This is a genomic window from Corynebacterium anserum (genome assembly GCF_014262665.1).
Classification (GTDB): Bacteria; Actinomycetota; Actinomycetes; order Mycobacteriales; family Mycobacteriaceae; genus Corynebacterium; species Corynebacterium anserum.
On record NZ_CP046883.1, the window covers coordinates 1,614,799 to 2,076,171 of the forward strand.

Consider the following 461,373-nt stretch of genomic DNA (forward strand, 5'->3'; position numbering starts at 1 on the left):
ACTGCGTAATCCGCTTAATCGCAGATCCCTTGCCAGCAGCATCGCGCCCTTCCATGATGATCACCACACGAGCACCTGTCGCAACCACCCACTGCTGCATTTCCACCAGCTCAGCTTGAAGGCGAACAAGCTCCGCCTCATAAGCCTTCTTCGACAACTTTGGTGGTTTGGTGTGCGCCTCCCCAGAATTGCTCTTTTCATCTGCGGACTGTTTATACGACTTAGCGGGTTCGCGGCTCATGGTAATCAATGCTACCGCGGTAGCTGGCCAATGCTTTAATCTCCCTTACTCGAATCTTCCCTCCTCTTGTCTTCTTCCCCCATCGTCACAACGGCTCTCACTTCTGTTGCTCTCACCTCTATTGCTCTCACTTCTGTTCGATCAGTCATCTGGGATTGCCTGGTGGCGGACGCCTCCGGAGTTGCGTCACTGCTAACGAGGGATCTGGTCTTGCCTAACTGCTAACGGGGATCTGGCGTTGCCTAACTGCTAACGGAGGATCCGGTGTCGCTGATCAGAGGTTCATCCCGCGTGATTAGCAAATCTCTGCAACAAAAGTCGACAAGAAACCCAAGAAGAACGATCCCCGACCACCGACTGCAACAAAGGTCGACAAGAATTCTCCAAAGTTTCCTTTCCCCCAGGATTTTGTTGCAGATGTGATTAAGTGCTGCATTCCTGTCGACTTTTGTGCAGCGTCTGGGCAACTCAACCTCAACGATCCCAAACAACTCCAGCATGAGCCTAGCCTCAAGAAGTTTCAGATCTTATTTTCCCGCAACACCTTGGCCTAACCTAGCGATAGTCCGCGTTCAGAACATCGTCACCCTATCGACCTCGTTAACCAGAACATCGTCACCCCATCAACCCCGTTAACCAGAACATCATCACCCCATCAACCCCGTTAACAAGGAAGCTTATTTCGGCTCAAAATAGATAGAGCCCTTCCCTAGAATCTCAGCATCACCGGCCAGATCTATCGCCCCAAGCCCACGCGCGAGCATGCCACTTACCTTCTGGCGCGATCCGCCCCTCTGCCCTTCTCCGCTCCAAACTCTGCCTCACTTCGTTGAGCCAAGCTCCTTCTTTGAAGGACTCCGCATCGATTCTAATTACTTCAAAACCCTGGTTCTGAATCCGACGCTCACGCTGCCGTTCCTCCATGATTTTCTGCGGATCGATCTTCCCAAGCCTTGCGGAACTATGAGCACCGTCCATACCAAGCCTTGCGGAACTATGAGCACCGTCCAGATCGAAATAAGCGTTTGATTTGGTATCGAGGTACTTGTCCCGACCGTCGTACTCCACAACCAAGCCACAGGGGAACATGAAATCCACGCGCCCGAGGAAGTCGGCCTTCCTCACCCAATTGTCCGAGAGTTTCGCTTTGAAAATATCGACCTGCTGGTAAGGAGCTGGGAATCCTGCCTTCCAAAGTTCATATTTGACCTCGCTCTCACGCGGGCTTTCTGAACAATCTGTTATAAGCATCAAGGTCTCTTTGGCAATGTCCTGCGCAGATCGGCCTTTCCTTGATTTTCCGCGTCTTCTCTTCATGAATTCTAAGCTTGGCTCCACGGCGTCGATTGTTATTTTTCGTTGATGAAGCATCGCCTCTATCGCCACCAAACCTTCAAGTTGGCTACCCCAAAGCAACAATTCGGCAGCAAGGGCTTGTGGCGAGCTGATGAAAACCACTCCGAATTCTGTAGCGAATTCGACGGCTTGCCCTATGTATCTCCGGGGTAGGTGGCGAATTACCACCTCGCTGGTCGAAGTGCTCCGCGCACCGTTCACGCTTCCTAGCTCGATGCGTCGGTGTTTGTTTCCTCCGGTAGGTGTGGGAAGACCTAAAACAAACGCAGCTGTCATGCCTATCGCAATGTGCCCTGGCCTAGTTTTGCAGTGAGCAACCACACGGAGAAGTTTCTGTTGCCGTGGGGAGAGCTGCCGCCAATTCTCACTAGTTACGTAGGCACCTCGAGCAAGTTGGTGAAGTTTGCCGTCTTTGCGTAACCGGTAGACCCGAGCCCTATCGGCCTCTCGAAGATCTCTAGCAAGAATGAGCACGAATCCCCCCATGTTGTGATCTCTTTTCTTTACGCTGAACAGTCTTACGGTTCGGATCGTATCCGGTTTAGTTCCCTAACACTCGGATCGTGTCCGGTTTAGTTCCCTAGCACTCGGATCGTGTCCGGTTTAGTTCCCTAGCACTTGGATCGCTGCCGGTTGAGTTCTGGCGTTTTGGTTTCTGCCGGATGTGTTTTCTCGATTTTTTAGCGCTCGCTGTCTGGCTGATAGACCAATATTCGACGCCAAAATCAGACACAGCAGAACCCACAAAATAAACGTATTCAGTAACCCAACTGACGACATCGCTGTGATCGTCACTCCCCCAAGATTCCATCAACACCCCCAAACCACTCACGGAAGAGAATCAAGAACGTTCGCGGTAGACAAGCAAAAAACCACCCACGGTAAGCAAAACCACCCACGGTAAGCAAAACCACCCACGGTAGGCAAAAACTACTCACGGCAGCACAATGGCCTTGAGCTGTTTACTCAAGGCCATCGGCTGAAGGCGGTAACTAGTAGCGCGACCCCGTGTTTTCCCTAAACTGCACGCTTCCCAGCCCTCGGTGTGTAGGTGATCCCTTAACCTTCGGGATTAAATATGACACAAGAGGGATAAGTTTTAACCAAAAAAGTTTATTTCGATTTAAATTGCAGTTAAGTGCATATTTTCCAGACTGAAAATCCCCCTCTACTAAGCCGCGTAAATACGCTCTGAGCAGCACATTTACCTAGGCCTATATGGAACCACTCTGCGTAGTCCCCCTATTGTTCCCCTACCCCATTAGGGGTTAGCACAAGTAAGCTTACACAGAGCTACTGAACAACTGTTTCTATCTCAATAACCAATTATTGGGAATGCGCGCCATCCCAATCACGATCACCCCTACGCTGATGCGCGAGGAGACATTTCAACCCTCCGCCAACACCCACCGCCTACACAAGCTCGAATTGTCCTCCAACCCCAGCTTCAACCCTCTGCCAACACCCACCGGAACGAACCTCAAACCACTCACCGGCAGTGGCTCAGCATTCCGGAACGTTTACCGCTACGTTCGTTGCCAAACCACCGCCAGCAGTTTCTTTGTATTTATCGCTCATGTCGCGCCCAGTTTGACGCATCGTCTCGATGACCTCATCAAGGGTGACATGGTGCTTGCCATCACCGCGTAAAGCCATCTTCGCGGCATTGATAGCTTTTCCCGCAGAGATTGCGTTGCGCTCGATGCATGGGATCTGCACGAGGCCACCAATCGGATCGCACGTCAGCCCCAAAGAATGCTCCATCGCTATCTCCGCCGCGTTCGCAACCTGCTGCGGTGTACCTCCCAATACCTCCGCTAAACCAGCCGCAGCCATCGACGCTGCCGATCCTACCTCTCCTTGACATCCCACCTCCGCACCAGAGATAGATGCTCGTTCTTTATACAGAGATCCCACAGCGCCTGCAGCTAACAAAAATTTTCGATTGGTGGCTCGTGGATCGCGACGTCCGGCGTCGGTAAAATTTCTCGCGTAGAACATGACGGCGGGGATAATCCCTGCTGCGCCGTTAGTCGGAGCGGTGACCACACGACCACCCGCGGCGTTTTCTTCGTTGACCGCTAGTGCCACAAGGTTGACCCAGTCCTCCGAAAATTCAGCGGTGCACTGCGGGTCTTCGTCCATCAACTGGTCGTACCACCGTTTAGCACGTCGGCGCACTTGCAACATTCCTGGCAGTACGCCGTCGCTGGCCATGCCACGCTTGGCGCAATCTTGCATCGCTTGTGCAATGGAGTCGAGAGTTACGTTGATCTCTTCATCGGTACGCAGCGTTCGCTCGCACTCCAACTGCACGCTGGAGATTGACCGAGGCTCACCCACTGTGCCATCGCAGAGGCGCAATAACTTTTCTGCGGAATCAAAAACGAACTTGCCGGTTATCTCGCCCCGCTGTGGCACATGGTCCTCCGTCCGAATGAATCCGCCTCCTATGGAGTAGTAGGTTTCTTTGTAGGCAGCACGATGCGGCGATCGATCATCGGGAGAACCATCGCCGTGCTCGGACGTAAACTCACCATTTTTGTGCTGTTGCCCGCCTTTTTCTTGTACTCCTTCACCATCGTGGCTGAGGTGGCCGTGTGATGTTTCCTCGAAGCCCACGAATGTCACGGCGTTAGTGTGAATGGAACGCCGTATCGCCGGACGGAGAATGATGTCCTCGAAACCGCATGTAACCGGTAAGTTTTCGTCCCCGGCCAGACGGATCTGACGCGTCCGGCGGATCTCGCGGATGCGCGTCTCCATAAAATCTGGGTCGACTGCGCCAGGATCAGCACCGTCGAGGCCTAGCAAGCACGCTTCGAGTGTTCCATGCCCCATGCCCGTGGCTGCCAGCGAACCGTACAGAATGATCGATATTGCGGTGCCATGTTCACGATGCGGTGTGACTACTCCGGCCAGTTTGGCTTCATCGTCGAGGGGTCGAAGGCTACTTGCCCTTTGTCTTCTCGACGCCGCTTCTCCACCAGTCTGATCCATTCTCCCAGCCAGGATTTCCTTCCTCAGTTCTGTGGCGAAGGTCAATCCTGCTCGCATAGGTCCAACAGTGTGGGATGAGGATGGTCCCACACCAATCTGGAACAAATCAAAAACGCTGACAGTCATGCCACTGACGCTACCTGACCATCAGTGATGTTGTTTTACTAATCTGCGCTTTCTGGAACACCACGAGCCGTCTCTTCCAACGTGGTGTTTCAGAGTCAATACCAACTGATCGCAGTGGACAGCGCCTGCAGCTGAGCGCTTAAGAAAACACCAGCAGTTGGACCCTTAAGCTCGGTCTCCCCCTATTTGACCTCAAACTCTGCCATGCGATCCCACTCCGTTTTTCCTTCGATAAGGGTGTTGATGATTTTCGGAGTTTCAGTCAAAACGGTTGGGAATAGCTCACAAGCCTTCTTGAAGTGTTCAGAATTAACATGAGCCTCAGCCGCGTCATCCTTGAAGCCTTCAACAAGAATGTACTCATTTGGATCATCTGTGGAGCGGAACCAATCAAAGAAGAGGCAGCCTTCTTCTGCACGGGTAGCTGCAGTGAATTCTGCGACAACCTCACGGAAATTCTCGACGTGTTCCGGCAATGGCTTGAACTTAACGTTGATCAAAATCATGTCTCCTACCCTACTCACCATCGAGACAACACCGATCCCCGTCCAGCTCCCTGCTCCTTCCAACCTAGCTACTCAAGTAGGCTCCCAGAGGCTACAGCCCGTCACAGTATCCGTCGCTCCTATTGCCGGCTATCCGCAACTCTTGCCGCCAACTATCCACTGCTCTAGTTTCCAGTTCCGCCGCCTCACCCTTCGCGTTTCTCTGCGGCTTCGAGCCAGGCCATTTCCAGCTCATCGTGCTCGCCTTGGATTTTGCGAGCCTCCGTATCCAGTCGTGTCAGCTTCTCAGCAGCGCTAGGATCCACTGCAAGTTCCTCAGCGGCGGTCGCCATCTCAGCATGAAGCTTCTCCAGCTTCTGTGAAAGCTTCTCTATTTTCCTTTCAAGTGAGTTCATTTCCTTCTTCAGTACACGGTCTTCTTGTGCACTGAGAGCAGGCTTAGTCTCGGCTACCCATCCTCCAACACCACTATCAATGCCGGCAGCGCATCCCCCATCATCGTGATCCAGCACCTGTCCAGCCGAACCCCCGTCATCCATTAGAGCCGCGTGTCCGCCAATCGCGTGGCTACCTGGCACTTGACGGCCCAATAAACGATTATCTGGTTTGTGAGCCCCGAGTTCCTGGCGTCGACGAAGATATTGCTCAATACCTCCCGGTAGATTCGTCAACGTTCCGTCACCAAATAGAGCCCAGGTGGAGTCGCAAATGCGCTCGATCAAATACCGATCGTGCGAGATCACCACGAGCGTGCCTGGCCACCCATCGAGCAAAGATTCTAATTCTTGCAACGTGTCGATATCTAAATCATTCGTTGGCTCATCAAGAAGTAGGACATTTGGCTCCGTCATCAACACTCGAGTCAGCTGCAAACGCCGGCGCTCGCCACCCGACAGATCCCTTACCGGTGTGCGCTGACGTTTCGCAGAAAAACCCAGACGCTCCGCGAGCTGGCTTGCCGATAGTTCCTTATCTCCAAAAGTCACATAACTCGCTACGTCCTGAACCGCTTCCAACAGGCGTTGGTTGGGATCGAGGTCATCTAATTCCTGACGCAGCCACCCTAAACGCACAGTCTTTCCTTCGATGCGTTTACCACTCGTGACCTGGTACTCTCCAGCCAGAGCACGAAGCAAGGTGGTCTTGCCACTGCCATTTACACCTACCAAACCTATGCGTTCACCAGGCCCCAACCGCCACGTGAGATTTTCCACCAGAATGCGTCCATCCGGCGTAGCAATAGTGGCATCTTCAAGTTCGATGACCTTCTTGCCTTGCCGACGCGCCGAAAACTTCATGAGCTCTACACTGTCTCGAAGCGCCGGAACATCCGCGATCAGAGCCTCAGCTGCTTCAATGCGATATCGAGGCTTCGAGGTACGCGCCGGAGCGCCACGACGCAGCCATGCAAGTTCTTTGCGGGCGAGATTTTGACGTCTCTGCTCAGCGGCATCAGCCTGCCTGGCACGCTCAGCGCGTGCAAACGTCCAGTCGTTATATCCCCCCTCATATACGTCAACCACACCATCGTGTACTTCCCACGTTCTAGTGGCGACGGTATCGAGGAACCAGCGGTCGTGGGTCACCACCACCAATGCGGTGTTTCGGCTCAACAAGTGCTCAGCCAACCATTGCACGCCTTCAACATCAAGATGGTTCGTTGGCTCATCAAGGATTAATAAGTCCAGCTCTTGCACGAGTGCAGCGGCGAGACCCGTACGGCGTCGTTCCCCACCAGACAACGACCGAACAGGAGTATCCAACCCCAGATCGGCGACACCCAGCCCATGCAATACTGATCGCACGCGTGGGTTGGAGGCCCACTCGTAAGTCTCCAACCCCAAAGGTTGAAGCACGGCATCAGCCACGGTCGTTCCAGCGCAGGCCTCATCGGTGACTACCTCCCGGAGCACATCCTGGGTCACCATTGCCATTCGCAAGCCGTTATTGTGAGATACCCGCCCACTATCTGGCAGATCCGCGCCAAAAAGGATCTTCAACAGCGTTGATTTACCTCCACCGTTAAGACCTACCACCCCCACACGGTCTCCAGAGTTCACGCCAAGGCTGACCGTGTCTAACAATTGCTTCAGGCCGTAAGTTTTGCTGACGTTTTCTAAGTTGATGAGGTTACTCACGGGATGTGAATCTCGTTCCTGTTCTTTGGGGGTGGGTGTTTCCGTATTGTTCTTAAAGGTTGAGCGTTTCGCTATTTCGGTCTGGTACTCGGCGGGCAACTCACACTTTGTACCAGCTGCCATGGCATCTAGTTCTCAGCCACTTACCGAGTATTGTTCCGAGCTGTTCCACTCAACAGTAAATTCCCTGACCTGGACGATCCTCTGCACGCTAGTCTTCCTCTAGAATCCTGGCAGGTCCCGCCGGAGAAGAAGCAGTAATGGTGGCGCTAGCTTTGCCCGCCACGGAAACAGCAGTGGCTACATCGAGGGCATGGTCTGCATCGCGGCACAACATGGCGATTGTTGGCCCCGAGCCAGAGACAATTGCCGCGAGCGCCCCGGCTTCTTTCGCAGCACGGAGAGTTTCACGCAAAGTTGGCATGAGGCTAATAGCGGGAGCCTGAAGGTCGTTGACGAGCGTGGGTGCCAGCTGTTCCGCATCACCGCTGACCAGGGCACGCATGAGAGCATCGGTGCTGCCCGCCCGTATGTCGGGGCGTTCGCCGGAAGCAGCCGCAGCTCTTTGCTTATCCAACTGAGCAAAAACTTTCGGTGTGGAGAGTCCTCGTTTATCTGTGGCTAACGCCCAATGGAAAGTTCCGTGAGCCATCACAGTCACCAGTTCATCTCCGCGACCGAGTCCCAACGCAGTTCCGCCGAGTACACAAAACGGTACGTCTGCACCTAGCGATGCCGCTATACCGTACTGTTCCTCCATGGTCGGAGTAGGCACATGGGATGTCCTAGGGTGACGTTCACAATAAAACTCCACAGCTGCGACCAGCGCCGCAGCTGCGTCCGCAGAACCGCCGGCCATGCCTCCTGCGACCGGAACCCCTTTCTCAATATGGATCGCCACCCATGGCACATCTTGTTCAGTCATCTTGTGCGAGGCGAGTTCACTGCGATCTATTTCCCCCGGACTGTTGTCGCCGCAACTGCCTTCTTTCATCCGCGCCTTGACGAGGCTGCGCACCGCCTCAACCGCGCGAACCGCCAGATTACTAGGGTCAGTCGGAACCAAATGCGCATCATGCCCAGTGACCGTGACGGTAGCTTCTTCCTCCGACGCTACCTCTGTCAATCTCACCTTTTCCTGGAGTGCCACCGACTGAAAAACAGTAGTCAAATCGTGATACCCATCATCGCGTAAGTCGGATACTCCCAAGTGAAGGTTGACTTTTCCATGGGCAACGGCACCTACGCTCAAAGGTGATGGTGTTTGCTTTAACTGAACTGATTTTGCGTCATGTGGAATCCCACTGTCCCTGCGAACGCCAGGTTCTGCAGAGCCCTTCGGATCCTTACCCCTCCGAACACCAGGTCCTGCAGAGCCCTTCGGATCATTACCCGATGTGTGAACGCCAACTCTGCCAGTATCCGCCCTACTAATACTCGTCCTATCAATGGAATCTCTGCTCATCGCAATACCTCCCCTGCCACGAGATTATTCTTCAAAGCCACCTTAGCCAGCCGTACGAAATCTGCAGTCGAAAGCTTCTCTCCACGTTGTTTCGGATCGATCCCCGCCTCCACAAGAACACCTTCAGCTTGCGACCCAGAGCTAAACCACGAGGAGAGTGCCGCGCGAAGGGTTTTGCGGCGTTGGAGGAAAGCGGCGTCGGCCAAAGAAAAAACAACAGCGCGGAGCTCAGACTCCCCCGTACCTTTGGGCAGATCAGTCAAAGACCACGGGCGCGTCTGATCTGTCCAGCGATCAATGCGCACCAGACCAGAGTCAATCTTCGGAGCAGGCCAAAAGACATTCTTTCCAATCGTCGCTGCACGGCTAACGTTGCCGTAATAACCTGCTTTCACAGACGGGACGCCATAGATTTTCGAGCCAGGTTCAGCTGCGAGACGATCAGCCACCTCACGCTGAACCATCACTAGCACTCGCCGGATAGTCTTAAACTCCTCCACACAGTGCAATAGCACCGGCACTGATACGTTGTACGGCAAATTGGCGACGAGAGCGCTCGGCAGGGGACGCTTAGCATTGTCAAAGTCACAGCGCTGGAGTTTTAGCGCATCCTTCAAGATCACATGAAACCTGGCTGCACAGGGCTCGGCACGCGTACTGACCGTTTCCGGAAGTTTGTCGGCCAGTCGACGATCGATCTCGACCGCAGTGACGGTGTGCGCGGTCTCCAGTAAGGCGAGAGTCAGTGAGCCTAAACCTGGTCCGATCTCGAGCACATCATCGGATGCCGTGATTTCCGACGCAGCGACGATTTTCCGCACTGTATTTGGATCGTGCACAAAGTTCTGCCCCAGTTTTTTGGTGGGAGAAATGTCCAACTCTTCAGCTAGTTCGCGCACCTGTACAGGCCCGAGGAGATGAGCCTGAGCAGTGTCGACATGGCTATCAGTCATAAATCCTCCACCAGGAAAACGGTCGCGAATCCTTTTAATAGACAAAACGGCCACGCTAAGCACAACGTACAGCACACTGCCTGTAGCACAGAGCCGAGTATCTCCACATGACAATAGCCCAGCACGGGGCTGGGCTAAATATTCGGATTGCTGAGGTGCGGCTCAAGGCGCACAGTCTAAGCGCTTACACGCTACGCCAGCTGGGCTTGGCTTTAGCGCAATCCCATCTTTGCGGTGCAAGCTGGCCATGCGCCCCATCCCTGGGAGGCTTGAATCTTTTCGGCTACGGCAATCTGCTGTTCGCGAGTGGCCAGATCAGCTCGTGGAGCATACTGGGTGCCGCCAAAGCCTTCCCAAGATTGCTGGGTGAACTGCAAACCGCCGTAGAAACCGTTGCCAGTGTTGATGGCCCAGTTACCGCCGGATTCACACTGAGCTAGCTGATCCCATACGGATCCGTTGGCAACCGATGGTGCAGTCTGAACAGGCTTTGTACCAACGGACACTACCCGCTGGACTGGTTTCACAGTCTGGACAGCATTGGTTACCTCACGGCCAACCTCTACACCGTTTTCCTTGCGCACGCGGTAAGTGACATTTTCTTTACCATTAGCACCTGGCTCCACAACAGTTTCCTCACCTGCAGGAGCATTAGGATTTTCGATCTTACGCACCGGTGCTGGGACATCGCGGGTTTGCTTTTGCTCCTCGTGCGTAACACGGAACACGTCGATGTGCATTCCATCCTTGACAGGAGTGGTGACATCTGGAGTGACCCTGTCTTCCTTGCCTAGCTTCTTGCCGGTCATCTTGAAGATGTCCCCCACGGTCTTTGCCGCTAGGGACAGGTTCTTCTCTTCACCACCATCATTCATGGTGAAGTTCTTCTTAGTGGTGATTTCCAGATCCATGCCGTCCAGAGGAATCTCATCATTAACCTGAGAAGACAAGGCGGCATCCTTAGTATCTCGGCCAAGCTGCTTCAGCAGGTCACCCACAGTCAGTGCAGTGGTATCGATCTTCTCCTGCTGGCCGTCAACAATCACGGACACCTGACGCGTGGACCGAATGGTAATGGTGTCTTCGTCACTGATCTTGTCACTCAAGGCCGGGGTGACAATATCGCGATCACCAAGGTCTACGCCTGCGGACTTCAGGGCGCCTTCAACATCTCCTGACATCGTGGAGGCCTGAATGATATCTCCATTGACGTCAACGGTGACATCCTTGTGGGCGGCGAGAGCTACACCACCAGTAGCCACGAGCGTGGCGAGCATACCACCCGTGGCAACACGCAATGGGGTGTTATTGGGCTTGTTGATGCGGTTCAGAGTGGACTTCTTTGGGGACACGCTGGGAATTGCCTCTCACTATCGGTTCCGCCTTACTCAGGGTCGCGGTACGCAGTCGTGATGCGCTCTAGAGGAAAGACGGTGAATCTTCATGGTGTAGCGGGGCATCGATGTGGTGAGCCCTGCGATCGGTCTTTGATCACAATACGGTAACAACGGCTTCAGTTCCAAATACTCGCCAAAATTGTCTGAAAGATCACAAAATACCGCGCACGCTGCACAAACAATCAAGTCACAGTGATTAACAGCTGTGCACAATAGAACCCAACGCTCGCTGTAGTCTTGTTTTGTCACAATCAGGACACGAATTACAGCGAAGGGATTCCATACACCCGGCAAGCGTTGGCAGTCACCAACTCAGCAAATTCCCGCTCCGATTGACCACGCACCTCCGCCAAAACCCACGCAGTATAGCCCACATAACTCGGCGCGTTTCTGCGACCACGGAAGGGCTCGGGAGTCATGTAGGGAGCATCAGTCTCCACCAAAATCTGCCCTGCCGGCGCTATCCGCGCCGCCTCACGCAGTTCCTCATTGCGCTTGAATGTGGAGTTTCCCGCGAAGGAGAGCACGTAACCACGCCCCAGCGCTTCCTTCGCCACCTCAAGCGGCGAAGAAAAACAATGCAAAATCACGGTCTGCGGCCGAGGCGCATCCTCTAGCACACGCAGAAGATCCTCGTCCGCCTCACGGTTGTGAATCATCAGCGCCTTGCCGGATGATACCGCCAAATCAATGTGCCAACGAAACGCCTCCTCCTGCACCTCCAAGCTGGGAGTCTCAGTATCTTTCCCGATCCAATAGGTATCTAAACCAGTCTCCCCAATGGCGACACAACGCGGATCTTGAGACATCTCCGTCAGTCGCTGCTTAGCTGCGTCGTCCAAAGTATGAGCCAACGTGGGGTGAATGGCGCACGCCGCCCACACATTGGGATGCATATGGGCGGCCTCCAGCGCATGTTCAGTCTCCGGAAGGCCATCACCAACCGTACACACGCCGACCAGGCCGGAAGCATCTGCCTCAGCCATGAGAGCCCGAATGCCTTCCTCGTACGAGGCAACCTGCTCTCCCATCTTCTTCACGGTCGAATACAGATGAGTGTGCGCATCAAAAAGAGGCCTCAACTCGGGAGGAGGTACGGGCTTAGGACGGTTCTTCTTTGCCATGCCCCCTACCGTACCTTTTGCAGTTCTATTTGCTTATGTGGCAATTCAGTCTGTACATATAGCCCCTACTCACGACACATCATCACATGTGCCGCGCTCACTTCACTATGGCGCTCATTTCACTCCCGCGGTCACGGCAGTCACGCCGCCCATAAACTATCGGCTGGCGTCAATGAACTATCGGCCATTTATGGAGAGTAAGATGCCGCCGGCATGGGATACCAGCAGCAGACTACTTCTGAACTGGAGCCCACTCGGGGCCAGTCTCGGCAAGCTCGGCGTCGAGTTTCTTGAACAAAGGTTTGGGCTTACTCAGCGCCACCCCTGGTTCCAAATCAATGCGGGACCAGGTCGCCTTCTGTTCGGCGTAGTTGCCCATAATCACCGGGTAAGTACGCCCCTCTTCTGGCAGACCGACGCCAACAGGTACCCGAGGAGAGTTATCCGTGACTTCAACCACCTGCGGCTGTGCGGCCCAAATATCCTCTCCACCGAGAGTTTCATAAATCTTCTGCGCACTGAATGGCAGATATGGGGTGAGTAGTGTGTTGACATCGGACACCACTTGCAGAGCCACATACAACACGGTTGCTAACCGTTCACGCTGACTATCATCCTTCGCCAACTTCCACGGCTCCATCGCCGCAATGTACTGGTTAGCTCGACCAGCGATGCGCATGGCCTCAGTGATGCCAGCCTTGAAGCGAGATTTCGCAACGTGTTGGCCAACAATATCGAAAGCGGCTGCTGCTTCATCCAACAATGCGCGATCCTCTGCAGTGAACTCACCTGGCGCGGGAATCTCTCCAAAGTTCTTATAAGCCATGGATACAGTGCGATTGACCAGGTTTCCCCATTCATTTGCCAACTCGCCGTTGATGCGGCGGACAAACTCATCCCATGTGAAGTCAGTATCCGTTGTCTCTGGACCGGCCATCGCAATGAAGTAACGCAAGGGATCCGGGCCGAAGTCTCTCAGGAAGTCACGAACATAGATCACGACACCCTTTGACGAGCTAAATTTCGATCCAGACATGGTGAGGAATTCCGAGGAAACAACCTCCGTCGGCAAGTTCAACTGAGGTTGCGCAAGGTCGCCGGCACTGCCACCCTTCGAGCCTGCTCCCTGGTAGCCGAGAAGCTCAGCGGGCCAAATCTGGGAGTGGAACGTGATGTTGTCCTTACCCATGAAGTAATAGGACACGGCTTCTGGATCATTCCACCACTGACGCCATGCTTCTGGGTCGCCTGTACGCCACGCCCATTCGATGGAAGCCGAGAGGTAGCCCACCACAGCATCGAACCACACATAGAGTTTCTTGGCATTGTTGTCCTGCCACCCTTCGATTGGCACCGGGATACCCCAGTCAATGTCGCGTGTCATGGAGCGTGGGCGCACATCCTTGAGCAGGTTCAGAGAAAATTTCAGAACATTCGGGCGCCAATCTGTGCGATCCTTCAACCACTCACTGAGCGCGTCAGCTAGGGCTGGAAGGTCGAGCATGAAGTGCTCGGTATCGACGAACTCTGGGGTCTCACCGTTGATTTTGGAGCGTGGGTTTATGAGATCAGCTGGGTCTAGCTGGTTACCACAGTTATCGCATTGGTCGCCACGCGCATCCGTAGCTCCACAGATGGGGCAGGTGCCTTCGATGTAACGATCGGGCAGTGTTCGCCCGGTTGATGGGCTGATTGCCCCACGGGTGGTTTCTTTCACCATATAGCCGTTGTCGTTGAGGCCGCGGAAGAGGTCTTGCACCACTGCGTAGTGATTGCGGGTTGTGGTGCGGGTAAATAGGTCATAAGACAATCCCAATCCCACAAGATCTTCGACAATAACCCTGTTGTAACGATCCGCGAGTTCCTGAACGCTCACGCCTTCCTTCTCCGCTTGGACGAGCAGAGGAGTGCCATGCTCATCGGTTCCGGAGACCATGAGTACGTCGTTACCCACCATTCGCTGGTACCGGGCGAAAACATCCGAGGGGACACCGAAGCCCGCTACGTGACCAATGTGACGAGGGCCGTTGGCATACGGCCAAGCAACTGAGGTGAGAACGCGTGTCGACATAACTAACAGAGTATTAGATACGGTCCTGAAGTAAGAACCTGAGGGGTCTTCGCCGTCGTACGCTCGGAGCACTCCCCGTTGCGCACCACATTCGTTGGATAGTTCCGCGTTAACGTTCTCTGACCAACCGACATTCGCTACCTAAGCAGCGTTCGCTACCTAGCCGAAACTAGCCGGGGTTCCCTGCCCGACATTTACGTGACGCCGCATTGACTATCGACGGAGCAAACTTAAGCGCAAAATTCCCCCCATTCAGGAAATGGCTGCAATTCTTTCAGCTAATAGCAATACTCAGTTCTTTCACAGGAAAATTTTACTCTTCGTCAATAAAGGCCAGAATTGTCAAACAAATATCTTTACATCTCCTCAGATTCTTCGCAGGTGGGGTTCTCTTTTTCCTTGAATTATCACAGTTTTACAGCACTACCGTTGCGAATCACCACAGCAAATAAGAAGATAGTTAAAAGGTGTGAATGTTTACATTGGATTAATTACGAGCGATCAAAGTTTAATTGAAAAATGGTGGTGTATAGTCGCTCTTGTTTCAAGCGGTTGGACCCCTCAGTTCTTGAGTTTCCACCCCGGAATGCGGCTCAGATAAGCACCATAAGTGGCTGATTATCTGCCGTTCGTACAGTGCAATATCGCATCCCTTGAACCGTTTTCACCAGCGAGTTTTCTAGAGATCCCTCTAGCCTTGATTTTGTAGGAGATAACATGCATCTCACTCGATCCACCAATCTTGGACTGCAAATTGTGATGGAGCTTGCCGATCAACAAGCGAAATCCGATGGCGCCCAGCGCCTCACTGCAGCGAACATCTCCGCTGCGCTTGAGGCATCCCCCACTCACGTTGCCAAGCTGGCTTCGAGGTTAGTCGAAATTGGAATCCTGAAATCCTCACGCGGACGCACCGGCGGTATTACCATCGCTGACGGAGCGCTCAACTATCCACTAGGGAAACTCATCCGACAGCTAGAAGGAAAAGATGAGTCCGTCGACCGTTTCATCCACGCTCCACATTGCGAAGAACAGGACAAACATTCCAGCAACTCCCCATTAGAAACAGCCCTAACCCAGGCTCAAGAGGAGTTTTATTCCTGCCTGGACCAAAAGAGCATCGCCGATATACTGCCCGCATATATCGCCCCAACCGAAGCCATGCTCAAAACCGCTAGCTGAGGTAACGGCTCCTTTTACCTACACAAGGCTTGAGCGCGCCCGCAGCGTGAAAGCGCCGGGCACCTCAGCTGATTTGGGCGGACATCTCGGACTCCTTGTGCGGCCGTCTCGGCTCTATGTACGCGATGCGGAATCCGTCGTGGATCCCTGAGCGCTATCGGTCACATCCACAGCAGCCTCAGCTTGGGTGGCAGAAGCAGCGGCTGCCTGCGCGGCATCGGTAGCATGCTGTGCGGCGGCCTCCGCCTGATCCACAATGCCCTTGAGATCGTCCACCTTGATTACATCCACAGTGCCGTTCTCTGTTTCCACCTCATGAACAGGAAGTGCAGCGTCGCCGTCAGCGGTCACGATTTCACCATCGACATTCGACGCAGCCCCGTCCAACTTGCGCACTTGCCACGTTCCCTTGCGGGCTGTGCTGATACGTCTCTCATGAGCTTGCCGCAAAGCGAATGCTCGCTGCTCCTTCTCTGCCAGATACATCGAATCATTCGATAGACCTCGCACAATAGCGATGGTCAGTCCGATGATGATCAGCACGAACGGGCTTGCTGCGATGATCGTCAGATTTTGTAGATGTGACAGCGCATCCTCACCACCCGTGGTGAGCATGACCACCGCAATAACTGCCGTCAAGACTCCCCACAAAACAGTAACCATACGGTTAGCCACCAACACACCGTTCTGCGACATGGATCCCATCACGGTGGAAGCGGAATCTGCCGAAGTAATAAAGAAAGTAGCCAGCAAAAGCATGCCAAGCACAGAGGTCACAGTGCCGGCTGGCAGCTCGTGTAACAGAGCGAATAGCTGCTGAGTGGAATCCCCGTCGCCCCAAATAGAACGGCCATTCTTCTCGAGGAAAATACCAGTTCCACCGAATACGGAGAACCAAATAACCGACACCATCGTCGGAACTAGCAAAACCACGAATACGAACTCGCGGACTGTGCGGCCACGGGAAATACGTGCCAGGAACATGCCCACGAATGGGGACCAGGACGTCCACCATGCCCAATAGAAAATTGTCCAGCTATCCAGCCATTTGGTGGCTTCTTCGCCTGAGTTAGTGGTGCGAGCAGCCATGGTGAAGAACTGGGATAAGTAGGAACCCAAGGACTGCGGCAGGTAGTTCAAAATGACAACGGTCGGGCCGACGATAAACACGAACAGGGCTAACAGCACGGCCAGGATCATATTCGCGTTCGACAAATACTGAATCCCCTTGCTCACACCGGTAAAAGCAGAAACCAAGAAGCATATGCCCAGAACGGCAATGATGAGAAGAATCACGCCCTCACTGGGGTTATGCACAAAGCCGTTGAAATCCAGACCTGAACGAATCTGTAAAGCGCCCAAACCCAGCGACGCAGCAGTACCGAATACCGTGGCAAAAATCGCCAAGACGTCGATGATCGTTCCTGGCAGCCCTTCGGCGGCTTTACGTCCGATTAGCGGGATGAACGCAGCAGAGAGAAGCTGCTTGTGTCCCAAGCGGTATGTGGAGTAGGCAATGCCTAGAGCCACGATGCAGTACAGAGCCCATGGGTGCAGACCCCAGTGGAAAATTGTGGAAGCGAAAGCGGAGGCCTCGTCGTGCGACTCGAACCCTGGCACGCCGTCACGGTAGAAGGTCAGGGGCTCGGTAGTTCCGTAGAACATCAGACCGATACCCATTCCAGCAGCAAACATCATGGAGATCCAGCTGATGGTGGAAAACTCCGGACGTTCATCATCTGTGCCGAGGCGGATGTGACCAAACTTGCTCATCGCAATAAACAGGATGAAAGCGACAAAGCCAGTACCTGCCAGCATGAACAGCCAGCCAAAGTCAGTCACAACGAAGTTCAGTGCCTTTGCAGTAAAGGCACTGAAAGAGTCGGCAGAAGTTAGCCCCCAGACTACGACTGCCAAAACCAACACTGCGGCCGAGATGGTGACCGCCCAATTCATCGAAGCATTCTTCTCACTTGTCTCAGTCTGTGCGGAGTCCGCTGCACGTGCAGAGTGCTCCGCTGACACTTCTCTCTCTGTACTCTTCACGTCACTCATTTTTTCCACACTTGTTGGATGAGCTGCGGAAAACAAGCTGGAAAGAAGAGTTTTCACCACAAATAGAGGAAACTTCGCCCCTGTTTCACACCACGTTATCTGGCATAAGCACTGATAGGGTGGCGATTCATCACGCAACACAGAGCAAAGATCAAATCTCTATAACTATTTAATTTTCGGTACGTCTTCGGACGAGAAACCACCCAGGTTATCTGGAAGCAACACTCAAACCTGACCAGTCCAGTCAAGGCCGGGATCCCTAACCAATCCAGTCAAGGCCAGGGTCCCCAAAATAATCCGCTCAAGGCCGGGTTCCCAGATCAATCCAATTAAGACCGCGCCTCCAATACTGCCTCGTACAGTGCACGCTTACTTACACCCGCGCGCTCAGCTATCTCGCCACACACCGCTTTCAACCGCTCACCCGCAGCGACCCTCCCCTGCACCTCGTCCACAAGGGAACCGACAGACGGCACCGCTTGTTTTTCACTGATTCCCCCGATCACAACGGAAATCTCTCCCTTCAGCCCCTCGCCAGCCCATTGCGCAAGCTCACCGAGTCCACCACGTTTCACTTCCTCATAGCGCTTCGTCAACTCGCGACAGACCGCCGCCGGACGATCCTCCCCCAACACATCAGCCGCGATCTCCAACGTGTCCGCGATCCTATGGGGAGAGTCAAAGAAGCAGGTGGCCATGGTGGCGTCGACGAGAGAAGAGAAAAACTTACGGCGAGCACCCTCTTTTCGCGGCGCAAAACCCATAAATGTGAAGTGGCCCACGGCGAGACCAGACAGGGCGAGGCTGGTCGGCACGGCGGACGGCCCGGGCAAACACGTCACGGGAATACCAGCCTCATAAGCGGCCTGAACCAGTGGGAACCCAGGGTCCGAGACACTCGGCATCCCCGCGTCCGTCACCACGAGCACGCGCTGGCCATTGCGCGCAGCATCCACCAACTGACCGGCGCGCTCAGACTCGTTGTGATCAAAATTGCTTACTATTTTCCCCCGTATTTCCACTCCCAGGGCTTCGGCGAGATAACGAGTACGACGAGTATCTTCCGCAGCGATCACATCTGCACTGCCCAGTGCATCGATGAGCCGAATGGAGGCGTCGAGGGGATCCCCCAGCGGAGTTGCAGCAAGAATGATCCCTCCCGACGGGAGAGGCCGGCGTTCAGCCGCCGCAGCCAACAGATGTTCCATGCCACCAACCTACTCACTAGACTTAAACACCGTGTCTACCGCCACCGCATCACAGCATGCTCTTCATGCCGCTTCCTCCCCTGCCGCTACTGGGCCGAGGCGGCTGGCTTTCACGCGTTGGCAGGTCATCATCCTGGCGCTCACAGTCATGTCGGTGCTGACGCGTCTTCCGCTGCTCAACAGCCCGACTGATAAAGGCACACCGATCTTCGATGAAAAACACTACGTGCCACAAACATGGCAAATGCTGCGCGGGTGGGACAACATCTTCGTTGGCGGCATCGAGGATAACCCTGGCTTCGGACTGGTGGTGCACCCGCCATTAGCAAAGCAACTGCAGGCCTTCGGCCAGTGGTTGTTCGGCTACACGCCCCTGGGCTGGCGCATAGTTACTGCGTGTATGTCCGTAGCTGTGATCGTTCTGATCGCGGCGATTGCACGGCGGATTTCCCGTAGTGATGCCGTTGGCTTGCTCTCTGGGATTTGTGCCCTGAGCGAGGGCATTCTCTTTGTCACTGGCCGCTCAGGCATGCTCGATCACACGCAAACTCTGTTCGTGGTTGCGGCTACGTACTTCGCGGTGCGCGACTGGGAGCAGATGGAGCAGCGTTTTCGTGTGGTATGGGCTCGGGGAGGGATCCTGGACCACCCCTTTGGACCACGTATGGGGTTTCGCTGGTGGCGCTTTGCCTGCGGCGTGGCACTGGGAGGCAGCCTGGCCGTCAAATGGTCTGGTCTGTATTACCTCGCGTTTTTTGGCGTCGTCATCGTCCTACTCGATTGGCACCGACGCCACCGCTACCGAGTAAGCAAACCGTTCCAGGGAGCGGCGATAATGGATTGCTGGCCGGCATTCGCATCTCTCGTTTTAATACCAGTAGCTCTGTATTTCCTCAGTTTCCGCGCATGGTTTGCCAACGACTCCTCCGTGTATAGGCATGCCATCGAATCAGGGCACGCGGAGGGCTTCACTGGTGGGCCACTCGTACAAAAATTGCCGCAGTCTCTACAGAATTTCTTTTACTACCAGTGGTCTGTTCTGAAGTTTCACACAGAACTGACTAATTCCCGAGGGCATTATCACCCGTGGGAGTCCAAGCCGTGGTCGTGGCTCATTAGCTCCCGTAGCCTCATGTACTACAACCCTGGGACCAGCGACAATGGAACTCGGCATATTGTTCTGCTTGTCGGTACGCCAGCTATATGGTGGTTGTGTGTTCCCGTGCTGCTGTGGGGTGTGTGGTCGCTAATTATCAGGCGGGAGCTTGCGTGGGTTATCCCTCTCGCTGGGTTTGCCGCAGGGTTCATACCGTGGCTTTTCGAGCTAGATCGACAAATGTATTTGTTCTATGCCGTGAACCTTAGTCCGTTTCTAGTCATTGCCCTGGCACTGGCTATGGGGCAACTCCTGCGCTGGAGGCTGGCAAAGCCAGGGGAAACCACGCATAGGTACGGCGCTGTGAGGCTCCTTCGGCTCCACACCGGCGCCGTCATCGTTGTAGCATACGTTATGCTCGTGGTGTGGAATTTCCTCTTCTTCTGGCCTATTTACACTGGTGTGGAAATAACCCAGTTTGAATGGGCTGCGAGGATTTGGCTCCCCAGCTGGGTCTAGTAGGGCCCCTGCTTCTCTCAAAGCAATTTTCCCGATGCGCCTGGCAACGGTGTTCCTGCCATTGGTCTGCCGCTAACCGACCACGGGTCGATCACTGGGGTCAGCTCCCCACCGCCCCGACGACGTGCTTGGCATCTGACCTCATTCTCTTTGCCTGTGAATACCTCGTTGATCGACCGACATTAGTCTCCCGGGCGATACGTCGAGTTACGTTGCACATCCGTGGCGGAGAAATTCATAGGACGGGCGGTAAGCCAACGCCACGATTGTCTCAACGGTGTCACCGCATTAATGCGGGCCAGCCAACACCCCAATAACGCGATCACTGCGAGCAGATGGATGAACAAGGATCCAAGCAAAGAAGGCAGATCACTGGAATATTCAATGAGCCCCAGGACGACATCACGGGTAGCAAAGCCGGCACCAAACGCCCACATTCCCAGGTATACCGGGAGCAAAGCTCCCGCAGAACGCGGACGGAAACAAGCCCATGCCAAACCCGCGCCTAGTGCAAAACGGGCAGTGGCGGCGTCGATAACAAAACGAGCCAGCATTGGGTCGCTCGACGCTCCATAAGGCGCCGACGCCGCAGCCGGGTTCGATCCGCCCGCCACACCCACAGTGGAACCGAAAAGCAACACTGCCGCCCATCCGATGTACACAGTCGCGAGAACAGCCAGCAGAATACGGGAGACTAGCAGGGGAAGCTGACGCGCGCGGAGATTCCCCGTGACCTGGGGAAAACTTTCAGCGGCACCCAACACGCGAGCAGCCGCCTCCTGGCCAGCAATCGATGGTGCACACGGCGGAGCAGACGTCATCCGGAGCTGACGCCCCAAGGCGGTCACAGTGGCGTACCACCGCTGGCAGTCCTCGCACCCCTCGAGGTGGGCATCCACGAGTTCATCGGGCAGCGTGGAGTTCTCTCCGTCAAGCCGTGCGGAAAGTGCCGCGCGAATCTTCTCGCAGTCCATGAATGTGCTAGCCGCCTTTACATTTTTCACAGAAATGGAACCGCTATTTCATACGGATTCGCACTCCTAATTCTGACCCTCTGAGCTAGATTCAGATTGTTGTTTAGCTTGTGAGATTATCTCACCCTTACCACAACTATGAGAAATACCAACCATGAGTTAGCAACGACGCCAAATATTCACTAATGAAGGAACCGCATGCACTACTGGACCCACGAGGGACGCTAACGACCTAGGAAAAACGCGAAAAAACGCGATCGAGGCTGGCTCGTCCAGATCCGAAGACCACAATGACCACACACGCTGCGATGAGTATCAAAGGCATCTCTATTCCAGAACCCTCGGCATAAAAACCATGCCCCCAGTGGAAAAAATACAAAGTAACAAGGCTGAACAATGCCAGCACGGCAGCAGATGCGGTAGCAAGGAGACCTAACACCAATAGCGCTCCTCCCAGCATCTCTGCCGCGGCGGTAAACCACGCCATGATCGCCGGCGCCGGCACCCCTGCAGCGGCGTAGAGCTCTGTGGTACCACCCGGGCCATCCATCCCCAAAACGAATGCTTTGTGCCAACCGTGGGCGATGAAGATCACTCCGGCAACCACGCGCAGCAAAAGCAGTGCTGCATCCCTCAATGCTGGATTATTCATGATCACTCTCGCTTGCTGTGACGTTGTGTGGAAAGAACTGTCTGGAAAGACAGGAAACGAGAGACGTCCTCGTCTCTCGCTCTTTGATGTCTCCTAGTACGTACATACCTCCTGTGAAGGTCTACCCACTTCTCTTATACCGCACGGATGCGGGTATGTGAGGCATGCGAGCCCTGACCACCGTCGTGGTCATAGTCGTCAAAGTAATCCGACCCATGAATGTACTCCAAGTGCTCAAACTCTGGATCTGAATCATCGGATTCCACGATTACCGCACCAGGGCGCCGCAAACGATCCGGAATGCCCAGCTCTTGGTCCTCGGTGTTGCGCACGCCAAGACGAGCACGCCGCATCCGAGCGATACGGCGCTGGCGCATACGCGCTTCTTCGACGGCATTAACTCGGAGGAAGTAGAGATACAAGGCAGTCATCCCCACTGCCAAGACCGGTGCAAGCCACATGAGTCCGCCGGCGAGAATTCCAGTGATCAGAGAGATAACGCACAAGCCCACCAGTACCGCGAGTACCTGCTTGCGGCGCTTCAGCCGGCGTTCCGCCGCAGCCTTAGAGGCAACGGGATCGTACACTCCGCGACCACGGCGTGATTCCAGATAGCGCATGTCTTCATCGTCTAGCTCGTCACGAGAGTACTCGGCGCTTAGCCTTCGATCCTCTGCCAAGGCGATCTCGGCCGCAGCTGCCTCCTTCTCGCCTTGTTCCACACCGCGTTCGATGTCCTCAATCTCGGCGGAGGCATCCAGATCCGAACCGCGGAAGTAGGCAACAGGAATCTCAGTGTGGCGTGAGCCTAAAATCTCTCCGTCGGATTCAGCGGTCGTGTCTCCTTCCGCTTGATCGTCCACGTCACTATCGACAACAAGGCGCATTGGCGACAGTTCAGCCGCATTAGTCTGACCCTGGACTTGCTCAGGATCCTCGTCGTCATGGTCTTCCTCGGCCTGAGCCTCCTCATCGGCCTTGGTGTGATCCTCGTCGCCGTTCGTCGAGTCCTCAGCGCGAACAGTCCCCGATGCTTGCTCTCGTTGCTCTGCCCCGTCGGTTACTTCGCTGGTAACTTCTGAAGTCTCATCAGTGGAATCTTCGTCCACAACCTCGCCATCGATAGTGTCGGCAATAGTGTGCGGTTCCTCGGCGTGTGCTTCGTTCGGCTGAGCCTTCACATCGTTGCCACTAGTGAAGAGACCATCGCTGGCGGCAGAATCGCCTCCGGCTTCCTCGCTCACGATCTCAGCATCTACTGTCTCGATGACCTCCTCGCTCACATCCTCGCTGGAAGTGGCCTTATTCTCGGGTTTCTTTGCGGAACCGACCATCTCCTCAGACTTCTGCTCTTCGGTCTCCTTCCGCTTGCGACCAAACTTCCGCGTGCGGGTTTTCAGCGTCTTTAGGCTCTCCCCTGCGTCGTCGATAAGGAAGAACTCCGGCTCCGCGTCCACGAGTTCAAGGTCATCGTCGTCGGATGCTTGATACAAGCTCTCCGCGGGCTTGAGGCGGCGCTTAGGCTGCAGCGAGGAACCACCCTCATGCAGGACACGGGTCTCCGTCAGCGCTTTGGCAGTTCTGCGGACTGGAGACTGGTTACGCAGTAAAAGTGGCGCAAGCAACACAATCCACACGACGGCGATAAACAGCAAAGAGCCGGACACTTGAAAATGTCCTCCCAACATATTTCGGAAGCAAGGTAGTCGCAGTCAAAATTATCCCCATTGGCTCCACCATTGGTGCTGCCACGCCGTAGACCACTGTGGCGAACTATCTTTCTTAGCGCCGCGTCCCCATCGGCGATGGCATATTCTCGCCTCTTCCCCCACCACGCCTCCCATTCTCGTGGTCTTCGCGTCAATTAAGGGAGCTCAACTGCAGCTCTCCTGCCCTCACCTTGCGCGGTATCAGACCTTTGAATTCAGCGGTAAACACTTCTTCCCTGGTGATTGCCATAAGGATGTGATCCTGCCAACGGCCATTGATATGCAAATTGCGCTGTAGATAGCCCTCTTCGCGGAATCCCGCCCGCCCTAGCACCGTGCGTGATGCCGAGTTATCCTCCATGACCGTAGCTTCAACTCGATGCAATCCCATGTTTCCCATCGCATGATCCACTCCTAGGGCAACAGCAGCACTCGCCACGCCCATTCCTGTGAAGGGAGAATAGACCCAGTACCCAATCCAGCAAGTGGACACCACGCCATACTGAATGTTCCCGAGAGTTAGCTGCCCAGCAAACTGCCCGTCGACCTCGATCGCAGCCGGAACCAACTGGCCTCGGCGGGCAAGGAAATGAAGGTTCGACCATACTCGACGCCACTGTCCCGCGCTATGGGCAGCCTCCCAACTACCCATAACAGTTGGTTCCACGGGACGGAGAAAGCGCTCGTCCTCCATGCGGTAGTGCCGCCAGAGCTTGCCATCTTTGCGCATCAATGAGCGTAAGCGAACATCGGGTCCCTCGCCTCCGCGTGTGCGAACGGAGGCACTATACACAGGCCAACCGGGGCGTTGGGCGTCTCTCACCACGTGGTCTCCATTCCTCGGATTCTATGGGGAATGTGCTGATTAAGGACGGAGTCAGTAAGGCGTACATGGAGATTGGTCGAAGACCATCGAGCTATGAGCGGTTTGAAAGGAACATGACGTCCACCACCTGCCCGGGCGCCACATGCGATGCTTCCGCGGGAACAATGATGAGGCAGTTTGATTGGCCATGGCTCCCAAGCAAATGCATAGGCTCCCCGCCCCCATTCGATGCTCCGAGTGGATCCACTAAGAATTCGCGAGTCTCACGGTCACGCATGAGCTGACCACGGACGAAGCCGCGGCGCTGCGGTGCCGACTCAATCGACGCAATAGTACGCGCCTGGATAATCCGCCTACCTGACTGGCGCTGACCGCGGATGAGCTGTACCAGTGGTCGAACCATCACCTCAAACGCAACAAGCGCCGCAGATGGATTGGAGGGCAGGAGAAAGGTCGGTACCTTGTCCGGTCCCAGTGTGCCAAACCCCATCACAGAACCAGGGTGCATGGCCACGCGGGAGACATCCATATCGCCCATCTCACTCAGTACGTCGCGTAAACGGTCAGAGGCTTCACCGCCCACCGCCCCAGTGATGACAACAACCTCCGAACGGATAAGCTGCCCCTCAATCTGATCCTTCAAACGTCGTGCCTCGCCGCTGATGATGCCTATGCGCTGCACTTCCGCCCCGGCTTCCCTACCGGCGGCAGCCAGTGCATAAGAATTCACGTCGTAGACCTGACCCAAACCGGGCTCACGGTCAATATCCAACAGCTCTGGGCCAAAGCTCATAATGGACATGCGTGGACGCGGATATACCAAGACCTTGGAGCGCCCAACAGCAGCCAACAACCCCACCTGAGCTGCCCCAATCACAGCGCCTTGTTCCACAACAACATCACCGGGTTGCACGTCCGACCCCTTGCGGTGGACGAATTGTCCAGCGCTGAGCGTTTCCAATGGTTCAAGCCTGCGACCACGCACCTCTGCCCAGTCCAGGGGAAGAACTGCGTCGGCCAAAGTAGGAAGCGGCGCCCCAGTGTGCACTCTCACAGCTTGGCGCGGTTGCAACCGGATCGGGCGATGAGAACCGGCTGTTACCTCGCCGACGATCGGCAACATTGGACGAACATCCTGACCTACGGGCCCCTCCGGAGCATCCGGCTCGGAATGCTGAGTGCGACCGCGCTGTGTCATGTCGATGGTCTGGCGAATATCCACGGAACGCACGGCGAAACCATCGATAGCCGCTTGGTCGAATCCGGGGAGTGTACGCGTTCCCTCCACCTGTTCTGCGCAACGCAGGCCCAAAGCCTCCGAGATCGCAATGCGGACAGGCTCGGGGGTCACGGCCGCGGCCGTGATAAGAGCGAGTTGTTCTTCAACGGAACGCACGTGCCGATATTCCCTTTCCTAATGGGGCGACCCGCCGGGCAGGTCATGAGAGGTGAAAATTTGAGGTGTCAAATGGTCAGTGGCAAAAGATTCGGGGTAGGGAGACTTGGTTCCTGAGACCCCTCACTAGTTTCCCTGACTATACAAACACTAGCTAGGTAAGCCGAGGCCACTGACCAAGCTCTTATCGTCATCCTCCTTAATGCGCTGCTCCAACCAGCGGCGCAGTCCTGGACCGTAGGTATCATTACGTAACGCAAAATCCACGCAGGCGCGCACGTAACCACCCGGATTTCCGAGGTCATGGCGCACGCCTTCGTGAACCAGGATGTGAACCGGGTGACCCTCTTGAATCATGAGCTCAATTGCGTCGGTGATCTGAATTTCTCCACCCTTGCCCGGCTTGGTGCGGCGCAAAGCGTCGAAAACAGCGCGGTCTAGGAGATAACGGCCGGTTGCGACAAAATTACTGGGGGCATCCTCCACGGCTGGTTTCTCCACCATGCCCTTCACGCATTTCACGTGCTCCTCGCCGGAGTCCTCTACATCGAACACGCCATAGTTGAACACGTCTTCACGCGGAACTTCGAAGGCGCAGAGCACAGTCCCGCCGTGCTTCTTGCGAATCTCAGCCATCTTCTCCATAACGCCGAAGGGGAGAACCAAATCATCGGGAAGCATGACGGCAAAACAATCCTCGTCGTCACCCAGAACATCTTCAGCCAAACTAATCGCATGACCTAGCCCCAAGGGCTTCTCCTGCTCCACGGGGATGGCCTTGATCAAACCGTTGACTCCGCGCACTCGGCGAAGCTGCTCATCCTTACCACGGCTTTCCAGGGTGGCTTCGAGCTCCTGGTCGGTATCAAAATGTCCCATCACCCCCGATTTCTTCGGAGCAGTGATGATAGCCAGATGATCTGCGCCTGCGGCAATAGCTTCGCGGGCAATCAGCTCAATTCCTGGCGTTTCTACAACAGGGAGCAGCTCCTTCGGCACAGTTTTAGTAGCGGGCAGAAAACGGGTACCCAAACCTGCGGCCGGAACAACCACGGTGCGCAAGGCTTGAGTTTTGGCGTCAGAAGAAGTCATGTGTTGATCGTACCGCTAACATGCCTTCCATAGGTGAAGGCATGGATCTGCGTGGCACGGCCGAAGCACCGCCTCCACTATCCCCGTTTCCTCACCCCCCGTCTCAGCCGCCCATGCCAGGCCCCTCAGGAGTGCAAAAATGAGTGATGTGTCAAATAACACACCGGAACTTTCCGCTCAAAAGCGCCACACGCGGGCAGCAATCCGTGCGGCACGTGCATCACTGCCCGACTCTCTGCGCCGACAGAACGACGCGCAGATCCAACAGACAATTCGGGAAGAAATATGCAAGCGTCACGCTCGCATCGTCGCCGCCTACTTTCCAATGAAAAATGAACCCGGCGGACATACTCTCATCGCTACTCTTACCCAGCTTGACCTGCAAGTTATCCTCCCTCGAGTCGCTACAGACCCAGAGGCTCAACGCGCTGGAAAAACCGGTACTTTAGCTCAACGTCTGGAATGGATCCTTCACGATGGGAAGACACGCACGAGTTCTCTGGGAATCGAAGAACCTGTCGGAGACGCATATTTCAACTCTCTCGAGAGCGCCGACGTCGTCATCATTCCGGCGCTCGCCATCGACCACAACGGCAAGCGGTTAGGGCAAGGCGGCGGATTTTACGACCGAGCACTTGCACATTTAACCAGCGATACTGAAGTATGGGCGGTTGTGGATCACAGGGAATTCATACCCGAGGTTCCAGCCGATGAACTGGATCTCCGTGTGACTTCCGTTGTGACGGAACGCGGTCTCACCAAAATTCGACGCTGACGACTTTATGAAGACGCACTGTCGAACACCACATAAGCCGCACTATCACTACATGTTTTCTCATATCCCTTGAGGAAGGACACCTTTATGCTTTCTGGTTTTAAAGAATTCATCATGCGCGGCAACGTCGTAGAACTCTCTGTCGCAGTGGTCATGGGTTCTGCGTTCACCGCAATCGTCACCGCCTTCACCAATGGCATCGTCAACCCGCTCATCTCCGCCCTCGGAGGTAACGCTGACGTCGGACTGGGCTTTTTCTTAAAGGAAGGCAACCACTCCACATTCATGGACTTCGGTACGGTCATCACAGCAGCCATTAACTTCCTGATGGTTGCCGCCGTGATCTACTTCATCCTGATCATGCCGGTGAACAAGCTGGCAGAATTGAATGCTCGCCGGAAAGGCATCACCCCTGAAGAGGCTGTAGCCACCGAAACCGAACTGTTGGCTGAAATCCGTGACCTCCTGCAAGCCCAGACCGGAGTGAACCGCGCAAACACTGCCGCAACCACGGCATTGAACAACAGCATTGATCCCAATGGATCCGGCAAGCACTCCGCAGAGTAACCTCATCTGCCTCACTATTCTGCGCTGTTATGAGCTCTCCCCAGCTATGAGCTCTCCCCAGCTACAGCTTTTAACGTCATTAACTCTGCCCAGTCACAGTTATCAACTCCGTCCGCTTACAGAGTCCGCCCCCAGTGTGGAGGCATCTGCTCCCGGTAGAACTCAGCGCTCTTACCGCCGAATGCATCCTCTTCCTCAGGTGATTCCGGTGGCCTATATTCTCTTCCAGAGAGACTGGAAGCAGAGAAAATGGTGGAATCAACTCGGTACACCGCATTTCGCTCATTCTCGCTGTGAGCAGCACCAAGAGTGCCAAAACAGCGGCGCGATCTGCGCAACCGGTGTGGAGAGGGCGATTCAGAGACCACAACCAATCAGTCCGCTGCCCATCAACGGTTCATGTCCGCAATGACATGGCGAGCCAGCGGACACAGGGTTGCCATCCCGTCGCGAATTGCCCCGCGAGTGTTAGCCAGGTTCACCACCAGAGTCGAACCTGAAATACCCGCTACCCCGCGGGAAAGACCCGCCTCGAGAGAGTTAGCGGCCAATCCTGAGGAACGCAATGCCTCAGCTAAGCCGGGCACCTTGCGATCCATCTCAGCATTTGCCGCCTCCGGTGCTTTATCTCGCGGTCCCATGCCTGTCGCCCCCACAGTAATCACCAAATCCGCGCCACCAACGACGGCTGTCTGTATCGCCTTGCGTATCGCTGGCTTACGGGCTTCAACGTGAACCAGGGCGTCCACGATGAAATTCTCTTCGGTCAACAGCTCTGTGACCAGTTCACCAGACTGGTCGGTATCTTCATCATTATCCGTAATAATGACCACCATCGCGTGCAACAGCGGCTGCTTCGGCGCCGCGTTCTCCGTGCGAGCCTGAGCATCCAATTCGCGGAAAAGCTCATCGTCCGGTTCCTCTACACGGGCTTCAAGGCGGTCGATATCGGCCTGATTGACTGAATCCATACTTGGTAGAGCGTGGACGGTGTCGTGGCCCTGTTGAGAGCGTTGCGGGCTCATACTGTGAACTCCTGAAGAAGCGAGTAACGGCCTGCGCCTCCGCATACCCCAGCATCACGCCGGGGAGCGTGGCACATACAGACCGCATCATGAACGGTGATGAATGTAACCGTAACCTGTGGAGACTGTGTGCGTCACTATGTCCAGAAAAGCACATCACCCCTGCGGGTGTATCCCGTCTCCGACTCAAGTCACGGTACTACTCAGCCGCAAGTGTCATTTCCACTGTACGTTCCGGACCGTTTTCGCCATCACGCACGGCTAATGAGACTTTGTCCCCCACTTTGTGGGAGCGAATAGCCGCAATGAGTCCCACGCCGGAATCCACGGGACGGTCGTTAACTTTGACCACCACATCACCGCGCTTGAGACCAGCATCCGCCGCCGGGCTACCATCACTCACGTCTACGATCTCTGCTCCGATTACATCAGAGGCGGTGTTTACCTTCGCTCCAATGATGGGGTGCTCAGCCTTTCCCTTGTCTATAAGCTCCTGCACGATACGCTGTGCTTGATTGACTGGAATAGCAAAACCCAAGCCAATGGAGCCGGACTGCTGCCCCATGCTGCCTCCCATGGTGGCGATAACGGAAGGGATACCCACGAGCTTGCCTTCCATATCCACCAGCGCTCCACCGGAGTTGCCCGGATTGATAGCTGCATCGGTCTGAATTGCATCGATGAGGGACGCTTCGCCACCATCCTCACCAGAGGCCTGGACGGGACGGTTTTTTGCCGACACGATGCCGGTAGTCACCGTGGAAGCTAGGCCGAGTGGAGACCCCACTGCCACCACGTCCTCGCCCACGTTCAATGCGTCGGAATCTCCCAGTTGAATTGGCTGCAGATCACTCACGCCTTCTGCTTTGATGACGGCAATGTCGGTTTGCGGATCGGTAGCCACGACGCGAGCCTTGAGCGTACGCCCGTCGTACAACACAACTTGGATGTTGCCTCCGCGCTCTGCACCACTGACCACGTGATTATTAGTGACGATAAGACCATCCGAGCTGAAAACAGACCCGGAACCTTCGCCCGACGAGCGGCCAGACTCCACTTTGATGGAAACCACTGATGGCAGAACACGTTTAGCGACGTCTTCTGTACTCCCTGGCTGGACAGCTTTGGCTTCCGCATTATCGCTCTTGGTATCAAAGGAAGTAGTGGCGTTTTCTGAGATCACTGACGAGTCGTTGCCATGATTCATGACCACAGTTGTCGTAGCGCTTGCTACGACAACCCCCACCAGTAGTAGGGCTGCAACGGCTGGTGTGGACCAACGTTTGCTTGTTTTGCCTTCACCTTGCGGTTGCAGCGGGTTGCCGTTGTGGTCATATGCGACGCCATCCTGTCCGGCCGGAGTAGCCTGGCCTGGATTCAGCGCCCCGTCTGAGTGGGGCGATTGTGGCTGCACGTAGCTGTTTTGCGGTGGTGTTTGCGCATTGTTGTTCTGCGGCGGTTTCTGTCCATTGCTCTTCTGCGGGGGCGTCTGCGCGTTATTGGGAACAGTACCCTGTCCGGCGTTAGGCCCTATTTGTGGGGTCTGCTGACCAGGTACATTTCCGCGCTGGGCGCCATGAGAATCCGGATATACCGAATCGCTTGAGTGCTTGTTCCACTGCAGGTTACGGGAGTTCTGATCGTTGGCTCCCTCATTCATGGCTTTGTCCTTTTCGTGCATGCTCCTCATTCTCCACGCTAAAAATACCGAAATACTGGCAAACAGGCTGAGGAGTCTCAACAAGTTTGGTGGGATCAGCGCTAAACTGCATTCAGTTTTCTTTCAGTAACCTCTCAGGCAGAGGTCTAGACGTGTACGCCCCGCCACTGCCATGCGGGTATTGCTCTCACAACGTGGAAAACAACTACCATCAATGAGAGCCACAACTGAGCGGGGACAGCAAAACGCCACCCGGCAGAAAAGCCAGGTGGCGTCTAACTATATGGGCGATAACTAGTATCTGGGCGACAGTCGGAAAATGATATCTGTGCGACGATCATTCACCGGCGTAGCCAACACTCAGGCGCACTAGTCCAGATCAACCAAGCCGAGCTGTGCAGCCTTCACCAGACGACGTGGAATCTGAACCTCTTGGCCGTTGATCTTCACCTTCTGGAGGGCGACGTTATCAGCCTTCCACTGGGAACGGCGAGAGTGAGTGTTCGCACGGGACATGCGGCGCTTTGGTACTGCCATTGTTTTCTACCCTCCTTGAATTAGTTCTTCTTCTTGCGACGAGCGACAGCGCCGTAACGGCGCTGGAACTTCTCAACGCGGCCAGCGGTGTCCATGACGCGCTGAGCACCGGTCCAGAATGGGTGAGACTCACTGGTTACGTCCACGACGATCAGTGGATACTCGTTACCGTCTTCCCACTCGATCGTGCGAGCGGAAGTAGCGGTGGAGCGAGTCAAGAAGCTGTGACCAGTGCTTGCATCCTTGAAAACCACTGGGTGGTAATCAGGGTGGATATCCTTCTTCATACTTCGAATCCCTAAGGTTGTTACATCAGGCCGGTTCACACAGCGTGGACAATCCATCCGACGATGTACCGATGATCACCGAAGCGATCGGTGAGTGATCGTCAATGTATGATCGCGCGTCGCGTGATCGCACCTGAGTTGGGTTGGAAATGAACAACTCGAAACATACTACAGACGTGCAGTATGAAACTGAAATCAGCTCGATACAACCTGATTAGGAATTAGAGCCAAAACACTGTATGGTTATCGCTTGCTGTTGTCTATGTAAACGTCATCGCCACGCAGCAGTGCGTCTCGATATGCCCAATCGGCCCGTCTAACCGATCTGAGCAGGATCGATCAGATGCTCCATCACTGCGAGGCGGAAGGAGAAACCCATGTCGGCATACTGCCAGGTCACGGGCCGCAAGCCAGGCTTCGGTAAATCCGTGTCCCACTCGCACCGCCGCACGAGCCGCCGCTGGAACCCAAACATCCAGCGCCGTTCGTTCTACCTGCCTTCTGAGGGCCGTTCTATCACTCTGAACGTGTCCACAAAGGGTCTGAAGACCATTGACCGTGACGGCATCGAGTCTGTCGTTGCCAAGATCCGAGCCCGTGGGGAGAAGATCTAACAAATGGCACGTAACGATATTCGCCCAATCATCAAGCTGAAGTCTACGGCTGGCACCGGTTACACCTACGTCACCCGTAAGAACAAGCGCAACAACCCGGATCGAATGACTCTGAAGAAGTACGATCCAGTAGCCCGCAAGCACGTCGAATTCCGCGAGGAGCGATAATCTATGGCTAAGAAGTCCAAGATCGCTAAGAACGAGCAGCGCAAGGAAATCGTCGCCCGCTATGCGGAGCGTCGCGCTGAGCTCAAAGCCATCATCAGGAACCCAAACACCTCTGACGAGGACCGTATGGAAGCACAGTGGGAGCTGAACCGTCAGCCTCGCAATGCTTCCCCAGTCCGTGTTCGCAACCGCGACGCCGCTGACGGCCGTCCACGCGGTTACCTGCGTAAGTTCGGCCTGTCCCGTGTCCGTGTCCGCGAAATGGCTCACCGCGGTGAGCTGCCAGGCGTCCGTAAGTCCAGTTGGTAAGGGGGAAGATTCCTAATGAAGCGCAATAACATCAAGAAGGCGCGGATGGAGCAGTCCCGCCGCCCAAAGAAGAACCCTCTCAAGGCCGAAGGCATCGAGACGGTTGACTACAAGAACTACGTTCTGCTACGTAAGTTCATCTCCGATCGTGGCAAGATCCGCTCTCGCCGCGTCACCGGTCTGACCCCACAGCAGCAGCGTGAAGTCGCTACTGCCATTAAGAACGCTCGCGAGATGGCTCTGCTTCCATTCAACGCTCGCTAATTGTTGACCTCGTAACAACGAGGCCAGCACGCAGCTTCTTAAGACGTTTAACAGACACTCCAAAGACCCGCCCCCGCATAAGTTCCAGGGGCGGGTCTTTGGCGTACACGTAGACAACAGTCCCAGCGGGAGGAGTTGGCGTCGCAGGAAATAAAAAACTCACTAGGATAGTTACAGCCAACACGACATGACCTCAGACAAGCTGAAACATCAATCCAAGGAGTCAACAACGGTGAGCAACAACTACCCCACCTACCCGTCCGGCAATGGACACAACCCCTACAACGATGACGAGTCGAACCCCCGCAGTCTCCAGGACAATAGTTTTACCGGTGGCTCCTCAGACTCTTCTCAGAATCCTTATCATTCCTTTCAGCAGAACTCATCCAACCCGTACACGCAGAACCCTCCTTCTACGCAAGGGTACGAGCCTTTCCCCCCCACGAACGACTATGGCTCGCGATACAGCGACACAGGCTACCTAGGCCACCTCGGTTGCCCGGGAGCAGGAAAGCGTCTACTCGGATTCATTTTGGATTCGCTCATCGCAGGAATCCTCACGTTCATCATCGTCTACATTCCCTATCATGACGAGATGCGGAACTTCTTCAGCTCCTTAGTAGACGTAGATTCAGAGGATTCCATCAGCACTGGTTTGGTCTTCACGACGATTATTGGAAGTATTGCCGTGTGGTATCTCTACCGAATGGGAATGGAGCTGTCCAAGGGTGCAACTCTGGGAAAGATGGCTATCGGCGCCCGCGTAGTGAAAGCGGACGGTTCCAAGCTCACGGCCAAGGATTCCTTCCTCCGCAACAGCTGGTACCTTATCCTGGAGTTACTTGGTGTCATCCCTTTTCTTGGCGCGCTCTTACAGATCGCGCTGTATGTGGCTCTCGGAGTGACCATCAGCAGGGACAAGCAGTACCAATCTTTTGCCGATAAGTGGGGCAACACGCTCGTCGTGAACAAGAATTAGCGGTCCTTGCCTGCCTTTTGCTGTAGCACGCTTGCGTAAGGGGTCAGGCTTTATAAGGCCACGCACCCCATATAAGATTCTGTAATCATGCTGGACGTACTCACCGGATTCCTCGTCGTCATCTTCGTTATCGCGTTGGGATTCGGTGTAGGCCGTCTCCGTTTGCTCGGTCCTGGGTCGGTTTATACCCTCAACATGTTCGTTTTCTGGATCGCTCTGCCCATGATGCTGATCCACTTCCTTTCCGACGCAGATCTCGCGCAACTATTCGGCGTGAATTTCGCAGTCGTAGCGATCAGCACGCTGGGTGCAGGAGCTGTCGGCTACGCAGGCTATCGCTTTATCGCCGGCAAATCCCGCAGCAACTCGCTGGTGGCGATGCTAGCCAGTTCCTACTGCAATGGAACACACCTGGGCATTCCTCTGATGGCTCATCTCATCGGTGACCCCACCGTCACTCTTCCCGTGGTCATGTTCCAAGTTGGCTTCTACGGACCATTGTCCGTGATGATGCTGGATTTAAGCTCCGAAAAACGCGCTTCCCACGGGCTCATTCGTGAACTAGTTCTGTCGATCCTGCGCAACCCCCTCATCATCGGAGCCGTGACTGGCATCGGCCTGGCTCTTCTCAAACAAAATACCGGTTTTGTGCTGCCCAAGCTGCTGGCTGAACCAATCGCCATGGTGTCTAATGCAACGGTCGCTGTGGCTCTCATTGCCTTCGGCATGTCCATGGCCGAGGTAAAAGTCCTGCAAAAGGGACTTTCCCCCGTACGGTCTGTGTTCGCCGCTTCCCTGGTGAAAACAGTCGTCCATCCGTTCATAGCCTGGTTACTGGGCGCCTTCGTCTTCGGTACCAGTGGATCCCTGCTGCTAGCCATGGTTCTCATCGCCGCACTGCCTACCGGACAGAACGTGTTCACCTATGCCCAACGCTTTGGAGTGAACACTGTGCTCGCCCGCGACACGGTGGTCATTGCCACCGCTCTATCTCTCCCCGCGATGGCAATCATCGTTGTACTGCTGGGTTAACGGCAACACACCCCACCCATGTGGTCTGCTCGGATAATACGGGGTTCCGGTGAGTACACCGGAACCCCGAACGAATTTCAGTTAACGCCACAGGAGCAGTGCGTCGCCCTGCCCGCCTCCGCCGCAAAGGCAGACACCCGTTTTCCCAGAATTCCGGCGCACCAATTCATGCGCTGCATGCACAACCAAACGAGCCCCGGAAGAACCGATGGGGTGGCCTTGAGAGATGCCACCACCGTGGATATTCGTCTTCTCCAGGTCGTAGTCCAAATCCTTGACAGACTGTGCCACAACCGCCGCAAACGCCTCGTTGATCTCCAAGAAATCCAGATCAGAAGCAGACCACCCTGCCTTAGCCAAAGCTGCCTTCAACGCCTGCGATGGTTGGGACAGCAAGGACGTATCAGGGCCAGCGGTCTGACCATATTCTCCCAAGGTCGCCAAGATTTCCAGGCCGTTCTCCTCCGCATACTGGCGAGAAGTCAGTACAACAGCCGATGCACCATCTGAGATCTGCGAAGAAGACGCCGCCGTGATGGTTCCCTCCTTCACGAAAGCCGGGCGCAACTTTGCCAATCCCTCAGCGGTAGTCCCGGCACGAACGCCTTCATCTGTCGTGACGGTCTTGGTCTCTTTACGGGTCTTCACCTCGACAGGGAGGATCTCTGCATCGAAAATACCTTCGGCGGCAGCGGCCTCAGCCCGCTGGTGAGAGGCTGCAGCGATTGCATCTTGCTCTTCACGGGTAAGGCCGGCGGCCATTGCGTTGTGATCGGTCTCAAACCCCATGGAAGTGCCCTCGTTGGGATCAGACAGACCATCACGTTCCAGAGAATCCTCAAGCTTCAACGCGCCGTACCCCTTTCCAGCGCGAACACCGGCGGCGATATGTGGGGCTTGAGACATGGACTCTTGACCGCCAGCAACGACTACCTGAGCATCACCCAAGCGGATGAGACGAGAGGCGTTAATGACGGCGTCCAAACCGGACAGGCACACCTTGTTAATAGTGAGCGCGGGGACTTTAATGGACACTCCTGCTTTCACAGCAGCCTGCTTCGCGGGATTCTGACCAGCACCGGCCTGTACGACCTGTCCCATGAGGACGTAATCCACATTTTCGGCAGATATCTTGGCCTGCTCAAGCGCTCCCTTGATCACCATGGCACCAAGATCCACGGCAGAAAAACTGGATAGGGAGCCGAGCATGCGGCCCTGCGGGGTGCGCACTGCGCCTACAACGACGACATCCTGCGGAGTTGCTTCAGTCATGTTCTCTCAACCCTTCCTAGGGAAAGTAGTTATGTGTCTAGCTCTTGTGTAGCACGTTCGAGCTACAGCGCACTCACAAATGGCGCGTCCGTCTTCTCCTTCACCTGTTCTTCGGTTACACCCGGCGCGAGCTCGATAAGTGTTAGACCCTCATCGGTGACGTCAAAAACACAAAGGTCGGTGATGATGCGATTAACCACGCCCAGACCTGTCAACGGCAAAGTGATCTGCCGCAAGACCTTAGATTCACCATACTTATTGCAATGCTCCATGAGAACGATGACTCGACGGGCTCCCACAACGAGATCCATCGCGCCACCCATCCCCTTCACCATCTTGCCGGGTATCATCCAGTTGGCGATATCGCCTTGCGCGTTCACTTCCATGGCGCCAAGTATCGCCACATCGATCTTCCCAGCACGGATCATGCCAAAGCTCAAGGCCGAATCGAAAAAACTGGATCCCGGCAATGCGGTCACAGTTTCTTTACCGGCATTAATGAGATCTGGATCCGCCTGCCCCACTTCGGGATAGGGGCCAATCCCCAACAAACCGTTCTCCGATTGCAGTGTGACGTTCACTCCCTCAGGCACGTAGTTTGGAACGAGGGTGGGCAAACCGATCCCGAGGTTCACATACTGGCCATCACGCAATTCGAGAGCTGCACGCGCTGCCATCGCCTCTCGATCCCAGCCGGGCTTCGTCCGCCCTGGGGCCGCCCCTGGTGCGGTGTCCCCATCTAGTCCTGGTGTTGTGACGTGCTCGCTCATCGCACTGTCTCCTTCTCGATAGCCTTGTCAACTGCTTCTTTCTCACTCAGCTCGACCAAGCGATGGACGAAAATACCGGGCAGATGAATATCATCGGCTCCCAATTCACCAACTGGAACGACCTTTTCTGCTTCGACTATGCAGATCTTTCCACTCATCGCCGCCAGTGGGTTGAAATTACGGGCGGTCTCGTGAAAGCGCAGGTTGCCCGAATGATCAGCGACGGCAGCACGCACTAATGCGTAGTCTGCAACGATACTTTCCTCCATCACGTAGGTTTCACCCCGGATCTCTCGGGTTTCCTTCGCTGGAGAAGCAACCTCCACGTTGCCTTCGCTGTCGTATTTCCACGGCATACCGCCATCTGCTACAACGGTGCCTACACCGGTACGGGTGAAGAAAGCTCCAATACCCGATCCGCCTGCGCGCAAGCGCTCAGCCAAGGTCCCCTGCGGGGTGAGCTCCACCTCGAGTTCGCCCTCGAGGTATTGACGGGCAAATTCCCTATTTTCCCCGACGTAGCTGGCGACGATGCGCCGTAACTGTCCGTTGGCCAGCAATAGTCCGAGTCCTCTGCCATCTACACCGGCATTGTTGCTGACGGCCTCGAGATCTTTGATGTTCTTCGACGCCAGAGCTGTCAACAACACATGTGGGATACCGCAGACGCCAAATCCACCCACAGCGAGGGTGACACCGCTCGGGATATCAGCGATGGCCTCGGCTGTGCTCATAAGCTTGGAGTGCCCGACCGTCAATGTCGACATGGCCTGTTTTCCTTTCCGTGTGGTGCCTCACTGAGTTCAGTGAGAGGGGCGTGGTGATGCCGCAAGTTTCGTACCGAGGAATTCCCGCGATGGGTTATCTTCGCGTCGAGCGGATCATTTCTTATCAAATAGCCCAAGAATTTCTATTGCTTTTTCACGTATCTCGACTTTGCGGACTTTGCCAGAAAGCGTCATGGGGTATTCGTCGACGATGTGGACGTACCGGGGCACCTTGTGACGAGCGAGGTGACCTTCTGCAAACTTCTTCACGGCCTCAGCGTCCAGGGGTTCAGCACCGTCGTTCATGATGATCCAGGCCATGAGTTCCTCGCCGTACTTCTCATCCGGAACACCAATGACCTGAACATCAGAAATATCTGGGTGAGTGTAAAGAAACTCTTCAATCTCACGCGGATAGAGGTTCTCACCACCGCGAATGACCATGTCCTTGATGCGCCCGGTGATCATCACGTATCCATCCTCATCCATCATCGCAAGATCCCCGGTATGCATCCATCCATCGCCATCGATCGCTTCCTCTGTTTTGACCGGCATGTCCCAGTAGCCCTTCATCACGGAGTAGCCGCGGATGAGAATTTCACCCTGTTCCCCACGCGGCACGATGTTGCCTGCAAGGTCGACGATTTTGGCCTCGATATGCGGCCCTGTACGCCCAACGGTTTCTACGCGCTTGGCCACTGGGTCGTCTGGCATGGTCTGATGATTGACAGGCGAAGTCTCCGTCATGCCGTAGCAGATCGATACTTCGTGCATACCCATTGTGTCCATGACCTCGCGCATGGTTTTCGTCGGACACGATGTTCCTGCCATGATTCCCGTCCGCAAATGGGACAAGTCATACTTGCCATCGGATTTTTCAGCCAATTCATGCAGCTCCCCCATGAACATGGTAGGTACGCCGTACAGAGAAGTGGCATTCCCATGATGTACTGCTTCTAACGCTGATGCGGGGGTGAAAGTCGGTCCGGGGATGATCGTTGTAGCTCCATGGCTGAAGGCCGCGATGTTGCCCATCACCATTCCGAAGCAGTGGAAGAAGGGAACCGGAATCACTACCCGGTCCTGATCTGTGTAGTTAATGGTTTCTCCCACAAAGTAGCCATTATTCAAAATATTGCGGTGAGTCAGCGTGGCACCTTTCGCCAGACCCGTGGTACCCGATGTGTACTGGATATTGATCGGGTCGTGGCGATCCAACCCTTCGCGCACTGCGTTCAGATCAATGATGGCGTGATTAGATAGTTCGTTCCAGCGCTCGGATCCAAAGAAAATAGTTTCCTTGTAGTTATCGTCAAACTGGTGTTCCGTAGTCTTGATCATCGCCCGATAATTGGAGTCTTTGAAACGCCCAGCCGAGAACAGCGCCTTGATACCCGACTGGTTCATCACATAGTTCAGCTCGCGGATGCGGTAGGTCGGGTTGATGCACACGAGGATCACGCCGATCTCCGCGGTCGCATACTGCACCACCGACCATTCCCATCGATTCGGTGACCAAATGCCAATGCGGTCTCCCTTGCGGTAACCAGCAGCGTACAAACCGGAAGCTAAACGCTGCACTTTCCGGTGAAATTCCTGATAGGTCATGTGAATGTCCCCGTGGAAATCCACGATGGCCTCATTGTCGGGATATTTGTCCACGATGCGAGCAAGGTTCTGCCCCAGGGTTTCCTCAAGAAGAGGCACCTCAGTTGGGCCTTTGGCATAGCTGAGTTTCTCAATGCCGGGGATTGTCGAAGGATCGCTGAGGGGATGGTCAGGAATAAACTCCTGCACAGGCTTTGCGTGCGGGGTCATGGTGATCTCCTTTGTCATCGAAGTGGTGTGAAGTGGTGACGAAAATGCGGTGGGGAAACCCTAGGAAGGGATCCTTGCGTACATGTGTGCCTTATGTGTGGTCTCCTCCGGCACGAGCCAGGATGACTTCGGCCTGGCGTCGTAGTGGAGCATCGATCATCTGGCCATCAACGGCGAAAGCGCCGGTGTTGCGGGCAGCGCCATCGGCCACTTTTTGAGCCCATATTTTTTGCTCATCTGTTGGTTGATATGCCTCCCTAATCGCTGGGACGAGCCCGGGATGAATGGATACGGTCGCCGCGAAACCGCTTGCCGCAGCGTCAACGGCTTCGGCTCGCGCCCCGTCGACATCGGCGGTATCGGCGTGGATGGCGTCGAGGGCAACCTTGCCCGCTGCGGCGGAATGAAGCAGCACAAGCGCGCGAGTTAAACGAGGAACCTCGCGGTAGCCACCCGGATGCCCTGACACGCCGCCACCGTCGACTGGGTGTTCATCGACGCCGTAGCGCGATGACGTACCCCCAAGTGCTGCCGTTAAATCCTCCGCTCCCCAAAACAGAGCAACAACTTGCGGATGGGATGCCACCTCCCGCGCATTCAGTACGCCGAGTGGTGTCTCTATCAGTGCAATAATCTGCCAATCGTGAATCTCGGCTGGGGCGGAGTGGAAGATGGATAAATCCTCCGCTTTCGGCAGCATCACCTGGCGAAAAGGGCTTTGCGCAACAGCTTCTATATCAGGGGCAAAGTCGGGGGTGCCCGGTGGATTGATACGGACGATCGTACGCATCGGGTCGAGTGTGCTCGTCCTCACGTTCTCACGCGCCTGTGGACGGTTCTCCCGGCGGCATCCATCTTCCAAGTCCAGAATGACCATGTCTGATCTCTGTGCAGCTTTGGTGAAACGCTCGGGACGGTCAGCTGGAGCGAATAGCAGAGCTGGCCCTTGAGGAATCCACGTCATAGCGCTGACTCCTCCTCGTCTGACATCGCGGACGCTCCCGTATCAGCAGTACTCCCCACGCGACCGCAGGCATCAGTATCAGGGGGACAACACTGCATCATGGTCGAGCGAGTAGCGATACACACCACATCACCTTTCTGATTGCGACCAATATGGGTCAATTCCACGATGCCCTGATTCGGCCGAGAGCTAGACAGGCGCTTGCCCACACAAGTTGTTTCTGCATACAGGGTGTCTCCGTGAAACAGTGGGGCGGGGAACGTCACTTCTTTGAACCCCAAGTTAGCCACGATGGTGCCCAAGGTGAGCTGGCTGACGGACAACCCCACTACGGTAGACAGAGTAAACATCGAATTCACCAGCCTCTCCCCGCGGAAACCAGGTTGTTCGGCCGCCCATGCTGCGTCCAAATGCAGAGGTTGGGTATTCATGGTCTGCGTGGTGAACAGCGTATTGTCCGCTTCTGTAACCGTGCGACCCGGACGGTGTAGGTAAGTCACTCCTTCTTCGAACTCTTCAAACCAGAGCCCACGCTGGAGGACTTTCTTTCCCTCTGAATGATTCGCGGTAACATTCTCTGTCATTAGCTCTTGTCCTTCACGTCTTTTTCTGTCTTTCACGGCTCCCTGCCTTCATAACTTCACGTCTTCATTTGACGTGCATGTGCACTGCTTTCACGGGAGCTGCTCGTAGACGCTATAGACCTAGAGAGCGCGCTATAAGCATCTGCTGCACTTCGGTGGTGCCCTCGCCGATCTCCAAAATCTTGGAATCTCGGTAGTGACGAGCCACTCGGTATTCATTCATGAAGCCGTAACCGCCGTGTATCTGTGTGGCATCTCGGGCATTATCCATAGCAGCTTCAGACGAAATCATTTTGGCGATAGAGGCCTCCTTAGAAAAGTTCTCCCCGCGCAACATTTTCTCTGCCGCGGCATGCCAGGCTTGACGAGCAGTCCACGCGCGTGCTTCCATGCGCGCAATCTTGAAGGAAACAGCCTGGTATTCGGAGATGGCTTTGCCAAAAGAGGTGCGTTCTTTGGCATAGCGCACGCACTCATCCACACAACCTTGGGCAGCGCCGGTAGCGAGAGCGGCGATAGCGATACGCCCTTCATCCAGGATGGAAAGGAATTGTGCAAAGCCCCGGCCGCGTTCCCCTAAAAGGTTTTCTTTCGGCACCCGCACGTTATCGAAGGTCAGCGGATGCGTGTCGGAGGCGTTCCATCCCACTTTGTTGTACTGCGGTTCAGCGGTGAAACCGGGAGTACCGGATGGGATGATGATGCAGGAGATTTCCTTTTTTCCGTTATCCCGCGTGCCAGTTACTGCGGTGGCGGTGACCAATTTGGTGATGGATGTCCCAGAGTTGGTGATGAATTGTTTACTTCCGTTGACAATCCATTCATCCCCCTCTTGTCTGGCCGTGGTTTTGGTACCACCGGCGTCGGATCCGGCATCGGGCTCGGTCAGGCCGAAAGCAGCGAGAGCTTTCCCTGCAACGAGGTCTGGCAGGTACTTCTGCTTTTGTTCTTCGGTACCGAAGCGATATATCGGCATAATGCCCAGAGACACACCTGCTTCCAACGTGATGGCTACGGACTGGTCTACACGTGCGAGTTCTTCAAGCGCCACTCCGAGAGCCATGTAGTCGCCTCCCATACCGCCGTATTCCTCGCTGATGGGTAGTCCGAACAGCCCCATCTCTCCCATGCGGGTGATGACCTCGTAGGGGAATGTGTGCTCACGGTCATGTTGCTCAGCGACCGGATCTACGACGTCGTTAGCAAATTGCTCTACTCCTCGGCGGAGTTCTTCGAGTTCTGGGGAAAGAATTGCCATGGTTTTTCCTTTTCTATAGCTGTGGGGTGTACGTGGGGTGACGTACGTAGTGGGTTGGTTGGGGAACGTTCTGTCTGTGAATTGCTCTGTCAGTCGATTTGTGTGGTGAATCAGCCAATCGATATGTGGGGTGGCTCGGTCAGGCGATATGTGTGGTGGCTCGGTCAGAGTAGGAGGACTATTTGTTCCCCGTTTGTGTGTCTGTTTGCCTTTGTGTGTCTGTTTCAACGACGTCAGCAAGCACCGAACCCGCATCCACCTTGTCTCCCACACTGACGTGAACGGTGACGTGCCCGCTGGCTGGTGCCGTAAGAGTGTGTTCCATCTTCATGGCTTCAATAACGAGAATCGGTTGGCCTTGTTCAACCTCAGCACCACTGCCAACGTCCACGGCGATGACAGTGCCCGGCATTGGACTGGTGATCGCTCCATCACCGTCAGCGGCAACGGCCAGCGCCGCACGGCGAGATATCTGTTCAACAGAGACGGTGCCCTCGGGACCGGTCACATAACTGCGTGCCCCGCTGGGTGAGGTTCTCACACCCCAGTGTTCGGCCGGAGACCGGTCAATACTCACCTGGTAATCCGTCAGGTCTTCTTTCACCTCCCTCCGCAGCAATTCAAGCTCGTGAGTGGTGGATTCCGGGATTTTCTCCGCCCCCTTCTCCACCACAGTGGAGACTGTGACTGTCCACGTCGTAGCCGAGTTGTCCCGGGATTGGAGAGAAACCTCACGAACCTCCTGTCCGTCAGTGACGACCATTCGTATGGGGGCGGGCGGAAGCCCTCCGCGCCATGCGTCGGCGCAACCCCACACCCGTCCCAACGTGGAGGAGCGAGCAGCGCTAATCGCTCGGTTCAGGACGGCCAGCCCCCAGGCGGCGTCCGGTGTGGGCGGGTCGGAGTACTCCCCACATATGCGGTCGAGCAGGCCAGTATCTAAATCGCCGGCAATAACTTCCGGGCGGTTAATGAGAAACCGGTTGAAGTTCACGTTGGTGACCAGGCCATCCACCACTGTTGTTCCTAGGGCAGCATCAAGGCGTTGGAGCGCGTGTTCACGGTTATCCCCCCAGGCAATGAGTTTGGCCAGCATCGGGTCATAATCAGAACCGATGTGTTGGCCAACGTTGACACCAGAATCTACGCGCACCCCTGCTCCACGTGGCCACGTTAAGGAAGTGATGGTTCCTCCGGTTGGTAGGAAACCCCCAGCAGCGTCTTCAGCATAGATGCGTGCCTCCACAGCGTGTCCGTTGAGGCGAATCTTCTCTTGTGTCAGTGGTAGTTCCTCACCCCGCGCAACCCGGATTTGCCACTCTACGAGATCCACTCCGGTCACCATTTCAGTCACCGGATGTTCCACTTGGAGACGGGTGTTCATCTCCATGAAGAAGAAACGCTCAGGTTGCCGTGCGGAAACAATGAACTCCACAGTGCCCGCACCGCGATAACCGCAGGCCCGTGCAGCATCGCATGCCGCCTCTCCGATTTCTTGGCGGGTCGCCTCATCTAACAAAGCGGAAGGAGCTTCCTCAATGACCTTTTGGTGACGGCGTTGCTGGGAACATTCGCGCTCTCCCAGATGAATAACGTTGCCATGAGAATCGGCCACGATCTGAACCTCGATATGACGGGGAGTATCCACGAAATGTTCGAGGAATAACGTGTCGTCGCCAAAGGAGCTAGCCGCTTCGCGTCGAGCTGACACCAGAGCCTGGGGCAGTTCCTCCGCGGTCTCTACGCGATGCATCCCCTTACCACCACCACCAGCCGAGGGTTTGATGAGAACTGGAAAACCGATCTCTGGCGCCGCATCAATGATCTCTTGGTCGCTGAGTCCGGGGCGGGAAATGCCTGGAACTGTGGGGACGTTTCTGGACTCAACAGTGGAACGAGCAGTGATTTTGTCACCCATCTTGTCGATCGCAGAAGCCGGTGGGCCAATGAAGACGATGCCTTCGTCTTCGCAACGTCTGGCAAAGGCTGCGTTTTCTGACAGGAATCCATAACCAGGGTGTATGGCATCTGCCCCGGAGATGTGAGCGGCAGTCATGACCTTATCGATATCCAAATAAGACTGGGCAGCTGCCGCGGGACCGACGTGTACCGCTTTGTCAGCGAGCGTCACGTGTGGTGCACACCTGTCAGCATCAGAATAGATAGCCACGGCCTGTAGACCCATCTTGTGGACGGTCTTGATTACACGTACGGCAATTTCACCGCGGTTTGCGACGAGGACGGTGCCGATCCTTGTGGGTGCGTTCACTGGGGTTTCACACTCTTTCTTGTTTCTGCTGAATCTGGTCACTCACGCTACGAGTCACATGCGGAATACACCGAAGCCCGTTTCACGGCGTTCCGCCTGTGCACACACGTCCAGAGCCATAGCCAGGGTGCGACGTGTATCTGCTGGATCAATAACTCCGTCATCCCAGAGGCGGGCAGTGGAATACCAGCACGTGGATCTTTCTTCGAACATTGCGCGGATCGGCTCCTCGAAGGCTTCTTGTTCTTCGGCAGACCATTGACCTCCCGACCGTTCGATCTGTGCACGCCGTACAGTCGATAACGTCATTGCAGCTTGCGGGCCACCCATGACGGAGATGCGCGCATTGGGCCACATCCATAAGAAGCGGGGTGTATAAGCTCGGCCGCACATCGAATAGTTGCCGGCACCGAAGGCTCCCCCGGTGACGACGGTGAGTTTCGGTACGGAAGCTGTGGCAACGGCGTTGACCATTTTCGCACCGTGTTTAGCGATACCCCCTTCTTCGTATTGCCGTCCCACCATGAAGCCAGTGGTGTTTTGGAAAAAGACCAGGGGGATGTGGCGCTGTTCGCATAGTTCGATGAAGTGTGCACCTTTCACCGCAGCTTCAGCGAAGATCACACCGTTGTTGGCGATGATTCCCACCGCGTGGCCCTCAATGCGCGCGAAAGCGGTGACGATAGAGGTGCCGTACTCGCTCTTAAATTCCGAGATGGACCCCTCATCCACGACAGTGTCGATGAGGTCGTGAACGTCGTAGGGGATCTTGGGATCAGTCGGCACGATGTCATAAAGATCGGTCTGTGGCCGAGGAGCATCTACGGGGTCGTTCTTTAGCCAGGGGCTTGGTTTGCTTTCTGGCAGCGTGGCGACGATCTGCCGTATGCGACGCAGCGCATCATTGTCATCACAGGCTAGGTGATCAGACACGCCGGAGATGCGTGAATGCATGGCACCGCCGCCTAGTTCTTCAGGAGTGACGTCCTCGCCAGTAGCGGCCTTGACCAGCGGAGGTCCGGCCAAGAAGATGGTGCCCTGGTTTTCAACAATGACCGTTTCATCGGACATAGCCGGAACATACGCACCGCCTGCAGTGCAGGATCCCATCACCGCGGAGAGCTGTGGGATGCCTTTGGCGGACATCCGCGCTTGGTTGTAGAAGATGCGGCCAAAGTGATCGCGATCTGGAAAAACTTCGTCTTGCTGCAACAACATTGCTCCACCAGAATCCACGAGGTAGATGCAGGGCAAGTTGTTGGCCTCTGCGATCTCCTGCGCGCGAAGGTGTTTCTTAACCGTCATCGGATAGTAGGTTCCGCCCGATACTGTGGCATCGTTCGCGGCCACCATGCACAGCCGGCCGTGGATTAAACCAACGCCGGCAATCATCCCCGCCGCTGGGGCTTTTCCTCCGTACATGTCTTCTGCGGCAAGAGGGGCAATTTCCATAAAGGGGCTGCCCGGATCCAGCAGATTGATAATGCGATCACGTGGCAGCAATTTTCCTCGACTCACGTGACGCTCTCGTGCTGCGCCTCCCCCTCCCTGTGCGGCTCGTTCGAGGCGCTCGCGTAATTCAGCGACGAGTTCACGATGGGATGCAGCGCAGGTCTCAACCTGTGAGGCCATAGGTCACACACTCCCTCTTTCAGTTAGTGGCTATTAACCGTGTGGTCTACATCACACCGTAATATGAAGCACAACCAAAAGGAAGAGAAAACGGAACATCTCAAAGAAAAACTTGTTTTGCGCAAGAAATAGCTGCTCGTAGACTCCCCCTTTCGGGTAATGCACGGGACATAAAGACCCCACCGCCCCACACCCCACCCCTCAATAGTGACAAACTCATCATCACCCGACGATGAGCAGCATGTGGTTTCCCCACCCAATCAAGGCATTCGCACCTACAGAAAGAGCGAGCGCGACCACACAGCAGATCGCACTCGCCCACGGTAAGAACTAGCGCAAGCCCAAAGCAGAGCGCGCAGAGAGGATCACTTGACGTCGAAGCAGAGCGGCCCCAACCCTCGTATTCAGATACTCCGCCGCATTGATCAAACCAATGACCAGCTGGGCAGCAATCTTCGCTCCATCACCGGCATACGGTGGGCCCAGTTCTTCTAAGGCATCGGCCCACAAAGCCAGGTAGTGCCCTTGAGCCGCGCGCACCCTACTGTGCCCCTCCTCCCCCATGCGAAAGAGCTCCCTATTATGCAGACGAATCAACTCGGACTGCTCCAGAGCGAAAGACGTATGAAAATCAATGAGAATCTCCAAACGCTCACGCGGATCACCGATCCCCGAGAGGATCTGCTGCGCTTCTTCATACAAGTGCTCCGAGACGCCCGTCATTAACTCATTGAGGATCTCCTCCTTACCCGAAAAATGCCGATACACAGCCGGACCAGAAACGCCAACAGCCTCCCCCAAATCTTCCAGACGCATCGCATGGAATCCCTTTTCGGCCATGATTCTCGCCGAAGCACGAAGGAGCTCCACCCGCCTCTGAGCTTTCGCTGCCGCACGAGAGGACATGCCAGTAGTATCCGGATCAGCCAAATAGGTCGTTGCCATGCACAGGATGCTACAGGTTAACTACAGTTAACCGAAAGAATTTGCCCCGGATTTCATAGGATCGTAACGCAACAGTTCATCAACCTGCATTTTCTTTCCGAAAACAAAAGGTTGGTTACATCTGTTCCCGTACTAATCGCACCTCATTAGACATATGAGAATAAGTGTCTGATCCCCTCATCTTTAGCCCATGCCCCTAGCAATTCGCCCGAGGCAATTCGTCCACCTTAACCATCAATCTCTGCGCAACCTCATTGAGCTGGGGCTGAGCGGATTCATAGGCGCCATCTGAAGACTCAGCAGATATCGCGACCGCAACCCAACCACCATCACTCGTGGGGATCAGACCACACTGACGGGCACTGTACACACCGGTTTCATTATCCACTCCAACCACCCTTGAAGATCGCTCCCGGGATGAGACCCAACCCATAGTCATGTCCATTATTCAGGGCAGCCATGGCATTCACCACCGATTGATGATCGGCTATACAGCGCAGATTCGAAGCAAAACGTGCCTGATCTGAAAGGTTCCACGGGGTTTCACCGAAAGCTAGGGAGTCATCGCTCAAAGATCCTGCATGAAATACCCTGGTGTAGTCGCCTCCTTCTCGGAGAATCTGATTTGTCAATACATCTGCTCGCGATCCCATGGAGTTCCATAACGCCTCTGCTGCGTCGTTATCAGAGGCTGCGATCGCCTCATCGATATAAGCAACAGCATTGGGGTCATTACGCACCGCCGCGATAGCTACTGGAACCTTTGTGGTCGACCATGCCGGGGCAGTGTACGAACCATACTCCCCCATACTGTCTACGGCTACAGCCGTGTTGTCCACTAGGAATTCACTGAGAGCATCATTGTGGACAACCTGAAAAGTGCCGTCACCGGCCGCCATCCGATCCGAAAAGGCAGATCGCGAATGATAAACCTCGCCGGGATCCTAAACCCGCGTGTCTTGAATCTCGGTGGGGTTTTCTGCCTGGTCTGCTGCGCCGATATCCCCGGCCCGCTGCGCGGTGCACGAGCTCAGTAACACCACGTCCGAGATCAGGGCCGCAATTCACCCAGCAAACCTTTTAGGCATCGCCACCAAGGATTTCTTCCACCTCGTTCCCTCAACACTGGGTTTGAGGGAACTGATCAAGCTGTGCCTGCAGTTTATGGGCAACCTTAGTGAGCATTGCCTGCCCGCCTTCGTAGCTGCCATCTGTGGAGTTTGCGGCAATGGCCACGGCCACGTACCCGTCACCCGCTGGCACCAAACCAAACTGCCGGACGCCATAGGAACCCGATGGATCCGGGCCCCATCCTCCCTTGAAAATGGCGCCGGGGATTGTACCAAGGCCATATGCCTGGCCGCTTGCTTCTCCCATGGCTTGCACGATAGTTTCTGATCCCTTAATGCAGCGCAGTTGTGAAGCAAAATGTACCTGATCGCTCAAAGCCCATTGCGTTTGTCCGAAGGGAGTAAAACCTGGCCGGGTGACCACCGTATTGACTTGGGTACTTCTATCGCCACCTTCAACTAGGACAGCCTGGGTGAGAGGTCCAGCTTGCTCTCCCATGGATGACCACATGGCTTCGGCCGCAGCATTATCAGATAGGGAGATCGCTGCGTTGATGTAGCGGGCATTGGAGGGATCGTGGCGCAGCGCGGCGATGGCTACGGGAACCTTCGAAGTAGACCAAGCAGGGATGCCCACACTTCCAGCCTCACCCACACCGTCAACAGCGATGGAGGTCCCCGGCACCAACAAACTTGCTAGCTCGCCTTTGGAGGCACCTTTGTCCGACTGGGATTTCGACTTGTCTGACGCACTATCCGAGGTTGTCGGCTGCGGCCCGTTGCTATCGTTTTTCTTCCCCTTATCCTTCGACGCCGAGTCTTGAGAACTCGTTGCATCCCCGTGCCCGGACCGGGAGTTTTCAACATCGCCGATTGTGCAGGCTGATACCCCCATGGTCATGCACATAGCTAAGCACGCCGCAATAGTACGTCTGTTCATCAGTAGTTTCGCCACCAGTTCTCTCTACGATCTCTATGCGATGTACACAATGGCGTTATTTCCACCCGTGCATGTGACGTAGCTGTTGTTGTCTACGCACTTCATCGAATAATTCTGATGGGTCACAGGACTGTAAACATCAATGGTGGTATTGGTTTTCTCATGAGACATCCACTCGTCCACGAAAGTATCGCGGACTTCGCGAGCGAATTCCTTAGAAGTGACACTCGAACCAATGTAAACATTGTTGAAATCACCGGCTGGCTTACCAGCGGCGGCCGCGTCATTCGCCGGTACTGCATTGCTCGGCATATCCGGGAATTTAGGACGAGCAGAGGATTCCTCGGAAGTGGATGTATCACCGCCATCTGACTCAGAAGTCAGATCGCTATCTCCGGTAGATCCACCGGCAGCGGAAGAATCCTGTGCCTCCGTCGAAGAAGCAGCTGAGTTGGAAGAGTTCGAGGAGAACCACCCCGCTTGCGTAATCCCAAATACTAAGACGCCAATGATGAGGAGAGCTGCCACTGCCACCACGGCTGCAATGACCCCACCCTTAGACTTTTGACTGTTCTGTTGCTGGAACTGACCTTGTTGTGGATACTGTCTCTGCTGTTGAAACTGACCCTGATAACCCTGTGGATCCTGTGGACCAGGCCCCCACTGTTGTTGAGGAGAACCGGGCTGCTGACGAGGCCCCTGCGGGCCAGGCCCCCACTGTTGCTGAGGAGAACCGGGCTGCTGATGAGACCCCTGTGGTCCCTGCGATCCTAATCCCAGTTGCTGGGTGGGATAGTTGGGCTGTTGCTGAGGAGCACGTTGATACTGTGGTGGCTGAGGCTGCTTGGAGCCAGAAAATTTCTGCTGATCACGTGGCGCGCCCTCAAGCGGCTTGTTTCCCGGATTAGTATCGTCCACGTTATATCTCCTCATCACGCCTGCATAACCGTAAGAGCATGAGAGCCCTTGAGCCATAATCATTATGGCATTACCACGCCTCGGGTTTAAATGTTCTGCACACTTCACCCTTACTGAGGCGGGTCGCCATCCCACGACGAAGCTTAGTGAGCGAAGTGGCGCTCCCCAGTCAGGTACATCGTCACGCCAGCCTTATTAGCAGCTTCGATAACTTCTGCGTCGCGAACCGAACCGCCAGGCTGTACCACAGCGCGCACACCCGCATTGGCCAGCACCTCAAAACCATCAGCGAATGGAAAAAATGCGTCCGAGGCGGCAACCGCACCCTTCGCACGTTCTTCATCTCCAGCCAGGGAGTTGGCTCGCTCAACAGCCAATTTAGCGGCATCGACACGGTTGACTTGCCCCATACCGACGCCCACGGTAGCACCGTCCTTCGCTAATAGAATGGCGTTGGACTTCACGGCTCGTACAGAACGCCATGCGAACTCCAACTCAGCGAGTGTTGCTTCGTCGGCCGCCTCACCAGCGGCCAAAGTCCAGTTCGCTGGGTTATCTCCCCGGGCGTCGATAACGTCGCGCTCCTGTACGAGCAAGCCACCGGAAATCTCGCGGCGCTCGGTCTGCTTCTCAGCGCCCTGTGGCGCGTCGGCTTGGAGGATGCGGATATTCTTCTTCTGACTCAACACCTCCACAGCACCTTCTTCATAACCGGGAGCCACGATAACTTCAGTGAAGATTTCGGCGACCTGCTGAGCCATTTCAACGGTCACGTCACGGTTCACCGCGATGACACCGCCAAAGGCTGACATGGGGTCACAGGCATGAGCCAGCCTGTGCGCCGTTGCGATGGATTCATCCGACACCGCGATACCACAGGGATTAGCATGCTTGATGATGGCCACAGCCGGACGTTCATGGTCCCAGGCTGCGCGCCATGCAGCATCGGAATCGGTGTAGTTGTTGTAGCTCATCTCCTTGCCATGGAACTGTTTTGCTCCTGCTAGACCAGTGCCTGCGGAGTACAAAGCAGCAGCCTGATGAGGGTTCTCGCCGTAACGCAGGATGGTCGAACGCTCATAAGTCGCACCAATCCACTCCGGGAAGATCTCTGTCTCCTCAGCGATTTCCTGGCTCATCCATTCAGCTACAGCGACATCATAAGAAGCCGTGTGACGGAACGCTTCCGTTGCCAACGCAGTGCGTTCTGCGCGGGTGAAGCCTCCACCTTTTGCCGCAGCAACAACATCGTCATACCGGGCAGGATCGACGACGACCGCTACGGATGGGTGGTTCTTAGCTGCCGCCCGAACCATGGAGGGCCCGCCAATGTCGATTTGCTCCACACATGCATCGAAATCAGCCCCAGAGGCGACGGTCTGGGTGAATGGATACAGGTTCACCACGACCAATTCAAACGCTTCCACGTCCAGTTCTTCCAGCTGCTTCAAATGATCCGCTTTGCGAGTATCGGCCAAAATGCCGGCATGAACCCGCGGATGCAGGGTCTTGACGCGCCCTTCGAGAACCTCCGGAAAGCCGGTGAGCTGCTCAACTTCCGTCACCGGCACGCCCGCGGCGGCAATCTTAGAGGCGGTAGAACCGGTGGAAACGATGCTCACGCCCGCCTCATGCAGGCCTGTGGCCAGCTGTTCCAGTCCGGTTTTGTCGTAAACACTGATCAGGGCACGTCGAATATGCTTGCGACCGTTGTTATCCGTCATGGGTGCTCTATCCAAGCCTTTCGTCCATCAATGGTGAGTCCATGCTGCGCGATATCGCGGAGCACCTCGACAAGGAGCGCGCGTTCCACTGTCTTGATGCGTTCATGGAGGGTTTCTACGGTGTCGTTGGGTTCCACAGGAACTGCTCTCTGAGCCACAATGGGTCCGGTATCGACGCCACTATCCACAACATGAACTGTAGACCCCGTAACGCGAACCCCGTAATTGAGCGCATCCGCGACCGCGTGCGCGCCGGGAAAGGACGGTAGGAGCGCTGGGTGGGTGTTGATAATGCGGTGGGCAAAACGCTCCACAACTGTTGGGCCGATGATGCGCATAAAGCCTGCGCTCAGCACTAAATCCGGATCAAACTCTGCGATTTTTTCACTCAGCGTGCGGTTCCACTTTTCACGATCCGTCACCTTCGGCATGTATTCCACGCAGAAAGTAGGTACCCCCGCTGCCTCTGCTCTCTCGAGAGCCTGACAGGGGCGATCGGACCCCACTGCCACAATGTCTATGGTCTCATCTGCAGAGTCGATCACTGCCTGCAGGAGCGTACCCGTTCCTGAGGCGAGAATCACGACTTTCACTTGTCGTCCTCCTCGGTGCGCGCATCGGCACCCTCGGTATCGTTTTCCACCGACTCTGAATCTACTTCAGTTCCCTCCGTGGCGTTGGGTTCACCCTTAGGCTCGTTGACGCCCTTAGGTTCGTCTGCAGTCTTGGGTTCGTCTACAGTTTTGCGCTCATCTGCAGTCTTGGGTTCACCTTGAGACTCATCCGTGGCGTCGGTCGAAGAAGGTCGAACCACGTCTACATCCTCAACTACCGTACGCCCAGCTCGAGCGACCCAAAACATCACAACCAAAGCCGGAAGCATGAGCCACGCCGCCACTTCCGCAGCGCACAACCATTCCAACGCCCCCGCGCTTCCATACACTCCCAGCTTGCCGCCAGACAACCACGCGAGGCAAAAGCCTAGCAGCGCCACACTAGCCCCCGCTCCCACGGACATGGCAACAGGAGACTCGATGAAGCCGCGGGATTTCACAAAACGAAAAACCACGACCAACGACACGATCGCTGGAATCGCCAAGAAAAATGGCCCACCAGAGAGCGTCTGATTAGGAATAGCAGCCAGAATCGGAAGCGGTGGCAAGCTCACATTCGTGGAACTAAACAGGCTGAACACCGCGTTACCGATATGGAATTCGCCACCGAGCAACACAGCCATAGCGCCAATCGCGATATTCGGGACGTACATCAACGCCAGAATCGTCAATCCTAGGGCACCCATCAAGTCGTTAGTGATGTCATACGTAGCCAACACAGCCTTGTAATTGGTCGCTGCGTACACAAGCGACGCAACCATACCCACCAGGAACATCCATCCCAAGAAAGAGCCAGCCAGGCGAAAGGCCTCCACCGGCCACGTCGGCATATCCCGCCGGAGCAGTAAGGCACGCCAAATCCGTGGACGCATGCCGATAACCACGGCCGCACCATTCACCAACACAGTAGAGACCAATGCCTCAACAACATTTGGGGCGGCAATATCAAACACCCTAGATGCATCCCACAACATCAACCATGCCACCAGAGTGAGAACCGTGGGAATGACCAAACTCAGCGCCACGAACGCTCGTAAATCCAGCACACTAACTTTGGTTCCCAGTATCCTCGTGGCGCGTCGTGAATACACCCAGACCATGATCATCGCTGGCAGTAGCGGTAAGAATCCCAGTGTTGCACCGGTCATCTCCAGGGCTCCGAGGTTAAGGACCATCCATAAGGAACCGATAGTTGCTGGAACCCGAGAAAAACCAGCCCCCACGCCCACAACCACCGCAATAGCAATGATGATGCCGAGAGTTACTCCATAGTTGATTAGCAATGGGAGGGCGAAGCGCTGTACGTGGGGTTTCCACTTCTGCCACTGTTGGTTAGCGGCAGCCGCAGTTCGTGTCTTACCCAACGCAGCTTTCCTCGATGAAGCCTTTTTCGATGAAGCCTCCCCAGACGTTTTTCCCGATGTCCTTCTCGGTGTCTTTCTCGGCGCTTTTCTTGCAGCCGAATCCGACGCCTTGTTCGACGCAGCCTTGATTGAACGGCCTTCACCGTGGCGTTCATCGACGAAGCGCTGCTCAGAGGACTCACTATGCTCCGGCTTGGCCTGCTGTGTGTTGCGTGTCGTCGACTTGGTTCGCCGACGAGAGGTAGACGGACGTCGCGCTGATGGGTTATTCACGCAACCCATTGTGCCTTCCATAGCGGAAGTCACGGGGTTGTGACTCGCGGTTCGGGGTGTGGCGCGACCATACTGGAACACGATGTAGCTGGCTCTTTCTTTCGTTCTCCGCACAACACCTCAAACCTTCAAGCGCAACTTGAACCCCTCGATAGGGTCATGCGAAAGCACTTCTTCAACCCTCACAACCGCTAGTAATTATGCGTGATGAACTGGGGTTTAGCATTTTTTCGTCTTGGATCTCCACTCCACAGCAGAAAAAACCTCCGCGACGCGCAATCATTTCGATTCAAACTAGTTGCCCAAATCGTTACAAACCACTAGTGTTACATCGCGTTGATAACAAAGTGGTCACAAAACGGCCCGGGAAGAAAACGACGAAAAGGTAACTCATCGTGCAGAACATCTCTGGAGAGCGTCGCGTTGGTGCCCACCGCAAAGAGGACAACTCCGCTAAGCGCCGCTTCGCTCTGGCCGCCGTTGCAGCCACCGCCGTAACCTCCGCCGGGGCAGCAGGCGCAACCGTTGGCGCCCAGCAAGAGAATAAGCAGATTAATCTGGCTGCCGATACCACCATCTTGGCTCAGGGGGAAAACTCCGCTGCAGCTCCTTCCACTTCTTCCTCCGAAGCACCGCAGATTCTCGAAGTTGCCCAGAAGGCTCCGATCTCCGGTTTGTCCGATCAGCTTCAGTCTGCTCTGCGCTTTGCAAATGCCCGCGCGGTCGCTGACCAGGCCGCCCGCGCCCCGCTAGCTGCCAAGCCAGCAGAAGGCACTCTCACTTCCCCATTTGGGCCTCGGTGGGGCACCATGCACAACGGCATTGACATCGCTAACGCCATCGGTACTCCCATCTTGGCTGTCATGTCCGGCACGGTCATCGACTCTGGTCCAGCATCCGGCTTTGGTCAGTGGATCCGAATCCGCCACGACGATGGTTCCGTTTCCGTCTACGGCCACATGTCTACCCTGGATGTCTCAGTTGGACAGCGCGTGGTAGCCGGGCAAAAGATTGCTGGTATGGGCAACCTCGGTTTCTCCACCGGCCCTCACCTTCACTTCGAAATCCACCCAGATGGAACTACTCCAGTAGATCCTGTGCCGTGGTTGGCGGCTCACGGTATCCAGGTGTAACGTTCCGCCTCGCTACTGGGTTTACCTACGCTTTTGCCCCGGTTTACCCACGCCTTTGCCCTAGGAGCTGTGTCGCTCCTAGGGTTTGTTATTGCCGAGGGGCTTCGGCGACCTCTGTCTTCGGAACCTTTTGTCTTTCGGGAACCTTTGTTTTTGACATGGCGGATTACCAACGCCGAATTGCCAACCCTCAGCGTTACTCACCTAGAGTTTTTCCATGGGCAGCCCGCCCACTAACATCAGGCGCACTGTTCCGGAACCCCCAAAGTCGATCATCGCCGTTGCGTGTGTGCCCACACGGTCCACGGACTTCACGGTCCCTAAACCATACTTATCGTGGTTGACGCGGTCTCCCACTTCAAGCTCGAGAGCTTTTCCACCCTTCCGAGGCGCCGCACTACCAGAGACGGGCTTAGTCTTTGGCTGACCACCGTTGCGATACAAGGGCTGTGAATTGTATCCGTAGCCAACTGTTCCGCTCGCACCGTAGGCATGAGCGCCTCCACCATAGGCGTGAGGTCCACTGAAGCTCTCGGAATTCCACCCGGCGCCAAAACTGGGCTCTTCCCTAATCCACTCCCAGAGTTCTTCTGGTATCTCGGCAAGGAAACGCGATGGCGGATTATTCACTGCTTGCCCCCAGCCAGATCGTGTGACAGCTCGGCAGATAAATAGCCGCTGTTTCGCTCGGGTAATGCCCACGTACGCTAGGCGACGTTCCTCAGAAAGCTCAGCGGGGTCACTGAGGGCGCGCATATGCGGGAACTGTCCATCTTCCCAACCGGTGAGGAATACGACAGGAAACTCAAGCCCTTTCGCGGTGTGGAGGGTCATGAGGGTAATCATGTCCTGTTCTTCCGCAGGGATTTGATCCGCATCCGCCACGAGGCTCACTCGTTCCAAAAATGCTTGCAGAGAACCTAAGGGTGCCTCCCCCTCTCCCAATAAACGGTTGGCTTCCGCGTCATCACCAGTTTCGCCATCAGCGGTAGTGCCCGGCATTTCTACGTATGCTTTGAGGTTGGCTGCCTCTTGGCTGAATTCATGACCAACCGCAACGAGTTCGTTGAGGTTATCCAGGCGGGAGCCATCTTGCGGATCGTTGGACTTCTCCAGTTCCGCCTTGTACCCCGTCATATCGAGGACAGCATTGATCACTGCACCAAGATCTGGTAGCCCCAGATCGGAACCATCGCTGCTATGCATCTGCGAGTTCTCTACTTCTGCGCGGAGGCTCTTCATCATCTCCAGGAAGCGAGCAATGGCGTTTTTCCCACGTCCCGACAGCAGTGGCACTTTCCCCTCAGCCGCATCAGTTAGCGCTTCACTCCACGAGATATTCTGGTTCTCGGCATGCACGGTCACCTGCGCCAACGCCCGGTTTCCGATACCGCGACGCGGGGTATTAATAATTCGACGCAACGCAACCGTATCCTCTGGGTTATCCAGGATTTTGAGGTAGGCCACTATGTCACGTATCTCCATGCGCTCGTAAAAACGCGTTCCGCCCACAACCTTGTAAGGAAGCCCACTGCGAACCAACACGTCTTCGAGGACTCGGGAGGCGTTGTTGGTGCGATACATGACGGCGATATCGCGGTAGTTGTAGCCTTCATTGTCCACTAGATCGTCGATCTGCTCGGCGATAAAACGTGCTTCGTCGTGTTCATTATCGGCAACATAACCTCCGATGAGCTCACCGTCGCCCACGTCGGTCCACAGCTTCTTAGGGCGACGCCCCTGATTGCGCTCGATCACCGCATTCGCCGCCGAAAGAATGGTCTGAGTCGAGCGGTAGTTTTGTTCAAGCAGAATCGTGTGGGCGTTGGGGTAATCCCGCTCAAACTCTTCGATATTTCGAATCGTCGCCCCACGAAAAGCGTAGATGGACTGATCTGCATCACCCACCACACATAGCTCCGCCATGCCTGTCCCCTTCCCCACCAAAGTGCTGACCAGTACGTACTGGGCATGGTTCGTGTCTTGATACTCATCGACGAGGACGTGGCGGAAGCGGCGTCGGTAATGCTCCGCAACTTCCGGATTACTGTGCAGGATGGAGACAACCTCTCCGATCAGGTCGTCAAAGTCCACGGCATTAGCTCCGCGAAGGCGAGACTGGTAGTCCTTGAACAGCTGAGCCACGGTAGTGCGATGGTGGTTGCCTTCCTTGTGCGCATCGTCCAGAGCCTCTTGTGGGCTGATCAGCTCGTTTTTCCAATTGCTGATGATGCTGAGTGTCCCACGCGGACTAAATTCTTTGAGATCCAGATCGTGGTCTTTGATGACCATGGTGATCAAACGTTTCGCATCATCAGAGTCGTAGATGGTGAAATTGCTGTTGAGCCCTGGGACGAGGTGCGCGTTCGCGCGCAGAATACGCACACACATGGAGTGGAAGGTGGACACCCACATGCGCTCTGCCTGCGGCCCCACGAGATCCATCACACGCTCGCGCATTTCCGCAGCGGCCTTGTTGGTGAAGGTAATGGCGAGGATTTCCCATGGAGCCACACCGTTGTGGAGCAAATACGCGATGCGACGAGTGAGCACGCTGGTTTTACCGGAACCAGCTCCCGCAACGATGAGTAACGGCGAGCCTTGGTGCTCAACGGCTGCTTTTTGCTGATGGTTCAGGCCTTCTAGCAGACTCGTACCGCCTACTTTCGGGTTCTGCGCGGTAGACAAGCTCCGCGTTTGAGAGGCTGCCTCTGACCTTGGTTCGTACATCGTAGCCACAAGCTCTTCATACCCCTCAGGTGGAAGTTCATCTTCAGGAGGCGGTGGTACTTCATCCACGGGAGCGTCAGGTAGAGGGAGGTCTGGGAACTCCGAAAAGAGGTTGAGCTGGTCTTCGGAATTCTGCATGGTCTCCTCGTCGTTCCTTAACACCAATAGTCACCGGGGAGCATCGGGATGGATGTCTCCCAAACACCAATAGTCGCCGGGGAGCATCGGGATGGATGTCTCCCCGTGAGCGGATCACCCGGGCACCTCATCTGGTTCCCAGTCAAGTTCCATCTTTAAGAGTTGTGATCTACTCACGACCCTAGCTACACGGGATACTAGTCCTAGATCCCCGAGATACTAGTTATTCAGGCTTCTGCTACCCGGGATTCTAGTTAGCTAAGGTTTCCAGCTAACCAGGCTACCCAGCGGGCAGGACATTACTCTTCAGCTGAGGCTACTCATTCAGTGAACCAGTATTTTTCGCCGTCGGTTTAGCCGTATGATTTAACCATGAGCGATGGCAATTTCAGTGTCCGCATGCCTTCTGGAACGGACGACCCACTATCCGACGCAGAAATCCAATCCTACCGCGAAGAAATCAACCGCTTAGACCAGGTGATTCGCGACGCCATAAAACGTCGGACCTTAGTATCACAAGCGATCGGCAAAACCCGCCGCGAATCCGGCGGCACCAAGTTGGTATATACCCGCGAAGTGGCAATCATTAACCAATTCCGTGAAGAATTCGGTGCCGAGGGTGTACAAATCGCAAAAGCATTGCTGCAGCTCGGCCGCGGCCGCTTGGGCTAAACTGCGCACAGACTCCTACGAGTGGAGGGTCTGCGCACAGCATCAAAAACTCCCAGGATAGGTACAAGCCAGAACTCTACGTAACGACAACCCTACGGCAGGTGGAACCCAGCGCCCACCCCACCCTGGGCATCCAGGTCTCGCTGTATCACATTCCAATCGGCACCCGCTGTTGGAGCGTGAAACTCTCCTTGCAGAGGTGTCAAACAGCTAGGTAGAAGCCCCACCCCGCCATTGACAATGCCCACCAAACGCCGATCGGAATAAATAGGCGCACCTGAATCACCATTGGAACCGCACATGTGGGCGACGATCATCGGGCCTTCCATACGGATCTTCGGTCCGCACGTAGTGCCTGTAGTGATACCCGTCTTACACACTTGAGTATTGTCGGCTGGCAATGCTCCGCCGAGCTGAGTGATGGTGACATCACCGTAGTGATTCGTCAGCACCACGTCATCATCGAGCTTGATCACCCCGTAATCAGGCTGCCCCGTGCGAACATAGGTGCCAATCCTGCCAGCAGACGGCGCATCCAAAGAGTACACAGGATCACCAGCCTTCCCACAGTGACCTGCAGTGATAGCAACCTTATTGCCCGCAGAATCGTACCCGGACACCGCTGTTGTACAGATACCCTCCCCAACGGCAATTGGAGTAGATGGACCAACTAAAGCCTTTGGCAGGATATCCCGCTGCTCCTTAGGAGCCACTGGAGACTGAAAGTAATGACCAGGCACTCGGCTACCCGACAGCATTTCGGCACCCGGGATAGAAATAGTAGGTTCCGACGATCCGGGAAGAGCCTGAGCCGTAGGCGCCATTGCAGCCCCGTCTATAAGAGCAAGAGTTATGCTCGCTGCGGCGATACCTCGCCGGGTAAACGATCGACGAGTGACGGCACTCAACTTATCTGTCGAGGTGGATTGAGAGTGATGCATGTGGCCCTACCAATGAAAATAGCGAGTACGGAAAGTAGTGAGCGTGAGAAATATCGGTATGAAGAGTGATGGGTGTGGGAAGTGTGAGTATGAAAAGAGTGAGTACGGAGTGTAGCGAGTATTAAGGGAATAATAAACGCAGTTTAACGCGAAAACTAGATAACGGTCACACTTCCATCGGGGTTAACCTTCACGTTGGCGGCCATAGCTGCCGCAATATTAAGCCGCTGCCAGGAACCCCGAGGTCCTTGGTCATCCAGTGGAGAACCGGACTTTATGGCCGTCTGACGGAGAATAGAGGCGCGTTGGGCATAATTCAACGTCGGATGCGATGGTAATAGCAGGTCAGGAGCAGCCTGCGGGACGATCATCGGTGCGTCGGTCTTATAGACTGGCGCGAAGCCCATCGACATCCGCTCGGTGTACTCTTTTACTGCTTGCGTCGTCGAACGATACGGCGTGTCGTGGGCAACCACTTCGGACAACGGACGGCCAGCGCGCCACTCTAGTTCCTTTCGAATTTCCTCGCCGGCTTGCTTAATGGCAGCGCGCATCCTCAGATCATTCCAGCGATCAGCCGCGGCGGCGGTACCGGTCATGCGTCCACCCATGACATCCAGCGGATAATGCACTCCCATGACCAGGCGGTTGTAACCAGCCTCCGAACCACGAGCAAGAAGCTGGGGACCGAGCTCCGGGATAGCCAACGCAAGCAATGTAGTCACCCACGTTGCCTGGTTCGTATGCCCTGATGGGAAGGACTTGGAATCACGGTAGAAGTTATCCTTACCGTTTTCATAACGTTTAATGCGCTCCGGGGCCGCCTTGAAAGGACGGTCATAGGCGAAAATTTCCTTCTCAAAGAAGGTAGAAGAAGCCAGCCCACCCGCGCGTGCACCATACCCATTTCCAAATAAGAACACCGTCTTCGGCAAGCGGTTTTCCTTCAACGCATCCCGGAAATACTGTCCTAGTTCAGAACCAAGCGCGTCTGAAAAGGCAGAGAGCAACCCCTCCTTATCAGCTGCGGCATCGATTTGTGCCCGGTGAATCAACGCGGGATTGGAGGCGGCATCGTTGTTGATCTTCACAACCTTTTCAAGGTTCTCATGCATGACCTCAGGGTGGTTTTTCTGAAGATCCTTGAAACCATCGACGACGCTGTAATAAATCCCGTAGTCATGCGAACTGATATCGGAGATGTAGCCGACCAAAGCATCAGCCGGGAAAGGCTGTGGGACAGGAGCACCAGGGTGCTGAACCGGGATGGGATACCCAGGAATGACTTCACCACCGGCGATCGGCGGCACCCCGATTTTGCCAAAACCATCCAGATCAACCGCCTGAGCAGGCGTAATAGCACCAAAGGAAATTGCTAGGGCAGCTACGACAGCCCCGATGCGGCGCGGGTTAGCGTTCACGTTGTACTCACTCTTTCTTCACACACAACACTGGTTCTTCTCATGAGCAACGCTGATGAGTTCACTGGGGTAATCATGACATGCTGAGCGGCGACTCGCATGACGAAATGAAAGAAATTTGAGCAAACAGGGCACACAACCAAGAGTGCCAGGTGCGCCCCTGGATGTTCTACTGGCGCCCTACCAGCTAGAAATGGTAGCTTCCACAGAAGAAGTGTCCAAGATAGAGCTCTTATTAAGAGGGCAACCACGCTAAGCATGCTGCATCCAGGCAATGCGGCGTGCATGTCCACCAAATGTTGAGGAGTTGTGATGCGTAGACCATCACGCATCTTAATAACTACAGAGCTAATAGGCGCATTGGTGATCATGGCCATGGCGGTTACTCCCGCCCGAGCTGACACGCCTGCCCCACCTAAGCCTTCAGTATGGCGATTAGTCGACGAGTCCACTTTTCCCGAAGGCCTTCCCGAGGGATTTGAGCCCATGCAAGTGCCCGCAGACTTAACCTTGGAATCGTACTCTCAACCGTTAAATCGCTCTGAACACCTTCCTTCAGGGAAGGCAATACATATTTGCAGCCCACATGGGCATGCTGAGAACCCGCACATTTCCGGCACCGATGTGCCTACCCATGGATTTTTGGATAAAACGACGGTAACGGCAACAGTGCGAACGTTCGCGTCGATCTTGCCGCTTTCTGGGAACCCAGCAAACGGGCGTAGGCACGTGGGTTACCATCACATCGAATACGCAGAGTATTAGCCCGGGCGGCGGGCGCGGTAACCGGGTGACGGCGCGCGCATATTGTCATAAATCCGCACACCCGGTCAGTTGGCGAAACACAACCGATGTTGATGTGATAGGTGAACGCGACTGGCCAGGGAGGCAGCAGAATATTCAAACTGTTTACTGCAAGCCCACTAAGTAGCCTGGGGGTATGGTGACCTTTACTGACTATGCGCGATGGGTGGGAGTAGCAGCTTGGACATGCGGGTCAGCCATCCCGCGGTGCAGCCAGGGATTATCGTTGGCTCCTGGAGCCTCCCCAGGCAAAGTATCGATCCGGTGCGCTGGAGGTTTTTCCAGTGCCCTCGTGTTAGCCGAACGCGAACACACGCACATACAGTGGCTACTTGGCGGTTCCCCCTGCGACGAAACAACGTTGGATTATAGGTATCACCAGGACATATGTATCACAAAGCCTGGGGATCTAGACCAGACGTTCGCTGTTATCGATCTTCGCGATGATCATGGGGATTACAGTCCCGAAGCCACGCTGGCTACCGTCCGCACACTGACTGGAACCCCAGCTGGGCAGGATCTACCACGCCATATTCCACACTGGGATCTAGCAGAACCGCTAGGCTTGCTCGCTCTCGCCGTACGTGAGTATTTCACAGGTTCTGTGGTACGGGAACTCACCCAGAAATACGTCAAGCATCTTGCTGCGAACTCTCAACACCCAGAAAGCCCCCTTGCATACGGACGTCTGGCCTACAGCGTATCGGATCAAGACGGAGAGCACTGCTCTGTATCCAACCCGTCACCCGTACCAACCCCTGCCATCACTCTGCACGCGTGTGAAGGCGACCCGTTGTTTTTCGAAGAGACTCTCGAACACCTCGTTGATCGAGCGCAGGCGTTTGCGACCGTGCTTGGAAGCACAATCGATTGCCGAGAAGTACTCCACACCATCAAATTGCACCGTATTTTCCCGTCTACCATCCATGAACCAGACGCTGTAGAGTCTCCGATCAATCTGTATAAGATTCCGCTATGTGTAGACCTCTTTAATCCACAGTCCTTCCCGGAAGCGTTACACAACGTCACTACATCACCCGAGACTGCACCCACCCACACAGCAGTGGTTCTTCACCGTGATTCGGATAGCGGAACAATCCAAGCAGAGCATTTCATCCCAGGGAAAACACTGGTGGATCGCAGTATCCAGTGTGGTGGTTATCTCAATCCAGATGAGATGATCGCTAGACTCCAACGCGAGTGCTCTAAAACTAATCCTGGTGGGCTCGCTGCGCAGGCAACGGATGTGATGCTCTGGGAATCATTGGCCACCTGGGGTTTTTCTCCTGATGCCTGGTGGATGTCACGTGTCGTGCGCGCGGTGCGCTCCAATTATGTATCGAAGGTGGAAGACTCGGTAAACCTACCGCTCGTGAGCATTGAGGTAGATGCGCACGCACCATCTGGCAGTATCGCGCATGGCGTATGCGATGTGCTCGATGCCCTCGGCATAGAATCTTCGGTGGACTTTCCTGTTGGGGTGTCCTGCGTCGATGATCAGCCGTCTACCAGCCTCACGGTGCAGAAATACCAGTCTGGCAGACTGCCATGTCTGTGGCCACGAGCGTTAGGAGCCTGGCGCCACTGTGTTACAGACCAGGCAATCGCACTAGCCGTAGCACGCCGCGCTCTTTGTGGGTGCGCGCTGCACGGCGTGTCATGGATAGGTGTGGAGCACACACTGGTTGCACAGCCAACAGTGCAGCACCGCATCACACTAGCGGTGGAGTGTAATGATAAAAACAACGATAATAGTGGCCTGGTCGCCGAGCTTACCGCCGCAGTCAGTGCGGTCTGCGCGACGCATCTTCCACATGCGCAAGTCGAGTGCAAGATAGTTGATGCTCACCGGCTCACTAATCCTCGCCAGTGGTGCACTGTGGCAGGCTATCATCCGGTTACCGGTTTCCTACCAGCATATGCTCAGCTCGAAAGGCGTGAGCCTCATTAACTTCCTTCGAAGAGTGGATATATACAGTGTGCTGAGGGGGGTACTTATCAGTCATGGGTATTGTCCTTCCCGGAGACAATAGCACCTCGGTGACCTCCATTAATGCAAAAAACCTCACCAGCATTTCTGCTGGTGAGGTTCTCACTCAGTAGCGGGGGCTGGATTCGAACCAACGACCTCTGGGTTATGAGCCCAGCGAGCTACCGAGCTGCTCCACCCCGCGGTGGTTGCATAACAGGAGTAGCACTCTCTGTCAGCGACTCCACCACTCTAACGCACAGTGTTAGAAAAGTGAAATCGCCTGTTCTCAGTCCTGTAGATCCTTCACCGCAGCATCCAGTTCGTCCAGCGCACGGCCAAATTCCTCGAACGTTCCGCTTTCACGTGCCTTGTTGACCTTATCCATCGCATCCCGAACACGCTTGTTACGTGCGGAAGCTGGACCGGAATCGGAACCGCCCGTTGCGCTACCGCTAGTTGGAGAGCCTTGCCCCTGGTTCTTATCGCCATTACTGGAGCCGTTCTCGGCGTCGTTCTTATCGCCAGCTACCGCAGAACCGTCTGCTTCGTGGACATCGGTCGCTGCTGATGGATCAATCCCCACCTGCTTCAACGCCTCGGCGATGGTGGGTGCATACCCCACTTGGCCGTTATAGGAGACCAGCACGCGCAAGAGCTTAGGGAAGGCCGACTCTTGGCCTTGTCGCTGTGAATACACCGGCTCTACATAAAGAATCTGTCCGTCACCGACCGGCAAGGTGAGCAAATTACCGTTGGTCAGTTTATTAGACCCTTGCAGCAGGGAGCGTTCCCGGGCGATCTCATCGGAAGACATCATCGTATCCTGTGCCTGCTTCGGGCCCTGCGTCTGTGTTCCGGTTGGCAGCACGCGAACGTGGATCTTTCCATAGTTCGCATGCCGAGCGTCCGACGCCACAGTCATATGAGCCGCAAGGAATTCACGGCGCAATCCCACGAACGGAGTGATCAGCTGGAAAGAGGCCTTGTCGGTCTCTGGGTCAGTAGCGACAACGTAGTACGGCGGCTGTGCCAGTTGCTGCCGATCCTCTGCCGCCGATGGGTCGGAAGGCACCGACCAGAAGGCGTCATTCTGGAAGAACACCCCTGGATCAGAAACGTGGTACTTCGCAATCAACTCGCGCTGCACCTTGAACATGTCTTCTGGGTAGCGCAGGTGAGCCATCAATTCGTCAGAAATCTGATCTCGTGGTTTCACCACACCCGGGAAGGCTCCACGCCATGCCTTAAGCACGGGGTCGTCTTCATCGAACGCGTACAGATCAACCGTTCCGTCGTAGGCATCCACCACCGCCTTCACGGAATTACGAATGTAGGAAACATCGTTGTTCACCAGCTGATTCTGGCTCACACCATCGGGGTTGAGCGCGTCAGAGGTGCTCTCCGTCAGGGATGTCCGCTGGGAGTACGGCAGATTCTCCAGGGTGGTGTAACCATCCACCACCCACTTGATGCGTCCGTCTACTACCACGGGGTAAGTCTTAGAATCGGTAGTCAGCCACGGGGCGACCTTATGCACGCGCTCGCGCGGATCGCGTTCGAACAAAATCTTCGAATTAGTACCAATCCGGTCGGAGAGGAGCATGTTCATGGACTCAAAGTGAGCCGAGAACATCACGCGGTTGACGTAGTTGGAAATATCAGAGCCACCTTTGCCCGTGTAGGTGTAGTTCTGAGTGTCCGTGTCGTATTCCACAGGTTCCTGCCCTGTGGTTCCCACGATCGCGTAGTCAGTATTCGGATCCGCCGACGAGGCAATGAGCGGGCCAAAGTAGATCCGGGGTTGCTTGAGATCGACCTTCAGCTCCCCACCCTGCTTACCGGACTCGTTGGATTGAAGATCTGCGCGGGTGTAGACGGGGAATCCGCCTCGCGCTGAGCCGGCCTCACGGGCTACCTCATCAACCTTGTTAGCTGGCGCTGCAATGAAACCGTTGCCATGGGTGTAGACGGTGTGGCGGTTCAGCCAATCTTTCTGGTTTCCCGTCAGGGAGTTCGGGTTGATCTCACGCGCTGCCACGACGAAATCCCGGGTCTTACCGTTGACGTCGTAGCGGTCAATGCTCAGCTCCTCAGGAAAACCGTAGAAGTTGCGCAGCTGCTGTTGCTGAGTGAACGTGGGGCTCAATACTTCGGGATCGAGCAAGCGAATGTTCGACAACGTTGCATCATCCTGAGCGATAGACCGGCGTTCCTTGGCGCCGTCGTTGGACGAGTCCGCACCCCAGTCCTGCTCATAGGTCACCTTGTCTTCGCCGATACCGTAGGCATAACGGGTGGCCTCGATGTTGCGCGAAATATACTCACTTTCTTTTTCCGCACGGTTCGGGTTGACAGAGAACTGTTCCAATATGAGCGGCCACGCCACACCGAGAACAAGGTTGGAACCAATCATTAACGCCACTGCCAACGCCGGCAGGCGTAGATCGCGCAGAACGATCGTGCCGAAGAAGAGAATTGCCACGAAGATGGAAATGACCAACAGAATGATCTGTGCTGGAAGCACAGCATTAATGTCCGTATAGGAAGCTCCGGTGAAGGTCTCCTTCTGGTTGTTCATCAATGCATAACGGTCAAACCAATAATCCACCGCCTTGAGCAGCATCCAGATTCCCGCGATCACGGCAAACTGAACCCGTGCCTGTGGTGAAACGTGCGCTTTCTCCCCCACGCGTGGGTTACCCGTGGTAATGCTCCCCAACAAGTAGTGGGCGATGCCGTTGATGAAGAACGCAACGAGCAACAAGATGCTGAAAGAGCTCACAATCAACTGTAGGAATGGCAAATGAAATGCATAGAATCCCAGATCCTTATGGAATTGCGGATCCTGCACACCAAACTGTTGGCCGTTGACAAATAACAGCGCGGTTCGCCAGTTGGTCTGTGCAATTAAGCCGGAGATCAGTCCAATCACCAGTGGCACACCCACGAGGAACGGCCGGAGATTTTTTACTAGCGTCGGTCGAAGTTCATCCAACGGGGACGAGGCCGCGCCGAGTCTCGCGAAACCATCCGGGCGGGTCTTCCACGCCGCGAATGCCGCGCCCCAGACGATGAGAGCCGCGACCACTGCGAAGAGAAGGAAAAGAACAACACGGGTGGTTATCACATTGATGAATACTCCTTGGTATTCAACACTGTGGAACCAGGACCAATCCACGTATGTGGAAACGATCACAGGGATAATGAAGAATGCGATGGCGACAAGTGCCGCTAGCGTACCAATGATTTTTGGTCGGCGAGCCGGATCTGTGGTGGGTTTATTGCTCTTGGCCCCACGTGGCGGGGGTGGCTTCATACTCAAGGCGGGGATCTCTCCTGAATGGCCGAGTGGTCGTCGGAAACTGCTTCCACAATACGTACAATTCTTTGGAGCACATAAATACTTCTCGAATACTTCTGGCGGAGGGAGATAATAAGTGACTAGCAGTCTGGATCTACACGACATTCGTGTACTCAACGCTGCTCTACGCGAGGCCGTCGATTTCGTCCATGCCGAGGGGTGGGACCGGCCCGCCACGTTATTCGGCTTGGTTCCTCACGCCCTAGTTGCTGACGCTATGGACTCCAATTTTGACGACGCCACCGTCAACCCCCTCGCCCTTGTGGTACAGGAAGGCATCCCGGAACACATTCGACCGGGCTCTGAGGAGTTGGGGGAGTTCATCGCCACTATACGATGGCCCGAACCGGTGGTCGGAGCGATACTCGCTCAGGAGATAACCTTTCTGAACTCTGCCGAGGGAGCAGATGCGAGCCCACGCGCCGCTCGCCTCTTTTCAGGCATTCTGGACGACTCAGGCTCGGGCGCCGAACGTTCCCTGATACAGCTGCGTCCCACGGACGACGAACTGGCAGCTGACCCTTTTGCGCAAGACAAGGTGGAGCTGCTGGGAGGTGATGACATCGCCCCCGGTGTCATCGCCACGCTACGCGCCACTTTTGAACGCGACTAGAATCCGAAACTTTGCTGTGCTACCTACCCACGGACTATCGATGCCCTTGGTTGCGTGCTAACCGTGCACAGCGATCCCCTCTGTTGCGCGCTACCGAGGGACTAGCTACTCCCTCGGTACGGCTACTACACGGCTTCGGAACCAGAAAACGGAACCTTAGCTGCAGGTATCAAAATCCTTGCCGCTGGTGTAGTTCTTAAGGTCTCCGATGGCATCTTCAAGGGAATCGACCTTAATCAGATCCATGCCGTTGCGTTCCGCGCTCAGAGCTTCAGAGCAATTGTCGGCAGGAACGAGAAAGACTTTGGCGCCCGCATCCTGCGCGGCACGAATCTTATGGGTAATACCGCCGATGGGGCCGACCTTGCCATCGGCATCAATGGTGCCCGTCCCTGCAATGAACTGGCCGCCTGTGAGCTCGCCAGGGCTGAGTTTATCCACCACGGCCAAAGAGAACATCAAACCGGCAGATGGGCCGCCAATATTGGTGAGGTTGTAGTTGACACGCAAGCCGTCCGCAGGTTGAGCCACCGTGGTCACGCCCAGGAACGCAATATCACCAGACTCACCTCGCTTGCGCAGCGCCTCAGGTTTGTTCTGAAGCTCAACATCAATCTTTTCGATGCGCTTTTGCCGCTCAATGGTCAACGCGACCGTGTCACCAGGTTTGTGCTTCTGCACCTCACGTGCCAGATCACTCGGTAATTTCACATCCACGTCATCAACCTTCTTCACCACATCGTTGATGTGGATTGTGCCTTGGGCAGCCGACTTATCGCTGACATCCATCACCATCGGTTCCACTGGCCGCTTGAGGTAGTTCATGGCAGAGAGGGTCGCATTAGACTCCGAAGTGGAAAACGCTGCGGCATTTTTTTCCTGTACTTCATCCTCTGACTGGCCTGGAGGGAAGACCTGTTCGATCGGCACCAAAGTGTCATCTGTAAACAGCCATCGCCCCAACGCCTGCGCGAGAGTCATGTTTGTGCGCACCGATACGGTGGTCATATTGAGATGGCCGGTGGTTTTATCCTCATCCGCACCCGTAATTTCGACAACTGGGCGACCTTCGAAATCGCCCAAAGTATTGAATGTCGGACCTTTTCCCTGCGCAGCATACGGCACCGTCAGGTCAATATCGGTACCAGGGATGCGCGGCAGTCCGATCAAAGAGAGCAGCACCACAACGGGTACAGCCCCTAAAACGACCGTGCGGTTGCGTCGATTCCAAAAACTCACCCGATGGATACTACCCGTGTTCGCTCAGGGCGCACACTTCCACTCCACACAGCCACAGAACTCACAGGTACGGTTTAAAGCATGAGTAACTTCGGCTTCGGCTTCCACAACTCGGACGATGACTCCGACGACGATCGTCGGGGCAAGGATAATAACAACAATCCCTTCGGCGACAACCCCTTCGGATTCTTCTTCGGTGGCGCCCCCGGTGGTCAATCCATGGGTGGACACTTTGGAGGAGTGAGCGGGGGCAACCTCGGCGACATCCTCAGCCAATTCGGCGCGATGTTTAGCGGAATGGGCAGCGATCTCAACTCCGATTCCGGCAGCCCCGTGAACTACTCCATGGCCGAACGCATTGCGCGCCAAACCATCGGGAACGACCACCGTCCGCACGATTCGCAGGCTGTGGCCGAAGCAGTTCGCCTCGCCGAACTGTGGTTAGATGAGGCCACCGTATTACCCGCAGGCGCTACCGGTTCAGTTGCCTTCGGCCCGACGCAATGGCTCGAGCAAACACTCCCCACGTGGAAACGCATCGTCAATCCCCTCGCCGACAAACTCGGTGAAGCTTCTCTCGGTGCAGTGCCAGAAGAGATGCGCGACCAACTCGGTCCCATGGCAGGCATTATGAAGCAGGTCAACAGCATGAACTTTGGCATGCAGCTGGGTCGTACGCTCGGTGAATTAGCCAAAGGCGTAGTTCTCTCCACGCAATGGGGCATGCCTCTCGCTGGCGACCGCACCGCAGCTATCGCCACCGCGCACCTTGAGTCCATCGCCAAATCCCTGGGAGCTGAACAGCGCGAAACCCTCATCTACCTCGCGGCACGAGAAGCGGCCCATCACCGCCTATTCCAGCACGTCCCATGGCTTGCTGAGCGGCTTATCCTCGACGTCGAAGAATTCGCAGCCGGCATGTCCTTGGACTACTCCAAGATGGAAGAAGCGACGCGCGAGTTCAACCCCGAGATGATGAATGATCCGGCGGCGTTACAGGACATGATGAACCGCTTGCAGGGTGAGGATCTCTCCCCTCAGGTGGTATCTGCCAATGCGCACGCACGCGAGCGTCTAGAAACCAGCCTTTCACTCGTGGAAGGTTGGGTCGACTATGTTGTCGAGTCTTCTCTCAGTTCACGGGTACCTGAGGCCGCTATGGTCGGCGCCGCATGGCAGAGCTTCCGCACCAATGGTTCTCCTGCGATGGATGCTCTCACCCACGCACTCGGACTCAGCTTGTCAGCTCCGAAAGCAGCTGAAGCGGCGGATTTGTGGCGTCGTTTAGAAGAAGCGGTGGGTACCGAGCGGCGTGACGCAGTGTGGGACCACCCAGACTTCCTCCCCGTTGCCGAGGATCTCGACAATCCCGCAGCTTTCATCGGCCATGTAGCTTTCGACGAAGCAGAGATGAAGGACTTCAACCCCATCTCCGAAATTGAGCGGCTCGAACGCGAACTTCATGGCGCAAGCACAGGTCACGATGAGGCGAATCTCACCGAGGCACCCAACGAACATGGCGTAACCAAGAGCCACAATGAGAAGGACACAACCGACAAGCCCAACGAAAATGGCGTGCCCGATAAGCTCAGCGAGACTGACGGGCAGGGATCAAGCGAGGGCAAGGGCGGTATGGACGGCATAGAAGACGAGAAAAAAGATGGTGAAAAGGATGACGAATAAAACACCCAGCCAGTAGGCTAACCTTCACCACAACCATGAACTAGGGGGGATCATGGCTATTCATTGCCAGCGACGCACCGATACGCATTCAGACTTGAAGGACAGCACAGGGCATCTCGTACAGCTAGCGAGGGGAACCGCACTGATCACCCGTCCCGGTATCGGCATACAGTTCAACACCTTGCCGGGACACGCGATCATCCTTCCTCTGCCAAAAGATGTCCGAACCGGCGCCGTTCTCACAGCACTGGCCTCCGCACGCCTGCCAACCACAACGGATCAACTCGCCACGTCACTGGGATTTTGTGGGTTCTCGAATCACATCGCCGTAGACATCATCGAAGAACTCCTCCGCGCTGGTGTACTGCGGCGCCACATACCTCACTGCTCCGTGTCCATACTCCGCACAGGTCACGCGAGCGAACGCCTGACACGCGCCCTGAGCAAACAAGGAGTGGACTATCGCGTCTATGACTCTCCTCACGCTCTCGTCCACAACGCACCGACGGGCACCACTGCCGTGCTGCCCGGAACACTATTCCCACATTCCGACCTCGTCTATATGCTCATGCAGGCACGCATCCCACACCTCACCAGTGCTGCAATGGATGGCTATGCGATAGTCGGCCCCCTCGTCGTACCCGGTCACACCGCCTGCCTCAATTGCCTTGACACACACTACGAGCAGCAAGACGCAGGTTGGAAAAGCATCCGATTGCAAGCCACAGGACGCCCCATGTCCGCGGATCCTCTCAATGGAGACATCGCGGCCCTAGCTACCGCGAGTCTCATCACTGCACACATACTCCCTTGGATGGCCGCCGGATCCCCTCACCACGCTATTCCCACTACCGCCTTATGCCGCGTGGACTATCGCCTGGAAGATTCCCTCGTAAAAACGCACCCGCCAATCCCCCGATGGCGAGACTGCATGAGCTGCCAGATGGCGGCTGTCACACCACATTCTGCGTGATAGCCAAAATATCCTCGCCAAAGCGATCCACCTTCACCGGCCCCATCCCGGCCACCTGAACCAGCTCCTCTGCAGTCGTGGGCTGAGCGGCAGCGATAGCAGCCAATGTCGCATCCGTCATGATGACATAGGCCGGAATAGCGAGCTCCTGCGCCATAGCGGTACGCCACGAACGCAATTCGGTGACCAATAAATGATCCAACTCTTGAACGTGCTCACCGCATCGGCCGAGGATCTTCAACTCCTGTGTGGACAAGCGAGTTCCACACACCGTACATGCATTCTTCGGAGCCCCCACACGCGAATTCGCCGCAGAAACCACTGCCGACGGCGATGCGTTACCACCAACACGGGATGCTGGAACCACGCCATCTAAAAAACGGGTGCGTTGCCGATGGGACTTGCCTCCCGGCTGACGCGCTTGCGCCCACGACAAATACAGCCTCTCACGCGCACGGGTAATGCCCACATACAACAGGCGGCGCTCTTCCTCAATGGCATCATCAGCGCCACTGCCCTTCAGCGCATAATGAATGGGCACCATTCCATCGTTAAGCCCCACCAAGAACACGGCGTCCCACTCCAAGCCCTTCGCCGCGTGCATACTAGCCAGCGTCACACTCTGCATCCGAGGCGGGTTCTTCGCTTCCCGCCGCTCGGAGAGCATAGCCACTAGCGCCTGGAACGTGATGCCGGGGGTGGCGTTAATCAGCTCCTCCACCAGATCAACCAGTGCCCGCAAGGACTGCCACCGGCTGCGTTCCTTAGCTCCCGTAGGCTCCTCAGTGCTCAGCCCCACTGGAACCAACGCCGCTTTCACCGCGTTGAGGACGTCCTGTGACTCCGGTGAATACTTGTGCGCAGCACGCATCAGGGCACCGTGTGCTTCAATAATTTCCTGACGGTTGAAGAACCCCTCACCGCCCTTGACTTGGTAGCTAATACCAGCCTCTTCCAGCGCATACTCGAAGACTGCTGAGGAAGAGTTAATACGGTAGAGAATGGCAATCTCAGAGGGGTCGACCCCCTCATTAATAAGTTGTGTGATTCTCTTCGCCACAGCCGAGGCCTCAGCGGTTTCATCTGTGTACTCAGCAAATTCCGGCGTCGGACCTGTGGGGCGCTGCCCAATAAGACGAAGACGCGTACCAGCAACGCGGCCTTTTGCCTGCCCAATCACTTTATTCGCGAGATCTACAACCTGTGGCGTGGAACGGTAGTCCCGCTGCAAACGCACCGTCACGGATGAAGGAAAGCGGCGCGAGAAATCCAGCAGATAATCCGGAGTCGCACCATTAAAACTGTAAATCGTCTGGTTGGCATCCCCCACCACCGTCAGATCGTCACGCTCACCTAACCACGCGTCCAACACCCGCTGCTGCAAGGGAGTGACGTCCTGATACTCATCGACCACAAAAGTGCGGTAGCGGGATCGAAATTCATCGGCGATCCCCGGTGTCGATTCGATAGCCGCAGCCATGTGCATTAGTAAGTCATCAAAGTCCAGCAAGATTCCCTCGCGCGTGGTTTTTATCCCCTCATAGGCTTTAAAGATGTCCACAAACTGTTCCGGAGATAGTGGACAGTCACGCCTATCCGGCACGATCCGACTCGGGTAATCATCGGGGGCCACGAGCGAGGACTTCGCCCACTCAATTTCTCCAATGATGTCCGCCAATGCGGTCTTGTCTGCGTCGATGCGGAGAGAGCGGGCAGCTCGAGCAACCACGCTGAACTTACTGTCGAGCAACCGCCACGGCAGGTCACCCGCATAGTGTGGCCAGAAATAACTCAACTGACGTAGCGTGGCGGCATGGAAGGTTTTCGCTTGGACACGAGCGACTCCCATCATCGTGAGACGTTCACGCAATTCAGTAGCGGCACGGCTCGTGAAGGTAACCGCAAGAACATGGTCCGGGTTGACATATCCCCCACCCACTAAATGGGCGATCCGATGGGTGACCGTACGGGTTTTACCGGTCCCCGCACCTGCGATGATGCACACGGGACCCCGGGGGGCTGTGGCCGCCTGCAGTTGATCAGGGTCGAGCTCGGACAGATCAAACGGTACGCGCCCCACGGACACTACTGAGCGCCCTCCTCTGGTTCCACATTAGAACGAACGTAAAGAATGCGGTCACCGGGCTCGACAGTCTCCGCTTCAGCTGAATCAATGCGATACAGCTCTCCTGAACGCACGACCCCCAGCACAACGTCTTCCAGCACCCGTGGGTTACCTCCCACTTCTTCCTCCACAACCATGCGCTCAGCGATGGAGAATCCCTCGTCCGGGCTCAACAGGTCTTCCATCATCTCGGTGACAGAAGGGGTAACGGTAGCGAGGCCCATGAGTCGCCCAGCGGTTTCGCTGGAAACCACTACAGAATCTGCACCAGACTGGCGTAAGAGGTGGGAGTTGTCGGACTCACGCACCGAAGCAACGATGGTCGCAGACGGCGCGATCTCACGGACAGACAAGGTGATCAACACGGCAGTATCGTCCTGATTCGGCGCGACCACCACCGCACGGGCGCGATTGACCCCGGCGAGTTTCAGCACATCAGAACGGGTCGCCGAGCCCTGAACAGTCACCAATCCCTGGGTAGAAGCCTGTTCGAGCACTTCACGGTCGGTGTCCACCACCACGATCTGACTCGGGGAGACACCATCAGCTAATAGGGCCGTGATGGCGGAACGTCCTTTGGTGCCATAACCAATGACGATGGTGTGGTTGCGCATGCGCTTCCTCCAGCGGCGAATCTGCAGAGCTTTGCGGGACTCTTCGGTAAGAACGGACAGGGTAGTACCGACCAAAAGGATCAGGAACACCACGCGAAGCGGTGTGATGATCAAGATGTTGAACATGCGGGCATGTTGTGACACCGGAGCAATATCACCGTAACCGGTGGTGGATAGGGAAACTGCTGCATAGTAGACAGAATCCAGGAATGTATCCATCCCTGAATAGCCTTCCCTGTCCCAATAAGCCACGATGGCCGTAGCAAATAGGAGTATCAATGCATAAAACATGCGGCGCGCGATCAACCACCACGGGCTTTGCACTGCGGCTTCTGGAATCTTCACGATGTTGAGAAGCGCGTGGTGTGGTAATTCGTCTACCTCGGTATCCGCGCGGAAGCGATCTCGCAACCTATCCCGCATTCAGGCCTACTCTCCACTTAACTGTTCTGCTGTCGGTAGTGTACGCGGTTCCACAGTGTCGTTTGTTGCCACATAGTGGAAAGCAGCACGTACTTCCTCAGGGTTCACTTCAATACCCAATCGGCGTGACAAAACTTTAGCCCACGCAAGGCGATAGACACCCAATTGCATCTCAGCTGCCGCCATCGCTTGCCCCACCGGCTTCTTCCCTGTTTTCCAATCCACCACAAACCAACCTGTGCGCATATCATCACCCTCATGAAAGACTGCATCAATGCGCCCCTCATAAATGCGGCCGGCGAGTGACACCGAGTACGCTCCTTCTACGGAATACGGCTGTTTATCAGCCCATTCGCTAGCAAGAAAAGCCTCCTTTAGCTTTTCGAGTTGGGGATCCTTGACGGTGGCATCCGAAGCTCCGGGCAGTTCCTCTTCATCAAGGAGGCTCACCTGTTTGTAGTGCTGTTCAACCCAGTTGTGGAAGGCTGTACCCCGCTTAGCGAATGGCTTAGGTTCGAGAGGTACCGGCCTCCGCCGCCTACGAGCGAACTCTTGGCTGTCCTGACGCAAAGCCACTGCCTCAGTCGCTGTTAACCGAATGCCAAGGGGTACGCGAACCTCTCGGGTGGAACGTTGCGTGAACTCTTCAATAAGCAGCTGGGTTTCCCTATCCCAGGCTGTAGTGGTGGGAGGGATTTCCCCGTCTAAGAAGCTTTCCACCATGTCCACAGCGCTCGTGTCTACATTGTGCCGACGCGGCCAGACAGTTCCGTTCATCTCTTCGCTCTCCTCTTGTTCTTTCAGGAAAGCAGCCCATCGTGCGTCGTTTTCTTTACGAAGCAGGTTGGCTTCAGGCGAGGGAGATAACAGGTTATCTTCGCGGCTCAATATCCCTTTCTCCACGTCGTCGTAGAACTTTTTAGGGTAGGTCTTTCCAGCCTCGGAAAATTCCACGATTTCATCGTGATTCGCACTATCCGCGATGACTTTCAGTAATACAGCCGGGTCCACGGCTGACTTCCTAGTTGGGGAATATGCAGAGCCGCTGACCAGAAGTACGCGCTCGGTTCGAGTTATTGCCACATAGAACACGCGATCCGATTCCTTCGACGCATAGCGCTTAATTTCTGTCGCGAACTCCTCGACAGCTTTGTTATGGTCTGATGACTTTGTTGCTGTAGATGCATCGAAAATAGGCATCTGATCCCCGGTGGTTCCACTAGGTTCCGCGTCACCACGCAATTCAGTGGGCATCGCCGACGCGTTGGAGGTCCACCTCTCTATCTGTTTTGTCTGCGAATAATCCGCGTAATTGTTGCGGGTGGCGAAAGGCACCGCCACGATATCCCACTCGAGTCCTTTGGCTTTGTGGACAGTGAGGATTTGTACCACGTTTTGTTTCTTACGGACCTCGCCTGGTTCCAAACCTGCTTCCTGGTCATAGGCGGCCTTGAGGTATTCCACGAGCGCCGATGCGTTGGAATTATTTAGTGCCGCAAAATCTCGAACAATGCTGGCAAATTTTTCCAGATGACTGGTGCCTATCGATGTTTCTGGATCACGGTGCCAACGAGCCATCACCTCAGTGCGCACACCAATCATTTGTTCAATATCTGCCACTAAGTCAGGCAACGGTTTGCTTAAGCTGTGACGACGAAGCTGACCTAACTCCTGAGCGAACTCACTAATCCTGCGGGCGCCCTCTTCGCTCATGCCTTGCTCGACGGCGTCGGTCAAGTCAGCGGCAGCGTCGCTAAGGCCCACAGACATGGCATGGGGATCTGGAATAAGCTTCTCGAGAGAGCTGGCGAGCTCAGAGGGTACGTTGGGAGCCGTCACTGCTGTCGCTGCCTGCGGTGCCGAGGATGAGTACATTTGATCCCGGGCTTCAGGGCTCTCGCCACCTGTATCTTCAGGTTTCTTTCGATGGATTTGTTTCGCTCTCTGAGCTAGGACAGCCAGATCAGCAGCCCCCAGATTGAAGCGTGGACCTGTGAGCAGGCGCATTGTCGCTTCATCATCTTCCGGATCCACGAGAACACGGAGTGTGGCGTACACGTCAGCTACTTCAGGCAAATCCAGTAGGCCGGGCCCCGCGGTCATTTCTGCAGGAATGCCTCGAGCGATGAGTTCCTCGTATACCGGCAGTGCCTGCTTATTCTTCGTTACCAATACAGCTGCAGAAAATGGAGTGGTGCGAGCTGATTGCTCATAGTCTTTCCAGCGCGCTTCCAATTCACCGGCTAGCCAATCCAACTCCTCCTGTCGTGTCTCGAAGAAACCAATCTGAATCTCACCTCGCGGTGCACTGGGTCGCGGCTGCAACTCAGATACCATCCGGCCGGTATCCATCGACCAACTCGCGACCTTATTGGCTAGTTCGAGCACGCCGGCGGGATTTCGCCAGGAGGTGGTGAGCTCTAACTTGTGCGATAACACTGGTTTGCCTGCGTTATCGCCCCCAGGCAGCGGAAAATCTTCGCGGAATTTCTCGAGGTTGGAAGAAGTCGCTCCACGGAACATGTAGATGGACTGCATTGGGTCACCAACAGCGGTAACGGATAAACCAGGATCCCTTCCCCGGCCGAACAGATTACTCAACAAGATGCGCTGCGAGTGTCCTGTGTCTTGATACTCATCGAGCAGCACCACGCGGAAGCGGCGACGTTGCTCTTCCCCCACATGAGGATGTGCCTCCACCAACGTCGCAGCTTTCGACATCTGCTGACCGAAAGTCATCACGTTCATTTCATCGAGACGAGCTCGATATTTTTCAATGATTGGCAAAATCTCCAGACGTCGGTATTGCGCATCCAGGAAATCAAGATTCTTTTTACTCAGATGGCCGCGAGTCTTGGGAAGTTCATCCAACCCCTGAATGGCTAGCTCTGTCAAAGAACGCACATCTTCCATCTCGGCCAGGTGGTTGTCCATTTCCTCAGACAGTGTCAGCACGTACGAAATCAACGTATTCGCAGTTTTGTCCCCCTGGATTTCGCCCGTCCAGTTTTGCACTATGTCGTAGGCAATCATCCAGCGCTCAGCATCGGTGATGATACGTCCCGCTGGTTCGATAGGAATGTACAAACCGTACTCGCGTAAGATATCGCCGGCATATGAGTCGTATGTGCTCACTGCGGGCGAGATATTTTTAAGGATGTCATGGCGCGGATCATCTTTTGATAATTCATCCATGAAAGCGCTACGGGCCAAGGTACCGAGCCTGGCACGGATACGCGTGCCCAATTCTGCGGCCGCTTTTCTGGTGAAAGTCAAACCCAAAACTTGTTCCGGTAGCACGTACCCATTAGCGACTAGCCAGACCACCCGGGCAGCCATCGTTTCGGTTTTCCCTGCTCCAGCGCCTGCGGTTACAAGATACGTACCAGTGGGTTCTGCACCGATGACTCTCGCCTGCTCGTCAGTGGGTGCATGTTGCTGCCCCAGAAGCTGTGAAAGCTCCTGCGGAGTGAAAATCTTTCGGTGAGGATCAAGTGTCCCGTGAGTCATTTAGACCAACATCCTTCCCGCAGTCTGTGCCGGACACGCACTAGCAAATCCGCAGTAAGTACAGTGGGGTCCTGGCGTCGCCCGGAAACTCGGGCCTTGAGCTGCCTCTGCCAGTGCAAGCATCTTTGTTTTATACTCGCTGAGTTCCTCAGCACTGAGCTTCATTTGCTGCACATCTCTGGCCTCTGCGATTTGGCCTTTGGATGAGGACCTGCCGGTCTCCCCTGGATACACCAACGCGGCTCCGTCATTTGTCAGCCCCTCAGTGTGGGCAACCATGAATTGGTAGGCGGATAGTTGATGGCTACCGGCTACGGCCTCTGCTGATTTGGCTGTGCGGGCGGTTTTGAAATCATAGACCATCGTGGCACCGTCAGCGTTAATAATGGCGAGATCCACACGCCCGTTGAGTACAACCTCTGTGCCATCGTGCAGCTGCCCCAGGCACACGCTGAACTCTTTTTCCGCCACCGCTTTATTACTCCCTGCGCCACACACTCTCTCGCTGATGAAACGATAGAGTTTCTCAATTCCCTCCCGCCATCGCTTCACGTTGTGCTCCACGGACCATGCCGCCCCGGTGACGAGTTGAGGGAAATACACTTCTACTGCATCCAGCACAGACTCCAGAGTTAGGTGCTGCGCATCAGGCGCGGATGCACTGCTCAGATCATCCACGATGGCCTGTGCAATGCAATGCACCGCGATGCCGATACGCTGGACGTCTGTCTCCAGCCCCACCCCGCTGTGACGTGCAAAGAAGTCACCTAATGCACAGTTGTTAAGAGCCTCCAAGCGAGAAGGGCTGAGCCTGAGCTTGCCGTCCTTGTCCACCATCGGCTCGTCTGTCGACGGTGCCGCCACTCCCCACCATTGACTAGGGTGCGCTCCGAAAATCCCTGCTGTGGCCATACGTGCCAGGTTACGGGCAGCGTTCTCACGCTCCTCTGAGCTGCGAGACTCGCTCACCGCGTAACGCAGCTCTCCCAATAACGGTTCCAGTGCAAGCACTCGTGGAATATCGTGCTCTGCATGAGGGTGCTGTTCTAGTGAGGAGGATTGTGGTTCTTCCGTCCCCGATGCTGGTGGCTTGTCAGCAAGCTCATCGGTGGCAGAAGTGGCGTCGAATGGCACAACGGCACCCTCAATCTCCGATAGAAACCGGGAAGGCACACCAGCCTCATCAGAATCGTTATCTACCGCCGTGATGACACACTGTCCGTGGGCACGGCTGAGCGCCAGGAGGAACAGGCGGCGTTCCTCCTCCACCGCCGGGCCTATTCGGGATATCTGAAGGTTCGGGTCGATCTTCCGGTCGAGGAGATCAACAAGTTCCTGTTGGTTGAATAAACCACCCACGGTAGGGCCTGCTGGCCACAGATCCTCCTGTACTCCTGAGACAACCACGACCTCCCACTGCCGCCCCGCGGCGGCGTGCGCAGGCAAAATCTCCACGGCCTCCGTCGGCGCACTACTACGCTCACGGGTGCCCGTAGGCAGCTCCTGAGCTCGCACTTCTTCTACAAACGTTTCCACAGAAGCAGCAGGGTTACGCTCTGCAAAATCACCTGCGAGGTCAAAAAGGCTCATGACTGCGTCTAGATCTTGATCAGCTTGGGCACCCAACGTACCTCCACGCAGTGCGCGGGTCTGTAGATGGTTGGCAAGGTCAGTGGCCTGCCACACTCGCCACAGCACGGTCTCTACGCCCTCGCCGTTCTCATAAGCTTCTCGCCCAGCGTTGAGGACCTTAGCCAAGCGGCCACTCACCGTTTCTTCTCGAGGACCAAAGAAACGGGTCCACGCCTCCCGTTCCTGTTCAGTGGCCTCTCCAGCCAGTAGGGCGTTGAGATAATCTATTGCCTGGTAGGGCGCTCCATCAGAATGCCTCGGCAGGTCTTTGTTAAGGATTCGCTCATGGGTTATGGCGCGGTTAATCGAGCGCTCCACACGGCGCACCATCACCGGATCCGCTCCCCCCACGCTGGATTCCAGCAAGCACCTCATCTCATTCGTGCTCAAACGGCGGTAAGTCGACTCCATCGCAAGGAGTAGGACGGATACGAGAGGCTGCTCGGCCAGCACCACGGACGTTGGATCGACCTTCACCGGCACTCCGTGGGACATCAATACGCGACGCAACGATGATATTTGTGCGGTATCACGCACAATAACAGCGATATCTCCCCAGGCCACGCCATCTTCAAGGTGTGCACGCCGCACGACATTAGCGACGTGGAGTTTCTCCGACATTGAAGAGGATGCGGTGAGAAGTCGGAGCTGCCCCTGTCCGCCGCACTCTGTGACCGGAATGCGTGTCCGTAAATGGGGAAGCTGTCCCGTCAACGCCTGTACTGCAGCCGCTTGGTCAGAATTCAGCCGATGCGACTTACTGAGCACGACAAGATGAGCATCGTCGTGTGAATGGCGAAGCAAGAAGGCCTCATCCGCACCGCGAAAATGAAAGACACACTGGTCGGGATCCCCAGCGATGATTACCCGCGTGCCCGGCGCGATGAGAGTCTCGATGAAACTAGCGGATGCTGGATCCATGTTGTGTGCGTCGTCAACCAACACCAGCTGGAGGCGTTCGCGTTGGCGGAGTGCCAGCTGTTCTCCGGCACTTACACCCGAGCCATCACCTTCAAGCTCCTCAATCACGCTATGAAGCAATTCGGAGGCATTAAGATTCCATACCTCACCAAGGCGCTGTGTCTGCTCATAGCGGCGCAAAAAATTCCCCGCCGCCTCCCACATTGGGCGGGAATGCTTTACCCCTAGTTGCTGCAACTCATCAGCCCGCACCCCACGCTCCGTCGCACGGAGGATGAGATCACGCAATTGTCGCGCAAAGCCCACCATCCCCAGTGCTGGCATAATCTCGTCTGGCCACAGAGACAGCCCATCCTCCAATTCGCCTTTCAGCAGAATTCGGATCTGAGCATCGTGCTCCGCGCCGGAAATCAACCGAGGAAGTGGCTCCTGCTTGCTCTGGCGGATCGCTCGGTATAAAGCGAATGCCCACGAGTGCACGCTACGCACAGGAGCGCCCGTCCCCGCATACTCTTTCACGTCGCTCACGCGTTCGAATATCTCAGCGCGGATACGTGCAGCTGCAGCCTTGGAGGGCGCGACGAACATCATGTCTTCTGCGCGTCCGCCCTGCAGAAGAAAACTCAAAGCTGCATCTACCAAAAGACTGGTTTTGCCCGTGCCAGGGCCACCCAATACAGCGTAGGGTTTGTCATAATCTAAGCGTTCATCACCACTGATCAGAGCAGCTGGCAAGCCCTCCCAGTTGCGCTGCGCACAGGCAGAGGATTGAGCACGTTCAAGAATGACAGTCGGGTTACCCGTAGCCCCAATTCTCTGGGCAGGATCCGAAGCATGAAAGTTCATGCCTCCTAGTTTGTCATGCCGGTGAGACATCCGTGGAGTGATGAGCATGAGCCAAGATCACATCAGCGACGCGCGATAAACCCTGCCATGCCTCCGGTCGAGAATGAGGCAGGATCGCATGCACCATCACTCGGTACAGAGCTGCGCGCAAAGCCAACTCCCAAAAATCCGGGATATGAGCCCAGCGCTTCAGCAGGGCGTCGGAACCATTGCACCACGCCATGGCGTCCACCACCATAAGGGCAACAGGCCAGCCGGCGGGTCTCCAGGACGGAACGAGATCGGTGAGAACTGGATCGGCCAATCCATCGAACACTAGGCATCCCAGAACGTCACCGTGAACCAGTTGATCGGGCTCACTAAGTTCGCCACGTGCAGCAGCCAACTCGGCGGCTTTGGTCAGCGCGTCCGCAATATCATCGCGGGGAACTGAATCGAGGGGCAAGGACACGCGCACCCACTCCGTCGGATCTGCGTCGAAGGCGGCAGACTCAGCAGCGGCAAAAACATCCGCTTCATTCCACACTCCGGTCTTTTTCGGTGCCTGCAGGAACGTCGGTTTTTCTTCGTCCCGCAGGGCTTCGGAAATACGGAGAGCAGCCATGGCGATCTCATCGAAGCGTGGAGCTCTATGTCCCGACAAAAAAGTACGGGCCCGCCATCCGGACACACTGTAGCGACCATCGGAGGAGACTATTGGGCGAGAAACGCTCACACCAGCCGGGCGCATCTTCGCCATCGTCCGGGCAATCCACGCCGCCCGTGCAGGCTCATCCGCCGGACTAATCACCGCGCGATCGCAGCGCCAGCCGTGGCTCCATTCGGAATCGAGTTGCACCGGGCGCGCCGCGGGCACTTGGAAGCTGGCCAAGATGTGAGAAGGAGGGGTCTGTGTCATCGCTTAATCGCTCCGGTTTCCATTTGCTGCAGAGTCCTCCTGGGTCTTCTTCCCCTGAGGATATGGCCACGGATTAGCCACGCAGGTCATCCCGTCTTTCTTGTACACCTCTTGAGAATTAATGTTGTGCAACTCGTCATTAGACAGGCTGAGGGTCTGCTGCATCATCACAGGCGCTAACCCGCCATTTTTCACACATGGTTGGTGCGCCGCATACCCCACGCCGTGCCCAACCTCATGATTGATGACGTACTGTCGGTAGCCGCCCAGATCACCTTGGTAAGGCTGAGCTCCACGCAACCACCGTGCTTCGTTGATAACCACTCGGTGTCCGGTGGGCATGAAGCAGCTAGTCTCTAGGTTGTAGGAATTTCCGCAGACATCGTGGGTAGTTTTCATCGTGGTGAGCTGGAAACGGAAGTCCGGTTCCTGCCCCGCCGGTAGATCCTCTTCTTTCACGTGTTGAAAGGAGATCTCCGGGTCTGCGATCCACGACTTGGGGTTTGATAGCGTGGCATCCACCATGGCGGCGAAGGCATCGAAACCACCGATATTGTCGGGCTTAATTGTGTCCTCAACCTCGACCACGTAGGTGTATTTGTTCTTCGTGCCCTGACCCACGCGTTCGCCTGGGTGACCTACGATGGTGAACGTGTTGGAGGATTCTTGAGTCAGGGGAGCTCCCGGCGGTAAGTCGCCAATGTCCAGACCTTCGTACTCCCCTTGGAAGACGGGGCCTTCTCCGCGCGGAGCGGCATCCTCTTCCTTGCCCTCTCCACTGGCATGTGTCGACGCCACCCGTGCCCCATTCGAATCCGCTGAGTGAAATAGCGCACTGCCCAGCACGAGGAGTGTGACAAGAACAAAAACACCGGCGATCACGTACTTGATGTGCTCCTGCGAGTCGCGCTGGGGCTTCACCGCATGACGCCGAGCATGTCCACGCCCCGGCATATCCGAAGCGACGACGTCAGAATAGGACTCATCACTTCGAGGTTCAGGAATGCTAAAGCGTTCGCGACGTGGGGATTCCTTGGGATAGTGTGTCATGCCTGTGTGTCAGTCTCTATGCTCTCTGCGTTCGAGAATGCGACGGGAGTGTTTAATGTGATCGCGTCTGTACCGTCTTAGAGAAATCCGACAGCATTCTGAGATTCAGATCCCACCTCTACATATGCCACGTGCTCGCGCAACACAATGTGGCGCGCACCCTTCAGCCCTTCCAGTTCGAGCGTGCCGGCGGGGTTGGAGTCAGCCAAGAAGGAACGGACTTGCTGGAGAACCTCATCCTGAGACTTCTCACTAGTGATTTGCAATTCACGGGAGTTCTGCGTGAAGCCAATCTTGATCTGCATGGGGGTTGTAGCCACCTAACCTTTTCTTCGCAGCGTGCAGTAGTGTGACCATCATAGCTGTAATAGTCGGGAAAGGACGTGAACGCGGCGGTGACTGACGCTATTAAGGCCGGGAAGACTTTCGTTGAGTTGGGGGTTGCAGCGGAGATAGTCGATGCTCTGGCTGAGCGCAATATCCACCGCGCTTTCGCCATTCAGGAATACACTCTTCCCATCGCGTTGAAAGGTCAGGATCTCATCGGTCAGGCTCGCACGGGCATGGGAAAGACCTACGGTTTTGGCGTGCCGCTACTCGACCGTGTTTTCGACGACGCAGATATCACCGCCCCAGACGGAACTGCCCGAGCCTTAGTTGTGGTGCCGACTCGCGAACTGTGTTTACAAGTAGCCAACGACCTTGAACTTGCCGCCCAGTATCTCACGGTGGATGGCCGCCCACTCATGGTCACGGCCATTTATGGTGGCGTACCTTTCGACAAACAGACGTCAGTGTTGGCACGGGGAGTGGATGTACTCGTCGGCACTCCCGGCCGCTTATTGGATCTCATTCGCCAGGGTCTGTTGGATGTATCCACAGTAGAGATTGTGGTGCTGGATGAGGCTGATGAGATGCTGGATCAGGGGTTCCTAGATGATGTCTCCACTATTTTGTCTCAGACTTCCACTAAACGTCAGACGATGCTTTTTTCTGCGACAATGCCCGGACCGATTGTGGCTTTGACGCGTAATTTCATGACTCACCCGATACTGGTTCAAGCTGATAATGCTGCCACCGAGGCCACCCATTCAACTACTACCCAGATCGTTTTCCAGTCTCACAAGATGGATCGGATGTCTACGTTGGCGCGTCTGTTGCAGACTCCCGGGCGCGGTCGCACCATTGTCTTTGCTCGCACAAAGAGGCAGGCGGCTCTGGTTGCTCAGGATCTCGCCCATCTGGGTTTTCGCGTGGGAGCCGTCCATGGTGACATGAAGCAGGCTGATCGCGAAACGTCTCTCGCAGATTTCCGTACCGGCGCCATCGATATCATGGTGGCCACCGATGTGGCAGCCCGGGGTATCGATGTGGACGACGTCACGCACGTGGTCAACTACCAAGTTCCGGATGATGAACGCACCTATGTCCACCGCATCGGCCGCACTGGGCGTGCGGGCAATAGCGGCATTGCCGTGACTCTGCTGGGCTGGGATGAGGTCACACGCTGGAAGGCCATTGACGAAGCACTGGGAATCGGGCAATCAGAACCACCCCAGTGGTTTAGCTCCTCCCCTGATTTCCTGGAAACTTTTGGCCTTCCTTCAGATGTGAAGGATCGAGTGGGCGCCCCTCGCAAAGTCAAAGGCGCACAATCGGCGACTGCACCCGCTCGCCGCCCCCGTCGTCACAACGACGGCGGACCTCGCAAGCACCGTGGGCCTCGCTCATGAAGGCGCTTCCCCGTCCTGAACGGCGTACACGACGCGACATCATCGCCACGTGCGTCATCATCCTCCTTACGCTCATCGTCATCACCGGAACCTGGTGGGGGTCCCAGCAGTCACGCGTCGATCATTCCGTGGATGCTTCCCAGACGATTGGCAGCGACAGCGGCACGAAAACTGGCAACAACGATTCCTCCAACTCACACGCCACGCAGGATAAGCGAGCCACGCAACTTCCCAAGCATCTATCCCCCGCCTGGGAAGCTCCTACCACTGCAGACCGGCAACTCGTAGCCGGCGCCAACGGAGTGCTGAGCATACGCGGTACCCGAGTCAGTATGTTGGATGCCCGCACCGGTAAGGAACGTTGGCACTATGACCAGCAACGTGAGATATGTGGAGTGGCATCCCCCTCTCGATGGACAGAAGTGGTCGTCGTATTCCGCAGCCCCAAAGGATGTGGCGAGGCCATCAGTTTTGACATGGCAAGCGGACAGTACGCGTACACGCGCGATGCCCTAGCGCAAGACGACGTGACTGTTTTCGCCGGAGATACCCGAGCCGGCACCATTTCACCGCGACGTATAGAAATCTGGCGCGATGACCTGGTTCGCACCGTGGAAGTTGGCTATCAGGAAGCTCCTACCCAGCCAGACCAACAAAAGTACGTGAATTGTAGCTTCACCTCTGCACAGACATACGCAACCATGCTGGCCACCGCTTCGGCTTGCCCAGACGATGACTCGAAAAAACTCGTCCGTCTCTTAGACACCACCCCGGAAAAGTCTGATCAGCCGGAGATCTACCATGAATTCACCGTGCCGGCGGGTGCAGAAGTAGTCGCTGCCGCACAGAATTCAGCGCTTATCTACATCCCTCCGCAAGATGACCACGACGCAAAATTCCAGTTGTTGAACAAGTCCGGCGACTTTGAAAACCTCCCCGCACAAGCCAGCCCCGGCGTCGAAGCAGAGGACCAGAGTCGAACTGATGGTCCAGTTGCGATGTGGTTCGATGGAGCACGGCTCAACGTCTTCGGGGCAGAGGATCTTCACCCGCGTTTTCAGGTCGACGGCGCACTGGGTACCGGAGCGATGATGGCGGGTGCGCTGCTTGTACCAGTGCCCACGGGAATTGCCGTGATCGACCCTGCGCACGGGACGGTTGAGCGTACGATCCCCGTCGAACGACATGGATATACAGGCCCCATCACGCTGCGGATATCCGGCGATTCCACCATTGTGGAACAACGCGCAGACACTCTCGTGGGCCTCACCGCTTCCCCGTAGCGTGTTATCCCCATAGCGAGCTGTACCTTAGCGTCTTGTTCCCCCTAGCGAGCTATTCCCGGCGGTGAGTTACTCCGCGTAGCGAGTAGCAGCCCAGTCCACAGCCTGCGGACTAAACAAGAGAATCAAACCCAGCGCAGCCATAAGAGCAGTAGGAACCCCTAGATCAGGCCGCCCCGACGTGAACATGTAATAGGCCACGCCCAGTAGACACAACTGCAGCATCACTACGGGACCACGTCCCCACTTGCGTCCCGTGGACAGAAAATAGCCCGCTAGAGCAACGGCCCCGAAGAAAAAGAGGAACCACGCGGCGGTACCGTAGCCAGAAATAACTGCACCCGGGTCATGGAATCCGTTAGCTTCACGAATGATAAGAATAATCCCAAAACCGATACCCGCACCCCCTTGAATCAAGCCCAATATGCCGGCTAACTTCACAGCCGGAGGTGGGGCGGGACGACCAGAATTCTGCTTCGTGCGGGTTTCTTTCATAACTACCTAGTTTAACCCGCTGATAGCCTTAGGCCTGTGGATGTCCTCATCATTTCTAATCCGAACTCAACCAGCATCACTCAGAAGAATCTGGCTCACATTATTCCCACCTTGAGGAATGTTGACGGCATTCGCATGCGGTCTCGCTTTACACAGTATGCGGGACACGCAGAAGAATTAGCTCGCCAGGCTCGTTCTCAGGGCTGGGATGCCGTCATCGCTATTGGCGGGGATGGCACGGTTAGCGAGGTTGTCAATGGATTGTTGGATGTTCCCACTGATGATCCAGATGCTCAGGCTCACGATATTCTCACTTCACGCACACCCAGGCTTGGCATCATCCCTACAGGCAGCGCCAATGTTCTTGCACGCTCGCTGGGTTTTTCCGGCAAAGCCAACGTCGCGGTGAAACAGTTAGCCGAGGCTCTTTCTACCAATTCCACCCGCCGGGTTTCGATGGGCACCTGGGCAGATTCTTCCCCGGGCGCTCGCAAGGACCACCGTTGGTTCGCCGTCAATGTCGGTATGGGGATTGACGCCACTGTTATCCACACTATGGAGCAGCGCCGCGCAGAAGGGCTGTCAGCTTCCCCGCGCCGCTACATGCGCATTGCGTTACAGGCGTGGTCGCAGTCCAAGAGCTCGCAACCCATAATCACCATCCGCACTTCAGGGGCTAGGAAAAACGTGAACACGGAATATGTTCCGTTAGCATTCGTATCCAACACCGATCCCTGGACGTACTTTGGCCCTTTCCCCGCACGGATTGCCTCCGGCGATGGCATCGATAGCGGGTTATCGGTGTTTACTGTGAGACACAGCCGGGGGTGGCGCCCTTTGGGTGCACTTCTGGGGCTACTTGTCCCTCCACTGCGCAGGGGTCTCGCTCATGAAAGCATCACTGTTGAGGCTGCTCATGCTGTGCGACTGGAGGCTCGATCACCTATGGAGTTCCAAGTTGATGGCGAATACAAAGGCGAGTATTCCAGCATTGATCTGCGCTTTATCCCCGATGCCATGGAGATCTTCACTCCCCTCGGCTGAGCGTGACGCACTTAACACAGGCTCATTACAAGTAATGAGGAACGCAGAGCAAATCAATCCTTAGTGATACTTCTCACATTTTTGCCGGGAACTCTAGCGAAGTACGCAGTTCCGTGCAATGATCGTTCAAGTAACCGATCAGGGAACGCTACGTTAACAACGGATAAACATTCCCTATCTATGGCGAGAAGCCCTGCTGTCACCTCTGGACGAGAGGTTATGCACACCACTTCGCCACCCCACCTTTTCAAACAACCTTCTGCGAAGGTTCATTTAGCGTGGGCTTGACTAGCCCAGGCTTAGGTCAGTGCGCTTAAAACCGCCCTGATCGTCTTCGCAAGACAGTTGTAGTGACGAAACACAACGAGCCTCTTCGACGAAAGGATTACCACCATGGATTGGCGCCACAAGGCAGTTTGTCGCGACGAAGACCCTGAACTCTTCTTCCCAGTAGGTAACTCGGGCCCAGCTCTAGCTCAGATCGCTAAGGCCAAGCTGGTGTGCAACCGTTGCCCTGTTACCTCCCAGTGCTTGAACTGGGCAATCAGTTCCGGACAGGATGCCGGCGTATGGGGCGGTATGTCTGAGGACGAGCGTCGCGCTCTGAAGCGTCGCACAAACCGCGGCCGTTCCCGCCAGCGTAGCCGCGCCACTGTCTAAACACCCGACAGTTTTCACAGCGGCTGTCTCAGCAAGTGACAGAGGACAGGGCGCACAAACACCACTGTCTTTTGTTGCCCTCCGCCCCGGTTCGTTAGACTGGGGCTTCGTTAGACTGGGGCGGATACTTCTTCGCCCGTATCGTACGCCCGTAACGTAAAGGAGCACAGAATGAGCAAGCGTGGCCGTAAGCGCAAAGATCGCCGCAAGAAGAAGGCTAACCACGGCAAGCGTCCTAACTCTTAAACCGCCAGCGGCTACATAGGATGAGCCGAAGGCCGAAGAAGACAGATCCTGGACACACAACACTGCGTGTCCAGGATCTGTCTTCTTCGTATATCAATCCGGCTCACCACGCCTTACCCCCGGCACATGCCGAGTCTCCGTCGTCGCTACTCACCACGACTTTACTGCGCCATATGCCAAGTCTCATCTCTCGTCAGCTAGCGTTCGGCCACAAGTGCCCTTAGTCACGGCGCACTTCTATATAGCGCACATGGAGTTCGCTGACGATCCGCGCCCTTAACCCCTGCGGGGCAGGCTGCCCTCCGCAGCGATGCCGCAGTAGTTCGCGGATTTGTTGCTCGATACCCAGGCTCTCGAGGCACTGGGGGCATTCCTCAATTTGATCGTGCAGCTTCTGGCGCTTGTGCTCTTCACAGCAACCATCCACATAGGCATACAGGGTATCCAGCAACTCCTGACACCGAGCATCTCTGTTTGGCTGTCGATTCATCTCTCGCATCCTCACTTCTCCTGTGCCGTTGGTGCTGCTTGTACCGAGTGCGCCGGCTGTGTCGTCCGTGCTGTGTGGGATGGCTGCGTCGTTTCTGCATCTAAGGCGTCGGCTCGGCTTGCCCTACGCTGAGACGGGGCAGTCTCGGCAGCTTTTTTCTTTGATTCGGTGGAGATTCCATGCTCCGCCGCCACGTCCTTGAGCTTCGCGCGCAATTGCTTTCGACCACGGTGAAGCCGGCTCATCACGGTGCCAATCGGGGTATCCATGATCTCTGCAATTTCCTTGTATGGGATGTCTTCAACGTCCGCGTAGTACACCACCATGCGGTAATCCTCAGGCAGGCTCATGAGCGCTTCTTGAATGCGCGAATCCGGAATATTTCTCAGCGCTTCAACTTCCGCCGATTCCAAACCTGTCGAATCGTGCGACGCAGTTTCCGCCATCTGCCAATCCGTCACGTTGTCATCACCGGTTTCCACTGGGCGGCGCTGCGCCTTACGGTAATTGTTGATGTACGTATTGGTAAGAATGCGGTACATCCACGCCTTCAAATTCGTGCCAGGTTTAAACGAGGCAAAGGCTTGAAAAGCCTTCATGTAGGCGTCTTGCACAAGGTCTTGGGCATCAGAGGGGTTGCGTGTCATACGCAAGGCGGCACCATAGAGCTGATCCAGCAGCGGCAGTGCTTCCGCTTCGAAGCGCTGCATCAACTCCTGCTGGCTTTCATCAGTGCGTTTCGACGCAGTGGGAGGCATAGGCCATCTCCTCTCTCTCCTGTCGATTCAATGCGCGGAAACCCTATTTTATTCCGGATGTATTCCGGAGTGGAGCGCGCTGTCCGAAGCAATGAGAGCGGAGGAGTTATTTCTGACGTTGCCCACAGCCTTGCTCGCCTTCCGGCTCACCACCCGATGCATCGTCGACGCCACAACTGAGCCCGCTAACTCGTGAGCAGTTTCATCAGAGGCTCCGAGCCACGCACGTGCCTCCTCGTCATTCAGAATCCGTGGCATGCGATGGTGCAGCCATTGAAGGGAATCAATTGCTGGACACGTGATGATCGTGCCGCATACGTCCCCTTCGCAAGGCCTGCACAGTCCCGCCACCAACAATGGACGATGATCTGCTCGGGAGGTGAACCACGGCTGCTTAGAGCCATTGTGCTGCGTCCACTCGTACCATCCGTCCATCACAAAGAGGCAGCGAGCACTACCGCGGAAAATATATTTTTCGTTCGCCGTTTCACCACGGGCGTTGAACACCACACCACAGTTGTTAGACCGGGCCCCAGCCCGGGGATAACCCCACCGTGCAGGCCCTAGAGCCAGTCCCTCACGGAACACGCGCACGATCGGCACGTGATGAGTTGGAGCAATGTTATAGCTCTGCCGATAGATAGACTCCGCGCCGATCTGGGTAGCCACATCCTCAACCCTCTCTACCCCGGTGGCTTCCTTCACGGTAGCGATGAGCTGTTCCTTCGGGGTGAAAAGTACATAGCGTCCGCACATAACACCCATTATGGCGGGTGTGACCGTGCAGTTTTGCGATCTTTGGTGACACAATAGAGGGCATGTCTGAAGTCCTGTGGCAAGCACCCGTCGCCGAGAAGCCTGTTGCTTCTACTGTGTCCATTCCCGGTTCTAAGTCAATCACCAACCGGGCTTTGATTCTGGCGGCGTTGGCGGATGGACCGTCGACTATCCGAGGAGCTTTGCTCAGCCGTGACACTCACCTGATGATGGATGCTCTGCGAACATTCGGCACCACCATAACGGTGGAGGGTACGACCATCCATGTGGTTCCCACTCAGTCTCTGACCGGCGGCACAGTGGATTGCGGTTTAGCTGGAACGGTCATGCGTTTCGTCCCACCAATCGCCATGCTGGCCAATGGAACTGTGGAATTTGACGGCGACGTTGCAGCACGCAAACGCCCCATGGCCACCACCTTGGACTCGCTTGACGCCCTGGGAGCCACGCTTGACTTCCCTACTCACGATGCCACTGAACGAGGTGCCGCTACCCGAGAGATCATCTCCGCCGCCACTGCAGCCGGCGACCACCGCGGTTTGCCATTTCTTGTGTGCGGCAAGGGACATGTTCGCGGAGGAGAAGTTCGCATCGACGCCAGCGCCTCCTCCCAATTCGTCTCCGGTCTGCTACTGGCCGGCGCCCGCTTCGACGAAGGTGTGCGAGTGATTCATGAAGGCTCCGCTTTACCTTCCCAGCCGCACGTAGAGATGACTGTCGAGATGTTGCGCTCTGCCGGCGTGAAGGTAGATGTGGCATTCAATTCGTGGACAGTACATCCCGGACCAATCGCCGGCCGCACGTGGAATGTGGAACCTGACCTATCCAACGCCACCCCTTTCATGGCTGCCGCAGCGGCGACGCGAGGATCAATTCGGATCCGCAACTGGCCGCAGACCACCACCCAACCTGGTGATCAGTTTCGAGAGATTTTGCGCGACATGGGTGTGGAAGCCGTCTACCACGCCGATTCCCATGAGCTGGAAGTCACCACTGACACACCGCTGCAGGGCATCACGTGGGACATGCATGACATCGGTGAGCTGACTCCTACCGTCGTCGCCCTCGCCACTGTGGCAGATACTCCGAGCCATCTGTACGGAATCGCTCATCTTCGAGGACATGAGACCAATCGCCTTGCTGCGCTCGCCGATAACATCAATGCCCTTGGCGGCGACGTGCGCGAAACACAAGATGGGTTGATGATCAATCCTCGCCCGTTACATGGTGGCTGCTGGGCTTCCTATGAGGACCACCGGATGGCCACGGCCGGCGCTATTCTCGGGCTTGTGGTGCCGGGCATCCAGGTAGAAAATATCGACACCACGTCCAAAACTCTCCCTGGCTTCCGTCAGCGTTGGTTGGAAATGCTGGGGCTCAGTGTCGAACCTAGCGTCTCGGACGCATACCGTCAGGACGCTTCTGGCGTGCTCGGTCAGCGTGCTTCTGGGGCACATGGTTCGGATGGCACCGAGGCCGCCAATGGGTAGACGCGGAGGAAGAGGCCGCGATTGGGATGAGTCCGACGTCCGCATCCGGCCGGGCAAGGGCTCCCGACCACGCACCAAGGATCGTCCTTCTCACGATGATGCCCAGTTTGGCATGGTCGTTTCCAAAGACCGCGGTCGCTGGGGTGTAGTGCTGGAATCTACCGGTGTTCACGTCACGGCCATGAGAGCACGAGAACTAGGGCGTACACCGATCGTTGTCGGTGACCGGGTGGGGGTTGTGGGCGACACGTCGGGCAGGAAAGACACGCTAGCTCGTATCGTGAAGTTGGCTGAACGCACCAGTGTGTTGCGGCGTACGGCAGACGATACCGACCCCTACGAGCGCGTCGTGGTAGCTAATGCGGATCAGCTTCTCATCGTCACTGCTGTAGCCGACCCTCCACCACGCGCGGGATTCGTTGAACGCGCCCTCATCGCCGCATTTGTCGGCGGCGTCGAACCAGTTTTGTGCCTGACGAAATCCGACCTCGCCGATCCTGAAGAATTCGCCGCGGAGTTTCAAGATTTAAACGTCAAGGTAGTGCTGGCAGGTGTCTCTGAGTCGCTCGATGCCACACGAAGCATCATTGATAACAAGGTGACTGCGTTGGTGGGACATTCTGGCGTCGGTAAATCGACGCTGGTGAACCGGCTAGTTCCCAATGCTCAGCGAGAAACCGGCGAGGTATCGGGCGTCGGCAAAGGGCGCCACACCTCCACCCAATCGGTAGCGTTACCTCTACCCAACGGCGGATGGATCATCGACACCCCGGGAATCCGTAGTTTCGGACTGGCACATGTACACCCGGACACTATCGTCAATGTTTTCGACGACCTACGCGACGTGGCCGAAAATTGTCCACGAGGCTGCACCCATATGGGCCCGCCAGCCGACCCGGAATGTGCTCTCGACACCCTTGAGGGGGCTAGCGCCCGGCGCGTGCGAGCCGTGCGGGTACTGCTCACGGCGCTGCGCTCAAACAACGAATGGGAACGCGAAGAATAACACGAGTGGGAACGCGGCCAACGGAAAAGAAGCGGAGAAAAACAGACGCTTCCCTGCGCGCATTCCCAACGGCCAAACGGCTATAGCAGATCCACGAGGAAAGGTAGCTCCTGGGCGCCGTACCAAGACATGAGGTTATCCTCGCAATCGCCAAGGGTTAGTTCCGCCTCTTCATCACCCAAATCTGCTTCATCCACGACGTCCATGGCGGCTTTCGTGGCAGCTTCCGCATCGTGGTCATCTACGTGAATGGCAGCGAGAGCTTTCACGGTCACAATGGCGGGATTAAGCCTGACAACAGACTCGCCATCCTCCGGCGCGAGGGTAATGGCCTGATCGTCGATGTCCGCACTAATCACCACACGCCGATACGGGAAACGTTGCTCATCGCCAATAGTCAACAAGCGTAGAGAAGCACGCGCCGCATCGAGGAATGCGGTATAAGCTAGTTCCTCGTCATCACCGCTGGTGTAGAACTCGCGGACCGCCGGAGTCAATGCGAAGCCTACGCCTGAACGCACTGGCATCTGCTGTTCTTCTGCGAGAGTGCGCAGCAGATCGAAAGTGGCGGGGATATACACGCGCATCACTAAAAATCTCCATCCATCTCCAGCACTCCGGTGATCTCGACAATCGCACGGTCGAACTGCTGATAAAAGATGCCGATCATGCCTGCTTCTACAGCTCCCCGAATGTTGAGGATGGAATCATCCACCAATACCAAGTCATTGACTGGTAATTCCAAACGGTCGGCAACAATGGTGAAGATTTCCTCGCTGGGCTTCTCTGCTCCCACTTCACCAGAAAGAATCACGTCGTCTACCAGACCTTGTTCTTTCCACACGCGAATATGGTCGGCTCCGGAGCCACCTGGATCGTTGGACAAAATGGCGGTCGCTAACCCCTCCTCTTTGGCAGCGGCCAACAACTTCCGCCACCGACGGCGATCCTCTTCCGCTCCATCCAATACTCCACAATAGTCAACTACTAGTCCACGCATGACCTATATTGTGCCACCATTTCACCCTCACCGTGACTACGCCCCACGGCTGTAATGACCACTGCTGTGGTACCCGCTGGTGTCGCACCTCATGCTGTTGCTCTCACTGCGTAGTGCCTACGGTGGTAGCCCCCCACACTGCGATGCCCACAGTTGCACCCCGGGAAAAAAGCTCGCAAACTTCCCCTGGCTGCGTCATACGCGGAGTGTTGTATAGTCGGTGAACGACTGGACGAAGAGCATTCGGTGCACAGGGGGAATGTGCACCCGTTTTCTCGTGAAGCGTTTGGCCAGTCTCGCATAGTCAGTCTGAAGGGGGATGTATTTACTTGAATCTGCACAGTACGCATAGGCTCCAGCCCATACCCGGCTACCTATATCTCGCGCGCCCGGCTCCCCCATCTCTCACCGCTTTGTCGGATTCCTTGCCTTCTCCTCTCTTCGCCGACGCCACCCCTTCTCCCGACCGCGCGCCACATCATCCTGTACCGTCACCCCACGCGCGGCAAGCACCCGTTGCAGCCCCGGACAAGGCCGATCTCGCCCGCCTGCTAATAGTGTGGCTAGAAGCCCTCGACGGACGCCGCTCCCCTGCAACCCTCAAATCCGTGCGATTTCATCCGCATGTTCCTGCAACACTCCCCTCTTTACGACAGCGTTTACAATTGGGCACCCCCACTGATCGGGCAGATGCGGCGTCGATGCTCAACACGGTTCACATCCAACAGGCAGCAACGCACAAGACACGTTTTTGCGCATCGGTTGTCATCAGAGGTCGGGTACGTGCCCTCGCCGGAACGGGGCGACTCGTGCGGGTGAGAAAGCACAAAGAGTCCCCAGCCGCCGTGGTATGGCGGGTGGAGACTCTGCACATCATTTAGCGCCGCGCCTCTTTGTCCTCCAGCTGGCTTCCCTCAGCCGGATCCTCAACCTTTAGAGTGCCAGCGGCCTGATCTAGCTGCTTACGCACGCTAAACAATTGGCGAACCGTTTCCTCCTTGATGCCTTCCTTCATGCGGTTGAACATGTCACCGCCTTCACGCTGATACTCCACCAAAGGATCGCGCTGAGCCATTGCACGCAGGCCAATGCCCTCCTTGAGGTAGTCCATCTCGTAGAGATGCTCACGCCATTTCTGATCCACGACATTCAGCAACGCCGCGCGCTCCATGCCCCGCATCTGTTCCTCGCCGCCGATCTCGGTGACACGTTCCTCAAGATCGTCATACGCCGCGTTAGCATCCTGAAGAATAGCCTCCAGGAGTTGGCCGGAGCTCAACTCGCCTGGGCGACCGTAGTCAGAACCTTCAACGAGCTCCTCATGAGTAATGCTCGGGGTGTACAGCGACTCCAAGGCATGCCACAGTGTGTCGAGATCCCAATCCTCCACATAGCCTTCCATCGTGGCGTGGTCTACATACGCTGTGATCGTGTCTTCCAACATGGCACGGATCTGGGTCTCAACATCTTCGCCCTCGAGAATCTGACGGCGTTCGCCGTAGATCACCTTGCGCTGTTCGTTGAGCACTTCGTCGTATTTGAGGACGTTCTTACGCATCTCGAAGTTAGCGGACTCAACTTGAGTCTGTGCCCCCTTGATCGCGTTAGTCACCATCTTCGAGTCAATAGCCTCATCATCGGGGATGTTGAGGCGAGTCATCATGTTTTCCATGGTGGGTCCCACGAAACGCACGATGAGTTCATCACGCATAGACAGGTAGAAGCGGGTCTCACCAGGGTCACCCTGACGCGCAGAACGACCACGCAGCTGATTATCGATGCGGCGAGACTCATGGCGCTCAGTACCTAGCACATACAGGCCACCAACCTCGCGTACTTTTTCTGCCTCGGCCTTTACTTTCGCACGGACATTCTCGATTTCTTCATCCCAGGCTTCCTGGTATGCTTCCGGATCCTCCACGGGATCTAATCCACGCTCGCGCAACTCCAGGTCGGCGATGATGTCTGGGTTACCACCGAGCACGATATCAGTACCACGACCAGCCATGTTGGTCGCCACAGTGACGGCACCCAAACGGCCTGCTTGTGCAACAATCTCCGCTTCCTTCTCGTGATACTTTGCGTTCAGCACATTGTGCTTAATTCCACGAGCCTGCAGAAGACGGGAGAGGTACTCCGAACGCTCCACCGAGGTAGTACCAACCAGAACCGGTTGTCCCTTTTCCACGCGCTCGGCGATGTCATCGGCCACTGCCTCGAACTTGGCTTCCTGAGTCTTGTAGATCAGATCCACATGGTCAATGCGCTGGTTCTTCTTGTTCGTGGGGATCGCAGCAACATTGAGCTTGTACGTCTGGTGAAGCTCAGCTGCTTCGGTCTCAGCCGTACCGGTCATGCCGGCGAGCTTGTCATATAGGCGGAAGTAGTTCTGCAGAGTAACAGTGGCGAGAGTCTGATTCTCGTTCTTGATCTCTACATTTTCCTTGGCCTCGATGGCCTGGTGGATGCCTTCGTTGTATCGGCGGCCGTCGAGAATGCGACCGGTAAACTCGTCGACGATAAGAACCTCGCCGTTACGAACGATGTAATCCTTATCGCGGGTAAAGAGCTCCTTCGCCTTAATCGCATTATTCAGATAGCCCACCAGCTGGGAATGCTCAGGAGCGTAGAGGTTCTCGATGCCGAGTTGATCCTCGACATACTCCACGCCTTCTTCCTTTACACCAATGGTCTTCTTGCGTTCATCCACTTCGTAGTGAATATCCTTAGTCAACCTCGGGGCGATACGAGCAAAGGCGTGATACCACTCAGAGGAACCACCGGCGGGACCGGAGATGATCAACGGGGTTCGAGCCTCGTCGATCAGGATGGAGTCGACCTCATCGACGATGGCATAATGGTGGCCGCGCTGTACGAGATCAGCCATACGGTGAGCCATGTTGTCACGGAGATAGTCGAAGCCGAATTCGTTGTTGGTGCCGTAGGTGATATCCGCGTTGTATGCTTCACGGCGCTCAGCTGGTGACTTGCCAGACAAAATCACATCAGTGGACAGCCCCAGGAAGCGGTGAACGCGCCCCATCCACTCAGCATCGCGCTTGGCCAGATAGTCATTCACCGTAACAACGTGCACACCTTTTCCTGAAAGTGCATTGAGATAAGCAGGCAGCACACAGGTCAGGGTTTTACCCTCACCGGTTTTCATTTCAGAGACATACCCGAAATGCAGACCAGCGCCACCCATGACCTGCACTTTATAATGCTTCTGACCCAGCACGCGCCAGGATGCCTCACGGGCAGTGGCGAACGCCTCCAGCAGAACGTCATCCAGGGACTCGCCGTCTTCCTGAACCCGCTTTTTCAGCTCGTCCGTCTTGGCACGCAGCTCATCATCGCTCAGCGCGGAGTACTCATCTTCGAGCTCGATGACCTGGTCGGCGATCTTGGCCAGTCGCTTCACCGCACGGCCTTCACCCATTCGGAGAAACTTTGAAAGTCCTAGCACGTCCTGGTTGTCCTTCGTGTCGCGTAATTATGTGCAAGTAATGCCCGGGGAGTACATCGAGCATGTCGATGGAAAATCCACCATCGGGAGACAAACGTTCATCCTACCTCGCGGGCAAGTAGTTGTGGAACGCATGGCGCAGAAAGCTAGCTGCTTGGCGTCTGCTGTCGGCGAACCTTCGCCATAATAAAATCCCGCTCCGGGGAGCAACGTGTGGACGTTGCCCTCGTCCGAAGCGGGAAGCTCTAGGTAATGCCGCTGAGTCACCCACGGAATCTGTGCCGCGCGTGTTTGAACGGTGCTCGCTTACTGAGCGCCCTTCAGCGAAATCAAACCATAGTCAAATGCATGACGGCGGTAGACGACGGACGGCTGGCCGGTCTCTTCATTGATGAAGAGGTAGAAATCGTGGCCGACGAGTTCCATCTCTGACAGCGCATCATCCACGCTCATTGGCTTAGCCTGATGCTCCTTACTACGTACGACTTGACCCGGCTGGAACTGATCCTCATAAGGGTCGACATCGTATTTACCTGCAGGGGCTTCTTCCTTGGCCTGGGGCTGCGCATCCTCGACCAGAGCGGCGGTTGCCTCACCGATACCCACTGGGGCGCGATGACCGGAGCGAGAAATCTTACGGCGAGCCTTCACCTTACGCAGGGAGCGCTCCATGCGTCCGATGGCAACCTCAAGCGCAGCGTAGAAAGAATCTTCCTTCGCCTCAGCGCGGGCAATGTGCCCCTTACCCGTTGCGGTGATCTGGATGCGGTCGGACTCATCAGAACGACGCGGATTTGGCTCATGCTGCAATTCAACATGGAAGAAGGTCAGTGTCGGATCCAGGCGCTCGATCTTGGCGAGCTTACCGTGAACGCGTTCCGCGAAGTGCTCGGGCACCTCAACGTTACGACCGGTGATCTGGACCTCAGCCTCCGGGGACCCTTTGTCCTCGACCGGCGACGTGTTGTTGACACTCGACATGTTCAACCTCCCAAATGATGCTCATCGTGCTTCATGAGGCGGGTTTGCCTCACAAAGGGGGCGACGAAACGTTTCCGTCCCCGAGTCTACCGATAACTCTCCCACCCCGGTGCACTGAGTGGGGGTTTCGCGTTAGCCGATAAAACTTTTACCCCCAATGAAATAAAAGCCTATGAAAAACTCAGGTGGAACCTAGGCCGCGGCTAGCACCAGCACACCATCCACGGCAATTCCATGCGCCCGCAACACCATCGCAAACTGTGCAGACGTGGCACCCGTGGTACACACATCGTCCACGATGAGCAGTTTCGGAGCTCCCTTCCCCTCGTCAGGGTGACTAGCTGCGCGAACCATTGCCCTGAGGCGCTTCACAGATGCCGCATAAACCCTCACGTGGGCGGCCACATTGGCGCGTCTCTCAGTTCTGCCCAGCCCCACGGAGTCCCGCGCCTCATCCTCCATATAAGCCACCGGCATCACATGTACGTGTCCCGGCCACCGACGAGCAGCACTCTCACACATGCGGGTCACTACATCTCCACCGCGTTGGGCAGCCGAATGGCGTCGACACGGAGCGGGAAGAAGAACCACACACCCCCAACGAGGATCGGGAACCAGGCCGAGCCCTGCCACGTGAACAATGCCAGACTCCACTACTCGGCCTGCAACCGAAATAGCCGCGGGTCTGAGATGTTCTTTCAACGCCAGCACTAACGCCCGGTGCGCACCGCCGTAATAGCCGGCAGCAAACACAGGAACCACGGACACCGGTGGGCTCACACGGCGCCATGGAACCTGCAGATCCATCCCGCAACGCTGGCATAACTGATTACGGACAGCGGTGCCCGCTAAGGTTTCACCACCGTCATAGAAACCAACCACTCTGCCACAACATATGCAGTCTCCCCTCCACAACAGCCCCATTGCCGCGGACAGGTACTCTCCCCAATATTCCCCCAGATCCATGTAGACACAATAGCGCAGTTAGTTCGCCAGCACAGCCACCGCGCGCTGGCCCTGCAACGCCGGCACTTCACGCCAGAAACGGCGATCCGATTCCATATTGTTGAGCTGCATCAAAGCTCGCGCGTCGGTTGCATACACCACAGTGGACGTCGCGGCCACAGCCACCACCGGAGCGCTGAGATTTCGACTCGGCAGTTGCGTGGAAATAGACCCATCTGCTGCCACCTGCCACAGCGGCGCGTCGGAGGAACGGGTTCCCACCAGGAGAGAGCCATCCGGCTGCCAATCCACGCTGATAGCGGTATCTCCCAGCTGGTTACCCACCTGGGTAAGTGCACCCAAGCGTTTGCCGCCGTCATCGTCATTTTCCAGCACGGTGGTGTATACGCGGCCGTTAATGAGCATCACCGCATGCACGCCATCCCGGAATATCCGGAACATGCTAATACGAGTGGATTTACCATCAACTCGGCGTAGTACCCCCATATCCACATTCGAACGCTCTATCGCACCAAGCTCACGGCGCACCAGGCGAACAACTTGCTTGCCGTCGACGACCGTATAGATGGTGTCTGCATCCGAACCCCATGTTGGCCGGGTAAGGCTGTCTGCCGTCACCACTGTCTGCGGTTGTTCTTGCTCCGCTCCCACCAACAACTTACGCTCGGAATCTCCGCGGCCGGTCACCACCGCAAACACCGATCCTTGAGGGCTCACTGCCACCGACTCGTTATATTGTCCATTGACCCAACCGCTCATCGGCGTGGGCTGATTCTCGGAGATATCCACGATTTGCCCATCCAGTACTGCCCGTAGAGGCATCGCGATGTCCGCTTGAGGATCGAGCTTGGAGACATCCTCCACTTGCCACTCACGGCCGTTTTGTTCAGACAGGGGCGATCCATCGGCTGTGATAACGTACGGCCCCCGCACATCAGAACTCGCAAGAGTCCACACCACCTGCGCAGCAACGAGATCGCGCTCCTGTTGGTTCAGGCCAGTCATACCGGTGAAATCAACAGAGACACCACCATCATCGAGACTGCGTGTCTGTACTGTCGCGTCGTGAGGGATGAGAGTGCGCACCCCTCTTTGGAGATTCTCCTGCGGCCCTGCGGTTAAGAGGGAAATGAGGGAGGAGCTCAGGGATTGCTGCCGCGTATAGACCCAGCGGCGATCAGCCACGAGATGCTGACCCTGCGGCCCGAGATAATAAATGGGATGTGGCTGATACGCACTGGTGAAGTCACTACGATCCACTACCACCGCATCTGGAAGGTTGGCGATTCTCCATTCTCCGTTGACTTTCACCATGTCATAGGTGGTTTCGTAACCGGTGAACATCGGATGGTACACACCACCAACCCCCATGCTGCCGATGAGATTACCGCGAACGGCATACGTCACCTTATTCGCAGAAGCCGAGCCATTCGAAGCAATATCAATGCGGTCGAGGATAAAAATATCCTTGCCAGTCTTCCAATTCTGCGCTGCCTCTGGAGTGAGGAAACGCCGTGCGGCCTCATGGTTCACCAGTGGATGGGCGCTCGCAGAGAAGAAGTCGCGCAGCATGAGATCTGCCGGGTTGCCCGGGGTAGGTTCAGCAACTTCCTCAAGCGAAGGTGAGGAGGCATAAGAGCTCACCACTTCCGGCGCGGTACTCCCCGGCAGCGTGGTGCAGCCGGTCAGCATCACGAGCACGCCAAGGCTGGCCACCGACGTCTTAATATGTGCGTAACGGGCCCGTTGACTCATGATTCATCCTCCTTCCCTTCACCGCAGGTTGTCGCTCGCTCGTCTTCCCCGTGTGTTGTCGCTCGCTCGTCTTCCCCGTGTGTTGTCGCTCGCTCGTCTTCCCCGTGGCCCTTTGTCTTCTCTGGCTCTCCGCAGGATTCCTCCCCATACCCCTCAGGCAGTTCTTTGATCTCCTTATTATTCAACGCCACCGCGTCCCCATCCCCACTCGTCTCCGGTTCCAGGAGAGTAGTGGGCTGGACGCTTGGGAGCACCTTCAGCGGCAGTGGGGACTCGCGTACTTGTGCGCCGGCCTCCAGTGGCAGGGTCAGGCGGAAACAGGATCCCACGCCTGGCTCGCCTGTGGCCTCTAGGCGGCCACCGTGCAATTGAGCATCTTCCTTAGCAATCGCCAAGCCCAATCCAGTTCCGCCAGTACGACGTTCACGGGATGGATCTGAGCGCCAGAACCGCTGGAACACCAAGTCCTCTTCGCCCGGTTTCAGACCCACGCCGTGATCCACCACCGTAATCGCCAGGGAATCCTTTCCAACAGCCATCGTGACATCGATAGGTTTGCCCTCACAATGGTCCACAGCGTTGCCCATAAGGTTGCGTAGAATACGCTCCACCCGGCGAGAGTCAATCTCCACCTGGACGGGTTCCTCCGGCAAATTTACGTTGAAAGATGTGCCCACGTCCTCCGCGATGGCACGCACCTGAGCTAGGGTTGAACGCACCACTCCCCGGACATCCACGCGTTCACGGGAAAGATTCGCCACACCCGCATCGTGTCGCGAGATCTCCAACAAGTCGCCCAACAATGTCTCGAAGCGCTCCAATTCCTTGTTCATCAACGTGGAAGCCCTGGCGGTAATTGGGTCAAGGTTATCCACATTGTCGTGAATGAGGTCAGCGGCCATGCGCACGGTCGTCAGAGGCGTACGCAGCTCATGGGACACATCCGATGTGAATTGCCTCTGCAGCGAACCGAACTCCTCCAGATTGTGGATCTGGGTGGAAATTTTCTCAGCCATGTCATTGAAAGAGGTCGCTAGGCGAGCTACCTCATCCTGCCCATCGACCACCATGCGTTCGCGCAAATGACCTGCGGCGAAACGGGCAGCAATACTGGAGGCGGTGCGGATCGGGACGGTCAGCTGCTGAGAGAACACCCACGCAATGACAACCAGCAACACGAGGAGAACAATGCCACCTGCGGACAACAAACCGCGCATCAGAGCCAATGTGGATTCTTCAGCGTCTAAAGGCAACACAAGATAGAGCTCCAGACCTGAAATATCGGCGGACACCGGCGACCCAATAATGAGAGCCTTATATGGCCCGGCGGCACCCTCCATCGTGCTGTATTGGTAAGCCACCTGCCCCTGCTGAATAAAGCGACGCAGAGAGTCTGGCACCTCGGCAGTATCGGGGACGATAGTTTCGTCGTCACTGCTGACACTGTGGGCGATGAGGATCGGCTCATACACTTCAGAGCGGGACTGATCCATTCCCCCCTGTCTGTCCGATAATGCCGCGCGTGCGGAAGTCAGTCTCACAGACGTGGGGTTGGAAGCATCCATCGAATCGACTTGTTCTTCCACCACAGCACGGGCACGGTCAATTTCCTCCGTGGCGGTTGCATATTTCTGATTCAGCAACTGCTGACCCACAAAGTTGATGAGTACAAAACCCAACACCAAGATGACCAAAGTCGATGATAGGAACACCGAACCGATCACACGCATCTGGATAGACGTTCGCCAACGCAGCAGCAGTGTTGAGCACAGCCACTTGGTGGTGTGGCGGGGAGAGCGCAGAAAGGATAGGAACGCTTCCTTGGGACCACGCGGTGCGTTGTGCAAAACCCATTCAGGATGGGGGTGCAATACTTCCGTCACGTGCGCGACCGTGCTGCGCTTCGAGGGTTCACCCCGCTTCTCCTCGATGTTCTTATCTGCTCGGGAGGGCACGTGATTATTCGCCAGTCTTGTAGCCGATACCGCGGACAGTCTGGATGATATGTGGATCGTCCGGGTCGTGTTCAATCTTCGAACGCAAGCGCTGAATGTGAACATTCACTAAGCGAGTGTCCGATGACTTTCGGTAGCCCCATACCTGCTCAAGGAGTTCCTCACGAGAGAACACTTGGCGCGGACGAGATGCCAGAGCCACCAGCAATTCAAATTCAATAGGCGTGAGCGAAATTTCATGGCCACCCCGCATAACCTGGTGCCCTGGAACGTCAATCCTCAAGTCAGCCACCTCGAGCATCTCCGGACGTTCATCCGGTGAGCGACGCAAACGCGCACGCACGCGAGCCACCAGCTCTTTTGGCTTGAATGGTTTATGGATGTAGTCATCTGCACCGGATTCCAACCCCAATACCACATCGACAGTATCGGTACGTGCGGTGAGCATGACAATAGGGACGGCAGACTCTTCCCGGATTGCCTTACATACATCAATGCCGTTCATACCCGGAAGCATGAGATCTAGCAGGATCAGGTCCGGGTGAACTTCACGCTGCCGGTGGACGGCCTCAAGACCATCACCCACAACTTCCGTATTGAAGCCTTCGCCCTGCAGAACAAGGGTGAGCATTTCAGAGATTGCAGGATCGTCGTCAACAACCATAATTGTCGCTGCCATGGTGTGCCTATCTCGTCCGTTCTTAATTGATGTCACTATTGGGAAAGTCTGTGCAGGTTAGTCTACATCGAGTGCCCGGGTGATGATGTCTGCGATTTCTTCGGCGCGTGCCTGGGTTTCATTGTCGGAGGCATCAACGATCTTCCACGGGCTACGCCAATGTGCGACAGCCAAATCGCGGTAGGCCTCCACTGTGCGCCGTTGGAGGGCTTGGTCGGTCTCGTATGCGTCGAGTGTCCGGCTGGCATCCTCCGCTTCGCGGAGTTGAGCTCGCTCACCCGCCATGGAAGCCTCCACGTCCACGAGTATCTGTAGATCCGGAACGGGCACGCCTAAATGTCCAAATTCCAACGACGCCACCCAATCTACGATCGGATGCTCTGCAAGAGAATCTGAACCCGTCTTCGTACCATCACGCACCGTTTGACGCGCCACCGAATACGCTGCGTTGGACGCTGTATAGCGATCCAACAGGACCACATAACCATCTCCGTCGAGTTCCGCCAGTTCATCGGCGACGTCATGGCGATCCAACGCAAATAGCGTAGCCATTCCGTAAATCGAATCGGTGAGGTCTCCCATGCGTTGATATAGCGCCTCCTGGGCAAGGTGCGCCGGTGTGGAATGCTCGTAACGGGGAAATGCTAGGCGCGCAACCGCCACTTCTCGGGCGAGAAGTTCTTTTTCTACGGCCGTCACCAAGGTGTTCTTACCAGCGCCATCGACGCCTTCAAAAGAGATGATCATGTCGGTTGTCTCAGTTCCTCAACTAGTCGACCGTGAGTGCGTACGTGACGACAGCGCGCCAACAGTGTCCATGTGGAAGGCACACCATCCAGAGTGATGAACACAATTGCTAGTAGCGGTAGTGCTCGGGTTTGTAAGGGCCTTCCACATCTACACCGATGTACTCGGCCTGTTCTTTAGTAAGCTTGGTCAGCTTTCCGCCCAAAGCTTCCAGGTGGATGCGAGCAACCTTTTCATCCAGCTTCTTAGGAAGGCGGTAGACCTCATTGTCATACTGATCACCCTTGGTGAAAAGTTCAATCTGCGCGATCGTCTGGTCTGCAAAGGAATTGGACATCACGAAAGAAGGATGCCCCGTCGCATTACCCAAATTCAGCAAACGACCCTCAGAGAGCACAATGATGGAAATGGGGTCACCAGCGGCGTTAGGGAAGGTGAACTCGTCAACCTGTGGCTTGATGTTCACTCGTGTGACATCCTCGCGGTGAAGCAACGATGCCATATCAATCTCATTATCGAAGTGGCCGATATTTCCTAGAACCGCATGATCCTTCATCTTCTGCATCTGTTCAAAGGAAATAATCCCCAGGTTACCTGTGGCGGTAATAACGATGTCCGCCTCATGAATTGCATCGTCAACGGTGACCACGGGGAATCCGTCCATCAAAGCTTGCAGGCCATTGATGGGGTCCACCTCGGTCACCTTCACGCGCGCGCCTTGTCCAGCCAAAGCTTCTGCGCAGCCCTTGCCCACGTCGCCATAACCACAGACGAGGACGTTCTTACCCCCGATCAGCATGTCCGTAGCACGGTTGATCCCGTCCAAAAGCGAATGGCGCGTCCCGTAGCGGTTATCGAACTTGGATTTCGTGACGGCATCGTTCACATTCATCGCTGGGAAAGGAAGAACTCCTTGTTCAGCAAAGTGATAGAGACGGTGCACGCCGGTGGTGGTCTCCTCCGTGACCCCCTTGACGTTCGTAGCTGCGCGAGTCCACATGCCCTCATCCTGAGCGAATGTGCGAGCCAGCATCCCCAGGAATGCTCGATGTTCGTCGGAGTCTTCTGCCGTTGGTTCTGGCACCAGGCCAGCCTTTTCGTATTCAGTGCCTTTAATGACGGCCATTGTGGCATCGCCGCCATCGTCGAGAATCATGTTCGCATCAATGCCATCTCCCCAAGAGAAGATCTGCTGAAGGCACCACCAGTACTCATCCAGAGACTCCCCCTTCCATGCGAAAACGGGTACGCCCTCAGGTTTTTCAGGAGTTCCCTGCCCCACGACGATAGCTGCGGCTGCCTCATCCTGTGTGGAAAAGATGTTGCAGGAGGCCCATCGCACCTCAGCACCCAAGGCAGTCAGCGTTTCGATCAGCACTGCAGTCTGCACAGTCATGTGAATGGAACCAGCAACACGAGCTCCTGCCAGCGGCTGCTCATCGGCGTATTCACGGCGTAACTCCATCAAACCTGGCATTTCGTGCTCTGCCAGGCGAATCTGATGCCGGCCAGACTCCGCCAAAGAGAGGTCAGCGACCTTAAATTCCAGATCCCCGATGCGATCGACGTTCATCTCAGCCATGTAGTTCCTTAATTCTCCATGCAAGGCGCACGCCGCTGATTCCTGAGTGTGCGTACGCGAAAGTTCATTGACGTGCCTAGTTTAGCCGGTCATGCGACAGGTTCAGCTCAGCGCTTCTGCGAAAGTTTCCAGCCCTTCAGGGGCCGAGTCACCTCGGCGATCAATTTCCTTGTCCAGGAGGAGGCTAGCCTGCTCCTGGAGCGTCTCATCACAGTGTCCGATGTACTCACGCACGAATGGATGTTCATCCGCGACAGTGGCTGAGCTAAACGGAGCTCCGCACCAGATGGCCGCCACGCTCGCAGCGCACAGACCATTGAGGTATTCGACGTCTCCAGGCTGAGCGTGTCGAAGCGCGAAGGTGATAGCGTCTTCAATTGCCTGGAAGAGGTCAGCAGGGTCACGGTCCACTAGATCATCGAGGAATTCCACATTATCCACGTCATGAAAGATGTACTCATCCCAGTTACTCATGCTCGCCACTCCTTCCGCGGGCTTGTCCGTGTTGCTCGTTGGTTTTCAACCTCGAGAGTAACGAAAAATAAACAGTTAAAAGAGCTGGACTGACAGTGTCTTTTCTATAAAAACATGTTAGCCTGTAATCGAATTGTAATAGTCGTCTTCAGCCTGGATAGACTATCTTCGATCAACTTTTCACGGCTCGAACAGTCGGACTTCACAGACCTCAGGTGATCCTTGAGACAATTTCTTATAACTGCAAACCAGAGGACTGAACTTTCGACGATGCCATCCGGACACTTTAAAAATGCGAGAAAGGAGGAGGCATGAGTAGCGAGTACCCCAACGGCCCACAGAGTTCTCAGAAGCAATCAGCTCAGCGTGAAGAGCCCACCACCGCTTCTGCCTCCGTCTCCCCTGCTCAATCACCGCGCGGTGAAGGCTTCCGGTTCGTCGCCGTCTTCGCCGCTGCGGGCCTGCTTCTAGCTGGACTAGTTGGTGTGTGGACGCTGAAAGCCTCCAACGGAGATCCAGACGCACGCCAGCGCGCTATCTCTGAACAGTCGCTCCTCGATAAGTCGGAGGATAGCTCTGCTTCGGAAACCAACAAGCGCACCGATACCTCCGGTAAGGCTAAGACCAATACATCAGCGCATAAGGCTCACACCGCTCAGCCTGGATACGCTTCAGGTGAGGGCACGCAGAACGTGACACCTCTGGGTAATGATCCCTACCTTCCGCCAAACTCGTGGAACGGGGGCAGCCGCAACGACGCTTCTGAGGCGCCTATTTCGCCCACCGAGACTCTCTTCTCCGTGCCAACATCCGAAACTACCGCAGTGGCGCCCCCGAGTGGTTCGAAACCCAGCAAGCCAACAACTCCCGCTGCTCCGAAACCGCCTGCTCCTGTCTTCCCTGCTCCTTCTATCCCATTGAAGCTGGACTTTTTCCCCGGTGGGACTGTGGCTCCCACGGCAACTATGACTCAGTTGCCGTCGGATTCTAAGAGCAGTAACGAGAAGGCACAGACCGCGCACTCCGGTAAGTCCGCCCCTGCTGCAAGTAAGGACAGTAAAGGCGAAGCAGGTAACACTACCAACCAACTCACTATCTTCGAGCGTCCGGTCTGGGGAGGCATGACAGACACACGCTAGGGAACCACCTAGTGCCGTCAGCCCCCAACCGTGGCAATGAACGCAGCGGCCTGCGGGGGTTGTTCCTTACCCTCGTGGAACTCCCGACCATGTGAGCCGGAAGAATCGCTCTGCTGAGCTTCCCCCCTGCCTTTACCCTCGGGCTCTGCAACACTCACCGTGACTGGATCAGAGCTAGCCGCTACCCACACTGCCCGCCCCGGCGCCAATCCCAGTGGAGATTCCGCCTCCTCCGAATAGACTGAAACACCGTCACCGACGGACAGAATAATAGCCGGACCCTCCACCCGTGATTTCTGACTAGGCACCACACGGCTCAGGCGGAATTCTGGAGCTGGAGTGACATATACCCCATGCTCGTCAACGTTCAGGCACGGATCATCTAACGGCTGGCAGGTAAGAACCCTCATCAGCTCAGGCACATCGATGTGCTTGGTGGTCAACCCACTGCGCAGCACGTTATCCGAATTCGCCATGATCTCCACAGCCAATCCGCCAAGGTAGGCATGCAACTGACCCGCATCCAGATACAGTGCCTGACCGGGTTTCAGCGTGACGCGGTTAAGCAATAAAGAGCACAATATGCCCGTATCACCCGGATACTGCTCCGACAACGTGATGACGGTCTTCAGTGAAGGAACCATCCATTCCTCCAGAGCGGATGCAGTGCTTTTGGTCGGTGAGACGTCGAGCAATTCGGAACACCGCGCTACCACCGCATCGATAAGCGGACGCACGAAGTCCGGCGGCAGGCTGACCCAGGTGGTGAAAATGCTACGCAAATCGGACTCATCATTGCCAGAGCCGAGTAAGGAAATATGTGCAGCAAGTTCAGGTAAGTCCAGTGCCTTCAACAATTCTCGAGTGCGCTTTACCGGCCGAAAACCAGCCAAGGCCTCAAAGTCGGTGAGGGCAACCACCAGCTCCGGCTTGTGATTGTCATCCTTGTAGTTACGCTGAAACGCCCCCAGAGGCACGCCTTGCTTATTCTCCGCGGCAAAACCCTCCTCCGCCTGCTGCTTAGTCGGGTGAGCCTGCAGGCTTAATGCTTTGTCCGCTGCAAGAAGCTTCAACAAAAAAGGAAGCGTCTCATGACCTTCGCCCAGCTGAGCGACGGGATCTGCGGCGATGAACTGGTCCAATGTGACGTCTTCGGAAACGACGGTTGATGGAGCCGCCGGATGGGCACCGAACCATATCTCTGCCTCGGGGTGTTCCGTCGGTGACGGTCGGCCGGTGAGATCAGCCAGTTTCGTGCGCGATCCCCACGCATACGAGCGGACGTTGCCCTCGATCAACTGCACTGTTTACTGTCACATCCTTGGGTGTTTTGCCAATACAGCGGCTCTGGGTGAGCCGCCGTCTCCGAACCGCATTGTACGGTCTGCCGCTTCACTTTACGCGCGAATCACCGCTAGTGCCTCGTCTACGATCGCCTGAACTTCGTCGTCAGTCTTCGCTTCGACATTAAGGCGTAGCAGTGGCTCAGTATTAGAAGCTCGAACATTCAACCACGAGCCGTCCAACAGGTCAATGGTTACGCCATCGAGGCGATCGACCGCCGCTGTACGATCAGCGAATGCCGTTACAACCGCCTCGGTGCGCTCCTTCTGATCGGCTACTTCACTGTTAATCTCCCCCGACGCCACGTATCGGCTGTAGGCAGACTGCAATTCAGATAATGGCTTATCCTGACTTCCAAGGGTCGAGAGCACGTGTAACGCAGCAAGCATGCCGGAATCCGCGTTAAAGAAGTCCGCGAAGTAATAGTGGGCAGAATGTTCTCCTCCAAAGATCGCATTGCTTTCTGCCATTTGAGCCTTGATGAAGGAATGCCCGACGCGTGTACGTACCGGAGTGCCGCCTTTTTCTTTCACCAGCTCTGGAACACTCTTGGAAGTGATCAAGTTATGGATGATCGTGCAACCTGGGTTGGCTTCCAGGTAGCGCTCGGCGATCATCGCGCAGATGGTGGACGGCGAAACGGGCTGGCCTTTCTCATCGACAATGAAGCAGCGGTCTGCATCTCCGTCAAAAGCTATGCCCAAGTCAGCTCCGGTTTCCACGGTGTAGCGCTGCAAGTCGACCAAATTCTTGGGGTCAAGGGGGTTGGCCTCGTGATTGGGGAAGCTGCCATCTAGCTCAAAGTACAGGTCACAGACTTCCACCGGCAGATTCTTGAAAACGGCAGGAACTGTAAACCCACCCATACCGTTGCCAGCATCCACAGCCACTTTCAGTGGACGGATATTCATAGGTACCAGGTCAAGGAGGTACTGGGCATATCCGTCCAGAACATTTTCTTCAGTGTTGGTACCCGGTGCGCCATCAAAAGCGGGAACGCCGTTAATCAGTTCATCCGTGATGGTTTTCAGCCCGGTTTCCTGGCCGACGGGACGTGCACCCGCACGGCATAGTTTGATGCCGTTATACTTCGCTGGGTTGTGAGAAGCCGTGAACATAGCACCTGGGCAGTCTTTGACACCTGAAGCATAGTAGAGCTCATCTGTAGAAGTCAGTCCGAGATAAATGGTGTCCAGTCCCTGCGAATTCACACCTTCGACGAACGCTTGGGACAGCACCGGAGAGCTCTCTCGCATATCGTGTCCCACGACGACTGTGCTCGCTTCCTCGTTCCGCATGAGCCGCGCGAAGGCAGCTCCTGTGTCACGGACGAAATCTGCGTCCACCTCATTGTCAGCAGAGCCGACTACTCCACGGACGTCGTAGGCCTTGATGATGTCGGCCAGTGCCTCACGGGTACGTGCGGTCATAGTGTGCAAGCTCCTTGCTTATCAGGAATTGTTGGGCATGTGCTGGTGCAATGCTCTTTGTGTATTTGTAAAAAATGGACTGGGGTTGGCCTGGCGTCCATGACATAGACACCGAAGTGGGCGACGGTTTCCACACCTACGAACGCTACCTAACCATCACCTCGGTGCACAGCGCGTAGGTGTCGGCGCGGAGCCAGACGCGGAAGATTACGCCGCGCAGGATGGTGACCGGTGGGCAAAGGAATCTCCTCGCGGCGGATCACCCGCGGAGCGGGAGCAGGAGCTTCCTCTTCCACATGATTGGTGGCCTCTTGTACCGCCTCGACAAGAGCCATGAGATCCTCTTCATCTGTATCATCCTCGGCGACAAAGCCACCGGGTTGAACGTCTGCCGTCTGCAGTGTCCATCCATAAGGAACGGTGGTCCGCCGCGCATGCTCCTCGCATAAATCCCAGCGATGAGGGTTACCGGAAACCTGCAGAGGGCCGATGATGGCCACCTGTTCTGCATAGTTGAACTCGAGGGTCGCCACGGCTGGCCTACGGCATCCAGGGCGAGAACATTGTCGGCTCACAGTCACGCCCAACATCTTAGCCGGCGCAACCCGATGTGGGTACCTAACACGAAACGCCTACTCTCCATACTGCAGTCCACGCAGGACGCCGATCAAAGGATTCTTTCCGATGACCAAGCGTTACTGAAAGATCCCTCTTGACCAAGCGTTACTGAAAGACCCCCTGGACCAAGCGATACTGAAAGATTCCTCTGCAGCGCGTACCGCAGGGAACGAGAGCTCCAGCAGTGCACTCCACGCGATGGTGAGATTTTCGAGGAAGCGCACCTGTGTCATGGCCAGATGCTAGCCGTGAGCAGGGCTAGACTGTGGAGCCATGGGACACATCACTCGCGTACGTAATGACCGTCGTGGTCGAGGGCCGCGCGGTGTGCTCCTTCCGGATCTTCCGCGACACAAGTCGCGAAGCGAGCAATTTGATGCTGCCGTGCTTGACGCCTATGAACCGATCGTCGACCGTTTTGAAGAACAGTTGGCGTCGCTCGATATCGCGGTAGATGTGGTACCACGCATGCGCCTCGACGTGGGCTATAAGCAGTGGCCCGACGATGTCGTTGCGGATGGTCAGGTTCCCCTTGGGCGACTCGTGCCTGCCGGGGTGGACTCCAAAGGCCGCCCCACTCGGCCACGCATCATCGTTTTTCGCCGCCCTGTTGAGTTACGCACTCACGGTGCTGCAGCACTGCGCGAGCAATTACATGCCATTCTGGTACGTCTGGTTGCGGTGTACCTCAATGTGTCGCCGGACATCATCGATCCACAATTCACGTGGGAGAGCTAGCACATGGGAAGCGCGTAGCGTTGCTTTCTCATCTCTAACCTAGGCGCTTTTTCAGTTTGCGCCGTTCGCGCTCCGATAGGCCACCCCAGATACCGAAACGCTCGTCATTAGCGAGCGCATACTCTAGACATTCATCGCGCACACCGCAGGCTTGGCAGATACGCTTAGCTTCACGGGTGGAACCGCCCTTTTCTGGGAAGAATGCCTCAGGGTCAGTCTGTGCACAGAGCGCCTGCTCCTGCCAGTCCTGTTCAACCGCATCAAACAGCAGGTCGAAATCTTCAGTGAGATCAAAGAGGTTACGCTGGCGCGCGTCACCGTCCACGTGGACCTCCCTATCCACTGCAGCAGAACCGTCAGCGAATTGGCCACTAAAGGCCGTATCTACTGACTTGTCCACTGTGTTCTCCTAACAACCGTTGACTATTACTTGGTGCACTGCACACCTACCCACTTCCGCTTTCCCATTGTGTGGAAATTCTCTCTTGAACACACTGTCCTGCCCAAGCGAGGAGCGAGCCGAAATGGGAGATAAAAGGTGCGAGCGCGTGTCACTACTGGACAGATTACACAAAGGTAATTACATTCCGTCAATCTTTCACCAAACCCACCGTATCCCATTAATCACAACCGCAACACACACCACATACGTCACAATGCAATAAAAAGTTATTTACTTACTTCACCACGACATATATCCCCCTCACCTGCGCCCACCACAACATATAGTGAAAATCCTCAAGTTTCACTGAAGATTCCCCAACATCTTCGGAATTTTCTGATAATTTTTCTCTTCCCTCCAGGCATCCCCCGTTTGCCCCACAGAAACAGTTATGCACGGCTCAACAATCCGCGGACTCCGCCACATGTGCATGGATCCCTGTTTACCCGAGCTCTCCCATCACCAGAGCCCCACTGTTCACCTCAACCAGCCCACACAGTCCGAACTTCTTTTTACAAGGAAACCCTCGACGTCACCTAAACATCAGAGGAAAAACGCAACCCGCCATCGGGAATCTGCACACCTGGCCACACACGCGCACCATGACGCAATTCGCAACGCGCACCAATCACCGCGCCTTCTCCAATGATGCAGTCGGTAAGAACGGCACGGGCGCCGATGCGAGCACCAGCACCAACCACACAGCGCTCCACGGTGGCACCTGCCTCAATCTGCACCCCATCAAAAATGACTGAGGTGTCCAAACGAGCTCCCGCACCAATCTCTGCACCGCGTCCCACCACCGTGCCGCCCAGAAGCAAGGCACCGCCACCGACTACCGCAGAATCATCCACGAAGGCTTCGCCCGTGTGGCCTTCCAACAATGGCGAGGGAGCAATGCCGCGAACCAAATCAGAGGATCCTCGCACAAAGTCATCCGGGGTCCCCATGTCGCGCCAATATGCTTGATCCACATGGCCAAACACACGCAAATTACGTTCCAGAAGCTCTGGGAACACCTCGCGCTCAACGGAAATGACCCGTCCCTGTGGGATTGCCTCAATAATGTCACGATTGAATACGTAGGTTCCCGCATTAATCTGGTCTGTCGGTGGATCTTCCGTCTTTTCCAAGAAGGCACTCACTCGCCCATCATCGTCTGTGGGAACGCAACCGAAGGCGCGGGGGTCAGCCACTCTCAACAGGTGAAGAGTCACATCGGCTTTACGTTTGACGTGGCTGTCCAACACAGCATTGAGGTCGGTCCCACCCAACACATCACCGTTGAAGATCATCGCGCGGTCGTAACGCAGACGACTGAGAACGTTACGGATACCTCCGCCAGTGCCCAACGGCTCATTTTCAACCACGTATTCAATCTCTAGGCCAAAATCGGAACCGTCGCCGAAGTATTCCTCAAACACCTCTGCGCGAAAGGAGGTCCCGAGTACCACGTGGTTCATTCCTGCGGCTTTAATGCGAGCGAGCAAGTGACGTAGGAATGGGTAGCCGGCAGTGGGAAGCATCGGCTTGGGGATGGTGTTGGTCAGCGGGCGTAGACGTGTGCCTTTGCCTCCGACCAAAATGACCGCGTCAGTATTGGCTGCAAGATTGTCAGACATACCTAGTGTTCTTCGCATCCTTCTCGCGGAAGTCGTATCACTTCCGCGTAGCGTGTTCATCCCCTGCGCGTGCTATGGCGCGTGCCTGGGAGTTATCTTGTTGCCCTGGAGACTAACTGACGCCACCAATGACTCCGACTATCCACGCCGTAGACTACGAAAATATTGTGTACCTGTGATCTACAACAGGTGCTGTCATCCGCAAAAGACAGCATCTGGGTGTTCCTCGTCGCCTAGACGCCGTGGCTTTTCTTTTCCTCTTGCTCCTTTTGCCGTTGTTCCTTTTTCAGGGCGCGCTGTGCCAATGTCACAGCAATAATGCACCGTGTGCTGAGACCGGCTTTCAACACTGCTCGTACGGGAGCATATTTCCAGCCCACTAGACGATCGGCTTGAAAGCGATACGCGCTATCGTGATGCGCCTTAAGGGTTATTTGCGGATGCTTACTGGCCGAGTGGCCCTGGGCATGGGCGATTTCCGCCGCGGGAGTGAAAATATTCAGCCATCCAGCTTTGCCCATGCGGTCACCAAGATCCACGTCTTCCATGTACATGAAATACCGCTCGTCGAAACCATTGACAGACTCGAATGCGTCCCAACGCAACAGCAGGCAGGAGCCAGACAGCCATCCAGCCCGGCGTTCGTTGCTCATATCCGTATCATCAAGGTAACGCTTAGTCCACGGGTTATTTTTCCATACCGGCCCCAACAGTGCATGACCAATTCCGGATCCTAGCTGCGGAACTGCACGGGCTGAGGGGTACACGGAGCCGTCAATCTCACGTATCAGCGGTCCGACGGCACCCGCGCGCGGATGACGCTCCATCGCTTCGATCATCCGGTCGATCGCACCCTGGTTGAACACAACGTCGGGGTTCACGATCATCAGGTAGTCGGTATCAATCTCACCAGACTGACGTTTATCGCGTAGAGCTTTCCATCCGATATTCATCCCCGCTCCGTATCCCACGTTGCCGCCAGAGTGAATGAGCTCCACCGGCATCGGATGATCAGCGCGGCAGACGGCCTCAGGGACCCCATCGCGAGAACCATTGTCGACGATCACCACGTGCCCTCCCCGCTGAGTTGCGGCAGGGATAGAGTTCACGAAATCCCACAAGTGCTGTCCTGGGGAATAAGTGACAGTGATGATCGCGATGGGTGCCATGCTCAGGGAGCCTACTCCACAGCGTGAATCAATCCGTCCTGCCACGCGGGAAGAGGCTGAAGACCAGCGTCCACCCACTCCTCAAGGGACAAGGCGGAGTTCACAGGGCGAGGCGCAGGCACTGGATACTCGGCACTGGTGATGGGGGTGACCCTCTGCGGCTCGTGACCTGTCGCCGCAAAAGTGGCCTGAGCCAAGTCACACCACGTGATGGGATCTCCACTACCGGCACAGTGCAGAACTCTCGGCAGATCTGCTGGTACAAGGTGTTCGTGCTCACCCGCTAACACTGCCGCCACCTCGCATAGGGCTGCTGCCAAGTGCGGGGCGTACGTTGGACGCCCCCACTGGTCATCCACTACGGAAGGGTTCACACCCCGATCTGCGAGATCCGCCATGGTGCGCACAAAGTCTCGCCCTGTATTAGCTGGACCTGTGTACACCCAGCTAGTCCGCACGACTATGCCGCCCGCTTCCAACACAGCCTTTTCTCCCTGCAACTTGGAACGCCCGTACTCATTGATCGGCTCGGTCGGATCCGTTGGGTGGTTGGTCTCCCCTCTTTTCCGACGCCCACTGAACACATAGTCAGTGGATACATGGATCATCGGAATACCTAAACGCGTGCACTGCTGCGCAAGCAACCCTGGCGCGCGGCCATTGACCGCGTACACTTCCTCGCGCACATCGGGGCTCTGTGCGCCGTCCACGTTGGTAAACGCTGCCAGGTTCACTACGACGGTGGGCTGGGATGGTGGCGTTGGGAAAAAGGGCGACAAATCGCAGTTGCCAGCGAGATCCATATCAGAGCGGGAGAGGCCGCGCAGGGTTGGAACCAGGCAGGACATTGCACGCCCCACCTGACCATGAGCGCCGGTGACAAGAAGTTCCATGTTTCTAGTGTGACATTGATTGATGCTGTGGCCGAGATGCGGTGCACTCTCAAGAGCGTGACGTGGGGGAGTCTACGAACGAAGATATTCTCCAGCGATCTCAAGAAATGACACTTTACGTAGGGATACAGCCCCCAACGATCTCGAAGAATGAGACTTTGCGCACGAAGAAAGAGTTGGTTGTCCCTTTTGCCAGGCGGACGCAGTAAAGTGTGGACAGAATTTTTGACCACCCGGTGCCTACTTGTAGAGATAACAAGGATCAATGACTGAGCAGCCCCAGGACACAGCGCGTAAAAACGCACACACGCCTCGCCACTCCCGGCACATCCACTCAGCGTACCCGCGCAAGCCGCTACGCCAATTTGGATCCAAGCCGGTGAAGACCGTCCTGGCAGCTCTATCCGCATTCACCCTACTGGGCACGGGCGTGGGGTACGCCACCGTCGGTAACCTCAACCATGAATTAGCGCAGGCCAACGGTCTCGACCTCGGATCGCAGCCCGATGGCGCCACCGACATTTTGCTCGTCGGCGTGGACTCACGCACGGACGCACAGGGCAATCCGCTGACGGAAGACGAAATTAAGATGCTCCGGGCGGGTGATGAAGAGGCCACTAACACAGACACCATGATCCTCATCCGCATCCCGAATGACGGTTCTTCGGCCACGGCCGTCTCTCTTCCTCGAGACACGTATGTGTCCACCCCTGACCAGGGCAATATGAAACTCAATGGCGTGTACGGAACTACCAAGTACCTGGAGAGTCAAAAACTCTCGGGTAGCGGATTATCGAAAAAAGAAATAGAAGAACGGTCCACAGAGGCAGGCCGTAAGGCGCTGATCTCCTCCGTGGCGGATCTCACCGGCATTCACGTGGACCACTATGCCGAGGTGGGTCTGCTGGGCTTCGTTTTGCTGACCGACGCCGTCGGCGGCGTCGATGTGTGTCTCAACGAAGCAGTCGACGAGCCACTATCCGGTGCGAAATTCCCGAAGGGACAACAGACCCTAGACGGCAAAGATGCGCTCAGTTTCGTCCGCCAACGCCACGAACTTCCACGCGGCGATCTCGACCGCATCACCCGCCAGCAGGCTTACATGGCCAGCCTGGCCAATCACATCCTGAGCTCGGATACCCTCACCAATCCATCCCAGATCAATCGACTCACCGAGGCCGTGAAGCGTTCAGTCGTTCTCGATGGCGACTGGGACATCATGGGTATGGCCACTCAGATGCAGAACCTGGCCGGCGGCAACGTGAGATTCGAAACCATCCCAGTCACCTCGTTGGACGGTACTGGCGACTACGGCGAGTCCATCGTCACCGTAGACAAGAACCAAGTGCACAAATTCTTCGAACACCTCGCCGGAGAAGACGAGAAGAAGTCCTCCGATAAGGAAGCCTCGGACAAGCACGACGGGGATAACGACAACTCCAAGATCGACGATTTCAACGCAAGCGATTACACCATCGACGTGCTTAACGGTGGCGAGGTGCCGGGATTAGCCGCGTCAGTGGGAACACTCGCGAAGAACTATGGTTACCGCACGGGTGAAGTGGGGAACGCTCCAGAATCCGGTATTTCTGAATCGCAAGTCAACGCTAAAGACAAGAACGATCCAGCGGCTCGTGCCATTGCTCGTCAACTGGGTGGTCTCAAGGTCATCGAAGATCCATCCCTGGGTGATAAAGAAATTTCCGTCACCCTCTCCGGCACCTACCACGGCCCTGGCTCTAAGGGGCCAAGCGATGCTCCCCTGCAGGACCCGAACTCCGAATTTGTCGGCACGCACACTGAGGGTATGAAAGACCTCGACGGTGACGGTGTAGCAGACTCGGATTCTTCCTCTAACTCTGACCACGGCTCTGGAAACTCCACTTCCTCGGGGAATTCCGACGTGGTGGGTACCGAAGGTGTCGTCGCCGACAAACCTCAACTCAACCGCCCTATCGACGCCGGTTCCAACGCCCCAATGTGCGTGAATTAATCTCCAACGAAAACGAGGGAATCTCCGCGCCAACCTCGGTATTGTCTCCATATTGTCGCCAGCGGTTTTCCCGCGTCGGCCTCGGTATTCTGGTGGGCATGGATCTAATCGCTCCCCTGCTTAGCAACCCGGCCGAACCCCGGCTGACCACATACACGGATGCCGGCCGCATGGAACTCTCCGCCGTCACTTTGGCCAACTGGCAGTCGAAAGTCGCCAACCTTCTCATGTCGATTGGCATCGGCGCCGGTGACGAGGTTGCTATCTCCGCGACGCCGGGATGGCAACCGGCGGTGATCGCTATCGGCTGCTGGCGCGTGGGTGCTTCCATCATTGACGCGAAGCTCTCCTCAATGCCCGATTCCCCTCCGTCCACTGCACGCGTACTTTTTACGGACTCTGTCGCCTTTGCCGAAGCTTTCGAGGCCAGTGAAGCAGGAGCGCAGATTGAAGAAGTCTACGTGCTGTCTGACGACCCTTTTGGTCGCGGAGTGGAGGAATGCGGCGGCGACATTCCTTTTGGTATGAACGATTTTTCCCCTGAACTGCGCGCACAGCCGGATGTTTTTCTCGGACCGGAACCCCAAGCTGAAAGCAACGATCTCCCAGTATTGGGCAATTACGCTCAACAGCTGAACCTGAACAATGGACAACGTGTCCTCTTGGAAATGTGGGATGGTGCCGAGGGGCTCAAGAAATGCCTCAGCCCTCTCAGCGTCCAGGGATCCGTCGTGGTCACCACAGATACCACTGACGAACGTCTCTCCCAGCTGGCAGACACGGAAAAGGCCCACGTCATCCCTCCAATCCGGTAGGAAGTACGACGCAGGCTGTTCCTCGGACGCATAAGTTCTAGAAGTTCAGGTGTACTCAGGTCTCACCGCGCCCGGGATACCAACTGCGAGCTATTGAATATCTCTCTTCTGGTTGGATACCAAACCAATCACCACCGAGACGATCAGCCAGAGTGCTAAGACAGTCAGAGAATGACCGATCGATACACTCCCTCCTGGCATCAGTCCTTGTTCAGAGAGGGTGATGTCATTAACCACATGCCCTGGTGACCAGTGGTAGAGAAATTCCACCCACGTGTATTTCGATTGAAACGCCAGCAGGATGTTCTCGATGACCAAAATCCACACCAGTGGCAGAGTCAGACCTGCCACTCGGTTACGTGTCAAAGCCGCCACACCTGCACCAATCAATGCGTAGACGGGCATGGCAATCGCATTAGCCCACATGGCCGTAAACGATCCACCGACAAATTCAGTACCCGGAGCAACGCTCGCGATAAGCCAAGCAATGGCGCCACCAGCTCCCCACAGGACCAGGAGCATGACAACTAACAACACATAGCGTGCGGTTAGCCACTGCCAGCGCCCTTTCTGGGTGAGGAATGCATGGGCATTCATCTTGCTGTTGATTTCCTGTGCAGTCGACGATGCGCCGTAGACCACGGACAAGAGCAGGAAGATCGAGGCACCAGTAGCTATATCTGGCCACTGGAACGTCACGGTGTCTCCTGATTTAAACAACGCCATCAACGTGACCGGTCCAAAAAGGCTGCCAAGGAATAGAACGCACCACACCCAGGTGCGCCGCACGGTGACGTTTTTGACCCACTCAGACTTCAGGGAACGAAGGAATTGGCTGCCGGAGCCTACGGGCGATGTCCCCTTCATAGATAGGGGAGCGTTCTGTGTTTTCTGGGCTTTCTGTGTCGCTGAGGTATTCATTGCTACTGATCCTCCGTCGGGGTCTGAGTGCGATACTCTTGTGCATTCGCGGTAGCGGCCAAGAAGCGTTGTTCTAGATTGGCTGCCACGGTATTGAGCTGTGTGATGAGGTAGCCCTGAGACAATGCTGTTTGGGCAATGTGGGTTCGGATTTCTGCGTCGCTCTGCCCCTGGGGGATCTGCACGCTGAGAACCCGGTCCATATCAACATCGACGGTCAACCCTTCGCGCCGCAGCTGTTCTGCCAGTAGGACCGCCTCACGGGATTCCACCACAATCGTGGTTCCCTCAGAGAGGAACTCGTCCATGGTGAATTCACCAATAAGCTCACCACGACCAATCACCACCAAACGATCAGCGGTTTGTTGCATCTCGGACAGCAGATGAGAGCTGACCAGTACCGCCCGACCGTCGCTAGCTAACTGGCGGATAACACGACGTATCCAGCTCACGCCTTCCGGATCCAAGCCGTTGACCGGTTCATCCAACAGCAGATGCTGTGGGTTGCCCAGCAACGCTGTGGCCAGACCTAGGCGCTGCTTCATGCCCAGGGAATAACCTCCGACCTTGCTTTTCGCAGCTTGGGTGAGGCCGACTAATTCGAGGCACTCGTCTACCCGTTTATCGCTGATCCCCGCCCCCGATGCGATGGCACGCAAATGGTTTCGCCCTGAGCGTTTGGGGTCGAACCAATAGGAATCCAATACCGAGCCGGCGACTGCAGCTTTGCGATCCAGCGCGCTGAACGCCCCGCTGTACGCTTCCCCAGTGGAGTATGTGCCGCTGAAGTTCACATGTCCACTGGTGGGAGCATCGAGTCCCAGCATGCAGCGCATCGAGGTGGATTTACCGGAGCCATTTGGCCCCAGGAAACCTGTTACTTGGCCATCCGGAACGTGGAAATTCAAATTGCGGACGGCAGTTTTCTTTCCATACCGCTTGTGTAGATTCTCAACCGTGATCATGGTGTCTATTATTCTGTGCAGCCCCTCGACGCACATCGGACTGAAGTACCATTTACGCGGCAATCAAAAGGTCACCTCAGGGTATGAGGCTCGGTAAGAACCCCTAGGGGTCAGACCTATCGCCCGTCGGATATACGGCCCGACGAAGATCCCAAAAAGTCCCTAGGGGTGACGCCGGTAGTCCCAGGGTATGGGACACGACAATAGAGGCAGACGGCAAACGCCTCAGAAGGACTCTTCGGAACCACTATCGCTCTTCACGGCCACTATCGAGAAGGCTCTGCTGATCCACCAGCCCATGTTTGAACGCGAAAAGCACGGCATGCACTCGGTCGCGAGAGTTAGTCTTCATAAGAACGCGCCCCACATGGGTTTTTACCGTGGATAAGGAGATATATAGTTCATGGGCTATCTCTTGGTTGCTGTGGCCTTGAGCCATGAGCACGAGGATTTTCTTTTCCCTCGGTGTGAGTGGTTCAGGCAGCCCTAGCGTCGGATCTAAATCTTCTTCCTGCACCGACGCCGGCTTCCCCTCCCCGGAGTCCATAACGGAGGGAGAGGTTGTGTCTGAAGTCCCTCGTTGACGCACCTGCCGGAGCAGCCGCGCAGTAGCCTTCGGGCTGATAACCGCGGTAGATTCCCCAACTGTGCGCACTGCGGCGATCAATTCTTCCGGTTGTGCATCCTTCAGTAGAAAACCACTAGCGCCCGCTTCTACGGAGTTCATCACATAGTTGTCTGTATCGAACGTGGTAAGCATGACAATCCTGGTTGGCTCACCCGCGGGGCCCAGGGGGCGCATCTGCACAATCTCTTTGGTGGCAGTGATTCCATCCATGACGGGCATCTGCACGTCCATGAGAATCACGTCTACCGGCTGGGATTGGGCTAATGCGCAGGCTTGCTTTCCGTCCTCCGCCTGCCACATAACGTGCAGGTCATCCTGGGAGTCGAGGACGAGAGAGAAACCAGCGCGTACCAGCTGTTGATCATCCACCAAGCCCACGGTAGTAACTGTCTGATTCGTGGAACTCTGTATGGAGCTATTCATGGTTCTACCCTAACTACATGAGTGCGGTATCTCGCTGCACTCACTATGCGAGTGCCGTAGCTCGATCACGCGCAGGAGCTACTTTCCTAGAGGAAGCTCAGCGGTAACATTCCATCCCTGCGGGTACAGCAGTGACGGACCCCATGAAGCACTACCTCCGTGCACGCGCAAGCGTTCCGCAATCCCCGTCAGCCCGTGCCCGGTTCCTCCCAAAGACTCCTCACCCGGCGCGTTATCCACCCGAATGCGCAACTGATTTTTCTCCCACGCGAGGCAGAGTGTCACCTCGACCGCACCAGCGTGTTTCATGATGTTCGTGAGGCACTCTTGAACCACTCTGTAAATGGTCAGTTCGCGAACCTCATCCAGCCGACGGGGAGTCCCCTCGGTTTTATATTCCACCCTTAAACCTGAATGCGTGGCGTCGTAAATCAGATCAGGAATACCCGAAACACCCGGTGTTACGGTAACAGCACGTTCCTCCGAGGATCCGTCGTGAAGGACAGACAACAAAGAACGCATCTGTGACAGCGCATCCCGGCCACGTGCAGCGATGGTATCCAAGGCCTGAATGGCCTTTTCTGGATCCGTACGACCGGCATATCTTCCCCCGTCGGCCTGTGCTATGACCACCGTCAGCGAATGTGCCACAATATCGTGCATTTCCCGCGCGATACGGTTGCGCTCAGAGACTGTCGCGAGTTCTGCACGAGCCGCAAGCATCTGCATATGTTCGTTCCTGTGCGCTGTCTGGCGGCCGATCATTACGGCTAATGCCACGCTCACACAGACCAACACCACGATGAATACCAGGCCTGCGACGTAATCTTTCGCAGTCCCATTAAATATGCCAACATATTTCTGCCACCACCCCATCCAAGCGATAGAGGCGAAAGATCCGACAAACAGCAGCGTTAACCATGCCTTTGTCCTGCGCTGAGTAAAAGCAACGATGTACCAGGCTTCGTAGCACACCACCAGGTATGCGATCACGTACCAGAAAGTTCCCGAAGCGCCAATCAGCGCCAACCCCGCCGCAGTTAGCCACAGCCCGGAGTTGATCCTCCAACGCTGAACCAGAAGACCTATATAGCTACCGGCCACACCTGCGTAATACAGCCCGAAGCCCCACGGGAGCATACGTCCATCTGCGATCTCCGCGTTGGCCCCTACACCAAAGAGGAAAAAAATAACGGTCTGGATAACAACCTGCACCCACAGGGTGGGATCCTTCCACCATGGCTGTGCGCTATCTGCTAGCGGGTACTTCTGCGACATAGTCACTCAGCTTATGAGGTTGACAGCCGTGCCGCCTCCACCTGAAGTATGATTAGCCCCCATGGCAGACGTTAACTTCGACCACGTGTACATCCAGTACCCCGGCTCCGAGCGTCCGACGGTGAAGGACTTGAATCTCCATATCGCCGATGGCGAATTTTTAGTGCTTGTCGGCCCGTCGGGCTGTGGAAAGTCCACAACTCTCCGGGCGCTTGCGGGTCTTGAGGATACCTCCGGCGGCCACATCTCCATCGGTGGTAGGGATGTCACCGGAACTGAGCCGAAGGAACGCGATATCGCAATGGTGTTTCAGGACTATGCGCTCTATCCACACATGACCGTCGCCGAAAACATGGGTTTTGCGTTGAAAGTTGCCAAGACGCCGAAAGATGAGATCACACGGCGCGTAGGCCAAGCCGCAGAAACACTCGGCCTCACCGAATTCCTCGACCGCAAACCGAAAGATCTCTCCGGAGGTCAACGCCAGCGTGTCGCCATGGGGCGTGCCATTGTCCGCGAGCCCCAGGTATTTCTCATGGATGAGCCACTGTCTAACTTGGATGCCAAGCTCCGCGTTCAGACCCGCGCCCAGATTGTGAAACTCCAATCCTCCTTGGGGGTCACTACCGTATATGTGACTCACGACCAGGTGGAAGCTATGACTATGGGTGATCGCGTGGCCGTACTGAACTTCGGCGAACTGCAGCAAGTCGCCGACCCGAAGGAACTCTATGACCGTCCCGTCAATGCTTTCGTTGCGGGCTTTATCGGCTCTCCGTCCATGAACCTGCTCGAGACACGTGGTCCTATCGCCGGCTGGGATGTAGAGCTTCCCGCCGGCTTCGACGATAAAGACATCATCGTCGGTATTCGTCCCGAAGGCCTCACCGTCATCTCGGATTCTGCTGTTGATCTCGACGCCACCTCGTCCTTATCCCACTCCTCCGGTATCCGCGGCACGGTGGACATGGTTGAGGAACTCGGAGCAGACTCTTATGTCTATGTAGATACCCATTATGGACAATTGATCGCCCGTGGCCATGAGACGGAAGCGTCACCGACCATTGGTTCTACCGTGCACATCGGTATCGCTCATGGCGCCACAGTTCACTTTTTCGATGCCGCCACGCAACAGCGCATCGGTAACTAATCCTCGGCCCTGAGGCGCGTCACCAGTGTTTTTACCGTCGAGCGTTGGTGTATTTCCCCACGATCAGGTGAAGAACAGAAGAATTCTCCCCCTCGCGTTTCTGTGAATGCGGGGGTATTTCTCTGCCAGCTCCCTGGCCAAAGAATGAAAAGTCCTTCGTCAGACAACTATGGTGAATGCAGGCATGCGTCGGCTCCTTGTATTCGCTCTCCGCAGATCGGATGGGGCGGAAGTCGGCGTGGAATACCGTGGAATACAAGGAAAGGCTCTCTATGGCTGTGCATAATAAGAAACTTCTCGCAATCCTGGCTGCATCCGGACTCGCTCTCACTGCCTGTTCCGATTCCGGCGACAACCAGGCCTCCCAGGAGGCAAAGAATACCGACGGCCGCGGTGAAATCACCTTCGCCATGGGCAAGAATGACACCGATAAACTCCGTCCCATTATCGATAAATGGAACGACACCCACCCTGAAGAAAAGGTGAAGCTCCAGGAACTCGCGGGCGAGGCCGATGCCCAGCGTGACACCCTCGTGCAGTCCCTCCAAGCCGGCTCCTCTGACATCGACGTCATGGCTCTCGACGTCGTCTGGACCGCTCAGTTTGCGGCCAACAACTGGCTCGCACCCCTGGACGGCGACCTCGCAGTAAAAACTGACGGTCTTCTTCCAGCAACTGTTGAATCTGCGACCTACAACAACAAGCTCATGGCACTGCCGATGAACACCAACGCGCAGCTGCTCTACCGCAACACCGACGAAGTTCCGGACGCCCCTCAGAAGTGGGATGACGTCGTGAAAGCCTGCAAGGCAGTGAAGAACCAGGACTGCCTGACCATGACTCTGAAGCAGTACGAGGGGCTGACCGTATCCACTGCCGCTTTCATGGATGGTTGGGGTGGAAGCATCCTGAAAGACGACGGCAGCTCTAACGTGACATCTGACCAATCGAAGGAAGGCCTGCAAGCTCTGGTAGACGCCTACAAGGACGGCACCATCGCCAAGAACTCCAAGGCTGCAACGGAAGAGGAAACCAACCTGGCCTTCACCGAGGGCAAGACCGCCATGGCTGTGAACTGGCCATACATGTACACCAACGCGGAAGCTGAAGAATCCGCCGTAAAGGGCAAGGTAGAAGTCACTCCGTTGGTCGGTAAGGACGGTGTAGGCACCTCCACGCTCGGTGGTTACAATAACGGCATCAACATCCACTCCGAGCACAAGGCCACTGCCCTAGACTTCATGAAGTTCATCATCAGCGAAGAAAACCAGAAGTCTTTCGCGGAAGCTTCGTTCCCACCAGTTCTTGCATCTATCTACGACGATGCAAGTCTGCAGAAACAGTTCCCTTACCTTCCGGCACTGAAGGCCTCCCTGGAACACGCTAAGCCGCGTCCAGCGTCCCCAATGTATGACGAGCTGTCCAAGGCCGTCCAGGACAATGTGTCCGCTGCCCTCAGCGGCGACAAGTCTGTCGACGATGCAACAAAGGACATCGAGTCCGCAATCAACAACACTCAAGGCTAATCCCCTCGTCGAGCGTCGAATACCTCACTATGAGGAAGCATTAAGTGCGTCACTATGAGGAAGCTTTGAGTGCGTCTCTAGGAGAGGAAAGGTCTACGGCACGTGAGGTGCCCGTAGACCTCTTTCTCTTTTATCGGGGTGCCGGAACGTTTGACTTTTCTGCCACCGAACCCCGACAACCAAGTATCGTGGACAAGTACGCTGCGCTCCCCGCACTGGGGAGACAAACGACAGGAGATCTCTAGCGTGTCCGCTACTAGCACCACACCGCAGAGCGTGTCTGATACCAGGGATGAACACGCGCCTTCAGCACGTCCCATAAAGAAGCGGGACTGGCGTCCGCTCTGGCTAGTTGGACCTTCCATGCTGCTGTTAGCACTAGTGATTGGCTACCCGGTTGTTCGCGCCGTGTGGCTGTCTTTCCAAGCCGATCGCCACTTGGATCCAAGCACTGGCATGTTTGTAGACGGTGGTTTCGCCGGATTTCAGCACTACCTGTACTGGTTGAACAACCGGTGCATGACCCCCTCGGGACAGGTAGCAGAGTGTGCTCCGGGGCAGCTCGCCACCGACTTTTGGCCGGCGCTGAAGATCACATTGTTCTTCGTAGTAGTCACAGTAGCTCTGGAAACCGTTCTGGGGCTCTGGATGGCGATGGTCATGAACCGTAGCTTCATTGGCCGTGGATTACTCCGTGCGGCGGTTCTTGTCCCGTGGGCTATCCCCACAGCTGTTACCGCAAAGCTCTGGCAATTCATCTTCGCTGAACAGGGGATTGTCAACGAACTTCTGGGCAAGCACATCGCATGGACTACAGACCCCTGGGCGGCGCGTATTGCCGTGATCATCGCCGACGTGTGGAAGACCGCACCTTTCATGGCTTTGTTGATCCTCGCAGGGCTCCAGATGGTGCCAAGCGGCGTATATGAGGCGGCGCGCGTGGACGGTGCCTCCAAATGGCAGCAATTCACACACATCACGCTGCCTCTCATCAAACCGGCTCTGATGGTTGCCATTTTGTTCCGTACCTTGGACGCGCTCCGCATGTACGACCTGCCAGTCATCATGATCTCCGAATCCTCTAACTCCCCTACTGCCGTGATCTCCCAGCTAGTCATCACCGGCACCAAACAAGGCAACTACAACTCGGCATCCGCGATGTCCACACTAATTTTCCTGCTCATCTTCACCGTGGCATTCATCATGGTGAAGTTCCTAGGCGCAGACGTTGGGGGCACCCAAAACATGCCGAAAACCACTAGGAAGACCTCATGGTGGCGTCGAAAGAAAGACACGGACGACGCGCAACGATCCCACTTCTCACTACGCGAAGCCGCAAAGCAACCAGCACGCACATCTGCCGCTCACTCCACAGACGTGACCACCCCAGGAGGCGCACGATGAAAACCGTACGTAACTACGTGGGAGTAATTTTCATACTCATCTGGGGTTTGGCACCGTTCTACTGGATGGTGGTCACAGCCTTCCGCGACAAGGCATACACTTTTTCAACAAATCCTCTGCCGAGCCACATCACCCTGGATAATTTTTCCGATGCCCTAGCCACCGACGCAGGCAATAACTTCCTCCGAGCCATTGGCAACTCTCTGATCATTGGCCTCGCCACCACTCTCATTGCCCTGGCGGTCGGCGTGTTCACTGCTTACGCACTGGCTCGTGTGGAGTTCCGTGGGAAGGGATTAGTCACCGGAATTATCCTGGCAGCGTCCATGTTCCCCGGTATTGCACTGGTCACTCCGCTGTTCCAGTTATTTTCTCGCATCGAATGGATCGGCACCTACCAAGCACTGATTATCCCGAACATTAGCTTCGTTCTACCGCTGACGGTCTACACCCTCACTAGTTTCTTCCGAGAACTCCCCTGGAAGTTGGAAGAAGCAGCGCGAGTAGACGGGGCATCCCGCTCGGTGGCTTTTCGCAAAGTAATTCTTCCCTTAGCTGCCCCGGCTCTCTTTACCACAGCGATTCTTGCTTTCATCGCTACATGGAACGAGTTTATGCTGGCTAAACAGCTTTCCACTACGGCAACCGAACCCGTCACCGTCGCCATCGCCCGCTTCTCCGGAGCGTCTGCCTATGAATTCCCCTATGCGGCAACCATGGCCGCGGGCGCTCTCGTCACCATTCCGCTGGTAATTATGGTGCTGATATTCCAGCGCCGCATCGTATCCGGACTCACTGCCGGTGGCGTGAAGTAGAACCCATGACCGCAGATAATCGCGAACCCACGGATCCCATCAACAACGCTGACCCGGACGCACGACGGAAAAAGCTGGTCTGGGAGTCGCTGTTGGGATTCGTGGGTTTCTTTACGTTCATGGCGCTATGCAACGCTATATGGAACATTCTCCAACCGGAGCCAGCGATCGTGCCCTCAATAGTGCTGCTCCTATTACTCGTGGTAACAGCTTTGGCGTGGAAAGGCTACAGCCGCTATCGCTAAAAGTGGCGTTGGCGAGACTGCGCCGGCACAACGCCGTCACGCTAACGAGTGGAGGGCATCAACACGGACACCCCACCTATCCACGCAGTCACGCCAACAAATAGAGCCTTGGCCTAGAAACGCACCTTCTTCTCATACACCAGCTTGCCGTTAACAAAACGGGTGAGGAACGCCGGAGACATGAAGCTGGCGTTCAGCAAGAATCCCGGCTGAGCGCCCACAGGATTATGCACCTTTGCCGGTACACCACGTCCCCTTGTTACCACCTTAAACACCACATCAGCCACATCTTCCGGTGTCTTCTGCACTCCAAGCCGATCCATTCCCACCGTGTGCTCGTTTTCAAGCATGCCGGTCTTCACGTAGAGCGGAATAATATCCGAGACCTGCACCCCATGGCCGTCCCACTCCACCTCCAACGCTTCGCTAATGCCGCGTACAGCGAACTTGGTTGCGGAATAGGTTGCCATGTCAGGCGTTCCGTAGATGGCCGACGCACTGCACAGATTCACCAAATGCGCTCCGCGAACGCCGTTACCCCCTTGACGCGACGCAGCCTTCTTCAAGTAAGGGAATGCCGCACGGGCACCGAAAAGCACACCCTTAACGTTGATGTCCACCAAGCGAGCATCTGCGTCAAAACTGCCCTTTTCCACGAAATCGCCGGAGTAGAGCACCCCCGCGTTATTGACCACCACATTGATGGCTCCACCATGGCTCTCCGCAAACTCCTCCAAAGTGCGCTGCCATGCGTCAGCGTCCCGCACGTCGAGCTCCCCCCACGTCACGTTAGCTGCGGACTCTGCCCAGTCAGACAGCCGTGCCACATCCACGTCATAGGCCCCCACAGACCACCCAGCCTGCGCAAACTTTTCGGCAATAGCGCGGCCGAATCCCTGGGCCGCGCCGGTGATCACGATTGATCCGCCTTTGAGCTGATTGGAACGAAACTTCGACAGGACATTTTTCACATCAAACATAAGAAGCATTATTGCGCAGTCCTGGCGTCGACAAAGGAAAAAGAGAAAAAAGGGAGGAAACAGCAACCAAAAATATAATGGGTGACCCCACACTCACAGGTTATTAACCGGAAAAAGACATAGCGCGCTAATCTTTCCCACACATGTAAAAAACTGCACTCTGTCCCAGACACACACTGCACTCGCGGAGAAGCCTATGTCATCCCAACGATTTACTCACTCGCTGCTGTTCAAGATCATCGTCGCGATCATCTTGGGCATCGTCTGCAGCCTTTTCTTCCCCACATGGGCCGGAAGAATCTTCGCCACACTCAACGGCCTCTTTAGCAACTTCCTAGGCTTCTTCGTCCCAGTACTCATCTTCGCCCTGATCACTCCGGCAATTGCCAACTTAGGCAAGGGAGCCGGTAAGTGGTTGGGTATAACAACAGGCATCGCCTACGGTTCGACCATCTTCTCCGGCCTCATCGCCTACGCCACCTCAGTGGCGCTCTACCCCACGCTGCTCGCCGGACAATCCGTCTCCGCTGCCTCTGACATTGAGGAAGGCGCACTAAGCCCCTTCTTCAAAGTAGAAATGGCTCCGCCCATGGAAGTCATGACAGCGCTTCTCCTATCTTTCTGCGTGGGCCTCGCCATGACCGCAGTGCCCTCCGATAGTCTCCTACGCGGCGCTAACCAGCTACGAGAAGTGGTGATGAAGGTCATTGAAAACTTCATCATCCCGCTGCTACCGATTTACATCTTCGGCATCTTCGTCACCATGGGAATGAACGGCAACCTGGTCTCCACCATTTCCATGTTCCTCAAAGTCCTCGTGGTCGCCATCGTCGGTACGCTCATCCTGCTGTTCATCCAGTACCTACTGACTGGCCTGGTCACCGGCGCCAACCCTCTCAAGGCTCTGAAAAACATGTTGCCCGCCTACGCCACCGCTCTCGGCACATCTTCTTCTGCCGCGACCATCCCAGTGACCTACAAATCTGCCCTGAAAAATGGTGTAACCGAATCCGTCGCAGGCTTCGTTATCCCACTGTGCGCCACCATTCACCTCGCCGGTTCCATGATGAAGATCGTGCTGTTCGCCTTCGCGGTGATGCATATGTCCGGCGAACACGTCTCCCCCGGGTTAGCCATCGGATTCATCCTCATGCTGGGAGTAACCATGATCGCCGCACCTGGTGTGCCAGGGGGGGCCATCATGGCAGCCGTGGGTCTGCTAACTTCAATGCTGGGATTCACCGACGAACAAGTGGCGCTGATGATCGCTGCGTATATCGCCATTGACTCCTTCGGCACCGCTGCAAATGTGACGGGTGACGGAGCGATAGCCATGGTGGTCAACAAATTTGCTCGAGGAAACTTGAAAGCTAGTTCGTCCGCCAAGCGTTCAAGCGACGCTTTCTGACCCCATCCCCCACCGGGACAACACATAGCAACCTGGGCAGTTCCTCAGCCAACGTCAAAGAACTTGAACCAACGGGATAGAGCCACAACCTACGGCGAGAAACTACAGCCAACGGGGATAGAACCACGAACCAACGGAGCATGGCCACAGTTCGGAAGCTAGTTCTAGTTGAGGATGCCACGGGCTTTCCACAGCATCAATGCCACAAACTCACGCAAATACGCAGAGGGACGAGCATCCACTGGGGTGACCGAACCAATCACCATAAACTCCACCTCTACTTCCTCTCTCAGCAGCTCAGCGACAGTAACAGCGGTCATCTCTGTCCGCTGCACATGAAAATCACTCGTTACCACTCCAATTCTCAGAGGCCTCCCCGCTCCCAGATCCGCCGGAGCATCCTCACTGGCTAGAAGCTGCTGCACAGAAAAACGCAGATTCTCGCGGGTATTCGTCGCTCGCGTTTCCTCGCGCAAGTAATTGTGATTTCTGCCTAACACAATGCCGTAGTGATACGCCGCATAAGCCACCATGGCCCAGGCCTCAGACACACGCTCGTCCGGCCCGCGCCCGCCCGACATGATCAGCGGAACCCCGCAGGGTACCGCCATCACAGCACGGCGAACACGACTCGCCAACAAAGGCCCGGGGCGCTTGCCCACCAAACCCGCACCCAGGACGATCACTGCGTCGAGCTGTTCGTGAAATTCTCGACGCCGAGTGCGGGCAAGGCGCCGGAGAAAGAGTATGAAGCACACCAAGACCACACACCACACGGCAATACCCACCCCCGCCACGACACGCAGCGGCACCGAGCCTAAGGACAGCACAACTACCGCACCGAAGATCAGCGAGAAGTAATCAGCAGCGGCAATAGTCATCTCAGTATGCAGCCAACGGCGCTTATCCCCCGTGCGCAACATGGGAACAGACAGCATGGAGGCCACAATCATAGGCACAAAGTGCACCACGTAGGCCACGGCAAATGGCCAGCCCCATGGACAGAGTATCGCAAGAAGGCACCACAACAGCTCGGCTGCAATGAGCGCCACCAGGCCGATACCCGACCAGCGTTTCACACGGTTAAGGACAGCACTCAGCGGACCGCTGCCCGGCCCCTGAGCAGATGTGTTTTTCTTAGTTGGAATAGAAACTAGCTTTCACCCATCAGCTTGTTTTGCAAAGAGGCGTCCTTTTCCATCACCTGTCGGCGCATCTCTTCCTGGTACTCCACCATGCGCGCCATGAGGTTCTCATCCGCGACGGCCAAAGTACGCACCGCTAATAAACCGGCATTCTTAGCGCCGTCAATGGAGACAGTGGCGGTCGGCACACCAGCTGGCATTTGAACGATGGACAACAAGGAGTCCAGCCCATCCAAATTCCCTAAAGCACGGGGCACGCCAATCACCGGCAATGGCGTGGCGGCCGCAATCATGCCTGGCAAGTGTGCGGCGCCGCCTGCACACGCAATGATCACCTTGATGCCTTTGGTGTGGGCAGAGCGGGCATAGTCCAGCATGCGTTCCGGTGTGCGGTGTGCGGAGACCACCCCAACCTCCATGGGGATGCCGAACTCTGCCAGAACTTCAGCAGCGGGTTGAACCGTGGGCCAGTCGGAATCGGAGCCCATCACGAGCCCTACCAGTGGGCTGTGTGGAGTGTCGGAGAGGTTGTCAGGAGAGGTCATTGGAAGTTGCCTTTTCTCTTAGCGTGTTGTGTGAGTCGTCCAAACCTGCGTGTTCAGATCAGTCCTGTTGGTCTTCCCATTGGCCGGTGACTACGTAGCGAGCAGCGAGACGAGCGTTGGTGCGCAATTCTTCCACGCTCTGTCCTTCCTTGAGCGTCATATTTACGTGCCCCATCTTGCGGCGTGGCCTCCAGCCTTTGCCGTACATATGAATCTTTGCCTCTGGGAAGCGACGCCACACCTCATCCATTCGCTGGTGAAGAGGTGTACCAGGGTCACAATCTGCGCCTAAAACATTGGCCATCACTGTGCATGGCGCAATCGGTGCCGTACTTCCCAGTGGGCGGTCGAGGACGGCACGGAGGTGCTGCTCGAACTGGCTGGTTACACAGCCGTCCTGCGTCCAGTGTCCCGTATTGTGCGGCCGCATCGCTAATTCGTTGACGATGATTTCCGGCTGTCCTGCCTCATCGGTTGTTTCGAAAAGTTCCACGGCGAGCGCTCCGGTGACTCCTAGCTCAGTGGCCACATCCTTGGCTAACTGTTCTGCCTGACGCAGCAGCTCAACCTTGGTGTTAGGTGCGGGAGCAACGGCCTCGAAGCAGATGCCGTCCTCTTGGACAGATTCCACGACAGGCCAAGCCATCACTTCACCGGATGGGGTACGGGCGACCATCGCAGAGAGTTCTCGCACTAGCTGAACCTTCTTCTCCGCCATCAGAGGGGTGCCCTTCTCCAACAGCTCTTCCACTAGCTCAGTGGCGTGCTCCACGGTCGACGGGAACCAGACGCCTTTACCGTCGTACCCACCACGCCGCGCCTTGAGACACACATTGCCCGATGTTGCCTCGAAAAACCCTCGAATGTCCTCAACGGACTCTATAGCCATGAAGGGCGGAACTGGCGCACCCATTTCACGCAACCGCTTGCGCATGACCAACTTGTCCTGTGCATGGATGAGAGCCGCGGGCTGGGGTTGAACGTTAATGCCGGAGTCGATGAGTTCTTCGAGGAATTCATTGGGAACATGCTCGTGATCGAAAGTCACGGCGTCTGCATCCCGGCTCACTTCCTCAACATCCGCGCGTTGTGTGTAGTCACCGATCACGACATCCGGGGTGACTTGAGCCGTGGATGAATCGGCAGTTCCCGCCAGAACACGGATGGTCACCCCCAGCTCAATGCCTGCGGTGTGCATCATACGAGCCAACTGACCATCACCGATGACGGTGACCAGTGGGGAACCCGGCGCGTGTGCAGACCGGCGGGACAGGCTCCAATCCGCCGCCTGTTCTTTGGTGCTGTCTGTCAGTGTGCTGTTTGCCTTGGAAGAAGTCTCTTGTGCCACGTCCACTAACTATAGTGGCCGGATTTGTTTACGGAGTAGACGAGCGAATTTCTTCGCTTGGGGGACGTTATGCAGAACCAGTGGTAGCCGGGCTCCTATGGTGTATACCGCCACATCGGAGCCTCGGTGACGAGCATCGACGATGTGCTCTAAGGGAACTTCGCAAATCTCACTGCGCACATGTCCACTGGCGGTGATCAACCGCCGATCGGTGAGCACCATCCGGGTGCGGGAACGAAATATCAGATGGCGGATACAACGGGTCCAGGCTAGCCACGCCCAGGCGATGAGAAGTAACCGACGCAGCCAGGTCAACACCATCAAGGTCTGATCGTGAGGAAGGAGCTTTGCCACGAGGCTTGGGGGTGTGTAGGCCACGCCAAAATGGGCGACGGCGACTTTATCAAAGTAGGCATCAATGAGCCCAATCCCCAGCCACACCAGACCAGTAATAACTATGAACTCCAGAACGGGAAACAGAACGGAACGCCGATGTGGGCTCACATCAGCCAGCAGAGATTCATGGGGGGCAAAACTCACCTTGGCCATGTTTCGTATGTCACCGTCCTTTCCGCACCTATCCAGTCTGTCGGGTCTGCTCAAGTACTATTCGCCCACACTCGAAATGAGTCATTTTCTGCGATACGTGAGGTAACTACTCAGAGCTTTCACTATACGCAGTACCTCCCCGCGGTCGAACATGAATAACATCCCCAGCGGCTACGCTGTGTCTCCTCCCTTGCTCATCGATAACAACCAGCTCACCTCCATCGGAAATATCTACCGCGGTGCCTGCTAGTTCCTTATCTCCTGGCAACAGTACTTTCACGGCCGTGCCCAGGGTGGAAGAGAGGTGTTTATAGCGAGACATAAAGGTCATTGGTGCACCTCCCATCGCGCGGAAACGGGCCACATCCTCATGCAATTGCGTAAGTATGCGTACAGCTATCTCCTCTCGACTGGGCAGTGCGTTATCGGTCTGTCGTGCAGAAGCCGCAGGGCTCATTGCGGTTTCTTTTGCGACCACTTCTTTTGCGACCACGGTGGTCTCCGGTACTTCCTTAGCCGCCAATTCCCCATCTGCGGCAATCGGATCGCAGTGTGAATATTCGAGGGCAAGAGAGGTGGCATGAGGTACAGGCAATTCCTCAGGCATGAGGTCATAATTGACGCCGAAACCGATGACTACTCGTGGAACAGGCTGCAACTGTGGAACCTCGACTAGCATGCCTACCAGCTTGCGATTCTCCACCAGCACATCATTTGGCCATTTCAGCCTGGCAGGTAGCGCAGTGGCGTCGATAATTCCTTGTGTGATGGACAAACCAGCCACGAGAGGAAAGAGGCCGAGCCGCTCCATCGGAATCTCAGGACAGGTGAGTGAAACGGAAACAATGAGCTGCGCGCGGGCTGGCGCAGTCCACACACGCCCCATACGACCACGCCCAGAGATCTGTTCTTCGGCAATGCGCACGGTAGCGTTCGGGCAGTGGGGACGTTCAACAAGATCTGTGTTGGTCGATCCCGTTTGTTCCACCACCTCCACCACATATCCCAAAGGTTCTAAACGTCTGCGTAGAAGCTCTGGATCCAGCGACGGACGGCGTGGGGTTGCGCTGTTTCTCGCTGTATCCGTGGGCGCCGCCGAGGTATCAGTAGGCACGGGGCGCGTAGCAGCGGGCGGGGTTGCAGCATGAGAGGATGGCGAGCGTGGTGTCTTTCCTGCCTTGTTATCCATGGGCCAAGCTTAACCTAGACAAAACGGGCAGGTATATCATTGTTTCCGTCATATAAAGCCGTAGACTATTGCGCATGACTACCGCGGATACCTCTACAACTGCAGGCAAGATTGCCGATCTCAAGCAGCGCCTCGCCGATGCCCGCACCCCTGTTGGCGAGGATGCCGTACGAGCCACCCATGACGCAGGTCGCTTCACCGCCCACGAGCGGGTGGAAGCTTTGCTGGACAAAGGCAGCTTTGTAGAAATCGACGCCCTCGTGCGCCACCGCGCTACCGCTTTTAAGCTCGACAAGTCCCGTCCACTTACCGATGGTGTGGTTACCGGCCACGGCACCATCGATGGCCGCCCGGTGTGCATCTTCTCCCAAGATTCCACCATTTTTGATGGTCAGCTGGGTGAGGCCACTGGCGAGAAGATGGTTAAGGTTCTCGAGTTGGCCATGAAATCTGGGACCCCGGTGATTGGCCTGTATGACGGGACCGGCGTGCGGGCTAAAGAGGGCATCGTCACTCTCGAGATGTTCTCCCGTATCTACCGCCTCCAGGCGCAGGCCTCGGGCGTTGTGCCTCACATCGCGGTTGTGCTGGGTAAGGTGTCCGGCTCCCAGTCGCATGGGGTTGCACTCTCCGATGTTGTCATCAATGTTGCCGGCCAGTCTGGTGTATGCATGCACGCATCCGAGGAGCGTTCTTCTGTCTCCGACGCCACCTCTGGCCTCTCTCACATCACCGCCACCGACGAGCAATCAGCCCTGGATCTCGCCGCAGAGCTTCTCACCTACTTGCCGAGCAATAACCGAGCTATCACTCCCGAAGCGGAGTCCACCGCCGCTCGGGACGGTCACTCTCTAGACGTAGCGATACCCGATGCTCGCGATGAAGCCTTCGACATTACGCAGATCATCGCTGAGGTAGTGGATAATGATTCCCTGCTGGAGCTGCAACCAGTCCATGCGCCGAACATCTGCACCTGTTTCGCCCGTATTGATGGACGGTCGGTGGGAATCATTGCCAACCAACCAACCGAAAAGGGCGGCCAGTTGGATGCAGACGCTGCGGAAAAAGCTGCTCGTTTCATCCGACTGTGTAACACCTACAACTTGCCGCTCATCAGCTTTGTCGACGCCCCGGGCTTCGCCCCCGATACCGACGGCCCCGGAGCAGTACGGCGTACCGCCAAGCTCTTTTCCGCATCAGCCGATGCTTCTGTTGGGAAAATTGCCGTGATCGTCCGACGCGCATTTGGTTCTGCCTACCTAGCTATGGGTGCCAAGCGCATGGGAACCGATTTGGTATTTGCCTGGCCTACCGCGCAAATTGCTGTATCCGACGCTGTAGCTCTCTCCGAAATAACGGGAGTGGATGCTGCCCAACTCGAAGAGGACATCGTCAACCCCTACGCTGCTGCCGAGCGCGGCCTGGTCGATGCTGTGATTGCTCCATCTCACACCCGCAAACAGCTCATCGAGGGGCTGCGTTTATTGGAGCGCAAGGTAGAAGACGGCTACCCACGTAAGAACAACAACATCCAGCTCTAATCCGAGTGCATTCCCAATGTTCACGCCAATGAGCGCTCGCGTTGACAAGGAGGCTCTCGCTCGGGATGAGTGGCCATGCCAAATGCTGAACTCACCGGCAACGAGCAGCTAGCATCACAGCGCATAACGAGCAGCGGACAGCGTAAAGCACCATGGGAAAGCACCTGGTAAAGAAAAGTAGCGCACAACGCACGGAGGATAACGTGAAGCAGCAGGATCAAGAGAATCAGCGCCAGCACATGGAAGAAAGTTCAGAGGGCGCTCCACGTGTGGAGATCGTCAAAGGCAATCTGTGCGATGCACAAAAAGCAGCTCTGGAGCAGGTCGTAGATTCTATCGCCGAGGCCGTGGAGCGCGAGCGCAACGCCAAACCTGATAGCCGCGGACACTTCGGTACCCCTACCATTCACTGGGCGAACAACACTGCAAACCCTGCGGGTTTCCGCACCGCCCCACTGCCCCGGCGCTGACATCCCGCCCCACTACCCTGACACTGATATGACAGACAACGCCCCAGCCCCCGATTGTGAGGATGCTCCAGCTCTTGTGCTGGCATCTACCTCTCCATCCCGTCTCAGCATTCTTCGTTCTGCCGGAGTAGAACCGGTACTGGAAGACCCCGGAGTGGATGAGGATGCCGCTGCCGCTGAACTCGTCGACCCATCCCCCGAGGAGTTTGTTCAACACCTCGCTCAAGCGAAAGCTCGGTCTGTAGCACTGCGTCGACAAGAAAACGCAACCGCGACGCCAGGAGAGGTCATCATTGGAGGAGACAGCATGCTCCTCCTCGACGGTCAATTACAGGGGAAACCGCTCACCGTGGAAGCCACCATTGAACGCTGGCGCCAACAACGGGGGAAAACCGCCCAGCTCATCACCGGCCATTGCGTCATTCATCAAGGATCTGAATACATAGAAACCGCATCTACCACCTTGCATTTTGCTGAGGCAGCAGACGCGGACATTGTGGCCTACGCACGCACCGGGGAACCACTTTTCTGTGCTGGGGCATTCACTCTTGAGGCACTAGGAGGCTGGTTCATCGACAGAATCGACGGCGATCCCTCCTCCATCATTGGCCTATCCCTCCCGTCAATCCGCAGAGCCTTCGAGAGTTTCGGCCTGCGCATCAGCGATTTCTGGAACGCGGTACCTGCACGTGCATAGCCTTGGAACGCAACCTCCGGGGACACGGCGCCGAGAAGAGGCGACTACTACCCCCGAGCGCCGTTGATCACTGCTCCCAATGATGCTGCTTAACGCTGATCCATAGGCACGACCTCGCGCTGCTGAGGACCGGAGTACTCAGACAGTGGACGGATGAGAGAGTTATTCTCATACTGCTCCACGATATGTGCTGTCCAACCAGCAACACGGGCAATCACAAACAGCGGGGTGAAGAAGTCCACTGGGAAGCCCAACAGGTAGTACGCAGGACCGGCTGGGAAATCAAGATTTGGCTTGATACCGGTGCGTTCATCCATCGCCGCAGCCATTTCTTCGTACATCGCGACCCACCGAGCACCGTCATGACGCTCCGCCAGTGCGCGGAAAGACTTCTCCATGCTTGGTACGCGGGAATCGCCGTTCTTGTACACACGGTGGCCGAAGCCCATGATGAGATCCTTATTGTCCAAGGTGGTGTTCACCCAGTCTCGAGCACGAGCTGGATCATCAACCTCGAGCATGGTGTGCATGACGAACTCATTCGCACCACCGTGCAATGGGCCCTTCAATGCACCGATAGCGCCGGAAATCGCGGAATACACATCAGAGCGGGTCGATGTGATCACACGAGCCGTGAAAGTTGACGCGTTGAAAGAGTGCTCTGCGTAAAGGATGAGAGACTTCTCAAAGTCACGTACATCTTCTGGGTTAGAAGCCGGGGAATCCGGGTCATTACCAAAGACCATCGACAAGAGGTTCTCTGCGACCCCCTTATTCGAATCCGGTGCCACGATGTCCTTACCTTGGCGACGCCGGATATCCATTGCCATCGCCATTGGTAACTGCGCTAGCAGATTGTGGCCCACGTGAGTGATGTGATCTTTATCTGGGGTAAAGTGCTCCGGATCCTTAGTACCCATATACGACACGGCGGTACGCATCACATCCATAGGGTGGCAGTCAGCGGGAAGGCTGTGAATCAGCGAAATCAAACCCGGGTCCAGTTTGCGGTAGGAACGGCCCTTCTTATTGAACTCATCCATCTGTTCCTGATTTGGCAGTTCCCCGTTCCACAGAAGGTAGAACACCTCCTCGAAACTGCAGTGCTCAACCAAATCCTGAACCGCATATCCGCGGTACGTCAGAGAGTTCGTCTCTGGCATGACCTTGGAAACGCTGGTGTAGTCGGCAATAACGCCATAGAGTCCCTTGCGTACCTCTGGGTTGCTGTTCTCGCTCATGTGTGGTGCTCCTTAACAGAGTGTTGTGATGTGAGTGGGATGATATGAATGGTGTGCAATGCGCGGATAGTGCGCACTGCCCGGGATGGTGCATGAGAATTAGAAAACTCCACGCGGGATGTCTGGTGCTTGAGCACGCTGTTCTTCGCTAAAGACCACATTAAGTTCCTTCAGCTGGGCACCAGAGAGATCAGCTGTATTCTCCGCGGCCCTAAGGAAGCGGTCTTGCTCTTTATCATCAACAACCCCCTCGGCGAGGGTACGGAACTTGTTGATGTAGTTTTCTCGCTCAAATGGACGGGCACCCAACGGATGAGCATCAGCCACGGCGAGCTCATCTTCAATGACGCTGCCGTCTTTCATGGTGATGACGGCCCGGGCACCGAATGCCTTCTCATTCGGATCCTCTGAGTGATAGCGGCGTGTCCACTCCGGATCTTCCACGGTGGAGATCTTCTTCCACAACTCAATGGTGGACGGGCGGTGCGCACGCTCGGGAGCATAGCTGCGCTCATGGTGCCATTCGCCATCCTCTAACGCCACAGCGAAGATGTACATCACGGAGTGATCCAACGTCTCACGGGAGGCATCCGGGTCGAACTTCTGCGGGTCACCGGAACCGGTACCGATGACGTAGTGAGTGTGGTGACTCGTGTGCAGAACAATCGACTCGATGTCCTCCAGGTTGCCAATCTTCTGACGCATTGCCCGAGCCAGGTCGATCGGTGCTTGAGACTGGTATTCCGCGGAGTGCTCCTTGGTGTACGTGTCCAGAATTGCACGCTTCGGCTCCCCCTTGGCTGGCAAAGGAACGGTGTAATGAGCATCCGGTCCGTCCAACAGCCAAGCAATCACTCCATCTTCCCCCTCCCAAATAGGAGCTGGTGCTCCTTCGCCTCGCATAGCACGATCTACCGCTTCAACCGCCATCTTTCCGGCGAAAGCGGGAGCGAAGGCTTTCCAGGAAGAAATGAGTCCCTTGCGCGACTGACGCGTTGCGGTGGTGGTGTGGAGAGCCTGACCGACCGCCTGGTAGATGACTTCTGGATCAAGATTGAGCAGGGTACCCACACCGGCAGCAGCGGACGGTCCGAGATGAGCCACGTGATCTATCTTGTGCTTGTGCAGACAGATCCCCTTCACCAGATTGACTTGGATCTCATAACCGGTGGCGATGCCGCGGATGAGATCCTGGCCCGTGAGTTGAAGATCATCAGCACGATGCTGAGCGACCGCCAGAATCGATGGGATGTTGTCACCTGGGTGCGAATACTCGGCTGCCAGGAAGGTGTCATGGAAATCCAGTTCACGTACAGCCACCCCATTAGCCCATGCGGCCCATTCTGGGGAGACTGTGGCGTCGACACCAAAAACGGCCGACCCCGAACCAGAGGCGGCAGGGTGAGCCAAGGCTTGAGCTCGAGCAGCCGATACTGGGCGGCGTTGGACGGAGGCCACAGCAACGGCGGCATTATCGATGATTCGGTTAATCACCATCTCCGCAGTGTCATCCGGGACAGCGACTGGATCCGTTGCAACCTCCGCTATCTTCCATGCTAAGTGCTGTTCACGGGGGAAATCCTCAGCAGATTTCCACACACGCACTGAGTGATCAATCATTACGCCAAATGCTCCCTTGTGTGGTGTTGCGGTTTTACGTGGTGTACATCACACTACCGCCGCTCACTCCTATTTGGAAAGGGAAAGAAAAATACTCCCCCCGCGTTTCCAGCAAAAAGAGAAGCGGAGGGAGTAGTCGGAAGTGGAGGGAATATGCAGGCGAGAACTAGCCAAGCCCCTTACGTAGTCGCTTTAAGCCTTAGCTGCCTCCACACGAGCAATTGCCACTTCGGCCACCTTCTCCTGGATGCCCATATCAAGCTCAGAGGTGAAGCCCACGCACGAACAATTGATTTCACCGAGAACGTAGGTGTCCTCACCGTTGTCCCCGTCGGCCAACATGAAGTCTGCGGTCCAAATCAGCGGAACATTGTCTGTATCGCCGAGTTTGGATGCGATCACCGGACGTGCCTCTTCAAACATCTCCAGCAATTCAGGCCACGACTCTGGCTTGTCATAGGTGTACTTTGCTCCAGAGAAGAGTGTTGCTGAGAAGCTATCGCCACCCTCAGCCGGCTTCTTGTGAACAATGAATACTGGGTTATCCCCCACCATCAGGATGCGGATTTCTCCCTCAACGATGCGCGGCATAAAGCGCATATCAACGAGCATTCCGTTATCGCCGATGATGTACTGGTCACAGAAATCCATGAAGTCGCCCAGCGTGTAATCATGGGTCTTGTTATCCACTGCCTCGGTGCATTTGAGTTGAGTGTCCAAAGGAAGTGCAGTTCCCGGCTCAACCGATGCAGCTAGGTCAGAGTCAGCCAGACGGACGCGCCAAATGCCTTCACCGGTGGAGCCACGGTTTTGCTTCAACACGCGCTCGCCATACGACAGAGAAGTCGGGAAGGTGTTGTGGAAGTCTTCTACCTCGTAGTATGCGGCGGTATCCTCGGGCACTAGGTCGGTGTCATTCAGCTTGACCAACGCATCCTTCGCGCCATAAGCCATCATGTCCGCTGGGGTGGACATACCCACCAAGCCCGCGTCAGCCAGCTTAGTCAGCAACTCGAAGTAGCCTTTTTCACCGCCCGGAATGTTGCCCGGGTTCACGCGGGAAATGTAGCCATCGAAGTTCTCAGAAACGTGTGCAAAGATCTCCTCGGCGCGGTCTGGGTGGAAGTAAATAACCTCGGAGTGCCAACCCTGCTCTTTGATCGCGTTAACGATCGGCATGGTGTCTTTGCGGTGGCCGTCTGGGCCCTTGTCAGAACCGCCCTCGACCTCGAATACAACAATCGCCTTATGCAATGTTTTGCCCTTTCCTCGTTGGCGAAATGCACTACATAAATGATAATTTCTCAGGCTCGAAAACCGCAGCGTAGAAGCACCCCGTTGAATCCCCCTTAACGTGAATCGGGTTACACTTTTCGCAGTAAGAAAGGTGGTCTCCATGGGCATTGAAGTGGATCCAAGTCCACAGCTGGAGCAGTATGCTCACCGAAACAAGCTGGTCACAAGCGCTTGGCTCGGCGCCAAACTCGGAACTCCGGGTTTGAAGGTTATTGAGAGCAATGAAGATTCTCTCCTCTATGACATCGGACACATCCCCACCGCGAACCGCATAAATTGGGCAAAACACCTCAATGATCCAGTGACGAGAGACTTTATAACTGCAGATCAATTTGAGACCCTCATGGATGAAAAGGGCATCTCTCGCCACGACACGGTGGTAGTTTACGGCGACCGTTCTAACCTGTGGGCCGTCTATACCCTGTGGGTCTTCGAACTCTTTGGCCACCCCGATGTTCGCCTGCTGGATGGAGGGCGCGACGCATGGATGCAGGAGGAAAAGGAAACCTCCTATGACGTGCCCACTCACACCACAAGCGGATACAAGGTCTCCCAGCGAGATGACCGAACCAACCGCATATTCGTCGATGAACTCCGCGAGATTTACTCAGACGTGCAGTTACTCGATATGCGTGGCGTCGAAGAATTCGCCGGCAATACCCTCCGCAGCCAGGCTGACCCTGAACGCACCGTTTCCGTATCCAGGGCAGGCCACATCCCCGGCGCGCACAATATTGCAATGAATACGAGCCTCTACCCCAATTCACGTTTCCGCACCCGAGCGGATCTCGACCGGGCGCACCAAGAGTTAGATCCCCACAAACCTACGGTGACCTATTGCACCTCGGGCGCTCGTGCAGCGCATCAATGGTTTACTCTCAAACACCTGATGGGTTGGGAGAATGTGCGGGTCTACGACGGATCGTGGATCGAATGGGGAAACATGGTGCGTGCACCCATCGCCCAAGGCAACATGTAACCGGGGACACACCGCCACGGCTGAGACACTATGCCCGCAAGCCGTAGTACCGTCAATAAGAATCGCTAGACCTATCTGTGGAGGAGAAACGTGAGCGAACAGGCTCAGAGAATCACCAAAGTGATGATCGCCAATCGTGGCGAAATCGCGGTTAGGGTGATCCGTGCTGCGCGCGACGAAGGGATCGCTAGCGTCGCCGTATACGCCGAGCCTGATGCTGATGCCCCATTTGTACAGATGGCAGATGAAGCCTACGCGCTAGGTGGACAGACCTCCGCCGAGTCCTACCTCAACATCAACAAGCTCATCGATATCGCTAAGAAATCCGGCGCCAACGCCGTGCACCCGGGTTATGGATTCCTCTCCGAAAACGGTGACTTCGCACAGGCCGTACAAGAGGCAGGTCTCATTTGGATTGGCCCGTCCCCTGACGCTATCCGTACTTTGGGCGATAAAGTCACCGCACGAAACATCGCCCACCAGGTCAATGCACCCATGACACCGGGAACAAAGGAACCTGTCAAGGACGCCGCAGAGGTTCAAGCGTTTGCGGAAGAGCACGGCCTCCCCATCGCTGTGAAAGCAGCCTTTGGTGGTGGTGGACGCGGCATGAAGGTCGCCTACACAATGGACGAGATCCCAGAACTCTTCGATTCCGCCACCCGCGAAGCGCAGGCGGCATTCGGTCGAGGGGAACTGTTCGTCGAGCGATATTTGGATAGGGCCCGCCATGTGGAAGCGCAAGTTCTCGCGGATTCTCATGGCAACGTGGTTGTTGTTTCCACTCGCGACTGCTCTCTGCAGCGCCGCTTCCAAAAACTCGTCGAAGAGGCTCCCGCGCCTTTCCTCTCAGAGGAACAAACCTCCCGTATTTACGAATCTGCCAAGGCCATATGCAAGGCTGCCAACTACGTTGGCGCAGGTACCGTGGAGTATCTCGTGGGCAATGACGGGTTAATTAGCTTTCTGGAGGTCAACACGCGCCTCCAGGTAGAACACCCAGTGACTGAACAAGTCACCGGCTGGGATTTGGTGCGTGAACAGTTCCGCATCGCCAACGGCGAACCATTATCCTCTACCGAAGATCCGACGATCAGCGGTCACTCCATCGAATTCCGCATCAATGGTGAGGATCCAGCCAATAACTTCATGCCAGCACCCGGTCGCATCACAAACTACCGCGAACCTGCGGGTCCTGGCATCCGTATGGATTCCGGCATTGACAACGGTGCAGTGGTGGGTGGCCAATTTGATTCCATGCTGGCAAAGCTCATCGTGACGGGCCAAGATCGCGGGGAGGCTCTCCGCCGTGCCGCCCGGGCTCTTGACGAATACGTCGTCGAAGGCCTGCCCACCGTTATTCCATTTCATCGAGAGATGGTTGAACATCCGGAATTCGTGGCTGAAGACGGAAATTTCACGGTCTATACTCGTTGGATCGAAGAGGACTGGGATAACCAGCTTCCTGACTATGAGGATTCCCTCACCGTCGACACTACCGGTGAAGACATGGTGAGTCTGCCTCGCCAGAACGTGGTCGTCGAAGTCGATGGCCAACGCGTGGAAATTACCGTCCCCGGCGAGCTCATGGCCGCGGGCAGCTCGCTTCGACGTCCTCGCCGCCGTCGAGGCAACTCCGGACAGGTGGCAATCACAGGCGATACGGTAGCCGCACCGATGCAGGGCACTGTCATCAAAATCGATGTTGCTGATGGTCAGCACGTCAACGAGGGGGACATTCTGCTCGTACTCGAGGCCATGAAGATGGAAAACGCTGTAAAAGCGCATAAGTCCGGTGTGATCCACGGTCTTTCTGTACAGCCGGGAGGCGCCGTCACAAAGAACCAACCGTTGCTGGACATCGCTGACGAGACACCCAGCGGAGACACGGGCTCAGAGCCCAATGGAGAATCTGGCGAAGACACCGATGGCGCCTGACCTCATTGTTTCCCGAGCCAGCGGTAAACACTGACCCACCGCATACCTGTGAAGGTCGAAAAACATTTTCCCCGTGGGAGGCCACGAGGAAGCAAAGGCGAGCGAAGTTATGGATAGTTTGGCGAATACTCTGGCCGGTCAGTTTGCAAAGCTGACCAAACCTCGTCGTGGATACGTGGTGGCTATCGATCAAGGCACAACTTCCACCCGTGCGATCATCTTCAACGCCAAGGGCGAGATCGAAGCGACGAGCCAAATGGAGCACAAGCAGATCTTCCCTCGCCCAGGCTGGGTTGAGCACGATGCCGAGGAAATCCTTCGGCATACCCGCAGAGTCATGGCGGATGCCATCACCATCGCCGACCTCTCCGGAGAGGATATCGCTGCGATCGGCATCACCAACCAACGGGAAACCACCGTCATCTGGGATCGTGCTACCGGCAAACCTGTCTACAACGCCATCGTGTGGCAAGACACGCGGACGGATAAGATCGTGGCCTCGCTCGATGAAGAGACGCAGCAGATGTTCCGCGAACGCACCGGCCTGCCTGCCTCCACCTATTTCTCCGGTCCGAAAATCCGCTGGATCCTTGACAACGTCGACGGCGTCCGTGAACGTGCCGAGCGAGGAGAATTAGCGTTCGGAACGATGGATTCCTGGTTGGTGTGGGAACTCACCCGGCATTCTCGCCGTTCCCCTCAGAATAACCATCGACGCAGCGCCAAACACGTCACAGATGTCACCAACGCGTCGCGGACTATGCTGATGGATCTGCGCACCCAACAATGGGATGAAGAACTCTGCGCAGCGCTGGACATTCCCATGAGCTTGCTCCCTGACATCGTGAGTTCCTCCGAGGTCATCGGTTCAGTCAAGCGTTATGGCCCTGCACACGGCGTGGCCATCGCGGGAATCCTCGGCGATCAACAAGCTGCAGCTTTCGGGCAGGCGTGTCTCAACCCCGGCGAGGCCAAGAACACCTATGGAACAGGAAATTTCCTCCTACTGAATACGGGGAGGCAACCCCAATGGTCCACTCACGGTCTGCTCACCACCGTGGCTTACCGTTTGGGGAACCAGCCTGCGTCTTTTGCCCTCGAAGGTTCCATTGCGGTCACTGGTTCCCTCGTGCAGTGGTTACGCGACAACATGGGCTTTTTCAACTCCGCAGAAGAAGTGGAAACACTGGCTCGCAGCGTGGATGATAATGGCGGATGCTACGTAGTGCCTGCTTTCTCCGGCTTACTCGCTCCGCGTTGGCGGCCGGAAGCTCGTGGTGCGATTGTAGGTTTGACACGATATGTCACGAAGGCGCACATCGCCCGAGCTGCCCTTGAAGCCACCGCATTCCAAACTCGCGAGGTAGTGGAGGCGATGAATGCTGACTCGGGTGTGCCGTTAAAATCCCTGAGGGTCGACGGCGGAATGGTGGCCAACTCCCTCCTCATGCAATTCCAAGCGGATCAGCTTGGCGTACCTGTTACAGTGCCTAAGGTTCCGGAAACCACAGCCTTAGGTGCAGCCTACGCAGCAGGTCTAGCTGTAGGTTTCTACAGCGGCGTAGAAGAAATCAGGGCTTTGTGGCAGGAGCGTGACACCTATCACCCCCATTCCACCGCATCAGAACGCGATGAGGCATTCCGACAATGGAACCGTGCCGTTGAGCGCACTTATGGGTGGGCCGAAGATAAATAATCCCCCTCTGAGGCTCCACCGAACTGGTCAATCACACCGGCAAAAAGGCGAATGCCCACGCCGATACACCGTTCATCCAGCACAATGTCTGGCTGGTGAAGATCCGGCTTTTCCCCCTGGCCATTCCACGCTCCGAGGCGCGCCATGGTGCCTGGAATATGCTCCAAATACCAACTGAAGTCCTCCCCTCCGCTGGATTGCGGCGCTTCGCGCAAAGCGTGAGGATCGGTGGCTTTCACTGCCTGGGCTAGCAGTGCTGTTGCAACATCATCGTTCATAACTGGCGGCACGCCCTTTGTATAGCGCAGTTCCATTTCGGCCTGCGTCGGAGCCACAATGCTTTCCAGAAGCTCACGCAATAACTGTTCACCCTGGCGCCACACACCGACCTGTGCGGTGCGGAAGGTTCCTAACAAGCGAACCTCTTGGGGAATCGCATTAAAAGTCGAACCACCATTGACCGCACCAAAAGCAAGGACGGTGCCGGAGCGAGGGTCAAGGCGACGGGCAAGCAATCCCGGCAACTCAGTGATGATTCGGCCAGCTGCGTAGACCAAATCGGCTGTCAGGTGGGGACGAGAGGTGTGGCCTCCGTTACCGCGCAGCACAATTTCCACAACGTCAGACGCACTGGTGATAGCCCCCGTACGGATGCCTATCTCACCGGTGCGAAGCTTCGGTTCGGCGTGCACTGCGAATATAGTTTGTACGTCCTCGAGTGCCCCGGCCTCAATCACATCGGTAGCACCGCCGTCCATCACTTCTTCCGCTGGCTGGAAGATGATGCGTATCTGAACCGGCAAAGCATCTTCACCGTATGTTTTTATGAACTCTGACAGTCCCACTGCCAGCGCCAACACGATAGTGGTGTGAATGTCGTGCCCACAAGCATGCATCACGCCTGGCCTTTCGGAAGAAAACTCCAGGCCAGTGTCTTCGGTGACAGGCAGGGCGTCAATATCACCGCGGAAGGCAATCAAGGGCTTATCCTTAGGACCGATATCCACAGTCGCGCCAGTAGAGGGCAACCGTTGAGGTTCCAACCCAGCCCCCCGCAATTTTTCCAGAATGAACTCGGTCGTGGCTATCTCCATATGAGATAACTCAGGGTGACGGTGGAGATGGCGCCTCCAACCGCGAATCTCTTCGCGGTTTTCTGCAACCCAGCCACTGATAAAAGTGGAGATGCATGCGCTGTCCACGTTGTCCTAGCCCTTCCCGTTCACTCTGCCCAGACTGCACTGGGGCGTGCGTACTTTGAGTAACACCACGGGCAGCTCACCGGGTAATTGAACCGGGTAATTTCACTGGGTTACTCAGAGATGAGTAACGCAACCCGCGAATAACGTAATCATTCTATCCCTTGGCAATCCGGCCACTGCACCCCGTGGGGGCGAAAGGTAGTTTGGAGTCTATGAATGATGCACAACAGGATCCTCACGCGCTGGCTCGCGAAGCCGCCGATGCGCTGAAGGAGAAGTCCGGTTTCGCGCATTTCGATAGCGCCATTGTGCTGGGCTCAGGCTGGCGTCCCACTGCGGATGTGCTCAGCGCCTATGCGAGTGACGTCCAAGAATTTCCCATGGCGGATCTGCCTGGTTTTCTGCCTCCCACCGCTCAGGGGCATGGCGGTACCATTCGCACAGCGATCATCAACGGCACGCGCCTCGCGATTCTTTTGGGGCGTACCCATGCCTATGAAGGGCACGAGTTATGGCGTACCGTGCACGCCGTGCGAACCTGCGCAGCAGCAGGCATTTCTAAGATAGTGCTCACGAACGCCGCTGGCGGGCTGGTCGAAGGAATGAGCGTGGGAGAGGCTGTTCTTATCAGTGACCACATCAATTTCACTGCTAGAACTCCCCTGGTCGGCGCAACTTTTGTCAATATGGTCGGGGCGTATTCCCCTACCTTGCGCGACAAGGTGCAGCAACTGCGCCCACATATGCGAGAAGCTGTCTATGCAATGATGCCCGGCCCTCAGTACGAGACTCCAGCTGAAATTCGTATGCTGCGCACTATGGGTGCAGGTTTGGTCGGAATGTCTACTGTTTATGAAACCATCGCTGCTCGCGAGGCAGGGGTGGACGTTCTGGGTATCTCACTGGTAACCAACCTCGCTGCTGGCATGACCGGTGAGGATCTCAACCACGAAGAGGTACTCGCGGCTGGTAGAAACGCTGCCCAGGACATGGGTGAGCTGTTAGTTGAATTGGTTGGTGCACTATGAGTTCTTTGAAGTTTGGCACTGCTGGTCTCCGCGCACCAGTGGGTTCTGGTCCGGACAAGATGAATGTTTCCACGGTAACGCGCGCCACCGCTGGTGTGGCGGCGTGGATGAAGAAGAAACTCCCCTCTAAGCACGCCGATGGTCGTTACTATGTTGCGGTGGGTTACGACGCACGCTACGGTTCCCACACTCTTGCCCGAGCCGCAGCGGAAACTTTCGCCGGAGCGGGTTTTGGCGTGACCCTTATCGCAGATCCCGTAGCCACACCGGTATTGGCATGGCTAGTGCGCAACCGGAATCTCGATGCCGGCGTACAAATAACTGCAAGCCATAATCCAGCACCGGACAATGGCTACAAGTTATATGTAGATGGGGGGATGCAGCTACTTTCCCCCGCCGATACTGACATCGAAGAGGAAATCGCTAAGCAACCGGCTGCCCACGAGATCCCCCGTTCGGAAGCGAAATCCATCGATTTGGCCGCCCAGGATGGCTATGCCACTGCTATTTCCGCGCTGGTGGCCACCGGCGAGCAGGCAGTGTTACGTCCGCGACGCACGTTGAAGATTCTGTATACCCCCATGCATGGCGTGGGGGGCGAATCTTTAGAATCCGCACTGCGCAATTGCGGTTTTGGTGATGTGAACTTCGTGGCTTCACAGCGTTGGCCAGACCCCGAATTTCCCACGGTTGAGTTTCCGAATCCCGAGGAACCGGGTGCCACCGATGCCCTCTTAGAAGAGGCTGCCCGGCTGGAACCGGATTTACTCATCGCCCTAGACCCTGACGCTGATAGATGCATGTTAGGGGTCAAAGATCCTTCCGCAGAAAAGGGGTACCGCATGCTCCGCGGAGACGAGACTGGCCCTCTGCTAGCTCGCAGAGTGTTAGCGAAGAGAGTGGCGTCGAAAAAAGATAAAACAAAACCGGTCGTGGCGACTACGGTGGTATCCAGCCAGCTACTCGGGGCTATGGCTGAACGCGAGGGATGGGATTATGTGGAGACCCTCACCGGCTTTAAGCACCTGGCACGCGCGGCGGAGTCGAGGCCTGGGCATTTGGCTTTTGCGTACGAGGAGGCGATCGGAACATGCCCTTCCCCATCCGTCGTGGCGGATAAAGATGGTGTGGCTACCGCTTTGATCGCCGCTGCTTGGGCTGCTGAGCTTAAGGAGGAAGGCCGCAGTCTCCTGGATGAATTGGCGGATATCGAGGTAACCTACGGCGCCTACCGTACTGCTCAGGTTGCGAAGCGTTGTACTTCGGCCGACGCCGCCTCTCACGCCGTCGCAGTTTTCAAGCAATATCCGCCGAAAAAGCTGGCGGGGATGACCGTAGCTGCCAGTGACATTGTAGATTCTTCCGGGCGACGAGCTGAGGGGGTTCGCCTCACAGGTGAGGACGGATCCTTGCATCTACGTGTAGTAGCTCGACCTTCCGGAACTGAGCCAAAGGCAAAGTTCTATCTAGAGCTACATGGACCGGCTGAAAAAGCAGCTGACGTTGAGCAGCGCTTGGAACAGCTGATTCAGGAGATTCGGAACATAGAAGAAACCTAGTCGCTAGCACACCACAGGCGCCGTGGTGCACTAGGCCGCGCTACAGTGACCACGGCGCATTGCAGTCCGCATGGTTCACTACGGGGCGGCTTCGCGTGTGTCCTGTGACCAGGTGGTGTCTTACGCACACCCCACCAGTAGTGATAACTAACGGCTGTGCGTGGTCACCGGACAAGGGACGCTACAACGCCTCAATATCGATGTTCCGCGGACCATAGAGTCGGTCTCCCGCATCACCCAAACCAGGGACAATATACGCATCATCATTGAGTGATGGATCGATGACCGCGGTGACAAGCTTCTTTACAGGTAGTCCTGAATCGACCAAGGCGTCCACTCCCGGTTGTGCGGAAATCATGCACACCACGGTGATGTCGTCTGCACCCCGGTCGACCAGTAAGCGGAGTGCGTGAATGAGCGACCCGCCGGTTGCGAGCATCGGATCTACCAGCATTACTGGCTGTCCGCTGAGATTGTCCGGCAAAGCTTCGAGATACGGCACCGGTGTGTGAGTAGTTTCGTCGCGAGCCATACCGATGAATCCCACTTGTGCGTCGGGAATCATCGACAAAGCAGGATCAATCATGCCCAAGCCTGCGCGGATGATGGGGACAATAATTGGAGGCTTCTCAAGGCGGAATCCGGGACCGATACCCACGGGTGTTGTGACGTCGAAAGCCTCAACGGCAAGATCCTGTGATGCTTCGTAGACAAGCATCGAACCAAGATCAGCTAGTGCGGCGCGGAACGCCGCGTTATCACTTCGTTTATCCCTCATGATGGTCATCCGTGAAGCGACCAGAGGGTGTTTCACCACCTGAATATCCATGGTTGATCATTGTACGCAGACAAACGTGAACCATTTGTGTCGAAGCGGAGTCTTATGGGACACGTGCACGTCAATGGGAATCTCTCCCATGGAGATGATGTCCCGCGCGCAGGATGAGAGAAAGGACTTCTACACCATGAACACAGCGGCTGACTCTCGCTCAACCGGCCACGCACATAACGTGGCGGCTAGTGCCGGTGACTCGAGATCGTTCAGTGAGGGGTCGGATGCACTCACTGCCGGTTCTGTTTCTCCCAGTGCCAGTTCAGATTCACTCACTGCCGGTTCTGTTTCTCCCAGTGCCGGTTCGGATTCACTCACCGCCGACCTCATGGGACTCAACGAAACCACTCGGCAGATTCATAATGTCGGCACTTCACTCCGGAAACGGAAAGAACCTGTGGAGGCCACACTGACCTGCCCTTTAGTTCCAGAAACCACAGAATTTCTACGCGCACTATCCTCCGCTCGGCAGGCACATTCTTCAGCGTTGGGTTCCTTAGCCTCCTTTTTCTCCGACGCCACTTCCTCCCTCTCACAGCTTTCCCATGACTTAGAGGAACATGAGCGAGACACCGCTGTATCTTGGAGCCGGTGGCTGTCATGAATCTCCTTGGACTCATTGAGCCACTGGCCGCTATGGCTCCCTCCCGCATGAGCACTGGTGCCTCGGCCCTCATCACAGACCTAGACACGCCGGAAATACATCGGCTAGTACCAGCCATTCGTTCCACACTTCAAGGTATCGCTGGGGATGATGTCGCAAGGAAACTAGACTATGCCACCCACGCAGTGACTCATCTACTGGATAGGGGAAAGAGCCTCGATGGTATTGCCAAGAAAGCTGCGCGCTCCGTCGAGCTCACGATTGAAGACATTACGGAGATCACCCACCGCTGTATTGCGGAGGTGACGCACCACCTGCTCCACAACCCGCCCAGCGCGGGACCTTCTGCGTTCCTCGCTATTGCTGGCGTAACTCCTATTGTCGAAGCACATAAATTACAGGCACAAGCACGGCTCGCGTCACTGGCTAGGGATATGCAGAGACTTACCCACGAAGTGACTTCATTGCCTACAACCGATACACCCGAGCTCAATGCTCCAGTATCTCCTGCGTCATATTCGCCAACTGGCAGCTCAGCCTCCAATAGTTCTGACTATCCGGGTACTCGACCGAGTTCCGAGGCGGATGGCCTGGCGTCAAACTTCTCCGGAAACACCTCCGGAGCTCCCACCCCGCAAGCGGCTGCTGCCGTCGAAGCCGCAAAGTCCGCGTTGGGCACACCATATCAGTGGGGCGGCACCACTCCCGGAGTCGGCATGGATTGCAGTGGATTAACTCAGTGGGCCTACGCGCAAGCAGGAGTAGAGATACCACGCATGGCAGACCAGCAAGCTGTCGGCGCTCCAGTAAGTATGGATCAACTCGCGCCGGGCGATCTTGCAGTTTGGGATGGACACGTGGCGATGTACATCGGAGACGGGCAGATCATCGAAGCTGGTGACCCCGTACAAATCAGTCCCGTACGTACCAACAACATGGGCATGAGTTTTCTTGGTTTTTACAGACCAACGGCATAGGAGTACAGGTGAAGAACACAGGACTAGCACGCATCGTAAGCCAACCCCGGCTACGTGAATACCATCTCGCGCAATTCCTAGGCGACGAAGTACCCACCGTTCCTCCAGTTCTCACATCCGATCTGCGACAATCTTTAAGGAAAACAGCAGAGCCAGTGCGAGAAACTAAAACATAGAACGGCTAAAATGTGCCCCTATGGCAGCAGATAATGGCGCACGAACATACGGAACCGGAATTGTCGCCCTGGAGATGGAGATCACTAGTGGCACCTGGTACACGCTCTGGGCTCCGAACTGGATTGTTCGCGGTGAAAAATGGCAAGCCTTCCTCGGTGACGAGGACAATATCTTTGTCTTCAAGTCCCCGGCTGAAGTCCTGGCTTTTATCGAGTCCACTAATCACCACGATCTTATCGAGCATCCCACATGGCAAGCTTTCATCAAAGAAAAAGCCACCAAGGTCATCCCCGCACCAAGTGGCAAGATTTCCCTCATTGAACTGCCAAACAAGCTCGCTGAGCGCCCCAGCTACGAAAACACGCTCGCCGTGACCCGTGGCTTCGATGTGCTGCAATCTCTCGGCTCCGTCCTGAATATCAGCAGCATCAACCACTGGTTTAAGAGCTATTCCATTCTGCACAACACACGGCGCGGCGCAGACCACTACGGATCCCCACATGGGCTCGAAGAGTGGTCAGGTGTTGGGCGCACTGTGCTGGATAAATGGATCTCCCTCACTGACGCCATTGAGGAGCATCTTACTCACCCTAAACTCAACGAGCACGCTGTAGAAGACGCCCAGAAGAGCATCGACGCAGCCCTCGCCCTCCGAGAGAAAAAAGCTGCTGAGAAGAAGGAAAAGGAACAACAAACGGACCAAGACGCTGATCCGTACGATTCTTCCATTTGGGCACAAGTGGGAATTGACCCCATCCGTATCACCATTAACGGCCAGCACGTCTACACCCTGCGTTGTTATCTAGATAATCGCCCGGTTTTCCTTGGTCATCTCGGGGAAATCAACACTTTTCCCAACTCCCGCTCCATGGTTCGCTGGCTGGTCGATGCCCCTCAGCATGACCTCGAAGACCTTTCAACCTGGCCAGATATAGTCTCTGCTGCAAATGCCGGGGAGCTCGAAGTAGAGGTTCATGAGTCCAACCAATACTCCTTCAGCGGACTCCGCGATGACATCGCTAAGAGCGTGGATCAAGTGGACTCTAAACAGCTGGCACAGGCGTATGAGTTACTGGCTGACGCGGCGGACTGGGCGGGAGATGACAGCGTCAATAAAGTGCTGGTGGCCTACCCACAACTCCAGAATTATCTCGCCTACATGTTGGGATCGCCCTCGGATTCCACTCCGACGCCTCCTTTCGACGAAGAAGTCAAGGGCTGGAGAGCGCTGGAAGATGGCCTCATCCGTCGCTTCACCAAGTTCTGATGTGGGTTCAGAGTCTCTTATAGACGCGTTATAGACGCGAGCATTTCTAGTATGTAAGCGTTTTGGAGGACAGCATGACGTCCTCGCGATACGTAGCCTTGCACAGACGCTAGAACAAACCATCTTCCACAACGGCTAATCCCCCACCCGGATATCCAGGTGGGGGATTAATCAATGCTCGAGCCTAGGACTACAAGTTGTTCCTACTGAGGCTTAAGCCTCCGGCTTCTTATCATCGCCGGACGTCTCAGTATGCGCACCATTCGAGTTATCTGCGCGATGAGCTGAGGCTTCGGTGTCGTGTGCGGTGGACGCAGAATGATCGCCAGAGTAATCATTTGCAGAATAGTGCCCATCTGGACCTGTTACGCCTACGCCCGCATCCTTAACAGTCTGCTCACCCGTAGGAGCCTGCGACGCATAATGAACATCTGAGGTTCCCTCAGAAGACTGAGACCAACCCTGTGGGTATTGCTGGAATGAGGCAGCATTCTGGTCAGAACCCTGAACTGCCCAAGGTGCACCAGGTTGATTATTGTGAGCTGCTTTTTTCGCTTGTGAAATGAAGTAGGACGTAGCTGCAATAAGCAGTGCCAAGAATAGCCAGGTGAGAATCAGGCCTGCACCTGGTCGCACTGCTACGGCATCCTTCCACTCATCATCGTTTGACACTATGACAGCCGCGGCAATGAACTCAATAACACTAATCACCGCATAAGCGGCCACGGTAATAACTGCAAACCGTTGTGCCGACTTGTAGTGAACACGGAAGAAGGCAATTACCGCAGCGACAAGCATGAGGAATAGTAGGGCACCCGTGTAGATCCCGAAGATTCCCACCTTCAACTCAATGTCAGAAGAACCGCTGCCAGCCCCAAAGAAGGTGAGATTGCCCGCTCCGTCAATGCCAATCGCCTTAGGGGACCCTACCGCGGTCTTATCTTTAAGAATCACCCAATTAAAGGTGCGGAAAATCCACAACACTACAGCAACGGCAATAATCCCGCCGATAAACAGCTGATTATTCTGCATCCCTGAGAGACGGGAGCGTACAGTCTGTAGTTGATCTGCGATTTGATCGCGTGGCGTATTATTTTGCCCCTCAGAGACTAAGCTTGTGGCCTGCTGGCCGTACTGAGCACCGCCGTACTGTTGCTGGCCGTACTGAGCATCGCCGTACTGCTGTTGGCCGTACTGCTGTTGCCCGTACTGAGCACCGCCGTATTGCCCCTGGCCGTACTGCTGTTGCCCGTACTGAGCATCGCCGTATTGCCCCTGACCGTACTGGGCATCGCCGTACTGCCCCTGGCCGTACTGCTGTTGCCCGTACTGAGCATCACCGTATTGCCCTTGACCGTACTGCTGCTCACCATGTTGAGGTTCGCCGTTGTTGGACTGTGCTGAGTTAGGTTGCTGTGGGAAAGACATATGTGTGTTCCTTACTTCTGGTTCTGCACAGACTGAGCTGGCTGGGAAGAATAGGTTGCCTGCGGATCCTGCTTAGTTGTTCGCCAAAATAGGAAGACACTGAGAGCAAAAATGCAAAGAGTAAGCAAGACTTCAATCCAGTAGAAGAACGTGGTTGATGAAGCAAACTTCATATCGCCGAATCCCATTAACTCCAGCAGAAACGATGATCCGGAATCCGCTCCTATACCGGAGAGAATATTCTCAGCAAAGCTCTTAATTCCTTCCAAAAAATTCCCGTAGCCGCGTGCACCAAAAAGGATCCAATAAAAAGCGAGTGAGGATCCGATCATTGCGAGAACTCCACCACGGCGTTGGCTTTGTACATTCTTAAATGCCAATGAAGCGAGAATAAGCAAAACCACCACTGCAATTGGAACCAAAATTCCAAAAGTAGATAATGCCCACAGTGAGCCCTTTTCATCGCCGGACATTTCGCTCACCAGTTCCTTAGGAAAAGAGATATACCCAAGTCCATTAAAACCAAACGATACTGTACTTCCGCCATAACGCATTTCTAAATTGAACCATTTGAAGAAATGTAACAAGGCGAACACAATTGTTCCCACGAGAAGTGGCAGATAACCCAGCTGCTTCACACTAGACGACTGTAAGGCAGAGGAAGCTTTTTCAAATGACTGCTTTGCTGCAGCACCCAGCTGAGCCGCTTGCTGAGACGCCTGATCAAACGCGTTGCGGCCTTGCTGCTGACCGTACGGGTTACCTTGTGGCTGACCGGCCCCCTGAGGAGCACCATAGCCATTGGAAGCCGGCGCTCCCTGAGGGGCACCGTAGCCACTAGGGTTACCCATTCCCTGCGGTGCACTGTAACCATTAGGGTCACTCATATGCTGCGGAGCACCATACCCATTCGAAGCACCGTTATCGTGCGGTACCCCGCTGGCCTCTGGCCAGCTGTTTCGCTGGTTATCATCTGATGGAGTAGTCATACTGAAATCCTGTCTACTTTTCACATAGAAAATGCTGACGCTCGTTATTTTTGGGGCATTCTACTAATTACCACAATCACCACCATAGGAGATTCAAAAGGTTATTGTTACCCTTCTCTCCACTAACAGGTTGCCTCATCACCTAACCTGTTAGTAACCTCCACACGAGAACAGCTCAATAGGTTGCCTCACCACTAGATCCGCTGAATAGGCTACCTCACCATGAAAGAACCTCGCCGGCAATACTCACCGCTAGATCACAGCACTATAGAACTAACCCACGGTGGGACGCACTACTACCGCTGCAATTCGTGATTAAGCGAATCCAGCTCACCCCCACCAGCCATCTCTAGCGTGAGCTGCTCGAGTGTCACTTCATCGCGTTCGGCATCCAATACTTGGCGTCCCATATTCAACAGAATGAAATGATCACCTACCAAGTAGGCATGGTGTGGATTATGAGTAATCAAAATAACGCCCACCCCCCTGTCGGCCGCGGCCCTCACAAAGCGCAACACCATCCCCGACTGTTTCACACCCAGCGCCGCAGTTGGCTCATCAAGGATCAACACCCGTGCACCAAAATGCAACGCCCGAGCAATAGCCACAACCTGACGTTGTCCTCCAGACAACGTACTGATTGGCACGTCCACGTCCTTGATATTGACGCCCATTTTCTTGAGCTCCTCTGCAGCAATACTGCGCATCTCATCCGCCTTGAGCTGCCCCAGAAAGCCCGTGATTTCTTGCCCTAGAAAGAAGTTACGCCACACGCTCATTTGATCAACCACCGCCAAGTCCTGGTAGACAGTAGCGATCCCCCGGTTCAGAGCATCCTTCGGGGAAGCAAAAGTCACCGGTTCTCCATCGAGCACGACTGCACCGGCCGATGGTGCATGCCGGCCTGCAAGCATCTTAATCAGTGTCGATTTACCTGCACCGTTATCGCCTAAGACGCACGTCACCTGCCCGGGCTTGATGTCCAGATTGATGTTCTTGAGAACTTCAACGTCACCGTAGTTCTTATCCACCTCGCGCAGTGCAATAAGGGAAGTGGTGGCGTCGGTGCTTTCGGCGTCGATCACTCCAGAGGAAAGGTTGGAAGAAGAATCAGTCATGAACGCGCACCTGCCCAACGAGAAAAGGAGTTGTTAGTAATCACAGCAAACAGCAACATTGCGCCAAGGAAGAATTTGAACCAGTCAGGATTCCACCCTGCATAGACAATTCCCTGATTGGTCATACCAAAGATCAAAGCTCCAATGGCGGTACCGATTGCCGTACCACGTCCACCAGTCAATGCGCAGCCCCCGATCACCGCAGCAATGATGTAGAGAAACTCATTGCCCACACCCTGACCAGCTTGAATTGAATCGAAGGCAAAGAGATTGTGCATGCCCACAAACCAGGCGGCAAAGCCTACGAACATAAACAGAATAATCTTCACGCGACGCACTGGTACACCCACCGCGCGTGCAGCTTCGGCATCGCCGCCCACCGCAAAAATCCAGTTACCAAAGCGGGTCTTAAACAGCAACCAACTCGCTATAGCCACAAAGAGCAACCACCAAAAAACGGTCACACGCACACTGACACCAAAAATCGTCACCGAGCTAGAGAATACAGCCTGCGCCGAGTTAAAGCCTTCCATATCCGAAATAATCGGCGTGGCCACTTGTCCCGTCACGAGCTTAGTTACCGCCAGGTTGATGCCCTGCAACATCAAAAATGCTGCCAGAGTGATGAGGAAGCTCGGGATTCCTGTGCGCATCACCATATAGCCGTTGAAAGCCCCGATAGACAGAGCCATGATTAAGGAAATGAACACACCTACCCAGCTATTTAGCCAGAAGTTGTAATTCAGCATTGTGGCTGCCAGTGCCGCGGTCGTCACTGCCACGCCGGAAGACAGATCGAACTCATCACCGATCATCAGAAGGCCCACGGCCAGAGCGATGATCCCTATCGTAGAGCTGGCGTAAAGCACGGTGGCCAAGGCATCCACGCTGCGAAATGCCGGGGCGACGAGCATGAATAGCGCAAAAATCACCACCGCGCCCAATACGCTGGTGAGTTCTGGGCGCTTTACGAGGCGCAACAGGCCGCTATCCTTTGCCTCACCGGAAGGTTTCGGTGTGGCCTTTTCCGGTGCAGAATTACTGTGACTCATCGCAGCCCTTTCTTCGCGGCATCAGCGATGGTATCCACATTGTCCTTGTCCACGAAGGATGGTCCCGTCAGAACTGCCTGACCTCCACCCACGGTAGAACCATTGCGCTTTGCTAACCACAGGGAATCAATGGCCATATATCCCTGAAGATACGGCTGTTGGTCGACGGCGAACTGTACCTTGCCACCACGGATAGCTTCGACCAGTTCGGCATTGGTATCAAAGGTGGCAATCTTGGCGTCGGAACCAGCAGCGTCGACGGCCTTGACCGATACCAGCGCAACGGGGGCCACGAGTCCCATTACGTAGTCAATAGACTTGTCCTGAGCCAGTTTGGCTTGCACCGTAGACTCCACGCTCGTGAGATCCATGCCGTTGACGTACAGGGTTTCCACCTTGGCTCCGCGCGCCCCGTCTTTGATGCCACTACAACGAGCCTCTTGGGATGAATTTCCCTGCTCATGTATGACGCACAGAACATGCTTCGCTCCATCGTCGCCGAGGCGCTCACCGGCGCGCTTACCCGCGATGGACTCATCTTGGCCGAAGAATCCGGAAAGACCGTATTTCTTGTATTGACTCATGCCCGCGTTTAGTCCGACGACGGGAATTCCCGCCTCCGAGGCCTTGTGAGCCATGGGGCCAATAGCCTCGACAGTGGGCATGGTCACGGCGATACCGTCCACGTGAGAGTCGATGGCATTCTGTACAAGATTTGCCTGCTCGGGTGCTTGCGGCGAGGAGCTGTAGCGCAACTCTAAGTTGTTCTTCTTCGCAGCGTCCTCAGCTCCGGCTCGCACGAGATCCCAAAACGTATCGCCCGGTGCTCCATGACTGACCATGGCGACGGTATAGCGCGGAGTATCTACGCCCCCTCCGCCCCCACCTTGTTCGTCCACACGTGGTCGGCCACCGGTGGCGGAACATCCGGTAGCGAGGACGAGCCCAAAGATTGCGAGCAGCGCAAGTAGCGCCGGCTGAATACTGCGAAATTTAGTTGACACAAATTGGCATTGTGCCAGCTCAAAACCGGTAGTCAACTTGCTGAGGGGCGCTCTGAATCCATTAAGCGGCTTTCAGCTGCGAAAATCTTTAACCTCGATTACGTGGCGGCAGGCTGGCCTCCGCCGCCATCATTATCATCCATCTCAACGTCATCATCCATCTCATCGTCATCGAGACTCAAACCCAGGGTTTCAAGTTCAGCCTTCAGGTTCTCCATGGACAGCTCCAACTGATCCTCGCCGTCCAGACCATGAACATGACCGTGGTGGGAGCCATGAGCATGTAGTTCACTCAGGCCGCCGGACAATGTCTCATGAGCATCCTCGCGGGAACCTTCCTCGGAGCCGAAATGCTCACCAAGTTCCGCATATGCTGGATAAATGATGTTACGCTCCAGATCCTCCCGGAGAGTCTGCGAGCAAAAAGCAAACTCCAAAGCATTCGTTGTCATTTCCAGCAATTGCCAGTATTCCAGGTCAAAAGCCTCAGCCACCAGTTCAAATTCCCGTGTGAGCGTAGTCCCAGACACCAAACGGTTATCTGTGTTGATCGTGCACACAAAACCCATCTCATAAAGCAGATTGAATGGGTGATCCTCAATGGTGTCTGCAATACCCGTCTGGGTGTTGGATGTCGGACATATTTCCAAAGGAATGCGCTGATCGCGCACCGCACGGGCAACCGGTCCCAGCTCTAGCCCGCTCATTGTCGCCTCAAAATCTTCGTAAATACGCACACCATGACCGATGCGGCGGGCTCCCTGCGCCAGAGCATCGCGCATTGAATCCGGACCGGCAGCCTCACCCGCGTGAATAGTAAATGGCACAAGATTCTCACGCAGCAAAGCACAAGCCTGGGCATGCTTTGACGGTGGGAACCCGTCCTCAGCTCCCGCTATATCGAAACCCACGACATAGCCTTCCCCCGGGCTATGCGGCGCATAATTATCGATGGTGAGCTGTGCAATCTCCGTAGAACGATCGGCGTGCCGCATGGCGCAGAGGATGAGACGCGCGTGGATACGCTTGCCTCGCTCGGATACAGCACGCTCCCCTTCCTTCACCCCCTGGACGGTAGCTTCAACAACTTCCTGCAGAGTCAGGCCACCATTGAGATGCTGCTCGGGTGCGTAACGCAATTCCAGATAGCAGACGTTTTCCTCAGCTGCGTCCTCGACCGCCTCGCGAGCAATACGGATGAGGGATTCGCGTGTCTGCATCACTGCAGTGGTGTGATCGAACGTCGTCAGGTATGTCGGTAAATCACCAGAGTTTGCAGCATCATAAAACCACTGCTCCAGCTCTGCTGGATCAGTGGTTGGCAATGTGTGGCCAGCCTTCTCAGCTAGCTCAACAATGGTTGCAGGGCGTAAGCCGCCATCCAGGTGTGCGTGTAGCTCCACTTTTGGGAGGGAGGCAATAACGTTCGTATCGATCATGAGTGGCATTGTACGCAACGCCTCTCAAGGAACGCGTTAGCGTCGGCGGAACAGAGATGTCACCAGCCCGCCGAACAACACGCCAACTGCGGCACCGGTACCCACCAACCCTGCGCGAGCAGCATCAGAAGAACCGGTACGCACCTCCTGGCGGACGCGGATGATCGCCGCAGCAGGGGCTTCAGGAACCTGCAAGGCCAGAGCCTCATGGGTGGTTGCAGCCCACGCGGAGCAGTACAGCAAAATGCGCCAGATGAAGTACATCAGCACCATCACACCAATGATGGGACCGAAAGTGGCAGCCGCCGGGCTACTCAATGCGTTAGAGAAGAACATCGTGGCGAACTGTTTGAAAATCTCGAACGCGATCGCACCAATAATCGCCGCCCGGAACACCGACGGGCGATGTGTTTTCGTACGCGGCAGCATGCCGATCAACCACGCGAAAACAAACCAGTTGGCAACTACACCCACAACCAATGCCACCACAAAGGTCAAGTAACGAATTCCCGGTACTCCACCGAGCCCCACCATCTCAATGAGATGAGCAGTCAAGCCAGAGTTACCCACCGTGGTAATGGCAAAAGCCACGATCAACGAAAGCAGCAACCCCACGAGGGCAATCAAATCTTTGAACTTGCCCACGAAGAAGTTATTAGCCAAGCCAGACACCCGCCACATAGCGGAAGCCCCCATACGCAGATGCGATATCCACGTCAGACCCGTCCACAGAGCCAATAACAGACCGATGGAAAAGACCGACGCGCGCTGTGCCACGGCATCTTCAATCACGGTGGTTAACGTATCGCCCATTTCGCCGCCTGCGGAGTCAGTGATTTTTTGAATCACCTGATCCATCAGTCCCTGGTTGCCCGCCAGAATCATTGCGACAGTAGAGAAGGTCAGCATGAGCAGGGGGAACAGGGACAGAACGGAAAAATAGGTAATACCAGCAGCGTACTGGTTACCGCCCTGCTCACTGTAGCGTTCCTGCATGCGCATGATGTGGTCGAACCACGGCAACTTATCGCGGAATTTATCAATTGCCCCTGGCTCATCTTTACGGGCGCGTTCTACGCCGTAATTGTCCAGGTCTGCCTTTTCTGGCTTCGTGACCATTGCTCGGCCATCCTCCTTGTGCGTCTATCCCTGCACACTGTAACCGATAAAAGGGCTGCAGGGATACGTCAACTACCTGACACGCGGTTTAAGGTGCCAGAAAACCTACGTTTTCGTATACCTGAGCCACAGTGCGCGCAGCGATCTCCCGCGCCCTCCCCGCTCCTTGAGCCAACACCCGCTCCAGTTCAGCACGGTCATTCATGTACTCATTGAACTTCGCGCGTAATGGAGTGGCAAAGCTCTCCAGTATCTCCGCGGTATCTTTTTTCAGATCGCCATACCCCGCGCCGGAATTGTGGTAGCCGGCGACGATGTCATCGATACTCTTTCCGGACAATGCCGACTGGATCACCAGAAGGTTAGAAACCCCCGGCTTATTCTCCTTGTCATAGCGGATCTCACCATCGTTGTCAGTGACGGCAGAGCGAATGCGTTTAGCGGAAACCTTCGGGTCATCAAGGAGGTTGATAACCCCCTTGGGGTTATCCGCGGACTTGGACATCTTAGCGGTCGGATTCTGCAGATCGTAGATCTTGGAGGCTCCCTGCGGAATGAAGCCCTCCGGAACCACGAAGGTTTTCTTGTAGCGAGAATTGAAGCGCTCAGCCAGGTTACGGGTCAGTTCGAGGTGTTGGCGTTGGTCTTCACCTACGGGAACGAGGTGCGGGCGATAGAGCAAAATGTCCGCTGCCATTAACATTGGGTAGGCGTACAAACCAGAAGTGGTGTTGTCATTGCCCTGCTTGGCGGACTTGTCTTTGAACTGAGTCATCCGGCGGGCTTCGCCATCCCCCGTGATGCACATGAGCACCCATGCCAGTTGGGAGTGCTCCGGAACGTGTGACTGAACGAAAAGAGTGGAGCGTTCCGGGTCGATACCGAGGGCCAGTAACTGAGCAGCACCCGCAAGGGTTCGTGTGCGCAGGTCTTTGGGGCTGTAACCGGGCACGGTGATGGCATGCTGATCCGGGATGAAGTAGAAGGCATCGTACTCATCCTGCAGCTTAATGAACTGCTTCACTGCACCCAGGTAGTTTCCCAGATGGTAGGAGTCGCTGGTGGGTTGTAGTCCAGAAACGACGCGCTGCTTTTTTACTGGCTGTTGGGTTTGTTCAGTCATGGGGAAAACATTACTCCTGCGGCTTTATCTCGCTTCCACGAGCTGCAATTTCACGAGCTGTATTCGACAATCACCGGCGAGTGGTCACTCCACCGCAGCTCGTAGGCTAGTGCCTTATCCACCCAGGCCTTTCGCGCTCGTTGTTGCAGACCTGTGGTGGCCACCTGGAGGTCAATACGCCACCCCGCGTTGATATCAAAGGCCTGACCGCGATACGTCCACCAACTGAACACGTCCATAGAATCCGGATCGAGACGGCGCTGAACATCAAACCACTGGGGGTTCTCAGCTGCGCCGGCTGCCAAGCGCTCAGCGGCACGCTGTCCGGGCACATAGTCCACAGCACCGTAGAACTCACCTGCACTGCCACCGGGATTCCCATTGCGCCCAGCATCTTCGGCGTCCCCAACCTGTGTCTGTGCGTCTGGCCATACACCCAATAAATGGTCGAGGAAGGCACGTTCGTCAGGTAAATATCCAGATTTTGTGCGATTTGTCTTCCAGTTCTTCAAATCTGCACGTCGGTGACAAATGTTCCAGTCCCCACCAATGATTGTTTCGATGCCCTGCTCTGCCCGGTCATGCATGAAAGGGGCAAACGCATCCATGAAACGGTACTTTTCATCTTGCTTCGTCGTGTTCGCGGAGCCGGATGGCAGATACAAGCTGGCAACGGTGATGTCCCCCAGCCCTTCGATACCCGACGCCACCGTTGCCTCAATATAACGACCCGATTGATCAAACTCACGAGCTTCGGGGATCTCAATCCCCTTGTCACCATGACCAAACCCCACGGTCACATCCTTTAGTTCGGAGCGGGACAAAATCCCCACCCCGGCGCGCCCCTTCGCAGCAGCCGGTGCCTGTGCTAGATGCCAGCCTGCATCCAACGCTGGGGCTAATGCCAGCTGCGTCTGTTTCTCATCAGCGCGCACTTCTTGCATTAACACCACGTCAGCAGAGGTCTTCTCTAGCCACGGCAGGATGCCGCGGTTGTCCTCACTCCGTTCTTTCGCTGCGGCACGGATTCCATTGACATTCACGGTGGCGACGGTAAAGGTACTCATGGGCACTCAGCCTACTCAGTAGGCGAGGCAACCCGTACCTCCGCCAGGCGCTTGGCCTTGGCTGCGGAGAGTTGGCGTCGGCGGAGTAGATACGCGGGGATCCACAACACGGCGCCACACAACGCCATGACCGCCCCGGCCAGAGCGGGGGTTGAATATCCCCAGCCTGCAGCGATGACCGCCCCGCCCACTGCGGCGCCGGCTGCGTTTGCCATGTTCAGCGCAGAGTGATTCAACGCCGCTGCCAACGTTTGCGCCTCCCCCGCCACATCCATGAGGCGAGTTTGAAGACTGGGAACCAGCATAGAACCCATGAAGCCGATCACGCCGAAGTTCGCGATGCCCAGCCATGCTACGCGGGAACTGAAGTAAAACCCAGAGAGCACAAAAATCAGAGTGATCAGCACGCCAAAGATGGTGTATTCCAGGTTACGGTCAGCACATATTCCCCCCACGTAAGTGCCCAACACCATGCCTATTCCATAGGCCATCAGGGCGATCCAGATGAGGTCTTGGCTGAATCCCGCATTCTCGGTGAGAGTAAAAGAAATATAGGTGTAGACCGCGAACATTCCTCCAAAACCCACTGTGCCAATACCTAGGGTAAACAGCACCTGAGAATTGATGAGCGCTCCGAGCTCGGTGATCGGCTTGGTCTTAGGCATAAGAGTCATGTGAGGAAGTGTGAACCACAGAGCGATCAGAGTGATGACGCCCACCATCGCCACCAGCATGAAGGCCACGTTCCAGCCGAATTCCGCACCCAGCCACTGCGCGGTCGGCACACCGATCACTGTGGCGATCGACAGACCCAGACCGCCCAGTGCGACGTACTTTCCTCTCTTGCCTTCGGGTGCCAACGACGCCGCGATGAGGGCAGTCACGGAAAAATAAGCACCGTGGGGGACGCCGGCGATGAAACGGGAGACGAGCAGCATCTCATAGGAATGCGCAAAAACAGATAACCCATTACCGAGCGTGAACGCCAGCATGAGAATCAAAGCAAGACGCCGCCGCGGAATTGCACCGGTGAGTGTGGTGATGACCGGAGCGCCCACAACCACACCGAGTGCATAGGCGGAAATGATGTGACCTGCTGTGTCCTCGGGGATGTGAAAATCCTCGGCGATGAGATTGAGCAGTCCCATCGCGACGAATTCCGTAGTGCCAATACCAAAGCCACCGAGCGCCATCGCGATCATGGTGAGAATCCGACGACGTTGGGTAATGTCCGTCTGTCGTGGTAGCGGTCGACGGGGGGATCGGGACTTCACATTCACTACTTTTGGGTTTCCAATTCTTATAGAGGTCGGCGGGGGTGACGTGAAAGAAAAAATTTATAGAGTTATTTCTGCTTTTCGGAGGACAACTCTATGTCTCACCCCGTAATGTTCACTAGTTCACCGTTTGCCGTATTCTTAAGGGCAACAAAGGCCGTTACAGCGGCCAGATCACTAAACATACACACCCAAGAAACGCAGGGAGACGGACGCCTCATGGCAAAGATCATCTACACCCGCACAGACGAAGCACCACTTCTGGCTACGTATTCACTGAAGCCAATCGTGGAGGCTTTTGCTTCCACCACCGGCGTAGATGTGGAAACCCGAGACATCTCCCTGGCCGCCCGCATTGTGGCGGCCTTCAACGACAAGCTGCCACAGGAGCAGCGAGTAGTCGACGCTCTCGCTGAACTTGGTGAGCTGGCCAAGACTCCCGAAGCGAACATCATTAAGCTCCCCAATATCTCCGCCTCCGTACCCCAGATGAAGGCGGCCATCAAGGAACTCCAGGCCGCCGGTTACGACCTCCCCGACTTCCCAGATGAACCGTCCACCGACGAAGAAAAGGACGCACGCGAGCGCTACGACTCTGTAAAGGGATCCGCTGTAAACCCGGTTCTGCGTGAGGGCAATTCCGATCGCCGTGCCCCGCAGGCTGTCAAGAACTTCGCCCGTAAACACCCACACACCATGGGTAAGTGGTCACCCGAGTCGCTGACGAATGTGGCCACCATGGAAGCGGATGATTTCCGGCACAATGAGCAGTCTGTCATTATGCCTTCCGATGACGACCTGCGTATTCAGCTGGTTAAGGCCAACGGGGAGACCGAGGTGCTCAAAGAGTCCCTCCCGGTCTTAGAAAACGAAATTGTCGACGCCACCGTGCTCTCCGCCGCAGCTCTGGATTCCTTCCTCCGTGCTCAAGTTCTGCGCGCGAAAGCAGAGAATGTTCTCTTTTCGGTCCATCTGAAGGCGACCATGATGAAGGTCTCCGACCCCATCATCTTCGGTCACGCCGTTCGCGCTTATTTCTCCGATGTGTTCGACAAGTACGGCGCAGAGTTGCTGGAGCATGGATTAAATGGTGAGAACGGACTCGCCGCTATCCTCGACGGCCTTTCCGAGCTGGAAAATGGCGAAGAGATCAGAGCTGCCTTTAATAAGGGGCTGCAGGACGGCCCCAAGCTCGCGCAGGTGAATTCCGCCAAGGGCATCACCAACCTGCACGTCCCTTCGGATGTGATCGTGGATGCGTCGATGCCCGCCATGATTCGCAACGCGGGCAAGATGTGGAATAAGGACGACGAGGCCGAGGACACCTTGGCTGTTCTACCCGACTCCTCCTACGCAGGTGTGTACCAGGTGGTCATTGACGATTGCCGCGCAAAGGGCGCGTTTGATCCCACCGTCATGGGTTCTGTGCCGAATGTCGGCCTCATGGCACAGAAGGCCGAAGAATACGGTTCCCACGATAAGACCTTCAAGATCTCCAGCGATGGCAAGGTTCAGATCATCAACAAAGCCGGCGAGGTGCTCATGGAGCACGAGGTCAATGAGGGCGACATCTGGCGTGCATGCCAGACCAAGGACATTCCAGTCCGGGACTGGGTGAAGCTGGCAGTCACCCGTTCCCGCGCGTCTGAAACCCCGGCAGTGTTCTGGCTGGATCCGAAACGCGCCCATGACCGCAACATGACTGCTCAGGTGGAAAAGTACCTCCAGGACCATGACACCGAAGGATTGGACATCCGCATCCTGTCCCCAGAAGAGGCATGCCAATTCTCCATTGACCGCATCCGTGAAGGGAAAGACACCATCTCCGTCACCGGCAACGTGCTTCGCGACTACCTGACGGATCTCTTCCCGATCATGGAACTGGGCACTTCTGCAAAGATGCTGTCCGTGGTTCCGCTCATCGCCGGTGGCGGGCTTTTCGAAACAGGTGCCGGCGGCTCCGCCCCGAAGCACGTCCAGCAACTTCAGGAAGAAAACCACCTCCGCTGGGACTCTTTGGGCGAGTTCCTGGCTTTGGCAGAGTCACTGCGTAAATTGGCCGAGACCGATAACAACCCGCGCACTCCAATCTTGGGCGATGCGCTAGACGTTGCCACAGAAACCTTGCTTAACGAGGATAAGTCCCCTTCCCGCAAAGTCGGTGAGATCGACAACCGCGGTTCTCATTTCTTCTTGACCATGTACTGGGCCAGGGAGTTGGCTAATCAAACCACTGATACCGAACTGGCTGAGGTTTTCAAGCCGGTAGCCGAAGCTCTGGAGGCCAATGCTGAGAAGATAGCCAAAGATCTCATCGATTGCCAGGGCAAGCCTGTGGATCTCGGCGGTTACTACTGGGTTGACGAGGAGAAGACCAATAAGGTCATGCGTCCATCCGAGACCTTCAACGCCATTATTGACGGCTTGAACAAGAATAAGTAGCTCTCTGTCAGTGCACCGGGCGGGGAACTTAAAATTTCCATTAGCGCCTCCCCGCCAGCCCCGGTTATGCATTATTAGTGCATGACATTCACACGAGTATTGACTCGCGCCCTACTTGTGGGCGCAACATCACTCACCGTAGGGTTGTCCGGAGCCGCCGTGGCGACAGCTGGTGGCGTCGATCCAATTCACCACACCTTCACCCCGGCGACGCAAAAGGCCATTGAATCAAGCAAGTCACGCTGTCCGGAACGGGTCATTATCGTGGCGCGCGGCACGGCTCAAAACGACCCCGCCGATCTCAAACCCACGAAGTATTCCCCCAATTCCCCGTACACCTCCAACGGATACGAGGCACCCAACGTCCGGCTGTTGTTACAGCAGGCCGAGGCACGGCACAAAGCTCGAACTGGGCAATCTCTCTTGGAGAACACGCTGGTTCTCGGCGTGGATTCACACTATTACCAGGCCGAGCCCTCACTGCCCACAGTTAGCGATGAGCCGGATGTCGAAGAAATCATCACCCTACTAAAAGACAACCCCCCTCATCAGCTGGCCGGCAACGCAGTAGGTGGCATGGCGCTGAGCATCCTGAGAGGAATTCCAGGAGCCTACCACTTCATTCAGGATTACGAAAAAGCCACAGGCTGTTCACCCCAGTACATCCTCATTGGCTACTCCCAGGGAGCAATTGTGCTGGCACCCCAGGAAATCTGGCTCGCTCAGCGCAAGCAACTCGATGGAGTACTCTACATGGGCAATCCCATGCAGCCCTTGCCACAGCACTCCGCTTTTCCAACGGGGACTCACAAGCGACTCAACTATTGCGTGAAGGACGACGTGTTCTGCGATCCAAGTCCCCAAGCGGTAGCTAGAGCGATCAGCGAGGATGGCGGCCCACACGCCGGTTACTTCATTGACAAGAATCCAGGCGATGCCCACGTCCTCGATACTCTCGCCACATATATTGACGACGGCGGCGATTACGCCCGTCAAACACCCCCACAATAGACCAAGCGGTATATTTTTATTTTTGCCCAGTAACCTGGCATTTTGAAGTTTTCACCCGCAGAAAATAGACAAAGCGGTTTGTTTTATTTCCCGTGAGTACTAAGGTGTGTCCCAACGCTCAGAATCACATAATCACAGGGAAACGAACAATGACCACCAAGTACGACAACTCCGAAGCTGATAACTGGAACTTTGCCACCCGCCAAATCCATGCGGGTCAAACCGTGGATGCCACAGGCGCACGCAACTTGCCCATCCACTTCTCCACCTCCTTCGTTTTCGACTCCGCGGAACACGCCAAGCAGCGCTTCGCACTTGAAGACTTAGGACCCGTGTACTCCCGCCTAACCAACCCCACCGTGGAAGTCGTGGAAAACCGCATCGCGTCCCTGGAAGGAGGAGTGCACGCCGTAGCTTTTGCTTCCGGACAGGCAGCGGAGACAGCCGCTATTCTTAACCTCGCCGGTACCGGTGATCACGTTGTCACATCTCCTCGTCTCTACGGCGGCACGGAGACCCTTTTCTCGGTCACCCTCAAGCGCCTAGGCATCGAGTTCACCTTCGTAGAAAACCCAGACGATCCAGACTCGTGGCAGGCTGCCGTCCAGGACAACACCGTAGCTTTCTATGGAGAGACCTTCGCCAACCCGCAGGCCGACGTATTAAACATCCCTGCCATCGCGGAGGTGGCGCATAAGAACAACGTGCCATTGATCGTTGACAACACCTTGGCCACCGCCGCCCTTGTTCGTCCTCTGGAACTCGGCGCCGATATCGTCGTGGCTTCCCTGACGAAGTTCTACACGGGCAACGGCTCTGCATTGGGTGGCATTCTGGTCGATGGTGGAAAATTCGACTGGACCCAACAGCGCAACGGCTCACCAGTGTTCCCTGGTTTCGTCACCCCAGACCCTGCCTACCACGGTCTGAAGTACGCAGATCTCGGACCAGCTGCTTTCGGATTGAAGGCTCGGGTGGGTCTTCTGCGTGATACGGGAGCAACCCTCTCTGCTTTCAATGCCTGGATTATCGCCCAAGGGCTGGATACCCTATCTTTGCGCGTGAACAAGCACAATGAAAATGCTCAGGCCGTCGCTGAATTCCTCGCCTCTAATAACAAGGTGGCAACCATCAACTACGCAGGTTTGGAATCCTCCCCGTGGTACTCCGTCAAGCAAGAGCTGGGCATTGAGTACACCGGCTCTGTTTTGTCTTTCGATCTGGCGGTTGATGATGTGAATTCCGAGGAGGCTCGGGAAAAAGCATGGGCCTTTATCGACGCACTGAAACTGCACTCTAACCTGGCCAACGTAGGAGATGTCCGTTCTTTGGTTGTCCACCCAGCAACCACCACCCACTCCCAGTCCGATGAGAAGAGCCTCACGCGTGCTGGCATTTCCAAGGCAACGATCCGTCTATCTGTCGGCATCGAAGACATCGACGATATCCTCGCCGATCTCCAGCGTGGGTTCGACGCGATCTAGTTACCTTCGAGGCCGCATGGCCGCACCAGTGACCATCTAGTCAGAGGAGCTTATTCCATGGTTCACGTCGATGCGCTGCCCCCGTCCGGCTCACCCTCTGTTATCTCAGTGGGCGATGTGGAGACGGAGGCCGGTGTATGCATTCCCGATGTGCACCTGTGCGTCTATGCTTTCTACGACGCAGCCACTCCCCTCAACGAACGCCCCGTCCTCCTGATCGAACACGCTCTCACGGGGGATGGCAACGTCGCTGACTGGTGGCCAGAGATGATCGGACCGGGAAAACCACTCGACACGGAGAGGTTCCTCATCCTCTGCGCCAATGTGCTGGGCGGTTGTCAAGGCTCCACTGGTCCATCCAGCCGACACCCCGATGGCAAAGCCTGGGGGTCTCGCTTTCCCGCTATTTCCATACGTGACACGGTCACCGCGGAAAAAGCGCTCATGGATGTACTGGGAATCGACCGTATTCACGCCGTCATTGGGGCGTCCATGGGTGGCGCTCGCGCGCTGGAGTGGACGCTCATGTATCCCGAGATCATTGTTTCAGCTCTGCCCATTGCCGTCTCCGCGCGGGCTTCTGCCTGGCAGATCGGCATGCAGTCCAGCCAAATACGCTTCATAGAAGCTGATCCTCACTGGCAGGGCGGAGATTACTACGACTCAGACAGCAGCCCTGCCGAAGGCATGGGGCAGGCGCGTCGCATAGCTCATTTGACCTATCGCGGTGAGCTGGAAATCGATGAGCGCTTTGGCACCGACCCGCAACACAACGAGAACCCTTACGGCCCATACCGGTCGTCCAGTGAACGTTTTGCCGTGGAAAGCTACCTAGACAGGCAAGCAGATAAGTTGAAGGAACGTTTCGACGCGGGCTCTTATGTGGTCCTCACTGATGCCCTCAACAGACACGACGTAGGGCGTGGCCGCGGTGGCATGAACGCTGCCCTCGCGAAGTCAACCGTACCCACGATGGTCGCGGGCGTCGATACAGATATTCTTTATCCGTGGCATCAGCAAGAACACTTGTCCCGCAACTTGGGCAACTTCGTGGGGTTATCACAGATCACTTCCCCCACAGGCCATGATGGTTTCCTGATTGAGACCCGGCAGATGGGGCTCATTGTGCAAAAGTTCCTACGCAAAGCCGATCAGTTGGCTCAGGATCCCCTCGACTAGCTGCCCAAAGGATCGACGGACAGCGATAGCCATAGCATCGCTAATCCCAGTGCCGCGGTGAACACAGAGTCAAACTTGCGGCTCCGCACAGACAACACGCCCAGAATTCGGCTATCCACCAGCCACCGCACAGAGGACAAGTAGAGCAGCGCGAACCCGAGCACCACGGTACCGCGGCGCCAACGCTCCACCCCGAGGAAGAACGCAGCCACAGCCACCAGCGCAACGAACAGCCCAACCAGCGCCCGTTGCACATTCCTGTGCAGGGGGGACGGCGGTACAGCGCGGTCGTGGGGATTATCCAACAACCGCTCTCGGACCTGGCCAATTCTCGGTGACATGACGTACCTCTACCCCTGCGTGTATGCGCTCAGCTCTATGCCTCTCGGTGTCATCTACCCAGTAATGACTACTGATTCAATAATTCAGCCCGTTCCACAACATTGCGTACAAGGAACGCTCGCGTCAATGGGCCCACACCGCCTGGATTAGGTGACACAGCACCTGCCACGTCCCACACGTCGGGGTGAACGTCACCCATGAGCTTGCCGTCCTTGCGCGAGACCCCCACATCCAGGATCGCGGCACCCGGCTTAATCATGTCAGCCGTGAGCATATGAGGAACACCTGCAGCTGCGATGATGACGTCTGCCACTCGAGTCTCTACGGCCAGATCCTTGGTGCCTGTGTGGCAGAGAGTCACGGTGGAATTCTCCGAACGGCGAGTCAGCATTAAACCAATCGGCCGGCCAACCGTCACACCGCGTCCAATGACCACAACCTTCGCACCATTGAGCTCGATGTTGAAGCGGCGTAGTAAGGAAATGGCGCCATTGGGTGTACACGGCAACGGAGCAGGCTCATTGAGCACGAGCTTTCCTAAGTTAACAGGGTGAAGACCGTCCGCATCCTTGGCGGGGTCGATGCGCTCGAGGACAGCATTCTCATCCAAATGCTTGGGAAGGGGGAGCTGCACAATGTAGCCCGTACAAGCTGGATCCTCGTTGAGCTCATCAATGACGGCGTTGAGTTCCTCTTGGGTGACATCCGCTGGAAGATCTTTGCGCATGGAGTTGATGCCTACCTGCTCACAATCGCGGTGCTTCATGCGTACATAAGAGTGGCTAGCCGGGTCATCTCCGACTAATACTGTGGCAAGTCCTGGCACGATGCCTTTGTCGCGCAGTGCGGCGACTCGCTGTGTGAGATCGGCAAAGATCTCGTCGCGGTAAAGATTTCCATCCAACGTAATTGCAGCCATGGCCACCATTATTCCACGGGCACTAACGCACCAGTAACAATGCACCGACATCACTGGTGCCCGGTTCTATACGCCGCACTTTCTGGCTCACATCTGCGGTTGCTCTTTCCTACTGGCCTCCAGGGAAACCCAGTTGACGCCATGCCTCGTAAGAGGCCACAGCGGCTGCATTGGTGATGTTCATGCTTCGCCGTCCCGGCAGCATGGGGATGCGCACACGCTGAGTAATTCGAGGGTGTCCGAGAATTGCCGGCTCCAGACCGGTTGGTTCTGGCCCAAAAAGCAGGACATCGCCCGGTTGGTAATAAATATCCGTGTACCAGGTATCTGCTTGCGCGGTGAACGCAAATACACGGGCATCCGGCATAGATTCCATCGCAGCATCAAAGTTGTCATGAACATAGACATCCGCGAGCTCGTGATAATCAAGCCCAGCGCGCCGCAAATGCTTCTCGCTGAAGTCAAAAATGAGCGGCCCGGCCAGGTGTAAAGCAGCCCCGTTGCCTGCACACAAACGGATCGCATTTCCGGTGTTGGGCGGAATCACCGGCCGATCGAACATCACGTGCAGACGTTCCGTCGTATCCTCGATTTTCTTCTTACCCTGTGCGTTCGTCAGTTCATCAGTCACGCTGTCAAGGCTAGCGGGTGCGGTTGAGGACAGAGCGCTCGATCGCGCCTAATTCAATGAAAAACTCGAGCATGCTCTGCGTGATGAGGCGGCGGGACTCGGGGCGAACAAATTTGTGTCCTTCACCCGGAACTGTCAAGAATTGCGGCGCCCTGCCTGCCTGCACCAGCGCGTCGTAGAGCTGACGCGATTCATCGATTGGCACGTTCGTATCATTCGCCCCATGGATAAACAACACCGGTGCGCTGATCTCTTCCGCCTTATACAGCGGGGAAATCTCCATGAGCAGCTCGGCATCGTGCATAGGATAGCCGTATTTTGGCGACGCCGCCGAGGCCAACCACGGTTCTGTTGATTCATAGTAGGTTTCAAAACTGGTCATGCCACAGGCATCCACCACTCCGGCGAAAATCTCCGGATAGCGTGCAGCAGCGAGCACCGAGAGATACCCACCATAGGAACGACCACCAAGCACGATGTAGTCGGGGTGAGCCAATTTGGCATCGATCAGAAACTCCACGGTATCTGCCACATCGTCAACGGCGGCGAAGCGCCCGTAGCGATCATCGGCATGGAGAAAACTGCGACCATTACCGCGCGAGCCCCGAATATTCGGCGTGAATACCGTGATACCTGCAGCTACCAGCTCATCCAAGACATCATGGTTGACCGGACGCGACTGCCCTTCAGGACCACCATGCAGGTGGATATATACCGGCCTGTTCGGAGCTGGGGTTTCCGGAACATATAGCCAACCGGAGAGCTCCAATTCGTCGCGAGCGGCGTAGTACACCAATTCGGGGCTTTCACCTTGGCGGGTGCGGGCGTCTAGGCGTTCTGTGCGTTCAGCATTCAACGGTTCTACCCTTCCCGCTTCAATGCGCAGTATCTCGACAGTCGGGGGTAGGTTCGGCCCCTCCACCGTCAGTGCGAGCAAAGAACCGTCATCGGTGATGCTCAAATTCGCTGCCACTTTGCCGAGCACGTCGACGGTGCGTCGAACCGTAACTTTTTGACCCTCGCCGAGGCTCAACAGTTCAAGATGGGACAAGCCTCCCACATTCCATAGCACCGCTGCGGTGGATAGATCTTCGCTGATGACAAACTCATCCATGTCCGCATCCGCGTTGGCAATGAGTTCTTCCTTTTCAGTTCGAACCGGCCGGCCGCCGCGTTCATCTAGTTCCACCACCAACCGAATAATCCGACGCCGGTCTGAACCGTGGTCAGTGTCAAGAAGGATGACCAGGGTGCGATCGTTTATTGGAAGTATCCGGCCTGCCTCAGTGGTGGCACCAGGCTCCGGAGGTAGTAATGGCATCCAGCGTCCCTCGGGGGTAACAAGCAGCAGTTCACGGTTACCCCGCGGCCCTACCCGCATAAGGCAGTATCCAGCTTCAGCGGCGACGAGGAGAGAATCACTGCGTCGGTCCATCACTCGATAACGCGAGGTGTTCGGGTCGACCAGACGAGCCTCAGTAACCCCGTCAGAGGCCACCGCATCCATGGCCAAATGGTGACCATCCCACTCCACGAGAGTGTTCCGCGCATCCCAGGAATTACGCAGTTCCTGGACATCCTTATCGGCCGGATCTGTGGAAACAATGAACGTTTGCGTGCGTTCCGTGCCCTTCGGGGAGACCTCGCACGCTATCCACCGTGCGTCCGGAGAATGCAGTACCCGGGTCACTGGCCCTTCAACCGGTAAACGCACCCGGCGTTCCTCACCCAACCCTTCGTCGGTCAGCTGGGCTTGAACAGCAAACGGATAACCGCCATCGCGCACAATGTACGCAATGGCGGTGCCATTGGGAGCAAGGGAGGGAACGGACGTATGGCGCATAACTCGAATAATTTTACTGACTTCTCTTTATGTCTACCCCCACGTGTGTTTTCCAGCGGAAAAACCACCTACGCCCTATTGTTTTCCTATGCCTTACTTCGTGAATGCCTACTCGACTATCCGCGATAACGTCCCATGGACCGGACGGAGCGGTGACCCTACCTATTCTCGTAGCCTCGTAGAAGATTCCTCCACCGGTCCGTTTCTTCTACCTCAGCCTGCAGGTAGCGAAGCTCGCGACCTGCAGGAACACCTCAACGGCTTTGCGAACTATGCGCGCCAACAAGGTCTGGAGCGCGCAGGGGAATACAACTCATCTATTCATTCCGTATTCCACCACATCCTTCGTGTTCGTCGCCATTACGTTTTCGAATGTGACAACAACGTCGATTGGTCGCAGTTTTCGCAATGGGGAAAAGCTGCTAACGCCGTCTTCTTTATGCCCGACGGTACTGTCCGCGACAATGAAGGCAGGGATTTACTAGATCCGGCCAATGCCCAAGGTGAGCACCCGATCATGGCGCCGACCACCGTTCAGGCACAGGCCCGGCGTGATCGTATTCGCGGCCGCCTGTGGGAAGAAGGTGTGCGCATCAGCCCCATATTGCCGCCAGTGCTATCCGAACCGGAAATAGTGCTCCGCCGGCCGGAGGAGGTACTCAACCGGGCGAAGGCGCTTGTAGCTGTGGCCGCTGTAGCGATGAGCGTGGCGGAGGGTGAGACGGTGGATGTGGCCAGTATGCGCAGTTCCGAGAGTTCCTTCACCCAGGAGGAAACCTCGTTTTTGGATGCTGTCGACCGCTTCAACTCTTTCCATTCCACGGATTACCCCGCCGAGCTTCACGAACAGGCTGTTCAACTGCGCTGGGGTTTTGTCACTGGCGACATGCTCGCGTGGGTTGTTGGTGTCACGGACTCCGATCCCTTCGAGCTGATTGCTCCCGACCCGAGTGCGCTACGCGCAACCCTCGACGCAGTTTCTTCTCCACAAGAGCTCTCTCCTCACTCATTGGAAGATATCTGCGACGCATGGGAGTACACCTTTTCCATGCGTTGGTTTGCCGTAGACCAAGCCCTCAAGGCCAACACATCCGACTACGCAGAGCTTGGCAAGATAGTACAACCACATAGTTTCCACCTGGAGCCTGTTCAGGGTTCCATTCTGCTGGAGCGGCACCGCGCATTGTCGTGGCTGCTCAATCCCAATGTGCCGTATGAGGACACAGACCTATCCACCTAAGGTTGTATCCCCGGTAGGATGTCCGCCCAAACCATAACTAGGTTCCTGTCACCCCTAATAGTCGGAACTCTCCCGTCCACACGGCCAGGCTCAGAGCCGTCGCTGCCACCGCCAAACACACGAACAACACCGCAACATCCCAGCTTCCGAAACGAGCTTCCCGCCCCCACGTGCGTTCCTCAGAGGCACCAAAACCGCGAGCTTCCATCGCCGTTGCGAGTTTCGCCCCTCGGCGGAGGGCGAGAACTAAAAGCCCGAAAATAAGCGACGGCATACGTTTCAGACGCGAACCGTCAGCGATGCCCCGGGCTCGCTGTGCACGGTTCAAAGCACCCCAGTCTTGCCGGAATAAGGTCACCAAACGCACGCCCGCCACCGCACCAATCACAAAACGCGAAGGCAATTTCCACAACTGCGATAAACCGTCACCCAAACGCGTGGGATCCACATCCGCGGTCAATACCACTGCAGGAAGCCCCACGGCCACAACTCGGACGGTCACGGCAAGTGCCAAACTCACCGAGTTCTCAGTGATCTTTATTAACCACACGCTGGCATAAGTTTCTCCTCCGGCGCGGCCATACAGCAGCATTCCTAACCCCGTGAGGGGAGCGAGAATAAGCAACGGCCACGCACGGCGAAAAAGACGCACCGGCCCTACCCCGCAGAGCGGCGCAAGTAACACAGTGCATGCCAATGCCACACTCGCGCTGACTAAATCTATGCTCAGCAACAATGGGGTGGTGAGAAATACCAATGCGAGGATACGGGTAGTCGGGTCTATGCGTTCCAACACATTAGGCATGGCTCAATTCCCATCTATGCTGACCCATGAGTTGGACGTAGGTGTCGTCGTGCGAAATGGACAACAACGATACCCCCTCTTCAACCAACCCCTGCAAGAGTTGCACAAGCGTGCTGAACGTCACTCTGTCCTGACCAAAGGTGGGCTCATCTAAGATGAGTAACCCAGGGCGGGTGGTCAACATACTGGCAACTGACAGTCGTCTCTTTTCCCCGCCGGAAAGCGTGTAGGGATTGGCCCGCGCCAGCCTCGCCAACCCTAGCTTGTCCAGCACATGCTCTGCGTAACGCTCCGCTTTCTCGGCATCCATTCCCGTGGCTTTCGGCCCGATCAGTAGCTCGTCACGCACAGTGCGCGCCGCAAACTGATGCTCTGGATCCTGGAACACGTAGCCTATATGGCGAATGAGCGTTGTTGATCGCCAGGAATACGGGTTTTTCTTCACTGTTCTTCCGCTTAAACCCGAGGCGTCCACCTCACCGGCTAGTGCAGGGAGTAGTCCGCCCAGTGTCAAAGCCAGGGTGGATTTGCCCGTCCCATTCCGGCCTGTGAGCACCGTAGAACCAGCACTGAGAGATATATCAAGGCTCTGTTGTATCGGCTGGTTCTTTGACCACCCGACAGAAAGGTCATGAGCTTCGATGAGGTGCGGTGACGTCGGATGGGAAGGGGGATAGGAAAGCATCGAGTCAGTGAAACTCACACCCGCCCGGGCGGACACGGAACCAGCCGGACGCGGGAACGACGAAAGATCCGCATACGAAGGCAATGACGATTCCGAAGATGAGGACAGCGACGGAAGACTAAGCGGCACAGTAGGTACCCACACACCTGCGGCAACCAACTGATCAGCATGCGCACTGAGTATCTCAGATGGGGCGCCATCTGCCAGGATCCTCCCACTTCGCCCCGTGTCGTCGGTTCCCATGAGCAGAACCCGATCCACGTGATCCAGCCATATCTCGGTGCGATGTTCCACCACAACGAGCGTCGCCCCCGTCGCTTCAACGGCACGCAATACGGCGTCGCGAACCTCAATAACCCCGTGTGGATCGAGGTTGGCTGTGGGCTCGTCGAGGACAATAACGCCGGGTTCCATCGCCAACACGCCTGCCAAAGCGAGGCGTTGCTTCTGACCCCCGGACAGGGCACGGGTCGGATGCTCGAAGGGGAGATTAAGCCCTACCACCTCGATCGCCCGGCGCGCCCGTTCCCACATCTGTTCACGCGGCACGCAGAAATTCTCGCAACCAAATACCACGTCATCGCCGACGGTGTGGGCGATGACCTGAGAGTCAGGATCCTGCAGCACCATTCCCACCCGCGTATCCACCGTTATGGTGCCCACGCGAATGCCATCCTCTTCATCTCCCAGCACACCGGCGATGCCCGCCAGAAGAGTGGATTTACCCGACCCGGAAGCTCCGAGTAACAGCACTCGCTCTCCCGGCTCAATATCAAGATCAAGGCCAGAAAAGACAGGGTCTTTGCGCCCGCTGTGGCGCCAACCAAATCCGCGGGCTGTGATCCGCCCAGCCATTTACACCAATGCCTGGCGCTCGCGCCCCACAGCGAAGCGATCCAACGCGCCAGTGGCGGCCAGTCCCTTCACCACATAAAAACTCAGCACTCCGGCCACAATGGCGCCAGAGATGAGCATACAGATCAGGTACACGAGGTTGTAGGAAACAGACTTTGCCAGATTTCCGGTGACAAACAGCTCCATGACCCACTCACATGCGGCGGCACTCATACCGGAGAGCATGGCCACCGAAAGCTGATAACGCTTGTAGGCGAAAATAAGGAATACGAGCTCCGCTCCAATACCCTGGGCTAAGCCCGAGTACAGGGTTTCGATCCCCCACTGGTTTCCGATACCCGCCGACACGCTCGCGGCGAGTAGCTCCACGAACAATGCCGCTCCGGGTTTGCGGATGATCAACCCGCCAATGAGCCCTCCGATGAGCCATATGCCAAGGAACAGGCCTCCGAGTCCAGGGGTGATGGCGTCGAACACAGTGGTTCCAGTGCCGCCGATGCTGTTCCACACCCAGAAAATAAGACCGCAAGCTACTCCCAGAACAGCTGCGATAACGATGTCAACTACCCGCCACGTCATACTGCGTTTCGTGACGGTTGCAGAAAATTGGTTCATAACTCTCCCTCTCGCCGGTATGAGCCGGATCAGGTTCTGACGGTCGGGACCTGCATTTGCGGTCTACCCTCTCAGCCCACACATGCCGTGGACTCCCGTGAAAATGCGATGTATTTAATTGTGCGAAAGCTAACCTACCACACGACGATGACGTTCAAAGAAAGCTAAAACTTCCTCCGTGGCCGTAATCACGCGGGTAGTGCGCTCACTCTTGCGTGTCGTTAAGCTTTTGCTGCCCGCTTGTGCCTCGCCGGTACCAGCGAGACCGCGGTCGTCTCCCATCCACGTGTGACCCCCATCGTCAATGCCCAGATGCATAACCTCTGCACCCGCCTGACAATCGCTCCATGCCACGCGAGTGATTTTGTCAGTCACGGCAACGGAGTGCGGGGCTCCGAAGCACCCCGAACGCCCAGCGAACAAGCTACTGAGTCTCATGGCAGATACGTAGGCTGTATCGTGACGCCGCCCACCGTTGTATTTGATGGTTTCATCCCGCCGTCCATGTATCTCCAGGAATGGGATGGGTGTTCCCGGTACGAAACGGATGGAAGAGGGGTCTTTGGCATTAGATTGCGCCGTGGCACAGCTCGCCCACGTGTCCGGATAGTAGGCACCGGAGACGCTCGCGATCGCAGCGAATTGTTCTGGCATTTCACACGCCAGCATCACAGCAAAGCCGCCACCGTTAGACATTCCGACGGAATACACGCGATTGCCATCGATTGCATAGGTTGCACTGAGCGCGTCGAGGAGCTCGCGGATGAAACGCACATCCTGGCCCGGCTTGGAGGTGGAGTACGGCGCTCCTTCCCATGCCTTGTTCAACCCGGCTGGATACACAACGAGCGCTTCCTGCGTGCCAGTGTCTCCCCATGCCCCGTTAAGCCCTGCGTATTTTGCCATCGTCTTCGGCCCCTCGCCGTAGCCATGAAAAGCCAGGATCAATGGCATGGGGCGACCCTGCGCCGCAGATTGTGGCACATGGATGATCGCGGAGCGGGTAGCTCCTGCCGATTCGAAGGTTACAGTACCCTGCTTTCCTGGCTTCGGAGCATCATTCAGGGGGGCGGCATTGTGCGAGTCACGCACTACTGGTGCGATCTTTGGCGCGTGTTCCTTTTTCAGGCGTGGCACTGCCTGCGCCGGGGTGCTGGGCCCAGCGGATTCCGTGGTTGAGGCGTGCGGTTGCCATTCCTGCGCTGTCCATCCCGTGAGCTTTTGAAGCCCTACACCGCATCCTGCAGCACCGGCTATAACGATTGCCGCCACTCCCCCGGCAGCGATGCGCCGACGGCGATAGTATTTGGCGGAGGACTGACAATTCACGCGTCCGATTTTCCTTACCTTGCACAGCAGTGTCAAAGCTCCACGCTGGTCATAGGCCATGCCTCTGCTCGGTTAGTGCGACTATCTGAAGTCACGTGCGCGCACTTCCAGCTGGCGGGCCCATTCTAGCTCTGGCTCAACTGGTTCGATGAGGTCTGCACTCACGCTCGCCGCTCCCTCCGCGTTGTGCACAATGCCGCGGATCACCACCAGACGACTGCTCAAAGCCACTACTTTGTGGCGCGCCCACAGACCTCGACTGATCATGATGTTCGCCAGCCCAGTCTCGTCTTCCATACCGAGGAACACCACACCTCCGGCTGTTAACGGGCGCTGTCTGTGGGTTACTACTCCGGCCACTCTCACCCTCGTCCCGTCCGGGATGTGAAGAAGTTGTTCCGACGCCACCACTGCCGGACCCCCGCCCTTCCTCTCATGCCAAACGTCTAGGTAGGAACGTAATAAAGCCACTGGGTGCTCATGTGGGGTGATCCCTGTCGTTGCCATATCTGCCGCAGCAAGCTCAAACATGCTCATACCAGGAAGGGCGGGCGCGTCTAGCTGTGAGGTTCCGGGGAGCATTCCCGGCCGTTCTGTAGCGGCAATGCCCGCTGCCCACACCGCTTGGCGGCGAGACATCCCCAATGGTTCCAGCGCACCGGCTCGTGCGAGCTGTTCTACTTGCGCTACACTCAGGCCCGCTTCACGGGATAGATCGCTTATACTCCGGTACCCGCCCCGGCGTGTGCGCACGTCCACAATCCGTTCGGCAGTTTCTTTAGTGATGCCCTTGACTGCTGTCAGTCCCAGACGGATCGCTCCTATGGGTTCACCACTTCCGCGTCCGAGTCCGTGTACACCCCGTGCCTCCCCTTGTGTTCCGTGAGGGACGACGGTATCTGGTTGCACACCGGACTCGTTGATATGAACGGGGAGAATTTGTACCCCGTGGCGCCTGGCGTCAGCAATGAGGGATTGCGGTGAGTAGAAGCCCATGGGTTGAGCTCTCAATAACGCCACGCAAAACTCTGCCGGATAGTGGTATTTAAACCATGCCGAGTAATACACCAAGGAAGCGAACGACTGGGCGTGCGACTCAGGAAAGCCATAGGCGGCAAAAGCGGTGATCTTCTCCCACAGTCGCTCAGCAACCTCACCTGTAATGCCGTTAGTTTCGGCTAAGCCTTGGTAGAAACGAGTGCGGAGAGCGTCCATACGCTGTGGAGAGCGCTTAGCTCCCATCGCCCGACGCAGAGTGTCGGCCTCTGCCGAACTAAAACCAGCAGCATCCACCACCACCTGCATGAGCTGTTCCTGAAACAGAGGGATGCCTAGGGTCTTAGCTAGAGCGGCTTCCAAACATGGATGGTCAAAGGTCACTGGTTCCAGACCATTGCGGCGCCGGATATAGGGGTGCACTGAACCGCCTTGGATCGGCCCTGGACGGATGAGCGCAACCTGCACAACTAGATCAAAAAATACTCGTGGGCGCAGGCGGGGCAGAGTGTTCATCTGTGCGCGGGACTCCACCTGGAACACTCCTACCGCATCTCCACGACAGAGCATCTCGTAGACTTCTTTCTCCGTCGGTTCCAGACGCCACAATTCCACCTCACGTCCGCGATGCACGCGAACTTGGTCAATAGCATGATGGATGGCCTCAAGCATGCCCAGACCCAACAGATCAAACTTCACCAATCCCACGGTGGCGCAGTCATCTTTGTCCCACTGCACTACGCTGCGGTTGTTCATGCGAGCCCACTCAGTCGGCACCACTTCGGCAATTGGCCGGTCGCAAATCACCATGCCGCCTGAATGAATACCGAGGTGTCGGGGCTGCCCCCGGAGTTGTCGAGCCACGCGCTCCACGATCGCTGGAGGCTCTTGTGTACCGCGAGTCCATGCGTCTACCTGCCCGGGAGCGTAGCCCAAAGCACGAGCGGCGTCGCGCAACGCTCCTTTACGGCGGTAGGTAATCACGTTGGCTACTTGAGCGGCGTTATCACGCCCATAGCGGCGGTAAACGTACTGAATCACTTCCTCACGGCGGCCAGACTCAATATCCAGATCGATGTCCGGCGGCCCGTCCCGCTCCGGAGATAAGAAACGCTCAAACAACAACTCAGCCGCAACCGCATCCACGTTGGTTATACCCAGCGCAAAGCACACTGCTGAATTTGCTGCTGAACCGCGCCCCTGGCAGAGGATATTGTTCCTGTGGCAGAAACTCACAATGTCGTGAACGATCAAAAAATAGCCTGGAAAGCCCAGCGACTCGATAATGTCCAGCTCATGATCGATTGTTTCCCATGCCTTCATCGTTGCTGATTGACCGTTTACGCGCGGGCCGTAGCGTTGAGTGGCTCCGCGTTGTGTCAGCTCCCGCAGCCACGTCATCTCCGTGTGATCTTCCGGTACCGGGAAGTGGGGCAGATTCGGAGCGATGAGGTTGAGCGTGAACGCGCATTCCAGCGCTATCTCCATGGTGTGAGCTACCGCGTCTTGCAACCAGGAGCAGTCACCAGCCAGGCGCATCATCTCTTCGCCACTGCGTAACCACGATCCGCCAACCGGGTGTGTCAGTGGCTCATGTGTCGCCAGGTCACGCCGAGCGTGTAAAGCACGTTTCACCCCAGCCAGTCGAGCCTGATGAGGTGACGCACAGGTGGCTCGGGCACTGACAATCTCCCGCAAGCCGTACCGCTGGGCGATAGCGTGAAGCATAGCGTTGATGTCAGCGTCAGCTGGTTTCATGGTCTGCTGTAACTCAACCACGCAGTTAGCACTGCCGAACACATGTACTATTTCCTCTTCTCTCCCCAGCATCTCCTCCCCAATCAAAACGATCCAAGGCAGCACACCACCCTCCCCTTGCGCAGATGCTGCCAGCTGCTCTAAATCCGGATATATCACCGTATCTTTGTCAGGATCTTTCATCTGCGCGTCACAGATCACTGCCGATAATGCCCTGTATCCCTCCTGCCCCCTACACAACACAGTCAATGGCGGCTCTTCTCTTCCGTCAATAGAGAGTTCAGCACCAAATACCGTACCTAAACCCGCCTTCGCAGCCGCCTCAGCATAACGTGCAGCACCATAAAACCCATCGCGATCCACACAGCAAAGAAAACTAATCCCCAGTTCAACAGCTTTATTCACCATATCCTCAGGTTCACTAGCCCCATGCAAAAAATTGTAGGCAGAACAGCCATGCAGCTCCGCGAAAGGGATAATCGAGGATCGTAGGGGGCGATGCAGAGAGCGAGGGATAACCTCACCTAAAGGGTAATCGCGGTTCCTATCACCCACCCCAAGAGCATGTAGGGAACCATCCGATTTACCGGAAAGGATACGCTCCAGCCGCGACCAACTCAGCGGCGAGCCAATAGAGAAGCTGCGCCCCTTGCCAAGTCGATCTCCAGAATTGAGATTACGGATGTTCACAATGTCATAGCCTAGACTAATTAGAACAGATGTTCTATCAAGAAGAAGTTGGCGGCGCTTATCGCACCAACAGCCCGTTCGCTAACCAGCACCTCTTGTTCGCTAACCAGCACCTCTTGTTCGCTAACCAGCACGTCATCACCGCATTGACCAGCCCGCATTAGCAGTGTGCTTGCCAGCTCACGTCAACGACTCACTATCCGGTCTGCATGACAACGGCCTGTTTACTGACCAACATGTCACCGGAGCATGCAGGGAACACAACCCAATAAATATCCTGACGCGCATCCCAACGCACCGATAACAAACTCCCATGTCCCTGCAGAAACAACCGCAAAATAGACTAAGTTGTTCATTTTTTACGAATGGTGCTAAATTGGCCGACAATATCGACCCAAGAGGAACCCCGATCAAGAAAGCGGAGGACAACCAGTGTCCCTTCACAAAAAAGCAGCAGCCTCCATCGTTGCTCTGGCCACAGCCTTCTCCCTCACCGCCTGCGGCGGAGGCGATGACAGCGATGTCATCAAAGTAGGAACCACTGACCAAGGCCAGAAACAATGGCAAGTTTTCACCGAGGAAGCTAAGGCAGAAGGTCTCAACGTTGAACTCGTGCCATTCGGCGACTACTCCCTTCCTAACCGTGCCCTCGAGGAAGGTGAAATCGACGTCAATAATTTCCAACACCTCATGTTCCTCGCCGACTTCAATGTCAACTCTGGCACTGACCTCACTCCAATCGGCGCTACTGAAATCATCCCACTGGCCCTGTTCTACAAGGATCACGACAACATCAAGGACGTAGAGGACGCCAAGGAGGTTGCAATCCCTAACGACCCAACGAACCAGGGACGCGCTCTGCACATGCTGGCAGAAAACCACCTCGTCGTTTTGAAAGATGACTCCATCCTCTCCCCAACCCCAGCGGACGTCGATGAAGCAAAATCCAAGATCAAGGTAACCCCGGTTGACGCCGCACAGACAGTCACCGCCTACCAGGATGGCAAACCAGCAGTCATCAACAATTCCTTCCTCGACCGTGGCAATATCGACCCCACGTCAGCGATCGCCCAGGACGATCCACAGTCCCCGAGCGCAGAGCCTTTCATCAACGCTTTCGTCACCAAAGCCGACCGCAAAGACGATCCAGATCTGAAGAAGCTCGTCGACGTATGGCACTCCCAGAAAGTTCAGGATGCCCTCCGCGAACAATCAAAGGGCACCTCTGTTGAGGTAAAGAAGAACGGCCCAGAGCTGGAGAAGATTCTCGACAATGTCGAAGCTCGGATCAAAGAATCCAAGTAAATAATTCCCCTCCTTCTTTTTCACCGCCCGCACTCTCATCCCTTTTCAACAATCGAGGTTCCCGATGGCTCAACAAGCCACTGCACTGACAAGCACTCCTAACCGTGCACCGCAGCGTGCTGGCACCCAGGTGGAGTTCCGTAACGTCACAAAGATCTTCAAACAGAAGCGCAAGGAAATTACGGCACTCAAAGACGTCAACATCACTATCCCATCCGGCTCCATTATGGGTATCATCGGCTATTCAGGAGCTGGAAAATCCACATTGGTACGACAAATCAACGGACTCGACCGTCCTACCAGCGGACAAATCTTGCTCGATGGTGAAGACATCGTCCCACTAAAAGAAGCCCACATGCGCACTCTGCGCGGAAACATCGGGATGATCTTCCAGCAATTCAACCTCTTTAACTCTCGGACAGTAGAAGGCAACATCGCCTATCCGCTCAAGCTTCAGGGGATGAGCAAGTCCGAACGTAAGGCTCGCGTTCAGGAACTTCTCGAGTTCGTCGGTCTCGACGACAAAGGTAAGTCCTATCCGGAACAATTGTCCGGTGGCCAAAAACAGCGTGTGGGTATTGCCCGGGCACTGGCCACCAATCCGCGTTTGCTGCTTGCGGACGAGGCAACCTCGGCTCTGGACCCATCAACGACCCGCGATGTGTTGGAGTTGTTGCGGAAGGTCAACCGTGAATTCGGCATCACCATTGTGGTCATTACTCACGAGATGGAGGTTGTCCGCAGTATCGCTGACCGTGTTGTGGTGATGCAAGGTGGAGAAGTTGTGGAACAAGGATCGGTTTATGAGGTGTTCTCTTCCCCCAAGACCGACGTTGCTGCAAACTTCGTTGCTACATCTCTGCGCAACACCCCGGACATGGTCGAGGCGCAGGCTTTGCAGGCTGGAAACGGCCGCTTGTTCACCATCACTATGGCTGAAGGCGTCGGGTTCTTCGATGCGGTCTCGCGCGCGACAGCAGCAGGGGTCAGCGTAAATATCGTGCATGGTGGGATCACCACGCTGCAGGAGCATAGCTTCGGACGGCTGACACTACGGATGACGGCCACCAACCCAGAAGCAGAAAACGCAATCGAAGAGTTTTACCAGACTCTCAATTCCAAAACCGACATTGAGGAGATCCGATGAGCAACACAAATACGGTAGTCCTCGCTCAGATGAACTGGGATCGCCTCGGCACCTTTTTCGAGAAAGCCATTTGGGACACCCTGTACATGGTGTCCGTCACCCTGCTGTTGGCAGGAGTTCTGGGGCTGGTCCTCGGCATGCTGTTGTATACCACTCGCGCTGGGGGCGTATTGCAGAACAAGCCCATTTACTGGGTGTTGAACTTCCTTGTGAACTTCTTCCGGCCAATTCCATTCATCATCCTTCTCACTGCCATAGGCCCACTTTCCGACGCATTAGTTGGCACGCGTATCGGGACGGAGGCGGCGATAGTCGGCATGGTGGTTGCCGCCACTTTTGGTGTCGCTCGTATTGTGGAGCAGAACTTGGTGAGTATCGACCCTGGCGTCGTTGAGGCGGCCAAGGCTATGGGCGCGTCCCCTCTGCGCATCATCACTACTGTGATTATTCCGGAGGCGCTAGGCCCGTTGATTTTGGGTTTCACCTTCGCGTTCATTGCGATTGTCGATATGTCAGCGATGGCCGGTTACATTGGTGCTGGCGGTTTGGGAGACTTTGCCATTGTCTACGGTTACCGCGCTTTCAACGACGAAGTTACATGGATCACCGTCTTGGTCATCATCGTGATTGTTCAGTTTGCTCAACTTTTGGGTAACTGGGCCGCAAGCAAGGTAATGCGCCGCTAGCCTTGGCTCTCGCTCTTGCTCCTCAAAGTCAATTCGCTCTTCAATGCCAGTTCAATGACTGTGGTAGACACCCAGGACTTTGATGGTTTGGGGGCATCACCACAGGAAGCGACGATGGGCACGGAAGTGCGGCGCTGTAGCTGCACTCCCCAAACTCGGCCGGACACGGTGTCTTTCACCAGCCGGTAGCACAGGTCAGCTGTTGTCTGTGTAGCGCTACCGATAGCCGATAGTTCGGTGGGAGACTGTCCGACGCCACTGTGTGAAGACCGTGCGGGCCCCGTCTTTACGGTGTAATGTTCTTGCAGCTCGGACAGCGTCGTGGAGTGAACGACGAGCGCAGATTCTTTCACCGGCTCACCCGCCTCCCTCTGTAAACGGCGCGCGACTGTGATCTCTGCGACTTGCCCGGGAGCATCGTAGATTCCCCGCCCCCTGTTTCCTTGAAGCCACAGCTCACCCTGCCGTGCAGCTTCCAGCATTTCTGACGCACTGCTAATTGTGATCCGCCCGTAGGAATAGTTTGAGGGCAATAGGAGCATTGATGGGGCGAAACGGTGGCCTTTTGTATGAGAAGATTCCCATACTTGTTCATCGCCGTACTGGGCGCTGAGCGCCGTGGCAAGTGGGCGGCCACGAACGGCGCAACAGCGGTCACGTTTTCCATGAGTACAGATGAGTAAGAGTGGATGGTCAACACGCTCTGCACCTGGGGTGTTGCCCGGCTGGGATAGGTCTAGTTCCAGGATGGATTCCGGACCGTCTACGAGCATGCGTTCGGCGATGGGATGAGTGCTGCTTGTTACTCCCTGAGACCAATTGATGAAGAGAACCGAGCGCGTGTTCTCCGCGTGGTGTTGGCCTTCGCGTCCGGGTTTACGGATGAATTGCAACTGGGCGTTATGTGCTTTGAGGAAGGCTTTTATCTTGCCGGCTAGCTCGTTACCGAGAGCTTCACCATCAAGAATGTCATGTCCCCAACCGCGTGGATATTCCAAAGCCAGGACGATGTGTCCGGGCTTTGCTGTCCCGGCGAGCTGTTCCCCTGTGAAGGTGGAGCACACTGATCCAACGTTGTGTGCATCTGGATCGAGCTGCTCGGGTGCCAGCCCGGCGCGTGGGTTTCTTCTGGTTGGCATATTTGCCAGCATAGCAATGCGAAAGCTCCTGAGGAAAGGCAAGCCTAACTAAATGGAGTGGGCATCCTTCCACGTGCGGTAGCCACCTGTAAGATTTGCCACGTTGTCATGACCAAGCTCAGCGAGCAATCTTTCCGCAATATGTCCTCGCAATCCCACCTGGCAGTGAACGATCAAAGGCCCTTCCGGAATGTCTGTTGCGCGTTGGCGTATCGCGTCCAAAGGAATATTGATTGCGCTCGGAATGTTCCCTGCCGCGAACTCCTCTGGGGTACGCACGTCTATGACGGTAGCCTCTCCGTACTGCATGCGTTCATCAAGTTCATTCCAGGTGACATGCCGCGCCCGCCCTAGCTTTAGGTTATCGGCGATATATCCCAAGATATTTACTGGATCCTTCGCCGAGCCAAATTGCGGAGCATAGGCTAGTTCGAGGTCCATCAGTCCACTGGCGGGGACACCGGACTGCATAGCTGTAGCGATGACATCTATGCGCTTATCGGCGCCTTCTTCGCCGATAACCTGCGCGCCCAGAATAGCGTCCGTCTGCGGATCAACCAGTAGTTTCATCGTGAGCCCTACTGCACCCGGGTAATAGCCGGCATGATTAACGGGATGAGTTACGATCACCCGCACATCACGTCCCGCTGCCCGTAACTTGCGCTCATTCCAGCCGGTAGTGGCCACTTGCAAGCCACACACTCCAAGAATGGAAGTGGCATGCACTGGGCGTGTTCCCACGTCGTCACCAACGAGGATGTCTCCCAATAAACGCCCATGGCGATTTGCAGTTTGCGCTAGCGGGACTACGGCATCGCTACCGTCTATTGCATCGCGCGTCGTGGCTGCATCCCCAAGAGCATAAATGTGCTCTACGTTGGTGCGCAGCATCTCGTCCACAAGAATCGCACCGGCACCATTGACTTCCACTCCACTACCGTCGAGCCAATCAGTTTCTGGCCGTACTCCTAGTGCCGCGACCACGATTTTTGCCGGAATTTTTTCTCCTGATTCCAGCACCACGGCATCCACGGTAATTTCTGCAACGCTTTCCCCGGTCAGCAGGGTCACACCATTGTCCTCAAGGCGGCGCTGCACAAGGGCAGCCATCTCTTTATCCAGTGGAGCCAAGATGTGCGCATTGCGCTCAATCACTGTGACTTTCAGTCCTGCATGAATGAGATTCTCTGCTATTTCAACTCCAATGAATCCTCCGCCGATTACGACCGCGCAGTCCCCTGCCTTCGCCTCCTCAACGGCCGCACGCATGGCATCAGTATCTTCAACATTACGCAGCGGTAGTGCCCGTTCTATGCCGGGGATTGCTGGCAGCAGTGGACTCGCTCCCGGGGATAGCACGAGTTCGTCATAGTGCACTTCTTCGCTTATCCCCGTGCTCACATCGCGTACCTGCAGAATTTTCTCCTCTGCACGCACGGATGTCGCTTCGGTATTAGTGCGCACCTGGATACGAAAACGTTGCCACAAGGCTTCCGGGGTTTGGAGCAGTAAGTTTCCACGTTCTTCAATCACACCGCCGACGTAATACGGCAGCCCACAGTTTGCAAAGGAGACGTACCCACTTTTTTCGAGCACAACAATCTCTGCTTTTTCATCACGACGGCGCAGCCTAGTGGCCGTGGACATACCACCTGCGACCCCACCAACGATGACGATACGGCGAGAATCCGCTGAAGTCTCTCCCATTGTTATTTCCCCTCCTTATCCGAATAGGCGACTAAGGAATCCACCGCCCTGAGCGTTTCCTTTGCCTGTGCCATGGTCTGGGCATTGACACTGTTGATTCGCCGGCACCCCAGCCATTACCTGATCAACGTGCCGGCCGCAGCCAGCCCACCCGGTCTTTTTACAACGAGGACACGTTACTGGTCGGCACATCCGCCTACTCCTTGCGCTCAAGCTCCGAAATGTCGAAAAGAATCTTTTATGAATCCCGACAGATAGTAAATATACCCCTAGGGGTATGTCAATAGGTGGCTTCGATCCGCCATATGGATCCGCGACACACCAACAAATAGGCGCTCGGCTCATCAGTACTCACCTGCAGCCGTGCGTATCTTTTCCCTTGTGACCACCATTCTTCATCCACTGGCCATGGGCCAGCCCATCCCGTTATGCATAGACGTTTATTGCCCCATAGCACGTATGCAGGACACTTATTCAACATCCCCCGACCCGTGACATACACAGGCTCATCGCTCTCATCAACAACGAGCAACCGGGCCGCCGGGTGAATAAAAGAGGGATTCTGCGCTGTTTTCTCCGCGTTAATGCCCAGCTGCGCCACCGTTGATCTCTCTTCCGTTATTCTTTCCCCTTCTTTCCACTCTTTTCCCTTCTTTTCCCTCTCCGTGGCAATCCCCCTTGTTCCCATCAGCGCCGGCAATGGATGCAACAGCTCTCCTTCCCAATGAGTTGTAGGTAGACGAGTGACACACATGGGATCCTGCTCGCCATAAGGAACCGTCATCACACGCCCCACAACTGCGCGACCTCCACGGTGTACTGGCTGTAGAACTTTCTCTACGCCAATGAGGGCTTGCGCCCGGCCAGCAGCTGCCCGGGCTGCACGAATGCCTTCATCCGCCCCTCCCCACAAGGTGCATTCCACACGCCCGGCGGGGATGGTCTCTACAGGGACGAGCTCTATGGCGGCAATACCTACGTCCGCGCCGCACCAGTCAGCACCCACCTGCCCCGCAGCTTCGTCATAACCTCGCTGAGCATCATTGGTCCTCAATCGAGTAATCCAGCCATCCAGTTGCCATCGCACCCGCTGAGCTGTCTCACTTTCAGTCAGCGGCTCACGGCAGCGCCATACACGTTCAATGACGGTCGGCCCTTCATATCCTGAAGGAGGCGATAAATAAGCGCGCACGGAGAGACGGAGACAAGCATCCCCTGCAGCACAGAGCTTTGAGTGCAGTTGTGCAGCCACCTGACGCGCGATGAATGCAGCAGTTTCCGTCTGCATGATTGGCTCTTCCATATCGTGACGGACTTCAATGGCAGGTATGCCGCGATGTGGTGCCACCTCTCGTTCCACCTCGCCACGTGCCACGCGATGCCAACGCACCCCCTCAGCTCCGCAGCGTGCAGCGACGTTAGCGCGGGGCAACGCTGCGAATTGTTTCACCGTGTGTACTCCCAGTTGTCGCAGAAGCTCCACCAGTTCATATGGTGCACCCAATGCTGATTCACTAGCGAGGACTTCGATCGGCAACTCGGCCACAAAACGGGCACCACCTCCTGGTTCAACGTTGTACCCAGCGCGAGCGGCCCACACTGCAGTGACAACATCATCAGCAGTACCCGCCAAGCAATCTGCCCCCATGCGTACCGCTGCATTCAGCAACAGTTCTACAGCTATATCTTCGCTGCCATAGTATTTAGCCAACGGTGTCATCGGAAGAACGAGCAGCCCCGGACGCAGTGTTTCTATCCCCGCGGCCACATGGCTCAACGCCGTGAGCACATCCTCATGCACCATTGCCTGCTGTGCAGAATCATCTCCAGAGACTAATAGCTGCGGGCATGCCGCCAATGCATGGCGCTGTTTCATCCCCCGCTTCACTCCAGCCCGGCGTGCAGCCACATTGCACGCCAAGATCTTATGTTCGACAATAATCGCAGCTGGCTCCAATACATCCCAGCCCTTCGAACGGCCAATGGCATACACGGGCCAATCAGGAAACCAGAGAACAGTCACACGCTGGCTCATTGCGCAACCTCACGAAGGAGATCACAAGTAGCGTCGGCCATAAAAGGCCCCATAAAAGAACCAGGCATCGCAGGCGAAGTCTTCCGGTCATCCGCGGTGCGACACACGCTTTTCTGACCTAGCACAGCATGAAACGCGCACGGAGGTTGCGCATTACCCCATACGCGTCCAGCAATCGACACACCCCGAATACGCCCTAAACCGTACCCCAGCCCTACTACGCCCGTCATGGAAACGTCGATAGTCAAGCGAGCCCGCGGCCATGTATAACCTGTAACCAGCAAAGCGCACTTACTCTTGCGCAAACGAGCCTCAACGGGACGGGCACAAGCTGGCGCGATAGGGGCAGACGGAGCAAACAGAACCATATCGAGTCCCTCTACCAATGTGCCCACCACGGCCAGCGCATGAGGTTCAGGATCCGGAACCACAACCATCCGCTCCAGATCACCCCCGGCGGCCTCCACTGCGGCCAAAGCCAGACTCGGATACCCCACCACAGCAACGCATCCACCTTCTCTTGTCACTGCAGCCAACATATCCACGTGCGCTGCTGGACAGTCAGCAACCATCGTCACCGCGGAACGCGGAACACCCCCTGCGCTCAACGTAGCCGAAAGCCACTGCGGACCACTAACAACAGACGGTCCACCCACGAAACTCTCCTTGCCGCAAGGAGTCGTCCGTTGTGCCCCGTCACAAAGAGGCACATGGCCGCCTATCTGAGACATTTTCACACGCAAGGAGTCGATAGTATGATCGATACTTTTCTGCGCAGAAGCGACCACATAGACCTCCTTCTTCCCGCTTATTTACGGCTTGTTGATTGCACTTTGCTCACATTTACTTTTTATTAATCCGCAAGACACCGCGCGCAACAAAAACACATTATTCGAACATTTGTTCGCCTATATTTTATATAGCCTAGGCCGCTTCATATTCCACGTCAACCCGCAACGAACACACACCTTTACGCACGCACACCTTTACACTGGTGTGTCATGAGCAGACCTGTCCCCATCGTCACTGCACCTAAACCTATCCGCGTCCTCGCGGCCATCTTCCTCGGCCTTGCTGTGGGAATCATGGGCATGCCGATCAGCAATGGATTCAAAGTCATCGGCCTAGTCCTTAGTGTGGCCATCGCGCTCCTCATCACCTTCAACCATCCCTATCGCAAAGAAGTACGCCACGCGGTTGAATCCCGGGGCGGAGAATACAAAACCAGCGTCTCCCAGGTCATGCCTCTCTTCCCCCTGTGGTTAGCACTCATGCTCATTCCCCTCGCCCCAAGTAACTGGCCGCTGGCCATTTGTGCTTGGCTGATCGCCACCGCATTCGCCTGGGCCGTCCACCCCCAGCTTGATGGCACTGCCCATTTACCGAGAAAATAAAGCAAAATAAAACAAAACGCCGCCCATTTCGATGGTTGTACACAACTCATCCAACGTAGGGCGGCGTTTATCTTCGCAGAGAACTTCGACCCTGCGTAACGTCCATTGAGCTCGGCTCAGCATCCGCTGACACAGCATCCGCTCAGCCCAGCACAGCAATCACTCGCGAGATAAATCGGGAAAGACTATCGTGTCTACTCCCATTCGATAGTTCCCGGTGGTTTAGAAGTGACATCTAAGACCACGCGGTTCACATCTTCCACCTCATTCGTAATACGCGTGGAAATGATCTCCAAAGTCTCATAAGGAATACGAGTCCAGTCTGCCGTCATGGCATCCTCACTGGACACTGGACGAAGCACAATTGGGTGACCGTAGGTGCGCCCATCTCCCTGCACACCCACAGATCGCACATCAGCTAAGAGGACGACCGGGCACTGCCAAATAGTGTTATCCAAACCAGCTGCGGTGAGCTCCTCACGGGCAATAGCGTCAGCCCGACGCAACGTAGTCAACCGTTCCTCAGTGACCTCACCGATGATACGAATACCCAAACCAGGACCTGGGAATGGCTGACGGGCAACAATGACCTCGGGCAACCCTAACTCGCGGCCCACAGCGCGAACTTCATCTTTGAACAGCAGACGCAGCGGCTCAACCAGCTTGAACTCTACGTCGTCAGGCAGTCCTCCCACATTGTGGTGGGATTTAATGTTCGCGGTACCGGAACCGCCGCCGGATTCCACCACATCTGGGTAGAGGGTGCCCTGAACCAGGAAGTCCACGGAAGCCCCTTCGGGAGCGCTCTCCAGCACGCCGGCTACAGCTCGCTCAAAGGAGCGGATAAATTCAGCACCGATAGCCTTACGCTTCGCTTCCGGTTCAGTTACTCCGGACAAGTTGTTAAGAAACGCCTCGCGCTCATCCACTGTCACAAGTTTTGCGCCGGTAGCGGCCACAAAGTCACGCTCAACTTGCTCACGCTCTCCTTCACGCAGTAGGCCGTGGTCAACAAATACACAAGTCAGGCGATCCCCAATAGCCCGCTGCACTAAAGCAGCGGCAACAGCGGAATCCACCCCGCCGGACAGACCGCATATGGCGCGTCCCTCAGGGCCAACCTGCTCACGCACGCGCTCAATAAGCTGTTCTGCAATGTTACCGGCGGTCCAGGTCGGCTCCAGACCGGCGGTTTCAATGAGGAACCGACGCAGTACTTCCTGGCCATGGGGAGAATGAAGAACCTCGGGGTGGTACTGCACTCCCGCCATACGCTTGGCTGGGCATTCAAAGGCAGCGACTGGCGCGCCTTCAGAGGTGGCGGTGACGGTGAACCCCTCAGGAGCTTCAGAGACGGCGTCTCCATGACTCATCCACACTTGGTGTGTCTCAGCCAGGCCATCATGTAAGTCACCGCCGAGCACAGTCATCTGAGTACGGCCGTACTCGCGGCGACCGGTTTTGGATACTGTGCCGCCGAGGGCATTGGTCATCGCCTGGAAGCCATAGCAAATGCCGAAGACTGGTACTCCGAGCTCGAGCAAACCATCATGCAATGTCGGAGCCTCATCCGCATACACGGAAGAAGGGCCACCGGAGAGGATCAATGCAGCGGGGTTCTTCGCCGCAACCTCCTCCACCGGCATGGTGTGCGGTACCACCTCGGAGTACAGGTTGGCCTCACGCACGCGTCGAGCAATAAGCTGAGCATATTGGGCACCGAAGTCCACAACCAGGACCGGGCGCGGGGACTGTGTGTTGTCTGTTTGTGTCACGGGTACAAAGCTTACCCGCTGCACAGACACCGTCCTAGACCGGTCTCGTGCTTATGCTTTCCTCCCCTGGCTTGTGCTGTTCTCCCCCGTCGACTTATGCGCTTCCGCGGGAGAAATGCCTCGGTGATTGACGTCACGAGTCCTTAGCGAACAACCAGATCAACCTTCTGGAAGCTTTTCACATCCGTGTAACCGCACTTGGCCATGGAGCGGCGCAGGCTACCCACGATGTTTTCCTCACCATAGGGGTTAGAGGTTGGACCAAACAGTAGTTCCTTAAGTGGAAGAGTGCCGTTGCCTCCGGTAAAGACGACGTCTCCACGCGGTGCTTGAGGATGAGCCGCGGTGGATGGCCAGTACCATTCTGGAGCACCAGCAGACTCTGCGATGGACAGTGGGGCGCCCAAAGCGACAGCATCGGCGCCACAAGCGATGGCCTTGGCCACTTGGCCAGAGGTCATCAGGGAAGAATCGGCAATAACGTGCACATAACGGCCACCGGTCTCATCCAGGTAATCACGGCGCGCAGCAGCGGCATCAGCGATCGCCGTGGCCATTGGCACGTCAATGCCCAAGGACTCGGTGTTTGTGGTGTCTCCAGAGCCAACAATCACGCCGGCAGCGCCGGTACGCATCATATGAAGAGCTGTGGTATAATCCACCACACCACCTGCAATGACTGGAACGTCCAAAGAACCAATGAATTCCTTGAGGTTCAGCGGTTCCCCATCGCGGTGAACGTGCTCCGCTGAGACGAGCGTGCCCTGGATAACCAACATATCCAGGCCAGATTTGATAATAACCGGGGCTAGTTCTGCAGCCTTTTGCGGGGACACTCGGACGGCGAAGCGGATACCAGAGGCACGCACTTCACCCAGGCGTTCGAGGAGGAGATCCTGATCCAATGGCTGGGCATGAAGCTTCTGCAAAACCTTGTTCGCTACTCCCGCTTTCCAACCCCACTGTCCGTCTTCCGCTGCACCGAACATGTTGTCACGGGCCGCATTAGCTACATCGCGCAGGGCGGCGTCGAGGTCAGAGGCACGGCCCCATAGTCCTTCCGCGTTGATCACAGGCAGGCCGCCTAGCTTGCCGAATTCGATGGCAAACTCGGGGGTTACCACGGAGTCAGTCGGGTGAGCCATGACTGGGAAATCAAAAGTGTAGGCATCTATGCGCCACGTGGTATCCACATCATGGGAACTGCGAGTACGACGAGATGGAACGATGTCCACCTGATCCAAACCGTACACGCGCCGTGCGACTCGGCCACGTCCAATATCAACGTATTCCTGCATCTGTCTTTTCTCTTAACGGTTTGGGTTGTAGTTCGGGGCCTCGAGGATGCCCTGGACGTCATGTGGGTGGGACTCACGCAAACCAGCGCCAGTAATCTGCACAAACTTAGCCTTGTGCAAATCTGCAATAGTGGCTGCGCCCGTGTAGCCCATAGCGGCACGCAACCCACCGACATGCTGGTGCAACAGAGCCTCAACTGACCCTCGGAAAGGAACGCGACCCTCAATGCCTTCCGGCACCAACTTCTCTTCAGACTTCACATCCGCCTGGAAGTAACGATCCTTCGAGTAGGAGCGCTTCTCTCCAGTCAGGCCACGCCCCTGCATTGCTCCCATCGAACCCATACCCCGATAGCGCTTGTACTGCTTACCGTTAATGGTCACGGTCTCGCCAGGGGTTTCCTCGGAACCTGCCAGCATGGACCCCAGCATCACGGTGGAGGCTCCGGCGGCTAGCGCTTTGGCGATATCACCGGAGAATTGCATGCCTCCATCGGCGATGATGGGCACGCCAGCCTTGCTAGCTGCAGCTGCAGCCTCCATGATGGCAGTAATCTGTGGGGCACCCACACCGGCGACGACGCGGGTGGTGCAAATGGACCCCGGACCAATGCCCACCTTGATGGCATCAGCTCCCGCTTCAACCATTGCTTGGGCAGCACCTCGGGTGGCCAAGTTGCCACCAATGACATCCACGCGGTCACCGAATTCTTTCTTCACGCGGGCTACCATGTCCAGCACCCCGGTGTTATGAGCGTGGGCCGTATCTACGACGAGGGCATCGACGCCGGCGTCAACAAGAGCGCCAGCACGCTTCCATGCATCGTCACCTGTACCGATGCCTGCGGCCACTAACAGCCGACCAGAGGAATCTTTGGCTGCATCCGGGTACTGTTCCCGCTTCGCGAAGTCTTTCACCGTGATTAGACCGGTCAACTTGCCGGCTCCATCAACAATCGGCAGTTTTTCAACCTTGTGCTCGCTCAGCAGGCGCAGAGCAGCGTCGGCGGAAACTCCCTCCTGGGCAACGATGAGAGGCATCTTGGTCATTACGTCGCCAGCCTTGCGGCTGAAGTCTTCCTCGAAGCGCATATCACGGTTAGTGATGATGCCAACCAACAGTCCCTCTTCGTCCACCACTGGCAAGCCAGAAATGCGGTAGCGGGCGCAGAGATCATCCACTTCCTGAATGGTCATCTCCGGAGTGGCGGTCACGGGATCGGTCACCATGCCGGCTTCAGAGCGCTTCACAATTTCAGCCTGCTGTGCTTGATCCTCGATGGATAAGTTGCGATGGAGCACACCAATGCCACCCTGACGTGCCATTGCCACGGCCATGCGAGCCTCAGTCACAGTATCCATTGCGGCGGAGGCGATTGGGATGTTCAGCTCGATGTTACGAGTCAGCTTCGTGGAGGTGTTCACCTCAGAGGGGATGACATCTGATGCATCGGGGAGCAAAAGCACGTCATCAAAAGTCAGTCCCACGAGGGAGACCTTGTTCGGATCGTCACCGCCGGTGGATACAGGCTGCTGGTTGGTCACGCCGTTTCCTTCCTTGTACCTAGGAATGCCTATGCCTAATTCATCTAACAATAGCGCGCAGTGCTTGGATTATCCTCCCTGGGGTCAGCAGCAAGGTAATATGTGTGCTGTGAATTACGGGAATCATGATCTGCCGCCGGATCCGTTTGCTGATGATCCCAACGATCCGGCGTCGTTTTTGGAACCAGAGGAGGAATTCCCACTACTGTCCGATGAAGAGCTTTTGGATCTCAAATCGGATTTAGCGAATGTGAAGGATTTCCGCCGCCTCCTGGAGCCACGAGGGATTCGCGGTATTTCGATGTTGTGTAATGATTGCGATGAGGTTCACTACTACGACTGGGACATCATCGAGTCCAACATCGCTATGTTGATCAATCACCAGATCGTGCCCGTTCATGAACCCGGAGCTAAACCCAATCCGGACGAATACGTCACATGGGATTATTGCTTAGGCTATGCAGATGCGATGGACTATGCCTTCAATGGAGCGCGGCCACGCTTTCTTTGGGATCGGTGAGCCCAACCCAATCTCCTTCGGCGCTTGTCGTTACCCCATCGCTTCTCAGGCGGCACATCATCACCAGCGCGGCCACTGTCACCAGCGCGGCTTAGCACCCCGAGTGATAAGTGACATCCACGCCCATTCCCGCACCCGCTCCATGCTCGGCGGAATCCCAGCAGACCCCTGTCGCGCCGCTCTGGCTAACGAGTATCGGTGATGCTGAGCATTTCTCTATTACGCGCGCCGGGCATCACTACAGTGTTGACCTTTGGAGAATCAATCTCCGGTGGAGAGGTTTTCGTTGGAGAGGTCTCCACCCCACCAACTGCTGGTTCCTCAATTACACGCACATTTCCACCGGTAACCGGAACGTCGCTGACGGTAGGTTGCTCGGTCGGAACCGCAGTGTCTGTCGGTTGCTGAGCTGTGTCAGACGGAATTGGCGCAGCCTCGCCGGTGGTTGATTCCAATGGAGTTGTCGCCTCTGTTGGCTGAGGAGTCTCAGACTCCGACTCCGCGGGGCGTTCACTTTCCTCAAGCGCACCTCCTGGCTTGGTGCTCGTGCTGTCACCTGTGGTCGACGTTTTCGAGCTGCCACGCTGCGACTCACTCGAACCAGTCTGATCGTTCTCAGTATGCACGGTGACGTTTTTGTTCGGCAGCGGCAACGGGATACTGCCCTTATACGCGGCATAGCCGAGGCCACCGACGGCTAAAGCTGCTGCAACACCGCTAGCGATAAGCATTGTGGTGATGGAGACTCCGCCTGCGGCAACAGAGTTGCGGCCGAACTTGAGGTAGCGTCGCGGCACGAGTGTGGTTATGCTGGCGCCTCTTGCCTGGGTCGCTGGAGTGGCGGTATCACTCGATCCATCCTGTTCAAGCAGATCAGCGAGTACCGGCGGTTCTGGCATATTCGCATCTGCTTCAGCGCGGGCAGAAGACAACAGAGCATAGAGTGGATGAGCTTCGCTATCAACGTACTCACCCCGCCCAATCGCGTCTAGAACGCGATCCTCCGCCAGCAGTTCGGAAAAGTCTCCGAAATCCTGGGAGCTGTTGCTCTTAGTCATGGTGTGTGGGTTGTCTTTCTTGAGTCCCTGCGGATGTGTGCAGGGAAATGCTGGGATTGTCCTTGAGGTGGGACTTCAGCTTAGCCAGTGCGCGGAACTGTGCCACGCGGACGGCGCCGGCTGTCGTACCTAAAATTTGTGCAGTTTCTTCGGCCGAATAGCCTCCAAAAACTCGGAGGGTGATGATCTCTTTAGCCTTCTCACTTAGTACATCGAGAAGTTGTACTACCTCGTTACAGGAATCGAGCATCAACATTGCAGATTCGGGGGTATCGCCCTGAGCTTCTTCATCCGGCATGGCGTCCGTCGGCTGCGCGAGATCCCTGGAGTGCATACGCCGTGCGTCCACGATTTTATGAGCGGCAACGCGGTACACGAAGGCCATAAATGGCAGGCCTTTGTCCTGATAAGTCGGCATGGCTTTTGCTACTGCAAGGCAGACTTCTTGGGCTATGTCATCCGCGGTGGGATATCTGTTGGAATCCACACGCGCACGGCAATAGCGCACGACCTGCGGATGTATGAGGTTAATCAGCTCCTGCAGTGCCTGTGGATCACCTTTGACGGCATCTGGCACAACAGCCTGAATGGCTGAAGTGATGTCGTCTGTCGATGTCATGTTCTCGCACTTCTTGCTCGGGTGATCTATCACATAACCCCATATGAAACTAGCACAGTTAGCCAGTGACCCCTCACTCTATCGTCCATAAAAACCATTCTTAGGGTAATCATCCTGAATAAGAGGAATAGGGGGCCGTCAGTGAAAATCGTCTCTTTTTCCCCCTTAAGAGGGGAACGTGACAAACGTCTTCACAGTGTTCACGTGACGTTCAATTTCCCCATGTTCGCAGGTGAACACAACTTCACCCTTTCCCGTTTCCGCACTTTTCACCTCCTGTCACCTCCGCTGCACCCCCTCTTTACCTCGCGTTCACTTCAAACAGTGACGCTTCTTTCTAGCAGGGTGCGTATCCGTAATCCGCACTCCTGACTCAAGGCGCGGTCACAGCACCACGCACAACCGACGACCAAAAACACTCCTACGCACCACAACACATCGAGAACACCCCTAAAGAACTACGTCCATAACGATCACTGCAGATTCAACGTCATCCAAGGAGATATTGTTCATGCCTCAGCTACGCGAGCTCCCGAACCCGACCAATGCTGTGTGGGAATGGCAGCTTCATGGCTCGTGCCGAGGTACCGACTCTTCTGTGTTTTTCCACCCCGATGGTGAACGCGGGCGAGCTCGTGCCATGCGTGAGCATCGCGCCAAGGCTATCTGTGCGCAATGCCCGGTTCTGCAATCCTGCAGAGCTCATGCACTGAGCGTTGGCGAGCCCTATGGCATCTGGGGCGGTATGTCCGAGTCCGAGCGCGAGGCTATCCTCCGACCCTCTGCCCGTAGCCGCCAGCGTCGGCTCTCGGCCTAGTGTAGTTCTTCCGCCCTGTCAGCTTGTTCCTGTGAGTTTTATCGACGCCACCAGTTCCCAGTAACAACCACCACACCCTAGCTGCCAGCAGTGCTTCAGCACCGTGGCCACAGCCCCCAGCAAGCACTGAGTCCCCGCAGCCAGACGACAGATTCACAAACTGATGGTCGCGGCTATGCGGGGACACGTGCCTCTCACATGAACTGTCCCTCGATAGACCGCCGCGATTACCCGCGACGACTAGAGAGTTCCGCCACGCGATGTGCCCACAAAGTAGGCACGGAACTACGGAACTAGTGCGCGTGGCCGTGATGATGATGGCCGGCAACTGCTGGGGCTGCTGGCTTTTCTGGCTTCTCCACCACGGCAGTCTCGGTAGTGAGAACCATGCGAGACACAGAGGTGGCATTCACTACTGCAGAGTGAGTGACCTTAACCGGATCGATAATTCCTTGGCTGAGCAGATCGCCATATTCTAGGGTCGCGGCGTTGAAACCGGATCCATTAGGCTGCTCAGCGATGTGTGCCACAACTACAGCACCATCGAGACCGGCGTTATCGGCAATCCAGTAGGCCGGGCGGCGCAGAGCACGCGCCAAGGCGCGCAAACCGATCGCTTCATCTCCCTCGGTTGCGGTAGCCATTTCGTCGATCTTGGACGCAATCTGAACCAGAACAGAGCCACCGCCAGCAATGACACCTTCCTGAGCAGCCGCGCGTGCTGCATTGATTGCGTCCTCGATACGTAGCTTGCGCTCATTAACCTCGGTCTCGGTAGCGCCACCTGCGCGGATAACCGCAACGCCGCCGGACAACTTAGCCAAGCGCTCCTCAAGCTTTTCCCGATCCCACGTGGAATCAGTGCGCTCAATTTCAGCACGAATTTGGCTACGGCGTTCCTCAACCGCTTCAGTCGTGCCACCGCCGTCAACGATGACGGTCTCTTCCTTCGTCACGGTGATCCGTCGGGCAGAACCAAACTGCGCCAACTTGAACTCAGAAAGGCTCTCGCCCAATTCCTTGTCCACGACGGTGCCGCCAGTGACCACAGCGAGGTCATCCATGAAGGCCTTGCGACGGTCACCAAAGTACGGAGCCTTCACGGCAACGACCTTCAGGGACTTACGGATAGCATTGAGCACCAGCATCTGCAGCGGCTCACCCTCCACGTCCTCAGCAACGATCAACACCTGCTTGCCAGACTGAGCAATCTGCTCCAGTACAGGCAGGAACTCAGGCAGGGAGGAAATCTTGTCGCGAACGAGGAGAACAAGGGCATTCTCCAACTCGGCGTGGCCGGTATCAGGGTTAGTCACAAAGTATGGTGACAGGAAGCCTTTATCGAAAGACACGCCCTCCGTAACGATGGACTCATCCTCGATTGACTGAGATTCCTCAACGGTGACCACGCCATCCTTGCCAACCTTGTCGAAAGCATCAGCCACCATGTCACCAATCCCCTTATCACGGGAGGATACAGTGGCGACATTGGCGATAGCTGCGGAATCCGCAACTGGCTGAGCTACTTCCTGGAGAAGTTCGATGACTCGCTCGGTACCCTTCTCAATACCTCGATTGACCGCAATAGGGTTCGCACCAGCTGCAACCGTGCGCAGCCCTTCGTTAATCAGAGCTTGCGCCAATAGGGTTGCGGTGGTGGTGCCATCACCAGCGATATCGTTGGTCTTGATGGCAACGGACTTCACCAACTGAGCACCAAGATTCTCGAAAGGATCTTCGAGGTCGATGTCCCGAGCGATAGTCACGCCGTCGTTGGTGACTGTTGGGCCACCGAAAGCCTTGTCCAGAACGACGTTACGGCCGCGCGGGCCAAGGGTCACCTTCACCGCGTCAGCCAGTGCGTCGACACCACTCTGCAGGCCCTGGCGAGCCTCCTGGTCGAATGCAATGAGCTTTGACATGCAGGAACCCCCGCCTTACTTCTCGATAACAGCCAGGATGTCGCGCTGGCTCAGCAGCAGGTACTCCTCGCCGTTGTACTTCAGCTCAGTTCCACCGTACTTGGAGAACACGACAGTGTCGCCTTCCTTCACATCCATTGGGATACGCTCCTCACCGGAAACACGGCCTGGCCCCACGGCGATGACGGTTGCTTCCTGTGGCTTTTCCTTTGCGGAATCTGGAATAACCAGACCGGAAGCGGTGGTGGTCTCTGCCTCAACAATCTGTACGAGGACGCGATCCTCGAGCGGCTTGATGTTCACGTTAGCCACGATGAATACCTCCGTGTATTCGTAATGTGTTCGAATCTTTTTCGATTGTGCCGGTTGGTTCTCCGTGCACAGCCGTCGTCGCGGGTGAACAACTGTGTGTCAAACAACCTACTGGCACTCTACCCTCGCGAGTGCTAACCCTCAACACACATCATCACTACTTTGAGTCTTGTTCGCTCAAGGCGAAATCGTCCCCGGGGATCAACGCGAAAAGAGCCCACTCCCAACCCGCGAAAGCACCCATCACATACCCCACAGACAGCCCCTCACGGCACCCGCTATCGAGTGCCGTCCAAGCTATTGAATAACAGGAATCTCAACTTCAAGTGAGGGGTCAGTATCTGTGTCTAAACCAGACGGGTGGGCACCTGCAGCAATGACCTGCGCTGCCAACGCGGCAATCATCACCCCGTTATCAGTACACAGTGAAAACTGCGGAATGTGAAGAACAATCCCCGCTGATCGACACCGCTGAGCCAACAACTCCCTCAAACGGGAATTGGCAGACACCCCACCACCCAACAACATCGTTCCAGCGCCCACATCCTTGGCGGCGCGCACAGCCTTCGCAGTTAAAACATCGCACACGGCCTCCTGGAAAGATGCGCACACATCCTCCACAGGAATGCTCTTGCCCTCGCGCTCCGCCTGTTCGACATAACGAGCCACGGCAGTTTTCACACCCGAAAAACTAAAGTCATAGCGGGAATCCTGCTGACGCATCATGGCGCGAGGAAACGCCACCGCTTTCGCATTTCCTCTCATAGCTAACTTATCAATCACTGGCCCGCCCGGATAGCCTAATCCTAGTAATCGCGCCACCTTGTCATAGGCTTCACCTGCAGCATCATCCAACGTGCTACCTAATTCCTCCATAGGCTTACCTACTCCACGGATATGCAAAATCTGGGTGTGCCCGCCGGATACCAGCAGAGCGATCGCATTATTCAACCCCTCTCCCTGAGCAGTCGTACCGCCCAGTCCCTCACCAGCTTCGTCCAACAGGTCCACCGCCACATGGCCGCCCAAATGATTCATCCCATAAAACGGCACCTGCCATGCCGCAGCATAGGCCTTGGCAGCGGCAGCCCCCACCAGCAAAGCCCCAGCTAGTCCTGGCCCCACTGTTGCGGCAACAGCATCCGGTTTCTCGTTCGATACGGTCGCCACCCCTCTACTCACCTTATCGGCGCGGAGATCACGAAGCGCTTGACGCATAGTCGGTCCCATAGCCTCCAAATGCGCCCGGCTGGCTATCTCCGGAACCACGCCACCAAAACGGGCATGTTCCTGCATCGACGATGCCACCCGGTTACTGATCATGCGCATGGAAACCTCTCCAGTTTCGCCCCGGGTCATTTCCACAACCCCCACACCGGTTTCATCGCACGAACTCTCCACACCTAGGATGACCATGGTGTTCTTATCCCTATTTGTGTCACAAGGCTGCGTCGGCGCATTCAGAGAATCATCCACACATCCCGCAGAGTTTTCTGCCTCCTCGTCATAACCATATGACGGACGCATCATCACCAACGCATCAGCACCCGATGGCTGGTAGTAATTCTTGCGCACGCTAATCGGTTCAAATCCGTAGCGACGGTACAAACCCACTGCAGCGGCGTTGTCAGTGCGCACTTCGAGAAACACCTTGCCCCCAACCTTGTCAACAGCCCGCATAGCAGCAACCATCAGCAGATGCGACAACCCCACACCCTGGTAGTTACGGTCTATCGCAACAGTGTGAATCTCCCACTCCGGATCCACGTCAGGACCCACCTTTGCCAACCCCAGATAACCAATTAGCTCCTCGCCACATTTCACGCCGAAATACCGAGTGTTCATTGCAGAAAGCTCGGAGCGGATGAGGTCCAGAGACCACGGCGAATCTTGCGCAAAAAGGTCACGCTCAATGCTCTCCATCGCCACCGCATCCGCCTGACCTAGCTCAACGGTCCGAATATTCTCGCCCTCGGCGCTCTGTACTCCCTCTGTCTTCTGTATTTTGTCGACGTCAGCTACCCCCTCAGCACCGGTTGTCCCCTCTAAACCAGCCATCTTTTCTGCCCTAACCACTGTCTCTGAGCCAGTTGTTCCCTCACCAGCGGTTGTGCCCTGCGTATCAACCATCCCTTCTATGCCGCGGGCAAGCGCCGTGAAGTCCAATGCTGACGACACCCGCTGAGCTTTCGGTTCCACAGCGTCAGGACGGCGTAAGTACAAAGCCCGCAAGGGCTCACTCGGAGTCAACAAACCCCGAACCGACGCGTTGCTGACGCCCCCCGCCTTCAACAACGCGGCAAGAACCAGGGAACGTGGAGTAGGACGACCATCCAGAGACAGCATCCTATGAGCCTTATCTACCAATAACTCATGCTGAGCCAAGGCCTTAGCAACAACAATTGAACTGGAACCTGGCTGCTGTTCCAGAATGTCATCGGGCTTACTCACGAAAGGACCTGCAAGGGTTCGAAGTGTGGCGTTGGTGGACAACAACGGCGCCGACAATTCATAACGAGCGCCAAACCACTCCCGGCGCCGCGCATCGGTAAGAATAAGTAACTCACCGGTTCGCATCGAATCATTGACTGACACAGAATCCCACACATCCACCGCAATCGCAGCGAGGGATTCCACCCCATGCACAGGAATAGACAAGGCATCGGCAAACGCCTGAGCTGTAGCCATCCCCACCCGCAGACCAGTGAAAGGTCCTGGACCAGTACCAACGATCACAGCAGAAAGATCCGCTGGTTCAAGCCCCGCCTCAGCCAAACACTCCACGATGTTCGGAGTAAGCAGCTCCATATGACCGCGGGGGTTATCCACGCAACGCTGCGCACGAGTCACCAATTCTTGCGGGCGCCCCTCGGGGATTTCCACGATGCCGGAAACAACGTAAGAGGTGGAAGAATCAACGGTCAAAATGTGCATGAGAAAATTCTAACGCTCGTACCTTAAACTTAAGACATGTCATCACGCCAAAATTTCATCACACAGTTCTTTTCACGCATCCGCAACAAAGTCCTCACCTATACCCAGGTTTATTATCCCGGTCTAGCTGGAAAAGTCGTTCAATCACTCACCAGCGGTAGTTCTACAAAAACCACGGATGGAAAGAAAAACACGTCAACAGCTCTAGTTAAGCAAGAACCTCTGCCACGCTACGCCCCCAAAGGCAACGGGCGCACCAACGGCATCATTGCTGCTCAAGCTGCCGCTGCTCCACTTCCTCGTTGAGGAAGAAGAACAGCTAGCAGAATCTTAAGGGCGCGGTACAAGATAACGACCGGCTCCCGGAACTGCTTCGAGTTCTATTGGCAAAGTGGCCATGAGGTCGCCGTCGGCATAACAATTCATCTTCGGCATCTCAATCCGCACATGCTTGGCACGATACATGCTAATGCCATCACCAGGCGTTAGCGTTCCCTTCAGAATATGGCTGAAACGTGGCAAAGCCTGCAACCGCCCAATGTCTTCCATAATTGTCAGATCGAGCAACCCATCATGATGGTTAGCCCGAGGACAGATCTTCATGCCGCCCCCATAGGTGCGCGTATTCCCTATACTGCAAAGAATGATCGGATCATTCAACTCAATCTCGTGATCCAACACAATGCGAGTCGGAGTTGCTTTCCAATTCAGAACTTCTGCGAATATCGCTACACTATAGCGGCTTTTTCCTTTGGGCCAAGTCAGCGCATTACTTCGATCAGTAACTAAAGAATCAAACCCAGCACAGCTGATGGTTCCAAACCAACGTGATCCGGAAGGTTCGCTAGCCTCATTGGTCTCATACTCAGTAATGAGACCTAGATCCGTCGTCGTCCAGAAACCGTCCGCGATGATCTCTGCAGCGCGCACTGGATCTCCCGTAGGGATATTGTATTCGCGAGCATGGTCATTGCCAGTACCAGCAGGAATGATGCCCAATGGCATATCAGTGTGAGCTTGTGCTTGGAGTGCTAAATTGATAAGCCCATCTCCTCCAGCAACTACCAGTGCATCAATACGCTCATCTACTACAGCTGCTTCGGCCAGCTGAAGAGAAGATTCAGCACTAGCTCCTTGTAGAGAAACTACGTCAATTCCCAACTCGGAAAAACGCTGCCGTGCCTTCTGTGCAGCATGAACAGCCTCACCTTTTCCAGCGGCCGGGTTGGTAATCATCGCAACTCGCCTAATTTCGGTTGTTCCTACCTGGAAATTACCTTGATTTTCCACAGTCATTGCTTCATTCTCGCTTCTCTTAATTGGGAAGAATCTCACTCCCTTTTAGTCGTTTCTCAAACTATGAGGCATGCTTGTTCCACGGTCAAAAGTTTTACCCGGGTTAAGAATGCCTGCAGGATCCAACCTTTGTTTAACCGCTTGAAGGATGTCGATACCCAGTACCTCAATCTCTTTATCCATCCATGGCAGGTGATCAGTTCCCACGGCATGATGGTGCGTGATAGTGCCACCATGTAGCGTCATGGCTTCCGTCGCAGCAGACTTTGCAGCACGCCATTTTCTTGCAGTTTGTTGCGGATCATCAGATGCACCAGCAACGATTGTGAAGTACAGAGAACAGCCAGTGGCATACACATGACTAACATGGCACATAATCAAGGCTGCAGACTCATCGACGAGTTCTTTGGCAATCGCTGCTGACACAGCTTTTTTCAAACGAGGAACATTGGACCAGTCAGTTGCAGTCTCCAAGGTCTCGCACAACGCTCCAGCATCCATGAGCGAATCGCGCAAAACGGGCGCTCCAAAGCGCCCCTTCTCCCATTGCCGCGCCGGCTCCTCACCCACAGAGCGACCACCATTAGCAAGCATTAAAGCGCGAGTTTCAGCATGTGCGCGGTCAGCATGCTCTTTTGTGCCTTCAAACATTGTGATGGCTAAGCATCCCTTGTTTTCCTCTGCATCGGATTCGCCGATTTTATCCGTACTCGTCAAATTCACCGACGACTCAATCTCATCCGATAAACGTAGAACAGTTGGACCAGAACCAGCTTGTTCAACGGCACGTAGTGCCGCTACTCCCTTGTCGAAAGACGCAAAGGTAAAAGCTTCATATTGTTTATCCTCAGGGATCGGATGTACCCGCACACGCACTCGAGTAATAACGCCGAAGAGTCCCTCAGATCCGAGAAAAATCTCCTTGATGGAAGGGCCAGCTGCAGTTGCGGGACTGGAGTGGCCCGGGCGAATAATGCCAACGGGAGTCACCACAGTTAGCTCACGCACCATCTCGTCAAACCGGCCATAACCCGCAGAATTCTGGCCACTGGAGCGCGTCGCAGCAAAACCTCCAATGGTGGCGTATGGGAAGGACTGCGGAAAATGACCCAATTGCAAACCATGCTCCGCTAACTTCATCTCTGCATGCGGTCCAGATAGTCCTGCCCCCAGAGTGGCTAATCCTGACACTTCATCAACGTCTTCAAGGGCGTCAAAACGGACAAGATCTAGACTGATCACAGCACGGTGGCCTCCGGGAAGAGGAGTGATACCGCCAACCACGGAAGTTCCACCACCAAAAGGAACCACAGCAATTCTCTCATGAGAGCAGTAATGGAGAATCTCGAGTATTTCTTCTTCCGTACCTGGAGCAACGACTAAATCCGGAGCAGTAACCTCATCATCCATACGCCAATCCAATAGATCCAGATAGCTCTTGCCACGAGCCCTTGGACGGCGCTGTTCATCATCGACAGCGATGTACTGCGAGCCAACAATCGCTCCTATTGTGGCAACATCAGTCTCCGTTGCATTACTAGCGGCCAAAAGTGGCTTCGATGAAGGGGTCGGCTTCGTCGCCCCTAACATTTTCGACAGCATCTTCTGGATAGACGGCGACAGCTCTTTGGCCTCGTCTTCAGTTCCCCATTTGTTATAAGCCATCGGAGGCAAAGGAAGATTAGTCATGAACCATACATTACGGGAATCACAGCAAAGAACTCTGTATTTATGACTCATTAGGGATTAACTTTATGTATATGAATACCACCAAAGAATTCACCCCCGAGAACACTATACTGTCTCCAGATTACCGCTCTGGCCTCCTCAAACGCCTCAACTCTAAATCTAGTTATGATCTCGTCATAGTCGGAGCTGGCGTCACTGGATCTGGCGTAGCTTTAGATGCAGCTAGTCGTGGGCTCAAGGTTCTCCTTGTCGACGCAGTTGATCTTGCTTTCGGAACTTCCCGTTGGTCCTCAAAATTAGCTCACGGGGGTTTACGTTACCTTGCCAGCGGAAACGTAGGCATAGCCCAACGCAGCGCAGTCGAGCGTGGAATTCTGATGGAACATACAGCCCCACACCTAACACGCGCATTGCCACAAGTTGTTGCAGTCCAAAATTACAATCCGCTATCTCTCATCCCACGCGCAGGATTTATTGCCGGCGATCTTCTCCGCAAGGCTGCTGGTACATCAGCGAAAACCCTCCCCCGGTCTCGCACCATCTCTGCGCACAAAGTACGTCAATTCTGTCCCTCAGTCGCGGATCATATCAAGTTTGGTTTTGTAAACTACGATGGGCAACTCATTGATGATGCCCGCCTAGTCACCGCGTTAGCTCGCACCGCCGCTGGTTATGGAGCCGATATCCTTACCCACGCTCGTGCTGATGTATCTAGAGGTCGAGACGACGAGGGTATGAAGTCTGTGACGATCACTCTTGACAAAGGACTTCCGGAAAAAGCCACCGTCCCTGGTGGAACCATTCAGGTCAAAGCTGCTGGTGTCATTAATGCAACTGGAGTATGGGCAGGTGGTCTAGAGAAAGAAGTGACTGTCACCCCTAGCCGCGGCACTCACGTAGTTGTCGATTCCAAAAAACTTGGTAACCCAACTGGGGCGCTGACAGTTGCCGTGCCAGGTTCGATTAATCGGTTTTGCTTCATTCTTCCCGTTCAATTGGGACGCTGCTATATCGGACTCACTGACGAAAAAGCTGATCTTGAAGATGTGCCACACGCACCTGAAGAAGATATTCGTTGGATATTGAATGTTGTAAACCGAGCTCTGAGAGTATCCCTTACCAACGACGATGTGCTAGCAGCGTTTGCCGGTCTACGACCGCTTGTTCAGATACGAAACAACAACGCTCAAGGAGAGAACGGTCCCACTGCAGATCTATCTCGCGAGCATCTCATCCTCAATAACGATGGGCTGATAACAGTAACGGGTGGCAAGCTTACCGAGTACCGTCTCATGGCCGAACAAACCGTGGATGAAGCCTTACGCGACGCGAAGATTCGCGCAAAAATAAGGGACGTTGCGGCACCATGTAGCACCAAAAAAATCCCTCTCGTGGGTGCTTCCCTGGCAGTTTCACCAGGAATCTGTCAGAAGATGGCCGCAAACCGTGCGCATACGTTCGCCTCCATGCCGCATTCAATGATCCAGCGTTACGGAGACGAAGCCATCAATGTGCTCCACGCATGTAGTATTCCCGACGGAGATAAGACAATAGGCAATCTCGACATCACCCGCGCTGAGCTGGCCTACACGGTCACACATGAAGGTGCTGTGACTATCGACGACATTCTAGACCGTCGCACCCGAATCGGCCTAGTTCCTGGTGACCGCGAAGAAGCAGAATCGACCGCCCAAGAAGCGTTGAAAGCAGTCGGACTTTAGATATGCCCCTACCCAGGAAGGCTTACACCCAGCGCCACCTGATCACGCGCGTCTCATCGTCAGGATGATCTTCACCGGTAGCGCGAAGGATCTCCACATCGAGTACCTTGTCGGACAGAGATTCGACCACTCCCCGTCCCCACTCTGCGACAAGCACTGCAGCGTCCACGTCCGCATCCAAATCCAATGACTCCAACGCATCGAGGACTATGTGTGGATCCACGTGTTTTCCTGGCTCGATTGTATCCGCAACCTCTTCACCGAGGAGACGGTAGGCATCCATATGGAGCAATCCGGGCTGACCCGGCGCGCCTGGTTTGTGACTGCGCACGATGGTGAACGTTGGAGACTGCACGCGCCCCTTCACACCGAGACCTTCGGCTAGGCCTTGTGTCAAAGTGGTTTTCCCCGCACCGAGCGGACCAGTCAGAGAGATGACCGTTCCCGCGCCCACCTGCTCACCAATGTGACGGCCGATAGCTCGCATCGATTCAGCGGTCGGCGCGTTAGTCTGGCCTGGCGTCGCCAAATCCACGGGGAGATCCGTAGAATCCGTCAACCCATCCTTGACTGCATCTCTCACAGGCAGGAAACGCCGTGCGACTCGACAGCGAGGCATGGTGAGGATTTCATAAGGAATGGTCTCTGCCTTCGCACTGAATTCGTCCAAACTGGTGCCGCCCTCACCAAAAATCACTGCCCAGTCACCCGGCTGAACGGTGTGCTCGGCGGCTCGCGGATCAGCGGAATCATCAAGCGATATCACAATCTGGTCCATGCATACGCGACCAATCTGCGGGTACGCGACGCCATCAATCGTGACCTCAAATTTCCCCGACATACTGCGTGGAAGACCATCAGCATAGCCCAGCGCCACCACGGCGGTGCGGGTGTCCTTCTGCGCGCGCCACAGATGTCCATAGCTCACGCCTTCCCCCGCCGGAACCACCCGGGTTGTCAGAACGCGGGCACGGAGAGTCATTGCTGTTCGCAGACCCACTGAGCCTTGAGTTTCCATCGGGTCTACACCATAGATGCCCACGCCCGGGCGCACCATCTGGTGATGCAAATCCGGCCGCGACACCGTCGCCGGAGTATTGGCAATGTGATTGATGGGGACTTCCATTCCCAATGAACGGCATAATTCAATAGCGCGGGCGAAACGTCGATTCTGGAGATCCGTCACTTCCCGCGCGTCGTCACTATCAGCGCTAGCAAGGTGTGTCATCAAACCGGTGACGCGGATTTTCCCCTCCCTCTCTGCCGCCGCAATCAACCTCGCAGTCTCTTCCCATTCTCGTGGCCCGACGCCACTTCTGCTCAACCCTGAATCGAACATGAGAGTGACGCTGGGAACGCAACCGCCGCTAGATTCCCAATCTTCCGCGGCACGCAGGCAAGCTTCAGTATGAGCAAGGGATGGCAACCCGAGGGTGATGTTGTGGTCAAAAACTCCGAACAGTTCTTCGCCTGGAAACCACATCCAGGCGGTCACGGGTGCATCGAATCCAGCAGCCCGAATCCGCATGGCTTCATCAATAGTCGCTACTCCCAGTTGAGTGGCGCCAGCGCTAAGAATGGTCTCAACAACCTGCCGCATGCCGTGGTTGTAGGCATCCGCTTTTACCACAGCCATCAGCTCTGCAGCGGAAACCATGGCTTTAAGGGTTCGGGTATTGTGCGCAATGGCGTCGAGGTCAATAACCATTTCCGCCAGGGTGTGTTCCTGCGGCTTGTGGCACGCAGAGCTCTCCTCGGGGGCATCCGTTGTTACTGATATCGACGGTTGGTGATTGCTCATAGAGACAGGTTAGCCTCACGGTCACGAACGTGGGCGAACCTACTCCACGGTCACGGATTTGGCCAGGTTACGCGGCTTATCAATATCGTCATTTCCACATTCGCGCGCAATATCCGCCGCAAGGAACTGCAGTGGAATGGTGGACAGGATTGGTTGAACCAGAGTGGAGGTCTGCGGGATTTCCAGCAGATAGTTTGCGAATGGCCTCACAGCCTCATCCCCTGCTTCAGCAACAACGATGGTTTTAGCACCACGAGCACGAATCTCTTGGATATTGGAGACGATCTTGGAGTGAAGGACGGGGCGCCCGTGAGGGCTTGGCACGACAACGACTACCGGTAGGTCGTCCTCAATAAGGGCGATCGGCCCGTGCTTAAGCTCACCAGCGGCAAATCCCTCCGCATGGATGTACGCCAGCTCTTTTAGCTTCAGTGCTCCCTCACAGGCAACGGGGTATCCCACATGTCGTCCTAGGAAGAGCATGGTGCGCACTGCTCCCAGTTCATGAGCTAAGTCAAGAATCTGTTGGCGAAGCTCCAGAGTTTTTTCTATCTTCTCCGGCAGTGCTTCGAGTTCGTCAAAGATGGTGGCGATCTCGTCGGAGTACTTAGTGCCACGTGCCTGGGCTAAAGCCAAACCAACTACGTAGTTTGCAGCTACTTGGGCGAGGAACGCCTTGGTTGATGCCACTCCAATTTCTGGGCCGGCATGTGTATACAAAACGGCATCCGATTCGCGGGGAATTTGGGAGCCGTTGGTATTGCATACAGCAAGAACCCGCGCTCCTTGAGACTTTGCGTGACGAACAGCTTCAAGGGTGTCGGCGGTTTCTCCGGATTGAGAAACCGCAACCACGAGTGTCTGACGATCCAGCACTGGATCACGGTAGCGGAATTCAGAGGCCACTTCGATTTCCACAGGAACCCGCACCCAGTGTTCGATGGCATACTTGGCTAACAAACCAGAGTGATAGGCCGATCCACAGGCTACGACGAAAACTTTCTCTACTTGACGCAGGTCCTCATCGGATAGGCGCTGTTCATCAAGCACCACTCGCCCGTCAACGAAGTGACCTGCAAGTGTATCGCGCACAGCCGCTGGTTGTTCGTAAATCTCCTTCATCATGAAGGAATCGAAACCATCCTTTTGCGCGGCTTCAAGATCCCAGTCGATGGTGAAAGGTTTACCTTCAACCTCATTACCTTGAAAGTCGTAGATTCTGTATTCCTCTGGGGTGATAACTACAGCGTTATCCTGCCCCAATTCGACGGCATTCTTGGTGCGATCAATGAATGCAGCAACATCCGAACCGATGAAGTTTTCACCGTCACCCACGCCGACAATCAATGGGGTTGAGCGACGGCCCGCAACGATGCGGTCGGGAGCGTCAACGTGGGTGAACAATACGGTGAAAGCACCTTCGAGACGAGCCAAAACGCTCAGGGCAGAAGCTTCGAAATCTCCTTTGGTAGCTCCTTCGTTGTAGGCCAAAGCCAGCAGATGGGCTGCTACTTCAGAATCGGTCTCTGAAACGAGCTCTATTCCCTGGCTCTCGATTTCGGCGCGTAGGGTCGCGAAATTCTCAATGATGCCGTTGTGGACGATGGCTGCTTTACCATCGAAAGAAATGTGGGGGTGCGCGTTCGTATCGTTAGGACGCCCGTGGGTTGCCCACCGGGTATGGCCAATGCAGGTCGTGCCGCTAAAGTTCTCGCGACCGACTTCATCGATGCGCTCAAGAAGGTTGGTGAGCTTGCCTTCCTTCTTTTCCAGGTGGATCTTCCCCGGTTCTACGACGGCGATTCCTGCCGAATCATAGCCACGGTATTCCATGCGTTCGAGAGCGTCCAGGCCGATCTGGAGCGCATCGGCATTCCCTACGTAACCAACGATTGCACACATACGGGAAACGATACACGGCGATAAGACGAGCGCGGGGAGTCATGTCCGGCGGGACGGCGCTTTATTTATAGTTTTCTGAAGGGGTCAAAGCTCCGCGTTTCACATCAGCTTCGACTACCCGCCGTGAACTCCCGTATTCTATTGCTCTGGCTTTGATGGCACAGTGAGGTCTGTTGAGCTGGTATTCTGCTGCGCCGCAAATGCGTGCGGTACTCATTTTTCAGTTCTTGTCCAGGTTTCGCTTACCGAATCAGGGGCATCCCCCTGCACCGAGTTCGTTGCTTCCGATAGGCTTAGTCATCGTGGCAGACAAATTAAAGAACCTTGTTCCTGCACTCGGTAAGCGTGGCCCTCACCGAGTGCTCACCGGCGACCTTTCTTTCGCGGGTATCCCCGGCCGTATCTACGTGCCTGCCGAAGGTAAGGGCATCCCTGGCCTCGCCTTTGGTCACGATTGGCGAGTAGGTGTGGATGGTTATCATGCAACTCTCCGTCACTTGGCGAGTTGGGGAATCGCCGTTGCAGCACCGGACACTGAAAAGGGATTCGTGCCGAATCATCGGGGTTTCGCCGCAGATCTGGAAACCGCTCTGCAGATCTTGGCTGGGGTTCGCCTAGGAAATGGAAACGTTACCGTCCAGCCAAATAATCTGTTTTTAGCTGGACATGGCATGGGTGCTGCTGCGGCGGTACTGGCAGCGACTGGCCGTACCGCACGTGAGAATTCCAAGCACCCAAGCGATGCTGCCCCTCTATCCGGTGTGATTGCTATTTATCCTTCGGATGCTTCCCCTAGCCCTTATGAAGCCGCAAAACACGTAGATTCCCCAGGCATGGTTCTCGCTGCCGGCTCACTGAGTAGTATCCCATCCGGAAACCCGGAGCGCTTGGCCGCATACTGGAAAGGTGACGTGGTTTACCGCAGGTTGGATAAGGCAAGTTCGGCAGGTTTCCACGAGAAATTGGCACGCAAGATGTTGATTGGTCAGGGAACTCCTGAATTTGCCAACCAGGAAACAGCTCGCGCACTGATGACCGGATTTGTTTTGGCTGAAGATGACAAAAAGTACAAGTCTTTCCGCGAACCAACTGAGCCATTGAAACACACGAAGGCCACCTCTCAAATGCAGTTGTACCGCGAGTTGCCCGAGAATGCTGACACAGTGGATAGTCTGCGCAAACTCATCAAGTAGTCACTACACGCTTCTGCTTCCTTTCGGGGTGTCCAAAGACCTGGTTTTCACTGACCGCGGCTCAGCCACTCGTCGCATCAGGCACTTGGTGGAACATCCCGAAACGTGCTTTGAAATGGGTGCGATTCCCCGCCTCTATTCATTGAAAATCCCCAGTCCCCCTCTCCTGTCCTGGCCATGGTAGTAACGAGGAGGGACTCGACTCTCAGCTGATTCCTGAGACCCTTTCTCTAGGGTTTCGTTTTTTCTAAACTCATCGGTGTTATTCGTTCCCAAGTGGCGTAGTTTTTCGGTTTGTTTCTCTATCTCTCGTTCAAATTCTCCTACTATTTTCTCTACATGAGTGAGATAATTGTCTAGAATCATCTGATATTTGTGTTTATTCACCATTGACCACTCCTCAACAGTTCGTACTGGACATCGCTAGACGCTGCGACACTGGTCGTTCCACTGTTATCTCTCACGTATTGTCCAGTTGGGTATTGTCCAGTCGGGCCATCCGCGTTGGTGTCAGCCGAACTATTCAGACCGCTCACCCAAATGTCGGGACTCCAATGTGGATCAGCACTACCAGGAGCCGCCTCTAGCCTCCCGGGTGCTGCTTCGGGATCCACGGGCGATATCGGAGTGTTAGATTCACTTCTTCCTGCGACTAGTTCCCCGTCTGCACCAGGCGCTGGATCCACACCAGATTCTTCCTCAAGCGCCGGATTTTCCTCTAGGGTTGTTACTTGTTCTGGGGTGGGATTTTGTGTTGTTGCTGAGTTTGGGTCCAGGTTTTCTGCCGAGGAAGCTACCGGCTTATCTACCGCACCCACGGGCACCGATGGATGGCTGCTCTTATCAAATCCCGCATAACGGGGCGGCTCGGAATTTTCAGATACCTGGATCTTTTCAGCGGGCTCTGTGGAAGACTTCATATCCTGAGTTTCTTCCCCTGATATGTCTTTTTCCTTAGCTTTCTTCTCTGAACTTTCTTGTTCCGAGGTGCATTTCTCTTCGCATTTTTGCTCCGATGCATCCGCTTTCTGATTTTCCGCCTCCGGTGAGCATGCTTCCCGCTCTCCTGCTTCCGATACACAAGGTGCCTCAACCTCGGTCTCAGGAGGACATACTTTCTGAAGATTATCTTCAGCCTCATCTCTACCTAGCTTGTGTCCGTCGCAGGGCGTCGGTTCAGACGGGCAGTGTTCACCATTGGATTCGGGCGGACACAGAGATTCATTTACTGCTCCGGCAAACTGATCCCACAAATGAGCAGCTTTGCCGAGCCCCTGCTGCACACCTGCATGGATCTGGCCCATACCCGTCTGAATGTGATGTTGAATGTCTTGAGAAGTAGAAACCGACGGTATGTCCTGGGTGGTGGGTACTTGCGGTGGACAGTTTTGCGCTGGAATAAGACTCGAAAGCTCCGCTGATCCCGCCCCTATCAGAGAAGAAACCAGCCCGCTCTGTGGCAAACGCTGATCACCACAATTATGGGAGGCTCCAGCCAGACCTTCCAGCGGAGAAGTCTGTAGGCTCTGTGCCGGTTGAATAGGCGCCATGACATTGACAGATGGAATGCGTTCCTTGGCACCTTCCATCCCGGAACTAGGTGGAACAGTTACCGTTGACATGGTGGTATTCGGCGCAGCTGCAGAGGGTGCCTCTTCGATAGACCGTTTTTCCTCATGCTGCTCCGGCCCATCAGTTTCGCACAACCTCTGCACTGCGGAGCCTGCAGCCTCCGTATCACAGCGTTTCGGTGCTGCAGACTCTGCCTCATCTGTTTTCCCCTGACAGACAGCTGCTGCAGAATTCCCTGGCTGAGCCGCTTTTTGATGATCATCTATAAGGGCATCCATGCACCCCTCAAGAGACGCATTTCGCCGTTGTAGAATGCCAAGAATCACGCTCACGGCTTTATGCAAGATCGGTTCAATAACCACCATTGGGCCCGCGCCATCACCTAGAGCCCCTCGTATTAGTCTCACGAATTTGCACGTCGTTGAGACAATCTTTTCCACATGAGCGACACAGGAACCGTCCATCGCCTCCATGCAATGCACCGCATGATCAGTGGATTGTCTGCTCTGCTCCACCGTGCGCTCATGTTCAGATTGCTCTCGAGCCGCAGCATCAATTGCAGCAGAAGGTTGACCGTCACCCACTCCCTCAAGAAAATCACCCGTCATCAAAACACCAGATACAAAGGAACCAGCCGCCCCCAACACCTCTAACAGCCCTTTAACGACGCTGGCTCCCCCAGCACCCGCAACTGCCGGCAAGGCACGCTGTAGCTCTCCAGAATGTACAGCAGGTACCAGATGTCTGCGGATGGCCTGTAAATCCATGCCTTCTGTGAAGTGCGCAAGTCCTCGCAACGCACCAACGACAACGCCTACTCTTTCCAGTTCATCAATGGCCGTGTTAAGCCTTAGTTGGTTGCTCACTGATTACCCCCACCATTGAACGACACAGCATTGCCCTCGTCAGCCGTACGGACAGCTTCGATTAATTCTGCTCCAGACGCTGCAGCTTGTTGCAATCTGCGGGCATGGGCGACCCTGACATCATGTGCTCTGTTCACTAACTGCAGCAGTTGATTTCCCTTTATCTGCAGACCATTCCCAAACGCAGACAATGGCACTTGAGGTTTCAACGCTTGTAATTGTTCCTCCCACTGACTCTGCTCTGTCTGCAACTTATGCGCTCCGTGCAAAGCCTGCTCTGGTTCGGTAGTCAGCACCATGAGAATCCCCCCTTTTCGAATCATCTGCCCCATAAGACTCCAGAGTCTGAGAAATGGTTCACTCAGAAAACGCCACCCCAAAATATTGACCACCCGAACTGCCGGCCACCCCAAAAAAGACGACGCGAACTTCCAACCATCCCACACTGCACACGGCAGTTTTCCAGGGATAGATGGTGGCAAGTTATCGTGGCGTCGGGAAAGGAATTAACAACCCCTGTTCATGCTGGCCTAAACCATAGCCACCACAGCAGCTAGCTGACCGGCTATCTTCCGCGCTGTTCCAGAATCCTCAGCCTCAACCATCACCCGGAAAAGCTCCTCAGTACCAGATGGACGCAACAAGACTCGACCCGTCTCCCCCAATGTCTCCTTCGCTTTCTGGATAGCCTCGACCACCTGAGGATGCTGGGCAATACGGGTTTTGTCCTCCACAGGCACGTTAATCAACGTCTGTGGAAGCACCGTCATCACAGATGCCAATTCGCTCAACGGCTTGCCCGTGATCGCCATGCGAGCCATGATCGACAAGCCCGTCAGCGTTCCATCACCAGTCGTGCCATGCTCAGGAATCACGATGTGCCCGGACTGCTCACCCCCCAGGGAATAATCTCCCGCGCGCAAATCAGCCAAGACATAACGATCGCCAACTGCGGTCTCCCGCATAGAAATACCATGCTCCTTCATAGCCAACTTCAGACCCAAGTTGGACATGACAGTGGCCACGAGGGTGTTCTTCTTAAGTTCCCCATCTTCCTTCATCGCCACCGCGAGGATTGCCATAATCTGATCGCCATCCACAACATTGCCCTCAGAATCCACAGCGAGGCAACGGTCGGCATCTCCATCGTGGGCAAGGCCAATATCCGCCTGATGCTCCACGACTGCCTTCTGGATCACCTCGATATGAGTGGACCCCACGCCATCGTTGATGTTGTAGGAATTGGGGTGATTGTGGATCGCGATTACCTCGGCGCCAGCACTGCGATAAGCCTCTGGAGCTGCAGTAAACGCCGCACCATTAGCGCAATCCACGACCACACGAATCCCATCCAACGGAGTGGGAACCGCGTTGCGCAAATGACTCAAATAACGATCCAACGCGTTGTCAGACTCATCAATAATGCGCCCAATGGCTGCACCCGTTGGCCCCGTCTCCGGTAATGCCAACATGGTCGCTTCAATCTCATCTTCGACCGCGTCATCCAACTTGTGGCCACCAGCGGCGAAAAACTTTATGCCGTTATCTGGCATCGGGTTGTGAGAAGCGGAAATCATCACACCCATGTCTGCGCCAAAAGCATCCGTCAAATAAGCGACCGCGGGCGTCGGTAATATTCCCACATCCAGTACGTCCACACCCTGAGCAGCCATACCTGAAGCCAACGCAGCGGTAAGCATCTCGCCAGACACACGAGGATCACGACCGACCACAGCCGTCGGGCGACGGTTGCCCTGCGCCTCGTGGTCTACGAGAACCCGGGCAGCGGCAGCACCCAACTTCATTGCAAGAGGAGCGGTGAGTTTCTCATTAGCTAAGCCGCGCACTCCATCTGTTCCAAAGAGTTTTGCCATAGGAGACAAGTCTACACGTGCGCTCACAGGCCCTCCCGCTCAGTCGTCAATTAGAAATTGCATTCCACCTGCGGTAATTAAACGCTTGCAGGCGCTGTTAACCGCTCACGGAAGCATGCAATCACTCATGGTTGAACAGTGTGCACGCACTAGTGATCCAACAGTGAAGAATCGAGTTCTCCATGTCGGGAACAGCGAGCGTTCCAGCCATCAGGACGTACCTGCACTATCATGCGCCGCCCACAAAGCTGGCAGTAACGCGCCACATCCAAACCAGCAGCCGCTGCAAAATGAACTCTCACCTGCGCTGGATTCGCACAGTCACGGAGGTCTTGGCCAGTATTCGGATGAAATAGCGGTGGCACTCCGAAGAGTACAGCCTGCGCAAGCGGACTATCTTGTATCACTACGTCATCCATTTCCGTGTTTCCTGCCGCACGAGTTGTAGGAGGCCGCCTAGGGGAGATTGCGGAGAGAAGCGGGTACTCATAACATCGACAATTCCCTCGGCACTTTACAGAGCCTTGATAGGAAGATCGATGCGATGCAACATATCCACATCTTTCTCAATGGCCTGACCCAAAGTGGTCAAATAATTGCCGGCAATGATGGCATTAATGCCGCCCAGTAAGCCCTTCTCTGTGCCGTCATCGCCCAGGGACAGCTCGCGGCCTCCAGCAAAACGCAACGTGGTCTTCGGCATAGCAAAACGGAACATAGCCACGGCGCGTAAACCTTCACCCACCGGCACGAGGGGGCGATCAGCAAAAGGCGTTCCCGGGCGAGGATCCAGGAAGTTCATCGGTACCTCACAAGGCTCAATTTCCGCCAACTGAGCCGCGAATTCAGCACGCTGTTCTAAAGATTCTCCCATGCCAATAATTCCGCCGGAACAAATCTCCATGCCCACGCGACGCACATTGTCCAACGTCTCACGGCGCTCGTCCCAACTATGAGTGGTGACGACTTTAGGGAAGAAACTGCGGGAGGTCTCCAGATTGTGGTTATAACGACGCACGCCCATATCCTTAAGCTGCTGCGCCTGCTCCAGAGTCAATGTGCCCAGTGAGCAACTGATATCGATCTCGATTTCCTTGTTGATCGCTTCTACCGCTTCACCGACTTGCTCCAACAGCGCATGATCCGGGCCTTTTACCGCAGCCACGATACAAAACTCTGTCGCACCTGATTTTCTCGTGCGCTTAGCGGCTTCGACTAAGTCTCCGATATTGAGCCGTGCAGCACGGACCGGTGATTCAAAAAGTCCTGACTGGGAACAGAAGTGACAGTCTTCAGGGCAACCACCAGTTTTAATTGAAATAATGCCTTCTACTTCCACATCGGGACCACACCATTTCAAGCGAGTCTGATGCGCGACGTCAGCCATCTCTTCTAAGTCCGAGTCTGGTAGATGCAGAACCTGTAGAAGCTCTTCCTGCGTGAGTCCTTCACCTTTGTCTAGAGCCTTAGTGCGGGCTGTTTCCAAAATGTCACTCATGTTTAGGCACGTTAACCCAGAACATGAACACCGTTCAAGGCTATTTTGAACATCGTTTAATTATTGTTGAGAGGTAGATATCTAGACGAGACACAAACACACACGTCATAGCCCCTAAGACAGTCTCCCCTACCCTCGATATAGGCTCACAGAATTATCGGAAACCCCCCTCAGATGATCCCTTTCAATTTATAAACACACATCTACAGTGTTCTAGTTCTATGTCCACTTAACTATTGCACCCACCGATACAGTGAGCTACGCGCAGCCACCCAGGTAGTGAGTTATCCGGGATTGTTCCAGAGCCGAGTAGTGCACTAGCCAAACATACTTAGGAATTAACTATGCCGATTTCTAAGAAATGCGAACAATGTGGACTGAAGACACAACCCCCACCCTGCCCGAAGACAGTGTGGGGGTTGGAGACAGTACGCGAAAAACTTAACGCTTGGAGTACTGCGGAGCACGGCGTGCCTTGTGCAGACCAGCCTTCTTACGCTCAACCGCACGAGCGTCGCGGGTCAGGAAGCCCGCCTTCTTCAGCTGAGTGCGCTCCTCTGGGTTGTACTTGTTCAGAGCACGGGCGATAGCCAGGCGGAATGCGCCGGCCTGACCGGACGGCCCGCCGCCCTTCAGGTTAGCCACGATGTCGAACTGGTTCTCGCGCTCCAGCAATACCAGCGGAGCTTTGATGAGCTGCTGGTGCAGCTTGTTAGGGAAGTAGTCCTCCAAGGTACGGCCGTTGCAGATGAACTGGCCGGAACCCTGCACCATGCGGACGCGGACGATAGCTTCCTTGCGGCGACCGACAGTCTGGATAGTGCCTTCGAAGAGCTCAGGAGCAGCTGGGGCTTCCTCGTCGGCAGCCTCGGTAGCTACAGAGTCACCGATGGTTGCCACGAACTCTTCATTCACAGCATCAGCAGCGGTGTACTCGCCTTCGTAGTTGTTCTCGTTGTTCTCAGTCATTACTGTGCCACCTGCTTGATCTCGTAGGTCTCTGGCTTCTGAGCCTCAAAGGTGTGCTCTGGGCCTGCGAAGACGCGAAGCTTCTTGATGGAAGCGCGGGAGAGCTTGTTGTGTGGCATCATGCCACGAACTGCCTCTTCCACAACACGCTCTGGGTGCAGCTCCAGGGAGCGGCCCAAGGTCATGGACTTCAGGCCACCTGGGTAGCCGGAGTGGCGGTAGCGCATCTCGCGCTCGCGCTTATTGGAGGAAACATGCACCTTGTCAGCATTGATGATGATGACATTGTCACCGCAGTCAACGTTCGGTGCGTAGTATGGCTTCTTCTTACCACGCAGCAAATCCGCTGCTGTCACGGCAAGACGGCCCAGTACCACATCAGTGGCGTCGATGACGTACCACTTACGGGTAATGTCACCGCTCTTTGGGTGGAAAGTAGTCACGTTGGACTCCTTGAGTCTTATTGGAGCTGCCAGCCAGGCGCTGCTCTCACAGGATCTGTTGGTGACTAGCACGATCAATGGAATCTGCGAGTGCCCGTGGCGGCCGGTTGGGACCCACGGACGACCACGTTCCCTGCGAAGGGACGTGTGCAACCCGATAAACTCTACCCGAACAGCAACGTCTCCCCAAAATCATGACTCCCCGCCACTCATTACTCCTCATTGGGGCGCACGGTAAAAATTGCCCAACAAGGGCGATTCAATCTTCGTATCTGCCTATACAGGACAATCGCAACCAACCCCCGAATGGCACAGCTCGGTAGAGCTGCAAAAACTCAGCAGAATCGCAGAAAAATCCGCATAGCAAAACCGCAGCCGTACCCCTTACTATTCCTGGAACGTATTTCTTACTGCTTTGGAAAAGGATGAAGGCACCACTGCGGACATCAAGGTTCTTGCAGTAGGTAATTAACGCACTGCGCACCCCGTTTTTGCATTTTTCTGAACTCTTATGCCCAGCTGTTAGCCGCATTCATGTTGATCTGACTCATACGGTCATTGGAGTCCCGTACAGCCATCGCCACTTGTCCGAGCACGATGTTCAACTCATGTGCGCTGTTATCCCACTTGTGTTGAGCTGCTTGGTATGCCGTTGCAGATTCACCCTCCCACTGGGTAACTAATGGCTGAAGATCGTGCTTGAGATTATCTAGAATCCCGTCGATCCGGTTTTTCGTGCTGTTGATATCCTCAGCCGCTTGAGCGATCTGGGCAAAGTTATAGTGAATCATGATGTGTCCTCCCCTGATGTGACGAATTCAATGTGCTGTTGAAAGTTTGCTCGTGCTTAGCCTCGGAATGCGGATACGTTTTCCGCTTCAGCGTCATCGAAGCCTGTGGCGTTTGCTCGAATGTTATCTGCGATACTGTTCAACGCCTCACGCAACTGGCGTGCATTATCATTCCAACGCTCCATCAACCCCGCGAAGGAATTTTGCGCATCGTCCTTCCAACTCGCAGCTACGTCTTGCACCACACCTTGGAGGCGAGTCAATTCTCCTTGCACTTCGCCGTTGATCCGATCCACTTTCGCGGCGGCGCTATTCATAGTTGAAATATCTGTTTGAAAGCTCATCTCTAGCCCTCCCCTAACTACTCGGCAACAATACGCCCAGTGAGATTCCAGATTGTTTATCTCCCCACGATGGCGTTGGTTAATCAGAAGGAAGCTATGCGAATCTCCTGCACATCCTCCTTCTACATACATAAGACTCCGCACACGCTGTATTGGTTCACCCACCGCTCCATTTCCCCACACTGAATTCCCTGCCTCAGGTGCGTTCTTTTGCAACCATCACCCCTACGCGGTGCGCAGTAACTTCGTGACGTGTTGCTCAGAGACTTGCGCTATTCAGAGGTTTTCAGCGTTTCGTCTTCAGATCCGGACCAGCGATATCCGCAGCTTGATCACACTTTTCCAGTCGCGGACCGGTGACTTCTCTAAACTGACAACCGATGGAAACTTGATGTCCCTCTACTAAACGCACATGCCAGAGAGTCGTCGATTCTGGATACGCTTCCTCGTAACTCACCGGGGATCGTCCCGCCACACGTACCCCCTCCGCATTGTCGATTGCTTTTAGCACCGCGGCATCCAACTGTTCCTGGGAATTTAACGGAGTCTTCTTCGCACTAACTAACACACGCATTCCAGGATCTGCTGACATAAATTCTTCTCGATCCGCCGTAGCCCCTATACGCCTCCATCCTTGCAGTTCCATACGCACTGGAACATCGGCTCTGTTCATAGACGCAGGACGCATCTCCTGCCCTTGAATATGGTGCTCACGCCACGGCGGCTCAGGCGTTGCCGTCTGGTTCGGTTGTGCAGGTCTGTCACGCGCTCCTTCCGTGGCTCTATCCTCTGTATCCCCTGGTTCTTGCCCCGGTTCCGTTATTAGCTCCGCGTTTTCTCCCGCATTCTTTTCTTCGACGCTACCTCTCCCCTGGTCACCAGCAACAACTGACTGAGCATCGGTGTCTCTCAACACGGATATAACGGAAACTCCACCGATAGCGAAGAGCATTACCGCACCGATAGCTGCAGCGAGCTTTAACGGCGATGTATGCACTACGTGTCCTTGCGGTGACCGAAGCCACCGTGATTTCCAATGTGGTTTGCTCTCGTCAGCTTGGTCGTCGTGTTCCCACCGAGCTATTTTCTGCCGAGCTTCCTCCAGATCATGGGCAATCCACAGAGCACGGTCTGCGTCGATCTTCCTTGCTCTCACTCCCACACAACACAAGTAGTCAGCGAGGATCTCCGCATGAGCACCGGCCACCACCACATCGGGCTCAGGCATTCCCACACCCCAAGGAAAATCGTTACGGGGTATCGGAGTATCCATCTGCGCCCATTCCGGATGTACCTTGCGGTGATCCAGAACATCAAGCACCAATTCACGCAACATTTCGAGTTGTTTCAGCCCAATCAGGGAACCGCGGAACGTGGGTTCGCCTTCTCCAGCCAGAAAAGGATCTTTCACGTCAGGGTTAACTCCTGTTACGCAATAACCCGACGATAGGTCTGTCACGGTCATGGCATGAACGAGGATTCCCGATTCCTGGAGCGCCACAGCAGCTGCAAGCGGTCCCAACGGCTCTTTGCCCGGCAGATCATTGCAATCTTCTGGCTGCATTGACTGTGGCAGAGGCGCAGCCTCTACGGAATTGTTCACGCTTCTGCTCCTTCCTTTCCAACACGGACTCCAACCGGCTCACTCTCATTGCTCACGCAATAGCCATCGCTCTCTGCCGCCTCTACCTTGCTGACGGTGTCCATGTCATCAATAGCTACCTGCACTAACCACGGGTCAGCGTGCACAAAAACTGCACGCCCCGGATCTCTACGCACCAGTTTTTGCCCCGCGATTGGCCCATCTTCCCTGGGTGCGCTGAAGATCAGCCAGGCTGACTGGTCACGCATCGCTTGCAACAGCGGCTGATAACTGGCGCGCGCGAAGGTGCCTGAACGCCTACCCATCACCACATGCAGCCCAATATCTGCGGCATACGGCAACACGGAGTGAAGTACGTCTAAACCCGGGTCAGCATCTGCATCATCCACGACCACGAACAGTTCGGGTCCACTCCACCATGTCCGTTCGCGAAGTTGCTTGGGAGTGACATCCGGCCCAGGAATGCGCTGCTCCAGCACAGCGACCCATTCGCGCAATCGCATCCGGAATTCTTCCGGCACTGCATATCCCTGGTTATCCAGTAGCCCGCGCCGGGCATCCGTGATGAGAAAGTCACACTCCACGTCGCTGCGTGCACGCAACGCACGCACGACCGAACGCAGCGCCGTAGTGATGCCCGAACCTGATTGTCCCACCGCCACCATGTGCGGGAAGACGCGGAAGTCCCACTCCACTGGGTCGAGTGTTGGCCCGCCGAGAGCAAAAGCGTAATCAGGTATCTCTTTCGCTGGCAGAAGGCGGGGCAGGACCTTCATGGTTCTATCTTTTTCTCCACGCTTCACAGATATCTGGCGGACATGTTCGATGTCCTGTCCTGTTACATGTGCAATCTGCACGTGTTTACCCCGATGGGATACTGCTCGTCCTGGCATGTCAGGAAGACTGCGTTGCGCATCGCGAAAATGCGCATCCAATGCAGTCATCTTGAATTCCACGTGTCCCGTCAGCACATCCCTGAGCGCAGGGCGGAAATTCCACCGCAAAGCAGTGACGACCACATGCAGCCCTTTTTCTAAACCAGAGGTTGCCATCCGAATCACCCGTTGTTCCTCATCCCCGAGTTGATCCACACCGTCAACGAGCAACAGGCGCGGTCCGGTAAGCATCTCTACCTCATCAAGCAGGCGCGATAGGTGGTCCACTCCTACGGCCGCCGCAACCTGCGGCAAGCGAGTCAAGTGGCACAGACTCCCACCTGGATCGAAGATATAGATCGGCACATGAGGAGTGGACATCACTGTTCCTAGAACAAGCGCACGGAGAAAACTCGTCTTCCCTGTACGAGGTTGTCCGACGACCGCCCAGTGGCGTCGGGAAAGGTCAACCGAATATCCCACCTGCTCACCCTCGAAAGGAAGATCCTCCAGGCCGACCCGCGCAACCATCGGCGCTTCTGGCTCCATTACCTCATGTGCGGGAAGAATCTCCGGCAACGGTGGGAGCCACACCAGCTTATGGGTGGGGCCAGCTAACTGCTCAATCACGCGTTGTTGCGTGGTCATCGTCGATTGCACTTCGACGCCAAGCCTCCGCACCATACGCTGATCCTGTGGAAGTTCAGGCCCCGATACATACGCGGACTGAAATCGAATGGCATCCTGCGCATACAAAATCGCCGCCCCTGGGTTAGCAGGAAGTTCATAAGCCGCAGTGGACCCGATTAGTGCCCGAGACTCCGCAGCAGAAAACGTGCGCAATGCGATGCGATAAGACAGATGTGACTCGAGGCCTCGTAGCCGACCCTCCTCCAAGCGCTGACTCGCGAGAAGCAAATGCATACGCAAACTTCGCCCTAAACGGCCAATCGCTGCGAAGACATCAGCGAATTCCGGACGGGCATGGAGCAATTCGGAGAACTCGTCCACAACGATGAACAGCGCAGGCATTTCACCCGGATAACGCTCATTGAATTCCTTAGCGGTGGTCAATCCGGCAGCACGGAGGCGTTCTTGCCGGCGATGCATCTCCCCCAGCAGAGAATCCTGCATTCGGTCAACCAACCCCGCCTCCTCAGCCAAATTGGTGATAATGGCGCTGGTGTGAGGCAGTCGATCCATGCTGAGGAAGGACGCACCACCTTTGAAATCAACCAGAATAAAGTTCAGCTCTTGAGGTGAATGGTTATGCGCAAAGCTGATCACGCAGCTCTTGAGAAATTCCGACTTACCACTTCCCGTTGCACCAATGCATAAGCCATGCGGACCAATACCCCCCAGCGCGGATTCCTTGATATCGAGATACACTGGTGCGCCGGAAAAGCCAATCGGCGCTCGTAGATCACCGCCCGGAAGTTCCAACAGACTAGTGGCACCACGCACCTGCGACCGGGAGCGGCAGATCTGTGCAAGTTCCACATCTGAAAGCTGATCGGCCACACCAAAAGGCGCCCAACCATCCATAGTCCACGCGGATAGTACCCAGTTGTTAGACTCGCCCTCGACGTGCAGTAAAAGTCCCTGAGCTTTGGCATCCTCAACCCATTCCTCGCTCGGGTCGGTCACAACCGCTCCCGCTGTCACAGGTGAACGGCCATCACAAAAAGTCACCTTCTGAGGACCATCATGGGGCAACCATTCATCATGTGGCCCGATGATGGTGAGCGCATCTGTTGCTTGCATGACCAGTTGAGCCTGCATCGCACGGGAAAGTCCCTGTGCGCCTTCACCGGTGAGAACGACACAGTGAAAACTCGATAACTCCACGGCAACCGGCGCCTCGATGGTGGCGTATTTCAGCGCCACGTCGCGCAAACTCATAGCGCTGACGGGTTCTAGGTCTTCTGGAGGTGCATTGACCGGTATCTCCAATGGATCCTCCGGAGCCTGCACAGCTGTCCCCAGCCGCACTGTTCCGGTCGGCGCGGTCACATCCACCTCTGTCAGAACATGAGACCACAGCGCATGCGGATCTGGGTGGGCTTCTGCCATCCGTTGCAACTGCTCTGTGCGTGTTCTTTCCAGCGAATCACGGAGAGCATCAATGTGGCGATGGAAGGAACGTCGCATTTCATCCACGTTGGTTCCCGGTGAAAACATCACGGCCATAGATCCCAGCAGCATGAGCGGGAAAATGAACGTCATCGGTGATCGCCCTGCACCAGATAAGATCATTGCACCGATCATTCCCGTCACTGCAACCAGCATGATGGCGGGCATGAGCATTCGAATAAAAGGCTGTTTATCTTTAGGCAACGTCGGCGGAGCCTGAGATTGCATGATAACGGGTCCCCTCCCATCGTGATTGTCCCCCCAATATTCGTCCCCTCATATGCGATGAACGGAAAAACCCCCGACCATCCGCACAAGGTGTCACCTAGTGTGCCATGCGCAAACGCATAACGCTAGGTATTAGCCAATATTCCTACAGATTCATGGCAAGCACCCTACGTTCCGCAGATTTTCATGCGTCGACCACAAGCACCTACTAGAGTGAGTACATCGCGTACGCAATCAGACGTATACGTCGGATACACGCGGTCGGGCACTGCTCACCGTCACAGTCTCGTGCTCGCGCCTATCGCGCTACTGCACATCCCACGTATATGGGGCGTTTACGCAGTAAGAGTTAGTTGGCGAGGTCAGTGCGTCGCTATCTAAGGGGACTATTTCTAAGGGGGAATCTTTATGCTGGCCGTCAGCATTTCCGTGCCATCAACGGGCACGATCATCAACGCAGCAGTAGCAGACCATGTACCGGTCGCTGAGCTCATTCCACACCTTGTGGAGCAGGAAACGACAATTGAACCAGGGCAACACTGGGTACTCACACGCGCTTTAACGGCAATTCGCCCGGAACAATCCCTTATCGACGCCGGAGTGCGTCCCGGCGAGCGTCTCACTCTCGATCTCGCACACGTTCCTGCACCGCAACCAGAAGCCATCGAAGAGCTCTCCGGACCTATTCGCGGCAACTACGGAGTATGGATTATGGCGGGTATTGCAGCCTTATTGAGTTGGCATTCCGCACCGTTATTTCATCCCACCACATCACACGGCGCCGCAGCCTGGGGTCTGCCCACTGGCCAAGTCATGAGCAATCCCACTGTCCTCATTTCCTCAGTATTGACTACGCTCTGTGGCTTTGCGTGTGCAGCTGGATCTCTCTATGACAAGAAATACACCTACATTGCCGCCATAATTGGTTTCGGTATAGGTCTCAATATCAATGTTTTAGGTGCATGCGTCTGCGCTGCACTGCTTGTGTGGCGAGCAGGCATTGCACGAATCGCCACCGTTACGCTCACGGTATTTGCGGCCATCAACATCCATCCCGGGCTCACACTGATCGTGGCGCTCATAGCCCTCGCCTATTCAGGTCAACTCTCGGTGGGAATCGCTGGCATCACCCTACCTAAAGTCCCTGCTACAGGCCTATTTCAGGAAACGACAAGCTCCCGCGCTGGGTCCATCGTTACCGTGCATTCCACGCTCGTTATCAGCTTCTGTGCAGTCATACTGGCGTGCTTCTACCAGCTCATCCCATGGGGCACTGAACCTAACGGTTGGTTAATAGCCTTGGCCCTCGCCGTGGCCGGCTGCGGAGCAAGCGCTCGAGGTACACGGCCCATCCATGCATCAGCAATGCTCATAACCTCCGCGCTTCTCATTCTATGGATCTCGTTGCATGTTCCCTGGGGCATTGCAGGCCTGGCGCTGGTCGGTCTACCCGCTGTACGTATTACGTCACCGATGCTCGGCCGCCTCATTGATTTATTGGAAGCCCTAGCTTTTACCGTCGCTATTCCCCTCGCCTTATACACGACGGGTATTTTCACCATCATCAGGGGGATTGGATAAACATGCCCACGCAATACACACACTGCGCCACACCGATCACCGGCCCCTCGCTCCCCCTCGATGTAGGCGACATTCCCCATGCCATCACCACAGGCAACAACGTCCCTATAGCCCTCATAGACACAGGTGCAGCCAACCCCGGTACGTCTGGCGATCGAGACCATTGTCTTCTCCACGGCACGGCAGTCGCCTCCGTCCTCAAAAGCATTGCTCCTGGTGCCGACATACGGTCAGTGCGTCATTCTCCACACCCCGAGCGGTCCAACGGCACCGTCGCCGATCTAGTCAATGCTATTAATCGCGCTCTCCAAGAAAAACCAACAGTACTCAACATCTCTATGGTGACATGCGAAGACACACCTCAACTCAGAGATGCCATTGCGCGGGCTCACAAACAAAATGTGCTCGTAGTGGCGTCGGTTGGTAACAGAGGGCAATGCGACGAAAAGACCGCACCATACCCAGCCATGATCGACGGAGTACTCGCAGTAGGGGCAGTAGAGCCCCGGCACCCAGACCCCACCACAGGCACATGGGACGCAGGCAGAGTTGTCGCGCACTACAACGCACCAGGGCCATGGGCCGACATCTACGCACCTGGAGGACCAGTGAGTGCGCAACTCACAATGGACGGGAAGGTACATACCATTGTGGGCGACCCCCAGCCCTTCACCGGCACGTCTTTTGCTGCCCCCGTGGTAAGTGCTACCGCTGCGTTAGTGTGGCAAATCCTGCCAGACGCACCCGCTAACCTCGTGCGCTCCATCATGCTCGATAGCGCCCACCCCGGCGGAGCTTCCCCAGGCACATCCGTTCCAATACGTGTGATCAACCCCCAAGCAGCCGTGGAACTGGCGCTATCCCACAGAGATAAACACACATTCCCTCCATCTCAACACCACAAACCGGATCAACACGCGCACACTTTTCACTCGGAAGATCATACGCTGGAATTATCAGTGCAAGCACACCCCATTGAACCTGTTCATAACGATTATTCTGTCCCCGGTGCTTTATCCCTGTTGGTGTTTGTCGTAGGCATCGTCACATTAATCGCCCGCGCGTTATCTTCAGAAAGAAGACCTGCATTCGGCAACACCGACAACACACGCCACGGCGCAGACTGCACACCCGGAAAGCCCAATACCTCAATATCCTCTTCACGCCCAATAGAAAAATAGAGCCCGTTCTCACTCACCAACGCGAAACCACGTTCAGTGACAACGGCCGAGGTACCACGCGGGCCAAAGAAATGCTCCCCGTCGTACGCCGGCGCCTGTGGTTGCCTTAGTTTCCCCACTTCATTCGGAAGTTGCATGCCTTGGGGCTCACCCAAGCCTTTGCTTCCGGCACAGAGCATTTCTGGTTCCGCCCACTGCACGTCGTGCTGGGGTACTCCTTCCAACACCTCCACACGAGGCTTCTCCACGACCTCCTGCAAACTCACGTATATCGGCGGATGAGTGGACAATGCCTCAGCCAATTCCCTCCGCGGGCCTGTGATTTCTGCGATGCCTCCCTGACTCGCCATAAAAGCCCTATCTCCCACCAAGAGCACACGGCCTGCGACATCGAATGGAGCGGGCATCATCGTTTTTCCCTTCGGAAGCGTCACGTCAGCTTTGCGCACAAACTGTCCTGCAAAACCATCGCTGACGGGGATCGTGGGAGCGCCTAAGGCTAAGGGCGACGTGGCGTCGATTTTAAAACGCTCTTGCCCTGCCACTAACCACGTTCCACTCGGGGATTCCAAAACAGCGTGCTCATGCCAACGGACTTCTGGAGAAGCTAGCACCACTCCCGGCTCGCAGAATAAGAACTCCCGCTTCGGCGCATGCACCAACCCAGGTGCGATGGCAATGCCCATCGAATCGCCGATGGGAAACTGAGCTAGCTGCTCCGACGTAGTTTTCTGCACCTCAGCAGGCTGCCTTAAAACAAGACGGGCGCTAGCCACGTTAGTTATCGGATGGAACGCATCCTCAAGGCGTACATGCAGCGTTCCTGACTCATCAACCACCAAAGGCGTCTCCCCAATGGAGGGCTGCGGGCGGAGCAAACCGAGCATCACTGCACCTCCGGCGATGAGCAAACTCGCCAACACCCCCACGAAAATCGCACGCCGCTGACTCCTCAGCGGATCGTGGGCCATCCGCGGATCACCGATCACCAGCGCCAATTCCAGTCGGCGCAGCAGAAAGCCGTAACCAGATACCTGAATACCTGTAGTTCGCATTAATCCCCCTTATCATGTCGCGCGCTGTTTATAAGGCCGTCCCCCAACGGATCCAAGGGAATCCGTCTCACGCGCTGTTTTACTTGTTCCAGCTCAGTATGGCACGCCAGGGCGCACGTTGCTTCCCGTTTGACGATACCCTCTCCTTTTCACTGGGTTTCGCTACTTTTTGCTGAGCACGACCGAATATTTTGATTAGATAGAGTCCACAAGCAAGAAGCAGGCCAGCCCAAGGATGGCGGTACGCTTTTGGGGTTGTGAGGGGGATAACTCATGGATCATCCGGCGGAGATAAATCTCGGAGGGCTCATGCTGTGTGTAGTGCTGGCTCTCCTCGCGCTAGCCAGCGCAGCAGCATTGATGCTGCATAGCCGTAGAGAACAAACGCACACGCTGCGCTGGTTTACGCTTTCCTCAGCTCCGCAGCATTTCTGGCATGGGGCTGAAAGCCGGACAATCGACCGCCATGCTCTACTTGCTCCACTTCGATTGGAGGATTCTGACCCGGCACCATTATTGTGGCGTCACTCATCTATGAACTTTTTCCTTATCGGGGTGCCTGAACGAGTCAGTTCAGCGTTAGTTTTTGCGGCCGCAGCATGTGGGGTGAAGGCGCGAGAATTCCACGACACCCCGGATTCTTCCGACACCCTGCGTCCTCTCCCCGACAAGCTCACTATCCCCGCGAGCCCCGAATGGAGCATCGGATTACTACCCTCAGGTGAGGTGCTTTCACTCAATTGTGTTCCGGGCAGCACCGTCGTTGTGTGCGCCCAGCAGTCCGTGCTGCACCACGTCACCCGTGACATACGCTGGTATAAAGAGGATTTCTCCGTCATCTCCGCTACCCATTCTGTTTCCGTGTATGAGGCGTGGAAAGCTGCGTGGGATCCGGCGGGTGTGCGCGTGGTTCTCTGTCCTTTATCCGCCGACGCCACTTATTCCCTCCTCAACCGTGACACCCTGACCGCCAGTGATGTTCTCAATGTGACGAAAGCACACGTTCTGGCAGACATAGTTCTACTGATGGCCAGCGACGGGTCAGCACAGCTATTCCACCGAGAGTACCGACGCAGCTTTAGTGCCGTAACTCCTCGTCCGAACGCACGGCCCGTGTCGCCAACGCCCGAGCTGCCAGCTCATCATCCTCCGGGTAATCCACCCTCACGAGGTTTAAGCCGTTTCCTGGCGCCACGGGCACGCTCGAACTCCGTTGCTTTTCCCGCAGCAAATCGCCGGTGAAGCTTTCAGATCTGCGTCCCTCCCCCACCGTTAGACACGCCCCAACGATAGAGCGCACCATCGACCAGCAAAAAGCATCGGCGACGACATGTGCCTCATATGTGTGCGGTTCACTTGGTGTGGACACATCCGTCCACTCAAATACCTGCAGTTCACGAATGGTCGTTGCGCCGTCACGTGCTTTGCAAAACGCGGCAAAATCGTTAAGCCCGATGAGTGCATCTGCGGCCGCCTGCACTTTTGTGAGCTCCACCGGGCGTCTCCACACGGCTGTATCGCGGGCACGCACTGGGAGTGGACCAGCCGGATTGGTTGTCACCCGGTAAATATAGTGACGGCGTAACGCCGAAAATCTGGCGTCGAACCCTACGGGTGCCATCGACGCGGCGGACAACCTGAGGTCCTCCGGCAGCATGCGCGACAGACGGCGCACCAAATCTTCGGGGCAGGTTAAGGAACGCTGAGTGAAAGCGCTGGCTGGAATGTCGGCGTGGCACACTTGTCCATCAGCATGCACGCCGGCGTCTGTTCTGCCGGCGACGACCAATTGAATCGGATGGCGGGTCACCAACGACAGCTTCTCTTCGAGTACACCAGCGACGGTGCGCAAACCTCCCTTCTGCGCTGCCCAACCATGAAAGTCAGTGCCATCGTAAGACACATCGAGACGGACGCGGATGGTCTGCTCAGATGCGTCGATCATGCTATTTCTCCTCGTCATTAACAAATTTTCTGCACCGATAGACCACGGGATCCTGCCAAGTACGCGGTGATGCTCTGTTGAGTGTAGTGCACGGGATAGAGGCCACAGCATTCACCAATAGATCGCAGTGGCGGTCTCGGGAGTTGTAATGAGGTACGCGCAAAAAAGAAAAGAAATGAGATGGTCAGATAAAGAACAAAAGAAAAGACGGGGCGAAACCACAACGCTGTGCGATTTCGCCCCGTACCAAGTCTCTAGCCTGGGCGACTAGGAATCCCATGGACGATGATTAGTCCTCCTTGGACTCCTCAGCCTTAGCTTCCTCAGCCTTGGACTCCTCAGCCTTAGCTTCCTCAGCCTTCTTGGAGGCAGCTGCGCGAGTTGCGCGGGAAGCCTCGGTAGAAGCGGTTGGCTCGGTCACCAGGGAGATCTGGGACATAGGGGCGTTGTCGCCCTTGCGGTTCTCCAGTTTGATGATACGGGTGTAGCCACCGTCGCGGCCCTCGAACTTCGGTGCCAGCTCATTGAACAAGTAAGCAACAACTTCTTTGTTCGGGATGAGCTTCAACACGTTGCGACGGTCAGCCAAGGTGCCGCCCTTAGCCTTGGTGATGATTTTCTCTGCGTATGGGCGCAGCAGCTTTGCCTTGGCATCGGTGGTCTTGATGGCGCCGTGCTCGAACAGCTGAGCAGCCAGGTTAGACAGGATCTTCTTCTGGTGGGAAGCAGATCCGCCAAGACGGGCGCCCTTCTTTGGGGTAGGCATTTCTTCTCCTCGTTGGAATGTATGTGAGCGCTTCGTAAAGCGACTTACTCCGCGATGTCCTCGCCCTCGGTGTCTACAAAGTCGCCAGTGACGGCATCGTAGCCCTCGATCTCAGTTACGTCGAAGCCCTCTGGGGAATCCTTCAGTCCAAGACCCAAGCCAGCAAGCTTGATCTTGACCTCGTTAATGGACTTCTGGCCAAAGTTACGGATGTCCAGCAGATCGGACTCCGTGCGAGCAGCCAGTTCGCCGACGGTGTGGATTTCTTCACGCTTCAGGCAGTTGTAAGAACGAACAGAGAAATTCAGATCTTCGATTGCCATGTTGTAGGCAGCAATGTGCTCGGTCTCCTGCGGAGATGGTCCGATCTCGATGCCCTCGGCCTCGAAGTTCAGTTCCTGTGCCAGGCCGAAGAGCTCCACCAGGGTCTTACCTGCGGATGCCATTGCGTCGCGCGCGGTGATGGAGTTCTTGGTCTCTACATCTAAAATCAGCTTGTCAAAGTCGGTACGCTGCTCAACACGCGTGGCTTCCACCTTGTAGCTGACCTTCAAAACTGGAGAGTAAATCTGGTCAATAGGAATACGCCCAATCTCAGAAGAAGCGGAAGCGGCAGGAACATAGCCACGTCCACGCTCAACAACCAGCTCGATGTCCAATTTTCCCTGTTCATTGAGGGTAGCGATGTGAAGATCCGGGTTGTGAACCTCCACGCCAGCTGGTGGCATCACGTCCGCACCGGTTACCTCGCCAGCACCTTCCTTACGGATGTACATCGTGACTGGTTCATCAGACTCGCTGGATAGAACCAAAGACTTGATGTTCAGGATGATGTCAGAGACATCCTCCTTCACGCCAGGAATGGTGGTGAACTCATGGAGAACACCTTCGATGCGGATGGAAGTTACTGCTGCTCCAGGGATGGAAGACAGGAGTGTACGACGCAGGGAGTTACCGAGGGTGTAGCCGAAGCCTGGCTCCAGTGGTTCGATGACGAACCGGGAACGAGACTGATCGATGTACTCCTCGGTAAGCGCTGGACGCTGAGAAATAAGCATTGTCTGAATTCTCCTTGTCGGCGACCGCTATATGACGCCGGTAGAGGGATGCCGCCTTGAGCCCACCAAGTTGCGGGAGCAAGTACGGCTCGCGAAAGTGTGTCGGGTGTTTCTCTACTACTTGGAGTAGAGCTCGACGATGAGCTGCTCCTGCAGCGGAATGTCGATCTGAGCGCGCTCGGGCAGCTGGTGCACGAGGATGCGCAGAGTTGCTGGTACGACCTGCAGCCAGGCTGGCACAACGGCGTCAACGAGACGCTCCTGAGCCTCTTCGAACCACAGCATCGAGCGAGACTTCTCGCGAACATCGATGATGTCGTACTGAGAGACCCGGAAGGAAGGAACGTTGATCTTCTTACCGTTGACGGTGAAGTGTCCATGAGAGACGAGCTGGCGAGCCTGACGGCGAGTACGAGCCAGACCAGCGCGGTACACGACGTTGTCGAGACGAGATTCCAGCAGGATCACCAAGTTGTCACCGGTCTTACCTGGCTGACGGTTTGCCTCAGCGTAGTAACGACGGAACTGCTTTTCCAGAACGCCGTAGGTGTACTTTGCCTTCTGCTTCTCTTGAAGCTGCAGCAAGTACTCGGACTCCTTGATGCGTGCGCGACCAGCCTGTCCTGGAGGGTATGGACGGCGCTCGAAGGAGCTGTCACCACCGACGAGATCGACGCGGAGGCGACGGGACTTGCGGGTAGCAGGGCCAGTATAACGAGCCATGATGTATCCCTATCCTTTCTTAGAAATTAGACGCGACGACGCTTCGGAGGACGGCAACCGTTGTGTGGCTGTGGAGTCACATCAGCGATGGTTCCTACCTCGAGGCCTGCGGTGGACAGGGAGCGGATGGCGGTTTCGCGACCGGAGCCCGGGCCCTTGACGAACACGTCAACCTTCTTCATGCCATGTTCCATTGCCTTACGAGCAGCGGACTCGGCTGCCATCTGTGCAGCGAATGGAGTGGACTTACGGGATCCCTTGAAGCCAACATGGCCAGAGGATGCCCAAGAGATCACAGCACCCTTTGGATCCGTAATGGAAACGATGGTGTTGTTGAAGGTGGACTTGATGTATGCGTGGCCCTGGGCCACATTCTTCTTAACGACGCGACGGCCGGTACGGCGAGCGCCGGAACGAGTCTTTGGAGGCATTACTTCTTCTTTCCTGCGATCGTCTTCTTAGGACCCTTACGGGTACGTGCATTGGTCTTGGTGCGCTGACCGCGAACCGGCAAACCACGACGGTGGCGCAGGCCCTGGTAGGAACCAATCTCAATCTTGCGACGAATGTCAGCCTGGATTTCGCGTCGGAGGTCACCCTCCACCTTCCAGGTGTTTTCGATAACGTCACGTAGAGCGGACAGCTGCTCGTCGGTCAGATCCTTGGAGCGCAGGTCAGGAGAGATGCCGGTCTTTTCCAGCAGCTCCTTGGAACGGGCTGGGCCAATTCCGAAAATATAGGTGAGTGCAACCTCCATGCGCTTATCGCGTGGGAGGTCCACACCAGCAAGGCGTGCCATATGGCAGGTTCCTTCCGGTTCTAAAGCGGCGGTTTTCTCCATACTCATCCCGAACAACAACCCACCAGCTCTCTGCAAGTGGTGGTTTCTTGCGGGCTTCGGCCGCCGCGGCCAAAGGTAGTGATCGGAAGACACGGCGCCCCGGCCTATCAGGCTCAGAGCTGTCGAATGCTGTCCGAATGGATGTATGAAGGCTTACGTATAAAGAGTCGCTATAAGTACAACCTGCGAGCAGATCGCTGATCGTTTACTTGTAGCGGTAGACGATACGTCCACGGGTCAGGTCGTATGGGGAAAGCTCTACAACCACCCGATCCTCAGGCAGGATTCGGATGTAGTGCTGGCGCATCTTACCAGAGATATGTGCGAGCACTTTGTGCCCATTATCCAGCTCAACGCGGAACATCGCGTTTGGCAAAGGCTCGACAATGCGACCCTCAACCTCGATGGCGCCTTCCTTTTTAGCCATGAACGTCCTAACAAGTCTCGTGAACTGTATGTGGTCTCATGCCGGATCGTTCCACAATCATGTCGACAATCGTGTCGAGGATCCGGCACACAGTGTCCAGCGGGAAATAAAACTCCCACACGACAGACGACTACATTACGCCCTTTATCCAGCTCATCGCAAACTCTGCGGCTCCTCAGTCCCTGCCCATCCCATATTTACGCACTAGTTGCCGTAACGCGGAGTGAGTATCCGAGGTCCGGAGGCGGTAGCGGCAACAGTGTGTTCCCAATGGGCAGCCCATGAACCGTCGTCAGTGACCACCCCCCAATCATCATCCAGCACAACAGAGTCTTCGGAGCCGAGGGTCAACATAGGTTCAATAGCGAGCACAGACCCTTCCTGGATGATCGGTCCGCGCCCCGGTTTGCCCTCATTGGCAAGAAATGGATCCTCATGCATAGTCCGGCCGATACCGTGACCGCCATAACCATCCACGATGTACAGATCGATACCAAACTTTTCTTCGGCTTTACGTGTCGCTTCCTCGAGTGCCCATGACACATCTGTCAGCCGGTTGCCCGGCACCATTGCTTTCAGTCCTTGATAGAGAACCCACTCGGTAGCTTCATTGAGTTTGCGCACGTCATCGTCAATCCGCCCGATGCCAAAGCTCCACGCACTGTCCCCGACCCACCCCTTATAGGTCGCACCGCAGTCAATAGAGACCAAGTCCCCTTCCTTGAGCACGACCTCTTTGGAGGGGATACCGTGAACAATCATGTCATTAACACTGGAGCAGATGGACCCCGGAAAGCCCTGATAGCCCTTAAAGGTCGGCACGGCACCGGCACTGCGTATAGTCTCCTCGGCAACTGTGTCCAGATCCAATGTGGTGACGCCAGGCTTTGCTGCTTCCCGCACCGCCTGCAATGCACGTCCGACAATCTCGCCGGCAGCCTGCATCGCATCCAACTGTTCTGGGGTTTTTGCGGCAATAGCCTTGTTCTTCTTGCGAAAGCCCATGGGTGGCGCGCTCTTTTCTCTCTTAAGGTGTTCAGTTTTTTAGTAAGTGATTAACCGCAGGTGTATTCGTAGGTAGTAGTCGTACACATCCCAGTGGCCTTGCCATCACGACTGCAGACACAGCGCTCTATCTCCTCCGGGTCAGGTGCCATCACCACCGCGGATAGAATACTCGTTCTCAACGAGGTCAGATGTCCTCAGTGCCGCTGTTCGCTCTGCAAGGATTGGGCCTTGTTAACGGACTGGCTTTCGCCAAAGAAAACACGCCCGCCACCTCCCCCATATTCACGATAGGGGTGTGGCGGGCGCGGCTGCACAAAAGTATTTGCCCACACCAATGCACGATGTGCACCGGGGCGGTACAGTGTGCTCTTATCCAGCACGACGTTTACTTATCCAGCGCGTCCAAAGTAGTGGTGGAAATATCTTCCACAGTTCCTTCGGCATCAATGTTCACCAGAATGTCCTGGTAGTGCTCGATCAAAGGAGCGGTTTCCGTACGGTAGACCTCGAGGCGGGTGCGGATGGTCTCTTCGTTGTCATCGTTACGGCCGCGGGCTAGCATGCGGTCGACGACGACATCCTCAGACACTACGTAGTTGACCACCGCATCCAGCTTGGTGCCGTCGTCTTGCAGCATCTTCTCCAGCAGCTCAGCCTGCTCAATGGTGCGTGGGAAGCCGTCGAGAAGGAAACCATTGCGGGCGTCCTCCTGATTAAGGCGATCGCGAACCATGTTAGCGGTCACCTCGGTCGGCACCAGCTTGCCGGCGTCCATGTACTCCTGAGCCTGCTTGCCCAGGTCGGTGCCATTGGAAATGTTCGCACGGAACAAATCACCCGTGGAGATGTGTGGAATCTTCAGTGCGTCAGACAGCAGGGAAGCCTGGGTACCCTTACCAGCACCCGGAGGGCCGAGGAGAACTAGTCTCATTTGAGGAATCCTTCGTAGTTAGCTTGCATGAGCTGGGACTCGATCTGCTTCACGGTGGTCAGAGCCACAGAAACAAGGATCAAGATAGCCGTGCCACCGAACGGCATAGAACCGTTTGCAGCATTAGTAGCCTGTATACCCATGTTAATCAGGATATTAGGCAAGATGGCAATCAGTCCCAAGTAGATGGAGCCGACGACCAGCAAGCGGTTCATCACATAGCCCAAATACTCCGCGGTAGGACGCCCCGGACGAATACCCGGGATGAAGCCGCCGTACTTCTTCATGTTGTCAGCCTGGTCGTTGGGATCATATTGAACTGAGACGTAGAAGAAAGAGAAGAAGATGATCAGGATCAGGTAAATGATGATGTACTGCCAAGAAGAGGGGTTCTGCAGCACACTCATAACATTACGGTTCCACCAGTTATCTGCTGTAGGAGTGGGGTTGCTGGACTGAATGATCTGGGTAATCAGAATAGGAACAGTCAACAGCGAAGACGCGAAGATCACGGGAATCACGCCAGCCTGGTTCACCTTCAGAGGCAAGTAAGTGGACGTCTCACCGTACTGGCGTCGGCCAATCATACGCTTTGCGTACTGCACAGGAATTCGGCGCTGACCTTGTTCGATGAAGACCACGCCGATTACCAACAGCAATACGCCAACAATAACGGCACCAAATACGAAACCCGACGAGTTCTGGAAGATCGACATACCTTCCGCTGGAAGCATCGTGGCGATACCCGCGGTAATCAACAAAGACATACCGTTACCGACGCCGCGATCAGTAATCAACTCACCAAGCCACATCAGAAGCACGGCGCCAGAGGTCATGATCAGGACCATCGTCACGAGGCCGAAAATCCCAACATCACCCTTAAGCACAGGAATCCCCTGACCCAAAAGTTGTTCTCTATCAGCCAGAGCCACAATGCCGGAAGATTGCAACAGAGCCAGGGCAACCGTTAGATAACGGGTGTACTCCGTCATCTTCGCCTGGCCAGATTGTCCCTCCTTCTTCAGCTGCTCAAACTTCGGGATCACCACGGTCAGCAGCTGCACAATGATGGACGCCGTAATGTACGGCATAATCCCCACCGCGAAAATCGACAGCTTAAGCAGCGCTCCACCCGAAAACAGATTGATCAGGGAGTACACGGCCGACTGGCTAGTGAGATCTTCAATCTGATGAGTAATAGCAGCGTAATCCACACCAGGCGTAGGAATCTGGGCGCCGATGCGGTAAAGGATGACCATCGCAATAGTGAAGAGAATCTTCTTGCGGAGATCAACGTTTTTGAACGCCGAGACGATGGCAGACAAACTAGCCTCCTGATTTGGGTTCCAGCCACAGCCGTGGCAGTTGAGAAACTCTAATTCATGTCAGCTGTGGACTGATACATAACCACCGAATCCTATCAGCACGGGGAGCCTACCGAAAACTGTGACTCCCGGCAGAGTCCGCAATAATCAGCTTTCGCAATCTCCTGGCTGATTTACCATTCAGCAATTTCTGTACCCTCTACAACTCTATTTTCCACTCTTTAGCACACTACTTCGCTCTCTCTGCAGCTCTGTTTCCCGCTCTCTTTCCTGCTCTCTATAGCTCTACTACCCGGTCCGCCGCCGCTTGCGTCGAGGGTCGATGTGTCACAATCATGACCGCTGTTCCTTCAGAGGCCATCCTCCTCACAGTGGAAAGAATAAGTTCTTCCGTAGCGTTATCGAGGTGCGCCGATGTCTCATCGAGCAAAAGTACTCGGGGTCGAACGAGAAGCGCACGCGCTACTCCCAAACGAGTGCGCTGTCCACCGGAGAGACCTTGTGTACGGCTGCCCACCTCCCGATCAAGAGAGAAATCTTCCAGCCCCGCCGCAGTTAGAGCCTGCCGCATCTCGCTAGCAGTTGCCTCTGGGCATGCCAAAAGAAGATTATCTTCTATCGTCCCGTTGAACGTCTGCACTTCCTGCGGCACGACAGCCACTGCCTGACGTAAAGAAACGTCAGGCAACCTCCGAACATCAACTCCGAAGATTCGCACAACACCGTCATCGGGGTCATAGAGGCGCTGTGCCAATGCGATGCAGGTCGTCTTTCCACGCCCCGATGCCCCCGTAAGAGCAAGTATCTCACCCGGTGCGACCTCTAGACACACGTCGTTTAACACGGGATGCACCCCATCCCAAGAAAAATGCACATGTTCAAGACAAAGCGCAGCAAGTCCGGAAGTGGCCATACGCTCCCTAGTCTCACCAACAGATGAGCTACGACACGGCGCACTGACTGAAGGCAATGATCTTGAAGGCAGTGACTCCGCATCTTCGGACGATGGCTCCTGCGTTTCTGCAGGAGTATTCATGATATTCAGTACCCGCTCCCCGGCTTCACGTATCGCTCCGGCCTGCAATAACACTGTACTCAGCAGCGCAGGAGCCGCGAGCGTAGCGCCAGACAGCCCCACAATAACCGGAGCTAAAGAGGCATCAATGTGGGTGAGATACACGACCAACAGTGATCCCACCGATGCCAAAGCAATGATCGATGTGGTGAGCGCCTGTTCAACTCCCTCCCGAATGGACGCTCGGATCCGCTGACGTGTAAGTGCCTCCGTGTGCTCATCAACGTCGGCAAGGGCCGCATCGAGAGCATTGGCGTAAATCAGATCGGGCATGCCATCTACAACATCCACGATGTCAGAGCCCAACGCTCCGAGCTCCTCGCGCTGTTGCGCAGCTTGGCGTTGTGCCCAACGATGCACAATCCACGGGACCGCAAGGATCAGAACAATGGCCGGGAGCAGCACGGCAATCATCCAGGGAACCAGTACGCCCAGACCAATCACACCGGTGAGTGTGGCAATACTTACCGTGAGAACCTGTGCAGCAATATGAGCAAAAAACCACTCTAATTGTTCAATATCTCCCACCGCGGTCGTGACAAGGTCACCACTGCGCCCAGTACGCCGACGCGGTGGAAGAATGCGAGTGAGCTTTCTAAACAAGGCCGTGCGCAACTCCGCCAACACACGATAAGCCAGGTCATGGGCAACATACATCTCCCACCACGTGCCTAATCCCGCGCCGAGCACACACATCGCGAGTAACCACCCCCATCGGCCAAGGTCAGGGTCCTGCCCAGTGACCGCGCGCCCAATGATGAGCCCACTCACTGAGGTAGCTCCGGCGGCAGACAGCAGCTGGACGGCGCCCGCCACAACCGTGGCGATGAAAATCCCGCGAGAGCCCTTCAATGCGGGGAGAAAACCCCGGAGAAAACTGCCGAGCGTCATCTGTTCTCCTTATACTTCCGTGACTGCTGCGTTGAGGGACGCTGTGTTGAGCGCAGCGAGGTCGATAACTCGATCCACTGCGGCCAACTCGGCCGTACCATGCGTCACGACGACAATGGTGTGACTCCCTCGTAGCCCAGCGATAGTGTGGCTAATGTGACGAGCTGTGGATTCATCCAGGTGTGACGTCGCTTCGTCAAAAATGAGTACGGGCGTACCGCGGTAAAGCGCTCGGGCAACAGCGACCCTTTGCCTTTGTCCCCCGGATAACCGCGACCCATTGTCGCTGAGTTCCACATCAAGGAGGTCGAGGGGTAAGCCGGCGTCTTTGGCTGCCCGACGCACTCGCACCTCATCGATGTCTTCCCCTTCAGGCGTACCCAGAGCGATATTTCGCGCTACGGTCCCGGAAAACAAGAAGCAATCCTGACTGACGACACCCACGGTTTCCCGCACTCGTGCCAAAGGGATGTCGCGAAGGTCGGTGCCGTCGAAAGTCACTGTCCCAGTAGTGGGATCAAGAGTGCGCGTTATTAGCCGCTGGATCGTTGTCTTGCCACAACCCGATGGGCCAACGAGTGCCACTGCCTCTCCTGAGTGAACAATGAGGTCATCGAGCTGGACAGCTGGGGAATCTGCACCGGGATAGATGTAGCTCACGGAAGTCACAGCGATCGTCGGCGGTGCTACGTCAGTCCATCGCATCTCCTTGTGGCCTTCATCCGGCACGGGCGGGACGGGGCGCAAGATGGCGTCGAGCCCATCGGCCGCCGTAATTCCCAGGTAGCCAGCGTGCCAGGCCTTAGCGAGTTCTTGGACGGGGCGGAAACATTCGGCAGCCAGCATCAGCACCAGGAATAGAGTGCTGGCCATCCCCGGGTCAGCACCAAAACGCTCGACGGCCAACACCGCCGCCAGCGCAACACCAGCTTGTGTCCCCAACGCAATGAAGCCTGTGGATACCAAGGAAATTTTTAGCGAACTCATCGTGGAGCGGTAAAGCCCCCACGTACGACCGTCGAGTGCCAACTGACGGCGCTGTGTAGCGCCGAGGCTGCGCAGCGTTTCCATCTGCTGCATGGACTCCAGGTAATCAGCCGACAGGTCAGCATAAGCAGCCCACCGCTGCCGACCAGCATCCAAGAGTTTCGAGTCAAAACGTTGCGGAACCACGAAAGCAATGATGATGCACACCGCCACCGCCAAAGCTGACCAGGGACTTAAATTAGCCATCCAGATCAGCAACACCGGGGGCACCGTCGCAGTGACGAGTAGCTGGGGAAGGTAGCCGGAATAGTAGGGATCGAGACCATCAACGCCCTCAATCAAGGTCGAGCGCACCACCCCGGCGCGCTGCCCGGACATGAAGGCTGGCCCGAGGTCGGCCACCTTCTTCACCAGCATTCCTCGCAGATGGCGCCGGGCGCGCATACCAAGAGCCACGGTAAGCGCCTGACGAGCGATCATAAAACCAGCACGGAGAAGCACCACCCCCGCAGCCGCGCCAAGACATAGAAGGAGACGGGAGCGATCGTTATCCACGAGAGCATTCATGCCATGTGCAACAAGAACAGCTTGAGCAATCCAGGTACCAGTGACGATGTACGACATGAGTGCGCATCCCGCAATAGGCCACCACACGTGGCCAGCAAGGCTGAGCAAGCGGCGGTTAATCACTGTCTGATTCTCCTTACAGTCCTCGGCGCTGAATGCGCTCTGTTTGTGGTCGGTCTTTTTGTGGTTTCAAGGGACGCGGTACCTGCGTTGCGTCATGTTCCCTGGGGCCTATGGCTAAAGCATGACTGATCAGGGCGGGTTCTCTATGCACTGCCGTACCTACATCTGCTCCAACCCATCCGGCAATTGGCCGAGAAGCGAATCCGTAGCGGGTACACAGCATGTGGGCACAGTGAATTCTTCGCCCTGCTTCCAGCAGGTTTATTGCTGCCTCGCGATTCGTCAGCCATTCCACCGGCGCGGTGGTAGTGACGATTCCCCCTGCCGTGGAAACCATCTCTTGGTCCCCACACCATTGGCTCAGCATCTCACGCGCGTCTCCTGCTGCTGCGGGTTCAGGCCCACCAGAAGTGATTGACCACAGTCCGTCAGGGGAGAGCTGCTGTATTACTGATCCCACTGGGAGAACGGGTGCGAGAGCCTCAAGCAGCCACAAGGGTACTGGCGGACAGGGGGAATTCCACTGTCCTGACTGTCGGCGGGCACTATCTTCTGTGCTGATGAGGGCGATCGCCTGGGCTAAAGCTGGGTCGTGCCCCAGAGGAGGAAGCTCTATACCTCGCGACAGCGCATAGCTGCCCCGTGGGGGGCAATAACTCTCTCCTTGGCAGCCGCCCAATGCCGCTGCCAGGATTTCTCCTGTGGGATCGGGCGTAGTGGGTTCATTATGTACGACGCATACATCCTCACCGACAGGACCTGCCCAAGCTAAAGCGGGTCGGGGCATTGGTGAAGCAAAGTGCATGTGGATCTGCGGCGCGGCGTTCATAGAGGCCGGTGGAGTAACCTCCACGCTCTCCAGACGGCATTCGTTCAGCCCTGCGTGGATCTCCAGTGCAGCTAAGGCATGTCCGGCGTCGAGTAAAGAACTTATCCACCCACGGTGACCGTACTTGGCAGATGTGACCCACCACCGCAACGCCAACGTGAGCGTCTCGGGGTGGATGTCCACCACCGCTATCGGGTAAAGACCGCCGGCCGAAGGGATTCTTCTATGCCGCCGACCCCCGTGCACGGTCGTTCCGAGGGCCCCATTGAGAATGCTGTCCCCTGGCACGGGCTTCCACCATGACGGGCGAGGTACAGCAGCCGGAGGGGAAAACCCGCACGTCGGGTCATTTGCGTCACGCCACGCCTCGTTGACAATGTGTGTCGTTGAAGTCACGGTAAGACCTCCTTACATGTGTGGCATGGGGACTAGGACAAGCTCATGAAGGCCCACTCTGAACGCATGGTGCCCTGGGACATGATGTTCTGCGGCATGGGGCACCTGTACGCTCGTGCTGAGGGCGTCATTTTCTGCTGAGCCTTTCCCGGAAGTCTCATTCTCAAAACACGTATCCCTCTGCCCGTTGACATAGTCAAGGTATTCCGCCCAGCGGGGCGTCTCAGTCGTCGGAAATGCAGGTGGAAAATTAGGCAACAAACGCGGTGTGCAGACGCGCACCACTCGGAGACCGGACAAGGCAATGTCTGCTGTAGTGACATCGACAACGGCGACGCGGTTCGCAGGATCATCACGATAGCGATCCCACACATCCTCCGCATTCACCGCGGGCACTGTGGAAATATCAACGAGCTCACTGTCTGGACGGAAGCGCTCCAAATATGGATGCAGGCGCTCATCCAACCACAGCTGAGCCTGACATGCGAGGTCACGCACGTTAACGAAGTTCTCCCCCGCATCGTCGAGATAACGGCCATCGGCACGGAAGGGAAAATACGCGCGTGGGGACACCACGCCCTGCCGGATTGCCTTATAGCCCCCACCATCAGGTTCTTTGACTCCCAACACGCCCGTCCACACCTGGAAAGCCTCCGAGAGTGCTTTCCACACCGCACGTATGGGATCACCATGACAACTAAAACCTGCTCCCGGGATGCGCAGTTCAGGGTGCCATACCAGCGCCGACACCACCGGAATGCCCAGTGGACTAGGCAGAAGGAGGAGATGGATGTGGAAGGGCGTAGGCTCCATCACCGCTTTTAGCCCTGGTACGGATGCCGGGTTGAGGGGAGTTGCCTTGAGTCCTAGTGACCACCATGCTGTTGTGGCATCGCGTTCCACACACTCAGTAAAGCCCGATAGCTCGGCAAACCGCAGTGTGGGACCGGCAGCAATCCCTGCATAGGCTATATGGTGTGTCCGGGGTTCGCTGCGGCGTGAGCCCTGATTCCAGTTGAGGTAGACGCGGGAACCCGGAACGAGAATGGGTCGACCATATGCACCTCTGCCCTGTGCCCAGAGGATGGGCATATCAGGATCTTCGGAATCAAAGGGCCCATGAGGCTTACGGCGCTCTGGTGGTAGACCGGGGAATTCCGCGGGACTGATGGCGTTAATACCGCTTTCACGCAGTTCCCGGATACTAGCTCGGCGCAAAGTAGAGGGTATGTTGTTGCCGCAATAGCGCTCAACCGCCTCACCAATCGCCGGATCGTACAACTCACGGGGGTCACTGAAACCCGAAGCACCGGCGATCTTATCGGCCAGCCATGTAGAAAATTGCCGTGGATCGGAGACCTCCGAGACGACGCAGTGAAACTCCTTCGGAATATCTGAATGCAACGGCATGGGATGCAACTCGCGAATGATTCCGCAAATGGGATCAACCAAAAGGCTGCGAGGATCGGGAGTCGTTGCTTCCAGTTCGGGCTCCTCCAGCACAGGAATGTCAAGAACTACCCGATTGACCCAACACTTCTGCCCCGGGGATACCTCATGGACAGGAAAATCATGTGAGGTGAATTGTATGAGCAATTCATCGGCAGCTCCGATGTGCACACTCAGCACTGGGAAAACTATCGTCATCTCGCCGGAGACGCGGCGCACACCAGCTGTCGCCGCCCAACGCGTGTCTCTTCCGGTACGAATCAGCAGGTGGGCGAAAGTGTCACCGTGACTATCGCCTGCCGACAGTGACTGTGACTGTTCTTCCACGTCTCCCCACAGATGTACGCGGAGAGTCCCGGCAACCGTCAGCGGCCCCCGCACGTCAACGACAAGTACTGACTGGTCAGGGCGGCTGAACACAGCATCAGTGTTTCCTGCTCCCCTACCGCTTACTTTTTCAACCGGGCACAGCCATGAGGGAAATGGCTGCTGTGAATCGCTAGTCCAGGACGCTGTCCCATGGGCGTGTGCTCGGACTATCCGTTGGGCAACCTGCTGATGTGAGCCATGAGCGTGCTCTTCCATGCGTACCCAGGTTCCTTGGGTTTTCTCTAGCACTGGTTGGTTTTCATTCGGTATTAGTTCCGAGCTGGCGATGGTGGCGTCGTTCTGCTTCTCCGCATTAACCTCATAGTAAAGAGCACGCGATGGAACGGCACCGCGGAGAACCTCAGCACACCAAGCGGAGACGATGGCTCCTGGGTCGGTGGCTTTTGCGCCAGATCGGCGTCGTAAGCTGTGATCCCATTGCCCTATGTAGCACTGGGCTGGACCCGGCCAGCGTAAAAAGGTGTGCTGTGCTTCTGCAGCAAACCCATCATCCACTCCTGAGACCACGAGCAAGGGGATTTCGCTTGCGCGAGCCGGCAGTGACCATGCGTGGGCTGAGTTGGTGGGCTGTGGCCATGGAGCGGGAGCTCGCCACTGGAGAAGCTCCTCACCCATGTCCTGAGCGAACTGTCGCGGTTCTATTCCTCGCGGACCTGTACCGCGTCCCGGTACGTTATTCCACCACCACCATGCCGGAGAAAGCAGGGGGGTAACCCCTCCGTTTTCCGTCGTGGCGGATGTGCTGTCCCAGCATGGTACGAGCGCCATGATGCCGGCCACTGGGCGAACATGACTGAGTGCCAGTGCACAATGCGCCGCATAAGATCCCCCATAAGCAATGATTCGGCCATCGCAGTCAGGCAGTGTCAGCAGGTGGTCAAATGTTGCGGCTCCGTCTTCCTGTTCGTGTTGATAAGGCTCAAACTCACCGGTAGAGGCCCCACGTCCACGCACGTCCTGCACTGCGACATTGAGCCCGCGGCGCACCCATCCATGGGCTTCGTGCTCGTGATGGTGTGCTCTATAAGGAGTGCGTAGAAGTAGAATTGGCCGAGGATTCCGCTGCCCATCGGGCTTAGTGTGCTCTAACGGGGCTGTATACAAAGTTGTCGCTAGCGCGGCGTTGCCGACGGTGATGGTGAACTCAACCCGTCGCACATCATCAGTAGAAGGTGACATCACCGGGTGCCCGCCTTTCGACTAGGATCTCCGTACTCTTCGCATTCGGGTTTGACGAGAGCTTCCTCGCATTCGGGTGCGAGAAGAAAGTCCTCACACTCGGGAATGGGGAACACGGGATGGGTTGTGGTTTCCATCGTGTCGAGTTGCACTCGCGTCAACCACCCGTATGTCATGGACGGTTGAGGAGCTGTGGTGTGAGCCGTGTGACGAATGGCTGCGTACGTGGTCTCAATGATCCGCTGCACCAGAGCTGTTATTGCCACTTCTCCCTCATGGACATGCAGATGAGTTAATACTGATGGTCCGCGCAGGAGCGTGGGAGCAGTGTCGAGCTCTGGGTGTTCCGCCGCTGCACGTAAGCGAGCCTGCGTCATTGCATGTCCGGGTTGGCCTGCTCCCATAGAAACAGGTTCGATAAGCAGGTTGTTTCCATCGGCATAAGCACGTACCCAGACTGTGTGCGGTTGGTGAATCCAGTGCTGATCCATCTCTATCCACTGGGTGCCGGGGTGTTCGTCACTGACGGCCGCAATGATCATTGGGGATTGGCTGTGCGACGACGCCACTCGGCCCCGCAATGCATCAGCAAGAAGTCCGGTACCGATGACCGACCACTGGCCATTGTCAGATTCATCGCCGTAAGGGTCATCTTTACGGGCAAGCTGTTCCTCGACGTTATGAGGAAGGCATTCCTCGCCGGTCAGAGCATGCAGATCGAGGCCATGGTGACTGTCTGTGAGTGGATAATGTTTCGTCTGTGCCTTCTGTTCAGCTCCAGCGTCTAGTGCATAGAACGGATGCACATGCTGTGACAAGCACGCCGGATCATGGCGTACGAGTGCTTCTCCGAGATCACCTGGTTGGTACACGTAGGGAAGCTTGAACGGGTCCACGGTGTACCACCGATGGTCAGAGGTTCGGAAGCGCAGCGCGCCGTCGTGGCATGATAGCAGGGTACCCGGGGGGAGAAGTTCATGGATGGGTACCGAAGTGGAAGAAAGGCTCATGGTGTAAAAATCGCTGGCGATGACGTGTGCCCGTGGGGTTGCCCACCGATGATCGGATGCGGTGGCGTCGGCAAAGGACAAGAAGAGGTCTCGTGACGTAGTGAAGGGGTGGGTGCACAGCGCTATGTCAGACACTGAAGAAACACGCTGTGCACCACTCAACGGCGATTCTTGCCGCTGGGTCGCTTCTCAAGGTGTGGTTGAACTAGTCCTCGTCGGCGAACAGATCTTCAACAAGTGCGTGGCAGCAGCAGGCGTGGGACACGCTGATGGAGCTACGACCCTCAGCTGGCTCGAAAGCATCCAGTGCATCAAATGCGACATTCTCCATGTAGAATATTCCTTTCGGTAAGAGCACCCACAGTGGGTGCTGAGTGTCACCGTTTCCGAATAGAAACAGCGTGCGCACTAAGCGCTATTGAACATTATTTTCATTTTGATAATTGTGTGTACCCCCTTTTTCTGTGAGAGTTATCACACAATTCTCTGCGCTCAGCTTCCCACCTTCTATTCCCCCTCCTATCCGCTGGCCTCGCCGACGCACTCCGCTTGTCCTACAATCTCCAAGGTTTGCTGCCTGGTAACCCGAGCTTCCAGATGAAAGACACGGCGCAAAAGATCAGGCGTGAGGACCTCGGACGTCTTGCCATCTGCAACGAGATGCCCATTGTGCACCACCACCACGCGCTTAGCCCATCGCACAGCCAGATCGAGCTCATGTAAAACCGCAACAACTCCGAGTTTCTGCTCTTCGGCGACATGGCTGACGGTATCGAGCATGTCGAACTGATGGTGAATATCCAGATGAGCAAGAGGTTCATCAAGGAGTAGGAGGGGAGCGTGCTGGCGCAAGGCGAGAGCGAGACGCACCCGCTGCCGTTCGCCACCCGATAAGCTATCCACGTCTCGGTCTGCGAAAACCTCCACTCCCGCAGCGACGAGGCAAGCAACCGTGTCCTCATCTTTTCCCGAGGTATGACGCAGCATCCCCCACACCCCGGATTCTGCAAATCGACCCTGAGCTACGAGCTCACGGACGCTAATTCCCGGAACAGGTGGCAACACCTGAGGCATCAACGTCACTTTGCGGGCACATTCCCGCCGCCCCATGGTCCGGGTATCCACCCCCTGCAGGTGAACAGACCCTTCCTCCGGCATATTCAGTCCCGCCAAGAGACTCAGCAAAGTAGATTTGCCGGAACCATTTGGACCAATGATGGCGCACCGTTCCCCGGGGTCAATCCGCACATTCACACCTTCCACAGTGGCTGTCGGTGCTTTGGGATAACGAAAACTCATGTTGCATGTCTCTACTAGAGGCATGCCAGCAGGGGCTTCGGGCACTGTTCCTTCACTCTTCCTCTCCAATGATGTAGTTATCTAGATCTGAGATATGGCGTTTAGGGCACCGCCCCACGTTTTCTCCCCGTTGCCCGGCCTTTTCCCTTTCGTACCGCTGCTCTCATCACGCTCGTCGTCGCAAAAGACCGATAAGTGTGATGGCTCCTGCGATAGCTGCAACTGCGCCGACGGGGACACCGATGGAGTTATTCCCCATAGATAAAACCCGGCCGATCAATTGCGCCAGCGCGTCACAAGCAACCATTCCCCCAGCGCCACCGATGAGAGTGACAATCACGAGCCAAGGTGACGCGGCGCCGAACAATCTTCGCATGATGTGAGGTACAGCAAGTCCCACGAAGCCCAGCGGACCAGCGAGTGCCACGGCACCTGCGGTTAAACTACACGCCACGCCCATGAGTATCACTCGCGTACGCACCGGTGCGACCCCAAGGATGGTTGAATGTAGTTGCCCAGCTGAAAGCAACGGCAGCAGTCCAGACGCTGCGACCGCGATAATCACCCAAGGCACGGCCCATAAGAACATGGGGGTTACAGACTCCCACGTCAAGGCGTTCGTTGATCCAGCCAACCAACGCATCGCCATCCCGGTGAGCCCTGGTTGCGATGCCAAAATGATCGTACTGATCCCCGTAGCAGCCGCAGCAAGAACTAGTCCCGCAAGTATTGCGCGGTCACCCCCACCGCTGATAGTGGCAACCACGCCCACAGCTCCACCACTAAGCGCTCCCAGTAGCGCCGCACAGAGTGCTGAGAGCGGATCGCTAGGATTCACTAATCCCGCGACGGTTCCGACCATGACTCCTCCAACAGCACCTGGACTAATTCCGAGAAGCTCAGGCGACGCTAACGGATTACCAGTGACAGTTTGAATGAGCAGTCCGGCGATAGCTAGTGCACCGCCAGACACAAGAGCGGCCACAGCTCGAGGGAAGTGCAGCTGGAAGAGAACCGTGCGCGCGTGCTCATCATTCCACCAGTCACTGGCTCCTCTGCCTAATAAAGCGTCGACGGTGACAGCAGTTATGGTGAAGACAATCACGCCAATCGCCAGTCCCCATGATCGCGCTTTTCGGCTCACTGTGGACCGGGCTTCCGTATGCTCCACGGCTGGAAAGCTAGTTGCGGAACAAGCCGGTGAATCTGTATTCATCCCCTGATGAGTGTGCTGTATGCGATTACTCATAAACGCCTTCCTGTCACCAGGACACCGATGACAACTAAGGCCGCGACGACGCCAGTCCATCCTCCGACGGGCGTTTCCACAGGTGCAAAAGCAGACCGCGCAAGCCAATCAGCAGCTACGGCTATAAGCGCTCCCGCAATGCTTCCCAAAGGCAACCAAGCCCGAATACCCGCATGAGGTGTCAATAGTCTCGCCAACATGGGCCCTAGAAAACCTACCCAAGATAATGGACCCGCTGGCCCTACGCTCAGAGCCACCAGGACGGCCGCAACGAGGAGGATCACACCACGCAAACGCTCGGGATGAGCTCCGAGGGTGCGAACAGTATCGTCGCTGAGACGAAGTAATTCCAGACCCGGCACAAGGAACCACAAGAAAGGCAGTCCTACAACTAGAGCAATGAGGGTGGGCGTCACATCGTTCCAATACAGCTCATTGAGACTGCCTTGCAGATAACGCAAGAGTGCGCGAAGTTGGGTCTCCCCTGCAGAACCCACAAAGATCAAAACGAGCGCTCCGGCGGCCGAAGAAACAGCTGCTCCCACAAGTAGGACTTCGATCGCAGTGCGAGCGGTGCGGGCACCCCACCACACCGCAAGCCCGGCAAGGAGCCCTCCCCCTAGTGCCACCGCAGAGTGTGCTACTAGCGGCACTGGAAGACCGAGAACCACGACGGCGCAGATCGCCGCGGCCGCCCCCGATGAGACACCGAGCATTTCAGGAACAGCGAGTCGGTTTCCCATACCTTCTTGGAGAAGCACACCCGCTGCACCTGTGGCCGCCCCACCGACGACAGCCATCGCGAGACGAGGTGCTCGGATCTGCGTAATGACGACCGTCGGGGCATCGTGTAAGCCGGCGAAAAGACTTCCGGCTCCGACTGCAACAAGGCCTATGAATAGCACACCCGTTATAAGTAACGTCCTTGTTTGCGACAGCATGTGTGAGCGACCTAGTTTGTCCTGATTCTCTGTATTGCCTAAACGGTTGTTGTCTGTGGTCTCCGCGGAAGTGTTGCCTTTAGTCTCTGCGGAGTTATTCCCTACAGCCATCGCAGGATTGTTCCCTGCACTGTTCGCGTTGCACTGTGTGGCACGTTGCTATGGCTCACCGAGATGCGTCAAGCGCCTGTTCGAGCACAACGGACAGAGATCGAGGTCCGCGGCCTTCTGCCCATACGCCGACGTTGACTTCATGAACCTTGTTATTCTTCACGGCGTCGACCTGCTTCCACACTGGGTTGTCTTTCCATTGTTCGGTGAGTGTTTTGTCACCGGGTGCGAAGACGAATGATTGGACAAATGCGATTTGTGGATTGACCTTGAGAATTTCCTCCACGGAGTACTGGCCAGCTTGCATCGGGTCATCGCTCTTCCCATCCCAGGGATAGGCGTAGACATTGGCGAGCAGCTCTCCGAGCAGCTCGTTACGTGTATTGACACCCGTGCCGGATGATGAGGTGTACATGGAGACGACCTTGGTTTGTAACAAGTTCTTCTCATCCGCAGTCTGGCGGGCTTGACGTAGGGCGTCGTAAAACGCGTTTTCTTCCTTCTCTCCCTCGGCGGTTTTATCCAGAAGCGCAGCCATGTCCCGCAAGTAGTCTACGGAGTCTTCAACACTGTCCACTTGCATATTCCATAGTGGAGCAATCTTTTCGACGCCAGCGGTGAGGCCATCGTGGACTCCCTTGAGGCCTATTACGAGATCCGGTTTATAGGAAGCTATGTCTCCCACGTCTTCAGAGCCGAAACCGCCTTTGATTACGGGGATTTTTGAGCCTTCTTCTGGGCCTAGGAAGTGCTTGTCTTTCAGAAGTTCTGGGCTGGTAGTGGCCACCGGTTTCTTACCCAAGGAGATCAACAGATCATCACAGATACCGGTCAAGCACACAACGCGGTCGGGGATGTGATCCAGCGTGACCTTTGCGCCGTGTGCGTCAGTGATATCGAGTGATGCTTTGATGGGTTTCGCATGCGCAGGCGGGGCTGCAGGACGCTCATGGCCGGATGAGCTGGGGCTACCAGCCACTTTTTCTGATTCGTTCGAGGCACAGGCAGCTAGGGATACAGGGAGCACTGCCGCAACAATTCCGGCCACAATACCCTTATTGGTAAGCATTGTCATTTTCATAAGATGTAAAGTTACCGACTCCACGCGCGCGAAACAATACCTTCAGCGCACTAATAACCTGAAACCAGATGCAGCATTCTGTACAGGGTTGAAGCGTTACATTCCCAGAGTCCTTGACCGTCCCCCACACCGAATTACACCAAAAGATACCCGCCGATAGAGTTCACAGTCATGTAGGAACTGTTCAACAATTCCCCTGTCTACACGCAAGAACACCACCCTCTTTTGAGAGTATCGGATACGATATAAGTTCAATCGAGTGCTTTCAGCCCCCCTCCACCAGGCTCCTAATATCGTAAACACCTGTTCCTTCTCACCACAACAGGAACGTTTCCCCTCACCACAACAGGAACGTTTCCCCCTCACCACAACAGAAGCATTCCGATGGAATACAAAAATTCAGCTAGCAATCTACCTAAAAACAATGACGGAATTCAATCAAGAAACGCTTGGCAATATACTGGAACTATCGCTCTCATCGTTGCCGGAACAGTAGTTCCCATTGCACAGGTTGCCAACATTTCATTTCCTGAAGCTTCACTTATACTACTCACACTAGCTTTTCTAATCGAAATTATTCTTCTGGTCTTTTGTAGAAAATCGCGTGAGGTTTATCTCTTGAGGAATTTTTCGAAAGGGCTTTTTCTCCCCGCCCTCCCCGATCGATCTTCCCCTATCCGAGTGCCCGTTAGAAGATACAGTTAGAGGGTCCAACTCCGACTAGTTATCAGAATCAGACCCTCATTACGAAGCCATTAGGCTTCGGTGGTGGTGCCACCCGCGTTCTCGATCTTCTCCTTCGCGGACTTCGAGAACTTATTTGCGGTGATGTTCAGCTTCACGCTGATCTCACCGTCGCCCAACACCTTTACTGGCTGCTTAGCGCGAACCAGGCCAGCGGCAACGATGTCTGCAACAGCAACATCCCCACCGTTAGGGAAAGCCTTTTCCAGGTCGGAGACGTTCACAACCTGGTAAACAACCTTCGCAGGGTTCTTGAAACCCTTCAGCTTCGGCAGGCGCATGTGAAGCGGCATCTGGCCACCCTCAAACGCTGCGGAAACCTGCTTGCGAGCCTTCGTGCCCTTGGTACCACGACCGGCGGTCTTACCCTTGGATGCCTCACCACGACCCACTCGGGTCTTGGCCTTGTTTGCACCCTTGGATGGACGGAGGTCGTGAAGCTTAATTGGATCGCTCATTTTTACTCTCCTGCCACTTCTTCGACCTTGACCATGTGGCGCACGGCGTTGATCATGCCGCGTACGACGGGAGTGTCCTCACGAACAACTTCCTGGCCGATGCGCTTCAGGCCGAGGGAACGCAGCGAATCACGCTGGTTCTTCTTGGTTCCGACGGTGCCCTTCAATTGGGTAATCTTCAGAGCCATTGTTATGCCCCCTGTCCTGCAGCACGGGCACGCAGCATAGCTGCTGGAGCTACCTCTTCAAGAGACTTACCGCGACGAGCGGCTACCTCTTCAGGGCGTACGAGCTGCTTCAGTCCGTCCACCGTTGCGTGGACGACGTTGATTGCATTGTCAGAGCCCAGAGACTTCGCCAGAATGTCCTGAACGCCAGCGCATTCGAGCACTGGACGGGCAGCACCACCGGCGATGACACCGGTACCTGGAGCAGCAGGCTTCATCATGACGATACCGGCAGCTGCTTCGCCCTGAACTGGGTGAGTAATAGTGCCGTTGATCATTGGTACGCGGAAGAAGTTCTTACGCGCTTCCTCTGCGCCCTTCTGGATAGCGGCAGGTACTTCCTTGGCCTTGCCGTAGCCTACGCCCACCATGCCCTGGCCATCGCCAACGATAACCAATGCGGTGAAGCTAAAGCGACGACCACCTTTAACAACCTTGGACACGCGGTTGATGGTCACCACGCGCTCGATGTACTGGTTGCGCTCGTCCTGCTGCTGGTTGCGACGATCGTTGCGGCGCTCGTTGCGTCCGCCGCGGTCGTTGCGGTTGTTGTCGTTGTTCTCGGCGGAGCGTCCGCCGTTACGTTCACGTCCCGACATCACGCGTTCCTTCCGTTGGTGTTGTAGTTAGCAGTGGTCATTAGAACTTCAGACCACCTTCGCGGGCAGCGTCAGCCAGAGCGGCGACGCGGCCATGGTACTTGTAGCCAGCGCGGTCAAAGACCACAGACTCGATACCGGCTGCCTTAGCGCGCTCGGCGATCAACTGGCCTACCTTAGCACCGCGAGCTTTCTTGTCACCTTCGAGGGAACGCACTTCTGGTTCCATCGTGGATGCTGCGACCAGGGTGTGGCCTGCAACATCGTCGATAACCTGAGCGTGCATGTGACGAGAAGAACGGTGCACAACGAGGCGTGGTGCCTCGGGAGTACCGGACAGATTCTTGCGGATGCGGAAGTGACGACGTGCACGTGCCACGCGACGGCGAGTGGAAATATCCTTGCCCACTGGCAGACGCTGGCCTTCCTTGTTGGATGCGTTGTTGCTCATTACTTACCCGTCTTTCCATCCTTGCGACGGATCTGCTCGCCTTCATAGCGGATGCCCTTACCCTTGTATGGGTCATCCTTCCGCAGTCGGCGGATGTTGGCGGCGATCTGTCCAACCTGCTGCTTGTTGATGCCTTCGATGGAGAACTTGGTGTTGCCATCCACGGCAAAAGTTACGCCCTCTGGGGCTTCGATGAGAATCGGGTGGGAGTAACCCAACGCGAACTCAAGGTTCTTGCCTTTGAGCTGCACACGGTAACCAACACCAAAGATTTCCATTTTGATGACGTAGCCTTTGGTGACACCCTCGACCATGTTGTTGATCAGAGAGCGGGAGAGGCCATGCAGAGAACGGCTCTTGCGGTGATCATCCGGACGGGTGACAACGATTTCGTTGTCCTCCTGCGCAACAGCGATCGGTGCAGGGATCTCTTGAGACAGGGTTCCCTTAGGGCCCTTAACCTCAACGTTCTGGCCGTTGATAGTGACGGTGACGCCAGAAGGAACGGTCACCGGTGCCTTGCCAATACGAGACATTGGTTAACCTCCTCTTACCAGACGTAAGCGAGGACTTCGCCGCCCACGCCCTTATTTGTGGCCTCACGGTCAGTCAGCAGCCCGTGGGACGTGGAAATAATGGCCACGCCCAAGCCACCCAGAACCTTTGGCAGATTGTTGGACTTTGCGTAAACACGCAGACCTGGCTTAGAAACACGACGCACGCCAGCGATGGAACGCTCGCGAGATGGGCCGTACTTCAAAGTGATCTCCAGGGTCTTGCCGACCTTCTCCTCGTTCACGGAGTAATCAGCGATGTAGCCTTCCTTCTTAAGGATCTCTGCGATGTTCGCCTTGATCTTGGAAGAAGGCATGGAGACGGAATCATGGAACGCATTATTTGCGTTCCTCACGCGGGACAGCATGTCCGCGATCGGATCAGTCATGGTCATGGATGTGACCTTTAGCCTTTCTCGTTGCGGTTCCCAGTCTCACCCTAAAATTGCGTGTACCGCGTGTTCATTGGCCACTCATCGCTCCATACGCTCAGTAGCGTGTGGTGCTCGCTGCCTTGTCACGCGGCCGCTTGGGGCAAGGGGCCTACAACAAAGTGGTTGATTATGTACGTGAACTGTGGGCATGCGCAACGAATGTGCTGTGCACACAGACTTATCCACCCTAACGGCTCTCGAAAGTTTTCCCAAATCATACTGAGTTCTCGCCGTTTACCAGCGCGCCTTGTACACTAATCGGGTTCACTGAAACGGCTCACATTCACACCTAGCTGCTTCACACCTAGCTGCACTCACAACCGATGGCATTTTATGCCTCGTGCACACAAGCATTCCGCGATGTGCACCAGTCTGCGTTCTTCGCCCCATGCACACGCCAAGGAGGTGATGCGTTATCACTGCACCACACATGTCCTCGATCCGTAAACGTCGCGTATGGGGACTCGCTGCCCTTCTCGTCGCACTCTTCCTCGCCTGCACCGCAAGTATGGCTTTGGGATCACGACCAATAAGCCCCACATTCCTCATCTCTTTTTTTCGTGGCGACGCCACCTTCCCGTCCCCCGAATATTCCACCATCGTCGAACACCGTATCCCGCGTACTCTCATCGGTTTACTCATTGGACTGGCCACAGGCTCAGCTGGTGCTGTCATCCAGGGACACACCAGAAATCCCCTTGCCGATCCAGGTCTGCTCGGCACCTCCTCTGGGGCAGCGTTCGCAGTCGTCATCGCCATCACATATCTCGGAGTACACGGCGTGCACGGCATGGCTATCGCAGCATTACTCGGGGCATTAGGAGCCACTATCATTACATTCTTGGTGGCGTCGGTGGGAAAAGAGCACGCCCACCCACTGACCTTAATCTTGGTTGGAGCGGCGCTCAGCGCAGCACTTTCATCCTTCACCACAATGATCGTCCTCTCGGACGCGGTAACCCTCGACACCATGCGTTTGTGGACTGTAAGCAGCCTCGAAGGGCGTGACATGCCCATTTTCTGGGGCATACTGCCCTTTATCCTGATTGGACTAGTTCTCGCTGTCGGGAACGCTCCCCAGATCAACATGCTGAACCTAGGTGATGACACCGCCAGCGCCCTCGGCGTACACACCAGCATGGCCCGTTTTGTGGGAATCAGTAGTATCGCGATTCTCGTGGGGGCTTCCACCGCCGCAGCAGGACCTATCGCCTTTATTGGACTCATGGTTCCACATATCGCCCGTACCCTCACAGGACCTGATTACCGCTGGGTTCTGCCTTACTCCGCGATCGCAGGAGCCACTCTACTGCTCACGGCAGACGTCATCGGCCGTGTGATCATCCGCCCTGCTGAACTGCACATGGGCATCATGCTAGCGATAATTGGTGCACCGTTGTGCCTCTCCGTGCTATGGAATAGAAAAAGGTGGTCGCTGTGAGCACTGGCCAGGACTCAGCCGAGCACGCACTACAAGCCCGCGCACCTCGCACGAGCGCACTACGCGCCGGTACGCCCCACACGCGTGTACCACACAGTGGACACACCTCCCTACGCTGGGGAAGAATCTCTTTCGCCTTTCGAGCCCGCGCAGCCTTTGCCGCCGGCGCTTTAGCGACCGCTACCTTCCTGCTTTTTGCCATCTGCCTCGCACACGGCGACTATCCCATCCCCCTAACTCGTGTTCTCAGTGTTATTTTTACCCCGGGCGGGGACAGCGTAGAACATCTCGTCATCCTTCATTGGCGTATGCCTCGAGCACTGTCCGGAGTCATGGTCGGGGCAGCTCTCGGGCTGGCAGGCGCGATAACCCAAACCCTCACCCGCAACTCGCTTGCCAGCCCCGACATTCTCGGTATAACCATCGGAGCCTCAGCGGGAGCTGTGAGCGTTATAGTTGCCAGCGGAGGCGCCACCACCGGCATACTAGCTTGGTTCGCAGGGCAAGGCATTGCGTTCTCAGCATTATGCGGGGCACTGCTCACATCAATTCTTGTCTGGGCTCTGTCTTCTCGCTACGGGGTGGATCCAATCCGCCTGATACTGACCGGCCTCATCATTTCGGCGCTGTTGGGTTCTTACATCAACTACCTGCTGACTACCGCCAAAATTCAGGACGTTGCGAGAGCTCAATTCTGGTTATCTGGGTCCCTGGGTTTGGCGACATGGGATCGCCTGCTTCCCGTCACCATCGTCGTTATCATGAGCATTCCCACCCTGGCATGGGTCGCTTTTACACTGCGAGCCACGCTCATGGGGCGCACCATCGCTACCGCGCTGGGGCAAAACATTCATACTGCACAATTCACGTTGTTGGCTCTCGCAGTTACTCTCACTGCAGCGTCCGTCGCAGCAGCTGGCCCCATAGGCTTCATCGCATTCGTCGCACCTCAATTAGCACAACGTCTCAGCGCCACAGTTTCCCCGCCGCTTATCAGCTCATTATTTATGGGATCTTTTCTTCTATTAACCGCCGATCTCGCAACGCAAACAATACTGCCCCCTACTGCCTCAGTCGGACTCACAACCACTGCGTTCGGCAGTATTTTCCTCATCTACCTGCTCATACGCGTACAGCGAAAAGAGACAGACAACCAATGATCAGTGTCACAGACTTAACAGTTGGTTATAGCACCGGCGTACCGGTAATCAGAGATCTCTGCCTCGATATCCCGGAAGGGAAAATAACGACCATCATCGGTCCCAACGGGTGCGGCAAATCGACATTACTGCGCGCCATGGCTCGCATCATTCCCCACACTAACGGCCAAGTCAGGCTCAATGGCGTCGATATATCAAAGATAGGCCGAAAAGAACTCGCCAAAAAGTTGGCTGTCCTACCTCAATCCCCCACAGCACCCGAAGGGATACTCGTCAGTGATCTCGTCGCCCGAGGGCGTTTTCCCCATCAATCGTGGTATGCGCAATGGTCTTCCACAGATGAGAAAGAAGTAATCCGTGCACTAGAACTCACCAACACATCGCACCTGGCACATCGACACCTTGATGAGCTCTCCGGCGGCCAACGTCAAAGCGTATGGCTTTCCATGGTTCTTGCTCAAAACACAGACATCGTCTTTCTCGACGAACCAACGACACACTTGGATCTCGCGAATGCGGTGGAAGTCCTGGAATTAATTCGCTCCCTCAACAACGATGCAGGCCGCACGATAGTCATGGTGCTGCACGATCTCAACCTGGCCTGCCGGTATAGCGACCACCTTGTTGTTCTATCTGACGGCTCACTCATTGCGCACGGAGACCCACACAGCGTCGTGTCACCAGACATGTTAGAACGCGCATTCGGACTCTCTGCAAAGATTATTCCGGATCCACTGACGGGCGGCCCACTTATCATCCCCTACCCTTGCAGAATATAACACCATGCCAGGGCGCCCCATGCGCGCTTATCCCGACAGCACTCATGAATCATCGCAACATAACAGCAAATAAGCTCTACTTCAGTTTTATATTCAGTCAGTTTTGAATCGACGTGATTCGCGTCCAATAGTCTCCACAAAAACAAGACAATCGCCGCTTTCTCTGCACAGCAGGAAAGCGGCGATTGTCTTTTATTAACGCGTCGTTTTGTCTACTCAGCGTTTCCCTTCTTGAATGGGAAGCCCAATTCGCGGAGCAAAGCACGGCCTTCATCATCGTTGGTCGCGGTCGTCACGACGGTGATGTTCATACCACGTGGACGATCAACCTTGTCTACGTCGATTTCGTAGAACATGGTCTGTTCACTCAGGCCGAAGGTGTAGTTGCCATGGCCATCGAACTGCTGATCAGAAAGACCACGGAAGTCGCGAATACGCGGCAGTGCGACGGTTAGCAGACGGTCCAGGAACTCCCACATACGGTCGCCACGCAAGGTCACGCGCGCACCGATTGGCATGCCTTCACGCAGTTTGAAGTTCGCAATAGCCTTCTTAGCGGTACGGATCTGTGGCTTCTGACCAGTAATCAGGGTGAGATCCTCGATAGCACCGTTAATCAGCTTGGAATCGCGTGCAGCATCACCGACACCCATGTTGACCACAATCTTTGTGATGCCAGGGATCTGCATGACGTTGTCGTAGTTAAACTCGGCATTGAGCTTCTCGCGGATCTCAGCACGGTACTGGGACTTCAGGCGTGGAGTGTAGTTTTCGCTCATCGTTAGATGTCCTTCCCGTTGCGCTTGGAGACGCGGATCTTCTTGCCGTTCTCATCAAAGCGGTAGCCGATACGGGTTGGGTTACCGTCGGAGTCCACGACCATCACGTTGGAAACGTGGATGGGTGCCTCCTGGGTGACAATGCCGCCGGACTCGGCGCCACGCTCTGGAGCGGAGTTAGCAACGTGCTTCTTAATGCGGTTTACGCCTTCGACCAGAACTTTGTCACGCTTCGGATAAGCCTCGATGACCTTACCCTTCGCGCCTTTGTCTGGGCCGGAAATGACGATAACGGTGTCGCCCTTACGGATCTTCATTTAGAGCACCTCCGGAGCAAGAGAAACGATCTTCATGAACTTCTTTTCACGAAGTTCACGAGCCACTGGGCCGAAGATACGGGTACCGCGTGGGTCGTTGTCATTTGCCTTGATAATGACGGCTGCATTCTCGTCGAACTTGATGTAGGAGCCGTCTGGACGACGGGTTTCCTTCTTTGCCCGAACGATCACGGCCTTGATGACCTCGCCCGCCTTGACGGTGCCACCTGGAGCAGCTTCCTTGACGGTTGCGACGACGACATCACCGATACCAGCGAAGCGCTTAGTGGAGCCGCCGAGCACGCGGATGACCAGAATCTCTCGGGCACCGGTGTTATCGGCTACTCGCAGGCGCGATTCCTGTTGAATCACTTGAGTCTCCTCATAGACCTAGATTGTTTGACGTGCGTGGGATTGCCGACCCTCGCGCACATGGTCCGTGTCTGTAAACAGACAACCCGGGTATTATTCCACGGTGCAGGCACAAGAAACAAATCATCGACTATCCGTTCCATACAGAAGTGCTGCACTCTTTCGCGCCCAAGACCGGATGTACCCCTCGTCCCCTTCACACCGTGACACACTCCCTCACCTCACCACTGTTCAGGCCGGATATAGCCTCACCACTGTTCAGGCCGGGTATAGCCTCGCCGGTTCCCAAGACCGCCGCTATTCCTCACGGGCCTTCTACATAAGACTGAGTAAGGGTAGGCTCACTAATACTATGGCACCTCCACCTCTTACTCTCGGCGCAATCAGCGCCAGCCCCACCCAACGCGCCACGTTCGCCGACCACCAGCTCACGCTCACCCCCTCCGCCCCAGAGCACCGCATCATCCGAGCCACCGTGTGCAGCGTTTCCGCACCGGCGGAGCATCTTCGCCGCATCAGCGTTGAAGCACCCGAATTCGTCGATTTTCAGCTAACCGGCCCCGATGAATTCTTCGGACTATTCATCCCACCCCACCGTGGCACTCCTCTCTGCCTACCGGAGGAGACCAGCGGTACCAATATCCGAGCGGTTGTCGCCGCCATGCCGGACGACCAGCGTCCATCACTGCGTTGGTACACCATTAGGACAGCAGACCCGGCGCGCGGCCGAATCACCTTCGACGTGGTCACTCATGGCGTCGTAGATCCCACGGCAGTACACAACGGACCAGGACTGACTTGGGTACTCGACGCACGCATCGGCGACGACGTCGGTATTTGGACCTGCCACGGGCTTTGGCACCGAGGTTGCAATTCCCAGACGCTCATTGCGGATCCCTCCTCCGCTCCGTCGGCACGGGCGATCCTCGAATACGCGGAGGCTTTCGCGCCGGAGCAGCTGCACGAAATGCACCTCCTTGTTATCGCCGAGAGTTACCGCGACCTCGAGCCATTCCTCATCGCCGACTGGGAGCACAAACTAGGCACCCTGGAACTGATCTTCAGCCCGGCCACAGAATTCGCCGACACCACCGTCTCCTTCCTGCGGCAACTAGACCACGTCCACCACCCCGCGACCCAATCTCGTTACGTCTGGGTCGCTGGCGAGGGAACACTGTGTAAAGAGATACGACGTTACGCGATCACTCAGTGGGGACTACCTAGCGACGCCGTGCAATGGTGCCCCTACTGGTTCCTCGGCAGAGCACGACCATGACCCCGACCCTCGGCAGTGCAAACAATGAGTTCCCACCCTCGGCAGAGCAAACAGAGCAGACCATGAGCCCACCTAGGGTAAGAAACTAGATTTCTCGATCGACGAAAGAAGCCTTCCCCCGTGTGAGGGGCGTTCATCAGGCGGACTGTTGCAAACCCTGCTGGAGCGCTAAACGACGCCCCGCGGAACGATAATTGGCGAATGTCCACGCGGATCTTCCCACACCTCTGCCCGCAAACCATAGGCATCACGTAGAACCTCCTCGGTAAGCGCTTCACGTGGACTGCCCTCTGCGAGCTTCCGCCCATCTTTCACGACGATCATCGTGTCACTGAACACCCCGGCGAGACCAAGGTCATGCAGCACAGCGACGACCGTCTTCCCTTGCTGTGCCAATTCCCTCACGATGCCGAGAATTTCCATCGCGTGCGCTGGATCCAGATACGTCGTCGGTTCGTCAAGTAGCACCACCGGGGTGTCCTGGGCAAGCACCATTGCCATCCATACACGCTGCCTTTGCCCTCCCGACAGTTCGGCCACGTCCCGCGCGGCCAGGTGATCAGTCGCTGTTTTCTCCATCGCTTCCCAGATGATCTTTTTGTCCTTCGACGCCACCCCAGCACCACTCCACAAGGCTTTTCGGTAAGGATGGCGTCCGCGCTCGACTAGTTCCGCGACAGTCAATCCCGGCGGGCATAGAGGATGCTGCGGGAGCAGTGCGACGCGCTGTGCTGCTTCACGAGCGGTCATCGCATGAATCTCTTTGTCACCCACATGCACCCTCCCTTGTGCAGGAGTGAGAAGGCGCGAAAGAGTTTTGAGAAGAGTAGACTTTCCACATCCGTTCGGTCCAAGGAGGGTCGTCACCTGCCCCGGTTCAGCGCTAAAGGAAACGTCTTTGACGATATTCGGGCCATCGGCGTAACCCACCGTCACGTGGTCGACGCGAACAATCATGCGTTGAATCCTTTCAGGGTTCCGCGGCGCGCGGCGACCCACACCAGCCACACCAAAGCAGGTCCGCCAATAATGGCGGTCACCAGCCCTACAGGAGCTGTAAATGGAAGTGTTCCGGCGACCACTGCGCACGTTGTCATTAGCGCCGCACCCGCAGCAGCAGAACACACTGGATGAGGAGTAGGAGTGTCTGCCACCAGCTTCGCTACCTGCGGAGCAAGCAAGGCGACAAAGCCGATCGGCCCCACGAGCGATACGACTACAGCAACAACACCTGTCGCCGCTATGAGTAGTACCGTCCGAACCTTGGGGACGGGCACCCCGAGAGTGGAAGCGGTGGCGTCATCATGAGCGAGAAGGGGCAAATCCCGTGTGACCAGGAACCCCAAGAGAACAAAGGGAGCAAGCCCAACAGCCATGGGCATCAGAGCTTCCGAACGGACGAAACCGGTGGATCCAGCGAGCCACGTTTGGGCATCCGCCGCCCGTGTGAGTTCCGCCTTGAGCATCAAATATTGCACTAGGGATTGTGTGAGGAAGGACAGCGCGAGTCCGACAATGACTACTCGCTGAGAGGTACCAAAACCACCCAGCAACATGAGTAGCATGACGATGAGGAGTGCTCCGATTAGTGCCAACCCAGCACGCCACCAAAAGGTAGGGATTTCCTCGCTCCACGCTGGACGTGACAGCACAGTGCCAGCGACAACCAACACGGCCGCACCGCCGGACACTCCCAAGATATCCGGGCTAGCCAGTGGATTACGCGCCATCGTTTGTGTCCAGGAGCCCGCTAAACCCAAAGCTGCACCGACGAACACGGTGGCTATAGCCATCGGAAGGCGCAGATCCCACACCACATTCACAGCCTGGTGGGTGCCGCCACCAGTGAGCACATCGAGCACTTCCACAGGGTTGAGTTTTACCGCCCCTTGCCCTAAAAGAATGCAGTAGCACACTCCCGTCAACACAATGAAGCCCAGCGTAGACAGCGCTACACGCATGAAACGGATCCGTTTAATCGACTCCAGTTCGCTCACACCGGCACCTCCATATCTGTCGAGACTGGTGAGTGTCGACGCCTCCGCACCGCAGCAATCATTAGTGGTGCGCCGATAACCGCCAGCACGATAGACATTTCCAACTCGTTTGGTTGCAGGAGAAAACGCCCCAGAATATCGGCGAGAAGAACCGCTACACCACCGACCACTGCGGTAGGTACAAGCAGCCTCGTCAGCGCTGGACCCGTAATTGGTCGAAGCACATGAGGCACCGCAAAGCCAACGAAAGTCACGACCCCCACCGTGGCTGTTGCCGTGCCCGCGAGGATGATTACCGCAGCCGCCGCGAGAAACCTCGCTCGTGCAGGCGAACCGCCCAGGGCTTGAGCTACGTCTTCCCCCATCGCCAGCAAATCCAGAGAGCGAGCCGCAGCCGTTGCACACGCCACACCGAGTGCCAAGCCAATAGCCGCCGCTGCGACGTCATCCATTCCCCGCCCTGACGTCGAACCAACTGTCCACCGGCGCATTCCTTCCAATGTGTCGGAGGAGTAGAGGCTCAGCAGGTTCGTTGCTGCCTGCAAAGCGAAAGTGACACCCACGCCGATGAGTACTAGAGTCAGCGGATCGCGCGAGACGCGAGAGATCACCAACACAATCACCGCCGCCAACAGCGCTCCGAGCAGACCCATAAGTGCCCGCTGTCCGACGGTTGTTGCCCATCCCGCTGCCAGTGCAGCAGCAACTGCAAAACCAGCACCGGCATTAACACCAATGATCCCTGGATCGGCTAATGGATTGCGTGTCCAACTCTGAGCAATCGCACCCGCCATCGCCAATGCCGCACCGACAATCACCGCCAACAACGTGCGTGGTACGCGTAAGTCCCAGATGATTCCTGACTGCTCTAGCTCCACTCCCGTAGGGTTCTCCGCTACTTTTTCAGCAGGGCCGTGGAGAAGAATCGCAGTGACGTCGGACGGAGAAAGTCCACGCGAGCCAAGGTAGAGGGAGGCGATCATCAACACAACAAGGATTGGCAGCATTACCGCTGTCAGGGTAAAAGTACGACGAACCCCCACACCATCCAGCGTTCTGGGTGAGGGGGGTGCAGAATCTAAGTCTTCGTTCAACACAGGGCGTAGCGGTCAGATAGCGTGTAGAGGTCAGATAGTTTCCGCGAACTTCTCGACCGCCCATGGGATAGTCAGGGGGTTTGGCATGCTCATGGCATTACCGACGTTCTCTTCGAGCCAACGAACCTTACCTTCGCGGACCACGTCCAACTTACTGAAGGTTGGATCCTTCTTCAGGGTTTCAGCGGCTCCTTGGTAGTCCAGGACGAATAGATAATCTACGTTGTTGAGGTCGCTGTAGTTCTCCGGTGCAATGTCACGGTAGAACTCGCCTTTGTTCCCCTCGAGTTCCTTGGGGATAGTGAAACCAAGGTTTTCAATGAACTGTCCGCGACCGTCACCAGAGGTGTACAAGCCAATCTTGCCGTCATAAGGCATCACGATGGCCGCCTTCTTGCCCTTGAGTTCTTTGTGCTGTGCGACGAAGTCATCGAATGTCTTCTGAGTCTCATTGATCAGCTGTTTGCCCTCGTCGTCTTTGTCCACAGCATCAGCAATCTGAGTAATCTGATCCTGCCATGGGATTTGCCAGTCTTTGGTACCTTCTGGCTTAAGGGTGGTTGGGGCGATGTCATTAAGCGCCTTTTTCGCCTGCGCATCAACTGCTGCGTTCACCGCGATGATCTTGTCGGGATCTGAGGCGGAGATCTTCTCGAGAATCTCCGCAGTGAAACCAGTTCCCGTGCCATAAACGGTGGCCGGTTTGTTATCGCCCAATTTGTCCTTCGCCCATGGCCCCACACCGGAAGCGTCCACATCACCCTCGGCACCCCAAGGGGCAATGAGAACGGGTTGGATACCCAGTGCGAGAAGCGTATCGGCATCACCGAGGCCTACGGACGCGATGCGCTCACTGCCTGCTGCGTCGTTATTCGACGCCGCATCATCACCACCGCGGGCGCAACCCGTGAGAATCAATGAAGACGCCGTCAACACGGCGACGGCCTTAATAGCAGCACGACGGCTAAGAGAAACGGATGAAATCATCTGGGGATACCTAACGTCAGAAATCGTGGGTGAGATGCGGACCGTGCGACGATGGCGCTGGCAAAAGCACAAAAGCAAGGCGGCAGCGTGACTTAAAATCGCACGGGGGACGCCAACAGCACCAAACATAGCAAGGTAAGCCTAATCTTACAAGATCAATTGTCGGGCTTTAAGAAACTGGCTTTAAGGAACTAGGCAAAGAGGAGTGACGCACAGACCAACGCTATAAAGAGGATCAAGAAAAGGGGCGATCCCTGAACTCCCCCTCATACAGCGCCTCATCCTGTGGATTTACACCCAAATCACACCCTCATTAGGTTAACGGAAGATTAAAAAGTGACACAGACTAGTGCATTTCTAGTAAGCGCACACTAAGTTCTAAATCCATAAGTCATGGAGATTTCCTAAGGCGTGCCGCATACGGCTGTGATACAGCAGCTAGGAACCCTTTTATTCCCCTGATTTATTACTGTTTACGAGATTTGAGAGGAAAGCAGGTCAGACCGATATGGCCTTGAAGAAGAACCTGATTGCACTGTCTACCGCTGCAGCAGCAGCCTTTGCTGGAGCAGGCGTTGCATCTGCCGATGAAGCTGTAAAGACCGACCACACCCCTAAGCAGGTGATCTCTGAGGGCGCCGCCAAGGAAACCTCCAAGGCAACCGCAAAGGAAACCGCCAAGGAAACGAAAACTCCAGTAAGCCCAGCAAGCGAGAAGACCGAAAAGGCACCAGCTGCACAAGCAGATAAAGGCACCGCTGCAGATGCAACCGCACAACCTGCAAAGGGTGGCACTGTAGCCCCTAGCACCACCGAGGCAGCAAAGGGTGGCGCTGAAAGCACAAAGCCAGCCTCCGCTACCAAGCCAGCAACAGCCGAGGGCACCACTGGTAACGAGGGAACCCAAGGCACGTCCGGCTCCTCCAACGAGGGCACCACCGGTAACGAGGGCACGTCCGGCTCCAGTGACCAAGGCAATGCTGGCGACAAGGAAGAGAAGCCAGCAAACTCTTCTGCAGATGATTTCTTCAAGTGGGACGAAAACACCACTGGCCTTAAGAAGTTCGAGGATGTCGCTAAGCTCCTCGGCATCATTGGTGGTGTTATCGGCACCATCGTTACCGTGATCGCATTGTTCTAAAACGCTCTACTTCACACACTTATTGTGTTTCCAGGATTCATCGGGAGCTGCTGTATCAGGTTTCACGATGTGCACGGACGCACACAATTCTGACAGCCTTCTTCAGCTGTCTCACTCTCTCACTCTTCTTCACACGGAACACCCCGAGCCGGCGCTCACAAACCATAGCGCCGGCCGGGGTGTTCTTTTTCGTTCCCGACCATCGTCACTCATAGAGTGGAGCATGTCGGCTATCCATGCTTTTCTCACACTTAGCGCCGGTCCTTCCCACACACAAGCCTCTTAGGCAATACAAAACCCCCGCAGTCCCTCCCAGGAAAGGGAGGCGAGCGGGGGTGATTGTACAGAAGTTCCGCGATTGAAAGCCTAGCGGGCCTTCTCGATAACCTCTACGAGACGGAAGTGCTTGTCCTTGGACAGTGGACGAGTCTCTTCGATGCGAACACGATCGCCTACACCAGCGGTTTCGTTCTCATCATGAGCCTTCACGCGGGAGTTACGGCGCATAATCTTGCCGTACAGTGCGTGCTGTTTACGGTCCTCGAGCTCTACGACGATGGTTTTGCTCATCTTGTCGGACACGACGTAGCCGGAGCGAACCTTGCGTGCGCCCTTTTCCTTTTTAGTCACAGTTGCCTCACTCATGCTGCGTCACCACCAGGATTGGTAGACAGGCCGAGCTCACGCTCGCGCAAGACGGTGTAGATGCGGGCGATGTCACGCTTGACGACGCCCAGACGACGGTTGTTGGTCAGCTGGCCGGTAGCCATCTGGAAGCGCAGGTTGAAAAGCTCTTCCTTTGCCTCGCGCAGACGGGTGGTCAGCTCTTCATTGTTGAGCTCACGGAGCTCGTGGGCCGGAGTGCCGGTAGCCATTAGAACTGATCCTCCTTCTTTACAATGCGAACCTTGCATGGGAGCTTGTTACCTGCACGACGCAGGGCTTCCAAAGCCTGAGCCTCAGTTGGGTAGGACACCTCGAACAAGATACGGCCGGGCTTCACGTTAGCAACCCACTTCTCCACCGGACCCTTACCTGAACCCATACGGACACCAAGTGGTTTCTGGGTCAAAGGACGGTCAGGGAAAATGTTGATCCACACCTTACCGCCGCGCTTGAGGTGGCGGTTGATGGCGATACGAGCGGACTCAATCTGACGGTTGGTTACGTAGGTCGGCTCTAGGGCCTGGAGGCCATAGTCACCGAACGTTACGCGGTTGCCGCCCTTGGACACGCCCGTACGGTGTGGGCGGTGCTGGCGGCGGTACTTTACGCGCTTAGGGATAAGCATGTTTCTTAGCCCTCCTGCTTCTGCTCTGCGCGCTGGCGACGTGCACCACCGCGACGTGGACGCTCACGGCGAGAGCCACGGGATGGACGATCGTCACGAGCGTTCATCAGGGACTCGCGGCGGCCGCCAACAACGTCACCCTTGTAGATCCACACCTTCACGCCAATGCGGCCGAACGTGGTGTGAGCCTCGTAGGTGCCGTAGTCGATCTCAGCGCGGAGAGTGTGCAGAGGAACGCGACCCTCGTGGTAGCGCTCAGTGCGACCCATCTCGGCGCCACCGAGGCGACCGGAGCATACGACCTTGATGCCCTTAACCTGCGGCTGACGCATTGCGCCCTGAATTGCCTTGCGCATAGCGCGACGGAAAGCAACACGGTTCGTCAGCTGCTCAGCGATGGACTGAGCCACCAGCTGTGCATTGGCATCAATGTTTTTAACTTCAAGGATGTTGAGCTGAACCTGCTTGCCGGTGAGCTTTTCCAGCTGCCCACGAATACGGTCAGCTTCGGAACCACGACGACCAATCACAATGCCCGGACGAGCAGTGTGAATGTCCACGCGGACACGGTCGTGGGTGCGCTCGATGACAACGTCGGCGATGCCGGCGCGGTCAAGACCCTTAGACAGGAAGTCGCGGATCTTGATGTCTTCGGCGAGGTAGTCAGCATACTGCTTGTCGGCGTACCAGCGTGAGCGCCACTCGGAGGTGATACCCAAGCGGAGGCCGTGCGGGTGAATTTTCTGGCCCACTACTGAGCACTTCCCTTCTGGCTCTCGACGACCACGGTGATGTGGCTGGTGCGCTTACGGACGTGAAATGCACGACCCTGAGCGCGTGGACGGAAACGGCGCATGGTTGGTCCCTCATCGGCGTAAGCCTCAGAGATCACCAGGGTGCGTGGATCCAGGCCGAAGTTGTTTTCGGCGTTAGCTGCTGCGGAGGCAACAACCTTAGCCACTGGTTCGGAAGCAGCCTGTGGGGCGTACTTCAGGAGTGCCAGTGCATCATCCACGTTCTTTCCACGGATCGTATCGATCACGCGGCGTGCTTTCATCGGAGTGACGCGCACGAAACGCGCGGTTGCGCGTGCGGAGTTCACGGTCTCAGTCATATCTATCGACGACCCTTCTTGTCGTCCTTGACGTGACCCTTAAAGGTCTTCGTCGGGGCGAACTCGCCCAGCTTGTGTCCAACCATCGAATCGTCGATGAACACTGGCACGTGCTTGCGACCGTCATGAACGGCGAAGGTGTGGCCAATGAACTCTGGCAGGATGGTGGAACGGCGGGACCAGGTCTTGATGACCTGCTTGCTGCCCTTTTCGTTCTGAACGTCCACCTTGTTGAGGAGGTGTTCGTCGACGAATGGGCCCTTCTTGAGGCTGCGTGGCATTCTCTACTACCTCCTCTTAGCGCTTCTTGTTCTTGTTGCTACGGCGGCGTCGAACGATCAACTTGTCGCTCGGACGGTTTGGCTTACGGGTGCGGCCCTCAGGCTGACCCCAAGGGGATACAGGATGACGTCCACCGGAGGTCTTACCCTCACCACCACCGTGTGGGTGATCAACCGGGTTCATGACGACACCGCGAACGGTTGGGCGTACGCCCTTCCAGCGCATACGGCCTGCCTTGCCCCAACGAATGTTGATCTGGTCGGCATTGCCAACTTCGCCTACGGTTGCGCGGCAACGAATGTCCACACGGCGGATTTCGGAAGACGGCATACGCAGAACGGCGTACTTACCTTCCTTACCCAGCAGCTGGATGGAAGAACCGGCGGAACGCGCTAGCTTCGCGCCTCCACCTGGCTTCAACTCGACTGCGTGGATGGTGGTACCGGTTGGGATGTTGCGCAGTGGAAGGTTGTTGCCAACCTTGATGTCTGCGTTAGGACCGGATTCCACGATTGTGCCCTGCTTCAAGTTACGGGGAGCGATGATGTAACGCTTCTCGCCATCAAAGTAGTGCAGCAAGGCGATGTTTGCGGTGCGGTTCGGGTCGTACTCAATGTGAGCGACTTTAGCCAATACGCCGTCCTTGTCATTACGACGGAAGTCGATGACACGGTAACGACGCTTGTGGCCGCCACCCTTGTGACGGGTGGTGATGTGGCCGTGAACGTTACGGCCACCGGTCTTCGACAGCGGGCGCAGCAGGCTCTTCTCCGGAGTGGAACGAGTGATTTCCTCGAACTTGGAGACTGAGCTCTGGCGGCGACCCGGCGTAGTCGGCTTGTACTTGCGAATAGCCATACTTTTGCTTCCTCTTTACCTTTCGGAAAGTACCGGGCCTTAGGCCTGGCCTCCGAAGATGTCGATCGGATCGCTGCCGGCGACCAGGGTCACCATGGCGCGCTTGGTTGCCTTGCGACGTCCGTAACCGGTACGGGTGCGCTTGCGCTTACCCTCGCGGTTGGCGGTGTTCACGGAGGCAACCTTCACACCGAAGATCTGCTCGACGGCAATCTTAATTTGGGTCTTGTTGGATGCTGGGTTTACCAGGAACGTGTAAACGTTTTGCTCCATCAGGCCGTAGGACTTCTCAGACACGACCGGAGCGAGAATAATGTCGCGAGGATCCGCAATAGTGCTCATTACTTAGCCTCTTCCTTGGTCTTCTGAGCTGTGTCAGCAGCGTTGATGAATGCGTTCAGTGCCTCCACGGAGAACACCACGTCGTCGGAATTCAACACGTCGTAAGTGTTGAGCTGGTCGTTGACCAGAATGTGGACGTTAGGCAGGTTGCGAGCGGACTTCAAACCGGTGACATCCTCGCGGGTCAACACGACCAGCACGGACTTACGGTCAGTCAGACGCTCCAAGAATGCGCGAGCAGACTTGGTCGATGGGGTCTGCCCTGGCACCAACTCCTCCACAACGTGGATACGAGAGTGACGTGCGCGATCGGTCAGAGCACCACGCAAAGCAGCAGCCTTCATCTTCTTAGGCGTACGCTGGCTGTAATCGCGGGGCTGCGGACCGTGAACCGTGCCACCACCGGTGAAGTGTGGGGCGCGAATGGAACCCTGACGTGCGCGACCAGTTCCCTTCTGGCGGAATGGCTTACGGCCACCGCCACGGACATCGCCGCGGGTCTTGGTTGCGTGAGTACCCTGTCGCTTTGCTGCGAGCTGAGCGGTAACAACCTGGTGCATCAGCGCAATGGAAGCCTCTGCGTCGAAGATGGAAGCAGGAAGCTCTACTGTGCCATTGGTCTTACCGTCAGCGGTGTGGACATCAAGCTTTAGATTGCTCATGCGTGTGCACCGCCCTTCACTGCGGTCTTAACGACGACGAGGCCGCCGTTGTTGCCTGGTACTGCGCCCTTGATGAGCAACAGGTTGGACTCGGTGTCTACCTTGGCAACCTTCAGGTTCTGGGTGGTGACGCGGTCATTACCCATGCGCCCTGCCATACGCTTGCCCTTGAAGACACGACCTGGAGTTGCACATGCGCCAATGCCACCGACGCGGCGGTGAGCAGCTTGGTTACCGTGTGCAGCACCCTGGCCAGCAAAGCCCCAGCGCTTCATTGCGCCAGCGTAGCCCTTGCCCTTAGTGGTACCGGTGATGTCGACGAACTTCACGTCGCTGAACAACTCAACCGTGATGTCCTGGCCGACCTCGTAGCTGGATGCGTCCTCAACACGGATCTCAGCGACATGACGGCGTGGCGTCACACCGGCCTTCTTGAAGTGACCGGCCTGTGGCTTCTTGACCTTGCGCGGGTCAATCTCACCGTAGGCGATCTGGACGGCCTCGTAGCCGTCGGTTTCCTTGGTGCGAACCTGGGTAACAACGCACGGCCCAGCTTCGACGACAGTAACCGGTACAACACGGTTATCCTCGTCGAAGATCTGGGTCATACCGAGCTTCTTGCCCAGGATGCCCTTGATCTCGTTTTCACTCATTAATTTTCTCCGCTGCCTAAAGTTCAGTTGGCTCTCGAGGAACTAGATGTGTCCCGTAGTGCTTACTGAATGTTGACGTCGACGCTAGCCGGAAGATCGATGCGCATGAGAGCGTCAACGGTCTTCGGAGTTGGGTCGAGAATGTCGATCAGACGCTTGTGGGTACGCATCTCGAAGTGCTCGCGCGAATCCTTGTACTTGTGCGGCGAACGGATGACGCAGTACACGTTCTTTTCGGTTGGCAAAGGCACCGGGCCAACAACGCGAGCTCCAGTGCTGGTCACTCGCTCGACAATCTTCTTGGCAGAAGCGTCGATGGCCTCGTGATCATAGGCCTTGAGCCTGATGCGGATCTTCTGTCCCGCCACGCTTGTCCTCTTCCTCAGCGATCCAGCCGGATCCATATCCTGCTGGCTGTCACGCCTCTTATTTCTTGTCTTAACGCTGTCCGGCCGTGGGGCCTGGTCCAGTCGCCAGTTTTCGCTGTATGTCTTTACTTTCTTACGTGCCGTGTGGTGGTTTCACCGCAAATGAATGCGCACGTAACTTCTAGCCAAGACATGTGAAACCCATAGACAACTTCCTCTGTATGAGGGCGGTGTTAATCAGTTTCACGCTCGGAAGGGAACGAGCATCCCCACTGTATGGTGGCGTGGATGTCCGCAAGCCTTCGCTTACTGCCGCTGTTCATTTACCATGTCCCACTCCGGCACCCGCAGTCGGGCGTGTCGCCCTGGATGACCGCAGTTACCGCACAGCAAAGCTTCCCTCAATCTTGTAATGATTGACGGTCTCTACTGACGATGGATCATGCTCACTTCACCAGCAATGCCTTCTTGGACTTTCCGTTGGGCAGTTCCTTGTGGGCTTACCCAAACCGTGCAATCCTCATGCACTGTGTTAAAGCAACGTTGGACAGTAAACCACAGTTCTTTCTCAAGTGCAAAATCCTCACTCCGACGCTTGCGCTAGGGTGGATTGGGTGAATGATTTTCGATCCGATCCGGAGTATGTTGCTCGCCGTCGTCAGATCATCAGGGAGAACCACCCCGATCGCGGAGGTTCCGACGAACAGTTGATTCGCGCATTGAAAGAGCTCGATGAACAATGGTCTCGGCGCAGGTCTCTCCGTAGCCAATTTGAACAGTCGATGCCTTCATTCATTCCTGGACACATCGCAGAACAGGCATATGACCGCGCTGAAATATATGTAGGGAAACTGCAAAAATCTACCGAACATTTTTTTCAACGGAGGAACTCCGGCCGTGCTTCTGATTTAGCGGGCAAAATTGCCGAACAGGCCGGCCGGTTCGCCGGGTCTGCTCGCCGAAAGATACAGGACGAAGTTCGGAAGCGCACACAGCGCGAGTAACCGCCCCACGCAAAACGTCCGCATAGCAAAAGGAACCGAACCACGCTATGTGGATCGATCCCTGTTCCCTGCGCTCTATGAGCGTCAGGCACAACCGCTATTAGGCGATTACTTGGTGATCTTGGTAACGCGACCAGCGCCAACGGTGCGGCCACCCTCGCGGATAGCGAAGCGCAGTCCCTCGTCCATAGCCACTGGCTGGATCAGGGTAACGCTCATGTCAACGTTGTCGCCTGGCATAACCATGTCGGTGCCCTCAGGAAGCTTCACAACACCGGTAACGTCGGTGGTACGGAAGTAGAACTGTGGACGGTAGTTGTCGAAGAATGGGGTGTGGCGGCCACCCTCGTCCTTGGACAGAACGTAGACAGAGCCCTCGAACTCGGTGTGAGGGGTGTATGCGCCTGGCTTAGCAACGATCTGGCCGCGCTCTACGTCTTCGCGCTTCAGACCACGCAGCAGCAGAGCAGCGTTGTCGCCGGCCTCAGCGGTATCCAGCAGCTTGTTGAACATCTCGATGGAGGTAACGGTGGTCTTCTGGGACTTCTCGCGAATACCCAGGATCTCAACCTCATCGTTCAGGTTCAGAACGCCACGCTCAACACGGCCGGTAACAACGGTACCGCGGCCGGTGATGGTGAAGATGTCCTCAACTGGCATCAGGAATGGACGGTCGGTCTCACGTACTGGGTCTGGGATGGACTCATCGCAAGCGTTCATCAGCTCAACGATCTTCTCGGTCCATTCTGCGTCGCCCTCGAGAGCCTTCAGAGCAGAGATGTGAACGACTGGAGCTTCCTCGTCGTACTCCTGCTCAGCCAGCAGCTCACGAACTTCCATCTCGACGAGCTCGAGGAGCTCCTCGTCATCAACCATGTCGCACTTGTTCAGAGCAACGAGGATGTAAGGAACACCAACCTGGCGAGCCAACAGAACGTGCTCACGGGTCTGAGGCATTGGACCGTCGGTAGCAGCGACAACCAGGATAGCGCCGTCCATCTGGGCAGCACCGGTGATCATGTTCTTGATGTAGTCAGCGTGACCTGGAGCGTCCACGTGTGCGTAGTGGCGCTTCTCGGTCTCGTACTCCACGTGGGAGATGTTGATGGTAATACCGCGCTCACGCTCTTCCGGTGCCTTATCGATGGCATCGAAAGCGAAGGACTTGTTGACATCTGGGTAGGTGTCAGCCAGGACCTTGGTGATGGCAGCGGTAGTGGTGGTCTTGCCGTGGTCGACGTGACCGATGGTGCCGATGTTAACGTGCGGCTTAGTACGCTCGAACTTAGCCTTCGCCACTTTGTGTCCTCCTGGACTTCTCGGTGGCTACGACTTTCGCAGCCACATACTTTTCTTTATCTTCCGACCTACTCCGCCTAACACCGGATGGTGTAGGTCGTGAAGTAGTCGGCCTTATCTTGCCGATGACAGTCTATGCATGCCGCCTCTTTCTACGAGCTTACGCCCTGCAGAAAATAGACCGCATTAGAACGCATGACTGGGCAACGGCCAGCACCGCACATACTACGGGAAAACCCCCACTGACAAAAACTTGCACCTCCCACATTCGGGAAAATGCCAGCCTATCAGTACGTATATGCTGTGCTGACCCCTGCCCCGCGGAGAAGAAGGAAAACGGTGGTCACTCGCTTTCCTCTCCTCCGTGGAAAAAGGGCTATGAACGGGCGCTTAGTTGGAGGATCCGCCTGTGCGCTCGTCAATGATCTCCTGTGCCACGTTGGTTGGAACTTCTGCGTAGGAATCGAAGATCATCGTGAAGTTTGCTCGGCCTGCGGTACGAGAACGTAGATCACCGATGTATCCGAACATCATGGACAGCGGAACCTTGGCTTTCACAACCTTGGCACCGGCACGGTCGTCCATGGAGGACACCTGACCGCGGCGGGAGTTGATATCGCCGATCACGTCACCCATGTACTCCTCTGGAGTAATGACCTCAACAGCCATCATAGGCTCCAGCAGCACTGGCTTAGCCTTTGCCACTGCCTCCTTCAGCGCCTGCGCACCAGCGAGCTTGAAGGCCATTTCGGAGGAGTCAACCTCGTGGTAAGCACCATCCAGGAGGGTTGCCTTGATGTTCACCAGCGGGAATCCGGCGAGGTAACCGTACTGCATGGCGTCCTGGATACCAGCGTCCACGGATGGAATGTATTCCTTCGGAACACGGCCGCCGGTGACCTCGTTGACGAATACGTAGTTCTCCTCGGAACCTTCTTCCGGCTCATAAGGCTCGATCGCAACGATCACGCGGGCGAACTGACCAGAACCACCGGTCTGCTTCTTGTGGGTGTATTCCAGACGCTCCACTGGCTTGCGGATGGTCTCACGGTATGCCACCTGTGGTGCACCCACGTTAGCTTCAACCTTGAACTCGCGCTTCATGCGGTCAACCAGAACGTCGAGGTGAAGTTCGCCCATGCCGCCGATCACGGTCTGACCGGTCTCTTCGTCCAACTTCACGGTGAAGGTTGGGTCTTCTTCGGCGAGCTTCTGGATAGCTGTACCCAGCTTCTCCTGGTCAGACTTGGTCTTAGGCTCGATAGCGACCTCGATCACTGGATCTGGGAAGTCCATGGACTCGAGGATCACCTGATCGTTCATATCACACAGTGTGTCACCGGTGGTGGTCTCCTTCAAACCGATGAACGCGTAGATGTGACCAGCGGAGGCCTTATCGACCGGCTGTTCCTTGTTGGAGTGCATTTGGAAGAGCTTGCCGACGCGCTCCTTCTTGCCCTTCGTCGCGTTCATAACCTGTCCACCGGACTCGACGGAACCGGAGTACACGCGGACATAGGTCAGCTTGCCGAAGAATGGGTGAACGGCAATCTTGAAGGCCAGTGCGGAGAACGGCTCGTCCTTCGACGGCTTACGCTTTACTTCCTTGGCAGGATCCTTCACATCGTGACCGATGATGGAACCCACGTCCATTGGGTTAGGCAGGAAGTCCACTACCGCGTCCAGCATCGGCTGGATGCCCTTGTTCTTGTAGGCGGAACCGCAGTAAACCGGGTAGACCTCAGAGTTGATGGTCAGCTTACGGATCTGAGCCTTCAGCTCATCAACGGTGATCTCCTCGCCAGCGAAGTAGCGCTCCATCAGCTCTTCATCGGACTCAGCGACAATCTCGATGAGCTTCTCGCGGTACTCCTCGGCCTTTTCCTGCAGATCGGCTGGGATCTCTTCCTCGGTTGCCTCGGTACCGATTTCGGTGACGCCACGCCAAGTGAGAGCCTTCATGGTCAGCAAGTCGACGATTCCGTCAAAGTCGTCTTCAGCGCCGATTGGCAGCTGCATTACCAAAGGCTTAGCACCCAGGCGATCAACGATGGTGTCTACGGTGTAGTAGAAGTCTGCACCGAGCTTATCCATCTTGTTCACGAAGCACACACGTGGAACGTCGTACTTAGTTGCCTGGCGCCATACCTGCTCGGACTGTGGCTCCACGCCCTCCTTGGCGTCGAACACGGCGACGGCACCATCCAGAACACGGAGGGAACGCTCGACCTCTACGGTGAAGTCAACGTGACCCGGCGTGTCGATGATGTTGATCTGGTTCTCTTTCCAGAAACAGGTGGTAGCAGCGGAGGTAATGGTGATACCACGCTCTTTCTCCTGTTCCATCCAGTCCATCGTGGACGCACCATCGTGAGTCTCACCGACTTTACGGTTAATGCCGGTGTAGAAAAGGATGCGCTCGGTGGTGGTGGTCTTACCGGCATCGATGTGCGCCATGATGCCGATGTTGCGGACCCTCTTCAGGTCAGTCAACGCTTCAAGTGCCACTGGGAAACCCCGCTCTTATCTTGTTGAGAGCGACCCGGTCCTTAGTGCCTGAAGCGTCGTGTACGCCGTAGGCATTCTTAAGGCCTCGCGAGCCGCGGGCTTTATCTGTACTCGATCTATTGTGCCAGGTTGTGCCAAGTTCTTCGACGCAACTCTTCTGGCCTCCGCTTGAGCCGGTAAAGACGATCATCTCTCCACCGGGCTGAAAGCCCCGATCGCTCGCAGCGACAGGGGCTTCAAAGTATGACTACCAGCGGTAGTGCGCAAAGGCGCGGTTAGCCTCAGCCATCTTGTGAGTATCTTCACGACGCTTAACGGACGCACCAAGACCGTTGGAAGCATCCAAAATTTCGTTAGCCAGACGCTCGGTCATGGTGTTCTCACGACGCTGACGGGTGAAAGTCACGAGCCAACGCAGTGCCAGAGTGGTGGAACGTCCTGGGCGAACCTCAACTGGAACCTGGTACGTAGCACCACCGACGCGGCGAGAGCGAACCTCGAGGGCTGGCTTCACGTTGTCAAGTGCCTTCTTCAGGGTGAGAACTGGATCGGTTCCGGTCTTCTCACGGCACAGCTCGAGTGCGCCGTAGACGATGCGCTCGGCGGTGGACTTCTTGCCGTCGAGAAGAACCTTGTTTACGAGCTGAGAAACGATAACGTCGCCGTAAACTGGGTCTTTAGGCAATGGGCGGGAAGGTGCTGGACCCTTACGAGGCATTCTTTACTTCTCCTTCTTCGCGCCGTAGCGGGAACGAGCCTGCTTACGGTCCTTGACACCCTGGGTATCGAGGGAGCCACGGATAATCTTGTAACGGACACCTGGGAGGTCCTTCACACGACCGCCACGCACAAGCACCATGGAGTGCTCCTGGAGGTTGTGACCCTCACCTGGAATGTAAGCAGAAACCTCAATGCCGGAAGTTAGGCGAACACGAGCGACCTTACGCAGCGCAGAGTTAGGCTTCTTAGGAGTGGTGGTGTACACACGGGTGCACACGCCGCGGCGCTGAGGAGAACCCTTCAGCGCAGCAGTGGCAACCTTAGCGGTCTTGTCATGGCGGCCCTTACGGACCAACTGCTGAATAGTTGGCATAAACCGACTTTCCTCTTGTCTTTCACTTCGATCGCCACTGAGGTACTGAGCAGTAACTTCAGCGGTATCTACTGTCTTTGTCCACATGCACGTGGGGCGAAATCGAGCTAAACACGCAAAAATAGGGGCTCTTTCGGGGCCCTTCCGGATGTTTAACTCTGCTCAGTCACAGCAGTCTGACTGCCGGAGCAAGCGAGCTCCCACCGCACAAGACGGGGGACTACCGCGCATACTACCTCGCAGCCGCGCCAGCACCAAATCTGAGGCTCAATGATTCTCCCCCAACGATCCCCAACGGGTCACACCTCTCCAGCGGCACCCCCACCTAATTCACAGACACATTTTCACCATACAACTCGCCGACCGGGAGGCGAGGATCAGAAGGCCAGTACTCCTGCGGAGTCAATGTCACGGTGACTTTCTGCCCGTCGTATTGGCTAAACGCACTCGTAGGCGGAATGCTATCTATTCCATGCGGTTGCCCAAGCCCAAAGAGTTTCGCCTCCCTGGTACTCACGCCATTTCCTCCAGAACTCTTGGCCTGGACTTTCATGCTGTAATCTGGAATAAAGACCGCGTATATCTCGTCATTTCTCTCTCCGCTAGGCGTTTGCTCATATCCTTGCAAACGAGCTAAATCCCATGCTCCGAGCAGACGAATAGTACCTGTCGCCGTAATGCGTTCGCCCACCCTGTAGACCCTCGAAACATCGCCCTGGCTACCGGCACCATTGCCGCTGATCGCTACCGAAGAATCTGAACCCCGGGACCCTTTACCGCCCACAGTCGGCTGCGGTGCAGCCTCCTTCGAGCCGACGCCTTCGCGAGCATCACGCTGCTGTGTGGCGCTATGCTCCGTGGAGTCCACCGCAGCGGTCGATGCACCGTGCCCATCAGAGTTATTCCCGTTACCTCCTGAAATCAGGTAGATGACCAGATACCCTAGCGCGATCACCGCAAGGATAGCGGCCACGATAGCCACTACCTTGACCCCATGACCCTGCTGCTGATTTCCCCTCTGCCCTGGAAACGGTGCCTGCCCACTTGCTGGCTGCTGAGACCCTTGTGGGTACCACGAGCCGGGATACTACTGTCGTCCATTCGTCATAAACTCAGATTAATCCAATGCTCCTGGGACGCAATTTTCCACTAAAGCTCAACGTGATGCTGTAGGCACCATGGTTTTCACCTCAGGAGACAACCATATTCCAAATCAGCGAAGGTTCGCTGCCGCTCGGCGGATCGCCTCACCCTCGCAACGCGCTTCTTAAGCGCGGATCAGATAACTGTTCCACCATCCACGGGCTAAAGGCGAAAGGAGTGGCGTCGATGGAAGAAAAAAGGTCAGACAAAGCCACCCAACGGTAATCACAGACCTCATCACTGTTCGGCCGCGGATCACTCACAGCCCGTGCAATAAAAACCGGACATATTTCCCACTCCACGACCCCGGTCACGTCCACAGCTCGATAACGAAAATCTGGCAGTGCCTCAGTTAACACCTCCACCCGCATCCCCAGTTCCTGTTGGGCACGCCGCACCACAGCATCCGCCGTAGTCTCCCCCGGCGCCGGATGGCCACACACAGAATTTGTCCATACCCCCGGCCACGCGCTTTTCTCCAACGCCCGACGAGTCACCAATAGCTCACGACGTTCATTGAGAATATAACTAGAAAACGCCAAATGGAGCGGCGTATGCCGCGAATGCACCTCCGACTTCAGTGCTTGCCCAATGTGGTTGCCCGCATCGTCAACGAGGATCACCAGTTCATCTCGCTCGTTAGTCGACGCAGTAGTTTCGCCTATCATCACCGTCTCCTCGCTCAGCATCCGCCTGCAGACAGCCTATCTGGACGCAGAAACTATCCGAATAAGGACATCCACAACGCTTCACCAATCGCCTGTGCCGTAATCCACATCTTATGCGGAGCACTGATCCGGATTCGTCTCCTATGCAGCGCGGCTGCCGACCGAGAATCCACCTTATCCGTAAGGTTTTCAAAAAGCTTAGTGGCCGCCAAGACCCCCATCCGTGCTCCCAGAGGTAGAAGAGGAATGGCAGTACGAGCACGGGTGAGATCGTCTCGGATATCCGCCACAATCTGCTTCTTAGTGCCGTCAGTGAGCCCCTCAACAGCACACGCCGGAAAATACACCCTCCCTAGTTCCTGTGTATCCTCCGCGTAGTCACGGAGAAAATTAATCTTCTGAAAGGCAGCGCCTAGGCTACGTGCCCCTATATCCATTTGCTCCCGCAGATCAGGGGTGACTTGGCGCCCCGCCAAGAAAATGTCCACGCACATTACACCAATGACCTCAGCCGAGCCATAAATGTAGTCATCCAGACTGTTATCGCTGTGCTCATTGTGCGACAAATCTGTACGCATGGAACGAAAGAAGGCTCTGACATCGTCAGTACGGATCCCACAGCGGCGTGCCGTACCTGCGTAGGCGTGTAACACGGGATCAACATGAAAACGCGACGCCGGGGCGGCGATGACAGCGCGCTCATAGTTATCCAACAATGTCGCGATGTCCTCATCCCTTACTCCTGCCTGACGAGCCGAACCATCGACGATCTCATCGGCAATGCGCACCATCGCATATAGATTACGAATGTCAGACTTTATTGCTGGAGAAAGCAGAGCTGTCGCCAACCCGAAGCTTGAGGAGTAAGTGTTGATGACTTGATGGGCAGATCTCTGTGCCATGCGATCAAAGCGAGAGAGCACCTGTTGCTCGTTTTCATCCACCTTCGTCATTTCTGCTCCACTGTCGGGGCTACAGCCTTCCGGATCAGGCTTTCCGTAGCTAGGTTTCCATCCGGAGCGGTGCCGGCATAACCATAGTATTTCCTGGCATGAGCATTGCCAGCCCACACCTAGGTCTGATTAAACACCATCGCGCACTAACCGCCGTTGACACGCTTGAATACTAGCGCCACTAACCAAAAACGCCCGAGAAACTCATATGTTTCTCGGGCGTTATCTCACTCTAAGAGAGTATCTCCACAGCATCCACTACATGGCGGACGACGAGCTTAGAGATCCATATCATCCAGAGGAACGGCTGCACCGGTGAATTCGCCATAGCCGTCATCACCGTAAAAGCCGTCACCGTAAATGGACGGGATGGAGTAGGCTGCTGCGCGTGCCTCTTCCGTCGGCTCTACAGAGATGTTGCGGTAACGCGCAATACCGGTACCAGCTGGGATGAGCTTGCCGATGATCACGTTTTCCTTCAGGCCGATCAGCTTGTCGGAGCGCTTGTTGATCGCAGCATCGGTCAAGACGCGTGTGGTCTCCTGGAAGGACGCTGCGGACAGCCAGGATTCGGTTGCCAAGGAAGCCTTGGTAATACCCATGATCTCAGCGCGAACCTCGACTGGGCGTCCACCCGACTTGACTGCTTCCTTAGAAGCGGCCACGGCGTCTGCGTGCTCTACAAGAGATCCCGGAAGGAACTCGGTGGAACCGGAGTCGATAACCGTTACACGACGCAGCATCTGGCGCACGATGATCTCAATGTGCTTATCGTGAATGGCCACGCCCTGGTCACGGTAAACCTTCTGAACCTCATTGATCAGGTGCTGCTGTACGCCACGGCGTCCGAGGACACGCAGCACCTCATGTGGATCCGCAGAGCCCTTGAGGAGCTGCTGACCCATCTTCACGTAATCGCCGTCGCGTAGCTGACGGTCCACACCACCGGTGCCCAAGGTAGCTAGACCCTGGCGCTTGGAGAGCTTCTCATACACCACTTCATCAGAACCGTCATCCGGAACGATGGTGACTGTGTAGAAGGCGTCGTCGTCCTCGATCTTGATCTTGCCGTCGACCGAGGCGATTGGGGACTTTGCCTTTGGAACACGAGCTTCGAAAAGCTCCTGAACACGCGGTAGACCACCAGTAATATCGCCACCCACACCACCGAGGTGGAAGGTACGCATTGTGAGCTGAGTACCCGGCTCACCAATGGACTGTGCAGCAACAATGCCTACAGCTTCGCCGATCTCAACCTTCTTGCCGGTCGCCATCGACTTGCCATAGCACACGGAGCAAAGGCCAGTTGCGGTTGCACAAGTCAGAACGGAACGAACCTTAACTTCCTCGACGCCTGCGTTCACGAGGGCAGTGATGTCCTGTTCGCCGATGACATCTCCCTTGGAGAGGATGACGTCGCCGTTTGCACCGGTGGCGTCGTCAGCCAAGTAACGGCCTACAACAGAGGTCTCGATGAAATCGGCGCGGGTGTACTCGCCGGTCTTATTGCCTTCGCCGTCCAGAACAGGTACGGCAACAGGCAAGTTCACGCCCTGAGAGGTGCCACAATCTTCTTCGCGAATAATGACGTCCTGAGCCACGTCGACCAAACGACGAGTCAGGTAGCCGGAGTCCGCCGTACGCAGCGCGGTATCGGCCAGACCCTTACGGGAGCCGTGAGAGTTGTTGAAGTACTCCAGAACGGACAGACCTTCGCGGAAGGATGTCTTCACGGGGCGGATGATGTACTCACCGCGTGAGTTGGTCACCATGCCCTTCATGCCAGCCAGGGTCCAAATCTGACGCATGTTACCGGCCGCACCGGACTTCACGATCATCGGAATTGGGTTGTCGTCTGGGTAGAGAGCCTCTACGGATTCACCAACGAAGTCGGTGGCTTCCTTCCACAGGTCAACCAGGGATTGGTAACGCTCTGCCTCGTTGATCTTGCCTCGTGCCATCTTCTTCTCGATGACTCGAGCCTTGGCCTCATAACCATCCAGAATTTCTTGCTTGTTCGGAAGAACCAGCACGTCGTGCATCGTGATGGTCACACCGGAACGGGTTGCCCAATAGAACCCAGCATCCTTGAGCTTGTCTACGGTCTGGGCCACGGTGATCATTGGGTACTTGGCAGCCAGGTCGTTAATGACAACCGCCTGCGGCTTCTTCGCCATGGCACCCTCAACATACGGGTAATTCCATGGCAACAGCTCGTTGAACAGAACGCGTCCCAGGGTGGTGTCCGCCAACCATGTCTGGCCGCGCTGCCACCCGTCAGGGAATTGCTCGGCCTCGACCTTAGCGTCTGGACGCAGGTGGTTGATGCGAACCTTGATTGGCGCCTGCAATCCCAGGGTGCCGCGGTCATAAGCCATGATGGCCTCAGCAAGGGAGGAGTACACGCCCTTTTCTGGCCCATTCTCATCCGCTGGTTGGTAGGCACCCTGACCGCCAAACTCATCCTTGCCCTTCTTCAAGGTCAGGTAGTACAAACCGGTCACCATGTCCAGACGCGGCATAGCTAGTGGTTTGCCGGAGGCTGGGGACAAGATGTTGTTCGACGCAAGCATCAAGATGCGAGCTTCTGCCTGCGCCTCGGCGGACAGCGGCAGGTGAACTGCCATCTGGTCACCGTCGAAGTCGGCGTTGAACGCCTCACAGGCTAGTGGGTGCAGCTGGATTGCTTTACCCTCAACAAGGATTGGCTCGAATGCCTGGATACCCAAACGGTGCAGGGTTGGTGCACGGTTCAGCATCACTGGGTGCTCGGCGATGGCTTCTTCCAGCACGTCCCACACTTCTGGGCGCTGGCGCTCAACCATGCGCTTGGCGGACTTGATGTTCTGGGCGTAGCTCTTTTCTACCAGTCGCTTCATGACGAATGGCTTAAACAGCTCCAGAGCCATCAGCTTTGGCAGACCACACTGGTGCAGCTTCAGCTGCGGTCCCACAATAATCACGGAACGGCCAGAGTAGTCTACGCGCTTACCCAGCAGGTTCTGACGGAAACGTCCTTGCTTACCCTTCAGAAGATCCGACAGGGATTTCAGTGGGCGGTTACCAGGACCGGTGACTGGACGGCCACGGCGGCCGTTGTCGAATAGTGCGTCGACGGATTCCTGAAGCATGCGCTTCTCATTGTTCACGATGATCTCCGGCGCACCGAGGTCGAGCATGCGCTTGAGACGGTTATTGCGGTTAATCACACGCCGGTAGAGATCATTGAGATCAGAGGTTGCGAAACGGCCACCGTCCAGCTGCACCATCGGGCGCAGCTCTGGTGGGATGACCGGGATGCAGTCCAGAACCATGGCTGCTGGGTCATTACCGGAGCGCAGAAATGCAGCCACGACCTTGAGGCGCTTGAGGGCGCGGAGCTTCTTCTGCCCCTTACCTTCGCGGATAATCTCGCGCAGGCTCTCAGCCTCGGCTTCGAGATCGAAGTTGCGGATTAGGGTCTGGATAGCTTCAGCACCCATGCCGCCGGTGAAGTAATCCTCGTAGCGGTCGACGAGCTCGTTGTAGATATTCTCATCGACAATCATCTGCTTAGGAGCCAACTTGACGAAGGTGTTCCAGATCTCGTCGAGGCGGTCGATCTCGCGCTCGGCGCGCTCACGGATGTGGCGCATCTCGCGTTCCGCCGCTGTCTGCATCTTGCGCTTTGCGTCGGCTTTAGCCCCGGCAGCCTCGAGCTCTGCCAGGTCTTCTTCCAACTTCTTGGAACGCTCGGCCAGTTCAGCGTCTCGGTCTGCTTCGACTTCCTTCTTTTCCAGCATCATTTCAGCTTCCAGGGTGGTCTGGTCGTTGTGGCGACCTTCCTCATCCACGGAAGTGATGATGTTGGCTGCAAAGTAGATGATCTTTTCCAGATCTTTTGGAGCCAGATCGAGCAGGTAACCCAAGCGCGATGGGACACCCTTGAAATACCAAATATGGGTAACCGGTGCAGCCAGCTCGATGTGGCCCATGCGCTCGCGGCGAACCTTGGACTTGGTTACCTCGACGCCACAGCGCTCACAAATGATGCCCTTGTAACGGACACGCTTGTACTTGCCACAAGCACACTCCCAGTCGCGGGTTGGGCCAAAAATGCGCTCGCAGAACAGTCCGTCCTTCTCTGGCTTGAGGGTACGGTAGTTGATCGTTTCGGGCTTCTTAACCTCACCGCGGGACCAACGACGGATGTCGTCGGCGTTAGCGAGACCAATGCGAAGCTCGTCGAAGAAGTTGACGTCCAGCACGTGAACTTCCTTTCCCCTCCTCGTTCGGAGGGCCTTGGTGGTGAACGAAGGTCAGTGAGTTGAGTTAAGGGAGCGTATTAGCTGACGTCCATGTCAGCGTCGGGACGCTCATCACGCGACAAGTTGATGCCGAGGGCTGCGTTTGCATTTTCCAGCTCGTCATCGTCGTCGGAAGACAACTCCATTGGTGTGCCGTCTGCAGCCAGCACTTCAACATTGAGGCACAAGGACTGCAGCTCCTTGAGCAACACCTTAAAGGACTCAGGAATACCCGGATCTGGGATGTTCTCGCCCTTCACGATTGCTTCATAAACCTTCACGCGGCCGACCACGTCATCGGACTTGATAGTCAGAAGCTCCTGCAGGGTGTAGGCAGCGCCGTATGCCTGCATTGCCCACACTTCCATCTCTCCGAAGCGCTGGCCACCAAACTGTGCCTTACCACCCAGAGGCTGCTGGGTAATCATGGAGTAAGGACCAGTGGAACGTGCGTGGATTTTCTCGTCAACCAGGTGGTGCAGCTTCAGCATGTACATGTAGCCCACAGACACTGGGTACGGGAATGGTTCGCCGGAACGACCATCCATCAGCTGTGCCTTACCGAAGTCGTCGACAAGGCGAATGCCGTCGCGGTTCGGGTTAGAAGAACGCAGCAGACCAGAGAGTTCGGCGTTGGAGGCGCCGTCGAAGACCGGGGTTGCGGTCAGGGAATCCGCTGGAACCTCGTAGAGGTGCTCTGGCAGCGTTTCCATCATGGCCTTGATCTTCGGGTCATCAGAGTTGGTGTCCACAGTCCAACCGGCCTTGGCTAGCCATCCAAGGTGGACTTCCAGCACCTGACCAATGTTCATACGGCGTGGCACACCGTGGGTGTTCAAGATGATGTCCACTGGGGTGCCATCCGGCAGGAATGGCATATCTTCCTGTGGAAGAATCTTGCCCACGACACCCTTGTTACCGTGACGGCCAGCGAGCTTATCGCCGTCCTGGATCTTGCGCTTCTGGGCAACGTAGACGCGCACCATCTCGTTGACACCCGGTGCCAAATCGTCGTCATCCTCACGGGAGAACACGCGAACGCCGATGACCTTACCGGTCTCGCCATGAGGCACCTTCATGGAGGTGTCACGGACCTCGCGAGCCTTCTCACCGAAGATCGCACGAAGGAGGCGCTCTTCTGGGGTCAACTCGGTCTCACCCTTGGGAGTGACCTTACCCACGAGGATGTCACCATCGCGCACGTCAGCGCCAATGCGAACAATTCCGCGTTCATCTAGATCGGCGAGGACATCCTCACCGACGTTAGGAATATCGCGGGTAATTTCCTCAGGTCCTAGCTTGGTATCGCGGGCGTCGATCTCATGCTCTTCGATGTGGATAGAGGTCAAGATATCTTCCTCAACCATGCGCTGGTTCAGGATGATGGCGTCCTCATAGTTGTGACCTTCCCAAGGCATGAAAGCGACGAGGAGGTTCTTACCCAGCGCCATTTCACCATTGTCGGTACCTGGACCGTCAGCGATGACCTGTCCTGCTTCCACCCGATCACCCTCGTCAACCAGTGGTTTCTGGTTGTAGCAGGTGCCCTGGTTGGTGCGCTCAAACTTGCGCAGCATGAAGGTATCGCGCACACCCTCATCGTCCATGATGGTGATGTAGTCAGCGGAGACGTACTCCACCACACCGGACTTAGGTGCGATGATCATGTCGCCAGCATCGTATGCCGCACGCAGCTCCATACCGGTACCAACATATGGTGCCTCGGAACGCAAGAGTGGAACAGCCTGGCGCTGCATGTTCGCACCCATCAGTGCACGGTTTGCGTCGTCGTGCTCCAAGAATGGAATCATGGCTGTCGCCACGGAAACCATCTGTCGTGGCGAGACATCCATGTAGTCCACTTCGCTCGCGGGGACGACCTCCACGTCGCCACCGCGTAAACGCACCTCGATACGCTCTTCAGTGAAGCGCTTGTCCTCATCGAACGGGGTGTTCGCCTGCGCGATGACATGGCGATCCTCTTCGTCCGCGGTGAAATAAGACACTTCGTCAGTAATTTGACCATCGACTACGCGACGGTATGGCGTCTCAATGAAGCCAAACGGGTTGACGCGCGCGAAGGAGGACAGAGAACCAATCAGACCAATGTTGGGACCCTCTGGGGTCTCGATTGGACACATACGGCCGTAGTGAGATGGGTGAACATCTCGAACTTCCAGTCCCGCACGGTCACGGGTCAAGCCGCCCGGACCCAACGCAGACAGACGGCGCTTGTGGGTCAAGCCGGACAGTGAGTTGTTCTGGTCTAGGAACTGTGACAACTGCGAGGTTCCGAAGAACTCACGGATAGCGGCAGACACCGGGCGAACGTTGATCAGAGAGGTAGGAGTGATGGACTCCGCATCCTGCGTCGTCATACGCTCACGCACAACGCGCTCCATACGGGATAGGCCCACCCGAACCTGGTTCTGGATCAACTCACCGACGGTGCGCAGACGGCGGTTACCGAAGTGATCGATGTCATCGGTACCAATGGTGACCTCAACGCCTTCTGGGGAGGTCATGGTCTTCTCGCCAGCGTGTAGGCGAACCAAGTACTCGATGGTGGTGAGGATGTCCTCTTCCGTGAGGGTCATCGTGCCCTCGTTGTCACCGCCGAGCCCCAGCTTGCGATTGACCTTGTAACGTCCCACCTTCGCGAGGTCATAACGCTTTGCCTTGAAGAAGGAATTCTCCAGCAAAGCCTGCGCGGAATCGCGGGTTGGGGATTCTCCTGGGCGCTGCTTGCGGTAGATCTCCAGCAAAGCCTCATCGGTGTTAGCCACGCCGTCTTTTTCTAGCGTGGACATCATAATCTCAGAGAAACCAAAGCGATCGGTGATCTCTTGAGTGGACAAGCCCAGAGCCTTCAACAGCACAGTCACCGGCTGACGGCGCTTACGATCAATGCGGACACCAACGGTGTCACGCTTGTCCACGTCGAATTCCAGCCATGCGCCACGGGAAGGAATAATCTTCACGGAGTGCAGGGTGCGCTCGGTAGAGGCATCGATGGAAGCATCGAAGTACACGCCCGGAGAGCGAACCAGCTGGGAAACAACGACACGCTCGGTGCCGTTGATAATAAAGGTGCCCTTGTCCGTCATCATTGGGAAATCACCAATGAAGACGGTTTGGGATTTAATTTCACCAGACATTGCGTTGGTGAATTCTGCGGTCACATACAGCGGCGCCGCATAGTTAATGTCTTTGTCCTTTGCCTCGTCAATGGTGGATTTCACCTCGTCGAAGCGTGGCTCGGAGAGAGTTAAGGACATATTTTCGGAGTAGTCCTCAATGGGGGACAGCTCTTCAAGAATGTCTTCGAGTCCACTGGTGACGCGGACTCCCTCCCCTGCCTCAGCCTGTGCCCGGGCACGCCACTCAGGCGTGCCAATGAGCCAAGCGAAGGACTCGCGTTGGAGGTCAAGAAGGCCGGGAACCTCGATCGGAGCGTCGATCTTCGCGAAAGAGTATCGCTGAGAAGCTCCGGGAATTCCGGCCACTGAACTTGTCTGGCGGGAGACTGCCAAGATGGGTCCTTCCAGCACCTCATGCGGATTCGCTACGTTGTGGAGTGTGTAGCAAAACACGCAATAGTTTGAGCGTACGGTCTTGTGATGGTCGTTTATGTGGATTTATTGCCTGCACATCCCGCACGAAGAAACAGCTAATGGACCTTGTCAAATCACGCTTTCTTTGAGGTTTTCCTGCTAGCGTGCTTTGCCAAAGTCTCTGAGTTGGTGAATATTTTCACCAGAACTGTCTGCTCGTCGCGACATGGGCGGACGTTAATCCAGCGCAACGAACTATCCTATAGCACCCCACACCCCTTGTCCACCCCGATTGACACGCATCGGGGGTGCATCACCGTGAGGCTCCACAGCCCTCCACGCTTCATCTCGTGCCAGCACTTTATATCATGCGGACTCTACTGCTTCAACGCGCGCTATCTCACGCGCACTATCACTCTCCGCGATGAGAGCGTGAGGCCTTCCTCGGTCGGAACGCAAAATATAGCGCAATCACGGTCACGATACCACCAGCTACAAGGAAACCAATGCTCCACCATTTGGCCTGCAAACCAGAAATGAAATCAGAAGCCTGAGTCAGCATGCTACTTTCCACCTGGGGAGTAGTTTTTCCATTAAAGTCCAGCAAAAGCTGTACCGGTACCAACAGACCCGCCTCGTCACGCACCATATATTCATCGCGGGTATGTTCGGTCATACCCACAAGCAATCCACTCTTAGGCTCCACTGCAATTTCCCGTTCCGCACTGTGGAAACGCTGAGCGATAGGAGCAGTATTGGGCGGCAACCGAATGTCCATTTCCTTGGGAATGTTCATTTGGTTCCGAATGTTGCCGTACTTCTCAGCAACGTTGGTTGGAGGGATCACCTGCTTGTAAATATTAACGGTCACGCGATTGCCCTGAGAATCTTGGCGTGTTTCCTCACGATCAAACTGAGCGGGAAAAGCCCGACGCAGAGTGTAGTCATAGTAGTCGTATGAACTCTGCTCTGAGTTCTCTGGAAACTTGATCCAGTTGCCCTCCATAGGGGTGTCATGAGGAGGGCTTGCCGGGAAGTCAGCAATCTGACCACTATCGTCCACCGCTTGACCCGAACGACGGTCCACACGATAGCTGAAAATTTCAGCGGACAGCAGGGAGTCCAAATCGTCTTCAATATCCTCACGGTGGGTAGAGGCACCGACGCGCACGCTCATGGACTTGTCATCCGAAGGATCGCTCTGCGTGACGTGGAACTGCCGCACCACCGGAGCAATGACCGTCGGATGTTGTTCTTTTTCGGGCCCATTCAGGAAGCCAGGACCGATCTCTGCCTCAGGATCATCAAGAGTGAGGGTGGTGGATCTGAGGTCGAGTGGGAGTAATTTCGTGGCCGGAGCAACAATGGGGAGCAACGCCCCCAGTGCGATAAGCGCGGTGCCGACAAGCAACGCAAGAATGGCTATAAGCCGTGAACGGGTTAGCATGACGCAATAATACGTGGTGACATCTCAGAAATGGCAAAAAGCCCATACCATCGGCATAACACGGATGGTATGGGCTGTGAAATTTTTCAGGTAGTGCCTCAGATTACTTGAGGGAAACCTTAGCGCCAGCCTCTTCCAGCTTGGTCTTTGCAGCCTCAGCGTCGTCCTTGGAAACGCCCTCGAGCAGAGCCTTAGGAGCAGCCTCAACCAGCTCCTTAGCCTCCTTCAGACCCAGGCCGGAAACGATCTCGCGGACAACCTTGATCACGCCGATCTTCTTAGCGCCTGCGTCCTCGAGAACAACATCGAACTCGTCCTTCTCTTCAGCAGCAGCCTCGCCGCCAGCAGCGCCTGGAACGGCGGCAGCAGCAACTGGAGCAGCAGCGGTAACGTCGAAGGTCTCTTCGAAGAGCTTCACGAACTCAGAGAGCTCGATCAGGGTCATCTCCTTGAAAGCCTCAATCAGTTCGTCGTTGGTGAACTTAGCCATGATGGCATCCTTTCGTTCAGTGTCTGCCCGCTGACATTATGTGGTGTTCTATGCCTCGCGGACAAAAGTTTGTGAAGTATTAAAGATTGTGTATGCCGGGCTTTCGCTCCTCGCCCAGCCGCAGAAACTAGTCCTTCTTCTCCTGCAGCGCAGCTGCCAGGCGCGCAACCTGGGAAGCTGGAGCGTTGAAGAGACCAGCAGCCTTTGCCAAGGAACCCTGCATGGCTCCGGCCAGCTTGGCCAGAGTGGTTTCACGGTTGTCCAGCTCAGCGAGTGCCTCGACCTGAGCAGCAGACAGCGCTTCGCCATCCATGTAGCCACCCTTGATCACGAAGTTCTTGTGATCCTTGCCGAAGTCCTTCATAGCCTTCGCTGCATCGACAGCCTCGCCGTTGATGAAAGCGATTGCGGTAGGACCAGTCAGCAGAGCATCGTCGAACTCCACGCCAGCTTCCTTTGCAGCCAGCTTGATCATGGTGTTCTTGGCGACGGAGTAGGTGACATCCGCACCGAGTGCACGGCGAAGCACGGTGGTTTCTGCGACGCTCAGACCACGGTACTCGGTCAGTACGGTGGAATCAGCCTGCTCGAAACGTGCCTTAAGCTCCGCTAGTGAAGCGATGTTCTTCGGATTTGCCATATACTCTCGCCTCCTTCCAAATGTCTTGCGGTGTACATGCTGTACGTGTACCGACAGTCATGTCTTCATTTGACGTGAAGGCAACACTCCACAACGACAAGCGCCCCGTACCCGCAGGGGCACAGGGCGCTGCACACTCATTACACCGCCAAGTTGTTTACTCGGCGGGAATCAGTAGAACGTCTCGGTGTTACCTGCGTGGGCCGTCATCGTGATGATGAACCTTCAACCGCGGTGTCTTCTGGATCACTTATCAGAGATGAGCAACTCCACTGGGACTACCCGCGGTGACCGACGGTCTTAGGTGAAACTTTGAACGTATTCAAACTTCCTCGAGGTACTGTACACGCTTGCCGTGTATTTCCCAAATTCTTGCCGTCTTTCTATCTGATTCTTTTACGAGGTTTACCTGCGTCGATAAAGAAGCACGTTCGCTATAACAACCACATTCGCCCATCTGGGCTATTACTCTCGTACGCATGGACGCCTGCACGAATCCCAACAACAGCACACCCACAGATCCACACAACGGCACGCCGACGGATCCACCCAGCAGCTCACCGACGAACGCAACCCGCAAGAGTACTCCGCGCAACGCCACGCAATTCCTTCCAGCTTTCTTTCGCTCTCTCCGTCACCCTGAATGGCTTCCCCAGGGGGTCAATAAATGGGATGAGCCTCTCAACGGTCGCGTTCCTGTGGTTCTCCTTCACGGCACGTGGCTCAATGTCTATAACACGTTTGCTTTCATCGCCCCCGCATTGGAACGAGCAGGTCACGCTGTATTTACCAAGAACTATGGGCGTGATCCTCGGCCTCTCACGGGGCGCCCCTCTGGCGTGTTCGGCACCGCTGGACTTCTCCATTCTCAACAAGAAGTTGCCGCGTTCATCGACGAGGTTTTGGAGCGCACCGGCGCCAATCAGGTGGATATCATTGGGCATTCACAGGGGGTGGCTCAAGCGAGGCTGTATCTGACGGACTCTGGCGGCGCTCATCCGGATGATCCGGGGAAAAATAAGGTCCGGCGTATTATCGGCATCGGTGGCTCTAATCATGGAACCACACTCAGCGGCATCTCCTCGCTCGCTAGTGCACTGGATAAAAAGGGAATCACCGATAATCTCACGATCAAGGTTCTCGGCCAGGCGGCGATGGATCAGCGGCTGGGTTCGGCAACAGTCAAGCATCTTAACCGCGGGGGCGACACAGTCGCTGGCGTGGAGTACACCATGATTTGCTCACGCTTCGACCAGATTGTCACCCCATGGCGCACCCAGCGCTTGGAACCCGGCCCCGGCGCTACCGTGAAGAATCTGCTGGTACAGACCGGAAATGTTAAGGACTTTTCTGATCACCTAGCAATCTTGTATTCGCCGCGTGTCGTGGATCTTATTCTCGAAGCTCTCCACCCAGGCGAGGACAACTACCGGGATACTCATCCTGAGGTATCTCGTTGGGTACTGCCGGGCTTTGGAGAAGCTCGTCTGCCACGCTGGCGGCTGCTTCCCTTCCGACGCCACTAGTCCTCTCCGTCACCGGCACGTGCAAAGACGATCTGCCCACAGACACAACGATCACCCGTTGAAGCGCGCGCCTACCTCATGTAGCACCTACGCATATCAGCGCGCCACTGGCGCGCTGAACCAACGCCCGTGACATGGAAAAGCCCCGGACTAAGTCCGGGGCCCAATCACACCACAACCGCCGCGTGAACAGCAGTAGGTGGGGAGGAATTACTCTGCGTAGTTCTTCTGTACGGTCTCATCAACCTGAACGGAAGGACCGTTCGTGGAGGACATCGTTACCTTCTTCAGGTACTTGCCCTTGGAAGAAGAAGGCTTCTGACGCAGCAGCTCATCGATCAAAGCACCGTAGTTCTCCGCCAGCTTCTTCTCATCGAAGGATGCTTTACCGATGATGGCGTGCAGGTTGGATGCTTTATCTACGCGGAAGGAAATCTTTCCGCCCTTGATCTCAGAGACAGCCTTAGCTACATCAGTAGTCACTGTGCCGGTCTTAGGGTTTGGCATCAGGCCGCGTGGACCCAGAACGCGCGCTACACGACCAACCTTGGCCATCTGGTCTGGGGTGGCGATGGCTGCGTCGAAATCAGTCCAGCCACCCTGAATCTTCTCAATCAGCTCAGCGGTACCCACGGCATCAGCACCGGCCTCTTCAGCTGCGGTTGCATTAGGGCCTTCGGCGAAGACAATGACGCGAACAGTCTTACCGGTACCGTTTGGCAGGGACACGGTTCCGCGAACCAGCTGGTCTGCCTTGCGTGGGTCGACGCCCAACCGAATGGCAACGTCAACTGTGGCGTCGTAGTTCTTCGAAGAGGTTTCTTTCACCAGCTTCGCAGCCTCGATTGGGCTGTAGGAACGGGACTTATCAATCTTCTCCGCAGCAGCGCGGTAAGCCTTAGAGGTCTTGCTCATAATGATCTACCAATCTTGGAGTTTGAGATGGAAGTTGTGGTCACAACAGGCCAGCAAGAGGCCTTGCCACAATGAAGAAAAGAATGAAGGAAAGAGAGTGAAGACTAAGCCTTCGCTGGTTCGTCCTTCACAACGATGCCCATGGAGCGAGCGGTACCTGCGATGATGCGAGCACCGTTTTCCACGTCGTTAGCGCTGAGGTCTTCCTTCTTGGTGGTAGCAATCTCCTTGCACTGCTCCCACGTCACAGATCCGACCTTATCAGTGTGAGGAACGCCAGAGCCCTTCTGCAGACCAGCGGCCTTCAGAAGCAGCTTAGCTGCAGGAGGAGTTTTCAGTTTGAAGTCGAAGGAGCGGTCTTCGTACACAGTGATCTCAACTGGAACGATGTTGCCGCGCTGCGACTCGGTAGCAGCGTTGTATGCCTTGGTGAACTCAACAATGTTCACGCCGTGAGCACCCAACGCCGGGCCAACCGGAGGAGCCGGGGTAGCCTGACCAGCTTGGATCTGCAACTTAATAAGGCCAGCGACCTTCTTCTTTGGCTTTGCCATGGTACAACCTACTTTCAGTTATCGGACCTCACTGCGCCATGGCATATATGCGCACTGTGTGCGGTCCTTACCGGATGCCGGAATTTCACCGGCCACCGGAAAAGATGTCAATGTTCTTACTCGTTCTTAAACAATGCTACTTTCCGCCGTCCCCTCGAGAACAACGGACAACACGCATAAAAAACGATCCTGTGAAATTCGCAGGACAGGACAACTCTAGTTGAGCTTCTCCACCTGATCAAATTCCAATTCGACCGGGGTCTCACGGCCAAAGATGGACACCATAGCCTTGAGACGGTTAGAGGTGGTGTCGATCTCTGAAATGGTGGCGGATACTGAGGCGAATGGGCCGGACAGAATGGTGACAGATTCGCCAACCTCGTAATCCACAACTACAGACTCGGATGCCGGCTTTGGAGGAGTAGCCACACCCGTGGAAGACACGTCAACGGCACCTGCAGGCGCCTCTCCCTCGGCGCCTTCGGCTGCTGGAGTGGCAGCCTCTGGAGGCAGCAGGAACTTTGCAACCTCACGGATCTTTACAGGAGTTGGTTTCCCTTCGTTACCCACGAAGGAAGTCACACCCGGGGTGTCGCGGACAACCGACCACGCAGCATCTTCCAGGTTCATACGGACGAGTACGTAGCCGGGCAACAGCTTACGCTTGACATTCTTGCGCTTACCATCGCGCAGCTCCACAACTTCCTCTATAGGGACAACGACCTCATGGATCTGCTCATCCACGCCGAGGGTCTGAGAACGCATTTCAAGGTTGGTCTTCACCTTGTTCTCATAACCGGAGTAGCACTGGACGATGTACCACTCACCGTCGAGCTTCTTCAGTTCCCGCATGAACTTGCGCAGGCGCGCTTTGTAAGCCGCCATTGCCGCATCTTCAGGGCTTTGTTCTTCCCCAGTGCCCTCGGCGGACTCCGCCGCCTCAGCTGCTTCAGCGTGAGCTTCTGCAGCCGCCGCTTGAACGTCCTCTTGTGCGTCGGCAGCCAGAGACTCTGCGCTGATCTCCTGTGGCTCGTTGCCCGTATTCTCAGTCTGATCGCTCATGAGATCTGTATTCCTCCAAGTTAATTAAAAATCCGCCTTGGCCGTGGTGGCGAAGGCGGTTAATTTTCTGTTGGCCAGTGTAGCAGATCGCTTCTCGGGCCCCCACTTTTCACTAGACGTTGAACATCAGCTTCACTAATTCCCTAGCACCCCAGTCCACACCAGCAACCAGGACGGTCATAAGAATGAGGAAGCCCAAGACCACAAAGGTGTAGGTGACCATTTCTTTACCCGTAGGCCAGATCACTTTGCCAATTTCACGGATAACACCACGGATGAAGTCCACGATGGCAGCAAATGGATTGCTACGGGTTTTTACCACCTCAGGAGCCTTGCGTTTACTAGCTGCACGCGAGGCCGATGCCGTACCGGCGACCTGACGCTTACCCGCTGGGCGAGGAGCTCCGCCGGTACCGGAACCACCGGCCACTGGGGTTTTCGTGCTCTCTTCGCTCACGTCAAAACTCCTAACAAGGTGTGGACACGCCGTTTGCTGTACGTGTAGTGATGTTATCGCAAAGAGCGTTTGCAGGGGCGACAGGACTTGAACCTGCAACCTGCGGTTTTGGAGACCGCTGCTCTGCCAATTGAGCCACGCCCCTTTGTGCATCTCACGGTTGTGAGGGCAACAACGGGAAAGCCTACAGTAGTCGAAGTGGTTGCACAAATGAGCGTGCTCCGTAGCGAACCGTCACCGGAAAAACTTCCCGGTGACGTAGGAAATCCCTGTCGGCACATGAAAACACCCGGCGCTTCCTGGGTGTGAAGCAACCGGGTGGTTGTTAGTAGCGGTGGGGGGACTCGATCCCCCGACCTCACGATTATGAGTCGTGCGCTCTAACCAGCTGAGCTACACCGCCACAGTTCTGCCATCTCCACCGACCCGCCAGTGGTCTGCGGTTCTCACATCACGTGACGGCCGAGAAAATGACTGAGCCCCCTGACGGAATCGAACCGTCGACCTTTTCCTTACCATGGAAACGCTCTGCCGACTGAGCTAAGGGGGCACCGCTCTCAGTTCCACGACTATCGCCGACGATAAGCCGTTTTGCTGAAGCCTGCAGTAGCTTAACCACCAATCGCATAGGAACACAAATCGCCAGGTGGCAGATGTTTTTCCTACCCCCAACCTCACCATGACCCAGTGAATATTCCTCGACGCAGGGGGTATCTCTTGACGCAGGGGGTATCGCTCATGAGCCAGCCATCGGACGTACGACATCCCACATTCGACGTACCCAAAGCATTTTGCAGTACCTCGAGCAATGGAAGGCGGTGACGCAGGAAAGCGATAAGCCCTGGAGAAACTCTCCAGGGCTTATCGCTTTCACATGTGCCAGATGATGGATTCGAACCAACGTAGGCAGAGCCGACGGATTTACAATCCGCTCCCTTTGGCCGCTCGGGCAATCTGGCGTACACCAATTGCGCGGTGCGCCCGTAACTCTACTACGTTACCTATGCCCAATTACAAATCGGCTGGTCATCATGCACATTGTCGTAGCAGCAACTCGGGAATCACCCCACCCGATCACGTCAGACACGGCCTAGTTCCAGCACAAGGGAGCGCACGAGCCGTCACACAAAGGCGGAACCTCGTTCCAACGAGCAAACACATCCTCACCGAGACATGCAGATACTCCCCCATATAAGCCCCACAAGCACCGTTATCCCAAGCGTTTATCCCAAGCGTTCCAAGGAGAACTTCATAAGCTGACGCAACGCATCGGTGACGTCATTCTGCGGAAGTTTCGCCAATTCGGCCTCTGCGCGCTGACGATAGTATTCCACATCTTCGAGAGACTTCTCACGGCCGTGCGAACGACGGATCAGATCCAACGCTTCGTCCACCAACGCATCCTCGGTCACCGGCCCCACCAGAATCTCACGCAGACGTGCCCCGATCGCATCATCCTGACGCATCGCATAGAGCATCGGCAGAGTGAACACGCCTTCGCGAAGATCCGTACCCGGAGTCTTACCCGATTCTTCCGGATCGGACCACACATCGATAATGTCATCCACGATCTGGAAAACCTGACCCATGTTGCGCCCGAATAGCTGCAGTGCCTCCACGTGTTCACGTGGAGCTCCTCCATGCAAGGAGCCCAGGAAGCCAGCGGATGCGATGAGAACACCCGTCTTCTCTTGGATCACCGTCATGTAGTGCTCGATAGGGTCTTCGCCTTCGGACGCACCGACTGTCTCGCGCATCTGGCCAGTAACTAACTCTTGAAACGCTTCTGCAAAGTGCGCCACTGTTTCTGACCCGAGGGAAGCCATGAGCTTAGATGCGACGGAAAACAGGTAGTCACCGGCGAGAATCGCCACTGAATTGCTCCACCGGGCATTGGCGGACTCGGCTCCTCGGCGGCGATCAGCCTCATCCATCACGTCATCGTGATAGAGGGTCGCCAGGTGAGTGAGCTCCACGACCACTGCCGCGCTGATTACATCGTCCGATGTGGGCCTTGTGCCGTACTGTGCGGCCAAAAGGGCAAACATCACGCGGAACCTCTTGCCACCGGCTTTCGCAAGGTGGCTGATCTTGTCAGTAAGAAAGGACTCACCCTGTGCAAGCTCATTCAGCAGCTTGCTTTCCGCTCGTTGCAGCCCCTCAGTCAAAGCCTGGTTGAGTTGAGAATTTCCCAAATCTGGCGCCACTGGAGTGGTCTGCGCCTCGGCACTATGCGTGCTTGCCATGTCCGTGGTCAGCCTCATCAAAACTCGTCTGTTTCCATTCGTTCTCGTATGACCCGTTTGCTCCGAAGCCATACGTCATCACCCGATACTCTAACCCACCTAGCCCTCGTCGCGTGTATCCACCTCGTTTCTTTTCTGCAGTGACCCCGCCTTTTCTCTTTTTCTCCCCCTCTTCTCACGAGCCTCACGGAGCGCTAATACAACCACATGATTATCCCGTGCGAGAATGTTGGGTGATGAATGTTCCAGGTACCTCCCGTGATGTTGTCTCCGCCGACCTCGTCATCGTCGGTGCAGGACCCGCTGGTTCCGCTGCCGCGTATTGGGCAGCCCGGCGCGGTCTGGACACCGTGGTGGTCGACATGGCTGACATACTGCCCCACGGCCGCGACAAGACGTGTGGCGATGGCCTCACCCCCCGTGCCGTGGAGGCTCTGGAGCGCATGGACGCGGGTTATCTACTGGAGGGACACCCCACCATCAGCGGCCTGAAACTGCATGGTTTCGGTGGATCCGTCAGCGCTGTCTGGCCCAGCAACGGTTCCTTCCCTCCCCGTGGCTCCGCAATCGCTCGTCAAGAACTCGACCTCGCGTTGCTCACTCATGCGGTTAATGCCGGCGCTCGCTTCATAGGTTCGACCAAAGTTATCGACGTCGCAACCTCCGGCCACAGCATTGACGAACTGTGTGCGAGGAGACCCGATGGAACTTTTCTCACCCTGAAAGCCAGACAGTTCCTGCTAGCGGAAGGGGTACGAAGTGGCATTGGGCGAAAAGTCGGGGTGCAATGGCTACGGGGAATGGTGCACGGTGTGGCTGCGCGTAGTTACATCACCACCCCCCACGGTGAGGAACCGTGGATCCACTCCCATCTTGAATTACGTGATCACCACGGCGTAGCGCAGCCCGGTTATGGATGGATCTTTCCTCTCGGCACCGACGACTCCGGCGTTGGGCATGCCAACCTCGGTTGCGGGGCACTATCAACCAGCGCCCGACCCGCAAAAATCAACACCAAAAAGTTGTTGAAAACCTACGCAGAGCAGATCAGCAAAGAATGGACGGCGGGGGAACCACAGCACATCACCAGTGCCCTTCTGCCGATGGGCGGCGCCGTGACGCGCACAGCTGGGCAGAACTGGGCTGCCATTGGAGACACCGCAGCCTTGGTGAATCCACTCAACGGTGAAGGAATCGACTACGCACTGGAAAGCGCCCGGATGGTCAGCGCGTTGCTAGACGATGCACTCCGAAACCCTGATGGACTTCGGTTCATGTGGCCCGCCGCGCTCCGCGAGGAATACGGAGCAGCGTTCAGCCTGGCACGGCGCCTCGCGCTCGTGCTCACCATGCCCGGACTCCTCAGCGCGATCGGACCACTTGGCCTGCGAGGACCTCTGTCCACCACGGTGATGGGAGCTGCCGCGCGCCTGATGGGCAACCTTGTCACTCCCGAGGACAAAGACCTCACCGCACAACTCTGGCGCAAGGCCGGTCGGCTGTCCATGACTGTGGACAGACTATTCGCCGCCGACTCACGGCCGCTGTTCGGCGTCGAACTCTCTTAGCTCTCCAGTGGTTTCATGGCCGAGTGGAGAGCCACGATGCCCCCAGTGAGGTTTTGCCACCCCGCTCTTTCCCAACCATTGGCATTGATCTCTGCTGCCAGCTCCTCCTGGTTCGGCCACGCGCGGATAGATTCCGCGAGGTACTCGTAGGCCTCCGGATTAGAACTCACCACCTTCGCCACCTGTGGAAGAGCCCGCATCAAATATTCCTTGTAGAAGGTGGAAAAAATGGGAACCACAGGGGTAGAAAACTCACCGACCACCAGTGTCCCACCCGGCTTGGTCACGCGAGCCATTTCCCTCAAGCCGGCTCGGAAATCCACGATATTGCGCAGACCGTAGTTGATAGTCACAGCATCAAACGTGTTATCCGCAAACGGCAGCTGTGTACCATCACCGCAGACCATAGGGAGCTGGCGGTAACGCCCCGCTTTCAGCATTCCTTGGGAGAAGTCACATGCAACGCAATACGCTCCAGATTTCGCGAATTCTTGCGTAGACACGCCCGTGCCTGCGGCTAAATCCAAGACCAAGTCACCGCGCTTCAGATTGAGTCGACGCCGTGTGCGCTTGCGCCAATAGCGATCTTGACCGAAGCTCAAGACCGTGTTGGTGATGTCATACTTCTTGCCAACCTCGTCGAACATCGAGGCGACTTCTTGTGGGTTCTTTTCCAGACTTGCGCGAGACACAGTTAGCTATTGTAGCTAGTCAGGTCTTCAGCACTGTAGCTATGGGATCATGCCGCCGAGCTTTCCTTAACTTCACCTAGGCGGCTACGGGAACTGCAGGTGGTGGAGGAACAGGTGGCGTCGTGTGAAACAAGGGGAACGTCCTCCGCCACCTCGCCGCGCACGGCTTGGTCATAGTAAGCAAGCAGCTGCCCACACACAGACTCCCACGTCTTCCCCTGCACAGACAGCACAGCATGAGCTCGCATAGAAGCAAGCCCCGTCGCACACACAGAATTCACAGCCTGCGGCAGTGACTGAAAAAAGGTGTCAGCATCCAGCAAATAACCGTTGAGACCTGGGACGATAAGATCCATTGGACCACCGGCAGCTGGGGCTATCGCGGGCACTCCAGACGCATGAGCCTCCTGGATTGCCTGGCAGAACGTCTCGAACTGGCCGGTGTGAACAAAAATGTCCAAGCTAGCATACGCCCGGGGAAGATCTTCACCATACAGTCCCCCCGTGAACACCGCAGTGGGCATTGCCTCACGGAGCATAGCCTCGTCCGGGCCGTCCCCGACCACCACCAACTGAATATCATGCCGACTGTTTAGTGCCGCGAGACGCTCCACCGACTTCTCGGCAGCAAGACGACCCACATAGCCGACCACCCTGCGTTCCATCACTGGCACGGCAGACTCATAGCCGTGTGCACGCCGCTTTTGCTCTCCCTCGCGTAGCCATTCCTCTCGCAACTTTTCGCTTCGCTTGGAGGGGTGAAAACGCACGGTATCCACTCCTCGCCCCCAATGCTTTACGTTGTGAATCCCGTGTTTGTCCAGTTCAGCTATAGTTTGAGAGCTGGGCGCTAAGGTCATAGCGCAAATATTGTGAAACGCCCTAGACCACTGCCAAGTCGCGCGCGTCAGGGCTTTGAGTTTGTAGTTCTTGGCAAAGCCCGCGATGTCCGTCTGAAAGATTGCTACACAAGGAATGTTCAGGGACTTCGCTGCAAAAGCGCCTGCTGCGCCCAGAACGAATGGGCTCGCGAGGTGTACCACATCGGGTTGAAAACGCTGGAGAGTCTTGCGCACCACAGGCATCGGGACACCGATGGGCAGGGAGTTGATCATCGGCATTTCCACAGTCGGCACGCGGACGATGGGGTATCCCTCATAGTGAGAGATTTCCTCCTGGCGTTCGCGAGCTCCCGGGGCAATGACCAAAGCCTCATGGTTTTCTCGCCGGAGATGCTCCAAAACACGCAGGACTGAATTAGTAACCCCGTTGACGTTAGGCAGAAAGCTTTCAGCAACGATCGCAACACGCATGCCTATAGCCTCTCCCCTCTAGCTCAAAATCCTGTGGCCTACTGGTGAAAAACGGAGCAATAGTTTCTTAACGTGAGGTTACTTCTGGCGCTTCTCCAACCACAACACCAAAGCAAGCAACAACGCTCCGATGAGTAACGCCACCGCCATACTGGATAGTGCCGGGAGAAAAGCCAATGTCCAGGAACGCCCCGCGACTTTCACATTGTCTGGGTGAGAAACCTCGTACTCCACGCGCACTTTCTGCCCACGTTCAAGCCCCGTTGGATATTTAAGCCCGTCGTTGGGCTGGTAGTAATTGCCCGCATCATCGCGGAACATCACGGTGGTTCTTAGGGCACCCACATCCACTACCTCCGCTGTGGCATACCCTCTATCGCGTGCAATGGCCATATCGTCAAGGGCAGAGGTAATCACCATGCCGGCACACACGAGCATCATGCAACCAGTCAGAGCCAAAATTGCTTGTTTGGCACGGCGGAACGGTTTGGCTTCTTTCTTAAGGTCTGTCTTTGATCCACGTTCATGCGGAGCGTATGCTCCCTCTGGCTGAGGATGACTGTTCGATTGCTGCGTCACGAGGGCGTCACCGCCTGCGCGATTGTTTTCTCCATTTTTCGACGCCACGCTCTCTCCACCGCGGCCTCCACCACCGTAATACCTGGGGCTGGTTGTTCCTCATGGTCTGCCAGGATGTCATGCAGTGCGATAACCGATTCTGCACGGCGGTAATTCACGCCAAAGCCCTCACATAGCGCCTCGACGTTCACCTCTACCGGGGTTCCGAAAACTCGCTCAAAAGCACTAGTTCCGTCCCCGAAGGTGCGCAACCGGGCATCCCCGGGCTCTAAGGATTCGAAGATGGCACCTCCTGCGTCGTTTGTCACGACAATAAGGAGGTTATCCGGGCGGGTTTCCATGGGACCAATGTTCAGAGCATTCACATCATGGAGGAACGTCAAATCTCCCATGAGAGCAACAGTGCGGGGAGCTCGTATGGCCGTGGGATCTTCCGCAGCATGTGCCATAGCCACGCCAATAGCTGTGGATATAGTGCCGTCGATGCCCGCCGCTCCCCGGTTGGCTTCGGTACGAACACCGTGGAAAGGCAACCCGGCACGCGCGGCATCGCGGATGGCGGTGGAGGCTCCGAGTACGAGTGCATCACCGTCACGGAGACTATCCGCTACCACGGCTGCCACATGCAGTCCGGTGAAATGCTCGTCGGAAGAAGTCAGCACGTCCCGGACAGCGTCTACGCCCATGTCGCTGATGGCCTGGCACACCTTCGTCCAACCGGCAGGGTGCTCACCCACCACATCGACGGTGGAGCCCACCACAGCAACGTTGCCGGTGACATCGAGAACCGAGTATGTATCCGCAAGGACAATAACGTGGATAGATTCGTCAGCTAACAGCTGGGACACGCTGCGGTGAAGAGTTGGACGACCCACTACCACAATCTGTTCCGGCTGAGTTGCGGCCGAATATTCGCCCTGGGAGACCGCTCCCGCTGTGAACATCGGGCTCCCTGCGGGATGGACAGGAAAATCAGGAACGGGAGCAAGCGGTTCTGCGAGAGTTGGTACCCCAGCCAACTCCTCGATGATCTCTCGAGCCCACGCCATATCGGCGACGGCTCCGCAGATCACGAGGGTACGCTTGCTCAGGTCTACCGTCACTTTTCCAAAAGGAAGTGGCCGAGAGAAAACCGGACGTGGGGTTTCTGATGGATCAGACGATTTGGCGGCGCAGTCCCCACCTTCGAGGTTCCGCGTGGCACAGTCCCCACCTTCAAGGTTCCCCGTAGCACAGTCCCCACCTTCAAGGTTCCCCGTAGCACAGTCCCCACCTTCAAGGTTCCCCGTAGCTGCTGCAGAGTCACCTCCTGCCTGAGCCACTTCTTGGGCGAACAGCGAAAGCTCATCCATACTGTCCGGAACCAACGGCTCCGACAGCGGAACATCCACGTGTACCCCACCACCCCTCATCGGATCACTCGCTGCGTTCATTGCCCGAGCAATCACATTACGCACAGCAGCATGGTCCACATCCGCGCCAGACACAGTGGCGACCTGTGCCGCCTCAAGCGTTTCCGCCGCGCCGGCCAAGTTCCCTAAGCTCGCGGCATGCACTGAATGCGTGCCGAAAATCTCACTTTGTTCGATGGTTTGGTTCGCGCCGGTTCCCGCCATAAACAACGGGCGGTTAGCGGAGAGAACCATCACCGGAACATGGCTAAGACTAGCTTCCACCATGGCTGGCAAGCAGTTTGCTACAGCGGTGCCGGATGTCATAACCACAGGCACTATCCGCCCCGTGGCCTTAGCCAAACCCAAAGCCAGAAAAGCTCCAGTACGCTCATCCGTACGCACATGCACCCGCAAGCGTCCGGCGCGTTCGGCCTCGATAAAAGCAAGCGCTAAGGGAGCAGAACGGGAGCCGGGGCATACAACAGCCTCGCGCACCCCACCGTTGATCAATTCGTCGACGATGAGCACGCTCGCCACCACAGCGGGGCTGAGATTAGTGGAATCTGGTTGAGTGTTTGCCTCCATCACGCCTATTAATTTACGGCAGTGGTAGGACACAGTTGGATTGACACTGACAGTGGTTGTGCAGAGAGTCTTACACGGACAGGTAGGCGTAGGCATCAGCAAGCCGGCGGATCCACCAGTCTTTGCGCTCACCTGTGAGTGCACAGTCCTCTAATACGGATGGGTCCGGCACAACATCCTCCACATGCATGTGCCCTGCAACGATGTCACGGCGTGCCACGTCGGCGGCAAATAGGCCGCCTGTGGCTAAACCCGCAGGCTGAACCCTCACGGGGTTTCCAGTACCATCACACAACTGCGGCACGCATGCCGCTGCATAAATTCCCGCGCCGATCCCTACAGCGGAGTCCAAGGCGGAACTCACGGTAATCGCCACCCCCTCTTCGGAGACGTCATGGGCGATGTCCAATAATGTGTCAATGCCGCTGAGCGGTGGAACTTTCAACACAGCCACATCACAAGCGGCCGCTTCAACCACCGCGCGCACCGCAGCTTTCGGATTCGCGGATTTACGGATTGCCTCGTCGGCAGCAATGCGCACCGGCGCCTGGCCCCTGGCGAGTTGCTGGCGTAACTGAGCCAGCTCAGTAATGGATGCACACGGCTGCTCCATGTAGTCCAGTGGTCCTTGCTCGGTCAACGCTCGTGCCGCTTCCCTCGCTTGCTCTACACTCCACCCACCATTGGCATCCACGCGGATAGTCGGATACTCGTGACCATGTCCATCATGCCCGTGTTCGGCAAACCATCGGCGTACGGCGTCCACTCGAGCCACGTCATCTGCCAGCTGTTGCCCTTTCTCCGCCACTTTCACCTTGACGGTGGAACATCCGGGATATCGCTGCATCAACTGGTCAATGATCTCCAGCCCGTGAGAGCGAACATCCACAGCTGGAATCGTCGCGTTAACCTCCACTTTGTCCCGCTCTGGTGTGGCCTTTACTGCGCCGAATCCATAGTCAACGGCATGCGCGAGCCATCGAGCTGCTTCCTCTGGGCCGTATTCCAGGAAGGGAGACCATTCTGACCAGCGAGTGCTGGCGTCGAATAAACAAACTTCCCGGCGGTCCACGCCGCGGAAGGGAACCCGAAGCGGCAGAGATAGGAAGTGGGCGCGGGCTGTGAGCTCATCGAGTGCGATCATGACAACTAGACTGCCATGTATGACTGATAAGACCACCAGCAATCCTTTCGACCCCACCCAATGGCGTGAAGTTCCAGGCTTCGATTTCACGGACATCACCTACCACCGCCATGTCGGCGAGGAACGCAAGGACGGCACCGTCCGCATTGCCTTCGACCGCCCTGAGGTGCTCAACGCATTCCGACCGCACACTGTGGACGAACTCTACCGAGCTCTCGATCACGCCCGGCGCAGCCCTGACGTAGGCACGGTGCTTCTGACCGGCAACGGTCCAAGCCCAAAGGATGGCAAATGGGCCTTTTGCTCCGGCGGTGATCAACGCATTCGCGGCCGCTCCGGATATCAATATGCCACGGAGCACGATTCAGACGTCACCGCTGCGACGGCAGAACATGTGGACGAAGCGCGGGCAAAAGCCGAAGGCGGCCGTCTTCACATCCTCGAAGTACAGCGTCTCATCCGCACGATGCCAAAAGTAGTGATCTGCCTGGTCAACGGCTGGGCTGCCGGCGGCGGCCATTCTCTACATGTTGTGTGTGATCTCACACTGGCATCACGTGAACATGCGCGCTTCAAACAGACCGATGCTGACGTGGGATCTTTCGACGCCGGTTATGGGTCAGCCTATCTAGCCAAGCAGGTGGGTCAGAAGTTTGCCCGGGAGATTTTCTTCCTGGGCGATACCTATGACGCAGAAACCATGCATCGCATGGGTGCTGTCAATGCCGTCACCGATCATGCGGAATTGGAATCTACGGCAATTGAGTGGGCTCGCAAGATCAACACCAAATCTCCTACGGCACAACGCATGCTGAAATTTGCTTTCAACCTCACCGATGATGGCCTGATGGGTCAGCAAGTCTTTGCGGGCGAAGCCACCCGTCTGGCTTATATGACCGACGAGGCCGTCGAAGGCCGCGATTCCTTCCTAGAGAAACGCGAACCACGGTGGGAGAGTTTTCCGTACTACTACTAAATGCCGTGAATACTGCGGGGCTACTCACGTCTCTGGCAGCACTGGCAATTGCATCCCGAAGGTGAGCCGAGGGTTGTCTAGACTGCCAGACATGGCTTTTGACGCGCGCGTAAACCCGGACGATCCCGCAGTGCCACTGCAGACAATCACCGCAGATCCCACCGATCTCAACGGATACATCGCTGCACTTTCACAGGTCATGGAAGGCACGGCGTCTTTCCTTCCGGTGCCGCCAGCTATTACCTCTGTTCAGCATCGCGCTAATGCTGAGCTCGCCGCGGCCATGCGTGTAGGCTCTCCCATCACCGCGGGAACTCTCATTGCTTGTACTTCTGGTTCAACCGGCACTCCGAAAGGCGCGATGTTATCGGCGGAAAATCTGCGCTCTTCTAACGACGCAACAGCGTACTATCTGCGGAAAAAGTATGGGGTAGAGCCCGGTGCATGGCTGCTGACTCTGCCGGCGCATCACATCGCTGGAACGCAAGTAATACTGCGCAGCCTCTCCGCCGGCTGCACTCCGATCGTCGCCTCACACCTCGCTGGAAATCAAGGTGGGGGTTCTGCCTGCCACTTTCCCCGCACTTCTACTCGCACTGAAACGCCGGCTCGCGTTGCTTCCGGCTCCTTCACAGTCGAAGGTTTTTCTACGGATACACGGACACTGCGTCAGCTCTACCCTGACCGGCACCTTTACACTTCTCTCGTTCCTGCTCAACTGGAGCGTTTAGTTGCTGATCCTGCTGGAGTGGAAGCCTTGCGGATGTATGCCACGATCCTCATCGGCGGAGCAGCAACTCGAAGCGAAGTGATCTCAACTATCGATAACCTCGGAGTGCACTTCGCGCTAACCTACGGCTCGAGCGAAACCTCCGGTGGTTGTGTCTACGATGGCTGCCCTCTCCCCGGGGTCACGGTTGCTGTGGAGGATCCCGGTGGGCAGCGAGTAGAGGTAACCCACGAGGATTTCAGCATGACCCGTCAAAGGAAAGTCATCAGCAGCTCCGAGCCGACTGCTCAGCGGGGGCGGATCGTCTTATCCGGTCCAATGGTCTCCCGTGGGTACCGCAACCTCCCCGACAGTTCTGCGTTTCCTCAGGCGGGCACGTTTGTAACCTCGGATCTTGGAGAAATCTCCGCGGTGGCCACCTCTTTCTCCGACGCCGCCTCACCCAGTAACACTCCACCTGGAATTCTGCGGGTCATCGGCCGAGCTGATGGAGCTATCAACACCGGCGGGTACAAAGTTCTTCCTGAAGACGTGGAGCGCGCCATTCATACCCATCTCCCGGAGCTGGTCCTCGATTCTGGTCACTCGGTGTCAACCACTACGCTCTGTGTCGTTGGTGTGGACGACAAGGCCTTTGGTCAAATAGTTGCCGTAGCGATTGAAGGCGGCGTCGAGAAAGAGGAGCTCACGCACGCACACGGACAAAACGGCGAGTCCGGTGCAGAGCAGTTCAAGCGCAGTGCGCAGGAACTCAAGCCCAACACCCTAGGAATGGACGTCACTGGCACCTTACGTGCAGCACTGCGGGGCCACTTACCTACCCATCTGATCCCCCGACGCGCTCTACTTGTACCCGCTCTTCCAACGTCGGGGCCTGGCAAAGTCAGTCGACGAGGTGTCGCTCAACTCTTCACGGACTAGAGTAAGAAGGTCGTTCTACCCACGGTGCGCGTGTACCGTACGTATTTCTGACCACTATCACTCCCCTACATCTGGAGGTTCTTCTGCATGTCGGAAGGCAGGCCGTATCCCGGCGCTAGTTTTGCCGAATGGCTTGAAGGCGCACGCCCGCACACGTGGGCGAACGCTTTCGCACCCGTGATCGCTGGCACCGCAGCCGCTCAGATCAGCGCCCACAACCTCAGCTCGACCTGGCTTCGGGCGATCCTTGCCGGCATCGTTGCCCTCGCGCTTATCGTGGGGGTGAACTACGCCAACGATTACTCCGATGGTATTCGGGGCACTGACGATGACAGATCAGGACCACTGCGGCTCACCGGCAGTGGACTCGTTGAACCACGAAAAGTAAAACGTGCGGCATTCTTGTCCTTTGGCGTCGCGGCTGTCGCTGGTGCGGCGTTGAGTCTGATCAGCGCCCCGTGGCTCATCCTCGTCGGCGTGTTGTGCATCCTGGGCGCATGGTTCTACACCGGAGGAACCCGCCCTTATGGTTACCGCGGCCTGGGGGAACTCGCAGTGTTCATCTTTTTCGGTTTGGTTGCCGTACTCGGTACGGAGTTCACTCAGACAGGGAGCGTCACGTGGCGCGGTGGGGCTATGGCCGTGGTTGTGGGGGCATTGTCGAGCTCCGTGAACCTCGTCAATAATCTCCGTGACATCCCCACTGATCGCACAGCTGGCAAGATTACACTCGCTGTACGGCTGGGCGACAGGAATACGAGGCTGTTGTGGCTTGCTCTCATCGCTGTCTCGGTCATCATGACTGTTGTCATGGCCTGGGGTCATTGGCCTGCGCTATTCGGTCTACTTGCAGTCCCTCTGTGGGGAATTGCGGCTCGCCCAATCACGGAGAATAAGCATGGAAGGGAGCTCATCCCCGTGCTTGGTTTAGTGGGACGCGGCATGTTGCTGTGGAGCGTAGCCATGCTGCTTGGAGCTTTTCTCTAGCGCGAACCTTCCCGTCTCCAACGCCACTTGCCCGGTACCGCACGCGGTGCCGGGTTTTGTTGTCTCAGCGGAGAGACACTCTCCGGCATCTTTTACGTGGAGGAAAGCGACGTCATATACCTGAAAGCACTACAGTCTGTATTACTTACCGCAATACAGCTATTCTGCCCGAAACCTATTCCATAACCCTAGGAGAATCCCCCAGACACCGAAGAACACGCACCTCTCCACCAAAGACCGTGAACAGCGCCGCAAATGGCAGCCCCACGCAGCGTTCACAATCCACCTAACTCCTCGAAACAGCAAAACCCACCACATGTTCATCAACCTCGACCCTTCCTCTCCCATCCCAATTTTTCAGCAAATCCATGACCGCATCGTCGAAGGCATCGCACACGGAGACCTTCAGCATGGAGACAAGCTCAACCCCGTTCGTCGCGTGGCCGCCGTGTTCGGAATTAACCCCGCTACCGTTCAAAAGGCCTATGATCTCCTTCGCTCCGAAGGCATCATCGTCACCGAAAAGCGCACCGGCAGCACCGTCCACCTCGCCACTTCTCCTACAGAGGCACAACGTGACCAATTACGCGACGATCTCGCTCGAGAAACCACACGCGCCTGTCTCCAGGGGTTTAGTGCGGACGAGATTCGCTCCCAGCTGGAGGACATCCTCGCCGATACCTCCGCCGTCACCGCTCGCCAGTCGTAGAAAGGATCGACCCATGAGCTTCATCTTTTCACTCTGCATGGTGCTCTATGCCATCGCACTATCAGCAGCCATGGCCTTTGCCCCCACCTTTTCCTCTCCAGCAACCCCACTGGGCGTCAAAATCCCCAAGGAACGGAGCCACGATCCAGCAGTCACCCAAGCTCTCAGCGGTTACCGGCACATCATTGTTCTAGCTGGCGCCATCGCCTCCGTTATCATGCTGCCCACCTGGAAGTTCCCAATCCTCGCTGGTTTCGCCACAACCTTCATTGTCATGGCTAGCCTCTTTGCCTATGCCAAGCAGCGCACAATGATCATCGCTGCTAAACGTGAAGGAAAATGGTTCGACGACATAGAAACCACGATCGCAGGACAAGTCGCTCAACCACGTTTCAACAAGGAACTAGGCAAACTTTCTACTCCTCACGTCCCATGGTTGTGGCTACTGGGGTCACTTGCGGCCATTCTCACAGGTATCGCTGTCACCGCTTATCGCTGGGCAGATATCCCAGAGACCATCCCTACTCACTGGGGTTCCGGCATGCAACCCGATGCATGGTCTGACAAATCCATCGGCACGGTGTTCTTCGGAGCCTTCATAGCACTCGGTCTACTCGTCTTATTCGCCGCCCTGACCTCCCTCATTGCATGGTCGTCGGTTCATGTCCGCTCTGACCAGACTATTCGGGGCGCCATCCGCAACCGCGCCAACATGGCCGCAGCAAACAGAGGAATGGGACTATTACTCTTCGGAATAACAGTTCCCCTCATGTTCCTGCAGATTTGCAGCGCGATCCCCAGCTACCAACATGCCGTACCACTGATCACTATCAGCTTGATAATCATCACCGTCATTTGTGTGCCCATCATGCTGGTCATGATCTATAACGCTCAATCCTCGGTGGAGGAGTTGGTTCGTCACATCGACGTCGGCGAAACCTCCACCCTAGACAGCCCAGATAACGACAAGTTCTATAAGTGGGGAGTGTTCTACAACAATCCGGACGATCCCGCGCTCTTCGTAGACAGGCGCTTTGGCGTGGGCTTCGGTTTCAACTATGCGCACTGGCAAACTAAGACCTTTCTCGCCGCCATTATCCTCAGCGTGATCGGCCTCATTGCCCTGGCGGTCTTCCTCTAGGACCTTAGCCACCAAAAGTCCTAGCCGTCTAAGCGCTCCTCCAATTGTCGCCGCAGTTGTTGCTTGTGCGCACGCCGGCCTGAATCCCACTCGGCCAACCCCTCGGTGGCGCGTAGGCGCCACTTCTTAAAGATGAGCATGGATAACGGCAGAGCAATGAGCAAAGCTAACAGCATGCTGACCAGCAGAGGAAAGAAATCCGCCATCCCCATGACAATCACCACGGAGTGAATCACGAACGTCAACACGACGAACAACGCCAAGCGCATGAGACCGTATATTGCAACATCGCGCGCAGCTCGACCGCCTAGCGTTGTTTTCTCACCCGCAGTCTTGCCCTCTGGGGCACCTTCAGTTGCCCGGGGAGTGGAATCGGCGTGGATTCGTTGCTGAGCCTTGTCCTTAGTCACGCACTACAGATTACGACCGCACCCACATAATCGCTAGTCACCTGCACGGCATGGGCAAAAATGATAATGGATGTCACTTGTCTCCTAAGGTAGGCTCACGCTTATTGCTCTCAGTCTTACTACGATGGGGAGCACATACTTCACGTCATTCGGACACTTTATTTCGACCCTATCGCCCCGTGTCGGCAGACCAATCCTGGGAGGGATGTAATCCGTGGGCCGCCTTGTCATCCTTTTACTCATCATCGTGACGATCATCGTGCTCTGGAAAGCCTTTGGTCCCGGTTCGGGTGTGCGTTATGGCGATAAGAACCGGCTAACCCATGAGTGGAAGGGGAAATTCGGCGCACAAAGGAAGCAGCAGGAGCTCCCCATCAAAGGTCCCGACGATGACCCTGACTTCCTCTGGAACATCGAAAAAGAACGCTTCAAACAACGTCGCGAGGCAGAACGCCGCGCCGAAAAGGAAGCCGAGGAACGTCGCTTACGCCAAAAGATGGAGGAAAAGTACAAGCAGAAACCGTCCGAGCTAAAAGACGGCACTCCAGAAACTTACCCGTCCACACCACAAAGTTCCCCGTCCACACCGGAAGGCTCGCCGTCTCAGCACAATGATGATCCAGACGACGGACAGACTCCCCCTTCCTCCTAAATCAACTCCACACGTGGCGATGAGCCCGTACGGTAGTGGTCAATAAGCAAGAAAATATTGTCCCATTGCTTAAAGACTTCCGCTCGATGAAGCAAATCCTCGCGCGTTCCCTGTAAAGGAGCCCCTGCGGCTTGAGCCGCTTCCAGAACCATTCCTGGTAGTTCAGGCGCTGTATCGGCAAAATGCGCATAGTCCAGTGCCGGATCTCCCACCGTCATGTCGGAGAAGTCGATCACCCCGACCCCTCCGTGCTCATCCCACAAGACGTGGGTATTCAATAGATCCCCATGCGTCAGGCAACGTTGCTGGCCTGGGCGGCGCAGCATCCCATCCAGCTCAGCGAACACCTCACGAACATGGCTCATCTCCGCTGACGACAAGTTCGGCTCCAGGTACACCGGTAACCTGCGCTTCATCAGCGCGAATTTTCCCGGAAGGGAGCGCGCAGTGCGGTTCAATTCAGTAGTCCCAGCGCCGTCGCACCACCAACTCTCCACCTGCCGCACGGGCGGTAAGTCAGGATCTAGGCTGCGCATTCCCGCGAGCATCCCGCCTAGCTGCTTCGCAGCCCATCGTTTCTGTTCCTCGCTCATCCCCGACCACACATCCGCGGCCATTGGCTCTCCACGAACCTCGGTCTGCATCGTCAGCATGAGCGGCTGATCCGTGCCAAAGGTTCCGCGGACATAGGATTGTCGCACAGTTCCAGGAACGCGCACCGTATCCGGGAGGCTGTCGCCTGTGGATGTGTTGTGAGGGGGTTTACCTGCGTCGAGTGCTTCGTGGCGCGCCCTCACGGCGGCGAAGTGGCGCTTGGATAGCTGGGCAACTACAGCCGACTCCAAAGGAGCCTGCACCCGGTAGGCCTCCTCGTAAGGCACGCGTATCACCACGGTTTCTGGGATCATGTCCGCCAGTTCCCCTTCGCTGGAAGACACCCCGTGTAACTTCACCACGGCGTGATCCATGCCTTGATTGGGGATGCTCGCCGATTCCCAGGTCAAGTCGCGCCAGGTACGCGCAACCAGCTCCTCAACGGTCTCGGGCGACACCCTCAAACCGTGGGATCCCGTGGAATGGGCATAGTCATGCCTGCTCATTGCTTTACAGCTTTCCTCGTTTCAGCAACCCCGCCAAGTACTGGCCATAGGCGCTTTTCGCTAGCTTTTGTGCAGCGACGTGGAGTTGCTCATCATCGATATATCCCATGCGCCAAGCCACCTCCTCAGGGCACGAGACTTTGAGCCCTTGACGCTTTTCAATCGCGCGAACAAAATCCCCGGCTGCTGCCAAGTCATCAATGGTTCCGGTATCCAGCCATGCGGTGCCACGCGGCAAGACTTCGACCTGCAACCTCCCTTGTTCCAGGTATGTGCGGTTGATGTCCGTTATTTCCAACTCCCCGCGTGCGCTGGGTTGTAATCCACGGGCAACATCGACCACGTCGTTGGAGTAGAAGTACAGACCAGGCACTGCGTAGTGAGATTTCGGATCTCGCGGTTTTTCTTCGATGCTGAGAGCCTTGCCGTCCAGATCGAATTCCACAACCCCGTAGGCCTGTGGTTCAGCAACCCAGTAGGCAAAGATCGTTCCCCCTTCTGGTTCTTCGAAGCGACGCAGCTGTGTGCCTAACCCAGCACCGTAGAAAATGTTATCGCCCAGTACCAACGCAACTGAGTCTTCGCCGATGAACTCTGCGCCAACGATGAACGCTTCCGCCAGTCCATTCGGCGCTGATTGGGTGGCGTAGCTGATATCCACTCCAAATTGGAAGCCATCGCCTAGCAGGCGCGTGAATTGGGCTGCATCACGCTCGGTGGTGATGACCAAGATCTCCCGAATACCCGCCAGCATCAGCGTAGTTAGCGGGTAGTAAATCATTGGCTTGTCGTAAACCGGCACCAGTTGTTTGGATATGGTCTGCGTAATCGGCCACAAACGGGAACCGGTTCCTCCAGCGAGGATAATGCCTTTCATTGCGGGCTCCGCCTCTCCCCTAGTTGTCAGTCGTCTGGTGGTGTGAGCCTGTTCAGTGCGCTGAGTTTTAGCCCGAGGGAATTTCCCACGTCTCTGCATCCGCCATGGCCTCCTGCCACGTTGTGCGGAGTTCTTTTTCCCAACCTCTCACGTCGTTCCACGTGCTGAGGCGAGAGTCCACTGTAGCCAGGGCTGGTGCGCGGAGATCTTTCTCCGACAAAATGGCCTCTTCTTTAGCAATACCCCAGTTGATAGCGAGGGTGTCATCGAATGGATCGACCTCGTATTCACGCTGTGGGTTATACGCCTCGGTCACCAGATAACTCACTGTTGCTTTTTCACTCAACGCCACAAAACCATGCCCCACACCGAGTGGCACGAAGATCCCAGTGTTGTTATCTTCGCTCAGCTCCACCACGATGTGTTTGCCGAATGTGGGAGAGCCTTTACGCAGATCCACCAATATGTCCTTCACACTGCCTGAAACGCACGTCACGAATTTGGCCTGACCAGGGGGAACATCGGCCAAGTGTATGCCGCGTACCACATTTTTCACCGAGCGGGAGATGTTGGCCTGGGCGATCTCAAACGGATAACCGAGCTTGTGCGTGAATTGCTCACTACGGAACCACTCGTGAAATGTGCCGCGCTCATCACCGAACACGCGCGGGGTGAAAAGCCAGGCGCCTCTGATGGGCAAGTCGGTAATGCTGCCTTCCTCCGGTGCCAGAGCGTCAGCGGAGAGGTCCAGTTGTGTCTCGCTGGAAGTCATAACTTCACTCTAGCGACTGGGTGGGACAGTCCAGGCGATTGCTTCTGTAAATAACGCTGAGCAGTTACCTCACATGACTCTGAGCACTCACCTCAGACAACGAGGAATACTTGCTTCACATTCCGAGAAATACTCGCTTCACATGGAGCTGGCACATTAAGGGGAGGGGCTGATTGACCAAACGGAGTTTGGTAATGAGTTAGTAATAGCAGGCAAGCGGCCCGTCGGGGCCGTCGATGACGGTAATGGGAGTGTTGAAAATCCGGGTGAGGATATCGTCTTGCATAATGCCCTGCGCCGGCCCAAACTCCACGATTTTTCCGTCTTTTACCGCGCAGATGTAATCCGCATACTTAGCGGCAAAATTGATATCGTGCAGAACCACCAAGATCGTGCGGCCAAATTCGCGCGCAGCTTGCTTGAGGTGTGTCATCATCTGCACGGAGTGGGCAATGTCCAGGTTATTCAGTGGCTCATCCAGCATCACATAGTCTGTTTCTTGGCACAGAACCATGGCAACGTAGGCACGCTGACGCTGCCCTCCGGAGAGTTGATCCAGGTAGCGGTTTTCCAGCGTGGTCAATCCCAGGAAATCAATGTACTGGGAAATAATCTCCTCGTCTTTGGCGGTCAAACGGCCTTTCGAATAGGGGAAACGTCCGAACCCAACCAACTGCCGCACCGTGAGTTTGGTGATGAAGTGATTTTCTTGACGCAAGATAGACAGCACCTTGGCCAAGTCCTTGGATTTTGTGCTAGCCACATCCAAATTCGCCACAGTGATCGTGCCTTCATCAATGTCGAGAAGACGCCCAATCATTGTGAGCAAGGTGGATTTCCCGGCTCCGTTCGGCCCAACAAAGGCCGTGATACCGCCAGCGGGAATCTCCAGGTCTGCCGGGCCAATGGCGACGTCGCTGGAGTACTGCTTCTGAACGTTGTCTAGCTTGATCACAGGCGACCCTTTCGGAGAATCACGAAGAGGAATACGGCACCACCGACTAGTTCGATGATGATGGAGACCACGCCTTGGGCGTAGAAAACGTGGTTCATGATGAAGTACGCACCGGTGAGAACCACTAATCCGATGAAAAAGGCCATCGGGAAGATGTACCGGTGGTCATAAGTATCAGCACACTGGTACGCCAAGGTCGCTACGAGGAATCCCAGGAAACTCATCGGACCGACCAGCGAAGTGGACAAAGCCATGAGCACAGTCACCAAAACGAGGATGTACACAGCGAATAGCTTGTGATTGATGCCCAGATTGACGGTGGTATCCCGCCCCAAAGCCAGCACATTGAGCTTGCGACCAGCGAGAAACAATGAACCACCGGCCACGAGCATCACTGGAATAGCGATGGGAAAGTACTCGGGGTCCGCATTGCTTATGGAGCCGAATAGCCGTGCCGTCAGCACATCGAATTCGCTGGGGGTCAGCAAGCGCTGCATGAAAGTGGACACAGACCCCAGGCCCCCACCAATCACCACACCGATGAGCAGCATGGCGTGCATATTGGAGTGCTTCGCCGTAAGCAACCAGCTGTAGAGCACCAGAGACAATCCAACCATCAACACTAATTGGAACAGGAAGGTATCCAACGTACGTGCAGCATTAAAACCGGCCACACCGCCGATAAAAATCGTCGTGGTGTGGATCGCCACGTAGAGCGATTCAAACCCCATGATGGAAGGGGTGATAATGCGGTTATTCGTCACAGTTTGGAAAGCAACAGTGGCTATCGATTGACAAAACGCGACGATGACCATGGCTATCACGGCGTTCATACGCCTCTCCGCGATCAACCAAAATTGCACGGTTCCAAAGGGCATAGGGTTGTCATAGGCCAGCAAACCAAAGGAAAACAGTACGCTCAGGATGGCGACCGCCCCGAGGATCATCCAGTACTTCTTCGCCGCTCGGGAGTCCTGGAAGGCACCGGCCCCCCTCCGCCGTTTTTTCTGCACCGTGGTGGCGCCAGAAGTGGCGTCGGAAGAAGAAGGAAAATCGGCACGTTTATCCGGGTGATGGGTACTCACGGTATTAGCCACGGTGACGCTGCCTCACAATCAGTGTGATGAAAACGACGGCGCCGACCACGCCCAAAATCACAGATACAGGAATCTCAAACGGGGAAATGATGATGCGGCTGATGATGTCGCACACCGCAACAACGGCAATCCCCGTCAAGCAGACCCACGGGAGGTTCGAACGTAAATCATCGCCGCGAAGCATCGAAACGATGTTGGGAACGATCAGTCCAAGAAACGGCAAGTTTCCAACCACCACGGTGACCACACCTGTGGCAATCGCGATGAGACCGGTACCGATAATCAACATGCGCTGATAGTCCAACCCCACCGACGTAGCGACATCCTCACCTAATCCGGCAACAGTCAAGCGATCAGCGTAAATAAACACGGCGATGACTACGACAAGAACGATCCACAGCACCTCATACTGCCCGCGGTAGACAGAGGTGAAGCTGCCCGCGAACCATACCCCCAGGGACTGCAGCATATCGGTCTCCAACGCAAAAAACGTCGAGACCGAGCTGACCACAGCGCCCAACATAATACCAATAATCGGCACCACCAAGGAGGAGCGTAAGGACACGCGACGCAGGAAGAGGAAAAACACCATCGTCCCCACGAAGGAAGCAATCACGGCACCAACCATGCGGCTCATCACAGACGCCATGGGAAACAGAGCCATGACGATCAGCAGCCCCAAACCTGCCCACTCCGTGGTGCCCGTAGTGGTTGGAGAGACGAAACGATTCTGCGTCAGCATTTGCATCACCAGGCCAGACATCGCCATCGCAGCACCGGCGAGCACCAGGGCGATGGTACGGGGAACGCGGGTAATGCTGAACATCTCGGCACCGAAGTCGCCGGAGAAAATGTCATACTCACCAACCAACAGGGATGCTGCGAGTAGAACTAAGACCACCAGAACGCCGAGGAGCAGCTTCCAGTCGAAAAGCTTGGCCCGGGTACGTGCGAAGCGCCGTGGCTCGAGGCTGCTTTCTTGCGCACTACGTACATCGGTTGAGGCATTATGCACATCAGTTAACGCTGCGGGCACTATGCTCAGTCGCCTTTCATGTTGGTTGCGGTAGAGCAACTGGCCAACGGCTATTGGCTCCTATCCACCAGCTGTTGGCTCAACATTGCCCTACTTTGGGTCACTTAACTTGATATAGCCTAACCTAATTGCGCCGCGAGGTACACCCGAAGTCTCCGCGCCTTTTCAGCATTCTGCCTGCGCAAATACAGCCGATGTAAGCAGCTTGACAAGGAGGAACGCTAGCTATCGAAAAATTCCGGGAGCGTATTATCTCCCGAAATCTCTCTATTTTCGCAGCTCAGATATTGCGCAAATGCTCCACTAGGAGGAAGAGGTTACCTTCTTCCCTCCACTCTTCTGGCTATCCCTTGTGCTTTTCCATAGCGTCAGCAATCTGGTTGAGCACCTTGGTGTACGTGATAATGCTCTCATTTGTGTAGGTGTCAGCGGGTGCCAAAACTACGTTGTCATCCTTCACCGCAGTCACCTTAGCCAAGGCCTGGTTCTTCTTGATCACATCGACCGCTGGAGTGTAGCCCTCCTCTTCACCAGCCTGAATGGCTGCATCACGGTCCAGAACAAGCATCCAGTCTGGATTCGAATCGGCAATAGCCTCAACAGAGATGTCGTCACCCTTGTGATCGTCGGTTGCATCCTTGACCTCGAGAGCAGGCTTCATGCCGATCCACTCGAACATAGGACCAAAGAAGCGACCGACCTTAGGGGCCACGTAACCGATCTCACCACCAGAGACATTCACTGCCATAACGGTAGACTTGCCATCGTAGGCATCCTTAGCGCGCTTAAGAGCTGCGTCGAAATCATCGATCAGCTTCTGGGCTTCTTTTTCCTTGTCGAAAATCTTGCCCAGTTCAGTAACCTGTCGCTTCAGCTCCTGATCCATTGGCTTGTCATCGCGGGGCTCAAAATCAACGATGGCCGTGTTCGGGTTCAGTTTTTTGATTTCGTCATACTGAGAGTCGAAACGCTGCCCATTGATAATCAGGTCAGGCTGAGTCGCCACCAAAGCCTCGAGGTTTGGCTCACGGTGGCTTCCCATGTCCGCGATGTCATCATTGTTCTTGTAGTCGGGAATGGTTTTTGGGATCAGACGCTTAGGAGCAGCAACCAGATCAACGCCCCACTCGTCAAGAACCTCGAAGGTGCGGTTATCCGTAGAGGCAACCGCCTTCGGATTCTGTGGAACTTCTTGCGTACCAAAGTTGTCTTCAACTGAAATCTTCTGAACAGATGCGGAATCCTTCGTTGAGTGTCCCTCATCAGAAGTAGAGCAGCCGGTCAAAATCAGACCAGATGCCGCAACAAAAGCAAGCAGCTTGGAACGAGTGGAAGCCATATTCTCCTGCAATTCATTCGGATACGCGAGAATTTCTCAGCACATCGGTGTAGTCAGTATTTTTGCGGAATTTCCTGCGGAAACTCCCATAGTTTTCTTTTGCTCTTCACAAGCAAACCCATGCTAAACAATACAAAGGCTAAACTAAGTTAGTCAATCCTTACTAAAGCGCTCCCCCCAAATAGACAACAAACATGTTGTCAAAATAAGTTGCCAAAATTTCTACAAAAAGCTGCAATACCTGCTAAATTCTCCTTTCATGTCAAACACGAGCACGACGAACGAGGCATCGAACTCGGCTACCCCCGGAGTAGCAACGAAAGATAGAAGCACCGCCGAGGAACGCCGCATCCTCAAAGCCACCCTGGTAGGCACCACCATCGAGTGGTACGACTTCTTTATCTACGCCCAGGCTGCCGGCCTGGTTTTCGGCACCCAGTTCTTTGCCCCTCTCGGTGAAAATAATCCAACCCTGGCTCAGGTTATCTCCTGGGCCTCTCTAGGCATCAGCTTCCTGTTCCGCCCACTGGGCGCAGCAGTCGCTGGACACCTGGGCGACCGCTACGGACGCAAGAAGATCCTGGCCGCCACGTTGATCCTCATGGGCCTAGCAACCTGCCTCATCGGTTTCCTCCCCACCTACTCAAGCATCGGCATCGCCGCACCGATTCTGCTAGTCCTCCTGCGCATCCTGCAGGGATTCTCTGCCGGTGGAGAATGGGGCGGCGCCGCTCTCCTTGCCGTTGAACACGCCCCCAAGAATAAACGTGGCCTTTTCGGCTCCTACCCTCAAATCGGCGTTCCTCTGGGCCTCTGTGCGGCAACCATCGTCGCTCTCATCATGACGCTCATCGTGGGTGTGGACACCTACATGGACTGGGCATGGCGTATTCCATTCATGCTCTCCATCGTTTTGGTGGTCATCGGTGCGATCATCCGCGCTCGTGTATCTGAATCCCCTGTCTTCGAAGAAATCCGCGAAATGGCTCACGAGTCGTCCGCACCGCTGCCGGAGCTCATGCGTAACCACTCTGGCCTGGTTTTGAAGGCTGCGTTGATCTTCGCCGCCAACAACGCATGCGGCTACATGATCATTTCTTTCATGGGCTCTTACGGCACCAAGAAATTGGGTATGGAACAGACTCATGTCTTTATCTGGATGATCATCGCCGCGTTGTTCTGGGTTGTCCTGACCTTCTGGTCCGGCGCAATCTCCGATCGTATCGGTCGTGCTCAAGCATTCATCATCGGCTACGTTCTGCTCTTGATCTTGAACATCCCTGTGTGGCTGATGATCGATACTGGCAGCATCTGGTTGTTCGGCCTCGGCATGTTGGCTTTCATCCCTGGCCTCGCACTGTCCTATGGCCCTCAGTCCGCTATGTACGCTGAGATGTTCCCGCGGAGCATTCGTTTCTCCGGCGTATCCGTAGGCTATGCCCTCGGCACCATCATCGGTGGCGCCTTCGCCCCGATGATTGCAGAAATGCTGCTCGCTACTTTCCACCACTCATGGTCGGTTGGTGTCTATCTGATGATCCTCTGCGCCATCTCCCTTGTTGTTCTGGCCTTCACTCCAAAGGATCTCCACAAGCGCGAACTCTAATGGTTGCGTTCACCCGCGCAGTATTCATTAATCCCTAGAACCATTAGCGTTCATCCATCCCCTTAGCCGCAGCGCACCACCCCCACATGATTGGGCGCTGCGGCTTTAGAGTTCTCGCTCCGTCTGGCTGTATTTTTCCTCCGACGCCACCCGCGCCTCCTTCCACCACTGTTGATTGTTCTGGTACCACGCCACGGTTTCGCGCAGGCCTGCGTCGAAACTCCAATAAACGGGTTCCCATCCCAACGAGCGGATGGAGATCGGATCGATAGCATAGCGACGGTCATGCCCCGGACGGTCTGTCACGTGGAGGAAAGCGTTGGGCTGCTGGCCAAAAATACGTAGCAAGTCGCGAACCACCTGTATGTTGGAGCGCTCGCCATCGGCGCCGATCAAATACGTTTCACCTTCCGTACCCTTTTCCAGGATCGTCCAGACCGCATCGTTGTGATCATCCACGTGGATCCAATCCCGAACGTTGAGCCCCTGACCGTAAAGACGTGGTTTCTTGCCTTCTATGAGGGCAGTGATTTGGCGGGGAATAAACTTCTCGGGATGCTGGCGAGGACCGTAGTTGTTTGAGCAATTCGACACAGTAGCGCGCAACCCTTTAGAGCGAATGAAAGCACGGATGAAGTGATCTGCACTAGCTTTCGAGGCAGAGTACGGCGAGGAGGGTCGGTAGGGCGTCGCCGTAGTAAAACGTTGCGGATCATCCAACGCCAGATCTCCGAATACTTCATCCGTAGAGATGTGATGCAGGAAAACATTGTGGCGCACAGCCGCGGCTGCAAGGTTGACCGTACCTTCCACGTTCGTGCGGGCGAAGACACCTGGATCCACAAGGGAATTATCATTATGGCTCTCTGCCGCACAATGTACGATCGCGGCCCCTGAAGTTCGGCCATCTCCGCCCGAGGCCTCCCGCGCCAGTTCCCCCACCACGTCATCGACCACGGCGGAGTTAACAATGTCTCCCTTTGTGAAGGTGAAACGTCCGGGGTAGGCCTCCTCTAGAGGAATCCCCTCCTCCGTTTTGAGATTGTCCGGATTGGCCGCATAAGTCAGGGCATCAAGGACATGGATCTTGACTTCCGGGCGGGTAGCGAGCGTACGGTGGACAAAGTTAGACCCGATGAAGCCGGCACCTCCGGTAACTAATAGGTGAGTGAAGGTGCGGGTGTTCGCCTCAGTGCTCATGGTTCAACAGCTTACGCTGCAGACCACACCAACCGCTCGTTCCCCCTTGGGGTGCGGGCAATTAGTTCAAACCAGCGTAAGAGTGCAGGCCGGAGACGACCATATTGACGAAGAACAGGTTGAAAACCATCGTGGCAAATGCGACCACATTGATCCACGCCGCCTTGTTTCCGCGCCATCCCGGGGTAGCGCGAGCATGGAGGTATACCGCGTAGAGGATCCACACAATCAAAGATGTGGTCTCCTTTGGATCCCAGCCCCAGAAACGCCCCCATGCGGCGTCTGCCCAGATAGCGCCGAAGAGCACACCCAGGCCGAAAATTGGGAGCGCCCACACAGCAGTGCGATACGCCAGGGAGTCCAGGGTGGAGACATCCGGCAATGGCGCAGCAATAGCGCCAAGTACGCCCTTTTCCTTGCCTTTCGGCTGCGCTTTACGCAGCAGGTACATCAGAGAGGCCATGCCGGACAGCAGACCTATTCCGGCACCGATAGCGACGGTAGACACGTGAATCGGCAACCATCCGGACTGCAGCGAAGGCACAACCGGAGCAGTTTCCGCGTACAGCTTCAGACCTGCATAAAACAGCAGAGCAACCACCGGGGTCAGCAACCACGGCCACATCACGCGCATCGCCTTGCGCTGTACCACGGCAGCAGAAATGATCATGGCGAACAGGCTCACAACGGTGATGTACTCAAACAGGTTGCCCCACGGGAAGCGATGAGCGGCCATGCCGCGCAGAATTACCTGGACGGCGTGGACGGTAATTGCAAGCCAAATGAGCGTTTGAGTGACGCCGCCGAGTTTGTCAGAAGTACGCACTCGCTTTACGATCGCATCCGCCCGCAACTTCTCCGGGAGGTCTGCCTCCTCCACCCCGCCCGTTGCTGCACGCTCACCAACAGCAGTAACATCTGCCGATCCACCCGCCCCAATCGCAACTTTTTCGCGGACTGCCACCTGTGCAGAGCTCGAGTCCGCTAGGTAGGCAGCACGTTCACGGCGACGTTCCGCGGTCTGATGGACCTGCGTGTAGTACAGCAAAGAGGCAGCCAGAGCCAATAAGTAGATGGCCACAGCTGCGACGAACGCATTGTCAGAAAAATTAGCGAGATTCTGATCGATGTCTATGTTTCCCATGATCCTTACATTCTCTCCTGCGTTGCGCTGTTCTGGACCGCGAAAACTCTTCACCGGCCACGAAAAGCTCAGTCTGTACTGCAGGTTTTCACTGCAACTTCCACACCGCGGGTTAAGGCTGTGACAATTGCGCTGCGGCAACTGCACTGTGGTGGCAATGCGGGAGCGCTTTGTTTCCCACCAATACGGTAGCTACCAATACAGTAGCTACCGCGGCCACTGTGATCAAGCTTTCAAAATCGCAGCTAAAGCTGCGATTTCATCTGGCATTAATCCATATCACCGCGAGCTCTGCTAATCGCCTCATCCAATCCGTCATCAAAGGATTCGTTCCAATTCATCCCATCAGAATCGAAATCCTCATCCAAATCTTCTTCTTCTAGCCCGAGGATGCGTTCAGCACGGCGGTGAAACTCTGAACCCCATCCTGCAGAATCCGTGCGCGAAAGGCCCGCAATTTCAATGGAGGTGCCTCCCGCGGCGTTTTCACTGAGGCGCACCCAGAAGCGGCGTCGCTTGACCATCAGGGAAGTGACCAGGCTCACGAGCATCAGTACGGCAAAGAAAAGTACCCACAAAACCGTAGGGTCACGGGATACCTGGAGGTTCACAAACTCCTGAGCTCCATCGAAGGTGATGGTGGTTCCGTCGTCCAACGTGACGGTCTCACCTTTCTTTAGGTTCACGCGATCTAGTTTCTGCATGCTTCCGCTGTGCAGAGCCTCTGGATCCAACGAGAAAATATTTTGATTGCGCCCGCTATCTAGACCCGTATCACCGCGATAAATGTCGATGGCCACCGCTGGGTCCTTCATTGCCGGATAACGGGAGGTAAGCAAAGCCCCGCCCTTACCGGTGAATTCCGCTGTAGGAGCAAACAAGCCCTGAATGGAGATCTGGTGCTGACGTCTCTCATAAAGAGACGGGTACATACCCGCGGGTGGATCCCAACGTACCGCTCCGGAAGAGAGGAAATAGGTCAAGTCATCTGGTCGAAACTGCACGGTATCTGTGCGTTTTTCACCATTAGGCCACGTAATAGTGAACGTGGGGGCGTACCCATGACCTTGTAGGTATACGCGGTCACCTTGGATGCGCAGTGGATGGTTGACGCGTAGCTTGCCCTGATGCCACTGGTCTGTTGGCAACATGGCGGTCTTACTGTCTGCGTAGTCGATGTTGGATTCAAAGCTCACTGCTTGGCCGCTATCTAGGTAGTGAGCGTTGAAGTCCTTAATATTCACGCAGTACGGGGTCAGACCCGTACCGTCAAAGAGCGCGCCGTGGCGGAAAGAGTCGAAGTTCGATACCGCTGAGTTACAGAACTGAGACTGGTCAGTTCCAGCCACCACAATGACCTGACCTTCGTAGTAGAGCAAACGCCCCGCAACCACGGCGATGAGCACTCCGACGAGGGACATATGGAACACGAGGTTCGCCGCTTCGCGCAGATAGCCCTTTTCAGCAGAAAGAGACCATTTTCCGGCACGGTCATCCTCCGGGGTAACCTCATTTACTTGCCACCCCTTAAATTCTTTCTTCAGCTTCCCCTTGATCTCCTCAACCGGTGTATCAACCTCCCCGACCACGTAATTCGGCATGCGGGAAAGCACTTTCGGAGCGCGTGGGGGCGCAGTGCGCAAGGCTTTGTAGTGATCCACGGTGCGCGGCAGGATGCAGCCGATCAAAGAGATAAACAACAGCACATAGATGGCCGCAAACCACGTGGAACTGAACACATCGAAAAGCTGGAGCTTATCGAAAATCTCTGCGGTCTTGCCATTAGCTGCGATGTACTTCGCCACGTTGTCCTTGTTCAGAGAACGCTGTGGCAGCAATGCACCGGGCAATGCGCCGAGTACCAGCAGCACCATGAGAACTAGCGCGGTCTTCATCCTGGTCAGCCACTGCCAGCCGGCCTTCGGGATTGAGAGGATTTTCTTCAGCATGCTCTTGTTCTTCGTTGCGGTTGTACGTTCGTGTTTCAACGACGTTTTTGGTCTATATGTTGTTTTCTATGTGCGACGCCAAGCCCACCCAGCAGCGAGGCTAAATCGGGAGCGTGGTGTCAGAGATGAACACCACGCGGATCCACTCCACAATGGTCGCCCACTGCCCAGTAATCAGCAAAATTCCGACGAGCACCAGCAGCGCTCCACCGATCATCTGGATGGTGCGCGAATGTTTCCGCAGCCATCCCACGCCACGCAGAACTTTGGAGGAGCCCAGCGCAACGAGCACAAAAGGCAGTCCCAGCCCCAGACAATAGGCAACGATGAGGATAACGCCCCGCAGGGCGGTCGTTCCTTCCGTGCCCGCAGATACGGAGATGATGGCGGCTAGCGTCGGGCCAAGGCACGGAGTCCATCCAAGAGCGAAGACACCACCCAGCAACGGCGCTCCAGCAATGGTGGTCCAACGCTTCGGAGCCATACGGGTATCACGCTGCAGTGGACGGATGAATCCCATGAAGATGACACCCATGATGATGGTGACCGCGCCGCCGATGCGCATCAGCAATTGCTGATTGAGCATGAGCTGCCCAATCACCCCGAAAACAGTTGCTGTAGCAAAGACGAACACAGCGGTAAACCCCGCGACAAACATCAGCGCGGCGGTGGCCACGCGGCCGCGTTTAGCTGTGACAACAGTGCCGTTGTCGGTGAATTCAGTATCCGCACCGACTACGCCAGCAAGGTAGGAAATGTAGCCGGGCACGAGAGGAATAACACAGGGCGACGCGAAACTGACTAAACCTGCAGCAGCTGCCGCCAGCATGGCGAGAAGGAGCGGCCCCGCGGATACGGTGTCGGCAAATGATGCACCGATCCCCTGAGCCATAACGTGGCTAGCCAGGATATCTATCGAAGCACTCACGCTCTATGCGTCCTGTTCATCCAGCAACGGTTCCACTACCTTCCACAGTTCATCATCGGTGATCGCTTTGAGGAAGATATGGGCTGGCCGGTGCTGTTTGTCCAACACAATAGTGGTTGGAATTACCGACGCAGGCACGCCGCCCATCGCCAGTGCGGATTTGAATGGCGGATCATAGAGCGACGGGTACGTGATCCCATTGTCACGGACGAAGTCCTGTGGTTTTTGCCGTACTGGATCCTTCACATTGATACCCAGTACAGTGCCTTTCCCAGATTTGTCGAGTTTATCCTGAACCCGCTGCAGATCATCGGACTCCGAACGGCATGGTCCACACCACTGCCCCCATGAATTGAGCACCACAACCTTGCCACGGAAGTCCTCATCCAGGTTGATTGAGGAGTTGTCCAGTAGGTTCACCCCTTGGATGTTACCGATCTTCTGCCGCTGATCCTGCGGATAAGAAATGGAGGTCTGTCCGCCCGGAGAGACGAACTCAAAGGTACCGCCTATGGCCACGGCGTCCGTACCGGCGGTGGAATCTTCACCGCACGCGACAAGCAGACTGGCTGTGGCGGCGAGAGTCACTGCTGCAAAAGTTTTCTTCATCGACACGATACTCACACCCGCTGTGCTGGCTCGCTGTAGTAGATATCGGTGAGGTCGCGACCATCGAAAACCAGCGAGGTCACCGACGCCAACTCGCACTGACGCGCGGCGGGATTGTGAGCTAGGGGTAATCCCTGCGCATCGCGCTGAATCATCACGATGGGAAGCTGGTGAGAGACCAATACGGCCTCATGGCCGCGTACTTTCGCCCGCACATCGTCGATCGCTTCCCACATGCGCTGTGCAATCTCGGTATAAGGTTCGCCCCAGGAGGGAATGGATGGGTTCTTAAGCAGGGGCCACAGCTTGGGGTTCCACAGCTCGCTGCGCACACCCTTGATGTGACGGCCTTCCAGCTGGTTGCCCGCCTCAATGAGCCGCTCATCGGTCTCTATTTCCAACCCGAGTTTTTCAGCAAAAAGTTTAGCCGTCTCCTGTGCTCGCTGCATCGGGGAGGATCCGAGGTACACCACGTCATGATCCGCAAGATCCGATGCAGTGGCCTCGGCCATCGCTTGTCCACGGTCGGAGAGCCTATAGCCTTCCAAACGACCGTAAAGAATCTTCGCGGGGTTATGAACTTCACCATGGCGAACTAGGTGCACAATCGTCGTCATGTCACCCGAGCTTACCTGGTACCCCCAGGCAAATCCTAAGCAGAACAGGTGCCTCCAGCTGGGAATTCCCTGACTATTTGACGCTTGGTGAGAAAACCCTCCACCACTGAGGACGAAGACACTACGCCTTCGCCGCTGCCGCCGCCTTCGCAGCGAATGCCGCCGCTGCCTCGATCGTGGCAAAATCATCATCGGTCAGCGCGGTGGAGACGAACCAGGTTTCGTACACGCTCGGTGGGGCAAAAACTCCGTGGTCTAGCAACGCGTGGAAGAACGCTGGAAAACGGAAGGTCTCAGCCGCCTGCATATCTGCGAAGTTCTTGCCCTCTCCCTCGGCGAAACGGAAAGAGAACATGTTGCCCGCACGCTGTACATGGTGTGCAACTGACTCACGCGTGAGAGCTGAAGAAATCAGGGAAGAGACGCGTTCTGCATTGCTATCTAGTGTGGCGTATGTCGTATCAGTAGCCAGTTGGAGGGAGGCGAGGCCGGAAGCGACGGCGACCGGGTTACCCGATAGCGTACCTGCCTGGTACACAGACCCGACCGGCGCCAGGCAATCCATGATCTCTGCGCGCCCACCGAAGGCTGCTGCTGGCAATCCACCGGACACCACCTTTCCGAAGGTGGTGAGATCCCCCGCCACTTGGTCTTTGCCATACCATCCCTGTGAACTGACACGGAAGCCGGTCATCACCTCATCCACGATGAGTAATGCTCCATGGGCATGAGCCACCTGCTGCAGCTGAGCGTTGAATGATGTTCCCTCTGCATCAATGGAACTCACCGTGCCCATGTTGCCGGGGGTACCCTCCACGATGATCGCGGCAATTTCTCCCGGATGTGCCTCAAATGCTGACTTCACTGCGTCGATATCCCAATAGGGCACCACCACGGTGTCAGAAGCCGAGCCCTTCGTAATGCCCGGGGAATCGGGCAGTCCGAATGTGGCTACGCCGGAACCTGCGGCGACAAGTAGGGAATCCACGTGGCCGTGGTAGCAGCCCTCGAACTTCAAAATCTTGTCGCGACCGGTGAAACCACGCGCGAGGCGGGTAGCGGACATCGTGGCCTCAGTACCCGAGTTCACCAGACGTACTTTCTCTACGGAGGTCCTGTTAACAATCTCCTCAGCCAAATCCACTTCAGCGGATGTAGCCGCTCCAAAAGACAGCCCCTTGGAGGCTGCGCGTTGCACAGCTTCCACGATCTGCGGATGCGCGTGGCCGTGAATCATGGGACCCCAACTGCAAATGAGGTCCACGTAGGTGTTGCCGTCTTCATCGTGTAGGTGAGAGCCCTGGGCGTCGGTAATGAAAGGAGCCGTCCCACCCACCGAACCGAATGCGCGGACGGGTGAGTTGACTCCGCCCGGGATGAAGGACTGCGCGCGCTCCATAGAGGTGGCGCTTTTGGTGTGAACGAAGGAGTGTGCAGACACGTACAAGCCGACCTTTCTTAGGGAGAATTCCGTAGGACAATTCCCAGGGAACATTTGCGCGGGGGCATTCCCGGAGGCATTTCCGGGGAGAATTCCACGCCACAGCGAAACGTTTTCCACCTAGAGTCTAACCAGGCGGGTGACGACATGTCCGGTCGGTGTCGCCCCACCGCGCCCTTACCCGTCGTATCCCCTATCCACCGTGTTCCCCTTTGTTCAGCGAGCCCCCCTTTCCAGTAAGCCCCCTTACGAGTCTTGCAGGCCACAGCCGCCATTACAGCGCTTAACTGCGAGTCTTGCGGTCCGTAGCCCGCGAGCGCTTAACTGCGTGCCTTGCGGTCCATAGCCGCCAACGCAGCGTTCGTCGCTGGTTCCGTATCTTTATCGGACGCCGCCTCTTCCCGCGCATGTTCCATAGCGACCGCGCGAGCCTCCTCGCGCTTCTTCAACGCGCGAATCGCCTGCACTCGTTCCGTCCATCCTTGCCACGTGTGCGTATGACGCATGGTGTTATCCGCAAAATTCTTCACCGCAACTCGCTCGGAACGCCATTCGATGAGCGCCGAGCTCGCGAGCATCGCCACCGGCGCTACCAGAGGATTAAGGAACCCCGCGACCGCGAGAACAATAGCCAGCCCGTTATAACCCCAGCTGAGCCAAATGTTCCAGTCCACAATGTTACGGATGTGACGCACGAGGTTAATGACATCGGGGATAGCCTGAACGTCCTCGCGCATCACCACCACGTCAGCGGTGTGCACGGAGGCCGCGTCCAGATTCTCGCGCGCTCCCATGAGAATCCCCACATCAGCCGCACGCAATGCCATAGTGATGTCCTTATCCCCGACCATCGCTACGTTATGACCCTGCGCATGCAAACTGCGCACAGTTGCTTCTTTGCGCCCCGGCGCGATACCTGCCAGCACCGTGGAAATCCCCAAGGAATTAGCGATTCGGCGAGCCACCGGGTACATATCTCGAGACAGCATAAACGTTTCAATGTCCATACCCTCGAGCTTGTCCACTGCCAGCGGAGCATCATCCCGGAAAGAATCCGCGAGGTTAATCACTCCACGGTCCTTGCCTTTCCAGCGAACGATAACGGGGGTTCCTCCGGATACTGCGGCAGAAGCCAACCTATGATCCTTCAGCTCTCCGAGATCACGCGGACGCCACAACGATGCCTGTACATGGCGTAACTCCCCGCCCAATGGAATATCCACCACGCCAGAGAAAGAGCCATCCTTATTGATGGAAACTTCCCCGGTGTCCAGCCAATGTGGGATCTCGTCGCCACCCGCATTGGCATCCCTGGCCTCGCGATCTGCCCGAACAATGGCCTTCGAGACAGAGTGCGTGGACTCCATGGATAACGCCGCGGCCACGCGGAGAACTAAATCCGCGTTCTCCCCTTTAGCCGGTGTGACGGCAATGACGTGCATCGGACCCGTTGTGAGCGTCCCTACTCGGTTGAAAATAATGGAATCAATCTCGGCAAGCTGGTGAATGGTACCGGTCTCGCGCAGCAGCACTCCCTGTGACGCGGCGCGTCCAATGCCTAACCGCAAAGCTAAAGGAGCAGATAGCGCCAACGCCACGGGAGCCACGGCCACCATGACCGACAAACTCGTGGCCATCGCGGCATCCACGGAACCAGTAACAATGAGCCACACGAAGAAATTGATGATGGCAATGGCCATCGCCCACGGCACCAGCAGGCTTGCCGTGCGGTTGGTTAGCTGAGTGAAGCGGTTTTCGTCCTGAACAGCATTATTCATCCAGCGCTGCATTGCGGCGAGGCGAGTCTTGGATCCGGTTTCTTGCACTCGCAATTTCAAGGGCTGGCCTTCATTACGAGCTCCCGCATAGACCTTGTCCCCCACGGAGACCTTCTTCCGGCGATCAACGCCTCCCACAGGCCCCATGTCTACCTCGGACTTGCCGGACATCACCTCGCAATCACTCGGAACCCACGCACCATAAGGCACGATGATGTCATCGCCGCGGCGAAGCTCCGTCGGCGCCACCTGCGTTTTATTCACCCTGCCTTTCTTGGTTTTACGCACCACCGTCACTTCCTTACTCAAGGCATGGGTAGGAACGGAGAGGATTGCGCGGGAACGTAATTGGTTGCGTCGGGAAAGGAGGCGGCCGAATAACAACAGAATGGCGACGCCGCAGGCCACGTCGAAGAACATCGACCCTTGCATCTGTGGGTTTGACCAGTCGCGCGCAATGAGCACCTGGCGGGTGGTCCACCCGACCTCACCCGCGTCGGTGAAAATCAGTGCCCAGAGGGAATAGAGGTAGGCGAGGACGATTGCCATGGAGCTGGCTCCATCGAGCGCCGACATACCGCGACGCAATCCACCCGCCATCGCTCGGTGAAAAGGCCACGCACACCAGGTCACGACGGGGGTGGCCAGAGCCGCCGATACCCACTGCCAGTAGTCAAATTGCCAAGAGGGAACTAACTCTACGGCGACAACCGGCAGGCCCAGCACCACGGCGACGATGAGGCGCAACCTCGTGATCAACTCTCGGGCTGTGTGCAAAACCTCCGTGCCATCAAAAGGATTGCGCAAGCGGCGATCCATCACAGTAGATTCCGCACCTCGAGTACGTGAACTCACCGTGAAACGGGAACGGTGCTTCGCATAGTGATGGCGCCGCATACGGGAGCGTGTCTCCTGCAAATCCAGGCGTTCGGATCGGCGACGCAGAGTGGAAGCGGTCATCCACCCCTCCACACCGCAATTGCGCATATGACGCATAAGATCCGCGGGATTGACGTAGTCCTCCGCAGAAATCCACGCCATACGAGAGGAATAGACCACCACAGCTTCCACGCCGACCATGGCGTTGAGGTCTCGTTCTAACGCCGTTGCATCGACGGCGGATTCGAGCCCCACTAAGCGAAAAGCAAAAGATGCAAGCCCGTGGTTTTTGGACAGTTCGCGGCGTTCCGGCGAGCCGGGGCGAGCCGCGCGTTCCATATCAAAACCCGCAGTTTTCGCTGCAGCGCGTGCCTCGGCGATGGCTCGATCGACGGATTCGACCGTGCCCCGGCGTTTTTCCTCTACGACATCGAAATCCGGCTCCTCAGCAGGTTCGGGAACACCAGATGTCCCAGCATGTCCGGCACTGTATTCAGCCACTGCTGTGAGCCTTTCTCTCGAATGTTCCGCACCCGCTGTCAGCGGGACAATGCATCAAAGGTCACATGGTATAACAAACGAGCTGGTTCGCGCCGTCCCGTTGCTCCGGTAAGCCTTGTTGACATTGCGGTTGACATTGCGATCCACACTGACATGTAGGAGGTTGCGGTTCAGAATCGGTTCCTGCCCTTTGATCACAGTGGACCCGTAGTAGGTCACAGATTCGCCGTGCATCGTTCAAGCGTCAGCACGCTCGAATGGTAATCTTCATTTTTCACGAATCCGTCTCCCAACCCCTACGAGCTGATCCAGAGTAAATATAACCAGAGTATATATAACCAGTGAAAAAGATAATAGTAGCTGAGCCTTAGAATCGCTAGTTAAGAAAAAGAGTAAAACAACACCACATAGGAGGGTTAGCGTAGGACTTGCGAGGATCGAAAGGAAAATACTCCTTTTACCTTTAACAATTCTTGTGCCAGTCAACCTTATCACCAGCTATAGCCGCGCTAGCCCCACACGGGCCAGCAAAAGATCCAGTTAAGCCGCAGTAAAACCCGGAAACAATGCTACACGCACCAATTCCCACATAGCCCTTTTAGAATTTTTTATCGGATGATCGAAGACGGACCCCGTTATCTTCGATTGGGAGAAATTCATCTCTGCTAAGACTGGTGACGCAGTCCCAACGGAAGCCGTTGAAAATATCGCTATAAAAGTGACAGCAGTAAGCTTGATTCGAATGTTATTCACACCATTTCCCAGCCTTGTTTATATCAAATGGGCAAATGGGCGAACATATCAAAGACATTGGTTCTCTTCTAACGTATTCGAGAGACGCACTCAATAGGATCTCTAAATCCTTCCATCGCTAGTGCAGCTGAGATGAACGGATCTTGTGAATACACAAAGCTCTGCACCTGAACTTTTGCCTGATTGAGGCTGGTGCCGACCTATGCGAAAGCCACCCTCGCAATGGATCATTGCATGGCTAGGTTTTGATGGACTTTACAACCAGTACCCCGGAGTTCCAGGTTGGTCAGTATCGACCGCGTGGACAGGAAATTCTATTTGCTGGTAAAGATGGCGTATCTGCAACGGACACATTGGCTCTATGTAGTAGTCCTCAGTGGAGACAGGACGATACTTCGGATCGCTACTTCTTGTCCTCAGCTTGCTTTTCTTTTGCTTCCTTCGCAGCCTTCTTGGCTGCCTTTTCTTCTTCGCGACGCCGCTGCACAGCCTCCGCGTACTTTTCCACCTCAGCGCGGGATGGTACTCCCAACCATTCCTCATTGCCCGGTCGGGAGAAGAACCACATGCCGACCACAGCCACAACACCAGAGAGAATGTTCAAGATTCCCAACATCAACACAAAGCCCAACGGCATGGTGGATGGTGCATCGCTGAACACCAAAAGGACAGCCTGGAGTGCAAGGTAGAGCGAACCGACGTTTAGGAAAACACGAGAATATGGGGCACCTCGCCCTGCACGCAGCGTCAGCCACGCGCACACACCTGCTGCGAAAAGCATCCAGACCAGCATGGATAAATTCAGTGCTTGCGCCTGAGTGGAAGGATCTGCATCAATGAAAGCGCTGCTTACACTACCCATCCCCTCAGTTTGGGTCTTGATCTCAGTCTGAAGTGCACGCGGATCGACGATGTTGGCCACAAACTGCACAATGGCGTACATGGCCTGCATGCTGGACACGCTCAGCCACGCCATCACACCAAAGCGGACGTCTTCGGGGGCATCCTTCAGGTTCGGTGCCAATCCATCCTTGCGGCCGACCTTCGGTGGTATGAGGTCGTCCTTATTCCCTGATTTTTGTGTGTTTTTCTTCACGCCGAAATTCTTGCCGTTCATACGGCTTCCTAGCCTACTGACTCTCGGAGGAATATGCTCCGACTTCTAGAGCGAAGGATACTCCACCGTACACCAGGTTCACCAAGCAACCGGTTCCACGCACAGCTGGGCACTGGACTCACCAAACAACTGGCCTCACGCACAGCTGGGCATCGGCATCCGCGAATACCAGGCGAAGCGAATACCGAACGGTTCTCATGGCTTCTTCGCTCATGTCCTCTTTAGTCCTTAGCCCTTAGCCATTAGACATTAGTCCTTAGCCATTAGCCATTAGCTCTTAGCCATTGCGCAGCATATGCGCCGCTTTGGTTGCCCAATACGTCAGGATAATGTCTGCACCAGCCCGGCGAATACCGGTCAGCGATTCGATAATCGCCGGTTCCAGATCGATCCACCCCCTCTGCGCCGCAGCGCTGATCATCGCGTACTCCCCAGAGACCTGATACGCGGCGACTGGAACGGGTGACATGTCGGCAATCTCTCGCAATACATCCAGGTAAGGCATCGCTGGCTTCACCATGACAATGTCAGCGCCCTCGTCAATGTCCAGCTGAGTCTCCAGCAGAGATTCTCGGCGGTTGCGGGCATCTTGCTGGTATTGGCGTCGATCACCCTGCAAGGAGGAGCCAACAGCCTCGCGGAACGGACCATAAAACGCCGACGCATACTTCGCCGAATACGCCATGATGGATACATCCTGGTGTCCTGCTGCGTCCAGCGCCTCACGGATACGGCGCACCTGGCCATCCATCATGCCGGAGGGACTCACCATATGCGCGCCAGCGTCGGCTTGAGCAACAGCCATATGAGCATAGAACTCCAAGGTGGCGTCATTATCGATGATCGTCTTACCGTAACGGTCCGTGGACAACACGCCACAGTGACCATGATCCGTGAACTCGTCCAAGCACGTATCAGCGATCACCAGGATCTCATCACCGAATTCCTTGCGCACAGCGGTCAACGCGCGGTTGAGCACACCCTCCTCAGAGATTCCAGCGGAGCCAGTCGCATCCTTGTCCTTTTCCAGCGGAACACCGAAGAGATCCACTGCGCCCACTCCTGCCTCCACGGCTTCCTCAACTGCTTTCAACAGACTCGACGGAGTGTGTTGCACCACCCCCGGCAAGCTGGTGATAGGAGTCGGCTCCGCAGAGGTGGAATCCGCACGATCTGCGATGAACATCGGAAGGACAAAGCGACTCGGGTTGAGATCCGTCTCCGCCGTGAAGCTTCGCATCACCGGTGACGTACGAAGGCGACGTGGACGGCGGGAAGGGATGAACGACCCCGTGGCAGGTGTGGAGGAAGAAGAGCTAGTCATAATGCCTCCGATGGTAGTCCTCTACGAGGGCGCGACAGATACTGGGGTTAGGGATACTGGGTTCAAGGATGTATCGTCGCCGGCGGCACCGAGGTCGTGGATGTCATGGGAATTGCGGCGCCCGACGCAGCATTATCAGTAACGCTCATCGCTGGAGTCGCCGCGGCGTTCTTACGCCGGCGTCGACGCTTGCGCGGCGGGGGCAGCTGCCCAGCCGCACGTAGATCGGCTACGTGGGAAGCCAGCGCGTCCACCAAATCCTCCACCCCGGCATGCTCCGGCATCACGTCCACACGCAGTCCGTGCTCCTTCGCCGTCTGCGCTGCCATCGGCCCGATACAGGCAATGATGGTGCGGGTGTGCGGCTTTCCAGCGATGCCCACCAGGTTCTTCACGGTGGAAGAGGAAGTGAAACACACGGCATCAAAGCCGCCTGTTTTGATCATGTCCCGGATTTCCTGGCTCGGAGGCGCGGCGCGAACAGTGCGATAAGCCACCACGTCGTCAACTTCCCAGCCCAACTCGATGAGACCATCGACAAGCACGTCCGTGGCAATGTCCGCACGCGGCAAGAGCACACGGTCCACCGGATCCAGATCCTCGTCATGGGGTGGGAATACCTCAACCAGCCCAGAAGCGTTGCGGGCATGTGCTTTGGGAAGAAGCTCCGGCGTAATGCCCAAGTCGCGTACCGCCTGCGCAGTCTTCGGCCCCACAGCAGCTACGCGCACGCCCGCGAGAGCGCGGGCGTCCAGGCCAAACTCCGACAGCTTCTCCCACGTAGCTTTCACGGCGTTAACCGAGGTGAAAACGATCCAATAGTAACGGCCGTCCACCAAGCCCTTAATGGCACGCTCCATCTGGGCTGGGCTCCGCGGTGGTTCTACCGCAATGGTCGGCACCTCCACGGGGATCGCTCCGTGTGCGGCGAGGCGGGCGCTCATAGGGCCCGCCTGGTTTTTTGCCCGCGGCACCAGAACCGTCCACCCATAGAGAGCGCGGTTTTCCCACCAGGAGTACTTGGAACGCTTGGAGGGGTCGGCTTCTGAACCGATCGTCACAAGCAGTTCATCGGGAAGCTCCCCATCCTTTGCCGCGGGGCCAGATGCGGCGGCGATGGATTTGAGGGTATCCAAGGTGGTGTCATAAGAACGTTGGCGACGAGTAGTTGCATGCACAGTGACGGTAGCCGGCGTGGTGCCGGGAATGTCCCGATGCTTAAGTTCAGAGGCGATCTCCGCCAGGTTGTTCGGAGCCGCCGTCAGGATCAGTGGCAGCCCTGCACTAGCCAATTGATCCCAGTCCGCGTTGTCGCGTACGTCGGCGACAGTAACGTCAGGGCCCACTCCGATACCAGTGAAAGCAGGGACGGCCGCCGCGCCTGTCATGCCGGGGATCACCTGGAACTCGATGCTCAGTGGATCACATAGGGCTTCCACTTCATGCAGTTCCGCCATGACGGCTTCGTTACTCAGTGGATTGCCGGCGACAAGGCGCACCACATCATCGCCTGACTGCGCCCGTTTCACCATCTGTTCGGCGATGTCGCGCGGCTGGCCATCCTCAACAAAAGGTATCGCGTACTCAATCTCTGCAGCACTTGGAGGTTCAGGGCGTGGCGGCTTGCGGCGTGCGCCCGCTTCCTTCGCAGCTTTCACTTGTGCCTCCCACGCAGCCTCGGCGGCATCCAGCTTTTCCTGTGGAACCGGCACGTGGGCGGCGATGAGGCTGCGGACACCCACGGTGACGGCGGGGTCAACCCATGCGTATGCGGTCTGCTCTAGGACGTCGCGTGCGCGGACGGTGAGAAGATCCGGGTTGCCTGGACCTGCACCCACAAACAGGATGCGTCCCGTGCCCAGGGAGGTATTTCCGGAATCGGTCATTTGTTGGCTCTCTTGATTGTCTTTTGTGTCTTCTCCGCGCTAAACGAACGTCCATGGTAGGTTGTCATGCCCCACCTGGTGGCGAGCAGATCAGCGCGTGAATCGATGAGGGATGGAGAAAAAGGCTCTGTTACTGGGGTGGGCGGCACTATTTTTCGGCCGCCATGAGTCTTTCTGCTCCTGCGTCGAGTAAGGCACGCCCCACGGTGGAGCCAGCCTCCCGTGCTCTCAGCTCTGTTTCCTGCCATGTCCTGTCTTTCAGCGTTCCGGTAGGTCCCAGGGCAATGGTGACGGTGGTGGAACGGACCAAGGACTCGGATCCGTCCAACGCATAAGCCCCGCCATGCACCGTGATGGTGGCACTAGTGCCGTCCTCAGCGGTGTCAATCGTGGAATAAGCAGCAACCGGGGCGGAACAGCCTGCTTCTAGGGTGGCCAGAACAGCCCGCTCGGCAATCGCCTGCGCATGGCTCGGGGTATGATCCAGCGGTTCCACAGCTGCCCAGGCTTCTTCGTCATCACTGCGTACTTCCACGCTCAGCGCGCCTTGAGCAGGTGCAGGCATGATCAACGAAGGATCAATGGATTCAGCAGCGTGTTCTAACAACCCCGCACGAGACAGACCGGCGCGCGCGAGCACCACTGCGTCGAGATCCTCATTGATCCGCCCCATGCGGGTGGTGATGTTGCCACGGATTGGAACTAGTTCTAAGTCAGGGCGCACAGCGAGGATCTGGGCAACACGACGCGGAGCGCCCGTTCCCACCTTGGCTCCCTTCGGCAGCTCCAAAAGGGTCCTGTTACCCCTGCTCACCAGGACCTCTCGCGCATCCGCACGCGGTGGAACGATAGTTGTGAAGCGGTTGTCCGGTGCGGTGGGTAGATCTTTGAAGGAGTGCACGGCAATATCGCATTCCTTCTGGGCCAGGGCTGTGCGCAGAGTTTCGGTGAACACTCCCACGCCAATCTGGGTCACCGGGGTTTGCGCTGCCTGCGATGCATCGCCGGGGGTATGCACGATGTGAAGCTCGCAGGAGAAACCTTGCTTCAGCACGCCGTCGCGGACGTGGCCGGACTGCGTGGTAGCGAGCAAGGAGCCGCGGGTGCCCAGTAGGAATGTGCGTGCGGTCGTCATTACTTGTTACCTCGAGTGCTGTCGGAAATGCTGTGAACAGTAGTGGTGTTTGGTATGCGCAGTGCGGCGCTGTGATTGCCTGCGCGCTGTGCGGGCACACGTTTCACTCTGGCCTCGGTGACAGATTCAATCACGCCCGTCGGCAACTGGAATAGTGCAGCCAATGCATCTGGATAACTCACTGCTTGCCCTGAGGCCGAAAGCTTCTTGGCCTGCACCGTAGGTGTATGGAGCAGTTTATCCACGAGCTTGCGCATGGAACGCTCTACCTGCTCGCGGTCATGCTCACTCATAGTGGGCGTTTGCCGCTCTAAGGCCAGTAGCTCGTCAGCTAACAGGTCCACGGCTTTTTGGCGCAAGGCCTTCACTGTTGGAACGACGGCCTGAGCTCGTTGTTGCTCTATGAATTCGTCTAACTCCTCAGCCACGATACGACGAGCGGGATCTTCATCCTCCACCCCCTCGCCGGCCATGGTGGTCAGTTGTTCGATGTTGAGCAGATGAACGTTGGGCAGTTCCGCTGTGGCTTGATCGATGTCACGAGGCATGGATAGGTCCACGAGCACCAACGGGCGGCGGTTGCGCCTGCCGTGTGCACATCGAACATGCTCCTCAAGCACAACGCACCCAACGGCTCCCGTGGCGGATACGACGATGTCCACATCCGCCATGGCTTCCGGCATTCTCTCGAGCGGCACAGCAGTGGCCTGCACCCCTGCTTCTTGAGCATGAGCGACCAGATTCTCCGCCCGGGATAGGGTGCGGTTAGCCACAATAACCTGGTCAATACCGAGTTTTCCCAGATGTGTAGAGCTGAGGGAGGCCATCGCACCCGCGCCGATAATCAACGCGCGGCGGCCTGCGAGAGGTGTGTCGGCGGTAGCGTCGATATCGAGGTGATCAAGTGCCTTGTCGATGGAAAAGGAGACCATGGATGCACCAGCAGTATCAATGTTGGTCTCGGTATGTACGCGTTTGCCGGTGCGTAGAGCACGTTGGGAGAGGTCATGAAGGGTGCGTCCCACCGTGCCGATCTGGCTCGCCTGCTGGTATGCGGTGCGCAGTTGCCCGATGATCTGTTGCTCACCCACGACCATCGAGTCCAAGCCCGACGCCACATTCAGCATGTGCTCGGCGGCGGCATCTGAATAGTGCACGTAGAGATGAGGCTCTAGGTCTTCTACAGGTAAACCGGAGAAATCGGCGATGGTCTCTACAACGTGATCGAGCCCCGAGTGGAAAGCGTTAGCCACCGTGTAAAACTCCATGCGGTTACAGGTGGATAGCACGAGCGCTTCGGAAATCACATCGTTATCCAGCAGAGACAGTTGGAGTTTGGGCAGGTCCGTGTCCGCCACGGATACTTTTTCCAGGATAGGGACGGGAGCGGAGCGGAAGGACAGCCCCACCAGCAGCACTGCTGCGGTGCCTGTCGCTGCGCTAGCGTCCATACCTAATTCATGCCTCCTGCAAGCCTGTACCCGGTTGAACTCATGAGAAGACACGTCCCCCGGGGGAAGTTACGGCTACCTACGGTATCCCTTAACCCACCCCAATGACAAAACGTTCAGGGGGTTTGTTATATGGGGGCAGCTGAGTCAGCCGCAGCACTGGCGGGCCACCTGTCCTTTTCTAGCGGCTCAACTGCTCTGCTAATTCGTCGTTGTCCACTTCCCAGCAGGCAAATTCTTCTTCGTCGACTAAGATGACGGGCACTCTGTCGCCAAATTCCATTTCTAACTGCGGATCGGCATCTGGAGCGTCCACTTGTATCACGTCAAGTTGCGCGTTGGCGTCGATGATAACGGGCAGGATTTGCCGTTCCACCCGCTGGCAGGATCCACACGTGGAACGGGTGAGGAGCGTGACATGATGTGGAATGGGGGATGAGCTTTTCATCTCGCCAATGCTAATACTCCGTTAATGGTCATGGAGTATCCTCACTTTCTCCGCCGACCGAGTAGCTTGGTAAGCGTGAGAAAGCAGCCCGAGGATTCCCGCCAGAATGACCCTCGCATTCCCGACGTCCCCCCTATGGTCGATGCCGTTGATAGCTCGTTGTCCGGTGCATTATTAACGGCCCGTAGCGCCGCTCGTAATTTTCTTTCTCGTTTTGTGTTCCCTACCCGTGGCGAGACTGCTCAGAGAGAGGCCGGTGAGGCGTCGGTTAAGGAGGCTCTGGGTAGCCTTTCCTCCCCTTCTCCTCAGTCCGGCACCACGTCCTCTCTTTCCTCCGACGCCACGTCCGCTCCTTCCCCCGGCACCACGTCCTCTCTTTCCTCCGACGCCACGTCCGCCCCAGCGGTCATCTCTCCTGCGGTTGAAGACTCTCCTTGGGAGACGTTAGACCCGGATGCACCTCATGATTCGGAAGCCATTGATGAGTTGGCTGCATCTCTCAACGTCGATGATGAGCATTTGCGTGAAGGTTTGCGAAACATCCGTGGTGCTGCGGCTGCTGCCGGCGGAGCGAACAAACTCAATCCCCCGGATCCAGCCATCCCACAGGAAGTGGGGGCTGCTGCATTCTTTGACGTGGACAACACCCTGATCAAGGGGGCCTCCATTTTGTTGCTGGCGCGCGGTCTGGTGAGGCGTAGATTTTTCACTCTCAGGGAGATCACTGATTTTGCCTGGAAACAACTGAAGTTCCGGCTGGGCGGGGAAAACCAGGGTGATATCGATGAGGGGCGCGATCAAGCCCTGGCGTTGGTGAAGGGACACCGAGCCTCTGAACTGACCGAATTGGCTGAGGATATTTGGGCGAGAAGCATCTCTGATCGTATTTTCCCCGGGACGAAGGAACTGGCGGATAGGCATCTGAAGTCCGGGCATCAGGTGTGGCTGGTGACGGCCGCTCCGGTGCAGTTGGCGCAGATCATTGCTCGTGAATTGGGTTTCACGGGTGCCTTGGGAACGGTTGCGGAGGTAAAGAACGATGTGTTCACAGGCCGAATGGTGGGCGATATGCTCCACGGGCCGGGTAAGAAACATGCGGTGGTGGCGCTAAGCTCCTATGAAAATCTGGATTTGAGACGCTGCACTGCCTATTCCGATTCGATCAACGATGTGCCAATGCTGTCCATGGTGGGCACTGCTGTTGCGGTCAATCCGGATTCTCGCTTGCGCAAGGTCGCGAAGAAAAACGGTTGGGAGATCCGCGACTATCGCCGCACAATGCGTGTGATCCGCGGGGTCGGGCGAGGCGCCGCATGGGGGGTGAAGCGTCCTGCACGCTACGCTGTGCGGGTCAGCGGCCGTTGGATCAAGCGCCGTTAGTACAGGGGTGAGGGCTCTGCTCACAGTGAAATGCAAAACTCCGCCCCAGCCGGTGTGGCTGTGGGGCGGAGCAGAAAGGCTATATTCGCAAGCGCGAACGGCGTCCCCGCGGACGGGTTCGGCTTACTTGCCCAACTTCCGGCGCTGAACACGCGTACGGCGCAGCATCTTGCGGTGCTTCTTCTTGGACATGCGCTTGCGGCGCTTCTTGATCACAGAACCCATGACGGGAACCTCACTTCTATCTGGTCGATCTGTTCAGTTTGCAGCCCGCCTGTCCGTAGCTATACGGACTTGCTGGGCCGTATCTGCTGAGGCGGGCGGAAACTGTGCCGGGGGCGTACCGACACGAATGGGCAACAGTTTAGCGGTTAACCTCTCACGGAAACAAAAAGCCCCCTTTCTTCTGCCGTCCTCACGGAGAGGCTCTGAAAGGGGTCGGCGCGTGTGAAGCGACCGAGAAGGCTGTGATTTTAGCCAGCCTGAGTTCCACCCTGGTACACGCTGGAGCCGAGATATTCTTCGACAGCCTTCTCATGTACGCGGAAGGAGCGGCCTACCTGAACTGCGGGAAGATCCCCGGCGTGCACGAGGCGGTACACGGTCATCTTCGATACGCGCATCAGCTCTGCAACCTCTGCGACGGTCAGGTAAATTCCGTTTTCGTTGTTAGGCATTGCTCATCACTTTCTTGGCGCTCTCATGCGCTGCAGGCTTCCCCTCCTGCAAGACTTCACACGGGAATCGCTGCGGACTATCTTAACGTGATCCTTGAGACAAATGTGTAACGAGGGGGAATTTACAGCGGTAGTTATTAGCAGTAAACCCGCGTGTCTCCAGGCACTTTTTGAGGTCAGATAGCTCTGACGTGGCAATTGTTACCAGTGTGAACCAGTGGTGCCACGGGGGTAAAAGTAGAACTTTAGAGTCTGACCCAGAGAGTGTTACTCAAGTGTTGCTCCCAGCTAGGGTAGAGTCATGCGCCGTTCACTTCAGCTCCTCGCCATCCCCGTATCACTCACTCTCCTCGCCGGGTGCGCAAACGATCCTTCAGGAGATGTCAATGCCTCCCCCGCCGCCGATAGTGCCACGGCGGTACCTAGCGAGACACAACCCAGCCCGAGCCAGAATCATGCCCCGCAACCTACACCGGCAGGTTCAGCCCCAGAAACCAACGCCGCCCCTCAGCAATCAGCTGCCACTCCAGCGGAAGGTCATCAGATTAATGCCGGCCAGGTTGGAGGAGTGTGTGGCACAACTGTTCACGGCGATGTCATCAAAGCTGGGGACGCCACTTCGTGCGAATTTGCGGCCGCGATTTACGACGTAGCCATCAACGCCACGTATTACCCCATAGATCCAGGCCCGGAAGCGCCTCAATATCAGCATGCGGATATCTCCGCCACAAGCCCCAAGACCGGTAAGACCTACAACCTCTACTGCGAAATTGGAGCTCCTCGCCACGGCTTAGGCTGCGAACAGAAGAACAACAAAAGCATTTCCGCCTATTTCGAAGGCACGAATTTCCTCAACCACCTGAGGCGCTAACCCCCCCACGCGCTGAGAGCCGCTCAGAACCCCTATCCCAGTGTTTTTGCGCAAGCCCTAGCTTTCCCCGAGTTCCACAGAGCGGTTCTTACACGCTTCCATGGCCTTATAGAAAGCTCGACGCAGCCCCTCCTCATCCAGTACTCGCGTGGCAGCCGAGGTAGTGCCGCCGGGGGAAGATACCTTAGTGCGCAGCGTGACAGGATCATCGCCGCCCTCTTGAGACTGCCCCTGGGCCATCATCTGTGCGGCACCGTCGGCAGTGGCTATCGCAAGTTCCTGAGCAAGGGGACGTGGGAGACCCAGGTTCACCCCCGCATCAATCATGGCTTCCGTCACCATGAAGAAATAGGCTGGACCAGACCCAGAGACGGCAGTTACTGCGTCGATATCCTTCTCTTTGACCTTCACCACGGTGCCGGTGGCTGACATGATCTCCTGAACAGCCTCCACATGCCCCTCATCCGCAAAACGGCCACCAGCCAGAGCAGACGCACCCTTTCCTACGAGCATTGGAGTGTTGGGCATCACCCGAACAACTGGGGTCCCAGCCGGAAGCAAGGTCTCTATGGAGTTAATGGTCACCCCTGCTGCCACAGAGACAATCACCGTTTCGTTGTCATTCTTCTCTACGGTTTCTGCCACGGACTCCAGAACAACTGGAACGATATCCGGCTTCACGCAGATGAACAGAAAATCGGCGCCGTCAGCTGCTTCCTGGCTATCTTCAGTGGTGATCAGCCCGTATTTCTCCTTCAACTGCTCCAAACGCGCAGCTGCGGGGTCCGATACGATCACATTTTTCGAATCAGTGCCGTTGCCGATAATTCCAGACAACAGCGCTTCTCCGATATTTCCACCGCCAATAATTCCAATTCGAGTCATGAATTCCACTGTGCCAGCCTTTCCTCACGCATGCCACCGCATATCTCCCCCAAACGGACAGCGCACCACCACGCTCCAAAAGAATCGCCGTACCATCCTATTGCCCGCATAGGTACCGCTGTACTATCTGCACAGGTGAGGAGAATGCAAAACCCGGGCTGCTCGCCCGGGTTTCCTTCTAGGTATGAGCGCTCTCTACGCGTATCTACGCGGCTAGATTCCCATCACAAATCGCGGCCCGATGGTTAATAGCAATCCCACGATGAACGCCAACACCATCAAGAGTTTGTCCTTGTGGCGCAGGAGGACATGCACCACGCCCACAAGCACCAGCGTTGTCACCAGAGCCAATACAAGCACCAGCACGGACGGCAAATTAGCCCACAAGAGGCTGAAGATGAAGAACAAACCAATGCCTGTCACAACCGCGAGGAACGCTTGCAACAGCATCATCGGCATGGAGATGGTGTCATCCTCGTAGTCAATCACCTCGTTGTCCGCCAGGCTTGCTTCCAGCTCAGCAAATTCCTTCGGCTTGTCACCGTCATCCACTCCCGCTGGGCGCTTCTGTTCTGCTGCTGGTTTCTTTTGCGTCTCTGCGGTCTTCTCAGAAGCTCCCGGAGCTTGGGAGGTGCGAGCGTGTGCGGCACGCTCGGCCTTCTTGGTGGTCTGCGTAGCCTCATCCGTGCGTTTAGGTGCGTGGCGTTCCGAGGATTTCTTCTCTTCAGCTTTTTTCTCAGCGGCCTTTTTCTCTACGGCCTTCTTTTCTGCAGCCTTTTTCTCTGCAGCCTTCTTTTCCGCAGCCTTTTTCTCTGCAGCCTTCTTTTCCGCGAGAATCTTCCGATCCGACTCGGCCTTCGCATCTGGAATCAGAGTGGCATCAATAGGTTTCGTCACCCGCGACGCAGCCCCCACCTTCGTAGGGGATAGCTTCTTACCAGCCGGAGACGCCTTCTCGGCGCTATCAACACTCTTGTGAGAACCCTTTAGCTTGTTAACGACATCGCCAAACGTCTTTTCCTTCTTTGGCCGCTGCTTGACTCTCTTCTGCTCCCCCTTGCTCGCTGGCTTCTTCGCAGTAGCTACTTCTGGAACGACGTTCATCACTCCAGTCTTCTCACCCGGCTTCTCAGACTTAGACGCAGATGGCTGAGAAGCCGCCGTGATAGTGGCCGCGCGACGCGGCGCCGAGGAGCTGCGCTGAGGCTTTGGCGCCTCGGGGCGCTGAGCAGTGCGCACCTCGCTACGTTGGGAAGCGCGTGGCTCCGCTTTCTGACCCGCGGACACCTTCTCCGAAGCCTGCTTGTGGTCTGACTTCTCCGTGGCTTTCGCAGACGTATCTCCAGCTCGTTCAGCGTGAGCTTTTTTGGCCTTGTGCTGTTCGATGTCTTCGCGGGTGACAACCGGGATGTTTCCAGTTAGCTCGGCGACGGACAGGCCACCTTCTTCCAGACTGCGACGTCGACGCCGCGGGCGATTGCCTGAGCCGTCAGAAGTGCTGCGACCGTTACGAGCCAGCAGCTCAGCTACTGTCAGCTTCTCACTCATCCTTCGTTCCCATCAGAGTTGAACGCGATTGTTGAACGCAATTGACCTATTACTAAAACCTTAACCTTACAGTCAGGCTTAAAGTTCGCACACTTCGACGTGCCTCATCGTCACTTTAGCGGCCACTTTAGCGCAAGTGAACCAAATCAGTCTGCTGGAAAATCACGCCTTCGCGCAGCGCCCACGGGCACATATGCAGCTTTTCGATTCCTAATTTGCGCATCGCCGCTTCAGCAACGAGGGCACCCGCCACGATCTGATGCGAGCGATCTGCACTCACACCCTCCAGCTCGGCTCGGTCTGCACTGGTCATGCGAGAAATGAAGCTGATGAGCTGGCGCAAACCAGGTTGCGTCAACGTTCTCTTCACGCGTGGCCCCGCGGAGCTGGGCGCCGCGCCCGTGAGACGAGCTAGCATCCGAAACGTCTTCGATGTCCCCACTGCCAGATCAATCGGACCGGAATCCAACAAGCTTTCCACTGGATCCCTCAAGGTCTCATCGATGTACTCCCGCAACCGCCCGATGTCTTTCTTATTCGGCGGATCCGTATCAAACCATTCCTTGGTCAAACGTGCGGCACCGAGGTTCACCGAACAGGCGACATCCGGATTCTCGTTGGTACCGATAGACATTTCCAGGGATCCGCCACCGATGTCCAGGTCACAGATACGGCCTGCGGACCACCCATACCAACGGCGAACAGCTAAAAAGGTAAGGCGCGCCTCTTCCTCCCCAGAGAGGATCTGCAGGCGTACGCCCGTCTCTTCCTCCAGCTCATCCAACACCTGTTCGGAGTTAGTGGCGGAGCGAATTGCCGAGGTAGCAAAGGGAAGCATCTGGTCACAACGGAACTGCTCGGACATCTCCTTGGCCAGAGCTACTCCGGTGAAGAGTTTGTCTTGCCCCTTCTGGTTGATGGCGCCCTTCTTATCGAGGTATTCCACCAATCGCATCGGGGTCTTCCAGTTACTCATCGGTGTGGGTGGTCCGCCCCGTTGGGCATCGACGACCACCAGATGAACTGTGTTACTTCCTACGTCTAGGACACCTAATCGCACACTCCAAGCCTAACGGGTCTACCGTGAGTGCTGTGAGTAAAACGTCCAAGGAATCTCAGATCGCCACCGGCTATCCGGCAGACACTGCCGCCGATCTGTCCATCAAATCAGGCCGCGAGCTACCAGCCGACTATGCACGCGAATGGTTCGAGTTCTTGGATCCCGCAGACTCCGAGCACATCATCCAGGCCGACCTCACATGGTTGCTGTCCACTTACCGCTGTCGTTTCGGCACAACGGCCTGCGCAGGGATCGACGCCACCAACCCTGATGTCGGCTGTTGCGTACACGGGGCATTTCTCACAGACGCCGACGACCGTGAAGCCCTCGCGGAGATTGCCCAGAACCTCACGGATAGCGATTGGCAACTACGACCCTCAGAACAGGTGGAGGCCTGGAAGGCAGCACAGGTGGCGTCGGAAATAGAAAGGAAGAAGACGGAACCACAGAAGACAGAGAATACGGGGCCCCAGAAAACACAGATACAACAACCAGAAAAGCAAGCGGAAGACGAGGATCACGCGGACCACGGATACGGAGAGACGATCGGCTCGCTTGAACCATGGCTGGAATGGGATGAATTAGAAAACGATGACGGCGATCTAGAACCCGCGCTGAAAACCCTGACGGTCAATGGTGCGTGCATTTTTGCTAATCGCCACGGTTTTCCGGCAGGCGCGGGGTGTGCGCTCCACGCGTGGGCTATCAAAAACGATGTGGATCTGACTATCGCCAAGCCTGAGGTGTGTTGGCAATTGCCACTACGGCGCCTCGAATCATGGGAAACTCGCCCCGACGGGGTGGAGCAATTACGCACCACCATCACCGAATACGACCGTCGTGGATGGGGCAACGGCGGCGAAGATTTCGACTGGTACTGTACCACCGACCCCGCATGTCACGCCGGGGAAGAGGCCATCTGGCGCACCCACAAAGACGAACTGGTCGAACTCATCGGCCCACAAGCCTATGAAGTGCTGGCTCAGCACTGCGCTGAGCGTGAAAAACTCGCCGCGGTGGCCCCCAGCGGATTTCCACTGCTGGCCATCCACCCCGCCACCGCCGAGGCTCGCAAACGAGGGATCTAGTACCCCCTCCCCTTCGCACTAACTAAGACTCGAACTTATAACCCAGACCGCGAACGGTGACGAGAACCTCCGGACGGGAAGGGTTACGCTCGATTTTCGACCGCAAGCGCTTAATGTGCACGTCGAGAGTTTTCGTGTCACCTACGTAGTCGGCACCCCACACGCGGTCTATAAGCTGGCCACGTGTCAACACACGGCCGGCGTTGCGCATGAGGTACTCCAGCAAATCAAACTCCTTCAACGGCATGGGTACCGGTTCACCGTCGACGGTGACGATGTGGCGCTCCACATCCATCATGACGCGATCCTCACGCAACACCACACCGTCATCGGCTTCAGACTCGTTCTGCGGAGTATTATCCCCACCCCTGCGCAACACAGCGCGGATCCGGGCGATCAGCTCCCGTGCGAAATAAGGCTTCGTTACATAGTCATCCGCTCCCAACTCGAGCCCCACGACCTTGTCAATTTCACTATCGCGTGCGGTCACCATGATGACGGGCACTGAGGAGATCTGGCGCAGCTGACGGCACACTTCGGTACCCGGCATACCAGGCAGCATGAGGTCTAGCAGAACAATGTCAATCTGCTCGGCGGCGAAAGTATCCAGAGCGCTTTGCCCATCCTCTGCCAAGAAGACCTCAAAGCCCTCTTTTTTCAGAAGAAAAGCCAACGGCTCCGCCAAGGACTCCTCATCCTCAACGATCAACACACTAGTCACGGCAGATCTGCACCTTTCAGCTACAGGTCAATGATTTGTTTCACCCTATTGTCAGGGGCACAGTGCAAGCCCGCAACCGGAATCACCCTATTCTTTTCCCCCTTGTTCGGTGCGCCTTCTTACACGGTTCACCCGATGTTCGCGAACACCATCCTGCTCCTCTTCCCCACCGGACAGTGCACACTGGCTGGGCACCACCGGTTGTTCCCCCTCCGGGAGCGCATTGCCCTCGCCCTTGTAGCGCGGCAATTCTAGAGTAAATGTGGAACCCGTTCCCACCCGCGACCACACGGATACACTACCGCCGTGATTCGCCATCACATGTTTCACGATAGCCAACCCCAAGCCTGTTCCGCCGGTGTTGCGTGAGCGAGCTTTATCTACCCGGAAGAAGCGTTCAAACAGGCGCTTTTGGTCCTCGGGAGCAATTCCGATACCACGGTCAGTCACGCGCACAATAGCTTGGTTCTCGGTCATTTCACGCGAGATGGACACGGAGGTTCCTGCCGGAGAATAGTTGATGGCATTGGTCACGAGGTTGGTCACGGAGGTCACCAGCAGTGCCTTATCGCCGTGGACAAGAGCCTCCACCCCGGAGTCCTTCACCAACTCAATATCCGCTGCCTCTGCGGAGAGACGGCAACGGTCAAAAGCCTCTTCCACGATGTCATCGAGGCTCAGCACCTCAGGATCGGGTAAAGATTCGGCTCCCTGAAGCTTGGACAGTGCGATGAGTTCGGAGATCATCTGGCTCATACGCCGACTTTCGTTAATCAGCTTCGTGCCGAAATACTCAACGGACTCCGGGTCTTCCTTCTCCGATATGAGTGTCTCCGTTAGTAGAGAAATCGCACCCACTGGAGTCTTCAGCTCGTGGGAAACGTTCGCCACAAAATCCCGGCGTGCAGATTCCATGCGGATGTGTTCAGAGTCGTCCGTCGCGTACACCACGGCATAACGGTCATCTTGCAGGCTCAGCAACTGCGCCAAGCCAGCCACGGCGATCACTGGACGGTTTCCCCGTCGAGGCGGAGGAGTGAAAGCCACTTCCCGAGGCTCCTGGTCGGCAAAGACTTTCTCCACGGCCTCCCACACTTCGCGGTTAACGCTGCGCTCATGGACAAGAGACAGCTCATGGGCGCGAGTATTGGAGAGGACGACGTTGCGTCGCTTATCCACAACCACCACAGCCGATGGAGCGGATTGGATAGCGAAATGCAGCATTTGAGCAACGGTGGATACCCGGTTGCCCTTCAGCTCCGCGCGCGTGCGCGCGTTGCGCAGTTTTTTTACGCGTAGGCGGTAGATCTGCACAGCCACGGCACCCAGCACCATTCCCAGAACAAGGCCGATCACCAGCCCTAGCAGCAGATCACTCATAAAGAAACACGGTAGCAGGAAAAGTGCCCTACCACCGTGTTGAAAAATGCAGCTCGCCGCCACAACGAGGGATGTTACTTCGCCTCACCCTGCGCGGCGACGGCAGCGGCGCCAGCTGCTGCTGCCTCTGGGTCTAGGTATTCACCACCGGGGTTCATAACTGTTCCGTTGGCATCGATCTTGTAGACCAGTGGAATACCGGTGGGAATGTTCAAAGCCGCAATGTCCTCATCAGAGATGTTGTCCAGGTACTTCACCAGAGCGCGCAGGGAATTACCGTGGGCGGCAACGAGAACGGTCTCACCTCGCGCGACACGTGGGGCAATCTCTTCCTCGTAGTAAGGGATGAAGCGCTTCACCACGTCCAGCAAGCATTCCGTACGTGGGATTTCGTCCAGGTCAGCGTAACGCGCCTCGTTGGTCTGCGCGTATTCGTTATCCACGTCGATAGCTGGTGGCGGGGTGTCATAAGAACGGCGCCATGACATGAATTGTTCTTCGCCGTACTTCTCCTTGGTCTCTGCCTTGTTCAACCCCTGAAGCGCACCATAGTGTCGTTCGTTCAGGCGCCAGTTGCGGATCACCGGAATCCAGTGAAGGTCAGCCTCATCCAACGCAATATTTGCGGTGGTGATGGCGCGGCGCAGCAAAGAGGTGTAGAGAATGGTGGGCTTCAGCCCTGCTTCCTTGAGCATCTGGCCGCCGCGCTTGGCTTCTTCGCGGCCTTTCTCCGTCAAGCGAACATCGACCCAGCCGGTGAACTGGTTCGATGCATTCCACTCGGACTGGCCGTGGCGTAGCAGGATCAGGGTTCCATGTGCATTGTCACTCATACCTCTAGTGTGCCACGTTCGGGGGTGTTTGAGGCCGTCAATTCGCGGCCGAGCGTGGGGATTCCCCCGGTTTGTGGTGAGATTTTTGTTGTTTCTTTTTCCCGACGCCACGAGGTCGCCCACCCCACCGGTCAACCTCCAGCATCACCCCACCACAACCAGCTCCACTCTCCGACCAACCCAGCAACCTGACAGCCAGCCCCAGCCTTCGACCAACCCAGCAACCAGCCAGCCCCAGTCTCCAATGAATCTAGCAACCAAACAGCCAGCCCCAGCCTTCGACCAACCCAGCAACTAGAAAGCCTCCAATCGCATGTCATATGCCCAAAACCCGGCACGTGAAAACCAACGCGCACCGACGCGTGTGTGGGCCAGTTTCCGTTATGCGTTGTCCTCACCGGCGCGCCTGCGCACCGAGGTGCTGGGTGGTCTCGTCGTGGCGTTGGCACTTATCCCGGAAGCGATCAGCTTCTCTGTACTCGCCGGTGTGGATCCGCGCATGGGTTTATTCGCCTCAGTGACGATGGCTATCACGATCGCGTTCACGGGTGGGCGCCCGGCGATGATCTCGGCGGCAACGGGCGCTGTGGCCGTGGTTATCGCCCCATTGGTAGCCAGTTACGGAACCGACTATCTCATCTCCTGTATTTTGCTTGCCGGCGTGTTCCAGATCCTGCTTGCCCTAGCTGGTGTGGCTAAATTGATGCGTTTCATCCCCCGGTCAGTGATGGTGGGGTTTATTAACTCTCTTGCCATCATCGTCTTCAGTGGGCAGATCCCCCATCTCATTGGTGTTCCTTGGCTGGTCTATCCGCTGGTAGCAGTCGGCATCCTCATCGTCATTTATTTTCCTCGTCTGACCAGCGTTATTCCCTCTCCGCTCATCGCCATCGCTGTGCTGACCCCGGTGGTTATCCTCATGCACTGGGATATTCCGAATGTTGCAGACCAGGGGAAGTTGCCCGATGCCCTACCCTCACCAATGCTCCCGGATGTTCCGTTGACTGTACACACTCTGCAGATCATCGCTCCCTACGCGCTAGCGGTGGCCTTGGTGGGGCTCATGGAATCTCTGCTCACCGCGAAGTTGGTCGATGACATCACTGATGTTCACTCCGACAAGACGCACGAGGGATGGGGGCAGGGCTGTGCGAACATCGTCACGGCGTTGTTCGGCGGGATGGGAGGTTGCGCGATGATCGGGCAGACTCTCATCAACACTCGCGAGTCCGGTGCCCGGACCCGTCTATCCACGTTGCTTGCGGGTGTATTCTTATTGATTCTCGTGGTGAGTCTCGGAGACATCGTCGGTCTCATCCCCATGGCTGCTCTCACTGCCGTAATGATCATGGTGGCCGTGAATTCCTTCGATTGGCATTCCGTTTCGCCTTCCACTCTCAAGCGCATGCCTCTGAGTGAGAACCTCGTGATGTTCATAACTATTGCCGGCACCCTATTCACTCATAACCTGGCCATAGGCGTGACCATAGGAGTACTGAGCGCCATGGTCGTGTTCGCCCGGCGCGTATCCCATCTTGTGTATGTAGAAGATGTTTCGGCGTCCGAGTTGCCGGAGAGTGAGCGGCGACACACGAAGAAATATCGAGTCTCAGGCCAACTCTTTTTCGCCTCTTCCAATGATTTGGTCTATGCCTTTGACTATTCGACAGATCCCGAAAACATCATCATCGACCTTTCCGACGCCGAAATCTGGGATGCTTCCACTGTCGCCACGCTGGATGCCATCACACAGAAGTATGCAGACCGCAACAAGACCGTGACTATCAGCGGCGTGGAGGGCCGCAGCAAACAGAGGTTTGACCGTCTCCACGGGCACTTCCCTAGTGACTAGTGTCCGTCTAGTTGGCCTCAAATCTGCCCCCTCACGGTTAGGGTGAATGTCTTTTTCTGTGCAAACTCCGTCACGTGCAGTGGATCTGAGAATGGATCCCTAACCTCACTAAGTAACCTCTGAGAATTATTCACTTATTCATTTCATGCGCTGGACATAAAAACGTCCGAATGATGAAACATGGGTCTCATAGATTGTGGATCCATGACAACGCAAACTAATCCGCCGACAAATACAGCCTCCACTGCAACAACACCCTCAGATACATCACGCAGAATGGACGCGCCACGCAATACGAATGCATCGCACAGCGGAGCATCGAAAGGCGCAGAAGATTTTTCCCTCCGTTTCGCCCCGCGCCATTATCGCAAATGGACTCCGGCTGTCGTTGCTGGATCCGCGCTGGGAGGCATTGCCTATCTCGCCGATTTTTCCATCGGAGCCACCATCGGCGTCCAACACGGCACTATTAATGCCATCGGCGGAATCCTTATCGCCGCTGTATTGATTTTCATCAGCTCTTTCCCCTTGGCTTATTACGCCGCACGCTACAACGTTGATATGGATCTCATCAGCCGCGGCTCGGGCCTTGGATACATGGGTTCCATCCTCACCAACCTCATCTTCGTATCCTTCACGTTTATTCTCTTTGCAACAGAAGGCGCCATCATGGCGCAAGGTTTAAAAGCCGGCTTTGGCCTACCCCTGTGGGCCGGTTACCTGGTCAGCTCCCTCATGATCATCCCTCTGGTGATCTATGGCATGAAGTTTCTCGCCAAGCTCCAGTCCTGGACTAACCCCCTGTGGCTCGTGATGATGATTCTTCCTATGGCATATCTTGTCATCAAAGAGCCACAATCCGTCAACACTTTCCTCTCTTACACCGGGGAAAACCATTCACCAGTATCCTTTGCTGCGATGGTGCTCGCCGCCGGAGTGTGCCTATCCTTGACAGCCCAGATTGCGGAAAACATCGATTACTTGCGCTTTATGCCACCCAAGACTCCCGAAAACTCTCGAGCTTGGTGGACAGCTGTCATCATGGGCGGCCCCGGGTGGGTCATTCTTGGCGCGATCAAACAGATCATCGGTGTCTTCCTAGCCGTCTACATCATCGCTACCCTGAACCAATCCACCTCGCTCGCCATCGAACCAGTCAACCAATTTCTCTCCCTCTACTCCGAGATGATGCCAGGGTGGTTAGCGCTTGCCCTCGCCGTCTTTTTGATTGTCGTCTCCCAGATCAAGATCAACGTGACCAATGCCTACTGTGGCTCCCTCGCATGGACCAACATCTACTCTCGCACCATGAAAAAATACCCAGGGCGCGTGGTGTTTGTGGTCGTGAATGTCGGTATCTCGCTGGCGCTCATGGAATTCAACATGTTCCAAGTGCTGGGCTTTGTTTTGTCCTTCTACTCCAACTTCGCCATCGCCTGGATTTTTACCGTGGCCGCGGACATTGTGTTCAACAAGTACTTACTGAAGTTATCACCTATGGCTCCTGAGTTCCGCCGCGGTATGCTCCACAACGTTAATCCCGTAGGGGTGGTCTCTGTGCTGGCCTCCGGGACCATTTCTGTGGCCATATTCTTCGGTGTCTGTGGAGATGCTATCGCCCCGTTTAGCCCCCTGTTCGCGGCAGCGATCGCGGTTATCGTCACACCCCTTATGGCTATCGCTACAAAGGGTGAATACTACCTTCGTCGCAGCCACGATGGTATCGACATTCCCATGTACGATGAGCACGGCAATCCAAACCACGAGACCCTCATCTGCGCAGTCTCTGGCGAAGAGGTCGAGCGCCCCGACATGATCGCCTCCGCAAAACCCGGCCCGGACGGAGAAACTCAGTACGTCTCCTCCCTCGCCTTGACACTCGATAGGTCCGGGGAACACGTCCTGCCTAGCGATAAAGAACCCTATTCGCGCTCCTGAGCCTTTTGATTAGCTGGTTCAGGCTGATGCACGTCTTCCGCGAGGTGAGATCCTGGAGGTGGCGCCAGAGTAGCAATCTCCGCCTCCGATGGCTTCAAATGGGTAAACGCCTTGAGGTTCATGGTTGGCTCACCCCGAGACAACCGCCATGCCCATTCATGTCGGATCGACGACGCGAACCCCCGTTCCAAAATACGGTTAAAGTCATTGTCCGCACGTTCCAGGATGTTGCCCAGCACGCGTTGCAGATCATCAGCTGTTGTGGAGTCGGGTAGCTGTCCCACCAAGTAAATGTCGTTGTTGGCATCCAGTGTGTAATGCACACCAAACGTCCGTCGGTTCTCATTGAGGAGCAGCTTATATACGTCCTCATGTGCTTCTTCCACATGTCGAGCTACAAAGGCCTCAATGCGGAACATCCCATCCTGTGGAATCAGCAGACAATTGGTTTTGAGTTTCTTCTCCCCAGGAAGCACCACGACCACATTATTACCGGCCTCAACATAGTCAACTTCGGCCTCCTCTAACAGCTTGCGAATTCCAGCACGATCCATGATCTTCAACCTACACGTTATCCAGCAGGTCGGCGTTCATCTCCATGGCCGTTTACCGGTAGACCCTCATATAGGTCCTTGAGCTGTATCGCGGAGCTCTCCCAGGAAAAATTGGCCGCATAGCTCGGTGCATACTCCCCCATGGCGATACGCATGTCATCGTCCAGTGCCAGCTGAGCTACGGCATCTGCCCAATCTTCAGGATCATGTCCGTCCACCAGAAGACCGGACTTCCCCTCGTCCACGGCCAGAGCCAAACCTCCAACGTTGGTAGCAATCACCGGAGTACCACAAGCTTGTGCTTCTACAGCCACCAAACCAAAGCTCTCATTATGGCTCGGAACCGCAATAATATCCGCTGCTTGATACACCAAAACCAGTTCCTCGGCCGGACGCGGATCGAGAAATCGCACCATGTGAGAAATCCCAAGATCTTTCGCCAAGTCCTGCAACTGCTCCAAACTGTTCTTGCCCGAGCCTGATGGCCCGCCACAGATAACCACTGATAAGAGGAGTTCAGGGTGGCGTCGAGCCACAACACTCACAGCTCGTAACAAGACGTCCGGCCCCTTAAGTCGCTGAAGCCGACCAACGAACCCAATGACCTTCGCGCGGAATGGAATACCTAATTCGCGACGAACCCGTTCCGTAGCACGATCTGACCCAGAAGTGAAGCGTCGGATATCCGCACCAGGGGTGACAACCTCAATACGGCAATTATTCGCATCGTAGCCTTCAACCAAGTCTTGAACCTCGGCCGCAGTATTCACGATGAGCAGGTCTGCATTATCCACGATCTGCTGCTCACAAATACGTCGACTCTCCGGCTCCGGGGAATCCCCAATAGCCAGCAAATTATTCTTGACCGCAGCCAACGTGTGAGCAGTATGCACCCATGGCAGTTGCCACAAGTCGCGCAACAACCACCCCACTTGACCCGAAAGCCAGTAATGGGAGTGAATGAGGTCATAGGACGCATTCTGCTCCCGAGTAAACGCCAACACGCTGCCGGCAAAAGCCGCTAATTGGGTGGGTAGCTCCTCCTTCGCTAACCCCTCATACGGCCCGGCGACACAATTAATGACCCGTAGATTCGGCGCTACATGCACAATCTCTCCCTGAAGAGGACGAGTCGCGCGAGTAAAAATATCAATTTCCACACCGAGCTTAGCGAGCTCCAGAGCCGTATTTTTTATATAGACATTCATGCCTCCCGCATCCCCCGTGCCCGGCTGCTCCAACGGGGATGTGTGCATAGAAATCACTGCAACGCGCATGACAAACCATTCTAGTAACACCACAGATAGGACACAGGACGTGTTGAGGACCCGCAGTTATCAAGCTGTAATAAAGTAAATCATTAGTTTTGTAGTACAGATATTTTTTTGGCGTTAGTCTTGGATGAACATGTCGAACACCACGCTTCGGCTACCTCACACCTTCTATACAGAAAGACGCGAGACCCAGACGATGACGAACGTTGATAATCCACACACGTCCGCCACCGGCAACGAACACACACCTGAAGGAACGGCCTGGAAAGAAAAGCCGTATCTCAAGTACTACACGGAGTGGACTCCCCACTCCTTGGAATACAAGCCTGAAGACAATATGTCCGCAATGCTGGACCGAGCAATCCACGCCAACCATGGCAACGACATACTCGAATTCTTCGGCGCAACCACCACCTATGAGAAATTTGGCAAACAAGTTCAGAGCGTCGCTGCTGGCTTGCGCAAACTCGGTGTAGAACGTGGCTCCCGCGTAGCAATGATCATGCCGAACTGCCCACAGCACATCATCGCCTACTTCGCTGTCCTTCGCCTAGGCGGCGTCGTTGTGGAGCATAATCCGCTATACACCGCAAGAGAGCTGGAAGGCCCCTTTAAGGATCACGGCGCGGAAATCGTTATCGCATGGGACAACATTTTTGAGGTGGTGCAGAAGCTTACTCACACAACCCAACTCAAAACCATTGTGTCAGTCAACATGATTGAGGCCATGCCGCTCATTAAGCGCTTGGCATTAAAACTGCCCTTCAAGCCGCTCAAAGAAAAGCGCGCACTGCTCCATGGCGATGCCCCAGGAACAATTCCTTTCACACAGTTGTTGAGCTCCACATTCGGCGGCGATGGTTCCGACATCGAGACCCCTGAAGATTTATGCGCCTCGGATCCAGCGTTGATTCTTTTCACCTCTGGCACGACTGGCAAGCCGAAAGGAGCGCAACTAACTCACGGCAATATCATGGCCAACGTCACTCAGGGATTGGCGTGGGTGAAAGATTTAGGTAAGGGAGGTCAGGAAAGGTATTTAGCAGCGCTGCCGATGTTCCATGTGTACGGCCTAACACTTACGACAGCACTCGGTGTGGCAACCGGCGGCAAGCTCTCCCTTCTTCCCAAACCGGAACTACCACTCATTGTGGAGAAATTGAAAAAGGAATTACCGACCTATATGCCGGGAGTGCCAACACTGTACGACAAAATCCTCGAGGCAGCGGAAACTGAAAACATCGATCTCTCCGGTATTCATAATGCTCTTTCGGGCGCTGCTCCCCTGCCAGTCCATACCACTGAGAAATGGGAGGCGAAGACCGGTGGCAAGATCGTCGAAGGTTACGGATTGACCGAGACTGCTCCTATCATCGTGGCTAATCCGATCTCCCCAGATCGTCGCGCTGGCTATATTGGCATCCCTTTTCCTGACACTGAGTTACGCGTCGCGGATCCCGAGGACTTGTCTCGTACGATGCCGGACGGAGAGGCTGGTGAACTCTTAGTACGCGGGCCACAAGTGTTTAGCGGCTACATCAATGTAGACGATGATCAACAGCCTTTCCATGACGGTTGGTTCTGTACCGGAGACATGGCGGTCATGGAACCGGACGGTTTCATCAAGATCGTCTCCCGCATTAAGGAAATGATCATCACCGGAGGATTCAACGTCTATCCAGCGGAGGTAGAAGAGATTCTCACCGAACACCATCAGATCGAGAAAGCGGGCGTAGTTGGCCTAGAGCAACAGGATGGGTCGGAAGAAGTGGTCGCGGCTGTCGTTCTTGCGCCCGGAGTCTCAGCTTCCGATTTCGACGACGGCGCTGTTCAAGAGTGGTGCCGTGAACATATGACCCGTTACAAGGTACCGCGCAGGTTCGTTGTCGTCGACGAGTTACCTGCCGATATGATCGGCAAAATCCGACGCCGCGAAGTCAAGGACCTGGTCGTCTCCATGGTGGATGACGGTTAGACCGCCCCCAATCCTTACCCCTCCCAAGGTCCCTTGGTCAGGCACACCTGCGCTTAGTCATACACACCTGCGCTAGTCGAGGGAAGCACCGATCCACACAGGCTCGGGAGTCAGTACCACCCCGAACGCATCGCGCACACCATTGCGCACCGCACGGGCTAGCTCGATAATGTCTTCGCTGGTGGCTTGACCGCGATTAGTCAGCGCCAAAGTGTGTTTGCTAGATAACGCAGCGGCACTGTTACCCTCGACGTGCCAACCTTTGTTAAACCCGGCTCGCTCGATGAGCCACGCGGCAGAAAATTTGAAGCGCTCTGCACTATCATCCGCTTGTCTATCCTCTGCTGCGCCGCTGCGCCCTGCGGAATAAATGGGCATGGAGTCCGCTACGGCATCGCCACATGTCTGGCGAACCGCTGCGATTACCGCATCACGGGCGTCCGTTCCTTGCACAATCGGGTTGGTAAAGAAGGAGCCCGCCGACCATGTGTCATGATCCTCGGGATCCAATACCATTCCCTTAGCCGTGCGCAGTGCTAACACAGCCTCGCGCACCTCGGCGATCGGGCGTCGCGCCGCGCTGTTTCCCGCCGTGGCATCAGCTTCATCCACCCCAAGTGCGCGTGCCAATTCACCAAAGCGCACAGGCCTGCTCATCCCATCTGTACCGAGCTGGAATTCCACAGCCGTCACTACGGCACGCTGAGAATGTTTCAGATTCGAATGCCGGTAGCTCAGTTCCAGTTCATCTGGGCTCACCCAATGCAGGAATGGATCCGGCCGCACCGCCTCGAGTTTCTTTTCCTCGGACGTCAATTCATGCGCCTTACCGGCCTGATATTCACCAGCAGCCCCGCGATCATAGAGCTGCACTCGGGATAGCACCTGCGAAATCTCTGCCCCATAGGCGCCCACGTTTTGAACCGGGGTTGCCCCAACGGATCCCGGGATACCGGACAAGCATTCCAGACCAGACAAGCCGGCGGCGACGGTCTTCGCCACTAAGCGGTCGAAGTTCACTCCTGCATACGCGCGCACGATACCGGATTGTTCATCTATGGCGATATCACCCGTAGAATCATTATCCGCGGAATGCACACCCACAGCACCGACGTCAGCAGCCGCGATGAGATCCTTTTGGGAGGCATCCGTAGCCCAGACGGCAACCAGATTATTGACATCATCTCCATCACCAATGACCAGGTTCGATCCTCCGCCAAGCACCACGAGGGGCTGCTGGGCGGCGTCGAAGAGAGATACAACGGCAGCCAGCGAGGTAGGGCGAGAGCAGGCCACCACAGCAGCAGGTTGTCCACCGATGCGTAAAGTGGTCAGATCAGCGAAGGTGCGGCGAACCACCCGTGCCCCAGGAATGAAGCCGGGCCGGCGGATCAAATTCAGCAACGCAGACAAACTTTGAGTGTTACTTCCCGATACGTTCACGCTACTAACGGTAGTCTGTTCACATGACTACTCACAGCGAGAACACTGCAACAATTAACTTCCCAATCGAAAAGGTTTACGAAACCCTATCCAACAAGGCTTATTGGGAGTACGAGGCAGCAGAGATCAACGACGAACCCGGCGAAGTCAACGAGTTCGCTGCCGACCCAATTAAGGCCGTTCTTTACGAACTGCTGCCTAAGGCCGCCTTGCCAGAAGCAGTGCGTGGCATGGTGTCCCAGGACCTGAAGCTCAAGCGCGTCGTTGAGTTCGGCCCACTGGCTGGCGATGTATCCACCGGAACTGTTTCTGCAGAAGTGAAGGGCGCTCCGGTGCGCTTCAACGCTGACGCCAAGCTCACTGGCAACGGTGATACCACCGAACTTTTCGCTGATATCTCTGTTGAGGTTGCCATTCCGATGATGGGTGCGGTGCTGGAACCTAAAGTCGCTGAGTGGGTTGATGACTTCCTCAACCGCGAGGCCACCCTGATCGAGAAGTTCATCTCCGACAACCAGTAATTGGCTGATCACGCGCATAACCTGCGGGCTCGTTCGTGGACCACGGACGGGCCCGTTGGTGTACCCACTCGGGGAACCACGGGTCACAACCGCCTGCGTAAATCAGATCGGTGGTTGGTCGCCCAGCATCGCGTGCAGACGCACATGCGCGATGTGCAACTTTCCGGACGCAGACCCGTGGCTATCGACGTGGGCTACGGAGCCTCCCACACTACTACTGTGGAGTGGGCACGTTTCTTGCGTGTTCTCGCCCCGGATGTGGAGGTCACCGGCCTGGAAATCGAGCCGTCCCGTGTGTTGCCTCCGCGTGATGGTGTGAACTTCGCCCTAGGAGGCTTCGAGCTGGCTGGCATGCGAGCCGATGTGGTGCGGGCGTTCAATGTGCTGCGTCAATACGATGTGGATCAGGTTCGCGACGCATGGGAGAGAATGCAAACGGGGCTTCACGATGGCGGCGTGATCATTGAAGGCACGTGTTGCGAGGTAGGCCGCCGCGCCGCATGGGTGCTCCTAGACAAACACGGCCCCCAGACTCTCACGATGTCCTGGCATCCCGGCGATGTAGAAAAACCCAGTGACATCGCAGAGCGCCTACCCAAAGCGTTGATACACCACAACAGTCCTGGACATGCGGTGTATGACGTGCTGCAGGAAATGGATGCGGCGTGGAACCAGGCAGCTCCCCTGGCTGTGTTCGGTCCCCGGGTACGGTGGAGGGAAGCGCTCAATCATTTTCATCAGGCGACGCAACTGCCGCGGCTCACCCCGAGACGCAGATTATCGGACAACACTCTCACCGTGCCGTGGAGTGCGGTATCGGACGATCACTAGAAATTCTGCGCAAGGTAGTGAACACTGGAGTGGGTGAGTAACCCGCAGTACAACGAAACCTCCGAATACAACTTTCCCTCTCACGGTTCTGGGGCGCATTCCGCAAGTTCCGGAGCTCAGGACTGGGGACATGTAAGCACAGCGCAGAAAAAACGGCGCGGCAAAGCACTGCCGCTTTTCCTCATCATCGTACTCGTCCTTGTGGTGTTTCTCGGCTGTGCTGAATTCGGTGCCCGTCTCTACGCGAAAAACCAGCTCATCGAGGGCATCAGGCAGTCCGCTTCCGAATCCGGCTATGAACTGACGCAGGATCCCTCGGTACACTTCGGCGCCTCCCCACTTCTGCTTGCCCTGCTCACTAAAAAGGTGGGTAGTGTGGATATCGATATCCCATCTTCGCTAAGTGTGTCCTATGACGATGGCAACGTCTCCCTTCCTCACGTGAAGGGTGCTCCAGAAATGGATATTGAGGCTCGGAGCATTGCCTTGGGAGAGCAGCAACAGGATACGTCTTTCGGTGAGCTCACCCTGCACACGTCCATCCCCAGTGAACTCATGTTGGCTGAAATTGTCGAGGAGCAGCAGAAGCACACTGGTGGCAACGGTGTAGAGGACTTTTTGACGAGTCAGATCAAGGTCACCGGCATCACGCCCAATGAGGGAAACCAGGAGCTAGAGTTCGATATCAATAACGGCCTAGCCAAACTGCACATGCAACCCGTAGTCAACGATGGGCAGATCTCCTTCGATGTGAAGTCCGCCCAAGTTTTGGGGATCCTCAACCTTCCGGACAGCGCTGTACAGGGCATTCAGGAAATGCTCAACCGCCAGCAAGCGGCGCGGCTGAACGGGAACCTGAGATTCGAGGATGTCCGAGTCACCGACAAAGGCTTGGATGTTCGCCTCCACGGCACTGACGTGAACGTGCAGGAGCTCAGCTCCGATCTGAACAAAACCACCGGTTCTGTAGCCTCTTAGGGTTCCTCTCGCAGTATCTCAGGCACTTTTCACCCACAACAACCGCCCCGAGACAGCTTCCGTGCCACGCACGCTGGCGACATCTCAGACAGTTCCCCCCCCACACACAACAGTCCCCTCGCTTTAGGTCAAGATCGCCCGTGCCGAACTCACGCCCAGGCGTGTAGCCCCAGCCTCAATCATGGCCACGGCCGTATCCCAGTCGCGGATTCCACCGGAAGCCTTGACCCCCATCAAGCCAGCGGCTCGGCGGACATCCTCGCTCATTCCGAACGGGGCGAGTTTCCCGGCCTTCTCTAGCTCATCGGCCATGATCGCCACGGCTTGCACGGTTGCCCCACCTGCAGGGTGGAAGCCGGTTGAGGTTTTCACATAATCCGCACCTATCGTGATGCAGGCGCGCACGGCTGCACGCAATTGGTCCTCGCCCAATACTGCGGTTTCCAGAATCACCTTAAGCACCACCGGGGGTTGTACGGCCTCGCGCACCGTCATCAGCTCGCTCACCAGAGCATTCTCATCACCCGCAGCTGCAGCGGCGATGTCCACAACCACATCAACTTCAACCGCACCGTTCTCCACAGCAAATCGAGCCTCCGTAGCTTTGATCAGTGAGGCATGCTTTCCCGACGGGAAGCCCGCTACAGTGGCGATGGCTGGGTCATCGTGGCGTGTGGCGTCGGATATGGGCAGCATGGAAGGGGAGACGCAGATTGCGCCGCATCCCAACTCGCGCGCTTCGGCCAAGAGAGCTAAAACATCCTCGCGGGTAGCTTCTGGTTTGAGGATGGTGGAATCAATCACTGCGGCAACCTGTTGTTTGGTAAGCTCCACGGTCGATCACCAACTTCCAGAGGCGTTGCCCAGCACGTCGTTAATGGATGGGCGCACATCCTGCCAGTAGACCCCCACGATGACAGCGGCAATAACCCAGAGCATTGTGAGGCCGGGCAGGAAGCTCAGCCCTGCAGCCACAGCAGCGCCTATGCACAGCAGCAGCCATTGTTGCTTCTGGCGATCAATCACCATAAACGCATCATCGCGTGTGGTAGCCACGGTGATTGCACCGAACACAGCCAAGCCCAGAACCGTGATACTCAGCACGAGGTTGATTGCGATGTAGATGGTTCCGATCACCACGAAAACTTGTTCCATGGCACTTATGCTACAGCGAAGACTAATTCCGTCAGCGTATAGATAGCTAACCCGGCGAGTGCTCCTACTATCGTGCCGTTCACTCGAATGAACTGCAGGTCTTTACCCACGAGCAGCTCAATCCGGTCGGAAGCTTCTTGCGCGTCCCAGCGCTCCACTGTTTCACCGATAATGCTCGTAACTTCCCCCGCATAGTTGTCTGCGAGGTAGCTCGCGGCGTTAACCACGCGATGTTCCAGCTGATCGCGTAACTCCGGCTCGTTTTGCACGCGCGTGCCGAACTCGCGCACCCAGTTGGTAATCCGCCGGCGTAGAAGAGAGTCCTCATCTCGCGCCATGGTGGTCAGAGTTGATCGCGCGGATTCCCACAGGGCGCCGGGGATAGCCCGAATGGGTGTGGAGGTCATGATGTCCTCCTTGAATTGTTCTACGCGTTCAATCATCTGCGGATCATGTTGAAGATCCTGTGATAGCTGCCGGAGGAATTTCCGCAACTCTATGCGCGCCTCATGGTGCGGGTTGTGACGCACATCGGCGGTGAATTCAATCAACTCCCGGTACACTTTGGCGCCGACTAGCTCCCGGATGAAACGCGGTGCCCACGTGGGAGTGCGTTCGTCAATAAGGCGAGTCACGAACTCTTCGGAGGTTTGTGCTTTATCGTCCATCCACACTACGACGGCATCGATCGCGGGCTCTGTGCGACCCTCCTCAATCAGCTGCTCCAGCCCTCGTCCGAGTGGCGGTGCCCATGTTGGTTCCTGCAGCTTGTCGATAACTAACGCGGAGAGAACCTGCTCAGCTTCTTCCTTGTTGATGCCATTGACCACGATGTCGATGAGGCGACCTGCCTCTTTGGATACGCGTTCCGCGCCCCCGTCTGCCACAACCCAGTCAGCTGCGCGCTGTGGAATATTCGCTTTGCGCAGCTTGTCGGCAATGAGCGTGGCATTGAGGAAGTTCTCACCCACGAATTCGCTGAGCGCATGCCCCACCTGGTCCTTTTTGCGCTTAATAATGGCCGTGTGGGGAATCGGAATATGCAGGGGGTGGCGGAATAGTGCAGTCACAGCGAACCAGTCCGCCAGCGCACCGACCATGCCGGCTTCCGCGGCTGCCCGCACATAACCAATCCATGCCCCGCTGTTGCCCTGGTATTCCAACCAACGCATGCTGATATAAATGAGCACCGCGATGACCAGTAAGCCAGTCGCGATGGCTTTGTGCTTACGCAAATCCGCCCTGCGCTGGGATTCCGTTTCCGGGTCTGGTCCGGGCACTGCAACTAGTGGTTCTTGTGTCACGTTCGTCATTATTCCACTACGGCGGGACATCCCCTCAATTAAAATCACGTGAGAACTGTCTCTCGGGTGTCTCTATCAGTAACTATTTCCATAACTTCTATACGTGGGTCTATTCTGGGTTTCCATGAGAGTTGAGCGCCGTTGTCTCCTGTGGCTTCTTGGCGCTCTTGTCGTGTTATGCGGGAGCCTATTCGCGGGTGTGTCTATCGGATCGGTCTCTGTGAGTGTCTCGGATCCTATCGTCCACAATCTACGTATCCCTCGGGTGTTGCTGGGCTGCGCTTCGGGCGCGGGGCTAGCTGTTGCTGGTGTGATTCTGCAGGCCATTGTCCGCAATGTGCTCGCGGATCCTTATATTGTCGGCGTACATTCTGGTGCGAGCTGTGGCACCGCCGCCGCTATTCTCTTCGGGGTTGGTAGTGGTGTGGGGCTTCAGGCTATGGCTTTCCTTGGCGCTGTAGGCGCCACTGTCCTCGTTTTTCTTCTCGCCCGGTCTGGGGGACAACTCACCGCTGTTCGCCTGCTTCTGTCCGGTGTGGCCATCGGCTATGCTCTGTCAGCTCTGACCAGCTTCATGATTTTCGCGAGCGATTCCCCCGAGGCCTCTCGCTCTGTCATGTTTTGGTTGCTCGGTTCTCTTTCGTTGGCCAGCTGGGGTTCTCAGCTCGCTGCGGTTTTCGTCGTTTTCGGTGTTGTGTCGTGTGTAGTGATGCTCTTGGCTCCTCATATCGATGCTCTGTGTCTCGGGGATACTACTGCTTTGTCTCTCGGCGTCCATCCCCAACGTCTGCGGGCTGTCCTTCTGTTAGCGACGTGTTTGCTCATCGGTTCGGTGGTGTCGCTGTCCGGCGCCATCGGCTTCGTCGGCCTTGTCGTTCCCCATCTTGCCCGGCGCGTGGTGGGTGCTTCTCATCGCGTCGTCATTCCTATGGCGGCGTTGCTGGGAGCCATCCTTGTCATCTGGGCTGATATAGGCGCACGCACCATATTGTCTCCTCAGGAACTTCCTATCGGAATCATCACTGCCCTGGTCGGCACTCCGCTTCTTCTTGTTCTTATTCGACGCCACCCCGCCCCTACTGAAAGCTAGTCACCGATGAAAAAGCTTGCCATCACCGCAGTTGTACTCAGTGTTTCTCTCATCCTCACAGGATGCGGAAGTGATGACGTGAACCAAGCCGCCAACCCCGCGCCTGGTGCAACGGTCAGCAATTGTGGGGCGGAGGTTACTACACCCGCTGATCCACACCGGGTGATGACTCTCGGCCCCGAGTCCATCACGACCCTCGCGCATCTTGGAATGTTGGATCGTGTCACTGCGCGTGCAGGGCAATACCCACCTCAGTACTTCGATGAGGCGACACGTTCTGCGTTGGACACGGTGCCCTCTTTGACCGACCGCCTTGATGCCGGTGGACATTTGCAGATCAGCGTGGAACAGGTGGCAGCACAGAAACCGGACTTGGTGCTGGGTGCTACCGAGACTGTCTCTCGGCAAGCTCTTGAGCCGTTGGGGATTCCGCAACTTGATGAGCCTGCATTCTGTGGGGCGTTATCGCGACCTGCCACGTGGGAGGATGCCTGGGATCAGGTGATGTTGTATGCGACGGTGTTCTCTCAACAGGCGAAGGGGCAGGCTTTTGTGTCGCAGTTAAAAGAAAGGTTGACGGAGCTCGAAAGAGAGGGTGCAAAGAATTCCGCGGGGGCATCTCGGCCATCGGTTCTTGTCACGTATCCCTCGGTGGGTGGCGGTCCCGTGTATGCCTACGGTAGCCACTCCATGAGTAATCCCGTGGTGGAATCCGCCGGTCTTCGTAACGTGTTTGGTGATGAACCTCAACGTGTCTTTGAGGTAAGTCCCGAACAGGTTGCCGATAAGAATCCCGATATCATCATTGCCCTGTACTCCGCTGGAGATCCTCAAGATGCTCGACAAGCCATGATGGACTACAGCGGCGCGAAAGGCACCACTGCCGTAAGGCGAGGGCGCGTGCTGCCTCTTCTACTCAATTTCGCTGAACCACCCACTCCCCTGGCTGTTGATGGTGTGGAACAGATCCGAGATTTCGTCAAGGAGACGCGTTGACGAACTCTTCTCCCGCTCCCTCTCATGTGCCTTACGCCCTTGAAGCACGAAACATCACGGTACGTTTCTCTCAGGCACGCTTACCAACGTTGCAAAATGTGTCTCTCACGATCCCGTCTGGCCAGCAGCGCACGGTCATCGGAGTGGTAGGGCCCAATGGATCGGGCAAGACCACGTTGCTGAAAGCGCTACTCGGAGCCCTTCCGTTGGAGGTGGGAGAGGTCTTTCTCCACGGCAAAGTGGCGTCGAAGATGAGCCGGAAGGCTGTGGCCAGGAAGGTATCTCTAGTGGCTCAGGATCCCGATCCGGCAATTCCACTGCGCGTGGAAGAGTTGGTCATGCTCGGGCGTATGCCGCATGCGGGTATAGGTGGGCCAGGTGCTGCGCGGGATCGCCAGGTTGTACAGGAAGCATTGGCGTGTGTCGGAGCCGAGAGACTGGCTGGGCGTTTTCTGTCTACTCTTTCTGGGGGCGAGCGCCAGAGGGTATTGATTGCCCGTGCCTTAGCTCAACACACTGACGTGGTTCTGTTGGATGAGCCGACGAATCATTTGGATATCCGCTATCAGCACGATGTGTTACAGCTGCTGCGGGTTTTACCTGTCTCTGCGCTGGTAGTGCTGCATGATTTGAACCTTGCAGCACAGTATTGCGACGTCATCCATGTCATGAACAAGGGGCGCATTGTGGCTAGTGGTTCCCCGAGGGAGGTTTTAACGCCAGAGATCCTCGAACCGGTGTATGGGGTCACCGTGGAGACGATTGATGTGCGGGGGCGCCTGCATCTACTTTTCGGTCGCTGAGCCCCAACGTTTTTCAATCTCTGCCATACCGTTTTCGGAAAGATCGCCCCACACTCTCAGACGGGAAATACCGCCATCGGGGTAGACATCGGCACGAACGGATACCACGGGTTCTTCGGAGTCAACCAGGAAACGGTGGCGCGTATCCGGTAGGGCACGGGTTTTGCCCACTAATTCGATTTCTTCGCCGGCTTCGGTGATACCGGTGAGCTGCACATCGCCTGGAGAGTTGAATACGAAGTACGAGGTGTCGATCTCCACGTGGCGAATGACGCCTTCGGCTGCAAGCTTGACGGTGACCTGGTCATTTCCCTCGGTGCGGCGGCGGGCGTTTTCCCAACCGCCACCCATGTTCATCGCTCGGCCGAGTCCCAGAATCTGATTGGGGCTGGAGTAGAACATGTTAGAACAGGAGGTGACGTGGGCACCGTTTTCTGTTGCTGCAAGGTCCACGGTACCTCCCAAGAAACGTGGGTCTGGAGCAGGTACTCCGTGGATCCGCAGGCGCGCAATACCTCCATCGGGGATCATGTCCAGCTTAATGTGGGTGAAGCGCTGCGTTCCTTGGGCAGAGTCTGCGGCGATTTCAAATGGGTGGCGTGTGTGGCCTTGAGCTGGGGTGACGGGTACTAGTTGTGTCCATTCACTGTCCGGAAGCGCGGCAATCTGCTCTGCTGGCAGGTATTCATCGCATGTCAACCCCCACACGGCGATGTGGGTGGGGTAGTTGCCTTTGAACCAGGCGGTGTCTACGACGATGCCTCGTACCAGGCCGGGGACACCGAGGCGCACGATGGCGCTGTCATGCCCACCGATGTCATCGTGGCGGCGTCGCCGAGTTTCCCAGCCGTCGTACACTTTGCCTTTATTGCCAAACTCGTTCGGATCGAAAGCTGGCTCATGCGGCATGATGAGGTTTTCGCGTTCGGCGAAAGACTCGTCTGAAGCCCAAATAACGGAGCCTGCCAGCGCACGGTTAGCAAGATCAGGGTAGGTCTCAAATGCAAACTGCTCTGCCGGACGGTCGATCATGTTTTCTTTTTGTCCTCTCTTTTCTTCGTAGTTATGGCTGTTCAACTAGGCCGTCATAATTATGGCCGCTCAACCAAAGCACCACGCCTAATTGTGGTCACTCAACCAAGCTGTCGTAATTGTGGCCGCTCAACCAAAGCGCCACGTGGGCCGGGGAAGACCTCCTCGTCTTTACCGACGCCCCCCTCCCGGTCAAACACTAACTCTCCGTTGATGTACGTCTTGTGCACCACACCAGCCAGTGCACGCTGCGCATAGGCAGTGACCTTATTCTTTTGATGAAGTTTCTCTGGGAGAACAACGAAGGCGTCATCGGCGGAAACAGCGATGAAATCTGCAACTTTCCCCACGGCGATCTGACCACGGTCGGTCAAACCAGCCCACGCAGCGGGACTTGTCGACATCCAGTTGATGACATCCTTCAACGTCTTGCCGCGCAGACGGGCTTGAGACCATATGACAGGCAAGCCAAGTTCCACAGAGGCGATTCCACCCCATGCTTCACCGAAGGAGCCGCTGAAACCAAGGTCTTCGAATTTCTTCAGTTCGGCAGTGCATGGAGAATGATCAGAAACGATCATGCTGATCTGGCCGTCAACCAAACCCTTCCATAGTTGTTCCCGGTTAGCGGCGCCACGGATTGGTGGGCAGCATTTGTTCTGTGTTCCGCCATTGTGGATCTCTTCACTAAACAGTGCGAGGTAATGAGGGCATGTCTCCACCGTCAATTTCACGCCACGGGCTTGGGCTTCGCGAATCTGGGGCAACGATCCTGAGTCGGAAAGGTGGAGGATATGTGCACGGCAACCAGTCTTCTCGGAGGCCTCAATGACTGTCTTAATGGCCGCAGCTTCTGCCGCTGGTGGTCGGGATGCCTCGAAGGTGGCGTATTCCTGTGTGATGCCACCAGCAGCCTCTTGGGCTTTCTCCCCTTCTTCGATGAGTTGTGCATCCTCAGCGTGCACAATAATTTGACCATCGAAGGCGGCGATCTCCTCCATCGCCTCAACCAACTGCTCTGGTGTCAGCGGTGGGAACTCGTCAACTCCCGAGTGCAACAGGAAACACTTGAATCCGAATACTCGCCCGGTTTCCCAGAGTTTACGTAGCTCACCAGTTCCGAGGTTCTGGGGTGTGACCCCAGCCCAGAACCCAACATTGACCTTCACCTTCTCCCGGGCCACGTCCTGCTTGGTGCGCAGCGCATCCATGGTGATGGTGGATGGGATGGAATTCAACGGCATGTCGATGAGGGTGGTGACTCCGCCGGCAGCGGCAGCTCGAGTAGCGGAGGCAAATCCTTCCCATTCAGTGCGTCCAGGTTCATTGACGTGTACGTGGGTATCCACCAGTCCGGGCAAAAGAATCTGATCAGCGGGGATTTCCACAGTCTCGGCGACAGGATGGGTCGGGGTGGCGTCGAGAGAAGGAAGAATCTCAACCACTGTGCCGTCGGAGACGACAACGGAAGCCGGACCTTCCACAACCTCGCCATCGATGGCGACAATAGCGTGGTGTGCACGGAAAACAGTCGAGGTCATAACAAGAAAATCCTTCTACTTCTGGGACAGACGACCAGTGAGCTGGAGTGCTTCCAACAAGGGCAAACTCAGATTGTATGCGGCAAGCTCTTCTTCCGTGATAGCACCCGCCTGGAAAGCTCGCCGTAGATAACTGCTCATGGCTTTTGCGGTGGCTGGTTCATCCATCCAGCGCGACTCATCTCCTGCTACGTAGTCTCGCAGACGTTCAGCGCTGTGCTTCCACTGGTCACGGAAATACGCAATAGTGGTCAGGTGCCGGGTGACTAGCTGGGCTGGGTGAAGATCCCATCCCTGGCGGATACCCCGGGCGAGGTGACGGTTCACGAGGCGAGTATGGAGCTGCCACGCAGTCATGACGGACTCCGTATCTCCCACTGGGATGCGGTTTGTTGATCCATCAGACAATTCCACCCCTACAGATGTGGTGGCGACTTGCAACATGTCTTTTGCATAATCGGCCACGGGGTGTTCCATGGATTGGTACGCAGCATCCACCCCCAAGGAAGCTGAATAGTCGTAGGTTCCGTAGTGCAGCGACAGGCACCGGCCCTGGGCTGCCGTGATGATCTTTACTGGCTCGGCATCACCATTAGCTCCCAGAATTGCTTGCGGAGCTTCAACCTGCACTTCAAACGGTATCGGACGGGTGAGTCCCCATTGTTGTTCCAGGCTCTGCAGAATTCGAACGAGCGCGGTCACCTGGTGGTGACTTTGCACTTTGGGGAATGTCAGGCGTAAAGCGCGTTCGTCCAGCTTTTCCAAAGTCCCCGTCGCATGTAAATGCTTCAGCACAATAAATAGAGTGCGCACACCCCGCTGTCGTGTGAGCGGGTCGAAGGACTTAAAACGGATACCTGCGAAGGAGGGGGCGTGTGGATCTTTGTCTTCTACCCATGCAGCCAGGGCTTCGGCAGCTCGTTGAGCATAGTGATCTTCGTCTGCATCGCGGTCGCCCTCGGAGACGGCTCGTTGCGTGAACCCGTCTTCCAGGTCAATGCGTATGTCTTCAATCGGTTGGGTTTGAAGCTTATGGGCGGCCAGGGGGGCGGTTGCAGGGGGTAGCTCTACTCTGGCGGCCACCTCCACCAGGCCTGCTTCCAGATTCTGTTCACCGGTGGCTTCCTGTATTGCCATGGCCGCCTGCTGACGTGCGTACTCCGTGTATTCGGAGAGGGTCTCGGCCGCAGTGAAGAACTTGTCCGCCGGCATGTATAGCGTGTGTACCGGCTGCCGCCAGGTGATGGGGGTTGCCCAGCGCCCGCGTACGTCTTTATCCACGTCATGCAGGGTGTTGTCTGCAATGGAGTACAGTTCCGCAAGGTCAGTCATGCGTCAGATTATCCGCTACAGAGGGTGAGAACGCATAATAGATGAGTCCGGCACCCTCCCCCTGTAACACGGATTTAACGTGAGTGACTCTCACCTTTGTGTTCAACAGATTAAAGTGCTGAAACGATAATTGTCTTTTTGCCTTATGTAAGGAAGGTTCACCGTGTCCGACGTGACCGCCACCCACTTCGGTGATCGCAGCACCGTTCCAGAATTCAACCGGCCAGAGCCGTTGCCAGCTGATCAGGCTGCAGCCAACCTGGAGGCTCTGGAGAAGCAGGCTCATCATGAAATGGAGTTGCTGGGTCACAACCATGACTGGGTTCCTTCACCGGGCGACGGCGTGTTGAACGTTCTCATCATCGGTGGTGGTCAGGCTGGTTTGGGTGCCGCTTTTGCGCTTCAGCGCCATCGCATCGACCGCGTCAAGGTGTTGGAGGCCGGCCCGGAGCAGTATGTGGGCTGTTGGGATCGCTATGCCCGCATGCATACTTTGCGCTCTCCTAAGAACATGAAGGGCATTGAACTGGATATCCCTTCTTTGCATACGCGTTCGTGGTTTGAGGCGAAGTACGGCAAGGAGGCGTGGGATGCCACGGAGCTGGTTCCGCGCCTGGACTGGCACGAGTACCTCGTGTGGTATCGCACGACCACTGGCGTGGATGTGGATTTCAATACGTGTGTGACTGGTGTGTTTCCCCCTGAGCAGGAGGATGGTGATTTCCGCGTTACTGCTGAGGTTGAGGGCGAGCAGGTGGAGTACCGTGCGCGTCGTGTGATCTTTGCTCTTGGGTTGGATGGCGGTGGCGGGCCGTTCTTGCCTGACATGGTGAAGGCTTTGCCGCGGGAGCTGCGCGCTCACACGGAGGATGCTATTGATTTTTCCTCTCTTGCCGGTAAACGTGTTGCGGTTCTGGGAGGTGGCGCGTCGGGGTTTGATAATGCTTCTGTGGCGCTTGAGGCTGGGGCAGCGGAGGTTTCTGTCCATGTCCGACGCCACGAAATCCCGACTCAGAATTCTCTGCGCTGGATGGAGTTTCCGGGTATGCAGGAGCATTTCTTCGATTTAAGTGACGAGCAGAAGTGGGAATTTTCTCTGTTCAATGGTGGTCTTCCTCAGCCACCGACGCAGGCCTCGGTGTGGCGTGCCTTCGGTTTCGATAATTTCAGGCTGGTGAAGGATTCTCGTTGGGCCGATGTGAAGGTCAATGATGCGGGCGAGATTGTCATCACGGATGATGTTGGCCGTACGACTGTCGCGGATTTTGTCATTTCCGCTACTGGTTACTCCGTTGATTTAGAGTTGCGTCCAGAGCTGAAGGAGTTTCTTCCGAACATTGCATTGTGGAAAGATATGTTCGAGCCTGCAAAGGATCACCCGTTGGGTAAATGCCCTTATTTGGGGGACGGTTTTCAATTCACTCCCGCGGAGGGGGCACCGCAGTTTATTTCTCGGTTATTCCACTTTTCCACGGGCGCTCGCGCCTCACACGCGTTAGCAGGAAACCAGCTCTCTGGCATTTACGCTGGGTTGACACGCATGTCTGGGCGCATTGCTAAAGACATCACCATAGAGAACTGGCCGGGGTTCTTTGAGGATTTTCAGGCCTTTGAGCACCTCGAGGTCTCTAACGTTGGCCGCCACACGGAGGGCGAGGGGTGGTACCCAGAGTCGCCACGCTACTAGCAGGAAACGTTGACCATTGGAAGGTGCTGATAGCCCAATGAGCAATATCTCCTGAGGAAGCTCCCACTCTTCAGAAAGAAAAGGAAACTTTTCAACGTTTAAGGATGCTCTATATTTCCACACGCGGATGGTTTTTTATGTCCTCTCGAAGAGCCTCTAACACCGGCGCGATGTATTCATCCTTCAATTTAAATCCTTCAGGAGTTTCAACCAGCACTCCCGGCTCGATTCTCCGTTGCCACCATAGTTCAAGCATAGCTTCGCTACAGGATATAGAGCCGCGTTCCCCTTCCAAAACAAACGAGGCGCGTACGAGCGACATGAATTGATACTCATTTCCATCCCATGGAATATGATCCCATATAGGCCCTTTGAAGGATTTAACAGTGCGGCACGGTTGTACGTGTTGAGCAGCCCAATACACTACGTCTAGCAATTGAGCCCACTTCTTGTTATAACCTGAGACAAAGAAACCTAGATCGACACATGCCAGCTGGTAGGCCGCCCGTCGCACGATTTGTTCGTAATCTGGAATTCCTGTTGCTTCGATTGATTCCTGAAGTTGTGGTGACAATGCGCCTTTCTGCGAGCGGATTTTGTGTTGTTTCTTGGTCTGCTCCCGTGATTCTTCGATGCTGAGGTCGTCGTCGGGATCATAGTCTGAATCAGGAGCTAGCATGCTGAGAAATTCGCTGAATGATCTTGCGATAAGAGTGAATTCTCCTGGTATGTCATTGTCGAGATATAGCACACTATGGCGAGGGAATTCCGGCAGATCATAATTGATCACAAAGCACTCATGCATTCCTGCTTCAGTATTACCAATGAGTAACACATCGGAGGGAATCTCCCATTCTTCAGTGAAATACTCACCGGCTTCTGCAAGATCGAAGTCTGTTTCACCCGTGGGATCGTTACCGAGGATGATTTCGACATTAGCTTCGAGTTCCTCTCCACTGGGCAAGAGAACTCCAAACAAATAGGTATTTTTGAGGCTTAAACATCCGCCGCCGGTTTTCATGATGAACTTTTTGTAATCAGCGGGAAGCTTGCGTCCGATTTTTTTCTCGATGGAACGGATACGCAAGATACCACAAGGTTTCCCTCGATCAGTGAACTCAATATCGCCAAATTTCATTATTCCATACCTGCTTTCTTACGTTAGCGTGTGCGCTCGACCCCAGCTAGCCCAACCACCTGAATGGCGAACAACGCTGTGAAGATCTCTTGGAATCAGTTGCATACGCCCTGTCTCTTCATGATGATGCCATACAAGGTTATGTTTTCTGCGGAATTTTGCATCAATTCCCATTTCTTCATCGGCTAATTTAACATCCTTGTAACGCGATCCTTGAGGTTTAATCTTGATATCTGGGACTTTTCCTTTGAAGATCTCGTACTCATCCGGACTAGCCACTTGATTATCAAATATAGGGTATCCTTTCTCGTTGAAATAAATATCTCCATACTTCTCACGGAAGCCCGGAGGCATTCTCGAAATATCGCCATTCCGCCACTTACCTCCAGCGTAGCGAGCGTTAATCGGATATCGATTTGTTCCCGGAACTTTAACAACACTAGGGGGTAGCGGACATTTTTTAGCGACTGTGAGCCATCTCAAATAATCGACGGTTATGGTTGGCGACCATACCGCCGACTCAGTCGTCACTCTACCCCACCAAATTGCACCATGAGAGACAGCACAGCCGGCCGGCATCAACGCATCATCTAGAATCGCACGAAAACGTGAATTTCGTACCGCTGATTTAATGTCGCTGATCTTGCTGATTAGCTTCTTAAACACCGGAATTGCTTTGCCCAGTTTTGCTATCTTGCCAAAAGGCAGCGCGCCTACTGCCGCCCACAGACAAGCGGAAACTTCACCTTTAAAACAATTGAGAACGTCTGTAACACCGATGAGGTCTAGCAACACGTCCAGGGCTTCCTGGCCGACGTGCTGTTTAATTGCGTCTAATAGGCTGGTTTTACTCGCTTTCAGTTCCCCCTCAGCCGCTGCGGCTCGGTACTGCTCTTGTTCAGCGAGTTGCTTTTCCCACGCAATATTGTAGGCTTCCTGCGCAGCCTGGCCGGCCAGATGTGCATCCTGTCCCGCTGCATCTGCTGACCTGCGTGCCTGAGCAGCCGAGCTTGCTGCTTGAGTTGCCGAGTCGTGAGCCTGAGCCGCATAACTGGCAGCATGATCCGCATTGCTGGCAGCAGCACGCGCATCCTTTTCAGCTTGGTTGGCTGCCGCATGAGCGCGCTCCTGCTGTTGCATCGCAAACTGCAATGATTCTCCTGCTTTGCGCACATGCTCTTGCGCTGTAGCAGCTGACTTTTGTGCTTTTCCTGCCCAACCAGCAGCTTCTTCGGCATAGCGTACGGCTGTTTGTGCGTCGCCGCGGGCAGCAAAGTATGACCGTTGCGCTTCTGCTGCGTTGCGTGAGGCGTCGTGCGCGGCTTGGTATCCTCTCTCGAGGAGACCGTCGATGTACTCATCATGGGTAGTGCGTTGCGCATCAGCCGCGGCACGGCGTTTAGCTTCGATAGCAATAAACTCGGCCAATCCCTCCCGATCACCTGCGACTGCAGCTTGAGCCGCAGCTTTGACTTCTGGCGTTCCTGTTCGCGTCAGCTCATAGGCCTGGCGTAGCTGGTCTTCGTAGAGCGCACGTTCATATCCTCCCCCGTTCACAAAACCGTCAAGAACGTCAAACGTATTAGTTCGCAGCGCTGCATCCGCAGCACGCTTCACCGCATCATCACCTTGACTGCGCAATTGCCACGTTCGGGCAAGCAGTCCCGGCTTACGTATTTCCGGTAACTCGGTGTTAAGGAAGTCTTGGATATTGTCACCACTGTCGTAGCTCGCTATATCCGCTGCCTCCTGAACTTGAGGGTTAGGATCGTTAAGAGCCAGAAATTCCACACGCGAGTGTGCATCAGTGAAAGTGGACTCTTCATACTCGTCTACAAAAGCCTGGAGGTCTTCATCTCTTCCGGAAGCCAGTGCTACCGCTGCGCTTCCGGCGATGGCAGGCGTACCCACCTGCACTGCACTAATAGCGAGTTCCCTGACCCTGCCTAAATCAATGGCATGTCCATCGCTATTTGCCACCAGTTCAGAGAGTTGGTGTAAATCATTTTCAAGCTTTGTGCGCTGATCTTTGTGTTCTGTAGACACAGCATCTTGAGCGTCTTGTATTGCACGGGCTTGGGTGGCTTGATCTCTAAGATAAGCAGCTTCCTGCGCGAGGCGTTGATCAGCAGCCTCGCGCGCTAGTTTGCTGATCTCATAAGCCAGATTTACTGCTTCAACTGCCTTATTGGCGGCAACCTGCGCATCCTGGGCATTAACTCCCGCCTTGTTCGCCGAAATAATGGCTTTATCTGCCTCAGCAGCAGCATCATCGGCAGCTTTCGCACTGTTACGGGCATGTGCGGCCGCTTGACTGGCTGCTTCACGTGCCTGTTGTACTAATGACGTGATTCGAACGACAAGCCCGTCGACTTCACGAGAAGCCGCCCGTGCCCGGTCTGCCGCAGCACGCGCACGGACGGCACCAGCCCTGGCATCAGCAGCGGCTGCATCACTATCACCAGCAGCCGAAGCCGCTTCACTAGCAGCTGCTGCAGCAGCATCAGCATTACGTGCGGCCGACGATGCTGCTGAACCTGCCGATTGCGCATAACCCCATGCAGCATCAGCGTGGATGAATGATTGCGCAGCTTTCTCCGCGGCAGCTGCAGCGTTACGCGCATTGACGGCTGCAATACGAGCTTGGCGTGCCTGAGAGGCATCCATTCCAGCTGCGGCAGCTCTTGATGATGCTTCTTGAGCAGCAATGCGCGCACGAGATGCAGCAGCAGCGGCTCGAGCCAGCGCATCAGCGGTGTACTGTAACGCACTACGCGCCTCTCCAGCAGCGGCTACTGCCCTATCGGCAGCTACCGCCGACTGATTGGCAAGTTTTCCTGCCTGAGCAGCAGCGCTCCCTGCACGAACTTGGGCATTATCAGCGGCTTGAGCTTCGGATTTCGCACGTTCGGTAGCCAAGCGCGCAGCATCGGTCGCTCTTGCGGCTTGATCCGCATTTTGGGCTGCCACGTTAGCCGCAGTTTGTGCCTTATCGGCTTCGGTCACAGCACTGTTGACCAGCTCATCGATACTCATTTTTTCGGCGTCTTGTGCCGCAGCAACAAATTGCCCATAGCGAAGATAAGAGTCAATCGCGGTATCCGTACCGGTCTGGATCGCCTCCTGCGCCCCACGAGCAACAGCTGGGGAAGTCGACCGCGTCAGCGCATAAACCTCACGACGGCGGTCATGAGCCTTAGCGATGTCGTACCCAGTCGTGGCGAAATCACTCAGTGCCTCGGGAGTGTTGGCCTGCAACGCCCGATCAGCGGCGGCTTTCACACTAGTGCCAGCGGGTGCTCGGGCAGCACGCCAAGCCGTAGCCCGATCATCGAGCTGTTGGGCGTGTGACCACCCCGCATCAATAAAGTCGGCTAACGCCTGTTCGTCACCGGACTCTAACGCTTTGTCGGCAGCAGCTTGTACCGCAGAACCGGCTGCTGCTGAAATGGTAACAACAATCTGACGAAGGTCTTGGATACGGGCTTGCTGCATCCCGCCGTTAGCGTATGCGTCGAGTTCGACCTCTCCTCCGCGTAAAACTGCTTCGGCAGCAGCACGGGAGGACATGAAGTTGGTGCCTAACATCTCGACTGCAAATTCACGTGCCCGTTGCTTGTCACGGATGTCACTCGTAGTACGTGTGTGTTCGGTAGCAGCAACTTGTTGAGCACCAGAGGCCTCGGTGCCTACAGCAACAACCAGGATGACGGTTATAAGTGACACGCACCAGACCCGCAGCCTACGAGCCAGACCAGGTCCCATGGAAAACGTGGTGTGTGGTGGTGGTAAGTGGTGATTCATTTCTGAGTATCTTTCCTGTGTGTTGGTTGACGCACGATAAGGAGACGGAAGTACCTAGAGATGTGCTAGGGGCGTGCTAAAGCTTGATCTGTAAACCATCTGCTATCTGCAGAGTCAACCGCGCCGAGCACCAGGGAACCTTGGCTTGTTATCGCCAGTGCTTTGGTGCGATCAGTAGCCCACACCAATCGAGTGGATGTCACGGGTGTGGTGGCAGGATTGGGACACCATGTGGCATGAGAAGCACTGGGCGTAGAAGACAACGAAAAGTCGGTAGGGCTGGTGGCTTGCAAATACATGCCGGGATACGCTGCGGATTCCAAGGACACACAGGCTGGATCGGATAGTCCTTTAGCGACAAGGAAGGACCCGTCGAGACGGTCGAGAAAAGAACTGTTGCGTGACAGGGGCGTTGTGGTGACGCCAGCCCACGTCACACGGACAGTGCGGCCGGATGCTGCTGCGGACGCTGAGCGAAGAGATACATAGTTCGGTGCATCGTCGGTGCCGGGTATCAAGGTGGCGCTGGAGGCGCCATTGTTCGTAGCAACGGGAATGACTTGTAACTCAACGATGGTGGATCCAGCATTGTTGACATCGATGCTCTTAGCTTGACCAGGGTGGACAGCATCTTGCCAATACACAGCTCCATCAGGAAGCTTAAATGCCACGTTGACGTCAACGGTGAGGTTGTTCACCACACCATATGAGCCAGTGAGATTCATCGCCGCCCACCCGGTGGGTTTGGTGAGGGCAAAGCAGACCGAGAAAGTTGAAACCGAAGATGAGTCCACACGGATTTGTTGGGGTTGTTTCCCACACTGTTCTTGGACAATGCCACCATCACCCGCCAGGATTTTGACCGGAATGTCAGCCTGAGCAGCAGACGCGGTGTTGATACTAGCGGTCAGGACTATGGCAGCAAGAGCGCCACGTGTGAGTAGAGATAAGACGGACATGGTGGTTGGGTATCGCTTTCAAGAATCTAAGTAAAACTTCGGGAATCGAAATAAAGGAGAGATGTAGAGGGATACAGAGAGTTACAGAACGAGCGGACAGGAAGATAGCCAGGTCAGCGTTGGGGTGTTACTGATGCGTAAATAGTGGTTGCTTCTGGCAGCCTGGCGCGCAGGGTAGTGGCAAAATTACCAAAGATCTGCCGGCCGACGTGGTCTGAAATGAATGGTCCTGCGACCCGAGAAGTGGACGTTGTACCGAAGGCTTCAACTATCACACGGATCCAGGTTTTGTCAGACCCTATGTACTTGCTGCGTTGTGTATCGTCGCTGAAAATCACGGTGGGTTCTGCTGAAGTGGGAGCGGTGACGGTATCGAAGCGAATATTGAGGATCCTTCCTTCTCCCTCAGGATGACCAGCTTGTGTGGTCAAGGTGAAACCAGTATCTGCAATGCGCGTGACGGCGACTGGCCCGGTTTGTCCACCGGCAGTGGGCATAGCACATGTCGTACCAACTGTCAGGACGTCTGGGCAGCCTGGCAAAGGGAAGTACTTACCCATGTGCTGGGAAACTTCACGGTGGGCGCCAGCTGGGTGAATACCCGATACTTGATCGACGGTGAATAAGGGATAGATCTGCTGATAACTGGAATAGGCTGCGTTATCGAAGCGCTGAAGCACCTGACCGGTGGGAGGAAAGATTTGAATGGCACCTTTTTGAAACTCTTGTTTCACACTGCCGTTGGTTTTATAGCTGTCGGTGGTAGGGTAACCGAGTTTCCCAGCTTCCCAGCCGTTGGCTGCCCAGATCTCGAAAATATCGGTGGGAACGATGTGAGCTCCGGTAGCAGGGCTCCAGTAGATAAATCCATTGTCAAAGCGATTAAAACGCCCGATTTTATCCGGCGCAGCGACCTCATCGGTGTGGGGGTAGCCTAGGGAACCAGTCTCCCACCCTTGCGCTGCCCATTTGTCTCTGATAGCTCCGCCAATCTGATGAGCGTCAGTTTTAGGCGACCAATAGATTGAACCATTATGAAAATGGTTAAACCGGCCGATGCCATCAGGCGTGGTGGTTTCATCAGTAATTGGGTATCCCACCACGGAACGTTCCCAACCCAGATCTGACCACTTGTCGCGGATGCGGCCTTCCACAGCATGTGCGGTTCCACGATCCACGTTTGGGTGCCAGTAGATCGACGCATTGTTGCGAAAGTGCTGGAAACGACCATTGTTAACAGCAACGGATTCCGGTGTGGTCGCGTTGCCAAAATGTTGCACGCCACCGAGGCGATGGAATGCTTCTTCGATCTTGCCGGTGATGGGGTACCCGTAAATCACTGTGGCCTGCGCTGCTGTGGTAACCGAACAGACAGCCGTAATCGTAGCAATGCCCATAACTAGCCGGCGGAAGCGCAGACAAGAAGAAGTTTGTTTCATAAAACCAATCACGTTGGTAACAATAAGGCAATTTTCAGCTGCTGTATAGTTTTATGTAAGAATTTTTTACGGTTTGTTCCCCTGAAGGTAAGAGAAGTTGTTATCGTTTCCCCAGCGCTTACAACCTCGTGAGCATCGTGATTAACTCTTGCGGTGCCAGAGTTGTACACGCACCCCCCATGAAGGTTTCGCCCAGTCTATCTACTAACTATCTGAAGGTGAAGGGCTCGCTATATGCCATTTCCTAGTTCTTCTGCTCGTGGTCAATCTAGGACTAGGGAGGGCAATCTTCGATCCGACCATAACCGTCCCCGGATACTCTCCGGCTATGTAGTGGCGCTATCCGTTATTGCTGGTCTGGTCAACGTTCTGTACTGGAGCGGTCGGCAGCAACCTGATGATTGGTCATCACTGTGGATCGCGGGGGTTCTCGTCAAAAACGGCAATAGCGCGCATATCTACGACTTTGATCCCATTGACTTTGCCGCCTGGTCAGGCCCCGCCTGGCAGAAGGTTATCGAAACCAATGAGCTATCTCCTTACCCCCACCCGTTCGTCCACATTCCTGGCGTCGCTTATATCATCGCCCCCTTTACTCACTTCCTGAGCTTCGAGGATTCCGTCATGTGCCTTACAGCTCTGTGCGGGGCATGCCTACCACTGCTTGTGAGCGCGTCATGGACACTGTGGTCACGAACAACGTTGCCGCTTCACATACTGCTGGCCGCCACCATAGCAGCCTGGTACACCACTGCATTCCAGACTGGCATGTGGCTAGGGCAGACCACCCCGATTATTTTGACCATGACAGTCTGCGGCATCGCCGCCGCTCGCCACCATCCTCTAACCGCCGGAGTGCTACTCGGCCTGGCCGGCATTGTGAAACTCACCCCTCTCGGCCTCATCCCCCTAATGCTTGTATTCCGTCATTATCGGCGCAGTGCTGTAGCTACTACAGTAACGGCAGCCCTCGCTGCGCTGGCATCTTTGACTGTTGGTGGGAGGGAATTATTCGCCACCTGGCTGGATAGAATCCACCGCCTGTCCGACTCCGTGGTGGTCTCCGGAGCCAACCGCTCCTTCGCTTCTGCAGCACTGCGCGACAAATCTACCGCCGGCCCAGTAGCTCCTCTTGTTGATGATATTCCCAATTTCGTCTCGGTAATCCCCATCGCTATAGCAGTAATACTTTTCGCTGCCATCATCTGGGCTGCATCACGACAACACCAACAGGCAGCACCGCTGATACTCATCGGCGCATATGCCACCGCAACAGCCACATCGAGCCTCATGTGGCACCACTACTTGTTGATATGCACTCCCCTTGCCATTGGCATCGCGGTGCATTCACAACATCTCACATCCGGTGTGCGCGAGATCTTCAGAGTGCTCCTCCTAGTTACACTACTTCTGCTGTATCCTCCGCTCAATGACGACTTTATCCCAGTCTTATCCCTGCATGGTCTGCCCCTAAGCGGACTAGCATTGCCGTGGGCTGGTTTCACTGCTCTCGTGTCGCTCATCGCCTTACTCGCTGTATCCGCCGCAGCACCACCACGGTCGCAACAAGTCGTTCCTGTTGAACCGGGGAAGATCTCAACAACACCCCGGCGAAAAGGCGGCAAACACGCGAAGCCTAAGAACTCATTATGGAGGCGAATGCAGTAGCCCTCTCCTGCCTTTACCGCCAGTCACACCACTACTGGCGCCGTGAGATGCCGTCTTCGGCTACGCTGCCCCCGAGGGGGAACCGGAATCTTCCAACTCGTCCATCAGCACGGATTCATCCATATGCCCACCATCTTCACGGTTGAGCAACAGATTCATGACAATCACACAGATCGCACCAGCGGTGATGCCCGAGTGCAAAACCATGCCCAACGTATCCGGCATGTGGTCATAGAAACCGGGAGCCACTGAGGGCAATGCGGAAATCGTGATAGACACGCCCACGATCAGCGTGCGACCTTCCGTCCAATCGATGGTGGACAGCGTACGGATACCAGAGGCAGTAACCATGCCAAAGAGAGCCACACCTGCACCGCCCAGGACAGGCATGGGAACCGAAGAAACCGCCGCTCCCATTTTTGGCAGAAGCCCAAGCAGCACCAAAATCACACCTGAGACTGCAACCACATAGCGGGAGAACACACGCGACAGGGAAATCAGACCCACGTTTTGTGCGAAAGCAGCGTAAGGGAAGGTGTTGAAGATACCGCCCAGCATGGTGGACAGTCCATCTGCGCGCAGACCATCGCTCAAAATGCGTTTGTTTGCTCTCCGACCGGTGATGTTGCCGATAGCGATGATGTCGCTGGAGGTTTCGGTCATGATGACCAAACCAACGATAAGCATGGTGAAAATCGATGCCACTTCGAAGGTTGGAAACCCGAACATGAATGGTTCCGGAAGGCCGACCCAGTTTGCGTCGCCAATCTTGGACCAGTTCGTGGCACCAATAAACTGCCCCACAATAGTGCCCACAAGCACGCCACCGAGCACAGCCATCGGCCGCCACTGCGCCGAGGCAAAACGGTGGATCACAATAACAGTAACGAGCGCCACAATAGCCAGGAAAAAGTTTTCCGCCGAACCGACCTTATCCGCAGGCCCGTTCGCATTGGTGATCCAGCCCGCAGGAACAGAAATCAACGACAAGCCAATGCACGTCATGATGGTCCCGGTGACTAGCGGAGGGAAATACTTCACAATCTTTCCGAATACCGGGGCTAGCAGCATCATCATGATGCCGCAGGCAATCACGGAACCATAGATCGCGGTGATGCCGTGTTGGGAACCGATAGCGATCATTGGTGCCACGGCTACGAAGGACACGCCCTGAATCACGGGCAGGCGCGCTCCAAAACGCCAGAAGCCGATCGTTTGAATAACCGATGCAATACCCGCTACGAACAGGTCTGCAACGATGAGGTGCGGGATATCTCCGGGCTGAAGCTCACCAGCCTGAACCATTGCACCGCCAACGATCAGTGGCACCGCCACCGCGCCGGCGTACATGGCCAACACATGCTGCAGGCCAAAAAAGAAGAGTTTGCTTAGTGGAGGCTTCTCGTCCACCGGGTGGACTGCCTTCGCAGCGGTGTCACCTGCTGTGGTGTTTGTCGTCGCAGACACAAGAACCGTTCCTTGCCTATGAGATTACTGAGTGTGACCGGTCACTAGCCGAAAGTCAGCTACCGCGGTAGGTGGAGTAGCCGAAAGGTGAGAGCAATAGCGGCACATGTAAGTGCGACGGACCAGCCTCGGTCACCGTGAAGTGGATATCCACAAACGGGTAAAGACTCGCTTTATCCCCGAAGTAGCCTGCGGTGTCAAAGCGCAGACGGTAGGTGCCTGGCTCTGGATCTACGGTGAAACGGTAACGGCCGTCGTTATCCGTTGTCGCAGTTTCCAGCGGAGTACCCTCCGCTTTTTTCGACGCCACATCTACAGCCACCAGCTCCATGCTCACGCCTTGAGCTGGTAGACCCGTCGAGGTATCGAGAATGTGGGTGGAAAGGCTCATGATGAATAAGTCCTCTCTTGTTCTAGGTTTCTAGGGCGATCCTTGACAATCCTTCGGCAAGCACGCCGCGGTTGCCTGAGGCGAATATCTCAGAGAAAAAGTTTCTGAGAAGAAATCTCTAGGGAAATAATTGCTTACTCAAACAAGCCACGCACGCGCAGCTCGTTAATCCCTGCGAGTTGTTCACGGGTGATAGCCCATTCTGTGTCTGGGTCATTTCCCATGCGTTGTTCCATGCGCTCCAGAATCTCTGCGGAGGTGAGCCCGGATGCACGGATGAGGAACACGTGTCCAAACGTCTCCTGGTATTTCGGGTTCAGCTCGCGGATGCGATCCATAGCCGCTGCTTTATCCCGTTCCGCGGAGGACATGGCTGCTTGCTGTTCTTTTTCAGAGAGGGAACCTGCCGTGACGGTCGCGCCAATGGGTGGGTGTGCCTGCACGGATTTCATAACCAGCTGGTCACTCATGGATTCAAACTCCCGCTGCGCGGTAGTGCAAAGTTCATCCACAGAATCAAATGGCCTCTGGGCTACCACAGCAGTAGCAAGCTCGGTGCTGCCATAGAGGTCACTGAGGAGAGCAATGACCTGATCAGCGTCTGCGGAGTTGAACTCCTCAAGGCTCTCGGGTGAAAAAGACATGAAAATATCCTCAAGTTTTATTGTTTCACGGAGATTAAAGAGACGTTACTGGCAGCATAAAATACAGTCTCCGTGAAAGAAAATACGAAAAGTGAACAGCTGAATGCTACCAGCTGACCCTACATCCTGCGCAGGTCAAACGAAGATTTCCCCAGTATTTTTTGCCGCAGGACATCGTGAAGCGCACCCATAACCTCCCTCACCCCCACGGAAGAATACCCAGCGATACGAACCATCACCCCAGCACCGCCAACCAAGGTGCTTACCCCTGCAACGATGTCCTCACGGCGTATCTCTGCCACAGCACTGCGGCACATATCCATGAGCTGAGCAGGTGGCGTCGAAAAGGCAGAGGGAGTTACGGCAAGTATCGTTCCCCACACCGGATAGTCTCCCCACACCATGAGGTTGCGACCGTTACCGGCTCCAACAGTGACTACAGTATCCGCCAGCAAAGGGCGACCATCGCGAGTGACACGGAGCCCAAGGCTAAACGCATCAAATTCGTGCACTTCGCCACGAGCCACACGCCCCAGCAAAGTCATCTCACCGGCAATCACACTGGCGGTGGATGGAACATCGCACTCGGTGAGCTGCACCAAGCGGGAACCCCCATACAGTGTGGTGTGCCCTGGAAAGTATTCCAAACACGCATTGGGTCCCAGCGAAAAACTCACCCATTGAGTAGCCACACCCGCGTTCATACGGTGAACGTTTGTCGCTGCCTGAGTGCTCACCGTTGCTCTAGCACCTTCTTCAAGGACAAACTTCTGCCGGATGCGATCGTTTTCAGCTAACCCTCCACCAGTAGTTCGTAAGTAAAGCACCGCATGGTTCTTGTCGCACGGATCCACATACAGCGGGCGGGTGAGGCTCATCGGTGCTTTCGCAAAACGTTCGCGCAGCCCAGTACGTCCACTCTGCCCTACTCCCAAGGTCAGCTCCAGTACACCCACCTTGCCGGGTTGTCCTACCGCGAGTACGCCAGAGTGCTTCGAGGGAGCTTCTCGGTCGAGGAATGCACGCACTTCACGGGGGATTGGAGGAGTCAGCTGGGCCGTATCCAGCCGAGGATCCCAACGTGGGTTCAGTTGGTGCCCCCGACAGGAGTCCGTGCGGGGATCCCAACGGGGTTCGTTAACCAACACGGTAGCTTTCTAGCGCCTCGACCAGCTCATCAATCCCCTGGCCATCCAAAGAGTTTGTGAGTATCACCGTTTTGTCGTTGCGCACCATGTGAGCGTCAGCGTGCATACGGTCTAGGTCACAACGCACATACTGGGCAATATCCACCTTGTTGATCACCAAAATGTCAGACTCCGTAATTCCCGGACCCCGTTTGCGCGGCATCTTCTCACCCTCTGCCGTGTCCAGTACGAAGACAAAAACGTCCACTAGCGCCGGGCTGAACGTCAATGTCAAGTTATCGCCGCCGGATTCAAAGAATATGGTGTCCGTCTCTGGGTGGTCATCCAGCAGATCGGCGGCGGCCATAAGGTTCATGGTCGGATCGTCACGCACTGCGGTGTGGGGGCAGCTACCTGTTTCCACACCGATGACCTTATCGCCGGCAATCACTCCGTCTAATTCCCGGCGGATATGCTGCGCGTCCTCCTGGGTGTAAATATCGTTGGTAATCACACCCACCTTGCGCCCGGCATCCACAAACTTTGGCACCAGCGCCTCTATCAGCGCCGTCTTACCTGATCCCACCGGACCGCCGATGCCTATACGCAGGGGGCTTCCCTTACCCGTCACTGAATTACTCATTGCTACCTCTTTTCCTCAGTCTCTATTTCGTCTTTTTTGCCGACGATTCTCTGTTTCTCCCTTTTTACCGACGCCAGCCCTGCTCTAACTCATGAATAAACGAGCCGGCGCGAATTGATGCTCTGCACTGGCCAAATCCAACCCCGGACTAGCTCTACCAACCTGTGAGAGATCTCCAGTGTCTAAGATGTCACGCGCAGCCTCGACAGCATCCTTCACCAACTCGTCGATGAGAGGCACTGTCCTTGCCACCATCGCCTGAGCCCTGATGTGATCACACTGGCGCAAGCGGAGAGCTGCCGAAGACCAACCCACTGAAAGCCCAATCAACTCCACACCCACAGCCTCTTCCGCACAAAGGCCATGCGCATGGTGGATAAGACCCAACACGATGGCCTGATTACCGGGTGTCTGGCGGGACATAGTGGCGTCGGAATACAGGGACAGCAACCCGTCTACCTGGCTCACTTCACCGTGAACACCCAGAGTCTGCCGACCCACGCGAGTCGACGCACGCCGCAGCGCCTCGGTGATCTTAGTGGCGGTGAGCTCGTGGTCAAGGTTGATGAGGAAGCGCAAAGCTTCCTGCTGTTTAACCTCATCATTCCCCGCCTGCTCCGCGATAAGAACCGTAAGCGCGGTCGCCACGCCATCACCAGGGGTCGCAGTGTGGCGCAAGTGATCAACAAGCGCCTGACCACACTGCTCGTGGCCGGATACTCTGCCCAGTTGAACAAGCCCTTCCAAACCATGCGACAGTGTGTAACGCCCAGAAGGGTATGCCGAATCGCCATAAACGACGGCGTGAAGGAGAGGTGTCAGAGAGGTCATTAGAAGAGATAGTGCAGTTGAGCCAGAGGCAGGCTAGTCGCCGGGTCAATCGTGGCGATCTTTCCGTCCACACGAACTTCATAGGTATCCGGATCAACCTGGATATCAGCCAGGGTGTTGTTGCGGATCATATCCTTCTTGCCAATCGTGCGGGTGCCACGAACAGGTAAAACAAGAGAATTGAGACCAAGTTCCTCAGGCACTCCGGCATCGATCCCCGCCTGAGACATGTACGTCACACGCGTAGCCTGCAGCGCCTTGCCATAGTTAGCAAACTGGTTCCGGTAGTAGACGGGTTGCGGGGTAGCCAAAGAAGCATTGGGGTCACCCATGAGCGCCCAGCAGATGCGACCCTGGCGCAACACCACGTGCGGCTTCGCGGCGAAAGAATCGATGGGCCAGAGCACAAGGTCTGCGAGTTTTCCTTTTTCAATGCTGCCCACATGTTCCGCAATTCCCTGGGCGAGAGCTGGGTTCATAGTTAGTTTCGCCACGTAACGCAGGACGCGGTTGTTGTCGTCGCCTGCGTCGCCTTCCAACTCACCCAATTGTTCGCGGCAGTGGTGAGCCGTCTGGAATGCCCGAGCCCATGATTCACCAACACGCCCCATGGCCTGAGAATCTGAGCTGAAAATAGAGATCAACCCCATGTCATGCAGTACGGTTTCCGCGGCAATGGTCTCTGCGCGCACACGGGAATCAGCAAACGCTACGTCTTCAGGAATATCGTGCGATAGGTGGTGGCAGACCATCACCATGTCCAGCAGCTCCTCTACTGAGTTCACGGTGTATGGCAAGGTCGGGTTAGTAGAGGAAGGTAAAACATTCGGCATGCCAGTTACGCGCAGAATGTCAGGGGCATGGCCGCCACCGGCACCTTCGGAATGGAACGTGTGAATAGTGCGCCCACCCATGGCCCGTGCCGTTGATTGGAAAAACCCCGACTCGTTAAGAGTGTCCGTGTGCACAGCGAGCTGCACGTCCATCTCTTCACACACATCCAGCGCATTGCTGATAGTGGCGGGGGTTGCACCCCAATCTTCATGAACCTTCAAACCAGCTGCTCCAGCGGCGATCTGGCCACGCAGCGCATCCGGCAAGCTGGCAGACCCCTTGCCGAGGAAACCGGTACTGACCGCCAGCCCCTCCGCGGCACGGAGCATGAACTTCACACCGTCCGCACCGGGAGTACACGTAGTTCCTAATGTGCCTTCAGCCGGCCCTGTCCCACCTCCGAAGAATGTGGTGATGCCATTGGACAGCCCCTCTTCCGCTTGTTGAGGAGTGATGTAGTGGATGTGCGTATCCACTCCCCCGGCGGTAAGAATGCGATGGGTACCAACAATGACTTCTGTACCTGGACCGATCACCAGTTCTGGATCCACGCCATCCTGCGTGTTGGGATTACCGGCTTTACCGATCCCCACAATGCGCCCATTTTTGATGCCCACATCGCCCTTAACCACACCTGCGACGGCATCGACGATGATGGCGCCTACGATCACACTATCCAATGGATCAGTGGCTGTGGGGTCTTGAGCCATGCCATCGCGCACAGCCTTCCCCCCGCCGTACACCGACTCGTCACCATAGCTTGCGGAAGAATAATCCTTTTCGATGCGTATCTTGAGGTTGGTATCCGCTAAACGAACCAGGTCGCCCTCTGTGGGGCCATAAATCTCCGCATAGCGGGAGCGATCGATTGTGCTCATGGGTTAGGCCTCCTCAGTTGGAGTTGGAATATGGACTTCCGCATTGGAGTTGTCCAAAAAGTCTTTGAGGCGTTCCGCTGCGGCGGCTTTGATCTCTGGGTTGTCCAATGCTCCGTCGACGAGATTGGCAAAGCCGTAGAGCACTCGGCGCCCACCAAAATCCACGAGCTCTACTTCTCGCTCATCCCCCGGCTCGAAACGAATTGCGAGCCCAGATGGAATAGCCAAGTGCTTGCCATACGCCGCATCGCGATCAAACTGTAATGCCGCATTGGCTTCATAGAAGTGATAGTGGGAGCCAACCTGCACAGCGCGGTCTCCTGTGTTCGCTACCACCACTTTTGTGGTGTCACGTCCAGCATTAATCTCTATCTCGCCATCCTGCGGCTCATATGCGAGTGTTGATCCAGACATCCTCTCAACCGTCCTTCCTAGTGATGATGGTGGTGGTGGGTGTGATCGTGATCCTCATCGCCGTGTGAATGGGCAAAACCCGCCCCGTGATCCGCGAGTAATCCCGTTGCGATGCCATCGTCTCCGTGGCCAGCCCGATGGCGCGCTCTTTCTACCGACGCCACTACTGCCGCTCGCAGCGCCGTATCTTTAAACAACGTCCGCTGCTCACCCAGTGGATCCTCGTAGAGATCAGCGCGGATGAACGTGATGGATTCCAAGCCCAGCATGTTCAAGCGTTGTGCTGCGGCTAGTGGCGTCGGCCATGCCTCCGAGGGCGATGAAGCCACATCGTCGAAAGCCACGTCCACTTCCACATCTTCGGAAAACTGACGGGCGAGGCGCACACGGCGAATCAATTCGGCATCGGCAAAGGGATTTACAGTCGCGGAAACAAACAAAAGCGCATCAGCTTTGCCAGCAAGACTGCGGATGTGATGGCGCATGCGAGCGATAGCATAAGTGTCACCGCTCAGCGGCTCTGCCACTATCAGCGTGCGATGTGCGTCGCGTTCCTTGAGCCAACGCATGGTCTGCGCTGCCTGAGTAATTGCGGAAAGATCACGCGACGTGCAGGCAGGAACCAAAGTAATATGCTCATGCTCCAGGGCAGACAGTTCACGGGCGTCCGCCACTACCGGGTATCCCGTAGCCCGCGAGAGATACTCATGGTTCGCAGACTCAGCCGTCGCATACAGCACCGTCTGAGTTTCCGGCACGTGGGCATGCTTGTGTGCGTGACCGTGGCCATGAATCTGTGCGTGACCGTGACCATGCATGTGTGCGTGACTGTGGCCAGAGGAGTTTCCGTGGGAATGTGCGTGACTTACAGCGTGCTCATGGCCATGGAGATGCGTATGACCGTTCGTATGCGCAGGACTGTGTGAATGAGTATGAGACATTACTCGCCGATGGGGTCGTGGACGGAAACCAGCTTAGTTCCATCGGGGAACGTGGCTTCAACTTGAATAAGGCTCAAACGTTCACGTACACCCTCCATGACGTCCTGTGGTCCCAGCACCTGAGTACCTATTTCCATCGCCTCAGCAACCGTACGGCCGTCGCGTGCAGCTTCAATCACAGCCTCCGTGATCAACGCTGTGGCCTCCGGTTCATTCAGTTTTAAGCCCCGCGCCCGACGGCGACGACTCACTTCCGCAGCAGTGAAAACAGCGAGCTTATCCATCTCGCGTGGAGTCAACTTCATACTGAACGATATTAGCTAGCGCGTGTTTCTGCGATGTTAAAAAGCGAGGAGCTACACCCATGCACGGCAATGCGCAGACGGTGTAGCTCCTCGCAGGAGGTGCGCTAAGCGCTAAATGAACGCGGTGCGTTCACTAGTGGATGCGGCCAGAACGAGTCTTGTAATCGCGGTAGTTCTTCCGGCCCACATGAACCAAGAAGAAGCCGAGGAACAAAAGGCCAAAACCTAGAACCGCACCGATAATGGCAAAGGTGGAACCATCATTTCGGAAATCCCGTGTCATGGTGGACAGTCCCCACAGCATGGTGCCGAAACCAGACAGGGAAGCCAGAATGCAACCCATCGCGAACCAAGTGATGGAGCGGTGGAGGGAAGAGTGAGGTGCGTCGAAAGACGACGGCACGTACCCCTCCTTATAGAGGTGCTCCACGTGAAGTTCCTTTGGAAGAGACATGTGTTCTCCTAGTTTTTTCAGATCTGACTAGAGTCTAGTCGTCCTTGCCACGGATAGCTGCACGGGTGCGTTCCTTAGTGATCGCTGCCACAGCGGTCAGAGGAATACCCGCAGGGCATACATCTGCGCACTCACCGTAGAGGGAGCAAGGACCAAAAGTTTCTTCCACCTTGTCAACCATCTTGCGGGCACGCCGGCCACGCTCTTCACGACCCAGCGGAGACAGGGTCAGATGAACAAGCTTGGCACCGGTGAATAGGTGAGCTGCGCCGTTAGGGCATGCAGCAACGCATGCACCGCAGCCGATGCAGGCGGCGTGATCGAGAGCCTTCTCTGCGTCGGAGTGGTTGACCAGCAAAGTGTCAGCGTCTGGTGCGGTACCTGCCATCACGGACACAAAGCCACCTTGTTCCATAACGCGATCCAGCGCGGAACGGTCAACAACCATGTCCTTAATGACAGGGTATGCGGCAGAGCGCAGCGGCTCGAGCTTGATGGTATCGCCATCGTTGAAGGACAGCAGGCGCTGCTGGCAAGCAGGCTTATTCTTATCCGGACCGTGCGGGCGGTCATTCACCATCAGGCCACACGTACCACAGATACCTTCGCGGCAGTCAGAGGCAAAAGCAAACGCTTCCTTGCCCTCCTCTACGAAGCGGTTGTTCACGTGGTCCAGCAACTCCAGGATGGACATTTGTGGTGCAGCGTCGTCAACATCGACGGACTCGAAGTGGCCTTCGGCACTCGGGCCCGACTGACGCCAAATCTCAAGATGCAGTTTCATTACTTGTAGTTCCTTGTCATCAGCGGGATCTTGTCGAAGTACAGCGGCTCAGAATGGCGAATGAACTTATTCGGGCCATCTGGCTGCCAAGCGGAGACGAAGCACCAGTTGTCATCGTCACGCTCTGCCTCGCCATCCTCGGACAGGTGGTCGTCGCGGTAGTGGGCACCGCAGGACTCATCGCGGTCGAGAGCGTCGACGCACATGAGCTCGCCCAGATCGAGGTAGTCAGCAACACGCGTTGCGTACTCCAGGGTCTGGTTCATGTAATCCGTGCCGCCTGGGATGTGGACGTTCGCCCAGAAATCCTCACGCAGAGCGCGAATGTTCTCGATGCCGGCCTTCATATCCTCAACGTTGCGGGAAACGCCACAAGAGAAGTACAGAATTTCACCGAGCTTACGGTGGTAGTACTCAGGACCATGAGGGTCGTCACCCTTGATGTTCATGATGCGGTCGTAGCGAGCCTGGGCACGTGCCAAGGCCTCCTTGGCCGCAGGAGATTCTGCGTCCGGGATTGGCTGACCCAGCAGCGGAGCCAGGTAGTTCGGGATGGTGAACGGTAGCGTGAACCAGCCTTCCACGGAGGAAGACAGCAGGGAGTTAGCACCCAGACGGTTTGCGCCGTGGTACATCCACGAGGACTCACCGGAGCAGAACAGACCTGGAATGGAGGTCATCTCGTTGAAGTCGGTCCACAGGCCGCCCATGGTGTAGTGGCAGGTAGGAGCGATGCGCATCGGAGTTTCATAAGCGGACTCACCGATGGCCTCTTCATACATCTGAATCAGGTTGGAGTAACGCTCACGGATGGTGTCCTGCCCCAGGCGCTTAATTGCGTCGCCGAGGTCAAGGTACACGGAGTTCTTCATTGGTCCGACACCATAGCCAGCGTTAATCTGCTGAGCGTTTGCGCGGGATGCAATATCGCGTGGAACCAGGTTGCCGAAGGCTGGGTAGCGACGCTCCAAGAAGTAGTCGCGCTCATCTTCAGGAATTTGGTTCGGGTCGCGGTCGTCGCCCTTCTTCTTAGGGGTCCAGATGCGGCCGTCATTACGCAGAGACTCGGACATCAAAATGGTCTTCGACTGCCACGTGGAGTTCACCGGAAGGCCGGTTGGGTGGAACTGCACGAAGGACGGGGAAGCCATGTAGGCGCCGAGCTCGTATGCACGCATGATTGCAGATGCATTGGAATTCTTAGCCAGGGTGGACATGTGGTAGACGTTGCCGTAACCACCGGTGGCTAGCACCGTTGCATGACCGGTATGAGCAGTGAGCTCGCCGGTGATCAAGTTGCGGGTGATGATGCCCTTACATACGCCGTCCTCAACGATGAGATCGACCACATCATTGTGTGTGAAAATCTCCACGTTGCCTGCACCAATCTGGCGGTACAGAGCGGAGGTGGTAGCCAGCTGCAACTGCTGACCTGTCTGTCCACGAGTGTAGTAAGTGCGGGAGACCTGCACACCACCGAAAGAACGAGTAGCCAGAGTGCCACCGTACTCGCGAGAGAACGGTGCGCCCACGGCGTTCATGTGGTCGATAACCTTCGGTGACTCCATTGCCAAACGCCAGCAGTCGTTCTCACGGCAACGGTAGTCGCCACCCTTGACGGTGTCCTTGGCATGCAGGTACGTGGAATCGTTATCCAGCTTCTTACCACGGGAGGAGTTCACACCACCCTGTGCTGCAATAGAGTGTGCACGGCGAGGGGAATCGTGGTAGGTGAATACCTTGACGTCGTACCCCAGCTCACCTAGTGCAGCTGCGGCAGCACCACCGGCCAGACCGGTGCCGACGATGAGGATGCGGAACTTGTTGCGGTTCAGAGGGGACACCATGCCGAAGTGTTCCTTGGCATACTTCCACTGCTGATCCTGGCCAACCTCATGGGGTGCGTTATCCTTCAGAACCTTGCCGATGGTAACGCCAGGAACGACGGATTCCGGTGCAGAGAAGGCAGCTACTGCCTCGTCGTAGTTAAAATCCGCGGTCTGATTGTGCGGATGATTGGTAATTGCGCTCATATCTCTTCTCCTTCAGACTCGCGTACTAGTGGCCCGCACTAGGAACGAACGGAACGTTGTCAACGAGGCCGAACATCACTGCCAGTGGAATGGAGATGTTGCCGATCATGATGATGGCCGGCAGCAAGTAGGAAATCCACAGCATGATCTGACGAGTGCGGTGACCCGTGATACCCAAGTCAGAGGATGCGGTCCAGATGCCGTGAGACAGGTGCAGGAAGAGGATCACCATTGCCAGCACGTAGAAGATCGCCACACCCGGACGGGAGAAGGATTCAACAAGGTTTTGATATGCCGCGTGGGAACCATCGATAGGCCCCTGGAATCCCTCCGCGGCGACCACGGTTTTACCGATGGTCAGGTCTAGCAGGTGGAAGATCAGGAATAGCAACAACACCAGGCCAGTAACCGGCATGGAACGTGCGGTAAAGGTATTCCACCCGGAAACCATCTTCTTACGCTTGAAACGACCACGGGACTTGTGAGCGCGACCGATCAGAGCAAAAGCACAGTACACGTGGAGCACCAATGCAATGAGCAGCACGATGCGTGCGGTCCACAGGAAGGATTCGTGCGGAAGCAATGGATAGCCGAATTCACGCAGGAAATCAGCGTAATGGTTAAAGGACTCGGCACCCATGTAAACCTTCAGGTTACCGAGCATATGTACGAGGACGAAGAGGCCGAAAATGATGCCGGTAATGGCCATTGTCAGCTTCATAGCCCACGTGGGGAAGCCTGGCTTTTCGCGCAGTGGCTTAGTGGTTATTTTTCCGTGAGAAATTGCCTCACGGTCGTCATATTTAACAGTCATGGCACCTCCAGTGTCATGGTTACTTTAAGGCTTTTTCCCCACTGCCCACTAGTTCACTCCCGTTAACATCGGACACTTACACCCCGTAAAGGGGGATTTTTTTTCACTTCACCACAGAGTGTGAAGTAGCTCACATCTTCGTAATTATTTATGCAATACAGACGTTGCGAAAAAAGGCACCTCAAAGGGTGCCTTTTCTTGCATTTTTAGCACTTTTTAGCGGCGGCCCACCTTGGCGGATTCACCCCGCTCGTCCTCTTTTTTCGCCCGGTCATTTTCACGGTCCGAGCCACTCTCTTCATTAGTAAGAAGAGTATCGCCCTTGACAAACACAGGCTCCTCACCCACGGTCACACTCTCGCCCATCACCCAGATCGGCCCCACACTGTGGTCGCCCTCAACCACCTTAAGCTCGACGCCATTCGGTGCCACCTTCACTAGAATTCGAACCCCGTGCAAGGTGATGGTGTACTCCAGGTATTCCCAATCCTCCGGCAAACGCGGATTGATGGAGAACTGCCCGTAATAATCACGCAACCCGCCGAAACCAAAAACCAGTGCTGTCCACACACCACCGCATGACGCGATATGCACTCCATCTGGCGTGTTGTTATGTAGATTGGCCAAATCGACAAACAAACCCGTGTGGAAGAAGTGCTGCGCCTTATCCCTGTAACCAAGCTCTGCCGCCATAATCGCCTGAACCACAGCCGACAGCGTGGAGTCACCTGTAGTGAGCCGATCATAATAGTCATAATCAGCGCGCTTCTGCGCCGTACTGAAAGACTGCCCCTGTAAGAACAACGCTAAGACCACATCAGCCTGTTTAACTACCTGATACCGATAGATAGTCAACGGATGGTAATGCAACAGTAACGGCCGCTTTAACTCATCATTCGGATCATCTAGGTTCCAGATCTCACGCTGCAAGAACTGGTCATCCTGCGGATGCAAACCCAACTCATCGTTGAAAGGGATATACATACAGTCCGCGGCCTTATTCCACAATTCCAACTCAGCTTCGGAAAGTTCCTGTTTTTTCAGGAGGTTTTTGTAATCTTCCGGCCGGTCTTGCTCCATTTGTTTGACAACCTCAGCAGCCACACGCAGGTTGTACTGCGCCATGACATTTGTATAGAGGTTGTTGTTCACCACAGTGGTGTATTCATCAGGTCCAGTCACAGAGTGAATCTCAAAGCGGTTACCCGACTTATTGAAGAACCCCAAAGACATCCAAAATCGGGCTGTCCCGACCAGAATATGGATACCCTGATCCAGCAAAAAGTCCGTGTCGCCTGTGGCGTACACATACTTCATCAGCGCGAACGCGATGTCTGCGTCGATGTGATACTGCGCCGTACCTGCTGCATAGTACGCACTAGACTCTTGGCCGTTAATGGTACGCCAGGGAAATAAAACACCGTCGTGGGACAATTCCAGCGCGCGCTGTTTTGCAGAGGGAAGCATGTCATAGCGGAAACGCAACGCGTTACGCGCGAAGATCGGATTGGTGTAGCTCAGGAATGGCAACACATAGATTTCCGTGTCCCAGAAATAATGACCACCATAACCCGAACCCGTCATCCCCTTCGCCGGAACACCACACGTCTCCGCGCGCGCCGAAGCCTGAACTAGCTGGAAAAGATTCCAACGCACAGCCTGCTGCAGTTCGGGCTGACCTCCGATCTTCACATCGGAGCGCTCCCAGAAACGAGCAAGCCATTCAGCTTGATTAATCACAAGATTCTGGAAACCAACCGACTTCGCACGGTTAATGGTGCGGGCACAACGGAACCCCAACTCCTGAGGAGCCACATGGCGGGACGAGTGATAGGAAACGTACTTCTCCAAGCGCAGCTTAAGACCCTTTTTACCGTTGACATGGTAGGTCACACGAGCAACATCATCCTCCACTTCAGTGGTGATCTCCACGCCCGTGTCATCGCCAGATTCCGGATTGTAAATGTCCAACACATGATCCATCGAGGCTGCCACTGTCATTCCCGAATGGTTGATCTGGTAACCCAAAGTGGCCCGCTCCGGTTCAGGCTGGGACTTGTATTTCGGGATAAATACCCGCTCCACAAACTCCTCACCGCGGCGCGGGTCAAAACCTTCATCCGCTGCCTCACGCGCATTATTATCCGGGAATTCCCCCTCACCATCTTCCCGGTTGAGCAGTTGGGAGCTAATCACCAGCGCGGCGTCGTCATCCAACAACTCCACCTCGAGGCTCATAATCGCCAAATGACGCTCTTGGAAAGACACCATGCGTTCAGACGTCACACGGACATGCTTACCCGCAGGAGTGCGCCACACCAAGTTGCGGCGAAGCACGCCCTCACGGAAGTCCAAGCTGCGCCGAAACTCGGTGACTTCCGCGTTACCCAGGCGTAATGGCTCGTCATCGATGTACAGACGCATGGCTTTTGCATCGGGCACGCTGACGATCCCCTGCCCAGCTCGTGCTAGTCCATAAGCATCCTCCGCATGCTGGATGTTCCAGGTCTCATGCACACCATTAATGAACGTGCCGTGCTTATGAGAATCACGCCCCTCCGATGGATTGCCGCGTAAACCCAAATACCCATTAGACAGCGCAAAAATAGTCTCGGCCACACCCAAATCCATGCCATGCGGACGGGTTTCCACCCACGCCCATTCGTCAACAGGGTTTACCTCTCGATCAATTTCCTCCAGCGGGTTGACCCCGTAGTGCTTCCAATCAGCACGGAAGTCTTCATCCGCTAGGTTTCCGCCATTGATAGGACGGTACGGCCCGTGGATCTTGCCCTCGCGGCGCAGCTTCAGAAACGCCTCTAGTTTCTTTCTGGACTTATCGGTCAGCGACATACGCCAGCTCCTTCACACCTGTCTCACTAAAGGGCTTACACAAGAGGGAGACTACAAAGTTCTTTGGTTCTTGCTTCTTCGTTCTTGGTTCCGCGGCAGGACACTACAACAGTTCTGCAAGGTCGGAGACAACGATATCGGCCCCGGCTTTCAGCAACGCATCCGCCCCTGTTCCGCGATCCACCCCAATCACGAGACCAAAGTTTCCGGCCCGACCACTAGCCACACCGCTAGTCGCATCTTCGATCACAACTGCGTCGGACGGATCAACACCACACAACTGCGCACCGTACAGGTAAGTATCAGGAGCCGGCTTGCCAGACAATCCCCTGGCCGTGGCAACCACGCCATCCACAACCTCAAGGAAACGATCCCTCAACCCTGCTGCCTCCAACACCGCAACCGCGTTCTTGGAAGAACTCACCACGGCAAGTGCCGGTTTCTCACCATTGCCCTGCTGCACCTTCTGCAGCGCATCAAGCAGCGCCACGGAACCCGGATAAGCCTCCACGCCTTCAGAAACCAAGGAAAGGAAGTCCTCGTTCTTCCGCGCACCAAGACCGTGGATAGTGTCCACGTCAGCGGAATCATCCGGATGACCGATATCCAGTTGGATACCTCGGCTCTCCAGCAGCGCGGCCACACCCTCATCGCGGCGACGGCCATCAAGGTAGTCGAAGTAGTCCTGCTCGGTGTACTCCTGCGAACCGTGCTGCTCGAGGAATGCGCTAAACATCCGACGCCATGCCTGCCTATGCAGGTCGGCTGTCGGTGTGATCACACCATCCAGATCAAACAACAGTGCGCCGTAGCTCGAGAGAGGCTTGCTGAGTTCACTCACTGCGGTAGGGTTCCTTCGCTCATCGCGTACACAAACAGTGCGACCCATAGTAATCGCGTCTTGTACGCAAGGTTAGACGGTAACGGGATAGACACATATCAGGGGTAGTCGTTATCGCAGTTCATGACCGGTCCAAGGCATCAACAATCCACGATTGGTGGCACACATGGCGAAGAGGGTTCCTACCGCCAACACAGGCGATACGAACCCTCCACACACCACCAGGCACCCCCCAACTACCCAGAACTATACCACCCTACGCAATGCCGTTTTTCGCCTTAAACTCCAAACGACGCGCATGCAAAATCGGCTCAGTATACCCAGACGGCGACTCCTGACCCTTCACAATCAAATCCTTCGCCGCCTGAAACGCCACAGACTCATCAAAATCAGGCGCCATATTCCGATACGCAGCATCCCCCGCATTCTGACCATCAACCTTCACAGCCATACGCTGCAACGCATCAACAACCTGCTCCTCAGAAATCACACCATGCTTCAACCAGTTACACAACAACTGAGAAGAAATACGCAACGTCGCGCGATCCTCCATCAGATCCACATCATGAATATCCGGCACCTTGGAACACCCAACACCCTGCTCAACCCAACGCACCACATAACCAAGAATCGACTGACAGTTATTATCCAACTCCTCCTGAATCTCAGCCTCAGACCACGTAGCACTACCCTCACCCTTAGCAGCACCAGCCACAGGAATCGTCAAAATCTTCCCCAACGTGTCACGACGACCCTCAGTGCGCAGCTTCTCCTGCACCGCAAAAACATCCACCTCATGATAGTGAGTGGCATGCAACGTAGCACCCGTAGGAGAAGGAACCCACGCAGTAGACGCACCCTGCTGAGGCTGACCAATCTTCTGCTCCAACATCTCAGCCATCAACTCAGTCATAGCCCACATGCCCTTACCAATCTGAGCCTTACCAGGCAGACCATGAGCCAAACCAGCATCCACATTGTTATCCTCGTAAGCCAGCATCCACTCAGCGGTCTTCATCTCCCCCTTACGAATCATCGGACCAGCCACCATCGACGTATGAATCTCATCACCCGTACGATCCAGGAAGCCGGTGTTAATGAATGCTAGACGGTCCTTTACCTCCGCGATGCAGGCGTCAAGGTTAGCGGTGGTACGACGTTCCTCATCCATAACACCCACCTTGAGGGTGAACTCCGGGAGGCCGTAAAGCTTCTCAATAGCACCAAACAGGTCGTTGGTGAACGCAACTTCTTCTGGGCCGTGTTGTTTTGGCTTCACGATGTAGATGGAGCCAGTACGAGAATTACGCAATTCGTTATTCTCGTCCAGGCCTGGGAGTGCACAGCCTGTAGTGATGACACCATCCATGATGCCCTCGAAGATCTCATCACCGTTAGCATCCAAGATCGCTGGGTTCTGCATCAGGTGACCCACGTTACGGACGAACAGCAGGGAACGGCCGTGGAGACGCAATTCTTCACCGTCGCGACCGGTGTAAATACGATCAGAGTTGAGCTTACGGGTGAAGGTCTTGCCGCCCTTTTCAATCTCCTCAGCCAACTCGCCGGTGTTCAGACCCAACCAGTTGTGGTATCCCAAAGTCTTGTCAGTGGCGTCGACAGCCGCAACAGAATCCTCGAAATCCATGATGGCGGATACTGCAGACTCCAGGACGATATCTTTCACACCGGCCTTGTCGGTGGAACCGATAGGAGACTCTGGGTCAATTTGAATGTCAATGTACAGACCGTTGTTCCGCAGCAGGATGGAGGATGGGTTGGAAACTTCACCAGCGTAACCAGCGTAAACCTGTGGGTTCTGTAGACGAACTTCTTCGCCATTCACGGTAGCGGTCAGCTGACCAGAGGCAATGGAATACTTCGTGACATCCTTATGAGAACCAGACTCCAGCGGCACTGCACGATCCAGGAACTCACGCCCCCACTCGATGACCTTGTCACCGCGAACCTTGTTGTACCCTGTTCCCTTTTCCTGACCATTGGCTTCAGAAATCGCGTTGGTGCCATACAGTGCGTCGTACAACGAACCCCACCGAGCATTGGCGGCATTCAGGGCGAAACGAGCATTCAAGATAGGCACAACCAGCTGTGGTCCCGCCGTCTCAGCAATCTCAGAGTCAATGTTTGCCGTCGAGATCTCAAATTCTCCAGGCTGATCAACCAGGTAGCCGATCTCTTTCAGGAACGCGGTGTACTCATCAGCATCCTGCTCCCCCTTGTGGGAGCTGTACCACTCATCCAGCTTGGCCTGCAGCTCATCACGCTTAGCGAGCAGTTCGCGGTTACGTGGAGTGAACTCCTCGACGATCTTGCCGAAGCCATCCCAGAACGCCTCCTTTTCAAGGTCGGTACGTGGCAGCACCTGCTCGTTTACGAAGTCGTAAAGGGTCTTGGCAACCTGAAGGCCGCCAGCTTCAACACGTTCCGTCTGCTGGGCTTGAGTCATTAGATACACCTCTATCTATCGGCTGCATACTTCTGTCACCTAGCCTAGGTGACACGAGTCACCCTTGGGAATACTTCCGTACCCGCATAACATTTTCTCACCCCCACGACGGGGCTTTTTTACCCATGTCACAAGAAGCCTCCCGATGTGGTTTTCACCATGCACTTAGCTCAATTCACGAAGAACCCCCTGCAAGACACCGACAAAGTGCCCTAATCCCAGGAATTAAATGACAATGAAATAAGGAGGAAACTTTGCAAACTTCGCAAAATCTTCCATCACCCCCACACATAAATAGACCCTTTACCGCCATTGACGGGCTGTTTTCCGTTGGTAGTGTGGGCACTAGCGACAAGAGGCTTAGGCTTCACCAAATAAAGTCATCAGCCGGGATCGCCTCGCGGTTCTTGCCGATGCAATGTAAGCCATAGTCCTTCAGGTCGTGCATGTCCCGCGCCAGCGCGTGGGATCCAAAGCACATCTCCATATAAGGAAGTGAAGAACCACATGACTAACACTGGCAAGGCACGTACCGCTGCTGAAATCCAGAAGGATTGGGACGAGAACCCACGTTGGGCAAACGTTAAGCGCGACTACACCGCTGAGCAGGTTGCTGAGCTGCAGGGCACCGTTGTTGAGGAGCACACCCTCGCACGCCGCGGTGCTGAAATCCTGTGGGAGGCCGTGAACAAGGGTGACGATTCCTACATCAACGCTCTGGGCGCACTGACCGGTAACCAGGCAGTACAGCAGGTTCGCGCTGGCCTGAAGGCTGTTTACCTGTCTGGTTGGCAGGTTGCTGGCGATGCTAACCTCTCCGGCCACACCTACCCAGACCAGTCTCTGTACCCTGCAAACTCCGTACCAGCTGTTGTTCAGCGCATCAACAACGCTCTGCTGCGCGCTGACGAGATCGCTCGCATCGAAGGTGACGACTCCGTTGAGAACTGGCTCGTCCCAATCGTTGCCGACGGCGAAGCTGGCTTCGGTGGCGCACTGAACGTTTACGAACTGCAGAAGGCCATGATCAAGGCTGGCGCCGCTGGTACCCACTGGGAGGATCAGCTGGCTTCCGAGAAGAAGTGTGGACACCTGGGCGGCAAGGTTCTGATCCCAACCCAGCAGCACGTTCGCACTCTGAACTCTGCACGTTTGGCAGCTGACGTTGCTAACACTCCTACCCTGGTTGTCGCTCGTACCGACGCCGAGGCCGCTACCCTGCTGACCTCCGACGTCGACGATCGCGACAAGCCATTCCTGACCGGCGGCCGCACCTCTGAGGGCTTCTACAACGTTCAGAATGGTGTTGAGCCTTGCATCGCCCGCGCGAAGGCATACGCTCCGTACGCAGACCTGATCTGGATGGAGACCGGTACACCTGACCTCGAGCTAGCTAAGAAGTTCGCCGAGGCTGTCCGCGAGGAGTACCCAGACCAGCTGCTGGCTTACAACTGCTCCCCATCCTTCAACTGGTCCGCACACTTGGAGGACGAGGAGATCGCCAAGTTCCAGAACGAGCTGGGCGCTATGGGCTTCAAGTTCCAGTTCATCACCCTGGCTGGCTTCCACGCCCTGAACTACTCCATGTTCGACCTGGCTTACGGCTACGCTCGCGAGCAGATGACCGCATTCGTCGATCTGCAGAACCGCGAGTTCAAGGCAGCCGAGGAGCGCGGCTTCACCGCTGTCAAGCACCAGCGCGAGGTTGGCGCCGGCTACTTCGACCGCATCGCCACCACCGTGGATCCAAACTCCTCCACCACTGCTCTGAAGGGCTCCACCGAGGAGGGCCAGTTCCACTAGGCCATTAACAATGACCAGCCACCCCGCACTCTTGGGGCAATGCGCCTGAGTTCAGACTCCAGGGCTGGTCACAGTGCCTGACATAGGGCGGTTCATGCATGTGCATGAGCCGCCCTATTTTCTATGCCGCTGTTCGCCCGGTCTATTGCCCCAGTTGTTGGTCGCGCTAGGCTTGCAAATCCAACAATCACGTCATGGCTTCACGAAGAATCATGTGCAGGGTTATATGACGACTTCCCAACCCTCTGTACTCCACCGCCGAAAGGAAGCCGCATTCACGTTCCGCACCCTACTGCAGTCGCTTTTTTACCGCCTTAAATCTTTCTTTATTTCATTTCGACTCATCGGGTTAGGCCACCAGAACTTCTCCCCCATCAACTGCACTACAGCGGGAATAAGTAACGTGCGAACGATCAACGTATCCAACAACACACCAATAAAAATCACAATGCCCACTTGAGCGAGCACCACCAAAGGCAGCACCCCCAGCGCCGCAAACACCGCGGCGAGCAGAATTCCAGCGGAGGTAATAACTCCGCCAGTAGAAGACAGAGCTCGGAGTATACCGTTCCCAGTACCACAGTTCTGAGCTTCCTCACGCGCCCTTGTAATGAGGAAAATGGAGTAGTCCACACCCAGAGCTACAAGGAACACGAAAGCATACAGCGGGGTGGTGTCGGCAAAAGCCTTAAACCCGAAAACATCGGTGGAAATCCACCAACCCAAACCCAAGGCTGCGATATTGGTGAGGAGTACGGATGCCACCATAATGGCGGGCGCCACAAGGCTCCGCAACGCGAACATCAAGGCCACGAAAACTAAAACCAACACCAGAGGAAAAATGAGGGCACGATCCTCAGCGGAGCTCTGTTCCTGGTCATAAAGTTCAGCATTCTGGCCGCCGACTTTCGCGTCAGTATAGTTCCCAGATTCGGCAATCCATCCGCGGAGTTCAGAAGTATCGGGGCCTGAAACGTTCAACACCTCCCAATCCCCTGCAGATTCTGCAGGCTGAACCTGCGCGCCCTTCTTCGTTAGATAAGAACCCAGTCCCTTCGCGTCCTTCGTGATGACATTTGCCGGTGTGGCATCTTGGCCAGGAAATTTTTCCCCAAGCATATCCGCTGCGGCAATTGATTCTGGCGTCTTAATAAATTGATCAGACTGGGTGAGACCAGTATGGCTGTTGGCAGCGCCAACACAGCACACCGCCAGAAGAATGAGGGACACAATGGCCACCGCAGCGGGACGTTTCCGTACCTCACATCCCACCCGATCCCACACCACGTGCTCCGACTGGTCACCCAACTTCGGCTTACGAGGCCAGAAGATCCATCGCCCAAAGAACACCAAAGTTCCTGGCAAAACAAAAGCACCGAATAACAACGCGATGAGAATTCCCACAACAGAACCAAGCCCCAAGCCACGGGTGCTGGGAACAGCGGAGAGCATCAGACAAACCACTCCCAACACCACGGTCAAAGCAGACATGGAGATGGTCTTCACAGTCGGCCCCCACGCTGCAGCCATCGCGTCGAAACGTGACTCATGCTTGTGCAACTCATCGCGATAGCGAGAAATCAACAACAGTGCGTAGTTCGTCCCCGCACCAAACACCAGTACAGACAAAATTCCGGATGCAGACTCATTCCATACCTGACCACAAGCATCCAGAATCCACGTAAATGCAGTCTGAGCAAGTCGATCGGCAACGCCGATAACAAGTAACGGGATGATCCAGAGAATCGGCGATCGGTATGTAACGATCAATAACACCGCCACAATCACAGCGGTGACTCCAAGCAGCAGAAAATTCGCCCCGCTAAATACAGCGGAGAGATCTGCGCTTACAGCAGCCGGACCAGTTATGTATGATTCGACACCAGCAGGCATCTGAGCTGCAATATCCTCACGCATCGAAAGAATCTTCTCTGAGTTAGCTTGCAGACCCTTGTTCACCACGTCGATCGGGATGATCGCCGCAGACTTATCCCCATTAGGGATCAGCGGGCCGCCCAACTCTTTAGCTACACCACGCAGTTCGTTGAGCGGCAGGGTATCGCCTTCCTTTACGGATGTGAAGAAAACAATCGCGGCCTGCGTATCGTCGCCAGGACGCTGTGCGAGGACTTCGGCAACCACCTTGGAATCTGTACCATCCGGCAACGTCGCTGTTGGCGCATCCGGTTTCTCGGCTGCGCCAATTCCCATGCCCAATGCAGCGAACAGGATGAGCATGAGAGCGAGCCAACGGAACGCTTTCATTGTTGAGCCTTCCACAAACACTAACCTTTCGCACCCAGTGGGCCGACACAAAACTTAGACTGCTGCATGCAGCGATACTTAGATTGTCGCACGCGCACTACAACCCTGAGGTATTGGCGCATCTTTGCGCACCCACGACCACACAGCCATTACGCTGAAAGCATGAGCCGCGAATCCACATCAGAACAACGCACCTTCGTGGGTTCCCGCCTGCGACAACTCCGTAAGGAACGCGATATTTCCCAGGCACAGTTGGCCAAAACACTCAACTTGTCTGCCAGCTACGTCAACCAAATCGAACACGACGTGCGGCCGTTAACCCTCAAAGTGCTGGAACGGATCACGAAAGCCTTCGGTGTCGACGCCACATTCTTCTCCACAGAGGATCACACTCGGTTACTCGCGGAACTTCAGGACGTGGTGATGGATCGTGAGATCTGCCCCACCCCTGTGGACGTCACTGAATTAGCGGCACTGGTCCGCAATCACCCGACCGTCGCTCGCTCAATGGTGAACATGCACTCGCGCTACCGCAATGTCTCCGACAAGCTCACTCTCGCCACCGAAGAACGCATTCAGGGCTCAGCGGTCATGTCCATTACCCCACGCGGCGAACTCTTTGGCCGCGCATCCGGTCCCGAGGCTTTCAGCATGCCTCACGAAGAAGTACGCGACTACTTTTACTCCCGTCAAAACTACGTCGATGTACTGGATGTGCAGGCAGAGAAGCTATCCAATACTTTGAATCTGGGCAATATGCGGATTCACCACACCGAAGAGATCATCGCCGAACGTCTGCGAAATAAACACGGTGTGAGTGTGAAGCACCTGCCACAAATGGGCGATACTCAACATCAGTTCAACCCCGATACTCGGCAGCTGTTTGTGTCTTCAAAGATGCGTCCAGGGCAGATCGCCTTCCGTCTTGCAACGGAATTGGCCTATCTCGAAGCCGGAGAAACCATCGCCTCTTTGGTAGAGCTAGGGCACTTCACTTCAGAAAGCTCGCAGCTACTGGCTTCCCGCGGTCTTGCCACCTACTGGGCCGCCGCGCTTCTGCTTCCCTATGGTCATTTCCACGCCTCGGCGGAGGAATCTCGCTATGACCTTGAATTCCTCATGCGCGATTATGGCGTGGGATATGAGACTGTCTGCCACCGCTTATCCACACTTCAACGCCCCTCTCAGCGCGGTATCCCGTGGACCTTCGTGCGCGTCGATCGTGCCGGCAACATGTCTAAACGTCAATCCGCCACCGGACTACACCTCTCCAACTCTGGCGGGACATGCCCATTGTGGAATGTGTATGAGACCTTCAGCTACCCGGGGAAGATCATGCGCCAGATGGCGCAGATGCCTGATGGGCGCACGTATCTATGGATTGCCCGCACCGTGAATCATCACCGGGCAGCGTGGGGACAGCCAGGGAAGATGTTTGCCATCGGCCTCGGATGCGAACTACGCCAGGCATCCCGCACTGTATATTCCGATGGTCTAGACCTCAATGATCTCTCCGCTGCAACACCTATCGGTTCAGGTTGCCGGATGTGTCCGCGTACAGACTGCCCACAGCGCGCTTTTCCGCCCATCGACCGCCCGATCGACGTGGATGCACACCGCTCAACAGTCTCTCCGTATTAGCCTCTCCATATGAGCAGCATGGTCTCAGGCTCTCCGTAACAACTTCATCATCTAGGCGGACAGGTCTGGAAGAGGGAAGTTAGGCGGGGAATGCCGCTGAATCCTGAGAATAAGGGCTCAAAATAACTAGAGGTTAATCATGTGCCCTTGAATACCCTCAGCGGCTTCCTTCATCGCCTCAGACAGGGTCGGGTGGGTGTGGACGTTGCGCCCAATTTCCTCAGCGGTGAGGTCAAAACGCTGTGCAAGGGTGAGCTCTGGCAACAGCTCAGATACGTCAGGACCTACCATGTGGCCACCGATGAGCTCGCCATATTCTGCGTCGGCAATCAACTTCACAAAGCCCACACCATGGCCCAAGCCCTGTGCCTTGCCGTTGGCCGTGAATGGGAAGGATGCAACCTTGATTTCCCGGCCTTCCTCTTCAGCCTTCTTGCGCGCTTGTTCTTCGGTGTAGCCGAAAGAGGCAACCTGAGGGGAGCAGAATGTGGCGCGGGGCATGTTCATGTAGTCACCCAGCACCTGTGTTTCCGCACCAGCGATCGTCTCAGCGGCGACCACGCCCTGAGCTTCCGCAACGTGTGCGAGCTGCAGTTTAGCGGTGACATCGCCGATGGCGTAAATGCCGTCGATATTGGTGCGCATGTGATCATCAACATCGATGGCACCGCGCTCGGTGAGCTTTACACCGGTATTTTCCAGCCCATATCCCTCGACGCGAGGGGCGAAGCCGATGGAAACCATAACGCGATCGGCCTTCAGCGTCTCAGACTTGGAACCATCAGCGGACTCGATGTCCACTTCCACGCCTTTGCCCTCGCCGTTGTCACGAACCTCAGTGGTCTTGTAGCCGGTCTTGAGCTTAACGCCGAGTTTCTTGTACTGCTTGGCAATTTCCTTGGAGACATCTTTGTCTTCGTTTGGCAGTACGCGATCCATAAACTCCACGATGGTGACATCCACTCCGAAGTTGGAGAGTACGTAAGCAAACTCCATACCAATAGCGCCCGCACCGATGATGACCATGGAGTCAGGTTTGTTGTCGTCGAGAATCTGCTCCTCAAAGGACACAATATTCCCGCCGATTTCTACGCCGGGGATGGAGCGCACCACGGAACCGGTTGCGATGATGCAGTTGTCGAAGGTGATGTTCTTGCCTGCATCATCGCCTTCAGTAATTTCGATGGTTTTTGCGTCTATAAAAGAGCCCTTACCATTGATCTCTTGGATCTTGTTCTTCTTCATCAAGTAGTGGACACCCTTGACGATTCCCGCGGATACCTTGCGTGAGCGCTTATGCGCAACTCCGAAGTCCATGGAGATATTGTCACCAGTGATGCCGTAGGTTTTGGCTTCCTTGGTGATGGTGTGCGCGAGCTCTGCGTTGCGGATCAACGCCTTCGATGGGATACATCCGACGTTGAGGCACACGCCTCCCCAGTACTGCTTTTCAATGACGGCGGTTTTCAGGCCGAGTTGAGAAGCACGGATCGCTGCCACGTATCCGCCTGGGCCTGCACCGAGTACTACTAGATCATAATGTTCAGCCACGGTTTCTAAGAGTACGCGCCAAATGGGTTGCTGTCTCCCCAGCCCCTTGTTCTTCCTATCCTTTCTTGGATCTCCGACGCCACATCCTCCCTAGTTTTCAGATTTACCGCAAGCCGTTAACGGGACTAAAAGCCGTAGTGAGAGCCAGGTTGGGTGCATGGCAGCGGATCCTAGAGACTCTGCGACGCTATTAATACGTCGCGTGACGAACTCTTCCGTGCCGGTAGTTATGAGAGTTATTCATTGATCGTTGGCATAAAGGAGACAGTTTTTCAGTGATATTTATGCAAGTTTCGCTAGACCGCCCGCCTACTTCGCCCAACACCCACTAGTTTCCCCACCCTTCAGACCCCTTACCATGTACCCTTCAGACCCCTTCTCAAGGTTTTATTTAGGCCTTCTCTCCTAGGCCTTCCGTCTACCTCCCCCGACGCGCACAGGATTCCCTGAGCCTTCCGGAGGAACCATAGAAGATGAGGGCTTTTTTCAGAAAGAGCGATGTACTCGCGGTCTCTTTACGCAATACTCCACTTTTTTATGATCCAACATGTATCATCACCGCATAAAGCTGGAACGTTATGCATACGTTATGGACCCTCTAGCGCTCTTTTGCTGCTCATAACGCTAAAAATCAGCATGACGCACCACGCCCACCGCACCATAGTTTTACCGCCGTATAGCTGTACTAACGCTGAGTTTTCTTTGAGGTTTGACCATATGAAGCGCACTATTTTCCGCGCAACTGCCGCTGCGATGGCAGTTTTGGCTCCGGCAACCGCCACTCCCCTGATCGCTCCTGCAGCTCAGGCTCAGGATGCCTCCATCGGTGCCGAACTGACCGCTGGCACCAATAACGATGATTTCCGTACTTTGTACGAAAATGCCAGCAGCTCTATGAACTGGCTGGAAATCATCAAGCGTTACCAGTCCAGAGGCTACGACAACGTCAAGGTTGTCACCGCCTATTCCAAAGCTATGGATCGTCTGATTCCGCTCGTTCTTATCCAGCCTGAAAATAAGACTAAACGTTCTTCTGCCCCAACCCTCTACCTACTCAACGGTGCCGACGGCGGAGAGGGGCGCGCGAACTGGATCGCCCAGACGGACATTATTGACTATTACGGGGGAAACCTTTCCAAGAACACTACTGGCGTTAAGTCTCCAGGCATTGGTGCCAACATCGTTATCCCCATGGCCGGGGCTTTCTCCTACTACTCCGATTGGACCGGCGATAACGCCGGTTTGCAGGGTGTCAACCGCAAAGGTGAGACCGGCGGCAGGCAAAAGTGGGAAACTTTCATGACCAAGGAATTGCCCGGTGCTTTTGAAAAATTCGAGGTAGACGGCACCAAGGTCGCGAACAGCACGAAGGCAATCGCCGGTATGTCCATGTCCGGCACCACCTCCCTGGCCTACGCTGAACACAATCCAGGAATGTACGCCGCAGTCGGTTCCTTTTCCGGTTGTGCTTCTACTACCAGCCCTCACGGTGCGGCTTTCGTGAACATCACCCTCAACCGTGGCAACTCCAGCATGGAAGAGATGTGGGGTGGACCACAGTCTGCAACAGCCCGCCATAACGATGCTCTCCTGGGAGCGGAGCAATTGCGCGGAACCAAGAACATCTACGTATCCAACGGGTCCGGCCTAGCCGGTGAGCATGACATGCTCAATTCCCCTCGCGTCAAGGGCAACGTGGCCGCATCTGCAACCGTGATCGTCGAGGGTGGTGCAATCGAGATGGCCACCAACGGATGCACTAACGAGCTGAAAATGAAGACCGACACGCTCGGCATCGGCGTCAACTACAACTTCCGATTCACCGGAACTCACCAGTGGGGATACTGGCAGGACGATACCCGCTACTTCTGGAAAGATCTGGTTAACGGGTTGGGCACCGGAGCTCAAAAGCCCACTGCAAGCGCTGACCCGAACTTCAAAGAGCAAGGCGCCTCTCTGGGGTCATAGGTCATAAAATACTGCCTTGACCTAAATACTGCTTTGACCCTCGTTCCTCCCGCCCCTCGTCACCGGCACGTGCGAGGGGCATTTGCCTCCCCGAAGTAGCCCGGCTGCATCCGCCACCTAGTAGGGTTCTTGTGTGAGCAATTCCCGTCCTTTACGCACAAGCCCCATCAATGGACCCCGCGATCCTTATACAGGAATCGACTACAACCTGGGGTTTCACGTGCTGTCCTATACCTTGGACATGGACTATAACGCTGGCCCTAATTACTTAACTGCCACAGCGACCCTGTCGGTGGAAAATTACCGCGAACTCAAGACACTCACGCTGGATCTGGCGAACAATCTCAGGGTTCAAAAAGTCACTATTTCCGCACATGGGCATACCGACCCTGACCTGTTCATACTGCGTCGATTCCGCCAGAGCAACAACAAGCTACACCTCAGTTTCATAAAACAATTACCCACCGACCTCACCTTTGATCTGCATATCAAGTACAGTGGCACGCCCCGTCCGTTGCGATCACCCTGGGGTGAAGTCGGATGGGAAGAAACAGAAGAAGGAGCATTAGTTGCCGGTCAACCCAACGGGGCACCATCATGGTTTCCGTGCGATGACACCCCCGATGAAAAGGCTCGCTACGTTATTCGCGTGACAACTCACCGCGACGTAACAGCCGTTGCCACCGGTGATCTCATGCGTGAGACTCCCGCTGGCGCCAAAGTAACCCGCGAGTATCGCGTGGACTATCCAATGTCCACTTATTTAGCGGCTTTGTACGTCGGCCCGTTCCGCAAAGAGGAATTGCGCCCAGCCACCGTAGGGCGCCGCATAATTCCTGTAACGGCATGGTTGCCGGAGGGAACCCCGGGTGCCAAAGTAACCCGCGAAAACTTCGCCATAGACTTTGCTGATCAAACCGCCATGATCGAGGCGTATAGCGATATGTTCGGAAACTACCCTTTTCCTGCGTACGAGGTGGTGGTGACCGGAGAGGCAATGGAAATTCCCCTAGAGGCACAAGCGATGAGTATGTTCGGCTGCAACCATGTAGACGGCAAACGGAGCTGGGAACGGCTCATCGCCCATGAGCTGTCCCATCAATGGTTCGGAAATTCGGTCGGACTGGTTGAGTGGCGCGATATTTGGCTCAATGAAGGGTTCGCTTGTTATGCCGAATGGTTGTGGTTTGAGCGTTCCAGAGGCATTCCGGCCTCTCACCATGCGTGGGTTCATTACAACAAGCTCATGTCCAAGCCTCAGGATCTACTGCTCTCCGATCCAGGAGCGGAGGATATGTTCGACGACCGCGTGTACAAACGTGGTGCGCTCACCGTCCACGCCATACGCATGGTGCTCGGCGATGAAGCATTTTTTGAGCTCCTCCACCGGTGGACGGCCGAGCATAAGACGGGACTGGTAGAAACCCGCGACCTAGAGAACCTAGTGGCCAGCGTGCTGAACGAGTACCGCATGTGCAAAAATGCGTCTGAAGCCTCTCTTTACGCTCGGGAGATTTTCACAGCGTGGGTCTACAGCACGGCGTTGCCTGAGTTTCCGCTGCCCGCCCGCGAAGGCATCACGGCAGGTTCCAGTTCCACCCCACCGGCGCACCTCACCGCTACCGAGTGCGCTGCCCTACCTGCTGGCACGAGCGTTGAGGAGGGCGCGGCTTAGTAACTATGCGCGCTATTTCCGCTGCCACCGTCTTTGTTGCCATCGCAGGCTACGCGATTATCTTCATCGCCGCTCGTGCCCTGACCCCTGCCGACTATGAGACCTTCATGGTTTTTTGGGGGTTATTCTTCGCCCTCACAGGTGTGCTCGACGGGCTCATGCAAGAGTCCGCTCGGGCTGTAACGAACGCTCGCAGCTCTCATGTCTCGGCTTCACCCCTCCCTCACACTAATCGCGCTAATCCAATGCGTGTGACCGCTGGTTTCGCAGTGTTGAGTTTCCTTCTCACGCTTGTCTCCAGCCCGTTGTGGGCAGATACTGTCAGCCCTGGTCATGAGATGTGGGGCGTGGGCTTGCTGGCCGTAGGGTTGCTTGCCTATTCCTTCCAGGCAAGCATTTGTGGTCTACTGTCAGCAGTGATGGGCTGGTCAACGTTCGCTTGGCTTATCGCACTGGATTCTGGAGTGCGTTTGCTCCTTGCCGCTGTGGCCTGGTGGATGGGTTGGCAGCTTCTCGCGTATTTAATTATGACCGTCCTCGGCGCAGCCACGTGGTTACTCTTCGTAGTTTTCTCTGGCCTGACTCGTAGTTTGCTCTCTGAACTTGCCGACGTCAATCCTCGCGCCTTCGCAGTACGTTCATTGAAAGCTATGGGCGCAAGCGGCGCGAATGCCATAATCATCAGTGGCTTTCCCGTCCTATTGAAGTTCACCACTGACACTGCGGTTCTCCCTGGGGCTCTCGCGGCCACAATCACTGCTGTCACACTCACCCGTGCTCCGCTCCTGGTGCCCTTACAGAGATTCCAACCTGCGTTGATAGTGCACTTCACTAAGAATCGCACACGCGTTCTGCGCGCCTCTTTGCTCCCGATGGCCGCTGTTGTTACCACAGCCTTCGCCGGTGGGGGCGCAGCATGGGTGCTGGGACAACCAATTATGCGGATCTTTTTCAAGGAAGACTACATCGTCTCTGCACAGTCTTTGGCGCTGCTGACCGTAGCTTCCGGCTCCACTGCGCTTCTCATGATTTCTGGTTCTGCCGCACTAGCCGCTGATCGGCACACGCTCTATCTCACAGGCTGGGTTGCTGCAACAGCTGCCGCCATCGCCCTGTTGACCATTGACGCCTCCCCGGAAACCCGGTCAGTGTTGGGATTGGGGCTCGGACCCTTGGTCGGAGTTGTTGTTCAATTAGTGGTTTTGGGGCTGGGGGCTCGTGGCGTCGACAAGAATTCGAGAGTCCACGGCACCGGTAAGACGGCACCGTTTCGGCGTCGATAAAACTCGGAGGGAGGCCGAGAAAAGAACCAGAAAGGCGTGAGATACTCACGCCTCCTGCGGGAGATACCTCTTCGAAAAGACAGTGACCACGATCAATGCCAGAATAGCCATCACCACGCCAAAGCCCAGCATGAGTGGGTAGGTGAACCAGTCATTGAGCTTGGTGAGAAGCATCGGGAAGAAGAAGCCAATGTACGTCACGGCGTAGAAAATCGCGGTGAGACCACCCAAGTCATTCGGGCCAGCGATGCGCTGTACTTCGCCGAGTCCGGATACTAGGCACATGCCATACCCGCCTCCGAGGACGATGGCGGTGAGCACCACTCCGAGAATCGTCACTTCCCGCGCGGTCCAAGTAGCGATGAGCATACCAATGATGGTGAGCACAAGCCCCAGTTGCTGACCACGGGCACTCAACGGGCTATCCAGGATGTGTGAAAATTGCTGGATCGTAAAGCCACACGCTAAACATATGGCGGTGATCAGGGCGGAAAACGCCACCGGCGCAGAAACGGTGCCCTGCGCCAACGACGGCATGATTGCATAGGACACGCCAGCACAGCCGAAGACCCACGGAGCGGCGGGGATAACCGCGAGGATGAAGCGAGGATGGGTCATGGAAGGAGTTTTCAAATCAGACCAGAAGGACCCTTTCACCCTGAGGTGTGCGCTCTGGCGCGTCTCGGGAACAGTCATTAGCCCCACGATGGAAACGACCGACAAAACGACGTGGACGATGTACGGCAGCTGACCTGGGTAGGGTCCCCACTGGGCAAGAGTTCCAGCCACTGCGGCTCCCAGAGCAAAACCCCCGGTGAGCGACATGGTAGCTCGCTTTGCTCCAGACGAGGGGCTGGCCTTGGGATCGAACGCTGGGGTTGAGAGTTCCTTAATCCACGAACCGCCGGCTGTCATAGCCATGCCGATGGAGATACCAGAGAGCACACGCCCGATGAATATCAGCGGCTCGTTTGTCTCACCTGCAGCAATCAGAGCAGAAGCAACGAGAGCGACGATAGGTGCTGGAAGCATGACAATTTTGCGCCCGTAGCGGTCTGAGAGCGGACCAGCAACAAGGAGGGCAAGAGCAATACCCACGGCATAACTAGCAAGGAGGGAATCTACGAAGACGGGAGAGAAGGTCTGTTCTCCCCTGTAGAAGACCATCATCGGGGTGAATTCGTTGCCGCCCCACGCAACAGCCAGCAGCGCAAATGCAACCAACTTCCAGGAATTATCGACTCTAGGCATGGGGGCAATATTAAACCTCGCGCCCATGGGCAAAAAAGAAACCACTGCTTTTGCCCATTGTTTCCGATCAATTCGGGGGAACTGGTTGGGTGTGTGTGAGCGACGCCAGGTCTGAAAACTTCAGGGCGAACTATATAAAAATAACAATTTGCTTGCGAGGCGAGCTTTTCACTGGATCGCGCACTAGGATGAGACCCATGACACAACAGGACAACAATGTAACCGAGGCAACTACCACAATCGCTGGTGGCCGGGAAGCCCCAGAGATCCTGTCGAACCAACCTGAGCCAGCCCAGGCCAAAGAAGTCGCCGATGACCTCCAACGCGTCCTTGACGGCAATTTTCCCGAGACGCGCAATGCCATCCGCGCGATCCTCAATGACAAAGACATGCGCCCCGTCGCAGGCCTTCCGCTTGACGAAGCCCGCGCCCGCATCACCGAAAACCTCTTCAAGGTTCTCGAATCCGGCCTGCCAGCTGGTGTATTCCGTACAGAGCAAGGAGGCACCGGCAAAACCGGAGAAGCACTGACCTCTATCGAAATGCTCGGTCACTCCGACCTCTCCCTCATGGTGAAGTCCGGCGTGCAGTGGGGCCTGTGGGGCGGTGCCGTAGGCAACCTCGGCACCGAACGCCACTATGAGCTTGTCAAAGACACCATCAACCTACGCGCCCTCGGGTGCTTCGCCATGACCGAACGCGGCCACGGGTCCGACGTGCAATCCATCGAAACCACCGCTCACTACGATCCGGCGACCAAAGAATTCATCATCAACTCGCCGACGGCTTCTTCCGAGAAGTTCTACATCGGTAACGCCGCACGCGATGGCCGTTGGGCAGCTGTGTTCTGCCAGCTCTACACCCCTGGAGTGGAAGAATCCCAGGGCGTCCACTGCATCGTGGCACGCATCCGCGAGGAAGACGGCTCACCTATCGACGGCGTGCGCCTGGGCGATCACGGACACAAGGGCGGCCTGATCGGCGTGGACAACGGCACCCTCATGTTCGACCACTACCGCGTACCACGGGAAAACCTGCTGAACCGTTTCGCCGAGGTAGACGAAGAGGGTAACTATTCCTCCCCTATTGAGAATCCGAACCGCCGGTTCTTCACAATGCTCGGTGCCCTCGTGCGCGGTCGTGTCACCGTTGGCGCAGCCGCTGGTGCAGCCACGCGTACCGCATTAGACATCGCAACGAGCTATGCGAATCTGCGTCGCCAATTCGCTTCGGACGAATCTCTACCGGAAAAGAAGCTAATCGAGCACCGCAAGCACCGTCTGCGTCTCATTCCTGCAATCGCTAAGTCCTATGGCTTGCAATTCGCCACGAACACCCTGATTTCTCGCGTGGACGAACTGGATAAGCGTGGAGCCGACCCCACCAACATGTCCAAGGAAGAGCAGGCTGACCAACGCGAACTTGAGGCTCATGCTGCGGCTTTGAAGGCTGCCAACACCCGTCACGCTACGGACACCATCCAGGAGATGCGCGAAGCGTGCGGCGGTGCCGGTTACATGTCGGAAAACCTGCTAACCACACTCAAGGCAGACTCCGATATCTTCACCACCTTCGAAGGCGACAATGTGGTCATGATGCAGCTCGCTGGCAAAGAACTCATGACAGGGTTCGCCAAGGAACTAGGCGGCCTCAAACCACTAGAAATGGTGCGCTTTGGCCTAGATTCTTTCGGTTCCCTCCTCCGACGCCGCACCGCAGCAGATGCCATCATTCAAAATCTGCAGGACACCTTTACAGACTCGGAAGAAACCTCCCTCTTTGATCCGGCTAACCAAGTGAAACTACTCACCGAGCGTGAGGATCGTCTCATGCTGTCGCTGGCACGCCGCCTGCGACCCGCCCGGAAACTCTCCGTCGAAGAGGCAGCAGACGTGGTGGATAAGGCCCAGGACCATCTGCTGGCCGTGGCTGAAGCACACGTGGATCGCATCATTTTCGAGGCATTCTTGGATGCGGAATCGAAGCTGACCACGCTGCAAGGCAAGAAGGTTTTCGAACAGGTTCGGGACGTCTACTTCCTCTCCCTCATCGTGGATAACGCCTCGTGGTACCTGGAACAGAATTTGCTGTCCGGTACCCGAACCAAAGCAGCGCGCGCTGCTTTGAATGACCTCGTCGATTCTCTCGGACCGTGGTCACAAACCCTCGTCGATGCTTTCGGTGTCCCATCCCAGCTACGCGAGCTTTCTCTCATGGAGCCATACGAGGCGATGACTCCCGTGTGTGAAAGCAACCCATCTCAGGGTCCACGCTAGAGCTCCACGCAGTAGTGAAGGACACCCTACGGGGTGTCCTTCACATATTCCACGGCCTTCCCGGCACTAGCGCGTCACTATGGCTGGGGCGGCCTTCCCGGCACTAGCGGGTCACTATGGCTGGGGCGTCACTTCGATGGGTTTCCCGGCACTAGCGCATCATCGCACCCAGGGCTTTCTTCTGAAGCCGCAGATGTAGCGGTAGAGGAGCCACCCTCGGCGCGCCATCTTGGGGTTCCATCGCTGCCACAACCTCGGTTGCCTGCCGAATTGCGCGTTTGGCGTCAAGCTCAGCGGCAACGTCCGCGCCACCAATAATGTGAGTCGTCACGCCGGCAGCTTCTGCCTGATCATAGAGAGAACGCACTGACTCCTGACCCGTGCACAACACAATGGTGTCTACATCCAGAACTCGTTGCTGGCCATCGTGAGTGATATGCAAACCTGCATCGTCAATCCTGTCATAGCGAACACCAGTCCACTGATGCACACCCTTCATCGTGATAGACGCGCGGTGGACCCAGCCGGAGGTCTTATTCAGCCCCTTACCGATATGGCTGGATTTGCGCTGTAACAGGTGAATCTCCCGGCGCGCCTTTTCCACAACGGGAGTGGTCAAACCGCCACGGTTGTTGGCATCCACTCCCCATTCCCGCATCCACTCTTCTCTGTCAACGGCTGGTGAGGAATTCTCATAGGCCAAGAACTCAGCCACATCCACGCCAATGCCTCCGGCGCCCATGATCGCCACCTTATCCCCGGCGGACTTTTCACCAGATAGCAACTCGGCGTAGGTGATGACTTTCTCATGCTCGATGCCTTCAATTTCTGGCACACGTGGCTCCACGCCTGTAGCAATGATGACGTCATCAAAGCCCCGTAAATCATCCACTTCCGCACGAGTGTTCATCCGCACATCTACTCCCAGCTCTCTCATGCGAGTGGTGAAGTAACGGATGGTTTCCTTAAACTCCTCCTTGCCCGGGATCTGCATTGCCAAAGCAAATTGGCCACCAATGTGGTCACGTTCCTCAAACACGGTGACATCAAAGTTGCGCTCAGCCGCGGATACGGCCGCTGCCAGGCCGGCCGGACCAGCACCGACAACGGCGACTGTGCGTCGGATAGGAGAAGGAAGAAGAACTAGCTCGCGTTCATGACACGCACGAGGATTCACCAGACACGAGGCACGCTTGTTCTCAAAAGCGTGGTCAAGGCACGCCTGGTTGCAGGCAATACAAGTATTGATGGCATCCGCCCGCCCTTCCGCAGCTTTCGTCACAAAATCCGGGTCGGCCAGAAATGGACGCGCCATAGAGATCAGATCAGCCTTGTCATTGGCCAGAATCTCCTCGCCCATCTCCGGGGTATTAATTCGGTTCGACGCCACCACTGGAATATCCACCGATTTTCGAATCTCCGCCGTGACATCTACAAAGGCTGCTCGCGGCACACTGGTGACAATCGTGGGAACGCGAGCTTCATGCCAACCAATGCCGGAATTGATGATCGTGGCTCCCGCATCCTGAATCTCGCGCGCCAAAGCAATGATCTCTTCCGGTGCCTGGCCTTCCGGGACGAGATCGATCATCGACAGCCGGAACACGATGATGAAGTTTTCCCCCACAGCCGCCCGGACAGCTTTGACGACTTCCGTGGCAAAACGACGACGATTCTGCGGAGTACCGCCCCACTTATCATTACGCTTGTTCGTCCGCGGCGCGAGGAACTGGTTAATGAGATACCCTTCGGATCCCATGATCTCCACGCCGTCGTATCCGGCATCTTGTGCGAGCGCGGCAGCGTGGGCATAGGCCTGTATTTCCCTACGAATGCCTTTGTCACTCAACGCCTTCGGGGTGAACGGATTAATCGGCGCCCGAATGGCAGAAGCGGAAACACTCCACGGCGCGTAGTTATAGCGGCCGGTGTGTAGCAACTGCAGCGCAATTTTACCTCCGGCTTTGTGAACAGCATCCGTGATCGTACGGTGAGCCTTGGCCTGCCGCTTGTGCGTCATTGTGGAGCCGAAAGGCTTCACCACTCCAGTCTGAGACGGAGCATAGCCACCAGTGATTAACAAGCCAGCAGAGGCGCGCGCTGCAAAAAACGCCGCTTGATCCTCCACGTAGTGCAACGAGTCTTCCAAGCCCGTGTGCATAGAACCCATAATGACGCGGTTCTGAAGAGTCGTAAAGCCCAGGTCAAGGGGCTCAAGCAGATGCGGATAGTCAGACATAGCACAAGACTACTGTGCACCGTAGAACCGCGGGCGAAGTCTCCGTATTTTGCCCTATAGCTACTTGAGAAGCGAGAAGAACTGCGACCGATTCAACGCGCCTTCCAGTGGGGTGACACCGTCTTGGAAAACCATGTAGTAGCGGAACTTGTCTCCAGCCAGGGGCGACCACTTTCGGCCGAGTTTAAGCTTGCGTCTAGAGTCATCATTCTTCAGCTGCTCACCCTTGGGCTCAACCATCACAACGGTGCCGCTAGTGGTCATAACAATGAAGTCAGGAAGTGGTTAAACGGACCGTTAGTACAAAACCCTTTGCGTTCAATATTGCGGTGCCACCACTGGATGTTGTCCATAAGTATAAGTTTTATCTCTGGTGGCGAGATGCTCCACTTAAAGCCGGCGTACCTACAGTCTCAGGCAATCGCGACGTTTCAAGGCGGGAGCAGAAAAATGTGGAATTCCAGTGCAACGGGGATGTGATGACAACGTTCATCGGCAACACCAAAGGAACTATCGTTAGCAACGGGGAGACTTTCCACGCCTATGCTAATTCCAATGTATTCAAAGAAGCTCAAAGAAGCTTGCAGAGCATAATGCGCTTTGTTAACAGAAAAAATAAATCTGCCGCGGTATTCGTTCTCTTCAAGCGAAACAACGAGTCATTGAGTGAAGAATTCGCCGGTCTTGCCCGCACGGAAATGGAGGCTTACTCGCTGGCTAAAATTCTAGACTCCGATACTGCCCATTACCTTTTCGAGCGGGTTGAACTGGAAGGCTGGGAGGGCGAGGTTACAGAACGCTTCTCCCCTGAAGTTGTTTACCTCGCTTTCAGGGAGGGTCGAGAACAAGGGAAGCAGCTCTCGGGTCGAGGACTTGACCCAGAAATTCTAGGCGCTTCTACTACGAAGGCTACCGCTCAAGAGTTAATCGAACAGCGCAGAGGCGATTACCCCATTACTACACAGTTCAATATCTGGCGAGTTACTTTTGGTCTTCAAGACGATTAGACTGCTTATGTAGTCCGGGTGATGGATTGCGATGTAGGTAATCGCAGGGTTAAGGCAGTGTCCACTTCGATGAATGCGAGATCAGAGCGAAACTAGCAGTAGTGAATCTATAGCGGGCTAAGAGCAGGCTGACACAAGTAAAGCCACCTTCTCAAGTTGCGAGAAAATGGCCTTAAACTGGTATTTCATTGGAGCCGCTTACGAGAATCGAACTCGTGACCTTTTCATTACGAGTGAAACGCTCTGCCGACTGAGCTAAAGCGGCAACGTACACGATGTACAAGCGGGTATCTTACTGCACACTCCTATCTGCAGACAAAACACCGTGGCAATCGCCACGCCCCGGCTCCCGAGGGCAAGTATTACTCCTAAACTAGAGGACATGAATCCGGACATCAGCGCTGCGATGAGCCACCTCACGCCACCCCTCAGCTCCACGTCGACCGGCGCCGAAACCCTCGCCGTCCAATGGACTCCACCAGCCGGTTGGGCGGACACCATTGGTCTGGAGTTAGGCATCGAAGCATGGCGTATCCCCCTGGTCATCGCGTCTGGCGTCCTTATCTATCTCATGTTTCTAGTGTTTGTCAGGATCTTTGGCCCGCGTATTCTCGGCAAACTCGCTAGCTTCGATGCAGTGGTTATCGTCATGTTCGGTGCCGTTGCTGGCCGTGTCATCATCGGGCATCCCCCGACTTTGGCAGCTGGTGTGATAGGCCTCCTCACGCTCATATGTATGGAAGCGGCTTTCGGAGCGGTGCAAGATCTCCGCGGCATTCGTCACGCCATATCCGGTAACCCCATTGTGCTCGTCGCCCACGGGCGCTTCGTGGCAAAAAACATGCGCAAAGCCCATGTCACCAAGGCAAACATTTACGCTGCGGCTCGGCGCTCTGGCATCACTTGCTTGGAGCAAGTGAAATGCATCATCTTGGAACCAACGGGCGAGCTTTCCATTATCCGGGAAGGCACCAACATGGACCCGGAAATGCTGACGGGGGTGGTGGGCCGCGATCTGATCTAGCAACCCTAGCCTCGTTATCGCGCTACACCACTCCACAACACTCGCGCAGCCGGCCAGCCATCGCATCCAGGGCTACTTCCGGACGCACATTCAGCTGTAAAGCGTCACGACATTCAGCCACCGCATCAATGCAACGCACCAACGCCTCTGGGGAGTTCCTCCGCGCTAATTCCTTCGATGTCGCCGCCATATCCGGGTGCTGAAAACCACCGATGGGGGTTCCCTGCCCATCAACCGCCCCTGCCGCCACCATCATTGCGTCTCGATATAGCCCAGCCACATCGATCAGAGCCAAATCTAGAGCATCGCGCATCATACGCTTACGCCGCGCCTCCTGCTCCTTTTCCAAAGCCTTGATCTGCCCCGCCGCGCCGCGTTGTGCCTTTGCCACCCCGCGCCCCTTCGACCCCATCCCCAGAGAGGTCTCCAATTCCGCCCGCTCTGCCGCATCCTTGGCCTCCATTGTGGAGGCAGCCTCCTCGGTGGCTTTCGCCACCAACTCCGCCGTAAATCGGTACACAGCGCCTGGCTCGTACACCATCGTGGGCAGCTGTAATGCCGTGGCGCGCTTAGCTCTGGCCTTCTCATCCGACGCCAACCTTCGCGCACGTCCGATATGCCCTCCGGAAACGCCAGCTGCCCATTTCGCTTGTTCCGCGGTAAGAGCCAACGTGGCGTCGGACAAAAGCACATTCTCCACCTGCTGCGGAGAGGGAGTCGGCACATACACATGGCGGCAGCGAGAACGCAGCGTAATAGCAATATCCTGCGGATCCGTCGACGGCGTGCAGAGGAGGAAAACAGTGTGTTTCGGAGGTTCTTCAACAGACTTGAGCAACGCATTAGCGCCGGATTCATTGAGCCGATCGGCATCCTCAATCACAACCACGCGCCAGCGAGCCACAGCCGGCAATTTCGCAGCCTCAAGCACGACCTTGCGCACCTCATCGACGGGGATCACCGCCCCCGTCGTGGACACCCACAAGATGTCCGGGTGGGAACCAGCGGTGACACTACGACACTGCTCGCAGACACCACATCCACCATGGGGACAGACCAAGGCCGTAGCAAACACCTTCGCCGCAATCGAGCGGCCACTTCCCGGAGGACCGGTGAACAGCCACGAGTGCGTCATCGCTGACGGATCTTTCACGGCATTCACTAGCGCATCGCGGACAGATTCCGCGGTGATCATCTCGAATACCGGAGGTAGTTCTTCACTCACAATCACCCATCCTATCTACGGGCACGACCGCACTCCGATAGGCTGAAAGTCATGACTCAGTTCCTTCGCTACTTAGCCTGGGCCGGAAAAACCTCATGGCCCCTATACGCAGCGTCGGTTCTGGCTACCAACGTGGTGGGGGCGCTGGCTGTTGCAACCTTCCTTCGTTTCCTCATACCACTGCCGGAAGCACAGGCGTTGACCAGCCCAAATACAACCACAGCCATGCTCTACGTGGGCTACTTCATCTTTGCAGTGTTCGCGGGCATAGCGCTGACATTAGTGTTCTTCGCGCCAGTGTTGCGGTGGCAGAGAACACCGAATGCATACGACCCAAATATGGTGCGTGACCTCGTGCTACGCATCCCCACTCTCCAAACGGTCACGGGCGCAGTGCTGTGGTTGATCGGGGTGGTGGTCTTCACTTTCGTCGCCATACAGTACTCATCGCATTGGGCGATCACCGTCTGCGTCACTGCGTCTCTGGGCGGCCTGATGGTATGCCTCATGACCTACATGGAAGCCGAGCGTTTGGTACGCCCGGTGGCTGCCCGTGCATTGCAACGAGGAGCTCCCGACCACTCTCATCTGAATCCAATGTCGCGGCGCCTGATGGTGACGTGGTTACTAACTTCCGCTGTGCCCGTTGTGGGCATTTTACTGCTCCTCTTTGCGGAGGCGCGCAATTTTTTCCCTGGGGACGCGAACGATATTCTCCCCGCTCTCATCGCCTTATCCGTGACGATGCTACTCACCGGTTTCGCCGGCACGCGCCTGTATTCCATGGCTGTAGTCGATCCGATCCGTGAACTACAGTACGCCATCAACCGCGTACGCCGTGGCGAAACGGATACCCACGTGCGTATCTATGACTCTTCCGAAATCGGTGTTCTGCAGGCCGGATTCAACGAGATGATGCGCGGCCTGCGGGAGCGTCAGCGGGTGAGCGATCTGTTTGGCCGCTACGTAGGTACGGAAGTTGCTCGCCGCGCATTGGAGGAGAAGCCCGAACTCGGTGGAGAATCACGGCAAGTCGCGGTGCTGTTTGTGGACGTGATTGGTTCCACCGGCTTCGCCACCCAAAAGGCACCGCAACATGTGGTGAAGGCACTGAACGATTTCTTCGACCGCGTGGTCGAGGGAGTTCACCGCAACAAGGGCATCATCAATAAGTTTGAGGGCGACGCAGCCTTGGCCGTTTTCGGCGCCCCGCTACCTCTTGACGATGTTGCCGGTCACGCGCTGGCTGCCGCCCGTGAACTTCGCGAAGAATTGCAAGGCATGGAATTCGAGGCGGGTATTGGGGTGGCCGCAGGCTCAGTAGTTGCTGGTCACATCGGTGCACGCGATCGCTTCGAGTACACCGTCATTGGCGACGCAGTAAACCAAGCAGCACGCCTCACCGACCTGGCAAAGAACACTCCAGGCCGCTGCCTCACATCTGCCGCGACGGTGCGGGAAGCCAACGAAGCCGAGCAGGCTCGTTGGACCATGCTGAAATCCGTGGAGCTCCGCGGGCGCCGGGAGATGACGCAACTGGCGCGGCCGACCCGCAAAACCATGGCCGAAGAAGAAACCGAGGTCGAGTCCGCGGACGCTACAGAGAACGGGCGATGAGCTCCTTCATGATCTCATTCGTGCCGGCATAGATTCGCATGACGCGAGCATCCTGGTACGCACGGCCAATTGGATATTCCAGCATGTACCCGTAGCCGCCGTGAAGTTGCAAGCAACGGTCGATGACCTCGCATTGCTTGTCTGTGGCGAGGTACTTCGCACCAGAGGCGCCGGCAGCCGTCAACTTGCCGTCCACGTGCTGTTGGATGCAATAGTCAATGTACGTGCGCACGGCCATGATGTCAGTCATGCATTCGGCCAGTTCGAAACGGGTGTTCTGGAAATCGAAAATGGTCTTCCCGAACGCTTTACGCTGCTTCACATACGTAATAGTTTCCTTCAGTGCTGCCTCCGCATTAGCCACCGCAGCCACGGCAACAGACAGACGCTCCTGCGGTAGTTGCTCCATCAGCTGGTAGAAACCACGGCCTTCTCCGCCCAGGAGGTTTGCCTTCGGTACGCGCACGTCATCGAAGAATAGCTCGCGGGTATCTTGACCCTTTTGCCCTACTTTGTCCAAGATGCGACCGCGTTCGAACCCCGTGAGATCCTTGGTTTCCACAATGATGAGGCTCAGCGCCTGATGCCCCGGAACGTCCACCCCACCTGTACGGCACACAACAACAATCACATCCGCATGAGTGCCATTGGTGATGAAGGTCTTGGAGCCGTTGATAACCCATTCATCACCATCCGCCACGGCTGTGGTTTTCACGCCTTGGAGATCCGATCCTGTCCCAGGCTCTGTCATGGCAATGGCGGCGACCATTTCACCACTAGCGAGTTTGGGCAGATAGTACTTCTTTTGCTCCTCGGTACCGTAGTGGTTGAAGTATGGCGCGGTGATCACTGAATGCACATGGTTACCGAAGGATGAGTCGAAAACGTATGCTTGTTCCTCCAGCACCACCGCATCATGCGCGAAGGTTCCGCCACCACCGCCGTATTCTTCCGGCATGGACAGACACAGCAGTCCCTGTTCACCGGCTTTATTCCAAAAGTCGCGGTCAACCTGTTTGTTCTTTGCGAAGCGTTCTTGGTTAGGGACGGATTCACGTTCAAAGAAGTCTCGCGCCAGTTCACGCAGCGCCTTGAGCTCGTCGTTCATCCATGGGGAGGTGTAATCATCTAGTTGAGACATGTGGTTGGTGTCCTTATGGCTTGTCGTTGTGGGTGTTGTGGTTGTCCGCGTTGTAATGGTGCACTGCGCTGTGTCGAATGGTTTATAGCGAGGTAGGCTGCGTTGTTCTCTGATGATCGACGCAGCAATTACCCGGCTTCACGTACCGCAGCAATGGGCAGGCTGTGTTCTCGTGCCCACCTCTCCCATTCAGCTGCCGTCTTGGTCGCAATGACTGTACGGTAGTCCTCTTTGCTGCCGCTGATATCCAGCAATTGAGTAGCTTTGTCCAGGAAGTGTGGCTCCAGCAGCGCTATAGCCACCCACCCTCCGTCGGCAGCTTCGTAGAGGCCGTAATGTGGCAAACCCCCACCGAGAAGACTGCCAGGATTGGACAATCCATAGTAGGCAGGGGCTCCAAATTCTTCTGCCATATCAGCTAAGGCAACTTCGCGGAAGGTTCCCTCTCCGGTTATCTGTGTTTCCCATAGTGCCGCCATACCTTCACTGACAGCACGTTCCGATCCCGCCATATCTGCGACGGGAATAGTGGGCAACTGCGGTGGAGTGAGTGTGCCGGCATGAGCCTGGTACGTGAGGTCGTGACCAGCGATGTTGCCCTCGCCATCCCCGTGACCGACGATCGCTACCTGAGACAGTCTGGGGTGCTGAGCATGCAGCTCATCCCACGCCAAACCAAGGCGTGTAAGCGCTCCCGTTCGATGTGAGGTGAGGAAAATGTCGGCGCCGGATAAAAGGCGATGGAGTTCTGTCATGCCCGATGGGGATTTGAGATCCAACGTGAGGATCTGTTGTCCCTCAGCAAGGACTGTGTAATACGGCTCGTTGTATAGGCGCATCGGATCACCGCTAGGTGGTTCTACCTTGATGACCTCAGCGCCTAGCTCACAGAATCTCTTTGCCGCTGTCGGCCCTGGAAGATTCGTGGCGATTGATACGACCGTAAACGACGGTTGGTTGTGTTCTCGGCTCGTTGCCATGAATGCTCCTTAGTGTGATACACAACACTAGTGAGTGTGATTTATACCACTCACTATGACGCTATCGGTTAGGAGCCCATCGTATGACCGACTTAGCCAGAATTCCCTAAAAATTTTCACCAATATTTCGGTGTACCTGCACTATCGAGTGCGTACATCGAATCGCGCGTAGCCCTCACCGTCTAGATCTCACGGTGTAGGACCTCTGTCGTCCGCCTCTAACCGCGTGTAGCTTTCACCGTCCGCGTCGTGAGATTTCGACCAGCCGACTTCTTCGTAGCTTTCTTTGTGGTCTTTCCCGCGGTCTTTTTCGTGGCTTTCTTGGCGGCCTTCTTGGTGGCCTTCTTGGTGGCCTTCTTTCCAGCTTGACGGTTGGATTTCGCCTCCTGATCTCCGTCTGCCGCCTCTTTGGCACGACGCTCCGAGAGCAACTCGTTTGCGCGAGCATCCGTCAACGTCTCCGGCGTATCACCCTTACGCAGCGACGCATTCGTCACCCCGTCGGTGACGTACGGCCCAAAACGGCCGTCCTTCACCGACATTGGCTTGCCGGACACATCGTTGTCGCCCAATTGTTTCAGCGGAGGCTTCGCCGCCGCGCGACCGCGGCGCTTAGGTTCTGCATAAATGCGTCGAGCCTCATCCAAAGTGATAGAGAAGATCTGATCCTCGCTGGCCAACGACCGAGAATCATTACCCTTCTTCAGATACGGACCATACCGCCCATTCTGAGCCGTAATGAGTTCCCCATCGGACGGATCCACTCCCACCTCACGCGGCAAACTCATCAACTTCAACGCCTCGTCAAGAGTGACCGTCGCCGGCTCCATCGTAGAAAATAGGCTCGCGGTTTTTGGCTTGAGCGTTTCTTCCACAATGTCTTTGATGCGCTTCGCCTTTTGATTCTGAGCCGTCTTAGTCTCCCGCGACAGGGGTTTCTTCCCCTCCCCAGCGCGTTGCGCATCCAACTCATCGCGCTCAGCCTCCCACATAGCTTCGGCCTCGGCGGCGACCCGGGACTCCTCGTCCTCGCCCAGCAGCTCGGTCACATAGGGGCCATAACGTCCCTCACGAGCGACAATCATGCGACCTGACTCCGGGTTAATGCCCAGCTCACGTCCACTTTGTGGCGTCGCAAAAAGCTTTTCTGCCACGTCCACAGACAACTCGTCAGGAGTCATTGACTCCGGCAAATTAGCACGCTGAACCTCAGGCTCACCGCCGTCTTCAGGGGGAAGTATGCGTTCCAAGTACGGACCATAGCGGCCAACTCGGACCACGATCGGGATGCCATTGGCATCGTCAAAAAGATGCAGCGAGTTCACACGGCGAGCATCTATCTGTTCCAGGTTGTCGCCCACAATATTCTTGAGGCCGCCGAGCCGGTGAACTTCCTTACCCACGCCTGCCGCATCAGAGCTCGTGTCACCAAAGTAGAAACCCTTCAGCCACTCGGCGCGTGACTCTCGCCCCTCCGCGATCGCATCCAGCTCATCCTCCATCGCGGAGGTGAAATCATAGTCCACCAGAGAACCGAAATTCTGCTCCAACAAACCAACTACAGCAAACGCCACCCACGACGGCACGAGAGCATTGCCGCGTGAGAACACGTAACCACGATCCTGGATAGTGCGAATGATGGAGGCGTAAGTGGACGGGCGACCAATGCCTAACTCCTCCATCCGCTTCACCAAACTAGCTTCGTTGTAGCGAGCAGGAGGGGTGGTGGCATGCCCATCAGCCGTCACATCAGAAGCGGACAAGTCATCGCCTTTGGCCAGCACTGGAAGGCGCTTCTCCGCATTGTCAGCCACATCACGACCATCGGAGAGCTGCGAAACCTCAACATATGCCTTCAGGAAGCCCTGGAAAGTCACTGTACGGCCCGTCGCGGTGAACTCACATACCTCTCCCCCTGCTGCCGCGCCGGACACCGTGACCTTCATCGACGTACCACGTGCATCAGCCATCTGCGAGGAAACAGTGCGTTGCCAGATCAACTCATAGAGTTTGAACTCTTCAGCATCCAATTGACTAGACAGCTGACCCGGCGTTGCGAACTCCTCACCCGCTGGGCGAATCGCTTCGTGAGCCTCCTGGGAATTCTTCACCTTGCGGTTGTATTGGCGCGGAGCATCTGCCACATACTTGTCACCATAGAGCTCGCGAGCTTGCTTCCGAGCGGCGTCGATACCCGCCTTCGATAAGGTCGTGGAATCCGTACGCATATAGGTGATGTGACCGTTTTCGTACAAACGCTGAGCGATGCGCATCGTTCGTTCCGAAGTAAAACGAAGCTTACGGCCGGCCTCCTGCTGCAGGGTGGACGTCATAAACGGTGGATAAGGCCGGCGGGTGTACGGCTTCTCCTCCACACTCGTGACCTGCATGGAGGTTCCGATCAGGCCATCGGCGAGGTCGCGCGCACGCTCCTCATCCAGAACCAAAGCCTCACCCTTGAGCGTACCGTCGTCACCAAAATCACGTCCCTGGGCGATCTTCTTGCCATCCACACTCGCCAATTTCGCCGCGAAGTTGTCCGGCTGTCCCTCCGGCACATACATCTGAGCCGTGAGATCCCAGTACTCCGCGGAGACGAAAGCCATACGCTCGCGCTCACGTTCAACGATCACTCGAGTCGCCACTGATTGCACGCGACCTGCTGATAGACGCGGCATGACTTTCTTCCACAACACGGGCGAGACTTCGTAGCCATAGAGGCGATCCAACACGCGCCGCGCCTCTTGCGCATCCACCAGGTCGTAGTCCAGCTCACGAGTATCTTCCGCCGCAGCGAGAATAGCCGGCTTAGTGATCTCGTGGAATACCATGCGGCGCACAGGGACTTTCGGCTTCAGCACTTCCAACAAGTGCCAGGCAATAGCTTCGCCTTCACGGTCGGGGTCAGTCGCGAGGTACAGCTCATCCACTTGCTTGAGCTTGGCTTTAAGGTCAGCGACCTTCTTCTTCTTGTCCGGGCTGACCACGTAGAGAGGTTGGAAATCAGAATCCACGTTTACACCGAGGCGAGCCCATGGTTCTTTCTTGTATTTCGCTGGAACATCGGCAGCCCCGCGCGGCAGATCACGAATGTGGCCCACCGATGCTTCCACGATGTAGTTAGGGCCAAGGTACGGAGCAATCTTCTTTGCCTTCGTTGCGGACTCAACGATCACCAGACGTTTCACGTCATTTTGTGCCATGGGCGTGGATCACTCTTCCTTAATTCTTGCTCTCTATACGAAGTTGCGTGTTGCGCAGGGTGACCGTCACTACACGGGCGGTCATCTCTGCACAGCACAACTATCTCTACTTCTGTACAGCATGACTATCTCTACACAGAGTGGTCATCTCTGCACAGCGTGGTCGCTCACCAAAATGGTTTATATCACCAGTTCTAAGGGACTCTACATAACCCACCGTTAATCATCACTAATCCGGTGTGGTGTCGGGCGCTGTTTTCTCCCCTGTCGACGCCACCACATACCCCTCACAACGCTCATGAAAAACCGCCACGACGCTGCACTTTAACCGATGCGCAGCCGTGGCGGGGAGAGGGTGCATTCCCGAGGGTGCACTCACTTTGCCACTAGGCTCTACAGTGCCACGACATTTTGTGCCTGAAGCCCCTTGTCGGATTCACCCACCTCGAACTCCACCTTCTGATCCTCTTCCAGAGTGCGGAAGCCACTACCTTTGATCTCTGAGTAGTGAACAAAAATATCCTTAGAGCCATCATCTGGGGCGATAAAGCCAAAGCCCTTCTCCGCGTTGAACCACTTCACGGTTCCCTGTGCCATGTCTGCTCCTTATATATGCGATTAGCCACCAGTGTGCCACGGTTCACAACATTTTAGGGAAGGAAAGTAAAAATAAGTCTTAAAGAGCACCCTTTTGGGCTGGTGAGAGCGCTGCCAACAGAGGTTCCTGTGCGTCGATAATCTGCCGATAACCTTCAGTCTCAGGCGTCGATTAAGCTGCTGTAATTATCATAACCCCCGCTCTTCCATGTCCGTGATACCTCTCCGTACACAGCAACTCCCACCCTTAACACACCATGACCACCTGCTCTTCCAGCCCACGCCCTACCTTCGGTGACGAACTACTCGATTCCCTGGTCGCCGCCATGCCTCGCAGCACACTGACCCATGTTCGGCATGAACCAGCGCGCAGTTCCATCCCGGCGCAATGGCCAGATTGGGTCCATCCGGATCTCATAGCCTTCTTAGCCAACGAAGGCATTACCCACCCCTGGTGTCATCAAATAGCCACTGCCGAGCATGCCTGGAACGGTCAGGATGTCATCGTGGCAACGTCTACCGCCTCCGGAAAAAGTTTGGGTTATCAGCTTCCAGTCCTCTCCGCCCTAGCCTCCGACGCCCATAGCTCCGCCACAGCGCTATATATCTCACCAACAAAAGCTCTCGCCCAGGACCAACGGGCGTCTCTAGCGAGGATGTGCGCGGAGACACATGCGCTGAAAAACATCATGGTCGCCACCTACGACGGCGATACTCCCACCGAGACTCGTCGGATCATCCGGGAGCAAGCACGGATCATCGTCACTAACCCTGACATGCTGCATGCCTCCATCTTGGGAAATCCGAGTGCTTGGACACGCCTGCTCAAAACCCTGAAATACGTGATTGTGGACGAATGCCACGTGTATCGAGGTGTATTTGGGGCCCACACCTCGCTTGTAATGAGAAGATTGCTACGACTGGCAACCCACCCCCCGGTGGTGATATTTGCATCGGCAACGAGCGTTGACCCTGCAGCACATGCACAGCGATTAAGCGGTCGCCGGGACATCGTGGCGGTAACGAAAGACGGCTCTCCCTCCGGGGAGAGGACGATTGCCTTATGGGAACCGGGATTCCTTCCTGATGCCACGGGCGAACACGGTGCTCCGGTACGACGTGCGGCCAACACAGAGGCCGCAGAGATCATGGGCAGGATCATCGCAGCAGGTGCGCGAACTCTGACCTTCGTGCGTTCGCGCCGAGGTGCGGAAGTAGTAGCGATGGGCGCCGCCGAACAACTAGGGGCGATGGGACGACCTGACGATTCCCGGCGCGTTGCGGCATACCGAGCTGGTTACACCCCTGAGGATCGACGTAAATTGGAACGGCAGCTCGACGAGGGTGAACTGTTGGGAATGGCCAGTACCAATGCGTTGGAATTAGGTATTGATGTAGGCGGGCTCGATACCGTATTGAGCTGCGGTTTTCCGGGAACGATCGCTAGTTTTCGGCAACAGGCTGGACGCGCCGGTCGGCGAGGCCAAGGTTCGCTTGTCCTCTTCATCGGCGCTGATGACCCAATGGATACCTACCTGGTGCATCACCCCGAGGCGTTATTGGAAAAACCAGTAGAGAACACAGTTTTCGACCCCTCTAATCCATACGTATTAGCCGACCATCTCGTCTGTGCCGCCGCTGAGAAGCCCCTATCCGACGCAGAAGTGAGCAGCTGGGGCGGAGAAAAAGTCGTGCAGGATCTGCTGAGTCAGGGCTCCCTGAAACGCCGACCCCGGGGCATCTTTGCAAATTTACAGACTGCGGCTCATGTCCATGCGCGCATCACGGTAAGAGGCGGCGCGGCCGAACATGTGGTGATTGTGGACAAGAACGACGGGCGGGTACTCGGCACTGTGGATGCCAGCCGTGCCGTAAGCGATGTCCACACCGGGGCTGTCTACATGCACCAATCTGAGACGTATGTTGTGGATGAGCTGAACCTTGACGAGGCGGTGGCCTGGGTTCACGCCGACATGCCCGAATACACCACTCGCGTACGTCGGGACACGGATATCCAGCTTCGCCGAACAAGATCCACGCGCAAACTCATGGATGGCGTCTGGCTCGCTGACGTGGACGTCGAAGTTTCGCACAAAGTGCACTCCTTCGTGAAGCGACTGCCGAGTGGCGAAATCCTTGAGACTGTTCCGTTAGAAGCTCCGCCAGTGAGACTGTTCACCCGCGCCGTGGCCTACACCATAGAACCGGACGTGCTTCTCGATCTTGGGTTGGTGGAACCGACATGGCCCGGCGCATTACACGCGGCAGAGCATGCAGCTATTGGCCTACTCCCTTTATTTGCGACTTGTGATCGCTGGGATATTGGGGGTGTCTCCACGGTGCATCACGCAGACACGGGGCTTCCTACGATCTTTGTCTACGACGGTTACACCGGTGGTGCAGGGTTTTCCGAACGAGGTTTTCACACATTTGGAGCATGGATGAAAGCTACAGCTGATGCCGTGGAATCCTGTGAATGCGAATCGGGCTGCCCTTCCTGTATCCAGTCCCCCAAATGCGGCAATGGCAACGAGCCGTTGTTTAAGGCAGGAGCTGTATCAATCCTCCGCATGCTGGCAGATGCGTGCAGTACGACATGAGGTGAGTGTGTACCCCAGACCGCGGATGAGATACGCGGATGAGATACGCGGCATAGATGTGCGCAGTAGATGTATACGCTGCGACATGAAAAGCAAAAACGTGCATTCAGCGGTGCAGAGAACATATAGTTTTCACTTAGAACATTGTGGAGGCTACTCGTGACTCTTTTACCTTTTTCTTGCCTTAAAACTGCCTTAACCACCAGGGTTAAAACCAGTGCGTCATCGCTACGTCATGCCGTAGCGTTTCTCGGATCGGTGGCATTAGTGGGTGGAAGTCTGGCCGCTGAAGCTGCTCCGGCTCATGCCCAGTCGTCGGACGTTATCGGATCATTTGCGGACGTCACCCCTGCGTCCGCAGTGGATTTGGGTGAGGCTCCTCACCCTCTACCGGACTATGGCGGTACTCCCGTGGATTCTGGGCTGGTGGTGGGAACCCCTCCAGCAGAGACGGGCAAAGCCATGAACGAGGTTTCTTTAGACCCATCCGTTGGCTTAAGTTCCGCCGCTGTTCAACAACGTTTTTCATACTCCACGGTAAATCAACACGGCGAGGTGGCGGCATCGACAGCGAGCTTGTTTCTCCCCAAAGGACCAGCTCCCAAGGGAGGCTGGCCAGTACTGGCGTGGGCACACGGCACTGTGGGTTTGGGGGACCAGTGCACGCCAAGTATGAATCCTCAGGGAGAACGCGACCACAAGTACTTAATCCACTGGCTTGAGGAAGGCTATGCGATCGTAGCGACGGACTATGTTGGACTTGGCTCTCCCGGTATGCATAGCTATCTCAATGGAAAGGTCAACGCGGCTAATGTGGTGGATTCCGTCATTGCTTCTCGCGAGCTAGAGGAAGGACAAGAGCTCAGCAAAAAGTGGGCAGTCATCGGGCAATCCCAAGGCGGCGGCAGCGCGTTGCACGTTGCTCTCAGCGCTACAAAACGCAGCGCCGATGCTGGTCTCGATTACCGAGGTGCAGTTGCCACTGGAGCACCTGCATACATTGAGGAAATCGTCCTAGCCGCAGGGCCTACTTTCCCACCCGTTCCCCTCCCAAGTGGACTGTCCGTATATTCGCTATATATCCTTGCTGCGTTTCAGGAAGCTCATCCCGAAGTTGACCTAAATTCTGCGCTGACGGATGAAGGTCGCCAGATGATTGCCGCAGCCAAGAAGTCCTGCAACGATCAAACAGCAGCCGTGGTTAAGGGCGTGAATGTCGCCCGTGCGTTCCGCAAGCCTTTGCGCGATGTTCCTGGTTTAGCCACCGCCCTTCGAGATTTTATGTCGACTCCCACGAGTGGTTATGACAAACCTGTATTTCTTGGTCACGGTCTCACAGATATCGATGTGCCCTCTCCCATCGGGGTGGTCTTGAACTCCGACATGTGGCTCACCAGTTCATCGGTGACGCCAAGAAACGGAATCTCCGCGTAGACGTCCACTGGTATCCCACTGATCACAGTGGGACGGTGCTTGCCTCCATGAAGGACTCCACCCCATTCCTGCACGAGATTTTTACACAAAAACCACCGACGTCCTCCATCTCCGGTTCCTCCGTGGTGTAGCTTGTGCGTAAAACTCAGTAGACACCTAGGTACGTGCATTCCCCGTTACTCGACGGGTCCGGCGACCGCGTGGGCGTGTCGAATACCTACCGTTACATTGACGCTGACATCGTCTCCATCAACTCTGCAATCATCCATGTGGGCACCATTGGCGTGTACAAAGGATTCCGCCACCACGCACGCCTCACCATTACCGTAGGCGTGCGCAGTTGCCGCTGAGATCGCTGCAATATCAGCTGCTACCTCAGCTCGTTGTTCATGGAGAAGTAGTTCAGTGCCCATAGCAACTGTCCCTGCCACAGCGATGACGGACAAGACGCATGAAACGCCGAAAACTGTGCTCACTGTTCTTCCTAGCTACCATCTTGAATTATTGGCTCGGCTCGGCGATCACGGTAGCGTGAGCTGTTACATCAAACATCACTGCTTTGTGGCTCACTCGAACTTCTATAGCCTGCTGACCTGCAATATTAACGGCCTGTTTTCCTACTCTCGCTTCGGGACTTCGGGTTCGGACATACGCCGCACCGTCACCCCCGAGAGCCTCAATTCGTGCCGCATCCCGGGCAAGAGACTCCACCGTCGAACGCGTGGCGACAGTGCTAAAGCCGCCGAGAAGTATGCCAACCGTGGCTGCCAGCGCTGTGAACACCATGCTGGCTTCGACGGTGTTCACCTTTTAACCTCCCTCGTTCAAGGCGCGCTCAAAGATACCGCTTAGTGCATTTTCCACCGAATCGGAAGTCACCACCGTGTAAAGCAGGGCGCCTAACGCAGCGGCTGCCACGCATCCCAACGCGTATTCAATGGTGGACATACCCCGTTCATCCTCGTAATGAGCTGAAATTTGCTGCACAATTTTGGCCATGACTTCTGAAAGCCACGTCTGACCCCGGTTGGCGTAGTGCATCGCCTGCGTCAGCGGACTTACCCCAGCCGTCTGTTCTGAATGATTAGTCAATGTCATAAAAAATCCCCTCCTAGTATGAAGCATCCGTGACATGCAGATGCTTTTCGATGTCAACGTTCGCATTCGTCAACATCTCGGTTTTGTCTTTTATATTCCCGCCAGGCCTATGACCAATGGGATTAATCCCACAAGTACAAAAGCTGGCAGAAAACACAGCGTCAGTGGTGCGGCAATCACTACTAGCACTCTCTCCGCACCAGCTTGTGTCTGGTCCGCGGCAAGTCTGCGTAGACGTGCCGCTTGTATACGTGCACCGTGGGATAGCACCGTACCTGACCTGGCTTGCTGCGATGCCTGACGAGCGACCGGACCATAGTGCGGGTCCCTGGCTAGGCCATCCCATGCTCTTTCCCCTGCCCCCAATGCTAGAAGCGCGGATACCAGTTGTTTTTCTTCCGATGTGCCGTGCGCTGCTACCGACCAGGCCTCACCTGTCGGTAATCCAGCATCGAGTGCGCCAGCGAAAACGTCGCAACATCTTGCAGCATCTAATGGATTTTCTTCAGCATCGTTCTGCCGAGGCCCTGCCCTGCCACCCACACCGCCGAGAACTGTCACTGTGAGAACTTCAACCCAAAGCATGCCCCCACAAGCTAACGTGGTTCCAACCAGAAGTAACGCGTTGCCTAACGGGCTAAACAGCAATAATGTAGCGCATCCCATACCCATGGATTGACCAAGTATTACAGCACCAATTGGCATGCTTAAAAGAATGATCATGGTTAGTCGAGCACCTGCCATCGCGCTGCGCGCTTTTTGTCTGCATGCGATCTGAGCGTCGAGGTCATCTACGTAGCGTTCAGATAGTTCCGCGAGGCCCAATCCGCGTGTATGAGACATTGCCCATAGACGGTAAAAGCGGTCCATTGGCGGCTGAGCATTGTCCGCTACAGCATCCACGGGTTCTCCTAGCCGAACTCGGCTCAAACTTACAGTGACGTTATCAACGAGTTCCGCATCATCCATGAATTCCGTAGCATGTTCCACCGCGGTTTCGATATGTGCTCCAGCCCATACTTCGCGTGCTACTGCATCCACAAAGTCACGTATGTGCTCAATCTGCTGCGCTCCGCGTGCCATGTCGATAATGCGGCGAATAACTACAGTCGCAGTCCCAAGCAACATGGCCACCACCCCTGCCCACACCACTGCGTTCATCATGAGCCTCCCCCTACAGATAGTGGCGGGGCATGGGATGCATGTGTAGGCACCATTGTTTCTAAAAATTCTGTCCAGCGTCTAGTACTGTCCTCTGGCCACAGCGGCTGCACTCTCATTTCTCTGCCCTCTCGTTCTAAGGTGCTAATCTGAGCCACATGCCTCCCCTGCGAATTACGTTCGACATGGAGGAGGTAATCGATACCATCTACTGCTTGATAAGCGACTGCCTGCTCTGTCATTCCCGCCATAGCCCCTAGCGCCAGTAGCCGACCAGGCACTGCCTGGGCACTATTAGCATGTAGAGTTCCTGCACTACCAGCATGACCAGTATTGAATGCGACGAGTAAGTCAGAGATTTCGGCTCCCCGCACTTCGCCAACCACAATTCTGTCCGGACGCATGCGCAGGCTTTGTTTAATGAGTTCGCGCATGTCGATGGCACCTTTACCTTCGGCATTAGCGCGCCGCGTTTGCATCTTGAGGATGTGTGCGTGCGTGGGCATAAGCTCGGATGTATCCTCCACCACAATTGTGCGTTCGCTGGGGCGGAAGCATTCCATCAAAGCGGCGAGCAGGGTAGTTTTTCCCGTTCCTGTCCCTCCACTGATGAGGATATTCTTCCTCGACGCCACGATTGCCCTTAATGCTTTTTCCACATCTGGCGCGGCGAAGCCTGACTGAACTAGGGCTTCGAGACTGTGCATACCTCGGGTGAGAACACGCAGGGACACGCTAGCTCCTCCCCAGATCGGTGGAGATAACGCTACGTGCACACGGATACCGTCGGCCCACACACCGTGAGGAAGTTTGGTGAGAATGCCATCTGCAAACGGACATGCATCATCCAGACGTGAACCACATTGCGCCGCCAGATTGACCGCCAGGTGCCTCAATTGCCCCGGAGTAAATTGCCGTCGGGCACAGATTTCTACTCCTGCACCGCGATCCACCGCAACATCTCCATTGGGATTAATCAGCACATCGGTGACTTGTGGTTCGCTTAACCAATCAATGACGGGACCAAGCCCTGACAGATCTTTTTCAATTTGGCGCGCTCGTTCCAATAACGCACTGTCCCCGACACCACTGTGAACTGGTTGGGTTTTGCCGTATGAAGCACTGCCGGAGCCGGGGTGCGTATCGTGCAAACTGCTTAACGCATCAGTGATGTCTTCCAATTGCGGTTCAACGGTTCCCCGACGCGCCAGTTCGAGACGAATGAGGTCTGTCAACGGCTCATCGCCGACCTTATCTTTTAACGAATCAGCGCCTCCCACGGACAACTCCGTGCCGAGGACACCACTTTTATCTTCTGTGGTGAATTTCGCTGAGTACCGTGATGCTCCAAGGTTTTGATATGCACTCGCTCCAAAGTATTTCTTTATTGTGGTGCGGACACTCATGCGACATTTCTTTCGCCCAGAATGTCGCTCAGGTTCACGACGTGATTAGTTTGGGAATCCACAATGGCATCGGCGATAGCGCGCGCAGCCTTGGACAAACTACCCCGCTGTAGACTGAGCGCTCCTCGGTCTAGGTCACACACCATGTCTGCATCTATATTCCATTCGCACGTTGGGCGCTGGCCCAGTAAAACCATGGCCATGGTGGCAGTTGTTGCTGCGTGAGGTATCTGGCGAATGACATGAAAGCCTGTGCCCCACCCTGCGTCTTCTACGCAGTAGCGCGCATCTTTGGCACCGGCTAAACCAGATACCGTCATCGCGCTAACAATCACTACCTCGTCAGGCTCAATGCCTCCCCACTTCCGTTCCCATTGTTCTGATCCGGGAAGGCTCCTACCGCAATCTATCACCAGCACTGTTCGCGGCATGGCCGCACTCAATTCAGCCACACTTAGCTCTGGCTGTTGCACCCGTTGATTCATGTATCCCGCGCTAAAGCGCGATAACACGTGAATGCCATCCAGTTCTGGACAGTTTTGCAGTATCTCTTGCTCGCTGGCATGTTCTGCTACGTCGTCTGAATACCATCCTGGTTGATTCTCAATCCCCAACACTGTATTCAACCCCTGGGAGAGGGGATCTCCATCAATCAGCAACGCATCACGGCTCGTTGCATTGCCTAACGCTGCAGCCAATCCTGCCGCAAAGATCGAAGTGCCTGCACCTCCGTGTCCGCCAATCACAGCAATACGCAGTGGGTCATCTACACCGATCTGTTCCGCCAGATCCACGCTCCCTCCATTCAGAAGGCCTGGTTCCATGAGATCAACTCGGCACACACGAACACCGTTGAGCTTGCATAACTCGGTGTCGCGATCAGTCAAGAGAATGACTCCAGCTCGTCCCGTGGGTCGTTCGCTCAGTTTTTCTTTGAGTTTCTGCGCGACGGTAGGTGAATACTCGCCGCCAGTTGCGTCCGTATGCCGTTGTGCTGCGGGCACGGTGACGATCTCACGCCGCGTTACGGATGCAACGAGACGCGCCTCTTCCAGCAATGCGGGATCTTCAATATCGATAATGATGGGCCGGACTACAGCCTTCCCACGATGTGAGTTTTTCTCTCCCTGTAGTGATAATCCCCGTAGTTTTCGCATGGCTTCACTCTCTCATTCCCTACATCACACCACTAGGGGGCATTATGTCCTGTGGATAAGCCCACCGGTTCAGGAGAAAATAGTTCTGGAGCCTGTGGATAACTAGCAAAAACAGCAACCACTGTTACTGTAGTGACAAATGTGACTCCTGATGCCTAGACTGGTTGTGTGACTCAACGACAGGGCCACGAGGCGATTCTCGCGATTTTCGACCTCGACAAGACCATCATCGATACCAGCGCTTCCATGGCCTATGGAAAACCCATGGCCGAGCGTGGTCTCATCGGCACGCCAGAAGTACTGCGGATGATGGCTCACCTAGGTAACTACATGCTCAACGGGCACACCGAAGAAAACATGAATGCAACCAAGGATGCCCTGCTACGAATGATTCGAGGGCGCGAGGAATCCGCGGTTCGCAGCGTCGCACAAGATGCCCTGCAAGAAGTCATCACACCATATATCTACGCCGAAGCTCGCGATCTCATTGAGCAGCATCGGCAACAGGGACATCACATTGCCATCGTTACCGCATCTCCTTCCGTCATGGTGGAACCAATTGCTCGCGAATTGGGCGCCGATCACCTCATTGCCACCGAGCTAGAGGTAGTCGATGGCCTGTTTACGGGCGAAGTGGTGCACTTCAACAAGGGGGACTCTAAAGTCGAACGCATCAGGGAACTTGCAGAGAAGCTGCACTATAACCTAGATGAAAGCTTCGCTTACTCGGATTCTTTTACGGACTTACCGATGCTGAATCTTGTGGGACATCCCACCGCCGTCAATCCAGATCGCCCTCTTCGCAAACATGCCACGGACAGCGGAATGCCCATCAGCCACTTCGAAAAGCCAGAACCTCTATTCCCTCAAGGAGCTGTGCTGGCAGGAGCTGGGGCGACCCTCGCTCTACTGGGTGTAGTCGCTACCGGTCTCACCCTATGGTTCAAGTCTCGAGATGACGATACCTAGAAGACTCCGCAACATTCGCTAGAGAAACACAAGCTGGAGCACCTCAACTCAGGACGGCAAAACCCAGCGTGCCCTCGCGTAGCTCCCGCACAGCAACTACTTTGCATCAGCGGCACAGCAACTACTTTGCATCAGCGATGGACTTGGCTTCCAAGGATCCTTCAGCGAGCCCAGTAGCATGGAAGCAAATCCATTCAGCCACACCTTCAGGCGTGCCTTCGGCAAATCTCTGAGCCTTCGCCCTGTATTCATCCCGATGCCGGTTCCACCACACTTCCGGCACGCCGAGGCCTCGCGGATCCAAACCACCAGAGATAGTCGCTAAACGCGAGCAGGCGCGGGCGGTGACACCATTGGCGTCGGCAAAAGGTTCAAGGGTGAGTAGCTCACCATGAATAACTGCCGATAACACCACCGAGTTCACCTTAGTTCCACCCGTGATGAGCCGTCCCAGCAACTGCAAACGGCGATCTGTCTGCCGTTGAGGGCGACCGGGAACTAGAAACTCGGAACTCTGAGCCGCCTTCCGGCGAAACCCCTCATCGGACATCCGGGGGCTAGCTACAGAATTAATCCGCGCCATAATCTGCAACGGTGCGCGGCGCCATGTGCTCTGAGTTTCCGCCACACCATCCGGCGCTAGCAATTCAGCGGCTCTGAGAGCACCAGCGAGGATCGGGTCATCCACGTGACCATCTTCCGGTAGCCGCGGAGTACCACCATCTAACTGCGCCGACGCACGCGCCCCACGCAACACAGACTCAGCACCCGTCACATCCCATCCGCGTAAATTCGCCGGGTGTCGGTGAACCCGAGCAATGTAATCGTTGGCTTGAGCCACGGCGTCCTCCACCCCGGGAAGATGAGCCAAGGGTTCCAAGGGGTCAGAAATACGTTGCGCATCAGACATAAACACCACAATAAATCACCCTTTCGCGCATTAATTGCGCTGGCATGGCAAACTAGGAGGAGTCAATCTGCTAGATAACTGATTTTCCCGGGAGTTTTTACGTGAGCAAGAACGACAACGACGGTCTGTACACTGACCGCGACAGCTTTAACCCGCAGGTCAACGCCATCCCTCTATCCGACGTGGATTCCCACGCCCAGGGTCAGGGCAGCATCGGTGACTTGGTGAAGGACGCATCCGCACAAATTTCCTCCCTGGTGCGCTCTGAGATCGAGCTGGCCAAGACTGAGGTCACAGCCTCAGCAAAGAAAGCCGGAATCGGTGGCGGGCTTTTCGCAGCTGCCGCAGTGATCCTGGCCTACAGCTCCTTCTTCTTATTCTTCACTATTGCCGAAGCCTTCAGCTCCTTCCTGCCTCGTTGGCTGGCTTTCCTCATCGTTTTCCTCATCATGCTGTTGCTGGTGGCAATTCTCGCTTTGGTCGGCCTGAAGCAAGTAAAGGCCATTAAAAAGCCAGAAAAGACCATCGAGTCTGTCAATGAATTGAAGGGTATTGTTCCTTCCAAGAACAGCAAGAAGTCCAACTCTGTAGCCGCCACCGATGGTGGCCTCTACTCCTAAGGGCTCGGGCTCCCACCGAGTCCCCACAACGTCCACTTCCTACCAGTGACAGCAGATAATTCCACGCACGCCCCGGACGCAGTGTTCATTCACTCCCGCGGCGTGCGTATTTTTGCCAAGGTTCAAGGCCCCCGCAATGCACCCTTAGTGTTGTTGATCCACGGCTTTGGCGGTGGCAGTTTCGATTTTGAACTCCTCATGGAGGAACTAGCTGATAAGCCTCTCCGCGTCGCTGCGGTTGACCTGCGCGGCTATGGAAAATCGGATAAGACTCCACGCGGTTATGACCTCACCACCGCGGCCAGCGACATGGCAGGCGTGATCCGTGGTTTGGGATATACCGATGCCCTCGTTGTCGGCCACGGTTACGGCGGCCTGGTGGGTTGGACTCTCGCCTCTCATGAACCGGAACGCGTGCGCGGTGTGGTGACTCTTTCCTCGGCACATCCGCTTGTTCAGCTTTCCTTTATCCGTCGCAATCCGGTGATGAATTGGCACCGGACGCGGCGAATCGTTAGCGCTCAACTCCCCCGCCTCCCTGAGTCTCGTCTGGTGAAACATGACGCAGCCCTCGCCGAAAGAATATTCCGTCAATCGTGTGCGCCTGGATTCCGTGACACGCAGGCGTACAAGGACCATGCCCGTCGGCGTCGGGATGCTATTCAGGTGGATAAAGTAGCGCACCTGGCTAGTGAATACCAGCGCTGGCTTTTCCGTATGCACTGGCGCGTCGAGGGACTGCTTTTCGAGCGCACGTTCCCCAAACAGATCGCTGCTCCCGTTTTGGCTATCGAAGGCAGCATGGATCCCGGCTATGTCTCGAAAGTCACGCAGCGATCAATCGCTCGCAGCTCTTCGCCGCATTCACGGGCAGTGCTCCTTTATGGTGTCGGCCATTATCCCCATGTAGAGGATGCGCCAGCAGTGGCGAGGATACTGCTGGAATGGATGTCTTCTGCTCCAGCTCTTAACCAAAAAGGCTTTGAATAGTGGCGCTAGTTCAGTACACACCCTTCAGTTCCTACCGGACTGGTGTGAGATTCTAGATCACCCACGTGGCTCATGACTTCTTCACGTGTCAACGCGTAGCCGGTCTCTTTCTGGTTCATATCTGCACCAAAAATGAGCCCCAGCACCTCACCCCGTTCATTGATCAGCGGCCCGCCGGAGTTCCCTTGCACCACGTTGGAACGCAGCGAGTAAGCCTCGCGATCTACACGGGCATCCGCGTAGATATTCGGACCGCTAATGGTAAACCGGTCACGGATACGGGCTGGGGTGGCTCGGAACGGACCGCCCTCAGGAAAACCTAGAACAACGGCATTATCGCCCGGTTCACCTACGTTCTCAGCCCATGCCAGAGGTGTGAAGTGTCCGTCATCAACCTTCAGTAGGGCGATATCCTCCTGCGGGTTGTAGTAGGTGACGGTGGCGTTTTTCTGCCCGTCAGTAGTCTTTAGCGCAACGGCATCAGTTCCGGCCACCACATGTGCATTGGTCATGACGATGTCCGGGGTGAGGGCAAAGCCCGTGCCCTGTAGTAGTCGACGGCACTGCTCCGCCTCCCCCACCACGTGGACGATGCTGGAACGAGTTTGCTGAACCACACTGGAATTCTGCAATGCCGGGTCTGGAACCGGAACCTCCCGGTTGGGCACCGTCTCAAAGGGGTCGATGATCACGGGGAAGCCGTCGGCGTGGATCATTGCCGTGGTTTGGTTAGGAAGGTTCTTGACCCAATCGGGCGAGAACCGTCCTACTGCTGCCAGTACCTTGGAATCCCGGACAGATTTTCCAAAATCTGAGGTATCACCGTTGGCCAAGGGCACGAGGATGAGCCATGCCACGATCATGGTGGTGATCGAAAGCACTACCATGCCCACCAAAGACTCCACTTTCAGCAGAGATTTTGTGCGGATCTGGTCGCGTAACCTCTGACCGAGGCGCGAACCAATTCCAAAGCATATGAGCACACTCAGCAATACCGTCACGAGCGCAGCAACAAAGCGCACCCCGTTGGTGTTGCCAAGTTTCTCGGCAGCGAAGGGAACCGAGTGGGGTAGGATCTGCACCCCTAGGTAACCACCGAGCAGTACGCCGATGAGCGCGAGTATGGCTGCGAAACCACCCTGGCGGTAACCCGTGGTCATTGCGTAAATTGCGGCGATAATTAACAAGGCATCGATTAGCAGCGAACCGCTCACGGCGCTCCTCCTTCCGGTCCCGCTGCGGTGAATCCGCTAGCCAGGTCCCCTAGTGCTTCCTTATTCTGCGATCGTTTCAATGCGTCGAACAGTTCCACGGGTTCTTTTCCCTTGTCCCATGGCTTTTCCCAACCAGCGCACTGTAGCAGTGCTGTCACAACGGTGCCGGTGAAACCCCATAAAACCATCCCCTGCACGTTAAACGCCGGGCCTTCCCATTGCATAAAGGCCACGCGGTAGCGGTATTTCGGGTCTACTAGGTTGGCGATGGGAACCGGCGCAACCCAGTCATTTTCTGGGCTTGCTGGGTAAACTTTCATCGGTTTCTCCCAATAAGCCAGCACTGGGATGACAGCAAAATTAGTGCGGTCGATGTATATGGGGTCTAGGAGAGCGAGGGGTTGCACTCCGTCTGGGTCGAGTCCGGTTTCTTCTTGTGCTTCCCTCATAGCGGTATGGATTGGGCTGTTGTCTTGGTCTTCGCGCCTGCCACCCGGAAACGCCACCTGCCCGGAATGGGTACGCATGCTCGGGGCACGATGGGTTAGTAATAGGGTGGCATCTTCCGGAAAAGGCGCATCGTCGGTGGGGATGTAAAGGGAGTCTCCGCTGATAAGCACCAACACCGCGGAGTAGCGGGGGGCTTTGCCTTCCTTATTTTTTTCGGGGACGCGACGCGCACGGTCGTTGATGAGGTCATGAATCGTACCCCGGCGCACATTGCGAACGAAGTGCTGCAGCCACACGGGCACTTCGGTAGGTAACGGGGGCTGGTGAGCAATTTCGGCCAGCCATTGTTCTTGTGTGTACGTATTCATGGCTAGTCTCCCAGCGACGTGGCTATAAGATGTTGCATCTCTTGGACATTATCGAAGGTTCGGGCGAAGAGTTCAGCGCGAGTGCCGTCCGGCCTATACACAATCGTCACGGGCACCACCTTCGGTATGGAAGTGGCCGAATCGAAAACGTGTTGCGAATCTTGGTAGCTGGCAAGGTGAGTTGCTCCAAGCTCCTGCAGCAGGTCGATTCCCGCTTGTCCTTTCGGGTCGAGATGCACACCAACTACGTTCCACTGTGGGTTATTCTGCGCGAGCTGCTGCACGATCGGAAGTTCGGCACGGCATGGTGCGCACCACCAGGCCCAAACGTTAACCACCGTTGGTTTGCCTGCCCACTGCTCGGCGAGGCTCACTCGGCTCTGCTTCCCACCGTTGGTCAGGCATGGAAGGTGGACGTTGGCTAGTTCGGCGTCTTTACTCAAAGTCGACGCCGCCGTTGCCTTATTCGCCGGCTCCGGGCAATCCACGGCATGAGTGCTGTTGAGCTGCTGGTCGGCAGAGGTGGCGTCGGCAGTAATCTCAGGGCTCTCCGTGGATCCGGAACTACGCGTGACCGGCGCAGGATCGGAGAAAACAGATGCAACAATCGGTACCACGGCCACAGCAAGGCCAATAATCACGGTAAGAGTAACGATGACGATGCGTGTACGGTCGTGGTCTGTGGGCATGGTTGCCATTGTCCACCTACGCTTCCTCAGGATCAAAGCCAGCTAAACGTAGCAAATGATCACGGTCCGGGGACTTAATGAGTTTCGCAGCCTCCAGAGGGTCAGCTGGTCCCGCATAGCCAAAGCTCGGACACTGTTTAGCCAAGAGGCATGCTCCACACGCAGCTGTGCGCGAATGGCAGACACGACGTCCGTGGAAAATGGTGCGGTGGGAGAACATCGTCCACTCTGTACGTTCAATGAGCGGCATGAGCTCTGCCTCCACCTTCACCGGGTCTTCCTGTTCGGTGTATTTCCAGCGCCGCACCAGGCGACCCAGATGAGTGTCCACGGTGATACCCGGAATACCGAAGGCATTGCCCAAAACTACATTGGCAGTCTTACGCCCCACCCCGGGAAGTGCCACCAGATCCTCGAGGCGCCCGGGCACTTCCCCACCATGCTTATCCACCAAAGCATTCGTGATTCCCAGAATTGACTTAGCTTTGGCTTTATAAAAACCAGTGGGACGGATCATCTCTTCAAGCTCATCTTGGTTCGCCTCGGCGTAGGCGAGAGCCGTCGGATACTTCGCAAACAAAGCTGGTGTGACCATATTCACACGAACATCGGTACACTGGGCAGATAGCACGGTTGCTACTAACAGCTCCAGCGGATTGGTGAAGTCCAACTCGGCGTGCGCATCTGGGTAAGCCTCCTTAAGGAGGCGGTCAATTCTCCGTGCGCGGCGGGTTCGCCCCAGTGGGGTTTCCTTACCTTTCGCAGCGATGTGACTACCAGGACGCGGGAGTTTTGGAGTACTCGTGCTGGACATGCTCACCACCTTAACCCGGCAACGAGACACGATCGTCCCACTCTCCTGAGGCAAACCTACAAACCTCCTGAGATTCTCTGAGCAAAGTGGATGTTTTGTGTTCTAAGCCACGGCGAAAATGTAAAGTAAACAGCCACTGCGGAAATGTAAACTAAACCGAGAAACAAGCGCGCACGCAGCGCTCGTAACCCCAGCGTGGGTTCATAACCCCAACGTGGCCTGAAGCGAGAGTGAAAGTTAACCCGATGTCTGAAGTATCTGAGATCCTGTCCCGAGCAGGAATCTTCCAGGGCGTGGACCCAACCGCCGTCCGCAACCTGATCGAGCAACTGGACACCGTGAAGTTCCCGCGAGGCACCACCATCTTCGACGAGGGCGAACCCGGTGACCGCCTGTACATCATTGTCAGCGGCAAAGTAAAGTTGGCACGCCACTCCGTTGATGGTCGGGAAAACCTACTGACCGTCATGGGTCCATCTGACATGTTCGGCGAGTTGTCGATATTCGACCCGGGGCCACGTACCTCTTCCGCAATCTGCGTGACAGAGGTCACCGCTGCCACGATGGATTCCACCATGCTGCAACAGTGGATCAGCACCCACCCGGAGATCCCCCAGCAGCTTCTGCGGGTACTGGCTCGTCGTCTACGCCGCACCAACAATTCACTGGCTGATCTCATTTTCACTGACGTTCCGGGGCGCGTAGCCAAGGCCTTGCTGCAGCTAGCCAACCGCTTCGGTACTCAAGAGGGCAGTGCGCTGCGGGTTCACCACGATCTCACTCAAGAAGAGATAGCGCAGCTGGTAGGCGCCTCTCGCGAAACGGTTAATAAAGCATTGGCCGAGTTCGCACACCGTGGCTGGATACGCCTCGAGGGCAAATCCGTACTGATCTCGGATACTGAGCGTCTGGCAAAACGCGCACGGTAAAACAAAGCGCACCCGGTGGTGCACGGGTGCGCTGGGGAACCTCTGCACTGAGCAAACCCCGAAAGCTCAGCGAGGCAATCCAGAGGACACAGTGGCTTGCTCCTCCGAGGGTATCCCCTCCGAGGGCTCACCACTGTTGCGCCTAGCCCTTCTGGGCCTGCAAATAACGCAAGGTCACGCGGGTTGACTGCTCTGCTGCGGAACGAAGAACTGGGTCAACGTCCGTGTAAATATGGTTAACGATGTCATTGACCGACGCTTCTTCACCCAACTCAGCCAGTGCTTCACTGACCTGCTTGAGCCTCAGCTCACGGCGGTCGATGTACTTCTGAGCAACTGCCGATAGATCCGGCAGATCTGGCCCGTGCCCTGGCAACAGGGTGACATTCTTCCCCCGCTCATTCAGCATGGCGAGAGTCTGCATGTACTTGCCAAGGTCACCATCAGTTTCGGAAATCATGGTTGTGTGGCGCCCCGCGATGGTATCACCAGTGAGGATACCCTCCAGATCCGAATCATCCGAGCCGCCATTGGAGTGGATGAAGAAACACACAGAGTCGGACGTATGACCAGGTGTGTGCACGACTTCGATGGTCGGGGTCAGACCCTTAATAGAAATGATCTCCCCATCCTTGAGAGGCTCTGCGCCGAGGCAGTACTGGGCATCTAAGGCGCGTACCGGCGCTCCAGTGATTTGGCGGAAACGCTCAGCGCCTTCCGCATGGTCAGAATGACGGTGAGTGAGCAGAACCAAGGCAATCTCAGCTGGCGTGCTACCAGCGGTGGTTGCCTTGTTGTTGAGCACATTGAGGTGACCTTCATCCTGCGGACCCGGGTCGACGACAACACACACATTGTCATTTTCTCCACGGATCACCCAGGAGTTCGTGCCCTCAAGGGCTCCGTAACTCGGGTTCGGCGCCAGCACAACGCCAGTGCTCGGTGTGACGGGACGTAGTTGACTGTAGGCAGGATGCTCCATAAGGCTCATTTTACGACGTATTCCGCCGTTTAACCCCTCTAAATTTTTAGGAACTAACCCCGAATTTGCGAAGCCACGCCAGCTAGACGCATTTTAGCAGCATCCGCTAGGAGCATTCCTTCACACGGACAATGATCTCCACTTCAACTGGCGCGTCAAGAGGCAATTCAGCCACTCCCACAGCAGCACGAGCATGGATCCCAGCGTCACCAAAAATCTCGACCAACACCTCAGAGGAACCATTAATCACTCCGGGTTGTCCCCCAAAATTGTGCGCAGAGGCCACAAAACCCGTGACTTTCACGATCTGCTCAATATTGTCGATCCCACCAACCACATCAGCAACTGCAGCAACTGCATTAAGAGCCGCGATACGCGCGAGATCATATCCCTGCTCAGCAGTGACTTCTGCCCCGACCTTGCCGGTCATCGGCAATGCGCCCTCGACAAAGGGCAACTGCCCCGATGTGAAGACCAGGTTCCCCGAACGAACTGCTGGTGTATAGGCAGCAACGGGCGCTGCCACAGGGGGCAGTTGAATACCGAGCTCTTCTAGGCGAGCACTATGCATTCTTTAAAGCTCCCTCTTCATGTAGGCAACATGCTGTTCGCCGGTCGGCCCAGGTAGAACGGAAACAAGTTCCCAACCATCCTGACCCCAGTTATCCAGGATCTGCTTGGTGGCGTGGGTGAGCAGTGGCACGGTGACGTATTCCCATTTAGTCATGCGTCTAAGTGTAACGTGGCGAACTCACAAAGGAGCGATACGGAAAAATCCGTACCGCTCCTCTATGGTTTAGCGCGCAACCGCCTTCTTGCGTAACTGTGCCGCCTCGAGCTGGCCAGCGAAAAAGTCTGCCCAGCTTTCGATCTCCGGGTGCTTGCGCAACAATGCGCGACGCTGCCGCTCCGTCATGCCACCCCAGACACCAAACTCGACGCGGTTATCCAGTGCGTCAGCACGGCATTGCAAAACAACGGGACAATGACGGCAAATTGCCACAGCTTTTCGTTGCGCAGCTCCCTTTACAAAGAGCTCTTCGGGATCAACAGTGCGGCAGTGAGCTTTAGCGATCCACTCCCCCCGGTTACTAAAGGACTCACGATGCGTCACCTGCTCTGGCTTCTGACGGGTAGTCGTAACGGCCTGTGTAGTAGGTCGAGCGAGCGATGCAGTCATGTGAATTTCCTCCGAATACAGCCTTGCGACTGATCTCAATAGGTTTTGCGATTGAACGTAATTTTATTCACAAATTTTTAGAACTGTCGAGTGCGTCACATTGCGGGGGTAAGTGACGCAGATAACACAAAAGTGCACTCTTGAGGCAGATTATCTACCCACCACTTTCAGCTCAGGAAACTCTCCGCAAAGAAAAACCCACCGAAGTCCACAGACCACTAGCAATGACACAGGTCACACTAGCTTCCTAGCCAAAAGCGTTGTGTGCTCCATATACGCGCCTATGCGTCATCGTGCTCCCGTCACCATCCAGCAACCTTTCACTGACAGCCACCGCACACTCCCCCTTCAGTAGAAAAACTCACACCCCCGTGCAGAATTTTCCTCAGCGTTTTCCCTAACGCCATCGCGGCCGATGGAGTATGAGTTCTAATCCTGCTATCACCGCAGGATTAGAACTGAAGCGATTCCTCACATCCCCTACATACACCGGTGATTTCCCTATCCCCACAACACATCCTCACATCTCGCCCATCCATCATCCCCACAACACATCCTCACATCTCGCCCATCCATCATCCCCTCACCCATCTTCATCACTCCATCAACGATGTTTTCTTTCATGTCTTCCATGTCTGAGGACTCAGCTAGGGTAAGCAAGGTGAACACCGCAAGTAATTCTCAGCTGTCATCCGTGGGGAAGCTTCTCGCCGCTATCCTCGCGGGTGGCCTTCTCTGTGCACTCGCCCTGGCGCCCTTTGCTGCCGCAGGCGCTTGGATGGTGAACTCCAGCGTGGAGACAATGAACTCAAACTTGCAGGACATTTCCGCAAACGACAAGCTTCCCCAGACATCCACCATCACGGACCGCAATGGAAAACCCATCGCGTGGATCTATAAACAGCATCGCTATGAAGTCAGTCCTAGTGACATCTCGCAAGAGATGAAGGATTCCATCGTCGCTATCGAAGACCGCCGCTTCTATGAGCACAATGGTGTGGACATCCGAGGCACCCTGCGCGCCGTCTTAGCCAATTTTGCTAGTGGTGGTGTCTCCGAAGGCGCCTCCACTATTAACCAGCAATATGTGAAGAATTACCTTCTACTTATCAACGCTAAGGACGATGAGGATCGCAGCGCAGCCATCGAAACTTCCATCCCCCGCAAGCTCCGCGAAATACGCATGGCTGGGGATTTAGATGACAAGTTGTCGAAAGAGGAGATCCTTGCTCGCTATCTCAACCTCATCTCCTTCGGCCACAATGCTTACGGGATTGAGGCGGCCGCCCGCACATACTTCGGCATTCCCGCAAAAAAACTCAACACGGCTCAATCCGCGTTTCTAGCCGGCGTGGTTCAATCAACCAGCTCGCTGGATCCATACACCAACCCGGATCGCGCAAAGGACCGGCGTAACGCTGTCCTCCAGGCACGCGTCGCCGCAGGAACGCTCACGCAGGCTGACGCAGACCAAGCTGCCGCACAACCTCTAGGAGTGCTCAAGGAACCACGCACGCTACCTAATGGGTGCATCGGAGCCGGTGGATCTGGATTTTTCTGCGATTACGTCATGGAGTGGCTCGCTAAGCAAGGTCTCAATCAGGATGACGTGGCGTCGGGTGGCTACACCATCAAGACCACGCTGGATCCGGTGGCGCAAAAGGCCGCAGAGGAGGCCTCCGCAACCTACGTCAGCCCCGAGACTCCCGGCGTATCGGAAGCAACCAACTTCATTGCACCAAGGAACAACGCGCACGAAGTGGTGGCCATGGCCTCCTCCCGCACCTACGGTCTTGATTCCAGTAAGCATCAAACCGTCAACCCAGTGACTCATTCCCTGCAGGGCCACGGCGCCGGTTCTATTTTTAAGATTTTCCCTGCAGCACTGGCTATCCAGGACGGTATGGGGCTGGATACTGTGCTAGCCGTACCACACCGCCTGGAAATTGATGGGATGGGGAATGGCGGCGCAGACAACTGCCCACCCGGTAAATACTGTGTGGAAAATGCGTCCGCCTATAAGAGCCAGATGACCCTCAAGGAAGCTCTGGCCACCTCTCCAAACACACCTTTCGTGAAGATGCTGAAAGATGTCGGGGTGAAACGCAGCGTGGATCTAGCAGTGAAGCTGGGGCTGCGCTCCTACGCCGAAAAAGGCAGTTACAACCAGGACACCTCTCTCGCTGACTACATCAAAGACAACAACATGGGCTCCTTCGTACTGGGTCCCACCCCAGTTAACCCAGTGGAGCTCACCAACGTGGCGGCCTCCATCGCAGATAATGGACGGTGGTGTGAACCACTACCGGTTCTCAGTGTCACGCCAGCAAATGGGCAGCCCGTACCATTGAAAAAGACCCCCTGCGAACAAGCTCTCGCACCCGATATCGCCCACGCCTTGGCCAATGCGATGGGCTCCGACGTTTCACGGGGTACAGCATCGGCGGCCGCTGCTCAGACCGGATGGAATGGGCCACTATCTTCAAAAACAGGAACCACCGAAACCAACTATTCCGCAGCATTCCTGGGCTTCACCCCCGGCTGGGCTGGCACCTCCTATATTTTCAATGATGAAGGAAAGGCATCAAGCCTCTGTACCGCCCCGGTTCGTCAATGCAGCACCGGAGACCTCTTCGGTGGACGCGAGCCTGCAATGACATTCTTCTCCGCCTCTAACCAGGCCATCGGCGCATATGGCGGCCCGCGGCTACCTGACTACGACCCGAAGTACAACCGCGGTACTAATCCGCCCGCTCCACCTGCAGGATCTGGACGGAACAATCAGAATCAGCGGCCTTCGGGTGGAGGAACGGGCTCCAACCCCGATAGCAACCGCCCTGCCCCCAATAACCGTCCTCCACTGATTAACCCGGACCTCAACGGGCTCCGGCAGAGCATTGAAGATCTGCTCCGGTCGTTCGGTTAAAGCCTGCCGACGCAGACTTCCGCCGCAGGCTGAAGCGTCGAACGTCAACCGCAGGCCTCGGCCGCGAGCTCCGTCACCCCAATGCTTATCGTTGGTAGGCAATGGCTCATACCCATGAGCGCGTAGACTTGATCAACTGTGAGTAACACACTTCTGCGCACCGTATTGTCCACCACCGCCGCCATCACGGTGGCGGGTCTCAGCACGCTCGCACTCGCATATAGAGAAACCCATAAGTTTGAGGTCAAGCAGGTCACCGTGCCACTTCTGGAACCGGGCACATTCGAGGATCCAGAGGAAGAATCCTTCCATATCCTCCACATCTCTGACCTCCACATGCTGGATAGACAAAAGCACAAGCAAAAATGGGTCGCCGCTCTCAGCGATCTGGATTTTGACCTGGTGATCAACACCGGCGACAATCTCGGTGAAGACAAGGGAGTTCCCGGTGTCCTCCGGGCATTAGACCCACTGCTCAACCGCCCTGGTGTATTCGTGTTTGGCTCGAACGATTATTTCGCCCCCCGCCCGGTCAACCCGTTCATTTATCTGCTGGGCAAGAAACGCACACCGTCGAAGGTGGAACTACCGTGGCGCGGCATGCGCGCAGCATTTGTCGAAAGAGGTTGGCACGACGCCACCCACCAGCACGTCGATTTCTCCATCGAACCTCGACATGATTCTCTCTATGTCCGCCACCACAAGTTCAATGTGGCAATCGCTGGTGTGGATGACCCACATCACGAGTTGGACGATTTTCGTCGCATTGCCGGCGGCCCCAATCCCGATGCGGATATCGCCATCGGGCTCTCGCACTCGCCTGAGCCGCATGTTCTCGACCAATTCGCTGCCGAAGGCTACCAATTGGTGCTGTCTGGGCATACCCATGGAGGCCAACTATGTTTGCCGGGCAGCCGCGCTATAGTCACCAACTGTGGTCTCGACCGCTCCCGCGTACAAGGTCTATCTCGCTGGTCCGAACGCATGTGGCTGCACGTGACTAACGGCTTGGGCAATTCCAAGTACGTGCCGTTTCGCATCTTCTGTCGCCCATCGGCCACCCTCATCCACATCGTTGAACGTGGTCAGGACGTAGAAATCTACGAGAACATATAACTTCCGTGAGCTCGCTCCTTGTCACGTGCCGTGTCACCCCACCCCTCCTTGTTACGTGCCGTGTCACCCCACCCGTGACAGGGGTTTTGTGAGGATTACGAGCGAAGAGTACAGTGTTGTCTCGCAGACCGGGATATGGCGCAGTTTGGTAGCGCACCTCGTTCGGGACGAGGGGGTCGCAGGTTCAAATCCTGTTATCCCGACCAATTCTTTTCACATCTTCTCTTCTCGCGGGGTTCATCTCGCGGTGGCATAACCATTGCAGATATGCTGCGCCCTCGAGAAGCCTTTTTCATGCACTCCAGGGCAATAAAAACCGTACGCCCGGAATGTTGCGGTTATTCAGCTGATACACTAGTGCAGTCGCATAACTTTCCGTCCATGTTCCGAGTGGACGCGTGTTTTCACGCCCCGGGCAGCTATCGCATCACACCGTGCGCACCGTCTGCCTTCCGCAACCACGCGGAACCTGTGGTTCTTTGTGTGAGGTTGCTCATCGTTTTCGACCATTAAGAGTTGGGGTGTTAGACAAGCGTGGTCCTCTTCGCAGTCCCCGCAATTGTGGCGGTTGCCCTCATCCTGGTTCCTGCACTGGTTAAAGCTCTCGACCGCAATGCAGGCTGGCCTCTCGCCATCACTTTCCTTGTCCTCGCAGGCTATGTCATCGCACATGCCGATCCCATACTCCACGGCGCCACTGAAACCTGGTCCGTCACGTGGATTAAAGGTCTCATCGCAACCCCCGATGGTGGCTCCGGCTCTGTGGAGTTTGCCTTCCGTATGGACTCCCTCGGACTGTTCTTCACGCTTCTCGCGCTCACCATCGGTGCGATCGTTTTCATCTACTCCACACGCTACCTGCACCGCGGAAATAAAATCATGAGCTTTTACCTGCTCATGACAGCCTTCATGCTGGCCGTTGTGCTGCTGGTCTTGGCAGACGACGTAGTCATGATGTTCATTGGCTGGGAAATGGTCTCGTTGGCGTCGTTCTTTCTCATAGCCCGTTCCGGATCCGGCGGTGAAGCAGGCTCGGTACGCACCTTAATCCTCACCTTCATCGGCGGTTTATTTCTCCTTGCCGCGATCGGAATCATGGTGGCAACCACACACACCACCCGCCTCTCCGCCATCATTGCCCACCCGATATGGCACGAAGACCCAGTGCGTCTCGCCATCCTGGCTACCCTGGTGGCTCTCGCGGGCTTTTCCAAAGCTGCGCAAATCCCCTTCCACTTCTGGCTGCCGGAAGCAATGGCTGCCGATACCCCAGTCTCCGCGTTCCTCCACGCTGCGGCGGTGGTGAAAGCCGGTGTCTACCTGCTTATGCGCTTTTCCGGACTGTTCCAGGGGGTGGCGCTGTGGCACTATCTGCTGATCATCATTGGCATGGCCACGGCTCTTATGGCTGCGGTTTTCGCGATGCAGAAGACTGACCTCAAAAAACTCACCGCGTATTCCACCGTGTCCCAACTGGGGTGGATTGTCGCCACCATCGGTATCGGCACTCCGTTCGCCCTCGCCGCAGCTCTCGTGCATACCGCATCGCACGCATTGTTCAAATCATCGTTGTTCATGCTCGCCGGCGTCATTGACCACCAAACTGGTACCAGGGATATCCGCCGCTTGGGGTCGATCTGGCGTCGCATGCCTTTCACATTCTTCTCAGCGGTCATCGCCGCAGCTTCTATGGCAGCCGTACCTCCAACCTTTGGTTTCGTATCCAAGGAAGGAATGCTTGAGGCTTTCACGGAAGCCCCTTTCGCACACGCCGGCACCGTTGTTCTGTTGACCGTCGCTGGTATCGGCGCGCTCGCCACCTTCCTCTACTCCGCCCGCTACATCACGGGCGCGTTCATTGACGGCCCACGTGACATGTCCACGGTCAAAGAAGCTTCCCCCGGCTTGCTGATACCTGCCGCACTCCCCGGCGTACTATCTCTGCCAGTCGTGCTGGTCATGTCCAACGTTAATCACGCTGTTGATTCCGTCGTTGCTTCCACGGGTGTCGGACTCGCGCAGACCCACCTGAAACTTTGGCATGGCCTGGGCATACCTCTGTATATCTCCGTCACCGTCCTCGTGCTCGGCGTGGTGGGTATCATGATGCGACGCCGCATCTCCTCCATCATGGAGGGTCGCAGACTGGGCATTGCTACCGGCGCAGAGTTCATCTCCAAAGGAAGCACCATGGCGGTGCGCTGGGGTCGCCGTGCAGGCACGCTAGCCAATTCACAATCCCCCAACCGGCACGTCCTGTGGATCTTCGTTCTCATCTGTAGCCTGGCCATCGCCGGCTTCATGGCTCCCGGCCGGCTCGCGGGACTAGCAAGCCTCGAACCTCGGGTCACGGGCATAGATCGAGCCACGGATCTCGTCGCCCTGGCGCTCATCGCTCTCCCGGTTGTGGGCATCATCTCCACACGCTCGCGTTTGGCCTCGATCATCCTGCTGGGTGTCGTCGGAGTGGGCGTCTCCTGGATGATGCTCACTCTCGGCGCCCCAGATGTGGCGTTGACTAATTTGCTGGTCGAGTTCTGCGTAGTGGTCATCATGATGCTTGTTCTCCGCCACCAGCCTCGCCTGTATCTGAGGGAAGGAGAAAACCGCACCAAATTTGCCACCGCATTAGCAGTAGTCATCGGCATCATCACATTCTTCGGTGTGTTCTTCCTCATGGGGCGGCATGATAAGCCGGAGATCGCCAAATGGTATCTAGAAAACACGCCGGATCTCGCCGGAGGCAACAATGTTGTAGCCGTCATCCTGGTGGAGTTCCGCGCATTCGATACATTGGGGGAACTCACGGTACTGGGCATGGCCGGCATCGTCATTGCAGCAATCATCAGGTCCATCCCCCGATCCCCACTTCCCGGATACGGTCCAGGTTCTACGTCGGAGCTCTTCCGTGCCGAAGGTTCCACCCGCTTCCCCGATGTTCACAAAGTCCCTGAACTCGCACCGTTTTACTCGAAATATCTGCGTTCCACACACCTGAACTCCATCCCAGGTCGTATGACACTCATTCCCGTCTTACCGTTCATCGGGATTGTTTCTCTCGTCACGTTCTGGCGCGGGCACCAGGCCCCTGGAGGTGGCTTCCTCGCAGCGTTGGTTGCCGCCGGAGGGCTGTTCCTCTGGTACGTGTCGCAGCCGAAGTCTCGAAAGATCGGCACAGATGAATGGGGGTACCGCTTTGTCGGAGCCGGAATCATCACGGCCCTGCTTACTGGCGCCATTGGCTACGTGAAAGGTAGTTTCCTCGCCCCCATTCATGGGCATTTCTTAGGACAGCACGTCACCACCTCCTTGGTCTTTGACCTTGGCGTGTACTTCGCGGTGGTCGGCCTGATCATCATCGTGATCAACCAGCTGGGTGGCCGTGACCGTCCAGGGGCAGACCCTGTTCACATCCACACTGCCGTTCCGAAGTTGGGCGAAACGACACAGAGGCAATCCCCGCGGGCACAGAAAGCGCCCGGCACCGCTGCGCCTACAACGCAGCCCCCCGCAAAGCCCAAGCAAGAGGCCAGCTGGATCGTTCCTCAAGCCGATAGTGCTTTGGCTTCAACAGATGAACCCGGCTTGCCACACGATCTCACAGATGTCACCACAGCGGTCACCGCCGCTGATATTCACCGCGCCGAACGCGAAGCCGCAAAGCGACGCACAGCAAAAA

Annotated in this window: 394 protein-coding genes, 7 tRNA genes, 2 pseudogenes and 1 riboswitch (2 of these 404 cut by a window edge); of the genes and pseudogenes, 111 read left to right on the forward strand and 292 right to left on the reverse strand. The window is 55.9% G+C overall.

The features are described from left to right. From ppk2 to metG, 10 genes are all read right to left on the reverse strand, one after another. Positions 1-241, reverse strand: partial view of a polyphosphate kinase 2 gene (gene ppk2, locus GP473_RS06725; protein ID WP_185770140.1) — the 5' portion only. The gene continues 803 nt to the left of window position 1, outside the view; 241 of the gene's 1,044 nt are visible here — the first part of the coding sequence; its start codon is at positions 239-241; its stop codon lies off the left edge, out of view. A gap of 723 nt (positions 242-964) precedes the next feature. Then, a complete protein-coding gene (locus GP473_RS06730) occupies positions 965-1,699 on the reverse strand; it encodes a hypothetical protein (protein ID WP_185770141.1) in 735 nt (244 codons plus the stop codon). Between the two features lie 1,401 nt (positions 1,700-3,100). Further along, positions 3,101-4,723, reverse strand: a complete 1,623-nt coding sequence (locus tag GP473_RS09490; protein WP_246394738.1) for an L-serine ammonia-lyase — start codon at positions 4,721-4,723, stop codon at positions 3,101-3,103. Between the two features lie 182 nt (positions 4,724-4,905). Beyond that, complete coding sequence (locus GP473_RS06745; protein WP_185770142.1) at positions 4,906-5,229, reverse strand: putative quinol monooxygenase; 324 nt, start codon at positions 5,227-5,229, stop codon at positions 4,906-4,908. Between the two features lie 185 nt (positions 5,230-5,414). Then, positions 5,415-7,367: an ABC-F family ATP-binding cassette domain-containing protein gene (locus GP473_RS06750; RefSeq protein WP_185770743.1), complete on the reverse strand. Its 1,953-nt coding sequence runs from the start codon at positions 7,365-7,367 to the stop codon at positions 5,415-5,417. Positions 7,368-7,578: 211 nt separating this feature from the next. Continuing rightward, complete coding sequence (locus GP473_RS06755) at positions 7,579-8,832, reverse strand: 4-(cytidine 5'-diphospho)-2-C-methyl-D-erythritol kinase (protein ID WP_185770143.1); 1,254 nt, start codon at positions 8,830-8,832, stop codon at positions 7,579-7,581. Further along, complete coding sequence (rsmA, locus tag GP473_RS06760; RefSeq protein WP_185770144.1) at positions 8,829-9,785, reverse strand: 16S rRNA (adenine(1518)-N(6)/adenine(1519)-N(6))-dimethyltransferase RsmA; 957 nt, start codon at positions 9,783-9,785, stop codon at positions 8,829-8,831. The genes GP473_RS06755 and rsmA overlap by 4 nt, the downstream gene beginning before the upstream one ends. A 212-nt stretch (positions 9,786-9,997) precedes the next feature. Beyond that, positions 9,998-11,137 carry a resuscitation-promoting factor gene (locus GP473_RS06765; protein ID WP_246394739.1) on the reverse strand — a complete coding sequence of 380 codons (1,140 nt, stop codon included), beginning with the start codon at positions 11,135-11,137 and terminating at the stop codon, positions 9,998-10,000. Positions 11,138-11,445: 308 nt separating this feature from the next. Next, a complete protein-coding gene (locus GP473_RS06770) occupies positions 11,446-12,306 on the reverse strand; it encodes a TatD family hydrolase (protein WP_186276753.1) in 861 nt (286 codons plus the stop codon). 232 nt (positions 12,307-12,538) lie between these two features. After that, positions 12,539-14,377 (reverse strand): methionine--tRNA ligase, encoded by a 1,839-nt coding sequence (gene metG / locus GP473_RS06775; RefSeq protein WP_185770146.1) that lies wholly within the window; start codon positions 14,375-14,377, stop codon positions 12,539-12,541. 717 nt (positions 14,378-15,094) lie between these two features. On the opposite strand from metG, the gene GP473_RS06780 reads away from it, so the two are divergent. Beyond that, positions 15,095-15,559, forward strand: coding sequence for an RrF2 family transcriptional regulator (locus tag GP473_RS06780; RefSeq protein ID WP_185770147.1), 465 nt, complete (start codon positions 15,095-15,097; stop codon positions 15,557-15,559). Positions 15,560-15,673: 114 nt separating this feature from the next. Here the strand turns inward: GP473_RS06780 and GP473_RS06785 are convergent, their stop codons facing one another. Together GP473_RS06785 and rsmI are read right to left on the reverse strand one after the other, a co-directional pair. Further along, positions 15,674-17,614, reverse strand: coding sequence for a BCCT family transporter (locus GP473_RS06785; RefSeq protein WP_185770148.1), 1,941 nt, complete (start codon positions 17,612-17,614; stop codon positions 15,674-15,676). 329 nt (positions 17,615-17,943) lie between these two features. After that, complete coding sequence (gene rsmI / locus GP473_RS06790; protein WP_185770149.1) at positions 17,944-18,822, reverse strand: 16S rRNA (cytidine(1402)-2'-O)-methyltransferase; 879 nt, start codon at positions 18,820-18,822, stop codon at positions 17,944-17,946. Between the two features lie 31 nt (positions 18,823-18,853). Here rsmI and GP473_RS06795 point away from each other — a divergent pair, with 31 nt between their 5' ends. Continuing rightward, positions 18,854-20,437: a dolichyl-phosphate-mannose--protein mannosyltransferase gene (locus GP473_RS06795; protein WP_313770438.1), complete on the forward strand. Its 1,584-nt coding sequence runs from the start codon at positions 18,854-18,856 to the stop codon at positions 20,435-20,437. 182 nt (positions 20,438-20,619) lie between these two features. Here GP473_RS06795 and GP473_RS06800 read toward each other — a convergent pair whose 3' ends face one another. From GP473_RS06800 to GP473_RS06825, 6 genes are all read right to left on the reverse strand, one after another. After that, complete coding sequence (locus tag GP473_RS06800; protein ID WP_343061388.1) at positions 20,620-21,441, reverse strand: zf-HC2 domain-containing protein; 822 nt, start codon at positions 21,439-21,441, stop codon at positions 20,620-20,622. A 202-nt stretch (positions 21,442-21,643) separates the two neighbouring features. Next, entirely contained in the window at positions 21,644-22,063 is a 420-nt protein-coding gene (locus tag GP473_RS06805) for a DoxX family protein (RefSeq protein WP_185770152.1), read from the reverse strand. Positions 22,064-22,197: 134 nt separating this feature from the next. Next, positions 22,198-23,730, reverse strand: a complete 1,533-nt coding sequence (gene sepX, locus GP473_RS06810) for a divisome protein SepX/GlpR (RefSeq protein ID WP_185770153.1) — start codon at positions 23,728-23,730, stop codon at positions 22,198-22,200. Between the two features lie 193 nt (positions 23,731-23,923). Then, complete coding sequence (locus tag GP473_RS06815) at positions 23,924-24,598, reverse strand: GNAT family N-acetyltransferase (protein WP_390625310.1); 675 nt, start codon at positions 24,596-24,598, stop codon at positions 23,924-23,926. Between the two features lie 91 nt (positions 24,599-24,689). Next, positions 24,690-25,994 carry a molybdotransferase-like divisome protein Glp gene (gene glp / locus GP473_RS06820; RefSeq protein ID WP_186276754.1) on the reverse strand — a complete coding sequence of 435 codons (1,305 nt, stop codon included), beginning with the start codon at positions 25,992-25,994 and terminating at the stop codon, positions 24,690-24,692. A 150-nt stretch (positions 25,995-26,144) separates the two neighbouring features. Continuing rightward, a complete protein-coding gene (locus GP473_RS06825; RefSeq protein ID WP_186276755.1) occupies positions 26,145-27,086 on the reverse strand; it encodes a UTP--glucose-1-phosphate uridylyltransferase in 942 nt (313 codons plus the stop codon). 139 nt (positions 27,087-27,225) lie between these two features. Here GP473_RS06825 and GP473_RS06830 point away from each other — a divergent pair, with 139 nt between their 5' ends. Then, complete coding sequence (locus GP473_RS06830) at positions 27,226-27,861, forward strand: 5-formyltetrahydrofolate cyclo-ligase (RefSeq protein ID WP_185770156.1); 636 nt, start codon at positions 27,226-27,228, stop codon at positions 27,859-27,861. Between the two features lie 87 nt (positions 27,862-27,948). Beyond that, positions 27,949-28,428: a large conductance mechanosensitive channel protein MscL gene (gene mscL, locus GP473_RS06835; protein ID WP_185770157.1), complete on the forward strand. Its 480-nt coding sequence runs from the start codon at positions 27,949-27,951 to the stop codon at positions 28,426-28,428. Between the two features lie 389 nt (positions 28,429-28,817). On the opposite strand, the gene GP473_RS06840 is transcribed toward mscL, so the two are convergent. The 4 genes from GP473_RS06840 to GP473_RS06855 all read right to left on the reverse strand — a co-directional run bounded on the left by GP473_RS06840 (position 28,818) and on the right by GP473_RS06855 (position 31,937). Continuing rightward, on the reverse strand, positions 28,818-29,453 hold the full coding sequence (locus GP473_RS06840) for a MogA/MoaB family molybdenum cofactor biosynthesis protein (RefSeq protein ID WP_185770158.1): 636 nt from the start codon (positions 29,451-29,453) through the stop codon (positions 28,818-28,820). A 199-nt stretch (positions 29,454-29,652) separates the two neighbouring features. Then, positions 29,653-31,134, reverse strand: a complete 1,482-nt coding sequence (locus tag GP473_RS06845; protein ID WP_246394740.1) for a trypsin-like peptidase domain-containing protein — start codon at positions 31,132-31,134, stop codon at positions 29,653-29,655. A gap of 348 nt (positions 31,135-31,482) precedes the next feature. Beyond that, on the reverse strand, positions 31,483-31,650 hold the full coding sequence (rpmF, locus tag GP473_RS06850) for a 50S ribosomal protein L32 (RefSeq protein ID WP_185770159.1): 168 nt from the start codon (positions 31,648-31,650) through the stop codon (positions 31,483-31,485). A 20-nt stretch (positions 31,651-31,670) separates the two neighbouring features. Continuing rightward, positions 31,671-31,937: a type B 50S ribosomal protein L31 gene (locus tag GP473_RS06855; RefSeq protein ID WP_186276756.1), complete on the reverse strand. Its 267-nt coding sequence runs from the start codon at positions 31,935-31,937 to the stop codon at positions 31,671-31,673. A gap of 377 nt (positions 31,938-32,314) precedes the next feature. Here GP473_RS06855 and rpmB point away from each other — a divergent pair, with 377 nt between their 5' ends. The 6 genes from rpmB (at position 32,315) to GP473_RS06885 (ending at position 35,303) form a co-directional block, all read left to right on the forward strand. Next, complete coding sequence (rpmB, locus tag GP473_RS06860) at positions 32,315-32,551, forward strand: 50S ribosomal protein L28 (protein ID WP_186276757.1); 237 nt, start codon at positions 32,315-32,317, stop codon at positions 32,549-32,551. A gap of 3 nt (positions 32,552-32,554) precedes the next feature. Next, positions 32,555-32,719, forward strand: coding sequence for a 50S ribosomal protein L33 (rpmG, locus tag GP473_RS06865; RefSeq protein ID WP_151903205.1), 165 nt, complete (start codon positions 32,555-32,557; stop codon positions 32,717-32,719). Positions 32,720-32,722: 3 nt separating this feature from the next. After that, positions 32,723-33,028 (forward strand): 30S ribosomal protein S14, encoded by a 306-nt coding sequence (rpsN, locus tag GP473_RS06870; protein WP_185770162.1) that lies wholly within the window; start codon positions 32,723-32,725, stop codon positions 33,026-33,028. A gap of 15 nt (positions 33,029-33,043) precedes the next feature. Beyond that, positions 33,044-33,292: a 30S ribosomal protein S18 gene (gene rpsR / locus GP473_RS06875; protein WP_186276758.1), complete on the forward strand. Its 249-nt coding sequence runs from the start codon at positions 33,044-33,046 to the stop codon at positions 33,290-33,292. Positions 33,293-33,524: 232 nt separating this feature from the next. Beyond that, the gene (locus GP473_RS06880; protein ID WP_185770164.1) at positions 33,525-34,271 is read left to right on the forward strand and encodes an RDD family protein; all 747 of its coding nucleotides are present in this window, start codon (positions 33,525-33,527) and stop codon (positions 34,269-34,271) included. 87 nt (positions 34,272-34,358) lie between these two features. Then, the gene (locus GP473_RS06885) at positions 34,359-35,303 is read left to right on the forward strand and encodes an AEC family transporter (RefSeq protein WP_185770165.1); all 945 of its coding nucleotides are present in this window, start codon (positions 34,359-34,361) and stop codon (positions 35,301-35,303) included. Between the two features lie 81 nt (positions 35,304-35,384). Here GP473_RS06885 and GP473_RS06890 read toward each other — a convergent pair whose 3' ends face one another. The 17 genes from GP473_RS06890 to GP473_RS09375 form a co-directional block, all read right to left on the reverse strand. Beyond that, positions 35,385-36,575 (reverse strand): acetyl-CoA C-acetyltransferase, encoded by a 1,191-nt coding sequence (locus GP473_RS06890; RefSeq protein WP_185770166.1) that lies wholly within the window; start codon positions 36,573-36,575, stop codon positions 35,385-35,387. Between the two features lie 62 nt (positions 36,576-36,637). Then, positions 36,638-37,345: a CoA transferase subunit B gene (locus GP473_RS06895; RefSeq protein WP_185770167.1), complete on the reverse strand. Its 708-nt coding sequence runs from the start codon at positions 37,343-37,345 to the stop codon at positions 36,638-36,640. Then, positions 37,342-38,112 carry a CoA transferase subunit A gene (locus tag GP473_RS06900; protein ID WP_186276759.1) on the reverse strand — a complete coding sequence of 257 codons (771 nt, stop codon included), beginning with the start codon at positions 38,110-38,112 and terminating at the stop codon, positions 37,342-37,344. The genes GP473_RS06895 and GP473_RS06900 overlap by 4 nt, the downstream gene beginning before the upstream one ends. Positions 38,113-38,226: 114 nt before the next feature. Then, positions 38,227-39,930: an AMP-binding protein gene (locus tag GP473_RS06905; RefSeq protein ID WP_186276760.1), complete on the reverse strand. Its 1,704-nt coding sequence runs from the start codon at positions 39,928-39,930 to the stop codon at positions 38,227-38,229. Between the two features lie 91 nt (positions 39,931-40,021). After that, entirely contained in the window at positions 40,022-40,894 is an 873-nt protein-coding gene (locus GP473_RS06910) for an HpcH/HpaI aldolase/citrate lyase family protein (RefSeq protein ID WP_185770170.1), read from the reverse strand. Next, the gene (locus tag GP473_RS06915; RefSeq protein WP_185770171.1) at positions 40,891-41,478 is read right to left on the reverse strand and encodes a MaoC family dehydratase; all 588 of its coding nucleotides are present in this window, start codon (positions 41,476-41,478) and stop codon (positions 40,891-40,893) included. The genes GP473_RS06910 and GP473_RS06915 overlap by 4 nt, the downstream gene beginning before the upstream one ends. Positions 41,479-41,590: 112 nt before the next feature. Beyond that, positions 41,591-42,736, reverse strand: a complete 1,146-nt coding sequence (locus GP473_RS06920) for an acyl-CoA dehydrogenase family protein (protein WP_185770172.1) — start codon at positions 42,734-42,736, stop codon at positions 41,591-41,593. 178 nt (positions 42,737-42,914) lie between these two features. Next, positions 42,915-45,005: an acetyl-CoA carboxylase biotin carboxylase subunit gene (locus GP473_RS06925; RefSeq protein ID WP_246394742.1), complete on the reverse strand. Its 2,091-nt coding sequence runs from the start codon at positions 45,003-45,005 to the stop codon at positions 42,915-42,917. A gap of 54 nt (positions 45,006-45,059) precedes the next feature. Then, on the reverse strand, positions 45,060-46,637 hold the full coding sequence (locus GP473_RS06930) for a carboxyl transferase domain-containing protein (protein ID WP_186276761.1): 1,578 nt from the start codon (positions 46,635-46,637) through the stop codon (positions 45,060-45,062). A gap of 330 nt (positions 46,638-46,967) precedes the next feature. Continuing rightward, positions 46,968-47,582, reverse strand: coding sequence for a TetR/AcrR family transcriptional regulator (locus tag GP473_RS06935; RefSeq protein WP_186276762.1), 615 nt, complete (start codon positions 47,580-47,582; stop codon positions 46,968-46,970). Positions 47,583-47,778: 196 nt separating this feature from the next. After that, the gene (locus tag GP473_RS06940) at positions 47,779-47,970 is read right to left on the reverse strand and encodes a hypothetical protein (RefSeq protein WP_185770175.1); all 192 of its coding nucleotides are present in this window, start codon (positions 47,968-47,970) and stop codon (positions 47,779-47,781) included. Next, the gene (locus tag GP473_RS06945; protein ID WP_186276763.1) at positions 47,963-48,481 is read right to left on the reverse strand and encodes a hypothetical protein; all 519 of its coding nucleotides are present in this window, start codon (positions 48,479-48,481) and stop codon (positions 47,963-47,965) included. The genes GP473_RS06940 and GP473_RS06945 overlap by 8 nt, the downstream gene beginning before the upstream one ends. Before the next feature lie 220 nt (positions 48,482-48,701). Beyond that, complete coding sequence (locus tag GP473_RS06950; RefSeq protein ID WP_186276764.1) at positions 48,702-49,592, reverse strand: hypothetical protein; 891 nt, start codon at positions 49,590-49,592, stop codon at positions 48,702-48,704. Positions 49,593-49,625: 33 nt separating this feature from the next. Beyond that, positions 49,626-50,510, reverse strand: a complete 885-nt coding sequence (locus GP473_RS06955) for a hypothetical protein (RefSeq protein ID WP_186276765.1) — start codon at positions 50,508-50,510, stop codon at positions 49,626-49,628. A gap of 143 nt (positions 50,511-50,653) precedes the next feature. After that, entirely contained in the window at positions 50,654-52,234 is a 1,581-nt protein-coding gene (gene purH, locus GP473_RS06960; RefSeq protein ID WP_185770179.1) for a bifunctional phosphoribosylaminoimidazolecarboxamide formyltransferase/IMP cyclohydrolase, read from the reverse strand. Then, positions 52,231-52,827, reverse strand: coding sequence for a phosphoribosylglycinamide formyltransferase (gene purN / locus GP473_RS06965; protein WP_185770180.1), 597 nt, complete (start codon positions 52,825-52,827; stop codon positions 52,231-52,233). Before purN ends, purH begins: the two co-directional genes overlap by 4 nt. Beyond that, on the reverse strand, positions 52,824-54,485 hold the full coding sequence (locus GP473_RS09375; protein ID WP_221891932.1) for a cell division protein PerM: 1,662 nt from the start codon (positions 54,483-54,485) through the stop codon (positions 52,824-52,826). The genes purN and GP473_RS09375 overlap by 4 nt, the downstream gene beginning before the upstream one ends. Before the next feature lie 395 nt (positions 54,486-54,880). Here GP473_RS09375 and GP473_RS06975 point away from each other — a divergent pair, with 395 nt between their 5' ends. Next, on the forward strand, positions 54,881-55,618 hold the full coding sequence (locus GP473_RS06975; RefSeq protein ID WP_185770181.1) for a M23 family metallopeptidase: 738 nt from the start codon (positions 54,881-54,883) through the stop codon (positions 55,616-55,618). Positions 55,619-55,822: 204 nt separating this feature from the next. Here GP473_RS06975 and GP473_RS06980 read toward each other — a convergent pair whose 3' ends face one another. Then, positions 55,823-58,486: a UvrD-helicase domain-containing protein gene (locus tag GP473_RS06980; RefSeq protein WP_185770182.1), complete on the reverse strand. Its 2,664-nt coding sequence runs from the start codon at positions 58,484-58,486 to the stop codon at positions 55,823-55,825. A 372-nt stretch (positions 58,487-58,858) separates the two neighbouring features. On the opposite strand from GP473_RS06980, the gene GP473_RS06985 reads away from it, so the two are divergent. Then, positions 58,859-59,158, forward strand: a complete 300-nt coding sequence (locus GP473_RS06985; RefSeq protein WP_185770183.1) for a chorismate mutase — start codon at positions 58,859-58,861, stop codon at positions 59,156-59,158. A gap of 92 nt (positions 59,159-59,250) precedes the next feature. Here the strand turns inward: GP473_RS06985 and GP473_RS06990 are convergent, their stop codons facing one another. Both GP473_RS06990 and GP473_RS06995 read right to left on the reverse strand, forming a co-directional pair. After that, complete coding sequence (locus GP473_RS06990; RefSeq protein ID WP_186276766.1) at positions 59,251-60,099, reverse strand: chymotrypsin family serine protease; 849 nt, start codon at positions 60,097-60,099, stop codon at positions 59,251-59,253. Between the two features lie 155 nt (positions 60,100-60,254). Further along, positions 60,255-61,520, reverse strand: a complete 1,266-nt coding sequence (locus GP473_RS06995) for an acid phosphatase (protein WP_246394743.1) — start codon at positions 61,518-61,520, stop codon at positions 60,255-60,257. A gap of 1,165 nt (positions 61,521-62,685) precedes the next feature. Here GP473_RS06995 and GP473_RS07000 point away from each other — a divergent pair. Beyond that, the gene (locus GP473_RS07000) at positions 62,686-64,275 is read left to right on the forward strand and encodes a hypothetical protein (RefSeq protein WP_222104948.1); all 1,590 of its coding nucleotides are present in this window, start codon (positions 62,686-62,688) and stop codon (positions 64,273-64,275) included. A gap of 149 nt (positions 64,276-64,424) precedes the next feature. Here the strand turns inward: GP473_RS07000 and GP473_RS07005 are convergent. After that, positions 64,425-64,498 (reverse strand) — tRNA-Met (locus GP473_RS07005). Between the two features lie 84 nt (positions 64,499-64,582). After that, positions 64,583-67,612, reverse strand: a complete 3,030-nt coding sequence (locus tag GP473_RS07010) for a UPF0182 family protein (protein ID WP_186277299.1) — start codon at positions 67,610-67,612, stop codon at positions 64,583-64,585. A 121-nt stretch (positions 67,613-67,733) separates the two neighbouring features. Between GP473_RS07010 and GP473_RS07015 the strand changes: the two genes are divergently transcribed. After that, positions 67,734-68,270, forward strand: a complete 537-nt coding sequence (locus GP473_RS07015) for a PPA1309 family protein (protein WP_246394744.1) — start codon at positions 67,734-67,736, stop codon at positions 68,268-68,270. A 156-nt stretch (positions 68,271-68,426) separates the two neighbouring features. Here GP473_RS07015 and GP473_RS07020 read toward each other — a convergent pair whose 3' ends face one another. Then, the gene (locus GP473_RS07020) at positions 68,427-69,509 is read right to left on the reverse strand and encodes a YlbL family protein (protein WP_185770186.1); all 1,083 of its coding nucleotides are present in this window, start codon (positions 69,507-69,509) and stop codon (positions 68,427-68,429) included. An 81-nt stretch (positions 69,510-69,590) separates the two neighbouring features. Between GP473_RS07020 and GP473_RS07025 the strand changes: the two genes are divergently transcribed. After that, positions 69,591-71,192, forward strand: coding sequence for a zinc-dependent metalloprotease (locus GP473_RS07025; RefSeq protein WP_186276767.1), 1,602 nt, complete (start codon positions 69,591-69,593; stop codon positions 71,190-71,192). Between the two features lie 52 nt (positions 71,193-71,244). After that, positions 71,245-72,165, forward strand: a complete 921-nt coding sequence (locus tag GP473_RS07030; RefSeq protein ID WP_186276768.1) for a TOMM precursor leader peptide-binding protein — start codon at positions 71,245-71,247, stop codon at positions 72,163-72,165. On the opposite strand, the gene GP473_RS07035 is transcribed toward GP473_RS07030, so the two are convergent. The 7 genes from GP473_RS07035 to GP473_RS07065 all read right to left on the reverse strand — a co-directional run bounded on the left by GP473_RS07035 (position 72,146) and on the right by GP473_RS07065 (position 84,504). Further along, positions 72,146-74,251, reverse strand: coding sequence for an ATP-dependent DNA helicase UvrD2 (locus GP473_RS07035; protein WP_281381106.1), 2,106 nt, complete (start codon positions 74,249-74,251; stop codon positions 72,146-72,148). The two genes, GP473_RS07030 and GP473_RS07035, sit on opposite strands and share 20 nt — an antisense overlap. Next, positions 74,251-75,327, reverse strand: a complete 1,077-nt coding sequence (locus tag GP473_RS07040) for a potassium channel family protein (protein WP_185770189.1) — start codon at positions 75,325-75,327, stop codon at positions 74,251-74,253. The genes GP473_RS07035 and GP473_RS07040 overlap by 1 nt, the downstream gene beginning before the upstream one ends. 6 nt (positions 75,328-75,333) lie before the next feature. Beyond that, a complete protein-coding gene (locus tag GP473_RS07045; protein WP_185770190.1) occupies positions 75,334-78,837 on the reverse strand; it encodes a UvrD-helicase domain-containing protein in 3,504 nt (1,167 codons plus the stop codon). After that, positions 78,838-82,236 (reverse strand): ATP-dependent DNA helicase, encoded by a 3,399-nt coding sequence (locus tag GP473_RS07050; RefSeq protein ID WP_185770191.1) that lies wholly within the window; start codon positions 82,234-82,236, stop codon positions 78,838-78,840. It abuts the gene before it with no gap. A gap of 13 nt (positions 82,237-82,249) precedes the next feature. Beyond that, positions 82,250-83,134, reverse strand: a complete 885-nt coding sequence (locus GP473_RS07055; protein ID WP_185770192.1) for a TIGR02569 family protein — start codon at positions 83,132-83,134, stop codon at positions 82,250-82,252. 3 nt (positions 83,135-83,137) lie between these two features. Beyond that, on the reverse strand, positions 83,138-84,184 hold the full coding sequence (locus GP473_RS07060; protein WP_246394745.1) for a DUF3152 domain-containing protein: 1,047 nt from the start codon (positions 84,182-84,184) through the stop codon (positions 83,138-83,140). Positions 84,185-84,261: 77 nt separating this feature from the next. Continuing rightward, a complete protein-coding gene (locus GP473_RS07065; protein ID WP_246394746.1) occupies positions 84,262-84,504 on the reverse strand; it encodes a DUF3107 domain-containing protein in 243 nt (80 codons plus the stop codon). A 75-nt stretch (positions 84,505-84,579) separates the two neighbouring features. Between GP473_RS07065 and GP473_RS07070 the strand changes: the two genes are divergently transcribed. Continuing rightward, on the forward strand, positions 84,580-85,917 hold the full coding sequence (locus GP473_RS07070; RefSeq protein WP_185770194.1) for a DEAD/DEAH box helicase: 1,338 nt from the start codon (positions 84,580-84,582) through the stop codon (positions 85,915-85,917). Beyond that, a complete protein-coding gene (locus GP473_RS07075) occupies positions 85,914-87,200 on the forward strand; it encodes an Rv3212 family protein (protein ID WP_185770195.1) in 1,287 nt (428 codons plus the stop codon). Before GP473_RS07070 ends, GP473_RS07075 begins: the two co-directional genes overlap by 4 nt. 69 nt (positions 87,201-87,269) lie before the next feature. On the opposite strand, the gene GP473_RS07080 is transcribed toward GP473_RS07075, so the two are convergent. Further along, entirely contained in the window at positions 87,270-87,695 is a 426-nt protein-coding gene (locus tag GP473_RS07080; RefSeq protein ID WP_185770196.1) for a hypothetical protein, read from the reverse strand. A 36-nt stretch (positions 87,696-87,731) separates the two neighbouring features. On the opposite strand from GP473_RS07080, the gene GP473_RS07085 reads away from it, so the two are divergent. The 3 genes from GP473_RS07085 (at position 87,732) to GP473_RS09645 (ending at position 89,645) form a co-directional block, all read left to right on the forward strand. After that, positions 87,732-88,739 carry a diacylglycerol/lipid kinase family protein gene (locus tag GP473_RS07085; protein ID WP_186276769.1) on the forward strand — a complete coding sequence of 336 codons (1,008 nt, stop codon included), beginning with the start codon at positions 87,732-87,734 and terminating at the stop codon, positions 88,737-88,739. 393 nt (positions 88,740-89,132) lie between these two features. Next, complete coding sequence (locus GP473_RS07090) at positions 89,133-89,399, forward strand: WhiB family transcriptional regulator (RefSeq protein ID WP_185770198.1); 267 nt, start codon at positions 89,133-89,135, stop codon at positions 89,397-89,399. Positions 89,400-89,570: 171 nt separating this feature from the next. After that, positions 89,571-89,645 carry a 50S ribosomal protein bL37 gene (locus GP473_RS09645; protein ID WP_011274008.1) on the forward strand — a complete coding sequence of 25 codons (75 nt, stop codon included), beginning with the start codon at positions 89,571-89,573 and terminating at the stop codon, positions 89,643-89,645. Between the two features lie 220 nt (positions 89,646-89,865). Here the strand turns inward: GP473_RS09645 and rsrA are convergent, their stop codons facing one another. The 3 genes from rsrA to GP473_RS07105 are packed head-to-tail and all read right to left on the reverse strand — an operon-like array spanning position 89,866 to position 91,649. Then, the gene (gene rsrA, locus GP473_RS07095; RefSeq protein ID WP_185770199.1) at positions 89,866-90,135 is read right to left on the reverse strand and encodes a mycothiol system anti-sigma-R factor; all 270 of its coding nucleotides are present in this window, start codon (positions 90,133-90,135) and stop codon (positions 89,866-89,868) included. Positions 90,136-90,146: 11 nt separating this feature from the next. Continuing rightward, positions 90,147-90,893 carry a sigma-70 family RNA polymerase sigma factor gene (locus tag GP473_RS07100; protein ID WP_185770200.1) on the reverse strand — a complete coding sequence of 249 codons (747 nt, stop codon included), beginning with the start codon at positions 90,891-90,893 and terminating at the stop codon, positions 90,147-90,149. A gap of 48 nt (positions 90,894-90,941) precedes the next feature. Then, on the reverse strand, positions 90,942-91,649 hold the full coding sequence (locus tag GP473_RS07105) for an SOS response-associated peptidase (RefSeq protein WP_186276770.1): 708 nt from the start codon (positions 91,647-91,649) through the stop codon (positions 90,942-90,944). 62 nt (positions 91,650-91,711) lie between these two features. On the opposite strand from GP473_RS07105, the gene GP473_RS07110 reads away from it, so the two are divergent. Together GP473_RS07110 and rsgA are read left to right on the forward strand one after the other, a co-directional pair. After that, positions 91,712-93,160 carry a 3-phosphoshikimate 1-carboxyvinyltransferase gene (locus GP473_RS07110; RefSeq protein WP_185770202.1) on the forward strand — a complete coding sequence of 483 codons (1,449 nt, stop codon included), beginning with the start codon at positions 91,712-91,714 and terminating at the stop codon, positions 93,158-93,160. Then, entirely contained in the window at positions 93,153-94,166 is a 1,014-nt protein-coding gene (gene rsgA / locus GP473_RS07115; protein ID WP_185770203.1) for a ribosome small subunit-dependent GTPase A, read from the forward strand. Before GP473_RS07110 ends, rsgA begins: the two co-directional genes overlap by 8 nt. Positions 94,167-94,246: 80 nt before the next feature. Here rsgA and GP473_RS07120 read toward each other — a convergent pair whose 3' ends face one another. Together GP473_RS07120 and GP473_RS07125 are read right to left on the reverse strand one after the other, a co-directional pair. Then, positions 94,247-94,753, reverse strand: coding sequence for a DUF6912 family protein (locus GP473_RS07120; RefSeq protein ID WP_185770754.1), 507 nt, complete (start codon positions 94,751-94,753; stop codon positions 94,247-94,249). Positions 94,754-94,755: 2 nt separating this feature from the next. Continuing rightward, positions 94,756-95,166, reverse strand: coding sequence for an HAD family hydrolase (locus GP473_RS07125; protein WP_185770204.1), 411 nt, complete (start codon positions 95,164-95,166; stop codon positions 94,756-94,758). A gap of 329 nt (positions 95,167-95,495) precedes the next feature. Here GP473_RS07125 and GP473_RS07130 point away from each other — a divergent pair, with 329 nt between their 5' ends. Beyond that, complete coding sequence (locus tag GP473_RS07130) at positions 95,496-96,047, forward strand: Rv3235 family protein (protein ID WP_186276771.1); 552 nt, start codon at positions 95,496-95,498, stop codon at positions 96,045-96,047. On the opposite strand, the gene secA is transcribed toward GP473_RS07130, so the two are convergent. The 9 genes from secA to GP473_RS07180 all read right to left on the reverse strand — a co-directional run bounded on the left by secA (position 96,044) and on the right by GP473_RS07180 (position 107,771). Next, the gene (gene secA / locus GP473_RS07135) at positions 96,044-98,632 is read right to left on the reverse strand and encodes a preprotein translocase subunit SecA (RefSeq protein WP_185770206.1); all 2,589 of its coding nucleotides are present in this window, start codon (positions 98,630-98,632) and stop codon (positions 96,044-96,046) included. The two genes, GP473_RS07130 and secA, sit on opposite strands and share 4 nt — an antisense overlap. Positions 98,633-98,938: 306 nt before the next feature. Then, complete coding sequence (hpf, locus tag GP473_RS07145; RefSeq protein ID WP_185770208.1) at positions 98,939-99,613, reverse strand: ribosome hibernation-promoting factor, HPF/YfiA family; 675 nt, start codon at positions 99,611-99,613, stop codon at positions 98,939-98,941. 192 nt (positions 99,614-99,805) lie between these two features. Further along, positions 99,806-100,579, reverse strand: coding sequence for a ComF family protein (locus GP473_RS07150; protein ID WP_185770209.1), 774 nt, complete (start codon positions 100,577-100,579; stop codon positions 99,806-99,808). Between the two features lie 18 nt (positions 100,580-100,597). Next, on the reverse strand, positions 100,598-102,334 hold the full coding sequence (gene lpqB / locus GP473_RS07155; protein WP_186276772.1) for an MtrAB system accessory lipoprotein LpqB: 1,737 nt from the start codon (positions 102,332-102,334) through the stop codon (positions 100,598-100,600). After that, a complete protein-coding gene (gene mtrB, locus GP473_RS07160; RefSeq protein ID WP_281381155.1) occupies positions 102,331-104,136 on the reverse strand; it encodes an MtrAB system histidine kinase MtrB in 1,806 nt (601 codons plus the stop codon). The genes lpqB and mtrB overlap by 4 nt, the downstream gene beginning before the upstream one ends. A gap of 157 nt (positions 104,137-104,293) precedes the next feature. Then, positions 104,294-104,968: an MtrAB system response regulator MtrA gene (gene mtrA, locus GP473_RS07165; protein ID WP_186277301.1), complete on the reverse strand. Its 675-nt coding sequence runs from the start codon at positions 104,966-104,968 to the stop codon at positions 104,294-104,296. Between the two features lie 57 nt (positions 104,969-105,025). Then, entirely contained in the window at positions 105,026-105,715 is a 690-nt protein-coding gene (locus tag GP473_RS07170) for a dTMP kinase (protein ID WP_185770212.1), read from the reverse strand. Positions 105,716-105,824: 109 nt separating this feature from the next. Next, positions 105,825-107,288 (reverse strand): adenosylhomocysteinase, encoded by a 1,464-nt coding sequence (gene ahcY / locus GP473_RS07175; RefSeq protein ID WP_390625320.1) that lies wholly within the window; start codon positions 107,286-107,288, stop codon positions 105,825-105,827. A 111-nt stretch (positions 107,289-107,399) separates the two neighbouring features. After that, on the reverse strand, positions 107,400-107,771 hold the full coding sequence (locus GP473_RS07180; protein ID WP_185770214.1) for a DUF4259 domain-containing protein: 372 nt from the start codon (positions 107,769-107,771) through the stop codon (positions 107,400-107,402). 311 nt (positions 107,772-108,082) lie between these two features. Here GP473_RS07180 and GP473_RS07185 point away from each other — a divergent pair, with 311 nt between their 5' ends. Next, on the forward strand, positions 108,083-108,910 hold the full coding sequence (locus GP473_RS07185; RefSeq protein ID WP_186276773.1) for a hypothetical protein: 828 nt from the start codon (positions 108,083-108,085) through the stop codon (positions 108,908-108,910). A 17-nt stretch (positions 108,911-108,927) separates the two neighbouring features. Here GP473_RS07185 and manA read toward each other — a convergent pair whose 3' ends face one another. The 3 genes from manA to GP473_RS07200 form a co-directional block, all read right to left on the reverse strand. Then, positions 108,928-110,214, reverse strand: a complete 1,287-nt coding sequence (gene manA, locus GP473_RS07190) for a mannose-6-phosphate isomerase, class I (RefSeq protein WP_185770216.1) — start codon at positions 110,212-110,214, stop codon at positions 108,928-108,930. Positions 110,215-110,307: 93 nt separating this feature from the next. After that, positions 110,308-111,684 carry a phosphomannomutase/phosphoglucomutase gene (locus GP473_RS07195; RefSeq protein WP_185770217.1) on the reverse strand — a complete coding sequence of 459 codons (1,377 nt, stop codon included), beginning with the start codon at positions 111,682-111,684 and terminating at the stop codon, positions 110,308-110,310. Between the two features lie 149 nt (positions 111,685-111,833). Beyond that, positions 111,834-112,265 carry a DUF3499 domain-containing protein gene (locus GP473_RS07200; RefSeq protein ID WP_185770218.1) on the reverse strand — a complete coding sequence of 144 codons (432 nt, stop codon included), beginning with the start codon at positions 112,263-112,265 and terminating at the stop codon, positions 111,834-111,836. Between the two features lie 310 nt (positions 112,266-112,575). On the opposite strand from GP473_RS07200, the gene GP473_RS07205 reads away from it, so the two are divergent. Further along, positions 112,576-113,040, forward strand: coding sequence for a metallopeptidase family protein (locus tag GP473_RS07205; RefSeq protein ID WP_185770219.1), 465 nt, complete (start codon positions 112,576-112,578; stop codon positions 113,038-113,040). Positions 113,041-113,074: 34 nt separating this feature from the next. On the opposite strand, the gene GP473_RS09565 is transcribed toward GP473_RS07205, so the two are convergent. From GP473_RS09565 to GP473_RS07225, 4 genes are all read right to left on the reverse strand, one after another. Beyond that, positions 113,075-113,440, reverse strand: coding sequence for a WhiB family transcriptional regulator (locus GP473_RS09565; protein WP_281381107.1), 366 nt, complete (start codon positions 113,438-113,440; stop codon positions 113,075-113,077). Between the two features lie 578 nt (positions 113,441-114,018). Continuing rightward, positions 114,019-115,104: a mannose-1-phosphate guanylyltransferase gene (manB, locus tag GP473_RS07215; protein WP_185770220.1), complete on the reverse strand. Its 1,086-nt coding sequence runs from the start codon at positions 115,102-115,104 to the stop codon at positions 114,019-114,021. 233 nt (positions 115,105-115,337) lie between these two features. Then, positions 115,338-116,273: a glycosyltransferase family 2 protein gene (locus tag GP473_RS07220; protein WP_185770221.1), complete on the reverse strand. Its 936-nt coding sequence runs from the start codon at positions 116,271-116,273 to the stop codon at positions 115,338-115,340. 11 nt (positions 116,274-116,284) lie between these two features. Next, positions 116,285-117,166, reverse strand: coding sequence for an SDR family oxidoreductase (locus GP473_RS07225; protein WP_185770222.1), 882 nt, complete (start codon positions 117,164-117,166; stop codon positions 116,285-116,287). A gap of 265 nt (positions 117,167-117,431) precedes the next feature. Here GP473_RS07225 and GP473_RS07230 point away from each other — a divergent pair, with 265 nt between their 5' ends. After that, complete coding sequence (locus GP473_RS07230; RefSeq protein WP_185770223.1) at positions 117,432-119,159, forward strand: LCP family protein; 1,728 nt, start codon at positions 117,432-117,434, stop codon at positions 119,157-119,159. A 98-nt stretch (positions 119,160-119,257) separates the two neighbouring features. Continuing rightward, positions 119,258-119,974, forward strand: coding sequence for a TIGR03089 family protein (locus GP473_RS07235; RefSeq protein WP_185770224.1), 717 nt, complete (start codon positions 119,258-119,260; stop codon positions 119,972-119,974). Positions 119,975-120,064: 90 nt separating this feature from the next. Here the strand turns inward: GP473_RS07235 and GP473_RS07240 are convergent, their stop codons facing one another. The 4 genes from GP473_RS07240 to GP473_RS07255 all read right to left on the reverse strand — a co-directional run bounded on the left by GP473_RS07240 (position 120,065) and on the right by GP473_RS07255 (position 124,189). Beyond that, positions 120,065-120,895 (reverse strand): hypothetical protein, encoded by an 831-nt coding sequence (locus GP473_RS07240; protein WP_186276774.1) that lies wholly within the window; start codon positions 120,893-120,895, stop codon positions 120,065-120,067. A gap of 2 nt (positions 120,896-120,897) precedes the next feature. After that, the gene (locus GP473_RS07245; RefSeq protein ID WP_185770226.1) at positions 120,898-121,860 is read right to left on the reverse strand and encodes an ABC transporter ATP-binding protein; all 963 of its coding nucleotides are present in this window, start codon (positions 121,858-121,860) and stop codon (positions 120,898-120,900) included. Positions 121,861-122,107: 247 nt separating this feature from the next. After that, positions 122,108-122,911, reverse strand: a complete 804-nt coding sequence (locus GP473_RS07250) for a response regulator (RefSeq protein ID WP_185770227.1) — start codon at positions 122,909-122,911, stop codon at positions 122,108-122,110. Between the two features lie 78 nt (positions 122,912-122,989). Next, entirely contained in the window at positions 122,990-124,189 is a 1,200-nt protein-coding gene (locus GP473_RS07255) for a sensor histidine kinase (RefSeq protein ID WP_186276775.1), read from the reverse strand. A gap of 61 nt (positions 124,190-124,250) precedes the next feature. On the opposite strand from GP473_RS07255, the gene GP473_RS07260 reads away from it, so the two are divergent. The 5 genes from GP473_RS07260 (at position 124,251) to GP473_RS07280 (ending at position 129,329) form a co-directional block, all read left to right on the forward strand. Continuing rightward, a complete protein-coding gene (locus GP473_RS07260) occupies positions 124,251-125,339 on the forward strand; it encodes an ABC transporter ATP-binding protein (RefSeq protein ID WP_186276776.1) in 1,089 nt (362 codons plus the stop codon). A 272-nt stretch (positions 125,340-125,611) separates the two neighbouring features. Next, a complete protein-coding gene (locus GP473_RS07265) occupies positions 125,612-126,865 on the forward strand; it encodes an ABC transporter substrate-binding protein (RefSeq protein WP_186276777.1) in 1,254 nt (417 codons plus the stop codon). A gap of 363 nt (positions 126,866-127,228) precedes the next feature. Then, positions 127,229-128,269: a carbohydrate ABC transporter permease gene (locus tag GP473_RS07270; RefSeq protein WP_186277302.1), complete on the forward strand. Its 1,041-nt coding sequence runs from the start codon at positions 127,229-127,231 to the stop codon at positions 128,267-128,269. Further along, a complete protein-coding gene (locus tag GP473_RS07275) occupies positions 128,266-129,084 on the forward strand; it encodes a carbohydrate ABC transporter permease (protein ID WP_186276778.1) in 819 nt (272 codons plus the stop codon). Before GP473_RS07270 ends, GP473_RS07275 begins: the two co-directional genes overlap by 4 nt. Positions 129,085-129,089: 5 nt before the next feature. Beyond that, positions 129,090-129,329 (forward strand): hypothetical protein, encoded by a 240-nt coding sequence (locus GP473_RS07280; RefSeq protein ID WP_186276779.1) that lies wholly within the window; start codon positions 129,090-129,092, stop codon positions 129,327-129,329. A gap of 113 nt (positions 129,330-129,442) precedes the next feature. On the opposite strand, the gene GP473_RS07285 is transcribed toward GP473_RS07280, so the two are convergent. Continuing rightward, the gene (locus GP473_RS07285) at positions 129,443-130,309 is read right to left on the reverse strand and encodes an SDR family oxidoreductase (RefSeq protein WP_185770233.1); all 867 of its coding nucleotides are present in this window, start codon (positions 130,307-130,309) and stop codon (positions 129,443-129,445) included. A 196-nt stretch (positions 130,310-130,505) separates the two neighbouring features. Here GP473_RS07285 and GP473_RS07290 point away from each other — a divergent pair, with 196 nt between their 5' ends. Beyond that, on the forward strand, positions 130,506-131,717 hold the full coding sequence (locus tag GP473_RS07290; protein WP_186276780.1) for a dicarboxylate/amino acid:cation symporter: 1,212 nt from the start codon (positions 130,506-130,508) through the stop codon (positions 131,715-131,717). 164 nt (positions 131,718-131,881) lie between these two features. On the opposite strand, the gene GP473_RS07295 is transcribed toward GP473_RS07290, so the two are convergent. The 5 genes from GP473_RS07295 to GP473_RS07315 all read right to left on the reverse strand — a co-directional run bounded on the left by GP473_RS07295 (position 131,882) and on the right by GP473_RS07315 (position 136,493). Further along, positions 131,882-132,796: a YdcF family protein gene (locus GP473_RS07295; protein WP_185770235.1), complete on the reverse strand. Its 915-nt coding sequence runs from the start codon at positions 132,794-132,796 to the stop codon at positions 131,882-131,884. 74 nt (positions 132,797-132,870) lie between these two features. Beyond that, positions 132,871-133,407, reverse strand: coding sequence for a 5-(carboxyamino)imidazole ribonucleotide mutase (gene purE, locus GP473_RS07300; RefSeq protein ID WP_185770236.1), 537 nt, complete (start codon positions 133,405-133,407; stop codon positions 132,871-132,873). A gap of 58 nt (positions 133,408-133,465) precedes the next feature. Continuing rightward, positions 133,466-134,680: a 5-(carboxyamino)imidazole ribonucleotide synthase gene (locus GP473_RS07305; RefSeq protein ID WP_246395006.1), complete on the reverse strand. Its 1,215-nt coding sequence runs from the start codon at positions 134,678-134,680 to the stop codon at positions 133,466-133,468. Positions 134,681-134,764: 84 nt separating this feature from the next. Continuing rightward, positions 134,765-135,304: a hypothetical protein gene (locus GP473_RS07310; protein ID WP_185770237.1), complete on the reverse strand. Its 540-nt coding sequence runs from the start codon at positions 135,302-135,304 to the stop codon at positions 134,765-134,767. Between the two features lie 106 nt (positions 135,305-135,410). Further along, on the reverse strand, positions 135,411-136,493 hold the full coding sequence (locus GP473_RS07315) for a biotin--[acetyl-CoA-carboxylase] ligase (protein ID WP_185770238.1): 1,083 nt from the start codon (positions 136,491-136,493) through the stop codon (positions 135,411-135,413). A 74-nt stretch (positions 136,494-136,567) separates the two neighbouring features. On the opposite strand from GP473_RS07315, the gene GP473_RS07320 reads away from it, so the two are divergent. The 3 genes from GP473_RS07320 to GP473_RS07330 all read left to right on the forward strand — a co-directional run bounded on the left by GP473_RS07320 (position 136,568) and on the right by GP473_RS07330 (position 139,201). After that, entirely contained in the window at positions 136,568-138,034 is a 1,467-nt protein-coding gene (locus GP473_RS07320; RefSeq protein ID WP_186276781.1) for an acyl-CoA carboxylase subunit beta, read from the forward strand. A gap of 152 nt (positions 138,035-138,186) precedes the next feature. After that, entirely contained in the window at positions 138,187-138,504 is a 318-nt protein-coding gene (locus GP473_RS07325; protein ID WP_186276782.1) for a hypothetical protein, read from the forward strand. Between the two features lie 28 nt (positions 138,505-138,532). Then, positions 138,533-139,201 carry a Maf family protein gene (locus tag GP473_RS07330; RefSeq protein ID WP_186276783.1) on the forward strand — a complete coding sequence of 223 codons (669 nt, stop codon included), beginning with the start codon at positions 138,533-138,535 and terminating at the stop codon, positions 139,199-139,201. A gap of 89 nt (positions 139,202-139,290) precedes the next feature. Here GP473_RS07330 and GP473_RS07335 read toward each other — a convergent pair whose 3' ends face one another. From GP473_RS07335 to GP473_RS07345, 3 genes are all read right to left on the reverse strand, one after another. Continuing rightward, entirely contained in the window at positions 139,291-140,442 is a 1,152-nt protein-coding gene (locus tag GP473_RS07335) for a bifunctional 2-methylcitrate synthase/citrate synthase (protein WP_185770242.1), read from the reverse strand. Between the two features lie 99 nt (positions 140,443-140,541). Next, positions 140,542-142,062 (reverse strand): 2-methylcitrate dehydratase PrpD, encoded by a 1,521-nt coding sequence (prpD, locus tag GP473_RS07340; RefSeq protein ID WP_185770243.1) that lies wholly within the window; start codon positions 142,060-142,062, stop codon positions 140,542-140,544. A gap of 192 nt (positions 142,063-142,254) precedes the next feature. Continuing rightward, on the reverse strand, positions 142,255-143,316 hold the full coding sequence (locus GP473_RS07345; RefSeq protein WP_185770244.1) for a Cj0069 family protein: 1,062 nt from the start codon (positions 143,314-143,316) through the stop codon (positions 142,255-142,257). 142 nt (positions 143,317-143,458) lie between these two features. Between GP473_RS07345 and GP473_RS07350 the strand changes: the two genes are divergently transcribed. The 3 genes from GP473_RS07350 (at position 143,459) to glpK (ending at position 147,971) form a co-directional block, all read left to right on the forward strand. Further along, entirely contained in the window at positions 143,459-144,337 is an 879-nt protein-coding gene (locus GP473_RS07350; protein WP_185770245.1) for a sulfurtransferase, read from the forward strand. A 123-nt stretch (positions 144,338-144,460) separates the two neighbouring features. Beyond that, positions 144,461-146,275 (forward strand): acetyl/propionyl/methylcrotonyl-CoA carboxylase subunit alpha, encoded by a 1,815-nt coding sequence (locus GP473_RS07355; protein WP_425488602.1) that lies wholly within the window; start codon positions 144,461-144,463, stop codon positions 146,273-146,275. Positions 146,276-146,384: 109 nt separating this feature from the next. Then, positions 146,385-147,971 (forward strand): glycerol kinase GlpK, encoded by a 1,587-nt coding sequence (gene glpK / locus GP473_RS07360; protein WP_185770247.1) that lies wholly within the window; start codon positions 146,385-146,387, stop codon positions 147,969-147,971. On the opposite strand, the gene GP473_RS07365 is transcribed toward glpK, so the two are convergent. After that, positions 147,947-149,158, reverse strand: a complete 1,212-nt coding sequence (locus tag GP473_RS07365; RefSeq protein ID WP_425488603.1) for an amidohydrolase — start codon at positions 149,156-149,158, stop codon at positions 147,947-147,949. The genes glpK and GP473_RS07365 overlap by 25 nt on opposite strands. A gap of 227 nt (positions 149,159-149,385) precedes the next feature. Between GP473_RS07365 and GP473_RS07370 the strand changes: the two genes are divergently transcribed. Both GP473_RS07370 and GP473_RS07375 read left to right on the forward strand, forming a co-directional pair. After that, a complete protein-coding gene (locus GP473_RS07370; RefSeq protein WP_186276786.1) occupies positions 149,386-150,201 on the forward strand; it encodes a purine-nucleoside phosphorylase in 816 nt (271 codons plus the stop codon). Next, positions 150,198-151,760: a phospho-sugar mutase gene (locus GP473_RS07375; RefSeq protein ID WP_186276787.1), complete on the forward strand. Its 1,563-nt coding sequence runs from the start codon at positions 150,198-150,200 to the stop codon at positions 151,758-151,760. Before GP473_RS07370 ends, GP473_RS07375 begins: the two co-directional genes overlap by 4 nt. 181 nt (positions 151,761-151,941) lie before the next feature. Here GP473_RS07375 and upp read toward each other — a convergent pair whose 3' ends face one another. Then, complete coding sequence (gene upp / locus GP473_RS07380; RefSeq protein WP_185770251.1) at positions 151,942-152,589, reverse strand: uracil phosphoribosyltransferase; 648 nt, start codon at positions 152,587-152,589, stop codon at positions 151,942-151,944. 73 nt (positions 152,590-152,662) lie between these two features. Here upp and GP473_RS07385 point away from each other — a divergent pair, with 73 nt between their 5' ends. The 3 genes from GP473_RS07385 to GP473_RS07395 all read left to right on the forward strand — a co-directional run bounded on the left by GP473_RS07385 (position 152,663) and on the right by GP473_RS07395 (position 155,617). Continuing rightward, positions 152,663-153,196, forward strand: a complete 534-nt coding sequence (locus GP473_RS07385) for a hypothetical protein (protein ID WP_185770252.1) — start codon at positions 152,663-152,665, stop codon at positions 153,194-153,196. After that, on the forward strand, positions 153,193-154,173 hold the full coding sequence (locus GP473_RS07390; protein ID WP_246394748.1) for a C40 family peptidase: 981 nt from the start codon (positions 153,193-153,195) through the stop codon (positions 154,171-154,173). The genes GP473_RS07385 and GP473_RS07390 overlap by 4 nt, the downstream gene beginning before the upstream one ends. A 196-nt stretch (positions 154,174-154,369) precedes the next feature. Further along, the gene (locus tag GP473_RS07395) at positions 154,370-155,617 is read left to right on the forward strand and encodes a hypothetical protein (protein ID WP_185770253.1); all 1,248 of its coding nucleotides are present in this window, start codon (positions 154,370-154,372) and stop codon (positions 155,615-155,617) included. 213 nt (positions 155,618-155,830) lie between these two features. Here the strand turns inward: GP473_RS07395 and GP473_RS07400 are convergent, their stop codons facing one another. From GP473_RS07400 to GP473_RS07445, 10 genes are all read right to left on the reverse strand, one after another. Continuing rightward, positions 155,831-157,045 (reverse strand): hypothetical protein, encoded by a 1,215-nt coding sequence (locus tag GP473_RS07400; protein WP_186277323.1) that lies wholly within the window; start codon positions 157,043-157,045, stop codon positions 155,831-155,833. An 11-nt stretch (positions 157,046-157,056) separates the two neighbouring features. Then, positions 157,057-157,932 (reverse strand): hypothetical protein, encoded by an 876-nt coding sequence (locus GP473_RS09570; protein WP_222104949.1) that lies wholly within the window; start codon positions 157,930-157,932, stop codon positions 157,057-157,059. A gap of 398 nt (positions 157,933-158,330) precedes the next feature. After that, positions 158,331-159,152, reverse strand: a complete 822-nt coding sequence (locus GP473_RS07410; protein ID WP_186276789.1) for an ATP-binding cassette domain-containing protein — start codon at positions 159,150-159,152, stop codon at positions 158,331-158,333. Continuing rightward, positions 159,149-160,204: an ABC transporter permease gene (locus tag GP473_RS07415; RefSeq protein WP_185770256.1), complete on the reverse strand. Its 1,056-nt coding sequence runs from the start codon at positions 160,202-160,204 to the stop codon at positions 159,149-159,151. Before GP473_RS07415 ends, GP473_RS07410 begins: the two co-directional genes overlap by 4 nt. Continuing rightward, complete coding sequence (locus GP473_RS07420) at positions 160,201-161,187, reverse strand: substrate-binding domain-containing protein (RefSeq protein ID WP_246395007.1); 987 nt, start codon at positions 161,185-161,187, stop codon at positions 160,201-160,203. The genes GP473_RS07415 and GP473_RS07420 overlap by 4 nt, the downstream gene beginning before the upstream one ends. A 119-nt stretch (positions 161,188-161,306) precedes the next feature. Then, entirely contained in the window at positions 161,307-162,647 is a 1,341-nt protein-coding gene (locus GP473_RS07425) for an adenosine deaminase (protein WP_186276791.1), read from the reverse strand. Between the two features lie 36 nt (positions 162,648-162,683). Beyond that, positions 162,684-163,766: a YhjD/YihY/BrkB family envelope integrity protein gene (locus tag GP473_RS07430; RefSeq protein WP_186276792.1), complete on the reverse strand. Its 1,083-nt coding sequence runs from the start codon at positions 163,764-163,766 to the stop codon at positions 162,684-162,686. Between the two features lie 88 nt (positions 163,767-163,854). Further along, the gene (gene trpS / locus GP473_RS07435) at positions 163,855-164,889 is read right to left on the reverse strand and encodes a tryptophan--tRNA ligase (RefSeq protein ID WP_186276793.1); all 1,035 of its coding nucleotides are present in this window, start codon (positions 164,887-164,889) and stop codon (positions 163,855-163,857) included. A gap of 50 nt (positions 164,890-164,939) precedes the next feature. After that, positions 164,940-165,956, reverse strand: coding sequence for an exodeoxyribonuclease III (locus tag GP473_RS07440; RefSeq protein WP_185770261.1), 1,017 nt, complete (start codon positions 165,954-165,956; stop codon positions 164,940-164,942). 11 nt (positions 165,957-165,967) lie between these two features. After that, a complete protein-coding gene (locus tag GP473_RS07445; protein WP_246394750.1) occupies positions 165,968-167,230 on the reverse strand; it encodes an MFS transporter in 1,263 nt (420 codons plus the stop codon). Between the two features lie 222 nt (positions 167,231-167,452). Here GP473_RS07445 and GP473_RS07450 point away from each other — a divergent pair, with 222 nt between their 5' ends. The 4 genes from GP473_RS07450 to metX all read left to right on the forward strand — a co-directional run bounded on the left by GP473_RS07450 (position 167,453) and on the right by metX (position 173,349). Continuing rightward, on the forward strand, positions 167,453-169,675 hold the full coding sequence (locus GP473_RS07450) for an NADP-dependent isocitrate dehydrogenase (RefSeq protein WP_186276794.1): 2,223 nt from the start codon (positions 167,453-167,455) through the stop codon (positions 169,673-169,675). Between the two features lie 81 nt (positions 169,676-169,756). Continuing rightward, positions 169,757-170,686 (forward strand): alpha/beta hydrolase family protein, encoded by a 930-nt coding sequence (locus tag GP473_RS07455; protein WP_185770263.1) that lies wholly within the window; start codon positions 169,757-169,759, stop codon positions 170,684-170,686. Between the two features lie 149 nt (positions 170,687-170,835). Continuing rightward, the gene (locus tag GP473_RS07460; RefSeq protein WP_185770264.1) at positions 170,836-172,170 is read left to right on the forward strand and encodes an O-acetylhomoserine/O-acetylserine sulfhydrylase; all 1,335 of its coding nucleotides are present in this window, start codon (positions 170,836-170,838) and stop codon (positions 172,168-172,170) included. 57 nt (positions 172,171-172,227) lie between these two features. Further along, positions 172,228-173,349 (forward strand): homoserine O-acetyltransferase MetX, encoded by a 1,122-nt coding sequence (gene metX, locus GP473_RS07465; protein WP_186276795.1) that lies wholly within the window; start codon positions 172,228-172,230, stop codon positions 173,347-173,349. Here metX and GP473_RS07470 read toward each other — a convergent pair. The 4 genes from GP473_RS07470 to GP473_RS07485 form a co-directional block, all read right to left on the reverse strand. Next, the gene (locus GP473_RS07470) at positions 173,346-173,690 is read right to left on the reverse strand and encodes a DUF3017 domain-containing protein (protein WP_185770266.1); all 345 of its coding nucleotides are present in this window, start codon (positions 173,688-173,690) and stop codon (positions 173,346-173,348) included. The two genes, metX and GP473_RS07470, sit on opposite strands and share 4 nt — an antisense overlap. 68 nt (positions 173,691-173,758) lie before the next feature. Then, entirely contained in the window at positions 173,759-174,610 is an 852-nt protein-coding gene (locus GP473_RS07475; RefSeq protein WP_185770267.1) for a bifunctional methylenetetrahydrofolate dehydrogenase/methenyltetrahydrofolate cyclohydrolase, read from the reverse strand. A gap of 109 nt (positions 174,611-174,719) precedes the next feature. Further along, positions 174,720-175,172 carry a tRNA (cytidine(34)-2'-O)-methyltransferase gene (locus GP473_RS07480; RefSeq protein ID WP_185770761.1) on the reverse strand — a complete coding sequence of 151 codons (453 nt, stop codon included), beginning with the start codon at positions 175,170-175,172 and terminating at the stop codon, positions 174,720-174,722. 79 nt (positions 175,173-175,251) lie between these two features. Continuing rightward, positions 175,252-177,084, reverse strand: a complete 1,833-nt coding sequence (locus GP473_RS07485; protein WP_185770268.1) for an alpha/beta hydrolase family protein — start codon at positions 177,082-177,084, stop codon at positions 175,252-175,254. Between the two features lie 88 nt (positions 177,085-177,172). Here GP473_RS07485 and GP473_RS07490 point away from each other — a divergent pair, with 88 nt between their 5' ends. Next, a complete protein-coding gene (locus GP473_RS07490) occupies positions 177,173-178,324 on the forward strand; it encodes a DUF4272 domain-containing protein (RefSeq protein WP_185770269.1) in 1,152 nt (383 codons plus the stop codon). Between the two features lie 37 nt (positions 178,325-178,361). Here GP473_RS07490 and GP473_RS07495 read toward each other — a convergent pair whose 3' ends face one another. The 5 genes from GP473_RS07495 to GP473_RS07515 form a co-directional block, all read right to left on the reverse strand. Then, entirely contained in the window at positions 178,362-179,129 is a 768-nt protein-coding gene (locus GP473_RS07495; protein WP_185770270.1) for an energy-coupling factor transporter transmembrane component T family protein, read from the reverse strand. Continuing rightward, positions 179,122-180,669: an ABC transporter ATP-binding protein gene (locus GP473_RS07500; RefSeq protein ID WP_185770271.1), complete on the reverse strand. Its 1,548-nt coding sequence runs from the start codon at positions 180,667-180,669 to the stop codon at positions 179,122-179,124. Before GP473_RS07500 ends, GP473_RS07495 begins: the two co-directional genes overlap by 8 nt. Beyond that, positions 180,670-181,284 (reverse strand): ECF transporter S component, encoded by a 615-nt coding sequence (locus GP473_RS07505; protein ID WP_185770272.1) that lies wholly within the window; start codon positions 181,282-181,284, stop codon positions 180,670-180,672. It lies immediately after the preceding gene. Beyond that, positions 181,273-181,393: riboswitch (TPP riboswitch) on the reverse strand. (Overlaps the previous gene by 12 nt.) A gap of 20 nt (positions 181,394-181,413) precedes the next feature. Next, a complete protein-coding gene (locus tag GP473_RS07510; protein ID WP_185770273.1) occupies positions 181,414-182,613 on the reverse strand; it encodes a CE1 family esterase in 1,200 nt (399 codons plus the stop codon). Between the two features lie 81 nt (positions 182,614-182,694). Next, positions 182,695-186,057 (reverse strand): error-prone DNA polymerase, encoded by a 3,363-nt coding sequence (locus tag GP473_RS07515; RefSeq protein WP_246394752.1) that lies wholly within the window; start codon positions 186,055-186,057, stop codon positions 182,695-182,697. A gap of 29 nt (positions 186,058-186,086) precedes the next feature. Between GP473_RS07515 and GP473_RS09575 the strand changes: the two genes are divergently transcribed. The 4 genes from GP473_RS09575 to GP473_RS07530 all read left to right on the forward strand — a co-directional run bounded on the left by GP473_RS09575 (position 186,087) and on the right by GP473_RS07530 (position 189,195). Continuing rightward, positions 186,087-186,221, forward strand: coding sequence for a hypothetical protein (locus tag GP473_RS09575; RefSeq protein ID WP_281381108.1), 135 nt, complete (start codon positions 186,087-186,089; stop codon positions 186,219-186,221). Between the two features lie 268 nt (positions 186,222-186,489). Next, positions 186,490-187,362: a MetQ/NlpA family ABC transporter substrate-binding protein gene (locus GP473_RS07520; protein ID WP_185770274.1), complete on the forward strand. Its 873-nt coding sequence runs from the start codon at positions 186,490-186,492 to the stop codon at positions 187,360-187,362. 64 nt (positions 187,363-187,426) lie between these two features. Then, entirely contained in the window at positions 187,427-188,509 is a 1,083-nt protein-coding gene (locus GP473_RS07525) for a methionine ABC transporter ATP-binding protein (protein ID WP_186276796.1), read from the forward strand. Next, a complete protein-coding gene (locus GP473_RS07530) occupies positions 188,506-189,195 on the forward strand; it encodes a methionine ABC transporter permease (RefSeq protein ID WP_185770276.1) in 690 nt (229 codons plus the stop codon). Before GP473_RS07525 ends, GP473_RS07530 begins: the two co-directional genes overlap by 4 nt. Here the strand turns inward: GP473_RS07530 and GP473_RS07535 are convergent. The 4 genes from GP473_RS07535 to GP473_RS07550 all read right to left on the reverse strand — a co-directional run bounded on the left by GP473_RS07535 (position 189,192) and on the right by GP473_RS07550 (position 194,732). Then, on the reverse strand, positions 189,192-190,346 hold the full coding sequence (locus tag GP473_RS07535) for a ferredoxin family protein (protein ID WP_246394753.1): 1,155 nt from the start codon (positions 190,344-190,346) through the stop codon (positions 189,192-189,194). The genes GP473_RS07530 and GP473_RS07535 overlap by 4 nt on opposite strands. A 36-nt stretch (positions 190,347-190,382) precedes the next feature. After that, on the reverse strand, positions 190,383-192,041 hold the full coding sequence (locus tag GP473_RS07540; protein WP_185770278.1) for an FAD-dependent oxidoreductase: 1,659 nt from the start codon (positions 192,039-192,041) through the stop codon (positions 190,383-190,385). Positions 192,042-192,321: 280 nt separating this feature from the next. Then, positions 192,322-194,076 carry a Y-family DNA polymerase gene (locus GP473_RS07545; protein ID WP_185770279.1) on the reverse strand — a complete coding sequence of 585 codons (1,755 nt, stop codon included), beginning with the start codon at positions 194,074-194,076 and terminating at the stop codon, positions 192,322-192,324. After that, entirely contained in the window at positions 194,073-194,732 is a 660-nt protein-coding gene (locus GP473_RS07550) for a hypothetical protein (RefSeq protein ID WP_186276797.1), read from the reverse strand. Before GP473_RS07550 ends, GP473_RS07545 begins: the two co-directional genes overlap by 4 nt. 345 nt (positions 194,733-195,077) lie before the next feature. On the opposite strand from GP473_RS07550, the gene GP473_RS07555 reads away from it, so the two are divergent. Further along, a complete protein-coding gene (locus GP473_RS07555; RefSeq protein ID WP_185770281.1) occupies positions 195,078-195,470 on the forward strand; it encodes a hypothetical protein in 393 nt (130 codons plus the stop codon). A 194-nt stretch (positions 195,471-195,664) separates the two neighbouring features. Here GP473_RS07555 and guaA read toward each other — a convergent pair whose 3' ends face one another. The 3 genes from guaA to guaB all read right to left on the reverse strand — a co-directional run bounded on the left by guaA (position 195,665) and on the right by guaB (position 200,088). After that, positions 195,665-197,245 (reverse strand): glutamine-hydrolyzing GMP synthase, encoded by a 1,581-nt coding sequence (gene guaA, locus GP473_RS07560; RefSeq protein WP_186276798.1) that lies wholly within the window; start codon positions 197,243-197,245, stop codon positions 195,665-195,667. Positions 197,246-197,388: 143 nt separating this feature from the next. Beyond that, entirely contained in the window at positions 197,389-198,543 is a 1,155-nt protein-coding gene (locus GP473_RS07565; protein WP_185770283.1) for a GuaB3 family IMP dehydrogenase-related protein, read from the reverse strand. Positions 198,544-198,555: 12 nt separating this feature from the next. Further along, a complete protein-coding gene (guaB, locus tag GP473_RS07570) occupies positions 198,556-200,088 on the reverse strand; it encodes an IMP dehydrogenase (RefSeq protein ID WP_185770284.1) in 1,533 nt (510 codons plus the stop codon). A 100-nt stretch (positions 200,089-200,188) separates the two neighbouring features. Here guaB and GP473_RS07575 point away from each other — a divergent pair, with 100 nt between their 5' ends. Beyond that, positions 200,189-200,608 (forward strand): DUF5319 domain-containing protein, encoded by a 420-nt coding sequence (locus GP473_RS07575; RefSeq protein WP_185770763.1) that lies wholly within the window; start codon positions 200,189-200,191, stop codon positions 200,606-200,608. Positions 200,609-200,793: 185 nt separating this feature from the next. Here the strand turns inward: GP473_RS07575 and GP473_RS07580 are convergent, their stop codons facing one another. Both GP473_RS07580 and GP473_RS07585 read right to left on the reverse strand, forming a co-directional pair. Continuing rightward, positions 200,794-201,666, reverse strand: coding sequence for a hypothetical protein (locus GP473_RS07580; RefSeq protein ID WP_186276799.1), 873 nt, complete (start codon positions 201,664-201,666; stop codon positions 200,794-200,796). Next, entirely contained in the window at positions 201,659-202,285 is a 627-nt protein-coding gene (locus tag GP473_RS07585) for a sigma-70 family RNA polymerase sigma factor (RefSeq protein ID WP_185770286.1), read from the reverse strand. The genes GP473_RS07580 and GP473_RS07585 overlap by 8 nt, the downstream gene beginning before the upstream one ends. A gap of 511 nt (positions 202,286-202,796) precedes the next feature. On the opposite strand from GP473_RS07585, the gene GP473_RS07590 reads away from it, so the two are divergent. After that, positions 202,797-203,102 carry a WhiB family transcriptional regulator gene (locus GP473_RS07590; protein WP_185770287.1) on the forward strand — a complete coding sequence of 102 codons (306 nt, stop codon included), beginning with the start codon at positions 202,797-202,799 and terminating at the stop codon, positions 203,100-203,102. 293 nt (positions 203,103-203,395) lie between these two features. Here the strand turns inward: GP473_RS07590 and groL are convergent, their stop codons facing one another. The 3 genes from groL to tsaD all read right to left on the reverse strand — a co-directional run bounded on the left by groL (position 203,396) and on the right by tsaD (position 208,270). Next, positions 203,396-205,024 (reverse strand): chaperonin GroEL, encoded by a 1,629-nt coding sequence (gene groL / locus GP473_RS07595; RefSeq protein WP_186276800.1) that lies wholly within the window; start codon positions 205,022-205,024, stop codon positions 203,396-203,398. Positions 205,025-205,039: 15 nt separating this feature from the next. Further along, the gene (gene groES, locus GP473_RS07600) at positions 205,040-205,336 is read right to left on the reverse strand and encodes a co-chaperone GroES (protein ID WP_185770289.1); all 297 of its coding nucleotides are present in this window, start codon (positions 205,334-205,336) and stop codon (positions 205,040-205,042) included. A 297-nt stretch (positions 205,337-205,633) separates the two neighbouring features. Further along, on the reverse strand, positions 205,634-208,270 hold the full coding sequence (gene tsaD / locus GP473_RS07605) for a tRNA (adenosine(37)-N6)-threonylcarbamoyltransferase complex transferase subunit TsaD (RefSeq protein ID WP_186276801.1): 2,637 nt from the start codon (positions 208,268-208,270) through the stop codon (positions 205,634-205,636). Positions 208,271-208,306: 36 nt separating this feature from the next. On the opposite strand from tsaD, the gene GP473_RS07610 reads away from it, so the two are divergent. Then, complete coding sequence (locus tag GP473_RS07610; protein WP_185770291.1) at positions 208,307-208,576, forward strand: hypothetical protein; 270 nt, start codon at positions 208,307-208,309, stop codon at positions 208,574-208,576. A 24-nt stretch (positions 208,577-208,600) separates the two neighbouring features. Here GP473_RS07610 and GP473_RS07615 read toward each other — a convergent pair whose 3' ends face one another. Next, positions 208,601-209,566, reverse strand: a complete 966-nt coding sequence (locus GP473_RS07615) for a diacylglycerol kinase (RefSeq protein WP_185770292.1) — start codon at positions 209,564-209,566, stop codon at positions 208,601-208,603. Positions 209,567-209,611: 45 nt separating this feature from the next. Beyond that, positions 209,612-211,255, reverse strand: a complete 1,644-nt coding sequence (locus GP473_RS07620; protein WP_246394754.1) for an FAD-binding oxidoreductase — start codon at positions 211,253-211,255, stop codon at positions 209,612-209,614. 65 nt (positions 211,256-211,320) lie between these two features. Between GP473_RS07620 and GP473_RS07625 the strand changes: the two genes are divergently transcribed. Next, positions 211,321-212,976, forward strand: a complete 1,656-nt coding sequence (locus tag GP473_RS07625) for a glycerol-3-phosphate dehydrogenase/oxidase (protein WP_186276802.1) — start codon at positions 211,321-211,323, stop codon at positions 212,974-212,976. Positions 212,977-212,998: 22 nt separating this feature from the next. Here GP473_RS07625 and alr read toward each other — a convergent pair whose 3' ends face one another. Together alr and glmS are read right to left on the reverse strand one after the other, a co-directional pair. Further along, positions 212,999-214,777, reverse strand: coding sequence for an alanine racemase (gene alr, locus GP473_RS07630; protein ID WP_246394755.1), 1,779 nt, complete (start codon positions 214,775-214,777; stop codon positions 212,999-213,001). Between the two features lie 39 nt (positions 214,778-214,816). Then, positions 214,817-216,679: a glutamine--fructose-6-phosphate transaminase (isomerizing) gene (gene glmS / locus GP473_RS07635; RefSeq protein ID WP_185770294.1), complete on the reverse strand. Its 1,863-nt coding sequence runs from the start codon at positions 216,677-216,679 to the stop codon at positions 214,817-214,819. Positions 216,680-216,981: 302 nt separating this feature from the next. Between glmS and GP473_RS07640 the strand changes: the two genes are divergently transcribed. After that, positions 216,982-217,872: a dienelactone hydrolase family protein gene (locus GP473_RS07640; protein WP_186276803.1), complete on the forward strand. Its 891-nt coding sequence runs from the start codon at positions 216,982-216,984 to the stop codon at positions 217,870-217,872. Between the two features lie 383 nt (positions 217,873-218,255). On the opposite strand, the gene GP473_RS07645 is transcribed toward GP473_RS07640, so the two are convergent. The 11 genes from GP473_RS07645 to GP473_RS07695 form a co-directional block, all read right to left on the reverse strand. Then, positions 218,256-220,310, reverse strand: a complete 2,055-nt coding sequence (locus tag GP473_RS07645; RefSeq protein ID WP_186276804.1) for a hypothetical protein — start codon at positions 220,308-220,310, stop codon at positions 218,256-218,258. After that, positions 220,307-220,609: a hypothetical protein gene (locus GP473_RS07650; protein ID WP_185770298.1), complete on the reverse strand. Its 303-nt coding sequence runs from the start codon at positions 220,607-220,609 to the stop codon at positions 220,307-220,309. The genes GP473_RS07645 and GP473_RS07650 overlap by 4 nt, the downstream gene beginning before the upstream one ends. 231 nt (positions 220,610-220,840) lie before the next feature. Beyond that, positions 220,841-222,184 carry a phosphoglucosamine mutase gene (glmM, locus tag GP473_RS07655; protein WP_185770299.1) on the reverse strand — a complete coding sequence of 448 codons (1,344 nt, stop codon included), beginning with the start codon at positions 222,182-222,184 and terminating at the stop codon, positions 220,841-220,843. 149 nt (positions 222,185-222,333) lie between these two features. Continuing rightward, on the reverse strand, positions 222,334-222,603 hold the full coding sequence (bsaP, locus tag GP473_RS07660; protein ID WP_185770300.1) for a biotin synthase auxiliary protein BsaP: 270 nt from the start codon (positions 222,601-222,603) through the stop codon (positions 222,334-222,336). A gap of 95 nt (positions 222,604-222,698) precedes the next feature. Next, positions 222,699-223,682 (reverse strand): biotin synthase BioB, encoded by a 984-nt coding sequence (gene bioB, locus GP473_RS07665; protein WP_185770301.1) that lies wholly within the window; start codon positions 223,680-223,682, stop codon positions 222,699-222,701. Between the two features lie 441 nt (positions 223,683-224,123). Then, the gene (gene rpsI, locus GP473_RS07670; protein WP_185770302.1) at positions 224,124-224,651 is read right to left on the reverse strand and encodes a 30S ribosomal protein S9; all 528 of its coding nucleotides are present in this window, start codon (positions 224,649-224,651) and stop codon (positions 224,124-224,126) included. Beyond that, on the reverse strand, positions 224,651-225,094 hold the full coding sequence (rplM, locus tag GP473_RS07675; RefSeq protein WP_185770303.1) for a 50S ribosomal protein L13: 444 nt from the start codon (positions 225,092-225,094) through the stop codon (positions 224,651-224,653). The genes rpsI and rplM overlap by 1 nt, the downstream gene beginning before the upstream one ends. Before the next feature lie 509 nt (positions 225,095-225,603). Then, the gene (locus tag GP473_RS07680) at positions 225,604-225,885 is read right to left on the reverse strand and encodes a WXG100 family type VII secretion target (protein WP_185770304.1); all 282 of its coding nucleotides are present in this window, start codon (positions 225,883-225,885) and stop codon (positions 225,604-225,606) included. Positions 225,886-225,941: 56 nt separating this feature from the next. Continuing rightward, complete coding sequence (locus GP473_RS07685; RefSeq protein WP_186276805.1) at positions 225,942-226,229, reverse strand: WXG100 family type VII secretion target; 288 nt, start codon at positions 226,227-226,229, stop codon at positions 225,942-225,944. Between the two features lie 286 nt (positions 226,230-226,515). After that, positions 226,516-227,832: a type VII secretion-associated protein gene (locus GP473_RS07690; protein WP_186276806.1), complete on the reverse strand. Its 1,317-nt coding sequence runs from the start codon at positions 227,830-227,832 to the stop codon at positions 226,516-226,518. Further along, the gene (locus GP473_RS07695; protein ID WP_186276807.1) at positions 227,829-231,068 is read right to left on the reverse strand and encodes an FtsK/SpoIIIE domain-containing protein; all 3,240 of its coding nucleotides are present in this window, start codon (positions 231,066-231,068) and stop codon (positions 227,829-227,831) included. The genes GP473_RS07690 and GP473_RS07695 overlap by 4 nt, the downstream gene beginning before the upstream one ends. A gap of 408 nt (positions 231,069-231,476) precedes the next feature. Between GP473_RS07695 and GP473_RS07700 the strand changes: the two genes are divergently transcribed. Then, positions 231,477-232,649, forward strand: coding sequence for an EsaB/YukD family protein (locus GP473_RS07700; protein WP_185770308.1), 1,173 nt, complete (start codon positions 231,477-231,479; stop codon positions 232,647-232,649). Positions 232,650-232,651: 2 nt separating this feature from the next. Continuing rightward, a pseudogene (locus tag GP473_RS09500) lies at positions 232,652-233,425 on the forward strand (S8 family serine peptidase); the annotation flags it as partial. A 218-nt stretch (positions 233,426-233,643) separates the two neighbouring features. On the opposite strand, the gene eccB reads toward GP473_RS09500, so the two are convergent. The 16 genes from eccB to GP473_RS07780 all read right to left on the reverse strand — a co-directional run bounded on the left by eccB (position 233,644) and on the right by GP473_RS07780 (position 252,886). Beyond that, positions 233,644-234,885, reverse strand: coding sequence for a type VII secretion protein EccB (gene eccB, locus GP473_RS07705; protein WP_186276808.1), 1,242 nt, complete (start codon positions 234,883-234,885; stop codon positions 233,644-233,646). Between the two features lie 1,078 nt (positions 234,886-235,963). Further along, positions 235,964-236,830: a tRNA pseudouridine(38-40) synthase TruA gene (truA, locus tag GP473_RS07710; protein ID WP_246394756.1), complete on the reverse strand. Its 867-nt coding sequence runs from the start codon at positions 236,828-236,830 to the stop codon at positions 235,964-235,966. A gap of 289 nt (positions 236,831-237,119) precedes the next feature. Continuing rightward, complete coding sequence (rplQ, locus tag GP473_RS07715) at positions 237,120-237,596, reverse strand: 50S ribosomal protein L17 (RefSeq protein ID WP_185770311.1); 477 nt, start codon at positions 237,594-237,596, stop codon at positions 237,120-237,122. Between the two features lie 44 nt (positions 237,597-237,640). After that, complete coding sequence (locus tag GP473_RS07720; protein WP_185770312.1) at positions 237,641-238,654, reverse strand: DNA-directed RNA polymerase subunit alpha; 1,014 nt, start codon at positions 238,652-238,654, stop codon at positions 237,641-237,643. Between the two features lie 117 nt (positions 238,655-238,771). After that, complete coding sequence (gene rpsD / locus GP473_RS07725; protein WP_185770313.1) at positions 238,772-239,377, reverse strand: 30S ribosomal protein S4; 606 nt, start codon at positions 239,375-239,377, stop codon at positions 238,772-238,774. A gap of 26 nt (positions 239,378-239,403) precedes the next feature. Next, positions 239,404-239,808: a 30S ribosomal protein S11 gene (rpsK, locus tag GP473_RS07730; RefSeq protein ID WP_185770314.1), complete on the reverse strand. Its 405-nt coding sequence runs from the start codon at positions 239,806-239,808 to the stop codon at positions 239,404-239,406. After that, positions 239,808-240,176 carry a 30S ribosomal protein S13 gene (gene rpsM / locus GP473_RS07735; protein ID WP_185770315.1) on the reverse strand — a complete coding sequence of 123 codons (369 nt, stop codon included), beginning with the start codon at positions 240,174-240,176 and terminating at the stop codon, positions 239,808-239,810. Before rpsM ends, rpsK begins: the two co-directional genes overlap by 1 nt. Before the next feature lie 247 nt (positions 240,177-240,423). Then, positions 240,424-240,645 (reverse strand): translation initiation factor IF-1, encoded by a 222-nt coding sequence (gene infA / locus GP473_RS07740; RefSeq protein ID WP_005519800.1) that lies wholly within the window; start codon positions 240,643-240,645, stop codon positions 240,424-240,426. Positions 240,646-240,849: 204 nt separating this feature from the next. Beyond that, on the reverse strand, positions 240,850-241,650 hold the full coding sequence (gene map / locus GP473_RS07745) for a type I methionyl aminopeptidase (RefSeq protein ID WP_185770316.1): 801 nt from the start codon (positions 241,648-241,650) through the stop codon (positions 240,850-240,852). Between the two features lie 388 nt (positions 241,651-242,038). Further along, a complete protein-coding gene (locus GP473_RS07750; protein WP_185770317.1) occupies positions 242,039-242,584 on the reverse strand; it encodes an adenylate kinase in 546 nt (181 codons plus the stop codon). Continuing rightward, positions 242,581-243,909, reverse strand: a complete 1,329-nt coding sequence (secY, locus tag GP473_RS07755; RefSeq protein ID WP_185770318.1) for a preprotein translocase subunit SecY — start codon at positions 243,907-243,909, stop codon at positions 242,581-242,583. Before secY ends, GP473_RS07750 begins: the two co-directional genes overlap by 4 nt. 277 nt (positions 243,910-244,186) lie before the next feature. Next, positions 244,187-245,875 carry an amino acid ABC transporter ATP-binding/permease protein gene (locus tag GP473_RS07760; RefSeq protein WP_186276809.1) on the reverse strand — a complete coding sequence of 563 codons (1,689 nt, stop codon included), beginning with the start codon at positions 245,873-245,875 and terminating at the stop codon, positions 244,187-244,189. Between the two features lie 9 nt (positions 245,876-245,884). Beyond that, positions 245,885-247,552 carry an ABC transporter ATP-binding protein/permease gene (locus tag GP473_RS07765; protein ID WP_186276810.1) on the reverse strand — a complete coding sequence of 556 codons (1,668 nt, stop codon included), beginning with the start codon at positions 247,550-247,552 and terminating at the stop codon, positions 245,885-245,887. Positions 247,553-247,565: 13 nt separating this feature from the next. Beyond that, positions 247,566-248,777 carry a hypothetical protein gene (locus GP473_RS07770; protein ID WP_185770321.1) on the reverse strand — a complete coding sequence of 404 codons (1,212 nt, stop codon included), beginning with the start codon at positions 248,775-248,777 and terminating at the stop codon, positions 247,566-247,568. A gap of 12 nt (positions 248,778-248,789) precedes the next feature. Further along, on the reverse strand, positions 248,790-251,795 hold the full coding sequence (locus GP473_RS07775) for a CocE/NonD family hydrolase (protein ID WP_186276811.1): 3,006 nt from the start codon (positions 251,793-251,795) through the stop codon (positions 248,790-248,792). Beyond that, positions 251,795-252,886 carry a hypothetical protein gene (locus GP473_RS07780; protein ID WP_222104950.1) on the reverse strand — a complete coding sequence of 364 codons (1,092 nt, stop codon included), beginning with the start codon at positions 252,884-252,886 and terminating at the stop codon, positions 251,795-251,797. The genes GP473_RS07775 and GP473_RS07780 overlap by 1 nt, the downstream gene beginning before the upstream one ends. Before the next feature lie 43 nt (positions 252,887-252,929). Between GP473_RS07780 and GP473_RS07785 the strand changes: the two genes are divergently transcribed. Beyond that, positions 252,930-253,157: a hypothetical protein gene (locus GP473_RS07785; RefSeq protein WP_186276813.1), complete on the forward strand. Its 228-nt coding sequence runs from the start codon at positions 252,930-252,932 to the stop codon at positions 253,155-253,157. Between the two features lie 167 nt (positions 253,158-253,324). Here the strand turns inward: GP473_RS07785 and GP473_RS07790 are convergent, their stop codons facing one another. The 10 genes from GP473_RS07790 to rpsH form a co-directional block, all read right to left on the reverse strand. Further along, positions 253,325-254,104 carry an ABC transporter ATP-binding protein gene (locus GP473_RS07790; RefSeq protein WP_185770325.1) on the reverse strand — a complete coding sequence of 260 codons (780 nt, stop codon included), beginning with the start codon at positions 254,102-254,104 and terminating at the stop codon, positions 253,325-253,327. A gap of 166 nt (positions 254,105-254,270) precedes the next feature. Next, positions 254,271-255,353 (reverse strand): FecCD family ABC transporter permease, encoded by a 1,083-nt coding sequence (locus GP473_RS07795; protein WP_186276814.1) that lies wholly within the window; start codon positions 255,351-255,353, stop codon positions 254,271-254,273. After that, complete coding sequence (locus GP473_RS07800; RefSeq protein WP_186276815.1) at positions 255,350-256,405, reverse strand: iron chelate uptake ABC transporter family permease subunit; 1,056 nt, start codon at positions 256,403-256,405, stop codon at positions 255,350-255,352. The genes GP473_RS07795 and GP473_RS07800 overlap by 4 nt, the downstream gene beginning before the upstream one ends. A gap of 55 nt (positions 256,406-256,460) precedes the next feature. Then, positions 256,461-257,474, reverse strand: a complete 1,014-nt coding sequence (locus GP473_RS07805) for an ABC transporter substrate-binding protein (RefSeq protein ID WP_185770328.1) — start codon at positions 257,472-257,474, stop codon at positions 256,461-256,463. A 767-nt stretch (positions 257,475-258,241) separates the two neighbouring features. Further along, entirely contained in the window at positions 258,242-258,688 is a 447-nt protein-coding gene (rplO, locus tag GP473_RS07810; protein WP_185770329.1) for a 50S ribosomal protein L15, read from the reverse strand. 2 nt (positions 258,689-258,690) lie between these two features. Continuing rightward, the gene (gene rpmD / locus GP473_RS07815; protein ID WP_185770330.1) at positions 258,691-258,876 is read right to left on the reverse strand and encodes a 50S ribosomal protein L30; all 186 of its coding nucleotides are present in this window, start codon (positions 258,874-258,876) and stop codon (positions 258,691-258,693) included. A 2-nt stretch (positions 258,877-258,878) separates the two neighbouring features. After that, positions 258,879-259,514, reverse strand: a complete 636-nt coding sequence (gene rpsE, locus GP473_RS07820; RefSeq protein ID WP_185770331.1) for a 30S ribosomal protein S5 — start codon at positions 259,512-259,514, stop codon at positions 258,879-258,881. Between the two features lie 40 nt (positions 259,515-259,554). Next, positions 259,555-259,965, reverse strand: a complete 411-nt coding sequence (gene rplR, locus GP473_RS07825) for a 50S ribosomal protein L18 (protein ID WP_185770332.1) — start codon at positions 259,963-259,965, stop codon at positions 259,555-259,557. Beyond that, a complete protein-coding gene (gene rplF, locus GP473_RS07830; RefSeq protein ID WP_185770333.1) occupies positions 259,965-260,501 on the reverse strand; it encodes a 50S ribosomal protein L6 in 537 nt (178 codons plus the stop codon). Before rplF ends, rplR begins: the two co-directional genes overlap by 1 nt. A gap of 14 nt (positions 260,502-260,515) precedes the next feature. Continuing rightward, positions 260,516-260,914 (reverse strand): 30S ribosomal protein S8, encoded by a 399-nt coding sequence (gene rpsH, locus GP473_RS07835; RefSeq protein WP_185770334.1) that lies wholly within the window; start codon positions 260,912-260,914, stop codon positions 260,516-260,518. A gap of 469 nt (positions 260,915-261,383) precedes the next feature. Here rpsH and GP473_RS07840 point away from each other — a divergent pair, with 469 nt between their 5' ends. The 3 genes from GP473_RS07840 to GP473_RS07850 are packed head-to-tail and all read left to right on the forward strand — an operon-like array spanning position 261,384 to position 264,333. Further along, on the forward strand, positions 261,384-262,394 hold the full coding sequence (locus GP473_RS07840) for a FecCD family ABC transporter permease (RefSeq protein ID WP_186276816.1): 1,011 nt from the start codon (positions 261,384-261,386) through the stop codon (positions 262,392-262,394). After that, complete coding sequence (locus tag GP473_RS07845) at positions 262,391-263,554, forward strand: FecCD family ABC transporter permease (RefSeq protein WP_185770336.1); 1,164 nt, start codon at positions 262,391-262,393, stop codon at positions 263,552-263,554. Before GP473_RS07840 ends, GP473_RS07845 begins: the two co-directional genes overlap by 4 nt. Then, the gene (locus GP473_RS07850; protein ID WP_186276817.1) at positions 263,551-264,333 is read left to right on the forward strand and encodes an ABC transporter ATP-binding protein; all 783 of its coding nucleotides are present in this window, start codon (positions 263,551-263,553) and stop codon (positions 264,331-264,333) included. Before GP473_RS07845 ends, GP473_RS07850 begins: the two co-directional genes overlap by 4 nt. 212 nt (positions 264,334-264,545) lie before the next feature. On the opposite strand, the gene rplE is transcribed toward GP473_RS07850, so the two are convergent. From rplE to rplN, 3 genes are read right to left on the reverse strand one after another with little or no spacing between them, the layout of a single operon-like run. Continuing rightward, entirely contained in the window at positions 264,546-265,112 is a 567-nt protein-coding gene (gene rplE, locus GP473_RS07855) for a 50S ribosomal protein L5 (RefSeq protein WP_185770338.1), read from the reverse strand. A gap of 2 nt (positions 265,113-265,114) precedes the next feature. Continuing rightward, positions 265,115-265,429: a 50S ribosomal protein L24 gene (gene rplX / locus GP473_RS07860; protein WP_185770339.1), complete on the reverse strand. Its 315-nt coding sequence runs from the start codon at positions 265,427-265,429 to the stop codon at positions 265,115-265,117. Further along, complete coding sequence (gene rplN / locus GP473_RS07865) at positions 265,430-265,801, reverse strand: 50S ribosomal protein L14 (RefSeq protein ID WP_185770340.1); 372 nt, start codon at positions 265,799-265,801, stop codon at positions 265,430-265,432. It lies immediately after the preceding gene. A gap of 352 nt (positions 265,802-266,153) precedes the next feature. Here rplN and GP473_RS07870 point away from each other — a divergent pair, with 352 nt between their 5' ends. Continuing rightward, complete coding sequence (locus GP473_RS07870) at positions 266,154-267,077, forward strand: siderophore-interacting protein (protein ID WP_186276818.1); 924 nt, start codon at positions 266,154-266,156, stop codon at positions 267,075-267,077. A 168-nt stretch (positions 267,078-267,245) separates the two neighbouring features. Here GP473_RS07870 and GP473_RS07875 read toward each other — a convergent pair whose 3' ends face one another. From GP473_RS07875 to GP473_RS07890, 4 genes are all read right to left on the reverse strand, one after another. Beyond that, positions 267,246-268,034 (reverse strand): ABC transporter ATP-binding protein, encoded by a 789-nt coding sequence (locus GP473_RS07875; protein ID WP_185770342.1) that lies wholly within the window; start codon positions 268,032-268,034, stop codon positions 267,246-267,248. Continuing rightward, the gene (locus GP473_RS07880; RefSeq protein ID WP_185770766.1) at positions 268,031-269,038 is read right to left on the reverse strand and encodes a FecCD family ABC transporter permease; all 1,008 of its coding nucleotides are present in this window, start codon (positions 269,036-269,038) and stop codon (positions 268,031-268,033) included. The genes GP473_RS07875 and GP473_RS07880 overlap by 4 nt, the downstream gene beginning before the upstream one ends. A 32-nt stretch (positions 269,039-269,070) precedes the next feature. Next, a complete protein-coding gene (locus tag GP473_RS07885) occupies positions 269,071-270,081 on the reverse strand; it encodes a FecCD family ABC transporter permease (protein WP_185770343.1) in 1,011 nt (336 codons plus the stop codon). 120 nt (positions 270,082-270,201) lie between these two features. Further along, a complete protein-coding gene (locus GP473_RS07890) occupies positions 270,202-271,158 on the reverse strand; it encodes an iron-siderophore ABC transporter substrate-binding protein (RefSeq protein WP_185770344.1) in 957 nt (318 codons plus the stop codon). 508 nt (positions 271,159-271,666) lie between these two features. Between GP473_RS07890 and GP473_RS07895 the strand changes: the two genes are divergently transcribed. Continuing rightward, on the forward strand, positions 271,667-272,299 hold the full coding sequence (locus GP473_RS07895; protein WP_186276819.1) for a hypothetical protein: 633 nt from the start codon (positions 271,667-271,669) through the stop codon (positions 272,297-272,299). Between the two features lie 366 nt (positions 272,300-272,665). Here GP473_RS07895 and rpsQ read toward each other — a convergent pair whose 3' ends face one another. The 11 genes from rpsQ to rpsJ form a co-directional block, all read right to left on the reverse strand. Further along, complete coding sequence (gene rpsQ / locus GP473_RS07900; RefSeq protein ID WP_185770346.1) at positions 272,666-272,944, reverse strand: 30S ribosomal protein S17; 279 nt, start codon at positions 272,942-272,944, stop codon at positions 272,666-272,668. Beyond that, positions 272,941-273,174, reverse strand: a complete 234-nt coding sequence (gene rpmC, locus GP473_RS07905) for a 50S ribosomal protein L29 (RefSeq protein WP_151842169.1) — start codon at positions 273,172-273,174, stop codon at positions 272,941-272,943. The genes rpsQ and rpmC overlap by 4 nt, the downstream gene beginning before the upstream one ends. After that, positions 273,174-273,590 carry a 50S ribosomal protein L16 gene (gene rplP / locus GP473_RS07910; protein ID WP_185770347.1) on the reverse strand — a complete coding sequence of 139 codons (417 nt, stop codon included), beginning with the start codon at positions 273,588-273,590 and terminating at the stop codon, positions 273,174-273,176. Before rplP ends, rpmC begins: the two co-directional genes overlap by 1 nt. A 5-nt stretch (positions 273,591-273,595) precedes the next feature. Continuing rightward, positions 273,596-274,342, reverse strand: a complete 747-nt coding sequence (gene rpsC / locus GP473_RS07915) for a 30S ribosomal protein S3 (protein ID WP_185770348.1) — start codon at positions 274,340-274,342, stop codon at positions 273,596-273,598. Beyond that, complete coding sequence (gene rplV, locus GP473_RS07920) at positions 274,342-274,704, reverse strand: 50S ribosomal protein L22 (RefSeq protein ID WP_185770349.1); 363 nt, start codon at positions 274,702-274,704, stop codon at positions 274,342-274,344. The genes rpsC and rplV overlap by 1 nt, the downstream gene beginning before the upstream one ends. Positions 274,705-274,706: 2 nt before the next feature. Continuing rightward, positions 274,707-274,985: a 30S ribosomal protein S19 gene (rpsS, locus tag GP473_RS07925; protein ID WP_185770350.1), complete on the reverse strand. Its 279-nt coding sequence runs from the start codon at positions 274,983-274,985 to the stop codon at positions 274,707-274,709. A 16-nt stretch (positions 274,986-275,001) separates the two neighbouring features. Next, on the reverse strand, positions 275,002-275,844 hold the full coding sequence (gene rplB, locus GP473_RS07930; protein WP_185770351.1) for a 50S ribosomal protein L2: 843 nt from the start codon (positions 275,842-275,844) through the stop codon (positions 275,002-275,004). 39 nt (positions 275,845-275,883) lie between these two features. Then, the gene (gene rplW, locus GP473_RS07935; RefSeq protein ID WP_186276820.1) at positions 275,884-276,186 is read right to left on the reverse strand and encodes a 50S ribosomal protein L23; all 303 of its coding nucleotides are present in this window, start codon (positions 276,184-276,186) and stop codon (positions 275,884-275,886) included. Then, the gene (gene rplD / locus GP473_RS07940; protein WP_185770353.1) at positions 276,186-276,848 is read right to left on the reverse strand and encodes a 50S ribosomal protein L4; all 663 of its coding nucleotides are present in this window, start codon (positions 276,846-276,848) and stop codon (positions 276,186-276,188) included. Before rplD ends, rplW begins: the two co-directional genes overlap by 1 nt. Next, on the reverse strand, positions 276,845-277,501 hold the full coding sequence (rplC, locus tag GP473_RS07945) for a 50S ribosomal protein L3 (protein ID WP_185770354.1): 657 nt from the start codon (positions 277,499-277,501) through the stop codon (positions 276,845-276,847). The genes rplD and rplC overlap by 4 nt, the downstream gene beginning before the upstream one ends. A 62-nt stretch (positions 277,502-277,563) precedes the next feature. Then, entirely contained in the window at positions 277,564-277,869 is a 306-nt protein-coding gene (gene rpsJ, locus GP473_RS07950) for a 30S ribosomal protein S10 (RefSeq protein WP_099297985.1), read from the reverse strand. A gap of 614 nt (positions 277,870-278,483) precedes the next feature. Between rpsJ and GP473_RS07955 the strand changes: the two genes are divergently transcribed. Then, a complete protein-coding gene (locus GP473_RS07955; RefSeq protein ID WP_186276821.1) occupies positions 278,484-278,873 on the forward strand; it encodes a hypothetical protein in 390 nt (129 codons plus the stop codon). A gap of 108 nt (positions 278,874-278,981) precedes the next feature. On the opposite strand, the gene tuf is transcribed toward GP473_RS07955, so the two are convergent. The 12 genes from tuf to rplJ all read right to left on the reverse strand — a co-directional run bounded on the left by tuf (position 278,982) and on the right by rplJ (position 296,954). Beyond that, positions 278,982-280,172, reverse strand: coding sequence for an elongation factor Tu (tuf, locus tag GP473_RS07960; RefSeq protein ID WP_185770356.1), 1,191 nt, complete (start codon positions 280,170-280,172; stop codon positions 278,982-278,984). A gap of 390 nt (positions 280,173-280,562) precedes the next feature. Continuing rightward, positions 280,563-282,680 (reverse strand): elongation factor G, encoded by a 2,118-nt coding sequence (gene fusA / locus GP473_RS07965; protein ID WP_185770357.1) that lies wholly within the window; start codon positions 282,678-282,680, stop codon positions 280,563-280,565. 247 nt (positions 282,681-282,927) lie between these two features. Further along, positions 282,928-283,398 carry a 30S ribosomal protein S7 gene (gene rpsG, locus GP473_RS07970; RefSeq protein WP_185770358.1) on the reverse strand — a complete coding sequence of 157 codons (471 nt, stop codon included), beginning with the start codon at positions 283,396-283,398 and terminating at the stop codon, positions 282,928-282,930. 3 nt (positions 283,399-283,401) lie between these two features. Next, entirely contained in the window at positions 283,402-283,773 is a 372-nt protein-coding gene (gene rpsL / locus GP473_RS07975; protein WP_185770359.1) for a 30S ribosomal protein S12, read from the reverse strand. 325 nt (positions 283,774-284,098) lie between these two features. Then, positions 284,099-284,755: a hypothetical protein gene (locus tag GP473_RS07980; RefSeq protein WP_222104951.1), complete on the reverse strand. Its 657-nt coding sequence runs from the start codon at positions 284,753-284,755 to the stop codon at positions 284,099-284,101. Positions 284,756-285,020: 265 nt separating this feature from the next. Continuing rightward, positions 285,021-285,605, reverse strand: a complete 585-nt coding sequence (idi, locus tag GP473_RS07985; RefSeq protein ID WP_246394758.1) for an isopentenyl-diphosphate Delta-isomerase — start codon at positions 285,603-285,605, stop codon at positions 285,021-285,023. Positions 285,606-285,637: 32 nt separating this feature from the next. Further along, positions 285,638-286,537 carry a phytoene/squalene synthase family protein gene (locus GP473_RS07990; protein ID WP_246394759.1) on the reverse strand — a complete coding sequence of 300 codons (900 nt, stop codon included), beginning with the start codon at positions 286,535-286,537 and terminating at the stop codon, positions 285,638-285,640. Between the two features lie 278 nt (positions 286,538-286,815). Beyond that, positions 286,816-290,784: a DNA-directed RNA polymerase subunit beta' gene (locus GP473_RS07995; protein ID WP_186276823.1), complete on the reverse strand. Its 3,969-nt coding sequence runs from the start codon at positions 290,782-290,784 to the stop codon at positions 286,816-286,818. A gap of 77 nt (positions 290,785-290,861) precedes the next feature. Further along, positions 290,862-294,374 (reverse strand): DNA-directed RNA polymerase subunit beta, encoded by a 3,513-nt coding sequence (rpoB, locus tag GP473_RS08000; protein ID WP_185770769.1) that lies wholly within the window; start codon positions 294,372-294,374, stop codon positions 290,862-290,864. Positions 294,375-294,789: 415 nt separating this feature from the next. After that, on the reverse strand, positions 294,790-295,824 hold the full coding sequence (gene pgfA / locus GP473_RS08005; RefSeq protein ID WP_186276824.1) for a cell envelope lipid trafficking protein PgfA: 1,035 nt from the start codon (positions 295,822-295,824) through the stop codon (positions 294,790-294,792). A gap of 103 nt (positions 295,825-295,927) precedes the next feature. Further along, entirely contained in the window at positions 295,928-296,314 is a 387-nt protein-coding gene (rplL, locus tag GP473_RS08010; protein WP_185770363.1) for a 50S ribosomal protein L7/L12, read from the reverse strand. Positions 296,315-296,441: 127 nt separating this feature from the next. After that, entirely contained in the window at positions 296,442-296,954 is a 513-nt protein-coding gene (gene rplJ / locus GP473_RS08015; RefSeq protein ID WP_185770364.1) for a 50S ribosomal protein L10, read from the reverse strand. A gap of 479 nt (positions 296,955-297,433) precedes the next feature. Here rplJ and GP473_RS08020 point away from each other — a divergent pair, with 479 nt between their 5' ends. Then, entirely contained in the window at positions 297,434-298,480 is a 1,047-nt protein-coding gene (locus GP473_RS08020) for an esterase/lipase family protein (protein ID WP_185770365.1), read from the forward strand. Positions 298,481-298,690: 210 nt separating this feature from the next. Here GP473_RS08020 and rplA read toward each other — a convergent pair whose 3' ends face one another. The 9 genes from rplA to GP473_RS08065 all read right to left on the reverse strand — a co-directional run bounded on the left by rplA (position 298,691) and on the right by GP473_RS08065 (position 303,714). Next, positions 298,691-299,395 carry a 50S ribosomal protein L1 gene (gene rplA, locus GP473_RS08025; protein WP_185770366.1) on the reverse strand — a complete coding sequence of 235 codons (705 nt, stop codon included), beginning with the start codon at positions 299,393-299,395 and terminating at the stop codon, positions 298,691-298,693. Positions 299,396-299,499: 104 nt separating this feature from the next. Beyond that, positions 299,500-299,949: a 50S ribosomal protein L11 gene (rplK, locus tag GP473_RS08030; RefSeq protein ID WP_185770367.1), complete on the reverse strand. Its 450-nt coding sequence runs from the start codon at positions 299,947-299,949 to the stop codon at positions 299,500-299,502. Between the two features lie 216 nt (positions 299,950-300,165). Next, complete coding sequence (nusG, locus tag GP473_RS08035) at positions 300,166-301,011, reverse strand: transcription termination/antitermination protein NusG (protein WP_185770368.1); 846 nt, start codon at positions 301,009-301,011, stop codon at positions 300,166-300,168. A gap of 112 nt (positions 301,012-301,123) precedes the next feature. After that, a complete protein-coding gene (secE, locus tag GP473_RS08040) occupies positions 301,124-301,468 on the reverse strand; it encodes a preprotein translocase subunit SecE (protein ID WP_186276825.1) in 345 nt (114 codons plus the stop codon). A 72-nt stretch (positions 301,469-301,540) separates the two neighbouring features. Beyond that, positions 301,541-301,613 (reverse strand) — tRNA-Trp (locus GP473_RS08045). A gap of 184 nt (positions 301,614-301,797) precedes the next feature. Then, a tRNA-Met gene (locus GP473_RS08050) sits at positions 301,798-301,871 on the reverse strand. A 74-nt stretch (positions 301,872-301,945) separates the two neighbouring features. After that, a tRNA-Thr gene (locus tag GP473_RS08055) sits at positions 301,946-302,018 on the reverse strand. 327 nt (positions 302,019-302,345) lie between these two features. Beyond that, positions 302,346-302,427 (reverse strand) — tRNA-Tyr (locus GP473_RS08060). A gap of 264 nt (positions 302,428-302,691) precedes the next feature. Continuing rightward, entirely contained in the window at positions 302,692-303,714 is a 1,023-nt protein-coding gene (locus tag GP473_RS08065) for a polyprenyl synthetase family protein (RefSeq protein WP_185770370.1), read from the reverse strand. A gap of 236 nt (positions 303,715-303,950) precedes the next feature. On the opposite strand from GP473_RS08065, the gene GP473_RS08070 reads away from it, so the two are divergent. Beyond that, positions 303,951-305,282, forward strand: coding sequence for a geranylgeranyl reductase family protein (locus GP473_RS08070; protein ID WP_186276826.1), 1,332 nt, complete (start codon positions 303,951-303,953; stop codon positions 305,280-305,282). On the opposite strand, the gene GP473_RS08075 is transcribed toward GP473_RS08070, so the two are convergent. The 5 genes from GP473_RS08075 to GP473_RS08095 all read right to left on the reverse strand — a co-directional run bounded on the left by GP473_RS08075 (position 305,279) and on the right by GP473_RS08095 (position 310,989). Further along, positions 305,279-305,974: a demethylmenaquinone methyltransferase gene (locus tag GP473_RS08075; protein WP_185770372.1), complete on the reverse strand. Its 696-nt coding sequence runs from the start codon at positions 305,972-305,974 to the stop codon at positions 305,279-305,281. The two genes, GP473_RS08070 and GP473_RS08075, sit on opposite strands and share 4 nt — an antisense overlap. 47 nt (positions 305,975-306,021) lie before the next feature. Continuing rightward, entirely contained in the window at positions 306,022-307,287 is a 1,266-nt protein-coding gene (locus GP473_RS08080) for a glycosyltransferase family 4 protein (protein WP_186276827.1), read from the reverse strand. Between the two features lie 78 nt (positions 307,288-307,365). Beyond that, positions 307,366-307,914, reverse strand: coding sequence for a DUF3592 domain-containing protein (locus tag GP473_RS08085; RefSeq protein ID WP_343061415.1), 549 nt, complete (start codon positions 307,912-307,914; stop codon positions 307,366-307,368). Then, positions 307,863-309,845 (reverse strand): 2-succinyl-5-enolpyruvyl-6-hydroxy-3-cyclohexene-1-carboxylate synthase, encoded by a 1,983-nt coding sequence (gene menD, locus GP473_RS08090; RefSeq protein ID WP_186277306.1) that lies wholly within the window; start codon positions 309,843-309,845, stop codon positions 307,863-307,865. The genes GP473_RS08085 and menD overlap by 52 nt, the downstream gene beginning before the upstream one ends. A 70-nt stretch (positions 309,846-309,915) precedes the next feature. Then, the gene (locus tag GP473_RS08095) at positions 309,916-310,989 is read right to left on the reverse strand and encodes an o-succinylbenzoate synthase (protein WP_185770374.1); all 1,074 of its coding nucleotides are present in this window, start codon (positions 310,987-310,989) and stop codon (positions 309,916-309,918) included. Positions 310,990-311,008: 19 nt separating this feature from the next. Between GP473_RS08095 and GP473_RS08100 the strand changes: the two genes are divergently transcribed. The 5 genes from GP473_RS08100 to GP473_RS08120 all read left to right on the forward strand — a co-directional run bounded on the left by GP473_RS08100 (position 311,009) and on the right by GP473_RS08120 (position 316,453). Beyond that, positions 311,009-311,965, forward strand: coding sequence for a 1,4-dihydroxy-2-naphthoyl-CoA synthase (locus tag GP473_RS08100; RefSeq protein ID WP_185770375.1), 957 nt, complete (start codon positions 311,009-311,011; stop codon positions 311,963-311,965). Positions 311,966-312,056: 91 nt separating this feature from the next. Next, positions 312,057-313,616 carry an AMP-binding protein gene (locus GP473_RS08105; RefSeq protein WP_186276828.1) on the forward strand — a complete coding sequence of 520 codons (1,560 nt, stop codon included), beginning with the start codon at positions 312,057-312,059 and terminating at the stop codon, positions 313,614-313,616. An 87-nt stretch (positions 313,617-313,703) separates the two neighbouring features. After that, positions 313,704-314,603, forward strand: coding sequence for a 1,4-dihydroxy-2-naphthoate polyprenyltransferase (locus tag GP473_RS08110; protein ID WP_186276829.1), 900 nt, complete (start codon positions 313,704-313,706; stop codon positions 314,601-314,603). A gap of 316 nt (positions 314,604-314,919) precedes the next feature. Next, entirely contained in the window at positions 314,920-315,312 is a 393-nt protein-coding gene (locus tag GP473_RS08115; RefSeq protein ID WP_186276830.1) for a GntR family transcriptional regulator, read from the forward strand. Between the two features lie 13 nt (positions 315,313-315,325). After that, positions 315,326-316,453 (forward strand): DUF5808 domain-containing protein, encoded by a 1,128-nt coding sequence (locus GP473_RS08120; protein WP_186276831.1) that lies wholly within the window; start codon positions 315,326-315,328, stop codon positions 316,451-316,453. Between the two features lie 20 nt (positions 316,454-316,473). Here GP473_RS08120 and GP473_RS09505 read toward each other — a convergent pair whose 3' ends face one another. Further along, positions 316,474-316,863, reverse strand: coding sequence for a DUF4229 domain-containing protein (locus GP473_RS09505; RefSeq protein WP_246394761.1), 390 nt, complete (start codon positions 316,861-316,863; stop codon positions 316,474-316,476). Between the two features lie 214 nt (positions 316,864-317,077). Between GP473_RS09505 and GP473_RS08130 the strand changes: the two genes are divergently transcribed. Beyond that, positions 317,078-317,515 carry a hypothetical protein gene (locus tag GP473_RS08130; protein WP_185770380.1) on the forward strand — a complete coding sequence of 146 codons (438 nt, stop codon included), beginning with the start codon at positions 317,078-317,080 and terminating at the stop codon, positions 317,513-317,515. Here the strand turns inward: GP473_RS08130 and GP473_RS08135 are convergent. From GP473_RS08135 to GP473_RS08170, 7 genes are all read right to left on the reverse strand, one after another. Beyond that, on the reverse strand, positions 317,512-318,615 hold the full coding sequence (locus tag GP473_RS08135) for an aminoglycoside phosphotransferase family protein (protein WP_246394762.1): 1,104 nt from the start codon (positions 318,613-318,615) through the stop codon (positions 317,512-317,514). The two genes, GP473_RS08130 and GP473_RS08135, sit on opposite strands and share 4 nt — an antisense overlap. Positions 318,616-318,619: 4 nt before the next feature. Beyond that, on the reverse strand, positions 318,620-319,492 hold the full coding sequence (rfbA, locus tag GP473_RS08140) for a glucose-1-phosphate thymidylyltransferase RfbA (protein WP_186276832.1): 873 nt from the start codon (positions 319,490-319,492) through the stop codon (positions 318,620-318,622). A gap of 67 nt (positions 319,493-319,559) precedes the next feature. Then, positions 319,560-320,264 carry a dTDP-4-dehydrorhamnose 3,5-epimerase gene (gene rfbC / locus GP473_RS08145; RefSeq protein WP_185770382.1) on the reverse strand — a complete coding sequence of 235 codons (705 nt, stop codon included), beginning with the start codon at positions 320,262-320,264 and terminating at the stop codon, positions 319,560-319,562. A gap of 199 nt (positions 320,265-320,463) precedes the next feature. After that, a complete protein-coding gene (locus tag GP473_RS08150) occupies positions 320,464-321,219 on the reverse strand; it encodes an iron ABC transporter ATP-binding protein (RefSeq protein ID WP_186276833.1) in 756 nt (251 codons plus the stop codon). Continuing rightward, positions 321,216-322,232 (reverse strand): iron chelate uptake ABC transporter family permease subunit, encoded by a 1,017-nt coding sequence (locus GP473_RS08155; protein ID WP_246395009.1) that lies wholly within the window; start codon positions 322,230-322,232, stop codon positions 321,216-321,218. The genes GP473_RS08150 and GP473_RS08155 overlap by 4 nt, the downstream gene beginning before the upstream one ends. Before the next feature lie 76 nt (positions 322,233-322,308). After that, positions 322,309-323,235: an ABC transporter permease gene (locus GP473_RS08165; RefSeq protein WP_246395010.1), complete on the reverse strand. Its 927-nt coding sequence runs from the start codon at positions 323,233-323,235 to the stop codon at positions 322,309-322,311. Positions 323,236-323,695: 460 nt separating this feature from the next. Continuing rightward, positions 323,696-324,691 carry a siderophore ABC transporter substrate-binding protein gene (locus GP473_RS08170; RefSeq protein ID WP_186276835.1) on the reverse strand — a complete coding sequence of 332 codons (996 nt, stop codon included), beginning with the start codon at positions 324,689-324,691 and terminating at the stop codon, positions 323,696-323,698. Between the two features lie 259 nt (positions 324,692-324,950). On the opposite strand from GP473_RS08170, the gene GP473_RS08175 reads away from it, so the two are divergent. Further along, positions 324,951-326,297: an MFS transporter gene (locus tag GP473_RS08175; RefSeq protein WP_186276836.1), complete on the forward strand. Its 1,347-nt coding sequence runs from the start codon at positions 324,951-324,953 to the stop codon at positions 326,295-326,297. A 105-nt stretch (positions 326,298-326,402) separates the two neighbouring features. On the opposite strand, the gene rfbB is transcribed toward GP473_RS08175, so the two are convergent. The 14 genes from rfbB to GP473_RS08245 form a co-directional block, all read right to left on the reverse strand. After that, positions 326,403-327,497, reverse strand: coding sequence for a dTDP-glucose 4,6-dehydratase (gene rfbB / locus GP473_RS08180; protein ID WP_186276837.1), 1,095 nt, complete (start codon positions 327,495-327,497; stop codon positions 326,403-326,405). A 61-nt stretch (positions 327,498-327,558) separates the two neighbouring features. Further along, positions 327,559-328,632, reverse strand: a complete 1,074-nt coding sequence (gene ccsB, locus GP473_RS08185; RefSeq protein ID WP_185770775.1) for a c-type cytochrome biogenesis protein CcsB — start codon at positions 328,630-328,632, stop codon at positions 327,559-327,561. 278 nt (positions 328,633-328,910) lie between these two features. Then, positions 328,911-330,590 carry a cytochrome c biogenesis protein ResB gene (locus GP473_RS08190; RefSeq protein ID WP_185770389.1) on the reverse strand — a complete coding sequence of 560 codons (1,680 nt, stop codon included), beginning with the start codon at positions 330,588-330,590 and terminating at the stop codon, positions 328,911-328,913. Positions 330,591-330,690: 100 nt separating this feature from the next. Next, positions 330,691-331,497 carry a cytochrome c biogenesis CcdA family protein gene (locus tag GP473_RS08195; RefSeq protein WP_185770776.1) on the reverse strand — a complete coding sequence of 269 codons (807 nt, stop codon included), beginning with the start codon at positions 331,495-331,497 and terminating at the stop codon, positions 330,691-330,693. Between the two features lie 24 nt (positions 331,498-331,521). Next, on the reverse strand, positions 331,522-332,127 hold the full coding sequence (locus GP473_RS08200) for a TlpA disulfide reductase family protein (RefSeq protein ID WP_185770390.1): 606 nt from the start codon (positions 332,125-332,127) through the stop codon (positions 331,522-331,524). An 11-nt stretch (positions 332,128-332,138) separates the two neighbouring features. Continuing rightward, positions 332,139-332,744, reverse strand: coding sequence for a histidine phosphatase family protein (locus GP473_RS08205; protein ID WP_186276838.1), 606 nt, complete (start codon positions 332,742-332,744; stop codon positions 332,139-332,141). Between the two features lie 121 nt (positions 332,745-332,865). Further along, positions 332,866-334,185: a glutamate-1-semialdehyde 2,1-aminomutase gene (gene hemL / locus GP473_RS08210; RefSeq protein WP_281381113.1), complete on the reverse strand. Its 1,320-nt coding sequence runs from the start codon at positions 334,183-334,185 to the stop codon at positions 332,866-332,868. Positions 334,186-334,505: 320 nt separating this feature from the next. Continuing rightward, positions 334,506-337,343: a heavy metal translocating P-type ATPase gene (locus tag GP473_RS08215; RefSeq protein ID WP_246394763.1), complete on the reverse strand. Its 2,838-nt coding sequence runs from the start codon at positions 337,341-337,343 to the stop codon at positions 334,506-334,508. A 1,156-nt stretch (positions 337,344-338,499) separates the two neighbouring features. Next, positions 338,500-339,213 (reverse strand): hypothetical protein, encoded by a 714-nt coding sequence (locus GP473_RS08220; RefSeq protein ID WP_185770392.1) that lies wholly within the window; start codon positions 339,211-339,213, stop codon positions 338,500-338,502. A gap of 277 nt (positions 339,214-339,490) precedes the next feature. Then, positions 339,491-340,537 (reverse strand): porphobilinogen synthase, encoded by a 1,047-nt coding sequence (gene hemB, locus GP473_RS08225; RefSeq protein WP_185770393.1) that lies wholly within the window; start codon positions 340,535-340,537, stop codon positions 339,491-339,493. Between the two features lie 62 nt (positions 340,538-340,599). Continuing rightward, on the reverse strand, positions 340,600-342,423 hold the full coding sequence (locus GP473_RS08230) for a bifunctional uroporphyrinogen-III C-methyltransferase/uroporphyrinogen-III synthase (RefSeq protein WP_185770394.1): 1,824 nt from the start codon (positions 342,421-342,423) through the stop codon (positions 340,600-340,602). Positions 342,424-342,571: 148 nt separating this feature from the next. Beyond that, positions 342,572-343,558 (reverse strand): hydroxymethylbilane synthase, encoded by a 987-nt coding sequence (gene hemC, locus GP473_RS08235; RefSeq protein ID WP_186276839.1) that lies wholly within the window; start codon positions 343,556-343,558, stop codon positions 342,572-342,574. Then, the gene (locus GP473_RS08240; RefSeq protein ID WP_185770396.1) at positions 343,558-345,009 is read right to left on the reverse strand and encodes a glutamyl-tRNA reductase; all 1,452 of its coding nucleotides are present in this window, start codon (positions 345,007-345,009) and stop codon (positions 343,558-343,560) included. Before GP473_RS08240 ends, hemC begins: the two co-directional genes overlap by 1 nt. A 181-nt stretch (positions 345,010-345,190) precedes the next feature. Then, positions 345,191-345,457, reverse strand: a complete 267-nt coding sequence (locus GP473_RS08245) for a glutaredoxin family protein (RefSeq protein ID WP_185770397.1) — start codon at positions 345,455-345,457, stop codon at positions 345,191-345,193. Positions 345,458-345,532: 75 nt separating this feature from the next. On the opposite strand from GP473_RS08245, the gene GP473_RS08250 reads away from it, so the two are divergent. Then, a complete protein-coding gene (locus GP473_RS08250; protein ID WP_343061418.1) occupies positions 345,533-346,837 on the forward strand; it encodes an HAD-IB family hydrolase in 1,305 nt (434 codons plus the stop codon). A 123-nt stretch (positions 346,838-346,960) separates the two neighbouring features. On the opposite strand, the gene GP473_RS08255 is transcribed toward GP473_RS08250, so the two are convergent. Next, positions 346,961-347,062 carry a 30S ribosomal protein bS22 gene (locus GP473_RS08255; protein WP_003855542.1) on the reverse strand — a complete coding sequence of 34 codons (102 nt, stop codon included), beginning with the start codon at positions 347,060-347,062 and terminating at the stop codon, positions 346,961-346,963. Between the two features lie 248 nt (positions 347,063-347,310). Next, positions 347,311-347,514 (reverse strand): helix-turn-helix domain-containing protein, encoded by a 204-nt coding sequence (locus GP473_RS08260; protein ID WP_185770398.1) that lies wholly within the window; start codon positions 347,512-347,514, stop codon positions 347,311-347,313. Positions 347,515-347,815: 301 nt separating this feature from the next. On the opposite strand from GP473_RS08260, the gene GP473_RS08265 reads away from it, so the two are divergent. Then, positions 347,816-348,385: a hypothetical protein gene (locus GP473_RS08265; RefSeq protein ID WP_185770399.1), complete on the forward strand. Its 570-nt coding sequence runs from the start codon at positions 347,816-347,818 to the stop codon at positions 348,383-348,385. A 57-nt stretch (positions 348,386-348,442) separates the two neighbouring features. Here GP473_RS08265 and proC read toward each other — a convergent pair whose 3' ends face one another. The 3 genes from proC to GP473_RS08280 form a co-directional block, all read right to left on the reverse strand. Continuing rightward, positions 348,443-349,270, reverse strand: coding sequence for a pyrroline-5-carboxylate reductase (proC, locus tag GP473_RS08270; protein WP_186276840.1), 828 nt, complete (start codon positions 349,268-349,270; stop codon positions 348,443-348,445). Between the two features lie 213 nt (positions 349,271-349,483). Further along, on the reverse strand, positions 349,484-350,818 hold the full coding sequence (locus GP473_RS08275; protein WP_186276841.1) for a hypothetical protein: 1,335 nt from the start codon (positions 350,816-350,818) through the stop codon (positions 349,484-349,486). Positions 350,819-350,945: 127 nt separating this feature from the next. Continuing rightward, complete coding sequence (locus GP473_RS08280; RefSeq protein ID WP_185770402.1) at positions 350,946-351,878, reverse strand: Ppx/GppA family phosphatase; 933 nt, start codon at positions 351,876-351,878, stop codon at positions 350,946-350,948. A 32-nt stretch (positions 351,879-351,910) separates the two neighbouring features. Here GP473_RS08280 and GP473_RS08285 point away from each other — a divergent pair, with 32 nt between their 5' ends. Continuing rightward, on the forward strand, positions 351,911-352,966 hold the full coding sequence (locus GP473_RS08285; RefSeq protein ID WP_246394764.1) for a DUF3109 family protein: 1,056 nt from the start codon (positions 351,911-351,913) through the stop codon (positions 352,964-352,966). 22 nt (positions 352,967-352,988) lie between these two features. Here GP473_RS08285 and GP473_RS08290 read toward each other — a convergent pair whose 3' ends face one another. The 3 genes from GP473_RS08290 to GP473_RS08300 all read right to left on the reverse strand — a co-directional run bounded on the left by GP473_RS08290 (position 352,989) and on the right by GP473_RS08300 (position 355,900). Further along, positions 352,989-353,687: a response regulator transcription factor gene (locus tag GP473_RS08290; protein WP_185770404.1), complete on the reverse strand. Its 699-nt coding sequence runs from the start codon at positions 353,685-353,687 to the stop codon at positions 352,989-352,991. Positions 353,688-353,774: 87 nt separating this feature from the next. After that, positions 353,775-355,067: a sensor histidine kinase gene (locus GP473_RS08295; RefSeq protein WP_185770405.1), complete on the reverse strand. Its 1,293-nt coding sequence runs from the start codon at positions 355,065-355,067 to the stop codon at positions 353,775-353,777. Positions 355,068-355,141: 74 nt separating this feature from the next. Further along, positions 355,142-355,900, reverse strand: a complete 759-nt coding sequence (locus tag GP473_RS08300) for a phosphoglyceromutase (RefSeq protein ID WP_185770406.1) — start codon at positions 355,898-355,900, stop codon at positions 355,142-355,144. Between the two features lie 313 nt (positions 355,901-356,213). On the opposite strand from GP473_RS08300, the gene GP473_RS08305 reads away from it, so the two are divergent. After that, the gene (locus GP473_RS08305) at positions 356,214-357,752 is read left to right on the forward strand and encodes a SulP family inorganic anion transporter (RefSeq protein WP_185770407.1); all 1,539 of its coding nucleotides are present in this window, start codon (positions 356,214-356,216) and stop codon (positions 357,750-357,752) included. A gap of 276 nt (positions 357,753-358,028) precedes the next feature. Next, positions 358,029-359,690: a purine-cytosine permease family protein gene (locus GP473_RS08310; protein WP_222104976.1), complete on the forward strand. Its 1,662-nt coding sequence runs from the start codon at positions 358,029-358,031 to the stop codon at positions 359,688-359,690. Here the strand turns inward: GP473_RS08310 and GP473_RS08315 are convergent. Together GP473_RS08315 and mshA are read right to left on the reverse strand one after the other, a co-directional pair. Continuing rightward, complete coding sequence (locus GP473_RS08315; RefSeq protein WP_185770409.1) at positions 359,675-360,244, reverse strand: type III secretion system chaperone family protein; 570 nt, start codon at positions 360,242-360,244, stop codon at positions 359,675-359,677. The genes GP473_RS08310 and GP473_RS08315 overlap by 16 nt on opposite strands. 17 nt (positions 360,245-360,261) lie before the next feature. Then, positions 360,262-361,521 (reverse strand): D-inositol-3-phosphate glycosyltransferase, encoded by a 1,260-nt coding sequence (gene mshA / locus GP473_RS08320; RefSeq protein WP_186276843.1) that lies wholly within the window; start codon positions 361,519-361,521, stop codon positions 360,262-360,264. Positions 361,522-361,714: 193 nt separating this feature from the next. On the opposite strand from mshA, the gene GP473_RS08325 reads away from it, so the two are divergent. Further along, positions 361,715-363,493, forward strand: coding sequence for a long-chain-fatty-acid--CoA ligase (locus tag GP473_RS08325; protein WP_186277311.1), 1,779 nt, complete (start codon positions 361,715-361,717; stop codon positions 363,491-363,493). A 72-nt stretch (positions 363,494-363,565) separates the two neighbouring features. On the opposite strand, the gene GP473_RS08330 is transcribed toward GP473_RS08325, so the two are convergent. Next, positions 363,566-364,897, reverse strand: a complete 1,332-nt coding sequence (locus tag GP473_RS08330) for a UDP-N-acetylmuramate dehydrogenase (protein WP_246394765.1) — start codon at positions 364,895-364,897, stop codon at positions 363,566-363,568. Between the two features lie 62 nt (positions 364,898-364,959). Here GP473_RS08330 and GP473_RS08335 point away from each other — a divergent pair, with 62 nt between their 5' ends. From GP473_RS08335 to GP473_RS08345, 3 genes are read left to right on the forward strand one after another with little or no spacing between them, the layout of a single operon-like run. After that, on the forward strand, positions 364,960-365,457 hold the full coding sequence (locus GP473_RS08335; protein WP_185770411.1) for a DUF2505 domain-containing protein: 498 nt from the start codon (positions 364,960-364,962) through the stop codon (positions 365,455-365,457). Then, on the forward strand, positions 365,458-366,288 hold the full coding sequence (locus GP473_RS08340) for a class I SAM-dependent methyltransferase (RefSeq protein WP_185770412.1): 831 nt from the start codon (positions 365,458-365,460) through the stop codon (positions 366,286-366,288). It abuts the gene before it with no gap. 33 nt (positions 366,289-366,321) lie between these two features. Next, on the forward strand, positions 366,322-367,266 hold the full coding sequence (locus GP473_RS08345; protein ID WP_186276844.1) for an LmeA family phospholipid-binding protein: 945 nt from the start codon (positions 366,322-366,324) through the stop codon (positions 367,264-367,266). Between the two features lie 123 nt (positions 367,267-367,389). On the opposite strand, the gene deoC is transcribed toward GP473_RS08345, so the two are convergent. Genes deoC through GP473_RS08360 form a run of 3 tightly spaced genes read right to left on the reverse strand, consistent with a single transcriptional unit; the run spans position 367,390 to position 369,734 of the window. Then, positions 367,390-368,100 (reverse strand): deoxyribose-phosphate aldolase, encoded by a 711-nt coding sequence (gene deoC / locus GP473_RS08350; RefSeq protein ID WP_186276845.1) that lies wholly within the window; start codon positions 368,098-368,100, stop codon positions 367,390-367,392. Positions 368,101-368,106: 6 nt separating this feature from the next. Then, positions 368,107-368,421 carry a DUF2516 family protein gene (locus GP473_RS08355; protein ID WP_185770415.1) on the reverse strand — a complete coding sequence of 105 codons (315 nt, stop codon included), beginning with the start codon at positions 368,419-368,421 and terminating at the stop codon, positions 368,107-368,109. 5 nt (positions 368,422-368,426) lie between these two features. Continuing rightward, on the reverse strand, positions 368,427-369,734 hold the full coding sequence (locus GP473_RS08360) for a DUF445 domain-containing protein (protein WP_186276846.1): 1,308 nt from the start codon (positions 369,732-369,734) through the stop codon (positions 368,427-368,429). A gap of 115 nt (positions 369,735-369,849) precedes the next feature. Between GP473_RS08360 and GP473_RS08365 the strand changes: the two genes are divergently transcribed. The 3 genes from GP473_RS08365 to GP473_RS08375 are packed head-to-tail and all read left to right on the forward strand — an operon-like array spanning position 369,850 to position 372,614. Then, on the forward strand, positions 369,850-370,815 hold the full coding sequence (locus GP473_RS08365) for a FecCD family ABC transporter permease (protein WP_186276847.1): 966 nt from the start codon (positions 369,850-369,852) through the stop codon (positions 370,813-370,815). Positions 370,816-370,821: 6 nt separating this feature from the next. Then, positions 370,822-371,811 (forward strand): ABC transporter substrate-binding protein, encoded by a 990-nt coding sequence (locus tag GP473_RS08370; protein WP_186276848.1) that lies wholly within the window; start codon positions 370,822-370,824, stop codon positions 371,809-371,811. Positions 371,812-371,864: 53 nt separating this feature from the next. Then, a complete protein-coding gene (locus GP473_RS08375; RefSeq protein ID WP_186277313.1) occupies positions 371,865-372,614 on the forward strand; it encodes an ABC transporter ATP-binding protein in 750 nt (249 codons plus the stop codon). On the opposite strand, the gene alc is transcribed toward GP473_RS08375, so the two are convergent. The 3 genes from alc to GP473_RS08390 form a co-directional block, all read right to left on the reverse strand. Next, positions 372,597-373,646: an allantoicase gene (gene alc, locus GP473_RS08380; protein ID WP_186276849.1), complete on the reverse strand. Its 1,050-nt coding sequence runs from the start codon at positions 373,644-373,646 to the stop codon at positions 372,597-372,599. The two genes, GP473_RS08375 and alc, sit on opposite strands and share 18 nt — an antisense overlap. Before the next feature lie 101 nt (positions 373,647-373,747). Further along, positions 373,748-375,187, reverse strand: coding sequence for an allantoinase AllB (allB, locus tag GP473_RS08385; RefSeq protein ID WP_186276850.1), 1,440 nt, complete (start codon positions 375,185-375,187; stop codon positions 373,748-373,750). Positions 375,188-375,202: 15 nt separating this feature from the next. Beyond that, positions 375,203-376,519 carry a DUF6986 family protein gene (locus tag GP473_RS08390; RefSeq protein WP_186276851.1) on the reverse strand — a complete coding sequence of 439 codons (1,317 nt, stop codon included), beginning with the start codon at positions 376,517-376,519 and terminating at the stop codon, positions 375,203-375,205. A gap of 163 nt (positions 376,520-376,682) precedes the next feature. Between GP473_RS08390 and GP473_RS08395 the strand changes: the two genes are divergently transcribed. Beyond that, entirely contained in the window at positions 376,683-378,206 is a 1,524-nt protein-coding gene (locus tag GP473_RS08395; RefSeq protein ID WP_246394767.1) for an NAD(P)-binding domain-containing protein, read from the forward strand. 109 nt (positions 378,207-378,315) lie between these two features. Here the strand turns inward: GP473_RS08395 and GP473_RS08400 are convergent, their stop codons facing one another. From GP473_RS08400 to GP473_RS08415, 4 genes are all read right to left on the reverse strand, one after another. Continuing rightward, positions 378,316-379,344: an SMI1/KNR4 family protein gene (locus tag GP473_RS08400; RefSeq protein WP_185770421.1), complete on the reverse strand. Its 1,029-nt coding sequence runs from the start codon at positions 379,342-379,344 to the stop codon at positions 378,316-378,318. Positions 379,345-379,362: 18 nt separating this feature from the next. Next, positions 379,363-383,070: an HNH endonuclease gene (locus GP473_RS08405; RefSeq protein ID WP_186276852.1), complete on the reverse strand. Its 3,708-nt coding sequence runs from the start codon at positions 383,068-383,070 to the stop codon at positions 379,363-379,365. A 143-nt stretch (positions 383,071-383,213) separates the two neighbouring features. After that, complete coding sequence (locus GP473_RS08410) at positions 383,214-384,107, reverse strand: AbfB domain-containing protein (RefSeq protein ID WP_185770424.1); 894 nt, start codon at positions 384,105-384,107, stop codon at positions 383,214-383,216. Between the two features lie 113 nt (positions 384,108-384,220). Next, a complete protein-coding gene (locus tag GP473_RS08415) occupies positions 384,221-385,546 on the reverse strand; it encodes an LGFP repeat-containing protein (protein WP_246394769.1) in 1,326 nt (441 codons plus the stop codon). 234 nt (positions 385,547-385,780) lie between these two features. Here GP473_RS08415 and GP473_RS08420 point away from each other — a divergent pair, with 234 nt between their 5' ends. Continuing rightward, positions 385,781-387,214, forward strand: a complete 1,434-nt coding sequence (locus GP473_RS08420) for a glycosyltransferase family 87 protein (protein ID WP_186276853.1) — start codon at positions 385,781-385,783, stop codon at positions 387,212-387,214. A 60-nt stretch (positions 387,215-387,274) separates the two neighbouring features. Here GP473_RS08420 and GP473_RS08425 read toward each other — a convergent pair whose 3' ends face one another. The 17 genes from GP473_RS08425 to GP473_RS08505 all read right to left on the reverse strand — a co-directional run bounded on the left by GP473_RS08425 (position 387,275) and on the right by GP473_RS08505 (position 405,935). Further along, entirely contained in the window at positions 387,275-388,681 is a 1,407-nt protein-coding gene (locus GP473_RS08425; RefSeq protein WP_185770426.1) for a nucleobase:cation symporter-2 family protein, read from the reverse strand. Between the two features lie 55 nt (positions 388,682-388,736). Next, the gene (gene uraH / locus GP473_RS08430) at positions 388,737-389,072 is read right to left on the reverse strand and encodes a hydroxyisourate hydrolase (protein ID WP_185770427.1); all 336 of its coding nucleotides are present in this window, start codon (positions 389,070-389,072) and stop codon (positions 388,737-388,739) included. Between the two features lie 134 nt (positions 389,073-389,206). Then, complete coding sequence (locus GP473_RS08435) at positions 389,207-389,716, reverse strand: 2-oxo-4-hydroxy-4-carboxy-5-ureidoimidazoline decarboxylase (protein WP_185770428.1); 510 nt, start codon at positions 389,714-389,716, stop codon at positions 389,207-389,209. A gap of 119 nt (positions 389,717-389,835) precedes the next feature. Beyond that, complete coding sequence (locus tag GP473_RS08440) at positions 389,836-390,864, reverse strand: urease accessory protein UreD (RefSeq protein ID WP_246394771.1); 1,029 nt, start codon at positions 390,862-390,864, stop codon at positions 389,836-389,838. After that, positions 390,854-391,486, reverse strand: coding sequence for an urease accessory protein UreG (ureG, locus tag GP473_RS08445; protein WP_186276854.1), 633 nt, complete (start codon positions 391,484-391,486; stop codon positions 390,854-390,856). Before ureG ends, GP473_RS08440 begins: the two co-directional genes overlap by 11 nt. Positions 391,487-391,570: 84 nt before the next feature. Beyond that, positions 391,571-392,317: an urease accessory protein UreF gene (locus GP473_RS08450; RefSeq protein WP_185770430.1), complete on the reverse strand. Its 747-nt coding sequence runs from the start codon at positions 392,315-392,317 to the stop codon at positions 391,571-391,573. Next, the gene (gene ureC / locus GP473_RS08455; protein ID WP_246394772.1) at positions 392,317-394,029 is read right to left on the reverse strand and encodes an urease subunit alpha; all 1,713 of its coding nucleotides are present in this window, start codon (positions 394,027-394,029) and stop codon (positions 392,317-392,319) included. Before ureC ends, GP473_RS08450 begins: the two co-directional genes overlap by 1 nt. 3 nt (positions 394,030-394,032) lie before the next feature. Further along, a complete protein-coding gene (locus GP473_RS09510; RefSeq protein ID WP_246394773.1) occupies positions 394,033-394,443 on the reverse strand; it encodes an urease subunit beta in 411 nt (136 codons plus the stop codon). A gap of 17 nt (positions 394,444-394,460) precedes the next feature. Continuing rightward, positions 394,461-395,201, reverse strand: coding sequence for a hypothetical protein (locus GP473_RS08460; RefSeq protein WP_186276855.1), 741 nt, complete (start codon positions 395,199-395,201; stop codon positions 394,461-394,463). A gap of 182 nt (positions 395,202-395,383) precedes the next feature. Then, positions 395,384-395,689: an urease subunit gamma gene (locus tag GP473_RS08470; protein ID WP_185770433.1), complete on the reverse strand. Its 306-nt coding sequence runs from the start codon at positions 395,687-395,689 to the stop codon at positions 395,384-395,386. 133 nt (positions 395,690-395,822) lie between these two features. Continuing rightward, positions 395,823-396,143 (reverse strand): hypothetical protein, encoded by a 321-nt coding sequence (locus GP473_RS08475; RefSeq protein ID WP_185770434.1) that lies wholly within the window; start codon positions 396,141-396,143, stop codon positions 395,823-395,825. 34 nt (positions 396,144-396,177) lie between these two features. Further along, positions 396,178-396,927, reverse strand: a complete 750-nt coding sequence (locus GP473_RS08480; protein WP_185770435.1) for a succinate dehydrogenase/fumarate reductase iron-sulfur subunit — start codon at positions 396,925-396,927, stop codon at positions 396,178-396,180. Continuing rightward, the gene (locus tag GP473_RS08485) at positions 396,927-398,960 is read right to left on the reverse strand and encodes a fumarate reductase/succinate dehydrogenase flavoprotein subunit (protein WP_185770436.1); all 2,034 of its coding nucleotides are present in this window, start codon (positions 398,958-398,960) and stop codon (positions 396,927-396,929) included. Before GP473_RS08485 ends, GP473_RS08480 begins: the two co-directional genes overlap by 1 nt. Positions 398,961-398,985: 25 nt before the next feature. Continuing rightward, positions 398,986-399,774, reverse strand: a complete 789-nt coding sequence (locus GP473_RS08490) for a succinate dehydrogenase cytochrome b subunit (protein ID WP_185770437.1) — start codon at positions 399,772-399,774, stop codon at positions 398,986-398,988. Positions 399,775-399,990: 216 nt separating this feature from the next. Further along, positions 399,991-402,627: a glycoside hydrolase family 65 protein gene (locus GP473_RS08495; RefSeq protein ID WP_185770438.1), complete on the reverse strand. Its 2,637-nt coding sequence runs from the start codon at positions 402,625-402,627 to the stop codon at positions 399,991-399,993. 103 nt (positions 402,628-402,730) lie between these two features. Continuing rightward, complete coding sequence (locus GP473_RS08500) at positions 402,731-403,516, reverse strand: HAD family hydrolase (protein ID WP_185770439.1); 786 nt, start codon at positions 403,514-403,516, stop codon at positions 402,731-402,733. Positions 403,517-403,724: 208 nt separating this feature from the next. Further along, positions 403,725-405,935 carry a malate synthase G gene (locus tag GP473_RS08505; protein ID WP_186276856.1) on the reverse strand — a complete coding sequence of 737 codons (2,211 nt, stop codon included), beginning with the start codon at positions 405,933-405,935 and terminating at the stop codon, positions 403,725-403,727. 507 nt (positions 405,936-406,442) lie between these two features. Between GP473_RS08505 and aceA the strand changes: the two genes are divergently transcribed. Beyond that, on the forward strand, positions 406,443-407,738 hold the full coding sequence (gene aceA, locus GP473_RS08510; RefSeq protein WP_185770441.1) for an isocitrate lyase: 1,296 nt from the start codon (positions 406,443-406,445) through the stop codon (positions 407,736-407,738). A gap of 306 nt (positions 407,739-408,044) precedes the next feature. Here the strand turns inward: aceA and GP473_RS08515 are convergent, their stop codons facing one another. Then, a complete protein-coding gene (locus GP473_RS08515) occupies positions 408,045-410,003 on the reverse strand; it encodes an MMPL family transporter (protein WP_186276857.1) in 1,959 nt (652 codons plus the stop codon). 162 nt (positions 410,004-410,165) lie between these two features. Between GP473_RS08515 and ramB the strand changes: the two genes are divergently transcribed. Next, positions 410,166-411,644, forward strand: a complete 1,479-nt coding sequence (gene ramB, locus GP473_RS08520; protein ID WP_186276858.1) for an acetate metabolism transcriptional regulator RamB — start codon at positions 410,166-410,168, stop codon at positions 411,642-411,644. Positions 411,645-411,770: 126 nt separating this feature from the next. Here ramB and lpdA read toward each other — a convergent pair whose 3' ends face one another. After that, positions 411,771-413,195, reverse strand: coding sequence for a dihydrolipoyl dehydrogenase (lpdA, locus tag GP473_RS08525; RefSeq protein WP_186276859.1), 1,425 nt, complete (start codon positions 413,193-413,195; stop codon positions 411,771-411,773). Positions 413,196-413,912: 717 nt separating this feature from the next. Between lpdA and GP473_RS08530 the strand changes: the two genes are divergently transcribed. The 3 genes from GP473_RS08530 to GP473_RS08540 all read left to right on the forward strand — a co-directional run bounded on the left by GP473_RS08530 (position 413,913) and on the right by GP473_RS08540 (position 418,121). Further along, positions 413,913-415,163, forward strand: a complete 1,251-nt coding sequence (locus GP473_RS08530; protein WP_186276860.1) for an alpha/beta hydrolase — start codon at positions 413,913-413,915, stop codon at positions 415,161-415,163. Between the two features lie 133 nt (positions 415,164-415,296). Then, positions 415,297-416,838, forward strand: coding sequence for a M1 family metallopeptidase (locus GP473_RS08535; protein WP_185770445.1), 1,542 nt, complete (start codon positions 415,297-415,299; stop codon positions 416,836-416,838). 5 nt (positions 416,839-416,843) lie between these two features. After that, the gene (locus GP473_RS08540; RefSeq protein WP_185770446.1) at positions 416,844-418,121 is read left to right on the forward strand and encodes a lipopolysaccharide biosynthesis protein; all 1,278 of its coding nucleotides are present in this window, start codon (positions 416,844-416,846) and stop codon (positions 418,119-418,121) included. Between the two features lie 45 nt (positions 418,122-418,166). Here the strand turns inward: GP473_RS08540 and GP473_RS08545 are convergent, their stop codons facing one another. Further along, the gene (locus tag GP473_RS08545; protein WP_185770447.1) at positions 418,167-419,399 is read right to left on the reverse strand and encodes an MFS transporter; all 1,233 of its coding nucleotides are present in this window, start codon (positions 419,397-419,399) and stop codon (positions 418,167-418,169) included. Between the two features lie 170 nt (positions 419,400-419,569). On the opposite strand from GP473_RS08545, the gene GP473_RS08550 reads away from it, so the two are divergent. After that, positions 419,570-421,648 carry an acyl-CoA dehydrogenase family protein gene (locus tag GP473_RS08550; RefSeq protein ID WP_246394774.1) on the forward strand — a complete coding sequence of 693 codons (2,079 nt, stop codon included), beginning with the start codon at positions 419,570-419,572 and terminating at the stop codon, positions 421,646-421,648. A 151-nt stretch (positions 421,649-421,799) separates the two neighbouring features. Here GP473_RS08550 and GP473_RS08555 read toward each other — a convergent pair whose 3' ends face one another. Continuing rightward, a complete protein-coding gene (locus tag GP473_RS08555) occupies positions 421,800-423,887 on the reverse strand; it encodes an NADPH-dependent 2,4-dienoyl-CoA reductase (protein WP_185770449.1) in 2,088 nt (695 codons plus the stop codon). 60 nt (positions 423,888-423,947) lie between these two features. After that, a complete protein-coding gene (locus GP473_RS08560; protein ID WP_185770788.1) occupies positions 423,948-424,127 on the reverse strand; it encodes a restriction endonuclease in 180 nt (59 codons plus the stop codon). Positions 424,128-424,168: 41 nt separating this feature from the next. Here GP473_RS08560 and GP473_RS08565 point away from each other — a divergent pair, with 41 nt between their 5' ends. Beyond that, positions 424,169-424,894: a hypothetical protein gene (locus GP473_RS08565; RefSeq protein WP_185770450.1), complete on the forward strand. Its 726-nt coding sequence runs from the start codon at positions 424,169-424,171 to the stop codon at positions 424,892-424,894. Between the two features lie 189 nt (positions 424,895-425,083). Here the strand turns inward: GP473_RS08565 and GP473_RS08570 are convergent. Further along, positions 425,084-425,159: transfer RNA gene (locus GP473_RS08570), tRNA-Thr, on the reverse strand. Positions 425,160-425,276: 117 nt separating this feature from the next. On the opposite strand from GP473_RS08570, the gene GP473_RS08575 reads away from it, so the two are divergent. Continuing rightward, on the forward strand, positions 425,277-425,918 hold the full coding sequence (locus GP473_RS08575; RefSeq protein WP_246394775.1) for a DUF421 domain-containing protein: 642 nt from the start codon (positions 425,277-425,279) through the stop codon (positions 425,916-425,918). A gap of 22 nt (positions 425,919-425,940) precedes the next feature. On the opposite strand, the gene GP473_RS08580 is transcribed toward GP473_RS08575, so the two are convergent. After that, a complete protein-coding gene (locus tag GP473_RS08580) occupies positions 425,941-427,113 on the reverse strand; it encodes a DNA polymerase III subunit delta' (protein WP_185770790.1) in 1,173 nt (390 codons plus the stop codon). Positions 427,114-427,194: 81 nt separating this feature from the next. Between GP473_RS08580 and GP473_RS08585 the strand changes: the two genes are divergently transcribed. Further along, positions 427,195-428,760, forward strand: a complete 1,566-nt coding sequence (locus GP473_RS08585; RefSeq protein WP_185770451.1) for an adenylate/guanylate cyclase domain-containing protein — start codon at positions 427,195-427,197, stop codon at positions 428,758-428,760. Here the strand turns inward: GP473_RS08585 and GP473_RS08590 are convergent. The 4 genes from GP473_RS08590 to GP473_RS08605 form a co-directional block, all read right to left on the reverse strand. Then, on the reverse strand, positions 428,741-429,901 hold the full coding sequence (locus GP473_RS08590; protein WP_186276861.1) for an acyl-CoA dehydrogenase family protein: 1,161 nt from the start codon (positions 429,899-429,901) through the stop codon (positions 428,741-428,743). The two genes, GP473_RS08585 and GP473_RS08590, sit on opposite strands and share 20 nt — an antisense overlap. 128 nt (positions 429,902-430,029) lie before the next feature. Next, entirely contained in the window at positions 430,030-430,881 is an 852-nt protein-coding gene (locus tag GP473_RS08595; RefSeq protein WP_185770453.1) for a CoA transferase, read from the reverse strand. 218 nt (positions 430,882-431,099) lie between these two features. Next, positions 431,100-434,084, reverse strand: a complete 2,985-nt coding sequence (topA, locus tag GP473_RS08600) for a type I DNA topoisomerase (RefSeq protein WP_185770454.1) — start codon at positions 434,082-434,084, stop codon at positions 431,100-431,102. 393 nt (positions 434,085-434,477) lie between these two features. Further along, positions 434,478-434,681: a cold-shock protein gene (locus GP473_RS08605; protein ID WP_185770455.1), complete on the reverse strand. Its 204-nt coding sequence runs from the start codon at positions 434,679-434,681 to the stop codon at positions 434,478-434,480. Between the two features lie 257 nt (positions 434,682-434,938). Between GP473_RS08605 and GP473_RS08610 the strand changes: the two genes are divergently transcribed. Continuing rightward, positions 434,939-437,281, forward strand: a complete 2,343-nt coding sequence (locus GP473_RS08610; protein WP_186276862.1) for a DEAD/DEAH box helicase — start codon at positions 434,939-434,941, stop codon at positions 437,279-437,281. A gap of 159 nt (positions 437,282-437,440) precedes the next feature. Continuing rightward, positions 437,441-438,846 (forward strand): annotated as a pseudogene (locus GP473_RS08615) (lipase family protein). 45 nt (positions 438,847-438,891) lie between these two features. Here the strand turns inward: GP473_RS08615 and GP473_RS08620 are convergent. The 6 genes from GP473_RS08620 to GP473_RS08645 form a co-directional block, all read right to left on the reverse strand. After that, positions 438,892-439,191, reverse strand: coding sequence for an Rv3654c family TadE-like protein (locus GP473_RS08620; protein ID WP_186276863.1), 300 nt, complete (start codon positions 439,189-439,191; stop codon positions 438,892-438,894). A gap of 25 nt (positions 439,192-439,216) precedes the next feature. Next, positions 439,217-439,522, reverse strand: a complete 306-nt coding sequence (locus GP473_RS08625) for a hypothetical protein (RefSeq protein ID WP_186276864.1) — start codon at positions 439,520-439,522, stop codon at positions 439,217-439,219. A gap of 3 nt (positions 439,523-439,525) precedes the next feature. Beyond that, positions 439,526-439,813 (reverse strand): DUF4244 domain-containing protein, encoded by a 288-nt coding sequence (locus tag GP473_RS08630; protein WP_425488585.1) that lies wholly within the window; start codon positions 439,811-439,813, stop codon positions 439,526-439,528. A gap of 90 nt (positions 439,814-439,903) precedes the next feature. Further along, positions 439,904-440,977, reverse strand: coding sequence for a type II secretion system F family protein (locus tag GP473_RS08635; RefSeq protein ID WP_186276865.1), 1,074 nt, complete (start codon positions 440,975-440,977; stop codon positions 439,904-439,906). Further along, positions 440,974-442,380: a TadA family conjugal transfer-associated ATPase gene (locus GP473_RS08640; RefSeq protein ID WP_186276866.1), complete on the reverse strand. Its 1,407-nt coding sequence runs from the start codon at positions 442,378-442,380 to the stop codon at positions 440,974-440,976. Before GP473_RS08640 ends, GP473_RS08635 begins: the two co-directional genes overlap by 4 nt. Then, positions 442,377-443,537, reverse strand: coding sequence for a CpaE-like family protein (locus tag GP473_RS08645; RefSeq protein WP_186276867.1), 1,161 nt, complete (start codon positions 443,535-443,537; stop codon positions 442,377-442,379). The genes GP473_RS08640 and GP473_RS08645 overlap by 4 nt, the downstream gene beginning before the upstream one ends. 168 nt (positions 443,538-443,705) lie before the next feature. On the opposite strand from GP473_RS08645, the gene GP473_RS08650 reads away from it, so the two are divergent. Then, positions 443,706-444,506 carry an HAD family hydrolase gene (locus GP473_RS08650; RefSeq protein WP_186276868.1) on the forward strand — a complete coding sequence of 267 codons (801 nt, stop codon included), beginning with the start codon at positions 443,706-443,708 and terminating at the stop codon, positions 444,504-444,506. A gap of 121 nt (positions 444,507-444,627) precedes the next feature. Here the strand turns inward: GP473_RS08650 and GP473_RS08655 are convergent, their stop codons facing one another. After that, entirely contained in the window at positions 444,628-445,416 is a 789-nt protein-coding gene (locus tag GP473_RS08655; protein WP_221891940.1) for a Fic family protein, read from the reverse strand. Between the two features lie 101 nt (positions 445,417-445,517). On the opposite strand from GP473_RS08655, the gene GP473_RS08660 reads away from it, so the two are divergent. Continuing rightward, complete coding sequence (locus tag GP473_RS08660) at positions 445,518-446,036, forward strand: phage holin family protein (protein WP_185770464.1); 519 nt, start codon at positions 445,518-445,520, stop codon at positions 446,034-446,036. Between the two features lie 45 nt (positions 446,037-446,081). Beyond that, positions 446,082-447,026: an alpha/beta hydrolase gene (locus GP473_RS08665; protein ID WP_246394777.1), complete on the forward strand. Its 945-nt coding sequence runs from the start codon at positions 446,082-446,084 to the stop codon at positions 447,024-447,026. Positions 447,027-447,031: 5 nt separating this feature from the next. On the opposite strand, the gene GP473_RS08670 is transcribed toward GP473_RS08665, so the two are convergent. From GP473_RS08670 to nth, 4 genes are read right to left on the reverse strand one after another with little or no spacing between them, the layout of a single operon-like run. Next, a complete protein-coding gene (locus GP473_RS08670) occupies positions 447,032-448,240 on the reverse strand; it encodes a MarP family serine protease (protein ID WP_185770465.1) in 1,209 nt (402 codons plus the stop codon). Continuing rightward, positions 448,237-449,058, reverse strand: a complete 822-nt coding sequence (locus GP473_RS08675; protein ID WP_185770466.1) for an NUDIX hydrolase — start codon at positions 449,056-449,058, stop codon at positions 448,237-448,239. The genes GP473_RS08670 and GP473_RS08675 overlap by 4 nt, the downstream gene beginning before the upstream one ends. 2 nt (positions 449,059-449,060) lie before the next feature. Further along, complete coding sequence (locus tag GP473_RS08680) at positions 449,061-449,756, reverse strand: TlpA family protein disulfide reductase (protein ID WP_185770467.1); 696 nt, start codon at positions 449,754-449,756, stop codon at positions 449,061-449,063. 7 nt (positions 449,757-449,763) lie between these two features. Continuing rightward, positions 449,764-450,561: an endonuclease III gene (nth, locus tag GP473_RS08685; RefSeq protein WP_186276869.1), complete on the reverse strand. Its 798-nt coding sequence runs from the start codon at positions 450,559-450,561 to the stop codon at positions 449,764-449,766. 245 nt (positions 450,562-450,806) lie between these two features. Between nth and glxR the strand changes: the two genes are divergently transcribed. Next, positions 450,807-451,490: a CRP-like cAMP-activated global transcriptional regulator GlxR gene (glxR, locus tag GP473_RS08690; RefSeq protein WP_185770469.1), complete on the forward strand. Its 684-nt coding sequence runs from the start codon at positions 450,807-450,809 to the stop codon at positions 451,488-451,490. Positions 451,491-451,632: 142 nt separating this feature from the next. Here the strand turns inward: glxR and GP473_RS08695 are convergent, their stop codons facing one another. From GP473_RS08695 to GP473_RS09580, 5 genes are all read right to left on the reverse strand, one after another. Next, complete coding sequence (locus GP473_RS08695; protein WP_185770470.1) at positions 451,633-452,472, reverse strand: MBL fold metallo-hydrolase; 840 nt, start codon at positions 452,470-452,472, stop codon at positions 451,633-451,635. Positions 452,473-452,578: 106 nt separating this feature from the next. Continuing rightward, entirely contained in the window at positions 452,579-453,043 is a 465-nt protein-coding gene (locus tag GP473_RS08700) for a RidA family protein (RefSeq protein ID WP_185770471.1), read from the reverse strand. A gap of 3 nt (positions 453,044-453,046) precedes the next feature. Continuing rightward, positions 453,047-453,199: a Sp36 family protein gene (gene sp36 / locus GP473_RS08705; RefSeq protein WP_185770472.1), complete on the reverse strand. Its 153-nt coding sequence runs from the start codon at positions 453,197-453,199 to the stop codon at positions 453,047-453,049. A 69-nt stretch (positions 453,200-453,268) separates the two neighbouring features. After that, positions 453,269-453,652: a WhiB family transcriptional regulator gene (locus GP473_RS08710; protein ID WP_185770473.1), complete on the reverse strand. Its 384-nt coding sequence runs from the start codon at positions 453,650-453,652 to the stop codon at positions 453,269-453,271. Positions 453,653-454,153: 501 nt separating this feature from the next. After that, a complete protein-coding gene (locus GP473_RS09580; protein WP_281381119.1) occupies positions 454,154-454,276 on the reverse strand; it encodes a hypothetical protein in 123 nt (40 codons plus the stop codon). Between the two features lie 37 nt (positions 454,277-454,313). On the opposite strand from GP473_RS09580, the gene GP473_RS08715 reads away from it, so the two are divergent. The 4 genes from GP473_RS08715 to GP473_RS08730 all read left to right on the forward strand — a co-directional run. Then, complete coding sequence (locus GP473_RS08715) at positions 454,314-456,578, forward strand: transglycosylase domain-containing protein (protein WP_246394778.1); 2,265 nt, start codon at positions 454,314-454,316, stop codon at positions 456,576-456,578. Between the two features lie 138 nt (positions 456,579-456,716). Beyond that, positions 456,717-457,694, forward strand: coding sequence for a metallophosphoesterase (locus GP473_RS08720; RefSeq protein ID WP_185770475.1), 978 nt, complete (start codon positions 456,717-456,719; stop codon positions 457,692-457,694). Between the two features lie 129 nt (positions 457,695-457,823). Next, positions 457,824-457,900, forward strand: a tRNA-Pro gene (locus GP473_RS08725). 328 nt (positions 457,901-458,228) lie between these two features. Next, positions 458,229-461,373, forward strand: the 5' portion of a protein-coding gene (locus GP473_RS08730; protein WP_186276871.1) for a DUF4040 family protein. 101 nt of this gene lie beyond the right edge of the window; the window shows 3,145 of its 3,246 coding nt (coding positions 1-3,145); its start codon is at positions 458,229-458,231; its stop codon lies off the right edge, out of view.

What these genes read in the sequence shown, in the direction of transcription:
- GP473_RS09490 (WP_246394738.1), bottom strand. Translation starts at nt 4,723, where the DNA reads ATGACTGTCAGCGTTTTTGATTTGTTCCAGATTGGTGTGGGACCATCC.
- GP473_RS06745 (WP_185770142.1), bottom strand. Translation starts at nt 5,229, where the DNA reads ATGATTTTGATCAACGTTAAGTTCAAGCCATTGCCGGAACACGTCGAG.
- GP473_RS06755 (WP_185770143.1), bottom strand. Translation starts at nt 8,832, where the DNA reads ATGAGCAGAGATTCCATTGATAGGACGAGTATTAGTAGGGCGGATACT.
- rsmA (WP_185770144.1), bottom strand. Translation starts at nt 9,785, where the DNA reads ATGACTGATAGCCATGTCGACACTGCTCAGGCTCATCTCCTCGGGCCT.
- GP473_RS06770 (WP_186276753.1), bottom strand. Translation starts at nt 12,306, where the DNA reads ATGGCAAAGAAGAACCGTCCTAAGCCCGTACCTCCTCCCGAGTTGAGG.
- metG (WP_185770146.1), bottom strand. Translation starts at nt 14,377, where the DNA reads ATGTCGACACGCGTTCTCACCTCAGTTGCTTGGCCGTATGCCAACGGC.
- GP473_RS06780 (WP_185770147.1), top strand. Translation starts at nt 15,095, where the DNA reads ATGCATCTCACTCGATCCACCAATCTTGGACTGCAAATTGTGATGGAG.
- GP473_RS06785 (WP_185770148.1), bottom strand. Translation starts at nt 17,614, where the DNA reads ATGAGTGACGTGAAGAGTACAGAGAGAGAAGTGTCAGCGGAGCACTCT.
- rsmI (WP_185770149.1), bottom strand. Translation starts at nt 18,822, where the DNA reads ATGGAACATCTGTTGGCTGCGGCGGCTGAACGCCGGCCTCTCCCGTCG.
- GP473_RS06805 (WP_185770152.1), bottom strand. Translation starts at nt 22,063, where the DNA reads ATGAATAATCCAGCATTGAGGGATGCAGCACTGCTTTTGCTGCGCGTG.
- GP473_RS06825 (WP_186276755.1), bottom strand. Translation starts at nt 27,086, where the DNA reads ATGACTTCTTCTGACGCCAAAACTCAAGCCTTGCGCACCGTGGTTGTT.
- GP473_RS06830 (WP_185770156.1), top strand. Translation starts at nt 27,226, where the DNA reads ATGAGTGATGTGTCAAATAACACACCGGAACTTTCCGCTCAAAAGCGC.
- mscL (WP_185770157.1), top strand. Translation starts at nt 27,949, where the DNA reads ATGCTTTCTGGTTTTAAAGAATTCATCATGCGCGGCAACGTCGTAGAA.
- GP473_RS06840 (WP_185770158.1), bottom strand. Translation starts at nt 29,453, where the DNA reads ATGAGCCCGCAACGCTCTCAACAGGGCCACGACACCGTCCACGCTCTA.
- GP473_RS06845 (WP_246394740.1), bottom strand. Translation starts at nt 31,134, where the DNA reads ATGCACGAAAAGGACAAAGCCATGAATGAGGGAGCCAACGATCAGAAC.
- rpmF (WP_185770159.1), bottom strand. Translation starts at nt 31,650, where the DNA reads ATGGCAGTACCAAAGCGCCGCATGTCCCGTGCGAACACTCACTCTCGC.
- GP473_RS06855 (WP_186276756.1), bottom strand. Translation starts at nt 31,937, where the DNA reads ATGAAGAAGGATATCCACCCTGATTACCACCCAGTGGTTTTCAAGGAT.
- rpmB (WP_186276757.1), top strand. Translation starts at nt 32,315, where the DNA reads ATGTCGGCATACTGCCAGGTCACGGGCCGCAAGCCAGGCTTCGGTAAA.
- rpmG (WP_151903205.1), top strand. Translation starts at nt 32,555, where the DNA reads ATGGCACGTAACGATATTCGCCCAATCATCAAGCTGAAGTCTACGGCT.
- rpsN (WP_185770162.1), top strand. Translation starts at nt 32,723, where the DNA reads ATGGCTAAGAAGTCCAAGATCGCTAAGAACGAGCAGCGCAAGGAAATC.
- rpsR (WP_186276758.1), top strand. Translation starts at nt 33,044, where the DNA reads ATGAAGCGCAATAACATCAAGAAGGCGCGGATGGAGCAGTCCCGCCGC.
- GP473_RS06885 (WP_185770165.1), top strand. Translation starts at nt 34,359, where the DNA reads ATGCTGGACGTACTCACCGGATTCCTCGTCGTCATCTTCGTTATCGCG.
- GP473_RS06890 (WP_185770166.1), bottom strand. Translation starts at nt 36,575, where the DNA reads ATGACTGAAGCAACTCCGCAGGATGTCGTCGTTGTAGGCGCAGTGCGC.
- GP473_RS06895 (WP_185770167.1), bottom strand. Translation starts at nt 37,345, where the DNA reads ATGAGCGAGCACGTCACAACACCAGGACTAGATGGGGACACCGCACCA.
- GP473_RS06900 (WP_186276759.1), bottom strand. Translation starts at nt 38,112, where the DNA reads ATGTCGACATTGACGGTCGGGCACTCCAAGCTTATGAGCACAGCCGAG.
- GP473_RS06905 (WP_186276760.1), bottom strand. Translation starts at nt 39,930, where the DNA reads ATGACCCCGCACGCAAAGCCTGTGCAGGAGTTTATTCCTGACCATCCC.
- GP473_RS06910 (WP_185770170.1), bottom strand. Translation starts at nt 40,894, where the DNA reads ATGACGTGGATTCCTCAAGGGCCAGCTCTGCTATTCGCTCCAGCTGAC.
- GP473_RS06915 (WP_185770171.1), bottom strand. Translation starts at nt 41,478, where the DNA reads ATGACAGAGAATGTTACCGCGAATCATTCAGAGGGAAAGAAAGTCCTC.
- GP473_RS06920 (WP_185770172.1), bottom strand. Translation starts at nt 42,736, where the DNA reads ATGGCAATTCTTTCCCCAGAACTCGAAGAACTCCGCCGAGGAGTAGAG.
- GP473_RS06930 (WP_186276761.1), bottom strand. Translation starts at nt 46,637, where the DNA reads ATGGCCTCACAGGTTGAGACCTGCGCTGCATCCCATCGTGAACTCGTC.
- GP473_RS06935 (WP_186276762.1), bottom strand. Translation starts at nt 47,582, where the DNA reads ATGGCAACGACCTATTTGGCTGATCCGGATACTACTGGCATGTCCTCT.
- GP473_RS06945 (WP_186276763.1), bottom strand. Translation starts at nt 48,481, where the DNA reads ATGGCGGCCGGTGACGGCACTTTTCAGGTTGTCCACAATGATGCTCTC.
- GP473_RS06950 (WP_186276764.1), bottom strand. Translation starts at nt 49,592, where the DNA reads ATGAACAGACGTACTATTGCGGCGTGCTTAGCTATGTGCATGACCATG.
- purH (WP_185770179.1), bottom strand. Translation starts at nt 52,234, where the DNA reads ATGACGGATAACAACGGTCGCAAGCATATTCGACGTGCCCTGATCAGT.
- GP473_RS06980 (WP_185770182.1), bottom strand. Translation starts at nt 58,486, where the DNA reads ATGCAGAATTCCGAAGACCAGCTCAACCTCTTTTCGGAGTTCCCAGAC.
- GP473_RS06985 (WP_185770183.1), top strand. Translation starts at nt 58,859, where the DNA reads ATGAGCGATGGCAATTTCAGTGTCCGCATGCCTTCTGGAACGGACGAC.
- GP473_RS06990 (WP_186276766.1), bottom strand. Translation starts at nt 60,099, where the DNA reads ATGCATCACTCTCAATCCACCTCGACAGATAAGTTGAGTGCCGTCACT.
- GP473_RS07010 (WP_186277299.1), bottom strand. Translation starts at nt 67,612, where the DNA reads ATGAAGCCACCCCCGCCACGTGGGGCCAAGAGCAATAAACCCACCACA.
- GP473_RS07025 (WP_186276767.1), top strand. Translation starts at nt 69,591, where the DNA reads ATGAGTAACTTCGGCTTCGGCTTCCACAACTCGGACGATGACTCCGAC.
- GP473_RS07030 (WP_186276768.1), top strand. Translation starts at nt 71,245, where the DNA reads ATGGCTATTCATTGCCAGCGACGCACCGATACGCATTCAGACTTGAAG.
- GP473_RS07040 (WP_185770189.1), bottom strand. Translation starts at nt 75,327, where the DNA reads ATGCGGGATAGGTTGCGAGATCGCTTCCGCGCGGATACCGAGGTAGAC.
- GP473_RS07045 (WP_185770190.1), bottom strand. Translation starts at nt 78,837, where the DNA reads ATGACTCACGGGACACTTGATCCTCACCGAAAGATTTTCACTCCGCAG.
- GP473_RS07050 (WP_185770191.1), bottom strand. Translation starts at nt 82,236, where the DNA reads ATGAACTTTCATGCTTCGGATCCTGCCCAGAGAATTGGGGCTACGGGT.
- GP473_RS07055 (WP_185770192.1), bottom strand. Translation starts at nt 83,134, where the DNA reads ATGACACAGACCCCTCCTTCTCACATCTTGGCCAGCTTCCAAGTGCCC.
- GP473_RS07060 (WP_246394745.1), bottom strand. Translation starts at nt 84,184, where the DNA reads ATGACACACTATCCCAAGGAATCCCCACGTCGCGAACGCTTTAGCATT.
- GP473_RS07075 (WP_185770195.1), top strand. Translation starts at nt 85,914, where the DNA reads ATGAAGGCGCTTCCCCGTCCTGAACGGCGTACACGACGCGACATCATC.
- GP473_RS07080 (WP_185770196.1), bottom strand. Translation starts at nt 87,695, where the DNA reads ATGAAAGAAACCCGCACGAAGCAGAATTCTGGTCGTCCCGCCCCACCT.
- GP473_RS07090 (WP_185770198.1), top strand. Translation starts at nt 89,133, where the DNA reads ATGGATTGGCGCCACAAGGCAGTTTGTCGCGACGAAGACCCTGAACTC.
- rsrA (WP_185770199.1), bottom strand. Translation starts at nt 90,135, where the DNA reads ATGAATCGACAGCCAAACAGAGATGCTCGGTGTCAGGAGTTGCTGGAT.
- GP473_RS07100 (WP_185770200.1), bottom strand. Translation starts at nt 90,893, where the DNA reads ATGCCTCCCACTGCGTCGAAACGCACTGATGAAAGCCAGCAGGAGTTG.
- GP473_RS07105 (WP_186276770.1), bottom strand. Translation starts at nt 91,649, where the DNA reads ATGTGCGGACGCTATGTACTTTTCACCCCGAAGGAACAGCTCATCGCT.
- GP473_RS07110 (WP_185770202.1), top strand. Translation starts at nt 91,712, where the DNA reads ATGTCTGAAGTCCTGTGGCAAGCACCCGTCGCCGAGAAGCCTGTTGCT.
- rsgA (WP_185770203.1), top strand. Translation starts at nt 93,153, where the DNA reads ATGGGTAGACGCGGAGGAAGAGGCCGCGATTGGGATGAGTCCGACGTC.
- GP473_RS07120 (WP_185770754.1), bottom strand. Translation starts at nt 94,753, where the DNA reads ATGCGCGTGTATATCCCCGCCACTTTCGATCTGCTGCGCACTCTCGCA.
- GP473_RS07125 (WP_185770204.1), bottom strand. Translation starts at nt 95,166, where the DNA reads ATGCGTGGACTAGTAGTTGACTATTGTGGAGTATTGGATGGAGCGGAA.
- hpf (WP_185770208.1), bottom strand. Translation starts at nt 99,613, where the DNA reads ATGTCGAGTGTCAACAACACGTCGCCGGTCGAGGACAAAGGGTCCCCG.
- GP473_RS07150 (WP_185770209.1), bottom strand. Translation starts at nt 100,579, where the DNA reads ATGGATCTGGGGGAATATTGGGGAGAGTACCTGTCCGCGGCAATGGGG.
- lpqB (WP_186276772.1), bottom strand. Translation starts at nt 102,334, where the DNA reads ATGAGTCAACGGGCCCGTTACGCACATATTAAGACGTCGGTGGCCAGC.
- mtrA (WP_186277301.1), bottom strand. Translation starts at nt 104,968, where the DNA reads ATGGCAGCGACAATTATGGTTGTTGACGACGATCCTGCAATCTCTGAA.
- GP473_RS07170 (WP_185770212.1), bottom strand. Translation starts at nt 105,715, where the DNA reads ATGATCATCTCTTTTGAAGGCGTCGATGGCGCTGGTAAGAACACCTTG.
- ahcY (WP_390625320.1), bottom strand. Translation starts at nt 107,288, where the DNA reads ATGAACGTCGATCGCATCGGGGATCTGGAATTTAAGGTCGCTGACCTC.
- GP473_RS07180 (WP_185770214.1), bottom strand. Translation starts at nt 107,771, where the DNA reads ATGAGTAACTGGGATGAGTACATCTTTCATGACGTGGATAATGTGGAA.
- GP473_RS07185 (WP_186276773.1), top strand. Translation starts at nt 108,083, where the DNA reads ATGAGTAGCGAGTACCCCAACGGCCCACAGAGTTCTCAGAAGCAATCA.
- GP473_RS07195 (WP_185770217.1), bottom strand. Translation starts at nt 111,684, where the DNA reads ATGACCGCACGTACCCGTGAGGCACTGGCCGACATCATCAAGGCCTAC.
- GP473_RS07205 (WP_185770219.1), top strand. Translation starts at nt 112,576, where the DNA reads ATGGGACACATCACTCGCGTACGTAATGACCGTCGTGGTCGAGGGCCG.
- manB (WP_185770220.1), bottom strand. Translation starts at nt 115,104, where the DNA reads ATGTCTGACAATCTTGCAGCCAATACTGACGCGGTCATTTTGGTCGGA.
- GP473_RS07220 (WP_185770221.1), bottom strand. Translation starts at nt 116,273, where the DNA reads ATGGCACCCATCGCGATCATCACTGTCACTTATTCCCCAGGACAGCAC.
- GP473_RS07225 (WP_185770222.1), bottom strand. Translation starts at nt 117,166, where the DNA reads ATGGAACTTCTTGTCACCGGCGCTCATGGTCAGGTGGGGCGTGCAATG.
- GP473_RS07230 (WP_185770223.1), top strand. Translation starts at nt 117,432, where the DNA reads ATGACTGAGCAGCCCCAGGACACAGCGCGTAAAAACGCACACACGCCT.
- GP473_RS07235 (WP_185770224.1), top strand. Translation starts at nt 119,258, where the DNA reads ATGGATCTAATCGCTCCCCTGCTTAGCAACCCGGCCGAACCCCGGCTG.
- GP473_RS07240 (WP_186276774.1), bottom strand. Translation starts at nt 120,895, where the DNA reads ATGAATACCTCAGCGACACAGAAAGCCCAGAAAACACAGAACGCTCCC.
- GP473_RS07245 (WP_185770226.1), bottom strand. Translation starts at nt 121,860, where the DNA reads ATGATCACGGTTGAGAATCTACACAAGCGGTATGGAAAGAAAACTGCC.
- GP473_RS07250 (WP_185770227.1), bottom strand. Translation starts at nt 122,911, where the DNA reads ATGAATAGCTCCATACAGAGTTCCACGAATCAGACAGTTACTACCGTG.
- GP473_RS07255 (WP_186276775.1), bottom strand. Translation starts at nt 124,189, where the DNA reads ATGTCGCAGAAGTACCCGCTAGCAGATAGCGCACAGCCATGGTGGAAG.
- GP473_RS07260 (WP_186276776.1), top strand. Translation starts at nt 124,251, where the DNA reads ATGGCAGACGTTAACTTCGACCACGTGTACATCCAGTACCCCGGCTCC.
- GP473_RS07265 (WP_186276777.1), top strand. Translation starts at nt 125,612, where the DNA reads ATGGCTGTGCATAATAAGAAACTTCTCGCAATCCTGGCTGCATCCGGA.
- GP473_RS07270 (WP_186277302.1), top strand. Translation starts at nt 127,229, where the DNA reads ATGCTGCTGTTAGCACTAGTGATTGGCTACCCGGTTGTTCGCGCCGTG.
- GP473_RS07275 (WP_186276778.1), top strand. Translation starts at nt 128,266, where the DNA reads ATGAAAACCGTACGTAACTACGTGGGAGTAATTTTCATACTCATCTGG.
- GP473_RS07280 (WP_186276779.1), top strand. Translation starts at nt 129,090, where the DNA reads ATGACCGCAGATAATCGCGAACCCACGGATCCCATCAACAACGCTGAC.
- GP473_RS07285 (WP_185770233.1), bottom strand. Translation starts at nt 130,309, where the DNA reads ATGTTTGATGTGAAAAATGTCCTGTCGAAGTTTCGTTCCAATCAGCTC.
- GP473_RS07290 (WP_186276780.1), top strand. Translation starts at nt 130,506, where the DNA reads ATGTCATCCCAACGATTTACTCACTCGCTGCTGTTCAAGATCATCGTC.
- purE (WP_185770236.1), bottom strand. Translation starts at nt 133,407, where the DNA reads ATGACCTCTCCTGACAACCTCTCCGACACTCCACACAGCCCACTGGTA.
- GP473_RS07310 (WP_185770237.1), bottom strand. Translation starts at nt 135,304, where the DNA reads ATGGCCAAGGTGAGTTTTGCCCCCCATGAATCTCTGCTGGCTGATGTG.
- GP473_RS07315 (WP_185770238.1), bottom strand. Translation starts at nt 136,493, where the DNA reads ATGGATAACAAGGCAGGAAAGACACCACGCTCGCCATCCTCTCATGCT.
- GP473_RS07320 (WP_186276781.1), top strand. Translation starts at nt 136,568, where the DNA reads ATGACTACCGCGGATACCTCTACAACTGCAGGCAAGATTGCCGATCTC.
- GP473_RS07325 (WP_186276782.1), top strand. Translation starts at nt 138,187, where the DNA reads ATGGGAAAGCACCTGGTAAAGAAAAGTAGCGCACAACGCACGGAGGAT.
- GP473_RS07330 (WP_186276783.1), top strand. Translation starts at nt 138,533, where the DNA reads ATGACAGACAACGCCCCAGCCCCCGATTGTGAGGATGCTCCAGCTCTT.
- GP473_RS07335 (WP_185770242.1), bottom strand. Translation starts at nt 140,442, where the DNA reads ATGAGCGAGAACAGCAACCCAGAGGTACGCAAGGGACTCTATGGCGTT.
- prpD (WP_185770243.1), bottom strand. Translation starts at nt 142,062, where the DNA reads ATGATTGATCACTCAGTGCGTGTGTGGAAATCTGCTGAGGATTTCCCC.
- GP473_RS07350 (WP_185770245.1), top strand. Translation starts at nt 143,459, where the DNA reads ATGGGCATTGAAGTGGATCCAAGTCCACAGCTGGAGCAGTATGCTCAC.
- GP473_RS07355 (WP_425488602.1), top strand. Translation starts at nt 144,461, where the DNA reads ATGATCGCCAATCGTGGCGAAATCGCGGTTAGGGTGATCCGTGCTGCG.
- glpK (WP_185770247.1), top strand. Translation starts at nt 146,385, where the DNA reads ATGGATAGTTTGGCGAATACTCTGGCCGGTCAGTTTGCAAAGCTGACC.
- GP473_RS07370 (WP_186276786.1), top strand. Translation starts at nt 149,386, where the DNA reads ATGAATGATGCACAACAGGATCCTCACGCGCTGGCTCGCGAAGCCGCC.
- GP473_RS07375 (WP_186276787.1), top strand. Translation starts at nt 150,198, where the DNA reads ATGAGTTCTTTGAAGTTTGGCACTGCTGGTCTCCGCGCACCAGTGGGT.
- upp (WP_185770251.1), bottom strand. Translation starts at nt 152,589, where the DNA reads ATGGATATTCAGGTGGTGAAACACCCTCTGGTCGCTTCACGGATGACC.
- GP473_RS07385 (WP_185770252.1), top strand. Translation starts at nt 152,663, where the DNA reads ATGGGAATCTCTCCCATGGAGATGATGTCCCGCGCGCAGGATGAGAGA.
- GP473_RS07390 (WP_246394748.1), top strand. Translation starts at nt 153,193, where the DNA reads ATGAATCTCCTTGGACTCATTGAGCCACTGGCCGCTATGGCTCCCTCC.
- GP473_RS07395 (WP_185770253.1), top strand. Translation starts at nt 154,370, where the DNA reads ATGGCAGCAGATAATGGCGCACGAACATACGGAACCGGAATTGTCGCC.
- GP473_RS07400 (WP_186277323.1), bottom strand. Translation starts at nt 157,045, where the DNA reads ATGTCTTTCCCACAGCAACCTAACTCAGCACAGTCCAACAACGGCGAA.
- GP473_RS09570 (WP_222104949.1), bottom strand. Translation starts at nt 157,932, where the DNA reads ATGAGTGACCCTAATGGTTACAGTGCACCGCAGGGAATGGGTAACCCT.
- GP473_RS07410 (WP_186276789.1), bottom strand. Translation starts at nt 159,152, where the DNA reads ATGACTGATTCTTCTTCCAACCTTTCCTCTGGAGTGATCGACGCCGAA.
- GP473_RS07415 (WP_185770256.1), bottom strand. Translation starts at nt 160,204, where the DNA reads ATGAGTCACAGTAATTCTGCACCGGAAAAGGCCACACCGAAACCTTCC.
- GP473_RS07425 (WP_186276791.1), bottom strand. Translation starts at nt 162,647, where the DNA reads ATGATCGATACGAACGTTATTGCCTCCCTCCCAAAAGTGGAGCTACAC.
- GP473_RS07430 (WP_186276792.1), bottom strand. Translation starts at nt 163,766, where the DNA reads ATGGTCACGAAGCCAGAAAAGGCAGACCTGGACAATTACGGCGTAGAA.
- trpS (WP_186276793.1), bottom strand. Translation starts at nt 164,889, where the DNA reads ATGACTGAACAAACCCAACAGCCAGTAAAAAAGCAGCGCGTCGTTTCT.
- GP473_RS07440 (WP_185770261.1), bottom strand. Translation starts at nt 165,956, where the DNA reads ATGAGTACCTTTACCGTCGCCACCGTGAATGTCAATGGAATCCGTGCC.
- GP473_RS07450 (WP_186276794.1), top strand. Translation starts at nt 167,453, where the DNA reads ATGGCAAAGATCATCTACACCCGCACAGACGAAGCACCACTTCTGGCT.
- GP473_RS07455 (WP_185770263.1), top strand. Translation starts at nt 169,757, where the DNA reads ATGACATTCACACGAGTATTGACTCGCGCCCTACTTGTGGGCGCAACA.
- GP473_RS07460 (WP_185770264.1), top strand. Translation starts at nt 170,836, where the DNA reads ATGACCACCAAGTACGACAACTCCGAAGCTGATAACTGGAACTTTGCC.
- metX (WP_186276795.1), top strand. Translation starts at nt 172,228, where the DNA reads ATGGTTCACGTCGATGCGCTGCCCCCGTCCGGCTCACCCTCTGTTATC.
- GP473_RS07470 (WP_185770266.1), bottom strand. Translation starts at nt 173,690, where the DNA reads ATGTCACCGAGAATTGGCCAGGTCCGAGAGCGGTTGTTGGATAATCCC.
- GP473_RS07475 (WP_185770267.1), bottom strand. Translation starts at nt 174,610, where the DNA reads ATGGCTGCAATTACGTTGGATGGAAATCTTTACCGCGACGAGATCTTT.
- GP473_RS07480 (WP_185770761.1), bottom strand. Translation starts at nt 175,172, where the DNA reads ATGTTCGATCGGCCGGTGATTCCGCCCAACACCGGAAATGCGATCCGT.
- GP473_RS07485 (WP_185770268.1), bottom strand. Translation starts at nt 177,084, where the DNA reads ATGCGCCATACGTCCGTTCCCTCCCTTGCTCCCAATGGCACCGCCATT.
- GP473_RS07490 (WP_185770269.1), top strand. Translation starts at nt 177,173, where the DNA reads ATGCCTTACTTCGTGAATGCCTACTCGACTATCCGCGATAACGTCCCA.
- GP473_RS07495 (WP_185770270.1), bottom strand. Translation starts at nt 179,129, where the DNA reads ATGCCTAATGTGTTGGAACGCATAGACCCGACTACCCGTATCCTCGCA.
- GP473_RS07500 (WP_185770271.1), bottom strand. Translation starts at nt 180,669, where the DNA reads ATGGCTGGGCGGATCACAGCCCGCGGATTTGGTTGGCGCCACAGCGGG.
- GP473_RS07505 (WP_185770272.1), bottom strand. Translation starts at nt 181,284, where the DNA reads ATGAACCAATTTTCTGCAACCGTCACGAAACGCAGTATGACGTGGCGG.
- GP473_RS09575 (WP_281381108.1), top strand. Translation starts at nt 186,087, where the DNA reads ATGTTCTATCAAGAAGAAGTTGGCGGCGCTTATCGCACCAACAGCCCG.
- GP473_RS07525 (WP_186276796.1), top strand. Translation starts at nt 187,427, where the DNA reads ATGGCTCAACAAGCCACTGCACTGACAAGCACTCCTAACCGTGCACCG.
- GP473_RS07530 (WP_185770276.1), top strand. Translation starts at nt 188,506, where the DNA reads ATGAGCAACACAAATACGGTAGTCCTCGCTCAGATGAACTGGGATCGC.
- GP473_RS07535 (WP_246394753.1), bottom strand. Translation starts at nt 190,346, where the DNA reads ATGCTGGCAAATATGCCAACCAGAAGAAACCCACGCGCCGGGCTGGCA.
- GP473_RS07540 (WP_185770278.1), bottom strand. Translation starts at nt 192,041, where the DNA reads ATGGGAGAGACTTCAGCGGATTCTCGCCGTATCGTCATCGTTGGTGGG.
- GP473_RS07545 (WP_185770279.1), bottom strand. Translation starts at nt 194,076, where the DNA reads ATGAGCCAGCGTGTGACTGTTCTCTGGTTTCCTGATTGGCCCGTGTAT.
- GP473_RS07555 (WP_185770281.1), top strand. Translation starts at nt 195,078, where the DNA reads ATGAGCAGACCTGTCCCCATCGTCACTGCACCTAAACCTATCCGCGTC.
- GP473_RS07565 (WP_185770283.1), bottom strand. Translation starts at nt 198,543, where the DNA reads ATGCAGGAATACGTTGATATTGGACGTGGCCGAGTCGCACGGCGCGTG.
- GP473_RS07575 (WP_185770763.1), top strand. Translation starts at nt 200,189, where the DNA reads ATGTGTGCTGTGAATTACGGGAATCATGATCTGCCGCCGGATCCGTTT.
- GP473_RS07580 (WP_186276799.1), bottom strand. Translation starts at nt 201,666, where the DNA reads ATGACTAAGAGCAACAGCTCCCAGGATTTCGGAGACTTTTCCGAACTG.
- GP473_RS07585 (WP_185770286.1), bottom strand. Translation starts at nt 202,285, where the DNA reads ATGACATCGACAGACGACATCACTTCAGCCATTCAGGCTGTTGTGCCA.
- GP473_RS07590 (WP_185770287.1), top strand. Translation starts at nt 202,797, where the DNA reads ATGCCTCAGCTACGCGAGCTCCCGAACCCGACCAATGCTGTGTGGGAA.
- groL (WP_186276800.1), bottom strand. Translation starts at nt 205,024, where the DNA reads ATGTCAAAGCTCATTGCATTCGACCAGGAGGCTCGCCAGGGCCTGCAG.
- tsaD (WP_186276801.1), bottom strand. Translation starts at nt 208,270, where the DNA reads ATGCACATTTTGACCGTTGATTCTTCCACCTCTTACGTTGTTTCCGGC.
- GP473_RS07610 (WP_185770291.1), top strand. Translation starts at nt 208,307, where the DNA reads ATGTCATCACGCCAAAATTTCATCACACAGTTCTTTTCACGCATCCGC.
- GP473_RS07615 (WP_185770292.1), bottom strand. Translation starts at nt 209,566, where the DNA reads ATGACTGTGGAAAATCAAGGTAATTTCCAGGTAGGAACAACCGAAATT.
- GP473_RS07620 (WP_246394754.1), bottom strand. Translation starts at nt 211,255, where the DNA reads ATGACTAATCTTCCTTTGCCTCCGATGGCTTATAACAAATGGGGAACT.
- GP473_RS07625 (WP_186276802.1), top strand. Translation starts at nt 211,321, where the DNA reads ATGTATATGAATACCACCAAAGAATTCACCCCCGAGAACACTATACTG.
- alr (WP_246394755.1), bottom strand. Translation starts at nt 214,777, where the DNA reads ATGAGCAATCACCAACCGTCGATATCAGTAACAACGGATGCCCCCGAG.
- glmS (WP_185770294.1), bottom strand. Translation starts at nt 216,679, where the DNA reads ATGTGTGCAATCGTTGGTTACGTAGGGAATGCCGATGCGCTCCAGATC.
- GP473_RS07650 (WP_185770298.1), bottom strand. Translation starts at nt 220,609, where the DNA reads ATGGTGCTGACTACCGAACCAGAGCAGGCTTTGCACGGAGCGCATAAG.
- glmM (WP_185770299.1), bottom strand. Translation starts at nt 222,184, where the DNA reads ATGGCAAAACTCTTTGGAACAGATGGAGTGCGCGGCTTAGCTAATGAG.
- bsaP (WP_185770300.1), bottom strand. Translation starts at nt 222,603, where the DNA reads ATGGATGACGTAGTGATACAAGATAGTCCGCTTGCGCAGGCTGTACTC.
- bioB (WP_185770301.1), bottom strand. Translation starts at nt 223,682, where the DNA reads ATGAGTGACATTTTGGAAACAGCCCGCACTAAGGCTCTAGACAAAGGT.
- rpsI (WP_185770302.1), bottom strand. Translation starts at nt 224,651, where the DNA reads ATGACTGAGAACAACGAGAACAACTACGAAGGCGAGTACACCGCTGCT.
- GP473_RS07680 (WP_185770304.1), bottom strand. Translation starts at nt 225,885, where the DNA reads ATGATTCACTATAACTTTGCCCAGATCGCTCAAGCGGCTGAGGATATC.
- GP473_RS07685 (WP_186276805.1), bottom strand. Translation starts at nt 226,229, where the DNA reads ATGAGCTTTCAAACAGATATTTCAACTATGAATAGCGCCGCCGCGAAA.
- GP473_RS07695 (WP_186276807.1), bottom strand. Translation starts at nt 231,068, where the DNA reads ATGCAATCTCAGGCTCCGCCGACGTTGCCTAAAGATAAACAGCCTTTT.
- GP473_RS07700 (WP_185770308.1), top strand. Translation starts at nt 231,477, where the DNA reads ATGCTGGCCGTCAGCATTTCCGTGCCATCAACGGGCACGATCATCAAC.
- eccB (WP_186276808.1), bottom strand. Translation starts at nt 234,885, where the DNA reads ATGCGAACTACAGGTATTCAGGTATCTGGTTACGGCTTTCTGCTGCGC.
- truA (WP_246394756.1), bottom strand. Translation starts at nt 236,830, where the DNA reads ATGATCGACGCATCTGAGCAGACCATCCGCGTCCGTCTCGATGTGTCT.
- rplQ (WP_185770311.1), bottom strand. Translation starts at nt 237,596, where the DNA reads ATGCCTACCCCAAAGAAGGGCGCCCGTCTTGGCGGATCTGCTTCCCAC.
- GP473_RS07720 (WP_185770312.1), bottom strand. Translation starts at nt 238,654, where the DNA reads ATGCTTATTTCTCAGCGTCCAGCGCTTACCGAGGAGTACATCGATCAG.
- rpsD (WP_185770313.1), bottom strand. Translation starts at nt 239,377, where the DNA reads ATGGCTCGTTATACTGGCCCTGCTACCCGCAAGTCCCGTCGCCTCCGC.
- rpsK (WP_185770314.1), bottom strand. Translation starts at nt 239,808, where the DNA reads ATGCCTCCAAAGACTCGTTCCGGCGCTCGCCGTACCGGCCGTCGCGTC.
- rpsM (WP_185770315.1), bottom strand. Translation starts at nt 240,176, where the DNA reads ATGGCACGCCTTGCTGGTGTGGACCTCCCACGCGATAAGCGCATGGAG.
- infA (WP_005519800.1), bottom strand. Translation starts at nt 240,645, where the DNA reads ATGGCTAAAAAGGAAGGCGCCATCGAGGTTGAGGGTCGCATTGTCGAG.
- map (WP_185770316.1), bottom strand. Translation starts at nt 241,650, where the DNA reads ATGGGCTTTCGCAAGAAGAACAAGGCTATTGCCGCAAAAACCCCAGAA.
- GP473_RS07750 (WP_185770317.1), bottom strand. Translation starts at nt 242,584, where the DNA reads ATGAGACTAGTTCTCCTCGGCCCTCCGGGTGCTGGTAAGGGTACCCAG.
- GP473_RS07760 (WP_186276809.1), bottom strand. Translation starts at nt 245,875, where the DNA reads ATGACGCTCGGCAGTTTTCTCCGGGGTTTTCTCCCCGCATTGAAGGGC.
- GP473_RS07775 (WP_186276811.1), bottom strand. Translation starts at nt 251,795, where the DNA reads ATGTCACCTTCTACTGATGATGTGCGACGGGTTGAGTTCACCATCACC.
- GP473_RS07785 (WP_186276813.1), top strand. Translation starts at nt 252,930, where the DNA reads ATGTCAGACACTGAAGAAACACGCTGTGCACCACTCAACGGCGATTCT.
- GP473_RS07790 (WP_185770325.1), bottom strand. Translation starts at nt 254,104, where the DNA reads ATGAGTTTTCGTTATCCCAAAGCACCGACAGCCACTGTGGAAGGTGTG.
- GP473_RS07795 (WP_186276814.1), bottom strand. Translation starts at nt 255,353, where the DNA reads ATGAGTAATCGCATACAGCACACTCATCAGGGGATGAATACAGATTCA.
- GP473_RS07800 (WP_186276815.1), bottom strand. Translation starts at nt 256,405, where the DNA reads ATGGCTGTAGGGAATAACTCCGCAGAGACTAAAGGCAACACTTCCGCG.
- GP473_RS07805 (WP_185770328.1), bottom strand. Translation starts at nt 257,474, where the DNA reads ATGCTTACCAATAAGGGTATTGTGGCCGGAATTGTTGCGGCAGTGCTC.
- rplO (WP_185770329.1), bottom strand. Translation starts at nt 258,688, where the DNA reads ATGAGCGATCCAATTAAGCTTCACGACCTCCGTCCATCCAAGGGTGCA.
- rpmD (WP_185770330.1), bottom strand. Translation starts at nt 258,876, where the DNA reads ATGGCTCTGAAGATTACCCAATTGAAGGGCACCGTCGGAACCAAGAAG.
- rpsE (WP_185770331.1), bottom strand. Translation starts at nt 259,514, where the DNA reads ATGTCGGGACGTGAACGTAACGGCGGACGCTCCGCCGAGAACAACGAC.
- rplR (WP_185770332.1), bottom strand. Translation starts at nt 259,965, where the DNA reads ATGAGCAACAACGCATCCAACAAGGAAGGCCAGCGTCTGCCAGTGGGC.
- rplF (WP_185770333.1), bottom strand. Translation starts at nt 260,501, where the DNA reads ATGTCTCGTATTGGCAAGGCACCGGTGACCGTTCCTTCTGGCGTCACC.
- rpsH (WP_185770334.1), bottom strand. Translation starts at nt 260,914, where the DNA reads ATGACCATGACTGATCCGATCGCGGACATGCTGTCCCGCGTGAGGAAC.
- GP473_RS07840 (WP_186276816.1), top strand. Translation starts at nt 261,384, where the DNA reads ATGTCCTCGATCCGTAAACGTCGCGTATGGGGACTCGCTGCCCTTCTC.
- GP473_RS07850 (WP_186276817.1), top strand. Translation starts at nt 263,551, where the DNA reads ATGATCAGTGTCACAGACTTAACAGTTGGTTATAGCACCGGCGTACCG.
- rplE (WP_185770338.1), bottom strand. Translation starts at nt 265,112, where the DNA reads ATGAGCGAAAACTACACTCCACGCCTGAAGTCCCAGTACCGTGCTGAG.
- rplX (WP_185770339.1), bottom strand. Translation starts at nt 265,429, where the DNA reads ATGAAGATCCGTAAGGGCGACACCGTTATCGTCATTTCCGGCCCAGAC.
- GP473_RS07870 (WP_186276818.1), top strand. Translation starts at nt 266,154, where the DNA reads ATGGCACCTCCACCTCTTACTCTCGGCGCAATCAGCGCCAGCCCCACC.
- GP473_RS07875 (WP_185770342.1), bottom strand. Translation starts at nt 268,034, where the DNA reads ATGATTGTTCGCGTCGACCACGTGACGGTGGGTTACGCCGATGGCCCG.
- GP473_RS07880 (WP_185770766.1), bottom strand. Translation starts at nt 269,038, where the DNA reads ATGCGTGTAGCGCTGTCTACGCTGGGCTTCATTGTGTTGACGGGAGTG.
- GP473_RS07885 (WP_185770343.1), bottom strand. Translation starts at nt 270,081, where the DNA reads ATGCTGCCAATCCTTGTTGTGTTGATGATCGCCTCCCTCTACCTTGGC.
- GP473_RS07890 (WP_185770344.1), bottom strand. Translation starts at nt 271,158, where the DNA reads ATGATTTCATCCGTTTCTCTTAGCCGTCGTGCTGCTATTAAGGCCGTC.
- GP473_RS07895 (WP_186276819.1), top strand. Translation starts at nt 271,667, where the DNA reads ATGGCCTTGAAGAAGAACCTGATTGCACTGTCTACCGCTGCAGCAGCA.
- rpsQ (WP_185770346.1), bottom strand. Translation starts at nt 272,944, where the DNA reads ATGAGTGAGGCAACTGTGACTAAAAAGGAAAAGGGCGCACGCAAGGTT.
- rpmC (WP_151842169.1), bottom strand. Translation starts at nt 273,174, where the DNA reads ATGGCTACCGGCACTCCGGCCCACGAGCTCCGTGAGCTCAACAATGAA.
- rplP (WP_185770347.1), bottom strand. Translation starts at nt 273,590, where the DNA reads ATGCTTATCCCTAAGCGCGTAAAGTACCGCCGCCAGCACCGCCCACAC.
- rplV (WP_185770349.1), bottom strand. Translation starts at nt 274,704, where the DNA reads ATGACTGAGACCGTGAACTCCGCACGCGCAACCGCGCGTTTCGTGCGC.
- rpsS (WP_185770350.1), bottom strand. Translation starts at nt 274,985, where the DNA reads ATGCCACGCAGCCTCAAGAAGGGCCCATTCGTCGACGAACACCTCCTC.
- rplB (WP_185770351.1), bottom strand. Translation starts at nt 275,844, where the DNA reads ATGGCTATTCGCAAGTACAAGCCGACTACGCCGGGTCGCCGCCAGAGC.
- rplW (WP_186276820.1), bottom strand. Translation starts at nt 276,186, where the DNA reads ATGAGCACTATTGCGGATCCTCGCGACATTATTCTCGCTCCGGTCGTG.
- rplD (WP_185770353.1), bottom strand. Translation starts at nt 276,848, where the DNA reads ATGAGCAATCTAAAGCTTGATGTCCACACCGCTGACGGTAAGACCAAT.
- rplC (WP_185770354.1), bottom strand. Translation starts at nt 277,501, where the DNA reads ATGAGTGAAAACGAGATCAAGGGCATCCTGGGCAAGAAGCTCGGTATG.
- rpsG (WP_185770358.1), bottom strand. Translation starts at nt 283,398, where the DNA reads ATGCCTCGTAAGGGTCCAGCACCTTCCCGCCCATTGCCTAAAGACCCA.
- rpsL (WP_185770359.1), bottom strand. Translation starts at nt 283,773, where the DNA reads ATGCCAACTATTCAGCAGTTGGTCCGTAAGGGCCGCCATGACAAGACC.
- idi (WP_246394758.1), bottom strand. Translation starts at nt 285,605, where the DNA reads ATGCTGAGCGAGGAGACGGTGATGATAGGCGAAACTACTGCGTCGACT.
- GP473_RS07990 (WP_246394759.1), bottom strand. Translation starts at nt 286,537, where the DNA reads ATGACGAAGGTGGATGAAAACGAGCAACAGGTGCTCTCTCGCTTTGAT.
- pgfA (WP_186276824.1), bottom strand. Translation starts at nt 295,824, where the DNA reads ATGCTAACCCGTTCACGGCTTATAGCCATTCTTGCGTTGCTTGTCGGC.
- rplL (WP_185770363.1), bottom strand. Translation starts at nt 296,314, where the DNA reads ATGGCTAAGTTCACCAACGACGAACTGATTGAGGCTTTCAAGGAGATG.
- rplJ (WP_185770364.1), bottom strand. Translation starts at nt 296,954, where the DNA reads ATGGCAAATCCGAAGAACATCGCTTCACTAGCGGAGCTTAAGGCACGT.
- GP473_RS08020 (WP_185770365.1), top strand. Translation starts at nt 297,434, where the DNA reads ATGGACGCCTGCACGAATCCCAACAACAGCACACCCACAGATCCACAC.
- rplA (WP_185770366.1), bottom strand. Translation starts at nt 299,395, where the DNA reads ATGAGCAAGACCTCTAAGGCTTACCGCGCTGCTGCGGAGAAGATTGAT.
- rplK (WP_185770367.1), bottom strand. Translation starts at nt 299,949, where the DNA reads ATGGCAAAGCCAAAGAAGAAGGTCGCTGGCCTTATTAAGTTGCAGATC.
- nusG (WP_185770368.1), bottom strand. Translation starts at nt 301,011, where the DNA reads ATGAGCGATCAGACTGAGAATACGGGCAACGAGCCACAGGAGATCAGC.
- GP473_RS08065 (WP_185770370.1), bottom strand. Translation starts at nt 303,714, where the DNA reads ATGGCAAGCACGCATAGTGCCGAGGCGCAGACCACTCCAGTGGCGCCA.
- GP473_RS08070 (WP_186276826.1), top strand. Translation starts at nt 303,951, where the DNA reads ATGAATGTTCCAGGTACCTCCCGTGATGTTGTCTCCGCCGACCTCGTC.
- GP473_RS08080 (WP_186276827.1), bottom strand. Translation starts at nt 307,287, where the DNA reads ATGCGTGTTGCGATCGTTGCTGAAAGCTTTCTGCCTAACGTCAACGGG.
- menD (WP_186277306.1), bottom strand. Translation starts at nt 309,845, where the DNA reads ATGGAGGCAAACACTCAACCAGATTCCACTAATCTCAGCCCCGCTGTG.
- GP473_RS08095 (WP_185770374.1), bottom strand. Translation starts at nt 310,989, where the DNA reads ATGATCGCACTCGATGAGCTCACAGCCCGCGCCCACTTCCTATCTCTG.
- GP473_RS08100 (WP_185770375.1), top strand. Translation starts at nt 311,009, where the DNA reads ATGACTGATAAGACCACCAGCAATCCTTTCGACCCCACCCAATGGCGT.
- GP473_RS08105 (WP_186276828.1), top strand. Translation starts at nt 312,057, where the DNA reads ATGGCTTTTGACGCGCGCGTAAACCCGGACGATCCCGCAGTGCCACTG.
- GP473_RS08110 (WP_186276829.1), top strand. Translation starts at nt 313,704, where the DNA reads ATGTCGGAAGGCAGGCCGTATCCCGGCGCTAGTTTTGCCGAATGGCTT.
- GP473_RS08115 (WP_186276830.1), top strand. Translation starts at nt 314,920, where the DNA reads ATGTTCATCAACCTCGACCCTTCCTCTCCCATCCCAATTTTTCAGCAA.
- GP473_RS08120 (WP_186276831.1), top strand. Translation starts at nt 315,326, where the DNA reads ATGAGCTTCATCTTTTCACTCTGCATGGTGCTCTATGCCATCGCACTA.
- GP473_RS08135 (WP_246394762.1), bottom strand. Translation starts at nt 318,615, where the DNA reads ATGAGCAGGCATGACTATGCCCATTCCACGGGATCCCACGGTTTGAGG.
- rfbA (WP_186276832.1), bottom strand. Translation starts at nt 319,492, where the DNA reads ATGAAAGGCATTATCCTCGCTGGAGGAACCGGTTCCCGTTTGTGGCCG.
- rfbC (WP_185770382.1), bottom strand. Translation starts at nt 320,264, where the DNA reads ATGACTTCCAGCGAGACACAACTGGACCTCTCCGCTGACGCTCTGGCA.
- GP473_RS08170 (WP_186276835.1), bottom strand. Translation starts at nt 324,691, where the DNA reads ATGGCTTCCACTCGTTCCAAGCTGCTTGCTTTTGTTGCGGCATCTGGT.
- GP473_RS08175 (WP_186276836.1), top strand. Translation starts at nt 324,951, where the DNA reads ATGTCAAACACGAGCACGACGAACGAGGCATCGAACTCGGCTACCCCC.
- rfbB (WP_186276837.1), bottom strand. Translation starts at nt 327,497, where the DNA reads ATGAGCACTGAGGCGAACACCCGCACCTTCACTCACCTATTAGTTACC.
- GP473_RS08190 (WP_185770389.1), bottom strand. Translation starts at nt 330,590, where the DNA reads ATGCTGAAGAAAATCCTCTCAATCCCGAAGGCCGGCTGGCAGTGGCTG.
- GP473_RS08200 (WP_185770390.1), bottom strand. Translation starts at nt 332,127, where the DNA reads ATGAAGAAAACTTTTGCAGCAGTGACTCTCGCCGCCACAGCCAGTCTG.
- GP473_RS08205 (WP_186276838.1), bottom strand. Translation starts at nt 332,744, where the DNA reads ATGACGACGATTGTGCACCTAGTTCGCCATGGTGAAGTTCATAACCCC.
- GP473_RS08220 (WP_185770392.1), bottom strand. Translation starts at nt 339,213, where the DNA reads ATGAACGGCAAGAATTTCGGCGTGAAGAAAAACACACAAAAATCAGGG.
- hemB (WP_185770393.1), bottom strand. Translation starts at nt 340,537, where the DNA reads ATGACTAGCTCTTCTTCCTCCACACCTGCCACGGGGTCGTTCATCCCT.
- GP473_RS08230 (WP_185770394.1), bottom strand. Translation starts at nt 342,423, where the DNA reads ATGACCGATTCCGGAAATACCTCCCTGGGCACGGGACGCATCCTGTTT.
- hemC (WP_186276839.1), bottom strand. Translation starts at nt 343,558, where the DNA reads ATGACGACCGCACGCACATTCCTACTGGGCACCCGCGGCTCCTTGCTC.
- GP473_RS08240 (WP_185770396.1), bottom strand. Translation starts at nt 345,009, where the DNA reads ATGGACGCTAGCGCAGCGACAGGCACCGCAGCAGTGCTGCTGGTGGGG.
- GP473_RS08245 (WP_185770397.1), bottom strand. Translation starts at nt 345,457, where the DNA reads ATGAAAAGCTCATCCCCCATTCCACATCATGTCACGCTCCTCACCCGT.
- GP473_RS08255 (WP_003855542.1), bottom strand. Translation starts at nt 347,062, where the DNA reads ATGGGTTCTGTGATCAAGAAGCGCCGCAAGCGCATGTCCAAGAAGAAG.
- GP473_RS08260 (WP_185770398.1), bottom strand. Translation starts at nt 347,514, where the DNA reads ATGCCTAACAACGAAAACGGAATTTACCTGACCGTCGCAGAGGTTGCA.
- GP473_RS08265 (WP_185770399.1), top strand. Translation starts at nt 347,816, where the DNA reads ATGCGCCGTTCACTTCAGCTCCTCGCCATCCCCGTATCACTCACTCTC.
- proC (WP_186276840.1), bottom strand. Translation starts at nt 349,270, where the DNA reads ATGACTCGAATTGGAATTATTGGCGGTGGAAATATCGGAGAAGCGCTG.
- GP473_RS08275 (WP_186276841.1), bottom strand. Translation starts at nt 350,818, where the DNA reads ATGAGTGAGAAGCTGACAGTAGCTGAGCTGCTGGCTCGTAACGGTCGC.
- GP473_RS08295 (WP_185770405.1), bottom strand. Translation starts at nt 355,067, where the DNA reads ATGAGTGATCTGCTGCTAGGGCTGGTGATCGGCCTTGTTCTGGGAATG.
- GP473_RS08300 (WP_185770406.1), bottom strand. Translation starts at nt 355,900, where the DNA reads ATGAGTGACAATGCACATGGAACCCTGATCCTGCTACGCCACGGCCAG.
- GP473_RS08305 (WP_185770407.1), top strand. Translation starts at nt 356,214, where the DNA reads ATGTCATATGCCCAAAACCCGGCACGTGAAAACCAACGCGCACCGACG.
- GP473_RS08310 (WP_222104976.1), top strand. Translation starts at nt 358,029, where the DNA reads ATGGACGCGCCACGCAATACGAATGCATCGCACAGCGGAGCATCGAAA.
- GP473_RS08315 (WP_185770409.1), bottom strand. Translation starts at nt 360,244, where the DNA reads ATGGATCGTGCTGGAATTCGCAAGCTGTTAGAGGAGGCCGAAGTTGAC.
- mshA (WP_186276843.1), bottom strand. Translation starts at nt 361,521, where the DNA reads ATGCGCGTTGCAGTGATTTCTATGCACACATCCCCGTTGGAGCAGCCG.
- GP473_RS08325 (WP_186277311.1), top strand. Translation starts at nt 361,715, where the DNA reads ATGACGAACGTTGATAATCCACACACGTCCGCCACCGGCAACGAACAC.
- GP473_RS08335 (WP_185770411.1), top strand. Translation starts at nt 364,960, where the DNA reads ATGACTACTCACAGCGAGAACACTGCAACAATTAACTTCCCAATCGAA.
- GP473_RS08355 (WP_185770415.1), bottom strand. Translation starts at nt 368,421, where the DNA reads ATGGAACAAGTTTTCGTGGTGATCGGAACCATCTACATCGCAATCAAC.
- GP473_RS08360 (WP_186276846.1), bottom strand. Translation starts at nt 369,734, where the DNA reads ATGACGAACGTGACACAAGAACCACTAGTTGCAGTGCCCGGACCAGAC.
- GP473_RS08365 (WP_186276847.1), top strand. Translation starts at nt 369,850, where the DNA reads ATGAGAGTTGAGCGCCGTTGTCTCCTGTGGCTTCTTGGCGCTCTTGTC.
- GP473_RS08370 (WP_186276848.1), top strand. Translation starts at nt 370,822, where the DNA reads ATGAAAAAGCTTGCCATCACCGCAGTTGTACTCAGTGTTTCTCTCATC.
- alc (WP_186276849.1), bottom strand. Translation starts at nt 373,646, where the DNA reads ATGATCGACCGTCCGGCAGAGCAGTTTGCATTTGAGACCTACCCTGAT.
- allB (WP_186276850.1), bottom strand. Translation starts at nt 375,187, where the DNA reads ATGACCTCGACTGTTTTCCGTGCACACCACGCTATTGTCGCCATCGAT.
- GP473_RS08390 (WP_186276851.1), bottom strand. Translation starts at nt 376,519, where the DNA reads ATGACTGACCTTGCGGAACTGTACTCCATTGCAGACAACACCCTGCAT.
- GP473_RS08400 (WP_185770421.1), bottom strand. Translation starts at nt 379,344, where the DNA reads ATGAAATTTGGCGATATTGAGTTCACTGATCGAGGGAAACCTTGTGGT.
- GP473_RS08410 (WP_185770424.1), bottom strand. Translation starts at nt 384,107, where the DNA reads ATGTCCGTCTTATCTCTACTCACACGTGGCGCTCTTGCTGCCATAGTC.
- GP473_RS08415 (WP_246394769.1), bottom strand. Translation starts at nt 385,546, where the DNA reads ATGAAACAAACTTCTTCTTGTCTGCGCTTCCGCCGGCTAGTTATGGGC.
- GP473_RS08420 (WP_186276853.1), top strand. Translation starts at nt 385,781, where the DNA reads ATGCCATTTCCTAGTTCTTCTGCTCGTGGTCAATCTAGGACTAGGGAG.
- uraH (WP_185770427.1), bottom strand. Translation starts at nt 389,072, where the DNA reads ATGAGCCTTTCCACCCACATTCTCGATACCTCGACGGGTCTACCAGCT.
- GP473_RS08435 (WP_185770428.1), bottom strand. Translation starts at nt 389,716, where the DNA reads ATGTCTTTTTCACCCGAGAGCCTTGAGGAGTTCAACTCCGCAGACGCT.
- ureG (WP_186276854.1), bottom strand. Translation starts at nt 391,486, where the DNA reads ATGAGTAATTCAGTGACGGGTAAGGGAAGCCCCCTGCGTATAGGCATC.
- GP473_RS08450 (WP_185770430.1), bottom strand. Translation starts at nt 392,317, where the DNA reads ATGACCTCTCTGACACCTCTCCTTCACGCCGTCGTTTATGGCGATTCG.
- ureC (WP_246394772.1), bottom strand. Translation starts at nt 394,029, where the DNA reads ATGAGCACAATCGATCGCTCCCGCTATGCGGAGATTTATGGCCCCACA.
- GP473_RS09510 (WP_246394773.1), bottom strand. Translation starts at nt 394,443, where the DNA reads ATGTCTGGATCAACACTCGCATATGAGCCGCAGGATGGCGAGATAGAG.
- GP473_RS08470 (WP_185770433.1), bottom strand. Translation starts at nt 395,689, where the DNA reads ATGAAGTTGACTCCACGCGAGATGGATAAGCTCGCTGTTTTCACTGCT.
- GP473_RS08475 (WP_185770434.1), bottom strand. Translation starts at nt 396,143, where the DNA reads ATGTCTCTTCCAAAGGAACTTCACGTGGAGCACCTCTATAAGGAGGGG.
- GP473_RS08480 (WP_185770435.1), bottom strand. Translation starts at nt 396,927, where the DNA reads ATGAAACTGCATCTTGAGATTTGGCGTCAGTCGGGCCCGAGTGCCGAA.
- GP473_RS08485 (WP_185770436.1), bottom strand. Translation starts at nt 398,960, where the DNA reads ATGAGCGCAATTACCAATCATCCGCACAATCAGACCGCGGATTTTAAC.
- GP473_RS08490 (WP_185770437.1), bottom strand. Translation starts at nt 399,774, where the DNA reads ATGACTGTTAAATATGACGACCGTGAGGCAATTTCTCACGGAAAAATA.
- GP473_RS08495 (WP_185770438.1), bottom strand. Translation starts at nt 402,627, where the DNA reads ATGTCGCTGACCGATAAGTCCAGAAAGAAACTAGAGGCGTTTCTGAAG.
- GP473_RS08500 (WP_185770439.1), bottom strand. Translation starts at nt 403,516, where the DNA reads ATGGGTCGCACTGTTTGTGTACGCGATGAGCGAAGGAACCCTACCGCA.
- GP473_RS08505 (WP_186276856.1), bottom strand. Translation starts at nt 405,935, where the DNA reads ATGACTCAAGCCCAGCAGACGGAACGTGTTGAAGCTGGCGGCCTTCAG.
- aceA (WP_185770441.1), top strand. Translation starts at nt 406,443, where the DNA reads ATGACTAACACTGGCAAGGCACGTACCGCTGCTGAAATCCAGAAGGAT.
- GP473_RS08515 (WP_186276857.1), bottom strand. Translation starts at nt 410,003, where the DNA reads ATGAAAGCGTTCCGTTGGCTCGCTCTCATGCTCATCCTGTTCGCTGCA.
- ramB (WP_186276858.1), top strand. Translation starts at nt 410,166, where the DNA reads ATGAGCCGCGAATCCACATCAGAACAACGCACCTTCGTGGGTTCCCGC.
- GP473_RS08530 (WP_186276860.1), top strand. Translation starts at nt 413,913, where the DNA reads ATGAAGCGCACTATTTTCCGCGCAACTGCCGCTGCGATGGCAGTTTTG.
- GP473_RS08540 (WP_185770446.1), top strand. Translation starts at nt 416,844, where the DNA reads ATGCGCGCTATTTCCGCTGCCACCGTCTTTGTTGCCATCGCAGGCTAC.
- GP473_RS08545 (WP_185770447.1), bottom strand. Translation starts at nt 419,399, where the DNA reads ATGGGCGCGAGGTTTAATATTGCCCCCATGCCTAGAGTCGATAATTCC.
- GP473_RS08550 (WP_246394774.1), top strand. Translation starts at nt 419,570, where the DNA reads ATGACACAACAGGACAACAATGTAACCGAGGCAACTACCACAATCGCT.
- GP473_RS08555 (WP_185770449.1), bottom strand. Translation starts at nt 423,887, where the DNA reads ATGTCTGACTATCCGCATCTGCTTGAGCCCCTTGACCTGGGCTTTACG.
- GP473_RS08560 (WP_185770788.1), bottom strand. Translation starts at nt 424,127, where the DNA reads ATGGTTGAGCCCAAGGGTGAGCAGCTGAAGAATGATGACTCTAGACGC.
- GP473_RS08575 (WP_246394775.1), top strand. Translation starts at nt 425,277, where the DNA reads ATGAATCCGGACATCAGCGCTGCGATGAGCCACCTCACGCCACCCCTC.
- GP473_RS08580 (WP_185770790.1), bottom strand. Translation starts at nt 427,113, where the DNA reads ATGATCACCGCGGAATCTGTCCGCGATGCGCTAGTGAATGCCGTGAAA.
- GP473_RS08585 (WP_185770451.1), top strand. Translation starts at nt 427,195, where the DNA reads ATGACTCAGTTCCTTCGCTACTTAGCCTGGGCCGGAAAAACCTCATGG.
- GP473_RS08590 (WP_186276861.1), bottom strand. Translation starts at nt 429,901, where the DNA reads ATGTCTCAACTAGATGATTACACCTCCCCATGGATGAACGACGAGCTC.
- GP473_RS08595 (WP_185770453.1), bottom strand. Translation starts at nt 430,881, where the DNA reads ATGGCAACGAGCCGAGAACACAACCAACCGTCGTTTACGGTCGTATCA.
- topA (WP_185770454.1), bottom strand. Translation starts at nt 434,084, where the DNA reads ATGGCACAAAATGACGTGAAACGTCTGGTGATCGTTGAGTCCGCAACG.
- GP473_RS08605 (WP_185770455.1), bottom strand. Translation starts at nt 434,681, where the DNA reads ATGGCACAGGGAACCGTGAAGTGGTTCAACGCGGAGAAGGGCTTTGGC.
- GP473_RS08610 (WP_186276862.1), top strand. Translation starts at nt 434,939, where the DNA reads ATGACCACCTGCTCTTCCAGCCCACGCCCTACCTTCGGTGACGAACTA.
- GP473_RS08630 (WP_425488585.1), bottom strand. Translation starts at nt 439,813, where the DNA reads ATGACATTGACTAATCATTCAGAACAGACGGCTGGGGTAAGTCCGCTG.
- GP473_RS08635 (WP_186276865.1), bottom strand. Translation starts at nt 440,977, where the DNA reads ATGATGAACGCAGTGGTGTGGGCAGGGGTGGTGGCCATGTTGCTTGGG.
- GP473_RS08640 (WP_186276866.1), bottom strand. Translation starts at nt 442,380, where the DNA reads ATGAGTGTCCGCACCACAATAAAGAAATACTTTGGAGCGAGTGCATAT.
- GP473_RS08645 (WP_186276867.1), bottom strand. Translation starts at nt 443,537, where the DNA reads ATGCGAAAACTACGGGGATTATCACTACAGGGAGAGAAAAACTCACAT.
- GP473_RS08655 (WP_221891940.1), bottom strand. Translation starts at nt 445,416, where the DNA reads ATGTCTGATGCGCAACGTATTTCTGACCCCTTGGAACCCTTGGCTCAT.
- GP473_RS08675 (WP_185770466.1), bottom strand. Translation starts at nt 449,058, where the DNA reads ATGAATACGTACACACAAGAACAATGGCTGGCCGAAATTGCTCACCAG.
- GP473_RS08680 (WP_185770467.1), bottom strand. Translation starts at nt 449,756, where the DNA reads ATGGCAACCATGCCCACAGACCACGACCGTACACGCATCGTCATCGTT.
- nth (WP_186276869.1), bottom strand. Translation starts at nt 450,561, where the DNA reads ATGTCCAGCACGAGTACTCCAAAACTCCCGCGTCCTGGTAGTCACATC.
- glxR (WP_185770469.1), top strand. Translation starts at nt 450,807, where the DNA reads ATGTCTGAAGTATCTGAGATCCTGTCCCGAGCAGGAATCTTCCAGGGC.
- GP473_RS08695 (WP_185770470.1), bottom strand. Translation starts at nt 452,472, where the DNA reads ATGGAGCATCCTGCCTACAGTCAACTACGTCCCGTCACACCGAGCACT.
- GP473_RS08700 (WP_185770471.1), bottom strand. Translation starts at nt 453,043, where the DNA reads ATGCATAGTGCTCGCCTAGAAGAGCTCGGTATTCAACTGCCCCCTGTG.
- sp36 (WP_185770472.1), bottom strand. Translation starts at nt 453,199, where the DNA reads ATGACTAAATGGGAATACGTCACCGTGCCACTGCTCACCCACGCCACC.
- GP473_RS08710 (WP_185770473.1), bottom strand. Translation starts at nt 453,652, where the DNA reads ATGACTGCATCGCTCGCTCGACCTACTACACAGGCCGTTACGACTACC.
- GP473_RS09580 (WP_281381119.1), bottom strand. Translation starts at nt 454,276, where the DNA reads ATGAAAGAAAACATCGTTGATGGAGTGATGAAGATGGGTGAGGGGATG.